General features: G+C 53.6%; 400 protein-coding genes, 7 tRNA genes, 1 other RNA gene and 1 riboswitch. Of the genes, 176 read left to right on the top strand and 232 right to left on the bottom strand.

Annotation, left to right across the window (positions count from 1 at the left end):
- From QMZ65_RS05490 to QMZ65_RS05470, 5 genes are all read left to right on the top strand, one after another.
- A tRNA-Asn gene (locus QMZ65_RS05490) sits at nt 1–76 on the top strand.
- A 510-nt stretch (nt 77–586) separates the two neighbouring features.
- Nucleotides 587–1,597: a Zn-dependent oxidoreductase gene (locus QMZ65_RS05485; protein ID WP_160868019.1), complete on the top strand. Its 1,011-nt coding sequence runs from the start codon at nt 587–589 to the stop codon at nt 1,595–1,597.
- Between the two features lie 173 nt (nt 1,598–1,770).
- Nucleotides 1,771–3,054, top strand: coding sequence for an MFS transporter (locus QMZ65_RS05480; protein ID WP_097116627.1), 1,284 nt, complete (start codon nt 1,771–1,773; stop codon nt 3,052–3,054).
- 52 nt (nt 3,055–3,106) lie between these two features.
- Nucleotides 3,107–4,567 carry a mannitol dehydrogenase family protein gene (locus QMZ65_RS05475; RefSeq protein ID WP_283215551.1) on the top strand — a complete coding sequence of 487 codons (1,461 nt, stop codon included), beginning with the start codon at nt 3,107–3,109 and terminating at the stop codon, nt 4,565–4,567.
- 98 nt (nt 4,568–4,665) lie between these two features.
- Nucleotides 4,666–5,352, top strand: a complete 687-nt coding sequence (locus QMZ65_RS05470; RefSeq protein WP_034824871.1) for a GntR family transcriptional regulator — start codon at nt 4,666–4,668, stop codon at nt 5,350–5,352.
- A gap of 213 nt (nt 5,353–5,565) precedes the next feature.
- Here the strand turns inward: QMZ65_RS05470 and fbaB are convergent, their stop codons facing one another.
- The 5 genes from fbaB to ahpC form a co-directional block, all read right to left on the bottom strand.
- The gene (gene fbaB / locus QMZ65_RS05465; RefSeq protein ID WP_045832840.1) at nt 5,566–6,618 is read right to left on the bottom strand and encodes a class I fructose-bisphosphate aldolase; all 1,053 of its coding nucleotides are present in this window, start codon (nt 6,616–6,618) and stop codon (nt 5,566–5,568) included.
- 207 nt (nt 6,619–6,825) lie between these two features.
- Nucleotides 6,826–7,626: a bifunctional hydroxymethylpyrimidine kinase/phosphomethylpyrimidine kinase gene (gene thiD, locus QMZ65_RS05460; protein WP_283003854.1), complete on the bottom strand. Its 801-nt coding sequence runs from the start codon at nt 7,624–7,626 to the stop codon at nt 6,826–6,828.
- A complete protein-coding gene (gene thiM, locus QMZ65_RS05455; RefSeq protein ID WP_283003853.1) occupies nt 7,623–8,408 on the bottom strand; it encodes a hydroxyethylthiazole kinase in 786 nt (261 codons plus the stop codon). Before thiM ends, thiD begins: the two co-directional genes overlap by 4 nt.
- 33 nt (nt 8,409–8,441) lie before the next feature.
- Nucleotides 8,442–8,537, bottom strand: a riboswitch (TPP riboswitch).
- 594 nt (nt 8,538–9,131) lie between these two features.
- Complete coding sequence (ahpF, locus tag QMZ65_RS05450) at nt 9,132–10,700, bottom strand: alkyl hydroperoxide reductase subunit F (RefSeq protein ID WP_097116623.1); 1,569 nt, start codon at nt 10,698–10,700, stop codon at nt 9,132–9,134.
- Nucleotides 10,701–10,770: 70 nt separating this feature from the next.
- The gene (ahpC, locus tag QMZ65_RS05445) at nt 10,771–11,334 is read right to left on the bottom strand and encodes an alkyl hydroperoxide reductase subunit C (protein WP_034824884.1); all 564 of its coding nucleotides are present in this window, start codon (nt 11,332–11,334) and stop codon (nt 10,771–10,773) included.
- Between the two features lie 255 nt (nt 11,335–11,589).
- Between ahpC and QMZ65_RS05440 the strand changes: the two genes are divergently transcribed.
- Nucleotides 11,590–12,042 (top strand): GNAT family N-acetyltransferase, encoded by a 453-nt coding sequence (locus tag QMZ65_RS05440; protein WP_097116622.1) that lies wholly within the window; start codon nt 11,590–11,592, stop codon nt 12,040–12,042.
- Here QMZ65_RS05440 and apbC read toward each other — a convergent pair.
- On the bottom strand, nt 12,039–13,151 hold the full coding sequence (gene apbC / locus QMZ65_RS05435) for an iron-sulfur cluster carrier protein ApbC (RefSeq protein ID WP_283215550.1): 1,113 nt from the start codon (nt 13,149–13,151) through the stop codon (nt 12,039–12,041). The genes QMZ65_RS05440 and apbC overlap by 4 nt on opposite strands.
- Before the next feature lie 88 nt (nt 13,152–13,239).
- Between apbC and metG the strand changes: the two genes are divergently transcribed.
- The 6 genes from metG (at nt 13,240) to sanA (ending at nt 20,179) form a co-directional block, all read left to right on the top strand.
- Nucleotides 13,240–15,327, top strand: coding sequence for a methionine--tRNA ligase (metG, locus tag QMZ65_RS05430; RefSeq protein WP_283215549.1), 2,088 nt, complete (start codon nt 13,240–13,242; stop codon nt 15,325–15,327).
- A 57-nt stretch (nt 15,328–15,384) separates the two neighbouring features.
- Nucleotides 15,385–15,759 (top strand): CidA/LrgA family protein, encoded by a 375-nt coding sequence (locus QMZ65_RS05425; RefSeq protein WP_097116619.1) that lies wholly within the window; start codon nt 15,385–15,387, stop codon nt 15,757–15,759.
- Complete coding sequence (locus QMZ65_RS05420) at nt 15,752–16,444, top strand: CidB/LrgB family autolysis modulator (RefSeq protein ID WP_097116618.1); 693 nt, start codon at nt 15,752–15,754, stop codon at nt 16,442–16,444. Before QMZ65_RS05425 ends, QMZ65_RS05420 begins: the two co-directional genes overlap by 8 nt.
- Nucleotides 16,445–16,568: 124 nt before the next feature.
- Complete coding sequence (cdd, locus tag QMZ65_RS05415) at nt 16,569–17,465, top strand: cytidine deaminase (RefSeq protein WP_283215548.1); 897 nt, start codon at nt 16,569–16,571, stop codon at nt 17,463–17,465.
- Between the two features lie 160 nt (nt 17,466–17,625).
- On the top strand, nt 17,626–19,323 hold the full coding sequence (locus QMZ65_RS05410) for an NAD-dependent malic enzyme (RefSeq protein WP_097116616.1): 1,698 nt from the start codon (nt 17,626–17,628) through the stop codon (nt 19,321–19,323).
- 136 nt (nt 19,324–19,459) lie between these two features.
- The gene (sanA, locus tag QMZ65_RS05405; protein WP_034824903.1) at nt 19,460–20,179 is read left to right on the top strand and encodes an outer membrane permeability protein SanA; all 720 of its coding nucleotides are present in this window, start codon (nt 19,460–19,462) and stop codon (nt 20,177–20,179) included.
- Nucleotides 20,180–21,115: 936 nt separating this feature from the next.
- Here the strand turns inward: sanA and mglC are convergent.
- The 7 genes from mglC to QMZ65_RS05370 form a co-directional block, all read right to left on the bottom strand.
- Entirely contained in the window at nt 21,116–22,126 is a 1,011-nt protein-coding gene (mglC, locus tag QMZ65_RS05400) for a galactose/methyl galactoside ABC transporter permease MglC (protein WP_034824905.1), read from the bottom strand.
- 18 nt (nt 22,127–22,144) lie between these two features.
- Nucleotides 22,145–23,665: a galactose/methyl galactoside ABC transporter ATP-binding protein MglA gene (mglA, locus tag QMZ65_RS05395; RefSeq protein WP_034824907.1), complete on the bottom strand. Its 1,521-nt coding sequence runs from the start codon at nt 23,663–23,665 to the stop codon at nt 22,145–22,147.
- Between the two features lie 70 nt (nt 23,666–23,735).
- The gene (gene mglB / locus QMZ65_RS05390) at nt 23,736–24,731 is read right to left on the bottom strand and encodes a galactose/glucose ABC transporter substrate-binding protein MglB (protein ID WP_034824919.1); all 996 of its coding nucleotides are present in this window, start codon (nt 24,729–24,731) and stop codon (nt 23,736–23,738) included.
- Nucleotides 24,732–25,035: 304 nt separating this feature from the next.
- Complete coding sequence (galS, locus tag QMZ65_RS05385) at nt 25,036–26,076, bottom strand: HTH-type transcriptional regulator GalS (protein WP_097116615.1); 1,041 nt, start codon at nt 26,074–26,076, stop codon at nt 25,036–25,038.
- 141 nt (nt 26,077–26,217) lie between these two features.
- The gene (gene yeiB, locus QMZ65_RS05380; RefSeq protein ID WP_097116614.1) at nt 26,218–27,378 is read right to left on the bottom strand and encodes a DUF418 domain-containing protein YeiB; all 1,161 of its coding nucleotides are present in this window, start codon (nt 27,376–27,378) and stop codon (nt 26,218–26,220) included.
- A 51-nt stretch (nt 27,379–27,429) separates the two neighbouring features.
- Entirely contained in the window at nt 27,430–28,095 is a 666-nt protein-coding gene (gene folE, locus QMZ65_RS05375) for a GTP cyclohydrolase I FolE (RefSeq protein WP_034824925.1), read from the bottom strand.
- A gap of 125 nt (nt 28,096–28,220) precedes the next feature.
- Nucleotides 28,221–29,351: a YbfB/YjiJ family MFS transporter gene (locus QMZ65_RS05370; protein ID WP_283003536.1), complete on the bottom strand. Its 1,131-nt coding sequence runs from the start codon at nt 29,349–29,351 to the stop codon at nt 28,221–28,223.
- A gap of 104 nt (nt 29,352–29,455) precedes the next feature.
- On the opposite strand from QMZ65_RS05370, the gene ptrR reads away from it, so the two are divergent.
- From ptrR to fghA, 3 genes are read left to right on the top strand one after another with little or no spacing between them, the layout of a single operon-like run.
- On the top strand, nt 29,456–30,367 hold the full coding sequence (gene ptrR / locus QMZ65_RS05365; RefSeq protein WP_038645851.1) for a putrescine utilization regulator PtrR: 912 nt from the start codon (nt 29,456–29,458) through the stop codon (nt 30,365–30,367).
- Nucleotides 30,368–30,413: 46 nt separating this feature from the next.
- Entirely contained in the window at nt 30,414–31,538 is a 1,125-nt protein-coding gene (locus QMZ65_RS05360; protein ID WP_097116612.1) for an S-(hydroxymethyl)glutathione dehydrogenase/class III alcohol dehydrogenase, read from the top strand.
- 12 nt (nt 31,539–31,550) lie between these two features.
- The gene (gene fghA / locus QMZ65_RS05355; RefSeq protein ID WP_058962266.1) at nt 31,551–32,393 is read left to right on the top strand and encodes an S-formylglutathione hydrolase; all 843 of its coding nucleotides are present in this window, start codon (nt 31,551–31,553) and stop codon (nt 32,391–32,393) included.
- A gap of 142 nt (nt 32,394–32,535) precedes the next feature.
- Here fghA and QMZ65_RS05350 read toward each other — a convergent pair whose 3' ends face one another.
- From QMZ65_RS05350 to QMZ65_RS05325, 6 genes are all read right to left on the bottom strand, one after another.
- Nucleotides 32,536–33,324, bottom strand: coding sequence for an ABC transporter ATP-binding protein (locus QMZ65_RS05350; protein WP_034824935.1), 789 nt, complete (start codon nt 33,322–33,324; stop codon nt 32,536–32,538).
- Nucleotides 33,324–34,403, bottom strand: a complete 1,080-nt coding sequence (locus QMZ65_RS05345; protein WP_034824944.1) for a FecCD family ABC transporter permease — start codon at nt 34,401–34,403, stop codon at nt 33,324–33,326. The genes QMZ65_RS05350 and QMZ65_RS05345 overlap by 1 nt, the downstream gene beginning before the upstream one ends.
- 173 nt (nt 34,404–34,576) lie before the next feature.
- Nucleotides 34,577–36,043: an amino acid permease gene (locus QMZ65_RS05340; RefSeq protein WP_034824946.1), complete on the bottom strand. Its 1,467-nt coding sequence runs from the start codon at nt 36,041–36,043 to the stop codon at nt 34,577–34,579.
- A gap of 137 nt (nt 36,044–36,180) precedes the next feature.
- On the bottom strand, nt 36,181–37,047 hold the full coding sequence (gene yieE / locus QMZ65_RS05335) for a DNA-binding transcriptional regulator YeiE (RefSeq protein WP_034824948.1): 867 nt from the start codon (nt 37,045–37,047) through the stop codon (nt 36,181–36,183).
- 9 nt (nt 37,048–37,056) lie between these two features.
- The gene (locus tag QMZ65_RS05330) at nt 37,057–37,434 is read right to left on the bottom strand and encodes a YkvA family protein (RefSeq protein ID WP_034824950.1); all 378 of its coding nucleotides are present in this window, start codon (nt 37,432–37,434) and stop codon (nt 37,057–37,059) included.
- Nucleotides 37,435–37,554: 120 nt separating this feature from the next.
- Nucleotides 37,555–37,872, bottom strand: a complete 318-nt coding sequence (locus tag QMZ65_RS05325) for a hypothetical protein (RefSeq protein ID WP_283215547.1) — start codon at nt 37,870–37,872, stop codon at nt 37,555–37,557.
- 229 nt (nt 37,873–38,101) lie between these two features.
- Here QMZ65_RS05325 and nfo point away from each other — a divergent pair, with 229 nt between their 5' ends.
- Nucleotides 38,102–38,947: a deoxyribonuclease IV gene (nfo, locus tag QMZ65_RS05320; protein ID WP_038649994.1), complete on the top strand. Its 846-nt coding sequence runs from the start codon at nt 38,102–38,104 to the stop codon at nt 38,945–38,947.
- Between the two features lie 51 nt (nt 38,948–38,998).
- Here nfo and fruA read toward each other — a convergent pair whose 3' ends face one another.
- The 4 genes from fruA to QMZ65_RS05300 all read right to left on the bottom strand — a co-directional run bounded on the left by fruA (nt 38,999) and on the right by QMZ65_RS05300 (nt 43,306).
- Entirely contained in the window at nt 38,999–40,693 is a 1,695-nt protein-coding gene (fruA, locus tag QMZ65_RS05315; protein ID WP_283215546.1) for a PTS fructose transporter subunit IIBC, read from the bottom strand.
- Between the two features lie 16 nt (nt 40,694–40,709).
- Nucleotides 40,710–41,648, bottom strand: coding sequence for a 1-phosphofructokinase (gene fruK, locus QMZ65_RS05310; RefSeq protein WP_038645831.1), 939 nt, complete (start codon nt 41,646–41,648; stop codon nt 40,710–40,712).
- Nucleotides 41,645–42,775, bottom strand: coding sequence for a fused PTS fructose transporter subunit IIA/HPr protein (fruB, locus tag QMZ65_RS05305; protein ID WP_283215545.1), 1,131 nt, complete (start codon nt 42,773–42,775; stop codon nt 41,645–41,647). Before fruB ends, fruK begins: the two co-directional genes overlap by 4 nt.
- Nucleotides 42,776–43,051: 276 nt before the next feature.
- Nucleotides 43,052–43,306 carry a YkgJ family cysteine cluster protein gene (locus QMZ65_RS05300; RefSeq protein WP_097116606.1) on the bottom strand — a complete coding sequence of 85 codons (255 nt, stop codon included), beginning with the start codon at nt 43,304–43,306 and terminating at the stop codon, nt 43,052–43,054.
- A 149-nt stretch (nt 43,307–43,455) separates the two neighbouring features.
- Here QMZ65_RS05300 and yeiP point away from each other — a divergent pair, with 149 nt between their 5' ends.
- From yeiP to yejF, 9 genes are all read left to right on the top strand, one after another.
- On the top strand, nt 43,456–44,028 hold the full coding sequence (gene yeiP / locus QMZ65_RS05295; protein WP_283215544.1) for an elongation factor P-like protein YeiP: 573 nt from the start codon (nt 43,456–43,458) through the stop codon (nt 44,026–44,028).
- Between the two features lie 95 nt (nt 44,029–44,123).
- Entirely contained in the window at nt 44,124–45,098 is a 975-nt protein-coding gene (locus tag QMZ65_RS05290; RefSeq protein ID WP_097116605.1) for a CobW family GTP-binding protein, read from the top strand.
- A 44-nt stretch (nt 45,099–45,142) separates the two neighbouring features.
- Nucleotides 45,143–45,850: a phosphatase PAP2 family protein gene (locus tag QMZ65_RS05285; RefSeq protein ID WP_097116604.1), complete on the top strand. Its 708-nt coding sequence runs from the start codon at nt 45,143–45,145 to the stop codon at nt 45,848–45,850.
- Nucleotides 45,851–46,366: 516 nt separating this feature from the next.
- Nucleotides 46,367–46,942 (top strand): bifunctional murein DD-endopeptidase/murein LD-carboxypeptidase, encoded by a 576-nt coding sequence (gene mepS / locus QMZ65_RS05280; protein WP_034824970.1) that lies wholly within the window; start codon nt 46,367–46,369, stop codon nt 46,940–46,942.
- A 298-nt stretch (nt 46,943–47,240) separates the two neighbouring features.
- A complete protein-coding gene (gene pdeN / locus QMZ65_RS05275; RefSeq protein WP_283215543.1) occupies nt 47,241–48,806 on the top strand; it encodes a cyclic di-3',5'-guanosine monophosphate phosphodiesterase PdeN in 1,566 nt (521 codons plus the stop codon).
- Nucleotides 48,807–48,871: 65 nt separating this feature from the next.
- Entirely contained in the window at nt 48,872–50,680 is a 1,809-nt protein-coding gene (locus QMZ65_RS05270) for an extracellular solute-binding protein (RefSeq protein WP_283215542.1), read from the top strand.
- A gap of 10 nt (nt 50,681–50,690) precedes the next feature.
- On the top strand, nt 50,691–51,782 hold the full coding sequence (locus tag QMZ65_RS05265; protein ID WP_034824974.1) for a microcin C ABC transporter permease YejB: 1,092 nt from the start codon (nt 50,691–50,693) through the stop codon (nt 51,780–51,782).
- Entirely contained in the window at nt 51,782–52,807 is a 1,026-nt protein-coding gene (locus QMZ65_RS05260) for an ABC transporter permease (protein WP_283215541.1), read from the top strand. The genes QMZ65_RS05265 and QMZ65_RS05260 overlap by 1 nt, the downstream gene beginning before the upstream one ends.
- Nucleotides 52,804–54,393, top strand: a complete 1,590-nt coding sequence (yejF, locus tag QMZ65_RS05255) for a microcin C ABC transporter ATP-binding protein YejF (RefSeq protein WP_160833472.1) — start codon at nt 52,804–52,806, stop codon at nt 54,391–54,393. The genes QMZ65_RS05260 and yejF overlap by 4 nt, the downstream gene beginning before the upstream one ends.
- Here yejF and QMZ65_RS05250 read toward each other — a convergent pair.
- The 3 genes from QMZ65_RS05250 to rsuA form a co-directional block, all read right to left on the bottom strand.
- Entirely contained in the window at nt 54,387–54,713 is a 327-nt protein-coding gene (locus QMZ65_RS05250) for a YejG family protein (RefSeq protein WP_160833471.1), read from the bottom strand. The genes yejF and QMZ65_RS05250 overlap by 7 nt on opposite strands.
- A gap of 416 nt (nt 54,714–55,129) precedes the next feature.
- Nucleotides 55,130–56,320, bottom strand: coding sequence for a Bcr/CflA family multidrug efflux MFS transporter (locus tag QMZ65_RS05245; protein ID WP_160833470.1), 1,191 nt, complete (start codon nt 56,318–56,320; stop codon nt 55,130–55,132).
- A 12-nt stretch (nt 56,321–56,332) separates the two neighbouring features.
- The gene (gene rsuA / locus QMZ65_RS05240) at nt 56,333–57,055 is read right to left on the bottom strand and encodes a 16S rRNA pseudouridine(516) synthase RsuA (protein WP_058961320.1); all 723 of its coding nucleotides are present in this window, start codon (nt 57,053–57,055) and stop codon (nt 56,333–56,335) included.
- 168 nt (nt 57,056–57,223) lie between these two features.
- Here rsuA and radD point away from each other — a divergent pair, with 168 nt between their 5' ends.
- Both radD and rplY read left to right on the top strand, forming a co-directional pair.
- On the top strand, nt 57,224–58,978 hold the full coding sequence (gene radD, locus QMZ65_RS05235) for a DNA repair helicase RadD (RefSeq protein ID WP_283215555.1): 1,755 nt from the start codon (nt 57,224–57,226) through the stop codon (nt 58,976–58,978).
- Nucleotides 58,979–59,106: 128 nt separating this feature from the next.
- Entirely contained in the window at nt 59,107–59,391 is a 285-nt protein-coding gene (gene rplY / locus QMZ65_RS05230; protein ID WP_034824983.1) for a 50S ribosomal protein L25, read from the top strand.
- A 56-nt stretch (nt 59,392–59,447) separates the two neighbouring features.
- Here the strand turns inward: rplY and yejK are convergent, their stop codons facing one another.
- The gene (gene yejK, locus QMZ65_RS05225) at nt 59,448–60,452 is read right to left on the bottom strand and encodes a nucleoid-associated protein YejK (protein ID WP_283215540.1); all 1,005 of its coding nucleotides are present in this window, start codon (nt 60,450–60,452) and stop codon (nt 59,448–59,450) included.
- Between the two features lie 158 nt (nt 60,453–60,610).
- On the opposite strand from yejK, the gene QMZ65_RS05220 reads away from it, so the two are divergent.
- From QMZ65_RS05220 to QMZ65_RS05210, 3 genes are all read left to right on the top strand, one after another.
- Nucleotides 60,611–60,838 carry a YejL family protein gene (locus QMZ65_RS05220; protein ID WP_034824987.1) on the top strand — a complete coding sequence of 76 codons (228 nt, stop codon included), beginning with the start codon at nt 60,611–60,613 and terminating at the stop codon, nt 60,836–60,838.
- 23 nt (nt 60,839–60,861) lie between these two features.
- Nucleotides 60,862–62,613 (top strand): LPS biosynthesis-modulating metalloenzyme YejM, encoded by a 1,752-nt coding sequence (gene yejM, locus QMZ65_RS05215; RefSeq protein WP_283215539.1) that lies wholly within the window; start codon nt 60,862–60,864, stop codon nt 62,611–62,613.
- 72 nt (nt 62,614–62,685) lie between these two features.
- Nucleotides 62,686–62,762: transfer RNA gene (locus tag QMZ65_RS05210), tRNA-Pro, on the top strand.
- 53 nt (nt 62,763–62,815) lie between these two features.
- Here the strand turns inward: QMZ65_RS05210 and QMZ65_RS05205 are convergent.
- On the bottom strand, nt 62,816–63,367 hold the full coding sequence (locus QMZ65_RS05205) for a GNAT family N-acetyltransferase (protein ID WP_097116596.1): 552 nt from the start codon (nt 63,365–63,367) through the stop codon (nt 62,816–62,818).
- Nucleotides 63,368–63,577: 210 nt separating this feature from the next.
- On the opposite strand from QMZ65_RS05205, the gene QMZ65_RS05200 reads away from it, so the two are divergent.
- Both QMZ65_RS05200 and QMZ65_RS05195 read left to right on the top strand, forming a co-directional pair.
- The gene (locus tag QMZ65_RS05200) at nt 63,578–63,781 is read left to right on the top strand and encodes a hypothetical protein (RefSeq protein ID WP_034824993.1); all 204 of its coding nucleotides are present in this window, start codon (nt 63,578–63,580) and stop codon (nt 63,779–63,781) included.
- Nucleotides 63,782–63,861: 80 nt separating this feature from the next.
- The gene (locus QMZ65_RS05195) at nt 63,862–64,587 is read left to right on the top strand and encodes a 4'-phosphopantetheinyl transferase family protein (protein WP_283215538.1); all 726 of its coding nucleotides are present in this window, start codon (nt 63,862–63,864) and stop codon (nt 64,585–64,587) included.
- A 155-nt stretch (nt 64,588–64,742) separates the two neighbouring features.
- Here QMZ65_RS05195 and QMZ65_RS05190 read toward each other — a convergent pair whose 3' ends face one another.
- The 3 genes from QMZ65_RS05190 to apbE form a co-directional block, all read right to left on the bottom strand.
- Nucleotides 64,743–66,395, bottom strand: a complete 1,653-nt coding sequence (locus QMZ65_RS05190) for a multidrug ABC transporter permease/ATP-binding protein (protein ID WP_283215537.1) — start codon at nt 66,393–66,395, stop codon at nt 64,743–64,745.
- An 85-nt stretch (nt 66,396–66,480) separates the two neighbouring features.
- Nucleotides 66,481–67,122, bottom strand: coding sequence for a DNA oxidative demethylase AlkB (alkB, locus tag QMZ65_RS05185; RefSeq protein WP_097116593.1), 642 nt, complete (start codon nt 67,120–67,122; stop codon nt 66,481–66,483).
- A gap of 15 nt (nt 67,123–67,137) precedes the next feature.
- Entirely contained in the window at nt 67,138–68,175 is a 1,038-nt protein-coding gene (gene apbE / locus QMZ65_RS05180) for an FAD:protein FMN transferase ApbE (RefSeq protein ID WP_283215536.1), read from the bottom strand.
- Nucleotides 68,176–68,575: 400 nt separating this feature from the next.
- Here apbE and QMZ65_RS05170 point away from each other — a divergent pair, with 400 nt between their 5' ends.
- Nucleotides 68,576–68,728, top strand: coding sequence for a hypothetical protein (locus tag QMZ65_RS05170; protein ID WP_283215535.1), 153 nt, complete (start codon nt 68,576–68,578; stop codon nt 68,726–68,728).
- Nucleotides 68,729–69,040: 312 nt separating this feature from the next.
- Here QMZ65_RS05170 and ompC read toward each other — a convergent pair whose 3' ends face one another.
- The gene (ompC, locus tag QMZ65_RS05165; RefSeq protein WP_160833466.1) at nt 69,041–70,141 is read right to left on the bottom strand and encodes a porin OmpC; all 1,101 of its coding nucleotides are present in this window, start codon (nt 70,139–70,141) and stop codon (nt 69,041–69,043) included.
- 910 nt (nt 70,142–71,051) lie between these two features.
- On the opposite strand from ompC, the gene QMZ65_RS05160 reads away from it, so the two are divergent.
- From QMZ65_RS05160 to rcsB, 3 genes are read left to right on the top strand one after another with little or no spacing between them, the layout of a single operon-like run.
- Nucleotides 71,052–72,206 carry an MFS transporter gene (locus QMZ65_RS05160; RefSeq protein ID WP_034825009.1) on the top strand — a complete coding sequence of 385 codons (1,155 nt, stop codon included), beginning with the start codon at nt 71,052–71,054 and terminating at the stop codon, nt 72,204–72,206.
- A gap of 23 nt (nt 72,207–72,229) precedes the next feature.
- Nucleotides 72,230–74,887: a phosphotransferase RcsD gene (rcsD, locus tag QMZ65_RS05155; protein WP_097117240.1), complete on the top strand. Its 2,658-nt coding sequence runs from the start codon at nt 72,230–72,232 to the stop codon at nt 74,885–74,887.
- 1 nt (nt 74,888) lies between these two features.
- Entirely contained in the window at nt 74,889–75,539 is a 651-nt protein-coding gene (gene rcsB, locus QMZ65_RS05150) for a response regulator transcription factor RcsB (RefSeq protein ID WP_034825012.1), read from the top strand.
- A gap of 41 nt (nt 75,540–75,580) precedes the next feature.
- Here the strand turns inward: rcsB and rcsC are convergent, their stop codons facing one another.
- Together rcsC and gyrA are read right to left on the bottom strand one after the other, a co-directional pair.
- Entirely contained in the window at nt 75,581–78,433 is a 2,853-nt protein-coding gene (gene rcsC / locus QMZ65_RS05145; protein WP_097116589.1) for a two-component system sensor histidine kinase RcsC, read from the bottom strand.
- Nucleotides 78,434–78,599: 166 nt separating this feature from the next.
- Complete coding sequence (gyrA, locus tag QMZ65_RS05140; protein WP_283215534.1) at nt 78,600–81,239, bottom strand: DNA topoisomerase (ATP-hydrolyzing) subunit A; 2,640 nt, start codon at nt 81,237–81,239, stop codon at nt 78,600–78,602.
- Nucleotides 81,240–81,416: 177 nt separating this feature from the next.
- Between gyrA and ubiG the strand changes: the two genes are divergently transcribed.
- A complete protein-coding gene (ubiG, locus tag QMZ65_RS05135) occupies nt 81,417–82,142 on the top strand; it encodes a bifunctional 2-polyprenyl-6-hydroxyphenol methylase/3-demethylubiquinol 3-O-methyltransferase UbiG (RefSeq protein ID WP_166934734.1) in 726 nt (241 codons plus the stop codon).
- A 334-nt stretch (nt 82,143–82,476) separates the two neighbouring features.
- Here ubiG and lsrG read toward each other — a convergent pair whose 3' ends face one another.
- A complete protein-coding gene (gene lsrG, locus QMZ65_RS05130; RefSeq protein ID WP_097116586.1) occupies nt 82,477–82,770 on the bottom strand; it encodes a (4S)-4-hydroxy-5-phosphonooxypentane-2,3-dione isomerase in 294 nt (97 codons plus the stop codon).
- Between the two features lie 208 nt (nt 82,771–82,978).
- Between lsrG and lsrK the strand changes: the two genes are divergently transcribed.
- From lsrK to yfaE, 4 genes are all read left to right on the top strand, one after another.
- Nucleotides 82,979–84,550: an autoinducer-2 kinase gene (gene lsrK / locus QMZ65_RS05125; protein WP_283215533.1), complete on the top strand. Its 1,572-nt coding sequence runs from the start codon at nt 82,979–82,981 to the stop codon at nt 84,548–84,550.
- Between the two features lie 465 nt (nt 84,551–85,015).
- Nucleotides 85,016–87,301, top strand: coding sequence for a class 1a ribonucleoside-diphosphate reductase subunit alpha (gene nrdA / locus QMZ65_RS05120; protein WP_097116584.1), 2,286 nt, complete (start codon nt 85,016–85,018; stop codon nt 87,299–87,301).
- Nucleotides 87,302–87,366: 65 nt separating this feature from the next.
- Nucleotides 87,367–88,497, top strand: coding sequence for a class Ia ribonucleoside-diphosphate reductase subunit beta (nrdB, locus tag QMZ65_RS05115; protein WP_034825039.1), 1,131 nt, complete (start codon nt 87,367–87,369; stop codon nt 88,495–88,497).
- Between the two features lie 2 nt (nt 88,498–88,499).
- Entirely contained in the window at nt 88,500–88,760 is a 261-nt protein-coding gene (gene yfaE, locus QMZ65_RS05110) for a class I ribonucleotide reductase maintenance protein YfaE (protein ID WP_058961303.1), read from the top strand.
- Nucleotides 88,761–88,819: 59 nt separating this feature from the next.
- Here the strand turns inward: yfaE and QMZ65_RS05105 are convergent, their stop codons facing one another.
- Together QMZ65_RS05105 and elaB are read right to left on the bottom strand one after the other, a co-directional pair.
- Entirely contained in the window at nt 88,820–90,016 is a 1,197-nt protein-coding gene (locus QMZ65_RS05105) for a nicotinamide mononucleotide deamidase-related protein YfaY (RefSeq protein WP_097116583.1), read from the bottom strand.
- Between the two features lie 152 nt (nt 90,017–90,168).
- Nucleotides 90,169–90,477 carry a stress response protein ElaB gene (gene elaB / locus QMZ65_RS05100; protein ID WP_034825045.1) on the bottom strand — a complete coding sequence of 103 codons (309 nt, stop codon included), beginning with the start codon at nt 90,475–90,477 and terminating at the stop codon, nt 90,169–90,171.
- 291 nt (nt 90,478–90,768) lie between these two features.
- Here elaB and QMZ65_RS05095 point away from each other — a divergent pair, with 291 nt between their 5' ends.
- A complete protein-coding gene (locus QMZ65_RS05095) occupies nt 90,769–92,427 on the top strand; it encodes a glucan biosynthesis protein D (protein WP_045813641.1) in 1,659 nt (552 codons plus the stop codon).
- Nucleotides 92,428–92,576: 149 nt separating this feature from the next.
- Here the strand turns inward: QMZ65_RS05095 and QMZ65_RS05090 are convergent, their stop codons facing one another.
- The 15 genes from QMZ65_RS05090 to lrhA all read right to left on the bottom strand — a co-directional run bounded on the left by QMZ65_RS05090 (nt 92,577) and on the right by lrhA (nt 109,955).
- Nucleotides 92,577–93,029, bottom strand: coding sequence for a GNAT family N-acetyltransferase (locus QMZ65_RS05090; protein WP_097116582.1), 453 nt, complete (start codon nt 93,027–93,029; stop codon nt 92,577–92,579).
- A 166-nt stretch (nt 93,030–93,195) separates the two neighbouring features.
- The gene (gene nuoN / locus QMZ65_RS05085) at nt 93,196–94,659 is read right to left on the bottom strand and encodes an NADH-quinone oxidoreductase subunit NuoN (RefSeq protein ID WP_160833461.1); all 1,464 of its coding nucleotides are present in this window, start codon (nt 94,657–94,659) and stop codon (nt 93,196–93,198) included.
- Between the two features lie 6 nt (nt 94,660–94,665).
- Nucleotides 94,666–96,186 (bottom strand): NADH-quinone oxidoreductase subunit M, encoded by a 1,521-nt coding sequence (nuoM, locus tag QMZ65_RS05080; protein WP_034825053.1) that lies wholly within the window; start codon nt 96,184–96,186, stop codon nt 94,666–94,668.
- A 220-nt stretch (nt 96,187–96,406) separates the two neighbouring features.
- Complete coding sequence (gene nuoL, locus QMZ65_RS05075; protein WP_283215532.1) at nt 96,407–98,242, bottom strand: NADH-quinone oxidoreductase subunit L; 1,836 nt, start codon at nt 98,240–98,242, stop codon at nt 96,407–96,409.
- Entirely contained in the window at nt 98,239–98,541 is a 303-nt protein-coding gene (gene nuoK / locus QMZ65_RS05070; RefSeq protein WP_034825057.1) for an NADH-quinone oxidoreductase subunit NuoK, read from the bottom strand. The genes nuoL and nuoK overlap by 4 nt, the downstream gene beginning before the upstream one ends.
- Entirely contained in the window at nt 98,538–99,089 is a 552-nt protein-coding gene (nuoJ, locus tag QMZ65_RS05065) for an NADH-quinone oxidoreductase subunit J (protein WP_034825059.1), read from the bottom strand. Before nuoJ ends, nuoK begins: the two co-directional genes overlap by 4 nt.
- A 10-nt stretch (nt 99,090–99,099) precedes the next feature.
- On the bottom strand, nt 99,100–99,642 hold the full coding sequence (nuoI, locus tag QMZ65_RS05060; protein WP_034825061.1) for an NADH-quinone oxidoreductase subunit NuoI: 543 nt from the start codon (nt 99,640–99,642) through the stop codon (nt 99,100–99,102).
- A gap of 11 nt (nt 99,643–99,653) precedes the next feature.
- Nucleotides 99,654–100,631, bottom strand: coding sequence for an NADH-quinone oxidoreductase subunit NuoH (gene nuoH / locus QMZ65_RS05055; RefSeq protein ID WP_045813644.1), 978 nt, complete (start codon nt 100,629–100,631; stop codon nt 99,654–99,656).
- Nucleotides 100,628–103,351 carry an NADH-quinone oxidoreductase subunit NuoG gene (gene nuoG, locus QMZ65_RS05050; RefSeq protein WP_097116581.1) on the bottom strand — a complete coding sequence of 908 codons (2,724 nt, stop codon included), beginning with the start codon at nt 103,349–103,351 and terminating at the stop codon, nt 100,628–100,630. The genes nuoH and nuoG overlap by 4 nt, the downstream gene beginning before the upstream one ends.
- A gap of 104 nt (nt 103,352–103,455) precedes the next feature.
- Nucleotides 103,456–104,796, bottom strand: a complete 1,341-nt coding sequence (gene nuoF, locus QMZ65_RS05045; protein ID WP_283215554.1) for an NADH-quinone oxidoreductase subunit NuoF — start codon at nt 104,794–104,796, stop codon at nt 103,456–103,458.
- Nucleotides 104,797–104,798: 2 nt separating this feature from the next.
- Nucleotides 104,799–105,314 (bottom strand): NADH-quinone oxidoreductase subunit NuoE, encoded by a 516-nt coding sequence (gene nuoE / locus QMZ65_RS05040; protein ID WP_058961298.1) that lies wholly within the window; start codon nt 105,312–105,314, stop codon nt 104,799–104,801.
- Nucleotides 105,315–105,316: 2 nt separating this feature from the next.
- Nucleotides 105,317–107,116: an NADH-quinone oxidoreductase subunit C/D gene (gene nuoC / locus QMZ65_RS05035; RefSeq protein ID WP_097116580.1), complete on the bottom strand. Its 1,800-nt coding sequence runs from the start codon at nt 107,114–107,116 to the stop codon at nt 105,317–105,319.
- Nucleotides 107,117–107,231: 115 nt separating this feature from the next.
- Entirely contained in the window at nt 107,232–107,912 is a 681-nt protein-coding gene (locus QMZ65_RS05030) for a NuoB/complex I 20 kDa subunit family protein (RefSeq protein WP_007889318.1), read from the bottom strand.
- Between the two features lie 15 nt (nt 107,913–107,927).
- Nucleotides 107,928–108,371 (bottom strand): NADH-quinone oxidoreductase subunit A, encoded by a 444-nt coding sequence (locus QMZ65_RS05025; RefSeq protein ID WP_034825074.1) that lies wholly within the window; start codon nt 108,369–108,371, stop codon nt 107,928–107,930.
- A gap of 660 nt (nt 108,372–109,031) precedes the next feature.
- Complete coding sequence (lrhA, locus tag QMZ65_RS05020) at nt 109,032–109,955, bottom strand: transcriptional regulator LrhA (protein ID WP_034825076.1); 924 nt, start codon at nt 109,953–109,955, stop codon at nt 109,032–109,034.
- 704 nt (nt 109,956–110,659) lie between these two features.
- Here lrhA and QMZ65_RS05015 point away from each other — a divergent pair.
- From QMZ65_RS05015 to yfbR, 3 genes are all read left to right on the top strand, one after another.
- Nucleotides 110,660–110,893, top strand: a complete 234-nt coding sequence (locus QMZ65_RS05015) for a hypothetical protein (RefSeq protein WP_283215531.1) — start codon at nt 110,660–110,662, stop codon at nt 110,891–110,893.
- A 27-nt stretch (nt 110,894–110,920) separates the two neighbouring features.
- Nucleotides 110,921–112,138, top strand: a complete 1,218-nt coding sequence (locus tag QMZ65_RS05010; RefSeq protein ID WP_034825078.1) for a pyridoxal phosphate-dependent aminotransferase — start codon at nt 110,921–110,923, stop codon at nt 112,136–112,138.
- 182 nt (nt 112,139–112,320) lie between these two features.
- Complete coding sequence (gene yfbR / locus QMZ65_RS05005) at nt 112,321–112,920, top strand: 5'-deoxynucleotidase (RefSeq protein ID WP_034825080.1); 600 nt, start codon at nt 112,321–112,323, stop codon at nt 112,918–112,920.
- 26 nt (nt 112,921–112,946) lie between these two features.
- Here the strand turns inward: yfbR and QMZ65_RS05000 are convergent, their stop codons facing one another.
- From QMZ65_RS05000 to yfbV, 3 genes are all read right to left on the bottom strand, one after another.
- Nucleotides 112,947–113,606, bottom strand: a complete 660-nt coding sequence (locus QMZ65_RS05000) for a sugar phosphatase (RefSeq protein ID WP_058961295.1) — start codon at nt 113,604–113,606, stop codon at nt 112,947–112,949.
- A gap of 14 nt (nt 113,607–113,620) precedes the next feature.
- Nucleotides 113,621–114,115, bottom strand: a complete 495-nt coding sequence (locus tag QMZ65_RS04995) for a YfbU family protein (protein ID WP_097116578.1) — start codon at nt 114,113–114,115, stop codon at nt 113,621–113,623.
- A 150-nt stretch (nt 114,116–114,265) separates the two neighbouring features.
- Entirely contained in the window at nt 114,266–114,718 is a 453-nt protein-coding gene (yfbV, locus tag QMZ65_RS04990; RefSeq protein ID WP_034825085.1) for a terminus macrodomain insulation protein YfbV, read from the bottom strand.
- A gap of 339 nt (nt 114,719–115,057) precedes the next feature.
- On the opposite strand from yfbV, the gene ackA reads away from it, so the two are divergent.
- The 3 genes from ackA (at nt 115,058) to QMZ65_RS04975 (ending at nt 120,248) form a co-directional block, all read left to right on the top strand.
- The gene (ackA, locus tag QMZ65_RS04985) at nt 115,058–116,260 is read left to right on the top strand and encodes an acetate kinase (protein WP_097116577.1); all 1,203 of its coding nucleotides are present in this window, start codon (nt 115,058–115,060) and stop codon (nt 116,258–116,260) included.
- 73 nt (nt 116,261–116,333) lie between these two features.
- Complete coding sequence (gene pta / locus QMZ65_RS04980) at nt 116,334–118,478, top strand: phosphate acetyltransferase (RefSeq protein ID WP_176505707.1); 2,145 nt, start codon at nt 116,334–116,336, stop codon at nt 118,476–118,478.
- Between the two features lie 510 nt (nt 118,479–118,988).
- Nucleotides 118,989–120,248: a 4-aminobutyrate--2-oxoglutarate transaminase gene (locus QMZ65_RS04975; protein WP_283215553.1), complete on the top strand. Its 1,260-nt coding sequence runs from the start codon at nt 118,989–118,991 to the stop codon at nt 120,246–120,248.
- Nucleotides 120,249–120,294: 46 nt separating this feature from the next.
- Here the strand turns inward: QMZ65_RS04975 and yfcD are convergent, their stop codons facing one another.
- The gene (gene yfcD, locus QMZ65_RS04970) at nt 120,295–120,840 is read right to left on the bottom strand and encodes an NUDIX hydrolase YfcD (RefSeq protein WP_034825091.1); all 546 of its coding nucleotides are present in this window, start codon (nt 120,838–120,840) and stop codon (nt 120,295–120,297) included.
- Between the two features lie 111 nt (nt 120,841–120,951).
- Complete coding sequence (gene yfcF / locus QMZ65_RS04965; RefSeq protein ID WP_038645717.1) at nt 120,952–121,593, bottom strand: glutathione transferase; 642 nt, start codon at nt 121,591–121,593, stop codon at nt 120,952–120,954.
- A 202-nt stretch (nt 121,594–121,795) separates the two neighbouring features.
- On the opposite strand from yfcF, the gene QMZ65_RS04960 reads away from it, so the two are divergent.
- Nucleotides 121,796–122,689: a TIGR01777 family oxidoreductase gene (locus QMZ65_RS04960; RefSeq protein ID WP_283215530.1), complete on the top strand. Its 894-nt coding sequence runs from the start codon at nt 121,796–121,798 to the stop codon at nt 122,687–122,689.
- Nucleotides 122,690–122,724: 35 nt separating this feature from the next.
- On the opposite strand, the gene QMZ65_RS04955 is transcribed toward QMZ65_RS04960, so the two are convergent.
- From QMZ65_RS04955 to dalD, 3 genes are read right to left on the bottom strand one after another with little or no spacing between them, the layout of a single operon-like run.
- Nucleotides 122,725–124,005, bottom strand: a complete 1,281-nt coding sequence (locus tag QMZ65_RS04955; RefSeq protein WP_038645712.1) for an MFS transporter — start codon at nt 124,003–124,005, stop codon at nt 122,725–122,727.
- A 27-nt stretch (nt 124,006–124,032) separates the two neighbouring features.
- Nucleotides 124,033–125,502 carry a xylulokinase gene (gene xylB, locus QMZ65_RS04950; RefSeq protein WP_283215529.1) on the bottom strand — a complete coding sequence of 490 codons (1,470 nt, stop codon included), beginning with the start codon at nt 125,500–125,502 and terminating at the stop codon, nt 124,033–124,035.
- Between the two features lie 2 nt (nt 125,503–125,504).
- A complete protein-coding gene (dalD, locus tag QMZ65_RS04945) occupies nt 125,505–126,893 on the bottom strand; it encodes a D-arabinitol 4-dehydrogenase (RefSeq protein ID WP_160833454.1) in 1,389 nt (462 codons plus the stop codon).
- A 194-nt stretch (nt 126,894–127,087) separates the two neighbouring features.
- Between dalD and QMZ65_RS04940 the strand changes: the two genes are divergently transcribed.
- On the top strand, nt 127,088–128,035 hold the full coding sequence (locus QMZ65_RS04940; RefSeq protein WP_160833453.1) for a sugar-binding transcriptional regulator: 948 nt from the start codon (nt 127,088–127,090) through the stop codon (nt 128,033–128,035).
- Nucleotides 128,036–128,176: 141 nt separating this feature from the next.
- Here QMZ65_RS04940 and hisP read toward each other — a convergent pair whose 3' ends face one another.
- From hisP to QMZ65_RS04865, 15 genes are all read right to left on the bottom strand, one after another.
- Nucleotides 128,177–128,950: a histidine ABC transporter ATP-binding protein HisP gene (hisP, locus tag QMZ65_RS04935; RefSeq protein ID WP_038645703.1), complete on the bottom strand. Its 774-nt coding sequence runs from the start codon at nt 128,948–128,950 to the stop codon at nt 128,177–128,179.
- A gap of 8 nt (nt 128,951–128,958) precedes the next feature.
- Entirely contained in the window at nt 128,959–129,675 is a 717-nt protein-coding gene (locus tag QMZ65_RS04930; protein ID WP_034825106.1) for an ABC transporter permease, read from the bottom strand.
- Nucleotides 129,672–130,358 (bottom strand): histidine ABC transporter permease HisQ, encoded by a 687-nt coding sequence (locus tag QMZ65_RS04925; protein WP_038645701.1) that lies wholly within the window; start codon nt 130,356–130,358, stop codon nt 129,672–129,674. Before QMZ65_RS04925 ends, QMZ65_RS04930 begins: the two co-directional genes overlap by 4 nt.
- 192 nt (nt 130,359–130,550) lie before the next feature.
- The gene (gene argT / locus QMZ65_RS04920; RefSeq protein WP_034825110.1) at nt 130,551–131,333 is read right to left on the bottom strand and encodes a lysine/arginine/ornithine ABC transporter substrate-binding protein ArgT; all 783 of its coding nucleotides are present in this window, start codon (nt 131,331–131,333) and stop codon (nt 130,551–130,553) included.
- A gap of 275 nt (nt 131,334–131,608) precedes the next feature.
- Nucleotides 131,609–132,178, bottom strand: a complete 570-nt coding sequence (locus tag QMZ65_RS04915; protein WP_038645698.1) for a UbiX family flavin prenyltransferase — start codon at nt 132,176–132,178, stop codon at nt 131,609–131,611.
- Nucleotides 132,179–132,293: 115 nt separating this feature from the next.
- Nucleotides 132,294–133,811 carry an amidophosphoribosyltransferase gene (purF, locus tag QMZ65_RS04910; RefSeq protein ID WP_034825114.1) on the bottom strand — a complete coding sequence of 506 codons (1,518 nt, stop codon included), beginning with the start codon at nt 133,809–133,811 and terminating at the stop codon, nt 132,294–132,296.
- A 36-nt stretch (nt 133,812–133,847) separates the two neighbouring features.
- Complete coding sequence (gene cvpA, locus QMZ65_RS04905) at nt 133,848–134,333, bottom strand: colicin V production protein (protein ID WP_034825265.1); 486 nt, start codon at nt 134,331–134,333, stop codon at nt 133,848–133,850.
- 250 nt (nt 134,334–134,583) lie between these two features.
- The gene (gene dedD / locus QMZ65_RS04900; RefSeq protein WP_283215528.1) at nt 134,584–135,339 is read right to left on the bottom strand and encodes a cell division protein DedD; all 756 of its coding nucleotides are present in this window, start codon (nt 135,337–135,339) and stop codon (nt 134,584–134,586) included.
- Nucleotides 135,329–136,597 (bottom strand): bifunctional tetrahydrofolate synthase/dihydrofolate synthase, encoded by a 1,269-nt coding sequence (gene folC / locus QMZ65_RS04895; protein WP_166934771.1) that lies wholly within the window; start codon nt 136,595–136,597, stop codon nt 135,329–135,331. The genes dedD and folC overlap by 11 nt, the downstream gene beginning before the upstream one ends.
- A 189-nt stretch (nt 136,598–136,786) precedes the next feature.
- Nucleotides 136,787–137,695: an acetyl-CoA carboxylase, carboxyltransferase subunit beta gene (gene accD / locus QMZ65_RS04890; RefSeq protein WP_034825118.1), complete on the bottom strand. Its 909-nt coding sequence runs from the start codon at nt 137,693–137,695 to the stop codon at nt 136,787–136,789.
- Between the two features lie 132 nt (nt 137,696–137,827).
- On the bottom strand, nt 137,828–138,490 hold the full coding sequence (locus QMZ65_RS04885; RefSeq protein WP_097116568.1) for a DedA family protein: 663 nt from the start codon (nt 138,488–138,490) through the stop codon (nt 137,828–137,830).
- Between the two features lie 36 nt (nt 138,491–138,526).
- Nucleotides 138,527–139,333, bottom strand: a complete 807-nt coding sequence (gene truA, locus QMZ65_RS04880; RefSeq protein WP_097116567.1) for a tRNA pseudouridine(38-40) synthase TruA — start codon at nt 139,331–139,333, stop codon at nt 138,527–138,529.
- Complete coding sequence (locus QMZ65_RS04875) at nt 139,333–140,343, bottom strand: aspartate-semialdehyde dehydrogenase (protein WP_283215527.1); 1,011 nt, start codon at nt 140,341–140,343, stop codon at nt 139,333–139,335. Before QMZ65_RS04875 ends, truA begins: the two co-directional genes overlap by 1 nt.
- A gap of 102 nt (nt 140,344–140,445) precedes the next feature.
- The gene (pdxB, locus tag QMZ65_RS04870) at nt 140,446–141,570 is read right to left on the bottom strand and encodes a 4-phosphoerythronate dehydrogenase PdxB (RefSeq protein ID WP_211728255.1); all 1,125 of its coding nucleotides are present in this window, start codon (nt 141,568–141,570) and stop codon (nt 140,446–140,448) included.
- Nucleotides 141,571–141,629: 59 nt separating this feature from the next.
- On the bottom strand, nt 141,630–142,409 hold the full coding sequence (locus tag QMZ65_RS04865) for an AraC family transcriptional regulator (protein WP_160869157.1): 780 nt from the start codon (nt 142,407–142,409) through the stop codon (nt 141,630–141,632).
- Nucleotides 142,410–142,504: 95 nt separating this feature from the next.
- Here QMZ65_RS04865 and QMZ65_RS04860 point away from each other — a divergent pair, with 95 nt between their 5' ends.
- Entirely contained in the window at nt 142,505–143,410 is a 906-nt protein-coding gene (locus QMZ65_RS04860; RefSeq protein WP_097116564.1) for a DMT family transporter, read from the top strand.
- Here the strand turns inward: QMZ65_RS04860 and QMZ65_RS04855 are convergent.
- Both QMZ65_RS04855 and tctD read right to left on the bottom strand, forming a co-directional pair.
- On the bottom strand, nt 143,397–144,773 hold the full coding sequence (locus tag QMZ65_RS04855; protein ID WP_160833448.1) for a sensor histidine kinase: 1,377 nt from the start codon (nt 144,771–144,773) through the stop codon (nt 143,397–143,399). The two genes, QMZ65_RS04860 and QMZ65_RS04855, sit on opposite strands and share 14 nt — an antisense overlap.
- Nucleotides 144,764–145,435 carry a transcriptional regulator TctD gene (gene tctD, locus QMZ65_RS04850; protein WP_283215526.1) on the bottom strand — a complete coding sequence of 224 codons (672 nt, stop codon included), beginning with the start codon at nt 145,433–145,435 and terminating at the stop codon, nt 144,764–144,766. The genes QMZ65_RS04855 and tctD overlap by 10 nt, the downstream gene beginning before the upstream one ends.
- Before the next feature lie 120 nt (nt 145,436–145,555).
- On the opposite strand from tctD, the gene QMZ65_RS04845 reads away from it, so the two are divergent.
- From QMZ65_RS04845 to flk, 4 genes are all read left to right on the top strand, one after another.
- Nucleotides 145,556–146,533, top strand: a complete 978-nt coding sequence (locus QMZ65_RS04845) for a Bug family tripartite tricarboxylate transporter substrate binding protein (RefSeq protein ID WP_283215525.1) — start codon at nt 145,556–145,558, stop codon at nt 146,531–146,533.
- An 11-nt stretch (nt 146,534–146,544) separates the two neighbouring features.
- Nucleotides 146,545–146,976 carry a tripartite tricarboxylate transporter TctB family protein gene (locus QMZ65_RS04840; protein WP_058962348.1) on the top strand — a complete coding sequence of 144 codons (432 nt, stop codon included), beginning with the start codon at nt 146,545–146,547 and terminating at the stop codon, nt 146,974–146,976.
- 12 nt (nt 146,977–146,988) lie between these two features.
- Nucleotides 146,989–148,497, top strand: coding sequence for a tripartite tricarboxylate transporter permease (locus QMZ65_RS04835; RefSeq protein WP_034825138.1), 1,509 nt, complete (start codon nt 146,989–146,991; stop codon nt 148,495–148,497).
- A 120-nt stretch (nt 148,498–148,617) separates the two neighbouring features.
- Nucleotides 148,618–149,649, top strand: a complete 1,032-nt coding sequence (flk, locus tag QMZ65_RS04830; RefSeq protein WP_283215524.1) for a flagella biosynthesis regulator Flk — start codon at nt 148,618–148,620, stop codon at nt 149,647–149,649.
- Nucleotide 149,650: 1 nt separating this feature from the next.
- Here flk and QMZ65_RS04825 read toward each other — a convergent pair whose 3' ends face one another.
- Nucleotides 149,651–150,094, bottom strand: a complete 444-nt coding sequence (locus QMZ65_RS04825) for a rhodanese-like domain-containing protein (RefSeq protein ID WP_097116558.1) — start codon at nt 150,092–150,094, stop codon at nt 149,651–149,653.
- An 86-nt stretch (nt 150,095–150,180) separates the two neighbouring features.
- Between QMZ65_RS04825 and pdxR the strand changes: the two genes are divergently transcribed.
- Nucleotides 150,181–151,617 (top strand): MocR-like pyridoxine biosynthesis transcription factor PdxR, encoded by a 1,437-nt coding sequence (pdxR, locus tag QMZ65_RS04820; protein ID WP_283215523.1) that lies wholly within the window; start codon nt 150,181–150,183, stop codon nt 151,615–151,617.
- On the opposite strand, the gene QMZ65_RS04815 is transcribed toward pdxR, so the two are convergent.
- Together QMZ65_RS04815 and fabB are read right to left on the bottom strand one after the other, a co-directional pair.
- Complete coding sequence (locus tag QMZ65_RS04815) at nt 151,580–152,761, bottom strand: MFS transporter (protein WP_283215522.1); 1,182 nt, start codon at nt 152,759–152,761, stop codon at nt 151,580–151,582. The genes pdxR and QMZ65_RS04815 overlap by 38 nt on opposite strands.
- A gap of 219 nt (nt 152,762–152,980) precedes the next feature.
- The gene (fabB, locus tag QMZ65_RS04810; RefSeq protein WP_034825147.1) at nt 152,981–154,201 is read right to left on the bottom strand and encodes a beta-ketoacyl-ACP synthase I; all 1,221 of its coding nucleotides are present in this window, start codon (nt 154,199–154,201) and stop codon (nt 152,981–152,983) included.
- A 155-nt stretch (nt 154,202–154,356) separates the two neighbouring features.
- On the opposite strand from fabB, the gene mnmC reads away from it, so the two are divergent.
- Nucleotides 154,357–156,369, top strand: a complete 2,013-nt coding sequence (gene mnmC, locus QMZ65_RS04805) for a bifunctional tRNA (5-methylaminomethyl-2-thiouridine)(34)-methyltransferase MnmC2/FAD-dependent 5-carboxymethylaminomethyl-2-thiouridine(34) oxidoreductase MnmC1 (RefSeq protein WP_283215521.1) — start codon at nt 154,357–154,359, stop codon at nt 156,367–156,369.
- A 30-nt stretch (nt 156,370–156,399) separates the two neighbouring features.
- On the opposite strand, the gene QMZ65_RS04800 is transcribed toward mnmC, so the two are convergent.
- The 6 genes from QMZ65_RS04800 to prmB all read right to left on the bottom strand — a co-directional run bounded on the left by QMZ65_RS04800 (nt 156,400) and on the right by prmB (nt 161,274).
- Nucleotides 156,400–156,681 carry a YfcL family protein gene (locus QMZ65_RS04800; protein WP_034825151.1) on the bottom strand — a complete coding sequence of 94 codons (282 nt, stop codon included), beginning with the start codon at nt 156,679–156,681 and terminating at the stop codon, nt 156,400–156,402.
- Nucleotides 156,682–156,837: 156 nt separating this feature from the next.
- A complete protein-coding gene (locus tag QMZ65_RS04795; RefSeq protein WP_034825153.1) occupies nt 156,838–157,383 on the bottom strand; it encodes an elongation factor P hydroxylase in 546 nt (181 codons plus the stop codon).
- 67 nt (nt 157,384–157,450) lie between these two features.
- The gene (locus QMZ65_RS04790; protein ID WP_034825156.1) at nt 157,451–158,248 is read right to left on the bottom strand and encodes a sulfite exporter TauE/SafE family protein; all 798 of its coding nucleotides are present in this window, start codon (nt 158,246–158,248) and stop codon (nt 157,451–157,453) included.
- A 130-nt stretch (nt 158,249–158,378) separates the two neighbouring features.
- Nucleotides 158,379–159,203: a penicillin-insensitive murein endopeptidase gene (mepA, locus tag QMZ65_RS04785; RefSeq protein ID WP_034825159.1), complete on the bottom strand. Its 825-nt coding sequence runs from the start codon at nt 159,201–159,203 to the stop codon at nt 158,379–158,381.
- Between the two features lie 7 nt (nt 159,204–159,210).
- Entirely contained in the window at nt 159,211–160,296 is a 1,086-nt protein-coding gene (gene aroC, locus QMZ65_RS04780) for a chorismate synthase (RefSeq protein ID WP_283215520.1), read from the bottom strand.
- A 45-nt stretch (nt 160,297–160,341) separates the two neighbouring features.
- On the bottom strand, nt 160,342–161,274 hold the full coding sequence (prmB, locus tag QMZ65_RS04775; RefSeq protein ID WP_034825163.1) for a 50S ribosomal protein L3 N(5)-glutamine methyltransferase: 933 nt from the start codon (nt 161,272–161,274) through the stop codon (nt 160,342–160,344).
- Nucleotides 161,275–161,430: 156 nt separating this feature from the next.
- Between prmB and smrB the strand changes: the two genes are divergently transcribed.
- Nucleotides 161,431–161,979: an endonuclease SmrB gene (gene smrB, locus QMZ65_RS04770; protein WP_283215519.1), complete on the top strand. Its 549-nt coding sequence runs from the start codon at nt 161,431–161,433 to the stop codon at nt 161,977–161,979.
- A 58-nt stretch (nt 161,980–162,037) separates the two neighbouring features.
- Here smrB and sixA read toward each other — a convergent pair whose 3' ends face one another.
- The 4 genes from sixA to QMZ65_RS04750 all read right to left on the bottom strand — a co-directional run bounded on the left by sixA (nt 162,038) and on the right by QMZ65_RS04750 (nt 166,619).
- Nucleotides 162,038–162,520: a phosphohistidine phosphatase SixA gene (gene sixA / locus QMZ65_RS04765; RefSeq protein ID WP_034825272.1), complete on the bottom strand. Its 483-nt coding sequence runs from the start codon at nt 162,518–162,520 to the stop codon at nt 162,038–162,040.
- Between the two features lie 195 nt (nt 162,521–162,715).
- Nucleotides 162,716–164,845 (bottom strand): fatty acid oxidation complex subunit alpha FadJ, encoded by a 2,130-nt coding sequence (gene fadJ, locus QMZ65_RS04760; RefSeq protein WP_283215518.1) that lies wholly within the window; start codon nt 164,843–164,845, stop codon nt 162,716–162,718.
- Nucleotides 164,845–166,155, bottom strand: a complete 1,311-nt coding sequence (gene fadI / locus QMZ65_RS04755) for an acetyl-CoA C-acyltransferase FadI (RefSeq protein WP_283215517.1) — start codon at nt 166,153–166,155, stop codon at nt 164,845–164,847. The genes fadJ and fadI overlap by 1 nt, the downstream gene beginning before the upstream one ends.
- A gap of 167 nt (nt 166,156–166,322) precedes the next feature.
- Complete coding sequence (locus QMZ65_RS04750) at nt 166,323–166,619, bottom strand: YfcZ/YiiS family protein (RefSeq protein ID WP_283215516.1); 297 nt, start codon at nt 166,617–166,619, stop codon at nt 166,323–166,325.
- Nucleotides 166,620–166,977: 358 nt separating this feature from the next.
- On the opposite strand from QMZ65_RS04750, the gene fadL reads away from it, so the two are divergent.
- The gene (gene fadL, locus QMZ65_RS04745; RefSeq protein WP_097116550.1) at nt 166,978–168,261 is read left to right on the top strand and encodes a long-chain fatty acid transporter FadL; all 1,284 of its coding nucleotides are present in this window, start codon (nt 166,978–166,980) and stop codon (nt 168,259–168,261) included.
- Nucleotides 168,262–168,306: 45 nt separating this feature from the next.
- Here fadL and QMZ65_RS04740 read toward each other — a convergent pair whose 3' ends face one another.
- On the bottom strand, nt 168,307–169,203 hold the full coding sequence (locus QMZ65_RS04740) for a LysR family transcriptional regulator (protein ID WP_211728267.1): 897 nt from the start codon (nt 169,201–169,203) through the stop codon (nt 168,307–168,309).
- 107 nt (nt 169,204–169,310) lie between these two features.
- On the opposite strand from QMZ65_RS04740, the gene QMZ65_RS04735 reads away from it, so the two are divergent.
- Complete coding sequence (locus tag QMZ65_RS04735) at nt 169,311–170,822, top strand: MFS transporter (protein ID WP_283215515.1); 1,512 nt, start codon at nt 169,311–169,313, stop codon at nt 170,820–170,822.
- Nucleotides 170,823–170,855: 33 nt separating this feature from the next.
- Here the strand turns inward: QMZ65_RS04735 and mlaA are convergent, their stop codons facing one another.
- From mlaA to ccmA, 10 genes are read right to left on the bottom strand one after another with little or no spacing between them, the layout of a single operon-like run.
- Nucleotides 170,856–171,623 (bottom strand): phospholipid-binding lipoprotein MlaA, encoded by a 768-nt coding sequence (mlaA, locus tag QMZ65_RS04730; RefSeq protein ID WP_045813678.1) that lies wholly within the window; start codon nt 171,621–171,623, stop codon nt 170,856–170,858.
- A 35-nt stretch (nt 171,624–171,658) separates the two neighbouring features.
- Nucleotides 171,659–172,870 carry a c-type cytochrome biogenesis protein CcmI gene (gene ccmI, locus QMZ65_RS04725; RefSeq protein WP_097116547.1) on the bottom strand — a complete coding sequence of 404 codons (1,212 nt, stop codon included), beginning with the start codon at nt 172,868–172,870 and terminating at the stop codon, nt 171,659–171,661.
- Nucleotides 172,870–173,325 (bottom strand): cytochrome c-type biogenesis protein, encoded by a 456-nt coding sequence (locus QMZ65_RS04720; RefSeq protein WP_034825179.1) that lies wholly within the window; start codon nt 173,323–173,325, stop codon nt 172,870–172,872. The genes ccmI and QMZ65_RS04720 overlap by 1 nt, the downstream gene beginning before the upstream one ends.
- On the bottom strand, nt 173,322–173,879 hold the full coding sequence (locus QMZ65_RS04715; RefSeq protein WP_038645648.1) for a DsbE family thiol:disulfide interchange protein: 558 nt from the start codon (nt 173,877–173,879) through the stop codon (nt 173,322–173,324). Before QMZ65_RS04715 ends, QMZ65_RS04720 begins: the two co-directional genes overlap by 4 nt.
- On the bottom strand, nt 173,876–175,834 hold the full coding sequence (locus tag QMZ65_RS04710) for a heme lyase CcmF/NrfE family subunit (protein ID WP_045831554.1): 1,959 nt from the start codon (nt 175,832–175,834) through the stop codon (nt 173,876–173,878). The genes QMZ65_RS04715 and QMZ65_RS04710 overlap by 4 nt, the downstream gene beginning before the upstream one ends.
- A complete protein-coding gene (gene ccmE, locus QMZ65_RS04705) occupies nt 175,831–176,316 on the bottom strand; it encodes a cytochrome c maturation protein CcmE (RefSeq protein ID WP_034825185.1) in 486 nt (161 codons plus the stop codon). The genes QMZ65_RS04710 and ccmE overlap by 4 nt, the downstream gene beginning before the upstream one ends.
- Nucleotides 176,313–176,546, bottom strand: a complete 234-nt coding sequence (gene ccmD, locus QMZ65_RS04700; RefSeq protein ID WP_034825187.1) for a heme exporter protein CcmD — start codon at nt 176,544–176,546, stop codon at nt 176,313–176,315. The genes ccmE and ccmD overlap by 4 nt, the downstream gene beginning before the upstream one ends.
- A complete protein-coding gene (locus tag QMZ65_RS04695; protein ID WP_034825278.1) occupies nt 176,543–177,283 on the bottom strand; it encodes a heme ABC transporter permease in 741 nt (246 codons plus the stop codon). Before QMZ65_RS04695 ends, ccmD begins: the two co-directional genes overlap by 4 nt.
- 57 nt (nt 177,284–177,340) lie before the next feature.
- The gene (gene ccmB / locus QMZ65_RS04690) at nt 177,341–178,000 is read right to left on the bottom strand and encodes a heme exporter protein CcmB (protein WP_038649973.1); all 660 of its coding nucleotides are present in this window, start codon (nt 177,998–178,000) and stop codon (nt 177,341–177,343) included.
- Nucleotides 178,000–178,614 (bottom strand): cytochrome c biogenesis heme-transporting ATPase CcmA, encoded by a 615-nt coding sequence (ccmA, locus tag QMZ65_RS04685; protein ID WP_097116545.1) that lies wholly within the window; start codon nt 178,612–178,614, stop codon nt 178,000–178,002. Before ccmA ends, ccmB begins: the two co-directional genes overlap by 1 nt.
- A gap of 244 nt (nt 178,615–178,858) precedes the next feature.
- Here ccmA and QMZ65_RS04680 point away from each other — a divergent pair, with 244 nt between their 5' ends.
- The gene (locus tag QMZ65_RS04680) at nt 178,859–179,779 is read left to right on the top strand and encodes a formate/nitrite transporter family protein (RefSeq protein WP_097116544.1); all 921 of its coding nucleotides are present in this window, start codon (nt 178,859–178,861) and stop codon (nt 179,777–179,779) included.
- 86 nt (nt 179,780–179,865) lie between these two features.
- Nucleotides 179,866–179,940, top strand: a tRNA-Arg gene (locus QMZ65_RS04675).
- A 119-nt stretch (nt 179,941–180,059) separates the two neighbouring features.
- On the opposite strand, the gene QMZ65_RS04670 is transcribed toward QMZ65_RS04675, so the two are convergent.
- The 3 genes from QMZ65_RS04670 to QMZ65_RS04660 form a co-directional block, all read right to left on the bottom strand.
- Entirely contained in the window at nt 180,060–180,338 is a 279-nt protein-coding gene (locus QMZ65_RS04670; protein ID WP_283215514.1) for a hypothetical protein, read from the bottom strand.
- Between the two features lie 161 nt (nt 180,339–180,499).
- On the bottom strand, nt 180,500–180,772 hold the full coding sequence (locus tag QMZ65_RS04665; RefSeq protein WP_097116542.1) for a hypothetical protein: 273 nt from the start codon (nt 180,770–180,772) through the stop codon (nt 180,500–180,502).
- Nucleotides 180,773–180,944: 172 nt separating this feature from the next.
- Complete coding sequence (locus QMZ65_RS04660; RefSeq protein ID WP_097116541.1) at nt 180,945–181,820, bottom strand: helix-turn-helix domain-containing protein; 876 nt, start codon at nt 181,818–181,820, stop codon at nt 180,945–180,947.
- A gap of 182 nt (nt 181,821–182,002) precedes the next feature.
- Here QMZ65_RS04660 and QMZ65_RS04655 point away from each other — a divergent pair, with 182 nt between their 5' ends.
- Nucleotides 182,003–182,902, top strand: a complete 900-nt coding sequence (locus QMZ65_RS04655) for a DMT family transporter (protein WP_283215513.1) — start codon at nt 182,003–182,005, stop codon at nt 182,900–182,902.
- Nucleotides 182,903–182,939: 37 nt separating this feature from the next.
- Here QMZ65_RS04655 and QMZ65_RS04650 read toward each other — a convergent pair whose 3' ends face one another.
- Nucleotides 182,940–183,179, bottom strand: a complete 240-nt coding sequence (locus tag QMZ65_RS04650) for a hypothetical protein (RefSeq protein WP_034825199.1) — start codon at nt 183,177–183,179, stop codon at nt 182,940–182,942.
- Nucleotides 183,180–183,445: 266 nt separating this feature from the next.
- Here QMZ65_RS04650 and QMZ65_RS04645 point away from each other — a divergent pair, with 266 nt between their 5' ends.
- Both QMZ65_RS04645 and QMZ65_RS04640 read left to right on the top strand, forming a co-directional pair.
- Nucleotides 183,446–184,663: an L-lactate MFS transporter gene (locus QMZ65_RS04645; protein WP_034825201.1), complete on the top strand. Its 1,218-nt coding sequence runs from the start codon at nt 183,446–183,448 to the stop codon at nt 184,661–184,663.
- A gap of 284 nt (nt 184,664–184,947) precedes the next feature.
- A complete protein-coding gene (locus QMZ65_RS04640) occupies nt 184,948–185,097 on the top strand; it encodes a hypothetical protein (RefSeq protein ID WP_166934934.1) in 150 nt (49 codons plus the stop codon).
- 68 nt (nt 185,098–185,165) lie between these two features.
- Here the strand turns inward: QMZ65_RS04640 and QMZ65_RS04635 are convergent, their stop codons facing one another.
- The 4 genes from QMZ65_RS04635 to QMZ65_RS04620 all read right to left on the bottom strand — a co-directional run bounded on the left by QMZ65_RS04635 (nt 185,166) and on the right by QMZ65_RS04620 (nt 187,761).
- Nucleotides 185,166–185,447 (bottom strand): putative periplasmic lipoprotein, encoded by a 282-nt coding sequence (locus tag QMZ65_RS04635; protein WP_283215512.1) that lies wholly within the window; start codon nt 185,445–185,447, stop codon nt 185,166–185,168.
- A gap of 255 nt (nt 185,448–185,702) precedes the next feature.
- Nucleotides 185,703–186,506, bottom strand: coding sequence for a hypothetical protein (locus QMZ65_RS04630; RefSeq protein WP_283215511.1), 804 nt, complete (start codon nt 186,504–186,506; stop codon nt 185,703–185,705).
- Nucleotides 186,507–186,515: 9 nt separating this feature from the next.
- A complete protein-coding gene (locus tag QMZ65_RS04625) occupies nt 186,516–186,968 on the bottom strand; it encodes a universal stress protein (RefSeq protein WP_283215510.1) in 453 nt (150 codons plus the stop codon).
- Between the two features lie 7 nt (nt 186,969–186,975).
- Nucleotides 186,976–187,761 carry an IclR family transcriptional regulator gene (locus tag QMZ65_RS04620; protein ID WP_034825209.1) on the bottom strand — a complete coding sequence of 262 codons (786 nt, stop codon included), beginning with the start codon at nt 187,759–187,761 and terminating at the stop codon, nt 186,976–186,978.
- A gap of 150 nt (nt 187,762–187,911) precedes the next feature.
- On the opposite strand from QMZ65_RS04620, the gene QMZ65_RS04615 reads away from it, so the two are divergent.
- The 3 genes from QMZ65_RS04615 to ypdK all read left to right on the top strand — a co-directional run bounded on the left by QMZ65_RS04615 (nt 187,912) and on the right by ypdK (nt 190,824).
- On the top strand, nt 187,912–189,513 hold the full coding sequence (locus QMZ65_RS04615) for an MFS transporter (RefSeq protein ID WP_097116540.1): 1,602 nt from the start codon (nt 187,912–187,914) through the stop codon (nt 189,511–189,513).
- A gap of 5 nt (nt 189,514–189,518) precedes the next feature.
- Nucleotides 189,519–190,547: an HlyD family secretion protein gene (locus QMZ65_RS04610; protein ID WP_283215509.1), complete on the top strand. Its 1,029-nt coding sequence runs from the start codon at nt 189,519–189,521 to the stop codon at nt 190,545–190,547.
- Nucleotides 190,548–190,749: 202 nt separating this feature from the next.
- Complete coding sequence (gene ypdK, locus QMZ65_RS04605) at nt 190,750–190,824, top strand: membrane protein YpdK (protein WP_100701370.1); 75 nt, start codon at nt 190,750–190,752, stop codon at nt 190,822–190,824.
- A gap of 40 nt (nt 190,825–190,864) precedes the next feature.
- Here ypdK and alaC read toward each other — a convergent pair whose 3' ends face one another.
- Together alaC and QMZ65_RS04595 are read right to left on the bottom strand one after the other, a co-directional pair.
- Nucleotides 190,865–192,100 (bottom strand): alanine transaminase, encoded by a 1,236-nt coding sequence (gene alaC, locus QMZ65_RS04600; RefSeq protein WP_038645618.1) that lies wholly within the window; start codon nt 192,098–192,100, stop codon nt 190,865–190,867.
- 118 nt (nt 192,101–192,218) lie between these two features.
- Entirely contained in the window at nt 192,219–192,743 is a 525-nt protein-coding gene (locus QMZ65_RS04595) for a GNAT family N-acetyltransferase (protein ID WP_283215508.1), read from the bottom strand.
- A 457-nt stretch (nt 192,744–193,200) separates the two neighbouring features.
- On the opposite strand from QMZ65_RS04595, the gene QMZ65_RS04590 reads away from it, so the two are divergent.
- Nucleotides 193,201–194,892, top strand: a complete 1,692-nt coding sequence (locus tag QMZ65_RS04590; protein WP_097116536.1) for a sensor histidine kinase — start codon at nt 193,201–193,203, stop codon at nt 194,890–194,892.
- On the top strand, nt 194,889–195,614 hold the full coding sequence (locus tag QMZ65_RS04585; protein ID WP_097116535.1) for a LytR/AlgR family response regulator transcription factor: 726 nt from the start codon (nt 194,889–194,891) through the stop codon (nt 195,612–195,614). Before QMZ65_RS04590 ends, QMZ65_RS04585 begins: the two co-directional genes overlap by 4 nt.
- A gap of 33 nt (nt 195,615–195,647) precedes the next feature.
- Here QMZ65_RS04585 and glk read toward each other — a convergent pair whose 3' ends face one another.
- Nucleotides 195,648–196,613 (bottom strand): glucokinase, encoded by a 966-nt coding sequence (glk, locus tag QMZ65_RS04580; RefSeq protein WP_283215507.1) that lies wholly within the window; start codon nt 196,611–196,613, stop codon nt 195,648–195,650.
- 301 nt (nt 196,614–196,914) lie between these two features.
- Nucleotides 196,915–198,570 carry an alpha-keto acid decarboxylase family protein gene (locus tag QMZ65_RS04575; RefSeq protein ID WP_283215506.1) on the bottom strand — a complete coding sequence of 552 codons (1,656 nt, stop codon included), beginning with the start codon at nt 198,568–198,570 and terminating at the stop codon, nt 196,915–196,917.
- 213 nt (nt 198,571–198,783) lie between these two features.
- On the opposite strand from QMZ65_RS04575, the gene mgrA reads away from it, so the two are divergent.
- Nucleotides 198,784–199,776 carry an L-glyceraldehyde 3-phosphate reductase gene (gene mgrA, locus QMZ65_RS04570; protein ID WP_182056557.1) on the top strand — a complete coding sequence of 331 codons (993 nt, stop codon included), beginning with the start codon at nt 198,784–198,786 and terminating at the stop codon, nt 199,774–199,776.
- A gap of 159 nt (nt 199,777–199,935) precedes the next feature.
- Nucleotides 199,936–200,283, top strand: a complete 348-nt coding sequence (locus QMZ65_RS04565) for a DUF2502 domain-containing protein (protein ID WP_058959054.1) — start codon at nt 199,936–199,938, stop codon at nt 200,281–200,283.
- A gap of 60 nt (nt 200,284–200,343) precedes the next feature.
- Here QMZ65_RS04565 and QMZ65_RS04560 read toward each other — a convergent pair whose 3' ends face one another.
- A complete protein-coding gene (locus tag QMZ65_RS04560) occupies nt 200,344–201,585 on the bottom strand; it encodes an Nramp family divalent metal transporter (RefSeq protein ID WP_034825925.1) in 1,242 nt (413 codons plus the stop codon).
- A gap of 369 nt (nt 201,586–201,954) precedes the next feature.
- Between QMZ65_RS04560 and QMZ65_RS04555 the strand changes: the two genes are divergently transcribed.
- The 5 genes from QMZ65_RS04555 (at nt 201,955) to QMZ65_RS04535 (ending at nt 206,828) form a co-directional block, all read left to right on the top strand.
- The gene (locus QMZ65_RS04555) at nt 201,955–203,145 is read left to right on the top strand and encodes a NupC/NupG family nucleoside CNT transporter (RefSeq protein ID WP_034825912.1); all 1,191 of its coding nucleotides are present in this window, start codon (nt 201,955–201,957) and stop codon (nt 203,143–203,145) included.
- A 192-nt stretch (nt 203,146–203,337) separates the two neighbouring features.
- On the top strand, nt 203,338–204,426 hold the full coding sequence (locus tag QMZ65_RS04550) for an LLM class flavin-dependent oxidoreductase (protein ID WP_283215505.1): 1,089 nt from the start codon (nt 203,338–203,340) through the stop codon (nt 204,424–204,426).
- A complete protein-coding gene (locus QMZ65_RS04545) occupies nt 204,426–204,632 on the top strand; it encodes a hypothetical protein (RefSeq protein ID WP_255253274.1) in 207 nt (68 codons plus the stop codon). The genes QMZ65_RS04550 and QMZ65_RS04545 overlap by 1 nt, the downstream gene beginning before the upstream one ends.
- Nucleotides 204,629–205,219, top strand: coding sequence for a cysteine dioxygenase family protein (locus QMZ65_RS04540; RefSeq protein ID WP_097118550.1), 591 nt, complete (start codon nt 204,629–204,631; stop codon nt 205,217–205,219). The genes QMZ65_RS04545 and QMZ65_RS04540 overlap by 4 nt, the downstream gene beginning before the upstream one ends.
- Nucleotides 205,212–206,828: a rhodanese homology domain-containing protein gene (locus QMZ65_RS04535; protein ID WP_283215504.1), complete on the top strand. Its 1,617-nt coding sequence runs from the start codon at nt 205,212–205,214 to the stop codon at nt 206,826–206,828. The genes QMZ65_RS04540 and QMZ65_RS04535 overlap by 8 nt, the downstream gene beginning before the upstream one ends.
- A gap of 401 nt (nt 206,829–207,229) precedes the next feature.
- On the opposite strand, the gene QMZ65_RS04530 is transcribed toward QMZ65_RS04535, so the two are convergent.
- Nucleotides 207,230–207,305, bottom strand: a tRNA-Ala gene (locus tag QMZ65_RS04530).
- A 344-nt stretch (nt 207,306–207,649) separates the two neighbouring features.
- Between QMZ65_RS04530 and QMZ65_RS04525 the strand changes: the two genes are divergently transcribed.
- Both QMZ65_RS04525 and QMZ65_RS04520 read left to right on the top strand, forming a co-directional pair.
- Nucleotides 207,650–208,435 carry a formate/nitrite transporter family protein gene (locus tag QMZ65_RS04525; RefSeq protein ID WP_034825900.1) on the top strand — a complete coding sequence of 262 codons (786 nt, stop codon included), beginning with the start codon at nt 207,650–207,652 and terminating at the stop codon, nt 208,433–208,435.
- A 114-nt stretch (nt 208,436–208,549) separates the two neighbouring features.
- Nucleotides 208,550–208,903 (top strand): YfeC-like transcriptional regulator, encoded by a 354-nt coding sequence (locus QMZ65_RS04520; protein ID WP_034825897.1) that lies wholly within the window; start codon nt 208,550–208,552, stop codon nt 208,901–208,903.
- A gap of 84 nt (nt 208,904–208,987) precedes the next feature.
- Here QMZ65_RS04520 and gltX read toward each other — a convergent pair whose 3' ends face one another.
- A complete protein-coding gene (gene gltX, locus QMZ65_RS04515; RefSeq protein ID WP_058959062.1) occupies nt 208,988–210,409 on the bottom strand; it encodes a glutamate--tRNA ligase in 1,422 nt (473 codons plus the stop codon).
- A gap of 273 nt (nt 210,410–210,682) precedes the next feature.
- On the opposite strand from gltX, the gene QMZ65_RS04510 reads away from it, so the two are divergent.
- From QMZ65_RS04510 to QMZ65_RS04495, 4 genes are all read left to right on the top strand, one after another.
- Nucleotides 210,683–210,758: transfer RNA gene (locus QMZ65_RS04510), tRNA-Val, on the top strand.
- A 41-nt stretch (nt 210,759–210,799) separates the two neighbouring features.
- Nucleotides 210,800–210,875: transfer RNA gene (locus tag QMZ65_RS04505), tRNA-Val, on the top strand.
- Between the two features lie 4 nt (nt 210,876–210,879).
- Nucleotides 210,880–210,955, top strand: a tRNA-Lys gene (locus QMZ65_RS04500).
- Nucleotides 210,956–211,102: 147 nt separating this feature from the next.
- On the top strand, nt 211,103–211,453 hold the full coding sequence (locus QMZ65_RS04495) for a FlxA-like family protein (protein ID WP_283215503.1): 351 nt from the start codon (nt 211,103–211,105) through the stop codon (nt 211,451–211,453).
- Here QMZ65_RS04495 and QMZ65_RS04490 read toward each other — a convergent pair.
- A complete protein-coding gene (locus QMZ65_RS04490) occupies nt 211,450–212,370 on the bottom strand; it encodes a LysR family transcriptional regulator (protein WP_058959064.1) in 921 nt (306 codons plus the stop codon). The genes QMZ65_RS04495 and QMZ65_RS04490 overlap by 4 nt on opposite strands.
- A 99-nt stretch (nt 212,371–212,469) precedes the next feature.
- Between QMZ65_RS04490 and QMZ65_RS04485 the strand changes: the two genes are divergently transcribed.
- Nucleotides 212,470–213,471: a bile acid:sodium symporter family protein gene (locus QMZ65_RS04485; protein WP_097118552.1), complete on the top strand. Its 1,002-nt coding sequence runs from the start codon at nt 212,470–212,472 to the stop codon at nt 213,469–213,471.
- A 30-nt stretch (nt 213,472–213,501) separates the two neighbouring features.
- On the opposite strand, the gene QMZ65_RS04480 is transcribed toward QMZ65_RS04485, so the two are convergent.
- The 3 genes from QMZ65_RS04480 to zipA form a co-directional block, all read right to left on the bottom strand.
- The gene (locus tag QMZ65_RS04480) at nt 213,502–213,720 is read right to left on the bottom strand and encodes a DUF3820 family protein (RefSeq protein WP_038645584.1); all 219 of its coding nucleotides are present in this window, start codon (nt 213,718–213,720) and stop codon (nt 213,502–213,504) included.
- Between the two features lies 1 nt (nt 213,721).
- Nucleotides 213,722–215,740 (bottom strand): NAD-dependent DNA ligase LigA, encoded by a 2,019-nt coding sequence (gene ligA / locus QMZ65_RS04475; protein ID WP_283215502.1) that lies wholly within the window; start codon nt 215,738–215,740, stop codon nt 213,722–213,724.
- Nucleotides 215,741–215,812: 72 nt separating this feature from the next.
- Complete coding sequence (zipA, locus tag QMZ65_RS04470) at nt 215,813–216,805, bottom strand: cell division protein ZipA (RefSeq protein ID WP_283215501.1); 993 nt, start codon at nt 216,803–216,805, stop codon at nt 215,813–215,815.
- Nucleotides 216,806–217,022: 217 nt separating this feature from the next.
- Between zipA and cysZ the strand changes: the two genes are divergently transcribed.
- The 5 genes from cysZ (at nt 217,023) to crr (ending at nt 221,970) form a co-directional block, all read left to right on the top strand.
- Nucleotides 217,023–217,781, top strand: a complete 759-nt coding sequence (gene cysZ / locus QMZ65_RS04465) for a sulfate transporter CysZ (RefSeq protein WP_058959067.1) — start codon at nt 217,023–217,025, stop codon at nt 217,779–217,781.
- A gap of 140 nt (nt 217,782–217,921) precedes the next feature.
- Complete coding sequence (gene cysK / locus QMZ65_RS04460; protein ID WP_034825880.1) at nt 217,922–218,893, top strand: cysteine synthase A; 972 nt, start codon at nt 217,922–217,924, stop codon at nt 218,891–218,893.
- A 386-nt stretch (nt 218,894–219,279) separates the two neighbouring features.
- Complete coding sequence (ptsH, locus tag QMZ65_RS04455) at nt 219,280–219,537, top strand: phosphocarrier protein Hpr (protein ID WP_034825876.1); 258 nt, start codon at nt 219,280–219,282, stop codon at nt 219,535–219,537.
- Nucleotides 219,538–219,696: 159 nt separating this feature from the next.
- The gene (gene ptsI / locus QMZ65_RS04450; RefSeq protein WP_283215500.1) at nt 219,697–221,424 is read left to right on the top strand and encodes a phosphoenolpyruvate-protein phosphotransferase PtsI; all 1,728 of its coding nucleotides are present in this window, start codon (nt 219,697–219,699) and stop codon (nt 221,422–221,424) included.
- A 42-nt stretch (nt 221,425–221,466) separates the two neighbouring features.
- On the top strand, nt 221,467–221,970 hold the full coding sequence (gene crr, locus QMZ65_RS04445; protein WP_034825872.1) for a PTS glucose transporter subunit IIA: 504 nt from the start codon (nt 221,467–221,469) through the stop codon (nt 221,968–221,970).
- Between the two features lie 379 nt (nt 221,971–222,349).
- Here crr and QMZ65_RS04440 read toward each other — a convergent pair whose 3' ends face one another.
- From QMZ65_RS04440 to QMZ65_RS04390, 11 genes are all read right to left on the bottom strand, one after another.
- On the bottom strand, nt 222,350–223,711 hold the full coding sequence (locus QMZ65_RS04440) for an ATP-binding protein (RefSeq protein WP_097118557.1): 1,362 nt from the start codon (nt 223,709–223,711) through the stop codon (nt 222,350–222,352).
- Nucleotides 223,708–224,388: a response regulator transcription factor gene (locus QMZ65_RS04435; RefSeq protein WP_034825869.1), complete on the bottom strand. Its 681-nt coding sequence runs from the start codon at nt 224,386–224,388 to the stop codon at nt 223,708–223,710. Before QMZ65_RS04435 ends, QMZ65_RS04440 begins: the two co-directional genes overlap by 4 nt.
- Nucleotides 224,389–224,566: 178 nt before the next feature.
- Nucleotides 224,567–225,448 carry a cysteine synthase CysM gene (gene cysM / locus QMZ65_RS04430; protein WP_283215499.1) on the bottom strand — a complete coding sequence of 294 codons (882 nt, stop codon included), beginning with the start codon at nt 225,446–225,448 and terminating at the stop codon, nt 224,567–224,569.
- A gap of 72 nt (nt 225,449–225,520) precedes the next feature.
- Nucleotides 225,521–226,609, bottom strand: coding sequence for a sulfate/thiosulfate ABC transporter ATP-binding protein CysA (gene cysA / locus QMZ65_RS04425; RefSeq protein WP_283215498.1), 1,089 nt, complete (start codon nt 226,607–226,609; stop codon nt 225,521–225,523).
- Nucleotides 226,599–227,471 carry a sulfate/thiosulfate ABC transporter permease CysW gene (gene cysW, locus QMZ65_RS04420; protein WP_283215497.1) on the bottom strand — a complete coding sequence of 291 codons (873 nt, stop codon included), beginning with the start codon at nt 227,469–227,471 and terminating at the stop codon, nt 226,599–226,601. The genes cysA and cysW overlap by 11 nt, the downstream gene beginning before the upstream one ends.
- The gene (gene cysT, locus QMZ65_RS04415) at nt 227,471–228,304 is read right to left on the bottom strand and encodes a sulfate/thiosulfate ABC transporter permease CysT (RefSeq protein ID WP_034825859.1); all 834 of its coding nucleotides are present in this window, start codon (nt 228,302–228,304) and stop codon (nt 227,471–227,473) included. Before cysT ends, cysW begins: the two co-directional genes overlap by 1 nt.
- Nucleotides 228,304–229,320, bottom strand: coding sequence for a sulfate ABC transporter substrate-binding protein (locus QMZ65_RS04410; RefSeq protein WP_283215496.1), 1,017 nt, complete (start codon nt 229,318–229,320; stop codon nt 228,304–228,306). The genes cysT and QMZ65_RS04410 overlap by 1 nt, the downstream gene beginning before the upstream one ends.
- Nucleotides 229,321–229,514: 194 nt before the next feature.
- A complete protein-coding gene (locus QMZ65_RS04405) occupies nt 229,515–230,411 on the bottom strand; it encodes a Dyp-type peroxidase (RefSeq protein WP_283215495.1) in 897 nt (298 codons plus the stop codon).
- Between the two features lie 96 nt (nt 230,412–230,507).
- Nucleotides 230,508–231,128 carry an RpoE-regulated lipoprotein gene (locus tag QMZ65_RS04400; RefSeq protein WP_097118563.1) on the bottom strand — a complete coding sequence of 207 codons (621 nt, stop codon included), beginning with the start codon at nt 231,126–231,128 and terminating at the stop codon, nt 230,508–230,510.
- 63 nt (nt 231,129–231,191) lie between these two features.
- Nucleotides 231,192–231,650, bottom strand: a complete 459-nt coding sequence (locus QMZ65_RS04395) for a DUF2919 domain-containing protein (protein ID WP_211728287.1) — start codon at nt 231,648–231,650, stop codon at nt 231,192–231,194.
- A gap of 7 nt (nt 231,651–231,657) precedes the next feature.
- Complete coding sequence (locus QMZ65_RS04390; protein ID WP_034825851.1) at nt 231,658–232,083, bottom strand: GNAT family acetyltransferase; 426 nt, start codon at nt 232,081–232,083, stop codon at nt 231,658–231,660.
- Between the two features lie 210 nt (nt 232,084–232,293).
- Here QMZ65_RS04390 and amiA point away from each other — a divergent pair, with 210 nt between their 5' ends.
- Together amiA and hemF are read left to right on the top strand one after the other, a co-directional pair.
- Nucleotides 232,294–233,151: an N-acetylmuramoyl-L-alanine amidase AmiA gene (gene amiA / locus QMZ65_RS04385; protein WP_211728289.1), complete on the top strand. Its 858-nt coding sequence runs from the start codon at nt 232,294–232,296 to the stop codon at nt 233,149–233,151.
- A gap of 47 nt (nt 233,152–233,198) precedes the next feature.
- Complete coding sequence (gene hemF / locus QMZ65_RS04380; RefSeq protein ID WP_097118566.1) at nt 233,199–234,119, top strand: oxygen-dependent coproporphyrinogen oxidase; 921 nt, start codon at nt 233,199–233,201, stop codon at nt 234,117–234,119.
- Between the two features lie 281 nt (nt 234,120–234,400).
- Here hemF and maeB read toward each other — a convergent pair whose 3' ends face one another.
- Nucleotides 234,401–236,680, bottom strand: coding sequence for an NADP-dependent oxaloacetate-decarboxylating malate dehydrogenase (gene maeB / locus QMZ65_RS04375; protein ID WP_160834322.1), 2,280 nt, complete (start codon nt 236,678–236,680; stop codon nt 234,401–234,403).
- A gap of 319 nt (nt 236,681–236,999) precedes the next feature.
- Here maeB and tal point away from each other — a divergent pair, with 319 nt between their 5' ends.
- The 3 genes from tal (at nt 237,000) to ampH (ending at nt 241,350) form a co-directional block, all read left to right on the top strand.
- Complete coding sequence (gene tal / locus QMZ65_RS04370; RefSeq protein ID WP_045814871.1) at nt 237,000–237,950, top strand: transaldolase; 951 nt, start codon at nt 237,000–237,002, stop codon at nt 237,948–237,950.
- A 69-nt stretch (nt 237,951–238,019) separates the two neighbouring features.
- Nucleotides 238,020–240,029, top strand: coding sequence for a transketolase (gene tkt, locus QMZ65_RS04365; RefSeq protein WP_283215494.1), 2,010 nt, complete (start codon nt 238,020–238,022; stop codon nt 240,027–240,029).
- A gap of 145 nt (nt 240,030–240,174) precedes the next feature.
- Nucleotides 240,175–241,350 (top strand): D-alanyl-D-alanine-carboxypeptidase/endopeptidase AmpH, encoded by a 1,176-nt coding sequence (gene ampH / locus QMZ65_RS04360; protein WP_034825840.1) that lies wholly within the window; start codon nt 240,175–240,177, stop codon nt 241,348–241,350.
- Nucleotides 241,351–241,453: 103 nt separating this feature from the next.
- Here the strand turns inward: ampH and QMZ65_RS04355 are convergent, their stop codons facing one another.
- The gene (locus QMZ65_RS04355; RefSeq protein ID WP_283215493.1) at nt 241,454–242,512 is read right to left on the bottom strand and encodes a DUF1176 domain-containing protein; all 1,059 of its coding nucleotides are present in this window, start codon (nt 242,510–242,512) and stop codon (nt 241,454–241,456) included.
- 581 nt (nt 242,513–243,093) lie between these two features.
- On the opposite strand from QMZ65_RS04355, the gene QMZ65_RS04350 reads away from it, so the two are divergent.
- From QMZ65_RS04350 to QMZ65_RS04315, 8 genes are read left to right on the top strand one after another with little or no spacing between them, the layout of a single operon-like run.
- Nucleotides 243,094–243,924 (top strand): DeoR/GlpR family DNA-binding transcription regulator, encoded by an 831-nt coding sequence (locus QMZ65_RS04350; RefSeq protein WP_034825836.1) that lies wholly within the window; start codon nt 243,094–243,096, stop codon nt 243,922–243,924.
- Nucleotides 243,925–243,936: 12 nt separating this feature from the next.
- A complete protein-coding gene (locus QMZ65_RS04345; protein WP_034825834.1) occupies nt 243,937–244,920 on the top strand; it encodes a substrate-binding domain-containing protein in 984 nt (327 codons plus the stop codon).
- 2 nt (nt 244,921–244,922) lie between these two features.
- On the top strand, nt 244,923–246,428 hold the full coding sequence (locus QMZ65_RS04340; RefSeq protein WP_283215552.1) for a sugar ABC transporter ATP-binding protein: 1,506 nt from the start codon (nt 244,923–244,925) through the stop codon (nt 246,426–246,428).
- Nucleotides 246,421–247,410: an ABC transporter permease gene (locus tag QMZ65_RS04335; protein ID WP_034825832.1), complete on the top strand. Its 990-nt coding sequence runs from the start codon at nt 246,421–246,423 to the stop codon at nt 247,408–247,410. The genes QMZ65_RS04340 and QMZ65_RS04335 overlap by 8 nt, the downstream gene beginning before the upstream one ends.
- A 13-nt stretch (nt 247,411–247,423) precedes the next feature.
- Nucleotides 247,424–248,473 (top strand): ABC transporter permease, encoded by a 1,050-nt coding sequence (locus QMZ65_RS04330; RefSeq protein ID WP_058959087.1) that lies wholly within the window; start codon nt 247,424–247,426, stop codon nt 248,471–248,473.
- Entirely contained in the window at nt 248,473–249,165 is a 693-nt protein-coding gene (alsE, locus tag QMZ65_RS04325) for a D-allulose 6-phosphate 3-epimerase (protein ID WP_038645526.1), read from the top strand. Before QMZ65_RS04330 ends, alsE begins: the two co-directional genes overlap by 1 nt.
- A complete protein-coding gene (gene alsK, locus QMZ65_RS04320) occupies nt 249,162–250,055 on the top strand; it encodes an allose kinase (protein WP_097118570.1) in 894 nt (297 codons plus the stop codon). The genes alsE and alsK overlap by 4 nt, the downstream gene beginning before the upstream one ends.
- A complete protein-coding gene (locus QMZ65_RS04315; RefSeq protein WP_097118571.1) occupies nt 250,055–251,017 on the top strand; it encodes a ribokinase in 963 nt (320 codons plus the stop codon). The genes alsK and QMZ65_RS04315 overlap by 1 nt, the downstream gene beginning before the upstream one ends.
- 44 nt (nt 251,018–251,061) lie before the next feature.
- On the opposite strand, the gene nudK is transcribed toward QMZ65_RS04315, so the two are convergent.
- The 7 genes from nudK to QMZ65_RS04280 form a co-directional block, all read right to left on the bottom strand.
- Nucleotides 251,062–251,640, bottom strand: coding sequence for a GDP-mannose pyrophosphatase NudK (gene nudK, locus QMZ65_RS04310; RefSeq protein ID WP_097118572.1), 579 nt, complete (start codon nt 251,638–251,640; stop codon nt 251,062–251,064).
- Nucleotides 251,641–251,828: 188 nt separating this feature from the next.
- Nucleotides 251,829–252,413: a cytochrome c-type protein NapC gene (gene napC, locus QMZ65_RS04305; RefSeq protein ID WP_097118573.1), complete on the bottom strand. Its 585-nt coding sequence runs from the start codon at nt 252,411–252,413 to the stop codon at nt 251,829–251,831.
- 8 nt (nt 252,414–252,421) lie between these two features.
- A complete protein-coding gene (gene napB, locus QMZ65_RS04300) occupies nt 252,422–252,853 on the bottom strand; it encodes a nitrate reductase cytochrome c-type subunit (protein WP_097118574.1) in 432 nt (143 codons plus the stop codon).
- Between the two features lie 11 nt (nt 252,854–252,864).
- A complete protein-coding gene (napA, locus tag QMZ65_RS04295; protein ID WP_283215492.1) occupies nt 252,865–255,351 on the bottom strand; it encodes a nitrate reductase catalytic subunit NapA in 2,487 nt (828 codons plus the stop codon).
- Nucleotides 255,348–255,638, bottom strand: coding sequence for a chaperone NapD (locus QMZ65_RS04290; RefSeq protein WP_045814879.1), 291 nt, complete (start codon nt 255,636–255,638; stop codon nt 255,348–255,350). The genes napA and QMZ65_RS04290 overlap by 4 nt, the downstream gene beginning before the upstream one ends.
- 162 nt (nt 255,639–255,800) lie before the next feature.
- On the bottom strand, nt 255,801–257,303 hold the full coding sequence (gene ansP / locus QMZ65_RS04285) for an L-asparagine permease (RefSeq protein ID WP_097118576.1): 1,503 nt from the start codon (nt 257,301–257,303) through the stop codon (nt 255,801–255,803).
- A gap of 278 nt (nt 257,304–257,581) precedes the next feature.
- Entirely contained in the window at nt 257,582–257,854 is a 273-nt protein-coding gene (locus QMZ65_RS04280) for a YdgH/BhsA/McbA-like domain containing protein (protein ID WP_058959094.1), read from the bottom strand.
- A gap of 241 nt (nt 257,855–258,095) precedes the next feature.
- Here QMZ65_RS04280 and narQ point away from each other — a divergent pair, with 241 nt between their 5' ends.
- The 3 genes from narQ to acrD all read left to right on the top strand — a co-directional run bounded on the left by narQ (nt 258,096) and on the right by acrD (nt 263,770).
- On the top strand, nt 258,096–259,784 hold the full coding sequence (narQ, locus tag QMZ65_RS04275; RefSeq protein ID WP_283215491.1) for a nitrate/nitrite two-component system sensor histidine kinase NarQ: 1,689 nt from the start codon (nt 258,096–258,098) through the stop codon (nt 259,782–259,784).
- Nucleotides 259,785–259,825: 41 nt separating this feature from the next.
- Nucleotides 259,826–260,458 (top strand): response regulator, encoded by a 633-nt coding sequence (locus QMZ65_RS04270; protein ID WP_058959096.1) that lies wholly within the window; start codon nt 259,826–259,828, stop codon nt 260,456–260,458.
- 195 nt (nt 260,459–260,653) lie between these two features.
- The gene (gene acrD, locus QMZ65_RS04265; protein ID WP_283215490.1) at nt 260,654–263,770 is read left to right on the top strand and encodes a multidrug efflux RND transporter permease AcrD; all 3,117 of its coding nucleotides are present in this window, start codon (nt 260,654–260,656) and stop codon (nt 263,768–263,770) included.
- Nucleotides 263,771–263,865: 95 nt separating this feature from the next.
- On the opposite strand, the gene ypfM is transcribed toward acrD, so the two are convergent.
- Nucleotides 263,866–263,928: a protein YpfM gene (gene ypfM, locus QMZ65_RS25330; protein ID WP_141399026.1), complete on the bottom strand. Its 63-nt coding sequence runs from the start codon at nt 263,926–263,928 to the stop codon at nt 263,866–263,868.
- Between the two features lie 404 nt (nt 263,929–264,332).
- Here ypfM and QMZ65_RS04260 point away from each other — a divergent pair, with 404 nt between their 5' ends.
- Genes QMZ65_RS04260 through QMZ65_RS04250 form a run of 3 tightly spaced genes read left to right on the top strand, consistent with a single transcriptional unit; the run spans nt 264,333 to nt 266,044 of the window.
- A complete protein-coding gene (locus tag QMZ65_RS04260; protein WP_034825783.1) occupies nt 264,333–264,701 on the top strand; it encodes an ArsC family reductase in 369 nt (122 codons plus the stop codon).
- 1 nt (nt 264,702) lies between these two features.
- Nucleotides 264,703–265,830, top strand: a complete 1,128-nt coding sequence (dapE, locus tag QMZ65_RS04255) for a succinyl-diaminopimelate desuccinylase (RefSeq protein ID WP_097118579.1) — start codon at nt 264,703–264,705, stop codon at nt 265,828–265,830.
- Nucleotides 265,831–265,855: 25 nt separating this feature from the next.
- A complete protein-coding gene (locus tag QMZ65_RS04250; RefSeq protein WP_034825779.1) occupies nt 265,856–266,044 on the top strand; it encodes a YpfN family protein in 189 nt (62 codons plus the stop codon).
- A 124-nt stretch (nt 266,045–266,168) separates the two neighbouring features.
- Here QMZ65_RS04250 and ypfH read toward each other — a convergent pair whose 3' ends face one another.
- From ypfH to dapA, 6 genes are all read right to left on the bottom strand, one after another.
- Nucleotides 266,169–266,864 carry an esterase gene (gene ypfH / locus QMZ65_RS04245; protein ID WP_166936363.1) on the bottom strand — a complete coding sequence of 232 codons (696 nt, stop codon included), beginning with the start codon at nt 266,862–266,864 and terminating at the stop codon, nt 266,169–266,171.
- A gap of 73 nt (nt 266,865–266,937) precedes the next feature.
- On the bottom strand, nt 266,938–269,073 hold the full coding sequence (locus QMZ65_RS04240) for a tRNA(Met) cytidine acetyltransferase TmcA (protein ID WP_283215488.1): 2,136 nt from the start codon (nt 269,071–269,073) through the stop codon (nt 266,938–266,940).
- Nucleotides 269,073–269,936: a KPN_02809 family neutral zinc metallopeptidase gene (ypfJ, locus tag QMZ65_RS04235; protein ID WP_058959102.1), complete on the bottom strand. Its 864-nt coding sequence runs from the start codon at nt 269,934–269,936 to the stop codon at nt 269,073–269,075. Before ypfJ ends, QMZ65_RS04240 begins: the two co-directional genes overlap by 1 nt.
- A 222-nt stretch (nt 269,937–270,158) precedes the next feature.
- Complete coding sequence (gene purC / locus QMZ65_RS04230; RefSeq protein ID WP_034825771.1) at nt 270,159–270,872, bottom strand: phosphoribosylaminoimidazolesuccinocarboxamide synthase; 714 nt, start codon at nt 270,870–270,872, stop codon at nt 270,159–270,161.
- A 144-nt stretch (nt 270,873–271,016) separates the two neighbouring features.
- On the bottom strand, nt 271,017–272,048 hold the full coding sequence (gene bamC / locus QMZ65_RS04225) for an outer membrane protein assembly factor BamC (RefSeq protein ID WP_034825767.1): 1,032 nt from the start codon (nt 272,046–272,048) through the stop codon (nt 271,017–271,019).
- Between the two features lie 14 nt (nt 272,049–272,062).
- Nucleotides 272,063–272,941, bottom strand: a complete 879-nt coding sequence (dapA, locus tag QMZ65_RS04220) for a 4-hydroxy-tetrahydrodipicolinate synthase (protein WP_097118582.1) — start codon at nt 272,939–272,941, stop codon at nt 272,063–272,065.
- A gap of 110 nt (nt 272,942–273,051) precedes the next feature.
- Here dapA and QMZ65_RS04215 point away from each other — a divergent pair, with 110 nt between their 5' ends.
- A complete protein-coding gene (locus QMZ65_RS04215) occupies nt 273,052–273,651 on the top strand; it encodes a glycine cleavage system transcriptional repressor (protein WP_370523124.1) in 600 nt (199 codons plus the stop codon).
- Between the two features lie 140 nt (nt 273,652–273,791).
- Entirely contained in the window at nt 273,792–274,259 is a 468-nt protein-coding gene (gene bcp / locus QMZ65_RS04210; protein WP_034825761.1) for a thioredoxin-dependent thiol peroxidase, read from the top strand.
- 34 nt (nt 274,260–274,293) lie between these two features.
- On the opposite strand, the gene QMZ65_RS04205 is transcribed toward bcp, so the two are convergent.
- The 10 genes from QMZ65_RS04205 to QMZ65_RS04160 form a co-directional block, all read right to left on the bottom strand.
- Nucleotides 274,294–275,361: an AI-2E family transporter gene (locus QMZ65_RS04205; RefSeq protein WP_283215487.1), complete on the bottom strand. Its 1,068-nt coding sequence runs from the start codon at nt 275,359–275,361 to the stop codon at nt 274,294–274,296.
- Between the two features lie 136 nt (nt 275,362–275,497).
- Complete coding sequence (locus QMZ65_RS04200; RefSeq protein WP_058959105.1) at nt 275,498–277,090, bottom strand: sensor domain-containing diguanylate cyclase; 1,593 nt, start codon at nt 277,088–277,090, stop codon at nt 275,498–275,500.
- A 165-nt stretch (nt 277,091–277,255) separates the two neighbouring features.
- A complete protein-coding gene (locus QMZ65_RS04195) occupies nt 277,256–278,086 on the bottom strand; it encodes a phosphodiesterase (RefSeq protein WP_097118583.1) in 831 nt (276 codons plus the stop codon).
- Between the two features lie 11 nt (nt 278,087–278,097).
- The gene (locus QMZ65_RS04190; protein ID WP_097118584.1) at nt 278,098–279,087 is read right to left on the bottom strand and encodes an ABC transporter ATP-binding protein; all 990 of its coding nucleotides are present in this window, start codon (nt 279,085–279,087) and stop codon (nt 278,098–278,100) included.
- Nucleotides 279,084–279,896, bottom strand: a complete 813-nt coding sequence (locus QMZ65_RS04185) for an ABC transporter permease (protein ID WP_097118585.1) — start codon at nt 279,894–279,896, stop codon at nt 279,084–279,086. Before QMZ65_RS04185 ends, QMZ65_RS04190 begins: the two co-directional genes overlap by 4 nt.
- Nucleotides 279,893–280,750, bottom strand: coding sequence for an ABC transporter permease (locus QMZ65_RS04180; protein ID WP_058959109.1), 858 nt, complete (start codon nt 280,748–280,750; stop codon nt 279,893–279,895). Before QMZ65_RS04180 ends, QMZ65_RS04185 begins: the two co-directional genes overlap by 4 nt.
- Nucleotides 280,751–280,752: 2 nt before the next feature.
- Complete coding sequence (locus QMZ65_RS04175) at nt 280,753–281,775, bottom strand: ABC transporter substrate-binding protein (RefSeq protein WP_211728300.1); 1,023 nt, start codon at nt 281,773–281,775, stop codon at nt 280,753–280,755.
- Nucleotides 281,776–281,780: 5 nt separating this feature from the next.
- On the bottom strand, nt 281,781–282,797 hold the full coding sequence (locus tag QMZ65_RS04170) for a substrate-binding domain-containing protein (RefSeq protein WP_283215486.1): 1,017 nt from the start codon (nt 282,795–282,797) through the stop codon (nt 281,781–281,783).
- A 126-nt stretch (nt 282,798–282,923) separates the two neighbouring features.
- On the bottom strand, nt 282,924–283,532 hold the full coding sequence (locus QMZ65_RS04165; RefSeq protein WP_058959112.1) for a DsrE family protein: 609 nt from the start codon (nt 283,530–283,532) through the stop codon (nt 282,924–282,926).
- Between the two features lie 34 nt (nt 283,533–283,566).
- Entirely contained in the window at nt 283,567–284,172 is a 606-nt protein-coding gene (locus QMZ65_RS04160; RefSeq protein ID WP_058959113.1) for a DsrE family protein, read from the bottom strand.
- Nucleotides 284,173–284,811: 639 nt separating this feature from the next.
- Between QMZ65_RS04160 and bepA the strand changes: the two genes are divergently transcribed.
- Together bepA and arsC are read left to right on the top strand one after the other, a co-directional pair.
- Nucleotides 284,812–286,275, top strand: a complete 1,464-nt coding sequence (gene bepA, locus QMZ65_RS04155; protein WP_283215485.1) for a beta-barrel assembly-enhancing protease — start codon at nt 284,812–284,814, stop codon at nt 286,273–286,275.
- A gap of 5 nt (nt 286,276–286,280) precedes the next feature.
- A complete protein-coding gene (gene arsC, locus QMZ65_RS04150; protein ID WP_058959115.1) occupies nt 286,281–286,628 on the top strand; it encodes an arsenate reductase (glutaredoxin) in 348 nt (115 codons plus the stop codon).
- On the opposite strand, the gene hda is transcribed toward arsC, so the two are convergent.
- From hda to upp, 3 genes are all read right to left on the bottom strand, one after another.
- Nucleotides 286,625–287,326: a DnaA inactivator Hda gene (gene hda, locus QMZ65_RS04145; protein WP_202403671.1), complete on the bottom strand. Its 702-nt coding sequence runs from the start codon at nt 287,324–287,326 to the stop codon at nt 286,625–286,627. The two genes, arsC and hda, sit on opposite strands and share 4 nt — an antisense overlap.
- Nucleotides 287,327–287,419: 93 nt before the next feature.
- Entirely contained in the window at nt 287,420–288,703 is a 1,284-nt protein-coding gene (gene uraA, locus QMZ65_RS04140) for a uracil permease (protein ID WP_283215484.1), read from the bottom strand.
- Between the two features lie 242 nt (nt 288,704–288,945).
- The gene (gene upp, locus QMZ65_RS04135) at nt 288,946–289,572 is read right to left on the bottom strand and encodes a uracil phosphoribosyltransferase (protein ID WP_034825735.1); all 627 of its coding nucleotides are present in this window, start codon (nt 289,570–289,572) and stop codon (nt 288,946–288,948) included.
- A 240-nt stretch (nt 289,573–289,812) separates the two neighbouring features.
- Between upp and purM the strand changes: the two genes are divergently transcribed.
- On the top strand, nt 289,813–290,853 hold the full coding sequence (purM, locus tag QMZ65_RS04130; protein WP_034825969.1) for a phosphoribosylformylglycinamidine cyclo-ligase: 1,041 nt from the start codon (nt 289,813–289,815) through the stop codon (nt 290,851–290,853).
- Nucleotides 290,850–291,488: a phosphoribosylglycinamide formyltransferase gene (gene purN / locus QMZ65_RS04125; protein WP_058959117.1), complete on the top strand. Its 639-nt coding sequence runs from the start codon at nt 290,850–290,852 to the stop codon at nt 291,486–291,488. The genes purM and purN overlap by 4 nt, the downstream gene beginning before the upstream one ends.
- A 137-nt stretch (nt 291,489–291,625) precedes the next feature.
- Here purN and pstB read toward each other — a convergent pair whose 3' ends face one another.
- From pstB to QMZ65_RS04110, 3 genes are read right to left on the bottom strand one after another with little or no spacing between them, the layout of a single operon-like run.
- Nucleotides 291,626–292,393 carry a phosphate ABC transporter ATP-binding protein PstB gene (gene pstB / locus QMZ65_RS04120; protein ID WP_038645455.1) on the bottom strand — a complete coding sequence of 256 codons (768 nt, stop codon included), beginning with the start codon at nt 292,391–292,393 and terminating at the stop codon, nt 291,626–291,628.
- Nucleotides 292,394–292,405: 12 nt separating this feature from the next.
- On the bottom strand, nt 292,406–294,004 hold the full coding sequence (gene pstA, locus QMZ65_RS04115) for a phosphate ABC transporter permease PstA (protein ID WP_283215483.1): 1,599 nt from the start codon (nt 294,002–294,004) through the stop codon (nt 292,406–292,408).
- Nucleotides 294,001–296,094: an ABC transporter permease subunit gene (locus tag QMZ65_RS04110; protein WP_283215482.1), complete on the bottom strand. Its 2,094-nt coding sequence runs from the start codon at nt 296,092–296,094 to the stop codon at nt 294,001–294,003. Before QMZ65_RS04110 ends, pstA begins: the two co-directional genes overlap by 4 nt.
- Before the next feature lie 182 nt (nt 296,095–296,276).
- Here QMZ65_RS04110 and ppk1 point away from each other — a divergent pair, with 182 nt between their 5' ends.
- The 5 genes from ppk1 (at nt 296,277) to mgtE (ending at nt 302,392) form a co-directional block, all read left to right on the top strand.
- Entirely contained in the window at nt 296,277–298,337 is a 2,061-nt protein-coding gene (gene ppk1, locus QMZ65_RS04105; RefSeq protein WP_097118592.1) for a polyphosphate kinase 1, read from the top strand.
- 5 nt (nt 298,338–298,342) lie between these two features.
- Entirely contained in the window at nt 298,343–299,866 is a 1,524-nt protein-coding gene (ppx, locus tag QMZ65_RS04100) for an exopolyphosphatase (RefSeq protein ID WP_058959121.1), read from the top strand.
- A gap of 27 nt (nt 299,867–299,893) precedes the next feature.
- Nucleotides 299,894–300,493, top strand: coding sequence for a tellurite resistance methyltransferase TehB (tehB, locus tag QMZ65_RS04095; RefSeq protein WP_058959122.1), 600 nt, complete (start codon nt 299,894–299,896; stop codon nt 300,491–300,493).
- Nucleotides 300,494–300,643: 150 nt separating this feature from the next.
- Nucleotides 300,644–300,832 (top strand): YfgG family protein, encoded by a 189-nt coding sequence (locus tag QMZ65_RS04090; RefSeq protein WP_034825717.1) that lies wholly within the window; start codon nt 300,644–300,646, stop codon nt 300,830–300,832.
- A 126-nt stretch (nt 300,833–300,958) separates the two neighbouring features.
- Complete coding sequence (gene mgtE / locus QMZ65_RS04085) at nt 300,959–302,392, top strand: magnesium transporter (RefSeq protein ID WP_160834296.1); 1,434 nt, start codon at nt 300,959–300,961, stop codon at nt 302,390–302,392.
- Between the two features lies 1 nt (nt 302,393).
- On the opposite strand, the gene QMZ65_RS04080 is transcribed toward mgtE, so the two are convergent.
- Complete coding sequence (locus QMZ65_RS04080) at nt 302,394–302,888, bottom strand: helix-turn-helix transcriptional regulator (protein WP_283215481.1); 495 nt, start codon at nt 302,886–302,888, stop codon at nt 302,394–302,396.
- A gap of 475 nt (nt 302,889–303,363) precedes the next feature.
- Between QMZ65_RS04080 and QMZ65_RS04070 the strand changes: the two genes are divergently transcribed.
- The gene (locus QMZ65_RS04070; protein WP_034825711.1) at nt 303,364–303,543 is read left to right on the top strand and encodes a GDFGVC terminal motif YodC-like protein; all 180 of its coding nucleotides are present in this window, start codon (nt 303,364–303,366) and stop codon (nt 303,541–303,543) included.
- A 253-nt stretch (nt 303,544–303,796) separates the two neighbouring features.
- Here the strand turns inward: QMZ65_RS04070 and QMZ65_RS04065 are convergent, their stop codons facing one another.
- The gene (locus QMZ65_RS04065) at nt 303,797–304,573 is read right to left on the bottom strand and encodes a DUF3750 domain-containing protein (protein ID WP_283215480.1); all 777 of its coding nucleotides are present in this window, start codon (nt 304,571–304,573) and stop codon (nt 303,797–303,799) included.
- Nucleotides 304,574–304,800: 227 nt separating this feature from the next.
- On the opposite strand from QMZ65_RS04065, the gene QMZ65_RS04060 reads away from it, so the two are divergent.
- Nucleotides 304,801–305,127, top strand: a complete 327-nt coding sequence (locus QMZ65_RS04060) for a type II toxin-antitoxin system RelE/ParE family toxin (protein ID WP_283215479.1) — start codon at nt 304,801–304,803, stop codon at nt 305,125–305,127.
- A gap of 4 nt (nt 305,128–305,131) precedes the next feature.
- A complete protein-coding gene (locus QMZ65_RS04055) occupies nt 305,132–305,461 on the top strand; it encodes an addiction module antidote protein (protein WP_283215478.1) in 330 nt (109 codons plus the stop codon).
- Nucleotides 305,462–305,512: 51 nt separating this feature from the next.
- Here the strand turns inward: QMZ65_RS04055 and guaA are convergent, their stop codons facing one another.
- Entirely contained in the window at nt 305,513–307,093 is a 1,581-nt protein-coding gene (gene guaA, locus QMZ65_RS04050; RefSeq protein ID WP_283215477.1) for a glutamine-hydrolyzing GMP synthase, read from the bottom strand.
- Between the two features lie 72 nt (nt 307,094–307,165).
- Nucleotides 307,166–308,632: an IMP dehydrogenase gene (gene guaB / locus QMZ65_RS04045; protein ID WP_283215476.1), complete on the bottom strand. Its 1,467-nt coding sequence runs from the start codon at nt 308,630–308,632 to the stop codon at nt 307,166–307,168.
- A 169-nt stretch (nt 308,633–308,801) separates the two neighbouring features.
- Between guaB and xseA the strand changes: the two genes are divergently transcribed.
- From xseA to QMZ65_RS04025, 4 genes are all read left to right on the top strand, one after another.
- Nucleotides 308,802–310,175: an exodeoxyribonuclease VII large subunit gene (xseA, locus tag QMZ65_RS04040; protein WP_283215475.1), complete on the top strand. Its 1,374-nt coding sequence runs from the start codon at nt 308,802–308,804 to the stop codon at nt 310,173–310,175.
- Between the two features lie 47 nt (nt 310,176–310,222).
- The gene (locus QMZ65_RS04035) at nt 310,223–311,236 is read left to right on the top strand and encodes a M4 family metallopeptidase (RefSeq protein ID WP_160834291.1); all 1,014 of its coding nucleotides are present in this window, start codon (nt 310,223–310,225) and stop codon (nt 311,234–311,236) included.
- Nucleotides 311,233–311,559 carry a protealysin inhibitor emfourin gene (locus tag QMZ65_RS04030; RefSeq protein ID WP_034825682.1) on the top strand — a complete coding sequence of 109 codons (327 nt, stop codon included), beginning with the start codon at nt 311,233–311,235 and terminating at the stop codon, nt 311,557–311,559. The genes QMZ65_RS04035 and QMZ65_RS04030 overlap by 4 nt, the downstream gene beginning before the upstream one ends.
- A gap of 105 nt (nt 311,560–311,664) precedes the next feature.
- Nucleotides 311,665–311,847, top strand: coding sequence for a con-10 family general stress protein (locus QMZ65_RS04025; RefSeq protein ID WP_045814915.1), 183 nt, complete (start codon nt 311,665–311,667; stop codon nt 311,845–311,847).
- Nucleotides 311,848–311,935: 88 nt separating this feature from the next.
- Here the strand turns inward: QMZ65_RS04025 and QMZ65_RS04020 are convergent, their stop codons facing one another.
- The 12 genes from QMZ65_RS04020 to QMZ65_RS03965 all read right to left on the bottom strand — a co-directional run bounded on the left by QMZ65_RS04020 (nt 311,936) and on the right by QMZ65_RS03965 (nt 331,849).
- The gene (locus tag QMZ65_RS04020; protein ID WP_097118604.1) at nt 311,936–314,374 is read right to left on the bottom strand and encodes a glucose/quinate/shikimate family membrane-bound PQQ-dependent dehydrogenase; all 2,439 of its coding nucleotides are present in this window, start codon (nt 314,372–314,374) and stop codon (nt 311,936–311,938) included.
- Nucleotides 314,375–314,792: 418 nt separating this feature from the next.
- Entirely contained in the window at nt 314,793–316,286 is a 1,494-nt protein-coding gene (gene der, locus QMZ65_RS04015; protein WP_034825679.1) for a ribosome biogenesis GTPase Der, read from the bottom strand.
- Nucleotides 316,287–316,463: 177 nt separating this feature from the next.
- Nucleotides 316,464–317,645 (bottom strand): outer membrane protein assembly factor BamB, encoded by a 1,182-nt coding sequence (gene bamB / locus QMZ65_RS04010; protein ID WP_097118605.1) that lies wholly within the window; start codon nt 317,643–317,645, stop codon nt 316,464–316,466.
- A gap of 19 nt (nt 317,646–317,664) precedes the next feature.
- Nucleotides 317,665–318,282 carry a YfgM family protein gene (locus QMZ65_RS04005; RefSeq protein ID WP_045814917.1) on the bottom strand — a complete coding sequence of 206 codons (618 nt, stop codon included), beginning with the start codon at nt 318,280–318,282 and terminating at the stop codon, nt 317,665–317,667.
- Between the two features lie 39 nt (nt 318,283–318,321).
- A complete protein-coding gene (gene hisS / locus QMZ65_RS04000; RefSeq protein WP_283215474.1) occupies nt 318,322–319,596 on the bottom strand; it encodes a histidine--tRNA ligase in 1,275 nt (424 codons plus the stop codon).
- A gap of 106 nt (nt 319,597–319,702) precedes the next feature.
- The gene (gene ispG / locus QMZ65_RS03995) at nt 319,703–320,824 is read right to left on the bottom strand and encodes a flavodoxin-dependent (E)-4-hydroxy-3-methylbut-2-enyl-diphosphate synthase (RefSeq protein ID WP_034825671.1); all 1,122 of its coding nucleotides are present in this window, start codon (nt 320,822–320,824) and stop codon (nt 319,703–319,705) included.
- Between the two features lie 38 nt (nt 320,825–320,862).
- Nucleotides 320,863–321,879: a cytoskeleton protein RodZ gene (gene rodZ, locus QMZ65_RS03990; protein WP_038645413.1), complete on the bottom strand. Its 1,017-nt coding sequence runs from the start codon at nt 321,877–321,879 to the stop codon at nt 320,863–320,865.
- Nucleotides 321,869–322,603, bottom strand: a complete 735-nt coding sequence (gene pilW, locus QMZ65_RS03985; protein ID WP_097118608.1) for a type IV pilus biogenesis/stability protein PilW — start codon at nt 322,601–322,603, stop codon at nt 321,869–321,871. The genes rodZ and pilW overlap by 11 nt, the downstream gene beginning before the upstream one ends.
- 76 nt (nt 322,604–322,679) lie before the next feature.
- Complete coding sequence (gene rlmN, locus QMZ65_RS03980; protein WP_034825665.1) at nt 322,680–323,849, bottom strand: dual-specificity RNA methyltransferase RlmN; 1,170 nt, start codon at nt 323,847–323,849, stop codon at nt 322,680–322,682.
- A gap of 187 nt (nt 323,850–324,036) precedes the next feature.
- Nucleotides 324,037–324,468 (bottom strand): nucleoside-diphosphate kinase, encoded by a 432-nt coding sequence (gene ndk, locus QMZ65_RS03975; RefSeq protein ID WP_007884899.1) that lies wholly within the window; start codon nt 324,466–324,468, stop codon nt 324,037–324,039.
- 169 nt (nt 324,469–324,637) lie between these two features.
- Complete coding sequence (gene pbpC / locus QMZ65_RS03970; protein WP_283215473.1) at nt 324,638–326,956, bottom strand: peptidoglycan glycosyltransferase PbpC; 2,319 nt, start codon at nt 326,954–326,956, stop codon at nt 324,638–324,640.
- A gap of 6 nt (nt 326,957–326,962) precedes the next feature.
- Nucleotides 326,963–331,849 (bottom strand): alpha-2-macroglobulin family protein, encoded by a 4,887-nt coding sequence (locus tag QMZ65_RS03965; protein WP_283215472.1) that lies wholly within the window; start codon nt 331,847–331,849, stop codon nt 326,963–326,965.
- Between the two features lie 153 nt (nt 331,850–332,002).
- Here QMZ65_RS03965 and sseA point away from each other — a divergent pair, with 153 nt between their 5' ends.
- Nucleotides 332,003–332,845, top strand: coding sequence for a 3-mercaptopyruvate sulfurtransferase (gene sseA / locus QMZ65_RS03960; RefSeq protein ID WP_283215471.1), 843 nt, complete (start codon nt 332,003–332,005; stop codon nt 332,843–332,845).
- A 239-nt stretch (nt 332,846–333,084) separates the two neighbouring features.
- On the opposite strand, the gene sseB is transcribed toward sseA, so the two are convergent.
- From sseB to trmJ, 5 genes are all read right to left on the bottom strand, one after another.
- Nucleotides 333,085–333,852 carry an enhanced serine sensitivity protein SseB gene (sseB, locus tag QMZ65_RS03955; protein WP_058959145.1) on the bottom strand — a complete coding sequence of 256 codons (768 nt, stop codon included), beginning with the start codon at nt 333,850–333,852 and terminating at the stop codon, nt 333,085–333,087.
- A 240-nt stretch (nt 333,853–334,092) separates the two neighbouring features.
- Nucleotides 334,093–335,379 carry an aminopeptidase PepB gene (gene pepB / locus QMZ65_RS03950; RefSeq protein WP_283215470.1) on the bottom strand — a complete coding sequence of 429 codons (1,287 nt, stop codon included), beginning with the start codon at nt 335,377–335,379 and terminating at the stop codon, nt 334,093–334,095.
- A 62-nt stretch (nt 335,380–335,441) separates the two neighbouring features.
- Entirely contained in the window at nt 335,442–336,611 is a 1,170-nt protein-coding gene (locus QMZ65_RS03945; protein WP_058959147.1) for an IscS subfamily cysteine desulfurase, read from the bottom strand.
- 89 nt (nt 336,612–336,700) lie between these two features.
- Nucleotides 336,701–337,198 carry a Fe-S cluster assembly transcriptional regulator IscR gene (gene iscR / locus QMZ65_RS03940; RefSeq protein WP_034825654.1) on the bottom strand — a complete coding sequence of 166 codons (498 nt, stop codon included), beginning with the start codon at nt 337,196–337,198 and terminating at the stop codon, nt 336,701–336,703.
- 135 nt (nt 337,199–337,333) lie between these two features.
- Nucleotides 337,334–338,077, bottom strand: a complete 744-nt coding sequence (gene trmJ / locus QMZ65_RS03935; RefSeq protein ID WP_058959199.1) for a tRNA (cytosine(32)/uridine(32)-2'-O)-methyltransferase TrmJ — start codon at nt 338,075–338,077, stop codon at nt 337,334–337,336.
- A 121-nt stretch (nt 338,078–338,198) separates the two neighbouring features.
- Between trmJ and suhB the strand changes: the two genes are divergently transcribed.
- Nucleotides 338,199–339,002, top strand: a complete 804-nt coding sequence (gene suhB / locus QMZ65_RS03930; protein WP_058959149.1) for an inositol-1-monophosphatase — start codon at nt 338,199–338,201, stop codon at nt 339,000–339,002.
- Nucleotides 339,003–339,044: 42 nt separating this feature from the next.
- Here suhB and QMZ65_RS03925 read toward each other — a convergent pair whose 3' ends face one another.
- Both QMZ65_RS03925 and QMZ65_RS03920 read right to left on the bottom strand, forming a co-directional pair.
- Nucleotides 339,045–340,028, bottom strand: a complete 984-nt coding sequence (locus QMZ65_RS03925; protein ID WP_058959150.1) for a nickel/cobalt transporter — start codon at nt 340,026–340,028, stop codon at nt 339,045–339,047.
- Entirely contained in the window at nt 340,019–340,645 is a 627-nt protein-coding gene (locus QMZ65_RS03920) for a DUF1007 family protein (protein WP_058959151.1), read from the bottom strand. Before QMZ65_RS03920 ends, QMZ65_RS03925 begins: the two co-directional genes overlap by 10 nt.
- A gap of 156 nt (nt 340,646–340,801) precedes the next feature.
- Here QMZ65_RS03920 and csiE point away from each other — a divergent pair, with 156 nt between their 5' ends.
- Entirely contained in the window at nt 340,802–342,070 is a 1,269-nt protein-coding gene (csiE, locus tag QMZ65_RS03915) for a stationary phase inducible protein CsiE (RefSeq protein WP_283215469.1), read from the top strand.
- Here csiE and QMZ65_RS03910 read toward each other — a convergent pair.
- Both QMZ65_RS03910 and glyA read right to left on the bottom strand, forming a co-directional pair.
- Entirely contained in the window at nt 342,067–343,203 is a 1,137-nt protein-coding gene (locus tag QMZ65_RS03910) for a 3-phenylpropionate MFS transporter (protein WP_283215468.1), read from the bottom strand. The genes csiE and QMZ65_RS03910 overlap by 4 nt on opposite strands.
- Before the next feature lie 295 nt (nt 343,204–343,498).
- The gene (glyA, locus tag QMZ65_RS03905; protein WP_045814929.1) at nt 343,499–344,752 is read right to left on the bottom strand and encodes a serine hydroxymethyltransferase; all 1,254 of its coding nucleotides are present in this window, start codon (nt 344,750–344,752) and stop codon (nt 343,499–343,501) included.
- Nucleotides 344,753–345,090: 338 nt separating this feature from the next.
- On the opposite strand from glyA, the gene hmpA reads away from it, so the two are divergent.
- Nucleotides 345,091–346,275 (top strand): NO-inducible flavohemoprotein, encoded by a 1,185-nt coding sequence (gene hmpA / locus QMZ65_RS03900; RefSeq protein WP_097118613.1) that lies wholly within the window; start codon nt 345,091–345,093, stop codon nt 346,273–346,275.
- 49 nt (nt 346,276–346,324) lie between these two features.
- On the opposite strand, the gene glnB is transcribed toward hmpA, so the two are convergent.
- The 5 genes from glnB to purL form a co-directional block, all read right to left on the bottom strand.
- Nucleotides 346,325–346,663 carry a nitrogen regulatory protein P-II gene (glnB, locus tag QMZ65_RS03895; RefSeq protein WP_034825643.1) on the bottom strand — a complete coding sequence of 113 codons (339 nt, stop codon included), beginning with the start codon at nt 346,661–346,663 and terminating at the stop codon, nt 346,325–346,327.
- A gap of 205 nt (nt 346,664–346,868) precedes the next feature.
- A complete protein-coding gene (gene glrR / locus QMZ65_RS03890) occupies nt 346,869–348,200 on the bottom strand; it encodes a two-component system response regulator GlrR (protein WP_058959153.1) in 1,332 nt (443 codons plus the stop codon).
- A gap of 2 nt (nt 348,201–348,202) precedes the next feature.
- Nucleotides 348,203–348,874, bottom strand: a complete 672-nt coding sequence (gene qseG / locus QMZ65_RS03885; protein WP_097118614.1) for a two-component system QseEF-associated lipoprotein QseG — start codon at nt 348,872–348,874, stop codon at nt 348,203–348,205.
- Nucleotides 348,875–348,877: 3 nt separating this feature from the next.
- Nucleotides 348,878–350,305 (bottom strand): sensor histidine kinase, encoded by a 1,428-nt coding sequence (locus tag QMZ65_RS03880; RefSeq protein WP_283215467.1) that lies wholly within the window; start codon nt 350,303–350,305, stop codon nt 348,878–348,880.
- A gap of 629 nt (nt 350,306–350,934) precedes the next feature.
- Nucleotides 350,935–354,825, bottom strand: a complete 3,891-nt coding sequence (gene purL / locus QMZ65_RS03875) for a phosphoribosylformylglycinamidine synthase (protein WP_283215466.1) — start codon at nt 354,823–354,825, stop codon at nt 350,935–350,937.
- Nucleotides 354,826–355,095: 270 nt separating this feature from the next.
- Between purL and mltF the strand changes: the two genes are divergently transcribed.
- Nucleotides 355,096–356,553, top strand: coding sequence for a membrane-bound lytic murein transglycosylase MltF (gene mltF, locus QMZ65_RS03870; protein ID WP_058959158.1), 1,458 nt, complete (start codon nt 355,096–355,098; stop codon nt 356,551–356,553).
- Here mltF and tadA read toward each other — a convergent pair.
- Nucleotides 356,550–357,044 (bottom strand): tRNA adenosine(34) deaminase TadA, encoded by a 495-nt coding sequence (tadA, locus tag QMZ65_RS03865; RefSeq protein ID WP_097118618.1) that lies wholly within the window; start codon nt 357,042–357,044, stop codon nt 356,550–356,552. The two genes, mltF and tadA, sit on opposite strands and share 4 nt — an antisense overlap.
- Nucleotides 357,045–357,100: 56 nt before the next feature.
- Entirely contained in the window at nt 357,101–357,739 is a 639-nt protein-coding gene (gene yfhb, locus QMZ65_RS03860) for a phosphatidylglycerophosphatase C (RefSeq protein ID WP_283003591.1), read from the bottom strand.
- 204 nt (nt 357,740–357,943) lie between these two features.
- Here yfhb and QMZ65_RS03855 point away from each other — a divergent pair, with 204 nt between their 5' ends.
- Together QMZ65_RS03855 and QMZ65_RS03850 are read left to right on the top strand one after the other, a co-directional pair.
- Nucleotides 357,944–358,783 (top strand): MurR/RpiR family transcriptional regulator, encoded by an 840-nt coding sequence (locus QMZ65_RS03855; RefSeq protein WP_034825629.1) that lies wholly within the window; start codon nt 357,944–357,946, stop codon nt 358,781–358,783.
- A 411-nt stretch (nt 358,784–359,194) separates the two neighbouring features.
- Nucleotides 359,195–359,443, top strand: coding sequence for a YfhL family 4Fe-4S dicluster ferredoxin (locus QMZ65_RS03850; RefSeq protein ID WP_058959160.1), 249 nt, complete (start codon nt 359,195–359,197; stop codon nt 359,441–359,443).
- Here the strand turns inward: QMZ65_RS03850 and acpS are convergent.
- From acpS to rpoE, 11 genes are all read right to left on the bottom strand, one after another.
- Entirely contained in the window at nt 359,440–359,820 is a 381-nt protein-coding gene (acpS, locus tag QMZ65_RS03845; RefSeq protein ID WP_034825626.1) for a holo-ACP synthase, read from the bottom strand. The genes QMZ65_RS03850 and acpS overlap by 4 nt on opposite strands.
- On the bottom strand, nt 359,820–360,551 hold the full coding sequence (gene pdxJ, locus QMZ65_RS03840) for a pyridoxine 5'-phosphate synthase (protein WP_034825624.1): 732 nt from the start codon (nt 360,549–360,551) through the stop codon (nt 359,820–359,822). The genes acpS and pdxJ overlap by 1 nt, the downstream gene beginning before the upstream one ends.
- A gap of 70 nt (nt 360,552–360,621) precedes the next feature.
- Nucleotides 360,622–361,350: a DNA repair protein RecO gene (gene recO / locus QMZ65_RS03835; RefSeq protein WP_034825622.1), complete on the bottom strand. Its 729-nt coding sequence runs from the start codon at nt 361,348–361,350 to the stop codon at nt 360,622–360,624.
- 3 nt (nt 361,351–361,353) lie between these two features.
- Nucleotides 361,354–362,256, bottom strand: a complete 903-nt coding sequence (era, locus tag QMZ65_RS03830; protein ID WP_034825620.1) for a GTPase Era — start codon at nt 362,254–362,256, stop codon at nt 361,354–361,356.
- Between the two features lie 54 nt (nt 362,257–362,310).
- The gene (gene rnc, locus QMZ65_RS03825; protein WP_034825618.1) at nt 362,311–362,991 is read right to left on the bottom strand and encodes a ribonuclease III; all 681 of its coding nucleotides are present in this window, start codon (nt 362,989–362,991) and stop codon (nt 362,311–362,313) included.
- Nucleotides 362,992–363,123: 132 nt separating this feature from the next.
- Nucleotides 363,124–364,095: a signal peptidase I gene (lepB, locus tag QMZ65_RS03820; protein WP_034825616.1), complete on the bottom strand. Its 972-nt coding sequence runs from the start codon at nt 364,093–364,095 to the stop codon at nt 363,124–363,126.
- A 9-nt stretch (nt 364,096–364,104) separates the two neighbouring features.
- Complete coding sequence (gene lepA / locus QMZ65_RS03815) at nt 364,105–365,904, bottom strand: translation elongation factor 4 (protein ID WP_034825613.1); 1,800 nt, start codon at nt 365,902–365,904, stop codon at nt 364,105–364,107.
- Nucleotides 365,905–366,122: 218 nt separating this feature from the next.
- Nucleotides 366,123–366,587, bottom strand: coding sequence for a SoxR-reducing system protein RseC (gene rseC, locus QMZ65_RS03810; protein WP_058959162.1), 465 nt, complete (start codon nt 366,585–366,587; stop codon nt 366,123–366,125).
- Nucleotides 366,584–367,540 (bottom strand): sigma-E factor regulatory protein RseB, encoded by a 957-nt coding sequence (gene rseB / locus QMZ65_RS03805; protein WP_283215465.1) that lies wholly within the window; start codon nt 367,538–367,540, stop codon nt 366,584–366,586. The genes rseC and rseB overlap by 4 nt, the downstream gene beginning before the upstream one ends.
- A complete protein-coding gene (gene rseA / locus QMZ65_RS03800) occupies nt 367,540–368,199 on the bottom strand; it encodes an anti-sigma-E factor RseA (protein ID WP_283215464.1) in 660 nt (219 codons plus the stop codon). Before rseA ends, rseB begins: the two co-directional genes overlap by 1 nt.
- Nucleotides 368,200–368,226: 27 nt before the next feature.
- On the bottom strand, nt 368,227–368,805 hold the full coding sequence (gene rpoE, locus QMZ65_RS03795) for an RNA polymerase sigma factor RpoE (RefSeq protein ID WP_038645348.1): 579 nt from the start codon (nt 368,803–368,805) through the stop codon (nt 368,227–368,229).
- Between the two features lie 442 nt (nt 368,806–369,247).
- Here rpoE and nadB point away from each other — a divergent pair, with 442 nt between their 5' ends.
- Nucleotides 369,248–370,867, top strand: a complete 1,620-nt coding sequence (nadB, locus tag QMZ65_RS03790; RefSeq protein ID WP_166936240.1) for an L-aspartate oxidase — start codon at nt 369,248–369,250, stop codon at nt 370,865–370,867.
- On the opposite strand, the gene trmN is transcribed toward nadB, so the two are convergent.
- Complete coding sequence (trmN, locus tag QMZ65_RS03785; protein ID WP_283215463.1) at nt 370,852–371,601, bottom strand: tRNA(1)(Val) (adenine(37)-N(6))-methyltransferase TrmN; 750 nt, start codon at nt 371,599–371,601, stop codon at nt 370,852–370,854. The genes nadB and trmN overlap by 16 nt on opposite strands.
- Nucleotides 371,602–371,738: 137 nt before the next feature.
- On the opposite strand from trmN, the gene srmB reads away from it, so the two are divergent.
- Complete coding sequence (gene srmB / locus QMZ65_RS03780; protein WP_034825597.1) at nt 371,739–373,067, top strand: ATP-dependent RNA helicase SrmB; 1,329 nt, start codon at nt 371,739–371,741, stop codon at nt 373,065–373,067.
- Between the two features lie 197 nt (nt 373,068–373,264).
- On the opposite strand, the gene grcA is transcribed toward srmB, so the two are convergent.
- Nucleotides 373,265–373,648 carry an autonomous glycyl radical cofactor GrcA gene (grcA, locus tag QMZ65_RS03775; protein WP_038645342.1) on the bottom strand — a complete coding sequence of 128 codons (384 nt, stop codon included), beginning with the start codon at nt 373,646–373,648 and terminating at the stop codon, nt 373,265–373,267.
- A 264-nt stretch (nt 373,649–373,912) separates the two neighbouring features.
- On the opposite strand from grcA, the gene ung reads away from it, so the two are divergent.
- A complete protein-coding gene (gene ung / locus QMZ65_RS03770; protein ID WP_283215462.1) occupies nt 373,913–374,590 on the top strand; it encodes a uracil-DNA glycosylase in 678 nt (225 codons plus the stop codon).
- Between the two features lie 49 nt (nt 374,591–374,639).
- Here the strand turns inward: ung and grpE are convergent, their stop codons facing one another.
- Nucleotides 374,640–375,218, bottom strand: coding sequence for a nucleotide exchange factor GrpE (grpE, locus tag QMZ65_RS03765; RefSeq protein ID WP_034825591.1), 579 nt, complete (start codon nt 375,216–375,218; stop codon nt 374,640–374,642).
- Nucleotides 375,219–375,340: 122 nt separating this feature from the next.
- Between grpE and nadK the strand changes: the two genes are divergently transcribed.
- From nadK to bamE, 3 genes are all read left to right on the top strand, one after another.
- On the top strand, nt 375,341–376,219 hold the full coding sequence (gene nadK / locus QMZ65_RS03760) for an NAD(+) kinase (RefSeq protein ID WP_283215461.1): 879 nt from the start codon (nt 375,341–375,343) through the stop codon (nt 376,217–376,219).
- Nucleotides 376,220–376,304: 85 nt separating this feature from the next.
- Nucleotides 376,305–377,966, top strand: coding sequence for a DNA repair protein RecN (gene recN / locus QMZ65_RS03755; protein WP_283215460.1), 1,662 nt, complete (start codon nt 376,305–376,307; stop codon nt 377,964–377,966).
- 184 nt (nt 377,967–378,150) lie between these two features.
- The gene (gene bamE / locus QMZ65_RS03750; protein WP_034825584.1) at nt 378,151–378,498 is read left to right on the top strand and encodes an outer membrane protein assembly factor BamE; all 348 of its coding nucleotides are present in this window, start codon (nt 378,151–378,153) and stop codon (nt 378,496–378,498) included.
- Between the two features lie 53 nt (nt 378,499–378,551).
- Here bamE and QMZ65_RS03745 read toward each other — a convergent pair whose 3' ends face one another.
- A complete protein-coding gene (locus QMZ65_RS03745; protein WP_160869439.1) occupies nt 378,552–378,842 on the bottom strand; it encodes an RnfH family protein in 291 nt (96 codons plus the stop codon).
- Nucleotides 378,835–379,269, bottom strand: a complete 435-nt coding sequence (locus tag QMZ65_RS03740) for a type II toxin-antitoxin system RatA family toxin (protein WP_034825580.1) — start codon at nt 379,267–379,269, stop codon at nt 378,835–378,837. Before QMZ65_RS03740 ends, QMZ65_RS03745 begins: the two co-directional genes overlap by 8 nt.
- Nucleotides 379,270–379,427: 158 nt before the next feature.
- On the opposite strand from QMZ65_RS03740, the gene smpB reads away from it, so the two are divergent.
- The 4 genes from smpB (at nt 379,428) to QMZ65_RS03720 (ending at nt 382,174) form a co-directional block, all read left to right on the top strand.
- Nucleotides 379,428–379,910 (top strand): SsrA-binding protein SmpB, encoded by a 483-nt coding sequence (smpB, locus tag QMZ65_RS03735; protein WP_034825578.1) that lies wholly within the window; start codon nt 379,428–379,430, stop codon nt 379,908–379,910.
- A 44-nt stretch (nt 379,911–379,954) separates the two neighbouring features.
- Nucleotides 379,955–380,316: a transfer-messenger RNA gene (gene ssrA, locus QMZ65_RS03730) on the top strand.
- A gap of 175 nt (nt 380,317–380,491) precedes the next feature.
- Nucleotides 380,492–381,721, top strand: a complete 1,230-nt coding sequence (locus QMZ65_RS03725) for a phage integrase central domain-containing protein (RefSeq protein WP_283215459.1) — start codon at nt 380,492–380,494, stop codon at nt 381,719–381,721.
- A 36-nt stretch (nt 381,722–381,757) separates the two neighbouring features.
- The gene (locus tag QMZ65_RS03720; RefSeq protein WP_283215458.1) at nt 381,758–382,174 is read left to right on the top strand and encodes a hypothetical protein; all 417 of its coding nucleotides are present in this window, start codon (nt 381,758–381,760) and stop codon (nt 382,172–382,174) included.
- A 272-nt stretch (nt 382,175–382,446) separates the two neighbouring features.
- Here the strand turns inward: QMZ65_RS03720 and QMZ65_RS03715 are convergent, their stop codons facing one another.
- The 4 genes from QMZ65_RS03715 to QMZ65_RS03700 all read right to left on the bottom strand — a co-directional run bounded on the left by QMZ65_RS03715 (nt 382,447) and on the right by QMZ65_RS03700 (nt 388,214).
- On the bottom strand, nt 382,447–383,529 hold the full coding sequence (locus QMZ65_RS03715; RefSeq protein WP_283215457.1) for a hypothetical protein: 1,083 nt from the start codon (nt 383,527–383,529) through the stop codon (nt 382,447–382,449).
- Nucleotides 383,529–385,124 carry a restriction system-associated AAA family ATPase gene (locus QMZ65_RS03710; RefSeq protein WP_283215456.1) on the bottom strand — a complete coding sequence of 532 codons (1,596 nt, stop codon included), beginning with the start codon at nt 385,122–385,124 and terminating at the stop codon, nt 383,529–383,531. The genes QMZ65_RS03715 and QMZ65_RS03710 overlap by 1 nt, the downstream gene beginning before the upstream one ends.
- Entirely contained in the window at nt 385,124–386,668 is a 1,545-nt protein-coding gene (locus QMZ65_RS03705) for a restriction endonuclease subunit S (RefSeq protein WP_283215455.1), read from the bottom strand. The genes QMZ65_RS03710 and QMZ65_RS03705 overlap by 1 nt, the downstream gene beginning before the upstream one ends.
- A 142-nt stretch (nt 386,669–386,810) precedes the next feature.
- The gene (locus QMZ65_RS03700; RefSeq protein WP_283215454.1) at nt 386,811–388,214 is read right to left on the bottom strand and encodes a class I SAM-dependent DNA methyltransferase; all 1,404 of its coding nucleotides are present in this window, start codon (nt 388,212–388,214) and stop codon (nt 386,811–386,813) included.
- 473 nt (nt 388,215–388,687) lie between these two features.
- On the opposite strand from QMZ65_RS03700, the gene QMZ65_RS03695 reads away from it, so the two are divergent.
- The 7 genes from QMZ65_RS03695 (at nt 388,688) to QMZ65_RS03665 (ending at nt 392,895) form a co-directional block, all read left to right on the top strand.
- Nucleotides 388,688–389,149 carry a hypothetical protein gene (locus QMZ65_RS03695; protein WP_283215453.1) on the top strand — a complete coding sequence of 154 codons (462 nt, stop codon included), beginning with the start codon at nt 388,688–388,690 and terminating at the stop codon, nt 389,147–389,149.
- Between the two features lie 64 nt (nt 389,150–389,213).
- A complete protein-coding gene (locus QMZ65_RS03690) occupies nt 389,214–389,510 on the top strand; it encodes a hypothetical protein (protein WP_283215452.1) in 297 nt (98 codons plus the stop codon).
- A 170-nt stretch (nt 389,511–389,680) separates the two neighbouring features.
- On the top strand, nt 389,681–390,067 hold the full coding sequence (locus QMZ65_RS03685) for a hypothetical protein (RefSeq protein WP_283215451.1): 387 nt from the start codon (nt 389,681–389,683) through the stop codon (nt 390,065–390,067).
- On the top strand, nt 390,045–391,277 hold the full coding sequence (locus tag QMZ65_RS03680) for a relaxase/mobilization nuclease domain-containing protein (RefSeq protein ID WP_283215450.1): 1,233 nt from the start codon (nt 390,045–390,047) through the stop codon (nt 391,275–391,277). Before QMZ65_RS03685 ends, QMZ65_RS03680 begins: the two co-directional genes overlap by 23 nt.
- A 243-nt stretch (nt 391,278–391,520) precedes the next feature.
- On the top strand, nt 391,521–392,105 hold the full coding sequence (locus QMZ65_RS03675; RefSeq protein WP_283215449.1) for a DUF4755 domain-containing protein: 585 nt from the start codon (nt 391,521–391,523) through the stop codon (nt 392,103–392,105).
- A gap of 3 nt (nt 392,106–392,108) precedes the next feature.
- Nucleotides 392,109–392,489: an SEN1984 family lipoprotein gene (locus QMZ65_RS03670; protein ID WP_283215448.1), complete on the top strand. Its 381-nt coding sequence runs from the start codon at nt 392,109–392,111 to the stop codon at nt 392,487–392,489.
- Nucleotides 392,490–392,604: 115 nt separating this feature from the next.
- A complete protein-coding gene (locus QMZ65_RS03665; RefSeq protein ID WP_283215447.1) occupies nt 392,605–392,895 on the top strand; it encodes a hypothetical protein in 291 nt (96 codons plus the stop codon).
- 122 nt (nt 392,896–393,017) lie between these two features.
- On the opposite strand, the gene QMZ65_RS03660 is transcribed toward QMZ65_RS03665, so the two are convergent.
- Nucleotides 393,018–393,848, bottom strand: a complete 831-nt coding sequence (locus QMZ65_RS03660; protein ID WP_283215446.1) for a serine protease — start codon at nt 393,846–393,848, stop codon at nt 393,018–393,020.
- A 93-nt stretch (nt 393,849–393,941) separates the two neighbouring features.
- Here QMZ65_RS03660 and QMZ65_RS03655 point away from each other — a divergent pair, with 93 nt between their 5' ends.
- On the top strand, nt 393,942–394,256 hold the full coding sequence (locus tag QMZ65_RS03655) for a hypothetical protein (RefSeq protein WP_283215445.1): 315 nt from the start codon (nt 393,942–393,944) through the stop codon (nt 394,254–394,256).
- Nucleotide 394,257: 1 nt separating this feature from the next.
- Here QMZ65_RS03655 and QMZ65_RS03650 read toward each other — a convergent pair whose 3' ends face one another.
- On the bottom strand, nt 394,258–395,046 hold the full coding sequence (locus tag QMZ65_RS03650) for a DUF4225 domain-containing protein (RefSeq protein WP_283215444.1): 789 nt from the start codon (nt 395,044–395,046) through the stop codon (nt 394,258–394,260).
- Nucleotides 395,047–395,128: 82 nt separating this feature from the next.
- Here QMZ65_RS03650 and QMZ65_RS03645 point away from each other — a divergent pair, with 82 nt between their 5' ends.
- From QMZ65_RS03645 to QMZ65_RS03635, 3 genes are all read left to right on the top strand, one after another.
- The gene (locus tag QMZ65_RS03645; RefSeq protein WP_283215443.1) at nt 395,129–395,611 is read left to right on the top strand and encodes an Hcp family type VI secretion system effector; all 483 of its coding nucleotides are present in this window, start codon (nt 395,129–395,131) and stop codon (nt 395,609–395,611) included.
- A gap of 124 nt (nt 395,612–395,735) precedes the next feature.
- The gene (locus QMZ65_RS03640) at nt 395,736–397,154 is read left to right on the top strand and encodes a hypothetical protein (protein ID WP_283215442.1); all 1,419 of its coding nucleotides are present in this window, start codon (nt 395,736–395,738) and stop codon (nt 397,152–397,154) included.
- An 83-nt stretch (nt 397,155–397,237) separates the two neighbouring features.
- Nucleotides 397,238–397,879 carry a HEPN domain-containing protein gene (locus QMZ65_RS03635; protein WP_283215441.1) on the top strand — a complete coding sequence of 214 codons (642 nt, stop codon included), beginning with the start codon at nt 397,238–397,240 and terminating at the stop codon, nt 397,877–397,879.
- Between the two features lie 281 nt (nt 397,880–398,160).
- Here the strand turns inward: QMZ65_RS03635 and QMZ65_RS03630 are convergent, their stop codons facing one another.
- The 5 genes from QMZ65_RS03630 to QMZ65_RS03610 form a co-directional block, all read right to left on the bottom strand.
- Nucleotides 398,161–398,580 carry a hypothetical protein gene (locus QMZ65_RS03630; RefSeq protein WP_283215440.1) on the bottom strand — a complete coding sequence of 140 codons (420 nt, stop codon included), beginning with the start codon at nt 398,578–398,580 and terminating at the stop codon, nt 398,161–398,163.
- Nucleotides 398,581–398,675: 95 nt separating this feature from the next.
- Nucleotides 398,676–399,095, bottom strand: a complete 420-nt coding sequence (locus QMZ65_RS03625) for a hypothetical protein (RefSeq protein WP_283215439.1) — start codon at nt 399,093–399,095, stop codon at nt 398,676–398,678.
- 13 nt (nt 399,096–399,108) lie between these two features.
- Nucleotides 399,109–400,941 carry a hypothetical protein gene (locus tag QMZ65_RS03620; protein WP_283215438.1) on the bottom strand — a complete coding sequence of 611 codons (1,833 nt, stop codon included), beginning with the start codon at nt 400,939–400,941 and terminating at the stop codon, nt 399,109–399,111.
- Nucleotides 400,934–402,454, bottom strand: coding sequence for a site-specific integrase (locus QMZ65_RS03615; RefSeq protein ID WP_283215437.1), 1,521 nt, complete (start codon nt 402,452–402,454; stop codon nt 400,934–400,936). The genes QMZ65_RS03620 and QMZ65_RS03615 overlap by 8 nt, the downstream gene beginning before the upstream one ends.
- Complete coding sequence (locus QMZ65_RS03610; RefSeq protein WP_283215436.1) at nt 402,447–403,664, bottom strand: tyrosine-type recombinase/integrase; 1,218 nt, start codon at nt 403,662–403,664, stop codon at nt 402,447–402,449. Before QMZ65_RS03610 ends, QMZ65_RS03615 begins: the two co-directional genes overlap by 8 nt.
- Nucleotides 403,665–405,076: 1,412 nt before the next feature.
- Between QMZ65_RS03610 and QMZ65_RS25325 the strand changes: the two genes are divergently transcribed.
- From QMZ65_RS25325 to QMZ65_RS03600, 3 genes are all read left to right on the top strand, one after another.
- Nucleotides 405,077–405,382 carry an RNase A-like domain-containing protein gene (locus QMZ65_RS25325; protein ID WP_502921517.1) on the top strand — a complete coding sequence of 102 codons (306 nt, stop codon included), beginning with the start codon at nt 405,077–405,079 and terminating at the stop codon, nt 405,380–405,382.
- A gap of 8 nt (nt 405,383–405,390) precedes the next feature.
- Nucleotides 405,391–405,687, top strand: a complete 297-nt coding sequence (locus QMZ65_RS03605; RefSeq protein WP_283215435.1) for a contact-dependent growth inhibition system immunity protein — start codon at nt 405,391–405,393, stop codon at nt 405,685–405,687.
- A gap of 115 nt (nt 405,688–405,802) precedes the next feature.
- Nucleotides 405,803–406,657 (top strand): PA4780 family RIO1-like protein kinase, encoded by an 855-nt coding sequence (locus QMZ65_RS03600; RefSeq protein WP_160834644.1) that lies wholly within the window; start codon nt 405,803–405,805, stop codon nt 406,655–406,657.
- Between the two features lie 90 nt (nt 406,658–406,747).
- Here the strand turns inward: QMZ65_RS03600 and QMZ65_RS03595 are convergent, their stop codons facing one another.
- Nucleotides 406,748–407,098, bottom strand: coding sequence for an NIPSNAP family protein (locus QMZ65_RS03595; protein WP_160834643.1), 351 nt, complete (start codon nt 407,096–407,098; stop codon nt 406,748–406,750).
- A 288-nt stretch (nt 407,099–407,386) separates the two neighbouring features.
- On the opposite strand from QMZ65_RS03595, the gene QMZ65_RS03590 reads away from it, so the two are divergent.
- Together QMZ65_RS03590 and QMZ65_RS03585 are read left to right on the top strand one after the other, a co-directional pair.
- A complete protein-coding gene (locus tag QMZ65_RS03590) occupies nt 407,387–407,743 on the top strand; it encodes a KPN_00521 family repetitive protein (protein WP_038645311.1) in 357 nt (118 codons plus the stop codon).
- 116 nt (nt 407,744–407,859) lie between these two features.
- Complete coding sequence (locus tag QMZ65_RS03585) at nt 407,860–408,516, top strand: epoxyqueuosine reductase QueH (protein WP_034825520.1); 657 nt, start codon at nt 407,860–407,862, stop codon at nt 408,514–408,516.
- A 39-nt stretch (nt 408,517–408,555) separates the two neighbouring features.
- Here the strand turns inward: QMZ65_RS03585 and QMZ65_RS03580 are convergent, their stop codons facing one another.
- Both QMZ65_RS03580 and mgtA read right to left on the bottom strand, forming a co-directional pair.
- Nucleotides 408,556–409,233 (bottom strand): SDR family oxidoreductase, encoded by a 678-nt coding sequence (locus QMZ65_RS03580; protein ID WP_283215434.1) that lies wholly within the window; start codon nt 409,231–409,233, stop codon nt 408,556–408,558.
- 159 nt (nt 409,234–409,392) lie between these two features.
- The gene (mgtA, locus tag QMZ65_RS03575) at nt 409,393–412,116 is read right to left on the bottom strand and encodes a magnesium-translocating P-type ATPase (protein WP_283215433.1); all 2,724 of its coding nucleotides are present in this window, start codon (nt 412,114–412,116) and stop codon (nt 409,393–409,395) included.
- A gap of 802 nt (nt 412,117–412,918) precedes the next feature.
- Between mgtA and QMZ65_RS03570 the strand changes: the two genes are divergently transcribed.
- The 5 genes from QMZ65_RS03570 to QMZ65_RS03550 are packed head-to-tail and all read left to right on the top strand — an operon-like array spanning nt 412,919 to nt 417,874.
- The gene (locus QMZ65_RS03570; protein WP_283215432.1) at nt 412,919–414,487 is read left to right on the top strand and encodes an ABC transporter substrate-binding protein; all 1,569 of its coding nucleotides are present in this window, start codon (nt 412,919–412,921) and stop codon (nt 414,485–414,487) included.
- Nucleotides 414,487–415,539 (top strand): ABC transporter permease, encoded by a 1,053-nt coding sequence (locus QMZ65_RS03565; RefSeq protein WP_097118688.1) that lies wholly within the window; start codon nt 414,487–414,489, stop codon nt 415,537–415,539. The genes QMZ65_RS03570 and QMZ65_RS03565 overlap by 1 nt, the downstream gene beginning before the upstream one ends.
- A complete protein-coding gene (locus QMZ65_RS03560; RefSeq protein ID WP_034825506.1) occupies nt 415,536–416,393 on the top strand; it encodes an ABC transporter permease in 858 nt (285 codons plus the stop codon). The genes QMZ65_RS03565 and QMZ65_RS03560 overlap by 4 nt, the downstream gene beginning before the upstream one ends.
- Nucleotides 416,383–417,216: an ABC transporter ATP-binding protein gene (locus tag QMZ65_RS03555; protein ID WP_283215431.1), complete on the top strand. Its 834-nt coding sequence runs from the start codon at nt 416,383–416,385 to the stop codon at nt 417,214–417,216. Before QMZ65_RS03560 ends, QMZ65_RS03555 begins: the two co-directional genes overlap by 11 nt.
- Nucleotides 417,209–417,874 (top strand): ABC transporter ATP-binding protein, encoded by a 666-nt coding sequence (locus tag QMZ65_RS03550; RefSeq protein ID WP_097118691.1) that lies wholly within the window; start codon nt 417,209–417,211, stop codon nt 417,872–417,874. The genes QMZ65_RS03555 and QMZ65_RS03550 overlap by 8 nt, the downstream gene beginning before the upstream one ends.
- Before the next feature lie 144 nt (nt 417,875–418,018).
- On the opposite strand, the gene QMZ65_RS03545 is transcribed toward QMZ65_RS03550, so the two are convergent.
- The 3 genes from QMZ65_RS03545 to QMZ65_RS03535 are packed head-to-tail and all read right to left on the bottom strand — an operon-like array spanning nt 418,019 to nt 420,629.
- A complete protein-coding gene (locus QMZ65_RS03545; RefSeq protein ID WP_058959180.1) occupies nt 418,019–418,804 on the bottom strand; it encodes an ABC transporter ATP-binding protein in 786 nt (261 codons plus the stop codon).
- On the bottom strand, nt 418,804–419,649 hold the full coding sequence (locus QMZ65_RS03540) for an ABC transporter permease (protein WP_160869411.1): 846 nt from the start codon (nt 419,647–419,649) through the stop codon (nt 418,804–418,806). The genes QMZ65_RS03545 and QMZ65_RS03540 overlap by 1 nt, the downstream gene beginning before the upstream one ends.
- Before the next feature lie 20 nt (nt 419,650–419,669).
- Nucleotides 419,670–420,629 carry an ABC transporter substrate-binding protein gene (locus tag QMZ65_RS03535; protein ID WP_160834636.1) on the bottom strand — a complete coding sequence of 320 codons (960 nt, stop codon included), beginning with the start codon at nt 420,627–420,629 and terminating at the stop codon, nt 419,670–419,672.
- Nucleotides 420,630–420,858: 229 nt separating this feature from the next.
- Here QMZ65_RS03535 and speG point away from each other — a divergent pair, with 229 nt between their 5' ends.
- A complete protein-coding gene (gene speG, locus QMZ65_RS03530) occupies nt 420,859–421,404 on the top strand; it encodes a spermidine N1-acetyltransferase (protein ID WP_034825496.1) in 546 nt (181 codons plus the stop codon).
- Between the two features lie 179 nt (nt 421,405–421,583).
- On the opposite strand, the gene QMZ65_RS03525 is transcribed toward speG, so the two are convergent.
- The 4 genes from QMZ65_RS03525 to QMZ65_RS03510 form a co-directional block, all read right to left on the bottom strand.
- The gene (locus QMZ65_RS03525; protein WP_283215430.1) at nt 421,584–422,006 is read right to left on the bottom strand and encodes a hypothetical protein; all 423 of its coding nucleotides are present in this window, start codon (nt 422,004–422,006) and stop codon (nt 421,584–421,586) included.
- 96 nt (nt 422,007–422,102) lie between these two features.
- Complete coding sequence (gene mmuM, locus QMZ65_RS03520) at nt 422,103–423,038, bottom strand: homocysteine S-methyltransferase (protein WP_211729809.1); 936 nt, start codon at nt 423,036–423,038, stop codon at nt 422,103–422,105.
- Entirely contained in the window at nt 423,028–424,437 is a 1,410-nt protein-coding gene (gene mmuP / locus QMZ65_RS03515; protein WP_034825488.1) for an S-methylmethionine permease, read from the bottom strand. Before mmuP ends, mmuM begins: the two co-directional genes overlap by 11 nt.
- Before the next feature lie 135 nt (nt 424,438–424,572).
- Nucleotides 424,573–424,911, bottom strand: coding sequence for a DUF2002 family protein (locus QMZ65_RS03510; protein ID WP_034825485.1), 339 nt, complete (start codon nt 424,909–424,911; stop codon nt 424,573–424,575).
- A 149-nt stretch (nt 424,912–425,060) separates the two neighbouring features.
- On the opposite strand from QMZ65_RS03510, the gene QMZ65_RS03505 reads away from it, so the two are divergent.
- The 11 genes from QMZ65_RS03505 (at nt 425,061) to emrB (ending at nt 437,432) form a co-directional block, all read left to right on the top strand.
- Nucleotides 425,061–425,378 carry a DUF883 family protein gene (locus QMZ65_RS03505; protein ID WP_058959185.1) on the top strand — a complete coding sequence of 106 codons (318 nt, stop codon included), beginning with the start codon at nt 425,061–425,063 and terminating at the stop codon, nt 425,376–425,378.
- Between the two features lie 332 nt (nt 425,379–425,710).
- On the top strand, nt 425,711–425,953 hold the full coding sequence (locus QMZ65_RS03500) for a redoxin NrdH (protein ID WP_038645282.1): 243 nt from the start codon (nt 425,711–425,713) through the stop codon (nt 425,951–425,953).
- A 3-nt stretch (nt 425,954–425,956) separates the two neighbouring features.
- Entirely contained in the window at nt 425,957–426,361 is a 405-nt protein-coding gene (nrdI, locus tag QMZ65_RS03495; protein WP_283215428.1) for a class Ib ribonucleoside-diphosphate reductase assembly flavoprotein NrdI, read from the top strand.
- On the top strand, nt 426,340–428,478 hold the full coding sequence (gene nrdE, locus QMZ65_RS03490) for a class 1b ribonucleoside-diphosphate reductase subunit alpha (protein WP_160869403.1): 2,139 nt from the start codon (nt 426,340–426,342) through the stop codon (nt 428,476–428,478). The genes nrdI and nrdE overlap by 22 nt, the downstream gene beginning before the upstream one ends.
- An 8-nt stretch (nt 428,479–428,486) precedes the next feature.
- Nucleotides 428,487–429,446, top strand: a complete 960-nt coding sequence (nrdF, locus tag QMZ65_RS03485; RefSeq protein ID WP_200577660.1) for a class 1b ribonucleoside-diphosphate reductase subunit beta — start codon at nt 428,487–428,489, stop codon at nt 429,444–429,446.
- Nucleotides 429,447–429,858: 412 nt separating this feature from the next.
- Nucleotides 429,859–431,055 carry a glycine betaine/L-proline ABC transporter ATP-binding protein ProV gene (gene proV, locus QMZ65_RS03480; protein WP_034825478.1) on the top strand — a complete coding sequence of 399 codons (1,197 nt, stop codon included), beginning with the start codon at nt 429,859–429,861 and terminating at the stop codon, nt 431,053–431,055.
- On the top strand, nt 431,052–432,314 hold the full coding sequence (proW, locus tag QMZ65_RS03475; protein ID WP_097118695.1) for a glycine betaine/L-proline ABC transporter permease ProW: 1,263 nt from the start codon (nt 431,052–431,054) through the stop codon (nt 432,312–432,314). The genes proV and proW overlap by 4 nt, the downstream gene beginning before the upstream one ends.
- Before the next feature lie 57 nt (nt 432,315–432,371).
- A complete protein-coding gene (gene proX / locus QMZ65_RS03470; protein WP_502921516.1) occupies nt 432,372–433,373 on the top strand; it encodes a glycine betaine/L-proline ABC transporter substrate-binding protein ProX in 1,002 nt (333 codons plus the stop codon).
- A 653-nt stretch (nt 433,374–434,026) separates the two neighbouring features.
- On the top strand, nt 434,027–434,557 hold the full coding sequence (gene mprA / locus QMZ65_RS03465; RefSeq protein WP_034825472.1) for a transcriptional repressor MprA: 531 nt from the start codon (nt 434,027–434,029) through the stop codon (nt 434,555–434,557).
- Between the two features lie 149 nt (nt 434,558–434,706).
- A complete protein-coding gene (gene emrA, locus QMZ65_RS03460) occupies nt 434,707–435,879 on the top strand; it encodes a multidrug efflux MFS transporter periplasmic adaptor subunit EmrA (RefSeq protein ID WP_160834630.1) in 1,173 nt (390 codons plus the stop codon).
- Nucleotides 435,880–435,893: 14 nt separating this feature from the next.
- Nucleotides 435,894–437,432, top strand: a complete 1,539-nt coding sequence (emrB, locus tag QMZ65_RS03455; protein WP_141399025.1) for a multidrug efflux MFS transporter permease subunit EmrB — start codon at nt 435,894–435,896, stop codon at nt 437,430–437,432.
- Nucleotides 437,433–437,548 lie beyond the last annotated feature (116 nt).

The raw sequence follows: 437,548 nt of genomic DNA, 5'->3' as shown, positions 1-437,548 counted from the left end.
TCCTCTGTAGTTCAGTCGGTAGAACGGCGGACTGTTAATCCGTATGTCACTGGTTCGAGTCCAGTCAGAGGAGCCAAATTCTTGAAAAGAGCAGCCTATCAGGCTGCTTTTTTTATGCCTGCAATTTGGGAGGCGATGAATGGAATAGTTGGGCGATGTCCTATCTAAAGTCATTGTCGGCTCAATCTGAAAATCTCAGCCAAACCTGCACATCTCATCACAGCCTGAACATCTCAAACCCAATTCAACTCCCCAACATAGCTTGAAGACCTCATATCAGTCTGAACATCGCAACCCACTCAATACCTCAACCCTGTTTGAATATCTTCGGCCTGCCTGGGAATCTCAACCCAAACTGAAAATCCTACATCTCAAATCTCTGCATATTTCAGCCCCACTCCAACTCCACTGCCCCATCTCCCAAACTGCCACAGTTCTTCGCTCCCTCTCCCTGCACTCTGTGACTCTCTTCACAACTCTTTAACGCCGACTTGTATGGTAGTATTAGCAAGCGTATTTTTCATTCATTGCATTCCCGTTGCTGCCAAATCCACCAATTAAGTGTGTATCTGGCAAGGAGTAGATGATGAAAAGTGTCGTAATTGAACAACCGGGTGAATTGGTAGTGGCAGAACGCGCATTGCCTGAACCAGCCGCAGGCGAAGTGCGCGTCAAAGTGCAGTTTGCCAGTATCTGCGGTTCAGATGTGCACATCTGGCACGGCCACAACCCATTCGCCAAATACCCGCGTGTGATTGGCCACGAATTCTTTGGCTTGATCGATGCGGTGGGTGAAGGCGTGGATGCCGCGCGTATCGGCGAGCGTGTGGCGGTGGATCCGGTCGTCAGCTGCGGACACTGCTATCCCTGCTCCATCGGTCGCCCAAATGTCTGCAAAGAACTGCAGGTGATCGGTGTGCACCGTGACGGTGGTTTCAGCGAATTTGCGGTGGCACCGGCGAAAAACGCTTTTACTCTGCCCGCTTCTATTCCGGACAAACTCGCCAGCCTGGTGGAACCGTTCACCATCGCGGCGAACATCACCGCCTTCCTCAAACCGCAGGCCAATGACGTGGCACTGATTTACGGCGCAGGCCCGATGGGCTTAACCGCCATACAGGTGCTGAAAGGCGTCTACGGCGTGGAAAAAGTGCTGGTGGTGGATCGTCTGCCGGAACGTCTGGCGCTGGCGCAGGAAAATGGCGCTGATCAGGTGTTCAACAACAGTGAGATTCCGCTGGCCGCACAGCTGGAAGGCGTGCAGCCAACATTGATCATCGATGCCGCCTGCCATCCGACCATTCTGGCAGAAGCCGCTGCCCTCGCCTCTCCAGCGGCGCGTATTGGCCTGCTCGGCTTCTCCGGTGAGCCTTGCAGCATCACGCAGCAGGCGTTAACCAGCAAAGAGTTATCACTGTTTACCTCGCGCCTGAACAGCAATCGCTTCCCGCAGGTGATTGAGTGGATGGAGAAAGGTCAGATTCAGCCAGAGAAATTAGTCACCCACTATTTCCCGCTGGCTGAGATTGAAAAAGCGATGACGCTGTTCGAAAAAGATCCGCGCACCTGCTGCAAAGTGATTCTGCACATGGGTTAAGTTAATCTTCACACCAGGTGTCCTTAATCCGGTGCGTACCCGCCGGCCAATATAATAATCCTCTCAATGCTTCAGGCTGTATCAAAGCGGCAAGTGATTCAATCCCCGAAGGGGATGAGATTAAGCAGGCCACACAGAAACAGATTGAAGCATGATGGGGAAACGGAGTTTCTATGTTAAAGAATCTACGCTGGACCCTCGTACTGCTGTTGTTCCTGGTTTATATGATCAACTACCTCGATCGTATTGCCCTTTCTCTGACTGTGCCGCTGGTAGAAAAAGACCTGATGATCAACGCCGAACAGTTCGGCATGATTTTCGGTAGCTTCTTCTTTGGCTACGCGCTGTTTAACTTTATCGGTGGCCTGGCGACTGATAAATTCGGCCCGACTATCGTGCTCGGCACCGCCGTCGGTATGTGGTCGCTGTTCTGTGGCATGACCGCACTGGCGACCGGGTTCTGGTCGATGATGATTCTGCGCGTGCTGTTTGGCATGGCGGAAGGCCCAATCTGCGCCTCGGCAAACAAGGCCATCAACGGCTGGTTCCCGAAAAAACAAGCCGCTACCGCAATGGGCTTGCTGAGTGCCGGTTCGCCGCTGGGTGGGGCCGTCGCTGGTCCGATTGTGGGCTATCTGGCGTTGTCATTTGGCTGGCGTCCAGCGTTCGTGGTGATCTGTGTGATTGGCCTGGTGTGGATGGGTTTGTGGTTCTTCTTCGCCGCTGATAACCCGGCGCGCAGCAAAAAAGTCTCTGCAGAAGAGCGCGCGCTGGTTGAGAAACTGAAAGCAGAAGAACCGGCTGATGTCATCGACCCGACCGGTAAAGCACACGGTATGGGTTACTACCTGCGTCAGCCGATTATTCTGGTCACCGCTTTTGCCTTCTTCTGCTACAACTATATTCTGTTCTTCTTCCTGAGCTGGTTCCCGGCTTATCTGGTGCAGGCGCACGGCCTGGATATTAAATCCATGAGTATCACCACCATGATCCCGTGGATTGTCGGCTTCGTCGGCCTGGCGTTGGGCGGTTGGATCTCGGATAAGATTTTCAACATCACCGGCAAGTTGCTGCTGTCGCGCAAAATTGTTCTGGTGGTCTCGCTGCTGGCTGCCGCCATCTGTGTAGCACTGGCGGGAACGATTAAAGAGGTGAATTCCGCGGTGATCATGATGTCGATCTCCATCTTCTTCCTCTACATCACCGGTGCGATTTACTGGGCGATTATTCAGGATGTGGTGCACAAAAGCCGTGTCGGCAGCATCAGTGGCTTTATCCATCTGATTGGTAGCCTGTCCGGGATTGTTGGGCCAATTGTCACAGGCTATATCGTGCAGCACACCGGTAAATTCGACAGCGCCTTTATTCTGGCGGGCTGTGTCGCCGGGATTGGTGCGATGCTGGTGCTGTTTGTGATTCGCAGCCCAAAGACCGTAGATAAACCGGTGTCCGCATAACAGATTGACCATAATGGGGCGCTCAGCGCCCCGTTTGCTAAAAGGAAAACGCATGTTAGAACTTGATCGCCTCCCCGCCGACGTCCAACGTCCCGCTTACGACCGCAGCCAGTTAAAAACCCGCATGGTACATATCGGCTTTGGTGCTTTTCACCGTGCCCATCAGGCGCTCGCGACCGATAAACTGGCAACGAAAGGCAGCGACTGGGGCTACTGCGAAGTGAATCTCAACAGCGGCGCACTGATCCAGGCGCTGCGCCAACAGGATTTGCTCTATACCCTCACCGAGATGGCCGATAGCAGCCTGCACACCCGCGTGATTGGCGTGGTGACGCAAGCGCTGCATGGCAAAGGCGACGGCATTGATGCGGTGATTGAGGCGATGAGCCAGCCGGATGTGACGATTGTCTCGATGACGGTGACCGAGAAAGGCTATTGCTACATGCCTTCCAGCGGCAAGCTCAATCCGGATCATCCTGATATTGTGCATGACCTGAAAAACCCCACGCAGCCGCGTTCGCTACCGGGCCTGATTCTGGCGGCGATTATCCGTCGCCGCGAACGTGGATTAACGCCATTCAGCGTGATGTCCTGCGACAACATGCCAGAGAACGGTCACGTCACGCGCAACGTCGTCACCCAGCTGGCAGAACGCCATAGCCACGAACTGGCAGAGTACATTCAAACGCACATCACCTTCCCCTCCACCATGGTGGATCGCATCGTTCCCGCCATGACCGATGCCGCATTTGATGCGCTGGAAGCGCGCTTAGGCAGCAGCGATCCGGTGGCGGTGGAAGCCGAGCCTTTCTTCCAGTGGGTGATTGAAGATAACTTCGTTAACGGCCGCCCGACGTGGGAAAATGCCGGTGCTGAGCTGGTCAGTGATGTATTACCGTTTGAAGAGATGAAGCTGCGCATGCTGAACGGCAGCCACTCGTTCCTCGCCTATCTCGGCTTCCTCGCCGGATACGAACACATCAGCGATTGCATGGCCGATAACCACTTCCGCACGGCGGCGCGCGCGCTGATGTTACAGGATCAGGCCCCGACGCTGCGTACTCAAGGCGTGGATCTCACCGCCTATGCCGACTCGCTGATCGCTCGCTACGAAAACCGCGCCATCAAGCATCGCACTTATCAAATTGCCACCGATGGCACGCAGAAGTTGCCGCAGCGTTTGCTGGACAGCGTGCGCTGGCATCTGCGTAACGGCACCTCGTGTGACTATCTGCTGCTGGGTGTGGCGGGCTGGATGCGTTACGTGAGCGGTGTCGATGAGCAAGGTCAGGCGATTGAGATTCGAGATCCAATGAAAGAACAATTGGCGAGCATCGTTGCGCACAGTGATGAGGGTGCACAGCGCGTCGAAGCCTTACTGCGGATACAAGCGGTATTTGGCGATGATTTACGTTATCAGACCGCCTTTGTCTCACGCGTCACCGAGTTGTATAACCAGCTTAATACCCAAGGTGCACGCGCCACGGTACAAGCCCTTGTGACACAGGCATAAGTGCCTTCACAAATGTGTAGCGCAGATGCAGCGTGCTGATTAGACTGAACCTTTCTCATCGGGCTGGCGTAGGCCAGCCGTAATACGGATATTGCTGCATGTCGATTGCCTATACCATTACCACCAGCGAACCCGTAAATCAGCAGATCTATCGTTATCTGCGCAAAGATATCGTGACCTGCGCCATTCATCCCGGCTCGTTGCTGTCGGAAAAAGAAGTGTCCGCGCGCTTCAATGTGTCGCGCCAGCCAGTCCGCGAAGCCTTTATCAAACTGGCGGAAGCGGGCCTGGTGCAGGTGCTGCCGCAGCGCGGCACTTTCGTGCGTAAAATTTCCGCCCAGCGTGTGGCCGACGGCCGTTTTATTCGTGAAGCGGTGGAGATCGCCGTGGTGCGACGTGCGGCACAGGAGATTACTCCCGAGGGCTTGATGGCGCTGGAGCACAATCTTCAGTTGCAGCGTCTGGCGGCTGAACGTCACGACAGCCAGGCATTCTTAGCGCTGGACGATGAGTTTCACCGCCTGATTGCCGAAGGGATTAACTGCCTGCTGGCATGGGAAACGGTGGAGAACATTAAAGCCACCATGGACCGCGTGCGCTTCCTGACCCTGAGTGAAGTGTCGCCACCGGAAAGCCTGATTCAGCAGCATGAAAACATCTACCAGGCGTTAAAAGCGCAAGATGTTGAAGCGGCAGAAGCGGCGATGCGACGTCATCTGCAGGAAATGATTTTGACCATTACGCCGATTGCTGAGCGTAATAGCGAATGGTTTGAAGCGCCTTAGATTGTCTGTGATTAGATGCCCTCAACCTGGTCCTCTCCCATATAAAGGGGAAGACCCAAGCAAAGTGCGATTGGCGAGCGAGTGAAGCGCGTGTTGCCGCTCAATAGAGAGCTTTGCAGATAAGATTTCGTCCCCATGCTCTCGATCAATCCCCAATCATTACTCCGCTGACCGATTCCCCTCCCGCTTGCGGGAAGGGATTTGGGCAATCAATTACGCAATTGTGACATCTTTCGCCAGATAAACATCCTGCACCGCATTAATCAGCTGTACGCCCTCTTTCAGCGACTTCTTAAACGCCTTACGGCCCAGTATCAGCCCCATACCGCCCGCGCGTTTGTTGATCACCGCAGTACGCACCGATTCGGCAATGTCAGTGTCTCCGGCTGATGCGCCACCGGAGTTGATCAATCCAGCACGGCCCATATAGCAGTTCGCCAGCTGGTAACGCACCAGATCGATCGGGTTCTCCGTGGTCAGCTTGCTGTAAACGCGCTCATCGGTATGGCCGAATTTCACCGCCTTGTAGCCGCCGTTGTTCTCGGCCATTTTCTGCTTCACGATGTCTGCGCCAATGGTGGCTGCCAGATGGTTGGCCTGGCCGGTCAAATCAGCGCTGGCATGGTAATCTACGCCGTCTTTCTTGAAGCCATCATTGCGCAGATAGGCCCACAGCACGGTCACCATGCCCAGTTCATGCGCACGCTCGAAAGCAGCCGAGATCTCTTCAATCTGACGACGTGACTGCTCAGAACCAAAATAGATGGTCGCGCCCACCGCAATCGCCCCCAGGTTGAATGCCTGCTCGACGCTGGCATACAGCGTTTGATCGTACTGGGTGGGATAGCTCAGGGTTTCGTTGTGGTTAAGTTTCACCATAAACGGAATGCGGTGTGCATAGCGGCGTGAAACTGAGGCCAGTACACCATAGGTAGAGGCGACACAGTTACAGCCGGCTTCAATCGCCAGCTCAACAATGTTCTTCGGATCGAAGTAAGCCGGGTTGGCGGCAAAAGAGGCACCCGCTGAGTGCTCAACGCCCTGATCGACCGGCAGAATCGACAGATAGCCGGTGCCCGCCAGGCGACCAGTGTTATACAGGGTTTGCATATTGCGTAATACGGCAGGAGAACGATTGTTGTCGATCATCACACGATCGACGAAATCCGCGCCCGGTAAATAAAGGCTGTCCGCTGGAATGGTCATGCAGCGATGTTGAAGAAGTGAATCCGCTTCCTTGCCCAATAACTGTACGATGTCCGTCATGTTGGCTCCTGAAATAAATGGCTGGAATGGAACCGGCAATGGCCGATTCGCCCCCAACAGCCTGGACCGAAAAGCGCCAGGCTGGCAAATTGCTGACTCCATTTTTCAGACGGATACGCAGTAAAAAAATTCTGCCACCTTGCGATGGGCGGCCTTCAGATTGAATCCTGCAACGCAGAGGCACGCCTTAATCGCCGTTCTGCTGCCTTACCACCACTGATGGAAATGGTGCACCGGCCCAATGCCCTTGCCGACTTCCAGCGAGTCGGCGTGCAGCAAGGCCTGCTGCAACCAGGCTTTGGCTTCGGTCACCGTATCCGCCCAGTTATCGTGACGTGGACGCAGTGCCGCTAAAGCGGCGGACAGCGAACAACCGGTGCCGTGGGTATGGCGCGTATTGACGCGTGGTGCGGTGAAGCGCTGACGTCCTGCGCGGGTGATCAGCCAATCCGGGCTTTCGGCATCACTGAGATGTCCGCCCTTCATTAATACCGCTTCACAACCGAGATCCAACAGCGCATCGCCCTGCATCAGCATGGTTTTCTCATCCTGCGCCATATCACGGCCCAGTAGCGCAGCGGCTTCGGGCAAATTGGGCGTGATCAACGACACCTGCGGCATCAGCAGTTCACGCACGCTGGCCACCGCATCGGGCGACAGCAGCGGATCGCCACTCTTAGCAATCATCACCGTATCCAGCACCACAAACGGCAGGCTGGCGCGTTTCAGCCGCTCGGCCACCACTTCAACAATCGCGGTTTCCGACAGCATGCCAATTTTGGCGGCATCAATACGCACATCGTCCAGCACCGAATCCAGTTGCGCGCCAACGAAATCGGGTTCAATGCGATACACCGACTGCACGCCGCAGGTGTTCTGCGCCACCAGCGCGGTGATCACACTGGTGCCATAGGCGCCCAATGCGGAGAAGGCTTTGAGATCGGCCTGAATGCCTGCGCCACCGCTCGGGTCAGTACCTGCAATGGTTAACGCGTTGATGCGCTTCATACGGCAACCTCCAGCGTCCAGAGGTTATCGAGGAAAGCCGCGACAAAGCTGCCTGGCCCCTGAACAGCACGCGCCGCCTGCTCGCCCGCCAGCGACATCACGCGACATGCCGCCGCCACATGCTGCAAGCGGTCGCCCGGTAAGCTGCTGAAGGCCGCGACCACGGCGGTAAGCGCGCAGCCGGTGCCGACCACGCGCGTCATCAGCGGGCTGCCGCCTGGAATCGCCAGCGTGCGTTTGCCATCAGTGACGTAATCGACTTCGCCTGTGACCGCCACCAGCGTGTGGTAATCCTGTGCCAACTGTTGCGCCGAGCTGAGTGCGGCATCGGCCTGATGCACGCTGTCCACGCCGCGCCCGCCCGCAGCCTGGTTAGCCAGCGCGAGGATTTCCGAGGCGTTGCCACGAATCGCGGCGGGATGCAGGCTCAGCAGCTGCTGGCAGAATTCGGTGCGGAATGAGAGTGCACCCACGGCCACCGGATCGAGCGTCCAGGGCGTACCGACTTTAGAGGCGGACTGCACCGCCGCCAGCATCGCATCGCGACGGTCGCGGGTTAAGGTGCCGACGTTGATCAGCAGCGCATCGGCAAAACTCACGAACTGCGCGGCTTCCTCGGCATCGATCACCATCGCGGGAGAGGCTTGCAAAGCCAGCAGCACATTGGCGGTAAAGGTTTGCACCACGTCATTGGTCATGCAGTGCACCAGCGGTGCCTGCTGACGCAGCAACTGCAGGGATTGCGCGAGTTGCGCGGAGGTAAGAAGGTCAGGCTGTGTCATAAAACTCCCAACCGGCGATCAAGAAGGCGAATGCGGTCAGGCATCTGACTTCCCTACGCTGGCATTATCCAGATCAGGTCAGCGGGTGTATCTCAGCCCTGTTTAACAGGGGCACCCCGAGTCATGGCATGGTGAACATGCCGCACACAGGATAAGGCGAGCGTGAAGGATTGTAAATCGTGGTCGTTTGAAGGATGCTGAAAACGGCACTCAGTCAAAATAGTTAAAATAATTCGACAGGCTAAATTTTAAAAAGAGCCGTTTCGATCAATTATCATCATTAATTAACTCTCTTCTGAATTTTCCAGATTTATTCTAATCACTGAAAAATCGACTAATCAACACGCGCCTCCATATTCATTGATGCACATCAACGCCCTGCCAGGCGTAGCAAGGCCTAATCCCCCTCCGGACTTGAACAGAGTCACTGCCTATCCAATTCCGGAATCGATAATGATCTCAAAATTATTCAGCTTTATTCCGCACGCCCATAAATGGCACGACATTCGTATTTCGCGCAAAGGCGCTATTTGCCCTTCCGGTCGCCACTATTTTTCCACCCATGTTGAAGCTCGATGTAAAAGTTGCGGCGAACGTTTGCATAAAGTTTATTACCGCGACGTGAGCGATGCGGAAGCACGGCGTTGGTTGGGATGAAAAACAGGCAAAAAAAAGCCCCGTAACATCCGTTACGGGGCTGCTGCGTGGCTATCGCAATAAAACTTATTCAGCCGGTTGGGTGCGGATCAGGTAATCGAACGCGCTGAGTGAGGCTTTCGCGCCTTCACCGCTGGCGATGATGATCTGCTTGTACGGCACCGTGGTGCAGTCACCCGCTGCGAACACGCCTTTCAGGCTGGTTTCGCATTTGGCATCGATAATGATTTCGCCCATCTTGTTACGTTCTACCGCGCCTTCCAGGAAGGTGGTGTTCGGCAACAGACCAATCTGCACGAAGATGCCGCTCAGCGCGATCTCGTGGCTGGTCTGGTTGTTACGGTCGATGTAGCTCAACCCGGTCACTTTGCTGCCGTCACCTTTCACTTCGGTGGTCTGCGCATTCAGAATCACATCGACGTTTTTCAGGCTGCGCAGTTTGTCCTGCAGCACTTTGTCGGCGCGCATTTCGCTGGCGAATTCCAGCAGCGTCACGTGCTCAACCAGACCCGCGAGGTCGATAGCCGCTTCAACGCCGGAGTTACCGCCGCCGATAACTGCCGTGCGCTTGCCTTTGAACAGCGGGCCATCGCAGTGTGGGCAGTAAGTCACGCCTTTGGTGCGATACTGCTCTTCGCCCGGCACGCCCATGTTGCGCCAGCGTGCGCCAGTGGCAATGATGATGCTGCGTGATTTCAGCACTGCGCCAGACGCGGTTTCAATCGCGTGCAGACCGCCCTCTTTCGCCGCAGGAATCAGCTTGATGGCGCTCTGGGTGTCGATGACGTCAACATCGTAATCATCGACGTGGGCACGCAGTGAACCGGCCAACTTCGCGCCTTCGGTTTTCTGTACGGAGATGTAGTTTTCGATGTCCACGGTGTCGAGCACCTGACCACCAAAACGCTCGCCCATCAGGCCAGTGCGGATACCTTTACGTGCCGAGTAAATCGCTGCCGCTGCGCCCGCTGGGCCGCTGCCGACGATCAGCACTTCATAGGCGTCACGCTTGTTCAGCTCTTCTGCTGCACGTTTCTCAGCGTTGGTGTCCACTTTGCCGACGATTTCCGCCAGGCTCAGACGGCCCTGACCGAACTCTTTGCCGTTCAGGAATACCGCAGGAACGCCCATCACGTTACGTTCGGTGATTTCGTTCTGGAACATGCCGCCGTCAATCGCGGTGTGGCTGATGCGTGGGTTCAGCACCGCCATCAGGTTCAGCGCCTGCACCACGTCAGGACAGTTATGGCACGACAGCGAGTAATAGGTTTCGAAATGCAGGTCGGTATCCAGAGCAACCACTTGCTCCAGCAGACTCTGCGACTCTTTCGAAGGGTGTCCACCGGTCTGCAGCAGGGCCAGCACCAGTGAAGTAAATTCGTGACCCATTGGCGAACCGGCAAAGCGTGGGCCGCTCTGGCTGCCTGGGTTAGTGATCAGGAAAGAGGGTTTACGAACCGGACGATCATTCTCTTCACGGAAGCTGACTTTTTCTGACAAGCTCGCGATATCGGCTAATAGAGAACGAATCTCCGCAGATTTAGCGCCATCATCCAGTGTGGCAATCAACTCAACCGGTTTCTTTAATTTCTCAAGGTAAGCCTTGAGCTGTGTTTTTAAATTGGTATCGAGCATAGTGAGTTCCTGTCAAGAAAATCGGGTGCCGTAGCACCCGATTGAGAAAGATCGAATGGCTGGGTGTGACTTAGATTTTGCCAACCAGGTCCAGAGATGGAGCCAGTGTTGCTTCGCCTTCTTTCCATTTAGCTGGGCAAACTTCACCTGGGTGAGAAGCCACATACTGAGCCGCTTTAATTTTGCGGATCAGGTCAGATGCGTCACGGCCAATGCCTTCAGCGGTGATTTCGATAGCCTGGATGATGCCCTGTGGGTCAACAATGAAGGTACCGCGATCCGCCAGACCTTCGTCTTCGCGCATGATTTCGAAGTTACGGGTCAGTGCGCCAGTTGGGTCGCCGATCATCGCGTATTTGATTTTTGCGATGGTTTCGGAAGAACCGTGCCAGGCTTTGTGGGTAAAGTGCGTGTCGGTAGAAACAGAGTAGATGTCTACGCCCAGTTTCTGCAGTTCTTCGTGATGGTCTGCCACGTCACCCAGCTCAGTTGGGCAAACGAAGGTGAAGTCAGCCGGGTAGAAGAAGAATACACTCCATTTACCTTCAACGTCTTTCTCGGTTACGTCGATGAATTCGCCGTTTTTGAACGCTGCGTTTTTGAATGGTTTGATTTTGGTATTAATGATGGACATGGTGACCTCCGTTAAAAGATGTGATGCAAGTTACAGTTTTTCCGGGCCAACTTCTAATATGCAGTCGTTATCAATCAGATAATCAAAAGCTATCAAAGTGCTGATGCCAGATTCCATGCGGCTTGCCGCGGCATTCTACACAGAAAGCCTGATGATTTGACAGGCTTTATCTTTTTTCGTCGGCTAGTGTTACCTGGGGTTGCCATTTAAAGCGACCGCCACGCTACCTAATCTTGTTTATGATGGAGCCCATGCTTGGACATTCGATTATTTGAGGAAGCCGACCGCCCTTTTCTGCGCACACTGTTTCTTGCAGCACGTCGTCACAACTGGACCTGGCTGGATGGCGATGATTGGGCACTGGAAGATCTGGATGGCGTGATTTTGGGGGAGACGGTGTTAGTCGCGTTGGTCGATGGGCATCGTGCCGGGTTCGCGGGCATCCTTCCTAATGACAACTTCCTGCACAGCCTGTATGTCGATCCCGACTTTCAGGGCCGTGGGGTTGGCAGCGCCTTGCTGGAGGCAGTGCAGAAGCGCTTTACCTCAACCGGCGTGCTGAAATGTCTGATGCTGAATGAGTTAGCGCAGGCGTTTTACCTAAAACATGGCTGGCAGCGTGAAGCCACCGGTGAGAGCGAGCAAGGAAAATATGTGCTGATGCATTTTCCGCTGACGGCGCGCGCCAGCGGAAAAGTGAAGCGTTAAACCGCGCGGAAGGCGATATCGGCCGGAATCACTTCGCCCTGCAAGTAAAGCTGTGCCGCCACGCGACCGGCTAACTGGCGATACAGTGCAGTGAATTCGCTGTCCGGACGGCGGATCACCGTTGGTTCACCGTCATCCAGATCCTCACGCAGATTGATATGCAGCGGCAGTTGCGCCAGCAGCTGCGTGTGGTAATCCGCCGCCAGTTTCTGCGCGCCGCCGGTGCCAAAAATCGGCTCATGATGGCCGCATTCGCTGCAAATATGAATGCTCATGTTCTCCACCACCCCCAACACCGGCACGCTGACCTTCTCAAACATCACAATGCCTTTACGCGCATCAATCAGGGCGATGTCCTGTGGCGTGGTGACCACCAGCGCGCCCGTCACCGGGACGTTTTGCGCCAGCGTCAACTGGATATCCCCGGTGCCCGGTGGCATATCGAGAATCAGGTAATCCAGATCCGGCCACATCGTCTCGTTGAGCAGCTGCATCAGCGCTTTGCTGGCCATCGGGCCGCGCCACACCATGGCATTTTCATCGGTGACCAGGTAGCCAATCGAGTTGGTCGCCAGTCCGTGCGCCATGATCGGCGCCATATGCGTGCCATCCGGCGAGGTCGGACGCTGGCTCTCGGTGCCGAGCATATTGGGAATCGACGGGCCGTAAATATCGGCATCGAGAATACCGACCTTCGCACCTTCGGCAATCAGCGCCAGCGCCATGTTTACCGCGGTGCTGGATTTGCCCACGCCGCCTTTACCGGAACTCACCGCAATGATGTTCTTCACACCTGTTGCGCCAGGATGATTTTTCACGCGCTTCAGCGTGGCAATGTCGTGGCGCAAACGCCAGTCGATGGCGCTAGCATGGGTGAGACGCAGCAGTTCGGCGCTGACTTGTGCCTTCAGCTCTTCGAAAGCCGAGGCCCAGGCAAACGGCATCACCAGTTCGATGTGCAGCTTGCCGTCCAGCAGTGCCACATGGCGCAGGGCTTTCAAGGTCGTCAGATTGTGATGCAGCGTCGGATGTTCAAAGTCACTCAGCACGCCGATAACTACCGCGCGCAATGCTTCGGGTGAATGATGTTCCCGGGATTGTGAAGTCATCCCAACTCCTTGTGTTTTCATCACGCCAGATATCGGCGATGTGCTTTCAATAATATCAGATGCCGTCCAGTTGTGTTTACGCCAGAGGGTGCTTCGGGTAACATCTAAGCCCGATTTTTATTCACGGAACGCTACGCAAACTATGACTCAAGTCGCTAAAAAAATTCTGGTAACGTGCGCACTGCCGTACGCAAACGGTTCAATCCATCTCGGTCACATGCTTGAGCACATTCAGGCTGACATTTGGGTCCGTTACCAGCGAATGCGTGGCAACCAGGTTTACTTCATCTGCGCAGACGATGCCCACGGCACGCCGATCATGCTGAAAGCCCAGCAACTCGGTATCCCACCTGAGCAGATGATCGCCGAGATGAAGCAGGAGCACGAAACTGACTTCGCTGGCTTCGACATCAGCTACGACAACTATCACTCCACGCACGGCGATGAAAACCGTGAGCTGTCAGAGTTGATCTACGGTCGTCTGAAAGAGAACGGTTTTATTAAGAACCGTACCATTTCACAGCTGTACGATCCGGAAAAAGGCATGTTCCTGCCGGACCGTTTTGTCAAAGGCACCTGCCCGAAATGTAAGTCACCGGATCAATACGGCGATAACTGCGAAGTGTGCAGCGCGACCTACAGCCCAACCGAACTGATCGATCCGAAATCCGTGGTCTCTGGCGCGACGCCGGTACTGCGTGATTCAGAGCACTTCTTCTTCGACCTGCCTTCATTCAGCGCGATGTTGCAGACCTGGACTCGTTCAGGTGCGTTGCAGGAGCAGGTGGCGAACAAAATGCAGGAATGGTTCGAATCAGGCTTGCAGCAGTGGGATATTTCCCGCGATGCGCCTTATTTCGGTTTCGAAATTCCAGGCGCGCCGGGCAAATACTTCTACGTGTGGCTGGATGCGCCAATCGGTTACATGGGTTCCTTCAAGAACCTGTGCGACAAGCGCGGTAACATCGATTTCGACGAGTTCTGGAAAAAAGATTCTTCTACCGAGCTGTATCACTTCATCGGTAAAGACATCGTTTACTTCCACAGCCTGTTCTGGCCTGCAATGCTGGAAGGCAGCAACTTCCGCAAGCCGACCAACCTGTTCGTGCACGGTTATGTGACGGTGAACGGCGCGAAGATGTCCAAATCACGCGGCACCTTCATTAAGGCCAGCACCTGGCTGCAGCATCTTGATGCGGACAGCCTGCGTTATTACTACGCAGCGAAACTCTCTTCACGCATCGACGACATCGACCTGAATCTGGAAGATTTCGTGCAGCGTGTGAATGCCGATATCGTCAACAAGGTGGTGAACCTCGCGTCCCGCAACGCAGGATTCATCACTAAGCGTTTTGGCGGCAAACTGGCGAGCGAACTGGCCGATCCGGCGCTGTATCAGACCTTTGTCGATGCCTCAGAGAAGATTGGCGAAGCCTGGGCGAGCCGCGAGTACAACCGCGCGATTCGTGAAATCATGGCGCTGGCGGATATCGCTAACCGCTATGTGGATGAGCAGGCACCGTGGGTGGTGGCGAAACAGGAAGGCCGAGATGCTGACCTGCAAGCGATCTGCTCAATGGGTATCAACCTGTTCCGCATTCTGATGACCTGGCTGAAGCCGGTGCTACCTTCACTGAGCGCGCGTACCGAAGCCTTCCTTAATACGGAACTGAGCTGGGATGCGATTGCACAGCCGCTGCTGGATCACGATGTGGCGCCTTTCAAAGCCTTGTATGGCCGTATCGAAATGGCCAAAGTTGAAGGCCTGATTGAAGCATCTAAAGAAGATGCAGCTGCGGCGAACAAGCCAGCAGTAACCGGCCCTCTGGCGGATGCGCCGATTGGCGAAGCCATCACTATCGACGATTTCGCTAAAGTTGATATGCGTGTAGCACTGATCGAGAAAGCCGAGCTGGTTGAAGGATCTGACAAGCTGCTGCGTCTGGAACTGGATCTTGGCGGCGAGAAGCGCCAGATCTTCTCGGGCATTCGCGCGGCCTATCCGGATCCGTCAGTGCTGGTCGGCAAGATGACCATCATTGTCGCTAACCTGGCACCGCGTAAGATGCGTTTCGGCATCTCAGAAGGCATGGTGCTGTCAGCCGGTTCCGGCGGTTCAGATCTGTTTGTGTTGTCCGTTGATAGCGGTGCACAGCCTGGAATGCAGGTGAAGTAATTGAACAAGCCGCCTTCAGGGCGGCTTTTTTATCGACCCTCTGTTGTGGAGCCTGTCGTGCTAACTGCTTGCTGGCACTATTTGCGTGCCTTTGTGATTATCTATGCCGCGCTCTATGCCGGAAACGGTATTGCAGCCCTGCTGCCGTTTACCATTCCGGGCAGCATTATCGGCATGCTGCTGCTGTTTACCTTGCTGGCGCTGCAAATCCTGCCGGTCGGTTGGGTGAAACCGGGCTGTCATTTGCTGATACGTTATATGGCGCTGCTGTTTGTCCCGATCAGTGTCGGCGTGATGGGTTATACCGATATCCTGAGCGCGCAGTTTGGACCGATTGTCGTCTCCTGCGTGGTAAGTACCTTTATGGTGCTGTTAATCGTTGGCCTGAGCGCCGAACGTTTGCAGCGCCCGAAGGAGCATCCTCATGACTGACGCCTGGTGGTCACTGCCGCTCACCGTGGTGGCGTATCTGCTGGCGCGTAAGCTGGCAGCCAAAATCAATATCTCGATCATCAATCCGCTGTTGGTGGCGATGGCGATTGTGATTCCGATCCTGCTGCTCACCCATATCCCTTATACCCGCTATTTTGCCGGCAGCACCTTCCTTAATCAGCTGCTGCAACCTGCGGTGGTCGCGCTCGCATTGCCGCTGTATGAGCAGATGCATCAGATTCGCGCGCGCTGGAAAACCATCATCAGCGTCTGTTTTATTGGCAGCATCACCGCGATGGTCTCCGGCACCGCTATTGCGCTATGGATGGGAGCTACGCCAGAAATTGCCGCGACGATTATGCCGAAATCCGTCACCACCCCGATTGCCATGGCAGTATCCGGTTCGCTGCACGGTATTCCCGCCATCAGCGCCATCTGTGTGTTGATTGCCGGCGTGCTCGGCGCAGTGTTCGGCCATATGCTGCTGAATCTGTTTAAGGTGCACAGCAAGTCTTCACGCGGCCTGGCGATTGGCAACGCATCGCATGCCTTAGGCACGGCGCGCGCGGCAGAGATCGATTATCAGGAAGGAGCATTTAGCTCTTTGGCATTAGTGATTTGCGGCATTATCACATCTCTGCTGGCCCCCTTCCTTTTCCCGCTGCTAATGCACTGGTTGGGCTAAAACTTGCGAGAGATCTCGCAAAGTTGAAACAACTCAATCAGCTTACATTGTCATAGCGACACAGATCACATATAACCCCATAGGCGGCGCATCGCCGCTAACGCGTTAATGAGGTCATCACATCATGCATCCACGATTTACTGCTGCTTTCTCCGCCCTGCCCGCTGACTTGCAAACTGCGATTTATCCCTTACTGGATGCAGCTGATTTTGACGGCGTACTGCGCCCGCAAGACGTGGCGCGCCTGAAGCTGGAAACGGGGCTGGATGATGATGCCCTGGCGCTGGCACTGCTGCCGATTGCCGCCTGCTGTGCGGTGGCACCGGTGTCTCACTTCAATGTGGGTGCGATTTCACGCGGAGTGAGTGGTCACTGGTATTTCGGTGCCAATATGGAATTCGAATATGCGCCGCTGCAGCAAACCGTGCATGCGGAGCAAAGCGCCATTACTCATGCCTGGCTGCACGGCGAAGAGAAACTGGATGCCATCACCGTCAATTACACGCCTTGCGGCCACTGCCGTCAGTTTATGAACGAGCTTAACAGCGGCACGGCTATCCGCATCAGTCTGCCAGGTCGTGCAGTGAGTACATTGGGCGATTATCTGCCGGATGCGTTTGGCCCCGCCGATCTGAATATCACGGAACGTCTGCTGACACCGATTCATCACGGCTTCGCTGCGCAAGGTGATGCCTTACAGCAAGCGGCGATTGAGGCGGCGAACAACAGTCATGCCCCCTACAGTCACAGCTACAGTGGTGTGGCCCTGCGCAGCCAGAGCGGTAACCTCTTCACCGGTCGCTATGCAGAAAACGCCGCTTTCAATCCAAGTTTGCCGCCATTGCAGGCAGCGCTGATTATGATGAACATGCGTAATGAAGCGCTGGATACGATTAAACAGGCAGTATTAGTCGAATGTGAAGGTAGTACGTTAAGCCAGCGCGATGCCACGCGCGCTACGCTGGCGGCACTGGGCTGTGAAGATTTCTCACTTACTTTAGTTTCGAAAACATCAGTTTAGTGATCCTTTCATCGCTTTTGTGACTTTCTATTAACAAAAGCTGTACATCCGCAAGAATCCTCATAGGATCGGGCGCCAGAACTACTTCACAAGAAACAGGTCTGGCGTTACCTTTTCCCGGTGACACGTCAGAAAACACTGCAACCGGAGCAAAGACTGCATGGAACTCGACTACGAAAGTAAACGTCCGCTGTATATTCCTTACGCGGGTCCGATTCTGCTGGAATTTCCGCTGCTGAATAAAGGCAGCGCCTTCACCCTGGAAGAACGCAACGAATTTAACCTCAATGGCCTGTTACCCGAAGCCGTTGAAACCATCGAAGAGCAGGCCGAGCGTGCCTGGCGTCAGTTCCTGGATTTCAAAAACAATAACGACAAGCACGTCTATCTGCGCAACATTCAGGACACCAACGAAACGCTGTTCTACCGCCTGCTGGATAATCATCTGGAAGAGATGATGCCGATTATTTATACCCCAACCGTCGGCGCGGCCTGTGAACACTTCTCTGAAATTTATCGTCGTGCGCGCGGTGTTTTCATCTCGTATAACAATCGCGATCGCATTGAAGACATGCTGCAAAACGCCACTAAGCAGAACGTGAAAGTGATCGTGGTGACCGATGGCGAGCGTATTCTGGGCCTCGGCGACCTCGGCATCGGCGGTATGGGTATCCCAATCGGTAAGCTGTCGCTGTACACCGCGTGTGGCGGGATCAGCCCGGCGTATACCCTGCCCGTGGTGCTGGATGTCGGTACCAACAATCAGCAGTTGCTGAATGACCCGCTGTATATGGGCTGGCGCCATCCGCGTATCACCGGCGAAGAGTACGAAGCCTTCGTTGATGAATTTATCCAGGCAGTGAAACGCCGCTGGCCAAATGTGCTGCTGCAGTTTGAAGACTTTGCACAAAAGAACGCTATGCCGCTGCTGGAGCGTTATCGCGATGAGGTGTGCTGCTTTAACGATGACATTCAGGGCACTGCCGCCGTTACCGTTGGCACCCTGATCGCCGCCAGCCGTGCCGCAGGCAGCCGTCTGTGCGAGCAGAAAGTGGTGTTCCTCGGCGCCGGTTCCGCCGGTTGTGGTATCGCTGAGCAGATCATCGCGCAGATGAAGTCCGAAGGCCTGAGCGACGACGAAGCACGTTCCCGCGTGATGATGGTCGATCGCTTTGGTCTGTTGACCGACAAACTGCCTAATTTGCTCGATTTCCAGGGCAAACTGGTGCAGAAGAGTGAAAACATGAAGGACTGGGATGTGACCAGCGATTCTATTTCACTGCTGGATGTGGTGCGCAACGCGAAGCCAGACATTCTGATTGGTGTGTCAGGTCAGCCGGGTCTGTTCACCGAAGAGATCATCCGCGAGATGCACAAGCACACTAAGCGTCCGATCGTGATGCCGCTGTCAAACCCAACCTCACGCGTTGAAGCCACCCCAGCGGATATCATCTCCTGGACCGACGGTGAAGCGCTGGTCGCGACTGGCAGCCCATTTGCACCGGTAACCTGGAAGGGTAAAACCTACCCGATTGCCCAGTGCAACAACTCCTATATCTTCCCAGGTATTGGTTTGGGTGTGATTGCCGCCGGAGCCACCCGCATCACCGATTCGATGCTGATGACCGCCAGCCGCGCCCTGGCTGACTGCTCACCGCTGGTGAACGATGGCGAAGGTCCAGTGCTGCCAGAATTGAAACACATTCAGGGCGTTTCGAAGCTGATCGCTATGGAAGTGGGTAAAGCAGCGCAGTTGGCTGGCGTGGCCGTGGTGACCTCAGAAGACGTGCTGTCAAAAGCCGTGAACAACAACTTCTGGCTGCCGCAGTATCGTCATTATCGCCGCACGTCTATCTAAGCAGACAGCGCAGCCGGTGAATTCAGTACCGGCTGCGCTTAAAATATCGCCAGCCAACCGGCGTAAACTTGCTTAGCGCCCCCACCTCAAGTAGCCTTTAGCCATCCTTTTTTTCGCCAACCGAGTGCTTACGCGCATGATTAAACGCGTTTTCTTTGGTCTGTTTTTCATCATCTTATTGATGGTGGCGACCGCGCTCGGCCTGGATCGCTGGATCAGCTGGAAAACTGCCCCGTTTATTTATGAAGATGTCACCTCGCTGCCGCATCGTCAGGTCGGGGTGGTCTTAGGCACCGCCAAGTATTACCGCACCGGCGTGATCAATCAGTATTACCTTTATCGCATTCAAGGTGCGCTTAACGCGTATAACAGCGGCAAGGTGAATTATCTGCTGTTGAGTGGTGACAACGCGCTGCAAAGTTATAACGAACCGATGACCATGCGCCGCGATTTGATCAAAGCCGGTGTCGATCCTGCCGATATCGTGCTCGACTATGCCGGATTCCGTACGCTGGACTCGATTGTACGCACCCGCAAAGTGTTCGACACCAATGATTTCATCATCATCACACAACGCTTCCACTGTGAGCGCGCGCTGTATATCGCCCAACATCTGGGAATTCAGGCGCAGTGTTATGCGGTTCCGTCCCCGAAAAATATGCTGTCGGTGCGTTTCCGCGAGGTTGGTGCTCGTTTAGGCGCATTAGCCGATTTGTATCTGATGAAACGTGAACCTCGTTTCCTCGGCCCGCTGGTGCCGATTCCGGCGGTGCATGAAGTGCCGGAAGATGCACAGAGTTATCCGGCGGTGACGCCAGAGCAGTTGCTGGATTTGGAAGAGAAGCTGCAGAAGTAACGCTACCTGAAAATATTGCGTTGATGCCATCTGGTGTCGCTTGGTTGTTGTGGTGACGCTATCTGGTGCTGCTTCAGTTTACTGTTATAACGCTGTCGGGTATCGCCTCAGGTTACTGTTATAACGCTGTCTGGTGTCGCTTTGGGGGCTGGCGGTCCTCGCGCCGCTGACGCGGTGCCTTCACGCCGTTCGTCTGCCTTACTGAACGGCGGGGATGGCACATCCATGTGCCGCCCCGCCTTCCGCCCGCATCCCTGCGGGCTATCCTGGCATCCTCACTCTGTTCAGCGCTGCGAAAAGCCTGCCCCCAAAGCGGCACCAGCCTGCTATTGAGCTTAATTGCGTGCTGTTAAAAAAAGAGCACACAGCGTCAGACCATAGCCGAATAGCTGTAAGGCTGTGCTCGGATGCCGTGCATTTGGTATCAAGACAGGCACAACGATGTTGCTTCCGCTCTTTTCCACCACAAAAGCCATCTGCAAAAAGTACAATATCCGTTCAGAAAACGGGCTCGATGTTTGAAGCCATGTCCCTTCACCGCTGAAAGAAGTATTCGCAGAAGCCGCATATTTTTGAAAAAACGGGCACAACGTTTGAGGCCAAAGCACCTCTGCTGATGCAAGGGCTATCCGCAGCGCTGAGGCTTTTACGTTGGGCCAGGAGATCCACGCAGGGATGCGTGGATCAGTTCGGGGCCGACCAGGGATGGTCGATCCCCGAACGGTCCGTCGGCACGACGTGGAAGCCGAGGGCACCGCGTCAGCGGCGCGAGGACTGCCCGGCAGCAGCAGAGGTGCTTTGAGCCCACACCGCACCCGCCCTTTGCCCTTCACCCTTCGCCCTTCACCCTTCGCCCTTCGCAGTTTGCACAAATAAAAAAGGCCACCATTTATAAAATGGCAGCCTTTTGCAGTGATGTGTTGCTGTGTGTCAGTCTTATTTTTTACGTGCGTACTTCAGTGAATCCAGGGCTACAGCGAAGATGATAATGCCGCCCTTGATAATGTACTGCCAGTAAGGGTTGACGCCGATGTAGGTCAAACCGTAGTTGATAACGGTGAAGATGATCACACCGGTCACCACGCCCGCAACTGTACCCACACCACCCGCAAATGACACGCCGCCGACCACACAGGCCGCAATCGCATCCAGCTCATACATAAAGCCGAGGTTGTTGGTGGCACTGCCGATGCGGCCCGCTTCCAGCATCCCGCCGAAGGCGTAGAACACACCTGACAGCGCATACACCAGAATCAGGTTCAGCGGCACGTTAACGCCTGAAACACGAGCGGCTTCCGGGTTACCGCCGATGGCAAAGATGTTCTTACCGAAGCGCGTTTTATTCCACAGAATCCACACGAAAATAATGGCAATGAACGCGTAGAAGGTAATGAACGACAGCTTGAAATCACCGAAACGGAAGAAGCCCTGAGCAAAGGTCGAGAAGCCCGCGTCAAAACCGGCCACCGGTGATGCGCCAACAAAGTCGTAATACAGCGAGTTAATGCCGTAAACGATAATCATGGTGCCCAACGTGGTGATAAATGGCGTCACTTTCAGATAAGCGATGATTACGCCGTTCACCAGGCCAATCACACCACCGATAATGCACACGGTCAGGATAACCAGTGGAATCGGTACGGTATCCAGGTGTGGGAACACCTTATTGGCGTTATCCATGGATTGCAGCAAGGTCGCCGCAACCACCGCGGCCAGACCAACCTGGCGCCCGGCTGACAGGTCAGTACCCTGCGTCACGATCAATCCGGCCACGCCCAGTGCAATAATAATACGCACTGAAGATTGGGTCAGAATGTTACTCAGGTTCATCAAACTTAAAAACGTCGGGTCCTGGAAAATAATAATTGCCAGCAGTACCAACAGGACAACGTAAATGCCGCCCTCTTTTAACCAGGTTAGCGCATTCTTTTTAGTAGTCGCTTTCATGTTAAAGCCCTTGCTTCATTAAAGGTGTAATGACGCTAAACGCAGGATTTCATTCTGCGAGGTCGTTTTGGTCTCGACAATGCCCGCTACCAGGCCATTACTCATCACTAAAATACGATCGGTAATTCCCAGCAATTCTGGCATTTCAGAAGAGATAATAATGATGCCCTTCTCTTTCTTCGCCAACTCAGAAATTAACTGATAAATTTCGAACTTAGCACCAACGTCAATACCGCGCGTCGGTTCATCCAGCATCAGAATTTCCGGCTGGGTTAATAACCAGCGACCAATAATAACCTTCTGCTGGTTACCACCGGAAAGCGAACCAATTTGCGTATGATGACCTGGCGTTTTCACGCGCATTGAATCAATCACCCACTGGGTATCACTCTTCATGCGCTTATTATCAAGCAAGCCCATGCTGGATTTGTATTTTTTAATATTGGAAATAAGCGAGTTAAAACCAATATCCAGATAAGCATAAATCCCGGTTGAACGACGCTCTTCCGTTACCAGCGCAAAGCCGTGGTTAATCGCTTCATTGGCACTGTGGTTATTAATCGCTTTACCGTGCAGCTTAATGGTACCGCCTGACTTCTCGCGAATACCAAATAAAGTCTCAACGATGTCAGTACGTTTAGCGCCCACCAATCCGGCGATGCCTAAAATCTCACCTTTGCGCAGGTCGAAGGAAATATCGCGAATCGACGGCTGACGCAGCGAGGTTAAATGACGCACCTCAAGAATAGTTTCGCCCGGCACGTTGGTCTTATCCGGGAAACGCTGGTTCAGTGAACGACCGACCATCATGGCGATGATCTTGTCCATATCCAGCCCTTCCAGCGGCTGGGTGGCAATCCACTGTCCATCACGCAAAATCGTAATCTCATCACACAGTTGGAAAATCTCTTCCATCTTGTGTGAGATATACACAATACCGCAGCCACGATCTTTCAGCTTACGGATAATCGTGAACAAGTGATTCACTTCTTTTTCGGTCAGCGACGATGTTGGCTCATCCATGATGACGATTTTCGCGTCATAGGAAAATGCCTTGGCAATTTCAATCATCTGCATTTGCGAAACAGACAGATTAGCCACTTTATCGCGTGGATCGATATCAATATCTAATTCGTCAAAGATCGCTTTGGTATCGCGATACATTTTATCCTGATCAACAAACACGCCTTTACGTGGATAGCGGCCAAGCCACATGTTATCCATCACGTTGCGTTGTAAAACCAGGTTTAATTCCTGATGCACCATTGAAACGCCATTCTCCAGCGCTTCTTTGGAACTTTTATAATCAATTTCTTCACCCTGAAACAGGATGCTCCCCGTATCCTTTTTATAAATACCAAACAGGCATTTTAATAATGTGGATTTTCCGGCGCCGTTTTCGCCCATTAAGGCATGGACGGAGTGCGGCCGCACTTTCAAATTCACATTATCTAAGGCTTTCACCCCTGGAAATGATTTCGAGACATTCGTCATCTCCAGCAGATATTCACGCTGTGCGGTCGGATTCTCACTGGCCATAATTTACCTGGCTAAATAAAACGTGGGTCAGATGCAATAAGGCGCGGCGTGCTGCCGCGCCCGGTACGTATTACTTCACAAACTGAGACAGGTTTTCTTTATCGACTGGTACGTAAGGAACACGTACGATTTTGTTTTCCATCTTGAAGTTAGTACCGGCGGTTGGCTCTTTGCCATCGGCCAGGTTCTTCGCGATATCAATGGTGGCTTTCGCCTGGTTTTCCGCATCGTTCAGCACGGTACCGGCCATCGCACCGGATTTCACCAGTGCCAGCGCTTCTGGCAGCGCATCCACACCAAACACAGGAATGCTGGTTTTGTTGTGCGCTTTCAGGGCTTCTACTGCGCCCATTGCCATCGCATCATTGTTCGCGATGATCACTTCAATTTTGTTGCCGTTCGGGCCAGACAGCCAGGCGTCAACTTTGTCTTTTGCCTGTGCGGTGTCCCACATCGCGGTATCCATCGCCAGCTGCTGAGTTTTGAAACCATCGGTGTTCAGGGTTTCGATCACGTATTTGGTACGTGCTTCAGCATCCGGGTGGCCCGGCTCACCTTTCAGCAGAGCAAACTGAATCTGACCATCTTTGTTCAGATCCCAGGCTGGGGTGGCTTTCCAGTGCTTCTCAATCAGTTTGGCCTGGATGATGCCTGACTCTTTAGAGTCGGTACCCACGTAGTAGGCTTTCGGGTAGCTGGCCAGCACTTTGGCATTCGGCTCTTTGTTGAAGAACACCACTGGCACATCATTCGCTTTCGCTTTGTCGATCACCACTGCCGCAGCAGCAGGGTCAACCAGGTTGATTGCCAGCGCTTTCACGCCTTTGGCCATCAGTACGTCAATCTGGTCGTTCTGGGTGGACTGGCTGTTCTGCGAGTCATTCATCAGCAGTTGGATGCCGCCCAGTTTTTTGGCTTCGCTGTCGATGTCCTTGCGAACCATAGACATAAAGTTGTCGTCGTATTTATAAATTGTCACGCCAATGCGGGTATCGGCGGCGTGCGCAGTTGCACCAAACATCATGCTGGCAACCAGTGCTGTGAGCGTGAAAACCTTCTTATTCATGGTATCTCCGGTTTTTTATGTAGGGCATATCATCGCGCTGTGCTGCCTGCGGGCAACCAGCGCAGTCGGTTCAAACTCATTTATGGGGCGGACGCGTAACGCAAAGCCGGGCCACCATCGCTATCCTGACTTCCCTGTACGTAAACGCTTCCTGAAGAGTGTTGTGAACTATTTCAATCGGCTACTGAAACCTGACCGGAGAAGGAGAACCCGGCGTTACATGATGTTTCAGTCCGGTAAGACGCTGCCATCATAGTGAGCGCCATGTTAATTAACTGTGAATGTAATCACAGATTGGAAACGGTTACACAGCGCTATCGCCCGAATTAGTGACCGACTCCACAATTTGCCGCTGAGCGACCGAATGGCGGCGTACCAGGGTCGGCATAAAGCAGTGTGTGGCGTCGGGATCGAGTTCGCCCGCTGCGCCTTTTAAGGCCAACTCCGTGGCCAATTTAGCCATAGAAACAATAGGATATCGCACAGTCGTGAGTTGCGGATCGGTGTAACGTGAGATGGGAATATCATCAAAGCCGATGACGGAGAAGTGCTGTGGCACCTGAATGCCATTATCTTTCAATGCGGTCAGCGCCCCAGCGGCCATACCGTCGCAGTAGGAGAAGATGCCGGTTAGATGCAGGTTACGGCCCAGTAACTCCACCATCGCCGCTTCCCCACCCTGCATGTCCGGTTCGCCATGGGCAATCCAGGACTCCTGGGGGCGAATCCCCTGCTCTGACAAGGCCTGCAGCCAGCCTTCACGCCGTTGCGTCACATCTTCAATCGGGTGGCTGGAGCTGAGATAACCAATGCGTTGATGTCCCTGTTGTAACAACATGCGCGTTGCCATCAGAGATCCCGTTACATTATCCAGGCAGACGCAACGATGTTCGTACCCGGGAATAGTCCGGTTAATCAGCACCATACCGGGAACCTGATCCATAAACTGAGTTAGTTCAGCGTCTGAAAGCGTTTTCGCGTGGACCACTAAAGCGTTACATCGTTGACGGATCAGCACTTCAATCGCATGACGTTCTTTCTCTTCCTGATGCCATGAATTGCTGATTAACACGTGTTTGTGCACGCGCTGCGCCACGGTATCTACCGCTTTTACTAACGCGCCAAAGAAGGGATCGGATACGTCCATCACCACCACGCCAATAGTGTCACTGACCTGGGTAGCCAGTGCCTGCGCGTTGGCGTTCGGGCGATAACCCAGTGATTCCGCCGCCTGGAGTACGGCTTCACGGGTATCAGGGGTGACTGCACTGCTGTTATTGAGCACACGCGACACGGTGGCTACTGATACACCGGCCTGACGGGCGACATCTCGAATCGTTATCATGCAGCTGTTCCACAGAGGAGAAAATGCGCGACAAGCGCGTAACGGCGCTATTTTGTCAGGGCATTTTATTCAGCTGCGTGAATCACGTCACACAGATGAAAACGGTTACATACAAATCTGCAACCTTTGTGATGAACATCATTATCTGATGCGGGAGGAAGGTTCCGTTTTGCCGGCGGCGAGACGTGTCAGTTTGCGCCAGATCCACTCCATTGGGCCCTGCGGGAAAAAGCGCAGCCAGAGTACAGAAAACAGGATGTTAACCAACCAGATAGCCGGGACCAGTGCCAGCAGATGCAGGCGATCAAACTTGAGGAACAGATTGAAGCGATAGAACAGCGTGGTGCAGATCAGCGTCTGTAACAGGTAGTTGCTGAGTGCCATGCGGCCAACGCATTGCAGCGCATAACTGAAACGTGTGGCACCGATTTGCGGCCAGAAGCCAAAACAGAGCGCCGCATAGCCGAGACTGATAAACGGGCTGGCGAGATCGCGCGGCACCTGCAGTAAGAAGCCGCTCCAGCGAAACTCCCAGTCCAGTAACCATTGCGCCACAATGCCGGGAATGGCTATCAGCCAGCCGATCGTCAGCAGCAGCGCGGCCGAGCGACGATAGTGCTGCACGCTGAACTCGCCTTTCAGCCAGCCGCTGCGCATCAACGCCGCGCCAATCAGCATCAATCCCGCCAGCTGCCAGCCGTACTGCGCGGCCAGCGCCATCAAGCCGGATGAAAGATGGTCGAGGCGGTTTTGAATCGCTTCCCAGCCGCCGACCAGTTTCCAGTAGCTTTCATACTCGATATCGGCAGCACCCGGCAGCCACGAACGGCCCGGTTCCGGGCTGGAAATGCCCCAAAATACCAGCAGTACGCCGCAACCGATCAGATAAAGCAACACGCCAGTTTGCAGCAGAGCTTTGTCCGAAGGCACTTCACGCAGCATCCGCCAAATAATCAGCCCGGTCAGACCGTAATCCAGCAGGATATCCCCTTCCCAGAAAAAGATGCTGTGAATAAAACCCAGCAGCACCAGCAACGTCAGGCGCGCCGACATCCAGCGACTGCCACGCGGGATCTGCAGACACAGGCCACCACCGAACAACAGCGCAAACAGCGTGAGGAATTTCAGTTGCGCCAGGCCATCCATGATCGCCCAGGTCCAGGCATCGGAAAGCGAGATAGTGCCCTGCCACGCCGGATTGAGATAGGCAGCCGATGGCAAGCCAAAACCCACGATATTGAGCAGCAGAATGCCGAGAATGGCGCAACCACGAATAAAATCCAGCGCAAGATAGCGTTGCATCGAGTGACCTGACGGAGAGAGAAAACGGGCGGCAATAAGCCGCCCAAAGGATTAGCTGTGACGCACCGCGCGTAAGAACTCCTGGCGCGTATTCTGGCTGGACTTGAACAGGCCACCCAGTGATGTGGTGGTGGTGGCGCTGGTGGCATCTTTCACGCCACGCGCTTTCACGCAGTAGTGCACCGCATCAATCGACACCGCCACGTTGTTGGTGCCAAGCAAAGTTTGCAGCGCCACCAGCACTTGCTGGGTTAAGCGCTCTTGCACCTGTGGACGCTGGGCAAAGAACTGCACGATGCGGTTGATCTTCGACAGACCAATCACCTTCTCTTTCGGGATATAAGCGACGGTGGCTTTACCGTCGATAATCACGAAGTGGTGCTCACAGGTGCTGGTCAGGGTGATATCACGCACGGTGACCATCTCATCCACCTTCATCTTGTTTTCGATGACGGTGATTTTCGGGAAGTTGGCGTAATCGAGGCCTGAGAAGATCTCGTCCACGTACATCTTGGCGATGCGATGTGGCGTCTCCATCAGGCTGTCATCTTCCAGATCCAGATTCAGCAGCTGCATGATTTGGGTCATATGACCGGCGATTTCACGCTTGCGGGTTTCGTCATCCATCTCGCGCACCGGGGCGCGTAACGGCGTTTCCAGGCCACGCGCCAGCAGCGCTTCGTGAACCAGGGCGGCTTCCTGACTTAAGGTGCTCATCGTACTCTTTCTCCGGCAGGTGATGCGCCCGCAGATCGTCGCCTGCGGGGGAAATTCTGAGCGCGTATTGTGAAACACAACGCGCGCGTAATCCAGCAATCAATCCAATCGGAGATGAAAGCTTTTCATGGTGCCGAACGGCGTAACACCAGTAAGCCCGCCAGAATCAGTGCACCACCCGCTACCCACAAGGCAGGATCGAGGCGGTGCCACAGCAAACTGGAGATCCATGACAGCAACGGCCCGCCCAACTGACCGACTGCGTAGCCGGTGGTCAGCAGACCGGCCAGATAGCGCGCGTGATGCGGCGCCAGCTCGCGACCGTATTGCAGTGTCAGCTGCACCACACATAAGAATCCGCCGCCAACTAACAGCGCGCTAATCAACAGCCCATCCAGCCCTGGCAGGACAATGGCGGAGATCACGCCCAAAGCCTGCGCCCAGAGCACCACTGCCAGCCGCAGATGGCTGCTGCCCCAGCGCCGCGTCAAAATGCCGAGCACAATGCCGATCACCGCCGCACCGCCAAACACCGGCCAGACAAACTGCGCCAGCGCACTGTCCGGGAAACGCGCGGCGGTCATCTGCGATAAGAAGGTTGCGGGCAGAATGTAACCAAAACCGGCGAGACTGTAGCTCAGTACCAGGCGTTTCAGGTTACCGTTGAGCACCAGCGGCGCAGGCGCCTGATCGGGACGATGTAACTGTCCCGTGCGCGGTAAAAAACGCGCAATGGCGGCGATGAACAGCAGCGCCAGCAAACCATAAGCCGCCCAGCCCAGTGCCGCGCTGGCCCCGCTGGCATGCAGCGCCACCGCCAGCATTCCGCTGATGAAAATCCCGGTGCCGGGTCCGGCAAACACCGCCGCCGACAAGCCTGGCCGTCCATGATGCAGCAGTTGCTCATTGCTCCACGCAGCGATCAGCACCATGGCCCAACCGCTGGCACCGCCAATCACAAAGCGGATCAAACCGTGCAGCCACGGCCCGCTGACGCAGGCAGACAGCAGCGTCAGAATCACCGCGCCCCACACGCCAGCCTGCAGCCGCCATTCGACACGCTTATGCGCGCGCATGGCGTCAAAGGAGCCACACAGATAACCAAGATAGTTGAGCGCCGCCACCAGACTGGCGCTGGTCAGGGTTAACTGATGGTCCTGAATCATCAATGGCACCTGCGGGGTGAAAGCAAATCGCCCAATCCCCATCGCAACCACTAAACTTAAAAACGCGCTCAGCGCGACACGAAACGCCATTCCCACTCCCGTTCAGATTCTTTTAGCACTTGTTATTAGCATGCATGACGATTACACTCACGAAAAGTGAATAATATTAACCAAGTTGTTTACGGAAAGAGAATATGGATTTAGTACAACTCCGCATGTTCTGTTCTGTGGCCGAAACCGGTTCGCTGGCGCGCGCCGCGGAGCTATTGCATCGCGTGCCCTCCAATCTCACCACTCGTCTGCGCCAGTTGGAAGAAGAGATTGGCGTGGATCTGTTTATCCGTGAGAAGCAGCGTATTCGATTGTCGCCGATGGGCCACAATTTCCTCAATTATGCGCAGCGCATCCTCAGCCTGAGCGATGAGGCGCTGAATATGGCCCGTGCCGGAGAACCGGGCGGGAACTTTGCCTTTGGTTCGATGGAGAGCACCGCCGCGACCCGTCTTCCTGGTCTGCTGGCGGCTTATCATCAACGATTTCCCAATGTGGCGCTATCGCTGGTGACGGGCACCTCGGGCGATATCATCGATAAAGTGCGCGCCGGTACGCTGGCGGCCGCGCTGGTGGATGGCCCAGCCACCCATGATGATCTCAACGGCTGCATCGCCTTTCGCGAGGAGATGGTGCTGATCACCAGTCTCGATCACGACCCGATTACCAGCGCCCGCGACACGCAGCATGACACGCTGTTTGCCTTTGGTAACAGCTGTTCGTATCGCACCAAACTGGAATCCTGGTATCGCGAAAGCCAGACCTCACCGAAAAGCGTGATGGAGATTCAGTCTTACCACGCGATGGTGGCGTGTGTGGCAGGCGGTGCGGGCGTGGCAATGATTCCGGCGTCGGTCCTGACGCAGATGCCCGGCCGCGCGCGCGTGCAGGAGCATGCATTGCCACCCGCTTATCGCGATACCGCCACCTGGCTGATGTGGCGCCGCGATGCCTTCACGCCCAACGTGGAAGCGCTGAAGTATTTGATTATTGAAATGTTTGACGACCGCCCACTTAACGATGAGTTGCTGCATCCGCTGCAAACCGCTGAGTGAGTTTTTAATTTTAAGTAAATCACGACATCTGAAGAAGAGGGATTGCATGAACATGATTAAAACCCGCGCTGCCGTTGCCTGGGCAGCGGGCGAACCGCTGAAAATTGAAGAAGTGGATCTAATGCCACCGCAGAAAGGTGAAGTGTTAGTGCGCATCGTCGCCACCGGGGTGTGCCACACCGATGCTTACACCCTGTCCGGTAAAGATCCGGAAGGCGTGTTCCCGGCGATCCTCGGTCACGAAGGCGGCGGCGTGGTGGAAGCGGTGGGCGAAGGCGTCACCAGCGTGGCGGTCGGCGACCACGTAATCCCGCTTTATACCCCAGAGTGCGGTAAATGTAAGTTCTGTCTGTCAGGCAAAACTAACCTGTGTCAGGCGATTCGCTCCACCCAGGGTAAAGGCCTGATGCCAGATGGCACCACCCGCTTCTTTAAAGACGGCAAGCCAATTTTCCACTACATGGGGACTTCAACGTTCTCTGAGTACACCGTGGTGCCGGAAATTTCACTGGCGGTGATCAGCAAAGAAGCGCCACTGGAAGAAGTGTGCCTGCTGGGCTGCGGCGTGACCACCGGCATGGGCGCCGTGATGAATACCGCCAAAGTCCAAGAAGGCGATACGGTGGCGATCTTCGGCCTCGGCGGCATTGGTTTGTCGGCGATCATCGGTGCGAAAATGGCGAAAGCCGGTCGCATCATCGGTATCGACCTCAACACCAGCAAATTCGATCTGGCGCGCAAACTGGGTGCCACCGATCTGATCAACCCGAAAGATTACGATAAGCCGATTCAGGATGTGATCGTTGAGCTGACCGACGGCGGCGTGGACTTCTCCTTTGAGTGCATCGGTAACGTGAACGTGATGCGTTCCGCGCTGGAGTGCTGCCACAAAGGCTGGGGCGAGTCAGTGATTATCGGCGTAGCCGGTGCCGGTGAAGAGATTTCCACGCGTCCGTTCCAGTTAGTGACCGGTCGCGTATGGCGCGGTTCGGCGTTTGGTGGCGTGAAAGGCCGTACCCAGCTGCCGGGCATCGTGCAGGATTATCTGGACGGTAAGTTCGCGCTGAACGATTTCATCACGCACACCATGCCGCTGGAAGAGATTAACGAAGCCTTTGATCTGATGCACGAAGGGAAATCCATTCGTTCGGTTGTGCATTTTAACAAGTAAAAAGGAGGCGTTATGGCATCCACTCTGGAACTGCTGGAAGAACATCGTATCTTCGGCGGCTGGCAGCAGCGCTGGCGTCATCAGTCGGCGGTGCTGAACTGCCCGATGACCTTCAGCATTTTCCTGCCGCCACCGCAGGATGACACGCCGCCGCCGGTGGTATGGTTTCTCGCCGGACTGACCTGTACGGACGAGAACTTCACCACCAAAGCCGGTGCGCAGCGTGTTGCCGCTGAGCTGGGCCTGGTGCTGATTATGCCGGACACCAGCCCGCGCGGTGACGAAGTGGCCAACGACAGCGGTTACGATCTCGGTCAGGGCGCAGGTTTTTACCTCAACGCCACGCAGCAGCCCTGGGCGGCGCACTATCGTATGTTCGATTATCTCAGCGAGGAGTTGCCGGCCCTGGTGGCGGACAACTTCAAAGTGAGCGATCGTCAGTCGGTAATGGGGCATTCAATGGGCGGCCATGGCGCGCTGGTATTGGCGTTGCGTCAGGGTGGACGTTTTGCTTCGGCATCCGCGTTCGCTCCAATCGTCAATCCAACCGAAGTGCCGTGGGGACAAAAAGCTTTCACCGCCTATCTGGGTGAAGATCGCCAGACCTGGCGCGAGTGGGACAGTTGCCTGCTGATGCGTGAAGTGGAACAGCGCTTACCGATTCTGATCGATCAGGGTGATAGCGATCAGTTCCTCGCCGATCAGCTGCGTCCGGATCGCCTCGAAGCGGTAGCGCGTGAGCAAGGTTTTCCGCTGGAGCTGCGCGTGCAGCCGGGCTATGACCACAGCTACTTCTTTATCGCCAGCTTTGTCGAGGACCATCTGCGGTTCCACGCGAAGCATCTGTTGGTGTAGTTCACGTCAGTTGATGTGGAGACAGTAAGGGCGCACCAGGTGCGCCCTTTTTTGGCTATGGCTGACTGTGATTGGCTAAAAGCCGCACCAACATTCATCCTCAGCTTCTCTTGATGTTGAGCTTAAGCGTCTTTTGCGAGGTTTAAGCCAGCGATTCCGCCACCAGCCCATCGATCATCACCTGCGGCATGCCCTGCGAGCAGTGTTCAATACGCCCGCGCACACCATACACCTGCGCCAATGTGTCCGGCGTGATCACCTGTGACGGCTCGCCGTCAGCCAGCAAGGTGCCCTCTTTCAGCATCAACGCATGATCGGCATGACGCAGTGCAATGTTGATATCATGCACCACCACTACCGTGACGATATTGCGCAGGCGGGTTTCGCGACGTACTAAATCCATTACGTGGAACTGGTAATTGAGATCGAGCGCACTCAGCGGTTCATCCAGCAGCAGCAGTTCCGGACGGCGAATCAGCGATTGCGCCAGACCCACCAGCTGTTTCTGCCCACCCGATAACTGGTCCAGATAACGCATCGCTAAGTGGGCAATGCCCAGCTGTTCCAGCAGATGCATAATCTCGGCTTCACTTGATGCGCTGTGTAAGCCACCGGACGCACGTTGCGCCACGATGATTGACTCCAGCACATGCAGATGCACGCCTGCCGGCAAACTTTGCGGCAGATACACCACGCGCTGGGCACGACGGGCAAACGGCTGTGACATCAGCTCTTCGCCATTCAACCACAGTTCGCCCTGCCCTTTGCTCAGGCCCGCCAGTGCGCGCAGCAAGGTAGACTTACCGCAGCCGTTAGGTCCAAGTAGTACGGTGATTTTGCCGCGTGGCAGCATCGGCACGTTGAGATCTTCAATGACTTTACGCTTCGGATAACCGGCGTAGAAATGGCTGAGACCTAATCCCTGTTCCATTACACCGTCCCCCGATGACGCAGAATAATACTCAGGAAGAATGGCACGCCAACCAGTGAAGTGACGATACCCACTGGAATGATCACGCCTGGAATCAGGTTCTTCGACGCTACCGAGGCCAGTGACAGCACCAGTGCACCGACCAACGCACTGGCCGGCAGATAGTAGCGGTGATCTTCACCAAACATCATGCGAGCGATGTGCGGTGCCACCAGACCAATAAAGCCAATCGGCCCGACAAAAGCCACCGCCAGCGCGGAGAGAATACTGATGCGCAGTAGCGTCGCCAGACGCAAACGGCGCACATCAATGCCGAAACTCACCGCACGATCTTCACCCAGGCGCAGCGCGGTCAGTTTCCAGCTGCTGAGCATCGAGAACGGGATCAGGATGGCGAAAGCCGCCGTGAGCACACCGAGTTTTTCCCACGAAGCACGCGCCAGGCTGCCCATGGTCCAGAACACCAGGCCCTGCAAGGTATCTTCACTGGCGATAAACTGCATCATCGAGACCAGCGCGTTGAAGGTGAACACCAGCGCGATGCCGAACAGCACCACGCCTGAAGTGGACACTTTGGTCCAGCGCGTCACGCCATCCAGCATCAGTGCGGCAAACAGCGCAAATACAAAGGCGTTCGCCGAGATAAACCACTGGTCTGGCACACCGGGAATACCGATGCCGAGAATAATTGCCAGCGCCGCGCCGAAAGCGGCCGCTGAAGAGACGCCGAGCGTAAACGGACTCGCCAACGGGTTATTGAGGATAGTTTGCATCTCAGCTCCCGCCAGACCCAGCGAAAAGCCGACGACGACAGCCATCAACGCATAAGGTAAGCGGATATCCCAGACGATCACGCGCGTGCCCGCATCCACCGCATCAGGATGGGTGAGCGTTTGCCACAGGGTGTCGAGGGAGAGCCCAGCCGGGCCAAGCGTGAAATCAAGAATCACTGACGCCAGTATTGCCAGCACCAGTACGCCAATCAGCATCAGGCGCTGACGTAACACCTGACGATAACGCGTCATGGTATCGGCTTCGCGGTTATTTTCCGCCAGCAGCGCGGAATCCGTGGTCTGCATTGTTCTACCTGTTTCTTATCGAAATCATAACGGCAGCCACAATAGTGCAGGTGATAATAATTATCAATTATATCTGTATGACAAAGCCCAAAACGTTGTAACACGGTTCATCTTTGCCAAAAAAAACGCCGCTAGTCAAAGGTAGCGGCGTTATGTCACCCACGTTTAACGCATTACTCTTTAAACGTCGGGAATTCCATTTCGCTGTACTTCACGAAGCGCGAGCCACGTGCCAGCTTGTAACCGAGCCAAATCAGCAGGAACAGCGGAATGCCGATGTAGGTCGCCGCCACGCCATACCAGTCAATACGATCCGCCAGAAACGCCTGGTAGTTCTGACCCAGTGTAATAATCAGGCACAGCACGAAGGCGAAAATCGGACCGAGCGGAAAGAAGCCGGAACGGTATGGCAGAGCCGCTAAATCATGCCCTTGCGCCACGTAGCCGCGACGGAAGCGATAGTGGCTAATCGCAATACCCAGCCAGGCGATAAAGCCGGTCATGCCTGAGGTATTCAGCAACCACAGATAGACTTCCTGGTTGCCGAACTTCGAGCTCAGGAAGCACAAACCCGCTACCACGGTGGTGGCAATCAGGGCATTACGCGGCACACCGCCTTTCGACAGTTTGGCAAAAATACGTGGGGCTTTGCCTTCCTGCGCCAGGTTGAACAGCATGCGCGTTGAAGCGTACATGCCTGAGTTACCCGCTGACAGCACCGCCGTCAGGATCACCGCGTTCATCACTGCCGCTGCCGACAGTAATCCGGCATTCTGGAACACCAGCGTGAACGGGCTGATGGCGATATCGGTGACATCGTTATGCAGCAGTTTCGGATCGGTGTACGGCAGAATCAGGCTGATGATCAGAATCGCAAAGATATAGAACAGCAGAATACGCCAGAACACCTGACGCACGGCGCGTGGAATATTTTTCGCGGGATCCTGTGATTCACCGGCTGCGATGCCGATCAACTCTGTACCCTGGAACGAGAAGCCGACAATCATTGCCACGCCAATCATCGCGGCAAAACCGCCGGCAAAAGGTGCGTCGCCCACGGTCCAGTTATGCCAGCCGGCGTTTTCTGCACCGCGCATAATGCCGACGATCATCAGCACACCCACCACGATAAAGATGATGACGGTGGCAACTTTGATCAGCGAGAACCAGTATTCCGCTTCGCCGAAGCCTTTGACGGAAATGTAGTTAAGCAGGAACATCAGCCCAAGGAACAGCGCGCTCCAGATCCAGCCCGGCGTATCCGGGAACCAGTAGTTCATCACCAGTTGCGAGGCGACGAGATCAACGGCGATGGTGACCGCCCAGTTGTACCAGTAGTTCCAGCCCAGCGCGAAGCCGAAGCCTTCTTCAACGTATTTAGAGCCGTAAGTGGCGAAGGAGCCAGAAACCGGCATAAACGCCGCCAGTTCGCCGAGGCTGGTCATCAGGAAGTAAACCATCAGGCCAATCAGCGCGTAAGAGAGTAATGCGCCACCGGGACCTGCCTGAGAAATGGTGGCACCCGAGGCGACAAACAGGCCGGTGCCAATGGAACCGCCGATGGCGATCATGGTGAGATGGCGCGCTTTTAATTCACGGCGCAGCCCAGGTTGTTGTGTTGTTTTTGAGTCATTATGCATGTGTAAACGCTATGCTGGATAAAAATAAGGCGCGATTGTAGCAGCTAACCCCAGGCTGTATAGCATTCACGTCGGGTTATTAGTTACCTTCATAATCGGCGCGAAATTATTAGCCGTTTACGTTATGACAGCCGCGATTACTCGCGGCAATAGGAGAGAAATCGGCTTAGCGCTTTCGACAAATGCTTCTGCCGATGATGAATGCGATACAGCGTGCGCGTCAGACGTGGTAACGGCACAGCCACTTCCACCAGCGTGCCCGCCTCCAGCAGATCGCTGATCACCCGGCGCGATAAACAGCTGATGCCCATGCCGTGACGCACCGCATGTTTGATTGCTTCAGAATTGCCCAGTTCCATGCCGAGTTGAAACTGCGGCAGGTGAGACAACAGCAGGTAATCAACAATTTCACGCGTGCCCGAACCGCGCTCACGCAGGATCCAGGGGGCGGCCGCCAGTGATGCCAGCGTGATCGGCTGTTGCAGGATCTCAGCATCAGGCGCGGCAAACACCACCAGTTCATCTTCCAGCCATGCTTCGCTAACGATATCCGGCTCGTGACACGGCCCTTCAATCAGGCCGATATCCACACGGAAATCCGCCACTGCGTTAATCGCATCCTGGCTGTTGCCGACGCTCAGTTCGAGCGGCAGCGTGGGGAAGTCACGACGATAGGCGGCGATCATCCCTGGCAGTAAGTAGTTGCCGATAGTGCTACTGGCAAACAGACGAATGGCGCCATTATCCTCTTTAAACAGCTGTTCGATCTCGCCGGCCTGTTCCAGCAATCCGACCGCGCGTGGATAGAGCAAACGACCATGCTCGTTCAGGGCCAGTCGTTTGCCGACGCGATCGAACAGTTGTACCCCGAGTTGGTTTTCCAGATCGGCCAGCGCCGCACTCACCGCTGATTGCGACAGGGCCAACACCTGCGAGGCCTGCGTGGTTGAACCGCTTTTCAACACTTCGGTAAAGACTTCAATCTGACGCAGCGTGATATGCATGCGCCCTCCTCACATTGCGTAACGCTTCACAAGATAAGCCACCACCGCTAACCAGACGATCACCGTCAGGAAGAATCCAGCCCAGCTGACAATCTTTTTGCCGCGTGCCCGCTGGACATCAGCCCGTTCTGCACTGCTGATGCGAATTTCACGCGGAAGCAAACGCAGCAGGATGATCACACCCAGCGGGACGATGATGGCGTCGTCGAGTAAGCCGATAATGGGAATGAAATCAGGAATGAGATCGATGGGGCTGAGTGCATAGGCGACAATGCCAAATGCCAGCAGCTTAAACCACCAGGGGGTACGCGGATCGCGGCAGGCAAACCACAGCGTGAGCACATCGCGTTTAATTAAGCGTGCCCAGCGGCGCAAGCGCTTCAACATCCCGACTCTTCCTTATTAGTTATACTGGTCAATGGACAATATATTACCAATTTAACTTTTAAACCAGTCAGGTATATGCGCAGGCAAGCAGCTGCCAGGAGATTGGCGGCGGAGTGTGTGTCAGGCTTTCATACCGATCAGTTCTTCCAGTTCTGTGTCACAGGCCGTGAACTCATCGGTAATGGTGCGAATCAACCAGTCCTGATAGCCAAAGTTTTCCCGGCGGGAATAGAGGCATTCAGAGCGGTACAACTTTTTCGGATCGCTGTTATTGACTCCATAACGATAAAAATGGACCAGCGAGTTGTCGCTATCGGGCACGGCGAGCGTGAAGCCGACAGCGCCATGACCATTATAAAAAAGGGTCACTGCATTGGTTTTACCTAAATTTAATTTATGGATTACGTTGAATTTTTCATGCTGTAAAGCGGTATGCAAAGTACTTCTATAAGCTGTTTTCATGATTATAGTTAAAAGTTTCTAATTTGTTAAACTATAGTTAACCAGAAAAAAAGCGCACCTGCTAACTTTGGTAGGTGTGTTGATAATTTGGATAAGTGTTTACCCGTGCCGTTTTTCTCCCCACGAGCGATGCAACATTTCATGGCGGTAGCGCATCCGCTATGATGTGCCCTTTGCAGCAGCAATCGCCAACCAGGAGAGCGGCATGAAATATATCGGCGCACACGTCAGTGCATCAGGCGGCGTAGACCAGGCAGTTATCCGTGCCCACGAACTCGAAGCCACAGCCTTTGCGCTGTTCACCAAAAATCAGCGCCAGTGGAAAGCCGCCCCGCTTTCAGGTGAAGTGATTGATGCCTTCAAAACCGCCTGTGAGAAATACAACTTCACTTCCGCGCAGATTTTGCCGCATGACAGCTACCTGATTAACCTTGGCCATCCGGTGATGGATGCGCTGGAGAAATCCCGAGAGGCGTTTCTGGATGAGATGCAGCGCGCCGAGCAGTTGGGGCTAACGTTGCTGAATTTCCACCCTGGCAGCCATTTGAAGCAGATTGAAGAAGAGGCGTGCCTGAAGCGCATCGCCGAATCGATCAATATCGCGCTGGATCAGACCCACAACGTGGTGGCAGTGATTGAGAATACCGCCGGTCAGGGCAGCAATCTTGGCTTCCGTTTTGAACACCTCGCCACCATTATTGAGCACGTCGAAGATAAATCTCGCGTTGGGGTGTGTATCGATACCTGCCATGCATTTGCCGGCGGCTACGATCTGCGGACAGAAGAAGCCTGCGTGGAGACCTTTGCAGAATTTGAACGCATCGTTGGTTTCCAGTTCCTGCGCGGCATGCACCTTAATGACGCCAAAAGCACGCTCGGCAGCCGTGTGGATCGCCACCACAGCTTAGGTGAAGGCAACATTGGCAAGACGGTGTTTAGCTGGCTGATGAAGGATAAGCGCTTTGATGGCATCCCGATGATTCTGGAAACCATCAATCCGGATATCTGGAAAGATGAGATTGCGTGGCTGAAGTCGGAACAACAGGCGTAAAACAGACAGCAAAAAGGGAGCCGCAGCTCCCTTTTTCTTATCCGGTGAAAATTACGCAGCTTTCGCCAGCTCTTCTTCCGGACGTTTCAGAATCGCGTAGCCGAGGCCAGCCACTGCGGTACCAATCACAATCGACATCAGGTAACCCAGCACCGGGGTGATTGCACCCGGGATCAGCAGTACAAACAGACCACCGTGAGGTGCCATCAGTTTCGCGCCAACCAACATGGATACCGCGCCAGTGATTGCACCGCCGACGATGCAGCAAGGCAGCACACGCATAGGGTCACGCGCCGCAAACGGAATTGCACCTTCAGAGATGAAGCACAAGCCGAGCACCAGTGCCGCTTTGCCCCCTTCCTGCTGACCTTTGTTGAACTTACGACGTGCAACAATTGTTGCCAGGCCCATCGCTAACGGTGGCACCATACCGGCGGCCATGATCGCGGCCATCGGCGCATAGGTTTGCGAACTCAGCAGGCCGACACCGAAGGCGTACGCCACTTTGTTCACCGGACCACCCATGTCGGTACACATCATGCCACCGAGGATCGCGCCCAGCAGTACCGCATTGGCGGTGCCCATGTTCGCCAGCCAGTGCGTCAGACCGCTCATGATGCCCGCAACAGGTTTACCCACCACGTAAATCATCAGCAGGCCGGTAATCAAACTCGCTACCAGCGGAATGATCAGGATCGGTTTTAACGCTTCCATACTTTGCGGCAGTTTAACTTTGCTGCTCAGCATCTTCGCGGCGTAACCGGCAATGAAGCCAGCGATGATACCGCCAAGAAAACCGGCGTTAATGCTGGTGGCGATCATACCGCCAATCAGACCCGGAGTCAGACCCGGACGGTCGGCAATCGAGAAAGCAATAAAGCCTGCAAGCACCGGCACCATCAGCGCGAAGGCACTGCCGCCACCAATCTGCATCAGCGCAGCCGCTAAGGTGCCCTGCTCTTTAAATGCGGTGATACCAAAGGCAAAGGAGAGCGCGATGCTCAAACCACCCGCTACCACCATCGGCAGCATGTAGGACACGCCGGTCAGCAGGTGACGATAAGCACCGGCTTTCTCTTTGCTGTCGCTTTGCGTGCTGGCTGACGCGTTGCCGCTCGGTTGATAGGTTTTGGCTTCAACCTGCGCTTTATCCAGTTCCTGCGCGGTTTTCTTCAGCGCCAGGCTGGTTGAGGTGCGATACATCGGCTTGCCAGCAAACTTCGCCAGGTCCACATCGATATCTGCTGCCACGATCACCAGATCGGCCGCCGCCACCTCTTCAGGGGTGATGGCATTGCCTGCACCCACGGAACCGCGGGTTTCCACTTTCACCCACCAGCCACGCTTGGTCGCTTCTGCCTGAATCGCCTCAGCCGCCATAAAGGTGTGCGCTACGCCGGTTGGGCAAGCGGTAACCGCGACAATGCGTTTCTGACCAGTGCTCTGAGCGGCAGCTGGAGCAGTAACCGCCGCGGCAGCCTGCCAGACTTTGGCACTGGCTTTAGCCTGATTAATGGCCGCCAGCGGATCGCGCAGCGCCTGCTGCACATCGACCAGCGCCACGGATTTGCCTGCCAGTTGTGCATCTTTCGGCACAGCATGGCCAGCAACCAATACCAGTTCAGCATCGGCCGCGTTGTCAGTCAGCGTCAGGCCAGCCTGTGCTGCGGTTGCGCGCAGACGTTCTAAAGCCAGATGTCCTGATGCCAGTCCCAGTGAAGAATCTTTTATCAGCAGCGTTTTCATTATCGCTCTCCTGCTGTTAGTTAACGGGTTGTAAGTCGACGCGCGCCATCATCGCGGCCAACTGGGTACGATCGGTCACACCAACGTTGCTCTGGCTCACCGCCATCGCAGCCACTGCGGTAGCCAGACGCAAGGTATGCTCGCTGGATTCACGCATCAGCAGCCCGTAAATCAGGCCGCCGACCATTGAATCTCCCGCGCCTACGGTGCTGACCACTTCACAGGCTGGTGGTTTGGCGATCCATTCGCCAGAGGCGTTGACCCACAGTGCGCCTTCCGCACCAAGGGAAATAACCACATGGGCAATGCCCTGCTCACGCAGTTCATGCGCGGCTTCGATCACATCCTGCAAGGTTGGCAGTTTGCGGTCGGCCCAGATTTCCAGTTCACGACGGTTCGGCTTCACCAGCCACGGCGCGGCTTTCAGCCCCGCCACCAGCGCTTCACGACTGCTGTCGAAAATAATGCACGGACACAGGGTGCGCAGATCGCTCATCCATTTGGTGAACGCTTCGGGCGCCACGCCCGCGGGCAAGCTGCCGCTGACGCATACCATGTCGAACTGTCCCAGCCAGGTCAGGGAATCGGCAGTGAAGCGATCCCAATCCTGCGCGGTGACATTAAAGCCGGAGAAATTCAGATCGGTGACTTCACCGTCTTTTTCCGTCAGCTTGACGTTGATGCGGGTACGGCCCTGCACCACCTGAAAACGGTTGGCGATACCCAGCTCGCTGAACAGCTGCTGGAAGCCATCCTGGTTCTCTTTGCCGAGGAATCCACCGACGGTGACGTCGATACCCAGGTCTTTCAGCACTTTGGCAACGTTGATGCCTTTACCCGCCGCGTGCAGACCGGTGGTTTTCACCAGGTTAACTTCGCCACGTTCGATTTCTGGCGTATAGCCCACCAGATCGTAAGCGGGATTCAATGTGATTGTGGCAACGCGGCGGCTCATGCGACCCCCTCGCCCAGTCCAGAATTGATGGCCTCTTCGATGGCATTCAGCGCCTGCTGTGCATCTTCACCGCTGGCGGTAAAGCGCAGGCGATGGCCTTTTTTCACGCCCAGCGCGACAACTTTCATCAGGCTGCGTCCGTTGGCCGGTTTGCCGCTGCCGTCAAGATTGGTGACGGTGATGTCACTGTTGAACTGTTTAATGACCGTAACCAGCGCAGTGCCCGGACGTGCGTGTAGTCCATGCTCGTTGCGGATAGTAAATTCAGCCACCAGTTGATCCGCGCTTTCGTCCACTTCACTGGTCAGCAGCGCCAGGATGCCTGCCGCGTCGGCTTTCATCAGACGTTCAGCTTTGTTGCTCAGCAGCAGATTGCTCAGATAACCCAGCACTTCCAGCGGACGATCGTCAGTGGCGGCCACGGTCAACAGCAGCGCCACATTTTCGCCCTGATGCACGAATGGCGTGGCGGTACGGCTGACTGCAATGGCGCTACCAAGGTTGCCATTGGCGCTGTCACTCAGCCAGATGCCCTGTCCGAGGCTCAGCGGCGTACGCGAAACCGCATCCGCCACAAACGCCGCTTCAACAGCTCCTGCTGCCTGTAAACGTCCAGCGTTCAGCGCCTGCAAGGTGATAAGATCGCTGGCTGCAACGTCAACCGCAATCAGCGAGGTATCGAATTTGAACTCAGCCGCCTGCTTTTCACCCATCAGGATGGCACGGAGATCTTCGGCTGAGGCGGTTTTCAACTGCTCTGCGATACTGTCATCGCTCAATACGTGAGTCAGCTGGCGCAGCAGCGCAAGATGTTCATCTGATTTTGCCGCGATACCGATGGCGACATAAGCCGTTTGCCCGTCACCCCACTCCACGCCCTGCGGGAACTGATAAACCTGTACGCCGGTCTTCAGCACCATATCGCGCGTATCGGTGGTGCCATGCGGAATGGCAATACCATTACCCAGGAAGGTGGTGGTCTGCTGTTCGCGCGCCAGCATACCGTTAACGTAGCCTTCCGACACATTACCGGCTGCGGTTAACGCAGCGGCAATCTGACGGATAGCCTCTTCTTTATTTTGTGCACTGGCACCGGTATGGATGGCCTGAACGTCGAGCTGGAACATATTTCTCCTCGCTTGCTGAAATTGAATCGTTTCAGCTTAATGGCGAAAAATTACGCTGTACTTCTCGGGGGTTACCGAGAGGACAACGCTGAAACGTTTCAGGGAATATGGTACAGCATGAGAAAGCAGGCAAGAAAATGCGCGATCGGCGTAGCAGATTTTTGATGTTCCGCACACTTCAGATCGGATTTAAGATTTTTCAGGCCTGTACGGCTGACGTCATTGCTGTAACGCATGGGTCACATAAGGCAAATTCTTCAGCACCGCGTCAGCAATTTAAGGCGCGGTATCTGCTTCGAGTTGTAACAGGAAGGTCATCGCGGCTTCGCGACTGCTACCGCACATCTCTGCGCTGGGCTGTAAACCCGCACAGACTGCGGGACGCAGCGGAGAACCAAAAATTTTGCAGCGCTGATTGTCATCCAGCTGAACGCAGCGGGTATTGGCCGGTTTGCCCTGGGGCATGCCGGGAATCGGGGAAGAGATTGAGGGGGCTGTGCAACAGGCACCGCACTGGTCACGACAATACATCATGCGCTCCTGAGGATTTCGTCGCGACAATAGCAGGCTGATGACGGGAATGCCATGCGCGGGCAACAATTTTACACTGCCTCCCTTGCCTGTTTTTCACGGCGCGAGTAACGTGGCGCGCATTAACCTTTTCACAGCGAGTTATCCCCATGCCAAAGGCAAATGAAATCAAAAAAGGAATGGCTGTTACCTGGAACGGCAAACTGTTGCTGGTAAAGGACATTGATGTCCAGAGCCCAAGCGCACGCGGTGCTGCCACCCTCTATAAGATGCGTTTTACCGACGTGCGCACTGGCCTGAAAGTGGAAGAGCGCTTCAAGGGTGACGATATTATCGATGCCATTCAGCTTAGCCGTCGCGCCGTGACCTTCTCTTATTTAGACGGTGACGAGTACGTGTTTATGGATGATGAAGATTACACGCCCTATAGCTTCAAGAAAGATCAGATTGAAGAAGAACTGCTGTTCATCCCTGAAGGCGGCATTCCTGGCATCCAGGTGTTAACGATGGAGGGTCAGGTGCTGGCGCTGGAACTGCCACAGACCGTGGACATGGAAATTGTCGATACTTCACCAGGCATTAAAGGCGCTTCCGCCAGCGCACGCACCAAACCCGCGGGCATGAGCACCGGCTTGTCGATCCAGGTACCGGAATACCTGAGCAATGGCGATCGCATCCGTATTCACGTGGCTGAACGCCGCTATATGAGTCGCGCGGACTAACCGCACGATTTTATCCGGCCGCTGAAGGTTGTTATAGTATAACAACGTCGTGCGCGCCGGGTATGTTGTCCGCGCGCCTGAAAATGGAGCCTGTAATGACGCGCGTTAATGTAATCACCGGATTTCTCGGCAGCGGCAAAACCACTACTCTGCTGCATCTGTTAGCCCATAAACCGGCCAATGAAAATTGGGCGATTCTGGTCAACGAGTTTGGCGAAGTAGGCATCGACGGCGCACTGCTCGCCGATCGCGGTGCCACGCTGAAGGAAATTCCTGGCGGTTGCATGTGTTGCGTGAACGGCCTGCCACTGCAGGTCGGACTCAATATGCTGTTAAAGCAAAATAAGCCCGATCGTCTGATTATCGAACCCACCGGCCTTGGCCACCCTAAACAACTGCTGGATATGCTGCGCGCCGCTGTGTATCAACCCTGGATTCAGGTTGATGCCACCATCACGCTGCTTGATGCGCGCCAGTTAGCCGACACGCGTGTCGTCGAGAATGAAAACTTCCGCGATCAACTGACCGCCGCCGATATTATCGTCGCCAATAAAAGCGATCGCTGGAGCGAGGAAGATCGTCAGCGCTTGCAGCAGTGGCAACAGGACAACCTGGGCGATCGCCAACTGGTCGAGTCGGCCTGGGGTAAAGTCGACCCCGCCCTGCTCAGCCAGCCCGCGTTGACGGATCGTGCGGTTCCTGAAGCGGCCCATCATCATCATACTTCACGTCCAAAAGGACTGGCAGCACTGAAACTTGAGGGTTCCGCACGTTGGCGCCGTGCATTAAATGAAGGCCAGGGCTATGCTTCCTGTGGCTGGATTTTTGATGGTGATACCGTGTTCGATACCATCCCGGCGCTAGAGTGGGCGCGGCTTGCACCGGTGGATCGCGTCAAAGGTGTACTGCGCACACCAGACGGTCTGGTGAACATTAATCGTCAGGGTGACGACTTCTTTATGGAAACGCGCCCCACCACACCGCCGGACAGCCGTATCGAGTTAATCCACCACCAATCTGTGGACTGGAACGTTTTGCAATCAACCTTGTTGAAGATTCGTTTAAATTAGCTGCGTTAGGTTGCCCCGTAATTTTCTTTTTGAGTCTATTTCTTATGCGCGCGTCTCGTTTAATCACCATCCTGCTGCTGAATGCATTGGGGATCATGCTGTTCTTCTCGTGGTATCTGCCGCCAGACCATGGTTTCTGGTTTGGTATTGATAAAGCCATCTTCTTTAGCTTTAACGATAAGATGGTGGATCACCACGGTTTCGCTTTGCTGGTGGCGATCACCAATTACCGTGGCTTTGATGCGGTATCGCTGCTGGCGATGGGTCTGCTGTATCTGTGGTTCTGGCGTCGTGAAACGCCACAGGGCCGCCGCCGCATGCTGGCCATTGGTATCACCATGCTGCTCACCGCCGTGGTGCTCAATCAATTGGGTCATTTGATCCCCGTGCAACACGCCAGCCCAACGCTGTTCTTTGACAACGTGCATCGCGTGAGTGAACTGACAGGGATTCCGGCGAAAGATGCCTCCAGTAATAGCTTCCCAGGCGATCACGGCATGATGCTGATTATTTTTGCCTGCTTTATGTGGCGTTATTTTGGCTTTCGCGCTTTCCTGGTGGGTTTAGTGATTGTGGTGGTATTTGCACTGCCGCGCGTGATGGCGGGTTCTCACTGGTTTACCGATATTGCGGTGGGATCGATGTCGGTGATTCTGGTGGGATTGAGCTGGTGTTTATTAACTCCGCTCAGTGACAAACTGGTGAATTGGCTCAATCGCGCCCTGCCAGGGAAATATAAGCCACGCACATAATTGTTAAGCGCGGATGACAATAAGTAGAAAAGTCGATCATCCGCGCTTATCGAATTCAGAAATACATTATTAGCAGGCTAACGTTTTTCTATTAAAAGAAAACATTATGATGCAAAACGCGTAACAATCGCCTTTTTCCTGGCTTGTCCAGCCAGAAGCCTCTCAAAATCAGCCCCAGCGCCGGAATTACCCCCTGAAAACCCGCCTTATTGGCTATTAAATCGCTACCAATCGTTGATAAAGTAACCATTGTGTTACGGATTGATTTCACATCAATAAAAGCTATAAAAATTTATATAAAAGCACTCGCCACGCGGTCTGTAATCGGTTAACCTCAAACGCGATTACTTAGAGTGCAGCATAAAATTCGGTGCCTTATGCAACAAAAATGTGTTCATTAACACATTTTAGTAATTAAGGAATTGTCTTAAGCCTTAGCTCTTATTAATCTCAAACCCGTTTTGTCATCTGGCTGGCGACATTGTGTCGTAAGGACTTCAAAGGAACACACGTATAATGGTCAAGTCTCAACCAATACTGAGATACCTCAGGCGGATCCTTCCCGCAGTAGCATTAGCAACACTCTTATCGGCATGTAGTAGTACGCATAACGGTCAGAACGCGAATAACGAGAATCATGAAGTTAACAACCAGAATGGTTTTTTACTTCAAGCGTCTCAGGACGAATTTGAACAAATGGTGCAGAATGTGGACGTTAAGTCCCGCATCATGGAACAGTACAGTGACTGGAAAGGTGTTCGTTATCGCTTAGGCGGCGACACCAAACGCGGCATTGATTGTTCTGCTTTTGTTCAGCGCACCTTTCGCGAGCAGTTCGGTTTAGATTTACCCCGTTCAACGTCAGAACAGCAGGATACGGGCAAAGAGATTTCTCGCGGCAAACTGCGCCCGGGTGATTTAGTGCTGTTCCGTGCCGGTTCTACCGGACGACACGTTGGCATCTATCTGGGTAACGATAACTTCGTTCACGCGTCCACCAGCAGTGGTGTGATGATCTCCAGTTTAAACGATAGTTACTGGAAAACGCGTTACCGTGAAGCCCGCAGGGTTTTAGCTAAAAACCCTAGCTAACGTATCCTTTTGAAGATCCTCTCAGCCAGAGAATCAGAAAACGCTGCCCAGGCAGCGTTTTTTTTCGCCTGCCGTTTCTTAACGCAAATCCGATAGATAAAAAGTAATTGAGAATCAGAAATATAACGAGACTTTTCGCGCTTCCTCGTTATATTCTCGTTTGCTTACTGGCAGCAAATTGTTGCGTCTTCGTCGGCTGAAAAAACCCGTCCTGATGCAATGTTTTACGCCAGACACCAGCGAGCAGTAGTGCACGATTTACATAATAATAATGGCGCCATAAAGGGGAATGCACTCCATGCCACTGTCGGGGACGTTAAAACGTCATGCAACCTATTCGCGCCGTATCGCCTGGAGTAGTGCGATCATCGGCGGTGTGTTCTTTCTGTTGTTTGTCATCGTACTGCTGACGCTCACCTGGCAAAAACGAGTACAACAACATGAACAGTTGCTGATCCATAGCCGCGACGATCTACAACAGGTGATGTCGACCCTGGTGGATACCCTTTATCCATTGCAACAATACACCCAGCTTGAATGCAGTAGCGTCAGCCGCGAACTCACTTCACGTGCCGCCTTTGCCGGCAATATCCGCGCGATTTTGCTGGTACGTAACAGTAATGCCTATTGTTCATCTGCTACCGGCGCCTTTCTGCTGCCTGCGAATGATATTTCGCCACAATCGGAACTGGAGCGCGATCGCGATTTACGCTTACTGGAAGGCACGCCCCTCTTGCCAACCAAACCGGCGCTGGCGTTGTGGATGAAGAATCCAGGCTCAGCTGAGACCGGCATTCTCGCCACCATGAATATCAGCCTGACGCCTTATCAGCTGCTGGCTTCTTATCATCCCGAAATCACCGGTATGGCGTTGGTGATTGGCGATAAAGCCCTGCTGAGTGGCAAGAATCAGGTGGTGAACATCCACGATTTACCACCAGCCTTGAAAGAAATGAGTTTTAAAGATAATGGCATGCGCTTCGTGCTGTACGGTACGACGCTGGCGCAACGCGATTATCATCTGATCCTGCTGACCGGCCTCCTCTCAGCCCTGTTTATGAGTGCGGGTAGCTGGCTGCTGCTGACACTGTATCAGCGTCCTGGCAAAGAGATTATGCAGGGCATTAAACGTGGTCAGTTTCATGTTGAATATCAGCCCCTGGTCACCGCCCACGATGGGCAACCGTATGGCGTTGAAGCACTACTGCGCTGGACACATCCCACCGAGGGAATGATTCCCCCCGATGCCTTTATTAGCAACGCCGAAGCGCAAAATCTGATTATTCCCCTGACTCAGCATTTGTTTAAGCTGGTGGCACGCGATGCGAAGTTCCTCTGCCAGCAACTGCCGCGCGGCACGCGATTGAGCCTGAACCTTTCCCCTCTGCATCTCGCATCAGAAAGTTTTCGTCAGCATGTGCAGGAGTGGATTGCCGACATGCCAAAAGACCACTTCAACTATGTTTTTGAAATCACCGAACGCACCATGGTGGGCGAAAGAAATGCTGGCGAGATTTTTGCCTGGCTGCATGAGCAGGATATTAAAATTGCCATTGATGACTTCGGCACTGGCCACAGCGCATTGATCTATCTTGAACGCTATCCGTTTGACTACCTCAAAATTGATCGCGGTTTTGTACAGAGTATTGGTACCGAAACGGTGACCTCACCGGTACTGGACGCGGTATTGCTGCTGGCGAAGAAGCTCAATCTCAAAACCGTGGCAGAAGGCGTTGAAACCGGCGATCAGGCAGCGTGGCTGGTGAACCGTGGGGTGACACATCTGCAGGGATATTTATTCAGCCGCCCGCTGCGTCCGGAAAACCTGATCAGTTATTACCAACGTCAGGCAGCACTCGGTTAACGTCACGCTATCGTCACGAAACTGCTACCATTCAGTGCGGATTATTTAAGGAGAGCGCCCCACTTATGCTGCTGCGTCTTGTCACCGCGTTGTTGGTTTGTAGCGCCATCGCGCCACTGCATGCGGAAACCATCAATGAGAGTTATGCCTTTGCCAAGCTGGGCGAACCGAAGTATGTGGTGAATTTCACCCATTATGATTACGCGAATCCCGCTGCGCCTAAAGGCGGCAAGATGACCATCGCGGTGGTGGGCACTTACGATAACTTCAATCGCTTTGCTTCACGCGGTAATCCTGGCGTCGGCACCGATACGCTGTATGACGGGCTGTTCACCACCTCCGATGATGAGCCTGGCAGCTACTATCCCTTGATTGCTGAATCCGCCCGCTATCCCAGCGATTATCACTGGATGGAAGTCTCCATCAATCCGCATGCGCGTTTTCAGGACGGCAGCCCGATCACCGCCAAAGATGTCGCTTTCACCTTCCAGAAATTTATGACCGAAGGTGTGCCGCAGTTCCGCGTGGCGTTCCGTGGAGTTGAAGTGAAAGCGCTCAACAATCTCACCGTGCGTATCGACATGCCGAAACCGGACAAGGATATGATCCTGAGCTGGTTAACGCTGCCGGTATTGCCGCAAGCCTTCTGGCAGAATAAAAAATTCAACGAGCCGATCGGCTATCCCCCGCTCTCCAGCGGCCCCTATCGCATCACGTCTTATAAGCCAGGTCAGTTCATTCAATACAGTCGGGTGAAAAACTACTGGGCGGCAAATCTGCCGGTCAATCGGGGACGTTTTAACTTTGATACGCTGCGCTACGATTACTATCTTGATGACAATGTCGCCTTTGAAGCCTTCAAAGCCGGCGCCTCCGATCTGCGCGAAGAGGGTTCGGCGAAGAAGTGGGCCACGCAATACCGCGGGCGTAACTTTGATAGCCACGCCATCGTGAAAGCCACCACGCCGAATACCGTCTCCACCGATACTCGCTGGCTGGCCTTTAACAATGAAAAACCGCTGTTTGCTGACCGTCGGGTGCGTGAGGCGCTGACGCTGGCGTTCGATTTCGAGTGGATGAACAAAGCGCTGTTTTACGGGGCGTACAAACGCACTGATAGCTATTTCCAGAACACCGCCTATGCGGCCAAAGATTACCCTAAAGCCGACCAGCTCATTCTGCTGGCACCGTACAAAGCGCAGCTGCCCGCTGAAGTGTTCAACAACGACTATGCACCGCCGCGTTCCGATGGCAGCGGCTTCGATCGCGGCAATCTGCTAAAAGCCATGAAGCTACTAAAAGAAGCGGGCTGGCAGATTAAGAATCAGCATCTGGTAAACGATAAGACCGGACAGCCCTTCCGCTTTGAACTGCTGATGCGCAGCGGCACGCAGAACGACTGGGCGCTGCCGTTCCAGCATAGCCTTCAGCGTTTGGGGATTCAGGTGGAGTTGCGGCAAATTGATAGCTCGCAGTATCTGCGCCGTTTACGCGAAGGCGATTACGATATGATCCCAACGCTGTATCAGGCCAATCCATGGCCTTCCACCAACTTACGTATCAGTTGGCAGTCGCAATACATTGCCTCCTCGTGGAACACGCCACGGGTGAAAGATCCCATCGTGGATCACTTTGTGCAGGAGATCGTCGAACATCAGGGCGATGAAAAAGCGCTATTGCCACTGGGCCAGGCACTGGATCGCATTCTGTTATGGAATGCCTATATGATCCCGATGTGGTACAACGCCGAACAGAGGCTGGCATACTGGGATAAATTTTCCCGCCCTGAAATCAAACCCGCGTATGCAACCGGGTTAGAGAACTGGTGGTATGACGTGAACAAAGCCGCACAATTGCCGGCCGACAGACGCTGAGGAGAGCGGTTTGGGTTCCTATTTCCTGCGCAGGTTGCTGCTGATTATTCCCACACTGTGGGCGATCATCACCCTGAACTTTTTTATCGTGCAGATTGCGCCCGGTGGACCGGTGGATCAGGCGCTGGCGAATGCGCAATTTGGTCATAGCTCCGGTTTTTCCTCGGGTAGTGCTGGAGATGTCGGCGGGCGCGGTGCGCTGGCGCATGATAATCCGGGCGACAGCCAATATCGCGGCGCGCGTGGCCTTGATCCTGAGGTGATCGCCGAGATCAAACACCGCTACGGTTTTGATAAACCGCTGCTGCAGCGCTATGGCGAAATGCTGTGGAACTATATTCGTTTTGATTTTGGCGACAGTTTGTTCCGTAGCGCCTCGGTGCTGCAGCTGATCAAAGAGAGCTTGCCGGTTTCCATCAGCCTGGGCTTGTGGAGTACGTTGATCATTTATCTGGTCTCGATTCCGTTGGGGATTAAAAAGGCAGTGCGCAACGGCAGCGCTTTCGATATCTGGAGCAGTACCTTTATCATCATTGGATACTCCATCCCGGCCTTTCTCTTCGGCATCATGCTGATTGTGCTGTTTGCCGGGGGCAGCTATTTCGACTGGTTCCCACTTCGCGGGCTGACCTCGCCGCAGTTTGATACGTTGCCGTGGTACAGCAAGATTGGCGACTATCTCTGGCACATCACGCTGCCGGTACTGGCCACGGTGATTGGCGGTTTTGCCACTCTAACCATGTTGACCAAAAACTCATTCCTCGATGAGATCCGCAAACAATATGTGGTCACCGCTCGCGCCAAAGGGCTGGATGAAAAACGTATTTTGTACGGCCACGTATTCCGCAACGCCATGCTGCTGGTGATCGCCGGTTTCCCTGCCACCTTTATCAGCATGTTCTTTACCAGCTCGGTATTGATTGAGGTGATGTTCTCTCTCAACGGACTCGGTTTGCTGGGATACGATGCCACCATTCAACGCGACTATCCGGTGATGTTTGGCACGCTGTATATCTTCACGCTGATCGGCTTGCTGATGAACATTCTCAGCGATCTGACCTATACGCTGGTCGATCCGCGCATCGATTTTGAGGGGCGCTAATGGGTTTATCGCTAATCAACCAGCAGCGCTGGCAACGCTTTCGCCATAACCGCCGTGGTTACTGGTCGCTGTGGATTTTTTTGCTCATTTTTGTGCTTTCACTCGGTGCGGAGTTACTGGCCAATGACAAGCCACTGTTGGTGCACTACCAGCAGCGCTGGTACATGCCGCTGCTGTTCAATTACAGCGAGAGTGATTTTGGCGGCGACTTTGCCACCCCGGCCGATTACCAGGACCCGTGGCTAAAACAGCGGATCGATCAGCAGGGATGGGCGCTGTGGGCACCAATTCGTTTCAGTGACAGCACCATTAATTTCGCCACCGATGTGCCCTTCCCTTCTCCGCCTTCGAAGCAGAACTGGCTCGGCACCGACGCCAATGGCGGTGATGTGCTGGCGCGTTTGCTATATGGCACGCGCGTCTCGCTGCTGTTCGGAATCTTGCTGACCCTGTTCTCCAGCGTGATCGGTATCGTAATCGGTGCGGTGCAGGGCTATTTTGGTGGTCGTGTCGATTTAGTTGGCCAGCGTCTGATTGAGGTGTGGTCTGGCATGCCATCGCTATTTTTACTGATTTTGCTTTCGAGCGTGATTCAACCCGGCTTCTGGTGGCTATTGCTGGTCACCGTGATATTTGGCTGGATGAGCCTGGTGAGCGTGGTGCGGGCCGAGTTTCTGCGCACGCGTAACTTTGATTATGTGCGTGCGGCGCGCGCGCTCGGCGTCAGCGATGGACGCATTATGCTGCGCCACATTTTGCCGAATGCGATGGTAGCAACACTCACTTTCCTGCCCTTTATTTTATGCGGTTCGATTACCACTCTGACCTCGCTGGATTTCCTTGGTTTCGGCCTGCCAGTGGGCTCCCCTTCGCTGGGCGAACTGCTTTTACAGGGCAAAAACAACTTACAGGCGCCGTGGCTGGGACTTTCCGGCTTCTTCGCCCTCGCGCTGCTCCTCTCGCTGCTGATTTTTATCGGTGAAGCGGTACGTGATGCTTTTGATCCCAGCCGGGGGGTGAAATGAGCCTGTTAAGCGTCAATCATCTCGCCGTGGCCTTCAATCAGCGCCGCGTGGTGGAAGATATCTCTCTGCAGATTGAGGCCGGTGAAACTCTGGCGCTGGTCGGTGAATCCGGTTCAGGCAAAAGTGTCACCGCGCTCTCGATTATGCGCCTGCTGCCGCAGCCGCCTGTGACCTATCCGCAAGGTGAGATCCTGTTCAATGGCCAAAATATCTTGCAGGCCAGCGAGCGCGAGATGCGCGGTCTGCGTGGCAATCAGATGGCGATGATTTTCCAGGAACCGATGGTGTCGCTCAACCCGCTGCACAACGTTGAGAAGCAGCTGTATGAGGTGCTGTCTTTGCATCGTGGGATGCGTAAAGAAGCGGCGCGCGGCGAAATTCTTAGCTGCCTCGATCGCGTCGGCATCCGCAATGCGGCATCACGCCTCGGCGATTTCCCGCATCAGCTGTCAGGTGGGGAACGCCAGCGCGTGATGATTGCCATGGCGTTACTGACGCAGCCCAAACTGCTGATTGCCGATGAGCCCACCACCGCGCTGGATGTCACGGTGCAGGCACAAATTCTGCGCTTGCTGCGTGAACTGCAGCGCGAACTGAATATGGGCATGCTGTTCATCACCCACAATCTCAATATCGTCCGCCAGCTGGCGCATCGTGTCACGGTGATGCGCGAGGGTCGGGAAGTGGAGCACAATCTATGCAAGCCGCTGTTCAGCCAGCCCGAGCATCCTTATACGCGTGAATTACTCGCCGCCGAACCGGATGGTCAGCCTGTGCCGCTTAACGATGCACAGCCGCTGCTGCAGGTCAAAAACCTGCACGTGGGCTTTCCGATTAAACGCGGATTGTTTCAGCGCGCCGTGGCGGAGAAAACCGTGCTCAGCGATCTCAACTTCACGCTGCGCCGGGGTGAAAGCCTCGGATTGGTCGGTGAATCCGGTTCAGGCAAAAGTACCACCGGTTTAGCGTTGCTGCGTTTGATCGCTGCGCGCGGTGAGATTTGGTTTGACGGCCAGCCGCTGCATAGCCTGTCGCGTAAGCAGCTTTTGCCGCTGCGCCCGCATATTCAGGTGGTATTTCAGGATCCTAACTCATCACTCAATCCGCGCATGACGGTGCAACAGGTGATTGCAGAAGGGCTGGCAGTACATCGCCCTGAATTAAGTGCCGCCGAGCAGGAAGCGAAAGTGATCGCCGTGATGCAGGAAGTGGGGCTGGATGCGGAAAGCCGTTCACGCTACCCCGCAGAGTTTTCCGGTGGTCAACGTCAGCGCATCGCTATTGCCAGAGCGCTGATTCTGGAGCCGCAATTAATCGTGCTGGATGAACCGACCTCTTCGCTGGATCGCTCAGTGCAGAAGCAAATTCTCACCCTGCTGCGCCGTTTACAGCAGCAGCACCAGTTAGCGTATCTGTTTATTAGCCATGATTTGCAGGTGGTGCGCGCACTCTGCCATCAGCTAATTGTGCTGCGCCAGGGTGAAGTGGTGGAACAGGGAGAATGCGAAGCGTTGTTTAACGCACCGGCCAGCGATTATACGCGTCAGCTTTTAGCCTCCGCGCAGGGCGAATCGTTAACTCACTGACCTTCAAAGGTTTCCGCGATGGCAACGCCCTGATTTTTCAGGCAGCAGTTGGTAGTGCTTTCATCGCCACGCTGAATCAGTAAACAGGGCTGCCCTTCACACAGGGCAATTTTGCAATCGACCTGAATCTGCGCCAACGTCTCTTGCAGCTGGTGCAGAATTTCCAGCGCCGGATGGCCATCGTGGCTTAACAGACGCAGTGCGACGAGATCTTCATCGTGCACACCGTTGACCGCTTCCTGACGTTCAATTTCACCGACATGGTCGGCTGACCAACGATAATGTTGCGGTAAGCGATGCATAACCGAAAGTTGCAGCATAATTACAGTCCCCAGAGACGTTAACGCTTATTCACGACGACGGCGATTACGCAGTGAATCCCTACCTGGTAAACTCAGAATACGGACGTCAAGGTTTGCCTTCTCGTTTTAAACACAAAGCATGTAGCAAAGTTATTATTTGCGAGCTTTCTCGCATTTATGCCTATGTGTACCTTGTTCGGCGGCAGTTAACAATCATTTTAGACGCAATATAGTTACTTTTTTACACCTAAATTTTCACATTATGGAAACATTAAGCATAACGAATATGTGGGGATTCGCGAGTGAACGTGAAGAATTGATCGCATACGGCAAGAGGGAATGTGATAACGGCGCGGTTTTTTATTCGCGAATTCAATGGCTCTAAAAACCAGTGAACTCCGCGATCAACCGCGCCGTGAGAGGAAAGTGCAGGTTTACGCGTGGCGTGGACGTGCGGCGTAGCTAAACAACACAATGGATACGGTTGCGCACAGGGCAATGGTCGCCACCATTGGCCAGGCGCTGTTAATACTCACCAGTGACAGCAATGCCCCCACCAGCGCACCCACGCCAAAGCGCAAAGTACCGGCCAGTGACGATGCGGTGCCCGCCATATGCGGAAACTCATCGAGAATCACCGCCATCGCGTTCGAAGAAACCGTCGAGACGCAGCCGATAAACATCGCCACGCCAAACACCAGCGACAGGAAACCTAAATCCAGCGCGCTAGCAATCAGCAGCCAGATGCCCATCGCAAACTGTATGATCAGTCCGATACGGAACATCGCCAAAGGCCCGAAGCGGCGTACCGCGCGGCTGTTGATCAGCGTCATGACAAACAGGAACACCACGTTAAGGCCAAAGTAGTAGCCAAAGTTTTGCGGTGAAACGTGATTCACTTCGATGTAAACAAAAGGCCCGGCGTTGAGGAAGGTAAACAATCCCGCAAAGGAGAAGCCGCTTGCCAGCATGTAGCTGAACGCACGTTTATGGCGCACCAGCGCGACGAAGTTACTCAGCGTGGTTCGCAAATGGAAGCGCTGCCGCAGTTCAGGCTTGAGCGTCTCGCGGATCTGCGTCACCACCAGTACGGTAGTGATCAATGCGGCCACAGCCAGCGTCCAGAAAATCGCGTGCCAGTTCCACAGCAGCAACAGCCAACCGCCGATAATCGGTGCCAGTAACGGTGCAATGGTGGTGACCAGCATGACAAACGACATCATGCGCGAGAAATCCTCTTTCGAGTAACTGTCTCGCATCAGCGCGTTAATCACCACGCTGGCCGCTGCCGCCGACAAGCCGTGCAGGAAGCGCATAAAGATCAGTTGATCAATGGACTGCGACAAGGCACATGCCGCCGCGGCGCAGGCAAAGATCAGCGTGCCCAGCACAATCACCGGTTTACGTCCGTAGCTGTCCGCCAGCGGGCCATACACCAACTGCCCGATAGCAAACCCCAGAATGTAAAGGTTCAGCGTCATCTGCACGCTGCCTGCCGAAACGGCAAATTCGCGTGCGATTTGCGGCATTGCCGGCAAATACATATCAATGGAGAGCGGCATCAGCATCGCCAGCAATCCCAGAATCACGACCAACCCTACCGGTGAATTCTTTTCCTTACGCACCGCTTTCTCCCGCTATTTGCGTTTTTTCAGCTCTTCTGGCAGGCCGATGCTGTCGACCTCTTCTTCCGTGAGTTCACGGTATTCACCTTCAGCCAGGTCGTCATCCAGCACAATCTCGCCAATGCTTTCGCGATGCAGCGCGGACACATGATTACCCATCGCGGCAAACATGCGTTTGACCTGATGATAGCGGCCTTCCGTGATAGTTAAACGAGCGGCTTTTTCATCGAGGATTTCCAGCACCGCCGGTTTGGTCAGTTCTTTCTCATTGTGCAGTTGAATCCCCGTCGCAAACTTCTCCACCAGCGCAGGGTCAATCGGCTCTTCTACCTCAACCAGATAGGTTTTTTCCAGGTGATGGCGCGGAGAGGTAATACGGTGTGACCACTGACCATCGTCCGTCAACAGCACCAGACCGGTGGTGTCGATATCCAGACGGCCCGCCGCATGCAGCTTAAAAGCAGCCGGTTCTTCCATGAAGAACAGCACGGTAGGATGATCGGGATCGTCAGTGGAGCAGACATAACCCTGCGGCTTATTCAGCATGAAGTAGCGTGGACCGGTTTGCACCACCAGTGGGTTGCCGTCGTATTCGATTTCGTCGTCTGGCAACACTTTGTAGCCCGCATCGCGAACCACTTCGCCATTAATGGTGACTTTCCTGGCGCGGATTTCGCGGCCAGCGATAGCACGGCTGACTTCCAGCTGCTGAGATATGAATTTTTCGAGTCGCATGAATTCGCTTTTGCCTGTTACTACGGAGGGAACTGAAACGGCGTTTTTAAACCGTTAAAAAAGTGTGGGCAGTATAGCTTGATCCTTCGCCTGCTAACAGTACCGCGCCTGCGTTTCAGCTGTTTTCATGGCATAATGCGTGCCCGTTTGAAAAAAAAGTTTGCCCTGATGTCCTTCACCCTGCGCCCGTACCAGCAAGAGGCGGTTGACGCCACACTCCAGCATTTTCGCCGCCACGATGCGCCCGCCGTGATTGTGCTGCCGACGGGTGCCGGTAAAAGTCTGGTGATTGCTGAACTGGCGCGCATTGCCCGAGGCCGCGTGCTGGTGCTGGCGCATGTGAAAGAGTTGGTCGAGCAGAACCACAGCAAATATCAGGCGTATGGTCTGGAAGCCGATATTTTTGCCGCCGGTTTACAGCGCAAACAGAGCGAAAGCAAAGTGGTATTTGGCAGCGTGCAATCCGTGGCGCGCAATCTGGATCGCTTCGACAGCGCCTTTTCTCTGGTGATCGTCGATGAGTGCCACCGCATCAGCGACAACGAAGAGAGTCAGTATCAGCAGCTGTTCGCCCATCTGCGGCAGCATAATCCTCAACTGCGCCTGCTGGGGCTCACCGCGACGCCCTTTCGCCTCGGTAAAGGCTGGATTTATCAGTTTCACTATCACGGCATGGTACGCGGCGATCAGCACGCGCTATTCCGCGACTGTATTTATGAATTGCCGCTGCGCTACATGATCAAGCACGGTTTCCTTGTGCCACCCGAACGGCTGGATATGCCGGTCGTACAGTACGATTTCAGCCGCCTGATCCCGCAAAATAACGGTTTATTCAGCGAAGCCGATCTCAATCGCGAATTAAAGCAGCAGAATCGCGTGACGCCGCACATCATCAGACAGATCGTGGAGTTCGCGGAGGATCGTCGTGGCGTGATGGTATTCGCCGCCACGGTAGAACATGCGCGTGAGATTTTATCTCTGTTGCCCGAGAACAGCGCGTTGGTGTCAGCGGAAACAGTGGTGAAAGAACGCGATCGTTTGATCAGCGAATTTAAAGCGCAACAGTTAAAGTTTTTAGTGAACGTCGCGGTGCTGACCACCGGCTTTGATGCGCCGCATGTGGATCTTATCGCCATATTGCGCCCCACTGAATCGGTCAGTTTGTATCAACAGATTGTCGGGCGCGGCCTGCGTTTGTCACCAGGCAAAACCGACTGCCTGATCCTCGATTATGCTGGCAATCCGCACGATCTCTTTACCCCTGAAGTCGGCACGCCAAAAGGCGCCAGTGACAATCAGCCGGTGCAAGTGTTCTGCCCAGCCTGTGGTTTCGCCAATACCTTCTGGGGAAAAACCACCGAAGATGGCCATATCATTGAACATTTTGGCCGTCGGTGTCAGGGCGTGATGGAGGATGATGAGGGCAATCGTGAACAGTGCGACTATCGCTTCCGCTTTAAAAGTTGTCCCGACTGCGGTGCAGAAAACGATATTGCGGCCCGCCGCTGTCATCAGTGCGATCGTATTATGGTCGACCCTGATGATATGTTGAAAGCCGCGCTAAAACTTAAAGATGCACGTGTGCTGCGCTGCGGCGGTATGACGCTGGAGCAAGGGCGCGACGAGAAAGGCGAATGGCTAAAAGCGACCTACTTTGATGAAGATGGCACCAGCGTCAGTGAACGTTTTCGTCTGCAAACGCCTGCTCAACGTAAAGCCTTCGAGCAGCTGTTTATGCGCCCACACCAGCGCGCACCCGGCGTGGAACTCGGTTGGCAAACGGCTGCGGATGTTATCGCTTTGCAGCCACTGCTGCGTCATCCCGATTTTGTGGTGGCACGCGCGAAAGGTCATTTCTGGCAAATTCGCGAGAAGATATTCGATTATCAAGGACGTTATCGACGCGCGAATGAGCTGCGTTAAGCGACGGAATCATTTGCCCGCGTCTTCTATTGCGGCTATAATGCCGCCCGCTTTTGCATCCGTAAAAGCATATGAATAACCGTCTGTTGCTGGGTCGCCTGTAGCAGAAATGATTGAAGAGAAATCAAATGACCACTTTCAACGCTGAAGTACGTAAAGAGCAGGGTAAGGGTGCGAGCCGCCGTCTGCGTGTAGCAAATAAATTCCCAGCCATCATCTATGGCGGAAACGAAGCGCCAGTTGCTATCGAACTGGACCACGACGTTGTAATGAACCTGCAGGCTAAGCCTGAGTTCTACACCGACGTGCTGACCATCGTTGTTGATGGTAAAGAAGTTAAAGTTAAAGCTCAGGCGGTACAGCGTCATCCGTTCAAGCCAAAACTGCACCACATCGACTTCGTTCGCGCTTAATCGCCAACGAGTTGAAAAGAGAACGCCGCTTACGCGGCGTTTTTTTTGCCTGAAAATCAGTTACCGCCGGTTCGGCGCTGTAACTGATCGCGCAGATTAGGCGGTGTGCCTTTGATGGTCAGGGTATCGGTCGCGGGATCCCAAAAAATGCGCTCGCCCAGTAGCATGGCATCAAAATTCAGCGTCAGGCCGCCACCGCTGCCAGCAAACTTGGTCAACTGGCGTAATGTGCTACGGTCAGCCGGGAAATGCTCTTCCAACTCATAACCCTGCTCCTGGGTAAAGGCCTGGAAGGTTTTCTCTCCCAGCGGCGGCAGTTCACTGGAAAGATCTTCCAGCGCAATCTCCTCACCCGCCTGCAGTTGGTCGTTGCAGTAGCTGTAAACCTGCTGACGATAGTTCTGGCGCTCGTTCTTATCGAGATTCGATTCCGCGCAGTAATCATCTATCGCCTGCAGCAACCCCCGGTTCTGTGCTTTGGTATCGAGTCCAACGCTGGCACCGAGGAAATCCATAAAGAAATCGGCCACTTTGCGCCCGACGCGTCCACGCAGGAAGGTCAGATAACGGGTGGATTCTGGGTTGGTTTCCCATTCAGTAAGATCGATACGCGCCACAATATCCGCATGATTAATATCGAGATAATGAGTGCTGCTAATATCCAGTTGTTCATTGACGCGCATGCTTGACTGGCTGCTCAGCATCGCCACCAGCAAATACTCCACCGCCAGATAGCGATAGTGCAGGAACAGCACCACGCCACTTTCCGCAAACGGATATTTGCCCAGCTCATCACGCAGACGCCCGGTCGCGGCACGGCTAAAGGCCAGAAAGTCATCTTCCCCTTTGCGGCAATTGCGCAGCGCATCGGCCAGTTCACTCTCTTCATTAAACAGGCCATAGGCTTTGCTTTTGGCGCTGTACACCCGATGCAGCTCTTCTGCCATCTCTTCTACCGCACGGGTCGCGGGCAGCAAAGTGTCGCGCAGGACCACCTCAAGCTGGTTTTCATCACGTTTGACTAACTGATGCAGGGCAATCTGGTCGATATCCAGACTCATGGTAGACTCTCCTTTGGGCTCAGGCGCGTATTCAAACACCGCCCGCCGCTGCTTTCAACTCCACGCACAAACTGATCGCTCTGCTTGCGATTTAATTGCGGAAAAAAGCGCGTTGTTACGGTAATATACCGCCTTTTCACACTTGATTAGTCGACGATATGCCACAATCATCCCGTTATAGCGACGAGCGCGTAGAGAAGCTTCTCGCGCAGATGGCGCAGATTCTTGAAAAAGACAAAGCGCCAACCGACCTTTCCCTGATGGTGTTAGGGAACATGGTAACCAATTTGATTAACACCAGTGTCTCGCCGGCCCAGCGCCGCAGCCTGGCGAAATCTTTCGCGGAAGCGTTGCAGTCTTCCGTTCGCGATGACAACGCTCACTAAATTGCAGATCTGACCTCATAAATATGGTAACCAACCGGCAGCGCTACCGCGAAAAAGTCTCCCAGATGATCAGCTGGGGGCACTGGTTTGCCCTGTTTAACATCATCTTCGCGCTGATTTTAGGCAGCCGCTACCTGTTGGTCGCCGACTGGCCCGCCTCGCTTGCGGGCCGTATTTATGCCTATACCAGCTGGATTGGCCACTTTAGCTTTATTGTGTTTGCCGGTTATCTGCTGATTATCTTCCCACTCACCTTTGTGGTGATGTCACAGCGATTGCTTAGGGTGCTGTCGGCGATTATCGCCACTGCCGGGCTGACGCTGATTATGGTCGATAGCGCGGTATTCAACCGCTTCCACCTCCATCTGAATCCGGTGGTGTGGGAGTTGGTCATCAACCCCGACCAAAGCGAGATGGCGCGTGACTGGCAGCTGATGTTTATTAGCGTACCGGTCATCTTCCTCGTGGAGATGTTGTTTGCCACCTGGAGCTGGCAGAAGCTGCGCAGCCTGAATCGACGCTCATTTGGTAAGCCGCTGGCCGCGCTGTTTATCTGTGCTTTCTTTGCCAGCCATCTGCTGTATATCTGGGCCGACGCCAATTTCTATCGCCCGATTACCATGCAGCGCGCCAATCTGCCGCTATCCTATCCGATGACCGCGCGACGCTTTCTTGAACGCCATGGCTTGCTGGATGCGCAGGAGTATCAGCGTCGTCTGGTGCAACAGGGTGATCCTGAGGCGCTGTCAGTGCAGTATCCGCTGAGTGATATCACCTTCCGCGATGGCGGCACACGCCACAACCTGCTGCTGCTAACCGTTGATGGTTTGAGTCATGACAATATGGATAAGGCACTGCCATCGCTGAATCAGTTTGCCAGTGACAACGTACGCTTTACCCAACACTACAGTGCCGGGATTGCGCCGGAGAAAGGCATGTTCGGGCTGTTTTACGGCATCTCCTCCAGCTATATGGACGGCGTACTTGCCGCGCGCATGCCTTCGGCGTTACTCGGTGCGCTAAATTCGCAGGGGTATCAGTTTGGTCTGTTCTCCTCCGATGGTTTCAGCCAACCCTTGTATCGCCAGGCGCTGTTAGCGGATTACAGCCTGCCAGAGGCGGATGCTCAGCCAAACAGCACGACGGTGAACCAATGGCAAAACTGGCTCAACGGCCAGAAAGCCGAGGGTGCGCCCTGGTTCTCCTGGATTTCACTTGATGGCGTCAACGTGACTGGCGAAAGCATTAAAGCGCGTCAGCGCAGCTATTTGCGCCAGGCTAACAGCGTTGATGAGCAAATTGCGGCCGTGCTACAGACGTTGCAGCAACGCGATTTGCTCAAAAATACCGTGGTGGTGATTACCGCCCAGCGTGCGGTTACGCCGGATAATGATGATAATCCGGGCAACCGTGCAACGTTACGGGTGCCTCTGGTGGTGCACTGGCCGAATACGCCGGCGCAGACCATCGATCGTCTGACCGATCAGCAGGATGTGATGACGACGTTGATGCAACGTCTGCTGCACGTGCGCACCAATCCGGCCAATTATTCACAGGGTGAAGATCTGTTTGCTGCTCAACGCAGTCACAACTGGGTCGCCAGTAGTGAAGAGGGCAAACTGGTGGTGACTACGCCAACCGTGACGCTGGTGCTGAATAACAACGGCAGTTATAGCGCCTACGATGCTCAGGGTAACAAACTGAAGGATCACAAACCGCAGCTGGCATTACTGCTACAGGTATTGACGGAAGAGAAGCGCTTTACCGCAAACTGATTAATTATGAGGCAGTTAAAACCTGCGCATATTGCAATCGTGAGCGGAACCAGTAGACTACTTCTCCACGTTCGGCACGTAGCGCAGCCTGGTAGCGCACGGTCATGGGGTGTCCGGGGTCGGAGGTTCAAATCCTCTCGTGCCGACCAAAATCCTATAAAAAAGCAGCCCTTAAGGTTGCTTTTTTGCTTTCTGAAGGCCGCTATCCTCTATCACGCTGCGCCAGCCATTCGTCACGCGTCAGTTCCCAGGTGCCCGCCGGTAACTCGCCCTCAACAAAAGTTTTGCGATAGGTATCCACTAACCGCATGCCAGTGCGTTCCGAGATGCGACGAGAAGCCAGATTATCCATCGCCTTGGGCACACGCAGACGCGTCTGATCGAGATGGATAAACCAGAATTCGGTGACTGCTGCGCAGGCTTCACTCATCAATCCCTGCTTCTGCCATTCGGGCACCAACCAGAATCCCCGGTTATCTTCCGGCCCCAGACGCAGTGAGATTAAACCAATCAGACTGTTGGGATCAGATCGATGGCGAAGGCTCCAGTGCCACGCCTGCCCTGCTTTCATTGCAGGCAGCGCCATACCCTCAATATATTGACGGGCGCCATCAGCGGGATAAGGCCAGGGCACAGAACCGATCAGATGCCGCACGATTTCCCAGCGCGGGAAAACCTGCTGTACCTGAATCGCATCTTCGCTTCGCAGCGGTTGCAGCAGTAAACGGGGCGTTTCCAGACGCGGTATTTCCATAACAACCTCCTTGGTTAACCCATTCAGTATTATCGTAAAACGGCCTGAGTGGGAAATCTTCTCGGAAATAATCAGTCAGTTACCGAAAGCAATCAAAGCGGAGCGGGATCACATTTTTCGTCAAATATGACAGCATTTCATCTGATTGAAACAAAACTGTCATACAGTTTAATTACTCTTATCCTTCCTGTTTTTCGATGGACACTTATTATGGTCATCAAAGCTAAAAACCTGCAGGACGCGGAAGAACTCCTGCATTCAGGTATCAGTAAAGTTGAACTGGCTTACGATATCGGCAGCGACGATTTTTTCCGCCTGGCTTCGCGGTGGTGTGACCGCGGTGCGCGTATAACCAAAGGCAACGAGCACTTTGTGGTACAGATCAAAGGCATGTCAATTCCGCCTAATCACTAAACGTGGGTGAGCCGTTTTGGCTTGCTCTTTTCACGGCTGACGGGTAAAAATAGCGTTTTAACCGTCAGCCGTGATGCTTAATGTTTGCTTCTGAAATTCCCCTGGCACTGACCCCCTCTCCGTTTATTACCGCTGCGGCTATGACAAGCTCTCCGCTCCCTATTGCGTGGTGTGAATTTAATCAGCAGGCATGGCACAGCGATCTGCATCAACACTGGCAGCTCCCGCTACCACTGGCGTTACACAATGCCGTCACCAAGCGTAAAGCTGAGCATTTAGCCAGTCGCTGGCTGGCGCAGCAGATGCTGGCGCGCTTCGCGATGCCTGACTTTATCCTGCGTAATGCGCCCGATCGCTCGCCTGTATGGCCGGTGGGGATTCAGGCCTCACTTTCGCATTCGCAGCAAATGGCCGTCATCGCGGCAACGCAGGCGCCCCTATGTATAGGCGTTGATGTCGAGCAATTGATGGCAGAACAGACCGCAGAGGAAACGGCGGAGATGCTGATGAGCCGTGCAGAGCGTCAACGGTTAACCGCCGCTGCACTGCCGTTTGCAGCGGCGGCTACTTTGCTGTTTTCACTGAAAGAGAGTGTCTATAAAGCGTTGTGGCCACAGTTGCATAAGCCGATGGATTTTCTGCACGCGGAGTTGCTGGAGTGGGATTTGACGCAAGGCCGCGCCACGCTCACGTTGACGCAGGACTTTTCACGCGAGTTTAACGCCGGTACTCGCCTGCAGGCGCACTTCTGGCGACGCGGCGACCGCGTTATCACGCTGATCGCTCATCCCCTGAATAACCCATAAAAAAACCGGCTCAGAATCAATCTAAGCCGGTGACAACACAAGACGATAGAAGTGTTCCAGGGAGACAGAGACGAGGAATCTCTGTTGAAACTCACCTTACTCGCCTGGCAACACCTTGCCCAATAAGGCTTTTTGCTAAGCTTTCCCGGCAGATGTTAATGGCCGGTGTCGGTGCGCTTCACCGCATCCAGCGTAGCCATCTCACGTTCGTTACCGGTGAGTTCACTCAGCTGGCCTTCGCGCATCTCCAGCAAGCGGTCGGCGTGAATGAAGTAGTGATCATCATGGCTAATAGCAAACACGGTTTTGCCCGACGCCTGCAGCCAGGGCAGCAGTTCGCGGTAGAAGATGCGGCGGAAATGCGGGTCCTGATCGGCAGCCCACTCATCCAGCAGCAAGATGTCGCGTTCCTCTGCCGCTGCCAGCAGCAACGCCAGTCGCTTGCTTTGCCCTTTAGAGAGCTGCAGATTCAGCACCTTATTGCCTTGCAGCTTCAGTTTATCCTGCATCTTCAGGCGTTCCAGCCACTGCTGCACCAGCCCAGGATTCGCTGGCTGACCGCCGTGACCGATCAGGAGATCAAACAAATGTACATCGGTAAACACCGCTGAGAAGTGTTTGCGGTAAGCATCGAGGTTATGCCAGTCAACCACTTTGCCATCCAGCAGCAAACTGCCCGATTGTGGCTGGTACAGGCCGGTCAGCAGCATCGCCAACGTGGACTTGCCACTGCCGTTGCCCCCAATCAGGAACACTAACTCACCGCGACGCAGCGTCAGATTAATCGGGCCAACCTGGAAACCGTGATCGCCATAATGGAAGCAGACATCGCGCAGTTCCAATGTTTGCCAGTTACTCACCTGTGGCAGCACTTTGAACTGTGCATCGTAAGGCGCGAGATCGAAGGTGTTGATTTTACGGAAGGCGACCTGCGCACTGAGCAAGGTCGGCAAGGCACCCACCGCCGCCAGTAACGGCGTGCGCAGGAACAGCAGCGTCAGTGAATAGGTGGCGGCCACCGCCGTGTTCGCCCAACCCAGACCGTTAGCCATAAAGAACACAATGCCAATCGCGCCCAGCATCATGATATTTGACCAGTTAACCGCGCTGAGATGGAAGGTATCGGCACGAACGATATGATGACGATAGCTTGTGGCGTTTTCCTGATAGACGTTGTCGTAAATCAGTTGAGCGCGCTCGCGGTTAAGCTGTAGCTCTTTGCGTCCTTCAATAATGGTCTGGAAATCACGATAGAGATCGTCTTCGATTTCACGCAGCTTCGCCATGTGTTGATAAACGCGTGACACCAGCAGCCAGCCGCCGACCAGCGTGATCACTAACCACAGCGAGGTGATCAGCAGCATTTTAGGTGACAGCCACGCCAGATAGAGCGCGGAACCCAGGGTAATAATGATGCCCTGAATCAGTTCCGGCAGGCGGACAAAGGCGATGGTGATGGCACGCACATCACTGGTGAGTCCCGCCAGCAGTTGCGCGTTTCCTATCTGCTCAATGCGTTCGACGCGAGTATCGAGGATACGTTTGATGAATTCGCCGCGCAGGCGCCAGACAAAGTGATGACCAAGCTGAGTCAACGCCAGTTGCGATCCCAGCGTCACGGCCATCAGCAGAAACAGCTGCCCCAGAAAACTCGGCAGCACAGAAATCGAGGTATTTACCGCGACGATCAGCTCGTTATTGATATAGGCGATTAAGCCGATGCCTAGCGCGGCGCTTAACAGCGTAAGCAGAATGACACCAATAAAAGGCCAGCGATACTGGCGATAAACCACATGCAGCAATGCCATTAACAGATTCCGGAGGTCAACCAAGCAGCCTGCAGTTTAATGGCGCTCCGGATGATAGCAAGATTAATTCTCATTCACCGCGCCGTTAGTGGGCGCGGCGGAAAGTGAGATTAAAGCGAAAGGCGCCCGCTGCCGGGTGAATACCGGGTTTGAGCGGCAGAATGCCGTGATAACGCAAGCGTGAGGGGCCGCCCCACACCACGATATCACCGTGCTCCAGCAGCACCCGCTGCGTGGCATCACCGCGCTCAAAACCACCAAACTGGAACACCGCTGGCAGGCCTAATGACACTGAAACTATCGGCTGACGCAAGTCCCTCTCGTCCTTGTCCTGGTGCAAGGTGAGTTTGGCACCGGGTTCATAGCGGTTGATTAAGCAGGCATCCGGGTTAAAGCCGGGGAATCCCGCTTCCTGCGCAGTTTGTTGCGCCAGCGTGCGAAACAGCGCAGGCATCGGCGGCCATTTGTGCCCACTGGCATTATCCTGCTCCGTGTATTGGTAGCCGCGCGAATCCGTTGACCAGCCTAAGTCGCCACAGTTGGTCATCGCCACCGACATGCGATGCCCGCCCGGCGTGATGCGGTGAGCAAAGGGATTTTGCCCGGCAATCTCCTGTATTGCCGCCAGCAATGCGTCCGCTTCATCGCGCGCGCGGCGGCGTAAAATCACCGCGCCTTCCGCTAACGGTTCCTGCCAGGGTGCTTCTTCACTAAACAGATCCAACATCTGCGCCACCTGCCGTTATTTGCTTTCCTGATCGATCAGGAAGGATTTGAACTGGGGTGACATCCAGTGCGTAAAGCCGTCACCCTGCTTGCTGATTAGATAAACCGCCAAATGTTCCTTGATTGCCAACGCTTGTGCCCGTTCGCTGCCCAGCACCATCAACCCGGTATCCCAGCCATCGGCTTCCAGCGCGGTAGTCGCAATCACGGTGGCCGACACCAGTTTATGTTCGATTGGGCGTCCGGTCGCGGGATCGATCACGTGCGAAATGCGTTTGCCGTCCAGTTCATAATAGTTGCGATAGCTGCCTGAGGTGCTGATACCGTGCCCCTGTAAGTCAACGCGCGCTTCGACGGCGTTTTCACGATCGGTGGGTTTCTGGATCGCCACACGCCAGGGTTGATTGCTGGCATTCTGCCCACGGGTTAGTACTGCGCCCCCCACCGACACCAGATAGTCGGTAATCCCCTGCTGCTCCATCAATCGTGCCAGATGATCGGTGGCATATCCCTCCCCCATGGTCGAAAGATCGACATCCAGCGCGGGCAGATCTTTCTTCAACCACTGCCCCTCCACGCTCTGGATCACATGCAAATGTTGTAAGCCGGTTTGCGCTTTCGCTGCGTCAATCTGCGCCTGGCTCGGGGTGTGCGCAGGCTGTTTCGTGGGCCCGAACCCCCACAAATTGACCAGCGGGCCGACGGTGATATCCATCGCACCCTCGGTTTTATGACCGATGCGCAGGGCTTCAACCACGATATCCGCCATATCCGCGCTCACCGGCTGCGGCTGATCACCCTGATACTGGTTGAAGCGCGACAAAACTGAATCCTGCTTCCAGGTGGAGAGTTCATGATCATCACGATCAAGCTGCTGCTGAATAGCCTGCTGCAAAGCGGCCTGCCGTTGGGGATCGACGCCCGCCAGGCTGACGCGCCACTGGGTGCCCATGGTTTTCCCTTCCAGCACCAGTGCGCTACGGGAGGCCTGCTGGTCGCAGCCGAACAACGCGCTGGTCATAACACCAATTAGCAGAATATTCTTAATACTCATCACTTCCTCATCTGTAACTCATTAATTCATCCTGTTTCAAAGCATAAACCGCTTGTAAAACAGGCTAAAGCTGCTTGATGTTCATACCTGACTTGCACAGGATTGAGCGTTCAAGCCCCCCAACCGCACAGGAGCGACAGATGATTTTTATGATTCTCGCTGTATCCGCCGTTCTGTTCATCTTCGGGACTTTCCGCTGCTGGCAACACTATCGCCATCGCCTGATTCAGCATTACCCCTCGCGCAAACGTTAAATTTTTGCACCATGGATTAATGATATGCACCGCTTCAGCGCTGCCGGAGTGTAGCAAATCAGATTGAGGCCGCGTGGCGCTGAGAGCGGTGACCTGGCATGAATTCTGCACCGTTGAGACTGAGTTGAACATCAGCGAGGTGCAAAATGGATAAGACAAAAACCCAACAAACCTGGCAACACTGGTTGCGCTTCTCCGCGTTTACGCTGGCAGGCGTCGCAATGGAAGGCAGCACACCCACGCCCCATACGTCGGTAGTGCCCGCGCCAAAAGCCAAAAAATGGCGCACTGTATCGTAATCTCATTACTCCGCTCGCCCAGGCCCGGATGGTCATCCGGGCGTCTTCCTGCCTTACAGTGAAACAAAGACTCTTCTGCCGCTATCGGTCAGCCGTTAAAAAAGAAAATCCCTGAGAAGTTGCCAGCATAAAGGCAGTTTAAGGCTGCACAGATGATGTTGCTGGTCGACGGTGCCATTGTGCGAATACAGAGGAGGAAACAGGCAAAGGAGATCGTGGAGGTATGACTAAGTGCGTTAATGCAACAGATGCAGTAGCGGCGACCCGAAGCCCGCCGAGGGCGCACCATGGCGCGCCCTACCAAGCTGCAACTTAGAACTGGTAAACCAGGCCCAGTGCCACAATGTCGTCGGTGTTGATACCGGCCGCATTGGTGAAGTTGTTGTCGTCCAGCATGTTGATCTGGTAATCAACATAGGTCGACATATTTTTGTTGAAGTAGTAAGTCGCACCCACATCAACATATTTTTTCAGGTTCTGATCGCCGTAGTTCTGCACGTTGCCGCGAGAAGAAACGAACGCAAGGGATGGGCGCAGACCGAAGTCGAACTGGTACTGTGCCACCAATTCCCAGTTATCCGCAGTATCCGCGTAACCGTAAGAAGTTGCGCTGCTGGAACCGAAACGCGTTGCGTTGTACGAACGGGTGTACATCGCGGCCAGATACACGTTGTTGGCGTCATATTTCAGGCCACCGGTGTAAGCAGAAGCTTTATCACCACGACCCAGGATAGCGCCGGTGTTCTGGTTATTAGTACGGTCAGACTGGAACATCGCTGCACCGATACCGAAACCGGATCCGATGTCATAAGTGGTGCTCAGGCCGTAACCATCACCGTTCTCACCCAGCACATCACGGCCGCTAGAGGATTCAGTTGGGTTGTCATTTTTGCCCTGATACTGGACTGCAAAGTTCCAGCCATCCACCAGGCCAAAGAAGTTGGTGTTGCGGTAGGTCGCCATGCCGTTACCGCGCTGGAACATGTAGTTGTCCGCGCCGTAGGTATCGCCACCGAACTCTGGCAATACGTCAGTCCAGCCCGAAACATCATAGATCACGCCATAGTTACGACCGTAGTCGAATGAACCGGCATCACCGAATTTCAGCCCCGCAAAACCGACACGCGTAAAGCTGTTGGCGGTGCCTTCGTTTTCAGAGGTGTTAAGGGCAGCCTGGTATTCCCACTGGCCGTAACCGGTCAGTTGGTCTGTGACCTGAGTTTCACCTTTGAAACCGAAACGCAGGTAAGACTGATCACCGTCTGAACCTGAGTTGTCGGAGAAATAGTGCAGACCATCGACTTTACCGTAGAGGTCTAATTTGTTGCCATCTTTGTTGTAAATTTCAGCTGCGCTTGCTGAACCTGCAACCAGCAATGCAGGGATCATCAGGGAGAGAACGCGACGTTTCATTTTATTACCCTCTTTAATGTGCCTTTATTTATGCCACTGCAAACTGAACGATTAAAAATTCAGCCGGCAAGCCATTGTTATTTTATACGGGGCAATAATCTATCACGAAAATGATACTAAATTTCCAAAAGTGTTTCATTGTATTTAATAGTTATTTCCAAATGTAAATATCGTGGAACTAATAATCAGCACGGATCAACAAAGAATACAGCACATATTGGTAATCGATTATTTATACATTTAATAACAACAACTTAAATTGACACGCCCTGCCGCACTGAATGATAAAACTAAAGTGACTTCAGCGCATACAATTACTCCCGCTATCATCATTTATTTCATTATTCCCTCCATTCACCCCGAATGAGTTGTTTCACCCTAATTCCCGCCGGACATGTTTGTCCGGCATTTTTTTTGCCAAAATCACTCATCCCCGCGTAATTTTAAGTAAAGTTAGTTGATTGAGTTAAATTAACACAATCTCTCGGGCGCATTATTAGCTATTTTTCGCACTTTTTGTTCAATCGATAGCCATCATTCTGCAATGTTAATTTCTGTGCGTAATGAAGAATACTGGAATATGCTCTGGCTCAGACTCTCTCCTATTAGCCTACATGAGTCTCCTCTTATTCAATTGGTTAAGGCAAAGTGCAGCGCTGATTTATTACCGATGATGATTTTATATTCGTCCTTTTCCATCATGAAATTTCAATTTGCGATCGATTGATCGCGGCAGGAAGGCCGTGAAAGTGCCAGGAAAGTTCTGGAAAAGCGTCACGCCACGCCAAAACTCGGTAATATGCCTGTTTCTGGCGCTCATCTTTTCTGAACTCATCGGTTCTGAACTGCGGTGAGACGTCAGCTTTAATGCTAAACTTCGTCGCTTTGACGGCTATTGAAAAAGACTTTTATGACAGCACTGGACGCCGCACAGCACAATCATTTGCATCAGCGTGTCAACATGGGTACACGCATCGTCTTTCTGATCGCCGGACTTTGCATGTCGGCATGGGCGCCACTGGTTCCCTTTGCCAGCCAGCGTCTGGCACTGAGCGGCGCATCGTTAGGTGGGCTGCTGCTGTGCCTCGGTGTGGGATCGCTCGCAGCGATGCCGATTACCGGTGCGCTGATTGCCCGCGTGGGCGGCCGTCGGGTGATGTTATGTTCCACGTTAGTGGTGCTGGCGATCCTGCCACTGCTCACTCTGCTAAATGTGATGTGGTTGATGGCTGCGGCACTGATGATCTTCGGTGCCGGGTTAGGCATGCTGGATGTCGCCATGAATGTGCAGGCCGTTGAAGTGGAGAAAGCAGCACGCAAGCCGATGATGTCGGGTTTCCATGGTTTCTTCAGCCTGGGCGGGATTATTGGTGCCGGTAGCGTCAGTTTATTGCTGGCCAGTGGTCTCTCGCCCCTGCATGCTGTCGCGGTGGTGATGGTGTTAATCGTGGTGCTGCTGGTGATCAGCCTGCCAACGTTAATGACTGAACGGTTGCATCAGCCCGATCAACCCTGGCTGGTGATCCCACGCGGTTGGGTCGCTTTCCTGGGGTTACTGTGCTTCATTTTGTTTTTGGCAGAAGGCGCGGTGCTTGACTGGAGCGCACTGCTGTTACTGCAAAACACAGAGATGGACGTAGCACATGCGGGATTGGGCTATGCCATCTTCTCCGTGGCGATGACAATTGGCCGTCTCACCGGTGATAAAGTCATTCAACGTTTTGGTCGCTATCCCGTCATGGTCACGGGTGCGTTAGCCGCTGCAGCGGGTATGACGCTGGCGGTGTTACTGCCGTGGCCACAGGTTGCACTGCTGGCTTTCCTGCTGGTGGGATTCGGCTTAGCCAACACCGTGCCAATGCTGTTTAATGCGGCCGGGAATCAACACGATATGCCGTCGAATCTGGCGATTTCTGCCATGACAACATTAGGCTATGCAGGTATTCTTTCAGGTCCGGCTCTAATCGGATTTATTTCCCAGTGGCTCAGTTTGAGTGGCGCATTTTTATTGATCGCCCTGCTGCTGCTGGCCGTTGCCGCCAGTGCTCGCCTGGTGGCGCGCTAATCGCAGGATCCTGAGACACTATGCTGCCTTATAAATTTCCGCTGACCTCGGGTAACGTCACCCGTTTCTTCGTGGTGTTCAACCTGGTGCTGTTTCTGGCCCTGGGAGCTATGGTGCACAACAGTGTTAACGCCTGGCTTACTGAGAAGCGTTACGCGATGACCGATTTAGCGCGTGCCGTACAAAAACGCATCGACGCTTCGCGTTTCGCGACCTGGCAGATTTATGAAAATCTCGCCACCAGTGCGGCCGGATCTGCACCCAACACCAATCTTCTGGAAACCCGCCTGCGCCCGGATGTTTACTACCTGGAAAAGACGCGCCGTAAAACGGAGGCGCTGATCTTTGGCTCCCACGACAGCAGCACGCTGGATATGACGATGCGCATGTCCAACTACCTCGATACGCTGTGGGGCGCAGAGAATCCCACCTGGTCGATGTATTTCCTCAATGGCCAGGACAACAGCCTGATCATGATCTCGACGCTGCCATTAAAAGATATGGCAACGCGTTATAAAGAGAGCGCCATCAATACGCTGGTCGACAGCCGCCGTGCCGAGATGCTGCAACAGGCCAATGCGCTGGACGAACGTGAAAGCTTCTCACCGCTGCGCCATTTCGCCTGGCAGAACGATCACTACTTTACCCTGCGCACCACCTTCAACCAGCCTGGTCACCTCGCCACGGTGGTCGCTTTTGATCTGCCGATCAACGATTTGATCCCGCACAGCATGCCGCTGGAAAATTTCCAGTTGATTCAGGATGCCACGCAATCTTCCAGCACCAGCAGCGACGATGCCACTAGCGAAACGACATCTGTTTCACTGGCGAATCCTAATCTCGTCATTGCGGCGTCACTGCCCAGCACTTCGTTACAGTTAGTATATCGCGTGCCGCTCACCAGCCTCGCTTTGGATACCCTGCATAATCTGATGTGGCCGCTGTTGATCAATCTGGTGCTGTTACTGCTCTCGATTGCCGGCATTACTTTATTGCGTCAGCAGTCATTGCGCCCGAACGAGAACCAAAGCGCCGAGTTAGATTCGCTGCGCATGCTGAATGAAGAGATTGTTGCGAGCCTGCCGGTGGGTTTGCTGGTGTATGACTTCGCTACCAATCGCACGCTGTTGAGCAACAAGATTGCTGAGCATCTGTTACCCCATCTGAACCTGCAGAAAATCATCAATATGTCCGATCAGCATCAGGGCGTGCTGCAGGCCACCATCAACAACGAGGTGTACGAGATCCGCCACGCCCGTAGCGTGCTGTCACCGCATACTCAGCTGTTTATGATGCGCGATCAGGACCGTGAATTGCTGGTGAATAAAAAACTGCAGAAGGCACAGCAGGTGTTGGATCGTAATCATCAGATGCGTCAGCAGCTGATGCAAAATCTCGGTCACGCCCTCAACCGTCCGCTGGAGAGTATGGTGGCGCAACTGGTGCAACTCAGCCAGCGTGATGAAGACGAAAGCGTGCTGGATTTGCTTGATGAAAGTCAGGGCCTGTCTCGTTTGGTCGATGACATTGTATTGCTGAACCGCCTGGAAGCACACGACTGGTCGCCGGATGCTAGCGTGTTCAATTTGCAGGAGTTGCTGGATGACATCGCGCTGGAGAGCCTACCGCTGATGCGCCGTAAAGGGTTGGCGCTGGTGGTCAACAACCATCTGGCCAACGACGAGATGCGCTTTGGCGATCGCCGTGCACTGCGCAAAGTCCTGACCACCCTGATGCACTATGCGCTCACCACCACGCAGTGGGGCAAAATTACGCTGGAGATTAAGGCCAGCGAGAACAAACCTAACTCAGTGCTGCTGCAACTGGTGGATACCGGCTCAGGCCTGAGTGTCGATGAGCTGGCCAATGTTGATTTCCCGTATCTGGGCGAAACCACCCAGGATCGTTACGGTCAGGCCTCTGGCATGGCATTTTTCCTCTGCAAGCAGCTGTGCAAGCAAATGGGTGGCCAGCTGGAGATCATCGCCAAACCCGATATCGGCACACGCTATAATATTCAACTGCCCCTCGCGCTGGAACTACAAGGCGAGCAGGAAGAGAAGCTGCTGGAAGGTGTAACCGCACTGGTCGATATCGCCGTCGAGGATGTGCACAAAATTGTTTGCCGCCAGTTAGAAAACTGGGGAGCGAATTGCCTGACCTCTGACGAACGTTTATCCGGTCAGGATCATGATGTGCTGATCACTGACGATCCCGCCCGCCTCAATGGCTGGGCTCTGCTATTAGCCGGTGACGAAATGGGTCACCACGCATTGAACGATCAGCAATACCGGGTCAATTTCAATCTCAGCAATGCGCTGCTTGACGCACTGCTGGCACTGATTGAAAAGCAAATGGCTCATGATTTGATGGAGGAAAGTAGTGAAGATGAGGCTGCCACGCCGCTGTTGAGCGGAGGCTATTTCCAGCTGTTTACCGAGACAGTACCGCCTGATGTGAAGAGACTGTATACTGAGGCAGCGGAGAAGGATTATCCCTCGCTTGCTCAGACTGCACATCGCCTGAAAGGCGTGTTCGCCATGCTAAATCTGGTTCCAGGTAAACAGCTTTGTGAAGAGTTAGAAAATCACATAAAACTATGTGAAGATTTAACCATTATAAATACCACCAGTGAAATTGACGCATACGTCAACCAACTGCTGCAGCAAGGTAACCCATAAGATGAATAACCTGAATGTAATTATTGCCGATGACCATCCGATTGTTCTGTTCGGTATCCGTAAGTCTCTGGAACAGATCGAATGGGTCAACGTTGTAGGTGAGTTTGAAGACTCAACAGCACTGATTAACAGCTTGTCCAAACTGGATGCTAACGTTCTGATTACCGATCTCTCTATGCCAGGCGAGAAATACGGTGATGGCATCACACTGATTAAGTACATCAAACGTCACTATCCGGATCTCTCAATTATCGTTTTGACAATGAACAATAACCCAGCGATCCTGAGCGCCGTATTGGATCTGGATATCGAAGGGATTGTACTGAAGCAAGGTGCACCGACCGATCTGCCAAAAGCGCTGGCAGCCCTGCAGAAAGGCAAAAAATATACGCCTGAAAGCGTGGCGAAACTGCTGGAGAAAATCAGTGCTGGCGGTTACGGAGACAAACGTCTGTCGCCGAAAGAGAGTGAAGTTCTGCGCCTGTTTGCCGAAGGTTTCCTGGTAACGGAAATCGCTAAAAAACTGAACCGCAGTATCAAAACCATCAGTAGCCAGAAGAAATCGGCGATGATGAAGCTCGGGGTGGAAAATGATATCGCCCTGCTGAATTACCTCTCTTCCGTGAGCGCGACTCAGGTTGAAAGAGATTAAGATGTAAAAAAGGCGCACTTCGGTGCGCCTGTTCTTCTGTACTACCCTTTCCTGCTTTTTCTTACCCGCTCGGCATAGATTGCCAACGTCGATTTCAACACATCAAGCGTAACAGGCTTGGATAGGCAATTATCCATCCCGGCATCCATACAGCGCTGCTTCTCTTCTGCCAACGCATTGGCCGTCACCCCAATCACCGGGAAGGCATGGCCCAACTGACGCAGGCGCTGCGTCAGGCGATAACCATCCATATTCGGCATATTGACGTCACTCAGCACAATATCAATGTGATTACGGCTTAGCACGTTCAGCGCATCGACCCCATCCTGTGCGGTTTTGGTTTGATAGCCCAGTGTGCCGAGTTGCTCGGAGAGCAACATACGGTTAATCGGGTGATCATCAACAATCAGTACCATAATGTCATCGTAACGGTTGGCCTCTTGCGGTGCGGCCAACTGCAACGGCGTGCTGGTTTCGCTATCAATATTGAGGCGATAGATGCGGCCAAGTAATGAAGGCAGATCGTGCAGCATCGCACTGCTCTGCACCCACTGACCCGGCGCGGTTTCCTGCGGCATGTCGATGTGCTGACCGCAAATGTGAATCTGCGCGCGCACGGCCTGTGACACCGTATCCTGATGGTCGCTAATAATCACATCGTCGCTACCGGCATTACCCTGATAATGCGCGATCGCAATACCCTGTTGCTGCAACAGACGCAGCAGGAAGACCGCGAGATAATCATTGCGCATATCCAGCCAGATGGCTTTTTCCTGCAAACCATCCAGCAGCGGCGGCGCAGGCTGTTGTCCAGCGTAAATGGGGATACGGATGATAAACTGGCTACCCATGCCCGGCTCAGAGTCGACCTCAATATCACCGTCCATCATGTTGATCAGCTTTTCACAGATTGCCAGACCCAGCCCGGTGCCCTGGAAGTTGCGCTGCACGCCAGAGCCCACCTGGAAGAAGGGATCGAACAGACGCGTCACTTCTTTCGCTGGAATACCGACGCCGGTATCGCGCACGCGGAAGGCTAAATACCCATCTTTGACATAAGCATGCAGAATAATACAGCCGGTATGGGTGAACTTGATCGCGTTATTCAGCAGGTTAGAAATGACCTGCTGCAGACGCATTGGATCGCCATCCATCGTCAGCGGCACATCATTTTCGATCATCACATATAACGTTAGACGTTTACGCACCACCAGCGACAGATAGTTGCTGGCGATGTGATTGACCACCTCACGCGGCGAGAACGGGCGCGGCTCAATCTTCAGCTGCTCCGACTCAATTTTCGAGAAGTCGAGAATATCACTGATGATTTTAAGCAGCAGGCTCGATGAGTTGTTCATCGCCGTCACCAGCGATTCCACACCTTTTGGCAACGACTTGGTTTGCAGCAGGTCGAGGTTACCGATGATGCCGTACAGCGGGGTGCGCAGTTCGTGACTTACGGTGGCAAGGAACATGGATTTGGACTGGCTGGCCTGCTCTGCCGCATGCGCCATCTCCTGCAACGACTGCTCCATGCGCACACGCGCTGAAACGTCCACCAGCACGCAAATTGCGACGTTTTCATTGCGATAGCGTGAATGCACAAAGCTGATTTGCAGGTTGGTATTGGTACCGGTGAGCACATCGACAAAGTTGACCTGCTGGCCCCCGATGATCTCATTGAGGCGCTGACGATCTTCCTGCGTCAGCAGCGTCAGATAGTTGTGAGCCAGTTCGTTACTCAGAATATTGGTGCCGTCGCTGGTGCGCAAAATACAGATACCGACCGGCGCCGAAGCGACAATTTTGCGGTTGAACTGCTCGTGCTCTTCCAGCCGATGTGCGTTATCTTCCGCTGGCAGGAACATACGGCGTTCGAATATCCATGCCAGCGTGAACAGGATCAATGCGCTGAAGATATTGAGCAACAGCGCGTTAATCAGCATCAGCTTGAGCTGATCCACCAGCACGTCAGTAGAGAGTGACCACACCACGTTAAGATTGGACGGCGGCAGCGGTTTCTTCAGGACTAACTGGCGATAGCTATCAAGATAACCAAACCAGGTGCTGTCATCCGGCAGATCGTCAAAAGAGTAGCCGGGGCCACCGCGACGCGAACTCAGCAACGGACGGTAGTTCTCATCAGTAATGGTGGCAACCAGCGGCAAGCCGCCCGGCTGAATAAACTCATCAAGACGGATATTTTGTTCCACGCCCAGCAACGCCTGTAGCTTGTTGGCCACATACACCGGCATCACCATGTAGAAATTACCGACACCAGGCTGGCTGCTCGGCGTAATCCAGTACATCGGATTACGCCGCTCTTCTTCATTGCCGCTGCGATAGTGCAGCACCCGCTCGCGCAGGGCTTTTAGGCTGCGTTCACGATCGACTGAATTGTTGTTACCAATGGCGAAATCGGCCAGACACTGATTTTCACCCCCAATAAAGAACACACGGTTGAGTTCGTAAGCGGAGGTGAAGTTACTTTTCCAGTAGTTGATGAAGTAACCCAGCGAATCGAGCGAGTTACGCCAGGTGTTACTCATTGAAGTGCAATCACCATCAGAAAACAGCGGCGTGAACTGTGGCAAGGTACTTTTACCAGCAGGCAGGCCATTCAGCACGTCCAAACCGTTGCTACTGTTACTTAAGCGGTTTTCGGTGATGTATTTCAGTTCACGCATGACGTCGGCCGAGTGGCGTACATACCATTCCGCCTGGCCATAATTGGTGTCAAATTCCTGGCGAACCGCGTTCTCTTTTTCGTGCAGTACGTTGATGATGAAGAAGGTGGTCAGCAACGCACCCAACGTCCAAAGCAGCAGCGCCAGCGCACGGAACAGATAGCGCGAGATGCGAAGCGTAGTGCGAAAGGAGACGAGATATTTCAAAAGAGACTCACTGGCGGTAAGGGGTTGTCAGGAAGTTGAAAAACCCTCATACACTAGCTTTATCGGCCCGAAAAAGCCAGTTGGTGCGCGACTTTGGGAGTAAAACTCAGATAAAAAAAAGGCAGGTCGGTTGCCCTGACCTGCCGCTATTCTTCACCGCTGCGGATTACTCTTCTTCATCCGCTTCAAGTGCGTCGTCGTCGTTGTCCACTTCCGGCGCGATATCGTCTTCGCCTTCCGCGACGCTGCCGTCGATGGCGTCGAGTTCTTCTTCTTCCACCGGCTCAGCGACACGTTGCAGACCCACCACGTTTTCGTCTTCCGCGGTACGAATCAGAATCACGCCCTGGGTGTTACGGCCGACCACACTGACTTCCGATACGCGTGTACGCACCAGCGTACCGGCATCGGTAATCATCATGATCTGATCGCCATCCACCACCTGCACCGCACCGATGACCGGTCCGTTACGTTCGGTGACTTTAATCGAGATGACACCCTGAGTTGCACGCGATTTGGTTGGGTATTCGCTATTCGCTGTACGTTTACCGTAACCGTTTTGCGTCACAGTGAGGATGGCACCCTCTTCACGTGGCACGATCAGTGAAACCACTTTATCGCTTTCAGCCAGCTTGATACCACGAACACCCGAGGCCGAACGGCCCATGGCGCGAACCGCAGTCTCAGAGAAGCGCACCACTTTACCCGCAGCAGAGAACAGCATGGCCTCATCGCTACCGTTGGTCAGTGCAACACCGATCAATTCATCATCTTCACGCAGGTTGATGGCGATAATACCGGCGCTACGTGGACGGCTGAATTCCTGCAGGGCAGTTTTCTTCACGGTACCGTCAGCGGTCGCCATAAAGATATTGAAGCCTTCGGTGTATTCACGCACCGGCAGAATGGCGGTGATACGTTCGTTGGCTTCCAGCGGCAGCAGGTTAACAATTGGGCGACCACGTGCGCCACGGCTCGCTTCTGGCAGCTGGTAAACTTTCATCCAGTAGAGACGGCCACGGCTGGAGAAGCACAGAATGGTATCATGGGTGTTGGCCACCAGCAGACGATCAATAAAGTCTTCTTCTTTAATACGTGCTGCGGATTTGCCTTTGCCACCACGACGCTGCGCTTCATAGTCAGTCAGCGGCTGATATTTGACATAACCCTGATGCGACAGCGTGACCACCACATCTTCCTGATTAATCAGATCTTCAATGTTGATGTCGGCGCTGTTGGCGGTAATTTCAGTACGACGTTCATCACCAAACTGGTCGCGCATTGCCACCAGCTCTTCGCGGATGACTTCCATCAAACGCTCAGCGCTCTGCAGGATGTGGATCAGTTCTGCGATCTGGTCCAGCAGCTCTTTGTATTCGTCGAGCAGCTTTTCGTGCTCAAGGCCGGTCAGTTTCTGCAGACGCAGATCCAGAATTGCCTGAGCTTGCTGTTCAGTCAGGTAGTACTGACCGTCACGAATACCGAACTGCGCTTCCAGCCATTCTGGACGTGCTGCGTCATCGCCCGCACGCTCCAGCATGGTGGCTACGTTGCCCAGATCCCATGGCTGTGCCAACAGGCCCGCTTTCGCTTCAGCTGGCGTTGGTGCGCGACGAATCAGTTCGATAATCGGATCGATGTTGGCCAGCGCAATGGCCAGACCTTCAAGGATGTGTGCACGGTCACGCGCTTTGCGCAGTTCGAAAATGGTACGGCGCGTCACCACTTCACGGCGGTGGCGCACGAAGGCTTCAATGATGCCTTTCAGCGTCATGATCTTCGGCTGGCCCTGATGGAGTGCCACCATGTTGATGCCGAAGGAGACTTGCAGTTGCGTCAGGGAATAGAGGTTGTTGAGCACCACTTCACCGACCGCATCGCGTTTGATCTCAATAACGATACGCATACCGTCTTTATCGGATTCATCACGCAGGCCGCTAATGCCTTCCACACGCTTCTCTTTCACCAGCTCGGCAATTTTCTCGATCAGGCGCGCTTTGTTTACCTGATACGGGATTTCATTGACGATGATGGTTTCGCGGCCGGTTTTTGCGTCGGTTTCAATCTCACCGCGTGCGCGGATATAAATCTTACCGCGACCGGTGCGATAGGCTTCTTCGATACCACGACGACCGTTGATGAACGCCGCAGTCGGGAAGTCAGGGCCGGTGATGTGTTCCATCAGGCCTTCAACAGTGATGTCTTCGTCTTCGATAAAGGCGAGGCAGCCGTTGATCACTTCCGTCAGGTTATGCGGTGGAATGTTGGTCGCCATACCTACGGCGATACCGGACGAGCCGTTCACCAGCAGGTTAGGAATTTTGGTCGGCAGCACTTCAGGAATCTGCTCGGTGCCATCATAGTTCGGCACAAAATCGACGGTCTCTTTTTCGAGGTCGGCCAGCAGTTCAGAAGAGATCTTCGCCATACGCACTTCGGTATAACGCATCGCTGCGGCGGAGTCGCCATCAACGGAACCGAAGTTACCCTGACCATCTACCAGCATGTAGCGCAGGGAGAACGGCTGGGCCATACGAACGATACTTTCGTATACCGCGGAATCACCGTGTGGGTGATATTTACCGATCACGTCACCGACCACACGGGCCGATTTCTTATAAGCTTTGTTCCAGTCGTTACCCAGTTCGCTCATGGCAAAAAGCACACGGCGGTGCACCGGCTTCAAGCCATCACGCACATCGGGTAAAGCTCGGCCAACGATGACCGACATGGCGTAATCGAGGTAGGAGTTTTTTAACTCTTCTTCGATATTGACCGGTGTAATTTCTCTCGCAAGGTCGCTCATGGAGCCGCTATCCCTCTACATAATGCCGGTTTTTAATGGTGCGAAAGTATATCACAGTGGTTGCCCTCGGTGAACGTAAAGCAGGGTTTAATGCCGCTTTTCCTTGCAGATGAGAGATGCGCTAGCAAGAGTTAAGCGTTTATACTGAGAGAATATTTTGTCAGGAGTCGTGATTCAATGAGTGAACAACCGCAGGAAAGCCGCCAAAACGTCGACCATGCTGAGATTGCCAAGTTTGAAGCGGTCGCATCGCGCTGGTGGGATTTAGAGGGTGAGTTTAAGCCGTTACACCGCATCAATCCCCTGCGTCTTGGCTGGATTGCCCAACACAGCAATGGTTTGTTTGGTAAGAAGGTGCTGGATGTCGGCTGCGGCGGCGGTATTTTAGCGGAGAGCATGGCGCGTGAAGGAGCCAACGTGACCGGGCTGGATATGGGTGCGGAGCCGCTGGAAGTAGCACGGTTGCATGCGCTGGAGAGCGGTGTGAGCGTGAACTATGTGCAGCAGACCGTGGAAGACCATGCGATTAGCCATGCGGGGGCCTATGACGTGGTGACTTGCATGGAGATGCTGGAGCACGTACCGGATCCGCGTTCTGTGGTGCTGGCATGTGCGCAGTTGGTAAAGCCGGGCGGCGAAGTGTTCTTCTCGACCATTAACCGTAATCCCAAGGCGTGGTTGCTGGCGGTGTTTGGTGCCGAATATGTGATGCGCATGGTGCCGCGCGGTACACATGACGTGAAGAAGTTTATCCGTCCGGCGGAGTTGCTGAATTGGGTTGATGAGACGCCATTGCGTGAGAGAGGCATGATTGGCCTGCACTACAATCCGCTGACCAATCAGTTCCGGTTGGGACGCGGCGTGGATGTGAATTATATGGTGCATACGCATCGTCAGGATTGAGTGTTTGCTGGTTGCTGGTTGCTGGTTGCTGGTTGCTGTGGGGACGGTGCGTCGGCCAGTAAAGCCCCGCCCGATCGCAAAGGAAACACGCATCCATGCAGATCGGCCGCCGCATCCCTGCGGCGGACGCTTTGCTCTTCGGGCGGGGCTTTACTGGCCCTGAACGTTGATCATGACTTTGAGTCGCGCTGCGTTGTGGATTGAGCTTCATTAAGTTGCCCTCGTAGCCGCTGTCATTAACATGATGCAGCAGCGCGTTTTTCTTCCTATCTACCCGCTTTAGGTACTTTCAATCATGCTGCTACCCGATTGTGCGGAGATGTCCATGCCGCCATCACTGCGGAAATATCCCCTTAAACGCGGTTTTCTTTCTTGGTTCGCTCATTAACGCTTCCAACGCCTCAACGCACGCCAGGTAGTGTGCCGTTTTCTTGTGCGCCAGCACGGCGGCCTCATCGGTGTAAGCTTCATAAATAAAGAAGCGCGTCGGCACATGGCTGTCCTGCAACACATCAAAACGCAGATTGCCGGGTTCCTCCAGCGCACCTAAATGATTGAGCTTAAATACCCGCAAAAACTCGTCGATACAGTCGGGTTTGACGTTGATCTCGACCAGCGTGACTTCCATCGGCTTGTCCTTTTTATCGCGATTGGCAAAGTGGCAATCCTGGTAAAGCTTGTTTAATAAAACTCTCGCAGCGATCACAGTTCAAACTTTCAGCGGTGGGCTAAGCCGTTCATCTGGAGGTGAAAACCCTCGCGCACAGCTATCTTTGCAGTAACACCCGTTGGGTCGTCGGCGTGGAGCACTTTTCCGTTTCAACAGGAGTTTTGCGATGTCACACGCCCCGCATTTGATGGCGCTCGACGCCGGCACCGGTAGTATTCGCGCCGTGATTTTCAATCTTCAGGGTGAGCAGGTCGCCGTGGCGCAAGCTGAATGGCGGCACCTCGCCCTGCCCGACGTGCCGGGATCGATGGAGTTTGATCTGAGCCACAACTGGCAACTTGCCTGTCAGTGTATTCAGCAGGTGCTGCAACAGTCGCAGTTGCCAGCCAGCGCGATTCGCAGCGTGGCCTGCTGCTCGATGCGCGAAGGGATCGTGCTCTATAACAAAGCTGGCGAAGCAATTTGGGCCTGTGCCAACGTGGATGCCCGCGCCAGCCGCGAAGTGAGTGAGCTGAAAGAGATTCATCACGGCGAGTTTGAGCGTGAAATCTATCAGTGCTCAGGGCAAACCCTGGCACTTGGGGCAATGCCACGCCTGTTATGGCTGGCGCATCATCGACCCGATATTTATCGTCAGGCGGCAACGCTGTCGATGATCAGCGACTGGCTGGCAAAATGCCTGAGTGGCGAACTGGCAGTGGATCCCTCCAACGCGGGCACCACCGGCCTGCTGGATTTACGCACCCGAAACTGGCGGCCTGATTTGCTGGAGATGGCGGGTTTGCGCGGCGATATATTGTCACCCGTGGCCGAAACCGGTACGCAACTGGGAACCGTGACAGCCGAAGCCGCTCATCAGTGTGGACTGGCGCAAGGCACAGTGGTTGGCATGGGCGGCGGTGATGTGCAGTTGGGGACGCTGGGGTTAGGCGTGGTGAATGCGGGGGAAACTGCTGTGCTCGGCGGCACTTTCTGGCAGCAGGTGGTGAATCTGCCGCAGCCCCAGATTGATCCTCAAATGAACATTCGCGTGAATCCGCATGTGATCCCCGGTATGGCGCAGGCGGAAGCGATCAGTTTCTTTACCGGCCTAACGATGCGCTGGTTCCGTGATGCCTTTTGCGGTGAAGAGAAACTGCTGGCGGAGCGGCTGGGTGTGGATTGCTACAGCCTGCTGGAAGAGATGGCGGCACGCGTCCCCGCCGGTTCGTGGGGCGTGATGCCGGTGTTCTCAGATGCAATGCACTTCAACAAGTGGTATCACGCTGCGCCCTCCTTTATTAATCTTTCCATCGACCCCGAACGCTGCAATAAACAGACGCTCTTCCGTGCGCTGGAAGAGAATGCCGCGATTGTTTCGGCCTGCAATCTGGATCTGGTGGCCGCCTTTTCCGGTGTCCAAACCTCACAGATAGTGTTTGCCGGAGGCGGTGCGAAGGGCAAATTGTGGAGCCAGATTTTGAGCGATGTCACGGGGCTGACGGTCAAAGTGCCGCAGGTGAAAGAAGCCACCGCCCTGGGCTGCGCGATTGCGGCTGGCGTCGCCGCTGGGGTTTATCGCAGTTTGCAGGAAACCGGGCAAGCATTAGTACGCTGGGAGCGCGAATTTCACCCCAACGCAGAACACCACCAACTCTATCAACAGCAAAAAGCCAACTGGCAGAAAGTCTATGCCGACCAACTCACCCTGGTGGACAGTGGGTTAACCACCTCGATGTGGAAAGCGCCAGGTTTGTAACTCACTGCTATCCAGATCAATTTCCTTTTAGACGCATGCCACGCATTTTTGTAGGCTGGATTGGTCACAAAAAATTCATAAGCAATTTTAGATAAGTTCGCTACTGGCGGCCTTGTCAGGGCTTTTTTGACTTCAGAAATTTCCGTGATGAGAACCTTTGAGCAATAAACACGCGCTCGATCAAAAAGTGAAAAAAAAGTCGCTGGCAGTTGACACCATTGGCAGGCCTTATGGAATGGGGATCCAGGAATTTCGCTACCCCCCTGGACGGATTTTTTCGCGAAAATCAACTCTTGTGATGATCAGAATGCTGACTAGAATACTCACCATATTGTTGTTCAAACTTCCCGCACCCCCTATATATAGTGTTTATCCACAGGCTTACTCACAACGAGCGGCTTGTGCATAGGCCTTGTGAATAGATGGGGGATAACTCACTCTTTCATGGACAGGTAAACACGCGACATGAACCAAAGTCTGCTCGTTACTAAACGCGATGGCCGCCAGGAGCGCATTGATCTCGATAAGATTCACCGGGTACTGGATTGGGCCGCTGAAGGGCTGAATAACGTCTCCGTGTCTCAGGTTGAGTTGCGCTCCCACATTCAGTTCTACGATGGAATTCGTACTTCTGATATCCATGAGACCATCATCAAGGCCGCTGCAGACCTGATCTCCCGTGATGCGCCGGATTACCAGTACCTGGCTGCTCGCCTCGCCATCTTCCACCTGCGTAAAAAAGCGTACGGCCAGTTTGAGCCGCCGAAGCTGTACGATCAGGTCGTGAAAATGGTTGAGATGGGCAAATACGACCGTCACCTGCTGGAAGATTACAGCGTAGAAGAGTTCGAGCAGATGGACGGCTTCATCGACCACTGGCGCGACATGAACTTCTCTTACGCTGCGGTGAAGCAGCTGGAAGGTAAATACCTGGCGCAGAACCGTGTGAGCGGTGAAATCTACGAGAGTGCCCAGTTCCTGTATATTCTGGTTGCTGCATGCCTGTTCTCCGGTTATCCGCGTGAGACGCGTATGGATTACGTGCGTCGCTTCTATGATGCCGTGTCCACCTTCAAGATCTCACTGCCGACGCCAATCATGTCTGGCGTGCGTACCCCAACGCGTCAGTTCAGCTCTTGCGTCTTGATCGAATGCGGTGACAGCCTTGATTCCATCAATGCCACCTCCAGCGCTATCGTAAAATACGTGTCGCAGCGTGCGGGTATCGGTATCAACGCTGGTCGCATTCGTGCGCTGGGTAGCCCAATCCGTGGCGGCGAAGCCTTCCATACCGGTTGCATCCCGTTCTATAAACATTTCCAGACGGCAGTGAAGTCGTGCTCACAAGGCGGCGTACGTGGCGGTGCAGCCACCCTGTTCTACCCAATGTGGCATCTGGAAGTGGAAAGCCTGCTGGTGCTGAAAAACAACCGTGGCGTTGAAGGCAACCGCGTACGTCACATGGACTACGGCGTACAGATCAACAAGCTGATGTATACCCGTCTGTTGAAAGGTGAAGAGATCACCCTGTTCAGCCCGTCTGACGTGCCAGGTCTGTACGATGCGTTCTTCGCCGATCAGGACGAGTTTGAGCGTCTGTACACCAAATACGAGAAAGACGACAGCATCCGCAAACAGCGCGTGAAAGCAGTTGAACTGTTCTCACTGATGATGCAGGAACGTGCTTCTACTGGCCGTATCTACATCCAGAACGTCGATCACTGCAACACCCACAGCCCGTTTGATCCGGCTATCGCGCCCGTCCGCCAGTCTAACCTGTGCCTGGAAATCGCGCTGCCGACCAAACCGCTGAACGATGTGAATGACGAAAGCGGTGAAATCGCGTTGTGTACGCTGTCTGCCTTTAACCTCGGTGCGATTGACAGCCTCGACGATCTGGAAGAGCTGGCGACCCTCGCGGTACGTGCACTGGATGCCCTGCTGGATTACCAGGATTACCCCATCCCAGCGGCAAAACGCGGCGCAATGGGTCGTCGTACTCTGGGTATTGGCGTGATCAACTACGCTTACTATCTGGCGAAAAACGGCGTGCGTTATTCTGATGGCAGCGCCAACAACCTGACGCATAAAACCTTTGAAGCGATCCAGTACTACCTGCTGAAAGCCTCGAACGAGCTGGCAAAAGAGCAAGGTGCCTGTACGTGGTTCAAAGAGACCACCTACTCACAGGGCATTCTGCCGATCGACACCTATAAAAAGGATCTCGACGCCGTTTGCAGCGAGCCGTTGCACCTGGATTGGGAAGGTCTGCGTGAGTCGATCGTTACGCACGGTCTGCGTAACTCCACGCTCTCTGCCCTGATGCCGTCTGAAACCTCTTCGCAGATTTCAAACGCCACCAACGGTATTGAGCCACCGCGCGGTCACATCAGCATCAAAGCATCTAAAGACGGTATTCTGCGTCAGGTGGTGCCAGAGTATGAGCGTCTGAAAGATCAGTACGAACTGCTGTGGGAAATGCCCTCTAACGACGGTTACTTACAGTTGGTTGGTGTGATGCAGAAATTTATCGATCAGGCGATTTCGTCGAACACCAACTATGATCCAAGCCGTTTTGCCAATGGCAAAGTGCCAATGAAACAGCTGCTGAAAGATCTGCTGACCGCGTATAAATTTGGCGTGAAAACCCTGTACTACCAAAACACCCGTGATGGTGCGGAAGATGCGCAGGACGACCTGGCTCCTTCCATTCAGGATGACGGCTGCGAAAGCGGCGCTTGTAAGATTTAATTAGTCAGACGCCCTATCTTGTCAGGGCCGGCAATGGTCGGCCCTCATCACTTTTGGACTTAGCCATGGCTTACACCACATTTTCGCAGAACAAAAACGACCAGCTGTTAGAACCGATGTTCTTCGGCCAGTCAGTGAACGTTGCCCGTTTCGACCAGCAGAAATATGACATCTTTGAAAAGCTGATCGAAAAACAGCTCTCCTTCTTCTGGCGTCCGGAAGAAGTGGATGTCTCACGCGATCGTATCGATTATCAGGCGCTGCCAGATCACGAAAAACACATCTTTATCAGCAACCTGAAATACCAGACGCTGCTGGATTCCATTCAGGGTCGCAGCCCTAACGTGGCACTGCTGCCGTTGATTTCGATTCCAGAACTCGAAACCTGGATCGAAACTTGGGCGTTCTCTGAGACCATCCACTCGCGCTCTTACACCCATATCATCCGTAACATCGTCAACGATCCTTCACTGGTGTTTGACGACATCGTCACTAACGAGCAGATTCTGGCGCGTGCACAGGACATCTCGAAGTATTACGACGATCTGATCGAGATGACCAGCTACTGGCATCTGCTGGGAGAAGGCACGCACGAAGTGGCGGGTAAAACCGTGACCGTGAATCTGCGTGCGCTGAAAAAGCAGCTGTATATCTGCCTGATGAGCGTTAACGCACTGGAAGCGATTCGCTTTTACGTCAGCTTCGCCTGTTCATTCGCCTTCGCCGAGCGCGAGCTGATGGAAGGTAACGCCAAAATCATCAAACTGATTGCGCGCGATGAAGCTCTGCACCTGACCGGCACTCAGCACATGCTGAACCTGCTGCGCACCGGTGAAGATGATCCTGAAATGAAAGAGATCGCCGCCGAGTGCCGTGATGAGTGTTTCGACCTGTTCAAGAAAGCCGCCGAGCAAGAGAAAGAGTGGGCAGATTATCTGTTCAGCGGTGGCTCGATGATCGGTCTGAATAAAGACATTCTGTGCCAGTACATTGAGTACATCACCAACATTCGCATGCAAGCGGTTGGCCTCGATCTGCCGTTCCAGACGCGTTCTAACCCGATTCCATGGATCAACTCCTGGTTGGTATCAGATAACGTGCAGGTGGCACCGCAGGAAGTGGAAGTCAGTTCTTACCTGGTGGGTCAGATTGATGCCGAAGTCGGCGAAGACGACTTCAACGACTTCCAGCTGTAAGCATGAGTCGTTCTGTTGTTATTCTGCGCAGTTCCGGCTCCCGGCTGGAGTGCGCAGAAGATCATCCCAATCTGTTGACGGCACTGGAAGCGCACAATGTTTGCGTAGAGTTTCAGTGCCGTGAAGGCTACTGCGGTTCATGCCGCATGCGCTTGCTAAAAGGCGAAGTGGCTTACGCGGAAACCCCATTGGCGTTTATTCAGAAGGGTGAGATTTTGCCCTGCTGCTGCCGCGCCAAAGGGGAGATTGAGATCGAGATTTAAACACCGGGTCGCCATCAATGGCGCCCCGGTGAAATTCATGGCAAAGCCTGCCCACATTCCTACTGTTTCACAGCTTCCAGCACATCAATCCAGCCATGCCCGTTACTGACTTCACTGCCGTGCAGCCAGCGACGCAGCATGTTCATCGCCATCATCGCCACGACTTTCTGCCGGGTTTCAACATTGTGACGCCCATGGGTGAACTTCACGCGCTGGCCCCAGCTGGCTTCCGGCGTATGCAGCGCAATCGCCACTTCGCCCTCTTCCAGATTGCCCACCGACAGCGCCAATACCGTGCCGTGATGTGCGGCCAGATCGCGCGTGCGCTCGACCTGGGATTCCAGCGGTTCATCATGAGGAGGCAGAATCTCTGCTGCGCTGAGCGGCACGTCTGCTGATGCCAGCTGCCAGTTGAGGAATCCCGCCGTATATTGCTCGCTTAGCGCCAGCCGGAAACCACGCTGTTGCAACTCACGCGCTAACAAAGCAGGCAAACCTTCAGTGCCTTCGAAGATAGTGCATTCCGCCAGCAGCAGCTTAACCTGCTGCCACGCCTGTTCCATCGCCACGCGCTGGCTGGCCGGTCCGGTGAGTTTGATTTCAATGATTGGCATTGATGAGCGATAGCCCATTACCACACCTTCCGGCAACGGTAACGGCTCCAGTTCGGCAGCAATGTCACTCTCGCCGCGACCAAAGGTAGTCAGACGCAAACACAGCGGCGGCTCAGGTAAATCAAAACGCGCTTTCAAACGCGGAATGATCTCTTGCTCGACCATCACTTTAAATTCGGACGGCACGCCCGGCGTGAAGAATATCCAGCAGCGATTGAGCTGAAGTGCAAAGCCACACGCGGTCCCCACCGGATTATCAATCAGCTCGGCATTCGCCGGAATTTCCGCCTGCTTGCGGTTGCTCGGCGCCATGATGCGTCCACGGCTGGCAAACCAGGCTTCCATTTTTTCCAGCCATTCTTGCTGGATCACTAATTCGGTACCACACGCGGTAGCTGCCGCCAGCGCGCTAAGATCGTCGCTGGTTGGCCCAAGGCCGCCGTTCACAATCAGCACATCGGCAATCTGGCTGCGACTCTGCAGCGCCTCCACCAGTGAGGACATCGCGTCACCCACGGTACTGCGGCTGGTCATCGGCAAACCGTGCTGGAACAGCACATCCGCGAGCCATGCGGCGTTGGTATCGACAATCTGGCCATGCAACACTTCATCGCCCGTAGAGAGCATTTCAACACGTATCACGTTACTTTCTCCTTATCCCTGTCGCTTTACTGTAGAAAGCGCGCACGCTAAACACAATCGCCGTTGATGCGAAACAAGGATTCGAGACAAATGAGAGGGATAACGCGGTAAAAAAGAGGAATCGGGCGTAACCGGCGTTACGCCCCGACAATTTAGCGGCGGGCCAACAGTAAACCGACAAACAGGCCAGCGGCGGCGCCAATGCCGATCCCCTGCCACGGTTTTTCATGCACATAATCGTCGGCACGGTAGGCCGCTTTTTTGGCACGGTAATAATAGCTGTCAGAAGCCTGGCTAACGCGATTCTTCACGTCTTCCAGCGCTTGTTCCGCTTTAAGTTTCAATTCGATGTACTTTTGATCGGCCGGATCACCCGACGATTTCAGTACTTCTTCCAAAGTTTCTGTCAGTAGCGCCAGGTCGTCATCAAGGCGAGTTTCAAATTGATCTGAAGATGACACGTTATACTTCCTCCATGCTCGTCACTTATCGTCGTTTAACTATAGTCATAAATTCGGTATTTGCTGCGCGCAAGGGATTCGGATTACGCTGGTTTTTGCTCGACTCAATGCAAAGTTGCGTAATCCGCGCTGTTGCAGCGTGAAATCTGCTTCGCTTATTTGATTAATCTGATAAATTTTTGTCAGACTGAATTTTTTAATTTCGCGACTGTCGTATCCCCTTGTAGCCAGACGCAATGCGTCTTACGACAGTCACAACACACCAGAGCAGCTAAGGATTAGATTTCCGGCATGAATCGTAGAAAATTTATGAAAGCGTCCATGGCCCTCTCTGCCGCAAGCGGCATGACCGGGCTCTCCTCGCTGTTTGCGCAGTCCGCCTGGGCCGATGATGGCATCGCCGACGGCACCGCAGTGCGCTTCGATTTCGACTCACTGAAAAAGAAAGCATCCGCGCTGGCGAAACAGCCCTGGGGCGGCGCACCCGGCCCGCTTCCTGACACCCTGGCCAATCTGACACCGCAGGCTTACAACGAAATTCAGTACGATGCCAACCATTCGCTGTGGAACAACATTCCCGATCGCGAGTTAGATGTGCAGTTCTTCCACGTGGGGATGGGCTTTAAACGTCGTATCCGCATGTTCTCCGTGGATGCCGATAGCCGTGAAGCGCGCGAAATCCACTTCCGCCCCGAACTGTTTAACTATCACAACGCTAATGTCGATACCCAGCAGCTGGTCGGCAAAACCGATTTGGGCTTCGCCGGTTTCCGCGCGTTTAAAAAACCAGAACTGGCGCGTCGCGATATCGTCTCGTTCCTCGGCGCGAGCTACTTCCGTGCGGTTGATGAAACTTTCCAGTACGGCTTGTCAGCGCGCGGTGTGGCAGTCAACACCTTTAGCAACGGCCACGAGGAGTTCCCGGACTTTACCGCCTTCTGGTTTGAAACACCGAAAGCCGACGATACCACCTTTGTGGTTTATGCGCTGCTGGACGGCGCCAGCGTCACCGGTGCGTACAAGTTCACTATCCACTGCGAAGAGAAACGCGTGGTGATGGAGGTGGAAAACCACCTGTTTGCTCGTAACGACATTCGTCAGCTCGGCATCTCGCCGATGACCAGTATGTTTAGCTGCGGCACCAACGAGCGTCGCATGTGCAATACCTATCATCCACAAATCCATGACTCCGATCGTCTGGCAATGTGGACCGGAAAAGGGGAATGGATTGCACGTCCGCTGAACAACCCGCAACGCTTACAGTTCAATGCTTATGAAGATGAAAACCCACGTGGTTTTGGTCTGTTGCAGCTCAATCACGACTTCAAAGATTATCAGGATGTCATTGGCTGGTATGACAAACGCCCAAGCCTGTGGGTTGAGCCAATTGGCAAGTGGGGCAAAGGCGCCATCAACCTGATGGAGATCCCGACGACCGGTGAAACCCTGGATAACGTAGTGTGCTTCTGGCAGCCAACGGAACCGGTTAAAGCGGGCAGCGAATTTAACTTCCAGTACAAACTCTACTGGAGCCAACTGCCACCTGTGCGCAGCGGGCTGGCGCGCGTGGATGCGACACGTACCGGTATTGGTGGCTTCCCGGAAGGTTGGGCGCCGGGCGAACACTTCCCCGATCAGTGGTGCCGTCGCTTTGCGATTGATTTCGTCGGTGGCGATCTGAAAGCCGCAGCGCCGAAAGGTATTGAGCCGGTGATCACCGTCAATGCCGGTACCATCAAGCAGGTTGAGATTCTGTATGTTGAACCCCTCAACGGCTACCGCATCTTGTTTGACTGGTATCCGAACAGCGACTCCACCAAGCCGGTGGATATGCGCCTGTTCCTGCGCACCAAAGATGAGACCTTAAGTGAAACCTGGCTGTATCAGTATTTCCCACCGCCGCCGGATCAGCGTAAATACACCGATGACCGACAGATGACGCCGGGCTGATATCCCCTAAAAAGTTCGAATTTCAGGAAGGCGGCAAACACGAGAGCCCGATGAGCTGACTCAAGTCAGTGATTCGGGTGAGCCAGGCAGCCAACTCACCGGAAATTTGAAGTATGACGGGTATAAATGGAGAGGAGTATTCCTCGCCATTACGCTTTCTGCATACCGATGTGTGGAATGTTATCTTCCATGTAAACGTCCCCCACCGCTTTGAAGCCAAGACGACCGTAAAACCCTTCCAGATGGGCCTGCGCCGATAAATAAATAGTGCGTTGCGGCCAATGGGTATCGCAGCTCTCCAGCGCTTTCTCCATCAGTCGATAGCCCAACTTCAGGCCACGCGCTTCTTCGGACACGATCACGCGACCAATCATCACCGGGGCGCTGTCCAGTGAGGGCGTAAGCACACGAGCGTAGGCCAATAATTTGCCGTCAAGGAAGCCCATGATGTGGCGATTCTCTGCTCGCAAATCCTGACCATCTACGTCTTGATAGGGGCAGTTCTGCTCCACAATGAATACGTGATTGCGCAGTGCCAGCACGGTATATAACTGCTGTGCACTCAGTTCACTGTGGTGGCAATCAAGCCATTGCATTTCCATGATGCTTCCTTGTCTGAGCGAAAAAAGTGATCTCCTGAGAGTATCACAGCGCGCGGGGATTGAGCAGCCATACAGGGTTGCCGCATTGCCTTGCCGTGATCGTATTCTCAGATTACAGGCAAAAAAAATCAGGCCCTGAGGCCTGATTCATGGGGTCAAAGCGCATTTACATCAGCGGCTGAGCCATCTGCACCAGCGAAATCAGTGGCTGAGGATAGACACCCAGCACCAGCACCAGAATCGCCGAGATCAGCACCACCACACCACCGGCGGTGAACGCCCAGTTGGCTGGCGTGTCACGATCGCGCGTGTGCATTTCTGGTGGGCTGAGGTACAGACTCACCGTCACACGCAGATAGTAGTAAAGACCGATCGCACTGCCGGCAACGACTGCCGCGGTTAACCACCACAGATGCGCGTTCACACCGGAAGCAATGACGTAGAACTTACCAATGAAGCCCAGCGTCATCGGGATACCGGCCAGAGACAGCATCATGACGGTCATGACCGCTGACAAAATTGGACGATGCCAGAACAGACCACGATAAGAGTAAAGCGTATCCGCATCCGGGCCACGGTACGGGCTGGACATCAGGCTGACCACACCGAACGCGCCGAGGCTGCTGAACAGGTAACCCGCCAGGTACACACCCGCCGTTTCCAGTGACAGCTGATGGGTTTTCACCGCAATCAGCGACACCAGCAAATAGCCAAGATGCGCGATCGATGAGTAACCGAGCAGACGTTTGATGTTGCTCTGCGAAATCGCCATCAGGTTACCGAACAGAATCGACACAAAGGCGATAACACCGAGCACGGTGCGCACGGCTTCGCTATCGGTCACTGGCGCGTACAGGAACAAGCGCATCACCACACCAAAGATGGCGATCTTGCTGGCGGTGGCCAGGAAGGTCGACACTGGCGCAGGCGCACCCTGATACACGTCTGGCGTCCACAAGTGGAACGGCACCAGCGACAACTTGAAGCCAAGGCCGATAATCATCATGCCCAGGCCCACCAGCAGCAGCGGCTGTTGGATCATGCTGTCATTCAGGCTTTTACCCAGCTGCACAAAGCTCAGGCTGCCAGAATCGGCATAAATTAGCGCGATACCAAAGATTAGGAACGAGGACGCCGCAGCGGACAGGATCATGTACTTCAGTGCCGCTTCCAGCGAACGTTTCTGGCGGAAGGCATAACCAATCAGGCCAAACAGCGGCAGTGACAGCAGTTCGATACCGATGAACAGCGCCGCCAGATGATTAGCACTGGCCAGCACGATCCCACCCAGTGCCGCAATCAGCACCAGCAGATAGAACTCATCTTTGTTGTCCGGGAAACCAGCCAGCCACGGATAAGCAAAGGTGCAGGTTGCTAGGCTGGCAAGCAGCACCAGCGCGGTGTAGAACATCGAGTAACCGTCAACGCGCAGCAGCGGCGTGACATCCATGGCACCGACATGACCGACAAACCACAGTGAAAACAGCGCCACGTTCAGGCCAATCACCGTCAGCGTGGCATTAACAAAGTGGTTGCGTCGCCACGCAATGGACAGCATCACCACCACCACCGTCAATCCGACGATCAACAGCGGCAGTAACGCAATCAGATGTTGAGGAGTTATTGTCATGGCGAATTACGGCCTTGTAGTTGAAATTGAAGCGGTAAACCACTGCTGAATATTGCTCATCGCAGCGTGAGAGGTATCAAGGATCGGCTGTGGATAAACACCCAGCAGAACCAGCAGCACCACCAGCACGCCGATCGTCATGAATTCACGCGGTGACATGCCCGGCAGCGGAGCTTTCGATTTCGCTTCGCCGTAGTAAGCGCGCTGCATCATCACCAGCGAATACACCGAGGCAAACACCAGACCAAAGGTGGCAATCACGATAATCACCGGCACCACCTGGAAACTGCCGGTCAGAATCATAAATTCGCCGACAAAGTTACCGGTGCCTGGCATACCGAGGTTGGCCACCGCGAAGAACAGCGACAGGCCTGGAATCCATTTGATACGTCCCCACAAACCGCCCATCTGGCGCAGGTCACGGGTATGCAGACGCTCATAAAGCTGCCCACACAAGATGAACAGTGCTGCGGCGGACAGGCCGTGAGCAATCATCTGAATCACCGCGCCCTGGAACGCCAGCTGGCTGCCAGTGTAGATAGCAATCAGCACGAAGCCCATGTGCGAAACGGAGGTGTAAGCAATCAGACGTTTGATATCCGTCTGCGAGAACGCCATCCAGGCACCGTAGAAGATACCCAGTACACCGAGCCACATAGCAATCGGCGCAAACTCTGCGGAAGCATTCGGGAACAGTGGCAGGCTGAAACGCAGCAGACCATACGCCGCCGTTTTCAGCAAGATTCCTGCGAGGTCAACCGAACCCGCAGTTGGCGCCTGACTGTGCGCATCCGGCAACCAGCCGTGCAGGGGCACCACTGGCATTTTCACTGCGAAGGCGATAAAGAAGCCGAGCATTAGCAGATATTCAACGGTGTGCGACATTGGCGTTTTCAGCAGTTCTTCGTAGCTGAAGGTCCAGACGCCCGTGGCGTTGTAGTGCACGAACACCAGCGCCAGAATCGCAATCAACATCACCAGACCCGAAGCCTGGGTATAGATGAAGAATTTGGTCGCTGCCGAGATACGGGTTTTACCGTCAGAGGCTTTGTGACCCCAGAGCGCGATGAGGAAGTACATCGGCACCAGCATCATTTCCCAGAAGAAGAAGAACAGGAACATGTCGATGGAGAGGAACACGCCAATCACACCACCGAGGATCCACATCAGGTTGAGGTGGAAAAAGCCCTGATACTTCTCGATTTCATTCCAGGAACAGAGCACCGCCATCAACCCGAGCAGACCGGTCAGCACCACCATCAGCAGTGACAAACCGTCGATAGCCAGATGGAAGTTAATGCCGAAGCGCGGAATCCATGGCACCGAGAAAGTCGACTGCCACTGCGGCATTCCTGCAGCCTGGGTGAGTGAATAGCCTCCCTGCAGCCACAACTGCAGACCGAGTGCCAGCGTCAGCCCCATGGTGATCATGGCGATCCAACGCGGCACTTTTGCGCCGAGGCGCTCTGCTAACCAGCAAAGCAGACCCCCAACAAAAGGTATGATTATTAGCCAAGGTAATAGCACGGCATACTTCCCTTTTTTCAACCTGATTTCGAGCTATCTTGCTTGCCACGTTCATCACCGTCAGCGCTCGCCACCCTCACGTACAAAATACGCTTGGGTTGCTGCACACTGACGGCAACGAAACGGGCTACATCAATAACGCTTCGTCATTCAGGCAATTTTTCACATTCGCTTCTGGGATGAGAGAATCCTTGATTCTCTCGCCCCCGCTCATCAATCTTTAAATCACCAGCATCAGCGCCAGTACCACCACGGCACCGACACTCATGGAAGCCACATACCAGCGCACGTAACCGTTCTCGCTCACCACCAGGCCTTTATTACCAATGCGCGACAACAGCGCAGGCAGGTTCATCAGTGAGTTCAGCGGATCGCGCTTCAGCAGCCAGGCAATGCCCAAATAAGGTTTTACAAACACCTTGTCATACAGCCAGTCGAAGCCCCATGCCGCGAACCACCAGGTGCCGAATAAACGGCCCGGCGCGCTGTTGGCAACACTGGTGACCAGCTGGCGTTTGCCAAGCCATAGGGCAGCAGCAATCAGGATGCCGACAATCGCGACCACGCCTGAGGTGATTTCCAGCGCCACTTTTCCGCCCTCACCGAATTCATTCTGCGGCAGCACGCCCGCCAGCGGTGGCGTGATCATGGCGCCAACGAAGGTGGAGAGCACTAACAGCACAATCAGTGGCAGATGGTGAGTGATGCCTTTGCCCGCGTGCGCATGAATTTTCTCTTCGCCGTGGAACACGATGAAGATCATGCGGAAGGTGTAGATCGAGGTCAGGAATGCACCGACCAGACCCGCCACCATCAGATTGATGTGACCATTCGCCAGCGCACCAAACAGGATTTCATCTTTACTGTAGAAACCTGCGGTAATCAGCGGCAGTGCCGCCAGCGCAGCGCCGCCGACCAGGAAGCAGGTGTACACCAGTGGGATGCTCTTACGCAGGCCGCCCATTTTGAAGATGTTCTGCTCGTGGTGGCAGGCCAGAATGACCGAACCAGAAGAAAGGAACAGCAGTGCTTTGAAGAAGGCGTGCGTCATCAGGTGGAAAATGGCCGCGTCCCATGCCTGCACGCCCAGCGCCAGGAACATGTAGCCGATTTGACTCATGGTAGAGTAAGCCAGCACGCGCTTGATGTCGGTTTGCACCAGCGCGGCAAAGCCTGCCAGCACCAACGTAATCGCACCCACAATACCCACCAGATGCAGCACTTCCGGCGTCAGCAGGAACAGGCCATGGGTACGCGCAATCAGGTAAACACCCGCGGTTACCATGGTGGCGGCGTGGATCAGAGCCGATACCGGCGTAGGACCCGCCATCGCATCAGCCAGCCACGTTTGCAGTGGCAACTGTGCAGATTTACCGACCGCACCGCCCAACAGCATCAGGGTTGCCCACTGCAGCATGTGGTTGTCAGCGGCGAAATGCGCCGGCGCCAGTTCCACCAGCTCGCGGAAGTTCAGCGTACCCAGTTCGTTGTAGAGAATGAACAGCGCGAATGCGAGGAACACGTCACCGACGCGGGTGATGATGAACGCTTTCATCGCCGCTTTGCCGTTTTCTGGGTTGCTGTAGTAGAAGCCAATCAGCAGATAAGAGCAAAGGCCCACGCCTTCCCAACCGAGATACATCAGCATCAGGTTGTCGGCCAGCACCAACACAACCATGCTCGCGATGAACAGGTTGGTGTAAGCGAAGAAGCGTGAATAGCCCTCTTCACCGCGCATGTACCAGGAAGCAAACATGTGGATGAAGAAGCCGACGCCGGTCACCACTGACAGCATGGTCAGTGACAAGCCGTCCAGTACCAGGTTCACTTTGATATCAAAGTGGCCGACCTGAATCCATGTCCACAACGCCTGAGTAAAAGGCTGTTGACCGTTACTGAAGAAATCCATACCAACGAAAACGGTGGTCAACGCCGCCAGACCGACCGATCCCATTCCCACCGCTGCCGACAGATTCTCCGACCAGCGACCACGGGAAAACGCCAATAGCAGGAAGCCAATCAGCGGAAATAATACGGTTAAATAGAGAAGATTCATCCGCGCATCTCGCTCACTGTGTCAATGTTCAGCGTCTGACGACGACGATAGAGCTGGAGCAGCAGGGCCAGGCCGATGCTGGCTTCCGCCGCCGCGAGGCTGATCGCCAGAATGTACATCACCTGGCCGTCAGCTTGTCCCCAGTAGCTCCCTGCTACCACCAACGCGAGCGCGGCGGCGTTGATCATGATCTCCAGACCAATCAGCATAAATAGCAAATTGCGGCGCAGTACCAGCGAGGTCAGGCCGAGAACAAACAGCACAGCAGCCAACATCAGGCCGTGTTGTAACGGGATCATGCGTGATCCTCCTTATTCGCATGTGCATCAGCATGGCGATTGCTCAGCACTTCGCCCTGACGCTCTTCACGTCCGATATGGAAGGCCACCACCAGACCGGCCAGCAGCAGCATTGACGCCAGCTCAACCGCCAGTACGTAAGGACCAAACAGACTGATACCCACCGCTTTGGCATCGATAACGGTGCCATCAATGCCCTGATCGTGCGCGGTGCTAATGGCGTAAATCATCACCACCAGCAGCAACAGGGAGACGATGCCAGGCCCAATCCACAGCGAAGGCTTCAGCCACTCGCGCTCCTGGTCCTGCTGGGTTTTGCCCAGGTTCAGCATCATCACCACGAACACGAAAAGCACCATAATGGCACCGGCGTAAACGATGATCTCCAGCGCACCGGCAAAGTAAGCGCCCATTGAGAAGAACACGCCCGCAATCGAAAGCAGCGAAACAATCAGGTACAGCAGCGCATGTACCGGATTGGTGTGAGTGATAACGCGCAATGTCGTTAGCACCGCCACCAGTCCGCAAAGATAAAACGCAAATTCCATACCTGGCTCCTTAAGGTAACAAGCTTTTGACGTCGATTGGCTTGGCTTCGTTTTCCGCTTCGCCCTTCTCTTTCCCGTCGATCGCCATACCCGCCATGCGATAGAAGTTGTACTCCGGATATTTACCCGGACCGGAAATCAGCAGGTCCTGCTTCTCGTACACCAGATCCTGACGCTTGAACTCACCCAACTCAAAATCGGGGGTCAGCTGAATCGCCGTGGTCGGGCAGGCTTCTTCGCACAGACCGCAGAAGATGCAGCGCGAGAAGTTGATGCGGAAGAACTCCGGATACCAGCGACCATCAACCGTTTCCGCTTTCTGCAGTGAGATACAACCCACTGGACAGGCTACCGCACACAGGTTACAGGCAACACAGCGCTCCTCGCCGTCCGGATCGCGCGTCAGCACGATACGGCCACGGTAGCGCGGCGGCAGGTAAACCGGTTCTTCTGGATACATCTGGGTTTCGCGCTTGGCGAAGGCATGCATGCCTATCATCCAGATACTGCGCACTGTCGTGCCGAAGCCAACGACAATATCTTTTAAAGTCATCTCAAAACCCCTTACTGCGCGCTGTACAGAATCACTGCGGCGGTCGCCAGCAGGTTCAATAACGTCAACGGCAGACACACTTTCCAGCCGAACGACAGCACCTGGTCATAACGTGGACGCGGCAGCGCAGCACGAATCAGGATAAACATCACCATAAAGAACGCCGTTTTCAGGGCGAACCAGATGAATGGCGGCAGGAATGGACCGTGCCAGCCACCGAAGAACAGCGTGACAATCAGCGCTGAAACGGTGGTGATGGCCACATATTCACCGACGAAGAACAGACCGAACTTCATACCGGCATATTCGATGTGGTAACCATCGGCCAGTTCCTGTTCCGCTTCTGGCTGGTCAAACGGATGGCGGTGACAAACCGCGACACCCGCGATACAGAAGGTCACGAAGCCGAAGAACTGCGGAATGATGTTCCACAAGTGCGTCTGGCTCTCGACGATGGCGTTCATGTTGAATGAACCGGCTTGCGCCACCACACCCATCAGCGACAGGCCCAGGAACACTTCGTAGCTCAGCGTCTGCGCGGAAGCACGCATTGCACCCAGCAGTGAGTATTTGTTATTACTCGACCAACCGGCGAACAGCACGGCGTAAACCGCCAGACCGGCCATCATCAGGAAGAACAGCAGACCGATATTCAGATCTGTCACCATCCAGGTCGGTGAAACCGGCACGATGGCAAACGCCAGCAGCAGCGATACAAAGGCAATAACCGGTGCCAGAGTAAAGATGAAGCGGTCGGTAAACGGCGGAACCCAGTCCTCTTTGAAGAACATTTTGATCATGTCAGCGGCGAGCTGCAGTGAGCCGCCCCAGCCAACACGGTTCGGTCCATAACGGTTCTGCCATAAGCCGAGCAGACGACGCTCGGCGAAACTCATAAAGGCACCACAACCCACCACCACCAGCAGAATCACAATGGTTTTCAGGATCTGGATGAGGATGTCGATAGCGTCCGGTGTCAGCCAGCTCATTGTGCAGCCTCCTGCAGTTTGTCAACTTGCGCACCTGAGAGGAACGGCGGCACACCTGGCATACCCAGCGGTAGACCCACCTGCCCTGCTTGCAGGGAAGTGGAGAAGCGTACTGGCAGACGCAGCGTTTCACCGGCACAAACCAGTTCAACCGCAGAGCCGTTATTGACGCCCAGTTTCTCCGCATCAGCCGGGTTAATCACCAGCGTAGCTGGCGACATACGCTTCTGGAAGGTCGGTGAACGCTGAGTCATCTCTTCACTACCAAACAGCTGATAGTAAGGTGCAACGCGATATTGGCTGCCTTCAACAAAGCTTTCTGGCACGGCGGTGAACCACGGCAGTGATCCTTCGCTCGCTTCAAACAGACGCACACCCGGATCGCCATGACGCAGTTTGCCACCGACTTCAGCCTGGAACTTGTTCCATGCTTGCGGGGAGTTCCAGCCTGGAGCCCAGGCGAATGGAATCTGCGAACGTGGTGCGCCTGGTTGGTTGTTACCTTCCATTGAGAAGGCAAACATGGTGTCTTTGTCTTGCGGCTGACGCGGTTCGTGCACGCTAATATTGGCACGCATCGCGGTACGGCCACTGTTACGGTGCGGTGAACGCGCCAGTTTCTGACCGCGAATACGGAAGCTTGCATCCGGCGCCGCGTCTTTAATACCTTTCAACTGTGGCAATGCTGCAACGGTGGCATCGATCACGTGATCAAGCAGCGTCCAGTCAATCTGACGGCTTTCAACAGTGCTGTGCAGCGAGTGCAGCCAGCGCCAGCTCTCCAGCATCACAATGCTGTTGTCGTAATAAGACGGATCGTAAACCTGGAAGAAACGCTGTGCGCGGCCTTCCTGGTTGATCGAGGTGCCATCACTTTCTGCGAAGCTCGCCGTCGAGAGCACCAGACCGGCTTTCTCCAGCGTCGCAGTGCGTTGATGATCAACCACAATCACGTGTGCGGTGTTGTGCAAAGCCGCATCCACGGTGGCTTTCGGTGCATGGCGGTAAAGATCGTTTTCCAACACCACCAGCGCTTCCGCTTCGCCTTTATCCAGCTGTTCCAGCGCGCTATCCAGCGATTGCCCCCCCATCAGGCCGAGACCAAAGCTGTTAGCTGCACCGGCAAGGAAAGTGATACCGACATCGGCACCGCGACCTTTCAGTGCTTTTGCCACGTTGGCGGCCGCTTCAATCATCGCGGTGCTGCCAGAGTGAGTACCAGAAATAATCAGTGGTTTTTTGGCACCGGCTAACGCCTGTACCACCACATCCAGCTTGCCATTCAGCTTGCTGTCAAAGCCACTGACGGCTGGAGCGGCTTCATCGAGCGCATTGGCAATAGCGAAGCCGAGACGAGCCTGATCTTCCACCGGTGCGCGATAGCTCCACGCGGCGATATCATCAAGACGGGTTTCATCAACGTTGGTGACAAATAGCGGATGTTTGGCGTGCTGACCAATGTTCAGGATCGCCGCGATCTGCCAGTCAGCCACTTTCTGGGCTGCTGCCATTTCACGTGCTTTACCTTTCACCGCCTGACGCACAGAAAGTGCGACACGCGCACCGACCTGAGTCAGGTCTTCACCCAGCACCAGCACCGCATCGTAGCTTTCGATTTCGCGCAGTGATGGCGTGTAAATACCGCCTTCCTGCAGTACTTTCAGCATCAACTCAACGCGTGCCTGCTCAGCGGCAGGCATACCGGTGGAGAAGTTTTCCGCACCGACAAGTTCACGCAGCGCAAAGTTGCTTTCAATGCTGGCACGCGGTGATCCAATCCCAATCACACGCTTCGCCTGACGCAGTACGTCAGCCGCGGCATTCACCGCTTGTGCGGCATTCAGACTGACCCAATCGTTGCCGCGCTTCTGTACTGGATGACGTGGACGATCTTTGCGGTTCACATAGCCATAACCGAAACGACCACGGTCACACAGGAAGTAGTGGTTTACGGTACCGTTGTAACGGTTTTCGATACGACGCAGTTCACCATAACGCTCGCCTGGGCTGGTGTTACAACCCACGCTGCACTGCTGGCAGATGCTCGGTGCGAACTGCATATCCCATTTACGGTTGTAGCGTTCGGAGTGCGTTTTATCGGTGAATACGCCGGTCGGGCAGATCTCGACCAGGTTACCGGAGAACTCGCTCTCCAGCGTGCCATCTTCCGGGCGACCGAAGTAAACGTTGTCGTGGGCACCGTAAACGCCGAGATCTTTGCCGTCTGCGTAATCTTTGTAGTAACGCACGCAGCGATAGCAGGCGATACAGCGGTTCATTTCATGGGAGATGAACGGGCCGAGATCCTGATTCTGGTGCGTACGTTTGGTGAAGCGGTAACGACGGAAGCTGTGGCCCGTCATGACCGTCATATCTTGCAGATGGCAGTTACCGCCCTCTTCGCACACTGGACAGTCGTGCGGATGGTTGGTCATCAGCCATTCCACCACGCTTTCACGAAACTCTTTCGCTTCGCCATCGTCGATGGAAATAAAGGTGCCGTCCGACGCCGGTGTCATGCATGACATAACAAGACGACCACGGGTATCTTCGGCATTCTGGAATTGCTTCACCGCACACTGGCGGCAGGCTCCCACGCTTCCCAGCGCCGGATGCCAGCAAAAATAAGGAATATCAAGGCCCAGAGAGAGACACGCCTGCAACAGGTTGTCCGCTCCGTTCACATCATATTCTTTACCGTCTACATGGATTGTAGCCATAGTGAACATGCTTCCGTAAGGCTCGCCCTAAGACGAGCGTTAAACATCTAATTCTGTCCCCCGCGCCGTGTCGGCGCAGGGTGAATTCCGTGTACGGCGGCTGATTACCAGCGCGCTTTCAGCAGGTTGGGCTGAATACCACCGATCGATCGGGTATTGCCAAACACCTGCGGCGCAATGCCGGCTTCAAACTCATCACGGAAATATTTAATCGCGCTCTGCAATGGCTCAACGGCACCCGGTGCGTGGGCACAGAAGGTTTTCCCTGGGCCGAGTTGGCGACAGAGTTGCAGCAGGGTTTCGATGTCACCCGGCTGGCCTTTTTTCTGCTCCAGCGCACGCAAGATCTTCACGCTCCATGGCAACCCATCACGGCATGGCGTACACCAGCCACAGGACTCGCGCGCAAAGAATTCTTCCAGATTACGCACCAGCGAAACCATGCCGATTTCATGATCGACCGCCATCGCCAATGCCGTGCCTAAACGGCTGCCGGCTTTACCGATGCTGGCAAATTCCATTGGCAGATCAAGGTGTTGATCGGTCAGGAAATCCGTACCCGCACCGCCTGGCTGCCAGGCTTTAAATTTCAGGCCATCGCGCATGCCACCGGCATAATCTTCCAGAATCTCACGCGCGGTCGTGCCAAACGGCAGTTCCCACACGCCTGGATTTTTCACGCGGCCTGAGAAGCCCATCATTTTGGTACCGGTGTCTTCGCTGGTAGAGATGTTCTTGTACCAGTCAACGCCGTTGAGGAAGATGGCTGGGACGTTGGACAAGGTTTCCACGTTGTTGACGCAGGTTGGCTTGCCCCACACGCCCGCACTCGCCGGGAACGGTGGCTTAGAACGCGGGTTCGCACGACGACCTTCCAGTGAGTTGATCAACGCGGTCTCTTCACCACAGATGTAACGTCCCGCGCCGGTGTGCACGATCAGTTCAAAATCGAAACCGGTACCGAGGATGTTTTTACCGAGGTATCCCGCTTCGGTGGCTTCGGCAATCGCACGGCGCAGATGCACGGCCGCTTCGATGTACTCGCCACGTAAGAAGATGTAGCCACGATAGGCTTTCAGGGCGAACGCACTGATCAGCATACCTTCCACCAACTGGTGCGGCATTTGCTCCATCAGCAGGCGGTCTTTATAGGTGCCCGGCTCCATTTCATCGGCGTTACACAGCAGGTAACGGATGTTCATGGATTCGTCTTTCGGCATCAGGCTCCACTTCAGGCCGGTATTAAAGCCTGCGCCACCGCGACCTTTTAGACCGGAGTCTTTCACTGCCGCAACGATTTCGTCCTGGCTCATGCCTTTCAGTGCTTTATCAGCGCCGACATAACCGTTTTTACTGCGATATTCATCAATCCACACCGGCTGCTTGTCGTCGCGCAGACGCCAGGTGAGTGGATGCGTTTCCGCAGTACGAATGATCTGTTTAATGGTCATTGATACTGCTCCAGCAGATTGGCGATACCTTCCGGGGTCAGATGAACATGGGTATCTTCATCCACCATCATGGTTGGGCCTTTGTCACAGTTGCCCAGGCAGCAGGTTGGCAGCAGGGTAAAGCGGCCATCGGCTGTGGTCTGGCCCGGCTTGATATTCAGATTCTGCTCAAGCGCAGCCTGAATGCCCTGGAAACCGGTGATGTGGCACACCACGCTGTCGCAATAACGAATGACGTGACGGCCAACCGGCGTGCGGTAGATCTGGCTGTAAAACGTCGCCACACCTTCTACGTCACTGGCTGGAATGCCCAACACTTCAGCAATGGCATTGATGGCGCCATCTGGCACCCATCCACGCTGCTTCTGCACGATCTTCAACGCTTCAATTGAGGCGGCGCGTGCATCCTCGTAATGGTGTTTTTCGTGCTCAATAGCGTGGTGCTCGGTCTCGCTCAGCACAAAGACCTCATCAGGGTCGATAGTGTGAATGGCAATTTTTTGATCGTGCATAATTAGCGGTCCACGTCTGACATAACAAAATCGATACTACCGAGGTATACGATCAAGTCGGATACCAGGCTGCCGCGGATCACCGATGGGATCTGCTGCAGGTGCGGGAAGCTTGGCGTACGCACACGGGTGCGGTAGCTCATGGTGCTGCCATCGCTGGTCAGGTAGTAGCTGTTGATCCCTTTAGTCGCTTCAATCATCTGGAAGGATTCGTTGGCCGGCATGACCGGGCCCCACGAAACTTGCAGGAAGTGCGTGATCAGGGTTTCGATGTGTTGCAGCGTGCGCTCTTTTGGTGGCGGCGTGGTCAGCGGGTGATCCGCTTTGAACGGGCCTTCCGGCATGTTTTTCAGGCACTGTTCCAGAATGCGCAGTGACTGCCACATCTCTTCCATTTTGAGCTGAACGCGGGTGTAAGCATCACTGATGCCAGCGCCAACCGGGATCTCAAAGTCGAAGTTTTCGTAGCCTGAATACGGACGCCATTTACGCACATCAAAGTCGAGGCCGGTGGCACGCAGGCCAGCACCGGTGGTACCCCACGCCAGCGCTTCATCCATGTTGTACGCCGCAACGCCTTGCGAACGGCCCATCAGCACGGTGTTACGCAGTGCGGCTTTGTCATACTCTTTCAGACGCTTCGGCATCCAGTCGAGGAACTCACGCAGCAGACGCTCCCACCCTTTCGGCAGATCGTGCGCCACGCCGCCGATGCGGAACCAGGCTGGGTGCATACGGAAACCGGTAATCGCTTCAACCACGTCATAAATTTTCTGACGGTCGGTGAAGGCGAAGAACACCGGCGTCATGGCGCCCACGTCCTGGATAAAGGTGGAGATGTACAGCAAGTGACTGTTGATACGGAACAGCTCTGACAGCATCACGCGGATCACGTTGACGCGATCCGGCACGGTGATGCCGGCTAATTTTTCCACCGCCAGCACGTAAGGCATCTCGTTCACGCAGCCGCCGAGATATTCGATACGGTCGGTGTACGGAATGTAGCTGTGCCAGGATTGGCGCTCGCCCATCTTCTCAGCACCACGATGGTGGTAGCCGACATCCGGCACGCAGTCGACGATCTCTTCGCCATCCAACTGCAGAATGATACGGAAGGCACCGTGCGCGGACGGGTGGTTAGGACCCAGGTTGAGGAACATGAAATCCTCATTGGTGGTGCTACGCTTCATGCCCCAGTCTTCAGGCTTGAAGGTCAGCGCCTCCATCTCCAGATCTTCTTTCTGTTTGGTCAGTTCGAACGGGTCGAACTCAGTGGCACGCGCCGGGTAATCTTTACGCAGCGGATGGCCTTCCCAGGTCTGAGGCATCATGATGCGCGTCAGGTGCGGGTGACCATTAAAGGTGATACCAAACATCTCCCAGGTCTCGCGCTCATACCAGTTGGCATTGGCGAAGATTTTGGTGATGGTCGGCACATTCAGATCGTTTTCAGACAGCGCCACCTTGAGCATGATGTCGCGGTTGCGTTCAATCGACAGCAGGTGATAGAAAACGGAAAAATCCGCGGCGGGTAGACCGGCGCGGTGGGTACGTAAACGCTCATCGAAACCGTGCAAGTCATACAGCATGACGTACGGCTTTGGCAGCTTACGCAGGAATTCGACAATTTCCAGTAACTGTTCACGTTTCACCCAGACGACCGGAATCCCGGTGCGGGTGGCCTGAACGGTAAAGGCATCCGGCCCAAAACGGTTACGCAGCTCGCCGACCACTGGATCATCCAGATGGTCGCGGGTTTGCCATGCAGGCTGAGCGAGATCTTGCGTGGTTAAATCTGTCATACGTTACTCACCATTCCGGCCTGTAATCAGGCGCTAAAAGAAGGCGTCAGGATGGCGGCGCGCATTAAATTGTGATGTTCTGCTGCGGCCGTTGTGCCATCCGTGTACGGGAAGCTTAGACTTCGTCTGGCGTTCTCAGGTTAGTGACGGCAATACGCTCGCCGCGTTTTCTCTCACGCTCTGGCTGCATATTGGCGCGATAAACGCCCTGATCACCCACCACCCACGACAGTGGACGGCGCTCTTTACCAATCGACTCACGCAGCAGCAGCAGCGCTTGCATGTAAGCTTCAGGACGCGGTGGGCAGCCCGGAATGTACACGTCAACCGGCAGGAATTTATCCACGCCTTGCACCACAGAATAGATGTCGTACATGCCGCCCGAGTTTGCACAAGCACCCATGGAGATCACCCATTTCGGTTCCAGCATCTGGTCATACAAACGCTGAATAACCGGCGCCATTTTGGTAAACGGCGTACCGGCGATCACCATAAAGTCAGCCTGACGTGGGGAGGCGCGCATGACTTCCGCACCAAAACGCGCCACGTCATGCACCGCAGTGAATGACGTGGTCATTTCCACGTAGCAACAGGAAAGACCGAAATTGTACGGCCAGAGAGAGTTTTTACGACCCCAGTTCACCATGTCATGCAGGGCATGCTCGAGCTTGCCCATATAGACGCTGCGATGAACGTGCTGCTCCAGAGGATCGGTAACAATCTCCTGTTTCTGCAGCGGATAGCGATCGTTATCACCGCCGCCGTTCGGGTCTACGCGTGTCAGCGTGTAGTCCATCTTATTGCCTCGCTTTTACTGCTTATGAGGGTTGGTGTGGTTGTGACTGACCGGAATTGATTTGACCACTACGCGACGACGCGCAGGAGCCCAATCCAGTGCACCGATGCGCACCAGATAAACCAGGCCTGCCAATAGCACCAAAATGAAAATTGCGGCTTCGACAAAGCCGACCCATCCGCTCTCACGGATTGAAGTCGACCAGGCGTATAAATAGAGGGCTTCGACGTCGAAAATAACGAAGAACATCGCAACCAGATAGAATTTAGCGGAGAGGCGAATATGGGTATCACCGACGGATTCGATACCCGATTCAAACGGGGTGTCTTTATGGCGTGCCCGCGCACGACCACCTAACAACCAACCGCCGGTCAACATGAAGGCACACAGGCCAAATGCAATAACAATAAAAACAATAAACGCCCAGTGATGAGCGATCACTTCTGTGGTTGTCGACATACTCTTTGCTTACTCATCAAAAGTGGCGCTGGCATCCTGCACTGTTGCAGCAAACACACCACATGAATTCAAGGGAAGGATAAAAAACCTTGTAAACTATGCTGTCATTATCAAATAAGCAGCAATTTTATGGGGTTTTTTACTCCTTTCTATAACCTTTTGTCAACTTTGACAAAAGCATCCAAATATTAATTAACACCAGTAGCATATTATTAACAAATGAACCCCATCATACCAGCTAAATCGCTTCAGTTTGTGAGGTTAATTTCAGTGTAGCGGGTATTCACATGCATGGATCGTGCATTTAACAATCATATTTTGACAGGTCTTACGGGGATTTCCCCCCCCTTATAGGGGGTATTTTTTTGATCCAGAACACATAATGGTGTTTTTTGCTGTAAAAATCGGCGATTGGTACAGGCAAATGCCCTGGGAAAGATGGCACGGAATGATAAAGAAGTTCCAATTTGAGCAAAAATGGAACAATTATCATTTTTCAGGAAGGTAGGAAAATTATTGATCGTGAATCGCGTCTGAAAGGGTGAGATAAAAGGCATAAAAAAAGCCTTAGCTGATGTTTATCAGTCTAAGGCTCATTTTAATAAGTTTTAACAATTAACCGGTATTCCAACGTGAAGGAATGACCCGCTATTGTTGACCTTACTCTTCGTCATCCAGCAGCAGGGTGCCATCTGGATTTGCCGTCAGATTGTAAGGATCGTTGGTGGACTGCATCGCGTTGAAGATCGCCAGCGCCAACTCGTTATCACTGTCTGGATTACGGCACAGCAGGTACTGAGTATCGGGCAATACCGGCAGCCCTTCAGCTGCACCCATCACACGCAGCTCTGGGCTCATCATCTCAACCGGGCGTGCTGTGACACCCAGACCCGCTTTCACTGCCGCACGCACTGCTGCCAGCGTTGATGCAACATAGGAAATGCGCCATGGGATGCCCGCTTCATTCAGGTGATCGATCGCCATGTCACGGTACGGACTTGGCTCATCCAGCAGCACCAGTGGAATGGCTTCGCCGCGCTGGAAGATGTAATCCGCAGCACAGTACCAAAGCGTCGGAGAAGTGCGCAGGACCTGATGGGTGAAATTACCAGGACTGGACGTGGTGACAACCAGATCAACCTCACCCTGATTCAGCATTTCCATCATGAACGGGTTGCGTTTGACGCGCACATCAATGGCCAGCTTCGGATAGACCGACGTTACGCGGTTAAGCAGGAACGGCAGAATGGTATCGGAAGTGTCATCGGAGGCGCCGATGGTCAGTACGCCCTGGATGTTGCTGTACATTAAAGAGGTGCACGCTTCGTCATTAAAACGAAGGATCTTTCTGGCGTAGCCTAGCAACTGGATGCCATGCTCCGTCAACAGTTTATTACGTCCATGTCTGGCAAACAGCTCTTTACCTACCAATTGTTCCAGACGTTGCATCTGCTGACTTACTGCGGATTGCGTTCTGCACACTGCTGCAGCCGCCGCCGCAAAAGTATTCAAGTCAGCAACAGCAACAAAAGTACGCAGCAGATCGAGGTCGAGATTCAGTATCGGACGATTTGCATTAGTCATGTTTTTTCTTCACTTATAAGATTTTTTAAAACTACTACCCTGGTGTATTACCCTACTTATCAAATAGATAAGAGGTAATGGTGCTTAATGACAGCCCTGTGTGGAGCTGTCATGGAAAAATCGTGTCAGGCGGATGCCGACGGATACGTCACTCTGTATTCATAGGAGTGCCGTCAAATAAGACAGAACAACTTCGGGTACGAAGACGTATGTCGCACAGATGCTGGAAGCTGCGTAGTTGTCTAGTTTCCCGCGAAAACGGCCTGCGGGTCAAAAAGAGATAACATCATGTTATGCTGATGCGAAGCGATAAAGTGCATCAAATAATAAATTATACTTAATCATTTTTACGCTTTAAAGGGAAATGTTTTCGATCAAATCATCGCATTTTTTGACCAAATCCCTTTTCCGCCACATCCTGCCACAACAGCGCTCATTTTTTAACCCCCCAGGTTCTTAAACTGCTGCAGCCGCGTTAAAGTTACAGTGTAAATGCTATTTAACCTGCTGCTGTTATCAGAATAGGTCACTTCGCAGCGCTTCATGCTGCCACCTTAAACTGATTAAGAATGCGTGACATTTAATGGCACCAGCGATGGCTGCAACGGCACTGTTTAGTTCTTCGACATCCAACAAGATTTCTTTAACTATTTCATCAGGTCGCTAATGATTTTTTTTGCAGGATGTAAATAAAAAATTTCTTAATGACCTCCAATACCCATGGATTAACGGCTTTACAGTGCCAGCACAAACCACCAGCATTTTATATTACAAAAAAATCAAACAATAGAGTTATTAACCAGATTAACCTTCGCAAACTGCGTTTTACGCCACCCAAGACAGGAATCATTGGCAAACGCGCCAAAACCTTAAGCCGCCCTTCTTTTGTGACAGTGAGAGGAGTAAATTGGGCAGGTTTGATTTTGGTGGCAGGTTAAAGGACTCTGCCCGTTAAGGCGGTAACGATGAATTTTCAAATTGATAAATCCGGCAAGCTGGAAAATGTCTGTTATGACATCCGTGGCCCGGTACTGAAAGAAGCTAAGCGTCTGGAAGAAGAAGGTAATAAAGTTCTCAAACTCAACATCGGCAACCCTGCCCCGTTTGGTTTTGAAGCCCCTGATGAAATTCTGGTTGATGTGATTCGCAACCTGCCGAGTTCGCAAGGCTATTGTGATTCAAAAGGGCTGTATTCGGCGCGTAAAGCGATTATGCAGCACTACCAGGCGCGTGATATGCGCGATGTTACCGTCGAAGATATCTACATTGGTAACGGCGTCTCTGAACTGATTGTGCAGGCGATGCAAGCATTGCTGAACAGTGGTGATGAGATGCTGGTACCTGCGCCAGATTATCCGTTATGGACGGCAGCCGTGTCGCTGTCGAGCGGTAAAGCTGTGCATTATCTGTGTGATGAGTCTGCGGGCTGGTTCCCGGATTTGGACGATATCCGCAGTAAGATCACCCCGCGCACGCGTGGCATCGTCATCATTAACCCGAACAACCCAACGGGTGCGGTGTACAGCAAAGAACTGCTGATGGAAGTGGTGGAGATTGCGCGTCAGCACAACCTGATCATTTTCGCTGACGAAATCTACGACAAGATTTTGTATGACGAGTCACAGCACCATTCGATTGCGGCACTGGCGCCAGATCTGCTGACCGTGACCTTTAATGGTCTGTCTAAAACCTACCGTGTTGCGGGATTCCGTCAGGGTTGGATGGTGTTAAACGGTCCGAAGAAACACGCTAAGGGCTATATCGAAGGGCTGGAGATGCTGGCGTCGATGCGTTTGTGCGCCAACGTGCCTGCTCAGCATGCGATTCAAACGGCGTTAGGTGGCTATCAAAGTATCAGTGAGTTTATTGCACCTGGTGGTCGTTTGTATGAACAGCGCCAACGTGCCTGGGAATTGATCAACGACATTCCGGGCGTCAGCTGCGTGAAACCGCAAGGCGCTTTGTACATGTTCCCGCGCATCGATCCCAAGAAATTCAACATCTTTGACGATCAAAAAATGGTGCTGGATTTCCTGTTACAAGAGAAAGTGCTACTGGTTCAGGGTACCGCCTTTAACTGGCCATGGCCGGATCACGTGCGCATCGTCACCTTGCCACGTGTTGATGATCTGGAAATGGCGATCAATAAATTTGGTCGTTTCCTGCAAGGCTATCGTCAGTAGTCTGACACACTGACCCGCAATGGATGCAGGCAGCAAGTGAATGAATCCAGGTTGCTTACCTGCGTGAGCGACTTGGGTAAGTGAACGCAGCTAACGCACATGCAAGCCGAAGTCCGAAGGGTATATACTGTTTTCATCTCGGGGAAGGCCCTCCTTCCCCGCCGTGAGAACAGGAACCGTTTATGACCCGTAGCCATTTTTTTGCCCACCTCTCCCGTCTTAAACTGATCAATCGCTGGCCATTGATGCGCAACGTTCGCACCGAAAATGTCTCTGAACACAGTCTTCAGGTGGCGATGGTGGCGCATGCGTTGGCCATTATCAAAAACAAAAAATTTAACGGTAATCTCAATGCAGAGCGTATTGCGATGCTGGCGCTGTATCACGATGCCAGTGAAGTGCTGACCGGTGATTTACCCACGCCGGTGAAGTATTACAACGCGCAAATTGCTCATGAGTACAAAAAGATCGAAAAGATCGCTCAGCAGAAGTTGATCGAGATGTTGCCGCCGGAATTGCAGGATGCCTACCGTCCGTTGATTGACGAGCATTTGCATAGCGAGAGTGAACAAGCGGTGGTGAAGCAGGCTGACGCGCTGTGCGCCTACGTGAAATGTCTGGAAGAGCTGTCAGCAGGAAATAACGAGTTTTTGCTGGCTAAGGCACGTCTGGAGAAAACATTGTCACAGCGTCGTTCCCCCGAAATGGATTACTTTGTAGAGATATTCATTCCAAGCTTTAGCCTGTCGCTGGATGAAATTTCTCAGGATACCCCATTATAAAAAACGGGCCGCTATGGCCCGTTCTGTCAGACGTTGGCAGAAAGCGTAAACATGCCGTTTTCTGTAGGTGAAACCACCAGCGGTTCCAGTGTTTTCACCTGCCAGGTCACTTCATTCAGGCGCGGGGCATCCGTGGGGGCATTAACAGCAACCACTGCACTGCGCGCCTCCAGCCCGGCAATAATGCCGGCGGGCGCATCTTCAACCACAACGCATTCCGCTGCAGGCAGTCCCAGGCGTTCAGCACCCAGCAGATACGGCTCCGGGTTCGGTTTACCCAATTTGATGTTTTCTGCGGTAATGAACACCTCCGGCATCGGTAAACCCGCCGCTTTGTGACGCGCGTGAGCCACCGGGATAGATCCTGAAGTCACTATCGCCCAGGGAATCTGCAGTTCGTTGAGTGTGGCGAGCAATGCCTTTGCCCCCGGAATCGCTTGCACGCCCTGCGTGTCTTCTGCTTCTAAACGCTCAAGCCACATAAACTCCGCCTGAATCGCCTCTTCAGACTGGCCTGCCATAAAATGGCGCAGTGAATTGATCGCTGGCTTACCGTGTATGAAGTTCAGGACTTCTTCCGCCGCAAGACCCTGGCGCTCGCCCCACAATGACCATGCGCGGATCACCGCAGGCAACGAATCCACCAATGTACCGTCCAAATCAAACAGAAAACCCCTGTACTCCACGCGTTGCTCCTTATTCAGGCATTAAGAATCTGCGCGATTTCGTTCGCGCTAAGATGATACTGACGCGGACAAGTGTGCCACACCGCCAGCATACGTTGGTATTTTTCCCACATCGGCGTCTGAGCATTGAAGCCGTGAGTTCCAGAATCAAAATGGGTGTAGCGTCCTTCGACGTTCACCATAAAGCGCACATAGCCGAGATAGCGCGCCTCGGTGGCCGCATCAAAGCCGAGAAACGCCAGACGGCGCTCTTCGATATTATTGGCTTCTTTCAGGTTCGACCAGGAGACATGCAGCGCATGGTGCATTTCCATAATATCGATGAGTTGGCGGCAGGTGGCTTCCGTTAGCTCGCCAAACTCTTTGTCGAGTTCGCGCAGTTGCAGGCCGTAGCCCCGTTCGATGATGGTCTGGTAGCGGCGATAGCGCTCCGCATTTTCCGGCTCAAGCATCGCCATCATTTTGTATTGATTGGAGAGGATCAGTCGTTGTGCATGGGTCATTTCCACGGTTCGCTCCCGGGCCATCACGGCCGCTTAAGATTTAACAATGGATAAATGATTACACAAGGAAAGCGATGCGTGTTTGCCCGCATCACTTTTCTTTGATTTAAACCCGGTTACTGCACACATTCTCTGGCAGTAAAAGGGGATGATCGATCAAAGATCGTCGAGGAAGGTACGGTCGAGTTGTTTGAAGGCGCGCTTCAGCACATCGGCCAGCGCCTGATAAGTCGGTTTACCATCAACAGGGGCAATCGCTTGTCCAGCTTCTTCCAGTTTTGCGCGCACTTCGTGGAACCAGTGCAGCAATGTCGGCGGCAATGGCGTGATGGAGCGCTTACCCAGCCACCACAATCCCTGCATCGGCAGACTGCAGGCAAACAGTGCGGTGGCAATCGCCGGTCCCAACTGTCCGCCCATGGCGATTTGCCACGTCAGGGTGAATATCGCCAGCGGGGGCATAAAGCGGATGGCAAAACGCGTTGCCGTCACCACGCGGTTTTCCGGGAACATGGGGGCCAGTCGCTTATCGGCTGGCCAGGTCTTCATGTAACGCTGACCGTTCTGGAATAAACCAAACCAGCCGGGATTGCTTGTGTCATTCGCCATGATAGACCTCAACTAATTCTGCAACGATTAAAATATAATGATAACTACACAACTTTACGTGACATCCTTCAAAAGATTTTGTCTTTGCGGGTGACAGTGGGTATTCTGACGCCGTTTTAGCAACATTACCGGAAGCTTCAGCTCAATAAAAGAGCGGTTCAGAGCCATGTTTCGCTAAGCAGATTTCAAAAATCTGCGTAAAATTACCGAAATTTTTTTGCATGTCGGTCTCTTTTTGACTACCGCATGATGTTAATCATTAATCTACCAGCATTCATGGGCTACGCTGTTAGTCTGATTGCGTTATTTTTAGCCACTCTTTAATCAATAGGTACTTCCATGTCAACGAAGTTAGTACTGGTTCTGAACTGCGGCAGCTCATCACTTAAGTTTGCCATCCTCAATCCAGCCACCGGTGACGAATATCTGTCAGGTCTGGCGGAGTGTTTCCATTTACCTGAAGCGCGTATCAAATGGAAACTGGAAGGCAGCAAACAAGAAGCGCCTCTCGGCGCAGGTGCAGCGCACAGTGAAGCGCTGAACTTTATTGTTAAAACTATTCTGGCACAAAAACCAGAGCTTTCGGCACAAATCGCTGCAATCGGCCATCGTATCGTTCACGGCGGCGAGCAGCTGACTCAATCGGTGATCATCGATGAATCGGTGATTCAGGGCATTAAAGATGCTTCCTCTTTTGCTCCGCTGCATAACCCGGCGCATCTGATCGGTATCGACGAAGCACTGAAGAACTTCCCTCATCTGTCAGATAAGAATGTGGCGGTTTTTGATACGGCATTCCATCAGACTATGCCGGAAGAGTCATATCTTTATGCTCTGCCGTACAAACTGTACAAAGAGCACGGCGTTCGTCGCTACGGCGCACACGGCACCAGCCACTACTATGTGACGCAGGAAGCCGCCAAAATGCTGAACAAGCCAGTCAATGAACTGAATATCATTACTTGCCACCTCGGCAACGGCGGTTCAGTCTCTGCTATCCGTAACGGCCAGTGCGTCGATACTTCTATGGGTCTGACACCGCTGGAAGGTTTGGTGATGGGCACCCGCAGTGGTGATATCGACCCGGCTATCGTGTTCTTCCTGCATGACACCCTCGGTATGAGCGTGGATGCGATCAATAAACTGCTGACCAAAGAGTCTGGTCTGCTGGGTCTGACCGAAGTCACCAGTGACTGCCGCTATGTTGAAGACAACTACGCGACCAAAGAAGATGCCAAGCGTGCGATGGACGTGTTCTGCCATCGTCTGGCGAAATACATCGGCAGCTACACCGCGCTGATGGAAGGTCGTCTGGATGCCGTGGTGTTCACCGGTGGTATCGGTGAGAACGCGGCGATGGTGCGTGAGCTGGCGCTGGCGAAACTGGGTCTTCTGGGCTTTGAAGTGGATCACGAGCGTAACCTCGCGGCCCGCTTCGGTAAGTCTGGCTTTATCAACAAAGAGGGCACCCGCCCGGCCGTGGTGATCCCAACCAACGAAGAGTTGGTTATCGCCCAGGACGCCGCGCGTCTGACCGCCTAAATACACTTCTCTCCGTCAGCTCAGGCTGACGGAGTTGTTTTGGCTAGTCTGCAACACCTGAGAGGTTTTTATAGTGTCACGTACAATCATGCTCATCCCTACCGGCACCAGCGTCGGCCTGACCAGCGTCAGCCTCGGCGTGATTCGTGCCATGGAGCGCAAAGGCGTTCGCCTGAGCGTGTTCAAGCCGATTGCCCAGCCACGTGCGGGCGGCGATGCGCCCGATCAGACCACCACCATCATTCGTAAGAACTCCGCAATCCCTGCCGCTGAACCGCTGCAGATGTCACGCGTTGAGTCACTGCTGGGTTCGAACCAGCAAGACGTTTTGATGGAAGAGATCATCGCTAACTACCACGCCAATGCGCAAGACGCGGAAGTGGTGTTGGTTGAAGGACTGGTGCCAACCCGTAAGCATCAGTTTGCCTCTTCGCTGAACTATGAAATCGCCAAGACCCTGAATGCGGAAATCGTGTTCGTGACGGCACTGGGCAATGATTCGCCTGCGCAGTTGAAAGAGCGCATTGAATTAACGCAAAGCAGCTTTGGCGGCAGTAAGAACAAAAACATCACCGGCGTGATCATTAATAAACTGAATGCGCCAGTGGATGAGCAGGGTCGTACGCGCCCTGACCTGTCTGAAATTTTCGATGATTCGACGAAAGCAAATATTGCCAATATCGATCCTAAGCAGCTGTTTGCTAACAGCCCATTGCCGATTCTGGGCTGTGTACCCTGGAGTTTCGATCTGATCGCGACGCGTGCCATCGATATGTGCCGCCATCTGAATGCAGAGATCATTAACGAAGGTGAGATCCAGACCCGCCGCGTGAAATCGGTGACGTTCTGCGCACGTAGCATTCCGCATATGCTGGAGCACTTCCGTCCGGGTTCACTGCTGGTGACATCGGCCGATCGTCCAGACGTGCTGGTTGCAGCTTGTCTCGCCGCCATGAACGGTATTGAGATCGGTGCCGTGTTGCTGACCGGTGGTTATCAGATTGAAGCACCGATTGCGCGTCTGTGTGAACGTGCCTTCCAGACGGGCCTGCCGGTGTTTATGGTGAAAACCAATACCTGGCAGACCTCACTGAGCCTGCAGAGCTTTAATCTGGAAGTGCCTGCAGATGATACCCAGCGCATTGAGAAGGTGCAGGAGTATGTGGCCAGCTTTATCGATGCCGATTGGGTGGAATCACTTACTGCGACTTCCGAACGTAGCCGTCGTCTGTCTCCACCAGCCTTCCGTTATCAACTGACCGAGCTGGCACGTAAAGCAGGCAAACGCATTGTGCTGCCAGAAGGCGACGAGCCACGTACCGTGAAAGCCGCTGCGATTTGTGCCGAGCGTGGCATTGCATCTTGTGTACTGTTGGGTAACCCGGATGAGATCCAGCGTGTCGCTGCCGCTCAGGGTGTGGTGCTGGGCCAGGGCATTGAGATTGTCGATCCAGAAGTGGTGCGCGAGAATTATGTGCCGCGTTTGGTTGAGTTGCGTAAGAGCAAAGGCATGACCGAAGTGGTCGCGCAGGAGCAGCTGGAAGATAACGTGATGCTCGGCACCATGATGCTGGAGCGCGGTGAAGTGGACGGTTTGGTGTCAGGTGCTGTTCATACCACCGCCAATACCATTCGTCCGCCGTTGCAGTTGATCAAGACCGCGCCAAACAGTTCACTGGTGTCTTCCGTGTTCTTTATGCTGCTGCCTGAGCAGGTGCTGGTGTACGGTGACTGCGCGATTAACCCGGATCCGAATCCAGAACAGCTGGCAGAGATCGCGATTCAGTCTGCGGATTCCGCCAAAGCCTTTGGTATCGATCCACGCGTGGCGATGATTTCTTACTCAACCGGTAACTCCGGTGCGGGTAGCGACGTTGAGAAGGTACGCGAAGCGACGCGTATCGCGCAGGAGAAACGTCCTGATCTGGTGATCGATGGTCCGTTGCAGTATGACGCTGCGATTATGGAAGATGTCGCGAAGTCGAAAGCACCAAACTCTGCCGTTGCAGGCCGTGCGACCGTGTTTATCTTCCCGGATCTGAACACCGGTAACACCACTTACAAAGCGGTTCAGCGTTCGGCCGACCTGATTTCCATCGGGCCGATGCTGCAGGGTATGCGCAAGCCAGTGAACGATCTGTCACGTGGCGCATTGGTGGATGACATTGTTTATACCATCGCACTGACCGCGATTCAGTCAAAGCAGGCGGAAGGTTAATTCCTTTTTCTTTCTGCTGAACGTAAGGAGCATGAGGGTTAAACCTTGTGCTCTTTTTTTTTGCTTTAAGATTGGTGGGTGGTGAAGGCTGGGTGTTGCTGTGGGCTGGGTGTTGCTGTGGGCTGGGTGCAGTTGTCGCTGAATGCTCGGTGCAAACGACAGGGAAGGCCAGTCCGATCGCGAAGGATTAACGCATCCCTGCAGATCGGCCGCGCCGTCCATGGCGCGGACGCTTCGCTCTTCGCACTGGCCTGCCCTGTCTTTCAAACTTGATCATCGCTTTTGAGGTGCACACCTCAGCATTCTGACTGTTTGTCATGAAAGGCTATGTCGTACGTTTCTGTTAATACTCTTCTTCACTGCCCTTCAAACTTCATCATCGCTTTTGTGGCGCACACCTTCGCATTCAGAGCGAATGTAACGTGGCGACTTTCACGCAGTGGTTCACTGGCAAAAAAACATCCTGACGATCACACTGATCTCAGGCTCCCGTGACTTGCGAGGTGAATGATGAGCAGCAGTGATGTGCACCGTCGTCGATTGAAGGCCACGCCGCGCGGTGTGGGTGTGATGTGTGATTTTTATGCGGTGAAGGCGAAAAATGCCACGGTGTGGGATCAGAATGGGCGCGAATACACTGACTTCGCGGCAGGCATTGCGGTGCTGAATACCGGGCATCGTCATCCGAAAGTGATGGCGGCCGTGCAGCAGCAGCTGGATAGCTTTACCCATACCGCGTTTCAGGTTATCCCTTACGAGAATTATATTCATCTCGCTGAGCGGCTTAACCAGCGCGTGCCCATTAGTGGCGAGGTGAAAACCACCTTCTTTTCCAGCGGTGCAGAAGCGGTAGAGAACGCGGTGAAGATTGCCCGCGCGGCGACCGGGCGTCCCGGCATTATTGCGTTCACAGGCGCATTCCACGGGCGCACCCATATGACGATGTCACTGACGGGCAAAGTCGTGCCTTACAAAACCGGCTTTGGGCCGTTTGCCGGTTCGGTATTTCACGCCCAGTATCCTAATGCGCTGCACAACGTGAGCGTGCATCAGGCATTAGAGAGTCTGGAAGCGATTTTCCGCAGTGATATCAGCCCACAGCAGGTGGCGGCGATCATTTTCGAACCCGTGCAGGGCGAAGGCGGTTTTTATATTGCGCCACCAGCGTTTGTATCTGCTTTACGTGCCTTATGCGATCGTCACGGCATTTTGTTAATCGCCGATGAGATTCAGAGCGGTTTTGCACGCACCGGCAAGCTGTTCGCCAGTGAGTATTACGATGTGCAGCCAGATTTGATCACCATGGCAAAAAGTCTGGCGGGCGGGTTTCCGTTATCGGCCGTATCCGGGCGTGCCGAAGTGATGGATGCCCCTGAGCCGGGTGGTTTAGGTGGCACTTATGCGGGCAGCCCGCCCGCGATAGCCGCCGCGCATGCCGTGCTGGATATTATTGATGAAGAACAGCTGTGCGCACGCGCTAATCAATTGGGCGAACAGCTCAGTGCCACTTTGCGGAGTGCAGGATGCGCATCCCTTGCTGAGGTGCGCGGTTACGGCTCAATGGTTGCGGCAGAGTTTCAGGATGACGCAGGCCGACCATCAGCAGAAATCACCAAAGCGATTCAGTTACAGGCGCTGGCACAAGGGCTGATTTTACTGACCTGTGGCGTACACAGTAATGTGATCCGTTTTCTTTATCCGCTGACGATTCCGCAGCCACAGTTTGATAAGGCCCTGCAACTGCTCAAAGACATTTTACGTGAGCATTAGAAACAACAAAGGCGCCGTTGGGCGCCTTGTTCGAACGTAGCGGGAATCAGGATTCGCTGCTCTGCTTGCGACGCGCGGCATCGCTGTTGCGGCTCAGCCACAGTGATACGGCTTTGAGCGAGTCGTCGGTGAATTCATCGCAGCGTGCAGTGATCTCTTCTGGCGTCATCCAGAACACTTCATCCACTTCTTCTTCCTGCATGGCGAATGGGCCATGTGACACACAGCTAAACAATCCACCCCAGACGCGGCAGTGCTCATCTTCGAAGTAGAATTTACCATGCTCGGCAAACGGCACTGCGGCGATCCCTAACTCTTCTTCCGCTTCACGGCGTGCAGATTCCAGCATGTCTTCACCACTCTGCACTACGCCACCGGCGGTCGCATCGAGCATACCCGGCATGAAGTCTTTGATTTCAGTACGACGCTGCACCAGAATTTTGCCCATACCATCATGCACCACGATGTAGGTCGCACGATGACGCAAATTCTGCGCACGCATCTGCGCACGGCTGGCCTGCGCAATGACTTCGTTCTCTTCACTAACGATATCAACCCACTCGATACCGCTATCTGCCGTTTGATCCACCATCCGTAACCCTTTTCTGTTTTCGGCGTGCCCAGCACGCGCCTGTTTGCGATGCCTTATTAGAATGAGCGGTAAGGTAAAGCGTTCTTTTCGCCTCCGCAAGGCTCTTCGTGCTTAGCGCGACTTACCCGATTCGGCCAGCCACAATTGCACTGACGCACGTTGCCACTGAAACTCGGCGTAATGCTGCAATTTCACCGGTAACGTGTCGCCATGCAGTGCCAGGCGGTTAATCATCACTGCCAAATCGGTGTCGGCAATCGACCATTCACCAAACAGGTTTTGTTGTCCATCCGGAAGCAGACGCTGAACCGCCGCGATCAATTTGCTTGCCGCCTGCTCGCCTGCCGGGGTTAATGGCGCAAAGCGCTCGCCGGCAAACAGCACTTCCGTCGGACGCTCAGCACGCAGCGCCATTAAATCACTGCGCAACCACGCCTGCACTTCACGCGCGTGCGCACGCTTTTCACGATCGCGTGGATAGAGACGCTCAAATTCAGGGGCCGGAAAACGCTCTTCGAGGTATTCAGCAATCGCTGAAGATTCATTGAGCACCAGATCATCAATCTGCAGCGTAGGTACGCGACACGTCAGCGACAGCGCGCGGTAGTCATCATCAAGCTGAGCGTTTTGCGCTAAGTCCACGCGCTTCAGGGTGAAAGGAATGCCTTTCTCGGTGAGTGCAACGTAGACAGACATGGCGTAAGGGCTGAAAAAGGATGCATCGGACCACAAGGTGATGGATGGATAGTTCATCGGCTGCCTCAATAAGCATCAGGTGTGCTTTCTATTTACCGATTTTTATTTGTTAAGGCAATGGTGTGCTGGTCGGATCTTTGACCTTAAGACCAACACAAACTTTCCCTTTTTCTTCATTAGCGTAAGCGCTGTCACGCTATCCGTGCGCTTCTCTTCTATGATCAGTCTGAGCAGAAAATAAATTACAAGGAGGCTCAGCATGCACCTGCTTATTACCGGTGGCACAGGTTTGATAGGCCGCCATCTGATACCGCGCCTGCTGTTGCTCGGGCATCAGGTGAACGTCGTCACCCGAGATGTCGCGGCGGCACGGGACAAACTGGATTCTCGCGTTTCGCTATGGTCCGGTATCAATCAGCAAAACGATCTCGACGGTATTGATGGCGTGATTAATCTGGCGGGCGAGCCGATCGCCGATAAACGCTGGACCGAACAACAGAAACAGCGGCTGTGTGAAAGTCGCTGGCAGATCACCGAGCAAATCGTTTCGCTGATCCACGCCAGCAGCAACCCACCGCATTTTTTAATTTCCGGATCCGCGACCGGTTTTTATGGTGATACTGGCGATCTGGTATTAACGGAAGACGATCCCGGTCACGATGAGTTCACTCATGCCCTGTGTGCACGTTGGGAACAGCTGGCACTTAATGCACAGAGCGATCGCACCCGGGTTTGTTTATTACGCACTGGCGTAGTGCTGGCAGAGGAAGGCGGCGCGCTGGCAAAAATGAAGCTACCGTTCAAACTTGGCGTCGGCGGTCCGATTGGCAGTGGGAAGCAGTATCTGCCGTGGATTCACATTGACGATCTGGTTAACGCGATCATCTGGCTGATCGACAATAACGACCTGAGCGGACCGTTCAATATGGTTGCGCCTTATGCGGTGCGCAATGAGCAGTTCGCCGCCACACTCGGCCACGTGATGCATCGACCGGCGTTTATGCGCACCCCAGCCAGCGCGATTAAGTTGATGATGGGAGAATCTGCCGTGCTGGTGCTGGGTGGGCAGCATGTTTTGCCGAAACGGCTGGAGGAGTCGGGTTTTGGCTTCCGCTGGTATGATTTGCAGGAAGCGCTGCAGGATGTGGTCTGATAAACAGACGGCGGCCCTGAGCCGCCGTTTTTCGCTTAGCTGCGTTGTTCCGCTACTCGCGATTTCACCGCCCTCTCTTCACGCGTATGTCCCGGCTGCGGCACGCGAATGATAAAGGTCAGCACCCCCGCAAACACATACAGCGCGGTATAAGCCCATACCACCCCGACGATATCAAAGAACGGCAGCATCACTGAGGCGATAGCCGGAGCCACGAAATTGCTCAGGCCCGCCGACAGGTTGTAGATCGAGACGGCGGCACCTTTATGATGCGGTTCCAGCGTTGGAAATACCGCCGTCATCGGTACAAATGCCGCCACAAAGATCCCCAGCATCACTGCCGGAATCAGCGCCACCCAGAAGTTGTGACCGGCATACAGCGGCAGGTAATAAAACATCAGACTGGAAATCGCCATTCCCAGGCAACCAAACCAGCGCACCTGACGGATCCAGCCTAGCTTCTCACCGGTGATGCCCCAGAAGATGTTGGTGAAAATGGTAACAAAGAAGAACACCGCCCAGATCTGCAGCCATTCAGAGATAGTGAAGCCGAGACGATCGACAAACAGCAGTGGCATGATGATGGCAAAACCAAACAGCGACAGCGTGTTGATGATGCGAATCAGGCAGGCATAAAACACGTGCTGATTCGTGAACAGGATGGTCACGGCCCGCGACATCTCGGTCATTTTGTCACGCATCGGCAAATTCACACGTGAGCGATCCACCGGCACGTTGCGCAGACTGAAGTACGCCAGAATTCCACCACAGGCCACCCAGATAATCGCCAGCCACAGCGTCCCGGTTTCCCCCAGCATCGGAATGGTCAGGCTTGGCAAATAGCTGCCGACCACGCCGATGCCGACGGAATACATTGCCCAGAACCAGCCGGTAGCTGCTGCCAGTTTCTCACGTGGCAAGACCTGCACCAGCATCATCATGAACGAGTAGATAAACAGCGGATAAGCCAGCCCGCGGATACCGTAGAACAGCACCATCAGCGGATAGTTACGCAGACCAAGCCCCAGCGACATAAACAGCGCATGCATCACGATCCACAGCACAAAGCCAATCATCATGGCGCGCTGCGGGGTGATCAGCTCAGCCACCACGCCCGACGCCCAGGCCGCCAGCGCCGCCGCTAAACCATAGAAAGTAAACACCACCGCAGATTGCGCAGGTGTAAAGCCCATGTCGGTGATATGGCGCGACAGAAACGCCATTTCAAAGCCATCACCCGCCATGAAAATCGCGATAGCGAGGAAGCCCCAAAACATCTTTTTCGGTAAGCCAAACCAGTATTCGTTCGATTGCATCACCATCACCTTCTGTTCGGTAAGCCGTTATGCAGGCAGCAAGCTGCGCACCTGTTGTTGTTGGATGTAGAGTTCGCGGAACAGACGCAGCCGCTTTTGCAGCACCGCACCGCGCGTGGCATCCGGTTGATATCGTGCCTGCACCAGTGGTTTCAGGCAGACCTCTTGCTCATTACCGCCATCGCCCAGCCATGCCAGTCGTGCGGCGCCCAGCGCACCGGATGCGCTGGCCGGATGGGTGACGATGGGCAGTTGCAACACGTCGGCAATCAGCTGTGCCCACAGCGTGCTGCGTGCTCCACCGCCGGTCAGGCTGCATTGCTGAATGTGGTGCTGGGCATCCCCGAGCACCGCCAGCCCATCCGCCAGCCCAAATGCCACACCTTCGATCACCGCATAGCCCAGCAAAGCACGCGGTGTTTCGTGGCGAAGATTGAAGAAAGAACCGGAGGCATCAGGATCGTTATGCGGCGTGCGCTCACCTGACAGGTAAGGCAGGAATATCGGGGCACTCCGCAGTTGTTCATCGCTGAGCTGTGCCATCTCCTGCATCAACTGGCTTTCGCTAACCGACAGCAGATTACACAACCAGCGCAGGCAACTGGCGGCACTCAGCATCACACTCATTTGATGCCAGCGACCCGGTAGCGCATGGCAGAAGGCATGCACGCCGGATTGAGGGTCGGCTTGCAGGCGATCGTTCACAACGAAAATCACACCGGAAGTGCCCAATGAGATAAAAGCATCCCCCGTATTCACTGCACCCACGCCGACCGCCGATGCGGCATTGTCACCGCCACCACCCGCCACCGTAACCGAGGTGGATAGACCCCACTCACTCGCCAGTGCCGATTGCACACGGCCACTCACCGCGCTGCCTTCCACCAGTTCAGGCATCTGCGCGCGCGTCAGTCCGGTGATGGCCAGCAGTTCTTCAGACCAGTCACGCTGTGCCACATCCAGCCATAGCGTACCGGCAGCATCCGAAGGCTCGCTGACAAAGTGCCCGGTAAGACGCCAGCGCAGATAATCTTTCGGCAGCAGGACCTTATCGATGCGGCTGAAGATCTCTGGCTCATGTTCCGCCACCCAGCGCAGTTTCGGCGCGGTGAAGCCGGGCATGATCATGTTGCCGCTGATCGCCATCATCTGCGGATAGCATTTACGCAGCACCTCACACTGTGGCGCACTGCGCGTGTCGTTCCACAAGATGCACGGACGCAAAACCTTGCCATCCGCATCCAGCAGCACGGCCCCGTGCATCTGGCCGGATAAGCCGATGGCACGGATAGCAGCCCACGCATCAGGAGATTGCTGACGCAATGCCGCCAGCACCTCAGTGCAGGCTTGCCACCAGCGTTCGGGATCCTGTTCTGCCCAGTGGGGATGTGGGCGCTGCACAGTGAGCGTGGCATGCTGTGACGCCACAATCTCACCATACGCGTTGATGATCAGCGCTTTAAGCTCTGACGTACCGATATCAATGCCGAGATACATGATTACACCGCCGCCAGTTCTGGCTGTTTCAGCCACTGTTGCAAACTTGCGACACGGTGCGTCACCAGCGCATGAAACGCCTTGTCGTTTGCCAATTCGGCAAACAGCGCGCTATCACTCAGGAAGGCCTTCAGCGGATCGGCACTGGCGAACTGGTTACGCAGCGCATCGGCCTGTAGCGCACCATCCTGATAGGAATACGGCAGATCGTCATTGGCCCAGCGCTGCATAAACAGGAAGAACAGTGCCGGAATCACCGCTGTTGCACTGGGTTGCGCACCGCGCTGGTAGCACTGTTGCAGGGTTGGCGTCACCATGCCGGGAATTTTGGACAGGCCATCAGCGCCCACGCGCTGGTTGGTGTCTTTGATGTATGGGTTGCTAAAGCGGGCCAGCACCACGTCGCGGTAATCGGCTAAATCAAGCGGGCTGGGCGACAGAGAGGGAATGACATCCTGAGTGACGTAGTCGTGCGCCAGTTGATAAATCGCCGGATGACGTGTGCTGTCATCGATATAGTTCAAGCCAATCAGCGTGCCCGCCCAGGCAATCGCGGCATGCGTCGCATTGAGGATGCGGATCTTCGCTTCTTCCCACGGCAGCACCGACTCCACCAGCTCAACGCCGACCTTTTCCAGCGCCGGACGCCCGGCAATAAAGTCATCTTCAATCACCCACTGAATAAAGGACTCTGCCATCACCGCTGCCCCATCCTGTTTGCCGGTTGCGGCTTGCACGCGCTCCGCCACATCCGGCGTTGGGCGTGGAGTAATGCGATCGACCATGGTATTCGGTGAAGTGGTCTGCGTGCGCACCCAATCTGCCAGCGCGGTATCGCCTTTGGCGGCAAGGAAGGCGAGGAATCCCTCACGGAAACGCTCACCGTTGTGGCGCAGGTTGTCACAGTTCAGCAGTGTGACCGGCGCGCCACCTTGTGCAACACGCGCTGTCAGGATGCGGCTGAGTGCGCCATAAATAGTGCGGATGTCGCCACCCAGATCGGCCTTCACGTCTGCCTGATTGAGATCCAATTTAAATTCAGGTGTCAGGTAGTAGCCCGCTTCAGTCACGGTAAAGCCAATTACACGGGTTTGCGGATTGGCCCCCTGCTCAACCAGCGCGCTAATTTCACTGTCCCACGGCAAGATTTTGCGCAGCGAGGTGATGGTTTCGTAATCGCGCTCACCTTCTGGCGTCACGGTTTCCAGCACATATTCGCCGTTCTGCGCCGCGAGCTGATTGAGCAACGGCACCGCGTCATTGCGGATATTGCCGAGCGCGATGCCCCAGCTTTCATCTCCCTGCTCGCGCAGTTTATGCAGATACCACGCCTGATGTGCCCGATGGAAAGATCCCGCGCCGATGTGTATCCACACTGATTGATTGGTCATAATCGCCTCAATTAAACATTTGCCACAAGACAGGGCATTTGCCCGATGACAGGTAGCATAGTGTGCGTGGCGAGGATCGTTCTGCGAGCCTTATCACAAATAATACATTTGCTCTTTTTTGGGGCTTTTGCTCAGTTAGTGCTTTTCGTAAAACACGCGCTAAGATGTCGCATCAGTTTTGACGGAACAGCGTGATGAGCAGAGAAGAGAAAAAGCAGGAGCTGGCCGCACGTGCCGCGTGGATGTACTACGTTGCAGGCGTCACGCAGCAAGAGATTGCGCAGGCATTGGGATTGTCACGTCAGGTTGCGCAGCGTCTGGTCTCCAGCGCACGCGAGATGGGCATGGTGAGCGTAAAAATCGATCATCCCGTCACCCACTGTTTGCAGCTGGCGCGCGAGGTGCAGGAGAAATTTGGTCTGGATCTGTGCCGCGTGGTGCCATCGGCCAATCTGAATGATGACGCCATTCAACAAATGCTGGCGGTGGAAGGCGCGGCGGTGATGTCACAGTTCATCAATGAGGAAACGCCGCAGGTGTTTGGCATTGGTTCGGGCAAGACTCTACGCTCAATGATCGATGCATTGCCTTGGGTGGATCGTCCGCAGCATCAGTGCGTTTCGATGATTGGGGCGATTGCACGCGATGATTCCGGTACACGATACGATGTGCCGTTGAAAATGGCCGAAAAGATGCAGGGCAAATATTTCTTCATTCCTGCGCCGCTGTACGCCGACACACCACAGGATAAAGCGATGTGGGTGCAGCATCAGGTGTATCAGCGCGTCACCGATCGCGCATTGCAGGCGGACGTGGCTTTTGTGGGGATTGGGGAAGTGATGCCGGGTTGTCCGTTAAATGCCGAAGGATTTATCACCGATGCACAGGTTGAGGCACTGAATGCACGCGGCGTGGTGGGCGAAATGCTCGGTCACTTTTTCAATCAGCAAGGTGAGCGCGTGTGGGGCGAAACCGATGAGCTACTGACCAGCGTATTGCTGGAGAGCCAGACACAGCGCAAGATTATTGGTTTTTCCGGCAGCGAGCGGAAGTATCCGGCGATTCGGGCTGCATTGCAGGGCGGCTGGGTATCGGGACTGGTAACCGATGAAGATACGGCGCTGAGGTTACTGCGAGAGTGAGTTTTCAGCGCCTGCTCAGGAAGCGGGGGCAGATCGTAAAGACGGCATAAACCATCCCTGGGCCTCAGCCCGCGCCATCCCTGGCGCGGGATGCTTTACTCCTCTGCCCCCGCTTCCATCGCCTTAACCATCGTGCAAAATTTACTTCAGCGATCCCGACAGGAACTGCTGCAAACGTGGGCTTTTCGGGTTGCCGAAAAGCTCATCTGGCGAGCCCTGCTCTTCAATCTTGCCCTGATGCAGGAAAATCACGTGATTGGAAACATGACGAGCAAACTCCATCTCATGCGTCACCACCACCATGGTTTTACCCTCTTCAGCCAGTTTCTGCATGATGCGCAGCACTTCGCCGACTAACTCGGGATCGAGCGCAGAAGTCGGTTCATCAAATAACAGCACTTCCGGCTCCATCGCCAGGGCGCGGGCAATGGACACACGCTGCTGCTGACCGCCCGAAAGATGCACCGGATATTTAGCACGCGCACGCTCATCAATGCCGACTTTATCCAGATATTTAATCGCACGCTCACGCGCTTCGGCTTTGCTCAGCCCCAGCACCTGGATTGGCGCTTCGGTGACGTTATCCAGCACCGTCATATGGCTCCACAAATTAAAGTGCTGGAACACCATGGTCAGACGAGTGCGCAGTGAACGCAGCTGCTCTTTGTTGGACACTTTCAGCTGTCCATCGGTATCGCGCACCAGATTGATTTGCTCGTTGTTAACCGAAATGGTGCCTTCGCTCGGCTTTTCGAGGAAGTTAATGCAGCGTAAGAAGGTACTTTTCCCGGAACCGGACGAGCCAATAATGCTGATCACATCGCCGGCGTTCGCCTGCAGTGATACGCCTTTCAAAACTTCATGTTCACCGTAACGCTTGTGCAGTTCGGTAACGCTTAATTTGTTGTCAGCCATAGTGATACTCAATGCGATGAAGAAGGTTTCACGTGCGCCAGGAAGCGGCGTTCCGCCTTGCGGAACAGGCTAATCAGCACGTAAGAGATAATCAGATACAGCACCGCAGCGATGCCAAACGCGGTAAACGGCTGGTAGGTCGCCGAGTTAATATCACGCGCGATTTTCAACAGATCTGGCACCGTGGCAGTAAATGCCAGCGCGGTGGAGTGCAGCATTAGGATCACTTCATTACTGTAGGCTGGCAGCGCGGTACGCAGCGCCGACGGTAGTATGATGCAGCGATACATTTTAAACGGGGAGAAACCGTAAGCGCGTGCCGCTTCAATTTCGCCATGGGGAACCGCGCGAATGGCCCCGGCAAAAATTTCGGTGGTGTAAGCGCAGGTGTTCAGCGTAAAGGCCAGCAGCGTACAGTTCAGGCCGCTGCGGAAGAAGGCATTCAGCAGCTCCGATCCTTTCACCACTTCCAGCGTATACATGCCGGAATAGAACACCAGCAGCTGGACATACAGCGGCGTACCACGGAAGACATAGGTGAACAGCCAGACGGGCGTTGAGATATAACGATTTGGCGATACACGCGCAATCGCCAGCAACACCGCCATACAACCACCGATCACCACGGAAAGAATCAACAACCACAACGTAATGGCGACGCCGGTAAAACGGTAACCATCTGTCCAGAGCAGCTGTTTCCAATACTCCTGAATAATATCGATCATAGCTCTGCCCTTTTCACACCCACCGTGTAGCGGCGTTCAAGCCACCACAGCACGCCGTTCGACAGCGTGGTAAACACCAGATAAATCACCCCCGCGACGATCGCGAAGTAGAACGGCTGCCAGGTACTTTTACCCGCCAGCTGCGTGGCTTTCACCACGTCTTCCAGCCCCAGCAGCGACACCAGCGCTGTGGCTTTGAGAATCACCTGCCAGTTATTGCCAATACCTGGTAACGCAAAACGCATCATCGCCGGGAACAAAATACGACGGAAAGTTTGCGAACCGGTGAAACCGAAAGCGGTAGCCGCTTCAATCTGCCCTTTTGGCACAGCGAGGAAAGCACCCCGGAAGGTTTCAGTGAAATAGGCACCATAGATGAAGCCAAGTGTGATGATACCGGCCACCATCGGATCGATATCAAACTGCGCCATGCCCAGCGCATCAGTGACCGTATTGAGAGCGATTTGCAGACCGTAGAAGATCAGCAACATCAAAACCAGATCAGGTACACCGCGGATTAAGGTGGTGTAGCCTTCAGCAATCATCACCAGCAGGCGACTGCGAGAGAGTTTGGCGCCAGCGCCCATTAAGCCAAGCACTAAGGCAAGCACCACGGAGCTGAGTGCCAGCTCAAGGGTCACCAGGGTGCCTTTTAGGATTACTTCAGAATAGCCATACAGCATGGGTTCGATCCTGTCGTGAGGGAAAATAACAAACGCTGCCCAACTAACGGACAGTCCTGACCAGGATTTGAATCACAGGGTAGATGGCGGCAAGCGTATGAACCCCGGGAGTTTACATAAGTAAGCGCCCGGAGTGAATAGTTATGACCAACCCTGCTGCAAATCAATCATCAAGGTCAGAAAACAGGACAATTAATCGCCGTACACGTTGAAATCAAAGTACTTCTTCGCAATCTTGTCGTAGGTGCCATCTTTACGCATGGCATCGAACGCTTTGTCGATGGCTGCTTTCAGATCGGCATCGTCTTTGCGCAAGCCCATACCAGTACCGACACCAAAGATTTTGTCATCTTTAACCGCTGGACCGGCAAACGCATAGTTTTTGCCCACTGGCTGTTTTAGGAAGCCCTCGCTCGCCTGCACTTCATCCTGGAAAGCCGCATCGATACGACCTGCATCCAGATCCTGATACACCAGATCCTGGTTGGCGTATGGCGTTACAGTGACACCCTTAGGACGCCAGTTTTCGTTGGCGTAGGTTTCCTGAGTGGTGCCCTGCAGCAAACCAATGTTTTTACCTTTCAGCGATTCGATGGTCGGTTGCAGGCTGGAACCTTTCTTCGCCACTAAACGCGCATTGGCGGCGTAAAGTTTTTCAGAGAAGGCGATCTCTTCCTGACGTTTCTCGGTGATGGAGAGAGAAGAGATGATAGCGTCGATCTTCTTCGCTTTCAGCGACGGGATCAGTGCATCAAAATCACTTTCCACATAAGTACATTTGGTCTCGATACGCTTACAGATTTCGTTCGCCAGATCGATGTCAAAGCCGACTAACTGGCCTTGTGCATTCTTGGATTCAAACGGCGGGTATGTCGGGTCAGTCCCGATGCGCAGCGTTTTTGGTACCGCAGCGAACACGCTCGCAGCGCTGGACATGGCCAGCATCAGGGAAAGAGCCAGAACTCGCTTTTTCATAGGTAACCCTCAAGTGAAGTGCTTATTGTTATATGGTCGTGATGTGTGTTTGCGCTGAATGATTTGCAGGTTTCATGCCAGTTATGCAAAACGGCGAAAGCGTGCTCAGGCGCACTAAATACCGCGCCCTTCAGGGGCGCAAGCACTTAGTTTGTGAGGGAAATATAACAGCGACGTGAGGAAGAAAAAGCGACATTGTTAACTTTTGGTGCACAAGATGCACGAAGAGTGATCGGGCACGCGAAATTGCACACAGTTAGTGCAAAATTGCACCATTATGCGCCATGCCAACGGGTAAACAGGTCTTGCGGCAGCTCAATATCGAATTGATCAATGACGCGATTGACAGTTTGATCGACCAGATCTTCAATTTTTTGTGGGCGGTGATAAAAAGCGGGCACCGGCGGCATGATCAGTGCGCCCAATTCCGCGGCCGTGGTCATCATGCGTAAATGCCCAAGATGCAGCGGCGTTTCGCGCACGCACAGGACCAGTTTACGCTGCTCCTTCAGCACCACATCGGCGGCGCGCGTCAGCAAACTATCACTGTAGCTGTGCACGATGCCGGAAAGGGTTTTCATTGAACAGGGTAAAATCACCATGCCAAGTGTCTTGAAGGAACCTGATGAGATGCTGGCAGCGATATCACGTACGTCATGCACCACATCAGCCAGTGCTTGCACATCACGCAGGCTGTAATCCGTTTCCAGCGATAACGTCTGACGCGCAGCCGGACTGATCACCAAATGGGTTTCCACATCGGCCAAAGGTTGCAGCACTTGCAACAATCGCACGCCGTATATCGCGCCACTGGCGCCGGAAATACCAATGATCAGTCGTTTCATTATTCAGCCCTGCCCGTTCAGATTGCGGCAATGATAGCCGCTCACTGAGCAAAAATACAAAAACAAACAGGGCGGAGTTTCCCCCGCCCTGTTAAAGATGAGCACCACGAGGCGGTTAGCCTTCGTTATGCAGCTCCAGACCTTCCACTTCGTTCTGACGCTGAATCGCTTTCGCATCGTCATTACGCAGTGACTGCAAATACTCGAGGTACTGCTGGTCGACATCTTTGGTGACGTAAACGCCGTTGAATACCGAGCACTCAAACTGTGCGATATCCGGGTTCTCTTCACGTACTGCTTCGATCAGATCATCGAGGTCCTGGAAGATCAGCGCATCGGCTTTGATCAGCTGACGAATTTCTTCCACTTCACGGCCATGCGCGATCAGTTCGGTAGCGCTCGGCATATCGATACCGTAGACGTTCGGGAAACGAATTTCCGGCGCGGCAGACGCCAGGTAAACACGTTTTGCACCGGCTTCGCGCGCCATTTCAATGATCTGCTCAGACGTGGTGCCACGCACGATGGAATCGTCAACCAGCAGCACGTTCTTATCACGGAACTCAGCACGGTTGGCGTTCAGTTTGCGGCGAATCGCGCTACGACGCATATGCTGGCCTGGCATGATAAAGGTGCGGCCCACATAGCGGTTTTTCACGAAGCCCTGACGATATGGCTTGTCGAGAATACGGGCGATTTCCAGCGCGGCATCAGTGGAGGTTTCCGGGATAGGAATCACCACATCGATATCCAGGTCTTCCCATTCGCGGGCAATTTTCTGACCGAGTTTGGTGCCCATACGCACACGTGCGCTGTAGACCGACACCTTATCAAGGAAGGAGTCTGGACGCGCAAAGTAGACGTATTCGAACAGGCAAGGGTTGGTTTTGGGATTCTCAGCACACTGGCGCGTGGAGAGTTGTCCCTGCTCGGTGATGTACACCGCTTCACCAGGCGCCACATCGCGGATGAACTCGAAGCCTAAAGTATCCAGTGCCACGCTTTCTGACGCCACCATATATTCGGTGCGACCATCAGCAATCACGCGTTTACCCAGCACTAATGGGCGAATCCCGTTTGGATCGCGGAACGCAACTAAGCCATGGCCAATAATCATCGAAACCACTGCGTAAGCGCCGCGCACCTGTTGGTGCACTGCCGCTACCGCAGCAAAAATGTTGTCAGCTTCCAGCGGGTCATGCTGGAAACGGTCGAGCTCCTGCGCAAAGATGTTCAGCAGGATTTCAGAATCAGAGGTGGTGTTAACGTGACGGCGACCCACTTCGAACAGATGCTTACGCAGTTCGTGCGCGTTGGTCAGGTTGCCGTTGTGCGCCAGCGTGATGCCATACGGGGAGTTTACGTAGAAAGGCTGCGCTTCAGAAGCGCTGGAACTGCCCGCGGTTGGATAGCGAACATGGCCAATCCCGATATTACCCTGCAAACGCTGCATGTGGCGTGCTTCGAAGACATCGCTCACCAGGCCATTCGCTTTACGCAGACGGAAGCAGTTAAGCGCATCGATGGTACAAATGCCGGCGGCATCTTGCCCGCGGTGCTGCAGCACCGTTAACGCGTCATAGATCGACTGGTTTACTGGCATAAAACCGGTGATACCAACAATACCGCACATGTTGTCATTTCCTCATTGGCCGCACTCCCGGTGGCGTTACCGGGGTATAAAACTGGACGTGCTTTTCAGGTAATCGAAAAACCACCTGATGATGTAACTGAACTGGGGAATGAGTTGCGACTGTTGCCAGTCCGGGCTTTTGGAAAAGCCGGTGAATGTATCGAGGAAGAAGAGCATAGCGGAAACAATCAGCACGCCACGCAACGCCCCGAAACAGACCCCCAACACCCTGTCGGTTCCCGACAAGCCGGTTTTTTCCACCAGCGAGCCGATCACATAGTTCACGATGGCACCCACAATCAGAGTGGCAACGAATAACACCGCTATCGCGATGCCGTTGCGAACCAGTTCGTCGTCAAAACCTGTAAACCAGACTGCAAGGTAGGTGTAGTAATGACTGGCGACAAAAAACGCGCATCCCCAGGTAACGAGAGATAAGGCTTCCCGGACAAACCCACGAATCAGGCTGACCAGAGCCGAAAAACCAACTACCGCAATAATGACGTAATCAATCCAGATCATGAACGCTTCCAACCCAGTGCTTATGCACCCCTGCATCCAGTTCGGGGCGCATTCTAACAGAAAAAGAAAACGTTTGCGTAGGGTTTTCCGGTTCTGTATCCATAAAAAGGGCGATGAAAAAAACTTTCCTCGCCCTGAGTAAAATCAGCAATTTAACCCACTGATATAAAACAGCTTTACGACAACATTTCGCTTAACCGCTTGTGCTATACCGCGCCTTTTACTGCTATCGGCGCGGCTTATCACAGCATTAACGCGTGCCGTACGGTTTCACCACGCCACCGAGCCCGGAGATGCTTTGTAGCTCACTCAGCGAACTCTGCAGCTTCGCTTTTGAGGCATCCGGCCCCACATAAATGCGCGTGATTTGTCCCTGCACCGGCGTGGATGGCACGGTAAAGGCACGATATCCTGACAGACGCAGTTGCGCCACAATCTCACTGACCTTGGCCGCATTCTTTAGCGCACCCAGCTGAACCACAAACGCCTGCCCCGCAGGAGCCGCTTCCGGTTCACTCTGTTTCGGTGTTTCGACCACTTTTGGCTGCTCAACCGGTTTCGGTTGTTCTACCACTTTGGGCTTCGGTTGTTCGACCGGTTTTGGCTTCGGCTGTTCAACCGGCTTAGGTTTGGGCTGCTCGACCACTTTTGGCTTCGGCTGCTCAACCGGCTTCGTCTGTTGATGCACCGGCGGCGGTGTCACCAGCGTAGGCTCGCTGTTCTGCACCGGTTGCGCATTGCCATTGCTGGCCGAGCTGCTGGCTTTACCGTTATCCGAGGTTTGCGCCGTGCTCGCCCCTTCCGGCGGCTGCGCCGGGAGCGGTTGCGTCACCGGCGGCACCATTTCGCTATCCTGCTGATCGTCCGGCTTTGGCACCAGCGGAATCGCTGCGAACTCTTCTTTGTAATGCTTTTTCTTGCCGTCGAGCACCCCCGGCAGCACGATGACGCCAATCGCCACCAAAATGACGGTACCGACTAAGCGATTTTGAAACTTACTTGCCACTGCCATTCTCCGCTGACATCGATTCCATAACCTGTGCAACGGTGTGGAAAGAACCACACACCAGAATCACATCCTCAGGCGCGGCTTGCTGACGCGCGGCCTGCCATGCTGCATCGACGTTATCATACGCATTGCCACCTTCAAGGTGGGCGATCAGCTCATCGGCGGTGGCGCCACGCGGACCGTCAAGCGGTGCACAGAACCAGCGATCCACCTGCGGTGCCAGCGCGGCCAGCGTCCCCGCGATGTCCTTGTCATGCAACATGCCGACCACTGCATGCACTTTACCGCTTTTCGGCAACTCCGCCAGACGTGAAGCCAGATAATGCGCCGCATGCGGATTATGCGCCACATCGAGAATCACGCGCGGGCTTTCACTCACCGTCTGGAAGCGCCCAGGCAGAATCGCTAAGGGCAAATGTTCGCGGATCACCGCTTCGCTGACATTGAGTCCTGATGCGCGCAGCGCGGTGATCGCGGTCGCCGCATTGGGCAACGGCACCTGCGGCAACGGCAGGTCGCGCAGTTCACCGTGTCTATCCTGCAACGTCCAGCTATTTTCCTGCTTCTGCCACTGCCAGTCACGGTTGATTTGCAGCAGCTGCGCGCCCTTCTCCGCCGCGACTTCGGCGATGGTGTGCGGCATATCGGCTTCACCGACGACTGCAGGTTTGCCACCACGGAACACGCCGGCTTTTTCGCGACCAATGCTTTCGCGATCCGGCCCCAGCCAATCGGTGTGATCGAGCGCGATGCTGGTGATCACCGCAACATCCGCATCGATGATATTGGTGGCATCAAGACGTCCGCCAAGACCCACTTCGAGGATCACCACATCAAGATTGGCCTCACGGAACAGATTCAGTGCAGAGAGGGTGCCGAATTCAAAGTAGGTGAGTGAAATGTCACCGCGTCCAGCTTCAATACTGGCGAAACTGGCGCTGTGCAGCGCTTCATCCAGCTCGGAGCCCTGCACGCGCACGCGTTCGGTGTAGCGCACCAGATGCGGCGAGCTATACACGCCCACGCGATAGCCTGCGGCCATCAAAAGCGTTTCCAGCGTGCGGCAGGTGGTGCCTTTGCCATTGGTACCGGCAACGGTGAAGATAAACGGAGCGGGTTTTAGCAGATCAAGGCGTGCGGCGACGCGTTGAATACGATCCAGGCCCAATTCGATGGCCTGTGAATGCAGGTGTTCAAGATAATGAAGCCACGTGGCCAAAGGCGACGTGGCTTGAGGAAGCTGCAGAGTGTCCATGTGTCCCGTTTACTCATCTTACACATCGTCATTCAAGCCGCAGCGGCGTGGGCTGCACTCAATCACCCCCGATCCCTTACTGGGTAAGCTGCCGGGGCTTCATTCGTTTGCCGCCTTGCTGCAACTCGAATGACTGGGTGTTTACGGTTCATTGGTGAAAAGCGTTTAACCACCGCTTTTCGTTGCCTGTCAGGCCTCGTTGCTCTCTGGCACAGCCGTAGAAGGCTGATCACCATCCTGCAGCGGCGCTGGCAGGTTCATCATTTTCGCCAGCAGGCTGGCCAGCTTAAAGCGCATTTCCGGACGACGGATGATCATGTCGATCGCGCCTTTTTCGATCAGGAACTCACTGCGCTGGAAGCCCGGTGGCAGTTTCTCACGCACGGTCTGTTCGATAACGCGTGGACCGGCAAAGCCAATCAGCGCTTTCGGTTCAGCAACGTTCAAATCGCCCAGCATCGCGAAGCTGGCAGACACACCGCCCATGGTTGGGTCGGTCAGCACGGAGATGTACGGCAAGCCGCGTTCCTGCATTTTCGCCAGCGCTGCGCTGGTTTTTGCCATCTGCATCAGCGACTGTAACGCTTCCTGCATACGGGCACCGCCACTGGCAGAGAAGCAGATCAGCGGGCAGTTATCTTCCAGTGCCTGCTCAACGCCACGCACAAAGCGCGCGCCAACCACAGAGCCCATTGAGCCGCCCATAAAGGAGAACTCAAAAGCCACCGCCACCACTGGCATACCGTGCAGGGTGCCTTTCATGGCGATCAGAGCATCTTTCTCACCGGTGTCTTTCTGCGCGGCAACCAGACGATCTTTGTACTTCTTAGAATCGCGGAACTTGAGCAGATCCTTCGGTTCCAGCTCGCTGCCTAATTCAACCAGAGAACCTTCATCCAGCATGGTGTGCAAACGCTCACGGGCGTGCATGCGCATGTGGTGGTCGCACTTCGGGCAGACCTCAAGGTTACGCTCCAGTTCGGCGCGGTACAGCACCTGACCACAGCTATCGCATTTGGTCCAGACCCCTTCAGGGATACTGGCTTTGCGTGTTGGCGTGGTGGTGCTTTTATTCAGTATGCGTTCAATCCAGCTCATTGATGACCTTTCTGTTTAATGCTGACCTGGTCCAGTCTTCTTGTGACTGCTGAAATCACCTTCAGCAGGCCGTAAATGTCGCTCATTAAACCACAACCCGTTCACGCTGTGGATAAAAATCTGGTGACAGCCTTACTGTGGCTTCTGCTGACGTGCCTGACGGCGATGGCGCCATACTTCAATCACGCCTGGCAAAATTGAGACCACAATGATGCCAACAATCAGCAGTTTTAGGTTCTCCTGTACCACCGGCAAATCACCAAACAGGTAACCGGCATAGGAGAACAACAGCACCCACAGCAGTGCGCCCGTCACGTTGAAGAGCGCAAAGTGGCGATAAGACATGTGTCCCATCCCCGCCACAAAGGGGGCAAAGGTTCGCACGATTGGTACAAAGCGCGCAAGTATAATGGTTTTGCCACCGTGGCGATCGTAGAAGGCGTGGGTCTTATCCAGATAGCTGCGACGGAAAATTTTCGAGTTCGGATTGCTAAACAGCTTCTCACCGAACAACCGACCAATAGTGTAGTTCACCGCATCGCCGAGGATGGCAGCAACCACCAGCAGCGTGACCATTAAATGCACGTTGAGATCGTTACCCGGCAGTGCCGCCAGCGCGCCAGCAACAAACAGTAACGAATCCCCTGGCAGGAAAGGTGTGACCACCAGGCCGGTTTCGCAGAACAGGATCAGGAACAGAATGGCGTAAATCCAGACGCCGTACTGCGCCACCAGTTCGGCTAAATGCACATCAATATGGAGAATAAAGTCGATCAAAAAGTGGATGAATTCCATAATGTTCCGGCTCCCAAACATCCTTACTCATTTAAATTAATCTGCGAGGAACAACGGTCCCAACGCAGGCTGAGGTAACGCAAAGTGAGATGGGTAATCCACCGCCACCAAATACAACCCCTCGGCTTTAGCGGTCGCTGCCGCCAGAGTACGATCTTTTGCCGCCAGCAACTCAGCCATCCAGCTTTCCGGCTGGTTGCCGCAGCCAATTTCCATTAGGCTGCCGACAATATTGCGCACCATGTGGTGCACGAACGCGTTGGCTTTGATATCGACAATCACATAAGGTCCGTAACGTGTGACGTTAAGGTGCATCACGTTGCGCCACGGCGTGCGCGACTGGCACTGCACCGCACGGAACGAGGTAAAGTCGTTCTCGCCAATTAAACACTGACCGGCACGCTGCATTTTCTCGACATCCAGCGGATGATAAAAATGGGTGATGCCGTTGCCAAGAATCGCCGGTCGCAGCCGCTGATTGAAAATCACATAGCGGTAACGACGCGCGGTGGCGCTAAAGCGGGCATGAAATTCCTCCGGCACCGCTTTCACCCAACGTACCGCGATGTCATCCGGCAGGTTGGCATTGACGCCCAGCGTCCAGGCGCTGTCGGCGCGCTGCGAGGTGGTTTCGAAATGCACCACTTGCCCGGTACCGTGCACACCGGCATCCGTGCGTCCGGCGCAGAACACCACCACCGGGTGATTCGCCACTTTCGACAGCGCTTTTTCCAGCTTTTCCTGCACGCTGCGCACTTCGTTCTGTCGCTGCCAGCCGTAGTAACGGCTGCCGTCGTACTCAATGCCTAACGCCAGCTTAAATGTCGTTTCTTCAGACAACATTAATAGAAGTACTCCTGCACCAATTTCTCAGCGGTTTTTACCGCCATCAGTGCGCCGCCGAAACGAACGTTGTCAGCCACGGACCAGAATTGCAGCAGCTCAGGGAGACCGTAATCATTACGCACATTGCCAATGCTCAGCGCATCATTGCCTGATGCATCGCTGACGGGCGTCGGATATTCACCGTCCTCACTGAGGTTGATGTCATCAGCACGCGCCAGTTCATCTCGCGCTTCTTCGGCTGACAGCGGACGTAAATTTTCGACATGCACAATCTGCGTGTTGCCGTAAAACACTGGCGCCTGCACGCTGCTGACGGCAATTGGCAAGCCTTCGTCCTGCAGCACTTTGCGCACCTGATCCACCAGACGACGTTCACTCTCCACGCTGCCATGGCTATCCGCTAACTGCGGCAACAGGTTGAACGCCAACTGACGACCAAAATAGTGCTCATCTGCCGGTACACCATTCAGCAAACGTGCGCTTTCGCCCGCCAGGCCATCCACTGCCGCTTTACCGTGGCTGGAAACCGACATCAGATTGGTCACCTGCAAACGGCTTAACCCCGCCGTATCCACCAGCGGTTTGATAGCGCTTAACAGCTGGCTTACCAGCGCATCGGCCACCGTCACGATATTGCGATTGCGATAATCGGCCAGCACCTGCGGGTTCACATCAGGCACCACCAGCGGGACATCCGGCTCCAGCGCGAACAGATCGCTGCTGTCGATCACCAGGCAACCCTGGCTTGCGGCTTCATCCGCGTAACGCGCGGAAGCTTCACGTCCGGCAGCGAAAAACGAAAGCTGCGCCTGCGTCCAGTCAAATTCAGCCGCATCCTGCACGCGCAGGGTGCGACCATCAAAACGCACACTTTCACCGGCGCTGTTTTCACTCGCCAGCAGATACAATTCACCAACCGGGAACTGGCGTTCTGCCAGCAATTCCAGTACAGCGTTCCCTACTGCGCCTGTTGCGCCCAATAGCGCAATATTCCAGCCGTCAGACATGTTGGTTTACTCCAGACAATGACATAAAAACAGAAGGCGGTGATGACACCGCCTGACATTTAAGACTTTTCCCGAGCGAAAACGCAGGGGATTGATTTAACTTTACAAACTGGCGCGGAAACCGAGCTTTTCCAGCATCGCGGCGCTATCAGCATCATCACATTTCACCTGCAGTGATGACCATTCACGACGCTCTTCATACTGCTTGCGCAGGCGATCAAATTCGCCCGGTTTGGCAGCCACTTTTCGCAGTGGCGCATCGTCGCGGCGCACATCATACACCAGGTGCACCAGTCGTTTCAGCGTTGGCTGATCGAGCTTGCCGTGCAGCGTAATGGTGCCAAATTCCGGTGCAGGCAGCAGACTCTCCAGCGCCACCTGTTGCGGCTGACCGATAAACGCGCACCAGGCTTCAAATACTTGTGTGGTGCCGCGCGCTTTGCCTTCCAGCGTATAGCCCGCGATATGTGCCGTGGCGATATCGACTTTGTCCAGCAGATCGAGGTTCAGATCCGGCTCCGGCTCCCACACATCCAGCACCACGCTGAGGTCGCTGCGCATTTTCATCACTTCAAGCAGCGCGGCGTTATCCACCACCGGGCCACGGCAGGCATTGATCAGAATGGTGTTGGGTTGGAGTGCCATCAGCAGTGCCATATCGGCCAGGTGCCAGCTTTTGTAGGGGCCGTCTTTAAATAGCGGCGTATGGAAGGTCAGAATATCGGCCTGCGCCACCAGCTCATCCAGCGTGTGGAACGTTTCCTGATCGCCACGATCCGCACGCGGCGGATCGCACAGCAGGGTTTTCACCCCCCAGGCTTCAAGACGTTTTTGCAAACGCCCCCCCACATTGCCCACACCGACAATACCTACGGTACGATCGCGCAGTTCAAAACCATCGCGTTCGGCCAGCAGCAGTAAGGAGGAGAACACATACTCCACCACCGCAATTGCGTTACAGCCGGGTGCCGCCGAGAAGGCGATTCCGGCGGCCGCCAAAGAAGCATCGTCCACATGATCAGTGCCAGCCGTGGCGGTGCCAACGAACTTCACCGGCGTACCGGCCAGCAGCGCCGCATTCACTTTAGTCACCGAGCGCACCATCAGTCCGCTGGCATCCTGTAACTCTGCTTCGGGTAACGGACGTCCCGGCACGGCCAATACTTCACCCGTTCGACTGAAGAGTTCACGAGCGTAAGGCATGTTTTCATCGACGAGAATTTTCACTGCGGCGGTCCTGTCTACTGAGGCGTTTTGAGGTGCGTATTCTTACATAAAGCCGGGGATTAACCTAACCGGCTGCGATAGCGGTCCGGTGTAGTGCCGGCCTGCTGCTGGAACATCACAATCAGCGCCGACGACGAGCTATAACCCAGTTCGTGTGCAATGCCTTGCACGCTGCACCCCTGCTCCAGCAGCGCAATGGCACGCAAAAACCGTAAACGCTGGCGCCATTCGCTGAAAGACATCTTCAACTGCTGCTGACAACGTCGCGCCAGCGTACGCTCGGTGGTGAACACCCGCTTCGCCCATTGTGCCAGCGTGGTGTTATCACCGGGATTTTCTTCCAGCGCGCGCAAAATAGGCGCGAGAAATTTGTCGTCCGACAACGGCAAATAGCTGGTGTGCACCGGTGCCTGACGCAGACGATCAATCAAGACTTCACACAGTCGCCAGTCCGCTTCGGTTTGAGGCTGCTCCAACTCACGCTGTGCAAAATCATTCATGATGGCGTGCACAATCGCATCAACGTGCAGTAAACAGGCATTGTCGGGCATCCCCGCACAGAGATCGGCGGCGAGATTGAAGGTGCGGAACTGGGCATGGCAATGGTTATAGCTGCTGTGGCGCTGTTCTGGCGGGATCCAGATCGGCATATCAGCGGGCGTTAATAACCGTTCCCCCTCCACTTCCATCTCCAGCACGTGGCTGGTGACAAAAATCACCTGACCCCAACTGTGCAGATGCGGGAGATATTCAGTTTTCGCATTAGCCTGCTCGTAGCGCATAAAATAGCGCAGTAGCGGCGCATCAATCGGCGGCTGATACTCGATCTGTAAATTCATTCTGTCCGGTCACTAACGAATATTGTCCGATTTTAACTATCTGAACAAAACCGGTCAAATGTAAACTATTCGCGATTAAACTCAGGAGTCGTACGATGAATTTACTGTTTCCGTTGATTGCGGTGATGATCTGGTCGATCAACACCATTGTCAGCAAACTCTCTGCCGGGAGCATCGATCCTGCCGCCATCTCCTTTTATCGCTGGCTGCTGGCGCTCATCGTGCTGGCCCCCTTCAGCCTGCCCGGCGTGTGGCGCCATCGCCATGCCGTGAAGGCCAATCTGTGGCGATTATTGATCCTCGGCCTGTTGGGCATGGTGCTTTATCAGAGTCTCGCCTACTATGCCGCCCACAGCGTGTCGGCGGTGATGATGGGTATATTGGGTGCCACGATTCCGCTACTGACCATTCTGCTCAGCCTGTTCGTTTTACGCCTTGCGCCGACGCGCGGCATTTTGATCGGCGGCCTGTTGTCCTTTGCCGGTTTAGTATGGTTGGTGAGTGAAGGGAATCCAGCTCAGTTGCTGAATCAGCGTCTGGGCAACGGCGAGTTGATGATGCTGGCGGCTTCCACCTCGTATGCGCTTTACGGTGTGCTGACCAAACGCTGGGCGATCCCTCTGCCGACCTGGCAGAGCCTGTACGTGCAGATTTTCTTTGGTGTGTTGCTGTTACTGCCTGGATTCTTGCGCGCACCGGACGTCACGCTGAACTTGCATAACATTCCGCTGGTGCTGTTTGCCGGGCTGTTCGCGTCCATTATCGCGCCGTTCTTGTGGATCCTTGGTGTGCAACGTCTAGGTGCCAGTACCACCACCATTTTTATGAATTTTGTGCCCGCGTTTACCGCCATCATTGCCGTGATGTTCCTGCATGAGCAACTGCATGCCTATCACTGGATTGGCGGTGGCATGACGTTAGTGGGTGTGATTCTGGCACAACGCCTGAAAACACCGCTGCGCAAGCCACGTGAACGTACCGTTCAGCTCAGCGAAAGCTGATGATGATGCGCAGCCCGCCCAGCTGCGGGCTGCGATCCAGCAGCAACTGCGCACCGTGCCAGGCACAGATATCTTTGACCAGCGCCAGCCCGATGCCCGCACCGGGCTGGCTGGCAGTATCCAGGCGACCAAACGGCTGCAATGCCTGATGCTGTTGTGCCGCGCTAATGCCCGGTCCGCTGTCCTCAATTTCCAGCTGCTTCTCCCGCAATCTCGCCGTGACGATCCCGCCTTCTGGCGTGTATTTAATCGCATTGTCCAGCAGGTTGGCACAGAGTTCGGCCAGTAATAAGCCATCGCCTTGCACCACACAGGGAATGTCGCCTTCAAATCCCAGATCGATGTGTTTGTGGCGCGCGCCGGCATAGCTGCTGAAACATGCCTGTTCCACAATTTCATTCAAACTGACCCGAGAAAAAGGCTTGTCCTCACCGTGCCGGGCTTTTATTTGCGCCAGCTGCAATAGCCGATCGGTAAGTTGCACCGTATCGTTGAGCGTATGGCGCATGCCAAGCAAACTTTCGCGCCACTGCGCAGGATCATCACTGTTGAGCGCAACGCCAACCTGGGTTTTTAAAATAGTGAGCGGTGTACGTAATTGGTGTGAAACGTCGGCACTAAAGCGTTCCTGTCGTGCCAGCAAGCCCCGCAGTCGTTCCAGATGCCGGTTAAAGGCAATAATTAACGGCTGCAATTCCGACCAGGGTAATAGCGACGGCAAAGGCGTCAACTCACCTGGCGCACGTCGTAGCATGATGCGCGATAATCGGCGCAGCGGCCGCAACACTTTGCGTAATAACAGGCTGGCTAACAGCAGAGTAATCAACACCAGAAAGCTTTGACTGATCAACGCGGTGCGCAATAATCCTTCCGCAAACCCATGACGAGAATTCAGGGTTTCGGCCACCAGAACCAGCGCCATCCCCTCTACGCCCTGCTCGTTTACCGGTTGCCATAACGCCGCAATCCGAATCGGCTGCTTACGATAGCTGCCGTCGTAAAAGTGCACTAATGCGGGATAGGCTTCAGAAAGCGGCGCATTGCGCGGTAAAGGGGGCAGATCGGGGTAACCTGAAAGGGTTTTGCCTTGCGGCGAGATCACCTGATAGAACAGCTGATCGTTCATGTTGCGCTCAAAACTGTCGAGCACCACCCAGGGCACATCCACCTCCAAATGGTTCTGTCGCACCACCAGCCTTTCCGCCACCGTGCGGGCCGAGGCGAGAAGTGAACGATCGTAGGCCTGATTCGCCGCCTGCAGCGCACTCTGGTAATGGGTATAAACCGACAACCCCCACAGCAACATCAACGGAGCGCCCAACCACAGTAGCAGTTCACCACGCAGTGAATGGCTCAGGCGCACGGCTGGCACTCCAGACTGTATCCCAGCCCACGTAGCGTCACGATGGCAACATCGCTGCCCTGCAGCTTTTTCCGCACCCGATGCACATACAGTTCAATGCTTTCCAGGCTGGCTTCATCGGTTAAGGTAAAGGTCTGTTCATAAAGATGCTGGCGTGACACCGGACGTCCAGGGCGTTGCATCAAAGTCGAGAGCACGCTGGCTTCACGCGGCGTGAGCATCAACGGTTTATGATTCAGCAGAAAATAGCCTTCGCCGTCACGTTCCAGTTGGCCCACGGTCTGCGATTGCATAGTCTGCCCCTGGCTGCGACGCAACAGCGCCCGCAGGCGCGCTTCCAGCTCATCCAGTTCAAAGGGTTTAGTGAGATAGTCGTCCGCGCCCGCATTGAGGCCCTGCACGCGCTGTTCCAGCGCACTTTTAGCCGTGAGCAACAATACCGGCGTGGTTTGCCCACGCTTACGCAAACGCGCCAGCACCGCCAGACCATCCAGCCGTGGCAGTGATACATCCAGCACCACCACCGCATAGTCTTCGCTCTGCAACACATGGTCTGCCGCCAGGCCATCCGCGACCCAATCCACGGCAAAACCTTTCTGTGTCAGCGCTTTTTGCAGCCAGCTGGCCAGGTCAACCGTATCTTCCACCAGTAAGAGACGCATATCACATCCTGATACTTTTCCCGAGCACTGAAAGGTAAATGAAAGGTTACACCATTAACAATTCAGCAACGCCGAATGTTCGGCAGTTGTCACACTCTGGAAGCATGAATGGAGCGAATAATGAAAAAAATCTTACCCATCGCCCTCGCCTCAACCCTCGTGGCTTTGTCGATCTCTTCTGCGCTGGCAGAAGCGCCAGACCGGACAGAATGTATCGCCCCCGCCAAACCCGGCGGTGGCTTTGATCTGACCTGTAAATTGATTCAGGTTTCCATGCAGGAAACCGGCGAAATCAGTAAACCGATGCGCGTGACCTATATGCCCGGCGGTGTGGGAGCGGTGGCTTACAACGCCATCATTGCTCAGCGCCCCGCCGAAGCAGGCACGCTGGTGGCCTTCTCCGGCGGTTCGTTGCTCAATCTCTCTCAGGGCAAGTTTGGCCGCTATTCAGAAAGTGACGTGAAGTGGCTGGCTGCCGTCGGCACCGATTATGGCATCGTCGCGGTACGCAATGACGCCCCATGGAAAAACCTCGGTGAACTGATGGAAGCCATGAAGAGCGATCCCACCAAAGTGGTGGTCGGCGCAGGTGCTTCGATCGGGAGTCAGGACTGGATGAAAACCGCCCTGCTGGCTCGCGAAGCGGGCATCGACCCACGCAAGATGCGCTATGTCGCGTTTGAGGGCGGTGGCGAGCCGGTAACGGCTCTGCTTGGCAACCATATTCAGGTGGTCTCCGGGGATATGAGCGAGATGGTGCCACATTTGCAAGCCGGCAAGTTGCGCGTGCTGGCAGTGATGTCTGATAAACGCTTACCGGGTGAACTGGCGAGTGTGCCAACTGCCAAAGAGCAAGGCTATAACGTCGAGTGGCCGATTATTCGCGGTTATTACCTTGGTCCAAAAGTGACTGACGCGGAATATCAGTGGTGGGAAGACGCGTTCAAAAAATTGGTGACTACCAAAGAGTTTCAGCAACAGCGAGATATGCGCGGACTGTTTGAGTTCAACATGTTCGGCAGCGAGCTGGATGCCTACGTGAAAAAACAGGTGGCTGATTATCGCGAAAAAGCCAAATCCTTTGGCCTGGCCAAATAACGGAGTCGATGATGAGCGATCGTATCTTCGCCGGTATCTGGCTGCTGCTGTGCATTGCCGGGCTGTTTATTGCCTGGCAAATCCAGAGTGAATACAGCTATGAACCGGTCGGCCCACGCCCTTTCCCGATGCTGCTGCTGGGATTAATGGCGATTTGCGCCGTGATGATGTTACTGCGCAAACCCGATCTGGTGCAGTGGCCTTCCGCCACCACACTGAAAAAGTTAGTGCTGATGTGCGTCATGCTGATGGTATATGGCTGGCTGTTTGAGCGTCTGGGTTTTGCTGCATGCACCACGCTGCTGACCTTTGGCATTGGGCTGTTGTTTGGCGCGCGCTGGTGGGCGGCTGCGGTGTCCGGTGTGGTGATGGGCATAGCACTGTTTTATGCCTTTGACCGCCTGCTCGATGTCACCTTGCCCGTCGGCAGCTGGTTCAATTAACGGGAGTCTCACATGGATACCTGGTCTTTTCTGATGCAAGGGTTTGCCGTCGCGATGACGCCGGAAAACCTGATGATCGCACTCATCGGCTGCTTTATTGGCACCATTGTTGGCCTACTGCCCGGACTCGGGCCGATTAACGGTGTCGCGATCCTGATGCCGCTGGCGTTTGCTCTGCACTTACCTGCCGAGTCCGCGCTGATCCTGCTTGCTACGGTCTACATCGGTTGCGAGTACGGTGGTCGTATCTCCTCTATTTTGCTTAACGTGCCAGGCGATGCCGGGGCGATCATGACCGCGCTGGATGGCTATCCGATGGCGCAACAGGGCAAAGCTGGCGTGGCCCTGTCGATCTCAGCAGTGAGTTCATTTATTGGATCCACTATCGCCATTCTCGGCATTATTCTCTTTGCCCCTATATTGGCCAACTGGTCACTGGCCTTTGGTCCGGCGGAGTATTTCGCGCTGATGGTGTTTGCGATTGCCTGCCTGGGCAGCATGATGAGCCACAATCCGTTGAAATCGTTTTTAGCCGCGCTGATCGGTTTGGGTATGGCCACCGTTGGCGTCGATGCCAATACCGGCGTCTATCGCTTCACCTTCGACAGCGTGCACCTCTCCGACGGTATCCAATTTGTGGTCGTGGTGATCGGGCTTTTTTCTGTCAGTGAAATACTGCTGATGCTGGAATCCACCAGTAGCGGGCAGAAAGTGGTTCGCGCCAGTGGCCGCATGATGTTCAACATGAAAGAAGCGGCGCAGGCAACCGGTGCCACCTTACGTTCCTCCTTTATCGGCTTCTTTGTTGGCGTACTGCCCGGCGCCGGTGCCACCATCGCCAGTGCCATCGCTTATATGAGCGAGAAAAAAATCAGCGGCAGCGACCAGTTTGGTAAAGGCGATATTCGCGGCGTGGCGGCACCTGAAGCGGCCAACAACGCCTCGGCTTGTGGCTCCTTTATTCCGATGCTGACGCTGGGTATTCCGGGCTCCGGCACCACGGCGGTGATGGTCGGTGCGCTGACGCTGTACAACATCACACCCGGCCCGGCGATGTTTACCGAACAGCCGGATATCGTCTGGGGTCTGATTGCAGCATTGCTGATTGGCAACGTCATGCTGCTGATCATGAACATCCCGATGATCAACATCTTCGCCCGCATGCTGACCATCCCGCTGTGGTTCCTGGTACCCGCCATCGCCGCGATCTCTGCAGTGGGCGTTTACGCCGTGCACAGTACCACTTTTGATCTGTTGCTAATGGTCGGACTGGGTATCTTTGGCTATATCTTGCGTAAAATGGATTTCCCGATGTCGCCGCTGATACTGGGCTTCGTGCTGGGAGAGATGCTGGAGCAAAACCTGCGCCGTGCGCTCTCCATCAGTAACGGCAACCTGCCGATTCTATGGGAAAGCCTGATCTGCAAAGTGTTGCTGGTGTTGGCGATCGCTGTCCTGATCGTGCCGCCACTGTGGAAACGCTGGCGTCGTAAGCGTCTCAAACTGGCTGAAGCTGAATAAATCCAGAACTGACGCGATTTCCCCTCACTGCCCCCGTGGATTTCCCGGGGGCTTTTGCTATCATATGGCCTCTTTTTTCCGGCGCACCCGGATCTGACCTCGTTTTTCAAGGATTCCGCCATGCAACCTCTCAGCGGTCCCGGTGTGCCCGCGGGCGATCGTACAACGCTCACTAATGCGACTGGCCCAACTCGTCCTGGCGGACCGGCGGGCGAACAGCCGCTCTCCCCTGCCCAGCGCACCACGCTGGAACGTCTGATTGTGCGCATCATGTCACTCAGTACCTTGAAAGCCCCGGAATTGTGGGCTGGCGTACGCCATGAAGTAGGCGTGAAGAATGATGCTGAGCTGCAATCGCGTCATTTTCCTGCTGCCGAACAGCATTTGAATGGGCGTCTGACCCAGGTACAGAACAGCCTTGCCACACGTCAGCTGTTGCAGCAGTTGCTGGAAAAGCTGCCGCAGGGCAATAATCGCCAGGCGGTGAGCGACTTTATCCGTCAGCAATTTAACCAAACGGTGCTGAGTGCGCTGTCGCAAGACCAGTTACATCAGGTGCTGACCATGCTGCAAAATGGGCAGATGGCGATCCCGCAGCCGCAGCAAACGCGCGCGTCCGACCGCACGCTGCTGCCAGCTGAACAGCAATCGCTGAATCAACAAGTTACGCGCCTTGCGGCCACGACCGGCGAATCACCGGTCAAGCTGCTGTCTGAAGCGCTGAAACTGGTCAATCTGAAGAGTGGCGATCCAATTCCCTCTCGCCACTTCCCGCTGCTGACACAATATTTGCAGGTACGTCAGACATTGGGTCAACACAGCGCACCGACCTTACAAATGCTGGAAACTTCGCTGAAGCAGCCGCTGACACATGACGAGCAACGGCTGCTGGAGGATTATAGCCAGCAGCGTTTCCAGGCCACGCCGCAGACGGTACTGACGCCCGCGCAAACGCAAGATCTTATCAACTTGCTGTTTAGCCGCCGCGTCGAGAAAACGCTGGAGCAGCCGCACGCCGCCAGTGATTTACGTCCGCAGCCGATCTGGTCGCCGTGGATTGAGATTTTGCCGCGTCCGCTGGCACAGCGCCCGGCACTGACATTGATTCTGGGCCTGGCACTATTCTTCTTTTTACTCTGGCTGTTCCTGTAATTTAGCAGCCACAGTGCGCGCCGGATGCGGCCTGTGGCCACTCGCCCGGAGACGTTCCCCACGTTAATGGATGCCCATCGCGCTTCCAGAAATCCAGTCCACCGATCAACTCTTTGACCTGAAAACCCAGCGAAGCCAGTTTCCATGCCGCTTTCGTTGAGCCGTTGCAGCCGATTCCATCGCAGTATGTGATATACACCTTACTGCGATCCAACTGTGCAGTGGAGTCGGCATTCATAGTGCGATGCGGAAACGAAATCGCCCCGGTGATGTGCCCCGCCAGATAGACATCAGTGGATCGCGCATCAACCACCACTATCGCATTGACGCCTTGCGCCAGATCCTCTGCCAAATCCCAGGCATCGGTGTAATAACTCAGTTTGTGCTGCAGATACGCCACGCTTTCCTGAGGATCCGCAGGAGGGAAGAGTAAGACTGATGACATCGCATTCTCCTTGTGTAATTTTCCCTGAGTTTACGGCAAAGTGGTCTGCAATCTGATACCAGTTTCGCCACAGTGATAAGACCACCATGCGCCACTCTTTTTTAGCCTTGTTTAATCACACGTCATCCGGCGGCTTACGTGAACGTTTATGCCATACGCTACGTGAGGCCATAACCCGCGGCCATTTGCACCATCAACAACGCTTACCCTCCAGCCGTCAGTTAGCCGAGGATTTATCATTGTCGCGAGTGACGGTGGAAGCCGCTTATGCGCAGCTGGAGAGTGAAGGCTATCTGGAGAGACGGGCGGGTCGGGGTACTTTTGTATCGATTGCAATGCCTGCACGGGCGGCGACCACACCCGCACAGGGTTCACCCCGATTTTCCCGACGCGGCGAGCAGATCCTGGCGACAGGTGGCTGCCAGGATCCGCCCTTCCCCCATGCGTTTGCCGCCGGTTCGCCTGAATTACGCGCTTTCCCGCATACCCAATGGCGCCGGATCAGTAACAGCGTGCAGCGCTCGCTGGGCAGCCAGGTGATGGGTTATGGCGATCCACTAGGCTTTATGCCGCTTCGTGAGGCGGTGGCGGATTATCTGGCGTTATCACGCGGGGTGCGCTGTGCTGCCGGGCAAGTCGTTATCCTAACCAGTTCACAGCAGGCCCTGCAGTTACTGGCACTGATGTTACTGGATGCCAATGATGAAGTGTGGCTTGAGGAGCCTGGCTATCCCGGCGCGCGTAACGCTTTCCTCGCTGCGGGTGCACACTGCCGCGCGATGACGTTGGATAGCGAAGGCGCGATGCCGCTTGAAGGAGACGCGAGGCTGGTTTATCTGACGCCGGGACATCACTATCCCACCGGTACCGCGATGAGCCTTGCCCGCCGCCTGCAGTGGCTCGACTGGGCGCACCAGCAGCAAAGCTGGTTAATTGAGGATGATTACGACAGTGAGTTTCACTATGACGATCGCCCGCTTCCCGCCTTACAGGGATTGGAGGATAACAGCCGGGTTATCTGCCTTGGCACTTTTTCCAAAACGCTCTTCCCTTCCCTGCGGCTGGCGTGGATGGTCGTGCCGCCAGCACTGGTAGATGCCATGGGTCGCGCGCGCAGCATTCTGGATGGTCACAGCGCGCTGTTGCCACAAGCGATTACCGCTGAGTTCCTCCAACAAGGCCATTTTGCCAGCCACCTGCGGCTGATGCGCCAGCTTTACCACAGCCGTCGCGATCGGTTACTTGAACAGATCAACACGCGCCTGCAGCCGTGGCTGAAGCCGCTGCAGTCGTCTGGCGGGCTGCAGCTGACGGTGGCATTGCATCAGGGTGAGGAAGCACAACTCACGCAGCAGGCGAGGGAAATCGGTCTGCTGTTGCCGCGCCTGTCACCGTTGTACGCCGACAGTCAGCCACAACCGGGCTGGCTGCTGGGCTTTGCTGCGCTGACGCCGGGTGAGATTGTCAGCGCCTGCGATAAGCTGGTTACGCTGCTTTCGCGCTACGCGCAAACGTCCAGGTGACGAGAATGCCCAAGGCTGCACAGCAGGCACCGGCAAGGTAGACCGATCCATAACCCAGGGCCGTGGCGAGCAAACCCGTCAGCGGGCCGCTGGCACCGTAAGCAATATCCTGAAAAGCGGAAAAACCGCCCAGCGCCGTGCCACGAATTTGCGGTGAGACGCGTTTGATCACCTCGACGCCAAGCGCCGGGAAAATCAGTGAACAGCCGCAACCGGTGAGCGCAGCACCAATCAGCGCCATCCAGCCAGAAGTTGCGCAGGCCAGCACCAGCAAACCGGCGGTTTCCACCAGCAGCGAAATCATCGCAACGCGCACACCACCGTGACGATCCGGCAAACCGCCAAAGAACACGCGCACCAATACAAAAGCACAGCCGAATGCGGTCAGGGCAAAACCGGCATTGCCCCAGTTTTCTGCGGCAAAATAGAGCGAGGTAAAAGTGCCGATCACGGCGAAGCCGGTGCCCTGTAACGCCAGCGCGATGCCGGGTTGAAAGATGGTTTTCACCACGCTGAACAGAGAAGGACGTTCGCCACCCACCACCGGCACTTTACTGACCCAGCTATTGATCGCCAGCGAGAGCAGTGGCAACAGCAGCGCGACAGCACCGAGTGCCGCGAATCCGCCATGTTGATTGATCAACAAACCCAGCGGCGCGCCCGCCGCCAGCGATCCATAAATCGCCATACCGTTCCACGACATCACCAGGCCGGATCGTTTGCTTCCCACCAGCCCCATGCCCCAGGTCAGATTGCCGGTGAGCAGCAAGCTTTCACCAAATCCGAGTAACAAACGCCCCACTGCCAGCAAACCAAATTTTGCCCACGGCGAAACCGGCAACAACGCCGCGGCCAGATACGCCACACCCACCAGCGCGATGGCGATCATACCGTGTTGGGTGGTGAGCTTCGCGCCGTGCTGATCGGCTCGGCGTCCGGCGAAGCTGCGCGTCAGCAACGTGGCGAAGAATTGAATGCCCACCGCGACGCCCACCATCAGGTTGCTCATGCCCAATTCCTGATGCACGTACAGCGGGATAACCGGGAGCGCCAGGCCTGCGGTTAAGTAAGTGAGAAACACCGCAAAGGATATGCAACCCAAAGGCAGCACAGATTGCGTCTGCGTATCAGCAGCCGTGGTCATGATGGTATGAACTCCTTGTTCAGAGCATGCGCGACAGGCGACAACCCAACACACGCTTACGTCCTGGGTCCGGACGAAAACGGGTTATTTGGTTCATAACGTGGGCAAACGATTATTTTATTTCAGGCAAGATGGGATGAGTGTAGGCAAGCAGCGGGGGAAATGTCAAAAACAACAGGGGCCGGATAGACCGGCCCCTGGAAAACGGTGATCACGCTATTAAGCTGGAAGCTTACGCATGGTTAAGGTGGCGTTGGTGCCGCCGAAACCGAAGCTGTTGGACATCACGGTGGTCAGCGCTTTTTCAGTCGGCTGCGTCACGATGTTCAGGCCTTTACCCGCTTCATCAATCTCTTCAATGTTGATGCTTGGTGCGATGAAGCTATGCTCCAGCATCAGCAAGGTGTAGATCGCTTCCTGCACGCCCGCTGCACCCAGTGAGTGACCGGTCATGGCTTTGGTAGCAGAAATGTACGGTGAGTTGTCACCAAACACTTCGCGAATCGCACCCAGCTCTTTCACATCACCGACAGGTGTAGAAGTACCGTGGGTGTTGAGGTAATCGATTGGGGTATCAACGCCCTGCATCGCCATCTTCATGCAACGCACTGCGCCTTCGCCTGATGGTGCCACCATATCAGCACCGTCAGAGGTCGCGCCGTAGCCAACGATTTCTGCGTAAATGTGTGCGCCACGTGCCAGAGCATGCTCCAGCTCTTCAACCACCACCATACCGCCGCCGCCTGCGATCACGAAACCATCACGGTTCGCATCATAGGTACGGGAAGCTTTTTCTGGCGTCTCGTTGTATTTGGTAGACAGTGCGCCCATCGCATCGAACTCACAGGCCATTTCCCAGCTCAGCTCCTCGCCGCCGCCAGCAAACACGATGTCCTGTTTGCCCAACTGAATCTGCTCGACCGCGTTACCGATGCAGTGTGCGGAAGTGGCACAAGCAGAGCTAATTGAGTAGTTCACACCGTGGATTTTGAATGGGGTAGCCAGACAAGCTGATACACCTGAACCCATGGCTTTGGTCACCACATAAGGGCCAACGGCTTTCAGACCACGCGGGCCACGCATCGCATCGGCACCGAAGACCTGGTAACGCGGAGAACCACCGCCTGAACCGGCAATCAGACCCACGCGTGGGTTGTTCTGATACTGCTCGTCAGTCAGGCCGGAATCCTGAATCGCTTCTGCCATAGACAGATAAGCGTAGATTGAAGCATCACTCATGAAACGCACGATTTTGCGATCGATGAGCCCGTTGGTATCCAGTTTGACGTTGCCCCATACGTGGCTGCGCATACCGATATCTCTCATCTCTTCAGAGAAGGTGATACCCGAACGGCCTTCACGCAGAGAAGCCAGCACTTCTTGCTGGTTATTACCAATGCTGGAAACGATACCCAGGCCAGTAATCACTGCACGTTTCATTCAATAGTCCTCATTCCACTTCTTTTGGATTGACGTGCACTCTAGCTTACAGTTGTAAGCCGAACAAGTCCGATCAGCCATTTCCTTTTGTAAATTTGCGTCATGTGACGGCAGTCGTTAAAATCGCGCCACTGCCTGAAAAACGAGCCTTTCCCGTGAAATTAGCCCCGGTTGAACACGCGCAATTAAACTGGAATGATCAGGGTACACCTGTTTCCCGAGCATTCGATGACGTCTATTTCTCCAACGACAACGGGTTGGAGGAGACGCGCTATGTTTTCCTCAACGGCAACCAAATTCCTGTCCGTTTCGCTCAACATTCACGCGATATTTTTATTGTCGCGGAAAGCGGTTTTGGGACGGGTCTGAACTTTCTTACCTTGTGGCAAGCGTTCGATCGCTTCTGTAGCGAACATCCCGACGCGACACTTAAGCGTCTGCACTTCATTAGCTGCGAAAAATTCCCACTGACGCAAACCGATCTGGTCGCAGCGCACGCACACTGGCCTGAGCTGGCGCACTGGTCAGAACAGTTACAGCAACAGTGGCCACAGGCGCTGCCGGGTTGCCAGCGTTTACTGTTCAACAACGGTAAAGTCACGCTCGATCTCTGGCTCGGTGATATTAACGCGCTAATTAATACCTTTGATGACAGTCTCAATGCTCAGGTGGATGCATGGTTTTTAGATGGTTTTGCGCCGTCTAAAAATCCGGAGATGTGGACGCCGGAACTGTTCGCCGCCATGGCCCGTCTGGCCCGGCCGGGTGGGACGCTGGCGACCTTCACCTCGGCAGGTTTTGTCCGTCGCGGATTACAGGAAGCAGGTTTTACCGTGGCTAAGCGCAAAGGCTTTGGTCACAAACGCGAAATGCTAACGGGCGTAATGGAGCAGGTTGCTGACCTGCCCCACAGCCAACCGTGGTATGCCCGCCCTGCGGCTCGCACTCAGGAAGTGGCGCTGGTTGGCGGTGGCGTGGCGAGTGCCGTACTGGCGCTGGCGCTGTTGCGCCGGGGCTGGAAGGTGACGCTTTATTGCGCGGATGCAGCACCTGCGCTCGGTGCTTCCGGCAACCGTCAGGGCGCACTATATCCGCTGCTCAATCAGCACGATCCCGCTCTCGCCACGTTCTTCCCTGCGGCGTTCACCTTTGCCCGCCGTTTGTATGACCAGCTACCGGTGATGTTCGAGCATGACTGGAGCGGTGTATTGCAACTCGGCTGGGACAGTAAAAGTGCCGATAAGATCGCCCAAATGCTGGAGATGGGATTGCCGCATGATGTGGCGTACGGCGTAAGTCAGGAGGACGCGCAGCAATTAGCGGGCGTCGAAACCGGTAGTGGTGGCATTTTCTATCCTCAGGGCGGCTGGCTCTCTCCGTCGCAACTGACCAGCAACCTATTGGAGCATGCGCAAACGCTGGGTTTACGCCTGCACTGGCTGCATCGCGTCACCACGCTGGAAACCACGACTGAGGGCTGGACCCTGAACTTCAGCGAGCAACCCTCGGTAAATCATCAGCAGGTGGTGCTCGCCAATGGCCATGCGCTGCTGGAAATTGAGCAAAGCAAAGACTTGCCCGTTTACGCGGTGGCGGGTCAGGTCAGTCATGTGCCGACCAATCCTAAGCTGGGCGCGTTAAATACCGTACTCTGCTATGACGGCTATCTCACGCCAGTCAGCCCGAATTTCAGCACCCACTGCATCGGGGCCAGCTACCATCGTGGCGATACCACAACCGATTTCCGTGCTGACGATCAGCAGGAAAACCGCCAGCGCCTGGTGAACTGTCTGCCGGATGCAGAGTGGCCACAGCAGGTGGATATCAGTGATAACGAGGCGCGTGTTGGCGTGCGCTGCGCAACGCGCGATCACTTACCGATGAGTGGCAGCGCGCCTGATTACGCCGCAACGCTGGTGCAATATGCTGATTTGCCGGGGCAACGAGCACGGGGTGAAACCCTTGCCGATGCACCGGTTCATGCCGGTTTATTTGTGCTGGGTGCGCTGGGTTCACGCGGCTTGTGCAGCGCGCCGCTGGCGGCGGAAGTACTGGCGGCACAGATGAGTGGTGAGCCGCAACCGCTGGATATCACCACGCTGGCGGCATTGAATCCGAATCGTTACTGGGTAAGAAAATTGCTGAAAGGTAAGAAAGCGGGACGCTAGGATGGCGGGGCGAGCGGCCGCCCCGACTTATCAGGCGGTCTGACGCGCCTGCTGGAACAAATTATCCCACATGCCAATCACCAGCGCCTGATCGCGTGGTGACAGTTCACCTGCGGCAATCGCATTTTGCAGGCTGTTGGTCACATGGATTTGCAGCGCTTCTGGCGTGTGCTCACCGCTGATTTCAATCTCAGCCACCGCCAGGGTCAGATGACCACGCAGATAGCCACCGGCAAACAGCTCGTCGTCACTGGCGTGATCAACCATATCGTCAATCAATGCCAGGATGCGGGATTCGAATTCTACGATCATCGTCTTGTTCCTTATTGCCCTTGATACGCCGCGCCGCTACTGCGCTGGCTTCACGCTCTTGCCCCGTTACACGCTGGTTCGCGTTCCCGGGGGTCGTTCATTCGCCGTTATGCTGCAACGCGGGTGACTTTGGGTCATTAATAATATGTTTGCGAATCACAGATCTTCCGGCCACGGGAAGTGTGCCGCCGTCAGCGCTGGCGTACCGTAATAGCTGGCTAACGCATCGATAAAACGTGCCGGACGTGCCGGGATACCCTGCTCAAAATAAGTCATCACCTGAGCATGGACCTTGCGCTGGAACGCGATGCGATCGGGTTCACAATCGCCTTCGAGGTTGTCACAGCTGACATTGAAGGGAAAGCCCGCCGCGACACAGAACAGCCACTCCAGCGCCTGTGGCTTGACTTCCACTGACTCGAACTGACTTTGCGTTTGCGCATCCCGCCCATCCGGGCAGTACCAATAACCAAAATCCACCAGCTTGCGGCGCGCTTCACCGGCAATACACCAGTGAGAAATTTCGTGCAGCGCGCTGGCGTAGAAACCGTGAGCAAACACCACGCGATTCCACGGCGATTCCTCATCCGCTGGAAGATAAATAGGTTCGTCATCGCCTTTAATTAGACGGGTCTGAAAGTCTTCAACAAAGCAGCCATCAAAAATATCCACCAGCTGCTGGTAATGATGTTCTGTACTCATAATATTTTAATCTTTAAAAAAATTAGCGCCATTGTCGCATTGGCAGCCGTTCTTGACGAGTACTGCTTTACAGCGTGGCTATCCACGCCAGCAACGCGCTGCCATGGCTATCCCACAATAATTTGGCGCTCATCACAGCGGATACAGTCACCACCATCGGGCGGATCAGCTTCTGACCCCGGCTCAGCACCAGTCTGGCGCCGATACGCGCGCCCACGAATGCGCCAATCAACATGATCACGCCCGTGCCCCACACTACCTTTCCGCCGAACATAAAGAACAGCAGACTGCCGAAATTGGAGGTGAAATTTAGGACTTTGGCGTGGGCGGTGGCTTTGGCAAGATTGAAGCCACACAGCGTCACAAACGCCAATGCATAGAATGAACCGGCACCCGGACCAAAAAAGCCGTCGTAAAAACCGACGCAACCACCGCCGACCAGCGCAAAAGCGATCCCCTGCAGGCGATGCTCACGGTCCGACTCACCCAGTCGCGGCATTAATAGGAACCATAAACCGATGCTGATCAGCAGGAGCGGCAAAATCTGTCGTAGTACATCCGCCTGGATATGCTGAATCAGCACCGTGCCACACACCGCACCGATAAAGGTCATGGCAATGTTCAGCCGCTGTTCGCGCAGATTCACCGCGCCACGACGCACAAAGTAGAGGCTGGCAGAGAAAGATCCGCCCACCGACTGTAACTTATTGGTGGCTAAAGCCTGAGCAGGAGAGAGTCCCGCAGCGAGTAATGAAGGAACGGTGAGTAAGCCACCGCCGCCGGCGATGGAGTCGATAAACGCTGCCAGCACCGCAACCAGAAACAACACGCCCAGCAATAGGGGGCTAACAACAAAGAGGTCCATTTTTTTCTCGTAAAGTTAACCCGACCATTCTTATTGCTGGCTGGGCATCCGTGCTCTCTCCTGGTCTCACACATATCTGTGTCTGGGAGAGAGAACGTTGCCAATACTGCTGCAACAGGAAGCGTCACGGCTAGAGTAAATGACGATCTAATAGTGCCTGACAGGATGGCGGCAACGGCGGCGGCGTTTTCTTCACAGGCGGCGTGCTACCCGGTTTTTTCGGCAGGAACCAACTGTCTAACTCTGCACCACAACCATCACCCGGCGGCGGTGCAGCCTGATCTTCACACTCCAGACTGCCTGCCGGACAGCGCAGACGCACGTGCATGTGGGCACGATGGGCAAACCACGGGCGCACTTTATTCAGCCATGCACGATCGCTTCCGGCATCCGCACAAAGCTGCTTTTTAATCGCCGGATTGACAAAGATACGTGTCACTTCATTATCTTTCGCCGCCAGCTTGATCAGGCTGTCGATCTGCGGCTGCCAATGACGCGCAATCACTTGCTTATCATCCGGTGCCACCAAATCCAGTGGCTGTGGCTTCAGCAGCTGCTGCGCCGTCCAGCGGTTTTGCGGCAGCTGCAACCAGATATCGACATCCAACCCGGTTTGATGGCTGGCATGCCCACTGCTGAAGCGCCCGCCGGCCGCCATGCCCATATCACCAATCAACACCTGCCCCAGCTGCAGTTGATGCACCTGGGTACTGAGACGCTGAATAAAGGCAATCAGATCGGGATGGCCGAAATAACGCCGCTGATCCTGACGCATGACCTGATAATTGGGTGAATTGAGTGGCAGTTGCTGTGCACCGACAATACAGCCGTTGGCGAACCCGCCAATCGACTGTGGGCTGCCAGCAATCGGCTGATGGATTTGCTGCCAGGGCGTGGCAGCAAACACGGCCGCACTGCACAACAGCGCGGCAACGGTGGTGAGCAGGCGGCGCATCCGTGGCTTACCAGCGCGGAACGCTGCTGTTGACCTCACCGTTCTGCGCACGCTGACGCAGCAGGTGATCCATCAACACAATCGCCATCATCGCTTCGGCAATCGGTACCGCGCGAATGCCCACGCAAGGATCGTGGCGACCTTTGGTGATCATCTCCACTTCTTCGCCTTCACGGGTGATGGTTTTACCCGGTACAGTGATGCTGGAAGTCGGTTTCATTGCCAGGTTCGCACTGATGGTCTGGCCGCTGCTGATGCCACCCAAAATGCCACCCGCGTGGTTGCTCTGGAAACCGTCGGCACGAATCTCATCGCGATGCTGGCTACCGCGCTGGTTAATCACTGCGAAACCGTCACCGATTTCCACGCCTTTTACCGCGTTGATGCTCATCAACGCATGAGCCAAATCGGCATCCAGACGATCAAATACCGGCTCGCCCAGTCCCGGTGGCACGTTCTCTGCCATCACCGTGACTTTAGCGCCGATCGAGTCGCCCTCTTTCTTCAGGCCGCGCATCAGTTCATCCAGCGCTTCCAGCTTCGAGGCATCCGGGCAAAAAAACGGGTTCTCTTCAACGATGCTCCAGTCTTTCAGCTCGCAGGTTACATCACCAATCTGTGCCAGATAACCACGTACCTGAATGCCGTGCTTCATTTGCAGATACTTTTTGGCAATCGCACCCGCCGCCACGCGCATCGCGGTTTCACGCGCAGAGGAACGGCCACCGCCGCGATAGTCGCGCAGGCCATATTTTTGCTCGTAGGTGTAATCCGCATGGCCGGGGCGGAACAGATCTTTGATTGCGCCGTAATCCTGTGAACGCTGATCAGTATTTTCAATTAGCAGGCCGATAGAGGTGCCGGTGGTGACGCCCTCAAACACGCCGGACAAAATTTTCACCTGATCCGGTTCGCGGCGCTGGGTGGTGTAGCGCGATGTGCCCGGACGGCGGCGATCGAGATCGTGCTGAATATCCGCTTCCGTAAGAGGAATGCCTGGCGGCACGCCATCAACGATGCAGCCCAGCGCAATACCATGCGACTCGCCAAAGGTGGTTACGCGAAAAACTTGTCCAATGCTGTTACCGGCCATTGTGGTTCCTTGTTGCGATGTTGCGGGCGATATCTCGCCCCATTTTTAGTCTTTGTAGAAGGAGAAGTGATGCTGTGCCGCGACGATCTGCTCGCGCGTCAGCATAAACACACCGTCACCGCCGTTATTGAACTCCAGCCAGGTAAACGGCACATCCGGGTACTGATCCATCATATGCACCATGCTGTTGCCCACTTCGCAAATCAGCACGCCCTGCTCACTCAGATAATCCGGGGCACAGGCAAGAATACGGCGCACCAGTTTCAGACCATCACTGCCTGCTGCCAGACCCAGTTCTGGTTCGTGGCGATATTCATTCGGCAGATCGTCCATATCTTCCGCATCCACGTACGGTGGATTGGTGACGATCAGATCATATTTGACCTGCGGCAGGCCACGGAACAGATCGGAGCGAATGGGCGTGACGTGGTGGATCAAACCGTGTTCTTCAATGTTTTGCTCGGCCACGGCCAGCGCATCCGTGGAGATATCCACCGCATCGACTTCCGCTTCCGGGAAGGCATAAGCACAGGCGATCGCGATGCAGCCACTGCCGGTACACATATCGAGAATGTGGTGCGGTTGTTCACCAACCAGACCGGCAAAACGGTTTTCAATCAGCTCGCCAATCGGTGAACGCGGCACTAACACACGCTCATCGACATAGAATTCATGGCCGCAGAACCAGGCTTTGTTGGTGAGATAAGCCACCGGAATGCGCTCGTTAACGCGGCGAATCACACGTTCAACAATGCGGTGACGCTCGCTGGCCGTCAGGCGCGCATTGCGCATATCTTCAGGGATATCCAGCGGCAGCCAGAGCGTGGGCAGAACCAGTTGGACTGCTTCGTCCCAGGGATTATCCGTGCCGTGGCCGTACCAAATGCCTGCCGCCGAAAAACGGCTGACAGCCCAGCGCAGCATATCCTGAATGGTGTGCAGTTCACTCACTGCCTCATCGACGAAAATCTTGTCCACGTAGCCCTCCGCAGGCCTTAAAATCAATCGGCCGATAGTGTGCCACGAAGCCGGGCAGAATTCAGCGCAGCGAGGCGAAAAAGCTGACATTTGTTAACGCTAAGCGTTAAGGTATGCCACCGGCTATTAACCAGCCTTTTAACCCTAATTTGAGCCATGAGTAAGAAGACGCCCCTAAACCAGAACGATCAGGCGCTGTTTCGTGAGTTAATGAGCGGAACGCGTAAGCTGAAACAAGACACTATCGTGCACAAACCGGTAGTGAAAACCCGCGAAGTCCCGCTGAAAAGACTGCTTTCCGAGCAAGCCGATAACAGTCACTACTTCTCAGATGAGTTTCAGCCTTTGCTCTCCAGCGAGGGGCCGATGCGTTATGTGCGCGCGGATGTTAGTCATTACGAGCTGAAGAAATTGCGACGCGGCGATTACACGCCGGAAATTTTTCTCGATCTTCATGGTTTAAGACAGCAGCAGGCCAAACAAGAGCTGGGGGCGCTCATTGCCGCCTGCCGCCGTGAACACCTGTTCTGTGCCAGCGTGATGACCGGGCACGGCAAGCATATCCTCAAGCAGCAAACACCGCTGTGGTTGGCGCAACATCCGCATGTGATGGCATTTCACCAGGCACCGAAGTTATTTGGCGGCGATGCCGCGCTGCTGGTGCTGATTGAAGTCGAAGAGTGGCAACCACCGGAGCTGCCTTAATCCTTAAAAAGGAAAGGGCCGCAGAAGGCGGCCCATAGAGATATGACTTTTGGCGACATTACATCGCTTTGGCCAGTTTTGACGGGCTGACCTGCCACTCCAGTTTGCCTTCACAGGCGTCTGCATCAAAGTTCACATAAGCAATTGCCGACGTAGCAAACATCGGTGGCGCTTCCTGCGGGCAAAGCTCTGAAACCAGATAGCCCACCAGCGGCAGATGCGAAATGACTAAGGCTGATTTCACACCCTGCTGCGCCAGCGCCTGCAGATAACAGGCCACCATGCCCGGATCGCCACCTGGCGTCAGTTCTGGTAGCACGTCCTGCCCTTCTGGCAGCTTCAGTGCCTCACGAACCGTGGCGAGCGTCTGCTCTGCACGGAGATAAGGGCTTACTAACACCCTTTCGATATCCAGCGCCTGGCCGTTTAGCCAGCTCGCCATCTGGCGCGATTCGTCACAGCCACAGATTGTGAGTGGGCGTACTGAATCACTCGCTGCTTCCAGAGCTGCATCGCCATGACGCATGATAAAAACTTGCATAAAGCACCGCTGTTGTTTGTAGATATCGTCGGGTACCACAGCACCAGACGCTTCATTCTGCGAATGAACGCTGTGTTTTACCCCAATGGCTTCAGTATAGTCAACCGGTTGTTTATTAAATAAGCACATCTCAGAATGGTGCCGCACCACCTTCTTCATGGCACCATAACTAACCCGCTGAATCTGTGCGCCTATTCATATTTGTGCAGAAGTGTAAAAATTCGTTTGCGCTTCTGACATTGCCATTAAAGCGTCACAGGGCGCGAAACGATCGCCATGTTGCTGCATTAATGCACGTAATGTATTGACGATTTGGCTGACGCCGCGTTGATCCATATAGCGGAACGGCCCGCCGAGAAAGGGCGGGAATCCGATGCCAAATACCGCCGCGATATCACCATCCCGAGCATTGCGCACCACGGACTCGTCCAGACAGCGTGCGGCCTCATTCAGCATCATCATCACGCAGCGTTGCGTAATCTGTTCTTCGTTCTGCTTTGCCTGCGGCCTGACGTTAATCAGGCCATAGATAGAGGCATCCACTTTGCGTTTTCCCGGCCAGCGAGCCGCGTTGTAAAGGTAAAATCCTTTCTGGTTTTTACGCCCTTTGCGGCCATCGGCCAGGATGGCATTGACCGCCTCGGGTGCGCTGAAACGCTCGCCATAAGCCTGCAGCAAAATCGGACTGATTTTGCTGCCGACATCAATGCCCACTTCATCCAGCAACTGTAACGGCCCGACAGGAAAACCGAACTTCACTAACGCGCGATCGATATGGTCCACCGGCTCCCCTTCCAGCAAGCAGCGCATGGCTTCATTTATATAGGGCGCGAGAATGCGGTTGACGTAAAAACCGGGTTTATCGGCCACCACCACCGCTGTTTTGCCTTGCTGACGCGCCAGCTGAACCGTGGTCGCCAGCGTTTCAGCCGAGGTGCCCGCATGCGGAATCACCTCCACCAGCGGCATTTTGTCCACCGGGCTGAAGTAATGCAGACCAATCACATTCTCGGGGCGCTGCGCGTTGGCGGCAATATCGCCAATCGGCAACGAAGAGGTGTTGGAAGCAAAGATAGTGTGCGGCTGACAATGACTTTCGATATCCGCTACCATCTGCTGCTTCAACGTCAAATCCTCAAATACCGCTTCAATCACCAGATCGCGCTGGCTGAACCCCTGATAATCGATACCGCCGCTGATGCGCGCCATCTGTTGTTGACGCTCAGCGGGTTTCAGCTGGCGCCGCTTCACTTTTTGACTCAGCAGGTCCCAGCTGTATTGCAATGCATGGTTCACACCATTGAGATTGACGTCTTTAATTCGCACCGGAAAACTGGCTTTCAGCGCCGTTACGCTGGCAATACCCCCGCCCATCAATCCGCCACCGAGCACGCCGATGTGTTTTAATGCGCGCGGTTCAGCCTCGGCCACCGCTTCTTTCTTGATCGCGGTCGAGGCAAAAAACAGACTGCGCAGTGCCGCAGATTCAGGGGTCATCGCCAGCTGGCCGAAGGCGCGCGCCTCCGCCGCGTGTCCGGCGTGGCTGCCCTGCTCCAACCCCGTGCGCACCACTTGCAGAATGCGATCCGCCGCCGGGTAATTCCCCTGCGTTTTGCGGTCGGTTTGACGTTTTGCCATCGCGAATAACAGCGAGCGCGCCAGTGGCGCCTGCATCAGACGATCGCGACGTGACAACTCACGGCGAACAACCTTTCCTTTATGCACACGCGCAATCGCCGTTTCCAGCAAGATGGATTGAGGCACTGCATCGTCAACGATACCCAGTTTCAGTGCCTGTTTAGCACGCAGCTGCTTACCACTCAGAATCAGCGGTAGCGCTTGCGGCACCCCAATCAGTTTTGGCAGGCGCTGCGTCCCGCCTGAGCCAGGTAACAGGCCCAGCTGCACTTCCGGCAGGCCCAGGCGGGTTTTATCATCCAGCGTGCAGATACGTGCGCTGCAGGCCAGCGCCAACTCCAGGCCGCCGCCGAGACAGGCACCGTGGATCGCCGCGACCACCGGGAAAGGCAGCGCCGCAATCTCCGCCATTACCTCTTGCCCCTGGCGGGCTAAAGCTTCCGCTTCTTCTGCCGTCTGGCAATCGGCGATCATGATGATGTCCGCACCGGCGACAAAGTTATCGCTTTTACCCGAAATCAGCACTAATCCCGCAAGCTTCGGATTGCTGCGCGCTTCAGCCAGCACCGCTTTTATTTGTGGGACAAACTCCGCTTTCAGCGTGTTCATCTTTTCGCCCGGCACGTCGATGGTAATGATGCCGACATGATCGAGGCGCATGTGTAAATGGAATGCAGATGCGCTCATTATTCGGCCTCCAGAACCATTGCGCTGCCTAATCCGCCCGCTGCACAGGCGGTCACCAGTCCTAATCCTCCGCCGCGCCGCCGCAGTTCATGCAACGTTTGGGTGATCATGCGCGCGCCAGTGGCAGCAAACGGATGGCCGTAAGCAATGGAGCCGCCCAACACATTGAAACGTTCTTCATTCACTTCACCCAAGGCATGCGGGCGATTCAGCACCTCTCGCGCAAAACGCTCATCACGGAACATTTTCAGATTGGCCAGCGTCTGTGCCGCAAAGGCTTCGTGCATATCGATCAACGTCAGGTCGTTGAGGGTAATGCCAGCGCGATCCAGCGCCAGCGGTGAGGCATAAGCGGGACCCAGCAACATATCCTGCCAGACATCAATCGCAGTAAACGCGTAGCTGCGCAGATAGCCAAGCGGCGCAATTCCCAGTTCTCGTGCACGGCCTTCACGCATCAAAATCACCGCGGCCGCGCCATCGGTCAGCGGTGTGCTGTTGGCTGCCGTGACGGAACCGTGGCGACGATCAAAGGCCGGTCGCAATTTTGCGTAGTCGCTAGCGCTGGCGTTAAAGCGAATGTTGTTGTCCTGCTCAATCGGTGCTTTCCACGGCGGCACAAAAGCCGCCATCACTTCCTGCGCCAGCACGCCTGACTGCCAGGCACGTGCTGCGTGCTGATGTGAGCGCAGCGCCAGAGCATCTTGTTGTTCACGTGTGATGCCGTGGGTTTTCGCCATTTGTTCGGCGGTATCACCCATGCGTAAGCCGGTGGAATACTCTGCAACCGCAGGCGGCACCGGCAACAGATCGCGTGGGCGCAGACGGCGTAAGATTTGCAACTTTTTGCTGAAGGTTCGTGCTTTGTTGAGATCGACCAGCGCGCGCGCCAGCGTCTTGCTGACGCCAATGGGCAGTACTGATGAGGAGTCTGCACCGCCAGCAATACCCGCATCAATGGTACCCGCCATCAAGCTTTCCGCCACATTCGCCACCGCCTGAAAACTGGTGGCACAGGCACGACTGACGCTGTATGCATCAGTGTGCACGCTCAATCCGCTGCTCAGCACGATTTCGCGCGCAATATTGGGCGCTTCCGGCATTTGCACCACCTGGCCAAATACCAGTTGATCGATAACGTCGACCGGCAATTCGCTGCGCGCCATCAACTCTGACACCACCATGCGCCCCAACTCCAGCGCGGGAATGCCATGAAAATCACTCGCCTGACGGGCGAAAGGCGTGCGTAATCCATGGGTTATGGCGATTCGTTCGCCCTGACGCGTCAGCAGCGGCTGCGCTTTGCTCATTGCACTCACCTGTAATTTACGACCGTAGCATCATTGCCAAACAGGTCTGACCTGATCATCAGTGTTAACCAGGTGTTGCTAAGTCGCCAATAACAGAAGAAAAAAAGTGCGAGGGAAGACACGAAAAAGAGAAAACGCTGCCGGAAGGGCTTCCGGCAGCGACAGGATTAGCGTAAGCCGAGTTGAAAAATCAAGGTTTCGGCCTGGCAGGCAAAAGTGAAATCAACATTCAGGCGTAGCCCTGGCGCTTCTTCAACGAATTTTGCGTGAATCTCGCAAGGCTCGGATTCAACCTGACGCGCCTTGTCCGTCAGGTGCTTCAGCATCGCTTCAGCCGCATGACGATCGGCAAAAGCGCCAGACCAGCTCGCCGTGCAATCGGTATTGTCCATTACGGTGCCTACATCTACGCAGCAGCACGCCGCCGTTTCCGTGGCACTGCATTTTTTAATGGCATCAGTCATTGTTTTCTCCTGACGATAAATCGACACAATCGGATCATTTTCTGACACAAAGTGTACGCCCCGCGCGGCCTGGCTTCTATCTCTCAGCGGCTAAGTGACGAATATCACACTAAAAATTGATCCAGAACAAATTTGACCGCTATGCTAGATGGGCATCGACAAGATTTTGTTAAGCAGATCTGATTTTATCGATCAAATCGGAAATATTTAAAAAACATTATTGCAACAAATACACAGGTCAGACCTATACTCGTCGCACTGGTCTGATATGTGCCTTTGTCATCAGTCCCTACAATCCGCCGTCCTTTGTTACGCGACGTAACAACGTTTAATAATAAATCTAGATGAGGTTGTGGTCATGAACCATAAGAACCTGTTTGCAAAGTCAGCTGTGGCAGCTGCATTGGCGCTTATCTCTTCCCAGGTTTACGCCGCAGGCTTTCAACTTAATGAATTCTCAGCAATTGGTTTAGGTCGTGCTTATTCTGGTGAAGGTGCGATGGGCGATACCGCCGCATCTGCCAGTCGTAACCCGGCGACCATGGCATTGATGGATCGCCCTTCTTTCTCCATCGGTACCGTTTATATTGATCCAGAAGTGGATATCAGCGGCCAGAGCCCAACCGGCAACAGCCTGAATGCGAAAAACATCGCACCGAATCAGTGGATCCCTAACCTCCATTACGTTCATCCGATTAACGATCAGTGGTGGGTAGGCGCATCCGTCACCTCTAACTATGGTCTGGCGACAGAGTTCAATGACGGTTACACCGCGGGCGGTTACGGTGGTAAAACCGACCTGATGACCGGTAACTTTAACCTTAGCACCGCTTATCGTTTGAATGAGCACTTCAGCTTTGGTGTTGGCTTTGATGCGGTTTACGCTAAAGCAAAAATCGAACGTTATGCGGGTGAAGCCGGCGCTCGCGTCGGCATGCCAGCGGATACTCAGGTTGCCCACCTGAAAGGTGATGAATGGGGTTACGGCTGGAACGCTGGCATCCTGTATGAAGTGGATAAGAACAACCGCTTCGGCTTCACCTATCGTTCAGAAGTCAAAATTGACTTTGACGGCGATTACAAGAGCAGCATTCCCACCGCTTACAACGGTACACCGCAGGCGATTGCTTTAGGTCTGCCTTACGGCACCAGCGGCCAGACCATTCCGGGTTCACTCACGCTGAACCTGCCAGAGATGTGGGAAGTGTCGGGCTGGCATAAAGTGGCACCACAGTGGGCCGTACACTATAGCCTGACCTACACCAGCTGGAGCCAGTTCCAGGAGCTGAAGGCCACGGGCAGCAACGGTCAGACGCTGTTCTATAAAGATGAAGGCTTCAAGGATGCGTATCGCATCGCGCTGGGTACCACTTACTTCTACGACGATAACTGGACGTTCCGTACTGGTATCGCGTTTGATGACAGCCCGGTTCCTGCCGATAAACGCTCAATCTCAATTCCGGATCAGGACCGTCTGTGGTTGAGTGCCGGTGCTTCTTACGCCTTCAACGAAAATGCGTCAGTCGACCTTGGTATCTCTTACATGCACGGCCAGAAAGTCACGGTGAAAGAAGGCCCTTACACCTTTAACTCCGAAGGTAAAGCCTGGCTGTACGGCGCGAACTTTAACTACAAGTTCTGATGCTGAAAACAGTGTGAAAAATGGCGACAGTGATGTCGCCGTTTTTTATTGCCGGCGCGACACCGGCCAGTGTTCTGCCAGAAAATCGATAAAACAACGTACGCGCGGTGATAAATAACGCCCTGGCCAAATGGCCGAAAAACCACTTTCGCGGATACAGCTTCCCGGCAGCACTTCAATCAACTCGCCCTGGTCCAGTAATTCCCGGACGACGAAATCCGGCACATAGCTGATCCCCATTCCGGCCAGCGTACTCTGCACCATGGCTTCAATGTTATTCACCGTCAGCTTTTTTACGGGTTGGAAATCCCCCGTCACCCGCAGATCGTCCAGCTCCCAATGTTGAATCAATCCCGTGGCGGGAAAGCGGAAAAGGATACAGTGGTGATCGATAAGATCTGCACTTAATGCTGGCCTGCCGTGCGCGGCAATATAGGCTGGGCTGGCGCACAGCACAAAACGAAAAGGCCCCAACGCTCTCGCCTGTAAACGTGAATCCTGCATCTCGCCGCTGCGAATCGCGACGTCAAAACCTTCATCGATGACATTGACCAGCCGATCACTAAAATCACAATCCAATTCAACATCAGGATAGAGCTGACTAAATTGAGGCAACAGTGGCGTGATGAGTCGATATCCCACCACTGGCAGCGACACATGCAGTTTACCGCTCGGATGCGCCACCGTTTGAGTCATCTCGGCCTCAACATCACGCAGCTGTTCCAAAATGGGACGCGTGCGTGCCAATAGCAACGCACCTTCAACCGTCAGGCTCACGCTGCGCGTACTGCGGTTGAACAACCGCACGCCCAACTGTTGCTCAAGCCGGGCAACATTTTTCCCCACTGCCGAAGCAGAAATTCCCAGTTGCTGCGCCGCCTGCACAAAACTGAGCGTTTCAGCCGTGCGCACAAAGGAGGTTAATGCCGAAATACTGTCCATGATAAGAAACCTTTTGTCCGCAAAGTCTGGAGCCAAACCCCATTTACCCCCTTTTATATCCTCAATAATATGCGGCGTCATCTATCCCAACATTTGCGAGATAAACGATGGCAGAAATCAGTTCTCCCTCTTTGACAGGCGTCAGGATTAGCGCAACCCTGGCTATTTTGCTGGCGGCACTGTTACTCCCATTAAGTTTTACTGGCGGCGTGGTCACCACTCCCGCCATCAGCCACGCCTTACACGGTGGGCCGCTATCGCTGGCATGGTTAACTAACGGTTTTATGTTGACCTTCGGCAGCGGCTTGCTGGCGGCGGGTGTGGCGGCAGACAAACTGCGTTACAAGCGGGTGTTCATCGCAGGGCTGGCTCTTTTCTCCCTCAGCTCATTGCTGATTGCCCTAACAGACAGCACCTTTACCCTCGGTATTTATCGTGCATTACAGGGCATCGCCGCAGCACTTACGTTGGCCGGCGGAGCAACGGCACTGGCCCATCTTTATAGTGGACCGGCTCGCACGCGGGCATTTAGTTTGCTCGGCACACTGTTTGGCGTCGGGCTGGCGTTTGGTCCACTGTTAATGGGCGTGATCACCGATGCATTCAGCTGGCGTTGGGTGTATGCGCTGCTGTCCACTCTGGCGGCCATCGTGGGTTTGGTGGGTCAGTTCAGTGTGGTGTCCGCGCCAGCAACACATTCCCCACCGGCAGATATTCGCGGCACGGCATTGTTTAGTCTCGCTCTCCTTGCGCTCACCACCACGCTGATCCTGTTACCCCAATATGGCGTATCGTCCTCAGCCGCGATCGTCGGCATTGTCGTGACGTTGCTGGCGGGTTGGCGCTTCATTCGCCATACGCAGCGTATCGCCCATCCCGTGTTTAGCCTGGCATTGCTACGTCAGCCGCACTTTGCTGGGGTGTTGCTGTTGCCTGTGGCCACCTGCTATTGCTATGTGGTTTTGCTGATCGTTATCCCACTTTTTTTAATGGGCGCACGTCATGTCAGCGAAACCCAAAGCGCAATTATTTTGCTGTCGCTGACGGCACCGATGCTGCTGTTCCCCAGCGTTGCGGCTGGATTAACGCGTTGGTTTGATGCGGGTAAAATTTCGGTAGCAGGCCTGTTGCTGGCCACGCTTGGATTGTTCGGCATGGGGTATGCCATCACCCTGAATGAGCTGACTCTACTTGCCTTTTCCATGGTCATCACTGGTGCGGGAGCCGCCTTGCCATGGGGATTAATGGATGGCCTCGCCGTCTCGGCGGTATCCATAGATCGCGCAGGCATGGCTGCGGGATTGTTTAATACCGTGCGCGTGGCTGGAGAAGGCATTGCTTTGGCGATCGTCATGGCGATGCTGGCACTGCTCAATCGCTTTGGTCTACAGCAGCGCTTACCAGACGTGGATGTCGTCACGCGTGACAACGCTGCCGTGTGGTTATCCGGAAGTCATATTCATCAAGCACAGGAATTACTGCCGCAGATTTCCGCATCACTGCTCAGACTCAACGTGCAGCATGCGTATCAGATACTGCTTTATGGCCTGGCAGCCATCACATTCGGATGCGCAAATGCGGTGGGGATTTTGCTAAAGCAACCCGTCAAACGGGAATAAAACAATGGCGGCTGAGAAAGCCGCCATTCAATTTTACTGCGAATCGATGTCCTTCAAATCATCCTGAATCGCACTGGCGTTCGGATTCTCTTCCGGTTTTAACTTCCCGCCGTTGGCGAGGAAATCATTACGCTGGAAGTAGGCGTTGCGGATAAACGCATAGGGATCCTGCTGCTGTTTCAGGATGGCGTCGGAATCCAACAGCTGTGCACGTGTTTCCACACCTTCCAGTGTCCATTTACCAATCGACATCGGCCAGGTCAGCCAACTCAGTACCGGATAAAGCGTATCGACATAGTCGCCGCCATCCTGACGCACCGTGAAGCTGCCATAACCCGGAAGAACCACATAAGGACCGTAGCCCACACCGTAACGACCCAGCGTGCTACCGAAGTGGTGCGGGACTTCTCGCGCCAATTCAGGATTCGCTTTGCCCGCCACATCGATAAATCCGCCCAAGCCCAATACGGTATTGAGGAAGAAACGCGTGAAGTGGATTCCTGCCTGGCGCGGTTCACCCACCAGAATCGAGTTCAGCATGCTGGCCGGTTCGTCCAGGTTGCCGAGGAAGTTGCTCATACCACTGCGCGCAGGCACCGGCACGTAATCGCGCCAGGCAACCGCAACCGGGCGTACCACATAAGGATCCAGCACGTTCATGTTGAAGTTAAACATGGTGCGGTTAAAGCCTTCGAGCGGATCGCTACGCTGGGCAGGCTGCGTTGGATCGGCCGGTTTGGAACTGGCACATCCCACCAGCAGCAAGCTGGCCAGCGCCAGACCGGTCAGGCGGTTATTCATTCTTATCTCCCTGTGCGGTTGAATAATGTATCGCTTCAGGGCTGCTGTTGATTAATCTCAACAGCCAGTTGCTGATGACCATCCCAGGGGGTGATCGCGCTTAAGCCAAACCAGTCTCCCGACTGAGGATTGGCGCTACCATCGCGCGATATACGCACCCTGACCTGCACCTGATGCTGCGCCGAAAGCAGGCGATCGGGCATCATGGCGTTGCTGTCATCCAGCGTGAGCGATAACGGGAAATGGCTCAGCGGTAAACGCTTCACAGCCACAGGCACCGGTGAAACACCGTCAGACACAGAAATATACAACACTCCGCCTTGCGGTAACATTTTTTCTGCCTGCGGAGTTAAACTCACCGTCAATGCCAGGTGACTATTTTGCTGTCCCGCATCAGTTTTCGCTTGTTCAATGCTGCGCTCTATCATGGTAATGCGCTTGTCACCCGCGGGCAGAAGCTTCAGCATCACCTGCCAGGCACCAATCGCTTGATCATATTGCTGCTGCTCAAAAGCATTAAATGCCAACAAGCTCAGGGTGCGCACATTGCTATGATCGCGTTTTAGCAGATCTTTCAGCATCACATTGGCCTGGCGGTTGTCCTGCGGATCGCTGGAGCGCGTCAGGACTTCGGCATAATCCTGCTGCAGTTCCAGATTATCAGGTGCCAGTTGCAATGCGCGCTGGAAGGCCTGGCTGGCATTCGTCGCGTTATTCAGCACCATGCCAAGGCGGCCCAGCATCGTCCAGTCATTGAGGTTTTGCGGATCGTCTTGCAGAGCGGTGCGCAACCCTAATTGTAGGCGAGCCAACTCTTCCATGGTTAAGGGCGCCGCTTTGGGATCCATCACACGGGCGCGCAACTGGGGGTATTCCTGCTGCACGCTAACCCAACCGGCCAGTTGCGCCAGTCCACCTGTCTTCAGGTAAAAGCCAACCGACACCAGCAACAATACAATCAGTCCCGGCAATAGCACCCAACGGCTACTGCTATGGATGCGCGCGGCGTGCTCGTTCGGCACATCGGTGAGCAGCGTTTGTTGCAGTTCACGCACCATCTCCGGGCGCTCGGCAACCACGCCTTCCTCTTCATCACGCGCTAATTCGCGCAGGCGCTGCTGGTAGAAATCGGTATTCAGACGATCGCGATCGCCGCTAGTGGCTTGACGTTGACGCCAGCCTGCACTGAGAAACAGCGCCGAGGCCGCCACCAGCAAAATAATCAGGGTAATCCAGAATCCAGTCATTACGGCTTCCCGTCACGCTTAAGAATCGCCGCAAGGCGCTGTTGTTCATCGTCGTCGAGATCGCTACGGGTTTTCCCCCGGCGATTGCGCAGAATAATAATCAAGCCGCCCAGCACCACAAACAGCGCCGGCCCCACCCACAAAATCAGCGTTGAAGGGGTAACCGGTGGTTCATAGGTGACGAAGTTGCCGTAGCGCGCCACCATGTAATCGATGATCTGCTGGCGACTTTGGCCCTGCTTCATCAGCTCATACACTTTCAGACGCATGTCCGCGGCAATCATCGCATTGGAGTCGGCAATGCTGTTGTTCTGACACTTAGGGCAACGCAGTGAACCGGTGAGATCGCGGTACTGCTCTTCCTGCTGTACCGAATCGAACTGGTAAGTATCAATGGCAGCCCACAGGCTGGTGCTGAGCAGAATGCCCGCGATTAACAAAAGAAGCCGTTTCACGCGCCCGCCCCTTTACTGTATTTGTCCCACAACGGTTTCACCTCTTCGTTCCACACGCGGTCATTCATATCGCCCGCGTGGCGATAACGAATAATGCCATGGCCGTCGATCAGGAAGGTTTCGGGTGCACCATAGACGCCGAGGTCCAGCCCTAACATGCCGTCACCGTCATACAGGCTGAGCGCGTAAGGGTTGCCCAACGTGTTCAACCAGGTGACCGCTTTGGTGCGATCATCTTTGTAGTTCAGCCCGACGACGCGAATGCCCTTCTCGGCCAGCGTGTTGAGATACTGATGCTCAGCACGGCATGTCGGGCACCAGGTGGCCCAGACATTGAGCAGGATCGGTTTGCCGTCGGTCAGAACTTGCTGATCGTAGATTTTGCCCGGCTTATCGAGCGCTTCCAGTTTGAAAACCGGTACCGGCTTACCAATCAGCGCCGATTCCAGACGCGTGGGATCATCCCCATTAGCGTTGCGAGACAACTGCCACAACAGCGCGGCCGCCAGCAGCAGAAACAGCACTAACGGGATGAACAGGATTTTCTTGCTCATGCCAGCTCCTCCTGTTGCGCTTTTTTGCGCGAACGATAACGTGGGTCCAGCAGGCACAATAGGCCGCCGACCGCCATAAACACGCCGCCGAACCAAATCCAGCGCACGAACGGTTTGTAATAGATGCGCACCGCCCAGGAACCGTCATCCAGCTCTTCGCCCAATGCCGCGTAGAGATCGCGAGTGAAACCACCGCTGATTGCCGCTTCGGTCATCATGGTACGGGCTGCGGTATAGAACCGTTTTTCAGCATGCAGTACCGCTTCAAATTTTCCGTCACGCGTCACATCGATAATGGCGACACCGCCGCTGTAGTTCGGTCCCTGCAAATTGTGTACGTCGCGGAAAATGAAGTGATAGTTGTGGATATCCACGGTATCGCCTGACTTCATGCGCACATCGCGCTCAACGCTGTACTGAGTGCTAAAAGCAATACCCACCACTGTTACGGCAACGCCTAAATGACCCAGCACCATGCCCCAATGGCTGCGGGTTAAATGACGCAGACCTTTGAAGAAGCTGTGGCGATGGGTAGCGCGCTCGTGCAGTTCCATCAGCGTCAGCAGAATCACCCAGATCGCCATCAGCAAGCCAATCACTGTCATCGCTTCAATGCGGTCCTGCAGCAGCCACGGCAGCGCGATCGACAAGATCAGTGTGACCAGCAAACCGACACCCAGGCGTTTCCACAACTTCTGCGGCTCATCGCGACGCCAGCGCACCAGCGGCCCAATGCCAAGCATCAGAGCGAATGGTGCCATCAACCAGGTAAACATGGTGTTGAAGAAGGGTTCGCCGACAGAAATACTGCCCAGTCCAAGCTGCTTATGGACTAACGGCAACAACGTGCCCAGCAGCACCACCAGCATGGCCGCAATTAACAGCACATTATTACCCAACAGGAAGGATTCGCGTGACCAGGCTTCGCTCTGCACGCGGCTGCGCACCTTGCCACCTTTGATGGCATAAAGTAGCAGCGAGCTACCAATCACGATCACCAGGAAGGCGAGAATGAACATGCCGCGCGCCGGATCGGAAGCAAATGAGTGCACTGACACCAGCACGCCTGAACGCACCAGGAAAGTGCCCAGCAGGCTTAATGAGAATGCCGTGATCGCCAGCAGCACCGTCCAGGATTTGAAGCTACCACGTTTTTCTGTCACCGCTAGCGAGTGCATCAACGCCGTACCGGCCAGCCATGGCATGAACGAAGCATTCTCGACCGGATCCCAGAACCACCAGCCGCCCCAGCCCAGTTCGTAATAGGCCCACGCAGAACCGAGCACGATACCAATGGTCAGGAAAACCCAGGCTGCGGTGGTCCACGGGCGTGACCAGCGCGCCCATGCGGTATCGAGGCGCCCTGCCATCAATGACGCAATTGCAAACGCAAATGCCACCGAGAAACCGACATACCCCATGTAAAGCAGAGGCGGATGGAAAATCAGCCCGATATCCTGCAGCATCGGATTGAGGTCGCTGCCATCAACCGGGAAGTTCGGCAGGGTTCGGGTAAACGGATTCGAGGTGAGCGTAATAAACAGCAGGAAGCCGAGATTGATCATCCCCATGACTGACAACACGCGCGCCAGTGCATCCTGCGGCATGCCGCGACTGAAAATCGCGACGGCTACCGTCCAGGTGCTGAGCAACAGCACCCACAGCAGCAGTGAACCTTCATGCGCGCCCCAGGTGGCCGCGATGCGGTAGTAAACCGGCAGTAGGGTGTTGGAGTTGGTGGCGACATAGGCCACGCTGAAATCGTTAACGATAAACGCATGTACCAGCACCACGAAGGCGGCAACGATACAGGCGAACATGCCCCACGCCAGCGGACGTGCCATCGCCATCAAACGTGCATCCTGACGGGTTGCGCCCCACAACGGATAAATACTTAATAGCAGCGCGAGTCCCAGCGCCAGGCAAAGTAGAAAGCTGCCAATTTCCGGCATCATGATTGAGCACCTGCCTGCTGATAAGTCGCTGCAGGTCCTGTGTGGTTTTTCTTCATCGCATCTTCAATTTCTGGCGGGGTGTATTTTTCGTCATGTTTTGCCAGCACTTCTTTGGCATTGACCAGGTTGCCGCTTTCCAGCACGCCCTGCGCCACCACGCCCTGCCCTTCACGGAACAGATCCGGCAAGATGCCTTCGTAACTTACGCTGATCACGCCGTTGGCGTCATACAGCTTGAAAGAGACAGCCAGCGTTTTCGGATCGCGCTTCACGCTGCCCGGCATCACCATGCCGCCGACGCGCAGACGTTGCCCGGTTTCCGGCATCTGATGCGCTTCACCTTTGCCGTACAGAATTTCACTCGGGGTGTAAAACAGGTCAATGTTGGAACGCAGCGCATACATCACCAGCGATGTGGCCAGGCCTAAGCCGACCAAAATCGCGACCACCACATACAGGCGGTTACGACGACGGATATTCACACGGTTTCTCCTGCTGCTTCACTGGCAGCTTTTTTCGACTTGGCCGCGCGAATGCGGCGCTCCCTGGATTGACGCTGGCGAATTTCTGCCAGCAAACGGCGGCGGAACAACAGGGTATGCAGCACCAGACCGAATAAAGGGATTAACGTGAGGATGACGGCGAGCCAGACATAGAAGGCATAGCCGCCCATGGCGAAGAAGTCGCTCCATGATGAGAAAGCCGGTGTCATGCTTTGCGCCCTCCCTGAGCCACATCGATCGCCCATGGACGATGGCGCTCGCTGAACAGGATCAGGTTACGCAGGCGCATTAGCGTCAGCGCGCCAAACACCAGCAGATAACCGAGAATGGCCCAACGCAGCGGCGTCCGCATACTCGGCGCAATTGCCTGCTGCAAAATGCCTGACGATCCCTGATGCAGGGTGTTCCACCACTGTACCGAGAAGTGGATGATGGGCAAGTTAACCACGCCCACCAGAATCAGAATGCCTGCGGCACGACCGGCGGTGCGACGATCCTCAAACGAGTGATAGAGCGCAATCACGCCCATATAGATGAACAGCAGCACCAGTTCCGAGGTTAGGCGCGCATCCCAAATCCACCAGGTGCCCCACATCGGTTTGCCCCAGGCGGAACCCGTCACTAACGCGATAAAAGTAAACACCGCACCAATAGGCGCCATCGCTGCCGAAACCAGATCCGCCATCTTCATCTGCCACACCAGGCCGATAAACGCGGCAATCGCCATGGATGCGTAAACGCCCATTGACCACATCGCGGCTGGCACGTGAATGTACATAATACGGAAGCTGTTGCCTTGCTGATAATCGGCCGGTGCAAAGCCGAAGCCCCACACCCAACCAAGCAGCAGCGTTGCCACGCCAAGCACGGCGAACCACGGAATTAAGCGACCGCATAGCTGGTAAAGCCGCTCAGGCTTTGCCCACTGGTGTAACCATTTCCACATTTGCATAGCTCACAATAAAAAAGAATTCGGATACCGGCGGCTCTGGGGCAGCACGGATTAATGCAGACTAATGCGCAAAGCCGCGGCAGTTGCGAACGGCGAAAGTGTTGCGCTCACTGCCAGCATCGCGCCAAGAATTGCCAGATAGCCTCCGATCGGCAATCCCTGACCGGCGGCATCGATGGCCGCGCTGGCAAAGATCAGAACAGGTATCGACAACGGCAATACCAGTAAACTCAGAAGTACGCCGCCACGCCGCAGCCCAACGGTCAGACCGGTGCCAATCGCACCAAGAAAACTCAAGGTTGGCGTGCCGAGTAAAAGCGTCAGCGCCATCGCGCGCCAGCCAGCAAAATCCAGTGACAGCAGGAGTGCCGCCAGAGGCGACAGTAAAATCAGTGGCAAGCCCGTAATCAGCCAGTGAGCAATCACTTTTCCCAGCACCGTGACGGGCAACGGTGTCGGTAGCAAAAGTAGTTGCTCCAGCGAACCATCCAGAAAATCATCACGGAACAGTCGTTCAAGCGCCAGCAGTGAGGCTAACAATGCCGCAACCCACGCCACGCCTGGCGCAATGCGCGCCAGTTGCTGAGGATCCGGCCCGATACCTAACGGAAACAGCGTGATAACAATCAGGAAAAACCACAGCGGGTTAATCACCTCGGCACCGCTGCGAAATGCAATTTTCAACTCACGCTGAATCACGCGACCTAACATCAAACCCACTCCGAGATGAGGCGGATTTTGCGCACGCGTTCACTCTCATCAGGCAAATCCTGATGGGTAGTCAAAATCACTGCGCCTCCGTTATCGGCATGTTCAGCGAAACGCGCCATTAATTTTTCCACGCCGCCTTTATCAATGGCCGTGAGCGGTTCATCCAGAATCCAGATTTTTGCCGGGCTGAGCCACAGGCGAGCCAGGGCTACACGCCGTTGCTGCCCTGCGGACAACTGCGCAACCGGCACCTCTTCATATCCCAGCAAGTTCACCTGCTCCAGCGCGTCGAAAATCACTTCTTCATCACGATCGCCGTGCCAGAAATGCAGGTTTTCCAGAGGTGAGAGTACCGACTTCACACCAGGATGATGGCCAAGATAGAGCAAGTTTTGATGCCATATTTCGCGCTGCTGACGAATCGGCTGCGATTGCCACATCACCTCGCCCTCTTCTGCCCGGCTTAATCCAGCCAGCAGACGCAGCAGTGAGGTTTTTCCTGCCCCGTTAGGGCCTTCAATTTGCACAATGTCACCCGGTTGCACCTGGAAGCTCAGACCATGAAACAGGGTTCGCTCATCACGAACGCATGAGAGATTAATGACTTCGAGCATGAAAGAGGGAATCGCAGCTGTGAAATAAGGCGGGGATAATACCACAATGAATCTGTGGGCCGAAGTCTGTGAGGTAGCTCTCACTTCCCCCAAAGGGGGTATTCGTGCGCATCAGATCAAGGAATTGCGCAAAAAATCGCCTCAGTTAAAATCTTGTTACTCTTAAATTGAATCTTCGTAACATTTCGCTCTTGATAAAACCGTCTACGCTTATTACGCGTTAGCATTATCACCAGGGGAAAACATGAAGCAATCACCATCCATTTCAGAACATGACAATGATGTCGAGAGCGACGAAAAGGACCAGGGGAAAGAGATAGAAGTGGATGAAGATGCCCTGCCCTCACGGGCTGCTGCCATTCATGAAGAGATCCGCCAGGATGGCGAGAAAGAGCTAGAGCGCGACGGCATGGCCTTATTATGGTCTGCCGTGGCTGCGGGGCTCTCCATGAGCGCTTCGCTGATGGCCAAAGGGATTTTCCATGTGCATTTGGCCGATGTGCCAGGCGGTTTCCTGCTGGAGAATCTGGGTTATACCTTCGGCTTTGTCATCGTCATTATGGCGCGCCAGCAACTGTTCACTGAGAACACGGTTACCGCCGTATTACCGGTGATGCACAAACCCACCGGCGGTAATTTTATGCTGTTATTTCGTCTGTGGGTCATAGTGCTGGCAGGAAATTTGATCGGTACGGCGCTCGGCGCATTGGCGTTTAATCATATGCCGATTTTTGACGAGGCAACTCGCCAGGCCTTCACCGTGATCAGCGAAAAGGTGATGGACAACTCCCCCAGCGAAATGTTTGCCAATGCCGTGATTTCAGGTTGGATTATCGCCACCATGGTCTGGATGTTCCCTTACGCGGGAGCAGCCAAAATCGTGGTGATCGTGATGATGACCTGGCTGGTGGCGCTTGGAGATTTGGCCCATATCGTGGTGGGTTCAGTAGAAGTGCTGTATCTGGTGTTTGCCGGCACACTGCCCTGGCAGGAGTTTCTCTGGCCGTTTGCGCTGCCTACCCTGCTGGGAAATATCACCGGCGGCACGTTGATTTTTGCACTGATAAGCCACGCACAAATTCGCAACGATATGAGCGAGGCGGCGAAGGCCAAAGCGAAGGCGGAACAGAAGCGCAAAGAGAAAGCGCAGAAGAAACAACAGTGATCTGTGGCACGACATTGTTGATAGATTGAGCAAACAGGATTTACACGGTTAAATTCTGCTGGTCGGTACGCTATACTGCGCGCCGCGTCTCCTTAGTTAAATGGATATAACGAGCCCCTCCTAAGGGCTAGTTGCAGGTTCGATTCCTGCAGGGGACACCATATAGCCGTTCGCTGCCCTCCTCATCCCCCTTTATATCAGGCAATCGCCGAATCATTGGCACGCAAAGATTTTCGATGAGTGGCGGTGGGTTTAACTAAACCAAGACGGCTACGGGTCTTCATGAGAAATAGAAATGCGCTATCAACTTGTAGGCCGAAGTGCCAATAGCGATTAAGGCTGGAACACCGAATAAAACAGCCAACTTCGCTTCAGAGATCTTTTTATCAACTGCATCTGTCAAAGGCTTTTTAGCGAGTGACTCTTTGAGACCTTCTAGTTTTTCAAGCACGGCAGCCATGTTTCTATCGATTGATTTTACATCGGCCTTTAGCTCTTCAACGTCACGTCTAATATGACTGACGTCAGATTCAAGTTTTACAACGCGCACTTCAAGCATGTTTCCTCCAGCCTGGTAACTATAATTCTGATCATAAGCAATGCCATCCCCAGGCAGAAATCTACTCCTGGTAAACATGCGAATCTGAATGGACGTTGGATGTGACGAAGTGCAGCTTGCAGTGTTCATCATTCCCTCATATTGGCTTTAGGTCTAATCCCTCAAAACAGCCAGCGCGCTATACCTAAGCTGAGTCCAGCTGCGCTCATTATTCCACCCAGGATCCATTTGGTTTGTTTGGTCATCTCTATGTGAATTTTGGCGATCTCTACATGAGTTTCAGCGATTTCCTGATGTAAATCGGCTTTCGTTACGTAGTCAGACTTGATCACCGCCAGGTCGGTTTTCACCGTTTCCATATCGGTTTTCAACGTTTTAATATCTGCCTTCATTTCAAATACATCGGCTTCAAGCTTTGAAACGCGCATTTCCATCGTTACCACTCCGCATAAGTTAAACATGTAATTATTACATCAAAAACAACATGTTAATGGATGGCATTGTATCTAAGGCTAAGAAAAGTTCATCACAATTAGCATGAGAGTGAATGAATCTGATACGTTTCTCGAAGGTAGAAACTGGCTGTTTCAGGTAATTACAGCGGAATCAAAGCTGGTGCGCGTTTTGGCGCCATGCGGAAGGGGTGACACCATGCAACTGGCGGAAACGGTTACTGAAGTGACTGGAAGAGTGGAAACCGCAACGCAGCGCGATCTCAGTTAACGGCAGAGCGCTGAACTTTAGCAGTTGCAGTGCGGTATCCATACGACGACGCATCACGAACTGATGTGGCGCTTCGCCCACGCTGCTGCGGAACATGCGAGCAAAGTGATACTCACTCAATGAAGCTTCCGCAGCTAATTGCGCCAGCGTCAACGGCTGATCCAACTGTGCATCAATAAAAGCCAACACGCGCCGCAATACCGCGGGGGCTAATCCGCCGCGCACCTGTGGCGCCTGCCACTGCACTTCACTGTAGCGCTGCAAAAGATGCGTCATTAACAACGTTGAGGCACTGCTCAGCATCAATTGATTGGCGGGTTGCTGCCAGTCAACGCTCAGCAGGAAATGGCGATAAAGTTGCGTGATGCGATCGTCGTCGGCAAAGATCTTTTCATGCAGGTTAAGTTGGGCGGGGCTGCGATCCCAAATTTGTTCGCCAAGATGACGCAAGTGCTCGTCAGTACAGTAGAGATGTACGAACGACAAATCGGCGCGTAAATCCCAGGTGGATTCAATACCAGAAGGCATCAGGCAGAAGCGATCCGGACCACCGCCGTTGCGCCAACCATGCTGAGTTTTATGCCAGGTGTCATAGCCATCAGCGGTATACAGGCTGAGCGTATGGTGATCGCTAAGATTAGTGACACGATCGCCACTATTAAACCAGGCCGCCAACTTGATGCCACCCGAAAGCTGCACGCTATCGCGCAATTGCGCTTTATGGCGCTGCAGCATGTCGAAGGTTTGATAATCGGGCATCAAAGGCATCCACTCACAAGTTAATAACGCACAGTTTACGGATCTCCACGGCCAGAAAACAGGCCAACGCGGGACATCCGTGTAAAAAGCGCAAGATTTTGCAATTCGCGCGCAACCGCGTGCAAGCAGATGGCCATCATGATCGTCACACTTCAGGCAATGATTTTGCTGGAGAGAATGCGATGAACATTATGTTGTACCTTGCGGTGGTGTTGATTTGGGGCACGACCTGGATTGCGATATTCCTGCAACAAGAAGCGGCTAACACGCCGGTTCTGGTAGCAGTATTCTGGCGCTTTTTGCTGGCCTCAATACTGATGCTGGTGATCCTGAAACTGATTAAACGTCTGCGCTCGCTGGATAAGCAGGATCACCTTTTCTGCTTAATGCAAGGCTGTTGCGTATTTGGCTTCAACTTCGTTTGTTTCTATCATGCGGCAGCGTGGATCAGCAGTGGCCTGGAATCGGTCATCTTCTCCATGGCCGTGCTGTATAACGCGCTCAACAGCTGGATCTTTTTCCGTCAGCGCCCACCGTTTCGCCTGTTGCCCGCGGCCGTGCTTGGTTTGGGGGGAATTGTTGCCTTGTTCTGGAATGACATTCAGGCAGCACACCCGGCTCCGCAACTGCTGTGGGGCGTTGGGCTGAGCGCGTTGGGCACGCTTGGATTCTCTTTGGGTAACATGATTTCGACTCGCCATCAGCGCCGTCAACGTGATGTGCTGACCACCAACAGCTATGCCATGTTATATGGTGCAATTGTTATGGCAATCATCGCACTATTGAATGGCGATTCATTAGCGCCTGCGCTGAATTTGCAGTGGCTTGGTTCGATGAGTTATCTGGCCATTTTTGGCTCTGTGCTGGGATTTGGCGCTTATTTCACGCTTGTCGGCCGTATCGGAGCCAGCCAGGCCGCCTACTGCACACTGCTTTTCCCATTGGTGGCACTGATGTTGTCGACCATTTATGAGGGATATCAGTGGCACAGCAATGCCATCGTGGGTCTGTCGATGATTCTGATGGGGAATATGGTGATGTTTGTGCGCTGGCCCACGGCACGCAAATTACGCCTGGCATGAATAGCGAGAGCGGGCATTGCGCCCGCTCTTTGGTCCTCTAGCGCCAGCCCTGAACGCCGATATTGAGCTGGTGAGGTTTATTGATGGCTTTTCTGGCAATCCAGTAAAGCAGAACGCGTTCATCATCTCTGTCGCGATCGGCCATAGCCAGTAATTTCAGCGACAGCGTGGATTTATTCACAGGCTGATGCTCATCGCTTAACTCGATCACCGCCTGACCGATGATGCAGCAAACTTCATCCTCGCTTGACGCGGATTCATATGCTCGGTCTGTCATATTTCCTCCTATTGAGTGAATCTTAAGCCTGGCAAAAAACTGTCATCTTGCAGCGAAATCGGTACGCTTATAACACCCGGTTACACATGCTTACCCATGGCAACCGCTACGCTTAAATTGACATCACTGTGACCCAATGCCATTCATACCCGTATTACTGCATTTCATTCCTTCATCCTGTCTCTTGATGCCCTGCTTCGCCCCACGCGCGCGTAAGCTGCCTATTATCGCTGCAGATTCCGCATTCCCTGAGGGGAGAGATAAAAATGAAAACAGAACTATCCGCGCAGTTGCAGCGCACCCGCATGCTTACCCTTATCGGCACCATCATCACTCAGTTTGCACTGGGTTCGGTTTACACCTGGAGCCTGTTTAACGGCCAGTTGGCGCATAAGCTTGATGCGCCAATCAGTCAGGTTGCCTTCTCGTTTGGTTTACTCAGCCTGGGCCTGGCGATTGCATCGTCACTGGCGGGAAAATTACAGGAGCGCTTTGGTGTGCGTAACGTCACCATCGGCGCCGGGATTTTAATGGCGATTGGCTTTTGGCTGACCGCTCATGCCGATAACCTGATGATGCTGTATCTCAGCGCCGGCATCCTGGTCGGTTTAGCGGATGGCGCAGGATACCTGATGACGCTGTCAAACTGCGTGAAGTGGTTCCCGGAGCGCAAAGGATTAATCTCCGCCTGCTCGATTGGTGCTTACGGTTTAGGTAGCCTCGGCTTCAAATTTATCTGTGGCGCGCTGCTCAGCACTTACGGTCTGGAGAACACCTTTATGATTTGGGGTGTGCTGGCGATGAGTATGATCATTGTGGGTGCGCTGATGATGCGTGATGCCCCTATCCAGCAAAGCAGCGGTAACGCGAAAGTGCTGGAAAAAGATTACACGCTGGCGCAATCCGTACGCTTGCCACAGTACTGGATGCTGGCACTGATGTTCCTCACTGCCTGCATGAGCGGACTGTATGTGATTGGCGTGGCGAAAGACATCGGCGAAGGGATGGTCCATTTGACCACGCAAACCGCTGCTAATGCCGTGACTGTCATCGCGATTGCTAACCTGAGTGGCCGTCTTATTCTCGGCGTACTCTCCGATAAAATGGCACGTATTCGCGTCATTTCACTGGCACAGATCGTTTCACTGGTGGGCATGAGCATTTTGTTGTTTACCCGGATGAATGAAACCACCTTCTTCCTGTCACTGGCCTGTGTTGCCTTTAGCTTTGGTGGCACCATCACCGTGTTCCCTTCCCTGGTCAGCGATTTCTTTGGTCTTAATAATCTGACGAAAAATTACGGGCTGATTTACCTGGGATTCGGTATCGGCAGCGTGATGGGTTCACTGGTGGCTTCCGTGTTTGGTGGTTTTACCGTGACCTTCAGCTTGATCATGACACTGCTGGTGATTTCACTGGTGTTGTCGCTCAGCATCCGTCTGCCAAATCGTCAAAACGTGACTGAACCTTTGCTGCATAATTAATCTCAACAGATGCCGCATCACTGTGCGGCATCTATTTTCTCCATCTTTTCTGCGTAATGTTTTAAGAGTTGAGAACGGCTGTTATTTAGGATTGCATTTCAGACTATTCGCGTTATTATCATCAGGCATTCGGTTTTATCTGATTGGTTTATTTCCCGCCTTGACGTTTTTAGCTTTAAATTGACATATCTGGTAATAGATCCAGAAATAACTCTACATTTACTGCATCTTCACTCCACTTTTCCCCGGTAATCTGGCTTCATTGGAAAAGAGGAGGACTCTCCATGAAAACACTTATTAAAGCGGCTTCGGTTGTTGCCATTATGACGATGTTGAGTGGTTGTATCGTTCATGACGGATATGGTCGCGGACCGGGCTGGGGCCACGGTGGCGGCTGGCATCATGACCATGGTTATCATGGTCGCCATTGGTAATTGGGCAAAGCACACACAGCACATAATAAAAAAAACAAAAAGGGCGGGAATTTATCCCGCCCTTTCTTTTAGCTTTTTACCGCGTAATTACATTGATACCAGGCTTTCTTTAATCCGGGCAGATGGCTGTCCTGTGCCGGCAGCGATTCCACTTTATCAAATCCACGCTGGTTACAATAATTCGCCAGATCGACTTCCATCGCATCTTTATTCAACGTTTGCGGGTCATAACGATATTGCACGGTATTTGAGCTTTTATCTTCATCGACACGTTCAAATCCACCGGGTTTGCTGACACTACAACCGGCCAGCATAAAAAGCACGAGTGCGCTAATAAGCATTTTTTTCATTAGGGTGTCCTCTTCCAGGCGAAGCAGTCTAAATGCCAATGCCGCACGCATCTATAGGAAACTGGCGCGAAATAGTCATTCTTAAAAAGTTTTTACCAATCAAATCAATAAAACCAAACGGTTTTTCATATCACTTAACCGATGCCATGATGCTTTCAGACAGCACGAAGTCTGCACCACACCAGGTGACACGAGAAAAAAAACGGAAAGTGACCTTTATGCCCGCGCTGAGCGGGCTTTTTTTTACGCGTAAACCTAACCGGTAAGGCTGACCATCTTACGCAAAAGGTTGGCGGACTGTTTGGCAGGCAATGCGAGAATGCCGCTGTAAAGATCAATCGACATGGCACACATGGCGCTGCGATCAACGGCAGTATCAGCAGGCATGTTGAGTTGCTGAAGTTTATCACCCCACTTGCCGTAAAGTTTCTCCACGACGCTCTGCAAATCACGTTGTGCGCCCTGCTGATCGATCGGTCGCTCTTCGCCTGTGCTGTTTTTCAAGAGCATATCTAAAGCCAGGGCATCACGTTGGTACAACTCCGGTGACAGCGCTTGTTGCAGATTGATGCCGCCATTCACCTGCGGGTACAGGAAGCGGAAGCAGCGTTGTGGCTCCGGCTGCTGCAGTGCCTGCATCTCCTGCACTGACACACGCAAATAATTGAGCAGCGTTTCGTCGTCTGCACGCGCCATACGCTGATTAACCAGATCCATCAGCCATCCACGTAACTCGCCCAGCGCCTGGTCAGCAGGCACGCCTTCCATACGCTTGTGCAGTAACTCGCGATTAAGCATTTGCCATAGCGCCGGCTCCTGTGTTTTGAGCTGACGATAGCCGGGTGCGAGGCTTAACTGATTTGCCACCTCGCTTTCCAGCGCCTGTCGCTCCTGACGTGGATGTAACCAGCTAAACCACAGCATGTTCGCCAGGATTAACGGCAGTAAAAACAGCACTAACCCCTGCCATAAGCGGAGTGCCGTGGTGCGGATCAGAACGATGATAATCACCGCCAGCAGCGCAAACGCCGCCAGCGTGATAGGTAAGAGGGAAAACATGGAGCGTGATTAATCCTTGCGAACGTCAATCAGAACCGGGCAGTTGGCGCGCTCAATCACAGCCGCACTCACCGAACCTTTAAGTAAGCGATTAAAAGGAGAAAGATGACGGCGACCGATGATGATCATGCTGGCCTTCAGTGCATTGGACTGCGCCACAATGGTTTCCGCGGCTTCACCGGCCAGAATCAAACCTTTGGCAGCCACACCGGCACGCAGTAGCGGGGCCAGCGCGTGACGCACCACCATTTCAGCGGTATTTTGTTCATCTTTTGCCGCGACGAAATCATCTGGATCTTCGCCCGCATCGATTTCGATCGGCTGATTGCAGGATGAATAAGCGGGATCAACACAGCACAACACCGTGACCTGAGCCTGTTGCGCCAGGGCTTGTTCAATGGTTATCGCGATGACTTTTTCTGCCACCGGTGAATTATCAATGGCCATCAGCAAGGTTTTCATCAGTTGGTTATCCTTCCACAGCGGTCATTTTGCCAATTTCGCGAATCAGCGCCTCTTTGCATTTCATGATTTCATCACGATAACGCGCTTCCTGTTTATGAAAACGCGCCGTCGGCACCAGCAGCGAAATGGAGAAGCGACCGAATAGCGTGTCAATCGCCACCGCCATGGTGGAAATTCCTTCAAGCGTTTCGCCACGATCAATGGCCAGACCGCTGTTACGCACCTCAGCAATCAGCTCCAGCAGTTGTGGCAAAGTTTTCACCGTCATTTCGGTCAACTCTTTATACGCTTCGCCGACCATCACGCGCACATCTTCATCACTTTCCAGTGCCAGCAGTGCACGACCGCCTGAAGTGCTGTAGAGCGGGAGATTCAAACCGATGCGTGGCACCACGCGCAATTCCCGGGATGCCACCACATAGTGAACAATCGCTAACTGCGTGCCACTGGCGCGTGCCAGCGAAACGGTTTCGTTGATGTCGGCTGAGAGTTGTTCCAGAAACGGACGGACGATTTCGACCACATCACTGTGCACGCTGGAGATCAGCTTGAGCAGTGCCGGTCCCAGACGAAGCCCGCCCGCCCCGCTGCTGCGCACCAGTTGCGCGCTATCCAGCGCGGCGATAATACGCTGTACCGTTGAACGTGGCAGATCAACCACCTGCGCAATTTCGCCCAGACTCATGCCGCCCGGATGTTCACCCAGCGCATTCAGAATTTTTGCCGCACGCGCGATGACCTGAATGCCACCCGCTTTTTCATCCTCACGGCTTGAGGGAAGTTCAACCATTGTGCGTTCCTTTTTGGCCTGCCCTACTTTAGCGCGAATGACCGCACTTTTACACCCTGTATCACATTGCAATACATCATACCGAGATGTAAGATGCGACATGTATCACATCGCAATACACTGCATCAATAATAAAACGAGACACCTGTTATGAACGCCCAGCCTGTTGCGGCTCCGGCTCCCCATCCGTTTACCCTGCGCCTGGCGCTGGGATTGGTTGGCGTGCTGATTGCTGCGCTCACCTCCGGATTAAATGACCGCGTGACGGATATTGCGTTGGCGGATATCCGTGCCGCCATCGGCATTAGCTACGATCAAGGCAGCTGGATCATTTCCGCTTATCAGGCGGCAGAAGTGGCCGCGATGATGATCGCGCCGTGGTTTGCCGTGACCTTTTCCCTGCGTCGTTTTGCTCTGACGGTTTCCGCTGGCTTTATGCTGTGCGGTTTGCTGCTGCCTTTAATGCCGAACGCCACGCTGTTTATTGCGCTGCGCCTGATTCAGGGTCTGTTTGGCGGTGCATTGCCACCGTTACTGATGACCGTGGCACTGCGTTTTCTGCCGCCGCCGATCAAACTTTATGGCCTTGGTGCCTACGCGCTAACCGCCACCTTTGGACCCAATCTCGCCGCCACGCTCGCCGCTTTCTGGACCGATGAAGTGAGCTGGATGTTCGTGTTTTGGCAAGTTATCCCGTCAATGCTGATCGCCATGCTGTTGATTGGCTGGGGCTTACCGCAAGACCCGCTGCGCTTCGAGCGTTTTAAGCAGATAGACCTGTTCGGCATGCTGACCGGTTGCTCAGGCATGGCGCTGCTGATTCTGGCGCTGACGCAAGGGGAACGCCTTGACTGGCTCAGTTCACCGCTGTTTGCGGCGCTATTATTGAGCGCGCTGGCATTGCTGACTGTGTTCTTTATTAATGAATGGTTTCACCCGTTGCCGCTGTTCAAATTGCAGATGCTGCGCCGTCACAATCTCGCACACGGTTTGCTGGCGCTGGCGGGCGTGTTGATTCTGTCGCTTTCCGGATCCGCGCTGCCCTCCGCCTATCTTGGCCAGGTAGAAGGTTTTCGCACACTGCAATTCGCGCCGCTGGCGTTAACCATCGGCTTGCCGCAATTACTGATCGCCCCACTGGTGGCAGCACTGCTCAATATCCGCTGGATTGATTGCCGCTGGATGCTAACTGCTGGCGTGACGCTGCTGGTGATCTCCTGCCTGATGGGCATGAACATTACCAGTGACTGGGCGCGACAGAATTTCTGGGTCATCCAAATTTTGCAGGCTTTCGGTCAACCGATGGTGATTCTGCCGGTGTTGATGAGCGCCACCAGCGTGGTTGCGCCACCGGAAGGCCCATTTGCCTCCGCGATGTTCAATACGGTGCGCGGTTTCTCCAGCATTGCCGCCAGCACCCTGGTGGAATGGTTTATCAGCCACCGGGAACAGTTTCACTCCAGCGTGCTGGTGGGCAATGCCGCCAGTCGCCCCTGGCTGATGACCGCGCCCAGCAGCGCCCAATCCAGCAGCAGCTTTCCTTTATTACCGGATGGCAGCGCCAGTAGCGCAGAGAACCTGAGCGGTTTCGCGACACTGCTGAAGCATCAGGCGATGGTGCTCAGCCTGAGTGACTGCTACCAAATGCTGATTGGTTTCGCCGCCCTGCTTTTACTACTGACTGCCTGGTTGCCAAAACGTGTCTGGCCGCCACAAACCCTGATTCAACCTGTTACGACGACGTCGAGATAACTGATATGCAAGCTTTTGCCTTGAAAAGAACGGTGCTGTTGAGTGCCCTATTAATCGTGTTGCTGGCCATGGCCTTTTTTGTCTGGTCATCAATGACCGGCAACGATCATCGCACTGATGATGCCTATGTAAATGCGGATTACACCCTGGTGGCGCCGAAGGTGTCCGGCTATATCGCCAGTGTGAATGTGCAGGATAACCAGCGAGTAAAAGCGGGCGAACTGCTAGCCACGCTTGACGATCGCGATTACCGCGTGGCGCTGGAAACGGCGCAGGCGAATTTGCAGGTCAGCGATGCCAAACGCCTGAGCAGCCAGGCTCAACTGGAGCAGCAGCAATCAACCATTGAGGAAGCCAAAGCGACCCTGGCGGCGAGCCAGGCGTCTGCGCAATACGCGGGACAGAGTGCGGCGCGTTATTACCAGCTGTATAAAAGCGGCACCATTGCCGCAGATGAGCAGCAGAAAGCCAGTTCAACCCAACGTTCAGCGTCTGCTGCTGTGCGCCAGAGTGAAGCTGCACTGGCTGCATCGATGAAACAGGTTGGTGTGTTACAAGCGGCCGTGCGTCAGGCAGAGGCCGATGTGACAGCAGCGCAGGCCAGCGTGGATCAGGCGAAGTTGAATCTCTCTTATACGCGGATTGTGGCACCGGTAGACGGTATGGTGGGTCAGCGTTCGGTGCGATTGGGCGCTTACGTTAGCGCCGGAACGCGTTTGCTGGCGGTGGTGCCCTTGCAGCAAACCTATATCACCGCCAACTATCTCGAAACTCAGCTGGCCGATGTGCAGCCGGGACAGAGAGCGGTGGTGAGAGTCGATGCGCTGCCTGGCAAGACCTTTACCGGTCATGTTGACAGCATTGCACCGGCGACGGGCGCGACCTTCTCCGCCATTTCACCGGACAATGCCACCGGTAATTACACCAAGGTGGTGCAGCGTTTACCGGTGAAAATTGTGCTGGATGCCAACCAACCCGATTTGGCGCAACTGCGTGTGGGCATGTCCGCGATACCGGAAATTGACGCCCGATGAAAATGTGAGCAATCTCTCAGAACTGGCCTATTTATTTTCGGATCGATTGCGCGTAAATTAGCGCTCGATCCTGTTCTGAGTTCGCTTGGAACCACCTGAGAAGAAAGCGTGCAGCGGTTATGAACTTCACCTTTCTCTTATTCTGTTCGGGTTACGCTGGATTGGGATCACCAGCATGGTAACCGCTCAGAGGAGTCGTTTTGTGAGATATGCTTTGATGGGAGTTTCTTTCTTCCTGTTAATCTGGGTAGGCACCTTCGTGCTGATGCTCAAATAAATCCTGCCAGGCGGGGCGACCAAAGTCGCCCTTCTTAGTTTTACTCTTCTTCTTCCAGCGCTTTTACCGTTCCCGGCAATATACCATCCGCACGGAACATCGCTTTAATGCCACGTACCGCCTGACGAATACGATCGCTGTTTTCAATCAGAGCAAATCGCACATGAGTGTCACCGTAGTCACCAAAGCCGATGCCCGGTGAGACGCACACTTTGGCTTCCTGCAGCAGCAGTTTGGCAAACTCCAGCGAACCGAGATGCGCGTAGTGATCGGGGATTTTCGCCCAGACGTACATTGAGGCTTTTGGCAGATCGACCATCCAGCCCGCTTCATGCAGCCCTTTCACCAGCACATCGCGACGGCGTTTATACTGCTCGGCGATATCACGCACGCATTGCTGATCGCCTTCGAGTGCGGCAATCGCCGCGACCTGCAGCGGGGTGAAGGTGCCGTAATCGTGGTAGCTTTTGATACGCGCCAGCGCGGATACCAATTCTTTGTTACCCACCATAAAGCCGATACGCCAGCCTGCCATATTGTAGCTTTTCGACAGGGTGAAGAATTCCACCGCTACGTCGCGCGCACCCGGCACCTGCATGATCGACGGCGCTTTCCAGCCATCATAGGTGATGTCGGCGTAGGCAAGGTCGTGGATGACCAGCACGTTGTACTGTTTCGCCAGCGCAATCACACGTTCGAAGAAGTCGAGTTCGACGCACTGTGAAGTGGGATTCGAAGGGAAGCCGAGGATCATCATCTTCGGTTTCGGATAACTTTCGCGGATAGCGCGTTCCAACTCGTTGAAGAAGTCAACGCCTGCCACCAAGGGTACGGAACGCACTTGCGCACCGGCGATCACCGCGCCGTAGATGTGAATCGGGTAGCTAGGATTGGGCACCAGGACGGTGTCGCCATGGTCGAGCGTCGCCAGCATCAGGTGCGCCAGCCCTTCTTTGGAACCGATGGTGACAATGGCTTCTGATTCGGGATCGATCTCCACCTGATAGCGATCTGCGTACCAGCGCGAGATGGCGCGACGCAGGCGAGGAATGCCTTTCGAGGTGGAGTAACCGTGCGTATCTTCGCGTTGCGCTACCTGACAGAGTTTTTCCACGATGTGTGGCGGCGTGGGTCCATCCGGATTCCCCATTGAGAAATCGATGATGTCTTCGCCGCGCCGACGCGCAGCCATCTTCAATTCAGCGGTGATGTTGAATACATACGGGGGAAGGCGTTCAATACGCGAGAAACGACGGGGTGTGCTGTTATCAGCCATGATGTCCTCTGGTTTACGTAGGCGCCCGGACCGTCCGAGCGACGCTGGTCACTGCGGTGACCGAGGTAAGAACATAACGCGCTGATAACAGAATTGTCGAGAGCAACAGAATATTTTTTTAATGTTGCGGATTCAGGCGACCCAGCACCCAATCGTTTACCCATTGGTCGTTTAGCAGATAATTATCCCGTAGAGTGCCCTCAAGTGTGAAACCATTCTTTTCCAGAATGCGTCGGGACGGCCAATTCCCCTCTATGACCAGCGCTTTGAGTTTATGAAATTCTGCCTGTAGCAAGAAGTCGCACAGTGCCTTGAGCGCTTCACTGCCATAGCCGTTTCCGGTGAAGCGATGGCAGAGCATGTAGCCGACCTCAGCTTGCCGATAAGGCTGCCATTCGGCACTGCATCCAAACAGGCCGATAGGTTCATTGGTTTCGCGCAGGCGTGCCACCAGGCACAGCATGTGGAAGCTGGTGACTTGCCAGGGCGCGAGGCGTTCGATGAAGCGCTGGCGTATGTCGTTTTCGTCAGGGATTTCACTGACCCAGGTCATGGTGCCGGGATCTTCGTGTACGGCTTTGAAGATTTGCCAGTCTTCGGGTTGTAAGCGTGTCAGGGACAAGCGAGGGGTAAGAAGTTGCATTGCTGCGCTCCGCGAAATAACTCATGGCAACATAGCAAACCGCGTGATTTACAACCAGCGTTCTGCGTAGGGATTACTAATCCTCTTTTTGTTACTCAAGTTTTCCTCTTTTTGGGGAGTGTTGGGGATTTTGGGAGTTGGGAGTTGAGTTGATAGTCGCTGTTGGTTGGGTACCAGGGCCAGAACGGGCCAGCCCTATCGCAAAGACAACACGCATCCCTGCAGATCGGCTGGGCCATCCGTGGCCCAGACGCTTTGCTCTTCGGGCTGGCCCGTTCTGGCCTTGAGCTGAATGCGTTGCTGTTTTAAAACACCAGTGAGAATTTGGCCGGAAAATTGATCTAAACCATGAGAAGCGTTTTGCGGGTGTCGCGGCGCTGGCAGATCTTGATCACATTTTTTATCATAACCTCACCCTGGTTCACTCCGAGAGATGCCCTTGCCTTCCCACTTCGACATGCTGCTGGCGGTATTTGACCGCGCTGCGCTGATGCTGATTTGTCTGTTCTTCCTTACCCGCACGCGGGTATTCCGTCAGCTGCTGCAAAAAGATGAGCATTCGATCAAAGAGAAAGTGGTGGTGACGGCGATATTCTCGCTGTTTGCGCTGTTCAGTACCTGGTCGGGCATTAACGTCGATGGTTCGCTGCTGAACGTGCGGGTGATTGCGGTGATGTCCGGCGGCATTCTGTTTGGCCCGTGGGTTGGTATCGCTACCGGGGTGATCGCGGGCATCCATCGTTATCTGATCGATATGGATGGCGTCACGGCTGTGCCTTGCCTGATTACCAGCATCGTTGCCGGTATCGCTTCTGGGTTTATCAATCGTCGCGTGAGCAAAGAGCAGCGCTGGCGCGCCGGTATTCTTGGCGGCATGCTGTGCGAAACCCTCACCATGTTGCTGATTGTGCTGTGGGCTCGACCGATGGCGCTGGGCTTTTCGATTGTTTCTGAGATCGCTTTACCGATGATTCTCGGCGCATCGAGCATTGGCTTGATTGTACTGTTAGTGCAGAGCGTGGAAGGAGAAAAAGAGGCGATCGCGGCGCGTCAGGCCAAGCTGGCACTGGAAATTGCCAATAAAACGTTGCCGCTGTTTCGTCAGGTGAATAGCCAGTCGTTGCGTCAGGTGTGCGATATCATTCGCAGCGATATTCATGCCGATGCCGTGGCCATCACCAATACTCAGCAGATTCTCGCTTATGTCGGCTACGGTGAGCATAACTATCACAACGGGGATGATGGCATCAGCCCTACCACGGCGCAGTCGATTGCGAGCGGCAAAATCATCATCAAGAATAATGATGAGGCGCATCGCACCAAAGATATTCACTCGATGCTGGTTATTCCCCTTTGGGAAAAAGGGGAAGTCACAGGCACGTTAAAAATCTATTATCGTCGAGCGCATCGCATTACCGGATCGCTAAAAGAGATGGCCATTGGTTTGTCGCAAATTATCTCCACCCAGCTGGAGGTATCGCGCGCGGAGCAGTTACGTGAGATGGCAAATAAAGCGGAACTGCGTGCGTTGCAGAGTAAAATTAACCCGCACTTCCTGTTTAATGCGCTGAATGCTATCTCCTCTTCCATTCGTCTCAATCCAGATACGGCACGTCAGCTGGTGATCAATCTTTCGCGCTATTTACGCTACAACCTTGAGCTGAACGATGACGAGCTGATCGATATTAAAAAAGAGCTGTGGCAGGTGAAGGATTACATCGCGATTGAACAGGCGCGCTTTGGCGATAAGCTGTCGATGATTTATGACATTGATGAAGATCTCCACTTCACGCTGCCCAGTTTGCTGATTCAGCCTCTGGTGGAAAATGCCATTGTGCACGGTATTCAGCCCTGCCGTGGCAAAGGGGTGGTGACCTTGAGTGTGAAAGACCTCGGTGATTATGTGCGCGTTGCGGTGCGCGATACGGGCGCGGGTATCAGTGAAGAGGTCATTGGCCGGGTGGCACGCGATGAGATGCCGGGTAACAAAATCGGGCTGCTTAATGTGCATCATCGGGTGAAACTGCTTTCCGGTCAGGGTCTGAGCATCACGCGTCATCATCCGGGAACGGAAATCGCCTTCACTCTGAGCAAAAACGGTCAGCGTCTGGCTGCACCGTTGAGCCATATCACGGAACCCAGCGCGTGAAAGCCATTATCGTCGAAGACGAGTTTCTTGCTCAGCAAGAGTTGAGCTGGATGATCCAGCAGCACAGTCAGATCACTATCGAAGCCTGTTTTGATGATGGGCTGGAAGTGCTGAAGTATCTGCAAAACCATCGCGTCGATGTCATTTTCCTCGACATCAACATTCCTTCACTGGATGGCATGCTGCTGGCCCAAAACATTAACCAATTTGCGCATAAGCCGTTGATAGTGTTTATCACCGCATGGAAAGAGCATGCGGTGGATGCGTTTGAACTGGATGCGTTTGACTACATCCTTAAGCCCTATCATGAGTCGCGTATTATCACCATGCTGAACAAGCTGGAGGCCAGTGCACAGCAGCACCTCGCACAGCCATCCACTCAGCAAAGCGCGCCGCAAACCGTTAATCTGGTGAAAGATGAGCGCATTATCGTGACAGATATCAACGATATCTATTATGTTGAAGCGCACGAAAAACTGACGTTTGTTTATACCCGCCGCGAAGCGTATGTGATGTCGATGGCGATCAGTGAATTTTGCAGTCGCCTGCCGGAACCGCTCTTTTTCCGCTGTCATCGATCGTACTGCGTCAATCTCAGTAAAATTCGTGAGATTGAGCCGTGGTTTAACAATACCTATCTGGTGAAGTTGCGTGATTTGGATGCGCAGGTGCCGGTGAGCCGTAGCAAGGTGAAGGCGTTTCGCCAGTTGATGAGGTTGTAAAGCGAGCAGCAGGACGCTGCTCGCCGGAACAGATTACAGCACGCGACCCAGCGTTTGGCGCAAATGTGCACCCGCGCCCAGCAGGCCTGGCTGATCGTGGGTGATCATATACACCGGGATATCGACCAGATAATCACGGAAGCGGCCTTTGTCTTCAAACGCGGCGCGGAAGCCGGAGGCTTTGAAGAAATCGAGGAAGCGCGGCACAATTCCCCCCGCAATGTACACGCCACCAAAGGTGCCGAGATTGAGTGCCAGGTTGCCACCGAAACGCCCCATGATCACGCAAAACAGCGACAGCGCGCGACGACAATCGATGCAGCTATCTTTTAATGCACGCTCGGTGACATCTTTCGGCTTGAGGTTTTCAGGCTCACGGCTGTCAGATTTGACGATGGCGCAATAGAGATTCACCAGACCGGATCCTGACAGCACGCGCTCCGCCGACACGTGACCCAGTTCCGCACGCAGCACTTCGAGAATTTCACCCTCTTCTTCGCTGTTCGGGGCGAAGTCAACGTGACCGCCCTCGCCCGGCAGGCTGATCCAGCGCTTATCCACGTGCACCAGATGGCTCACGCCTAATCCGGTGCCGGCACCGTAAATGGCAATCGGTTTGCCTTCTACCGGCGCTTTGCCACCAAACTGAATCACTTGATCTTCGGCCAGCATCGGGATAGCCATCGACACGGCAGTGAAATCATTGATGATTTCCAGGCTGTCGAATGCCAGGTGCTCTTTCATCTCACGAGTTGAGAATGCCCAATCGTGATTGGTCATCTCGACCCAATCCCCGGTGATTGGACAGGCAATTGCGATGCAGGCGTGTTTAATGTCCTGTTTTTGCTCATCGAGATAAGCACGAATCACCGCCTCGAGATTGTCGTAGTCTGATGTTGAGAATGTTTTGGCCTGGGAGATGGCGCCGGTCTCCACCTCACACAGGGCGAGACGGGCGTTGGTGCCGCCCACATCGCCGACCAGGGCGTATTTTGTCATTCTTCTGCTGCTCCGCTTGGGTCATAAACAATTGCAGGACACTATATAAGAGCCTGCCAATAAAACAATAACGCCCACCAGCACGATGGGCGTAAACATTTCTGGTGCGTGTCACAGCCTGACAATCAGCGGCTTCACTGTATAGAGGCAACTTTCCGAAACTGCGGGCTTATCACGTCAGGCGTTATCGACGCAGCCTCACAGGAAACGGACGATGCGGAGAAACCGAAGCGTAACGAGTGTACGTGAGGATTTCAGGCACCGCCTGGTCTAAAACGACAAAGCCTAAGCCGGATAGTGGCTAGCCGCCGTTACGCTGGTGCAGAGCTGCAGTGACTTTACGCAACAGCGGCGGCAGATCTTGTTTTTCCATCACCACTTCCACCAGCGTCAGGCGACGCTGACGCATTAATTGCTCCATTACCGCCGTTAACTGCACCGTTTCGTTCACTCGCCAGCTTTGTGCCGCACACTCTACGCTCATGGCATGTGGCAGCGCAGTCCAGTTCCATTGTGCGATGTCGTTGTAACGCTGTTCAGCGCCGTGAATCGCCCGCTCAACCGTGTAACCGTCGTTATTGATCAGGAAAATAATCGGCTGTTGCCCGTCACGCTGCATGGAACCCAGCTCCTGGATCGTCAGCTGCGCTGAACCGTCACCGATAATCAAAATGACGCGTCGGTCAGGTTGTGCCGTTTGTGCACCAAAGGTCGCCGGTAGAGTATAGCCAATCGAGCCCCATAGCGGTTGCACCAGCAATTCTGCGCCCGGTGGTAAACGCAGCGCGGCGGCACCAAAGGCGGCCGTGCCCTGATCGGCCAGGATGATATCACCCGGCAGCAGGAAGCGCTGCATCGCCTGCCAGAATGCGCGCTGACTGATTACCGCATCATCGTTTTGCTCAATTTCTTCGCAAGATGCAGTGTCGGCCAGTGCCCAATGTACGCAGTGGCGTTGATAAACGGGCAATAATGCGGCGAGGGCTTGCGCCATGCTAAGCGGCGCAAAGCATTCTCCGCCCACCGTGGCGTGAAACGGTTGCAGGTCGATAACGCGCTCTGCGGGTAACTGCTGGGTGAAACCGGCGGTCAGGGTATCGGTAAACCGCACGCCGACGCACAGCGTAACATCCGTCTCTTCAATGGCCCGGCGCACCGCATCGCTGCTGCCTTCGGCAGCGTAGGTACCCACATAGCCGGGCTGCTGTTCATCGAGCACGCCTTTGCCCATCAGTAATGTAGCGGCGGGAATGGCGCGTAGTTGGCGGAGTGCAAACAGCGGCGATTGCAATTGCCAACGCGAAGCGAGGAAATCGGCCAGTAACGCCACGCGCTGTGCAGGAGCCAGTAAGCGTTCAGCGGCGGCAGTAAAAGCTGTCGCAACGGCGGTCTCCTGATGGACAGGCGCAACGGGCTGAGCATCAGGCACCGTAATCTCCGTCGCCGCGACATCCACCGCCAGCAGCAGATAGCCGGGCCGGTGCTGGTTAAGCGCTTCCGATATCACACGGTCAATTTCTTCAACCGCATTATCCGCAGTCAGCACCGCGCTGGCGGTACTTACCTCTTGTGCCATGCGCAGGAAATGATGGAAGTCGCCGTCCCCCAGTGAATGATGTACACAGTCACCTTGCTGCTGCGCACGACTGGCTGGCGCGCCAACAATATGAATAACCGGGACATATTCGGCATAGCTGCCCGCAATCCCATTAATCGCACTCAGTTCACCCACGCCAAACGTGGTGAGCAGTGCAGCAGCACCGTTGCAACGACCGTAGCCATCCGCCGCGTAGGCGGCATTGAGTTCATTGGCGCAACCGACCCAGGCAATCTCAGGATGAGCGATAACGCTGTCGAGAAATTGCAGATTGTAATCACCCGGCACACCGAACAGATGACGGATGCCAGCTTGCTGTAAACGGTGCAGTAAATAGTCGCCAACGTTGAGGGTTTTCATCGACAGCTCCTTCTTAAGGGGATGATCGAAGTATCAGCGATGTGGCTGAATTGGCGAGATTTTCACCATCAGCGCATGGTGATTTGTGGCAAGCAATCGTTACGACGACAGAAAATTCTGTAAGTTGCGATCTTCGGCGCGTTTCGGCTTAGTGTAAACGCATACACTTCTATGCTGATGTCACTTTCTCCCTTTTTGAGACAGGAACGCTGCATGTCTGTATTTCCTCATCCCGACCGCTATCAACAGATGCAATATCGTCGCAGTGGCCGTACTGGCCTGAAATTACCGGCCATTTCGCTGGGTTTATGGCACAACTTTGGCGACAGCACGCGCGTCGATAATAGCCGTGAACTCCTGCGCCACGCCTTTGATCGCGGCATCACGCACTTCGACCTTGCCAACAACTACGGCCCCCCGCCGGGTTCTGCGGAGTCCAATTTTGGTCGCATTCTGCGCGAGGATTTTGCCGGGCTGCGCGATGAGCTGGTGATCTCCACCAAAGCCGGATACACCATGTGGGACGGCCCTTACGGCGACTGGGGTTCGCGCAAGTATCTGATTTCCAGTCTGGATCAGAGCCTGAAACGCATGGGGCTGGAGTATGTCGATATCTTTTATCATCACCGTCCCGATCCGGAAACGCCGCTGGAAGAGACCATGCGCGCGCTCGATCAGGTGGTGCGTCAGGGCAAAGCGCTGTATGCCGCCATTTCCAATTACCCGGCAGATAAAGCAGCCGAAGCGATTGCCATTCTGCGCGATCTGGGCACGCCTTGCCTGATTCATCAGCCGAAATACTCCATGTTCGAACGTGCACCGGAAGAGCAAGGTCTACTGGATGTGCTGGGTGATAATGGCGTCGGCTGCATCGCCTTCTCTCCGCTAGCGGGTGGTGTGCTCACCGATCGCTATCTGCAAGGCATCCCTGAGGATTCCCGTGCCGCCAGCGGCAGTAAATTCCTTAATGAGAGCCAGTTGACGCAAGAGAAGATGGAAAAAGTACGTAAGCTGCAGGCGATCGCCCAGCAGCGTGGGCAGAAGCTGGCGCAAATGGCGCTGAGCTGGGTGCTGCGTGATGCACGCGTGACTTCGGTGCTGATTGGTGCAAGTAAAACTGCGCAAATTGATGATGCCGTTGAGATGCTAAGCCAGCCCGAGCTGACAACTGAAGAGATCGAAGCGATTCATAACATATTAGTGTAAACGCTTACCTACCCGGCTCAGGCCGGGTATTTTCCGCAGCAGAAAATTCTCAATTCAGATTTCCCGCAACGTTTTCAGACTCACTCTCAAGGCAACACTGGACCGATGTGGCACACTAGCGCAACGGTGGCAGTGATAAGCCACTGAAAAGGAGAATTTATGAAACGTGCAATTTTGTTTGCCGCCTTGCTGGCAACACTTTCACCCCTGGCAATGCACACAGCAGAAGCCAACAGCGCCACCCTTACATTGGCTCCGGGTGTCACGCTGCATCTCGGCGATCGCGATCGTCGTGGTTACTATTGGGATGGCGGACGCTGGCGTGAGCCGCGCTGGTGGAATGACCGTTATCGTTATAACGATCATCGCTGGTGGCGTCATGAAGAGTGGCGTCGTCATCAGGCTTACGAACGTGAGCGTGAACGCCGCTGGCATGAACGGGAACGCCGTGAGCATTGGCGCCATGACCATCGTCATGATGACAGGCATGATCACCACCACCACTAATACAAAAATCCCGGCCTGATAGCCGGGATTTTCTTTTTTTCGTCTTGACCAGCCGAAGCGTTACCAGCCGAGCGCCTCACCGACCAACAGATAGAGATTCAATGCCACCACCAGCACCACTATCAGGCGTCCGGCGTTTTGCATCAGGCGCGAATTGACCATCTCATCGCCCATCAACTCGCGGTTGCCGGTAAAGGCCAACAGCGGGATCAATGCCAGTGCGATACCGAAACTCAACAGTACCTGGCTCATCACCAGAATGCGCGTTGGATCCCATCCGGCCCAGATCACGATAAAGGAAGGCAGCATGGTGATGGTGCGACGTAGCCACAGCGGAATATGGAAGCGAATGAAGCCCTGCATCACGACTTGTCCCGCCAGTGTTCCCACCACGGTAGAAGACAAGCCTGCCGCCACCAGACTTAATCCAAACACAATGGCTGCTGCGCGGCCCAACAAAGGTTGCAGCGTCAAATACGCCTGGTCGAGATCCACAATGCTGGTGTGCCCGCTGAAGTGGAAAGCTGCCGCCGCAGTCGCCATCATCGCCAGATTGACAAAGCCGGCAATGGTCATGGCAATCGCCACATCGAGTTTAGTGGACGAGTAGCGATCCGCTTTGCTGCCAATGTTACCGTGTTGCGTCAGTGCCGAGTGCAGGTAAATCACATGCGGCATGATGGTGGCACCCAGCACACCGGCAGCGAGGAACACGGCGTCAGAGGTGGGCAGCGAAGGCAACGCCATACCGGTGACCAATTCACTCACTTTCGGCTGCGAGAAAAACAGCTCAACAATATAGGCAGCGGCGACAAACAACAGCAGGCCGCCAATCACCAACTCCAGCGGCTTCTGCCCCCGGCTTTGCAGCATCAAAATCAGGTAGGTGGCGACGCCGGTGAGCACGGCGCCTTGCAGTAACGAAATCCCCAGCAATAATTTAAAGCCGAGTGCCGCACCAATAAATTCGGCGAGGTCAGTGGCCATGGCGATGATTTCCGCCTGCACCCAATAGAACCACACTGCCGGGCGTGGAAAGCGATCGCGGATATGCTCGGCAAGGTTTTTACCGGTGGCGATGCCAAGTTTGGCTGACATCAGCTGAATCAGCATCGCCATCACATTGGCCCAGACCACCACCCACAGCAGTTTGTAGCCGTAGGCCGCACCCGCCTGAATATTGGTGGCAAAGTTACCGGGATCGATATAACCAATTGCCGCGATGAAGGCAGGGCCAAGCAGCGCGAGCTTGATTTTTCTGGCTCCGCGAGCGGCGCGCTCAGCGGTGCGACTTTCTGACATAGTGTGGACCCTGTCCTAACGCTTGTTGACCCATGCAGCTTAACGGGCGCTCAAGGCAAGTGAAATTTGATTATAGTTATCGTAATAATAGATGGTGCTATGAAGTATAGCCATTGCTATACCCTGCGGTAAAGCCAGTTCTTGCCAAAATGTTTGCAACAGGAATCACTCTACTCCCGGGTTATTTTATAGACAATGTTTTTATGGATATTTCTTGTGAAGGCTTTGTGAAGAGGTTGTGAGCGGTGAGACTATTCTTAGAAATTTGTCGATACCGAATACTTATAATGTGGTTTTGATCTCGTTTTTAAGTAACGCGTTACATAGAATACGCAACAAAATACAACCCTCCTCAAATTTGGAGCCGACATGTCCCATATTTTGCACTTTCTTTTGGCATTAGTGGTGGTAGCCGTACTGGCCTTGCTGGTCAGTCACGATCGTAAAAGCATCCGTATTCGTTACATCGTACAGCTTCTGGTGATCGAAGTTTTGCTGGCGTGGTTCTTCCTCAACTCTGAAGCGGGCCTCGGCTTCGTCAAAGGGTTCGCGGGTCTGTTTGACCATCTACTAAAGTATGCTGCCGAAGGGACTAACTTCGTATTCGGCAACATGAACGACAAAGGCCTGGCGTTCTTCTTCCTGAATGTTCTGTGCCCGATCGTGTTTATCTCGGCGCTAATCGGTATTTTGCAGCATTTCCGTATCCTGCCTTGGGTGATCCGCGGCATCGGTACCGTGCTGTCAAAAGTCAACGGTATGGGCAAACTGGAATCCTTCAACGCCGTAAGCTCTCTGATTTTGGGACAGTCAGAAAACTTTATCGCGTATAAGGATATCCTTGGCAAAATGTCACAGCGTCGCATGTACACCATGGCTGCTACGGCAATGTCGACAGTTTCCATGTCCATCGTCGGCGCTTATATGACTATGCTGCAGCCGAAATATGTGGTGGCCGCGCTGGTATTGAACATGTTCAGCACCTTCATTGTGTTGTCACTGATCAACCCTTACCGCGTCGATAGCGAAGAAGATCTGCAGTTGCAGGATCTGCACAAAGGTCAGAGCTTCTTCGAAATGCTGGGCGAATATATCCTTGCCGGTTTCAAAGTGGCGATCATCGTTGCCGCCATGTTGATTGGTTTTATCGCCCTGATTTCAGGTCTGAACGCGCTGTTTGATCTAATCTTCGGCATCAGCTTCCAGGGTGTGCTGGGTTACGTGTTCTACCCGTTTGCGTGGGTGATGGGCGTGCCGTCCAGTGAAGCGCTGCAGGTTGGCAGTATCATGGCAACCAAACTGGTTTCTAACGAATTCGTGGCGATGATGGATCTTCAGAAGATTGCTGGTCAGCTGTCACCGCACGCAGAAGGAATCCTGTCTGTGTTCCTCGTATCCTTCGCTAACTTCTCCTCTATCGGGATTGTGGCGGGTGCGATTAAGGGCTTGAACGAAGAACAGGGTAACGTGGTTTCTCGCTTCGGCCTTAAACTGCTGTACGGCTCAACCCTGGTGAGCGTGCTTTCTGCCGCTATCGCCGGTCTGGTTCTGGCCTTCTGATGTTCAGGGCGAGCTGCGGCTCGCCCTTCTCTTCTTAATTATGCCTTTCTGTTCTATCTTGCATTTCACCCCTTTTATCCCCGTCATTCGCCGCTTCCCCGCCTGACGCAAAACCTTTTCACAATATTGAATTTCCGTCCCGGTTGCCTGCGCCCGTAGCTTTTCTCCATAACGTCACATCTGGAGAATCGTATGAGCATTCAATTTCTTGGCATGATTGGCCACCGCCTGGCTTCCGAAATCATTCCCGCCAGCGGTCCGCTGTTCGATAAAGATTACATCGCGCGTTTCGCCCGCGCCCATGAAGAAGCGGGATTTGATCGCATTCTGGTGGGCTATTGGTCCGATCAACCCGACGGCTTTCTGGTGACCGCACATGCTGCGGCACACACCTCAACACTAAAATTCCTGCTGGCACACCGTCCGGGCTTTGTCGCACCGACACTGGCCGCACGCAAGCTGGCAACGTTGGATCAACTGACCGATGGTCGGCTGGCCGTGCATATCATCAGCGGCGGTAGCGATGTCGAGCAGCGTCGTGATGGTGACTTCCTGAATAAAGCCGAACGCTATGCGCGCAGCGATGAGTTTCTTGCCGTGCTAAAACAGAGTCTGGAATCCAGCCAGCCTTATGATCATAAGGGACATTTTTACCAGGCTGAGCAGGCGTTTTCCGCCATCAAACCTGCGCAGAAAAAGCTGCCGATATACTTTGGTGGATCGTCTCAGGAAGCGATTGATGTCGCTGCGCGCCATGCCGATGTCTTTGCCCTGTGGGGCGAACCGCTGAAAGGTGCGGAAGAGACAGTGCGCAATGTGCGAGCCGCTGCGGCTCAGCACGGGCGTGAGATTGATTTCAATATCTCGTTCCGTCCGATTATCGGGAAAACTGAGAAAGAGGCCTGGGAACGTGCCGAGCATATCCGTGAACTGGCCGAGAAGCAGTTGCAAGAGACCGGCTTCGCCTTTGGTAAACCCAAGCCGCAAAGTGTTGGCGCTCAGCGCCTGTTAGCTGCCGCCAATGAAGGCGATCGCCTGGACAAAGTGTTATGGACCGGCGTGGCTAAACTGGTGCAAGGCGGCTACAACTCCACAGCGCTGGTTGGCACCGCCGATCAGGTTTCCGATGCGCTGCTGGATTACTATCGCCTGGGAGTTCACAGTGTGCTGATTCGCGGCTTCGATCCGCTGAATGATGCGGTGGAATATGGCGAGGAGCTGATTCCGCTGACGCGTGAGAAAGTCGCGGCGCTAAACGCCGCTAACAAAAGGAGCGCCTGATGCGGCTGGCAGCTCTCTTTACCGGTGTTGCGCTGGCGATCTCCACGCTCCATCCGCTGTTCGCTGCTGATAAAGTCACACTGCGTCTGGGCGATGTTAAGGGGGATCGTTTTGCCGCGTTAAAATGGTCAGGCGAACTCAACAACCTGTCTTACGGACTGGAACTTACGGCTTTTGATCCCGCTTTGCCGGGAGATAAATCATGAGTGCCTATCAGCATCATCGTTTACGCGACTTTGTCGGTAACCTTGCCATCTTGCTCGACCAGAATCCCGATGAAGCCACTGTTTTGCAACAGGGCAGCGCCTGGCTGGGCGAGCTGATCCAACATGACGACTGGCTGGACGAGGCTTACTCTCAGCCGCATCCCGAACACTATCAACAATATCTGCTGTACGCCGATGCCCGGCAGCGCTTTTCAGTAGTGAGCTTCGTCTGGGGGCCTGGCCAGCAAACCCCGATTCACGACCATCGCGTATGGGGATTAATTGGCATGCTGCGCGGTGCGGAGATATCGCAATCCTGGCAGCCCGGGCCGAACGGCCTGCAGCCAGAAGGTGCGCCGATACGGCTTGATCCCGGCAACGTCGAAGCCGTCTCTCCCACCGTGGGGGATATTCATCGCGTGAGCAATGCCTATGACGATCGCGTGTCAATCAGCATCCACGTCTATGGCGCCAACATTGGCGCGGTCAAACGCGCGGTATATCGCGAAGACGGCAGTGAAAAACAGTTTATCTCCGGTTACAGCAACCGTTACTTACCGAACATTTGGGATCTATCACATGAGTAAACCCGTATTCCCTTTCCGCCAGGCTGCGGACATTCTTGAGGCTCTGCGTCAGCAGCAGGAAGTGGCGATTGTTGATGTGCGCGACGAAGCGCTGTTTGCCACCGGCCATCCGCTGTTTGCGGTGAATATCCCGCTCTCCAAACTGGAGCTGGAGCTATTGGACCGCATTCCACAATCCACAACAGCCATCACTTTATATGATAACGGCGAGGGTCTGGCACAGGCAGCAGCAGAGCGTATTGCCGCGCTGGGCTACAGCAATGTGGCGCTGTTAAAAGAGGATTTAACGGGTTGGCAGGCAGCCGGCGGGGAGCTGTTTATTGATGTGAATTCACCGAGTAAGGCCTTTGGTGAACTGGTAGAACATCACAATCACACCCCTTCCCTGTCAGCTGATGAAGTACACAGCTTAATCAACAGCGACGCCAACGTGGTGGTGCTGGATGCGCGCCGCTTTGATGAATACCAGACCATGAGCATTCCAGGCGCCACCAGCGTGCCGGGCGGTGAGCTGGTATTGCGCGTGCGTGATCTCGCGCCATCACCGGAAACCACGGTGATCGTGAACTGTGCGGGCCGCACGCGCAGCATCATCGGCACCCAGTCGCTGGTGAATGCCGGTATCCCTAATCCGGTGTTTGCGCTGCGCAACGGCACGATTGGCTGGACGCTGGCAGGCCACGATCTGGATAAAGGTCAGTCGCGCCGCTACGGTGAAACCAGCGAAACGGCACAGCGACAGGCGGCGAGTCACGCACGAGGCATTGCCGATCGCGCTGGCGTAGAACGCATTCCACTGGCAACGCTCAAGCGCTGGCAGCAGGAACCGCGCACCACTTACCTGTTTGATGTGCGCGACGCTGACGAGTATGCGGCGGGTCATCTGCCCGGCAGTCGTCATGTACCAGGCGGACAGCTGGTGCAGGAAACCGATCATTACGCCAGCGTGCGCGGTGCACGTATTGTACTGATTGATGACGATGGTGTACGCGCCAATATGACCGCCTCCTGGCTGGCGCAGCTTGGCTGGCAGGTGTCAGTGCTGGAAGAGTTGCAGGCCAGTGATTTCACTGCCACCGGTGCCTGGAAAGCGCAGGTTCCTGCGGTTGCACAGCCCGAGTTTATTTCTCCGCAGCAACTGGCGGAGTGGCTGGAGGAAGGTCAGACCCAGGTACTGGACTTCACCACGCGCGCCAATCACCTCAACAGTCATATTCCGGGAGCGGGCTGGCTGCTGCGTTCAACGCTGCAAAAAGAGGGCAAAGCCGCACTACCAGCGGCACGACGTTATGTGCTGACCTGTGGCAGCAGCCTGCTGGCCGGATATGCGGTTGAACAGGTGGCAGAACTCACCGGCAAGCCGGTGTTTGTACTGGAGGGCGGCAATGCAGCCTGGCGCGCAGCGCAGTTGCCCACCGAGCAGGGCGACCAGCAGTTGCTGTCTCCGGCGATTGATCGCTATCGCCGTCCGTATGAAGGCACCGATATCGCACCTGCTGTGATGCAGGCGTATCTGGATTGGGAATACGGTCTGGTGGCGCAGTTGGATCGCGATGGCACACACGGCTTCCGCGTGTTGCCTGCTCAAGAACAAGCCGCAACCGCTTAATTCTTAGCGCCATGAATTGCGTCGCGACCAGATTGTGCATAATTTCAGTGCACACTTAGCTCTGGCGGCACGATTTATGGCGCACTCAGATGCAGTGCTGAACGCTGAACGCTGAACGGATAAAATCATCTCAGCGCGTGAGAAGCTGCTGCGGTGCGATTCATTGCGCCCCTAATTAGCAGCTGGTGCTGAATGGGTGAGATCATCTCAGCGCACAGGAAGAAGCACGCGCGATTTACGGCGCAATTCGTCGAGATACTTGATATCAAAAGATGGGCGCATTTCAGAACGCTGGGAGTTGTCGTCACACGAATAATGACGCCATTCTGCATACGAAATGAGCAATTATGAATTCAGTCAGTGTTAGATTGTGATGCTATTGTTCAGGACGAACAGAGATTTGGTGGAGATAAGCGGGATCGAACCGCTGACCTCTTGCATGCCATGCAAGCGCTCTCCCAGCTGAGCTATACCCCCAGCACCGAAAAACAGCCGATTTAACTCGACGGACGGCATCATATGAAACCGCTCCCTGAGTGTCAACGCCAAATTCTCGTTCTGTGTTCAATCGCTGAAAAAGGCGGCAACGCCCTACCGTAATGGCTTTTTTTTCAACGCAACTGTGCACTCCGTTAACGTATTTTCGCATTTAACACCCTGCAACCGAGGTTAAATCAGGGTTAAAGATGTTAGGAATAATCTTGTGTTCGTTACGGGTAAGTGTAAAACTTAGCGCGCTAATTAACCGGTCAACCTTCCAGGGTATATCACTCTTTGACCGGCCAGCATTTTCCCCTTGTTCAATAAAAGAAAAGTGAAATATGTCGCTGCATACACCGAAAGAGATCGCCCAACTGGCGATTCAAGCGGGCGTGGCTAAAAGCCGTTTGCCTGTTTCCACCTTATTGATCCTTGGTTTTATGGCCGGTGCCTTTATTGCCACTGGTTTTCTGTTGGATCTGCATGTTATCAACCAACTGCCTGCTGAATGGGGCTCTTTTGGCGGCTTCCTCGGCGCGGCGGTGTTCCCGGTTGGCCTGATTCTAACCGTTCTGGCCGGTGGTGAACTATTGACCGGCAACATGATGACCTTGCCGATCGCGTGGTTCGCCCGCCGCATTAGCGGTTTTAGCGTGCTGCGCAACTGGTTCTGGGTCACCATTGCCAACTTTATTGGCAGCATCGCGGTCGCCTGGTTCTTTGGCCACATGCTCGGCATGACCGAAGGCGATTATCTGAAAAAGACCGTGGCGATTGCACACGCGAAGGTGAATGCGGATTTCCTGCACGCCTTCATTTCCGGCATTGGTTGCAACTGGCTGGTGTGTCTGGCGGTGTGGTTAGCTTTCGCCAGTAAAGATATGGTCGGCAAAATCTTCGGCATGTGGTTCCCGGTGATGGCCTTCGTGGCGATTGGCTTCCAGCACGTGGTGGCGAACATGTTTATTGTGCCCGCCGCGATTTTTGCCGGACAAATGAGCTGGGCAGAATTTGCGCCAAACGTGATTGCCGTCTTCCTCGGCAACGGCGTGGGCGGTGCAATATTTGTTGGTCTCACCTATTTCCTTGCTTTCCGTCCTGCGCAAGCTGAAACCAGCGAAGCTTAATATCCGATTTATGCCTTTTGTCATGAGACAAGAGGCATTTTCCTGCCTGATTACTTTTCCCCGTTACGTTTTGTTGTAATATGTACAGCTAATGTATTTAACAGGGACAGCATCGTGAAAAAGGAATGGCTCACCCCCGAGGAGCTCGCGCTGGAAACGGGCTACAGTCGGCAAACGGTGAATAAATGGATCAAACGCGAAAACTGGACAACCACGCCCAAGCCAGGTGTACAGGGTGGTAAGGCGCGATTGATTCATATTGATGAGCGTGTAAAAAGCTTTGTTCAGTCCACCCGCCACGCGACCGAGCCGGCGGCCAATTACGGTGCTCAACAAAATACATTACCTGCGTTATTAATAAATTCTGTCCAGCAAATGACAACCGCTGAGCAAGATCAACTGGCTGCTTTGTTGCTGCGCGAAGGGATAAGTGGCGTGCTGGAACGGCTAGGAATTAAAGAAGATTAAAAAAAGCCGGGCGCATCATGCACCCGGCTTTTTTAATGCCCGCGATAAGTGAAGCGGCAACGTTACAGGCTGCCGCTAACTCAATTAAGCCTGGGCTTCACGCTCAGCAATGAAGGCCAGCGCTTTTTCGATACGGGCTACGCTGCGGCTGCGACCAATCGCTTCGACCGTCACATCCAGTGCCGGAGACTGACCTGCACCGGTCACCGCTACGCGCAGTGGCATGCCCACTTTGCCCATACCCAACTCGAGCGCATCGGCTGCACCCTGAATCGCGTTGTGCACATTCTCCGCATTCCACTCGCTGTCGCTCAGCGCAGCCAGTTTGTCACGCACCACTTCCAGCGGCTGACGCGCAACAGGACGCAGATGTTTCTTCGCCGCGTCAGCATCAAAGGCTTCAAACTCTTCATAGAAGTAACGACAAGAAGCCGCGATCTCTACCAGCGTTTTGCAACGCTCACCCAGCAGCGTCACCAGCTTCGCCAGTTCCGGACCGGTGCGGGTATCGATATTCTGTTGCTCGATGTGCCACTGCAGCTGCGTTGCCACGTACTCTGGCGGCAGCGTATTAATGTAGTGATGGTTCAGCCACTGCAGTTTTTCGGTGTTAAACGCACTGGCAGACTTGCTCACGGCATCCAGAGTAAACAGCTCGGCCATCTCTGCCACGCTAAAAATCTCCTGATCGCCATGTGACCAGCCCAGACGCACCAGATAGTTGAGCAGCGCTTCCGGCAGATAGCCGTCATCACGGTACTGCATCACACCGACTGCGCCATGACGTTTCGACAGCTTTTTACTGTCATCACCCAGGATCATGGAGACGTGCGCGTAAGTTGGCACTTCTGCACCAATCGCTTTAAGGATGTTGATCTGGCGTGGCGTGTTGTTGATGTGGTCTTCACCACGGATCACGTGAGTGATGCCCATATCCCAGTCATCCACCACCACACAGAAATTGTAGGTCGGTGAACCATCGGTACGACGGATGATCAGATCATCCAGCTCCTGGTTGCTGAATTCAATCGGGCCACGGATCTGGTCATCGAAAATCACCGAACCCTCTTGTGGGTTACGGAAACGCACCACGCAAGGCTCATCCGCCGCATGATGTTCATGGCTGTCACGGCAACGGCCGTCATAACGTGGCTTCTCGCCTTTCGCCATCTGCTCTTCACGCAGCGCTTCTAAACGCTCTTTAGAGCAATAGCATTTATAAGCGGTACCTGCTGCTACCATCTCATCGATGACCGCGTTGTAACGATCAAAGCGCTTCGTCTGATAGTACGGGCCTTCATCCCACTGCAGGTTGAGCCAGTTCATGCCATCCATGATGGCTTCAATGGCTTCCGGCGTTGAACGTTCCAGATCGGTATCTTCGATACGCAGAACGAATTCGCCCTTGTTATGGCGAGCATAAAGCCAGGAATAAAGAGCAGTACGGGCACCGCCCACATGCAGGTAGCCCGTTGGGCTGGGTGCGAAGCGAGTTTTGATTTTCATTCAGCATTGCCTTAGATGCGCAGGTTTCTTTGTCTGGATGACAAAAAAACGGGTTAACGCGAAAAAACAGTGCGCATATTCTAGCAGGTGGGACGCTTTCCTCAATGACTCTCGCGGCGGCATCACAGATTGAAGTGCGTTTTTCTGCTAATAAAACCAGCACATTGGCTAAAAGCGCGGCATGCTGCCTAAATTTAAAGCGAACGCACATTTATGTTTTAAAAAGCGTTGACTCACTTCGAAGGATCCCTATAATGCGACTCCACACAGCGGGGGTGATTAGCTCAGTTGGTAGAGCATCTCCTTTACACGGAGGGGGTCGGCGGTTCGAGCCCGTCATCACCCACCATATCTTAGTCAGATGACACTCTTGTTAAGCAGTTCCGAAGTGGGCGATTAGCTCAGTTGGTAGAGCATCTCCTTTACACGGAGGGGGTCGGCGGTTCGAGCCCGTCATCGCCCACCACTTCGGGTCGTTAGCTCAGTTGGTAGAGCAGTTGACTTTTAATCAATTGGTCGCAGGTTCGAATCCTGCACGACCCACCAATGTAGAAAGGCGCCCTAAAGGCGCCTTTTTGCTATCTGCTATTTGCCCACCCTCACAAAACCTTTGCAAACACTTAACGCTTTGTGTGCTCAAGCCGTTTTATCCCCTTGCCGATAACGATAATGGTCTATTGCAAGGAGAAAACCATGTCTACTATCTCAAGTGTTAGCAGTATCAGTACCGCAAGCAGCGGTAGCGGTTCAACGTCAGAAATTGCCAGCCTGAATAAACAGATTCAAAGCATCACCAAAGAAATTAAAGATTTATCCAGTGATGACTCCCTGACAGATGAGCAAAAATCTGAACAGGAACAGATGTTGCAATCGCAGATTCAGATGATTGAAGCGCAGATTGCACAAATCGAGCAGCAGGCAGCAGAAAAAGCACAACAGAAACAAGAAGCACAGCAGCCCACAACGGAAAGTGCCACCAGCGCCCAGAAAGCCGATGGCATTAACCGTCCGACCGAGACCAATCAGATCAACGTTTACGTCTAAAACGCCGGTTTGAGAGCACGTTGCTGCGCCAGCAGGCCTGCTTGTTGGCGCACTTCCTGCCAGATCGCTTCCGCAGCGGGTGTCAGAGAGCGATTTTTGCGTTTAATCAGCATCAGATTTCGATGGATTTCCGGATAGAGGCGTCGCACCGTCAGTTTCCGCCCCGCCGGCAGCGGTAACGCCAGCGCAGGCAAAATGCTGATGCCAATACCGGCTTCCACCATCGGAAACAGCGTGGCGGGATGGCCAATTTCCTGCACCACCTGCACCTGAATCGATAACTGCTGCAGCGCCGCATCCACCAGAAGACGACTTCCTGAAGCATAATCCTGCAAAACCAGGTTGCGCCCCGCCAGCATCGTCCATTCCGCTCGCTCGACCTGGGCCAAAACATCATCCGCATGGCACAACAATAAGAACGGCTCCTGCAAAATCGCTTCGTAATCCAGATCGGCATCCCCTAGCGGCCCGATGACAATGCCAAAATCCACCTCCGCATTGCGCACGCTTTGCAGCACTGACTGCTGAGCGCGATCGTGCAGGATGACGCGGATATCCGGATAACGTTGCTGGCTACTCGCCAGACACTGCGGCATTAGATTTGCCGAAGGTGTCTGGCTGGCGGCAACACGTACGGTGCCACTGCGCTGCTCGCCGTAACTGCGCACATCCAGCAGCGTCGTGTTTAACTCCTCCAGCAAACGTTCCAGCCGCGATGCCAGCTGGTGCCCCGCTTCCGTCAGCATCACTTCACGTGTGGTGCGGTCCAGCAAACGCACGCCCATTTCCGCTTCCAGCTCTTTGATACTGTGGCTGACCGCCGACTGGCTGAGCCCAATCGCCTGCCCTGCCTGGCTAAAACTGCCCTGCTGCGCTACTGCCACAAAGGTGCGTAACTGCCGTAAGGTGTAATTCATCGATATCGCTCATAGATTGATGCAATAAATCAATTTTATTTCTAAACCCAGCTGGCGCACAATCAGCACCATCTTTTTTATTTTAACCGGATTGTAACAATGGGCTTTTTACGACTCGACCCGATGATGGTCAAACTCATCATCACTGTGCTGTTGGCCAGCTTCATCCCGGCCAAAGGCGGGTTTGTCGATTTCTTTGAATACCTGACCACCGCCGCCATCGCCCTGCTGTTCTTTATGCACGGTGCCAAGCTGTCACGCGAGAAAATCATTGCCGGCAGCAGCCACTGGCGTTTGCATCTGTGGATCATGTGCAGCACTTTCGTGGTGTTCCCGATTCTTGGCTTGCTGCTGGTGTGGTGGCATCCGGTGAACGTCGGGCCAGAGATTTACACCGGCTTCATTTATCTGTGTATTCTGCCTGCCACCGTGCAGTCTGCGATTGCCTTCACCTCCATGGCGGGGGGGAACGTGGCGGCTGCGGTCTGTGCCGCTTCGGCATCCAGCCTGCTGGGCGTATTCATCTCGCCGCTGCTGGTGAATCTGGTGATGAACGTCCATAGCGATGCGCCGAGCAACGGTCTGGAGCAGATTGGCAAAATCATGCTGCAACTGCTGGTGCCGTTTGTGATTGGTCATATGTCTCGTCGCTGGATTGGCGGCTGGGTGGAGAAGCATCGTAGCCTGATTGGTAAAACTGACCAGACCTCGATTCTGTTAGTGGTTTACTCCGCGTTCAGCGAAGCAGTGGTCAACGGTATCTGGCATCGCGTCGGTGTGGATACGCTGCTGTGGATTCTGGCAGGCAGCGTGCTGATTCTGTTTGTCGCGCTGGCGATTAACCTGGGTGCCTCGCGTCTGTTTGGTTTCAGCCGCGCCGATGAAATCGTGGTGCTGTTCTGTGGTTCGAAAAAGAGTCTCGCTAATGGCGTGCCGATGGCCAATATCCTGTTCCCGGCCAGCTCAGTGGGGATTATCGTGCTGCCACTGATGATCTTCCATCAGGTGCAGTTGATGGTGTGCTCCTTCATCGCCCAGCGTTATAAGGCGGGCAATGAGAAGCGGCTGGCACAGCAGCAAGTCGAAGCACAAAAATCCTAAGCAAACGGCCCGCAATTGCGGGCCGTTTTGTTATTCACTGCGCTTCAGCGGTTTAACTAACCCCTGCAATCCTTCTATTTTGATCGCCAGGGTCAGCTGCATCAGCTCGCCCAGCTTCCCTGCCGGAAATTCGTTTTTACGCGCAAACCACAGCAGATACTCTTCTGGCACATCAATCAGCATGCGGCCTTTATACTTGCCGAACGGCATAGCGGTATTGGCGATTTCAACCAGCTGATGTTTGTCCACGTTAGGCTCCCAGCAGCCGAATCATTTCCGCTTCGTCGATCACGGGTATACCGAGCTCCTGCGCTTTCGCCAGTTTGGAACCCGCAGCTTCGCCAGCAATCAATAAGTCTGTTTTCTTCGACACGCTGCCGCTCACTTTCGCGCCCAGCGCCATCAGTCGCTCTTTGGCATCATCACGGTTCATCTGCGACAGCGAACCGGTCAGCACCACGGTCTTGCCAGCAAATGGACTGTCGATCTCTTCAACATTCACCACTTCCAGCTGCGGCCAATGCACGCCCACCTCTTGGGTGAGTTCGCGGATGACTTCGCGATTGCTCTCTTCTTCCATGAAATTACGCACGTGTGCCGCCACCACTTTACCCACGTCCTGCACCGCAATCAGCGCATCCAGATCGGCGTTCATCACCTTCTCAAGATCGCCAAAATGATTGGCCAGATTGGCCGCAGTGGCTTCACCGACTTCACGAATCCCCAGCGCATACAGGAAGCGAGGCAGCGTGGTGAGTTTGGCTTTTTCGAGCGCATCCACCACATTTTGTGCAGATTTCGGCCCCATGCGATCCAGTCCGGTCAGCTTGCCCGCCGTCAGACGGAACAAATCGGCAGGTGTTTGTACGTACTCTTTTTCGACCAGCTGATCGATAATTTTGTCGCCCATGCCGTCAACATCCATCGCACGACGAGAAACAAAATGCTTAAGCGCCTCTTTACGCTGAGCACCACAAATCAGCCCGCCGGTACAACGGGTAACGGCTTCGCCTTCCACGCGCTCGACATCCGAGCCACACACCGGGCAATGGCTTGGGAAGACGATTTCACGGGTATCATCCGGTCGTTCGGATTCCACCACGTTGACCACCTGCGGAATCACATCTCCGGCGCGGCGAATCACCACTTTGTCGCCAATGTGCAGGCCAAGACGCGCAATTTCATCCGCATTGTGCAAGGTGGCATTACTCACCACCACGCCAGCCACCTGCACCGGCTCCAGACGAGCGACTGGCGTAATCGCGCCAGTACGCCCCACCTGAAACTCAACATCGCGCACAAAGGTCATCTGTTCCTGCGCCGGGAATTTGAATGCTACGGCCCAGCGCGGGGCGCGAGCAACAAAGCCTAACTGTTCCTGCAGCGCCTGCGAATCGACCTTGATGACCACACCGTCAATATCGAATCCAAGTGTCGGGCGATCCTGCTCAACCTGACGATAAAACTCCAGCACCTCTTCCGCCGTATGCGCGAGGCGAATACGGTCACTGACCGGCAAACCCCAGGCTTTAAATTGCTGCAGACGCTGCCAGTGACTGGCGGGCATGTCACCGCCTTCCAGCAGGCCGAAACCGTAACAGAAGAAAGTCAGAGAACGTTTAGCGGTAATGCGCGGATCGAGCTGGCGTAGCGATCCCGCCGCAGCGTTGCGCGGGTTGGCAAACACTTTCGCGCCGGTGCGACGTGCATCCTCATTCAGCTTCTTGAAGCCCGCTTCGGTCATAAAGACTTCACCACGTACTTCGACGCGCGCAGGAATATTGTCGCCGTGCAGACGCAGCGGAATGGCATGGATAGTGCGCACGTTGGCGGTGATATTCTCACCCGTGGTGCCATCACCGCGTGTCGCCGCACGCACCAGCAGTCCATCTTCATACAACAGACTGACCGCCAGGCCATCCAGCTTAAGCTCGCAACAGTAGGTCAGATCGTCGCTGCTTTTCAGGCGATCCTGGACGCGCTTATTGAAGGCAAGGAAACCGGCTTCATCGAAGGTGTTGTCGAGTGACAGCATCGGCACTTCATGGCGCACCTGTTCGAAGGCGGCCAGCGGTGCTGCTCCCACGCGCTGAGTCGGCGAATCCGGGGTAATGAGATCGGGATGTGCCGCTTCCAGTTCACGCAATTGCTGCATCAGTCGGTCATATTCTGCATCCGGAATTTCCGGCGTATCCATCACGTGATAGAGGTACTCATGGTGACGTAACGAGGTGCGCAGCGCGGTGATCTGCTCCTGAACCGATTTCATAGTGTTTTATCCGATAAAAAACCCCCGACATGCGGGGGTTGTTTCGTTAATATTTGATTTTGCTCGCGGCTATCAGCCGATAACTTCGCGAATACGCGCTTTATAAGTTTCCAGCTTCTGTGGCGTCATCATGCGACGCTCATCATCCAGCACAACCCCGCCGACATCGTCCGCAATACGCTGGGCAGATTGCAGCATGAGCTTAAAGTTTTGGTTCGCATCGCCATACGACGGCACCATCATAAAGATGGAGATGCCCGGCGTGCTGAAATCGCCCATGGTATCCGGATTGAAGGAGCCCGGTTTCACCATATTTGCCAAGCTGAACAGCACAGGGCCACTGCCCGCTGGGCTCAGGTGACGATGGAAAATATTCATCTCACCAAACTGGAAGCCCGCTTGCAAAATACCTTGCAACAGAGCTTCACCGTTCAGTTCACCGCCGGCGTGGGCGGCAACATGCAGCACCAGTACCGCTTCATTTTTTCTCTGGGTAGAAGCAGCAGACTGTTTTGGTTCATCGTGTGCGACCGGCGCTTCTTCTTCGTATTCGGGCTCTTCAGCGGCCTGGAACTCAGGCGCAGGCTGCGTGGCAGAAAGTGGCTCGTTATCCAGTAAGGGATCGGCCTGAACGGAGTGAGGCTGCGGTTGTGGCTGCGGCGCAGGTTTAACCACCGGCGATTGTGGCGCAGGTGCAGGCTGGCGCACTTCCGGCTCATCATCCAGCAGCGGATCACCCATCAATGGGGTTTCATGACGCGGGAATGGCTGACGCGCAGGTTCAGGCGCACGTGGCGCGCTGACAGGCTTAGTCACAGGTGCGTCGAATTCGGGTTCGACATGCGCGTCACGATTGCGACGGACACGCACTTCGCCGACACCATCATCATCTTCTTCGCTCAGCAGATCTTCATCCGCTTCTTCGCGCTGTTTCAGACGTTTGTGCGGGCGATCGCGAAACACGGAAGAGCGCTCTTTACGGCTGGTCCACAGTCCGTGAAGTAGCAACGCTATTATGGCGATCGCGCCAACAACGATTAATATCAGACGCAAATCCTGCATCATTGTATTCTCTGTTGTTCCAATACCTTGCCACCACGGCAAACTTTATCCTCTAACTGTATTTGCCCAGCTAAACAAGTGCAAGTCTGTGCAGTATTTTCTGACAAATAAGATAGCTGCCCCACGCTTTTTTGCTGATTTTTCGCGCAAAGTGCGCCTGCCACCGACAAAAAGCCAGGTTATGATGTTCGCGCCGCCACATAAAGGAGAAAGGCTCGCTATGCCCGTTGAGAAATCGCCCTCATCATTAAATGGTATTCATTACTTTGCCGAAGGCTGGAGACTGGTACGTCTGCCTGGCATTCGTCGTTACGTCATTATTCCTCTGCTGGTGAACATTTTGCTGCTGGGAGGCGCCTTTATCTGGCTGTTTCAACGGCTCGGAGAGTGGATTCCGGCCTTGATGTCGCACATCCCTGATTGGCTACAGTGGCTCAGTTATTTGCTGTGGCCGCTTTCCGTCATATCGATTGTGCTGGTATTCAGTTACTTCTTCTCCACCATCGCGAACTGGATTGCCGCCCCTTTTTGTGGATTGCTGGCTGAGCAACTGGAAGGTCGCCTCACCGGTCACCCGCTGCCGGATAGCGGTTGGATGGCGATGGTTAAAGATATCCCGCGCATCATGAAGCGCGAATTACAGAAGCTTGGCTACTATTTACCGCGTGCACTGGGACTGCTGCTGCTTTACTTTATCCCCGGTTTTGGACAAACGGTGGCACCGGTATTATGGTTTCTGTTTAGCGCGTGGATGCTGTCGGTGCAGTACTGCGACTATCCGTTTGATAACCACAAAGTGAGTTTTCAGCAGATGCGTAGTGCGTTACGTCAGCATAAAACGGCGAACATGCAATTTGGTGCGCTGGTCAGTTTGTTCACCATGATTCCGATTCTGAACCTGGCCATCATGCCGGTGGCCGTATGTGGCGCGACTGCGATGTGGGTTGATCGCTACCGCCTACAGCATGCACGTCACTAAAGCTTCAAAAAGCCTTATGCATTTTTGCGTAAGGCTTATGGTTGTGGGCTATATAGATATGCGATTTCTTTCCTTCCGCACACCGGAAGAACAGGTATGCTCTGAGGGTTCCCAATATTTCATACAGTTAAGGACGAGCTATGAGTAAGATCTATGAAGACAACTCTCTGACAATTGGTCATACGCCGCTGGTTCGACTGAACCGCATCGGTAATGGACGCATCCTGGCGAAGGTCGAATCGCGTAACCCGAGCTTCAGCGTCAAATGCCGTATCGGTGCCAATATGATTTGGGACGCAGAAAAACGCGGAATCTTAAAGCCGGGCGTTGAACTGGTTGAGCCAACCAGTGGTAACACCGGTATTGCACTGGCTTACGTGGCTGCCGCTCGCGGTTACAAACTCACGCTGACCATGCCAGAGACCATGTCTGTTGAACGTCGCAAGCTGCTGAAAGCACTGGGCGCGAATCTGGTGCTGACCGAAGGCGCAAAAGGTATGAAAGGTGCCATTGCTAAAGCCGAGGAAATCGTTGCCAGCGATCCGGATAAATTTGTGCTGCTGCAGCAGTTCAGCAATCCGGCTAACCCGGAGATCCATGAGAAAACCACCGGCCCGGAAATCTGGGAAGACACCGACGGTGAAGTGGATGTGTTCATTGCGGGCGTGGGCACCGGCGGCACGCTGACAGGCGTGAGCCGTTACATCAAGAACACCAAAGGCAAAAAAGACTTAATCACCGTCGCGGTAGAGCCGACTGACTCTCCGGTCATCGCTCAGGCTATCGCGGGTGAAGAGATCAAGCCGGGTCCACACAAAATTCAGGGTATCGGCGCAGGTTTCATTCCTGGCAACCTTGACCTGAAACTGGTTGATCGGGTCGTTGCGATTACCAACGAAGAAGCCATCAGCACCGCACGTCAGCTGATGGAAGAAGAAGGCATTCTGGCCGGTATCTCTTCAGGTGCGGCAGTGGCTGCAGCACTGAAGCTGCAGGAAGACGAAGCATTCGCCAATAAGAATATCGTGGTGATCCTGCCCTCCTCTGGCGAGCGCTATTTAAGCACCGCCCTGTTTGCCGATCTGTTCACTGAAAAAGAGCTGCAGCAGTAACCGCCATAGTCTGAAAACGATGAAAAAAGCACCCGAATGGGTGCTTTTTTGCGGCGCAGATCTCACTTTTATCACCAGACAGATTGATTTCAATGACACGGCTCTGGTATTTAAGCTCCCAATTATTTCGGTGCCTGAAATTAATCTGGCTTTGAAGTGGATCAAGCTGAATGGAATTACTGATTTGGCGAAACGGCGAATCACGGCATACTTAGCAAGGTGACCTTTTCGCACAGTTTTTGATCTGCTGCTGAAAGACGCACATTACTAAGCGCATTTTTTGGTCAGCTTAATGCCACACCAGCGCACCTATACAGGCTAAAGTGACGGCTCCAGGCTAGACTTTAGATCCATAACACCAAACCTGATAAAGTTGGGGAAATAGAATGTTCCAGCAAGAAGTTACCATTACCGCACCTAACGGCCTTCATACCCGTCCTGCAGCTCAGTTCGTGAAAGAAGCTAAGGCTTTCCAGTCAGACATCACTGTGACCTCTAATGGCAAATCTGCCAGCGCGAAAAGCCTGTTCAAACTGCAGACTCTGGGTCTGACTCAGGGTACGGTTGTTACGCTGTCTGCTGAAGGTGAAGATGAGCAGCAAGCGGTTGAGCACCTGGTGAAACTGATGGCTGAGCTGGAGTAATTCCGCTCAGGCAAGCAACTAAACCGACTCCTTTGCCCCATTGAGTGCAAATATCTTGATCGCGGACAACCTGTCCGCGTTCTTGCTTCCTTAGAGTACTGTTCCGCGACAGTGGCAACGCATTGGGTCAATGAGCCATCGTGATTAAAAGGTAGGGTTATGATTTCAGGCATTTTAGCATCACCGGGTATCGCTTTCGGCAAAGCACTTCTGCTGAAGGAAGATGAGATCGTCATCAGCCGTAAAAAAATTACTGACGATCAGGTTGAGCAAGAAGTTCAACGCTTCCTTGATGGACGTGGCAAAGCGGCAGTACAGCTCGAAACCATCCGTGTTAAAGCCGGTGAAACCCTCGGTGAAGAGAAAGCGGCGATCTTTGAAGGTCACATCATGCTGCTCGAAGACGAAGAGCTTGAGCAGGAAATCATCGACCTGATTAAGAAAGATCACGCAACGGCTGACGCTGCGGCGTACTCTGTCATTGATGGCCAGGCCAAGGCGTTGGAAGAACTCGATGACGAATACCTGAAAGAGCGTGCGGCTGACGTGCGTGACATCGGTAAGCGTCTGCTGCAAAACATCCTCGGTCTGCATATTGTCGACCTGGGTGCTATCGCAGAAGAATCTATTCTGGTGGCGAAAGATTTAACGCCGTCAGAAACCGCACAGCTGAACCTGAAGAAGGTGCTGGGCTTTATCACCGATATCGGTGGCCGTACTTCGCATACGTCCATCATGGCGCGTTCTCTGGAGATCCCAGCGATTGTCGGTACCGGTAACGTCACCACGCAAATCAAAAACGGTGACTTCCTGATCCTCGATGGCGTGAATAACAAGATTTACGTTAATCCTACCGATGCAGAACAAGAAGAATTGAAAGCGATTCAGACGCAATACCTGTCTGAAAAGCACGAACTGGCGAAACTGAAAGATCTGCCCGCTATCACGCTGGACGGCCATCAAGTGGAAGTGTGCGCCAACATTGGTACCGTGCGCGATGTCGCCGGTGCAGAGCGCAACGGTGCGGAAGGCGTGGGCCTGTATCGTACCGAGTTCCTGTTTATGGACCGTGACTCGCTGCCAACCGAAGAAGAGCAATTCCAGGCGTATAAAGCGGTAGCGGAAGCCATGGGCTCTCAGGCCGTCATCGTGCGTACCATGGACATCGGCGGCGATAAAGATCTGCCGTACATGAACCTGCCAAAAGAGGACAACCCGTTCCTCGGCTGGCGTGCGATTCGTATCGCAATGGACCGCAAAGAGATTCTGCATGCTCAGCTGCGCGCTATCCTGCGTGCCTCATCCTTCGGCAAACTGCGCATTATGTTCCCGATGATCATTTCGGTGGAAGAAGTGCGTGCGCTGAAGGCCGAGCTGGAGCTGCTGAAAACCCAGTTGCGTGAAGAAGGCAAAGCCTTTGATGAGACCATTGAAGTGGGCATTATGGTGGAAACACCGGCTTCAGCGGTGATTGCGCGTCATCTGGCGAAAGAAGTCGACTTCTTTAGTATTGGGACAAATGACCTGACGCAGTATACTCTGGCGGTCGATCGTGGTAATGATTTGATTTCACACCTCTATAACCCAATGACGCCATCTGTTTTGGGCCTCATTAAGCAAGTGATCGACGCATCACATGCCGAAGGGAAATGGACCGGCATGTGTGGTGAGCTGGCTGGTGATGAACGTGCTACACTACTGTTACTGGGAATGGGGCTGGACGAATTCAGCATGAGTGCCATTTCAATCCCGAGCATCAAGAAGATTATTCGTAATACTAATTTCGAAGATGCGAAGGCATTGGCGGAGCAGGCTCTGGCTCAACCCACAGCGGAAGATTTAATGAACCTGGTGAACAAGTTCATTAAAGAAAAAACGCTCTGCTGATCCACGAGACGCTGGCCCCAAATTACTGCTTAGGAGAAGATCATGGGTTTGTTTTCTAAACTTTTTGGCGAAAAATCAGAGAGCGCGTCAGGGACTATTGATATCGTTGCGCCTCTGTCAGGCGAAATCGTGAATATCGAAGACGTACCTGATGTGGTATTTGCTGAGAAAATCGTGGGTGATGGTATCGCCATTAAACCGACTGGCAACAAGATGGTTGCACCGGTTGATGGTACCATTGGCAAGATTTTTGAGACCAACCACGCCTTTTCAATCGAGTCTGACAACGGCATCGAGCTGTTCGTCCACTTCGGTATCGATACGGTTGAACTGAAAGGTGAAGGCTTTAAGCGTATCGCCGAAGAAGGCCAGAAAGTGAAAAAAGGCGACGTGGTGATCGAGTTTGATCTGCCACTGCTGGAAGAGAAAGCAAAATCCACGCTGACGCCGGTTGTGATTTCGAACATGGACGAAATCAAAGATCTGATCAAACTCTCCGGTCAGGTAACTGTGGGTGAAACCCCGGTTATCCGCATCAAGAAGTAAGCAGCGTCTGGATAGTAAAAACGGCACCCAATGGGTGCCGTTTTTGTTTGTGTGGCTGGCTGGAACTGCAGGGTGCGGTGGCGTTAGGGATGGTGCGGTCGGTCAGGACGACCGGGCAGATCGCAAAGACGGCATAAACCATCCCTGGGCCTCGGCCCTCGCCATCCATGGCGAGGGACGCTTTGCTCCTCTGCCCGGTCGTCCTGCCCTACTCCACATAGTGCGTGCTGCTTTTTACTGCGTTAGATGCACGGCTTAGTGCGAATAGGTTCGTAGTATGAGTCGCAATGCATTGCGCGCTTGCCTGTGCTAACCGGACTGCATGGGCGGGCTACTATGGATTCACAAGAACGCGGTTAGATTGTGAGCGCTTAAACCTTCAGTCTTGCTTCCAGCGTGGCAATCGTAACGTTAGCTCTAAGCCACCTTCAGGGCGATTGACCGCCTGTACCTCACCGTGGTGCGCCAGAATCACCTTACGCACGATGGAGAGCCCTAAGCCGTATCCTTTGCCCATCAGTGGCGAATTAACGCGTACGAAGGGATCGAAGATGCTGGAAAGCTTTTCGTCGTCAACGCCCGGGCCCTGATCGCGCACGCGAATCGCCAGCCATTGATTCTCCGCCTGTAGCCTCACGCTGATATGCTGGCCTTTGTGCGAGAAGCGCAACGCATTACGCAGGACGTTCTCTACACCACGGCGAATCAACTCGGCATTGCCGTGCACGGTGTAGTCGGCGTTCTCATCGACCTGAAAGTCGACTTTTACGCCCGGAATCTGTGCCTCATAGCGCACGTCCGTGACCACCGCGTGCAGCAGGCCAGTGAGATCGAAATACTGCTCACCCGGCATACTTTCATGTTCCGCACGCGATAGCGTCAGCAATTCGCCAATCATCTTGTCGAGACGACGCGCTTCTTCATCGATGCGGTTCAGAGAGGATTCCACTGATTCCGGCGTTTGCCGCGCCAGACCGGTTGCCAGTTGCAGGCGCGCCAGCGGTGAACGCAGTTCGTGGGAGATGTCGTGCAGTAATTCCTCACGCGCCTTCACCAGCGTATCCAGGCGCTCCACCATGGCATCAAAGTCTTGCGCCACGCTGGAGAGTTCATCATGACGACGACGCATGACCGGATAGAGTCGCACCGACAAATCGCCGCTGGATACGCGGGCAAAGCCTTCACGCAGCTGGCGCATTGGGCGCGTCAGGTTCCAGGCCAGTAATAAGCTGAACAGTAATCCTAGCGCCCCGGCAAAGGTGAACATCGGCTCTGGGATGTTGAGGATACGTCGCGGGCCACCGCCACCCATCGAACTATCCTCGCGCAATCCTTTAACGTCGTAACGCAACTCGTACTCTTTGCCATCCTGCCCTTTCACCCAACGGACGATGATATCCGGGAACGGACCATGGAAGGGTTCACTGAAGGTTTCCGGCGGCGCATTGCCGGGCGTAGCGGCAGGTTTATCATGCTGGATGACTGAGAAGAACTGGCGGTCGTTGGGTTCCCAATCGGCCATCATGTCATCCAGTGAACTCGGTCCGCCGCGCTCCAAGACAGAAACTGCGGACGCCATCTGTAAATTCACAATACGACGGATAGCCACAATTTCGGGTGGTTCGTGACGATTACCGGAAAGCGTAAAACCAAGCCACAGCAGCTGGCTGATGATGACAAATACAATCCAGAAGCCCAGTAAGATCTTCCAGAACATGCGGCCGCGGTAGCTGTGTTTCATCGAATGCGATAACCAATACTGCGCACAGTTTCAATGTTGATGCTGTCGGCGGTGAGCGCGGCCAGCTTCTGGCGGATATTGCTGATGTGCACATCCACGCTGCGATCGTAAGCTTCACGCGGACGACCAAGCCCTTTCTCTGACAGTTCATCCTTCGACACCACGCGATCGGGCGCACGCAGCAGCAGATCCAGCAGGTTAAATTCCGAGGCGGTCAGGTCAAAGGCTTTGCCCTGCCATTCGGTGATGCGCGTGGCCGGATTCAGGCTCAGCTCACCCCAGCGCAGCAGTTCTTTTTTGTCCTGAACCGGTGCCTGATCTTCGAAACGACGCAGTACAGCACGCAGACGCGCCACCAGCTCACGCGGGTAGCATGGTTTTGGCACATAATCATCCGCACCCATTTCCAGGCCGATAACGCGATCGATGTTGTCGCCTTTGGCGGTTAACATAATCACCGGCAAACGGCTGTTCTGGCGCACCTGACGCAGCACATCAATACCGCTCATATCCGGCAGCATAATGTCGAGAATCATCGCGGTATAGTTGCCCGACAGCGCCCCTTCAATCCCGGCGGTTCCGGTTAAAACCAGTTGCGTTTCAAAGCCTTCCGCAATCAGGTACTGGCTCAGCATGGTGCCAAGTTCTACATCGTCATCAACAAGCAGAATTTTCATCTTTATCTCTCGTACAAAATTGCCGCTATTTTGGCCTGAGTTGGCAATGAGCGCAGCCGATTTTACTCGATCCTTACAGTGCCAACACCAGAGGATTATCAGGGAGACTATAGACAAAAATGGCCCGGTCGCACCACAACAGCACGCGCAGGCCAGATAAAATGCGGGGAAGAGAAGATCAGTGGAACACGCCGGTGGAGAGATAGCGGTCACCGCGATCGCAAACTATCGCCACCACGACACTGCCGGGATGGGCATTAGCGATGCGCAGCGCACCGGCCACCGCGCCACCGGAACTCACGCCGCAGAAAATCCCTTCACGTTGCGCTAACGCACGCATGGTTTCCTCGGCTTCCCGCTGTGCCATATCGATGACCTCATCCACTAATTCAGGACGGAAAATCCCCGGCAGATAAGCCTCGGGCCAGCGACGAATGCCCGGAATACTGCTGCCCTCCTGCGGCTGTAAACCAATGACTTTCACCGCTGGCGCAAACTCTTTCAGATAGCGACCGACGCCAGTGATAGTGCCCGTCGTGCCCATACTGGAGACAAAATGGCTCATGCGGCCCTGCGTCTGCTGCCAGATTTCCGGGCCGGTGGTGAGATAGTGGCCTAGGGGATTGTCGGGATTATTGAACTGATCCAACACCCTGCCCTCACCGCGATCGGCCATCTCTTGCGCTAAATCGCGTGCGCCTTCCATGCCCTGTTCGCGCGTCACCAGAATCAATTCCGCGCCGTAGGCACGCATCGCGTCCTGCCGCTCCTGGCTCATGTTATCCGGCATCAGCAGGCGCAATTTGTAGCCTTTCATCGCCGCGATCATCGCCAGAGCGATACCGGTATTCCCACTGGTGGCTTCAATCAGCGTATCGCCGGGTTGAATGTCACCGCGCTGTTCCGCCTGATGAATCATCGACCAGGCCGCACGATCTTTTACCGAACCGGCCGGATTATTGCCTTCCAGCTTTAACCAGATTTCACTGCCGTTATCGGGCGTCAGGCGTTGCAGCCTGATCAACGGCGTATTACCGATGGTATTTTCCAGTGTGGTCACGGTTTGATTCCAGACAGAAGAGAGGCAAATAAATCGGGCGGGAAAGTCCCGCCCGAAGGAGTGTCAAAAATATCAGGCGCTTTCGGCAAAGGCAACCGGACGCAGCGGCGTCGTGCCGTTGTACAGTCGTGCCTGCTGCAGGCCAACAAACAGGCGTTCGCCGCGAATCGGAGCGGTGTGATCGCCGTCATAGACCACGGAGAAGACCTCACCCTGCCAGCCGATCGGCTGCACCACTAATTGCCAGAAGTGGCCACGCGGACTGATCTCCAGCACTTGCACCGGCAACGGGGTTTCGAGGCTGCTCTGACGTGAGATATCGACTTCCCACGGACGCAGGAACAGCTCAACTTCGCCCTGATGCGCGGGCGTGTAGCCCAGCGGCCAGCGATGCGCCCCCACATGGAACTGTGAACCGTGTACCTCACCGTCGAAGCGATTCACTTCGCCGAGGAACTCCAGCACAAAGCGGGTGGCCGGTTCCTGCCACACTTCATCCGGCGTGCCGACCTGTTCGATATTGCCCTGACTCATCACCACCACGCTGTCTGCGACTTCCATCGCCTCTTCCTGGTCATGCGTCACAAACACGCTGGTGAATTTCAACTCTTCATGCAACTGACGCAGCCAGCGACGCAGCTCTTTACGCACCTGCGCATCCAGCGCGCCGAAAGGTTCATCCAGCAACAAGATCTGCGGTTCCACTGCCAGCGCACGCGCCAATGCCACGCGCTGCTTCTGTCCACCCGAAAGCTGAGCCGGGAAACGATTGGCGAGATGCGCCAACTGCACCATTTCCAGCAGGCGCGTCACTCGCTGTTTGATTTCAGCGGCGGATGGGCGCTCGCGGCGCGGCAACACGGTTAAACCAAAGGCGATGTTATCGAACACGGTCATATGGCGGAACAGCGCATAGTGCTGGAACACGAAGCCGACCTGACGATCGCGCGCGTGAATGCGGCTGACATCTTTACCGTGGAAATGAATCTGCCCGCTGTTCTGATGCTCCAGACCCGCGATGATGCGCAGCAGCGTGGTTTTGCCCGAGCCCGACGGCCCCAGCAGCGCCACCATTTTGCCGGTAGGAATATCCAGAGAGATATCGTTTAGCACCGGCGTACGGCCGAACGCTTTGTTAATGTGTTTAATCTCAATGCTCATGATTTTCCTCCTGTTGGCGCTTCTGCTGATGCTCTAATCGCCACTGCACCACGCTTTTCAGAAACAGCGTCAAAATGGCCATCAGGGTCAACAATGCAGCCGCGGTAAAGGCGCCAACCGTGTTGTAATCCTGATGCAGTAATTCAACCTGAAGCGGTAAGGTGTAGGTCTCACCGCGAATCGATCCCGAGACCACCGAGACCGCACCAAACTCACCAATGGCACGGGCGTTGGTGAGCACCACGCCGTACATCAGCGCCCAGCGAATGTTCGGCAGCGTCACGCGGCGGAACATCTGCCAGCCCGATGCCCCTAACAGCACCGCGGCTTCATCTTCATTGCTGCCCTGGCTCAACATCACCGGCACCAGCTCACGCACCACAAACGGACAGGTGACAAAAATGGTGGCCAGCACCATGCCCGGCCAGGCAAACATAATCTGGATGTTGTGCGCATCCAGCCAACCACCCGCCGGGCCGTTGATGCCCCAGAACAGCAGATACATCAGCCCCGCCACCACCGGTGACACGGCAAAAGGAATATCAAACAGCGTAAGCAGCAACTGGCGGCCGGGGAAGGTAAAGCGCGTCACCAGCCATGCCAGCAGCGTACCAAACACCAGGTTGACCGGCACCGTGACCAACGCCACCAGGATAGTCAGCCAGATGGCGTGCAGCATGTCGCCATCTTTTAATTTAGAGAGCGAGGCGACGATCCCCTGGCTCAGTGCCTCCCAGAAGATCGAGATCATCGGGACCACCAGCAGCAGGAAAGAGACCAGCGCGCCCACGCCAATCAGCAGCCATTTACCCCAGTTCACCGGCTGACGTTCAGCGTGATTAATCTGCGAAATCTCCGCCATTAGTGGCCTCCTAAGCGACGGCCAAAGCGGCTCTGCAAGGTGTTAATCGCGAACAGCAACAGCAGCGAAGCGGCCATGATGACCGAGGCGATAGCACTGGCCGCCGGATAATCAAACTCTTGCAGGCGAACAAAAATCATCAGCGAGGTGACTTCGGTTTTCCACGCGATGTTACCCGCAATAAAGATAACCGCACCAAACTCACCCAGGCTGCGCGTGAAGGATAACGCCGTGCCCGCTAACAGCGCGGGCGCCACCTCTGGCAGCACCACACGGCGGAAGCTCTGCCACGGTGTCGCACCCAGCGTTTCAGCCGCTTCTTCATATTCCGGGCCTAACTCTTCCAGCACTGGTTGCACGGTGCGCACCACAAACGGGATGCTGGTGAAGGCCATCGCCACCGCAATGCCTAGCCAGGTGTAAGAGACTTTAATATCGAAATGAGCCAGCCATTGACCATACCAACCACTCACCGAGAACAACCCCGCCAGCGTCAGACCGGCAACGGCGGTAGGCAATGCAAACGGCAGATCCATTAAGCCATCCAGCAACGCGCGGCCGGGGAAGCGGTAACGGGTCAGAATCCATGCCATTAACATGCCAAAGAACGCATTGAAGATGGACGCCACGCCCGCTGACAACAGCGTGACTTTATACGCCGCAATCAGCTGCGGATTGGTAACCACATCCCAATACTGTGCCAGTGTCATGTTGGACAGTTGCATCAGCAGTGCGCTGATCGGCAACAGCAGGATCAGGCAAGTAAACAGCAGGCTGGTGCCGAGGCTGAGACCGAACCCTGGCAGCACGCGCTTTTGCGCTAAAGCAAACATCAACCGCGCCCCGCTGCCAGTAATTTATCCAGCTCACCGCCGCTGGCAAAATGGGTTTTCATCACGTTATCCCAGCCACCAAAGGCATCCTGCACATTAAACAGCGCGGTCTGCGGGAAGCGGTCTTTCTGTTCCGCCATCATCTGTGGATTGTTCACGCGATAATAGAAACCGGTAATGATTTTCTGCGCCTCAGGGGAATAGAGGAAATTCAGATAGGCTTTGGCCGCGTCAGCGGTGCCGTTGTGCTCGACGTTTTTGTCGACCCACGCCACCGGAAACTCCGCCAGAATATTGGTCTTAGGCACGATGACTTCGTAGTCATCTTTGCTGTACTGATTGCGGATGTTGTTCACTTCCGATTCGAAGCTGATCAGCACATCCCCTAAACCGCGTTCGGCGAAGGTGGTCGTCGCGCCACGGCCGCCGGTATCAAACACCTCGACGTTTTTCAGGAATTTCGTCATAAAGGCTTCGGTTTTGGTTTTGTCTTTACCATCCGCCTGGTCGGCTGCGCCCCAGGCGGCCAGATAGGTATAACGGCCATTACCGGAGGTTTTTGGATTCGGGAATACCAGCTTCACCTTGTCTCGTGCCAGATCCGACCAATCATGGTTCTGCTTAGGGTTCCCTTTGCGTACCAGAAAAGCCATGGTGGAGTAAAACGGTGAGCTGTTGTTCGGCAGACGGGCTTGCCAGTCGGCTGGAATCAGGTTGCCTTTATCATGCAACACCTGCACATCCGTCACCTGGTTGTAAGTCACCACGTCCGCGCGCAGGCCCTGCAAGATAGCCAGTGCCTGTTTTGATGACCCGGCATGCGATTGTTTAATCGTCAGCTTGTCAGTGGGGTGCGCAGCATTCCACTGCTGCTCAAACGGCGCATTCAGGGCAACAAACAGCTCGCGCGAGACATCATAAGAGCTGTTCAACAACTCTGTTGCCTGCGCTGCACCGGCTAACGCCAGTGACAAGGCGATTCCGCTCATCCATTTTTTCGCAATCGGAAGTGTCATGCTGCACCCTGCTCGTCGGCGAAATCGCCAATGCCATTAGATGCTGTCAGTGTATTTATAACTCAGGGCAAACCAGTAACGGTTTTATATATCGTTTGGGGATTTCAAAGTCTAAAAAGGCATAAGACGGCGGGAGAGATTATGCAACAGACGGGATTGGTGGTGAGCGGCACGCAAGGCCGCTCACTGGCGTATTACAGCGCTTGCAGGGCATCCAGTGCAGGCGCAAAGAAGAAGCTGCCCGTTACCGGCTTAGTGAAGCGCAGCATCGCATCCATTTTGCCGTCACGCTCGCCGAACATGCTCAGCAGTTGCTGCTCAATGTTATACAAGCGGTTGCAGTACGAGATGAAATACAGGCCATTAGTGCCGCTGGCCGAACCATACGGCAGGCTCTGGCGCAGAATCTTCAGCCCTTTGCCCTCTTCTTTCAAATCAACGCGGCTGAGATGCGAGGTGGCGGGACGTTGATCGCCCGGCAACTCTTCATTATCCACTTTGGTGCGACCAATAATCGCTTCCTGCTTTTCCACTGCCATACGATTCCACAGTTTGAGATTGTGCTCCCAGCGCTGAGTGAAAACATAGCTGCCACCGGCATCCGGGCCTTCAGCAATAATTGCCACCTGCTGACGCGCCTCGCCTTGCGGGTTTTCCGTGCCATCAACAAAGCCGGAAAGATCGCGCTCTTCCACCCAGCGGAAGCCGTGGGTCTCTTCTTCAATATTCACGGCGTCAGCAAAGGCCGCTAATGCCGCCTGTGCCAGCGAGAAATTCACGTCATGACGCAGAGATTGGATATGGATAAGCAGATCGCGTTGCGTGGCGGGTGCAATGCCTTTGCCCAATGGGGAGAAGGCTTTCAATTCTGGCGCTGAATCCGCACCTTGCAGATCGCGCCACAGCGCATCGCCAAAGGCGATCACCGCGCCCAGTCCGGCATCGGCAAATTTCTGTTGCAGCGCATCGAGTTGTTGCAGGAAGGTTTTGCTCCCCTGGCGGACAGCATCGAGATCGCCCGAAATACGAGCTTCTAGCCAAATGGCGAAACGGCGGTGTTCCAACAGGATCCCGCTCTGGAATTGAGGCATTGCACTGCTCTCCGGCATGAAAGTTAGGACGATTTTTCGCCCATATCATACCGGAAAGCCACACAGTGATTGTGCGTTAACGCAATTATTTTTTGCTTAGCGCTGCCAGACGATTTTGCTGATTTTCCAGCTTTTCAAGGTGTCGTCAGCCGGCATCAATCCCTCTGGTCCATGCCCTTCGCCGCTGTAGACATAAGAGATGTGCTGACTGCCCGGAGCACGGCACTCAACATCGCGCGCATCTAATCCGGTAGTGAGTTTGCAGTTGTCGAAGGCTTTGCTGAATTTGGCGCTAAACAGATCGCCAATCTTGCTGCCGTCTGCACTCTTTGCATCGGCATCCATCACTTCAACGCGTTCAACGCTGCTCTGGCCGTTGATCACCAGTTTCACTTTGCCATCTTCCAGCGCCTGCCAGAAATCAACCACCTGGCCATTCTGCGTGCGCATGCCCTGACGCAGCTGATAATCATTGTTTAACGCTTTACCGATCGCCGCTTCTGACATCGGGGTGGTGCTGCTTAAGCCTGCCACACCTTGTTCGGTCACGGTTAACGAGCCGCCAAACCAGTTCATTGGATTGAGTGCCGACCAGTGATAACTCAGCGGATTATACCAATGGCTTTCGCTCGCGCTGGAGGCGGTAGAGGAACCTGAACTGGCGCAACCTGCCAGCATCATGGCGCTAACCAGCAGTGCGGGACGAACAACTTTCATGAATGCTCCTTGATCTCTTGTGCCGATTGGCGTGCCTGTTGGAGTCGCAAACCGGCAAAAAGTTTATTCGATGTGATGTTCCGGCAGAAAACAGTCGCGCAGGCGCTGATGGGTTTGCAGCCAAATCAACGCCAGCAGATCAAACAGCGTTAAAAGTAACGGCCACGGAGAGTCCGGAAAAGCGCCCTGTATCAGCCCGTAGCCTTGTGACAACAGACTGATCAATAACGACACACTCAGCACCTGCCGCCAACTCTGCCACAGTCGCGGCCAGCGTTGGCGATAGCCGGTCAGCAGCAAACCCGCTGCCGCCGGAATGCCCAGCGCCAATCCAATCCAAAAGCTCTGACGATCGGGATAGAACAGCGCCAGCAGATCATTACCCTGCTGACGGGACGCGCCCGCCATCACCAGTAACAGCCAGGTGCGCGCCTGCAATAACAGAATCGGCCAGAAAAGAAACGGCAGCCGTAGCTGCCCTTTTGCATCGTATTCGTCTGGCAAATATTTCAGCCCCATCATCGGCGGCTTAATATTCGCGGTCTTCGATTAAACGTTTACCCAGCAACACCGAATCCACAGGCTCGTAGTCGAGTTTCTCGTAGAAGGCGAGAACCTGATCGTTCTCTTCACGCACCATCAGATTGATCTTCGGACAGCCACGCGCAATTAACTTTTTCTCCAGACGATTCATCAGCGCATTAGCAAATCCGCGCCCCTGATAATCGGGATGCACCGCCAGATAGTAGACCGATCCGCGATGGCCATCGTAACCGCCCATCACCGTGCCGACCACTTCACCGCCGACTTCCGCCACCAGAAAAAGCTCCGGATCGTGGTTCATTTTACGTTCGATATCCAGTTCCGGATCGTTCCACGGACGTAACAGATCGCAACGCTCCCAGAGCGTGATCACTTCTTCAAAATCTTCCTGGCGGAATGAGCGGATTTCCATCGGCGTTACCCTGCTATTAAGCACAATTCGCTGATTATCACGCATTCTTTGCCAGGCGCAACCCTCCCGCCGCGCAACGGTGGAAAAAAACGGCTAAATTGCTGTTAGTAACGTGTAATACAAAGTAATGCGCTGAAATGGTTGTGAAGTCGCCGCAAGGCAGTTGTTACGATATAACACTGGGCAGGATTTTCTGTCAGGGACCCCATTATGAGTAAAATTTCACTGCTGAAGCGGCTGACCAATCGCCGCCAGTTGATTCTCTCTGGCCTGGCGCTGGCGGTGCTGTCACCGCGCGCGGTGATGGCGAAAGAAGAGAACGCCGATTTGCGCGTCAGCAAAGGTCACACGCCGCCGAAGCCGGCCACTAACGGCAAACGCATCGTGATGATCGATCCGGGCCACGGCGGCATTGATTCGGGCGCGGTGGGCGAAGAAGGCTCGGAAGAGAAGCACATCGTACTGGCAATCGCCAACACCGTGCGTACGCTGTTGCAAAATCACCCTAAAGTGGAAGTGCGACTGACGCGAGAAAGCGATCACTTTATCCCGCTGTATCAACGCGTGGAGATCGCGCATCAGCACGGCGCCAACCTGTTTATGTCGATTCATGCCGATGGTTACACCAGCCCGGATGCCAACGGCGCGTCGGTATTCGCCCTGTCGAATCGCGGCGCCAGTAGTGCCATGGCGCGCTATATGTCACAGCGTGAAAACGATGCCGATAAGGTCGGCGGCGCGGAAGTGCAGGAGAAAGATAACTACCTGAACCAGATTCTGTTCGATCTGGTGCAAACGGACACTATCCGCAATAGTCTGACGCTGGGCAAACACGTCCTGGATCAGATTCGCCCGGTGCATCATCTGCACAGCCAGCACACCGAGCAGGCAGCCTTTGCGGTGTTGAAATCGCCTTCAATCCCGTCGGTGCTGGTCGAAACCTCATTCATTACCAATCCGCGAGAAGAGCAGTTGTTGGGCACCACCGCCTTCCGCCAGAAGATCGCCAGCGCGATTGCCGATGGCATCGTCAATTACTTCAACGAGTACGATCGTCGCCAGGCGTAGCTTTTTCCTGTGGTAGAATCGCGGCAAATTTCCGGAACGAGTGACTCATGAGCAATCCCGATATTTCCCGCGTCAAAGCGTTTTTATTGACGCTACAGGATGAAATTTGCGCCCAGCTGGCCGCTGCCGATGGTACAGCGACCTTCGCCGAAGATGACTGGCAGCGCCCAGGCGGCGGCGGCGGACGCAGTCGCGTACTACGCAACGGCGCGGTGTTTGAGCAGGCAGGCGTGAATTTTTCCCACGTACACGGTGATCAGATGCCCGCCTCTGCCACCGCACATCGCCCTGAACTGGCCGGCCGCAGTTTTGAAGCCATGGGCGTGTCACTCGTCGTCCACCCGGAAAATCCGTACATCCCCACCAGTCACGCCAACGTGCGTTTCTTCATTGCTGAGAAGCCGGGTGCCGATCCAGTATGGTGGTTCGGCGGCGGTTTCGATCTCACGCCGTATTACGGTTTCGAAGAGGATGCGCTGCACTGGCATCAAACCGCGTTTGACCTGTGCCAGCCGTTTGGTGAAGACGTCTATCCGCGCTACAAAAAATGGTGTGACGACTATTTCCACCTCAAGCATCGTAATGAACAGCGCGGCATCGGCGGGCTGTTTTACGATGACCTGAATACGCCAGACTTTGATCACTGCTTCGATTTTATGCAGGCAGTGGGCAAGGGTTATCTGGATGCCTATTTACCGATTGTCGCGAAGCGCAAGGCGCTGCCATGGGGCGATCGCGAACGTCAGTTCCAGCTCTATCGTCGTGGACGCTATGTTGAATTCAACCTGGTGTGGGATCGCGGCACGCTGTTCGGCCTGCAAACCGGCGGCCGCACCGAATCGATTTTGATGTCGATGCCGCCACTGGTGCGCTGGGAATATGATTACCAAACCGAAGCCGGCACGCCGGAAGCTGCGCTCTACAGTGATTTCTTGCCGGTGAAGGATTGGCTGGGATTGGGTGAATAGTTCTTTTGCAGGAAAGCACAAATGTTGATGGCCTTAGCCCCTCTGCTGCTGCAAGGGCTATCCGCAGCGCTGAGGCTTTTACGTTGGGCCAGGAGATCCACGCAGGGATGCGTGGATCAGTTCGGGGCCGACCAGGGATGGTCGATCCCCGAACGGTCCGTCGGCACGACGTGGAAGCCGAGGGCACCGCGTTAGCGGCGCGAGGACTGCCCGGCAGCAGCAGAGGGGCTAAGGCCCACACCAACCCCCCCAGGCCCTTAGCCTTTAGCCACGTCATCCCATCACAACGGCTCGGTCTGCGCCTCCACTACCGCTAACGCCACCATATTCACAATGCGCCGAACCGATGCAATCCGCGTCAATACATGCACCGGCTTGCTGATCCCCATCAACACCGGCCCCACCGTCACGCCTTCCGAGCACGACACGCGCAACAGGTTATAACTAATACGCGCCGCTTCCACGTTCGGCATAATCAGCAAATTAGCCGTGCCTTTCAGCGGGCTGTCGGGCATCAGTTCACGTCGGATACTCTCCACCAACGCCGCATCACCGTGCATCTCACCATCAATCTCCAGTTCTGGCGCACGGCTCTGAATCAGCGCTAATGCATCGCGCATCTTGCGTGCGCCCGGCGCATTGGACGTGCCAAAGCTGGAGTGAGACAGCAACGCCACGCGTGGTTCGATACCAAAACGACGCACCGTTTCGGCCGCCAGCAATGTGATATCCGCCAGCTGTTCTGCGCTGGGATCTTCATTCACATAGGTATCTGCAATAAAAGTGTTACCGCTCGGCAGCAGCAGCGCGTTCATTGCCCCGGCGACTTTCACGTCATCGCGGAAACCAAACACCTTCTCCACCACATCGTAATGCTCGCGGTAATCGCCGATGGTGCCGCAAATTAACGCGTCAGCCTCGCCACGATGCACCATGATCGCGCCGATCAAGGTTGGATTACCGATCACCGCGCGCTGCGCGGTTTCAGGCGTCACACCGCGCCGTTTCATGATCTGGTAATACTCGTTCCAGTATTCTTTAAAACGCGGATCGGACTCGTTATTGACGATCTCAAAATCCTTGCCCGCTTCAATCTTCAATCCTTGCTTCTGGATACGCATCGCAATCACATTTGGGCGACCAATCAGAATCGGCTTCGCCAGCCCCAGCGACACCAGCTCTTGCGTCGCATGCAGCACCCGCACCTCCTCTCCTTCGGCCATCACCACGCGCTTCGGTTCTTTACGCGCCTGCGAGAAGATCGGCTTCATAAACAGATTGGTTTTGTACACAAACTCGGTGAGCTGCTCGCGATAGGCATCAAAGTCAGCGATGGGCCGCGTCGCCACGCCGGACTCCATCGCCGCTTTCGCCACAGCAGGCGCGATCTGCACAATCAAACGCGGATCGAACGGTTTCGGGATCAGATATTCCGGTCCAAAACTCAGATCCTGATCATCATAGGCGGAGGCCACCACATCGCTCTGCTCGGCCTGCGCTAAGGCCGCAATCGCATGCACCGCCGCCAGTTTCATCTCTTCGTTAATTGCCGTGGCACCCACATCCAGCGCCCCGCGGAAAATAAACGGGAAACACAGCACGTTGTTCACCTGATTAGGGAAATCCGAGCGTCCGGTGCAGATAATCGCATCCGGCCGAACCTCTTTGGCCAGCGGCGGCATGATCTCCGGTTCGGGATTGGCGAGCGCCAGAATGAGTGGATTGGGTGCCATTTTCTTCACCATCTCTGGCGTCATCGCTTTCGGACCCGAGCAGCCGAGGAAGATGTCCGCACCGGCAATCACCTCATCCAGCGTACGCGCGCCTTTATCTTCTATGGCGTACTCGGCTTTGGTCGGCGTCATATTGGGTTCACGATCGCGGTAAATCACCCCTTTAGAATCACACACCACAATGTTGTGCTTCTGCATGCCGAGCGCCACCAGCAAATTCAGGCAGGCAATGGCTGATGCGCCCGCCCCAGACACCACCAGCCGCACATCTGAGATGGCCTTTTTCACGATGGTCAAACCGTTTAGCACCGCCGCAGTACAGATAATCGCGGTCCCGTGCTGATCATCGTGAAACACCGGAATCTTCATGCGCTCACGCAATTTCTGCTCAATGTAAAAGCACTCAGGCGCTTTGATATCTTCAAGGTTGATGCCGCCAAAGGTCGGCTCCAGCGCGGCGATTACCTCAATCAACTTATCCGGGTCCAGCTCATCCACTTCGATATCGAACACATCAATGCCGGCGAATTTCTTGAACAATACTCCTTTGCCTTCCATCACCGGCTTACCGGCCAGCGCACCGATATTGCCGAGACCGAGCACTGCCGTGCCGTTCGAAATCACCGCCACCAGATTGCCGCGTGCGGTGTATTTGTGCGCCGCCAGCGGATCGGCAGCAATCTCCAGGCAAGGTGCCGCCACGCCCGGCGAATAGGCCAGTGCTAAATCACGCTGCGTCGCCAGCGGTTTGGTGGGGGAAACCTGAATTTTTCCGGGAGTGGGATATTGGTGGAAATCGAGCGCACTTTGCTTGAGTTGATCGTCCATTTGGCATCCTTTGGCACGGCTGAAAAAACACCAGTATAGGAATCTGCGGCACAAAAGAGGGTGAAGGCGCTCAAAGAACGAGGGCACAGATTGCCACGGCTTCGCCTGCGGCTTTGGCGCAGCCTGCTATTCTTAATGTTGGCAAAACACGTAGCTGAACCGATCAGGCACCCCCTTCCGTGACAGATGCCCTTCAGCGCCACAATCAGAGAAAACGCATTTTCTTCGTGCAACGTCTGTAGCACTGTGTTGAGCCACGACTCAACAGGAAAGGGCACGACTCGTTTGCCCACATTATTGCTAATCAAGGAGTTAAGCGATGAACCAGCTAGATGCATTGAAACAGTTCACCACCGTGGTGGCGGACAGCGGCGACATCGAATCCATTCGCCATTACCACCCGGAAGACGCGACCACCAACCCTTCGTTGATCCTGAAAGCTGCCGGTCTCGATGCTTATAAACATCTGATTGATGACGCTATCGACTATGCGAAAAAACAGGGCGGCAGCAAAGAGACACAAATCATCAACGCCAGTGACAAAGTGGCGATCAACCTCGGTATGGAAATTCTGAAAAGCGTACCGGGCCGTGTTTCGACCGAAGTGGATGCGCGCCTCTCCTTCGATCGTGGCATGTGTGTCACCAAAGCGGAGAAACTGGTTCGGATGTATGAAGAGAACGGTATTGATCGTTCGCGCATCCTGATCAAACTGGCCTCAACCTGGGAAGGGATCAAAGCCGCTGAAGAACTGGAGAAAAACGGTATCCAGTGTAACCTGACGCTGCTGTTCTCCTTTGCGCAGGCGCGTGCCTGTGCTGAAGCGGGCGTGTTCCTGATCTCCCCGTTTGTAGGCCGTATTTATGACTGGTACAACTCACGCAAACCGCTCGACCCGTATGTGGTGGATGAAGATCCTGGCGTGAAATCTGTGCGTCGTATCTACGATTATTACAAAAAGCATCGTTACAGCACCGTGATCATGGGAGCCAGCTTCCGTAAGGTTGAACAGATTCAGGCGCTGGCCGGCTGTGACCGTCTGACCATCTCCCCTAACCTGCTGGAAGAGCTGGCGAACAGCGATGCACCGCTGGAACGCAAGCTGGAGCCATCAACCGAAGGCTTCCACCAGCCTGCTCCGCTCTCTGAAGCGGAGTTCCGCTGGGAACATAACCAGGATCCGATGGCCGTGGAAAAACTGTCTGACGGCATCCGTCAATTCGCCATCGACCAGCAGAAGCTGGAAGATGTGCTGGCATCACGCCTGTAAATCACCACGCTTATCACGCCGGACGGGCGTCTGCCCGTCCGCTATTGCCCAATCACAAGGGAGTACCCTATGTCTTCACGCAGAGAGTTGGCTAACGCGCTTCGTGCTTTGAGTATGGATGCGGTACAGAAAGCAAATTCCGGTCACCCCGGTATGCCGATGGGAATGGCTGATATCGCCGAAGTGCTATGGCGCGACGTTCTCAAACACAATCCCAACAATCCGGCGTGGGCTGACCGCGACCGCTTTATCCTCTCCAACGGCCACGGTTCGATGCTGCAATACAGCCTGCTGCACCTCACCGGTTACGATCTGCCGATGGAAGAGCTGAAAAACTTCCGCCAGCTGCATTCCAAAACCCCTGGCCATCCGGAAATTGGCTATACGCCAGGCGTGGAAACTACCACCGGTCCGTTGGGACAGGGTTTGGCCAATGCGGTGGGCATGGCCATTGCCGAGCGCACCCTGGCGGCGCAGTTTAACCGTCCCGGCCACGACATCGTCGATCACTACACCTATGTGTTTATGGGCGATGGCTGTTTGATGGAAGGTATTTCACATGAAGTCAGCTCGCTGGCCGGCACCCTCGGCCTCGGCAAACTGATTGGTTTCTACGATCACAACGGTATCTCGATTGATGGTGAAACCGAAGGCTGGTTCACCGATGACACGCACAAACGCTTCGAAGCCTACAACTGGCATGTCGTCGGCAGTGCAGCAGGCATTGATGGGCACGATCCGGAAGCTATCGCAGCCGCCATCAAAGAAGCGCAGAGTGTCACCGATAAGCCTTCGCTGATTATCTGCCGCACGGTCATTGGTTTTGGGTCGCCGAATAAAGCCGGTAAAGAAGAGTCACACGGCTCGGCACTGGGCGAGCAGGAAGTGGCGTTGACCCGTCAAAAACTCGGCTGGCACCATCCAGCGTTTGAAATCCCGAAAGAGATTTATCAGCAGTGGGATGCCAAAGAAGCCGGCAGCCAGCGCGAGAAAGCCTGGGATGAGAAGTTCGCTGCCTATAAAGCGGCGCATCCAGATCTCGCCGCTGAGTTTAGCCGCCGTCTGGGCGGGGGAATGCCCGCGCAATGGAGTGAGGCGACTCAGGCATTTGTTGATGAGCTACAGGCCAATCCGCAAAAAATCGCCAGCCGTAAAGCGTCGCAAAACACACTGGAAGTGTACGGCAAGCTGCTGCCCGAATTGCTGGGCGGCTCTGCTGACCTCGCGCCGAGTAATCTCACCATCTGGTCGGGTTCGAAATCGATCAAAGAAGACATCGCCGGTAACTACATTCACTACGGCGTGCGCGAATTTGGTATGACGGCGATTGGCAACGGTATTGCCCAACACGGCGGCTTTATTCCTTACACTGCCACCTTCCTGATGTTTGTCGAATACGCGCGTAATGCGGTGCGTATGGCGGCGTTGATGAAGGCGCGCCAGGTGCTGGTGTATACCCATGACTCGATTGGTCTGGGCGAAGATGGCCCGACGCATCAGCCGGTGGAACAGCTCGCCAGCCTGCGCGTGACGCCAAATATGAGCGTCTGGCGTCCGTGCGATCAGGTGGAAACGGCCGTGGCGTGGAAAGCCGCTGTTGAGCGCCATCATGGCCCGACCGCGCTGATTCTGTCGCGTCAAAATCTGCTGCAGCCAGAGCGCAGCAAAGCACAGGTGGCCGATATCGCCAAAGGCGGCTATGTGTTGCAGGATTGCGCGGGCACACCAGAAGCGATCATCATCGCCACCGGATCTGAGATTGAAATCGCGCTGGGCGCGGCGGATAAACTCGGTGCCAGCGGCCACAAGGTGCGCGTGGTGTCTCTGCCCTGCACCGACGTATTCGACAAGCAGGATGCAGCCTACCGCGAATCGGTGCTGCCATCCGGCGTAAAAGCGCGCGTGGCGGTAGAAGCGGGTATCGCCGATTACTGGTTCAAGTATGTCGGCCTGGATGGCGCGATTGTCGGCATGACCACCTTCGGTGAGTCTGCGCCGGCAGGCAAGCTGTTCCCGGAATTTGGCTTTACGGTGGAAAATATCGTGAGCCATACCGAAGCATTACTCAAGCCGCACTAATCGATCCGGCCCTGCGTCTTTTGACGTAAGGGCCGTTTTTTGATCACAGCCTGATACAGAAAAAAATCCTCCCTTCCCTCTTCACGCCTCGCACAAACTGATTACTATAAGCTTTCCTCCGAATCCTGTTGCGGACGCTTTCCCGTTGAAAAAACGTACTCCTTTTTTACTGGCCTTAATGGTTTCAGTGCTTCCATTAAAAAGCATGGCGCAGACGGTAGCCGATCCGCTGCTGGCCTCGCAGATCGTTGATCGTTATGCCGAGCATATCTTCTATGGCAGTGGCGCAACCGGCATGGCGCTGGTGGCGATTGATGGCAATCAGCGCGTATTTGCCAGCTTTGGCGATACCAGCCCTGGCAATAACGTGCGCCCTCAGCTCGACTCCGTGATTCGCATCGCCTCGCTGAGCAAATTGATGACCAGCGAAGTGATGGTCAAAATGGCGGAACGCGGACAGATTCGCCTTGATGACCCGTTGAGCAAGTATGCTCCGGCTGGCGCACGCGTCCCGAATTACAACGGTCAGCCGATTCGCCTGATCAACCTCGCGACTCATACCGGCAGCCTGCCGCGTGAGCAGCCGGGCGGCAAACCGCATCGTCCCGTGTTTGTCTGGCCAACCAAAGCCGATCGCTGGCAGTGGCTGCAGGGTGCGCAATTGAAAGCCACGCCGGGAACACAAGCCTCCTATTCCAACCTCGGCTTTGACCTGCTGAGTGATGCGCTGTCGAAAGCGGCAGGCACGCCTTATCCCGCCCTGCTGCAACAGCTGGTGACGCGTCCGCTGGGAATGAAAGACACCACCTTTACGCCATCCCCCGATCAGTGCCAGCGCCTGATGATCCCTGAGAAAGGGGCCAGCCCGTGCAATAACACCCTGGCGGCAATTGGCAGCGGTGGCGTGTATTCAACGCCGGATGATATGGGCCGCTGGATGCAGCAATTCCTCAACTCGGCGGTTAATCACCGCACGCCGCAGGTTGATCGTCTGCAAACGCTGATCTATCGCCGTGACCAGTTGACCAAAGTGGAAGGTATGGATGTGCCTGGCCGTGCCGATGCCTTAGGCATGGGCTGGGTGTATATGGGGCCAAAAGAGGGACGTCCAGGGATTATCGAGAAAACCGGCGGCGGCGGCGGCTTTATTACTTACATGGCGATGGTGCCACAGAATAACGTCGGAGTATTTGTGGTGGTGACGCGTTCACCGCTGTCACGCTTCACACCGATGAGCGATGGCGTGAATAATCTGTTGGCGGAGTTGGTGGGCAATCAAAATGGCTCACCGATGATGATCAATGCCATACCTTCTCCCTAGATAGTTCGTGATGCAGAAAGGCGGCAATTGAATGAATCCCCAGGAGCTTACATCAGTAAGTGACTGGGGTGAATGAAAACAGCCAACGCATCTGCAGTGCGAATTATGACGGGGGCTGGCTGACCCACAGCGTGGGCCATTTATCACTGCTATGCCATGCGTCACAGGTTTTCTCTTCAGCATACTCTGCCAGCACAAAGTCATTTCCGTCGTACTGCCAACGCGTGGCGACACCACAATCTCCCAGACCGCGGCCTTTACTGAAGGTGTAAAGCAAACCGCTGCTGGCATCGAATTCAGCGTTCACCAACTCCATCTGATTGTCACTGCGTCCGGGTGGCGTGAATGGCAAGGTCAACGTCAGCCCGCGAGCAACGTAAGGCTGGCTACGCGTCACCTCAAAGGCCAAATCAATCACGTTATAGGCACCGGCTTCACAACTGATCAAAAGCAGCGCTTTAGTGTCGGTGAGCGGCGCTACACTCACTTCACGTCTCAGCGGATCGAGCGAACAGTTGTCGGTGTTAACCCGCCAGGTACCGTAATCAATTAACCCGCTGGTTTCTTCCTGAGTTAACGGCGCTGGCTGCGGTAAGCGAGCGGGCAGTTGCGGTACCTGCGGCACAGGGAGAACGTCCGATGGCGCGCGATCGCCCCGCTTCACCCAGGCGCTGGCGCCATTTACCCGCCCCTGAACGTCATCCATCAACAATAGCGCGGCTTTCATGCCGCTGAGTGGGATAGTGGCTTTAGCCTGATAGGTCAGCTGCAGAGTATGGGCATCCAGCGTTTGCGCCAGAAATTCGTCGATGGCGATGGCATTACTGGTGGCGAGATGGTGTGGCTCCACGCTCCAGTGTTTGAGGTCTGGCGTCAGGCGACGTTGATCCAGCAGCAAATTTTCCTTCAGCGGTCCGCCGGGCAGCTCTCCGCTGTACGCGCTGCCGTAATCAATACGCAGCAGCGGGCGATCGTTAACACCAGCGCCACGTGATAGGGTCATCACTAATCCGTTGTCCCCCGGAAAGCTGCGTGCCACGCAAAAAGCCGCGTTGTTACAGGTGAGCTGCCAGTCAGAAAATGACTTTTGCAATGGCTCAGCCTTAACGCACGCGACAAACACAAAGGGCAATAAAAGCAGCGACTTCATCCAATAAGACATCAAAAAAAAAGGTCCCCAAATTCCCTGAAAAGAAATCATAGCGTAACGACAACGTGGTCAGCAGGCCGAAACTGTGAGCTGGCCCTAAAAGCGGTACTAACTGCTGAAAAAGCCGTCGCCTGAGGGCGATCTGAGGCTGGAGAAGCAAGAATTCCATCATCCATTTCGACTGATTTCCGCTCAATCGGATTCGTCGGACTGTGGAGTCATGTTTGTCTGAAAGCGTGTATCTGGGTAACACCTCCGTCCGCTCGACGTCATGCCGTCAAAGACGGGTTTGGCTAAAAACAATTTTGCGCACATCACAAATCGGTCAAATACACATAAACGGTCATACTCGGTCATGATAAGGTGTTTTCATACGGTAATAATTGTTTGCTACCGATCCCGCGATTTAGCGCTAACACGCGTGTTTATGTGAATCAGATCTCTATTACATGAAAAAATAGATATCTCATTTACATAAAAATTTAACCCACATCACTCTAACGTCGCCGGGCATTTTGACCACTGCGGACTCGTGCGCAGTCCACATTTTCCCGCTGCGGTATCCAGTACTTTATAGCCATCGGAGGGAAGTCATGTTGCCGATTGAAAGACAGCAGCGAATTATTGACGAATTAAATTTAAATGGTCGGGTTATTGTCGCTGAATTAGTCACGTTGTGTCAGGTTTCGCAAGAAACTATTCGTCGTGATTTAACTCAGCTGGAGAAACGTGGGCTGTTGCAGCGTAGCCACGGCGGTGCAGTACCAGCAAAACGACAAGCCGCTAACATTCAGGGGAATACGAGGGGTGTTAACGAGTATGAATTATCTTTCCGCCAGCGCATGAATGAACATGTAGATGCAAAGATGGCAATAGCCAAACGTGCACTCGATTTCATCAGCCCCGGCGATTGTATATTACTCGACAGTAGCACCACTTGCTGGTATTTGGCGCGACAGCTACCGGATATTGAATTAACGGTATTAACCAACTCTATCAGAATTGTGCAAACCCTTGCGGCGCGCGGCAGTATCCGCACCATCTGTCTGGGGGGAGAATATTCTGACCGTTATGAAGATTTCCACGGTGTTGTCGCTGAACAGCCTTTACGGGAATTTCAGATCAATAAGATCTTTTTTTCCTGTAGCAGTTTAGGCAATGACGGTTATTTACGTGAAGGTAACGAAAACAACGCACATTTAAAACAACAGATGTTACTGGCAGCAGAAAGAAAACATCTGCTGCTGGATGCCAGTAAATTCCTGCGGCCCTCATTCGCGCGTATTTGTCATTATCGCGATGTGGACTTTCTCATCACTGACCAATTAAAAGACAAAGAGCTGGAACAAGAATTAGCCTGGAACGGCGTCAATATTATTGATTGCTCACAGCGCAACAATTCAATGCAGCTTATAAAAAATTAATCCGGAGTCTTTATGAAAAAACATCTTATCGCCTGTTCTCTGCTTGCTCTGTTTGCCGCTACCGGCGCGCACGCTGCTGACAAATTACGCATGGGCATCGTGGTGAAAATTGGCGGTATTCCATGGTTCAACGCCATGGAAGCGGGCATCAAGAGTGAAGCGGCGAAACGCGGCATTGATGCATGGATGGTAGGCCCAACCGCCGCCGACCCTGCCCTGCAGGTGCGTGCGATCGAAGATTTGATTGCGCAGAAAGTCGACATCATCGGCGTAGTGCCGAATGACCCGAAAGTGCTGGAACCGGTACTGAAACGTGCACGTGAAGCCGGCATTCAGGTGATCACCCACGAATCACCGGATCAGAAAGGCGCGAACTGGGACTTCGAACTGGTGGATGCCCCGACACACGGCATCAACCATATGAAAGCACTGGCGAAATGCATGCATGAAGAGGGCAAATACGCCATGTACGTCGGCAGCCTGACTGTGCCATTGCACCAACAGTGGACCGATGCCGCGCTGAACTACCAGAAAGAGCACTATCCAAAAATGCAGATGGTGACCGACAAGTTCGGCGTCGGCGAATCGCTGGATGACTCCATCCGTACCACTAACGAACTGATGTCCAAATACCCGGATCTGAAAGGCATTATGGCATTCGGCTCACAGGGCCCAATCGGTGCCGGTCGTGCAGTGATGAACCGCAACAAGATTGATCAGGTGTGCGTCATTGGCGCCTTCAGCCCAGGCCAGGGTGCTTCACTGGTGCAGCGTGGCGCGATCAAAGGCGGCTACATCTGGAACCCGCAAACCGCTGGCGAAGTGTTCGTGCGTATCGCCGACATGATGCAGAAGAAAGAGCCGATCACCGACGGTATGACCATCGACGGTCTGGGTAAAGTGAAAGTTGACGAGGCGACCCACACCATCCTCGGTAACAACACCGAAAGCCTGGATAAAGAAAACCTGCCAAAACTGGTGAAAATGGGGCTGTAATGATGAAAGAGGTGATCCCACAGACGTTAATTGCGCTCGACAACCTGTCGAAAACTTTTGGTGGCAACCGCGCACTGAGCGATATCTCGCTGAGCTTACTGGCGGGCGAAGTGCACTGCCTGGCTGGCACCAACGGCTGTGGCAAGAGCACCTTAATCAAAGTCATTTCCGGGGTACACGCCCCGGACAGTGGCAGCCGCATTACCCTGGGTGATGGCCCGACCTTCCCGCGTCTGACCACCCGTCAGGCGCGTGATTTCGGTATCCAGGTGATTTATCAGGATCTGTCGTTGTTCCCGAATTTGAGCGTGGCCGAGAACATCGCCTTTGAGCACAACCTTAATGGCCTGCTCGGCTGGCACCGCAAGGCGAAGCTGCGTGAAACGGCAACCCGTATTATTGAAGAACTGAAATTCGATCTCGATTTGGATGAGAAAGTCTCGGCGCTGTCGATTGCTGCACGTCAGCAGGTGGCGATTTGCCGTGCACTGGTCGCCGATGCGCGCCTGGTGATCATGGACGAACCGACGGCTTCTCTGACCCGCACCGAAGTAAACCAACTGCTGCGCACTGTGCGCTACCTGAAAGACAAAAACATCTGCGTGGTGTTCGTCAGCCACCGTCTGGATGAAGTATTAGAGATTTCGGATCGCGTGACCGTGATCCGTGACGGACGCAAGATGGGCTGCTGGCCCGCTAAAGTGATGACGCCACATCATCTGACTGAACTGATGACCGGGCTGAAACTCGATTACCAACTGAAAGCGCCAACGCGTAATGCCGACCGCGCCATTCTCGAAGTCGAGAACCTGACACGCGCCGGTCAATACCATGACGTCAATTTCAAGCTGTATCAGGGCGAAGTACTCGGCCTGTGCGGCCTGCTCGGCTCCGGTCGTACGGAACTGGCACTGTCGCTGTTTGGCATGACCAAACCCGATAGCGGCAAAATCTGGCTCGACAGCAAGCCCGTGCGTTTCCGCGGTCATGAAGATGCCATCAAAGCCGGTATCGGTTATGTCTCCGAAGACCGCTTAACCCTCGGTCTGGTGCAGCAGCAATCGGTGGCTGACAACATGGTGCTGCCGATCCTCGACAAACTGCAAAACCGTTTTCACATCATCGACGAATACCGCAAGAACAAGCTGATCCTGCAATGGATTCAACAGCTCGGTGTGCGCGTGGCCGATCCCAATCTGGCGATCTCTACCCTCTCCGGCGGCAACCAGCAAAAGATTGTGCTGGCGAAATGGGTGCTGACCCAGCCGCGCATTCTGATTCTGGACTCGCCGACCGTGGGCGTGGATGTCGGCGCTAAAGCCAGCATCTATCAGTTGATCCACGAGCTGGCGAAAGAGGGTCTGTCGATCATTCTGATTTCCGATGAAGTGCCAGAGGTTTGGTACAACTGCGACCGCATTCTGCACTTCCGTGATGGCACCGTTCATGCCGAATACCAACCCGATACCGTTGAGCAAGAACAGCTGGCGGAGGTGATCAATGCCTGATTTTTCTCGTTTACGCCCGCACTCCAGTCAAGGCTGGCTGGCGTGGGTGCTGCTGGCTTTCATCCTGTTTTTCTCGGTGGCCAGCGACCAGTTCCTCTCCGTGCAAAACCTGCTGGATCTGGCCGAAAGCTACGCGGTGACCGGTATCTTTGCCCTCGGCCTGTTTGTGGTGCTGGTGACCGGCGGGATCGATATCTCCTTCGCCGCCGTGGCGTCGGTGGTGCAATACCTGATTGCTTCGCTGTTTGTGCAGTTCCAGTTTGATAACGCGGCGCTGAGCATCCTGCTGGCGATTGTCTGCGGCACCACCTTTGGCGTGATTAACGCCCTGCTGATTACCTCGCTGCGCGTGGTGTCGATCATCATCACCATCAGTATGCAGTCGCTGCTGTTTGGTCTGCTGATGTGGGTGACCGGCGGTAAGAGCCTTTATTCCCTGCCGGACTGGTGGATCACGCTGCGCAGCGTGCTGCCCTTCACCTGGCAAGGCAACAGTTTCCAGATTGGCCTGCCGCTGATCACCATGCTGGTGATTGCCGGACTGACTGCGCTGCTGCTCAACAAAACCAACCTCGGCCGCCAGCTGTATGCGGTGGGCGGCGATGCGGAATCCGCACGTCGTATCGGGATTCGTGTCGGTCTGATTCACGTTTTCGCTTACGGCTGGCTCGGTGCGATGGCGGCGATTGGCGGCCTGGTGCAGGTGTATCGCATGGGTGAAGTGGTACCGAATGCGTTAGTCGGTGGCGAGCTGGATGTACTGGCGGCCACGGTACTGGGCGGTGCCAGCCTGATGGGCGGTAAAGGTACGGTGAGCGGCACACTGATGGGCGTGTTCCTGATCGCCATCCTGAAGAACGGCCTCAACCTGATTGGCGTCTCCAACTACTTCATGAACATCGTGGTAGGCGGCGTGATCATGGTGGCGATTGCCGTCACTCACTACAAAAAACGTAAAGAAACTGACGTCAGTTTCGTCTGACAGGAGCATTTACATGAAATCACTCTCTGCTCTGCGTCCGGACGGCACCAATATTGGCCTGATGCTGCTGATTGCGCTGGCGCTGGCAATCTTCACCTTCATGCTGCCGGGCCGCTTTATGACCGACTCGACCTTTATGAGTATGGCGTTCCAGCTGCCGGAACTGGGCTTGCTGACGCTGGCAATGTTTATCGCCATCCTCAGCGGTGGCCTGAACCTGGCGATTATCGCTACCGCTAACCTGACCGCACTGTTTATCGCCTGGACGCTGATGAGCGCCCTGCCCGCCGATGCCGGCACCGGTCAGCAACTGCTGTGGCTGTTTATCGCCATCGTCGGCGCAATGCTGATTGCTGCCTTTATCGGTGTCATCACCGGTGTGATGGTGACGCGAATTGGTGCTCACCCGATTCTGGTGACGCTGGCGACCATGATGACGCTGAACGGCATCGGCATCTGGCTGACCAAAGGTGCCGCTGTCAGCGGCATGCCATCGGTGGTGCAGGCACTCGGTTCCAACACGCTGTTGGGTATGCCATTGCCGTTATGGGTGTTCCTGATTGCCGCTGCGCTGCTGGCGCTGTTCCTGGGCAAAACCCGCGCCGGTAAATGCATCTACATGGGCGGCAGCAACATTAACGCCACCTGGTTCAGCGGCATCAACACGCATCGCATGGTGGTACTGGTGTACGTCATCTCCAGCCTGCTGTGCGTGTTAGCCGGATTGATCATGATGGCGCGATTTAACTCAGCGCGTATGGGTTACGGCGATGCGTATCTGCTGCTGACCGTGCTGGCGATTATTCTCGGCGGCACCGACCCGAACGGTGGCTTCGGCCGCGTCACGGGGGTGGTACTGGCGCTGATTGCCCTGCAAGTGCTCTCTACCGGTTTCAATCTGATGAACATCAGCCAGCACGTAAGCCTGGCGATGTGGGGCGCTGTGCTGATTGTGGTACTGGCCTTCAAACAATTCAAAGCCCGTTTTAATGAACATCGTGCCGTCAAGCTGAGCAAGCTCGCTGCAGCCCTTAATCCTCTGACCGAAAAAAAGGAAGTCTAATGCGTATTCAAGTCTCCCCGTCGTTGATGTGTATGAATCTGATGGAGATCAAGCACCAGCTGGAAGTGCTGGACTCCCGCGCAGACTTCCTCCATATCGATATCATGGACGGTCACTACGTTAAGAACATCACGCTGTCGCCGTTCTTTATTGAGCAGATTCGTCCACATACCAAAGTGGCGCTGGATGTGCATTTGATGGTGGAACACCCGACCGACTTCATTGAAGTGATTGCCAAAGCAGGTGCCGACTACATCTGCCCACATGCAGAAACCATCAACCGCGATGCGTTCCGCGTGATCAACCTGATTCGCAGCTTTGGCAAGAAAGTCGGCGTGGTGCTGAACCCGGCCACACCAGTATCGTTTATCCATCACTATATTCATCTGCTGGACAAAATCACCGTGATGACCGTGGATCCTGGCTATGCCGGACAGCCATTCATCCCGGAAATGGTCGCCAAAGTGCAGGAACTGAAAGCCCTGAAGCAGCAGCATGGCCACAAATATCTGATTGAGATCGATGGTTCCTGCAACACGCGCACTTACAACACGCTGGTTGGAGCAGGTGCAGAAGTACTGATCGTCGGTACCTCGGGCCTGTTTAACATCCATGACGATCTGGCAACGGCCTGGGACATGATGCGTGACAGCATTGATGAAGCTCAGGGCCTGGCGAAGGTATCCGCATGATTCCACGCTGGCTGGGCATCGACATTGGCGGCACCGGCACACGTCTGCAGCTGATGGAAGAGGGACGCATCTGGTCCAGCTTCCGCAAGGTGCCGACGGCCAGCTGGGCGCAGCAGCCCGACGCATTGACGGCACTCGGGCAGTTAATCAGTGAAACACTGGAGCAGCAACCGGTGAGCGGCGTGATGCTGGGATTGCCGGGCATTCTCAGCCGCGATCGTCAGCAGGTGATTTCGCTGCCGTTTATTCAGGCGCTGGATCATCAGCCTGTGGCGGCAATCCTCACCGAGCGTCTTGGCGTGCCAGTGGCGATGGATAAAGATGTTAACCATCTGATGATGTGGGATTTAATGCAGCTGGAGCAGTTGCCGGATATCGCGGTAGGTTTGTATCCCGGTACCGGTATGGGCAACAGCTTGTGGATCAATGGTCGCTTTTACCACGGCCAGCACGGCGGCGCGGGTGAATTGGGCCATGTGCCGATTGCCGGTAACGATCTACCCTGCCCGTGCGGCAACCGGGGTTGTGCGGAGACGGTGACTTCGGGCCATTGGTTGAGTCACTGGGCTAAGGCTCACGTGCCGAATACCGATATGTCGGCGCTGTTTACGCAACATGGCGACCATCCGGAGTTGCAGGCATTTGTTTATCGTTTGGCGCAGCTGATTGCCACCGAAATGAACATCCTCGATCCCGAATACCTGATTCTGGGTGGCGGAGTGCTGGCGATGGCGGACTTCCCGCTGGCGCAGTTACGCAGTCAGATTCAGCAGCATCTGCGTCCACCGGCCACGCGTGACAATTTGAAGATTGTGTTTAGTCAATCCACCGATCACACCGGCTGTCGCGGTGCCTGTTTAGCCGCCGAACGCCTGTTCAGGAGTGCATGATGAAAGGAAAAGTGTGTGTGTTTGGCTCGTTCAACCTCGACGTCGTCGCGGTGATGAACCGCTTCCCGATGCCGGGTGAATCACTGACTGCCCATAACAGCATGATGGGACCGGGCGGCAAAGGCGCAAACCAGGCCACGGCGGCGCTGCGTGCCGGGGCGCGCGTGCACTATATCGGCAAGGTCGGTAATGATGATTTTGGCACTTTCGCCCGTCGTCACCTCGAAAAAACCGGCTTTGATGCGATTACGCTGTTTACCTGTAAAGAGAAGCCTACCGGCAACGCACTGATTTATGTGGCCGGGGATGATGCTGAGAACATGATTTCGGTGTTCCCAGGCGCGAACACCACGGTGACGGCGGCGGAAGTGTCGCGCTGTCAGCCTACGGTAGCCGCAGCGGATATCTTGTTGGTGCAGCTAGAGAACAACCTGAATGCCATTCAGCGCATGATTGATAATGCGCGTGCGGGTGGCACCTTTGTGATTTTAAACCCGGCGCCGTGGCAAAAAGTGAGTGATGCACTGCTGGCGAAGGTGGATTTACTGACGCCCAATAGCACCGAAGCGATGCAGATTACCGGCGTAAAGGTGACGGATTTTGCCAGTGCGCAGAAAGCCGCAGAAGTGATGCACCGCAAAGGCGCGCGTCAGGTGATTATTACCCTGGGGATGGCGGGCGCCCTGTTGTCCAATGCGGAACAGCAGCCGCTGCGCATTCCGCTGTTCCCGGCACAACCGCTGGATACCACCGGCGCGGGCGATGCGTTTAACGGTGCGCTGGCAGCGCGTTTAGCGTCTGGCGATGAACTGCCACAGGCGGCTCTGTTCGCTTCGGCGTTTGCTTCGTTGTGTGTCGAGCGTTCTGGTGCGGCTAATTCAATGCCTTCGTACGCCGAAGCGCTGGCGCGTATGCAGGCACATCCGGGGTGCGTGCCCGAGCCGTTGGAAGTGATGGCTTGAATGACTGTGGGCGGCCATGAAAGTCGCCCTTAATGATGCACCGGTCAGGCTTTTAACCAACCTGCAATCTGCGCATATTGCAGCAGCATAATCGCTTTACCGTCGAGGATGCGGCCATCTTTCACCATCGCCAGCGCTTGCGGGAAAGGCAACTCCAGCACGGTAATCTCTTCATCTTCTACGCCACCACCGGCATTGGCGCGCATTGCATCGCTATACTCTGCCGCGAAGAAATGGACGATTTCTGTTACGCCACCCGGTGACATATAGGCTTCAAACAGCTTCTCGACCTTGCCGACCTCATAACCGGTCTCTTCGATGGCTTCTTTGCGGATGCAATCTTCCGGCGTGTCGTTATCCAGCAGCCCCGCGCAGGTCTCAATCAATTCACCGCTGGCATTACCGTTAACGTAAGTCGCAATGCGGAACTGACGAATCAGCAGCACGGTATTTTTATCGCGGTTATAAAGCAGGATGGTGGCGCCGTTGCCGCGATCATAGACTTCGCGTTTGTGGCGGATGACTTCGCCGTTGCTACGGGTCAGTTCGTAGGTGAAGTTACGCAGGATAAAGTAATTATCTGACAGTAACTTATCTTTAATGATGTTGATCTTTAACGACATGGCCGCTCCACCGCTTAATGAGGGAGCCTGAGATAATAGGCGTTAGCGGCGGGGAAAACTATCTGAATTCGTGCGGTCAATGCGCAATGAAGGGCGAGAACGGTCGCGCAATACGTTGCGCCGCTACGACAAGGTGCAGAGAGAAGTAGCGGCGCGATTTATCGCGCGAATTGATGACAATGCGAAAATCAAAAACCGTTCTTTTGCGCGCTCATATCCGGCAGGTGATGCGCAATCCCTTTGTGGCAATCAATACAGGTTTGCCCATCCTCAACCGCTTTGCTGTGCATCTTCGCCGCCACGGTCTTCTGCGCAGTGAAATCCATATACTCAAAGTTGTGGCAGTTTCGGCACTCCTGCGAGTTATTGTTTTTCATCCTGCGCCACTCATTCTGTGCCAGCTCGATACGCGTCTCTTCAAACTTCTGCGGTGTGTCGATCAGGCCGAAGATCTTGGCGTACACCTCTTTGCTGGCTTGCAATTTGCGCAGCATTTTCGGGCCCCATTCGTGCGGCACATGGCAATCCGGGCAAGTGGCACGCACGCCGCTGCGGTTGTTGTAGTGCACCGTCTGCATGTACTCCTGATACACATTGTTGCGCATCTCATGGCAGCCAATGCAGAACTGCTCGCGGTTGGTCATCTCCATTGCGGTATTAAAACCGCCCCAGAAAATAATCCCACCGGCAAAACCCAAAATCAGCAGCGTGCCGAGTGCTAAGCGGCTGGGGCGTCGCCACCAGCGCCAGATGCGTAATAATCTCTGTTTCATTGATAACCTCACTGCCCAAAGCCGTTAGCCGGTTTAAAGGTGTTCTCCACCACCGGTTTGGCATCGGTCTGCGGGACGTGGCACTGCAAACAGAAGTAGCGACGCGGCGATACCGTGCTGCTCACCAGACCATCGCGATCGGTGAAGTGTGTTGGACTCACGCGCGGTGCGCCGGTGGTCAGGTAACTTTGCGTGCCGTGGCACTGCAGGCAGCGGTTGACGTTTTTCGTCACCTGGTAGCCATCAACGCTGTGCGGGATCACCGGCGGCTGATTCACGTAGTTCAGCGGTTTGCGGCTCTGCTCTTTCGGCTGATGGATGGTGCCCTGCTGCGTGGCCGTGACTTCCGGGGATGATGTGAGATCCACGCCATGGCCCGCGTAAACCACGCCGCCCAGCATCAGGGCGGCAGCAGTGATAAGAGTGAATAACGGTTTCATTGCATCCTGCCTTAGATTTTGACCAGCTTAACGGCGCATTTTTTGTAATCGGTCTGCTTCGATAGCGGATCGGTGGCATCCAGCGTGACGTTGTTGGCCAGCACGCCAGCATCAAAGAACGGCATAAACACCAGCCCTTTTGGCGGTTGATTACGTCCGCGCGTTTCGACCGTGGCGACGGTTTCGCCACGGCGTGATACCACGCGGACCTTCTCACCACGGCGGAAACCGCGATCTTTGGCGTCCAGCGGATGGATATACAGCAGCGCCTGCGGCACGGCACGATGCAGCTCCGGCACACGACGCGTCATGGTGCCGGTGTGCCAGTGTTCCAGCACGCGGCCGGTACAGAACCACATATCGTACTCGGTGTCCGGTGCTTCAGCGGGCGGCTCATACGGCAGGGCAAAAATGGTGGCTTTGCCATCTGGTTTGCCATAGAAACGCACGCCCTCGCCCGCTTTGACGTAGCTGTCAAAGCCTTCGCGGTAGCGCCAGCGCGTCTCTTTGCCATTCACCACCGGCCAGCGCAATCCGCGCGCTTCATGATAGGCATCGAATGGCGCCAGATCGTGACCGTGTCCGCGACCAAAGCTGGCATACTCTTCAAACAGGCCTTTTTGGATGTAGAAGCCAAAATCGCGCGCCTCGTCGTTCAGTCGATCGTCGGCCACTTCGCTCAACGGGAATTGATTAACCTGGCCGTTGGCGTACAGCACGTCATACAAGGTTTTATCCCGCAGCTCTGGCTGTTGGGCAATCAACGCTTCCGGCCAGACCTCTGCCACGCGGAAACGCTTAGCGAAATTCACCATCTGCCACAGATCCGATTTGGCCTCACCCGGTGCTTTCACCTGTTGGTGCCAGAACTGAGTACGACGCTCGGCGTTGCCGTAAGCACCCTCTTTCTCCACCCACATCGCCGTCGGCAGGATCAAGTCCGCACACAAAGCACTGACGGTGGGATAAGGATCGGACACCACGATAAAGTTGCGTGCATCACGCCAGCCTGGCATGCGCTCCTGCGTCAGGTTTGGGCCCGCCTGCATGTTGTTGTTACACATCACCCAGTACGCATTCAGTTTGCCGTCTTTCAGCGCGCGATCCTGAGCGACCGCATGCAGGCCGATTTTGGCGGGAATGGTGCCCTGCGGCAGCTTCCACAGTTTCTCAGCCGTCGCACGGTGCTTATCGTTATTCACCACCATGTCTGCGGGCAGGCGATGCGAGAAGGTGCCGACTTCACGTGCGGTTCCGCACGCGGAGGGTTGCCCGGTGAGCGAGAAGGGACCGGTGCCGGGGCGCGAGATTTTTCCGGTCAGCAGATGGATGTTGTAGCACAGGTTATTGGCCCACACGCCGCGCGTATGTTGATTAAAGCCCATGGTCCAGTAGGAGACCACGTTGATGTTTGGGTCGGCATAGAGTTCGGCCAGCGCAATCAGCTGATCCTGCTCTACACCGCTCATCTCACTGGCTTTCTCTACCGTGTATTCGGCAACGAATTTGGCGTACTCGTCGAAGCTGATCGGCGTGGATTCGCCGCTATCCGGGTTTTTCGCTGAGGCCTGACGCGGATCGCTTGGGCGCAATCCATAACCAATATCCGTGACGCCTTTACGCAACGTGACGTGATTCTGCAGGAAGGCTTTATCGACTTTGTTGTTCTGAATGATGTAGTTGGCGATGAAGTTAAGAATCGCCAAATCGCTTTGCGGCGTAAACACCATGCCGTTATCAGCCAGTTCAAAACTGCGATGACGGTAGGTAGAGAGCACCGCGACTTTAACGTTGTCATCGCTCAGGCGACGGGCGGTCAGGCGTGACCAGAGAATCGGATGCATCTCGGCCATGTTCGAGCCCCACAGCACAAAGGCATCGGCCACTTCGATGTCATCGTAGCAGCCCATCGGTTCATCCATGCCGAAGGTACGCATAAAGCCCACCACCGCCGAGGCCATGCAGTGGCGCGCGTTAGGATCGAGATTATTGGTGCGGAAACCGGCTTTCATCAATTTAGAGGCGGCATACCCTTCCCATACCGTCCATTGACCGGAACCGAACATGCCGATGGATTCAGGCCCGTTGGCTTTTAGCGCCGCTTTGAACTTCTGTTCCATGATGTCGAAGGCCTGATCCCAACTCACCGGGGTAAACTCGCCTTCTTTGTCGTAGTGGCCATCGGTCATGCGCAGCAACGGCTGCGTCAGGCGGTCTTTTCCGTACATGATCTTGGGCAGGAAATAACCTTTGATGCAGTTCAACCCACGGTTTACTTCCGCCTGCGGATCGCCCTGTGAGGCCACCACGCGTCCCTCTTGCGTGCCCACCAGCACGCCACAACCGGTGCCACAAAAACGACACGGCGCCTTTTCCCAGCGGATCGGGGCGCCCAGTGCGGTCACGGCTTTGGTGACGCTGGGAATAGTGAGTCCGGCGGCCACTGCCGCCGCTGCGGCCGCATTGGCCTTCATAAATTCTCGACGACTGACTTTCATGATGCTTCCTTGTGACGATATTCCGTTTCGTCTTGCTGGTGATACACCAGAGAAACGGCCAATACATGCGGGATATTGCGGGTGGCTTCGATGTTATTCAGCAAGGCGCGACTATCAGCAGCACCCAGGGTCACGGCCAGCGTGCCGCGTGCGCTGTCTTCGGCGGCGATTTCGCAATCAGAAAGCAACAGCAATGCCTGCTTTACCGCCGGGATGGCGTGAGATCGCGCCTGGATGACCAGACCGCATACGTGCCAACTGCTTTCAGGGAGAATGGAGTGCGTCATGCGCTCACCTCGTTTAGCCAGCTTGAGATGAGGCGTAAAATACCCTGAGCTTTTGCAGGGCTATATCACCCGAAAGGTGTATATCCCGATGTGGGATCAAGGGAAGGACAATTGAAATGAAAACGGGGGCCAAAAGGCCCCCGTTGATGAGAATGGCTGCGATTAACGCGAGCTATCTTCCGCCAGCTTAGCTGCCCCATCATCCTGTTCGTCATGATGATGGTCGTGCTCTTTCATGGCTTCCGCATGCACGCGTTTGCGCACACCGAACCAGCCCAGCACCAGTACCACGGCAATCAGCGGGATGGATGCAATAGTGTAGGTACCGTTTGGATAATCAAACGCCATCAACACCAGCACGCTCACCAGGAACAGCAGCGTCAACCATGAAGTGAACGGTGCCCACGGCAGCTTGAAACTGACGTCTTCCGCTTTACCTTCTTTAATCGCTTTGCGCAGACGCATCTGGCACACCACGATAAAGCCCCAGGAAGAGATGATGCCCAGTGAAGCTACGTTCAGTACGATCTCAAACACCTGCGATGGCACATAGTAGTTGAGCACCACACCGACCACGTACACCGCGATGGTAACGAGGATACCGGCGAACGGCACCTGCTGTTTGCTCATCTTCGACATGAACTGAGGCGCAGAACCGCCCATCGACATGGAGCGTAGAATACGACCGGTGGAGTACAAGCCCGAGTTGAGGCTCGACAACGCTGCGCTCAGCACCACGATGTTCATCACGCTACCAATGTAAGGTACGCCCAGTTTGGAGAAGAAGGTCACAAACGGACTCTGCCCTGCCTGATAGGCGTTCCATGGCAGCAGCAGTACCAGCAGCACCACCGAACCGACGTAGAAGAGACCAATACGCCAGATCACGCTGTTGATGGCTTTAGGCAGCATGGTTTTCGGGTCTTTACACTCCCCGGCCGCGGTGCCCACCAACTCAATCGAGGCGAAGGCAAACACCACCCCTTGCACCAACACCAGCGCCGGCAGCAAGCCGTGCGGGAAGAAACCGCCGTTGTCCGTGATCAGATGGAAGCCGGTAGTATTGCCGTCCAGCGGTTTACCGCTGCCGAGGAACACCACACCGACGATCAGGAACACCACGATCGCCAGCACTTTCACCAATGCGAACCAGAACTCCATTTCGGCGAACCACTTCACGCCGATCATGTTCATGGTACCGACAATCGCCAGAGCGCCGAGAGCAAACACCCACTGCGGCACATCACCAAACGCGCCCCAGTAGTGCATATACAACGCAACTGCGGTGATATCCACGATACCGGTCATCGCCCAGTTAACGAAGTACATCCAGCCTGCCACGTATGACGCTTTTTCCCCGAGGAATTCGCGTGCATAAGAAACAAAGCTGCCGCTTGATGGGCGGTGTAATACCAGTTCGCCCAACGCACGAAGGATAAAGAAGGAGAAGATACCGCACACCAGATAAACCAGTGCCAGAGCAGGACCAGCCATCTGCAAGCGCGCGCCTGCACCAAGGAACAGGCCGGTACCGATGGCACCGCCAATGGCGATCATTTGTACCTGACGGTTACCCATTGCTTTGTGGTAACCGCTGTCGTGGGAATTGAGCCAGCGTCTTTTCGCAGCGCGTTGTTCGGCTGCGGTTTTTTTAGTTGAATTCATAGCTTTCCTGTTTGTCCTGACCATCAATCATCGCCTGACCAATCGTTTGCGTGCGGCGGTGCGAAATGGGGTAAAACCCGCTACCGATACGGCGGAACGATGTCGCGCGGTGAGCCGGGAATTTACGGCGATGAATCCTACCCGTTCTGCATGAACGAAGCAAAAAATACCGTTTGGTTGCACGAGTTGATTTGTAAGAATCGGTCGCGGTGCACAAAAAAACCGGCCAGTGAATGGCCGGTAAAGGGGTGGCTACAGGGAAAAACTACGGGAGGGGATTAACGGTAAATCTCTGCGGTGCCGCTCCACAGGCTGGAATCGCCTGGGTTTTGCACGCCAATTACGCGGTAATGGCTGGCGCCCATATCTTCCGCTTTCTGCGACAGCTGGCGGGTTGCATCATCGATGGAACCGCGAACGCCGCTGATGGAAACGGTACCGCTGCTTTGCAGGTTTTCCGCCTGCTCAGCACTTAAGGGTTGCGCGGCGAAGGCCGTGAAACTTGCGGTGGCAAGCAGTGCAGCAGTCAGAATGGCAATGGGTGTCTTCATCATTTGCTCCTGTTGTCGTCCGTTCATAAAAGTGATTACGCTACAAATTATCAGCGAAGTAATGAAAAGCAGGCACAGCTGGCCGTAAAGCCGTTCAATAATTCGCCAGCTAACGACATGCAATCCAGGGAAAGGTAAAGAGAAGTGGATTTCTCTGCTAAAAGTAACCTGATGTGACGATTCCGGCTCGCTGTCTGCCTGACGCTGCCTTATAATCCCACGCTCTTATAAGGGTTTTATTGTGATAGTGAAACGTCCTGTTACCCGCACCATGGCCCGTGCCCTGAGCGCGATTGTGTTGTTGTCGCTGCTCACCACCGGCCTGGCGCTGTTAACGCTCTCTAGCAGTTTACGTGATGCCGAAGCGGTGAATGTCGCCGGTTCGCTGCGCATGCAAATATACCGCCTCGCCTGGGATAGCACGCGCGATCCGCAGCAGCTGGCGCAGCACATCCAAATCTATCAGCAAACCCTCAGCTCACCGGCTCTGCAGCATCTGGAGCGCCCGTGGGTGCCGAAGGAAGTCGCCAGCCGCTATCGCTATCTGCGCGATAGCTGGCCGCAATTGCAACAAACGCTACAGCCCGAGCGCGCGCAGATCTATCAGCAACGCGTTGCCGGGTACGTCAGTGAAATCGACCGTTTTGTGCTGGCACTGCAACATTACGCCGAACTGAAAATGCATCTGGTGGCGGCCAGCAGCCTGTTCGGCTTTTTGGCGATTGTGGCACTGGCGCTTTGGACCATCCGCTTTATTCGTCGCAACGTGGTGCGACCGCTGGATTCACTGGTCACGGCCAGCCAATACGTTGAGCAGGCGAATTTCAGCTTTCCGCCGTTATCGATTTCCCAACCCACAGAACTCGGCGTGTTAGCTCAAGCCTTTACCACCATGGCCGAACGGCTGCACTCGCACTATCGCCTGCTTGAGCTGGCGGTACGCAATAAAACGGAAGATCTCACCCAAGCCAATCGCACGCTGAAATTACTCTATGAAAGCTCACAGATCCTCACCAGCAGCCCACTGAACCCAGAGTTGTTCCAGGGATTGCTGCGGCTGGTGCAACGTCGTGAAGCGTTGACCGTATTGAGCATCACCAGCGACGGCATTAATTTTCAGGCGGGCGTGGCGGAAGACGATCTCGAATGGCAAAGTTTGCCGTTGCAGCAAGAGGACCAACGACTCGGCGAACTGTGCTGGCAAACGCGGCGAGCGCCTCCTGCCGATGAACTGATGCAAAGCCTGGCCAACATGCTGGCGCGCTCGCTATGGATTTGGCAGACGCAAAAACAGTACCAGCAGATGCTATTAATTGAAGAGCGATCGACTATCGCGCGTGAGCTGCATGATTCGCTGGCGCAGTCGCTCTCTTTCCTGCGCATTCAGCTCACGCTGCTGCGCCGCAATGTCGATAATACCCAGCCTCAGGCGCAATCCATTATTGCCGAATTTGATCGCGCATTGGCCGAGGCCTATCAGCAGCTACGCGAATTGCTCACCACCTTCCGACTGACCATTGAACAGGCGGATTTAGTGCAGGCGATGCAGGCCATGATCGCCCCGCTGCAGGAACAATCGCAGGCCGCGATCACCTTCGATTATCAATCGGGCCTGCAAACGCTGGATGCGCAACAGCAGGTACATGTGCTGCAGATTGCACGTGAAGCCCTGCTGAACGCCATTCGTCACGCACAGGCGCAGCAAATCCATATTTTTTATCAGCGCGATGAAGACGCATTCCATTTGCTGACGATTGAAGATGACGGTTGCGGCATCCGTAGCCTGGAAGAACCTCCAGGCCATTACGGTCTGACGATAATGGCGGAGCGCGCTGCCCGGCTTTCTGGCAGCTTACTGATTACTCCGCAGACGCGTGGCACGCGCGTTACGCTGCGTTTCCCACCGCGACCGGCACACCGGCTGGCTTAACGCGATACACTTATGTTGAATGGACTTTGACTGGAGAATTTATGGCCCCCTCTTCCCTGACTATTATGATCGTTGACGATCATCCGCTGATGCGTCGTGGCATCCGCCAACTGCTGGCACTGGAACCACGTCTGGAAGTGGTGGCCGAAGCCAACAACGGTACAGAAGCGCTGGCTGAAGCACGTCGCCTCTCGCCCGATGTGATATTGCTCGATCTGAACATGAAAGGCATGTCGGGTTTAGATACCCTTAAAGCCCTGCGCCATGAAGGGATCGCTTCGCGCATTTTGGTGCTGACCGTTTCCGACGCACGCAATGATATTTACGCCATGGTCGATGCCGGCGCTGATGGCTATTTGCTGAAAGACAGTGAGCCGGAATTATTGCTGGCGCAGGTCATGCGCGGTGCAATGGGTGAGAATGTGTTTAGTGAAGTGGTGGCAGAATATCTGGCAACGCGCCAGCCGAGCGCCAATCCTTTCAAACAACTCACCGAGCGTGAACTGGATGTATTGCAGGAAGTGGCGCGCGGGTTATCTAATAAAGAGATTGCCGCCACCTTGCATATTTCCGAAGAAACGGTAAAAGTGCACATCCGCAATCTGCTGCGTAAACTGGACGTTCGTTCACGCGTCGCCGCCACAGTGCTCTGGCTCGAGAGCCGCAATGTGTAGCAGCGCACAGAAAACCAGCACGACATTTACACTTTCTCCATAATTTATCCACGATTCTCTAATTTGCGCCGCGTACAGTAGGCAGCAGCAGGAGTTTTCGGGATAGCACCTTGCACTCCGCCGACGTGAAGCCGACTGCGCTTCACGTTTAACATAATAAAAGTAAAAAATACGCAGCTGAGGAGTGTCGGTTCCATGTCGAATTTTTTTATCGACCGCCCCATTTTTGCCTGGGTTTTGGCTATTTTGCTTTGTCTGTGCGGCACACTAGCGATCATCTCCCTGCCCATTGAGCAGTATCCCGACCTCGCACCGCCTAACGTGCGTATTACTGCCAATTATCCCGGAGCCTCTGCGGAAACGCTGGAGAACACCGTTACCCAGGTTATCGAACAGAACATGACCGGTATCGATAACCTGATGTATATGTCCTCAAACAGCAGTAACACGGGGCAGGCGCAAATCACCCTCACCTTTACCGCTGGCGCCAATCCTGATGAAGCCCGCCAGCAGGTACAAAACCAGCTACAATCCGCACTGCGTAAATTACCCGCCGCCGTTCAATCTCAGGGCGTCACGGTGAATAAAACCGGTGACAGCAATATCCTGATGATTGCGTTTGTCTCTACCGACGGAAGTATGGACAAACAGGATATTTCAGATTATGTCGCCAGTAACATTCAGGATCCGCTGAGCCGCATCGATGGTGTGGGTCAGGTTGACGCCTATGGTTCGCAATACGCGATGCGTATCTGGCTCGATCCTAACAAGCTGATTGCCTATGCGCTGACCACCGATGACGTGGTGACGGCGATTGAATCGCAGAACACCCAAGTGGCGGTCGGCCAGGTTGGCGGCTTGCCATCGGTGGATAAACAAGCGCTCAATGCCACCGTCAATGCGCAGTCGATGTTGCAAACCCCAGAGCAGTTCAAAGCCATCACGCTGAAAACCAACAGTGACGGCTCGGTGGTGACGCTGGGCGATGTGGCTGACGTGGCGATGGGGGCGGAAAAATACGACTTCCTCAGCCGCTACAACGGTCAGGCGGCGTCCGGTCTCGGTATTAAGCTGGCGTCCGGCGCCAACGAAATGAACACCGATAAGCTGGTGCGCGCACGTGTGGAAGAGTTGTCACACTACTTCCCGCACGGGCTGGAAGCCAAAATCGCCTACGAAACTACGTCGTTTGTGAAAGCCTCGATCACCGACGTGGTGAAAACGCTGCTGGAAGCGATTTTGCTGGTGTTCCTGGTGATGTATCTGTTCCTGCAGAACTTCCGCGCCACGCTGATTCCGACCATTGCCGTACCGGTGGTGCTGCTCGGCACCTTCGCGGTGCTGTATGCCTGCGGATTCAGTATCAACACGCTTACCATGTTCGCCATGGTGCTCGCCATCGGCCTGCTGGTGGATGACGCCATCGTGGTGGTGGAGAACGTTGAACGCATCATGAGTGAGGAAGGACTTTCACCGCGCGCCGCCACGCGAAAATCGATGGGACAGATCCAGGGGGCGCTGGTGGGTATTGCGCTGGTGCTGTCGGCGGTATTCGTACCGATGGCCTTCTTCGGCGGCACCGTGGGCGCTATCTATCGCCAGTTCTCGATCACCATCGTGTCGGCGATGGTGTTGTCGGTGTTGGTGGCGATGATTTTGACGCCAGCCCTGTGCTCAACGCTGCTCAAACCTCTTGAACAAGGCCATCATCATGGACGTCGCGGCTTCTTTGGCTGGTTTAACCGCAACTTTAATGCCAGCGCGGAACGCTACGAACGCGGAGTCGCGCGTATCTTGATGAAGGGCGGGCGCTGGCTGGTGCTCTATCTCGGCATCATCGGCGTAATGGCGTTTCTGTTTATCAAGCTGCCGACCTCGTTCCTGCCGCTGGAAGACCGGGGCGTATTCCTGACGCAGGTGCAGCTGCCGCCGGGCGCGACCTTGCAGCAGACCTCCAACGTGGTGGCGAAAGTTGAAAACTATTACATGACCGCCGAGAAAGACAACGTGCTGTCGGTGTTCTCAACCATCGGTGCCGGTCCGGGTGGTAACGGCCAAAACGTGGCGCGCCTGTTTGTACGCCTGAAAAACTGGGAAGAGCGTCCAGGCAGCGATCGTACCTCATTCGCCATCATCGATCGCGCCACCAAAGCCTTCCATAAAATCAAAGAGGGCCGCGTGATCGCCAGCAGCCCACCGGCGATTACCGGCATGGGCAGCTCCTCCGGTTTTGATATGGAATTGCAGGATCACGGCGGCATTGGTCATACCCAGTTGATGGCAATGCGTGACAAGCTGCTGGAGTTGGCTGACAGCAATCCGGCCCTCTCTCGCGTGCGTCACAACGGTCTGGATGACAGCCCGCAGCTGCAAATTGATGTCGATCAGCGCAAAGCGCAGGCGCTGGGCGTTTCGCTCGACACCATCAATGACACGCTGACCACCGCATGGGGCTCAACCTATGTGAATGACTTCCTCGATCGCGGCCGCGTGAAGAAGGTGTATGTGCAGGCCGCAGCGGAATTCCGCATGCTGCCAGGCGATATCAACAAATGGTACGTTCGCAACAGTAGCGGCACTATGGTGCCCTTCTCCGCCTTCGCCACCAGCCGTTGGGAAACCGGTTCGCCGCGTCTGGAACGTTACAACGGCTACTCTTCACTGGAGATCGTCGGCGAGGCCGCCAATGGCGTCAGTAGCGGCACCGCGATGGATGTGATGGAGAAACTGGTGGGGCAACTGCCGTTAGGCGTTGGCTTCCAGTGGACCGGAGCCTCTTATCAGGAACGTCTCTCCGGTTCACAGGCACCTGCGCTGTATGCGATTTCGCTACTGGTGGTATTCCTGTGTCTGGCCGCGCTGTATGAGAGTTGGTCGATTCCGTTCTCCGTGATGCTGGTGGTGCCACTTGGCGTGGTGGGTGCGCTGGTGGCAACCTGGATGCGCGGACTCGAGAACGACGTGTACTTCCAGGTTGGCTTGCTCACCGTGATTGGCTTGTCGGCGAAGAACGCCATCCTGATCGTGGAATTCGCCAATGAGATCAACAGCAAAGGACGTGAGCTGATGGAAGCGACGCTGGAGGCTTCACGTCAGCGTCTGCGCCCGATTCTGATGACGTCGTTGGCCTTTATCTTCGGCGTGCTGCCGATGGCGATCAGCAGCGGGGCGGGTTCCGGCAGCCAGCATGCGGTCGGAACGGGCGTCATGGGCGGCATGATCTCAGCGACGATATTAGCGATTTTCTTCGTGCCGCTGTTCTTTGTGCTGGTGCGTCGTCGCTTCCCGTTAAAAGAGAAGTCACACGATTAAAGCCTAAAATAAAACGGGGCCGCGATATTCGCAGCCCCGTTGTTATTTGGATTGAATTACAGCAAGTTGGGAGTGCCCTGCTTTTCTCTTCGCGATTACTTACTACGTAACATCGCTTCAATAAATTCTTTCCAGTTCCCCAATTCGGTGTCGACCATCATACCCTCTCTTATTATAGTGGTGATTCTACGCCGATTTTTTCTACAGGTGAATACGTTTCCACCACTCAACACTATCGGCAAAAGCGCAAAAAACCTTCAATTTGTCGAAAATGCGTACTGACGCACATTTCAGCAAGCCGTTAACAACACAGGGAAAAATCACCTGCGTTATCGGGTAGCACATTTTTCCGATTAGGATAATTCTTAGGGGACTGATGATGCCACCAGGAACTATTCAGGACGTTAATGAATACGTTTACTGGACCTAATTAATAGAATTTATAACGCTGAAATTATCATTAAAAAACAAATAAAACGCAGCGCCTAACGCCGCAGAGGTCACAGCCAGCAGAGCGCTATGGTAAACTCGCGCTTTATTTTTCACAGGATGGGAACAGGCGATGACAGCGCAGTGGGTGATGTACGGAATTAAAAATTGCGACACCATAAAAAAAGCACGCAACTATTTAGCAGAATCCGGCACCGACTATCGTTTTCACGATTATCGCGTGGATGGCATCGATGACGCGCTACTGCAATCGTTTATCGATCAGCTTGGCTATGAAGTGCTGCTCAATACGCGCGGTACCACCTGGCGTAATCTGCCAGAAGCGGAGCGTGCAGCCGTCACCGATGCGGCCAGCGCGAAAGCCGTGATGCTCGCCCAGCCTGCCATTATCAAACGTCCGGTATTGTCTGCGCCAAATGGCGACTTGCTGGTCGGTTTTAAAGATTCCCTTTATCACGCGTTTATCCAGGAGAAGTCATAACATGTTCTGTCCGGTCATTGAGCTGGCTCAGCAGCTAATTCGTCGTCCGTCACTGAGTCCGGATGATGCCGGTTGTCAGGCGCTGTTAGTGGCGCGTCTGGAAGCGATTGGCTTTACGGTCGAACAGATGCACATCGGCGATACCCTGAACTTCTGGGCCACACGTGGTCAGGGCGAAACCCTGGCGTTTGCCGGTCACACCGATGTGGTGCCGCCGGGTGATGCCAATCGCTGGATCAGCCCGCCGTTTGAGCCTTCGATTCGTGATGGCATGCTGTTTGGTCGTGGTGCCGCGGACATGAAAGGATCGCTGGCGGCGATGGTGGTGGCTGCAGAACGTTTTGTCGCGGCTACTCCTCAGCACAAAGGGCGTCTGGCGTTTCTGATCACGTCCGATGAAGAAGCCAGCGCGGTTAACGGCACGGTGAAAGTGGTTGAGCGTTTGATGGCGCGCAACGAGCGCATGGATTACTGCCTGGTGGGCGAGCCTTCCAGTACCGAAATCGTTGGCGATGTGGTTAAAAACGGTCGTCGCGGTTCGATGACCGCCAATCTCACCCTCCACGGTGTGCAGGGCCACGTGGCCTATCCGCATCTGGCCGATAACCCGGTGCATCGCGCGATGCCAGCCCTGAATGAGCTGGTGGCCACCGAATGGGATCAGGGCAACGAATTCTTCCCGCCCACCAGCATGCAGATTGCCAACGTGCAGGCCGGCACCGGCAGTAATAACGTGATCCCCGGTGAATTTTTCGTGCAGTTCAACTTCCGCTTTAGCACCGAACTCACCGATCAGATGATCAAAGAGCGCGTGGCCGCCCTGCTGGATCGCCATCAGCTGCGTTACACGCTGGAGTGGAATGTTTCCGGCCAGCCGTTCCTGACCTCACGCGGCAAACTGGTTGATGCCGTGGTAAATGCTGTCGCGCACTATAATGAGATTAAGCCACAATTACTGACCACAGGCGGCACCTCTGACGGACGCTTTATCGCGCGGATGGGTGCGCAGGTTGTGGAACTGGGCCCGGTGAATGCCACCATTCATAAAATCAATGAGTGCGTGAAAGCGTCAGATTTGCAGATGCTGAGTCGTATGTACCAGCGCATCATGGAACAGCTGATCGCTTAAGTAAGCACGCTAAAGGAGCAATGGGATGGAATTCTTTAAAGAGTACTGGTGGATCTTAGTGATCCTGCTGATGGTTGGTATTTTAATGAACGTTTATAAAGACTTAAAACGTATCGATCATAAAAAGTTTATGGATAATAAACCGGATTTACCACCGCATCGCGACTTTAACGATAAATGGGATGATGACGACGACTGGCCGAAGAAAAAATAATTGCGGTTGATCTCCTCCCTGTAACGTAGCGGCGTGATGCGCCGCGCATCTGATAGCGAAGTCGCTATAGAATTGCGCGATTAATCTCGCCGTTACGTTAAGAGCAACCCTCGCTGTTCAACCATCACATCATCATGATGACATCATCATCGCCCGGTTTAGCCCCGCTGAGCGCCTCGTCGAAGTAGCGACGCGGAATGGTATAACGCAGATGATTCAACGCCAGTTGCATGCTGCGATCATCAATGGCATGCGGCAAATCGTCCACCACATCCAGCGTCACATCCCCACCCAGTGCGGTTAACCGTTGCATTGCGGCTTCGGCATGCTCCAGCGGGATCTGATCATCATAATCACCGTGGATCAGATGAATGGTATTACGAGAGCTGACGCGCTCCGGCAGCGTGCTGTAACGACCGCTAAACACAATCGCGCGTCCTGCCAGATCGGCATGGGCTTTGACGCCTTCCAGTACCATGGTGCCGCCCTGCGAAAAGCCGACCAGCGCGGTAGCTTCCGGCCGGACACCCGATGCCTGCTGCCAGTGACGCACCGATTCCACAAACATCGGCATCACGGCATTCACGCCCTGCTGTTCCGAGCGGTCATGCGCGGGAATATCCGCAAACCATTGGCGACCCTGCGGCTCACTAGCCGGATAGGGCGCACCCACTGAGACAACGAATGCCTCCGGAAACGCTTTGGCGAACCAGTTGCCAACTTGCGCCATCGAATCAGGATTGTCATTCACGCCGTGATACAGCAAAAACAGCTGCGCAGCGTGTGTCGGTTGCTGAACAATTACATATCGTAGTGCCATAAGATCCTCCTCAAATCACTATACGCCGCTGAGGCGGGAGTGATATTGGGAAAATTTGAACGAGATAATGGATTTATTGCAACGATGCCAACTGCTGCTGCCACTGTTCCGCCCGGCTGGCATCACACTGAATCAATGCTTCAGCCGTCTCCTGGCGTAAGCGTTGCACCAGGGCTTTACGACCATTGAGTCCCGCTTGCTGCGCTACAGCACTCAACGCTTGTTTTTGCACTAGGATGGCTTCGAGTATCGGTTGTGGTGATGCTCGCACCAGGCGCTGCAACGCGGCATAGCTCGCCTCATAAGGCCGTTGCGCCCAGGCAAATCCTGCCAGCAGCGGCCAGTCATCCTCGCTCAGTGTCTGAGAGTGATCGGTCGTCTTGAAGGGAACATCAATAATGTCACGCAACCACACCGCGTCACGCGCAAATCGCTGTGCCGCTTGCTGCTGCAGTTGTTCTCCGGCAGGCGTTAAGGGACGTATCGCCATCGCCGCATAGCAGCCACTGCTGGCTTCACGCTGTGAGCCGATGCGTACCAGAGTAAAGCCACAACGCTGCCAGAACTGCCAGAGCGATTCGGTATAGCCAAAACTCACCGAAAGGAAATCGCATCCATCCGCCTGCTGCTGTGCCATGGCCACCAACGCGCTGCCAATACCGCGCTGTCGTTGTGCGGCTAACACGGCAATGCGACTGATACGCTGCGAGCGCAAGGTGGCGGCTTCGGCAAATCCCGCATGGGCTGCCAGTGACTGTGCGACCAGATTGCCGCGCGGACGGCGCAACCCCGCCCAGACGGCATCAGCCAGCGGCTTGTCTAACCCCCCCTCTTCCACCAGCCACACTGCGCCGACAATGTTTTCTGGCGTGCCTGCCAGCCAGAAGCGCATGCCGGGGGCATCCAGCATGCGCCGCAGGTCAATGGGAGAAGTGCGATAGTGGGCGCTCGCCAGCAGACGGTAGCCCGCTTCCAGTGCTCCTTGCTCTGGCGTGGCGGGGAAAATCGTTAGCTCGCCGTTAGGTCCGCTTTCTATCGCATCCTCAAACAGCAGCGCCTGGCTTAGCCACTGCTCCAGCGGATCGTGCACTGACCAGCGCAAGGGTTCATCGAGCTGGAAATGTTGCACCTGTGGCAAGGTAGCGCAGAAACGCAGCATAAAACCGCGCCCGGTGCCCTCGTAACCCTGCACGGTGGTGATCATCAGCACGCGAGGGAAACGCTGCACAAACTGCTGCAACAACGGTGCTGGAATGGCGGCCGCTTCATCAACAATCAGCCACTGCACTGACGGCTCAGCATCCATCGCGAGAATGGCATCTGGCGCCATAAAATGAAAATGTTCACCGGCAAACGCTGCCAGCACCTCAGTGGAAACTTTGGCCGGTGCCGTCACCAGGCAGTGCTGATTATGCTTGGCCAGCATCCCGGCCAGCGCCGATTTGCCACGTCCACGTGCAGCCGTGATCACCGCCACGCCGGAGGGCATCTTAAGCAGCTGCTGCAGGATCCGCGCCTGCTGCTGTGGAGCCTGACAGTGCCAATCGGGTAAGTCCAGTAAGGCAGGTGTACGCGCAGGCTGGTGTGGGTGCTGTAATTCGGGTACGCGCTCACATTGATGCTGATGCAGTAATTCAGATGCGCGCTCAGGTTGATGCTGATGCAGTAATCCGGATTCGCGCGCAGGCTGGTGTTGCTGCAGCAATTCGGGTGCGAGCTCATGCTCATGCTGGTACTGATGCTGATGCTGATGCTGATGCTGATGCAGCAATATGACCTGCGGATCCTGTTCAATCAGCTGCTGCAGATGGTGAATAAAATAAGGCGTGGCGATCGGTTCGCCGACATCGGCCCAGCGCAGGCTGTCGCAGTCCGGTTGCGTGGCCCAGTCTTGCCACGGCGGCGTCAGTAACAACAACCAGCTTCCCGCACGCAACGTGCCCGCTAACGCCGCAAAGGCCTCCGCATGGAAACCGCTGCGCGCATCGAAAATCGCATGCTGGAATTCACGACCCAGCAGCGTGCGCAGAGCTGCAGGCGCCACGCGCTGGGGGAAATCATCGCTGTCGCTGAACGTGAGCCAGTCGCCGGTCAGCGCTGCACGCCACTCCATTGCCTGCTGCAACGCCCAGTCAGCTTCACCGGCGATCACACACAAGCGACGAATGCCCGCTCGCTGCATCGCGGCGGTGATATCAACTAACGACATCAGTTGGCGGCGAAGGTGTTGCAGTCGCCCGGGTTTCCGCTGTCAAAACCGCGTTTGAACCAGGTATAGCGCTGTTGTGAAGTGCCGTGTGTGAAGCTATCCGGCACCACGCGGCCCTGGCTTTTCTGCTGCAATCGGTCATCACCAATCGCTTCTGCGGTATCCAGCGCTTTCTTGAGGTCGCCCACTTCCAGCATATTTTGCTGCTGCACATAATGGCCCCACACGCCGGCAAAGCAGTCTGCCTGCAACTCCATTTTCACCGACAGCTGATTGGCCTGTGTCTGAGTGGCACCCTGCTGCATCTGACGTACTTTCGGCTCGATGCCCAGCAGTTTCTGGATGTGATGGCCGACTTCATGGGCAATCACATAGCCCTGCGCAAAGTCACCGCCTGCACCCAGCTTGGTTTTCATATCATCGTAAAACGACAGATCGATATAGACGGTTTGATCCGCCGGACAGTAAAACGGCCCCATCGCCGACTGGCCAGTGCCGCAGCTGGTTGAGGTGTAGTTGCGGTACATCACCAGCTTAGGTGGCACATACTGTTTGCCCATTTTCTGGAACAACGTGCCCCAGGTCTCTTCGGTGGTGGCGAGAATCACCTTAGTGAATTTGGCATCCTCATTATCCTGCGCAGAGTTCACCGGGCGCTGTTGCTGTTGTGTCACCGGCGTGCCGCCTTCCAGCAGCGCGGTGAGGTCGTAACCGTAATAACCCGCCACGGCCACCACAATCAGCAGAATGATGCCGCCCTTGCCGCGTGGAATGCGGATTTGCCGACCGCCGCCGCCCAATCCGGGTGAATCATTGCGACGATCTTCTACATTGTCGCTTTCACGACGACCTTGCCAGCGCATGGCTCGCTCCTGTTAAAAGGTTTTGCATGATTTTAGTTGGCGGCATCGCTAATCACCAGCGTTGCGGCGTTAGCGTCGCGAGATTGAGAGAAAGGAGGCGTATTAGATAACGTGCAGGAAGGTAGAAACAGAAAAGGCCGTCACCGATGACGACCTTTTATTTATGACGACACTCTGTTTACCGTGCGCTGGAATGCGCACTGAAAAGGCATCGCTGAAGACTTAATCCAGTTTCACACCCAGACGGTGCGCCACTTCTTCATAGGCTTCGATCAGACCGCCGAGGCTCTGACGGAAACGGTCTTTGTCCATTTTGTCCATGGTTTCTTTGTCCCACAGACGCGCGCCGTCTGGCGAAAATTCATCGCCCAACGTCACTTCACCATTGAATAGACCAAACTCCAGCTTGAAGTCGACCAGGATCAGACCGGCGTCATCAAACAGTTTGCTCAGTACGTCGTTGGCTTTGAAAGTCAGTTCCTGCATACGCGCCAGATTGGCCTTGCTGACCCAGCCAAAGGTCTCGCAGTAGGATTCGTTGACCATCGGGTCGTGTTTGGCGTCATCTTTCAGGAAGAGATCAAACAGCGGTGGATTGAGCAACATGCCCTCTTCCACGCCCAGACGTTTTACCAGCGATCCTGCCGCACGGTTGCGCACTACGCACTCCACCGGCACCATCTCCAGCTTTTTGACCAGCGCTTCGTTATCCGACAGCAGCGCTTCCATCTGGGTCGGAATGCCCGCTTCCTGCAATTTGGTCATAATGAAATGGTTGAACTTGTTGTTCACCATTCCTTTGCGATCAAATTGCTCGATTCGTGCACCGTCTCCTGCTGACGTATCGTTGCGGAATTCAAGTACCAGCAGATCCGGATTATCGGTGCTGTATACGGTTTTCGCTTTACCGCGATACAACTCAGCTCGCTTTTGCATCTCATTAACTCCAAACATGAAAGAACCCGTGTTCAGCGGTGTTTCACCGCGCGATGACTGCCTGACGCAATCGTTTACTTCGCCGGGCGCTATTATGCCAAATCCAAAACAAAAAGGCCGGAGAATCTCCGGCCCTTAGGCAATTTATTTGTTCAGTGCACCCTGGAACACCGCCACCAGCGCGTCATTCTGCGCCTGAGTGAGCACATGGCCCTTAGGATCAATGAACTGCAGACTGCTGCGGTTATCCAGATCGCCAACCTGCAATTTGTAATCGCCGTTTGGCAGCTCAGGATCTTTCGCACCAATCGCGTCAAACGCGCTGCTGCCCGGCTGCTTGTAGGTCACTTTCAGACTACCCTGCGAGCGGTTGTCATCAGTCACTTCCATGCCCACACGCTTCAGCGCCGCTGGCAGACGCTGCCAGGTGACGTTAAACGGTGAACGCAGCACCAGCAGTGGCAGACCGGTATCATCTGCGCCGCTCTGGACATCAATCTGTCCGGTCGCGCGGCCTGCAGCGGCATCGGCGCTGGCGGTATCAATCTTATCCAGACCGGTGCTGATGTCGTTCAGCATCTGGCCGGTGTAGCGTTGGATCTGTGCCGGAGCCGTCACCGTTTCACCTTTCTGCTGCAGTTCCAGCAGACGAACCGTCAGCACCTGCTGATAGCTCTGGTTCTGAACGCTGATCTGATAACGACCACGATACTGATTGTCTTCATCCGCACGGTTCCACTGCACCCAATCGGTGGTCAGCTGCTGCCCAGCATCATCACGCTGTGCAATCGGGAACTTGTAGGACTGGATCACATTCACCACCTGTGACCAGATCGAGCCACGGCTGCTCTCAACCGCCAGCACACCGGTATTACCAGTGAACTGTGCACGCGTGCCGTTCAGCAGCGCCAGAGGTTGAGCCGGAGGACGAATATCCAGTTCTTTACCTACTGCACCCTTCGCAACAGTGTGCGGCACATCGTAATCGCCATTCTGCAGAGGCAGAATCATCCCCGCCGGGGCTTTTAAATCATGCAGTTCAGGCGCCTGCAGGTAAGATTCATCACCGCTGACCTGGCGCTTATAACGCTGATCGCTGGAACAAGCTGTTAGCAGCATCAGGGTGGACAAGCCCACCACGGTTGCCAGCGTCGAGCGCTTAACTGAATAACTCATTGATTCTCCCTAATTTATCGCAGACCCGCTTTAATCAGCGCCTGAGCCGTTTTCGCCTGACCGGCTTCGGTCAGTGGCGTCATCGGCAAGCGCAGCGTGTCATCCGCGATTAATCCTAGCTGTTTCGCTGCCCATTTAACCGGGATTGGATTGGGTTCACAGAAAAGCGTCTGGTGCAGGTGCATCAGACGCTGATTCAGGCGACGCGCTTCGGCAAAATTACCCTGTTGCGCCAGCGCACAGAGTTCAACCATTTCACGCGCTGCAATATTGGCTGTAACCGAGATTACGCCTTTGCCGCCCAGTTGCATGGAGTCCAAAGCTGTCGCGTCATCGCCGCTGACAATAATGAACTCATCATTAACCAGCTCTTGGATCTGAGAAATACGCGATAAGTTCCCGGTGGCCTCTTTGATTCCGATAATATTTTTAATTCCGGCCAGGCGAGCCACGGTTTCTGGCAGCATGTCGCAGCCCGTACGTGATGGTACGTTATACAGCATCTGTGGCAGATCGGTGCTTTCGGCAATCGCTTTGAAGTGCTGGAACAGACCTTCCTGAGTTGGACGGTTGTAGTAAGGCGTCACGGTCAGACAACCCACCACACCGGTGCCGGTAAAGCGCTTCGTGAGAGAGATACCTTCAGCAGTGGCATTGGCGCCGGTACCGGCAATCACCGGGATACGGCCATCCGCCAGCTCCAGGGTCTGCATCACCACATCGCCATGTTCTTCATGGCTGAGGGTAGCGGATTCGCCGGTGGTGCCAACAGAAACAATCGCCGCGGTGCCGCTGGCAACATGATAATCAATCAGTTTTTTCAAACTCTCGCGGCAGACATTACCTTTTTCATTCATTGGCGTAATGAGCGCAACAATACTTCCGGTGAACATGGGCTATCCCCTCGACAAACAAGTGCCTCATGTTACGTTTTACCTCGAAAGAAAAGCAAGCGAGCCAAGCCATTCCTACCCTTGTCAGCAGTTTTTTTTATGTTTACCTTATGGTTATTAGCGAACGTACAGGAAATGCCATTTTGTCGCAGTCACAGCCTCACCATCTGGTGATCACCGCATTGGGCGTTGATCGTCCGGGTATCGTCAATACCATCACTCGCCACGTCAGTAGCTGCGGCTGTAATATTGAAGACAGTCGTCTGGCGATGCTGGGCGATGAGTTCACCTTCATCATGTTGCTTTCGGGGAGCTGGAACGCGATAACCCTGATTGAATCCACGCTGCCGATGAAAGGGGCTGAGCTGGAACTGTTGATTGTGATGAAGCGCACTAATGCGCGCGTCACCCCGCCGATGCCTGCCACGGTATGGGTGCAGGTGGAAGTGCCAGATTCTCCTCATCTCATTGAGCGCTTTACCGATCTGTTCGATAAACATCAGATGAACATTGCCGAATTGGTGTCGCGTATTACCCCGGCACAGGAAGGTGTCCCACCGACACTGTATATTCAGATGACGGCACACAGCCCGGATAATCAGGCCAGCGCACCGTTTGAACAGGCCTTCAACAATCTGTGTGAAGAACTGCATGCACAAGGCTCAATTCGTCTTTATAGTGTCACCGACGATGCCAACAACACCCTGTAAGCTAACGCCGGATTATTTCTCCACACACTCTGCCCTGCAGCATACCGTGTAGTGAAATAACCCAGAGGGTGGCACCCGCTGGTGCTTTTTGCCGCGAGGGTGTATTACCCACAGCATGAAGAAAAAAATGGAGAGTTGTGATGAATCCACTGAAAGCCGGTGATACCGCACCGAAATTTAGCTTGCCCGATCAGGACGGCGAACAAGTAAATTTGGCCGACTTCCAGGGACAGCGCGTTCTGGTCTATTTCTACCCGAAGGCCATGACGCCGGGTTGCACCGTTCAGGCCTGTGGTCTGCGCGACAACATGGATGCGTTGAAAACCGTGGGCGTGGAAGTGCTGGGCATCAGCACAGATAAGCCTGAAAAATTGTCACGCTTCGCCGAAAAAGAGGTGCTGAACTTCACCCTTTTATCTGATGAAGACCACCAGGTCTGCCAGGAATTCGGTGTCTGGGGTGAGAAAACCTTTATGGGTAAAACCTATGACGGTATCCACCGCATCAGTTTCCTGATCGACGGCAACGGCAAAGTTGAGAAAGTCTTCGACGACTTCAAAACGTCGAACCACCACGACATCGTGCTGGATTATCTGAAGTCGGCATAAAATAAAACGGGTGCACAATGTGCACCCGTTTTATTTACCCCTGCTGATGCTCCAGCGTGGTTTCCGGCCAGGCGCGCACCACAGCCTTGATTAACGTCGCCAGCGGAATGGCAAAGAACACGCCCCAAAAGCCCCACATACCACCAAAAATCACCACCGAAAGAATGATCACCAGCGGATGCAGGTTGACGGCCTCTGAAAACAAAATCGGCACCAGCACATTGCCATCCAGCGCCTGCACCACCAGATAAACGATAAACATCGTCCAGAAATCGGTGCCTAAGCCCCACTGGAACAGGCCGACGCCAATCACCGGAATGGTGACCACCATCGCGCCGATGTAGGGAATTAGCACGGAAATCCCGACCAGCACCGCCAGCAGCAACGCATAGTTGAGCCCTAAGACCAGGAAGGCAATCCAGGTGACAAACCCTACCGCGACCATCTCCAGCACTTTGCCACGAATGTAGTTGGTGATTTGCTGATTCATCTCCTGCCACACCACGCCCGCCAACCCGCGATTGCGCGGCAGCACGCGACGCACAGCATTGAGCATCTGTTCTTTATCTTTCAGCAGGAAGAACACCATCAGCGGCACCAGCACCAGATAGATCATCAGCGTCATCAGCCCGACTAGCGAGGCCAGCGAGTACTTCACCAATGACTCCCCCAACCCGGTCAGGCGGCTACGCAGATTCTCCACGATGATATCGATGATGCCCGCATCCACCAGCGCCGGAAAACGCTTCGGCAACCCGGCGGCATAGACATAGAGCTTGTTGAGCATATTCGGCAGGTCACGCAGCAAATTGATGCCCTGCTGCCAGGCCACTGGCGCAACAATCAGCACCATCACCAGCAAAATACCGGCAAAAACAATCAGCACCATGCTGGTGGCGCAGGTGCGGCTGCATCCCAGGCGCTGTAATCGAACGGTTGGCCACTCCAGCAGATAAGCCAGCACCAGCGCGACCAGCAACGGTGCTAATAATCCACTGAAGAAAAACAGGATACAGAACGCCATCAACAGGATTACCAGCAGGCCAATCGCCTGCGGATCGCTAAAGCGACATTTGTACCATTGGAAAAGCAGAGCCAGCATTTCACTTCCTTGACGCCAAAAACGGGATGACGATTGTACAGAAATTTGCAGTCGATGCCCGGTTCAGATGAACCTGTACCGGGCACCTGTTTGGTGCGGAATGAGAGAGCCGCCGTTAGCAGCGGCTATGTGAAGATTAGCGGGTAATGCTGCTCACCAGCGCATCCTGCCCGGCAATCATCACGCAGTTACGTCCGGCATTTTTCGCCTGATAGAGTGCGGCATCCGCCTGTTTCAAGCTCACATCTTGCGGCTGGTTATCGGCCTCCCAATGTGCGATGCCCACTGAAAGCGTGATATGCCCAACATGGTCAATCCAGCTCTCGGCGATGCTGGTACGCACGCGCTCGGCAATCACCCGCGCTTCTTCCGTCGAGGTGGCTGGCAACAGCATCAAAAATTCCTCGCCGCCATTACGGCACACCACGTCGGTCTGGCGCGCACTGTTACGCAGGGTACGCGCCACCTGTTTGATCACTTCGTCACCCACATCATGGCCGAAGTTGTCATTCACCCGCTTGAAATGGTCGATATCCAGCGCCAGCACCGCAAAAGGCTGACGCATGGTTTCGAAGTAATCCAGCACCGCACTCAGGCCACGGCGGTTAAGCAAACTGGTCATCGGATCGGTTTGTACTTCCGATTTCAGCCGACCGATTTTGTCCTGTACCAGTCCGATCCCGGTGAGCAAGGCGCGTTTCACCTGTGCGGCTTCGAAGTACCAGGCACGAATACCGCCAATTTCACCCGAGACGCCTTGGGTGTCCATCTGACTGGCTTTACGCGCCAGTTGCCACAGCGGCAAGGCAATCAGACGGGCGAAGATCACCGCCATCAGTAAGGTCAGCAACGCAAACGGCACCGAGTTTTTCAGCACTTTCAGCAGCAAACCCGAGAGCGGTTGCAGGGTGACGTCGGTTGGTTTGAGCGCCACCACCATCCAGCCGGTGGTCGGCACAATGGCGTAACCCGCCAGTTTCGGCGTGTCTTCTTCTTTGACCTGCACCTCGCCATTAGTGCTCTCATTGCGTTGACGCTCGCTGACGATCTCTGGCGCGGTTTTACCAATCAGCTGGCTATTCTGGTGATAAAGCACCTGATTGTTGCGATCCAATACATACACGCGCGTGCCATCCCGGTAGAACTGCTCACCGAGTAAGGCATTGAGGATACTTTTCTTCTTCAGATAAATAGTGCCGCCTACATAGCCGAGGTAGCGTCCTTCGTTGCTCCAGATCGGCCAGGAGACAAACACAATCAGATTGTTGGCAGCAGAGATGGTGGGTTTGCTCACCATCGGTTGGCGCTGTGCCAGCGCTTCCCGCGAAGCCTGGCTGGTGAGCTGCATGCCTTTGAGCATCAGTGACTCAGGCGAAATCGCTTTCACTATCCCATTGGTGTCGACCACCGCAACGGAGTTGAAGCTATTGGTTTGCTCACGCAGACGATTCACTTCCTGCTGCGCCAGTTCTGGATTATCAAAATCCTTGCCCAACTGCGTCGCGCTGTAGTGCAGCTGCGACTGTGCCAGCTGGAAAAAGACTTCCGTGGTAGCAGCCAGTTTGGTGGCATAAGCGCGATTGGCTTCGAGCGTGCTCTCGATCAGCACCATACGCTGCACACGCCAGGTGGCGTACAAGGTATTGGCGAGCGTAATGACGATACTGGTGATCGCCAGCAACGCGATCAGCGTACGCAGGTCAGTTTTTGGCCGGATGCGCATCAGCATGACGCAACCGCCCTGGTGTGAAAATTCATCATTCGCGTGCCTGACAATATAGTTATAGTTGGACTAGCTACCCCTGGTGAGGGAACCGCCAATTGTACACCTGCAAACCAGATTGAGCACGAACCATCCTGTCAGACACGCGTAATTATTCAGCAAACGTTGGCGCTAATCGATCAGACCATTCGCATCATAGAACGGCCACGGGCCCGGATAATCGCCGATAGCGCACTGGTGTGTTGTCATACCTTGCTGTGGGTGCCAGCGATGTAGCAGGAAACCCGGCGGCTCCAGCACGAAATTCGCCGGACCATTTTCAGACAAATCAAAGGCCACCTGATGCGACACGCCTGGCGCAACGCAGGCTAACGTACCGGCGAAGCGCGCCTGTACCGAACGATGCAAATGACCGCTCAACACGCGTTCCACCTGCGGATGTTGGCGGATAATCGCCGCCAGCGCGTCGGGATTACGCAGCGGTTGCTTATCCATATGGCCGATACCGGAAACCAACGGTGGATGGTGCAACATCACCAGCGTAGGCAATTGTGGCTCACGTGCCAGCTGTTCTTCCAGCCAGGCCAGCTGCGCTTGGTCCACGTAGCCCCACGGCTGCTGCGGCACGCTGGAATCCAGTGCCAGCAGCTGCACCCCTTTCACCCGTGCCTGCCAGTTGAGGGTTTCACCACGTTGCAGATAGTGGTGATCCGGAAACGCCGCGCGTAACTGCTGGCGATCGTCGTGATTGCCCGCCATCAGCATGTAAGGCAGTTGCAAACGTCGCAGCGCCGTTCGCAGCGTTTGATACTCTTCTGCGTTGCCGAAATCCACCAGATCGCCGGTGATCACCACCATATCCGGGCGCGGCGTCAAACGATTCAGGGTGTCGATGACCCGCAGCAGCGCCGCCTGGGTGTCCACTTTTTTATACGACAGGCGACCGTTCGCCTTGATATGTAAATCACTTATTTGCGCAATCAGCGTCAATGCTTCAGACACGAATTTCTTCCTCAGGATGCAGAAAATTGCAGGGCGGCGTCTTGCGCCAGCGTCCAGCTCACCGGTTGTCCGGCATGCCAGGCTTCACGCGCATGGCGGTCGACCTGAATCGGCATGGCCAGACCGATATCGATCATCAGCCGCTGCGATGCGCCTAAAAAGGTGCTGGCAAGGATAAAGCCCTGACGCGCATAGCGATTGTCGCTGGCGAGCAGTACATCTTCCGGGCGGCAGAAGCGCTGTGCATTGCCACGCGCATCGACATCCACGCAGTTAATCGCCCCGACAAAATCGGCGACAAACTTCGAAGCGGGATGCTGATAGATATTTTGTGGCGTATCGATCTGCACCAGACGCCCCTGCTCCATCACTGCAATGCGATCGCCGAGCGCCATCGCCTCTTGCTGATCGTGGGTGACGTACACGGCGGTGATCGCCAGCTTCTTCAGCAGCGTGCCGATTTCCAGGCGTAAGCGGTCACGCAAGCGCGCATCCAGCGCCGCCAGCGGCTCATCAAACAGCAGCACTTTGGGTCTGGCTGCCAGCGCACGCGCCAGTGCCACACGCTGTTTCTGTCCACCGGATAACTTATCAATGCTGCGCTGTGACAGCGCGCTGAGATCCACCAGTTCCAGCATCTCCTGCACGCGCGCTTCACGCTCGGCACGCGCCACGCCCTGCACTTTCAAGCCGTAAGCCACGTTCTCGGCGACGTTAAGATTGGGAAACAGCGCATAGTTCTGGAACACCATGCCAACGTTGCGTTTCTCAATCGGCAACGCGGTAACGTTACGATCGTCGAACCACACCTCGCCGCCCGCATCACAGCGCTCAAGCCCGCTGATGATGCGCAAGGTGGTGGTTTTTCCGCAGCCAGAAGGCCCGAGCAACACCAGGGTTTCCCCGGGATTCACGGTCAGATCGAGCGGATGCAATGCCAGTTGGTGATTGAAGTGACGTGAACAACCGCGCAGCGTCACGGTAACGGCCGCAGGATTCATGCCGCCTCCTTGTTTTGGCGCGATACCGCGCGGTTAAGCCAGTGATTCACCGCATTCAGCATCAGCAGTAGCGGCAAAATCATCAGAATGAAAATCAGCGTATAAGCGGAACCCACTTCCAGTCGCATTGAAGCGTAACTGTCCGCGAGGCCGACCGGCAGGGTTTTGGTCAGCGGCGTATGCAGCATCCAGGTGATGTTGAACTCCCCCACCGACAGGGTGATCACCATAAAGGCGCCCGCCAGAATGCCGTTGCGGCAGTTGGGTACCACCACGGTAAAGAAGCGCTGCCACAGGCTGGCACCGAGGCTGGCGGAAGCTTCTTCCAGACGCGGCATATCGATCGCCTGCATCACCGCCAGCACCGGTCGCATCATAAACGGCAGCGTGAACAGCACGTGACCAATCAGAATAAATACCCAGCTGTCACGCAGGCCGGAAAACTGGCCGTAAAGCAGAATGATGCCGAGCGCAGTAGCTAAGCCGGGCAGCGCCACGGGCAACATCAGGCACTCTTCAATACGTGCTGCCCAGCGGCCGGGCGCTTTCAACAAGCCCCACGCGGCGGGTACGCCAATCACCAGAGTGACCAACAAGCAGAACAGCGCTATCAGCAACGACAGCCAGAAGGTATCAGCGTACATCTCCCACACTTGCGCCACCCATTTCAGGGTCAACCCGCTGCGCAGGCCGATAAAGTAGTTATTGGTGACACCCGCCAGCATCGACAGCACCACCGGCACAATCATAAACAGCGCGGTGAGCGTGGTGACCAACAGCTGCAGGCTAAACAATCTGCGACGATTCATGCGGCCCCCTTGTGTGCCAGGCGGCGCGCTAACATCAGCGCCAGCCAGGCAACCGCGCCCATCACCACCGACAGCGCCGCCGCCGTAGCAAAGTTAGCGTAGTTAGTGAATTCGCCATAAATGGTCAGCGGTAACACCGCCAAATCGGTGCCGAGCGTAAAAGCAGTGCCAAACGCGCCCATGCTGGTGGCGAAACAGAGTGCGCCGGTAGAGAGCAATGCCGGCTGCAGGCCGGGCACGATCACGTCCCAGGTAATACGCCACTGACTGGCACCAAGTGATCGCGCTGCCTCTTCCAGCGAGCGATCAAGCTTTTCACTGGCCGCGACGAGCGTAACGATGGCGCGCGGCAGCGAGAAATAGAGATAGCCGATAAACAATCCGGTGAGTGAATAGGCCAGCGTCCAGCGCTCGTGCACCAGGCTCATGCTGATTTGCGCCAGCAAGCCCTGACGGCCCGCGAGCATCACCACCAGAAAACCCACTACCACGCCGGGAAAGGCCAGCGGGAAGGTCAATAAGGCTAATAACGTGCCACGCCCAGCAAAACGCTGACGCGCCAGAAAACAGCCTACGATGGCAGCAATCACCAGCGTAACCAATGTCACCGCCAGCGACAGTAATACGGTATTCAGCAAACTCAGCAGGTAATTCGGCTGAGTGATTACCGTCCAGTAGCCACTGTGCTGGGTGGTGCGATCGTTCTGCATACCGATTTGCAGCAGGCGCGCAAACGGCAGCAGCCAAAATGCACTGAAGAACAGCAGCGCGGGCAGCGTCAGCCATAACCATTTGCTGCCCGGCAAGCTGCGAGCCTGGCGGCGTGAAGCCGCCAGGGTGTCGGAGATCGACATGATTAGTGAATCTCGCTCAGGTACTTAGCAGAGAACGCTTTCTGCGCATCGGCCATCTGCTGATAGTCGACCGTTTGGGCGCGTGCATAATCGCTATCCGGCAGGAAGAATTTCTTCGCTTCGGGTGACATTGCAGAAGTACGCACCGGGCGCAGGAAGGCATTGGCCCAAATCGCCTGACCTTTGTCCGACAGCACATAGTCGATCACTTTCTTGCCATTAGCTTCGTGTGGCGCGTTCTTCACCAGACTGATGACGTAAGGAACCGTCACCGTGCCCTCTTTCGGGATCACAAACGCAACGTTGGCGTGATCTTTATATTTGGCGCGATAGGCGTTGAAGTCGTAGTCGAGCAGAATCGGGATTTCGCCGGAAATCAGACGCGCATAGGCCGTCTGCTTCGGTACGATTGGCTGGTTGGCCTGCAGTTTCCTGAACCAGTTCAGCGCTGGCGTGAAGTCCTGCATGTTGCCGCCTTTCGCCTGGTTAACGGCCACCGCCGCCACATAACCGACAAAGGCACTGGCCGGATCAAGGTAGCCCACCATCCCTTTGTACTCAGGTTTCAGCAGGTCATCCCAGGATTGCGGCACTGGCGCGCCACCGAGTGCATCCACGTTGACCATAAAGCCCATGGTGCCCGAGTGCAGCGCGACCCATTTGCCATTCGGATCTTTCATTCCGGCAGGGATGTCGTCCCAGTGCTGCGGTTTATAATCGGTGATGACGCCCGCGCTGTCGGCCTGGATGCCGAAACTGACGCCGTAATACACCACATCTGCCACCGGATTGCCCTTCTCCGCCACCATTTGCGCCAGCGCCTGGCCGGAGTTTTTGTTGTCTTGTGGCACGGTGATGCCGGTGTCTTTGGCAATGGCTTTGAGCTGTGTACCCCAGTCAGCCCATTCGGGCGGACAGTTGTAGCAGATCGCGGTTTCGGCGGCCTGCGTCATCATACTGAACAGCGAACCGGCGGTCAGCGCGATCGCTCCTGCAAGAATTTTCATTTTTTTATGGAATTTCATGGTGATTATGGTTCCCTGGTGGAGGCAGTCAAAACGGTGGCGGGTGCGGCGATGCTTTCACCGCTCCGCAACCGGTGGGCCAGTACGCGGGTGCCGCGGCTGGCTTGTTGTAACAACATATCGATGGCACAGGCTCCGAGCATGTCGGCTGGCTGAGAGACGCTCGCCAGTGACGGCGCAATCTGCTCGCCAATATCGATGCCGTCAAAACCCATCACCGAAAGTTGCTGCGGGATGCGTACACCGGCACGCGCCGCGGCACCAATCAGGCTGATGGCGAGCAAATCATTTGTACAAATCACCGCTGTCAGCGGTGCTGCGCCCTGCAACTGCGGTTGCAGCAGCGCGAAATCAGAATGGGTATGGCTGGTCATTTCAATCACCGGCAGCGCATTCAGCCCTGCGGCCTGCATCGCATCGCAGTAGCCCTGATAACGCAGGCGAGCGCGATCCGATTGCAGCATCGGCCCGGCGACCATGCCGATATGACGATGGCCCAGACTTAGCAAATGTTCGGTGGCTTCCCGCATCGCCTGCTGGTTATCCACGCAAATCGCTGGCCAGTGACTCTGCTGAGGCACGTTGTGCGCCAGGACAAACGGCATGCTGGCTTCATGCAGCGTGGTCAGAACCGCGCTGTTATCCGCATCGGCCACGGTCAGCACCAGGCCCGCCACGCGCTGGCGCAGCATGTGTTCGACGATCGCCGCTTCACGCTCTGGCTGATAATCACTGGTTGCCACCAGCAAACCGTATCCAGCCGCACGCGCCTGACGTTCCATCGCCTGTAACTGGCGTGAGAAGATCGGGTTGAGCAGTGAAGGCAACAGCACACCCAGCGTGGTAGAACTTTGCGTACGCAGCTGACGTGCAATGTGATTGGGGCGAAATCCGAGTTGCTCTGATGCCGCCAACACCTTTTCCAGCGTGTCAGGCCGCAACAGATGGGGATCAGAAAATGCGCGTGCGGCGGTAGCGCGAGAAACGCCAGCCAGCTTTGCCACACTGATTAAATCGGACATGTTCGCCTCGTGAATGAGCAATGAGATCGATCTCATTGGCGCTTAAAGTAGCGGCGAACTGTGACAGCAACATCGCGGGGAGATGACGAAAAAATGACAGCAGCGCGAACTGCTGTCAGGCAGGAATTACAACATCAGGAAGGCGTAACCTTCGTTTTGCAGCGAGGCAACTGTGGTGCCACTGGAGAGCGTATGAGTGACGCGCGTATCGATCCAGTCACGCTGTAGCTGATGGAACGCCACCGATTGATCGCAGATCGTGACCTTCACTCCCGCCTGCTTCAACTCATCGATCAATTTCAGGTTCGGGTTATCTGTGCCGTAAGCTTTGCGGAATTGTTCGTTATTCAGCGCGGCAGGCACGGCATCGCTGTTGATTGACACCACGAAATTCAGCTGATTTAGCGGCACTCCGGCAGCGTAATAAAGGTTGGTGACACGCGCCACGCGTTCCAGTCCGAGGTTAGGTTGACGGACATCCCCTTCCGTGCGGTTGATCTGAAAAACGACCTTATTGCTCAGGCCTGGCGTATTCGCGGGATTGTAATCCGGCGTATTCACAAAATGGATTTTGCCGTAGCCCGCGATGGCTGGCGTGCTCCAGAAGTCCGCTGGCTCGCTTTTGTTGTCAGCAAACTTGCTGCTGACCTTATCCACCAGCTCTGGAAGCTGTAACACATTACCGCCCACGAAACCCGCCAGTGCGGCGATAACAATATAGGACGCTGGACGCATTTCACTTCTCCTCGATAGAAGACCCTAAGCCCAATTACATTTGCAGGAAGGCATAACCCTGATTTTCCAGCGTCGACACCGTGGTCGGACTGGACAACGCATGAATAACCGATTGATCGATCCACTCTTTCGGGAAGTGATGGAACGCCACTGACTGATCGCACACCGACACTTTGACGCCTAATTTGTTGAGTTCGCCGATCAGCGCCAGATTGGGGTTGTCAGCTTTATAAAATTGCTGGAAATGCGCGTTATCGAGCATGGCAGGCGTGGCATCACCGGTCACAGAGACAACAAAGTGCAGCTGATCGGCAGGCACGCCTGATGCGATGTAGAGGTTAACTACGCGGGCGACGCGCTCCAGCCCAAGATTAGGCCGCTTCATGTCCCCTTCGCTTTTGGTGATTTGAAACACCACTTTGTTGCTCAGCCCGACTACCGGTTTAAAGGCGGCATCAGATTCGTAATGGATTTTGCCGTAACCATCGACAGCAGGCGTGCTCCAGAAACCTTCAGGATCGGTTGGCTCGGCAGAAAAATGGCTCACCACTCGCTGATAAATATCATCACTTTTGCTGACGGTGGCGCCAACAAACCCACCCACGATCGCAATCAGGGCGTAAGAGACAACAGAACGCATAATAACTCTCCGGCATGCACTGCGCTAATTCACAGTCCGTTTGAATAAAGTGCCTTATCTATATCACAGCGTGAGCAGGGCAAAAGTCCTGTAGTTTTGGCCTATCCGGGATTTTCATTGCGGAAATAATAATTAGTCAGGCTAATTGAATAATGCTTTCGATTGAGCTGAAGAGATGCCTAAAAAAATAACTGGCTTGAATCGACTGTCAGCTATTTAGTTTTTATCAAGCCAGGGGAGCTGAAAATATGACCATACTTAACTAAAATTTCGGCGACCCTATAAAAAATCACCATTAAAATCACTGATGGATAAAACAGGCCAGTTCACTGTTTTGACGTTTGTTTTTCAGAGTAAACCTGGAAAATTTCATGCCAGATTCAATTATTTTGAGCAACTTTACGTAACTTTAACTTCTGAACCTGTAAAAGCGCTAACCTGGTCGTGGCGGACTATTCAATTTTTTGCTGCAATCAGCGCCCGCTGTAGCCATTTTTTCATTTTAAGTCTGTGTCGCTTCTTCATTTGCTTGTTACCACGCGCTGGTTAAGATAGAAGCGCTGCGTCAAAGGAAAGTACGCGCAGAACATTTGAACGACTTACCTGTCCAATTGCAGGTGACTTTTACAGGATCAAGGCATGTTTAACCGGTTGAAAAAATCAGTGCTGGCGGCCCTTATTCCTACGCTGCTGCTGACGCCCGCACTCTCCGTGCACGCGGACGTGAGTGATAATCTGCCCGATATGGGAACCACAGCGGGTTCAACGCTATCCATTAATCAGGAATTACAAATTGGCGACTTCTACGTGCGCCAACTGCGCGCCAGTGCGCCGCTGATTAACGATCCGCTATTAAATCAATACATCAATGAGTTAGGGCAGCGCCTGGTGGCGCATGCCAATTCGGTGCGCACGCCGTTTCACTTCTTTCTCATTCAGAATGACGAACTGAACGCTTTCGCCTTTTTCGGCGGCAACGTAGTGCTGCATTCATCATTGTTCCGCTACACCGACAATGAAAGCCAACTGGCGTCGGTGATGGCGCACGAAATTTCTCACGTCACTCAACGCCATCTGGCACGTGCCATGGAAGAGCAGAAGCGTAATGCGCCACTCACCTGGGTGGGCGCGTTGGGGTCGATTCTGCTCGCCATTGCCAGCCCACAAGCCGGGATGGCGGCGTTAACCGGTACGTTGGCGGGTACGCAACAGGGTATGATCAGCTTCACTCAGGCCAATGAACAAGAGGCTGACCGCATCGGGATTCAGGTGCTGCAACGTGCAGGTTTCGATCCGCAGGCGATGCCAGCTTTCCTGCAGAAGCTCGCCGATCAAAGCCGCTTCTCTTCTAAACCCCCGGAAATTTTGCTCACTCACCCCTTACCGGATAGCCGTTTGGCCGATGCGCGTAACCGTGCCAACCAGATGCGCCCTGTGGTGGTGCAGTCATCGGAAGGCTTCTACATGGCGAAAGTGCGCTCGTTGGGTATGTACGCTACTGGCCGTAATCAGCTGACCGATGAGCTGTTAAATGAATACGCCAAAGGCAACTCACGTGAGCAAATGGCATCGCAATACGGTAAAGCGGTGCAGTTCCTGCAGGCGAGAAGCTTCGACAGTGCGAAAAAAATCATCACCCCGATGCTGGCGAAACAGCCGGATAACGTCTGGTTGCTGGATATCATGACGGATATCGACATCGGTCTGAACCAGCCGCAGCAGGCGATCAACATGCTAACCAGTGCCAAAGGAAGCAGCACCAATCCGGTGCTGCAGCTCAACCTCGCTAACGCTTATGTCGAGGCGAAACAGCCCGCTAACGCCACGCGCATCCTCAATCGTTATACCTTTGCCCATCCCGATGACGTCAATGCCTGGGATTTACTGGCACAAGCCTCGGCAGCACAAGGATTACGGGATGAGGAGTTGTCGGCACGAGCGGAAGGATTAGCACTCAATGGCCAGCTCGATCAGGCGATCACCACCCTGAGCAGTGCCAGCGCCTTGGTGCCGCTCGGCAGCCTGAAACAGGCACGTTACGATGCTCGCATCGATCAGTTCCGCGAACTGCAAAAGCGGTTCCGTCAGTATCAGAAAGGATAAAAATAATGGTGAGCATTTATCACAACCCGCGTTGCAGCAAGAGCCGCGAAACCCTGGCGCTGTTGCAGGATAAAGGCATTGAAACTGATGTGGTGCTGTATCTTGAAACACCGCCTGACGTGCAGGCGCTAAAAAAACTGCTGCAACAGTTAGGCATGAGTAGTGCGCGCGATCTGATGCGCCGCAAAGAAGATCTTTATAAAGAGTTAAATCTGGCAGACAGCCAGTTGAGTGAAGATCAACTGCTGCAGGCGATGGTTGAGCATCCGAAACTGATCGAACGCCCCATCGTGATCAACGGTGATCAGGCACGAATTGGCCGTCCACCGGAAGCGGTGCTGGAGATTGTTTAAAGCCCCAGCGCTTCTTTGACAAAAGGAATGGTGAGCTTGCGCTGTGCGCTAATAGAGGCGCGATCTAACCGATCAAGCGTATCAAACAGCGTGCGCATTTCGCGGTCGAGGCGTTTCAGCAGGAAGCGCCCGACATCTTCCGGTAACTCAAAACCACGCAGCCCTGCTCGCATTTGCATCGCCTGGAGTTTGTCTTCATCTGACAATGGCTGCAAACGATAGATTTGTCCCCAGTCGAGACGGGATGCTAAGTCCGGCAGGCCAAGATTGAGCTGACGCGGTGGACGATCGCCGGTGATCAGCAAACGCGTTTTGCCGATTTCCAGAATACGGTTATAGAGATCGAAGATCGCCATCTCCCACTCGGCATCACCGGCAATGCATTCGATATTATCAATGCAGACCAGTGCCAGGTTCTCCATGCCGTCCAACACTTCCGGCACAAACCAAGTGCGTTTATCCAGCGGAACATATCCCACCGCTTCACCACGGGCCGACATCTCAGCACAGGCTGCATGCAGTAAGTGACTACGGCCGCCGCCTTCACGTGACCAAAAATAGAGATAGCTGCCGTGTTGCTGAGAGAGTGCGCCTTGCAGCGCCGCCAACAGAGACGGATTTTCCCCCGGCCAGAAACTGGCAAAGGTTTCATCATCGGGTAAATAGAGTGGCAGTGAAAGCTGTGCCGGCGTGTTCAGAAGTACCTCAACGGATGAGCAGGCAGAAAACGGCGCAAGTTTATCACGATCCTTGCAAGAGATGAACCAGGCTTCCCTGCCCGGCAAAGCGCATTAACTTTCGCGCTTTTCTTCAGCATCCAGTACCACTTCCTCGGGCCGTAACAGATTGATTACGCGGAAAATCAGTGCCAACGCGACGCCAACGATGGTGGCCAGCGCCATGCCTTTCAGTTCTGCAGCGCCGATATGCACTTTCGCGCCGCTGACGCCGATGATCAGGATCACCGAGGTCAGGATCAGATTCTGCGCTTTGTTGTAATCCACTTTAGATTCAATCAATACGCGAATACCGGAAGCCCCGATCACTCCGTACAACAGCAGAGAAACGCCCCCCATGACCGGCACCGGGATCGCCTGAATTGCGGCCGCCAGTTTACCTACGCAAGAGAGCAGAATCGCGAAGATCGCCGCCCCGCCAATCACCCAGGTGCTGTATACGCGGGTAATCGCCATCACGCCGATGTTCTCACCGTAAGTGGTGTTTGGCGTGGAACCGAAGAAACCGGAGATCAAGGTGGACAAGCCGTTAGCAAACATCGAGCGATGCAGGCCGGGATCGCGAATCAGATCTTTTTTCACGATATTGGCGGTAACGACTAAGTGGCCAACGTGCTCAGCGATCACCACCAGCGCCGCAGGCAGGATGGTCAACATCGCGGCCCATTCGAAGCGCGGCGTGTAGAAGGTTGGCAGTGCAAACCACGGCGCATCAGCCACCGATTGCCAGTTTACGATGCCCATAAAGGAGGAGAGCGCGTAGCCAGCCAGTACGCCGATCAGAATCGGGATAATGGCGAGGAAACCGCGGAACAGCACCGAACCAAACACCGTGACCGCCAGTGTCACCATCGAAATGATGATGGTTTTGCTGTCTGGCGAGGTGCCATCGGCTGGCAACAGACCGGCCATATTGGCTGCCACGCCCGCCAGTTCCAGACCGATCACCGCAACGATTGCGCCCATCGCGGCCGGTGGGAACATCACATCCAGCCAGCCGGTACCGGCTTTTTTGACGATCAGCGCCACTACACAGAACAGGAAACCGCAAAGAATAAAGCCGCCCAGCGCCACTTCATAACCCAGCGGCAACAGCAGCAGCACCGGTGAAATAAAGGCAAAGCTCGAACCCAGATACGCCGGGATTTTTCCTTTACAGATAAACAGATACAGCAGCGTACCAACGCCGTTAAACAGCAATACGGTGGCCGGGTTGATGTGGAACAGAATCGGCACCAGCACCGTGGCGCCAAACATGGCGAACAGGTGTTGTAAGCTGAGTGGAATGGTTTGCAGCAGCGGTGGACGTTCGTCTACCCCGATCGCGCGTCTTGTCATTATCTCTCTATCCCCATTAGTCGTTATGAATGCTGTTTGTTCAGGCCGCGCCATCAGGGAGCCGCGCAATTCATTACGCAATATTCCAACACGCTAAGTGCCATGTCGGGAAAAAGAGCGCGATAAATCGCGCCGCTACCAAAGGTGCTGGTGTTTATGCGGCACTGAACTAAAGGGCATTACATGAGTTATTGTGTTTTTGCCAAAAAAAAGCCGACTCTCTGGCCGGCTGGATGCTTTATTTATTTCGTTCCGAAGATCTTATCGCCGGCATCGCCGAGACCTGGAATGATATAGCCCTTCTCGTTCAATCCCTGATCGATTGACGCGGTGTAGAGCTCAACGTCTGGATGCGCTTTCTCCAGCGCCGCAATCCCTTCTGGTGCCGCCACCAACACCAGCACTTTGATGCTGTTGCAGCCCGCTTTTTTCAGCAGGTCGATAGTGGCGATCATCGAACCACCGGTTGCCAGCATCGGGTCAACGACCAGTGCTAAACGCTCTTCGATATTGGACACCAGTTTCTGGAAGTACGGCACCGGCTCCAGCGTCTCTTCATCACGATAGACACCGACGACACTGATGCGCGCGCTTGGCACGTGCTCCAGCACACCTTCCATCATGCCGAGGCCCGCACGCAGAATCGGCACCACGGTGATTTTTTTGCCTTTGATTTGATCGACGTCGACCGGGCCGTTCCAGCCTTCGATGGTGACGCGCTCCGTGGCCAGATCGGCAGTGGCTTCATAAGTCAGCAGGCTGCCGACTTCTGAGGCCAGCTCGCGGAAGCGTTTGGTGCTGATATCATGCTCACGCATCAGGCCCAGTTTATGTTTGACCAGCGGGTGTTTGACTTCCACGATCTTCATGATTGTTCTCCCGGAATTGAGTTGAGCTAAAAAAAAATCGCCGGATTATACCGCCTTTTTGCCGCTGCGCCACTTGTCATTGGTCAATGGCTTAGCGCGATTCGCGTGATCTTAAGGATTGGCGAAAAATCAGCACTGTGCAAAGCGGCGTGAGATGGCACTCGCAAACGTTTGCCTGCGCTGATAGAATTAGCGCGCTTAATTTTTGCCACCAACCGCAATTCGCGTGGGGATTCCGCAGTGACCGACAAAACCTCTCTCAGCTACAAAGACGCCGGTGTTGATATCGATGCTGGTAACGATCTGGTTGACCGTATTAAAGGCGTAGTAAAGAAAACTCGCCGCCCGGAAGTGATGGGTGGGCTGGGTGGCTTTGGCGCGCTCTGTGCGCTGCCGCAGAAATACCGCGAGCCTGTGCTGGTCTCCGGAACCGATGGCGTCGGCACCAAGCTGCGTCTGGCGATGGATCTCAAACGTCATGACAGCATCGGCATCGATCTGGTTGCGATGTGTGTGAACGACCTGATTGTACAAGGCGCTGAGCCGCTGTTCTTCCTCGACTACTACGCAACCGGCAAACTGGACGTGGATACCGCTTCAGCGGTGATCACCGGTATCGCTGAAGGTTGCCTGCAGTCGGGTTGTGCGCTGGTCGGCGGTGAAACCGCTGAGATGCCAGGCATGTACCACGGTGAAGACTACGACGTGGCCGGTTTCTGCGTCGGCGTGGTGGAAAAATCAGAAATCATTGACGGTTCGAAAGTGCAGGACGGCGACGTGCTGATCGCACTGGGTTCAAGCGGCCCGCATTCGAACGGTTATTCGCTGGTGCGTAAGATTCTGGAAGTCAGCCAGACTGATCCAGAAACCAAACAGCTGGATGGCAAACCACTGGCCGATCACCTGCTGGCACCGACTCGTATCTACGTGAAAAACATCCTTAGCCTGATCGAGCAGGTGGATGTGCACGCGATTTCTCACCTGACCGGTGGCGGCTTCTGGGAGAACATCCCACGCGTGTTGCCAGACAATACTCAGGCGGTGATTGACGAGAAGAGCTGGCAGTGGCCGTCCGTGTTCAGCTGGTTACAGCAGGCCGGTAACGTCAGCCGTCATGAAATGTATCGTACCTTTAACTGCGGCGTGGGCATGATCATCGCGCTGAGCCCGGCCGATGCCGATAAAGCGGTACAGCTGATGACCGACGCTGGCGAACAGGCGTGGAAAATCGGTGTGATTAAAGCCTCTGACTCAGAAGAGCGAGTGGTTATTAATCCATGAAAAAACTGGTTGTACTGATCTCCGGTAACGGAAGCAATCTTCAGTCCATCCTCGACGCCTGCGCAAGCGGGCGTATTAACGGCAGCGTCGCTGCCGTTTTCAGTAATAAAGCCTCGGCATTTGGTTTGACGCGTGCGCAGGAAGCCAGCGTGCCGGGCCATAGCCTCGCCGCCAGTGACTTTGCCGACCGCGATGCGTTTGACCGCCAACTGATGCAGGAAATCGATGCCTATGCGCCGGATTTGGTGGTGCTGGCCGGTTACATGCGCATTCTCAGTCAGGCGTTTGTCGCGCATTATCACGACCGGTTGCTGAACATCCATCCGTCGCTACTGCCGAAATATCCCGGACTGCATACCCATCGTCAGGCGCTAGAGAATGGCGATGAGGAACACGGCACGTCGGTGCACTTTGTTACTGACGAACTGGATGGCGGACCGGTGATTTTGCAGGCGCGCGTTCCGGTATTTGCTGAAGATGATGAAGAAGAGATCACCTCACGTGTACAGCATCAGGAGCATGCGATTTATCCGCTGGTGATCGGCTGGTTTGTCGATGGTCGTTTGCAGATGCGCGATGGAAAAGCCTGGCTGGATGGGCAACCGTTGCCACCTCAGGGTTACGCACACGACTGATTTTCACCTTATTCAGCCGCTTGCAGACACGTTGCCCCGCTTAATTCACCCCAGTCACTGGCTGATGTCAGCGCCTGGGGCTGCTAAAACCTGTTGCCTTTCTGCGCCCTGAAAACGTAGCGCACGTTGCCTATCCCTTAACCAAATCTACCCGTAATGTAATCTTCGGTTTTGCGCGCTTTTGGCGAGGTGAAGATGCGGTCGGTTTCATCAAACTCCACCAGTTGTCCGTTATGCATAAACGCCGTGTAATCTGACACGCGCGCCGCCTGCTGCATGTTGTGCGTCACCAGCACCAGCGTGAAATGCTGCTTTAACGTGGTCATCAACTCTTCGATCACTAGCGTGGAAATCGGATCGAGCGCCGACGTCGGCTCATCCAGCAGCAATACTTCCGGCTCAATGGCAATGGCACGCGCAATCACCAGACGCTGCTGCTGACCGCTGGAGAGCGTCAACGCATTCTGTGCCAGCTGATCTTTCACTTCACTCCACAGTGCCGCTGCACGCAGTGCACGTTCACAAGCTTCGTTCAGAACGCGACGATCGCGTACCCCTTGCAGCCGCAAACCGTACACCACGTTCTCGTATATCGATTTCGGGAATGGATTCGGGCGCTGAAATACCATGCCAATCCGGCGACGCAACGCAGGCAGATCCTGATTCGCCTGCATCACCGCATGCTGATCGAGCAGGATTTCACCTTCTATGCGGCAGCGATCAATCACATCGTTCATACGATTAAAGCAGCGCAGCAGCGTTGACTTGCCACAACCGGACGGACCAATCAGCGCTGTGATGCGGTTTTTCGGGATGTGCAGATCGATATTGTTCAGCGCCTGGCGCTCACCGTACCACAGCGACAGTTGGTTAACGGTTAACGCGATGTCGTAATCGGGCGTCATCTAAAAACCTTTCTAGTGCGTCATGAGGCGGTAACGCTCGCGCAGCCGATGCCGCAGCGCCATCGCCAACAGATTGAGCGACAGGATGATCACCACCAGCAGCAAGGCGGTGGCGTAAACCAGCGGTCGGTCAGCGTCGATATTCGGACTCTGGAAGGCCAAATCGTAAATCTGAAAACCGAGGTGCATAAATTTGCGGTCGAGGTGCAAATAGGGGAAAACCGCATCCACCGGTAACTCCGGGGCCATTTTCACCACGCCCACCAGCATCAGCGGGGCGGTTTCCCCTGCTGCACGCGCTACAGCCAGAATCAGGCCGGTGAGCATCGCCGGGACCGCCAGCGGTAACACCACGCGCCACAGCGTTTCCGCCTGAGTGGCACCCAGCGCCAGCGAGCCCTGGCGCAGATTATCCGGGATGCGTGACAGCCCCTCTTCGGTGGCGACAATCACCACGGGCAATGTCAGCAGCGCCAGCGTCAACGCCGCCCATAGCAGGCCCGGCGTGCCATAGGTCGGATTCGGCAACGCGCGCGAGAAAAACAGCTGATCAATCGTGCCGCCGATCAACCAGACAAAGAAGCCCAGACCAAACACGCCATACACAATCGACGGCACACCGGCGAGATTCACCACCGCGATGCGCACCAGCCGCGTTAACGCATGACGTCCGGCATATTCGTGCAGCCACACCGCCGCCACCACCCCCAGCGGCATCACGATGATCGACATCAGCAACACCATCAGCACGGTGCCAAAAATCGCCGGGAACGCCCCGCTCTCGCCGCCGCCTGATGTCGGGGAATCGCTGACAAACTGCCAGATTTGACTGAAGAAGTGCTGTACTTTCTGCCTAAACGACATCGCATTCGGATACCAGGCATCCACCACCTGCGCCAGCGGAATGATATGATCCTGCCCCTGCACATCGCGCAGCACCAACGTGTCGCGTTCGCTCTCATGTTGCAGATGGGTCAGTTGTTGCGCTAGTGCGCTAAAGCGCCGTTGCAGCGCCACGCTGTTGGCATCGAATTCCGATTGATCCTGCAGGGTGAACGTGCCGCGCTGACGTTGCTCATCAACTTGCTGCTGCAGGCTTTCCAGCTGTGCATTGAGGCGCGCCATTTGCACACGACGAATGTGGCTGGCCTGACGTAGCTGCTCATGGACTTGCGCCAACCGCTGATGCAGCAGCGCATCACGATCGCGCGCGGTCAGCACTTCATTGTCTTCCCGCAGTTCAATCAGCCAACCGTAAGCGTTGCCGCCGCTGCGGCGCTGTAAAACCACCGCATCTGCCGGGCTACGCGTTTTCGCCGCGCCCTGGCTATACAGCACACGGAAATCCGGTGCGGCAAAATCGCGATTGCCCGTTTTCACCACATAGCGCCACTGCTCGCCCTGCGGCTGTTTGTGCAGCGTTTCGCCCAGCACCATCACCGCCGAGCCTTCCGGCGGCTGGAACAGATATTGATCCACTGGCTGCGGCCAGAAGGCGCGCATGCCCTGCCACCCCAGCAGGCCAATCAGCAAGGTAAACGCCAGTAAGCATACGGCCACCGCACCAGCAGTCAGCCAGCGCCAGCGATCGTTTTGACGCATCGCTTTCATCCCTGTCCCTCATGCTGGCTGTAGCGCTGGCGCAGACGCTGACGAATCAACTCCGCAACGGTGTTGATCACTAAAGTGAATATCAGTAACAACAGCGCACTCAGGAACAGAATTCGGTAATGCGCACTGCCCGCTGCCGCTTCCGGCATCTCAATGGCGATGTTAGCCGAAAGTGCACGTAATCCGGCAAACAAGCCGCCTTCACTGACCGGCGTGTTGCCGGTGGCCATCAGCACAATCATGGTTTCCCCTACTGCGCGGCCAAAGCCAATCATCAAAGCGGCAAATATCCCCGCCGAAGCGCCCGGCAATACCACGCGCGTCAAGGTTTGCCACGGCGTAGCGCCCAGCGCCAGTGAACCTTGCCCCAGCGCGCCGGGCACGCTGAATAAAGCATCTTCTGACAAGGTGAAAATCAACGGCACCAATGCAAAGCCCATCGCCAGCGCCGCGACCAATAAGTTGCGTTGTTCATAATGCGCCAACCGCTCGCCGATATCCGGCCACAACTGCGTGGGCAGCCAGAGCGTCAGGAGTGTGACGGCCAGCAATACCGGCAGCAGCAGAATCACCTCGAAACCTGGGCGTCGCCAACGCGCTGGCAAATGCGGACTGAGCACGCCGCACAGCAATAAAGTCACCGCCAGCACCAGCGGTAGCAGTAACACGCCGACCAGCGCGGTACTCACGTGCGGTGCCAGCCAGACGCCGGCAATCAAGCCAATCACCACGCTCGGCAACGCGCCCATCATTTCAATGCCCGGCTTCACCCAGCGGCGTAATCCTGGCGACATAAACCATGCGGTGTACATTGCCGCCGCCAGAGCCAGCGGCGTGGCAAACAGCAGCGCCAGCGAGGCCGCTTTTAGCGTGCCCAGCACCATCGGTATCAGGCTGAATTTGGCCTGATAGCTGTCGCCGGCGGCGGTGGATTGCCATACCCAATCGGGCTGCGGATAGTTTTCGTACCAGATTTTTTGCCACAGATTGCGCCAGGTGAAATCAGGCCATGGATTATCCAGCGCAAACTGTTGCCACTGCCCTTCCCGTTCAATAATCAGTGCATCGCCGCGGGGTGAAAATGCCAGCGCCTGAATACCCGGTGCCAACTGACGCGTCAAAATCGGCCCCTGCTGCTTGCTGGCGAACAGTTTGACCTCACCCGCTGCATTAAAGGTGGCAAACACACGGCGCTGCGCCTCTGGCACAACCTTCAACGCATCCTGGCTATGATCAAAGGTATGAATTTCCTGCAACCGCGGCCCTTTATCGCCTGCGATGGCAAACCATTGCTTGACCCCCTGGGTATCCTGAATCAGCAGCGTGCGCCCCCCGGTGAGGATATGCAGGCTTTGCGGACGCTGGTTAAGGGTCTGCGTTTCGCGCAGCTGAGCGCCTTCTGGCGTGATTTGCCATACACGCAGCAAACGCCCTTCGCTGGCGTACAGCAATGTGCCATCGGGGGATAACAGCAAATGCTCGGCTTGCTGCTGTGGCAGCAAAATTTGATTAACGGTTTGCTGGTTCTCCAGCGTCATTACGCTGATGCCTGCCGGCGTTTGGGCGGCAATCCGCCATTGGTGATCGCTTAGCGAGGTGAGCGCCATGGTGGTGACCGCGCCTTGCGCCAGATGCAGCGGACGATCGCCAAACGGGAAGAACCATTGACCGTGGTTTTCGTGGATCAGCGGTTGCATCAGCAGCAGTGCGCCCTGCATATTGAGCAATACGCTATTGCTATTGCTGCTGTTGACCGCCGCATCAGGATGCTGTTGCAGCGTCAGCACATCGGCAGCTGGCTGCCCATCGAGTGGAATAAAGCGCGCCTCGTTGCGGCTGATGCGCCAGCCGAGATGCCCATCGCTGCCCATCGCCAGCACCGGGGCTTGATCCCAAAGCTGCATATTGGTGATAGCTTGCATGCCCGGCGCGCTGAAAAGGGGCAACACCACCCAGATCAACCAGAAGAATAGCAGTAGCATCAGCAGCAAAATGCCCACGCCGCAGCCCGTCACTACGCGACGAACAAACTGATCGACGGCACGACGACGGCGGTCGCTGAAATGGACAGGGATACGATTTATGCTCATGCAGGCCAGGTTACAGGTGAAAACACGTCGCTATGTTGCCCGTAGCTGATTGATAAGACAACCTTTGGCGTTGGACAAGCTTGCCATACTCTCGCCATAATGGTGACGGACACTGAGCGGAGGCGCATTTTTGCGATTTTCCCGCCGGACAATCCGTCCAGCAACAGCCTCACGGAGTCAGAATGGGTCAGGAAAAGCTGTATATAGAAAAAGAAATAAGCTGGTTAAGCTTCAACGAACGTGTATTACAGGAAGCAGCGGACAAAACGAACCCGCTAATCGAGCGCATGCGCTTCCTGGGAATCTATTCCAACAATCTCGAAGAGTTTTACAAAGTGCGCTTCGCCGATCTGAAACGTCGCATTCTGATTGGTGAGGAACAGGGCACGCCGACGACCCTTCGTCATATCCTGAAAAAAATTCAGCTGCGGGTGCAGAAATCGGATCAGGAATTCGATGCGCTGTACAACGACCTGCTGCTGGAGATGGCACGTAATCAGATCTTCCTGATTAACGAACGCCAGCTGTCGCCGAATCAGCAAGAGTGGCTGCGCTATTACTTCAAACATCAATTACGCCAGCACGTCACGCCGATTCTGATTAACCACGACACCGATCTGATTGAGTTCCTCAAAGATGACTACACCTATCTGGCGGTTGAGATTATTCGCGGCGACGATATTCGTTACGCGCTGCTGGAAATCCCTTCTGACAAGGTCCCACGTTTCGTCAATTTACCCGCTGAATCACCGCGTCGTCGCAAGCCGATGATCCTGCTGGATAATATCCTGCGCTATTGCCTGGATGAGATTTTCAAAGGCTTCTTCGATTACGATGCGCTGAATGCTTATTCGATGAAGATGACGCGCGATGCCGAATATGACCTCGTTACCGAGATGGAATCAAGCCTGCTGGAACTGATGTCCTCCAGCCTGAAGCAGCGTCTTAACGCAGAACCGGTGCGCTTTGTGTATCAGCGTGATATGCCGGATGCGATGGTGGAAATGCTGCGCCATAAGCTGTCGATTTCGAACTACGATTCGATTGTGCCGGGCGGCCGTTACCACAACTTTAAAGACTTTATTGGCTTCCCGAACGTCGGCAAAGCCAATCTGGAAAACCGTCCGCTGCCGCAAATCCGTCACATCGGCTTTGATGGCTTCCGTAACGGTTTCGATGCCATCCGTAATCGCGATGTGCTGCTCTACTATCCGTATCACACCTTTGAGCACGTGCTGGAGCTGTTGCGTCAGGCATCGTTCGACCCAAGCGTGCTGGCGATTAAGATCAACATTTATCGTGTCGCTAAAAACTCACGCATCATGGATGCGATGATCCACGCGGCGTACAACGGTAAAAAAGTGACTGTGGTGGTGGAGCTGCAGGCGCGTTTTGATGAAGAAGCCAATATTCGTTGGGCAAAACGCCTGACCGAAGCGGGCGTGCACGTGATCTTCTCCGCGCCGGGTCTGAAAATTCACGCCAAACTGTTCCTGATTTCACGTCGTGAAGGCGATGAGATTGTGCGTTATGCGCATATCGGCACCGGTAACTTCAACGAAAAAACCGCACGCATTTATACTGACTATTCATTGCTGACCGCCGATGCGCGCATCACCAATGAAGTGCGCCGCGTGTTCAACTTTATTGAGAACCCGTATCGTCCGGTGACGTTCGAACACTTACTGGTGTCGCCGCAGAACTCGCGCGACATGCTGTATAAGTTGATCGATGCCGAGATCGCCAATGCCCAGCAGAAAAAACCGGCGGGCATTACGCTGAAAATCAACAACCTCGTCGATAACGGCCTGGTAGATCGCCTCTATGCCGCGTCATCTGCGGGCGTGAAGATCAATTTACTGGTGCGCGGCATGTGTTCTCTGATCCCTGATTTACCGGGCATCAGCGAAAATATTCGTATTACCAGCATCGTTGACCGTTATCTTGAGCATGACCGCGTCTATATTTTTGAGAGCGACGGCGAGAAAAAGGTTTATCTCTCTTCCGCAGACTGGATGACGCGTAATATCGATCACCGTATTGAGGTGGCCGTGGCGATCCTTGATCCCCGCGTGAAGCAGCGCATTCTGGATATCATTGCCATTCTGTTGAGTGATACCGTGAAAGCGCGCATCGTGGACAAAGAACTGAGTAACCGTTATGTTCCGCGCGGCAATCGCAAGAAGGTGCGCTCGCAGCTGGCGATTTACGATTACATCAAGAAACTGGAACAACCCGAATAACGCCTATGCCAATTTCCCATAAAAGTACGCCGAAACCGCAGGAATTTGCTGCCATCGATCTGGGCTCAAACAGTTTCCACATGGTCATTGCCCGTGTGGTCGATGGCGCCATGCAAGTGTTGGGGCGTTTGAAACAGCGCGTGCATCTGGCCGATGGGTTAGATGCGCAAAATCGCCTGAGCGATGAGGCGATGGAGCGTGGCCTGAGCTGCCTGGCGCTGTTTGCGGAGCGTTTACAGGGATTCAGCCCGGCAAACGTCACTATCGTCGGTACGCACACGCTGCGTATCGCCACCAATGCCGAAGAGTTCCTGCAGCGCGCCGCAGAGGTGATCCCCTATCCGATCGAGATCATCTCTGGCAACGAAGAAGCGCGTCTGATCTTCATGGGCGTGGAGCACACGCAGCCGGAAAAAGGCCGCAAGCTGGTGATCGATATCGGCGGCGGTTCAACCGAACTGGTGATCGGTGAGGATTTTGAACCGCAGCTGGTGGAAAGCCGCCGCATGGGTTGTGTCAGCTTTGCCAATCTCTATTTCCCGAAAGGGGAAATTTCGCCTGAACACTTCCGTCGCGCGCGTTTGTCCGCGGCGCAGAAGCTGGAAACCATGGCGTGGCAGTATCGTCTGCACGGCTGGCAGTATGCGCTGGGTGCTTCAGGCTCGATCAAAGCGGCCTGCGAAGTGCTGCTGGCAATGGGTGAGAAAGAGAAACTGATCACCCCGGAAACGCTGGAAATGCTGGTTGCTGAAGTATTGAAGCACAAGTCTTTCAATGCGTTGAGTCTGCCGGGCTTATCGGAAGAGCGTAAAGCGGTGTTTGTACCTGGCTTAGCGATTCTGTGTGGCGTGTTTGATGCGCTGGCGATTCGCGAACTGCGCCTGTCTGATGGCGCGCTGCGTGAAGGTGTGCTGTATGAGATGGAAGGTCGCTTCCGCCATCAGGATATCCGCAGCCGCACCGCGCAAAGTCTGGCTAACCACTACGCTATCGATAGCGATCAGGCACGCCGCGTGCTGGAAACCACCGAGCAGCTTTATCTGCAGTGGCTGGATCAAAATCCCAAGCTGGCGAATCCACAGCTCTCCGCGCTGCTGAAATGGGCTGCGCTGCTGCATGAAGTCGGATTGACCATCAATCACAGCGGCATGCAGCGCCATTCAGCTTACATCCTGCAGAACTCCAACATGCCTGGTTTTAATCAGGATCAACAGATGCTGTTGGCCATGCTGGTACGCTACCACCGTAAAGCGGTGAAGCAGGATGAGATGCCACGTTTCACCTTGTTCAAAAAGAAACAGTTCCTGCCGATGGTGTTCCTGTTACGTCTGGGTACGCTGCTGAATAATCAGCGCCAGGCCACCACCAAGCCGGACTCGCTCAAGCTCAAGGCGGATGACAGCAACTGGACGCTGACTTTCCCGCGTGGCTATCTGAGCCAGAATACGCTGGTACAGCTGGATCTGGAGCGTGAGCAAGCCTACTGGAATGATGTCACCGGCTGGAAACTGACGCTGGAAGAGGAGTAATGCGGGCTGCTGGCCCGCTGTATCACTATGACAACACGTCCCGATAACTATTTCGCGGAAAAATACGGTCTGACACCGACCCACTCCGAAGTGCTGGCTGCATTGCCAAAACTGGCAGTGGGCAAAGCGTTAGACCTCGGCTGCGGCCAGGGCCGTAATAGCCTGTTCCTGAATCAGCATGGTTTTGACGTGACGGCCTGGGACAGCAATCCCGCTAGCCTTGAGCGTCTGAATAGCATTATTCAGGAAGAGAATCTGGAGAACATTCGCACGGAACTGTGCGATCTCAACCAGGTGCGGTTCAACGGTGGCTATCAGTTCGTGCTATCAACAGTGGTGATGATGTTCCTGCAACCGGAATCCATCCCACAGCTGATTGCCGATATGCAGGCCAGTACGCTGAAATATGGCTATAACCTGATTGTGGCGGCGATGAGCACGGATGATTATCCCAACTCGCAGAACTTCCCGTTTACGTTCAAATCCGGCGAGCTGAGCCATTACTATCGCAACTGGCACATCGTGAAGTACAACGAGGAAATCGGTGAACTGCATCGTCGTGATGAAAACGGCGATCGCATCAAATACCGTTTCGCCACGCTACTGGCGCAAAAAGCCAGCTATTGATGACGAGGCCGCGAAATGCGGCCCCATCTGATTTTGATCAACGCACCCTTAACCATTACTGCTCATTTTTCACACAGCAATTGACCTGACAATCTAACTGTGACTAAATGTTGCCATCGCCCAGCCGGGCATTTACAGGAACCACCCCGCGTGAACAGCGCCATCCCAGCACGAAGACGTCCCAAAACCGGTACCATGACTCGCATTATTTTGCTGATCAGTTTCTTCATTTTGGTTGGCCGTCTGATTTTCATTATCCCCGGTGCGATTGAGCATCATCAGCAAAAAAAAGCCGCACCTGAGCCGGTCACCACACTGAGCACCAGCGATTCGCGCTAAGGAATTTGCGGGTCATCGTTGCTTGCCGCTTCACATTGCCCGATTGTGACAATGCTGCTTAATGCGCCCTGATTACCCGCAACGCGCTACACTTTGACCTGACTTTACAGACACAAAGGACGCGTTATGTCTGCTCCGTATGCACAACAATTAACTGAAATCCGTCAGCGCATCTTGCATCTGCTCCTCAGCGAGGACGATCTCGTTGATGTGCTGCTGGATAAATCTATCGATCTCAATGCCGCCGAGTTGCGGGAGATCACCGACTGGCGCCATCAGCTGGAAGAAGAGCTGCATCAACTGCACGCGGCTGACTTAGCGGATATCCTCGAAGCGCTACCTGAACAAGAGCGTCTGGCATTATGGCGCCTTGTGCCCTCCGAACAGCGCGGTCGCGTGCTGGTCGAAGCCTCTGAAACCGTCTGGGCCAGCCTGACGGAAGGTATGACTGATCGCGAGATTCTGCACGCTATTGAGCCGCTGGACATCGACGATCAGGTATATCTGGCTCGCTATCTGCCGCGTGATTTAACCGGACGTTTACTCACCACGCTGGAGCCAAACTTGCGTGCACGCCTGCTGGAAGTGATCGAGCTTGATCGCGACCGCGTGGGCCAGGTGATGGATTTCAATATTCTGACTGTCCGATCTGACGTGACCCTCGCCACCGTGCAGCGCTTTCTGCGCAAGCGCAAAAGCATGCCGGATGGTACCGATAAAATCTTTATTACTGACGAACAGAATCAGTTGCTGGGTGAGTTAACACTCACCGACATTTTACTCAACAAGCCAAAGACGCTGGTTTCTGACGTGATGAATGCGCGCCCGACCACCTTTCAGCTCGACGACAAAGCCGAAGATGCAGCCAGTGCCTTTGAGCGTTATAACCTGATCTCTGCCGCCGTTATTGATGCGAAAGGTAAGCTGATTGGCCGTATCACCGTGGAAGACGTGATCGATCTGGTTAACGAAGAGAACGAAAGTAACATTCGTAAGATGGGCGGTATCAGCCAGGGTGAGGACGTGTTCGCGCCGGTGCGCAAAGCGGTGGGTAAACGCTGGGCGTGGCTCGCCATCAATCTGTGTACCGCATTTATCGCTTCTCGCGTAATTGGCCTGTTTGAAGAGACCATTTCTCAACTGGTGGCGCTGGCGGCGCTGATGCCTATCGTCGCCGGGATTGGCGGTAACACCGGTAACCAAACCATCACCATGATTGTGCGTGCACTGGCGCTACATCAGGTGGAACCCGGTAACTTCTCCTTTCTGGTGGTACGTGAACTCGGCGTTGCCCTGATTAACGGGCTATTCTGGGGCGGAATCATGGGCAGCATCACCTGGTTGATGTACGACAATATGCAACTCGGTGGCGTAATGATGCTGGCGATGGTGCTTAATCTGCTGCTGGCGGCGCTCATGGGCGTACTGATTCCGTTGATCATGACCAAGATGAAACGCGACCCGGCAGTAGGTTCCAGCGTGCTGATCACCGCTATCACCGACACCGGCGGTTTCTTTATTTTCCTCGGTCTGGCAACGGTGTTTTTGCTGCACCATTAAATCAAAGACAGTGCGCGTAACGTTGCAGCGCTTGCTGCAAATTGAGTTGCAACGTTGCGTGCGCCAGTTCGCTGGTGCCCGGTGTTACGCGGGATGAACCGCGTTGATTTAACCACTCGACCACATCGATAAGGTGCCACAGCGCGGTTTTACCATCATGAATTGGACGTGGAAACTGCGGGCTGTGAGTGAGCATTAACTTCCGCATATTTTGGCGCGATACGCCGATCAACTCGGCGATATCCGTAAGGCCGACCAGATCGGGGGCCGCTTCAATCAGTTCGGCATCGGGTAAAGCCTGAATGACTTCGGCTAAGGCATCGCGAATCGCTTGCTGTGCACTCTCCGCTTCCCGGCAGTACATCAGACTCAATTTACCGGCTACGCCAGTGCCCACCAGCGCATCAGTGCAACCGGCAGCACCGAGTCGCTCCAGGGCTTCGTCATCAGAAACAGCGTCACTCAACTGAAAACGTAACGTGAATTCAAATTCCATTTTTACATCCTTATCGTTTCACTCTTGAGCAGTTATCCACCACTCGCTTTAACATCCTGGCATGATTTTCAGGGCTCTTAGGCGTGCTCCAGATGCAGGTAATACAGAAATCACCGCATCGACACTCTGCTGATTTCTCCGGGCAATACATTTTTCCCCACGCATGATGCCCACCCTGCACAATTTTCCATCCCTGAACTTCTGCATAACGTAAAACGCTTTCAATCTCTTTGTGCGGGTGTCGCTTCCTTTCTGACATTGCATGCCACCTTATACTTTGAACATTAGGTTGTCAACTGACAACCAACTTCAGTTTTCAGATGCTATGTCATCAGCATTTAAGGCATGAGAGAACAACAAGTGTCCTGTGATCCCGGATTTAATTTGAGGTTGGATACCAGCGCACAAAATCGAGCGCACCTGAGTTCAAGCGCATATACACTTAGCGCTATCACTGACCTGAGGGAGAAACAGCATGTTTAAAGTTGATGATTTTGTGCAGTCGAAGACCGGTGGCCCAAAGATGCAGGTCACACGGGTTGAAGGGGAGTTGCTATGGTGTGCACGTATTGACGATCCCATCAAACGTGAGATCGAAGTCAGAGCAGATAGCGTGAATTTGTATCACGAAGAAGGCGATTTCGGCGTGTGCTGATTCTTCCGTTACGCGATAAATAGCGCCGCTACTGGTCAGTGCGCCCTGCCATAGCGGCGTAATTTATTGTGTAATGCCTGGTTTTGCTCGCCATGAATGACGCGCTACGCTGCTCGGTGCGGTTAATGACGCCCTTACATTGTTTGGTGCGGTTTTCATAAAGTGCGCATTCATGCGTACCAGGTTAGAGACGCACTCGCTGGCTTAAGTGAATGGCATTACGCAATTTATTGCACGACGTGAACGCAGACAATCACGGATTGTCCTTTTGCAGATTATCTTGCCCAATACCGCCAATAAACGGCAAGCGCAGTTTTAATGGCGTGAAGTCCAGCCCCAGATTCAATCCCAACACATTCACTTCCAGCCCTTCTTCCGCACCCAAGGTAACGCCTAACACACCCAGCAAGGACACCTGTAATCCGCGCCCCGACGGTGGTAATCCAATGGGATGAAGCAGAGAGCGATAATCTTTGCCTAGTGCATTAGCAGGCAAATCCAGCTTCAACGCAGGCACTTCACGGCCAATGTGTGCCATAAAGGTGTTGCTGTTCGGTCCCGGCCACGCGTGATAGGTCGTTGGCCATGGGTAAGATTTTATCGCCGCTTCGATCTGCGGAATCATTGCTTCTGCTTCCTTGCCGCGATGCTCCACCAGTAAACGCGGTTTCGCGCCGTACCAGTATCCGTCCGGCAGGTTTGCGTTGCGACGCACCTTGTCGCCACTGCCCCAGCTGATCACTTCGTAACGGTTGTACTGCGTCTCTCCCGCGCGTTTGAAAATGATCCACGGATGCACCGCGACAGCGCCCTTCCAGCCATATGTGGGCGCGGCATAGACCTGCACGATGGCCAGATTGGCATATTGATGTGGGTCCGGCGCTAACCCGGCCGAATCCCGTCGCGCCGTCGCCCAGCCACCGCGCTCACTGGTTAACTCACCGGTGCGCGTGGCTTGCGCCAGACTCGCTGCCAGTGAGAGCAACACAATACAGAGGAAAGAGAGGAGAAAGGCTTTCAATGGCAGCATCGACGGCGTCCTGATGATTAACAATTCACCGGCCATCATGCATTGATAGAGGTGGGTTTGTATTCACTAACTATGCGATAGGGCAAATCGTTCTGAAAACCGATGTTAGTTGGCCACAAAAGAATGGAGTGTATCTCGCAGATGCACACTCTTCGCTGACCCTTGCGTTGCATCAATGTCGCTTATAAAAGACAATTTTTGCTGGATTGAATGCTTGCGAGGACGCTATGCTGTATACCACTAAACGTTATCAGGATGCTGATGGCAAAGTTCCCTATACCGAATGGATAATCAAATTAAGAAAGAAGGATCCTCGCGCCGCAGCAAAGATAGATACTCGAGTGGATCGCGCTGAAAGTGGAAACTTTGGCGACTACCGATTTGAAAGAGAGGGTGTTTGGGAATTAAAAATCGATTATGGCCCCGGTTACCGCGTCTACTACGCACTCGATGGAGATAGGATAATTTTGCTTCTTATTGGGGGAGATAAATCGTCCCAAAAACAAGACTTAGCAAAAGCAGTAAAATTTTGGCGTGAACATCAAACGAGGTAACAGCATGACTATCATCACTCAATCTGCACCAAAGAAAAAAGCAGTCAGTCACGACGATGCGATGGTAGCAGAGCTGCGAGAAAACCCGGATTACGCTGAAATCTACCTGCAAACGGCATTGGAAGATATCTACGAAGAAGGCGGGATAGCTGCCTTTCTGATCGCCCTTCGCCGGGTAGTTGAAGCCCGGGGTGGCATTAGCGAAATCTCTCGTAAATCGGGGTTGTCGCGCCAGCAGTTGTACAAGACACTCTCTGAAACAGGAAATCCAACGCTCACTACCCTTACAGAGATTACCCGTGCAGCTGGCGTTAGACTGATTCCTCACATCTAAATAAAAAGCCCGCATTTAAGCGGGCTTGATAGGCAATTCAGTTAACGAAAATCATTCCCACTCAATCGTGGCCGGTGGCTTACCTGAGATATCGTAAACCACGCGAGAAATGCCGTTCACTTCGTTGATGATGCGGTTGGAGACACGGCCGAGGAAATCGTACGGCAGGTGCGCCCAGTGCGCGGTCATGAAGTCGATGGTTTCTACTGCACGCAGTGACACAACCCAATCATATTTACGACCGTCGCCCATTACGCCGACAGAGCGCACTGGCAGGAACACGGTGAAGGCCTGGCTGACTTTGTTGTACAGGTCAGCTTTATGCAATTCTTCGATGAAGATTGCATCGGCACGACGCAGCAGGTCGCAATACTCTTTCTTCACTTCGCCCAGTACACGCACGCCCAAACCTGGACCCGGGAACGGATGGCGATACAGCATGGCGTATGGCAGGCCCAGTTCCAGGCCGATCTTACGCACTTCATCTTTGAACAGCTCTTTCAGCGGCTCAACCAGGCCCATCTTCATCTCTTTCGGCAGACCGCCCACGTTGTGGTGCGATTTGATCACGTGTGCCTTGCCGGTAGCAGAAGCAGCAGACTCGATCACGTCTGGATAGATGGTGCCCTGTGCCAGCCATTTCACGTCAGTCAACTTCAGCGCTTCTTCGTCGAACACTTCAACAAACACGCGGCCGATGATCTTACGTTTGGCTTCGGGATCGTTCTCGCCCGCCAGTGCATCGAGGAAACGGTTTTCAGCGGCAATGTGAACGATGTTCAGACCGAAGTGATCGCCAAACATGTCCATCACCTGCTCGGCTTCGTTCAGACGCAGCAGGCCGTTGTCCACGAACACACAGGTCAGACGTTCGCCGATAGCGCGGTGCAGCAGCATCGCGGTGACAGAGGAATCCACACCACCTGACAGGCCAAGGATTACTTTATCTTCGCCGACCTGCTCACGAATACGCTCTACCGCATCTTCGATGATCTTAGCTGGCGTCCACAGTGCTTCACAGCCGCAGATATCACGGATGAAACGCTCCAGCATGCGCAGGCCCTGACGGGTATGCGTCACTTCTGGGTGGAACTGCACGCCGTAGAATTTCTTCTCTTCGTTGGCCATGATGGCAAACGGACAGGTTTCGGTGCTGGCAACGGTTTCAAAGCCAGCCGGGATAGCGGTCACTTTGTCACCGTGGCTCATCCACACGTCCAGCAGCGGTTTGCCGGCTGCGCTGATGGCATCTTCGATGTCACGAACCAGCGCGCTCTGGGTCAGCACTTCAACCTGCGCATATCCAAACTCACGCTCGTTGGAGCCTTCAACCTTGCCGCCCAGCTGCATTGCCATGGTCTGCATGCCGTAGCACACGCCCAGCACCGGTACGCCAGCATTGAACACGTATTCTGGTGCACGTGGGCTGTTAAGCTCAGTGGTGCTTTCCGGGCCACCTGACAGGATGATGCCGTTTGGATTGAAGCTACGAATCTGCTCTTCGGTGACATCCCACGCCCAGAGTTCGCAGTAGACGCCCAGCTCACGCACGCGGCGCGCGACCAGCTGCGTATACTGAGAACCAAAATCGAGGATCAAAATGCGATGTTTATGAATATTTTCAGTCGTCATTGAGGCGTTTCCATTGGGATGGACTTAATAATAAAAGCGCCCGGCAGGTGCCGGGCGTTGAATCTTACGGGATTATGAACCCATGCGGTAGTTCGGTGACTCTTTGGTGATGGTCACATCATGCACGTGGCTTTCGTTGATACCTGCGCCACTGATGCGCACGAACTCGGCTTTAGTACGCAGATCGTTGATGGTTGGGCAACCGGTCAGGCCCATGCAAGAGCGCAGACCGCCCATTTGCTGGTGCACGATCTCTTTCAGACGGCCTTTATAAGCGACGCGGCCTTCGATACCTTCTGGCACCAGTTTGTCAGCCGCGTTATCGGTCTGGAAGTAACGGTCAGATGAGCCTTTAGACATCGCGCCCAGTGAACCCATACCACGGTAAGATTTGAACGAACGGCCCTGATACAGCTCGATTTCGCCTGGAGATTCTTCAGTACCCGCCAGCATAGAACCGACCATCACAGCGGCCGCGCCTGCGGCGATCGCTTTGGCGATGTCACCTGAGAAACGGATACCACCATCAGCCACAACCGGGATACCAGTGCCTTCCAGCGCAGCAACCGCATCAGAAACGGCGGTAATCTGTGGTACACCTACGCCAGTCACGATACGCGTGGTGCAGATTGAGCCTGGGCCGATACCCACTTTCACCGCGCTCACGCCCGCTTCTGCCAGTGCCAATGCACCTGCACCAGTCGCCACGTTGCCACCGATGATGTCCAGGTCTGGATACTTCGCACGGGTTTCACGGATACGTTGCAGAACGCCTTCAGAGTGACCGTGAGAAGAGTCGATCAGCAGAACGTCAACGCCCGCAGCAACCAGCGCGTCAACACGCTCTTCGTTACCTGCGCCCGCACCAACCGCAGCACCCACACGCAGACGGCCTTCCGCATCTTTACAGGCGTTAGGTTTACGCTCTGCTTTCTGGAAATCTTTAACGGTAATCATGCCCAGCAGATGGAAGCTATCATCCACAACCAGCGCTTTCTCAACACGTTTTTCGTGCATTTTCTGCAGTACGATGTCGCGCGCTTCACCCTCTTTAACGGTGACCAGACGCTCTTTCGGTGTCATCACTGCGGAAACTGGCAGGCTCAGGTCCGTCACAAAACGCACGTCACGACCGGTAATGATACCGACCAGTTCGTTGTCGGTGTTCACAACCGGATAACCCGCAAAGCCGTTGCGCTCGGTCAGCTCTTGCACTGCCGCCAGCGTGGTGGTTGGCAGAACAGTTTGCGGATCGGTCACTACGCCACTTTCGTATTTTTTCACTTTGCGAACTTCATCCGCCTGGCGCTCAATCGACATGTTTTTGTGGATAAAGCCCAGACCGCCTTCCTGCGCCAGTGCAATTGCCAGACCGGCTTCGGTCACCGTGTCCATAGCAGCAGACAGCATAGGGATGTTCAGACGGATGTTTTTCGTCAGTTGGGTGCTGAGATCAGCGGAGTTCGGTAAGACAGTGGAGTGAGCTGGAACGAGCAGAACGTCGTCAAAAGTGAGGGCTTCTTTAGTGATTCTTAGCATTGCAATATCTCCACCTGGGGGCGATTAAAACAGATAAAATATTGCCGCGGCATTATACAGGCCGAAATCGATTGCCTCCAGTGTTTTTTAGGAAAAAGTCTTGATCCTTCGGGTGAGCAATGTAGTATCGGTTGATTAACCCTCTGATTTAAAATTTGATCTACATCACATGTCGCTACCGCCAACCGCCAATATTTTTACTGTCAGCCGCCTGAATACCACGGTGCGCCAACTGCTGGAAAATGAGATGGGCCTGGTGTGGCTCAGCGCTGAGATCTCAAATTTTAGCCAGCCCTCTTCCGGTCACTGGTACTTCACCTTAAAGGATGATGGCGCACAAGTCCGCTGCGCGATGTTCCGTAATAGCAACCGCCGCGTCACCTTCCGTCCTCAGCATGGTCAGCAGGTTTTGGTGCGCGCCAGCATTACGCTGTATGAACCTCGTGGCGACTATCAGCTGATTATCGAAAGCATGCATCCAGCGGGTGAAGGTCTGCTGCAGCAGCAGTTTGAGCAATTGAAAGCGAGACTGGCGGCCGAAGGGCTGTTCGATCAGCAGTTCAAACAGCCGCTGCCCGATCCGGCGCGCCAGGTCGGTGTGATCACCTCTGCCACCGGTGCCGCGTTGCATGATGTGCTGCGCATACTGCATCGCCGCGATCCCTCATTGCCGGTAATTATCTATCCCACGCCGGTGCAAGGTGTGGATGCACCGGCTGCGATTGTGCGTGCCATTGAACTGGCGAACCAGCGTGATGAGTGTGACGTGCTGATTGTCGGCCGCGGCGGCGGCTCGCTGGAGGATTTGTGGAGCTTTAACGATGAGCGCGTGGCGCGTGCTATTTTTGCCAGTCGCCTGCCCATCGTCAGTGCCGTCGGCCACGAGACAGACGTCACCATCGCCGACTTTGTCGCCGATCTGCGCGCCCCTACCCCATCTGCGGCGGCAGAAATCGTGAGCCGCAATCAGATCGAACTGCTGCGCCGTTTGCAGTCACAGCAGCAGCGAATGGAAATGGCAATGGATTTCTACTTTGCAGAGCAGCAACGCCGTTTTACCCGCATACAACATCGTTTGCAGCAGCAACATCCACAGCTGCGTCTGGCACGTCAGCAAACCACACTGTTCCAGTTGCAACGTCGCCTCGGCGAGGCAATGGATCAACGTCTGCGCGTGGCTAATCGCCAGCAGGATCGCGTGTTACAGCGCCTCAATCAGCAGCAGCCTCAAGGGCGCATTCTGCGTGCGCAGCAGCAGATGCAGCAGTGGCAGTATCGCCTGCAACAGGGCATGGAGAAGCAGCTGAATCACAATCGTCAGCGATTTGGTAATCTGGCTGCACAACTGGAGGGCGTCAGTCCGCTTGCCACACTGGCGCGTGGTTTTAGTGTGACAACGGATACGCAAGGCCAGCTGGTGAAGAAAACCCAGCAATTGCATAAAGGCGATTTGCTGCGCACCCGTCTGGATGATGGCTGGGTGGAAAGCCAGGTGACCGCCCTTGAACCGCAGAAATCGCGTAGCCGTAAAGCACGCTCCTAGCTGAAAAACTATACTTCTGGCATGTTCACTCACGGCCAGGAGTTACTATGACCTACAGCGTTATTCCTCCGTATATTCTTCGCAACATCATTGACCATTGTTCGGGTGCGCCTCAGGAGTCTGCTCGCCGCACCCTCACCCATGTTCAGCAACTGATGACTGAACACAATCATAAATCGGCCAGCGCGGCCACCGCCCAGCCTGGCAGCGTGTTGCGTGCCATCTTTGATGCGAAGAACACACAGAATCTACCCGGCACCTTAATCCGCGATGAAGGTCAGCCAGGCAATGGTGATGTCGCTGCCGAGGAGGCCTGGAATTATCTCGGCATCACCTACGATTTCTACTGGCAAATCTTCAAGCGCAACTCACTGGATAACCAGGGCCTGAAGCTGGATGGCACCGTGCATTACGGCAAGGAGTATCAGAACGCCTTCTGGAACGGTCAGCAGATGGTGTTTGGTGACGGCGATGGCGAGATTTTTAACCGCTTTACCATTGCGCTTGATGTGGTCGCGCATGAACTCACCCACGGCGTGACCGAGAACGAGGCCGGGCTGGTTTATTTCCAGCAGTCTGGTGCATTGAATGAATCGATGTCTGATGTGTTCGGCTCGCTGGTGAAACAGTTCCACCTGCAGCAAACGGCCGATCAGGCTGACTGGTTGATTGGTGAGGGCTTGTTAGCATCCGGGATTAAAGGCCGTGGACTGCGATCCATGTCCGCACCTGGCACGGCCTACGACGATCCGAAACTCGGCAAAGACCCGCAACCGGCGGATATGGATCACTACATCGAAACGCGGGATGACAACGGCGGTGTTCACCTCAATTCTGGCATTCCTAACCGTGCGTTTTACCTCGCCGCTAAAGCACTAGGCGGCTTTGCCTGGGAGTTAGCGGGCCACGCCTGGTACGACACCCTCTGTGACAAAACACTGCCGCAGGATGCCGATTTCAGCACCTTCGCGCGTTTCACCGTCGAGCATGGCGGCAAGCGATTCAATCGCTCGGTGGCGGAAGCAATTCAATCCGCCTGGCAACAGGTAGGCGTAACGTGAATATTCAACTGACTGATGACGCCATTATCGAACTGGCGCGTGAAGGCGGCATTGCTTTTATCCCCAATCTGCGAGGCGAGCGCCGCTTTGCGCTGGCTCAACTTCCGGAGCCACAAAAACAGCGGGTGTGTAACGTGCTGGAGCAGGCATTACCGTTAGGGGAACCGGAAGATCAGGCGGCGAATCTTGGCAGCGGCGATCAGCGCTATTTTCGCATTCAAATCACCTATGCCACCCATCAAGAGGCGGGATCCATCGTGATTTTAATTCCAGAAACTGTGGCATCGCCAGAATTAGAGGCTCTCTGGCGCGACGGCCAGTGAAGAACTCGGAGATCTCCCAAGGCAACCTGTAACTTACTGACTATAATCATTAATGTGGCTAGCTAGTCCACATCGAAGAAAACACCCTTAGATGAGGTCTCTGCTATGACACAAAAAAAGCAACGAGGCGGTGCTGGGAACTTTGCAGAGGACCCAGAGCGTGCCAGGGAAGCCGGCAGTGCTGGCGGCAAAGTCAGTGGGGGCAATTTCAGAAACGATCCTGAAAGAGCCAGGGAAGCTGGAAGAAAAGGAGGTCAAAAAAGCCGTCGCCCCTCCAAGCAGCAGTGAATAAGGTACCTTAAGGAGTGAAGTGCGCCACGGATGGTTAATAAAAAAAGGCCGACATCATGATGTCGGCCTTTCTTCTTACTGAGGCTTACTTGCTGTCTGGCAACGCGTAAGCAATCACGTAATCACCACGGTCTGGTGACTGACGTGCACCACCTGCGGAGATCAGGATGTACTGTTTGCCATTTTTCGGCGAAACGTAGCTGATTGGGCCACCCTGGCTGCCGACTGGCAGACGAGCTTTCCATACTTCTTTACCGGTTGAGCTATCGAAGGCGCGCAGATAGTAATCCTGCGTACCGGCGATGAACACCAGGCCACCCTGAGTTGCCAAGGTGCCACCCAGCGTTGGCATACCGATTGGCATTTGTGCGCGCATCTTGATACCGAATGGACCGGTATCCTGCACGGTACCGACTGGCACCTGCCATACGATCTGACGGGTTTTCATGTCGATAGCTGACAGCGTACCAAAGGGTGGTGCCTGGCACGGAATACCCAGTGGAGACATGAAGCGGTTTTTGTTAACAGCGTAAGGGGTACCTTTCAGCGGAACTGCGCCCATACCGGTGTTGATCGCTTCACCGCCGTTGCTGGCAGCAGACTTAGTGGTGTCCTGAGGAATCATCTGTACCCACAGGCCCAGACGCATGTCGTTAACAAACATGTACTGGTTGTTCGGGTCAAACGAGATGCTGCCCCAGTTCATACCACCCAGTGAACCTGGGAAGCTGAGTGATTTGTCAGTGTCCGGAACAGTGAACAGTCCATCGTAACGCATGCCTTTAAAGGCAATACGGCACACCAATTGGTCGAACGGCGTCGCGCCCCACATGTCAGACTCGGTCAGCTTCTGGTTGCCGATGTTAGGCATTTCCACTGAGTGCGGCTGTGTTTTGGTGTACTGCTCGTTCGGGATATGGCCCTGCGGCATTGGCTGCTCTTCAACTTTCGTCAAAGGCTTGCCGGTCAGGCGATCCAACACCCAAATCATACCGGTTTTTGCACCGATAACGACGGCTGGCTTAGTGGTGCCATCCTTCATCGGGAAGTCAACCAGGCTCGGCTGCATTGGGAGGTCGAAGTCCCACAGATCGTTATGTACGGTCTGATAAACCCATTTTTGCTTGCCGGTAGTCGCATCCAGCGCCAGAATTGATGCGCCGTAGGTGTGATCCAGTTTGGTACGATTCGCACCCCACAGATCCACAGACGAGCTACCCATTGGCAGGAACACAGTGTTCATCGCCGGGTCGTATGACATCGGTGCCCATGAGTTCGGGGTACTACGGGTGTAGTCTTTGCCCGGCATCAGGATGGCATTCGGGTCATCGTTACCTGGGTCAAACGCCCAACGCATCTGACCGGTGATGACGTCAAAGCCGCGCAGTACGCCGCCAGGCATATCGGTCTGGACGTTATCCGCCACACGACCACCCACCACTACGGTGGTGCCGGCCAGCTGTGGTGCAGACGTCAGCTGATACTGTGGATCGGGCGCTTTACCCAGACCTTTTTTCAGGTCAACCACACCGTGGTCGCCGAAGTCTTCACAGAATTCACCGTTGTCAGCATTGATGGCAATCAGACGCGCATCAATGGTGTTCATTAGAATACGACGCTGACAGGTATCACCTGCCGCCAGAGCTGGCGCAGGAACCGGCGTTGAGCCAGGCTGTGTTGGCTGCTGTACGGGTTTGGTCGCATCGAAATACGCCAGACCACGGCAGCGGTTCCACACTTCTGCCTGTGCGTTGATTTCACGCTTCCAGATCTGCTTGCCAGTATCCGCTGCAACCGCAATCACGTTGTTGTGCGGGGTGCAAAGGTACAGGGTGTTGCCTACCTGCAGTGGCGTTTCCTGATCTTCCGCGCCGTTACCGGTTGGGCTGATCGGGGTATCGCCAGTGTGGAAGGTCCATGCAACCTGCAGGTCTTTTACGTTGTCACGGGTGATCTGGTCGATCGCCGCGAAACGGTCACCTTCAGGCGTGCGGCCGTAGCTGCTCCAGTCCTGCTGTGGTTTAGACTTGTCCACCGGAATCAGCGGCAGCTGTTTGCCTTCGAAAGCGACGGTTGGGTGCGGCTGGAACATCTGCACGAAAGTTGCCACCATGCCAACAGCGATAACTGCTGAAAGGACATAGGAAACTTTCGCCAGAGAGCTTTTGCCTTCACGCTTACGCAGCGCTGGCCAGGTCAGGAACGCCAGCAGCATCAGGCCTGCAGGCACCATCAGGCGTGAAACCAGCTGCCAGAAGTGGAAGCCCGCATCAAACAGCGCCCAAATCAGGGTGCCAACGAAGACCAGAATGAATAAGGTCACGGCGGATGATTTGCGACGGAAGAACTGAACCGCCGACAGCAACATCACAATACCGGAAATGAGGAAGTACCAGCTGCCGCCCAGAGCGACCAACTTGCCACCGCCGATCGCGAAGAACAGACCGACAGCCAGCAGGACCAGCCCGAACAATACAGACCAGATACTCAACCCTTTGCAGGGACGAGCGGAATTTTCTGCCATAACAAAAACTCTCCTGAAAAAATAACGCGCTGGTGCCGGCTAACAAGCTGTAGCCAGTAGCAATGCTCCTGCCAACGATGGGGGACAGGAACCAAACCGTTACGCTTTATTTTATATCTATTGGTACGGGTGCAATGCCCGTCATTCGGCGCTTGTGAGCAAGGACACATCGCAGGTGAGAGTGATTCTCGCTACAAGGCGGCAGGATTGTACCACCTGGTTCATTAGAAAGTGAACATCCATAACGAAGGAGTTACTGCGTAATAGCATTTTTGCTACAAAACCAGTCATAAGTTATTAATAAATATGAGGCTGAATCAAAGTGTAATTTTTGATGTTAAGGCGATATGTCAGGGATGATGAGCTTATCGTGCGGCATCAGGGCGAAAAAAAAGGGCCCGTTTGGGCCCTCTTCACTTTAACGCTTATTCTTTTTCAGATGCGACATCAGTCGCTGGCGTTTGCGCTGCTGCGTCGGTGTCAGCAGGTTACGTTTGCCCGCGTACGGGTTGTCGCCTTCTTTAAACTGAATGCGAATCGGTGTGCCCATCACGTTGAGTGAGCGACGGAAGTAGTTCATCAGGTAACGTTTGTAGGAATCTGGCAGATCCTTCACCTGATTACCGTGAATCACCACGATCGGCGGGTTATAACCACCAGCATGGGCATACTTCAACTTCACGCGGCGACCACGCACCAGCGGCGGCTGATGGTCGTCAGAAGCCATGGTCATGATGCGCGTCAGCATCGCGGTGCCGACACGTTTGGTTGAGCAGTCGTAAGCTTCGGTCACGGATTCGAACAGGTTACCTACGCCACTGCCGTGCAGCGCCGAGATAAAGTGAATGCGCGCGAAATCGATAAAGCCCAGACGGAAGTCCAGCATCTCTTTCACTTCGTCACGCGCTTCCTGGGTCATGCCATCCCACTTGTTGACCACGATCACCAATGAGCGACCGCTGTTCAGGATAAAGCCGAGCAGTGACAGATCCTGATCGGAAATGCCTTCACGTGCATCAATCACCAGCATCACCACGTTGGCATCTTCAATGGCCTGCAGCGTTTTGATGACAGAGAATTTTTCTACGGTTTCGGTGATTTTTCCGCGTTTACGCACACCGGCGGTATCAATCAACACATACTCGCGCTCATCACGTTCCATTGGAATGTAGATGCTGTCACGCGTGGTGCCCGGCATATCGAAGACCACAACGCGGTCTTCACCCAGGATGCGGTTAGTCAGCGTTGACTTGCCGACGTTAGGACGGCCAACGATAGCCAGCTTGATCGGCAAGGTGGTCGGGTCGAAGTTTTCTTCTTCCTCTTCCGCCAACGCCTTCTCGTCCTCTTCTTCTTCTAACGCGGCCCAGTAAGCGGCGTTTTCTTCTTCTTCCGTCAACTCCACTTCCGGAACGGCTTCTTCCATCCATGGCAGCAACGCAGCTTCAAGCAGGTTGTTCACACCGCGACCGTGCGAGGCCGCAATCGGATGAATGTCACCCAAGCCCAGCGCATAGAAATCCAGCACGGCAGCATCAGGATCGAGACCGTCAGTTTTGTTCGCGACCAGGAAGGTGGCTTTTTCGCGCGAACGTAGGTGATTGGCGATCTGTTGATCGGCCGGCATCACACCCGCACGCGCATCCACCAGGAACAGCACCACATCCGCTTCTTCAATCGCCAGCAGCGATTGTTCTGCCATGCGGTTTTCGACGCCTTCCTCGGTGCCATCAATACCGCCGGTATCAATAACAATGAATTCGCGCCCTTCCACTTCGGCGCGACCATATTTGCGATCGCGAGTCAGTCCAGGAAAATCCGCTACCAGCGCATCACGAGTGCGCGTTAAGCGGTTAAATAGCGTAGATTTTCCCACATTGGGACGCCCAACCAGCGCGACCACAGGTACCATAACACTTGCCTCAGTTTTAAAAATAAATCGCCCGAATGGCGTGATTATAACGACATTTGCCAGAAGGCGTCAGGCTGAAGGCGCTAAGAATACCATGCCTGACTAAAAACGAAACGGCCCCTGACGAATCAGGAGCCGTATTAGCGAGCAGGAAGCCGGTTCCTGCAAAGCCCAATCTTAACGAGTGATGGCGTAAACTTCGCCGCCCTTCGCCTGGATCAGCAGCTTGTCACCGGCAACCACCGGGTCAGTCTGGAAGCCATCGCTGTCCAGTTTCTGCTGCGCAACAAAGCGCCCGTCAAGGGTGTTAATCCAGTGCACATAACCTTCGCTATCGCCAACCACCAGATAACCGTTAAACAGCACTGGTGAAGTCAGGTTGCGATGCAGCAGATCGCTCTGGCGCCAGATGGCCACGCCACCGTCGGCATTGAGCGCAATCACGCGGTCATCCTGATCGACCAGGTAAATACGACCCGCATCAACCACCATGTCTTTCACGCCGCCGATTTCGCGTTTCCACAGAATCTGGCCTGAACGCAGTTCCAGCGCGGTCAGATTACCGTTGTAAGCCAGCGCATAGATCACACCGTTAACCACAACCGGCGTCGTATCCACATCGCTCAGACGATCAATCTCTGTGGCGCCACTTGGTTGCGAAATACGCTGCTGCCAAATCAACTGCCCCTGGTTCATGATTACTGCACTCACGCGGCCATTGTCACCACCGACAATCGCACCACCGAATGCCACAGTCGGTGCAGATTCACCGCGCAGTGACAGCGCAGGCATATCGAGGTTGACGCTCCATTTGATCGCGCCAGTACTCTGGTCCAGCCCCTGCAACATACCGTTGCTGGTGTGGATCAGTACCAGGCCATCACTCACAACTGGACGCGACATCGCTTCACCGGCGACTTTCGTCTGCCAGGCGATGCTGCCATCGTTATTGTTCAGTGCAAAGACCTGGCCGCGCTCGCTGCCGATATAAATGCGATCGCTGGTAGCGGTAATGCCGCCAGAGAGAAGAGCTGAGATGTTTTTCGAGAAGAAACCGGTTTTCTCAGAGAGATCGACTTTCCATTTCTCTTTACCGTTGCTGGCATCCAGGGCTTTCACTACGCCAAAGCGGTCGGCCGCATAGACGGTACCGTCCTGCCAGGCTGGATGCAGATTGGAATAGAAATCGCCAACGCCATCACCCACCGAGGTGCTCCAGGCCGTCTGTGGCGTAAACTGGTTTTCCACTTTCGGCAGCGGAGCCATTTTTACTACATCTTCTTCGCCGCTGAACAGCGAGCAACCGCTGAGCAGAGTGACTGAAATCAGCCCTGGCAGCAGGTATTTACGTAATTCCATGTGCGCTCTCTTGACTGGCTTAACTTAAGTTATTCATCTTCATCTGCAGCATTTGCTTCAACGCAGGAGAGGCCTGCGATTCAGCACCTTTGCTCCAGGCATCACGTGCGCCCTGCTTGTCGCCTTTGCTCAGCAGTGCTTCGCCACGAATGTCCGCAATAATGGCTGTCCAGCCATCACCCTTAACATTGTTAAGAGTTGAAAGTGCGGCATCGGCCTGATTTTGCTGCAGTTGAATGCGTGCCAGACGCAGGTTAATCACCGCCTGCAGGTTGGCATCTTTGGTATCTTTCAGCCCGCTCTGAAGCAGCGTAATGGCTTTATCTAACTGATTTGCTTCAACGTACTGTTTCGCTAAATCGAGCGAAGCCAGTGCGCCATAAGTGTTGTTATTTTCATTGGCAAAGGCGGCAACCGCTTCCAGCGTTTGCGGCTTATCCGCCTGCATCGCAGTGGTCAGTTGTTGATACTGTGCCGACGCAGCTTTATCCGCACCATCCTGATGACTGGTCCAGAAACGCCAGCCACCCAGTGCAGCAATGCCGATGATCACACCCACAGCCAGCGCTTTGCCGTTGTTCGCAAAGAACTGACGCAGTGCGTCAACCTGTTCGTTTTCGTTGCTGTAAACTTCCACGCAATCCCTCTCCTTTAAATGGCTGTTGCAGTGCTGCGTTTACTGCAGCAGCGTGCGCAATGTCGCAGCGGCTTCGCTTTGGGCAACGGTTTGCTGATCGCCTGTGCTCAGGTTTTTAATCACGACCTGGCCCGCTTTCACTTCGTCTTCACCCAGCACCAGCGCAATGCGTGCGCCCCACTTGTCTGCACGGCCAAACTGCTTCTTGAAGTTACCACCACCGAAGTTGGTCATCAGCTTCAGCGCCGGATCTGCATCACGCAGTTTTTCCGCCAATTGCATCGCAGCGGACTGAACGCCCTGCCCCGAAGCGATAACATAGACATCAACAATGCGCGTCGGTTCAAATTCTGGATTAACCGCCTGGACCAGCAATACCAAACGCTCAAGACCCATGGCAAAACCGACCGCTGGCGTAGCGCGACCACCCAGCTGTTCAACCAGACCATCGTAGCGTCCACCGGCACACACGGTGCCCTGTGAACCTAAGCTGTTGGTCACCCACTCAAACACGGTGCGGTTGTAGTAATCGAGGCCACGCACCAGACGCTGGTTCACGGTGTAAGCGATACCCGCGTCATCCAGCAGGCTGCACAGCCCGTCGAAGTGCGCGCGTGAGTCTTTATCGAGATATTCATTCAGCGTCGGCGCATCGTTGAGTAACAGTTGGATGTCAGGGTTTTTGCTGTCGAGTACGCGCAGCGGATTGCTGTACATACGACGTTTGCAATCTTCATCCAGTTTATCTTTGTGCTGCTCAAGGAAGGCCACCAGTGCGTCGCGGTAGTTCGCGCGCGCTTCCAGTGATCCAATAGAGTTGAGTTCGAGACTCACGTGTTCAGCGATACCTAACGCTTTCCACCAGCGTGCGGTCATCATAATCAGTTCAGCATCGATGTCCGGGCCTTGCAGACCAAACACTTCCGCACCAATCTGATGGAACTGGCGGTAACGACCTTTCTGCGGACGTTCGTAGCGGAACATCGGACCGATGTACCACAGACGCTGTTCCTGATTGTACAGCAGACCATGCTCAATACCGGCGCGCACGCAGCCCGCGGTGCCTTCCGGACGCAGGGTCAGGCTTTCACCGTTGCGGTCGTCAAAGGTATACATCTCCTTTTCAACCACATCGGTGACTTCACCGATAGCGCGTTTAAATAGCGGGGTCTGCTCTACAATCGGCAAACGGATTTCGCTAAAGCCATAACTGGCCAGCACCTGCTTCAGGGTGCCCTCAATACGCTGCCAAATCGCAGTATCCGCCGGCAGGTAGTCGTTCATCCCACGGATCGCTTGAATATTCTTCGCCACGTTAGAATCTCTTAATACAAAAAAACCTGTCCGGCATCATACCTTATGAGGATGAAACCGCACAGGTTCAATCACAAACCGGCACGCGGCGGGCGCGCACCGTCCCTTATTTTTCCAGCTGCTGCACGTTAATGCGGCGGCTTTCATCCAGCATGCTGGCCTTGGCACGAATACGTGCTTCCAGCTGGTCGATCATATTGTCGTTATCGAGGCGATCGCGCTGACGCACACCGTCCTCGTAGAAACCACTTTTACGGCTACCGCCCGTCACGCCCATGGTCGAAACAGTGGCTTCGCCAGGACCGTTCACCACACAACCGATAATCGAGATATCCATTGGCGTGATGATGTCTTCGAGACGTTCTTCCAACGCATTCACCGTCCCAATCACATCAAATTCCTGACGTGAACAGGTTGGGCAGGCAATAAAGTTGATACCGCGTGATCGAATGCGCAGCGATTTCAGAATGTCGTAACCGACCTTGACTTCTTCCACCGGATCCGCCGCCAGCGAGATGCGCAGCGTATCGCCGATCCCTTCTGCCAGCAGCAAGCCCAGGCCAATCGCTGATTTTACTGAACCGGCGCGCGCGCCACCCGCTTCGGTAATACCGAGATGCAGTGGCTGATCGATGGCTTTTGCCAGCAGGCGATAAGATTCAACGGCCAGGAACACGTCAGAAGCTTTTACGCTCACTTTGAACTGATCAAAGTTGAGGCGATCGAGGTGATCAACATGGCGCATCGCGGATTCGAGCAGCGCCTGTGGCGTTGGCTCACCGTATTTTTCCTGCAGATCTTTTTCCAGTGAACCGGCATTTACGCCGATACGGATAGGGATGTTGTAATGACGGGCACAATCCACGACCTGGCGGATACGCTCATTGTTGCCGATATTGCCGGGGTTGATGCGCAGGCAGTCGACGCCATATTCGGCGACTTTCAGTGCGATACGATAGTCAAAATGAATGTCCGCCACCAGCGGCACATTGACCTGTTGCTTAATCAGTTTGAACGCTTCCGCCGCATCCATGGTCGGAACAGAGACGCGCACGATATCGACACCGACACGCTCAAGCTGGCGAATCTGGTTAACCGTGGCGTCCACATCCGTGGTGCGGGTGTTGGTCATTGACTGAACGGCAATGGGCGCACCATCACCAACCGGCACCTTGCCGACGTAAATCCGTGTTGATTTGCGACGGATAATGGGTGCTTCGTTATGCATATTCTCTCTCCACAATTACCCGGAAAGCGCGCTGCGCGTTATTGCGCACCCAGCGTCAGACGGGCAACCTGGTTATTACGGATAAAACGACTTAAATCAACGGGCTGATTCTGATATTGCACATCAACCGCACTCGGAGCGCCAATTTTCAGACGATACGGAGCCGTTCCGGACAAGCTGAGCTTACCGCCGCTACGTTGCAATCCGCTGAACAGCTTCTTGCCAGTAGCGTCGGTGACCTCCAGCCAGCAGTCGGCTTTGAAATTCATCACCACCGCATTTGGGTCACCCGCTGGCTGGCTTACCGCCGCGTTGCTGGTCGGCATTTGACCTGCTGGTACACTGTTGGCAGGTGCCGGAGAGGTGGCTGCTGGCGGTGCGTTATCGATCGGTGCCTGGCTCGGTGAAACCACGGCGTTATCGCTGCTGGTCGCAGGCGCAGTGGTGTTGGCAGCCGAAGCCGCGTTGTTGCTGGTACTCGGTGTCGCAACCGCACCTGCACCGTTATCCACCGGCGTACCGGCGGCATTGGTATCACTGTCAGTCGCGCTGTCAGTGCTGTTTTCACCCAGCGGAATAGACTGACTGTTATCGCTGCTGCTGCCATTCTGGTCGGCCATTGAGACCAGATCGGCCTGCGAGGCTTTATGGTTTTGCCACCACCACGCGCCGGTCAGACCAATGACCACAAAAATCACCAGCCAGGTGAAAATCATCAGCCAGCCATCACGCTTTTTACGGCGCTTACCTAACGAGAAGCTCTGCATTGGCTCAATTTTGGCCGCGCGCACGGGAGCCTGCTTCGCCATCATCGGCAACAGGTCATCTTCCGGCACATGCACCAGACGAGCATAAGAACGAATGTAACCGCGCAAGAACGTCGAAGCTAAATCAGCTGGCGACTTATCCTCTTCAATGTCTCGTACGGTAGAAAGTTTCAGGCACAGGCGTTCAGCGACATTTTGCTGAGTCAGCCCCATCTGCTCACGGGCCAGACGCAGGCGTTCACCTGTGGAATGTACTGCAGAATTCTCTTGAGTGGCTTCAGTATTCATTAGCTAAATAACGCTGGTACTGTATCGATTGTGGAAAACTTCGCGCCAACCGGTCGCCATAACGTGTAACGTCAGCAGCGTTTCCCTGTTGCGCGGCGAAACGTATTTGTAACCACTGGCTCTCTGCCGTTGCGGGCAAACGCTGGTGGTACACTTCTAATAGCAGCGGAACCGCCATGCGATCCTGCTGTTCAAGCCGCCTTTCCACTTCCAGAAGCAGTTGACTGCCCTGCTCCGGTGCGGCAATCAGCGCGTTGCTCAAAGACTCGCGCGCTGAGGCACTCTCTCCAGCCTGCAGGTAACAATAGCCCGAAAACAGAAATGCATCCTGACGAGCTTCGATTTCCTGTGCAGCCATCGCCAGCTTAAACTGTTGATGCGCTTCGCCATACTGCCTTAAACCGCAAAGAAACGCACCGTAATTGTTAGCGATGTAGCCATTCGCTGGCGCTAACTGCTGGGCGCGTTGGTAGTGCCAATGGGTCTGCGCGCTATTCTGCTGCGCCTGTGCCAGCCGCGCAAGCGCCAACGGCACACGATAATCTTGCGGTGCGGCCCGCTCAGCGCGTAATAAATTACGCTGTGCTGCAGCAAAATCTTTCACCGCCAGGTAGTGCAACCCTAGCTGTAGCCTGATATCCGCAGCGCCTTGCTGGACCGGTGGATTGACACAACCGGTTACAACAAAGCCCGCCAACAACACTGCCGATAATCCTTTGTGCATTTCAGTCTCTCCCTCTGACATTGAGAGGAGAGACTGGCACGGCTTACGCCCGGTGGGTATCACCAGGCGCCGTGTTTCAGAGCGCCTTCACAGAGATGGTTTCACCGGCCATTTTCTTACGCAAGGTGCGCTTGGTACGGTCGATAACGTCACCCGCTAACTGACCACAAGCCGCATCAATATCGTCGCCACGCGTTTTACGCACGATAGTGGTAAACCCATAATCCATCAGCACTTTGGAGAAACGATCGATACGGCTGTTGGAGCTACGGCCATATGGCGCGCCCGGGAACGGGTTCCATGGGATCAGGTTAATCTTGCACGGCGTCTCTTTCAGCAGTGCAGCCAGCTCATGCGCGTTGTCGGTGCTGTCATTGATGTGATCCAGCATCACGTACTCGATGGTCACGCGGCCCTGATTGGCGTTCGATTTCCCAATGTAGCGTTTAACCGCCGCGAGGAAGGTTTCGATGTTGTACTTTTTGTTGATCGGCACAATTTCGTCACGAATCGCATCGTTCGGTGCGTGCAGCGAAATCGCCAGTGCCACGTCGATCATATCGCCCAGCTTATCCAGTGCCGGCACGACACCCGAGGTAGACAGCGTCACGCGACGTTTTGACAGACCAAAACCGAAATCATCCAGCATGATGTCCATTGCTGGCACCACGTTGTTCAGGTTGAGCAACGGCTCGCCCATGCCCATCATCACCACGTTGGTGATCGGACGCTGGCCGGTAATTTTCGCCGCGCCGATAATTTTCGCCGCGCGCCATACCTGACCAATGATTTCGGAAACACGCAGGTTACGGTTGAAGCCCTGCTGCGCAGTCGAACAGAATTTGCACTCCAGCGCACAGCCTACCTGTGAAGAGACACACAGCGTTGCACGGTCAGCTTCCGGGATATACACGGTTTCGACCAGCTGATCGCCCACGCGAATCGCCCACTTGATAGTGCCATCGCTGGAACGCATCTCTTCCGCTACTTCCGGCGCACGGATTTCAGCGCGCTGCATCAATTTGCCACGCAGCACTTTGTTGATGTCAGTCATCTGCTCGAAATCATCGCAGCAGTAGTGGTACATCCACTTCATGACCTGATCGGCGCGGAACGGCTTTTCACCCATCTCTAAAAAGAATTCGCGCATCTGCTGACGGTTAAGATCCAGCAGGTTAATTTTTTCGTTTTTTGGGGAAACAACCACGGGGGAAGCGGACGACGGCGTCACAATCTGTTCGGACATAATGTTCTCTGGCCTCGTTGTTACACGTTACGGCTCTGGTTAAGAATAGGAAAAAAATAACGCCCTCGCTGAGCCAGGCTCAACAAGGGCGCATTATTGTACTACATCTGCTGCATGATGCCAGGGGAACGACTTTACCGATGATGAAAAGGTGTAAAGTCGTTTATCCGCATTGGCAGCAACGCACTTAGCGAGTGCGTGGGCAGACTTCGTTCTCTGCGAAGAAGTATGCGATTTCGCGTGCAGCAGATTCAGCTGAGTCAGAACCGTGGGTTGCGTTCTCAGTGAAGCTGTCAGCGTAGTCAGCACGCAGAGTACCGGCCAGTGCGTTGTCTGGGTTGGTTGCACCCATCAGATCACGGTGACGCTGAACGGCATTTTCGCCTTCCAGAACAGAAACAACTACTGGACCAGAAGTCATGAACTCAACCAGACCATCGAAGAATGGACGGCCTTTGTGCTCAGCGTAGAAGCCTTCAGCCTGCTCTTTGGTCAGGTGCAGCATTTTTGCGCCAACGATTTTGAAGCCTGCGCTTTCGAAACGGTTGTAGATAGCACCAATCACGTTCTTAGCGACGGCGTTTGGTTTAACGATAGAGAAAGTACGTTCGATTGCCATGATGACCTCTAGTTAGCATCCTGAAGAAACCGGGAATTCGCTCCCGGTAAGAAAACGCGCCGATTATAGGGACATCATCGGGCGTTGCCTATTGCCGATTGGTGGAATTATCGAAAATAATTGATTTTTGTCGGGGCGAACACGCGCAAAATCTGGCTTGCGCGGATATCTAACCCCGAATAAATGAGACGGATGCCAGTTGGCCCGCCTCATCCATCACCACCAGTTGATACTGGCCCGGTTCGCTGAGCACCAGCGCCGCACTGTTTTGTTCTGCCTTCTGTTCCACCGGTTGCCCGTTCAAAAACCACCAGCGCTGCGCCCCCTTTCCGCCCTGAACGGCCACCGGCAGCACCAATACCACTTTGCCTGGCAGCGGCTGCACACGCTGCCCCTCAATCACGCCGGTGATCAAGAGCGGTGGCGCGCTGCCCTGATTTAAGGGTGGGCAGCGAGGATCAACAGGCGGCAGGCGCTGCTGGCGGCGTTCCGCCATCGGCAACCAGGGTTCCAGCGGCAGTGGCCACATCAAACGTTCGTGACTCTGCGCCTCAGGGCAATCTGCCGCCACGCGTAAGCCCTGCGGGTTGATCCAATAACGCTGACGTAAACCATTCACCCCTTCCTGACCGGGTGCCAACAGTGTCGGCGGCACGGTTTGATTCAGTATCCAGCTTTGACGGCGCTGGCGGCAATTTTCGTCGCCCTGCGGCAAAGGTTGTCCTACGGGCCAGCAAATGCTCATGGCGCTGACGCTTTTCGGCCGTGGGTCGCGCGGTACGCCGTGCAGCGGCATATGCCCCGCCAGCAGGTTGTTAACCTGATTCATCACCGGTACCGCAGAGGCAAAGCCAAACTGCCCGGCAACCGGCGTGGCATCGGGCCTGCCAACCCATACGCCGATTAAATAGCGCGGCGTGATGCCAATCGTCCAGGCATCGCGATAGCCGTAACTGGTGCCGGTTTTCCAGGCCAGTGGTGCAATATCAGGAATGGCCGCGGATGGCAGCGCTTCGCCGGCCAGAATACGTCGCACAATCCAGGCAGCGCCCGGCGAAAGCAATGACCGCTCTTGTAATCGCTGATTGGGCAACCAGCGCAGCTGGGCGGCATTCCCCTGACGGGCAAAAGCGCTATAAGCCGCCACGATGTCATCGAGCCGCGCGCCCGTGCCGCCGAGCACCAGCGACAGATTCGGTTCAGATCCTGCCGGAAAGCGCAGGTTCAGGCCGACATTGCGCAGACGCGCCGCCACCGTTTTCGGGCCAAGCGCGTCCAGCAGTTGCACCGCTGGCAGGTTCAGTGAACGCTCCAGCGCCTCGCTGGCACTTACCGGACCGTGAAAACCGGAGTCAAAGTTTCCGGGGCGATAATCACCGAAACGGCGCGGCACATCCTGCAGCAGTGATTCACCGTGGATCAGGCCATCATCCAGCGCCATGCCATAAACAAAAGGTTTCAGCACCGATCCGGGCGATCGCACGCTGGAGATCATATCGACATGGCCAAAGCGACTGTCGTCATTGAATGACACCGAGCCAATATAGCCACGCACTTTCATATCCTGATGATCCACTACCAGCAGCGCCAGCGAGGTGCGTGGCGGCAACTGGGTTTTCATCGCTGACGCCAGACTCTCCAGTTCGCGCTGCAGCGACACATCGATGGTCGAGGTAATTTTGTTGTCGGGAGAGAGCGACAGCAGGCGGCGTGCCAGCAACGGTGCCATTTGCGGCGTTTGTCGCGGCGGCAACCAGATCGCTTCCTGTTTAATATCCGCCACATCCTGCGCCGACCACACCTGATATTCTGCCAGTCGATCCAGCACTTTATTGCGCGCCGCTTCCGCACGTTGCGGCCAGCGGTCCGGGCGCAGACGGCTCGGGGCCTGTGGCAGCACGGCGAGCAACGCTGCTTCACCTTTGGTGAGCTGAGATGGCGGCTTACCCAGCCACATCCAACTTGCTGCGCCAATGCCTTCCACCGTGCCGCCAAACGGCGCACGATTAAGATAGAGTGTGAGAATGTCACGCTTGGATAAATGCCACTCCAGCTGTAGCGCTCGCCAGGCCTGAACCAACTTACCACGCAGCGTACGCGGTTGTGGGTCGATCAATCGCGCTACCTGCATCGTTAGCGTGCTGCCGCCTGACACAATGCCGTGATGCAGCAGGTTTTGCCCGATGGCACGCACAATCGCCATCGGATTGATGCCGGGATGGTGCCAGAACCAGCGATCTTCGTAAGTGAGCAGCGCCTGAATATATTCGGGCGAGACCTCCTCCAGCGTCACCGGATAGCGCCAGACGCCTTGCTTGTCGGCAAAGCGCCACAGCGGCGTGCCATCCTCCGCGACCACCACGCGTGCAGGTTGCACTTCCTGCAGCGGCAGGGGATCGAGTCGATCCAGTAGCCATATACCGACGAGCATCAGCAGTAAAAAAAGCGGCAGCCAGCGCCACCGCTTCAGTGCATGACCTTTTTTCATTACCGCTTAGCGCACATTCAGTTTTTCCGGCGTGATGCCAATCGCGCGCCACTCCGGCACATACATTGATTCGACCTGCGGAGGCGGCAGACGATAGCTACCCGGCGTCACCGCGCGTGCCAGATACAGCAGCGTGACTGGTGTGTAGCCATCCAGCGCCAGTGCCGCAACGAAGCGGTCATCACGGAACTCAATGTGTTTGATGTTGGCTTGCTGCATATCCATCATGCTCTCTTTCAGCGCATCGGCACTGTCGCCCAGACTGGCGCTGCTATCGCTCAGGTTCTGGTTTTCCAGTTCCAGTCCTGCAGGCAGTAAATCCACCACCAGCGCATCGCTCACCCGCTCGCTGGCCGTCACTTTCAACCGCACCACCAGCAATTCACCACTTTTCAGGTTGGTGAGGTCAGCTGGCTTACCGTCGAGGGTGAAATACTCGCGGGTGATCTTCAGCACGTTGCTGATTGGCGACGGTGCTGTTTGCGGATAACCCACCACATTGAGCGTGCCGTAAAGCGGCGAATTATTGTCGCTTTTCACCGACAAGCCCTGGCGTAGCTGATCTTCGCTGATGCCCATATTGAGCGTCTGATTGCTGCTCAGCGGCTCACTTCTGCCCTGCAATGTGGCTTGCCACTGTTCACCTTTGTGCTGCTGCAAGGTGCGAGCGGCGAGGAACAGCGCATTGTTTTCCTGGGTGGAGAACCAGCGCTGACCATGTACCGCTTTCGCCAGATCAATCAGTAATGGTCCCTGCATATCGGGCAGCAGTTGGTTTTCAGTGATGAGCGCAACAATCAGCGCGCGGTCACGCACCGGGCTGCCGTAATCACCCAACCAGCTGTTGGGTTTGCGCTCCAGCCCTATGCCCTGTGCCAGCGCCAACTGCGCACGCTGTTGATCACCCATCAGTTTCAGCGCCACACCCAGTTGCACCAGCGCCAGACCTGATTTTGCCTGCTCACGCTTGTCGTACAGTGCACGCAATGCACCGAGCGGCGCCTGTTGCTGTCTTGCTAATACCAGCCCGGCGTAAGCTTGCACACTGAAACGCAATCCATCGGCATCGCTGCTCCAGCTGGTTTCTATTTGTGCCGGGTCCTGCAGATAGCGCAGCAAGCGTTCATCGGCGCGGCTGATCACCCCTTCCGGCACGCTGTAGCCCGCTTCACTGGCACGCAGCAGGAAATCGGTGACGTAAGCCGTCAACCAGAACTCCTCCTGACTCTCTTTGCTCCACAAGCCAAAGCTGCCATTACCACGCTGCATACCTGCCAGGCGCGCAATACCGGTTGCGATCGACGCCCGGCGCACCTCGTCGGTGCTGGTTTTGATACCCAGCGCATCCAGCTGTGCTTTGTTGGTGAACACCGATGGCCAGATGCCGCTGGCGGTCTGCTCAAGGCAGCCGTAAGGATAGGCATACAGCTGGCTAATAAAGCTGGCAATATTCAGCGGCGGTCGATTGCTGAGCGACAGCTGCCCGGTCAGCGTATCCTTTTGCAGGCCGCTAAAGGCACTCGCCACCACCTGCCAGCTTTGGCCAGTTTGCATCACATTGTCGAAACTCAGGGTTTGGGCTGGATAAGCCGGGCGTACGCCGATGGTCCATTTACGCTCGCTGGGCGCCAGGTTTTCACCGGGCAGAGTCATGCCAGAGACCTTGACCTGCACCGCCCCCTCACCGAAAGCGCCCTGCGCTTTAACCGGGATTTGCAAGGTCGTGCGCGCACCTTTCGCCAGTTGCACGCTGGAAGTGACAGTGCCGTTCAGGGCGATCAGACCCTGCGTTGTTACGTCGACTTTTAGCGTCTGCGGCTGATCGGTCAGGTTGGTGAGATCGAGCGCCAGCGTTGACTGGTCACCGCTGGCCATAAAGCGCGGCGTTGCCAGTTCACTGATGAGCGGCGCGGCCACCACCATTTTACGCTCCGCTGAGCCGAAGCTGTCTGCGCTCCATACCTGCGTCATCAAGCGTAACTCGCCATTAAAGGCCGGAATCGGGAGATCGATGGTGCCTTCGCCGTTGGCATCCAGCGTGACTGGCTGCAACTGTTGTGCGACGATCTGCACATCGGTGACCGGCTTTTTACCGCCTCGCGACAGCGCATCGGCATCATCGCCGTCACCACCAAAGCGCAGTGCCGCCAGCTTGCCACCGCCTTCGATGAGCTGACCATAGACATCATATTGATCGGCGTTGTAACGCTTACGGCCAAAGAACGCGTCCCATGGATTTGGCGTTTTGTAATCAGTGATGCTCAACACGCCGCTGTCCACCGCTGACAGCAAGACCTGAACCTGCTTAGGTAACTCGCCGCCTTCACGGCTGGCTTTCACCTTCACTTTGACTGTCTGCTCAGGGCGGATTTTTTCAGGCGCATCCATCGCCAGATTGAGACGTCGCGCTTCGGTCGCCATCGGCAAATGCAGCAGCCCCACTGCCCTTTTCGGCGTGGAGCCGTTGGCTTTATCGCCGTCACGCACCACGATGGCGCTGAGATAGAGATCGTGACGCTTCCAGCTCTCATTAATCGGTACATCAATGGTCGTGCCACCGGCAGGAACGTCGAGCGGCTGCCACCACAGCGTTCCGCTGCTGGATTCCACCATCAGATACCCTTTACCGGCAGCCGGTGATTCCACCTGTACTTTAGCGGTATCACCCGGTTGGTAGGCGCTTTTATCAATTTTCAGTTTGACCTGATCGGGACGTAACGCACCGGTGCCATCAGTGTTGTCCTGCCACCAGTAGCCCGCATTAAAGCGCACGCTACTGACAATGTTCTCTCCCGCATGCACCTCCAGACGATAGGTGCCCCACTCCACCGGGAAGCTGATTTTCTGGCTGCCGCCCGCGGCAATAGTGATGCGCTGCTCGTCTTCCTGCAGATCTTTTTGGTCATAACGCGACTGCCAACCTTCGCTGTCTGAGAAGCTCCAGAAGTAGTCACGGCGTTCGTGGATCAGGCGCACATCCAGATCCTGCGCCGCCAGTTTTTCGCCTTGCGGGTTGGCATACACCACATCAAATTCCGCCAGGCCGTTTTCAGGTACAGTCGGCTCATCGCGGTAACGATCGGTGCGATAGTCATAAACTGACTCACTGTTAAACAGTGGACGGATACCCGGCAGTGCAGGCGCGGGCCAGATCGATTGAGTCGCGCGACGTGTCACCGGACGCCCACCGGTTTCCAGCAGGCTGGCTTGCAGTATCAGGTTGAGCGGCGAATGACTTTCTGCCCAGCTGCTTTCCACGTTGAGCTGCAGTTTGCCGCTCTCATCCAGCTTTTCATCAACGTCATCGAGACTGCGTTTCAGATCTTCAGTGATATCGCCAAATTGATAGCCTGGCAGCGCTACCACAGCTTCACGCGCCGGGCGCAGGAACAGTTGCCCCTGCAACTCATTACCCGCCGCTGGAGCGCCATACAGATAACGGCCTTCAACATCAAAGGTCACTGAGGCGTCCGGTGCCAGCGGCTGTTCGCTGTTGCTCAATGCCAGCGCCATACGTTCTGGCAGGAAATCTTCGACATGGAACGACCAGTTGCGCGGCTGGTTATCACCGCTGTTGATGCGCAGCGTCCATTCACCGGTCATGGCTGAAGCTGGAAGAGCAAAGCGCTGCTGGTACACACCGTTCTCCGGCTGCCAGACAAAGGTCTGGGTGACTTCACCATTAGGCTGCACCACTTCGGCTTTGACCGGTTGTGGCGGCAACGGCTTGCCATCGGCATCACGCAGCAGCGCATTAACGATCACCGTTTCACCGGGGCGATAGAGATCGCGCGGGCCGAACAGGAAGAACTGCTTGTCATAACCCTGCGGACCATCAATCGGGAATTCGGCGAGATCCAACGCCGGACGATTGAGATCGATCAGAGAGGTTTGCCCTTTCTGCGTTGCCAGCAGCAACTTGCCTTTGGCGTTGGCGGGCAGGCGCAGATGGCCATTGCTGTCACTGGTGCCACTCGCCAGCTGTTGGCCTTTCTCGTCCAGCAGTTGCACATTGACGTCATCTAGCGGTGCGCCATTGGCGAGGCTTTGCGTAAAGAGTTCCAGTTGATCCGGGAAGCTATGCAGCGATAAACCAATGTCACTGAGCGTAAACAGGGTTGCTGGCTGTGTGTAATTGTAGGTTCCGGCCTGTTTCATCACCGCCAGATAAACACCGGGCTGCTTGAGCGCATCCACATCGCTGAGCGGCAGCTGCATCTTCTCACGCGTGTTGCGGGCCGGATTGAGATCAAAACGTCCACTGTAGACCAGATCGGCATTTTTCAGTAAATCGCGTGATTCCCAGTACGACAGGTTATTACCGTAATTCCACAGGGCGAGAAAATCGGCCAGTACGGCGCTTTTCACCCGGAAGAAATCGACATCAATGTTGTTCACATTGAGTGCCAGCACCGGTAATCCCTGCGTCAGGCGCAGCGGCAGCAGTGATCCCCGGCTGGCGAAACCCACCATCGGCTGGATATCGCGGGTAGTCAGCGTCTGGCTGAAAGGGCTGGATAAGGTACTGCCATCGGCGGCCTTGAGGCCGGCATCGACGGTCACTGTTAATTTGCGCGACGGTTCAGGATGGCGGAAGCGTAGCGCCTTGCCATTTTGCGCCAGTTCCCAGCCGCCATCGACCTTACCGCTTTTCTCATCGCTGATATGGACCCGCGCGTTCAAGTCCTGTTTGCTATCGATGGCAGTATTGAAACTCAGCACCAGTGCTGATGCGCCATCCAGTTGCAGCTCGGAAAGGTCGATCACCGAGATCGTTTTCGCCGCATTTTGCACCACAGGCGTATCCTCAGCCTGCGCAGGCAGCAAAGCGCCGCCCAATAGTGTTCCGCCGATCAGCACGCTGAGCAGCAGTCGATTAACGCGTTTTGCCATGGTAAGTCCCTCACCAGCCCCAAAGGTTAAAATAGTGTGCTGCGCAATTTCACATCAACCTACTCACTTTAGCAACGATACCCTTGAGATAGCGTTCACATTCCCGGACACTGGTCCTTTCCGTTTTCTGATGATTGAGAAGAGGTTGTTGCGATGACAGCTCCCCTGTTTGTCTCTGCCGATTGGTTAAAAGAGCATTACACCGATGAAACGTTGCAGGTATTAGATGCGCGCATGTTGCCGCCAGGTCAGGAAGCGGTGCGTGATATCCAGGCGGAATATCTGGCAGGGCATTTGCCCGATGCGCCTTATTTCAATATCGAAGCTTTGTCCGATCACACCAGCGCTTACCCGCATATGATGCCGCGCCCGGAAGCTTTTGCCGTGGCGATGCGCGAACTGGGTGTTAATCAGGATAAACACCTGGTGGTGTATGACGAGGGCAACCTGTTCTCTGCACCCCGCGCATGGTGGATGTTGCGCGCCTTTGGCTGCGTCAATGTGTCGATTCTGGCGGGCGGTTTGCAGGGCTGGAAAGCGGCAGGCTTTGATGTCGCTTCAGGCCCAGTCAACCTGCAGGAAGGCGAGTTCGAAGCTCATTACGATCAGGGGCTGGTGAAACGCCTGACCGATGTGTTGTTGATCAGCCATGAAGGCGGCGCGCAGATCGTTGATGCCCGAGCGGCTAACCGCTTTAACGCAGAAGTGGATGAACCGCGTCCGGGCCTGCTGCGCGGGCACATCCCGAATAGCTTGAATATGCCGTGGAACAATCTTGTGGCGAACGGCGAGCTGAAACCGGCGGCTGAACTGCGCGATTTGTTTGAAAAAGCCGGCATTAAATTGGATCAGCCCATTATCGCCAGCTGCGGTTCGGGTGTAACGGCGGTGGTGGTGATTCTGGCACTAACCTCGCTGGGCGTGCGTGACGTCACCCTGTATGACGGATCCTGGGGCGAATGGGGTAGCCGCGACGATTTACCGATTGAGAAATAAAGTTTAGCTAGCCGATTAAACTGCTGAGCATGGCAATGAAGGGGGTTGCAGAACAAACTTCTGAGCCTGCTAATGATGATTTGACTACCGCGCAATAAATTGCGCCGCTACCCGATAAGTGCGATCTGTAGCGGCGCGATCAGATAAGTGCGATCCGTAGCGGCGCGATTTATCGCGCGTATCTTAAGCCGGACAATGGCTGTCAGATGCGCAATAAATTGCACCGCAGCTAGCGATGTTTAGATAATCCGCTGACTGCCTTTGAAGTCGCGCAGGAAACTCCCCCAGCGACGTTCATAAAATGGCGTGATGTGCGCGGTAAAGAAGTGGCTGACGCCTTTCTCGTCGACCACCACTTCGCAGATATCAATCGGTGCGTCATCCGCCAGCGTATCGGTTGCCACGCTGCCTGCCGCCTGAATAATCTCATCGATATTGCTATCGGCTTCGATACCGATCAGTAGATTCGGCTCTTCCATAGCATTCTCACGAATGCTGGCGATGTAAGCACGACGCACCTGTTTATATTTAGCAAATAGCTGCGTCAGAGAATCAATCATCTGCGCGGGCGGTTCAGCCACTTCCGACAGAAGCAGGGCATGGCCGCCTTCCAACACCGTTTGCTGACTCAGCGCACTGCCCTCTTCACCGATCAGATGGGCGATTTCACCTGGCGAAAACTCTTTACCCGCCGGTAATTTGGGATTGAGGAACAAGCTCTCACCCAGGGTCATTTCAAACAGCGTGCGCGCGGGCAGGCGCAGATAAGGCTGCTCTTCTTTAATTGCTTCGCCCATCGCCTCTTCTGAGGTGAAGAACGGGATAACGCTGCCGCCACCCTCTTTTTCCCAATGCAGCAATTCCACGGGCGAAGTGGCATCAAACTGCTCTGCAGGACTTTCACCTGGCACCCAAATGTCAGATTCCAGCAGCAGTTGAAAGAATTCCGGACGGTGCGCAGGCTCAGTGGCGGCCAGCTTTAGCACCTCTTCAAGACGATTGCTCATTTATCAAGTTCCAAAAAAACGGCAAGCTCATGCATGAGGTTTGCCGCTTAAGCGCTGTTCGGTCGCCATCAATGACGACCCTACACAATACTGATGAAGGATGCACATCAACGACGACCTGACGTAGGTTGCACATCAATGGCGACCAGACGAAAGGTGCATGCACATCAATGGCGGCCTGACGTGGGTTACACATCTCTCTGCGACCTGACTTAGGGTTCGCATTGATGCGCGCCGGTTTTACTTCAGCAGCAGATTGGCTATAGTGCGCACACCCAGACCGGTGGCACCCGCTGACCACTGATCCACCGCGCTTTTACGGTAAGTGGCAGAACAGTCAATGTGCAGCCAACCCTGCTGATACTTGCTAACGAAGTAAGAGAGGAACGCCGCCGCGCTGCTGGCGCCTGCTGCATGCGCAGGGCTGGCAATGTTGTTCAAATCGGCAAAGTTTGACGGCAGATGGCTGCGATGGAACTCCGCCAGCGGCAGACGCCAGAAGGCTTCGTTTTCACCAGTTGAACTGCCCAGCAGAGATTCCGCCAGTACATCGTCAAAGGTAAACAGGGCGTGATAATCGTTGCCCAGCGCCGTTTTCGCGGCACCGGTCAGGGTCGCGGCATCGATCAGCAGTTCAGGATTTTGCTCGCTGGCATCAATCAGGCCATCAGCCAGCACCAGGCGCCCTTCCGCATCGGTGTTCATCACTTCCACGGTTTTACCGTTACGATAGCGGATGATGTCGCCGAGACGGAACGCGTTACCGCTCACCATGTTGTCAGCACAGCACAGGAACAGCTTCACACGTTTGGTCAGGCCACGCGCAATCGCCAGCGCCAGCGCGCCAGTTACCGTTGCCGCACCGCCCATATCGGATTTCATCGAATCCATAAACGCGCTCTGCTTCAGGCTGTAACCACCGGTATCAAAGGTGATGCCTTTTCCGACCAGACAAGCGTATACCGGCGCATTTTCATCGCCGGTGGGGTTGAAGTCGAGCGCCAGCAGCACAGGTGCGCGGGTTGAACCACGGCCCACGGTGTGAATACCGGCATAACCCTGCTCACGCAGATCTTCGCCTTTAGTGATGCGATAACTCACTGCGTCACCGCCCACTTCGCTGATCAGATCGATCGCGCTGTGCGCCAGTTGTTCCGGACTCAGATCTTCCGCTGGAAGGTTAATGGTGTCGCGCACCCAGTCAACGATCTTCAGACGACGATCAAATTCAGTTTGATCGTTTTCGCTTAATGCTGGCCACTCTACCTGGCGCTTGCCTTTCGGGCTGCGATAGCCTTGCCAGAATGCCCAGCACTTCTCTAAATCCCACTCTTCGCCGCTCAGGGCAACGTGGCGAATCCCCTGACCGTCCAGCTTACGCCCCGCGCGCTGGATGCTCATCAGCGCATCGGCGCCAGTCAGGTGAAGGGTCATGCCACTTTCAGTGCTGCTCAGCAGTGCTTTTTCACCCCAGCGCGCATCGGCGGCCTGGGAGCTGAGCGTAATTGTCATCGGTTGTGTTGTCATCGCGTGGCTCCGTTTGCGTTAGGTGTCACCTTACGCCAGAACCGACGCAAGGGGTGCATGAATTAGCGGGACGTGGCGGGCGTTAATGCCCGTAAACGGCTTACCGCTTTATTGACCAGCTCAATGGCATAGTCAATTTCCTCTTCGGTAGTGAAGCGTCCCAGCGAGAAGCGCAGCGAGCTGTGTGCCAGCTCCTGCTCAACCCCCATGGCGCGCAGTACATAAGAGGGTTCGAGACTGGCCGAGGTACAGGCAGAACCGGACGACAGCGCCAGATCTTTCAGCGCCATAATCAGTGATTCGCCATCGACCTGAGCAAAACTGAGGTTGAGGATATTCGGTGCACCCTGCTCAAGCGAACCGTTAATATTCACATTCTCTAACTGGCTGATGCCGTGCCACAGTCGCTGGCGCATGGCTGCGAGACGCGCCATTTCACTGCTCATCTCTTCACGTGCAACGCGATACGCTTCGCCCATGCCCACGATTTGATGCACCGGCAAGGTTCCGGATCGCATACCGCGTTCATGACCGCCGCCGTGCATCTGCGCATCGATCTGTAATTTAGGTTTACGACGCACCCACAGCGCACCAATGCCTTTCGGACCGTAGATTTTATGCGCTGAAAACGACATCAGATCCACCGGCAGTGCCGCAACATCAATCGGCAATTTGCCGACGCTTTGGGTGGCATCAACATGAAACAGGATGTCACGCGCGCGGCACAAGGCTCCGAGCGCGGCGATATCCTGAATCACGCCGGTTTCGTTGTTCACATGCATCAGGGAAACCAGCACCGTGTCATCGCGCAGTGCGGCTTCCAGCATCGCAGGCGTGACAATGCCATCGCTGCCGGGTTGCAGATAGGTGACGTCGAAGCCTTCACGCTCCAGTTGCTGGCAGCTATCGAGCACTGCTTTGTGCTCAGTTTGACTGGTAATAATGTGTTTGCCGCGCGCCTGATGGAATTGAGCCGCGCCTTTAATGGCGAGGTTATCAGCTTCGGTGGCACCGGAAGTAAAAACGATTTCACGCGGATCGGCATTGACCAGCTCTGCAATCTGATTGCGCGCCACATCAACGGCTTCTTCTGCCTGCCAGCCAAAACGGTGAGAACGGGAAGCGGGGTTACCGAAGGTGCCATCCAAAGTAAGAAACTGCATCATTTTGGTGGCGACACGCGGATCGGCAGGCGTTGTCGCTGCGTAATCCAGGTAGATCGGTAATTTCATTGCGCTAAAACTCCGTATAAAAAATCATACGTCTTTATAGCACGATTCAGCCCCGGCTGTGTGAACAGCAAGGGCTGAAGGGGAGCGGATTAAGCACGCAGATTAACGTTGATGGTTTCCTGCATACGATGCTGCTGGAAGCGGCGAGTGTCGTTCATGTTCTGACGATCTGCCACATCCAGGATTTCCTGGTTGTTTACCAGTTCAGCCAGCGTGATGTTGTTGAGGAATTCGCTGATACGTTCGCTCAGGTCACGCCACAGGACGTGAGTCAGGCAGCGCTCGCCACCCTGGCAGCCTTCTTTGCCCTGGCACTTGGTGGCATCAACAGATTCGTCAACCGCCGTGATCACCGCGCCAACGGCAATCGCGCCAGCATCTTTACCTAACAGATAACCGCCACCTGGACCACGAACGCTGGCCACTAAACCGTGCTTACGCAGACGTGAGAATAACTGCTCCAGATAGGAGAGCGAAATGCCCTGACGCTCAGAAATGTCAGCCAGCGGCACCGGGCCCTCGTTTGAGTGCAGTGCAACGTCCAGCATAGCGGTTACGGCATAACGTCCTTTGGATGTCAGTCTCATAGCATACAACCTCGTAAGCGTCCGTCCGGGTATCGGCGGGCTATCTGATGAATTGACGCCAGTCTGCCATTCCTGAGTAAAACGGTCAACTATTTAACCAAGTAATTTACTCAACTATTTAACCAACTGTTTTACTCAACTATTACCCTTATTACCTTTAGGCTTTTGGAACGAAGCCAGCATACCCCGCAGGATATTGAGTTCATCACGTTCCGGACGCGCGCGGGTGTAGAGACGGCGCAGTTTGCTCATCACCTGACTCGGGGTGCCTTCGCGGATAAAGCCGCTCTCCAGCATCATCTTCTCAATGTGTTGATAGAAGCGCTCCAGATCGTCCACCAAAGGATAAGGGGATTCTTCTTCTTGCGGTTGTGGGCTGGCTTTCTCCTGCGCATCCAGCCATGCCATACGCACTTCGTAAGCAATGATCTGCACTGCCATCGCCAGGTTTAGCGAGCTGTATTCCGGATTTGCCTGAATGGCGACGTGATAGTGGCACTTCTGCAACTCTTCGTTGGTCAGGCCCACACGTTCACGACCAAACACCAGTGCAACCGGTGCCTGCTGGCCCTCTTCCACGCTTTTGATACCGCATTCACGCGAATCCAGCATCGGCCAGGGCAGCGATCGGGAACGCGCGCTGGTGCCGACAACCAGGCTACAGCCCGCAATCGCTTCGTCCAGCGTATCCACGATTTTTGCATCGCCAATTACATCGCTGGCGCCGGCGGCAAGAGAGATGGCCTGCGAGTCAGGTTTGACCAGCGGGTTGACCAGATAAAGATTGGTTAAGCCCATGGTTTTCATGGCGCGAGCAACAGAGCCCATGTTGCCAGTGTGCGAGGTTTCAACCAGTACGATTCGGATATTTTGCAGCATAATAGTGAGCGGTGAGAAAATGATGGCGCGTAGCCTAGCATAAAAGCAGGACATTTGCTGAACACCCTGATATACTCCGCGCCGTTTTCACCCGTTCTTTAACATCCAGCGAGAGATACCGATGCATCCGATGCTCAACATCGCCGTGCGCGCAGCGCGCAAGGCCGGAAATTTAATTGCCAAGAATTATGAAACCCCGGACGCTGTCGAAGCCAGCCAGAAAGGCAGCAACGACTTCGTTACCAATGTTGACCGTGACGCAGAACGTCTGATTATCGAAGTGATTCGTAAATCCTACCCGCAACACTCCATCATCACCGAAGAAAGCGGTGAACTGGCGGGCGATGATCAGGACATTCAATGGGTAATCGATCCGCTGGATGGCACCACCAACTTCATCAAACGTTTACCACATTTCTCTGTATCTATCGCTGTGCGCATCAAAGGCCGCACCGAAGTGGCTGTGGTCTACGATCCAATGCGCAACGAACTGTTCACCGCTGTACGCGGTCAGGGCGCACAGCTCAATGGTTATCGTCTGCGTGGCAGCACCGCGCGTGACCTGGATGGCACCATCCTGGCAACCGGCTTCCCGTTCAAGCTGAAACAGCACGCAACCCCTTACATCAACATCGTGGGCAAACTGTTCACTCAATGTGCTGACTTCCGTCGCACCGGTTCTGCTGCGCTGGATCTGGCTTACGTGGCCGCTGGCCGCGTGGACGGTTTCTTTGAGATCGGTCTGAAGCCATGGGATTTCGCTGCGGGTGAACTGCTGGTACGTGAAGCGGGCGGCCTGGTGACAGACTTCACCGGCAACCATGGCTACATGATGTCAGGTAACATCGTTGCAGGTAACCCACGCGTTGTGAAAGCCATGCTGGCGACCATGCGTGAAGAACTGAGCGAAGCGCTGAAGCGCTAAGCACCAAAAAGGCGGATATCATATCCGCCTTTTTTTACGCCGTTAAAACGGTCGTAACCCGCTACTCATCATCGGCTGTGCGCTTTGCCACAGTAACCACCCTGCCAGTACCAGCAGAATCCCACCTGCTAATCCTAATGCCGGCATAATGATTTTCGCCCCGTGCGACATTGCACTGTTTGCCCCTAGCTTTTCAGCTAATCGCCGCGATCGTTGAACTAATAAGCCCATTGCGGAGACCGTGACCGCCGTACCGATGGCCATGGCCACCGCCGAGGCCACACCCCACGCATAAACACCAATCACCTTAGAAAACAGCAGCATCATGATGGCGCCAGAACAGGGACGCATGCCCATGGAGAACACTACCAGCGCCTGGGTTTTCCCGCTCACCGCGCGATCCATCTGTTCAGCACTCGGCAGATGCGCATGACCGCATCCGCAGTGTTCATCATGCTGGTGATGTGGGCGAATGGCGTGAATCTGAATCTTCGCCGACGCGGGACGTAATAGCGGAAGTAATGTACGCAGCGCACGCCAGCCGACCCACACGCCCAACGCCATCACCAGCAGATAACTGCCCTTCTCCAGCCAGTAACTGCCGAGATGCATTTGCCGCGATGAGGTTTGCAATACCACCAGCATCACTGTGACCAAACCAATCGCCACACCGCCTTGTAACAGTGCGGCCAGTAGCGTCAGTTTCATGCTGGTTTTCAGCTTCGCGGGATGCGTCGCCAGGAAGGTGCTGATCACCACTTTGCCGTGCCCTGGGCCCAGCGCGTGCAGCACACCATAAGCCAGGCTAAAAAGCATTAAAGTCACGCCCGCCTGCTGAGGCTGGTCAGCGACTTGTTGCAGGAGTTGGGTCATTTCGCGATTGAGGACTTTCTGCCACAACACGCTTTGCAGCAAAATTTGCGACCAGTGCTGCCACAGGGTATATCCGGCAGCAAGCATCACTATGGCCAGCAACCAAAGCGGCCACAGTCTGCGTGAACGAGAAGGCAGAGAAATCAATGACATGTCAGGGTTACCGTTTGCGCGAATTGCTGACCAAGATCCATGTCTTCCGGCGGCGCATCGGCTTTATCCAGCGACAGCGCATATTGCTTGAGCGAGTCATCCGGTTTGGGGGTGTGTAAGTCTATCTGGCAGTGTGCTTTTACGCCGTCGTCCATGGTTAATGCCTGTGGGTTATCGTAATACATATCAACAAAGTAGCTCGGATCGAAGGTCTGAATACGATACTGTTTCGCACTCAGCGACTGGGGTTCGCCAAACGGCACAATAAACTCCAGCACTGCTTTGTTGCCGTTGCGCGACAAATTGTACTCTTTGGGCAAATTCAGGAACTTCACCCGCGTTTTGTCCTGCCATACCTCTGAGAAGTAATGTTGCCCCAACACGTTCGCCATCACCTGCGCCGCCAGCTTTTTCCATACCACGTCACCGGGTTTCGCTTTGCCGGCATCGTAAAGCAGATCGGCTGAAGTAATTTCATCCATGGTCCACACCATTTTCATGCCTGTCAGGTGATCGTTTTCGCTGACAAACTCGTTTTTCATATCGATAAAGCTGTGCGGATGAGACCAGGCTGCAGCGCTGAACAACAGCGTAAAAGGAATGAGTGCAATTTTCATGTGTTATAAAGTAACAATTCTCAAGTGAAGATTATACTGGTCCAGAAAAACTGTGACCCGCCTAAAAGCTCTGAGCAAAAGTCACGACAAAGTGCAGGGTTACCGCGTGGAGTTAGCTATTCTTAACTCAAAAATGACCCGCGGATAATACTATTGATGAGTTCTGCACCTTCATCTGCACCACTCTTCAGCCGTGCCCAGCGTCGTTGTCATCTGCTATTGCTACTGTTTCTGCCTGCTCCCGCGCTAACGCTTGAAAAGCTCTGCCAGTTAAATGGTGTTGATCCTGCCGTTGCCCGACAGGATATCGCGGATGTCGGTGATGAGATACAGCGCTTCCATCAACTGGAGTTACACCAGATGGTGGATGGCAGCTTCCGCATACATGGGACGGAACTGGACAGGCGGCTCTGCCTGCTCCATTGGCTGCGACGCTCGCTGCGTCTGTCGCAGGATTTCGTCTGCGAACATTTTGCTCCCGTGCTGCGTCAGCGCCTGAAAGTCCTCAATATCGAAAAGGCGCTGTGGGATGAAACCAATCTGCAGGCGTTAATTCAACATTGCAGTCTGCGACTAAGCCGCGATTTCACGCCGCGCGATCGCCTGTTCCTGCAAATCTTTATGAAGTACGCGCTTTGCCAACGGCAAAATGCACTGTTTAATGAAAAACAGCGGGCATGGCTGGCAGCAAAAACCGAGCGTGCTGCCGCAGATGATGTGATTCACCACTGGCAGAAACGCTGCCATTTAGCGCCGGACGTTAGCGAAACCGACTTCTGGACGCTGCTGTTCAGTTTGATTCATGCGCCGGATGGGAATCAGCTTGAAGACCACCAGGCACAGCAGCTCATGCTGGCCGTAGAAGCGTTAATCGCCCGTTTTGAACAGTTGGCACAGACACGCGTCAAAAATCAGCACGAGCTGAAATTGCAATTATTCACGCATCTGGCGCAAGCGCTGGATCGCAGTCACTTTGCCATTGGGATTGATAACAGTGTGGCATTGGACGTGGCACGTCTTTATCCACGTTTACTGCGCACCACCGAACGCGCGCTGTATCACTTTAGCAGTGATTTCGGCACGGAATTTAGCGCGGAGGAAGTGAGTCTGGTGGCAGTGTTGTTCGGTGCCTGGCTGATGCAGGATAGCGCACTGCAGGAGAAGCAGGTACTCCTGTTGACCGGCGCGGATGCGGCAATGGAACAATTACTGGAGCAGCAAATCCGCGAGATAACGCTGCTGCCAATCAACATCACTTATCAGGATATGCTGCACTTTCAACGAGAAGGTGCACCGCGTGACGTGGCGCTGGTGATCACACCCTACGCCACATCGTTACCGTTGTTTTCACCGCCGCTGATCCACGCCGAGCTGCCGCTGAGCTACCATCAGCAGCAGCGCATTCGTCAACTGCTGGAAGCTTAAGCGGCGCGCGGACGAAGGAACAATGCAGGAAGCGCCACCAGTGCCATCACCCAGAACAGATGTCCCTGTAAATGGGTAAACAGCTCACCGCTGATCATCGTCATCACGGCAATCCCGCCGCCCATCGCCAGTGCAGAGTAAAGCGACTGCAATCGAATCACCTCGGCCCCTTTGCGCGCGGCAATAAAGCGCATCGCTGCCAGATGGCATACGGTGAAGCTGCCACAATGCAAAATCTGAGCAGCAATGAGCAGCGGCAGCGCGGTGCTGGATCCCAGCATCACCCAGCGCACTAACGCACAGCAGCAAGAAAGCAGCAGCAAGTCGCGGGCACTCCAGCGACGGAACAGACGATTGCTCAGCGCGAAGATGACGATTTCCGCCATTACGCCCAACGACCATAGATAGCCAATCACCGATGCGGAATAGCCTGCTTCCTGCCACCAGATAGCACTGAAGCTGTAATAAGCTGCATGTGCCCCCTGCATTAGCGTCACGCATAACATAAAGCGCCAGACCGCGTTCTCCCGTAGCATATCGCGCCACGCCGTCCAACCGCCGCTTGCCCCCTGCCGCACATCACCTTGTGGCCGGGTTTTGGGTACTAACATCATGCCGCTAAGCATGGCCAGCAAGCCCACACTCAGCAGTGCCAGAATCGCCTGTGATGACCAGGCACTCACCAGCATCCCCGTCAGCGCAGAGCTAATCACAAACGCCAGCGAACCCCATAGCCGCACCGGGCCATAAGCCAGACCAATTTGCTGCGTCCAGGTCGCTGCCAGCGCATCGCTGAGCGGCACCAACGGCGAGAAAAACAGGTTGAAGCCCACCATGACCAGTAACAGCCATAACCATTGGCCGCCAAACCAGAAACCTAACGCAAAAAGGCACGTCATCAATGCCAGCAGCCGCAACGCCAGAATCAGCTGAGAAGGGTTTTTAACCTGCGAGGCGATCAGCAGGCTACCGACAAATCGCGCCACCATGCCGCAACCGAGCAGTAAGCCGATTTTTTCAGCGTCCAGGCCTATGCCTTTGAGCCAGACGCTCCAGAAAGGTAAGTAGATGCCGTAACAGAAGAAGTAGGTGAAGTAGCTGAGTCCCAGCCATCTGGCCGATCCGATGGTCATTTTGCCTCCCACAGGCATGTCAGCTGCGCCCGCAGCCCATTGGGCCGCTACTTTGTCAGAGGCTTGAACAAAAGTGAAATGAAAGGTCGGGGAATCGCTTTTTCTGCGACAGGCTTCGTATCGGAAATCGTACCTCAGACGCCGTAATAACAAGGTCTGCGTGAACGCTTCATGTGCGGTGTGTGCGGTGTGTGCGGTGTGTGCGGTGTGTGTTGACTCTATACAGCATGGGTCGCGTGCATAAAAAAAGGATGGCAAGCGCCATCCTCTTTAATCACATCAGCATGGTGCCAAATCAGGCATACACAGGCAGACGCGCACAGATATCGAGTACCTTCTGCTTGGTGCGCTCGATGGTCGCTTCGTCGTTGATGTTGTCCAGCACGTCAGCGATCCAGCCAGCCAGCTCACGCACGTCTGCTTCTTTGAAGCCACGGCGTGTCACTGCAGGCGTACCGATACGCACACCGGAGGTCACGAATGGGCTCTTCGGATCGTTAGGTACACTGTTTTTGTTCACAGTGATGTTAGCACGGCCCAGCGCGGCATCCGCTTCTTTACCGGTCAGGTTTTTGCTCACCAGATCGATCAGGAACAGGTGGTTATAAGTACCGCCTGAAACGATGTTGTAGCCACGCTCCAAAAGAACTTCAACCATTGCTTTGGCGTTTTTAGCCACTTGCTGCTGGTAAGATTTGAACTCTGGCTCCATTGCTTCTTTGAACGCCACCGCTTTACCCGCGATCACGTGCATCAATGGACCACCCTGACCACCCGGAAACACCGCAGAGTTCAGTTTTTTGTACAGATCTTCGTCGCCGTTTTTCGCCAGAATCAGGCCACCACGTGGACCCGCGAGGGTTTTGTGGGTGGTTGAAGTCACGATGTGTGCATGCGGAACCGGGTTCGGGTAGACATCAGCGGCGATCAGACCGGCAACGTGCGCCATGTCAACGAACAGGTAAGCGCCCACGCTATCAGCGATTTCGCGCATTTTTGCCCAGTCGCACACGCCAGAGTATGCAGAGAAGCCACCGACGATCATTTTTGGCTTATGCGTTTTAGCCAGTTCAGCCAGTTCGTCGTAGTTGATTTTGCCGGTTTCGTCGATGCCGTAAGGGATGACGTTATACAGCTTGCCTGACAGGTTCACTGGTGAACCGTGCGTCAGGTGACCACCGTGCGCCAGGTTCATACCGAGGATAGTGTCGCCCGGCTGCAACAGCGCAGTGTAAACCGCGAAGTTAGCCTGTGAGCCAGAGTGCGGCTGTACGTTGGCAAAGTCTGCGCCAAACAGCGCTTTCGCGCGATCGATTGCCAGCTGCTCAACGATATCAACGTATTCACATCCGCCGTAGTAGCGTTTGCCCGGATATCCTTCGGCATATTTGTTGGTGAGCTGTGAACCTTGCGCCTGCATAACGCGTGGGCTGGTGTAGTTTTCAGAAGCAATCAGTTCGATGTGCTCTTCCTGACGCACCTTCTCTTGCTCCATAGCCTGCCACAACTCGGCATCATAATCGGCAATGTTCATATCACGCTTTAACATCCGGCATCTCCTGACTAGCTAACTTTTTTAACGGCAGTTTAGGCCCCGGCAAGGGGCGAAGGCCAACAGTGTAAACGGTTTTGACAGGTGACGGTAGCGCCAATCCCCTCTTTTTACGCAAACGATTGGCACGGCGCTGGAACGGGTTTTTTACGCCTTTTTGCAAGCCTGTAAATCACGATATTTGCTCACGCTGGAGAGGAATATTTTTCAGGTTTGTGGGCCAGCTTGCAGCTTCAGCACCTAACCCGCAATCAAAACAGGGGATTTACAGGCTAGATGAACGATCATAAGATGCATTTAAAATACATGTTTAAATTCACTGTGAGGCATTCACCATGCTTGATGCGCAAACTATCGCTACCGTAAAGTCTTCCCTGCCCGCTATTGCTCAGCTTGGCCCGCAACTCACTGGCCACTTCTACCAACGTTTGTTAACGGCACATCCGGAACTGAAAAACGTCTTCAACATGAATAATCAGCGCAGTGGCAATCAGCGTGAGGCGCTGTTTAATGCCATTGTCGCGTACGGCAGCAACCTGGAGAACCTGGCGGTGCTGCTGCCGGCGGTAGAGAAAATTGCACAGAAGCACACCAGCCTGAATATTCAGCCCGCACAATATGCGGTAGTCGGTGAAACGTTGCTGGCCACCATCGAAGAGTTACTCAATCCCGGCGATGACGTCTTACAGGCGTGGGGCAAAGCTTACGGGGTGCTGGCGGATGTGTTTATCCAGCGTGAAGAGGCGATTTATTGCGCCTCAGAAGAGAAAGTCGGCGGCTGGCGTGGCGCGCGTGACTTCCGTATTCGCACCATCAACACTGAAAGCTCAGTAATTAAAAGTTTTGAGCTGGTACCTAACGATGGTCAGCCCGTCGCCGATTTCCTGCCCGGACAATATCTGGCTGTTAGTCTGCGACCTGAAGGAAGCGAAAATATCCAGCATCGCCAGTATTCACTCACCCATCTACCTAACGGTAAATCCTATCGTATCGCAGTGAAGCGCGAGGAACACGGCAGCGTTTCCGGTTGGCTGCACACCCATGCGAAGGTCGGTGATATTGTGCAATGTGCTGCACCGGCGGGTGATTTCTATTTGCAAACAAAGGGAACCGCGCCGATCACGCTGATTTCTGCCGGTGTGGGTCAAACTCCGATGCTGGCAATGTTAGCCAGCCTGGCTGAGCAGCAGTATGCGGGCGCGGTTAACTGGCTACATGCGGCCGAATGTGGTGCACAGCATGCTTTCGCGGATGAAGTGCAAGCCACAGGTGCTCGCCTGCCACATTTCACCAGCCATATCTGGTATCGCGAGCCGGAAAGCGTGGACAGTGGCCGTTTTGATGCGCAGGGATTCATGGACCTCGCAGGCATCTCCAGCCAATTGAATCAGGCCGACCGCCAGTTCTGGCTTTGCGGCCCTCTGCCATTTATGCAGTTTGTCGCGCGGCAGCTGGTCGATGCCGGTATCAGTGCCGATCGTATCCATTATGAAGTTTTTGGCCCGCACAAAGTGCTGTAAACAAAAAAGCCTGCATCATGCAGGCTTTTCAACAGGCTAACGAAGGGGCTTAGATCGCCTCTTCGTCCTCTTCACCGGTACGGATTCGCACCACGCGCGCCACGTCGAACACAAAGATTTTGCCGTCGCCGATTTTGCCGGTCTGCGCGGTATTCATAATGGCTTCAACGCAGGTGTCGACGATGTCATCACCGACCACCATTTCGATTTTCACTTTTGGCAGAAAATCGACCATGTACTCCGCGCCACGATACAGCTCAGTGTGGCCTTTCTGGCGACCAAAGCCCTTCACTTCACTGACCGTCATCCCGGTGATGCCCACTTCAGCCAACGCTTCGCGCACATCATCGAGTTTGAATGGTTTAATAATTGCATCGATCTTTTTCATGACAGATCCTTTTTTCACTCCCTCCATGATGGACGGATAACAAGTAGTATATACCCGTCCTGCTTCAAGTTGCAGAGGGGTTGGCGGCTCTCTTTTCCCCAAATCGCTTGAAGAAGTAAGCTCATCGGGATGCTTTCGTTTGCCGTCTGACTGCAACTCAAATTATTTGGGGTAGTCAATGGATGAATCAATATGCCGCAGCAAGCTACTCTTTAAATTCACTGGCGTCCAGCTCATGGCGTGACAGCAGCTTATAGAATTCTGTACGGTTACGTCCAGCCAGACGCGCAGCGTTAGTGACATTTCCTTTGGTCATTTGCAGCAATTTGCGCAGATAGTTGAGCTCAAATTGATTACGTGCCTCAACAAAAGTCGGCAGCGCCGTATTTTCACCCGCTAACGCCTGCTCAACCAGCGCATCCCCGATCACGGGTGACGTGCTCAGCGCGACACACTGCTCAATCACGTTGACCAGCTGCCGCACGTTGCCAGGCCAACTAGCCCCCACTAAACGTTTCATCGCATCCACAGAGAAGCTGCGCACGAAGGGTTTATGGCGTTCGGCCGATTGGCGCAAGAGATGGTTCGCCAACAGCGGAATATCCTCTGCACGTTCATGTAGTGCGGGAATCTTCAGATTCACCACATTGAGGCGATAGTAGAGATCCTCGCGGAAACTCTTTTTCTCCATCGCTTTGGGCAGATCGCGATGGGTGGCCGAGATGATGCGCACGTTGATATCGACATCCCGATTACTGCCCAGCGGACGCACTTTTCGCTCCTGCAAGACGCGCAGTAGTTTGACCTGCAACGCCTGTGGCATATCACCAATTTCATCAAGAAACAGCGTGCCACCCTCCGCCGCCTGAAACAGCCCTTCACGCGCACTCACGGCACCGGTGAAAGCCCCTTTGGCGTGACCAAACAGCTCAGACTCCAGCAGTTGCTCCGGTAGCGCACCACAGTTAATGGCAATAAACGGCTTGTTTGCACGCGGGCTGGCGGCGTGAATCGCCTGAGCCAGCACTTCTTTTCCGGTACCGCTCTGGCCATTGATTAACACGCTGACGTCGGATTGCGCCACCATGTGCGCTTGATCCAGCAAACGCAGCATCAGTGGATTGCGCGTCACTACCGCTTCACGCCAGGTATCATCACTGACGGGCGCGCGCTGTGCTAACGCTTCATCAATGGCTTTATACAGCGCGTCACGATCCACCGGTTTCGTCAGGAAACTGAATACGCCCTGCTGCGTGGCAGAAACCGCTTCGGGGATCGAGCCGTGCGCCGTAAGAATGATCACCGGCAAACCCGCATGGCGTTTCTGGATTTCGCCAAATAACGCCAGTCCGTCCATTTCATCCATACGCAGATCGCTGATCACCAGATCAACTTTCTCTTTCTGCAACTGGCGCAGCGCATCCGGACCACTTGCGGCGGTGGTCACCTGATAGCCTTCACTGCTTAAGCGCATGCCAAGCAGTTTAAGCAGGCCGGGATCGTCATCCACCAGCAGTAAACGTGCAGACTGTTTCATGGTCACTGATCCTCACTTTGTGCATCACTGGCACCGTGCGATGTATCGCTGCTGTCCGCCGGTTTACGGGACGACAGCTGGCGTTCGATGTCAGTTAAGCGCTCAAGCTTACGCTGAGTCTCCTCCAGTGATTGACGCAGTTTGGTTTGCTGCTGGCGCAGGCTATCCAGCTCAGTATCGTGGCTTTGCTGGAGTGCAGCATAGCGGCTGCGTTCACCGCTTAACGCCAGCTGCGCCGCCTGATTACTACGCCACAACATTAATAACGGACGCACGGAGGCTGGATAGGAAGCGCTGTAGCCGTCTAGCGTATCGACGAACTGACGGCGCTCAAAGGGCGTCACATTGCCATTTGCCAGCAGAATGCCTTGTTTAAAAGCACGCGACCAGCCTTGTACTGGCCAGCGCCGTGCCTCAGCACGCGCTTCCGCTGGGGATAAACGCTCACCACAGTCGATAGCACGCTGCCAGTAGAGGGGGTTGCTCATGGCTGTTGGCGTTTCAATCTTCCACACGTTTTGACAATCGGTCGCCAGATAATCAGGCAGCCGCACTTCTGGCTCAGGAAGATTGGTGCCATCGTGTAACGCGCTGCCCGTGGACGGTGTCTGGCAGGCACTCAAGCCAAATGCCACCAACGCGCAGCTAAAAAGTTTAATCAGGGTGTGTTTCATTAATCAGGCATTCCCGGCGCTGGTCGTCAAAATGATTCGAAAACAGACATCCGCATCCTTGCGCGTTACCAATTGCAAATCGCCCTGCATCCTGCGCAGGCAATCTTTCGCGATGCTTAACCCCAGCCCGCTGCCTTTAACTGGCCCTTTGCGCTGCTGGCTGCCCTGAAAAAAGGGCTCAAAAATCATCGCCTGCTCTTCAGCCGGAATCGGTGTGCCGGTGTTCGCCACCTCAATCCACACCTGGTTGCCTTTCTGTTGGCTCTGCAGCCAGATGTTACCGGATTCGCTGCCGTAGTTCACGGCGTTCGAATAGAGGTTATCGATGACCCTTTGCAGCAATGATGCCTCTGCCAGACAGTGCACCACCTGAAGATCAACATGGGTGGTGATCTGACGTGCACCGGCGGGCAATGAATGGATTTTAACGACCGCATCAACGATGTCATTGATTGCTACCGGCTCCAGCGCCATGGGGCCATCCGCCAGTTTGCGGTTGTAATCCAAAAGTTGTTCGATGAGACGCTGCAAATGGCGGCTGCTGGTATCAAGAATCGCGACCACTTCTTGCTGTTCCGCATTGAGCGGCCCGGCCACCTGATCGGCCAATAATTCCGTGCCTTCACGCAAGCTGGCAAGCGGGGTTTTCAGTTCGTGCGAGAGATGACGCAGAAACTCATGTCGCTGCTCTTCCAGCCAACTTAGGCGCTCGCTCAGCCACACGATGCGCTGACCGAGTGAGCGGATTTCACGCGGACCGCGAAAACTCACGCTGTCACCCAGCGCTTTGCCTTGCCCCAGTCGGTTAATCATCCGTTCAACGCGTTTAACCGGGCCGATGATCATGCCGGTAAACAGCAGCACCAGTGCCAGACTGATCAGAAACAGAATCAGCGCCTGCCAGCCGAAAAACTGGCCGCGATCGGCGATTTCGCGCTGAAGCTGCAAGCCACGCGAAAATACCACTTCACGCGTCGCCTGCACCATTTGCGCATTGGCATCAGAAAAATGTTCGAGGGCCGTTGCGGCTTTTGCCACTGGGTTACCGTTGTCGCACTGCACGCTGGCGAGCTGCGGCAAGGTTTCCTGCAACGCTTTGAAGGAAGGAAGATCCGGCAGGCTATCCGCATGGCTGGTGAGCATCTGACCGTACCGCGTCCACTGCGTCTGATAAAGCTTTTGCAAGGTGGCATCCCCTAACACGCAATATTGACGATAACTGCGCTCCAGCTCGAGCGCCGTGCGCGCCATCGCTTCGCTGCGGCGTACGTCGGTGAAGGTATTGCGATTGGTATCTGCGGCCTGATTACTGAGCGCAGACAAACTTTCCCAGGCTTGCCACGCCAGCACCAGCAATGGCAACAGGACCAGTAAAAAAGCCATCAAGACTAACTGCCGCAGGGATCGGGGAAACAGACGCCATCTCTTCACTACCGCGCATCCTTTAATGTGAGCTGCTGGCATGCTAACGAAGTATCAATAGGGAAGAAAGTACCGAAAGGAAAACGGCAGCCCTTTTGGGCTGCCGTGAGAGCGACGCCGCAGCATCGCTTGCAAAATAGGTGGAGCCTAACTCAACGTTGCGTCCGATGCTTGATAACGTTGCAAAGCAAGCGATTATCGGTTGGGTGGACGGCAGGCTCCGTTTGGTGCGTCATTCGAATTTTATGAGCTCAACCGCAGTGCGGGGCAATCATAGACAGGAGAATGAGCAACGCAGTGAGTATAGCAACTATCGTGCCAGAAATGAAATAGCATTGATTATCAGAGTAATGCGAGGTGTGACGCAGTTTTTTTATGAAAAAGCGGACCGGCTGGTCTGGCGAAAGTGTCGCTGATCAGCAACGAGTTAGAGGATGAAAAATTGATCCAATATAAATCAATAATTTAAATGTCACCATTTAGCGACACATCAATATCGTGTTTGTCGCTAATTTCCGACAATTTTGCGAGCCAGCCAAAGTAGGTCATGGCGTAATGGATTGAGTGAGTGAGTGAGTCTGGACCAGCTGGCTAAAAGAAAGGCCGCCTTGCGGCGGCCTCTGATGCAGTCGGCTAAATTAGCCCAGCTGCTTGCGTGCGTTGCGGAAGATACGCATCCACGGGCTGTCTTCGCCCCACTCTGCTGGGTGCCAGGAGTTGCTCACGGTGCGGAACACACGCTCTGGGTGCGGCATCATAATGGTGACACGACCGCTTTCGTTGGTGACTGCAGTGATACCGTTCGGCGAGCCGTTCGGGTTGGCAGGGTAATTTTCGGTCACTTTACCGAAGTTGTCCACGAAGCGCAGCGCCACCAGACCTTTGCTTTCCAGCTGAGCCAGATGCGCACCGTCACGCACTTCCACGAAGCCTTCACCGTGCGACACGGCGATTGGCATATGAGAACCGGCCATGCCGTCCAGCAGCAACGATGGGCTCGCAGCCACTTCAACCAAGCTGAAACGGGCTTCAAACCGCTCTGACTGGTTACGTACAAAGCGTGGCCACAGTTCGCTGCCCGGAATCAGCTCACGCAGATTCGACATCATCTGGCAGCCGTTACATACGCCCAGCGCCAGCGTCTGTGGACGGTGGAAGAAGTTTTCGAACTCATCACGCACACGGCCGTTGAACAGAATCGACTTCGCCCAACCTTCACCGGCACCCAATACGTCACCGTAAGAGAAGCCACCGCACGCGACCAGCGCCTGGAACTCTTCCAGACCATGGCGGCCCGCCAGCAGGTCACTCATGTGCACATCGACAGCGGTGAAGCCAGCACGGTGGAAGGCAGCGGCCATCTCAACGTGGGAGTTCACGCCCTGCTCACGCAGAACGGCAACACGAGGACGCGCGCCTGTGGCGATCATCGGCGCAGCAACATCTTCCTCTGGCTTGAAGGTCAGATGAACGTTCAGGCCAGGATCGTTGTCGTCTTTCTTCGCTTCGTGCTCCTGATCGGCACAGGCAGGGTTGTCACGCAGACGCTGCATCTGCCAGGTGGTCTCTGCCCACCAGGTACGCAGCGTGGTACGGCTTTCGCTGTACACCGCGCTCTCACCAGAGCGGATGACAAAGCGATCGCCCGGCAGCGCCTGACCAATCACATGCACATTGCTGCTCAGACCATGGTCGGCAAACACTTTCTCAACGGCTGCACGATCAGCGGCATTAATCTGGATCACTGCACCCAACTCTTCGGTGAACAGTGCTGCCAGCGCATCGTTACCCAGCGCGGCGATATCGGCTTCGATACCGCAGTGACCGGTGAAAGCCATTTCTGCCAGTGTTACCAGCAGGCCGCCATCAGAACGGTCATGGTAAGCCAGCAGCTTCTGCTCGGCCACCAGTGCCTGAATGGCGTTGAAGAAGCCCGCCAGTTGCGATGCATCACGTACGTCGGCTGGTTTGTCGCCTAACTGACGATAAACCTGTGACAGCGCGGTAGCACCCAGGGTGTTTGCGCCGTTGCCCAAATCAATCAGCAACAGCAGGTTATCCTGGTCAGCTTGCAGTTGAGGCGTTACGGTGCGACGCACATCTTCTACACGCGCAAAGGCGGTGATCACCAGCGACAGCGGCGAGGTCATCTCACGCTCTTCGGTGCCCTGCTGCCAGCGGGTTTTCATCGACATCGAGTCTTTGCCCACTGGAATCGTGATGCCCAGCGCCGGACAGAGTTCTTCACCAACCGCTTTCACTGCGGCATACAAACCGGCATCTTCGCCTGGGTGACCTGCTGCGGCCATCCAGTTTGCAGAGAGCTTCACGCGCTGCAGGGAACCAATCGAGGTGGCTGCCAGGTTGGTCAGCGCTTCACCGACCGCTAAACGGCCTGAGGCAGCGAAGTCCAGCAAGGCGACTGGAGCACGTTCGCCCAGTGAGAAGGCTTCGCCGTGATAGCTATCCAGGCTGGCGGTGGTCACTGCACAGTTCGCTACCGGGATCTGCCATGGGCCGACCATCTGGTCACGCGCCACCATACCGGTTACCGAACGGTCACCGATGGTAATCAGGAAGGTTTTCTCTGCCACAGTTGGCAGATGCAGTACGCGATTAACGGCATCTGCCACGGTAATGCCGTCACGCACCAGCGCATCGCCTTTGGCCTGCTGAGTGGCAACATCACGCGTCATCTTCGGCGTTTTGCCCAACAGCACGTCCAGCGGCATGTCGATAGGGTTGTTATCGAAGTGGCTATCCGCCAGGTTCAGGTGCAGCTCTTCGGTGGCTTCACCGATCACCGCATAAGGTGCACGCTCACGCTTACACAGCTCGTCAAACAGCGCCAGTTGAGCCGGTGCCACCGCCAGTACATAACGTTCCTGGGATTCGTTACACCACACTTCCAGCGGGCTCATGCCTGGCTCATCGTTGAGGATGTCACGCAGGTTGAAGTTGCCGCCACGGCCACCATCACTCACCAGCTCTGGCATCGCGTTAGACAGACCGCCAGCACCGACGTCGTGGATGAACAGAATCGGGTTGGCTTCGCCCAGCTGCCAGCAACGGTCGATCACTTCCTGGCAGCGACGCTCCATTTCCGGGTTGTCACGCTGGACAGATGCAAAATCCAGATCCGCATCAGACTGACCAGAGGCCATTGAAGAGGCTGCTCCGCCGCCGAGGCCAATGTTCATCGCGGGCCCGCCGAGCACGATCAGTTTCGCGCCGACGACGATCTCACCCTTCTGCACGTGGTCAGCACGGATGTTACCAATACCGCCCGCCAGCATGATCGGCTTATGGTAGCCACGCAGTTCTGAGCCATTATGGCTGTTCACGCGCTCTTCATAAGTACGGAAGTATCCGTTCAGTGCAGGACGGCCAAATTCGTTGTTGAACGCTGCGCCGCCCAGTGGGCCTTCAGTCATGATATCCAGCGCGGTAACAATACGCTCCGGCTTACCAAAATCTTCTTCCCACGGCTGTTCAAAACCCGGAATACGCAGGTTGGAAACGGAGAAACCGACCAGGCCTGCTTTCGGCTTCGCGCCACGTCCCGTTGCGCCTTCATCACGGATTTCACCACCGGAACCGGTCGCAGCACCTGGCCACGGGGAAATCGCGGTCGGGTGGTTATGGGTTTCCACCTTCATCAGGATATGCGCCTCTTCCTGATGGAAGGTGTATTCGCCCTTCTGCGCATCGGCGTAGAAGCGGCCCACTTTTGAACCTTCCATCACCGCGGCGTTGTCTTTATAAGCAGACAGAACGTGCTCAGGATTGTGTTCAAAGGTGTTTTTGATCATTTTAAACAGCGACTTCGGCTGTTTTTCACCGTCGATAATCCAGTCGGCGTTGAAGATTTTATGACGGCAGTGCTCTGAGTTTGCCTGAGCAAACATATAGAGCTCGATGTCGTTCGGATTGCGGCCCAGTTTGGTGAAGGCATTCAGCAAATAGTCGATTTCGTCATCGGCCAGTGCCAGGCCAAGCGTGGTGTTGGCCTGTTCCAGTGCAATGCGACCGGCACCCAGCACATCAACGCTTTTCAGCGGCTGTGGTTCATGGTGTGCGAACAACTGCTGCGCATCATTCAGGTCACCGAACACGGTCTCCATCATGCGGTCATGCAGCAGGCTAGCCAGCTGTTGCCATTGCGCTTCCGTCAGCTGCGGCGCCTGCACATAGAAAGCCATACCGCGTTCGAGGCGGATAACCTGGGGCAGATCGCAGTTGTGCGCGATATCGGTGGCTTTTGATGACCACGGAGAAATGGTGCCGGGACGCGGCGTCACCAGTAACAAACGCCCTTGTGGCGCGTGCTCGGCGAGAGAAGGACCGTATTTCAGCAGACGTTGCAGGCGGGCATGTTCATCCGCACTGAGCGGTGCACTGACATCGGCAAAATGGACGTACTCGGCGTAAATATCACTCACTGGCAGGTGAGCGTCCTGAAAGCGGGTCAGCAGTTTGTTTACACGAAATGCCGACAGAGCGGGCGAACCACGCAGAATTTCCATCATCAAAGATCTCTCGTCTTCGAAGCGCCGGGCGACGCTTCATTGGGCGCAACAGGGGAAAACGGGCGGTATTATAGAGAAACAGCACGGGTTACGAAACCGTTTGCGCATAAAATCTGGCACTCAGCATTTGGCTGAATTTTGCACAATTCTTGCTATATAAGTTGCCCTGCTGCACTTTGTTGCGCAAAATGCCCCTCGCTCTGGGAGTAAAAACAACACAAATACTGCCTTTAAAAGACAGAGGCCTGTGAGCCATTACGAGACAACTATTTGAAACGCCTGAAAATAAACTATCTGTTTATCGGTCTGATCACCGTGCTGCTTGCGCTGGCACTGTGGCCTTCCATCCCCTGGTACGGGGGCGGAAAAGACGCGTTATCACAGATTAAATCACGAGGAGTGCTGCGCATCAGTACCGTCAACTCCCCGCTGACTTACTACACCATCAATAATGCACCAGCCGGTATGGATTACGAGCTGGCGAAACGCTTCGCCGATTATCTTGGCGTCAAACTTGAGGTTACGGTGCGTCCGAACCTCGGCGATCTGTTTGACGATCTGGATGATGGTAAGGCGGATTTGCTGGCCGCCGGGTTGATCTACAACGGTGAACGCCTTGCCCACTATCAAAGTGGACCGAGCTACTACTCTGTTTCGCAGCAGTTGGTGTACCGCATTGATAAGCCACGGCCGAAGAATCTCGGCGATTTGAAAGGCCGCCTGATTGTGCAGTCCGGTTCGGCATATCTGTCAACTTTACGTTCCGCAAAAGCTGACAGCTATCCCGATCTCGATTGGGCGATTTCTACCGATCAGGGACAGAAAGCGCTACTGGAAGCCGTCGCCGACGGCAAGCTGGATTACACCGTGGGCGATTCGGTCACCATCGGCTTATTGCAGCGCATCCATCCGCAGCTGGCCGTAGCATTCGACATCACCGATGAAGAACCGGTCACCTGGTATCTGCCACGCAGTGATGATGACAGTCTGAATGCGGCAATGCTCGACTTCTACAGCCAGATGGGCGAAGAAGGCACAATGGCGCGCCTCGAAGAGAAGTATCTCGGTCACGTTGGCACTTTTGATTACGTGGATACCCGCACCTTCCTGCGCGCGATTGATAACACGTTGCCGGATATCAAACCGCTGTTTGAGAAATACGCGGCGAGCATGGACTGGCGTCTGCTGGCAGCCATCTCTTATCAGGAGTCGCACTGGAATCCGCAGGCGACCTCACCGACCGGCGTGCGCGGCATGATGATGTTGACGCGTAACACCGCTGACAGCCTCGACGTCAACGATCGCCTTGATCCTGAGCAGAGCATCCGTGGCGGCAGCGAATACCTGCAACGTATGATGGAGAAGGTGCCGGACACCATCCCTGATGATGAGCGCATCTGGTTTGCATTGGCGGCGTACAACATGGGCTATGCGCACATGCTGGATGCCCGCAAGCTGACGGCCAAACAAGGCGGTAATCCTGATAGCTGGGCCGATGTCAAACAGCGTCTGCCGATGCTAAGCCAGAAGCGTTATTACGCGCAAACCTCCTACGGTTACGCGCGCGGCCATGAAGCTTACAACTATGTCGAGAACATCCGTAAGTATCAGATCAGTCTGGTGGGATATCTGCAGGAGCAGGAGAAGCGCATCGCTCAGCAGTCGGCGCTGGAAGCGGAATTGGGCGCCGGTTACCCGGCGGTCGAACCTAAGATTGCGATGAACTAACCTTCGCGCTGCGCCTGGCGCAGCGCTTTCTTTTGCTCACGGCGCATGCGGAAGAAGTCACTCAACATTCCGGCACACTCTTCTGCCAGCACACCGCAATCAATCTGAATCTGATGATTCATACCTGGATGACCAATCACGTCCATGAGCGAGCCCGCTGCGCCCGTTTTCTCATCCTTTGCGCCATAGACAAGCCGCGTAATGCGACTGTGCACCATCGCACCGGCGCACATCACGCAGGGTTCCAGCGTCACATACAACGTGGTATCAAGCAGGCGATAGTTTTCGAGGATTTTGCCGCCCTGCCGCAGCGCCATGATTTCGGCATGCGCGGTCGGGTCGCACTGACCAATCGGTCGATTCCAGCCTTCGCCAATCACTTTATCACCCTGCACTAATACCGCGCCGACCGGCACTTCGCCCTGTTCCCACGCGCGACGCGCCAGCTCCAGCGCATGGCGCATCCAATATTCATCAGTTTGTGGGTTCACCGGGCAGCTCCTGCGGATTTAAAGGCGGCGCATTATAGACGGAATCGCCGCATGATTCACTCCAGCTGTTGCAGCTCACCGCGAGGTGTCACCCGCCAGCGATGCTGGCAGAAGAACAGCAGCGGGTTATCCTGTTTACTGTCGCTGTAACCGCTGTAGAGTTGCAATGGTGTACCAATCTTCTCTTCGAGTTGAGCGACCTTCTCATGCCCGAGGCAACGCATGGCCAGCACGCGTCCCCCTAAACCGGGTTGCATCTGACTGGCAATCAGCTGTACGCGCGGCAAGAAGGCTGAATCAAAATAAACCTGCTCCACCAGCGATTGCGGCGAACCGGTGATCAACCACACATCCGCATCATCGCTGCTGAGATAATCGGTCAGACGTTGTTGCACCACCGGAAAAGCGGTAACACGCTGACGGAACCAAGTCGCGAACTCCGCTTCACGCTGGCGCAGGTGTTGCTCACTGTGGCCGAAGGTAATGGCCCACAGCAGCAAGCTCATCGGCCAGCGTGCGGCGCGTCCTTTAAACAGCATTCCCAGGCCAATCACCGGCAACAGCGGCACCACCAGCAACAGGTTGATCGGCTGGCGTCGCAGCAGATAACGCATAAAGGTGCCAAACATGTCCTGCTGATGCAGCGTGCCATCCAGATCGAAAAACACCACGCGGCGTTGCGTACCCTTTGTCAAACTCCTCTCCTTATCTTTCCTTTCTACGGCTTGCCCTACAGTGTAGCCAGCTTCAACGGCAGGGGCGAAAGCAGTCATTTTTAATTCCAATGGCCACAATGCCAGCTGAATAGTTTATTCTTTGTGTCGGCGTGCTGTCATTAAAACCTGATGGTGCGAAAAGAGACTAAGCTCAAGCGGGATTAGATGGATTAAGGATCGAACATGAGTTCATTGCTGCGAATTCGCCAGCTCTACCCTCGACTGGCGCTAAATGAGCGTCGGCTGGCGGATTTTTTGCTGTCGCAGCCGGATCGGGCACGGCATCTGAGTTCACAAAAACTGGCTGAGGAATCGGGCGTCAGCCAGTCGAGCGTGGTGAAGTTTGCCCAAAAATTGGGCTATAAGGGATTCCCTGCGCTGAAACTGGCACTGAGTGAGTCGCTGGCGGATCGCGACGCCATCACCGTGCACAATCATATTCTTAGCGACGATCCCCTCAAAGTGGTCGGCGAAAAATTACTGACTGAGAAGATTTCCGCTATCCGCGCCACGCTGGATATCAACAGCGAAGAGAAATTGCTGCAAACCCTGCAATTGCTGAAAAACGCCAACCGCATTCTGCTTGTGGGCATCGGCGCTTCAGGGTTGGTGGCGAAAGATTTCTCATGGAAGCTGATGAAGATTGGCATCAACGCGGTAGCCGAGCAGGATATGCATGCTTTACTGGCGAGCGTGCAGGCGATGGCACCGGGGGATGTGCTGCTGGCGATTTCCTATACCGGCGAGCGGCGTGAGATTAACCTTGCGGCACAGGAAGCCGCGCAGCTGGGGGTCGACGTGCTGGCGTTTACCGGCTTTACCCCCAACTCGCTGCAACAGTGCGCTTCCATATGCTTGTACACCGTTGCCGAGGAGCAAAGCACGCGCAGTGCCGCAATCTCATCCACCAGTGCACAATTAGCGTTGACTGACCTGCTGTTTATGGCGTTGGTACAAAACGATCCAGAACGCGCTTCAAGCCACATAAGGCACAGTGAAGAACTGGTCAAAAAACTGGTGTGATACAAAAAAAGCCGTCATTCGGCCTTTTTACTTTGCGAAGCAGAATCGTGACGACAGGCCTGGCGGCTCGCATGCTGCAAGTTATGCAGGCACTCATCGCATAAAGCGGCATCATCAGACATCCAGCGAGCCAGCCACCCTCGCGCAACTCCACACTGAATGCATTGCTGCTTTAAAAACATTTCTTTCAACGAGTTAATTTTTATCATGGTGCTTACGACAAACATTTATGCGGATAATTACCGCACAAAATGATAACTCGGAGTATTCCTAATTCCTATCTAACCTTTGATGAATTTTGCTTGAGTGACGCAATCCTCGCTTTGTTTGATCCCGCGCAATAAACCATGCGACCTTATAAGCCGGTTTTATGATAAGGTGCGCGCCTTCTTTCTCAGGCTAACGGCGATCATGGCTTTACTCATTACGGCGAAATGCATCAATTGCGATATGTGCGAACCTGAATGCCCGAACCAGGCCATCAGTTTAGGTGAGGCGATCTATGAGATTGATGTCGACCGCTGCACCGAATGCGTGGGCCATTATGATGTGCCGACCTGCCAAAGCGTCTGCCCGATTGATAACACCATCATTTCTGACCCACAGCACCCGGAAACCCGTGAGGCGCTGTGGGAGAAATTTGTCGTGTTGCACCCTTAGTCTTCGATGATCACCGTTGCGCAGGCGTAGTGGCGCTCATCGGCCAGCGTGACATGCACATGTTTCACGCCCAACTGGCTGGCAATCACTTTTGCCTGTTCGAAAAAGCGTAAGCCCGGTTTGCCAAGCGCGTCGTTGTACACTTCGAATTGATTAAAGGCCAGACCACCGCGAATGCCTGTACCAAAGGCTTTGGCCGCCGCTTCTTTCACCGCAAAACGTTTGGCAAGAAAGCGCACCGGTTGCTGGTGCGCCTGATATTGCTGCCACTCGGCTTCGCTCAAGACGCGACGCGCCAGACGATCGCCGGATCGCTCAATCACACCGGCAATACGTTCGATTTCAACGATGTCGCTGCCGAGTCCGAGAATCGCCATTAACGACGCGCTTCCCGCATCAGCTGCTTCATCTCTGACACCGCATCCGCCAGGCCACTGAACAGCGCACGGCCAATGATGGCGTGACCAATGTTTAGCTCATGCATCTCCGGCAGTTCCGCGATGGGTTGCACGTTGTGATACGTCAGACCGTGACCGGCGTTAACCTTCAAACCGAGGCTGGCTGCAAACGTGGCCGCTTTGCGAATACGAGACAGCTCGGCTTCACGCTCCAGCCCTTCCGGTGCTTCCGCGTAGGCGCCGGTGTGGATCTCAATGTAGGGTGCGCCGCTGGCAACGGCCGCTTCAATCTGGCGATGATCGGCATCGATAAACAGCGACACCAGAATACCCGCTTCGCTCAGCAGGCGAACTGCAGCATTGATTTTGTCCTGCTGACCCGCCACATCTAATCCGCCTTCGGTGGTCACTTCCTGGCGCTTTTCTGGCACCAAACACACGAAGTGCGGCTTGATATCACAGGCAATGTCGATCATCTCATCGGTCACCGCCATCTCCAGATTCATGCGCGTCTGGATGGTATCGCGCAGAATTCGCACATCACGATCGGTGATATGACGACGATCTTCACGCAGGTGCACAGTGATGCCATCTGCGCCCGCCTGTTCAGAAACAAACGCCGCCTGGACTGGATCGGGATAATTCGTGCCACGTGCGTTACGTACGGTGGCGATGTGGTCAATGTTGACCCCTAACAGCAACTCAGCCATGACAATCCTTAAATAGGTTCAGTGTGTTTGCAGTGTACCGTGCTGAGCATATCAGGCGGTACGACCAGCGCTAGTCGTTTGCCACATCGGGCTTCTTTTTGGGCACAAACTGGCGAAACAGTTCCTGGCTCTTCAGCGGTTTACCGCCCAGATAAGGCTTGAGCGCCATACGCGTGAAGCGCTTGGCAGCACGCAGGCTGTCAGCATCGGGAAACTCGCGTTCCCACAGCGCACGCAACTGGCGACCGGTAAAACTGCGTTGGTTCACCACCAAGCTGGCGATAAACCCCTTCTCTTCACGATAACTGTACGTCATGCCGTCATCGATCTCTTCACCACTGCCCGCACAGTGCAGGAAATCCACGCCGTAACCCAGGTGGCCCAGCAGCGCCAGTTCAAAGCGACGCAGCGCCGGTTCAGGCGTGCCACTGCCTGCGGCCAGCATCTGGATGCAATGGAGATAGTCAAAGAAGAGGTCGGAGAAAGGAATTTCCTGCTCAAGCACGCGAGACAGCAGTTCGTTAACGTACAACCCGCAGTAGAGCGTGATGCCACTGAGCGGTAAGGCCAGCGACACCGCTTCGGCGCTGCGCAGCGTTTTAACTTCGCCACGTCCACCCCAGCGCACCAGCAGCGGCGTGAAGGGTTGGAGTGCACCTTTGAGTTGGGAACGGCGCGAGCGTGCGCCTTTGGCCAGGACGCGGACGCGCCCTTCGCTTTCGCTGAACAGATCGAGCAGGAGGCTGGTTTCGCTGTAAGGGCGACTATGCAGCACAAAGGCGCGTTGCCAGCCTTCCATCAATTATTCGTCTGTATAGCCCAGGCTGCGCAGTGCACGTTCGTCATCCGCCCAACCCGATTTCACTTTAACCCACAGTTCGAGATGCACTTTTGCCTCAAACATCTCTTCCATGTCTTTACGCGCTTCAATACCGATGGTTTTAATCTTGGCGCCTTTGTTGCCAATCACCATCTTCTTCTGCCCTTCGCGCTCGACGAGGATCAGACCGTTGATGTCATAGCCACCACGATCGTTAGAGACGAATTGTTCGATTTCCACGGTCACTGAGTAAGGCAGTTCCGCACCGAGGAAGCGCATCAGTTTTTCACGGATGATCTCAGACGCCATAAAGCGCTGTGAACGATCGGTGATGTAATCTTCCGGGAAGTGATGGTCAGATTTCGGCAGGCATTTACGCGCGATAGCGGCAATGGCATCAACGTTCTTACCGCTTTCCGCCGAGATCGGTACAATCTCAAGGAAGTTCATCTGCTGGCTCAGGAACTGCAGGTGTGGCAGCAGAATGGTTTTATCCTGAATGTTATCGACCTTGTTAACCGCCAGCACCACCGGTACTTTGCCGTCGCGCAGCTTGTTCAAGACCATTTCGTCGTCCGGCGTCCAGCGGGTGCCCTCAACAACAAAAATCACCAGCTCCACATCACCAATTGAGCTGCTGGCAGCACGGTTCATCAGGCGGTTAATCGCCCGCTTCTCTTCCATGTGCAGCCCGGGAGTATCCACGTAAATCGCCTGATAAGCGCCTTCAGTGTGAATACCCATGATGCGGTGACGCGTGGTTTGCGGTTTACGCGAGGTGATCGACACTTTCTGCCCCAGTAATTGGTTCAGTAAGGTGGATTTGCCAACGTTAGGTCGGCCAACAATCGCGATAAAGCCGCTGTGTGTTTCGATTTCGCTCATTCGAGTCCTGACTTGAGCAGCGTCGCTGTCGACGCTGCGATATGACTATGTATTTTATTCGAGACCAAGCTTAATTAATGCCTGTTCAGCGGCAGCTTGCTCTGCTTTACGGCGGCTGGAACCTACACCCACCACCGGTTCTGCCATGCCACTCACCTGACAGTGAATGGTGAATTCCTGATCGTGGGCTTCGCCACGCACCTGCACCACCAGATAAGAAGGCAGCGGCAGGTGACGCCCTTGCAGAAACTCCTGCAGACGCGTTTTTGGATCTTTTTGCTTATCACCCGGGCTGATTTCATCAAGGCGATTTTGGTACCAATCGAGAATCAGTTTCTCAACGGTTTGAATGTTGCTGTCGAGGAAGATACCGCCAATCAGCGCTTCAACCGTATCAGCAAGAATCGATTCGCGACGGAAACCGCCACTCTTCAACTCGCCCGGTCCAAGACGTAAACATTCGCCAAGTTCAAACTCACGCGCCATCTCTGCCAGGGTATTGCCCCGCACCAGCGTAGCGCGCATGCGGCTCATGTCACCTTCATCCACACGTGGGAAGCGGTGATAAAGCGCATTGGCAATCACATAGCTGAGAATGGAATCGCCAAGAAACTCAAGACGTTCATTGTGCTTACTGCTGGCACTGCGGTGAGTCAATGCTTGCTGCAGTAGTTCCGGATGAGTAAAAGTGTAGCCCAGTTTGCGCTGCAGCTTGTTAATAAGGATGGGGTTCATGCGATTCCAGTTATTCTGTGCGTCTGTAACTCTGCATACGAAACAGGGCTGAGGTTCCAACACGTTCTGTTTCGTTTGCAGTGGCCCCCCGAAAGAGGCCAACCGTGTTGCCCACCGCAGTGGGCATAATGCTTAGTGGATTCCGCCGATGCGACTTAAGCGCACGCCCGTTGGCCACTGTCCTTCTTGTTTCTCAAAGCTCATCCAGATAGCCACCGCTTTACCGACCAGATTCTTCTCAGGCACAAAGCCCCAGTAACGGCTGTCGGCGCTGTTATCGCGGTTATCACCCATCATGAAATATTGCCCTTCCGGCACGATCCACGTGGATTGCGGCTGACCCGGCTGCTGATAATACATGCTTGCCTGGCTCTGCGCTTCGTTTACTAACAGGATATCGTGTGTCACCGTGCCCAACGTCTCTTTACGTGTTCCCAGACGCAGGCCGCCCTTCATGGTTTCGCCCTGTGGTGCTTCAAAGAAGCCGTTGCCGGTTTCATTGCCATCAAAGCCGCTGAAGGTTTGAATGAAGCGGCTTGGCTCCACGTTGGTATAGGTGATCGGCAACGCGGTATCGCATTTGCCCGTGCCACAACCCGGGTTAACCGTCAGCGTTTTACTGTAAGGATCAAACACCACTTTGTCGCCCGGCAGACCGATCACACGTTTAATGTAATCGACGCTCGGATCTTTCGGGTATTTAAACACCGCCACATCACCACGCTGCGGATGACCCGTTGGGATCAGCGTGGTTTGAGTAATCGGATCTTTGATTCCGTAAGCAAACTTCTCCACCAGAATAAAATCACCAATCAGCAACGTCGGCATCATGGAACCTGATGGGATCTGGAACGGCTCAAAAATAAATGAGCGAACGATCAGTACCACTGCCAGCACCGGGAACACCGATGCCGCCGTTTCTACCCAGCCTGGCTGAGCCGCCACTTTGGCCAGCGTTTTGCCGTCCAATGTGTTGCCCGCCTGCGCTTGTGCAGCTGCCTGCTTAGCACGACGCGCCGGAGCCCACTTAAAGCGATCGATACACCAGATAACACCCGTTATAAGCGTGGCGATCACCAGAATCAGGGCGAACATATTAGCCATTAAAGTTCCTTATTTGCTGTCTTTACCGACATGCAGAATGGCAAGGAATGCTTCCTGCGGCAGCTCAACGTTGCCGACCTGCTTCATTCGCTTCTTACCGTCTTTCTGCTTCTGCAACAGTTTCTTCTTACGGCTCACGTCACCGCCATAGCATTTCGCCAGGACGTTTTTACGCAGCTGCTTGACCGTTGAGCGAGCGATAATGTGGTTGCCGATTGCCGCCTGAATCGCAATATCGAACTGCTGACGTGGGATCAGATCTTTCATCTTCTCCACAAGGTCGCGGCCACGATACTGAGAGTTATCACGGTGGGTAATCAGCGCCAGCGCATCAACACGTTCTGAGTTAATCATCACGTCGACACGCACCATGTCAGAGGCCTGGAAACGTTTAAAGTTATAGTCCAGCGATGCGTAGCCGCGAGACGTTGATTTCAGACGGTCGAAGAAGTCGAGTACCACTTCTGCCATCGGGATTTCATAGGTCAGCGCAACCTGTTTACCGTGGTAAACCATGTTGGTCTGCACACCGCGTTTCTCAATACACAGGGTGATGACGTTGCCGAGGAATTCCTGCGGCAGCAGCATATGACACTCGGCGATCGGTTCGCGCAGTTCTTCAATATTGTTCAGCGGTGGCAGCTTCGAAGGGCTGTCAACATAGACTGTCTGGCCGTCAGTGGTGATGACTTCATAAACTACCGTTGGCGCTGTAGTAATCAGGTCGAGATCGTATTCACGCTCCAGACGTTCCTGAATGATCTCCATGTGCAGCAGACCGAGAAAGCCGATGCGGAAGCCGAAGCCCAGCGCCGTTGAGCTTTCTGGCTCATAGAACAGTGAGGCATCGTTGAGGCTCAGTTTGCCCAGCGCATCACGGAACGCTTCATAGTCATCAGAGCTGATCGGGAACAGGCCAGCATATACCTGTGGCTTCACTTTCTTAAAGCCTGGCAGGACATGTTCAGCAGGATTGCGTTGCAGCGTAAGGGTGTCACCGACTGGCGCGCCCATGATGTCTTTGATAGCGCAAACCAACCAGCCCACTTCACCGCAGTTCAGTTCATTACGGTCAACCTGTTTCGGTGTAAAGATACCTAAGCGATCAGCGTTATAGGTCTGACCGGTGCTCATCACCTTCACTTTGTCGCCTTTACGCAGCGTACCGTTCTTGATACGAATCAGTGACACAACGCCCAGGTAGTTATCGAACCATGAGTCGATGATCAGCGCCTGCAGTGGGCCTTCCGGATCACCTTCCGGTGGTGGGATATCACGCACCAGACGCTCAAGCACATCCGGAACGCCAACGCCGGTTTTCGCCGAACAGCGCACGGCATCAGCCGCATCAATACCAACGATATCTTCAATCTCTTCCGCCACGCGCTCAGGATCGGCCGCAGGCAAGTCGATTTTGTTCAGAACCGGTACCACTTCCAGATCCATTTCCATTGCGGTGTAGCAGTTCGCCAGCGTCTGTGCTTCAACGCCCTGACCTGCATCGACCACCAGCAAAGCCCCTTCACAAGCCGCTAAAGAGCGGGAAACTTCATAGGAGAAGTCAACGTGGCCGGGAGTATCGATAAAATTGAGCTGGTAAGTTTCACCGTTCAGCGCTTTGTAATCGAGCGTGACGCTTTGCGCTTTGATGGTAATGCCGCGCTCGCGCTCCAGATCCATAGAATCCAGAACCTGCGCCGCCATCTCACGATCGCTGAGGCCACCACAAATCTGAATCAAGCGGTCAGAGAGCGTTGATTTGCCGTGGTCGATGTGTGCGATGATGGAGAAATTTCGTATGTGCTTCATTTATATGAATATCTTCACGTAAAAAATCAGTGGAAAACTTGAGCACAGACACATTCAGGAAAGTGAGCTTTACCCGGAATCCTGTCAGCCTCATTAATGACGACGCATATTACACTGTTAACGCCGCGCGTTAAAGAATGGAACTGTGGGGAATCGCAACAGATTTCAGCGGGTAAGCCTAAATGAAAAAGCCGCGCATTGCGCGGCCCTGGCAGGGATCAACCTTCATTTTCTACGCGCATGGCATCGGGCGGTAACGCAACGCTGAGGATGATCGGCTGAAAGGCTTCCCGATGACCGAACACGCTGGAAACCCCTTTAGCCACAATAAAGCCACCGATGCCGCCTAACAGTGCACCGCAGGCCGCCGCCAGATCGCTGTGGAACAGCATCTGAAACAGACCTGCCACTAAAAACAGGCCAAACAGCGGCGTCATGTAAACCAGCAGCGCTGAACCCAGCAGACTGCTTTCACGGATACCCAATTCAATGCGCTGTCCGGGCTGTAAAGGCTCCGGGCTGGCAATGGTCATGACATGAGCATTTTTCGGCCCAAGTTGATTGAGCGCGTGGCTGCCGCAGCCTTTGCGGGCTGAACAGCTGTTACAGGAGGTTTTCGCTTCCGAGTGCAGCGTGGCAATGCCTTTTTCCCACGCCACCACGGTGGCCCATTCTCTCATCATTTTTGTGCACCTGAATCTATGCTGTCCGCGATACGTTTGGCCGTTGCAGGCGGTAATTCGCCCACCACGGTGATTTCACGATTATCGCGCACTTCTGTCTGCACCGTACGACGCCCAGTGCGCAATGACTGCGGCACACTGCTTTTATCGGCAGGCGTAATGTTGATAGCAAAGCTAAATAAGCCATCGCTGTACAGACGAGATTCTACGGTTTTATTCATGGCTGGCATATTGCGGCGACTCTGCGAAATCAGTGTCATACCCGCTGGCAACCAGCCTGGCTGCCAGCTGAGCTGCACTTTATCGCCCGCCGGTAATGACAGCGTTGGCGGCAGATTGGCTTTTTCCAGCCCCTGCATCAGATTACGCACGCCTTCATCCACCGCAAAGCTGATGACACGGAACTGCTCCAGCGTTTCACCATCACGATCCAGCAAATCAATGCGTAGCGGCAATTTAGTATCAACATCCAGCCACACGACATAGCTGTAGCGCGTGCCATCACGCGACACGATGCGCACCACTTCGCACATTTGATCGGCCATACGTGAACGTCCTACCGGAATAAAATCGTAGGCATCACCAAGGCGGGAGAAATCAGCAAACATCAATGCAGGCAGCGCATCAATAATGTGATTGCCCGGTAGTGAGAAAGGATCAAGTCCAGGCTCGAAGTAGCTGATGTCATTGCCACGTTGAATCACTTCACGACGCGGCCCATCCATCTGCAACAGTTGGGCAAAGATACGATTATCGATAACTGCATGACGATAGCGCAGAGATTCAATGCCAAGACGAGAGACATTGATGTAGGCGAATTCGTAGTTGAGGTTCTGGCTTGCCTGCTCCATCTGCTGTAACAACGCCCCGGAAGCAGATGTCTGCGCCGGGGCGGTGGAGGACCAAAGCAGGCTGCCTGCCAGCAGGCTAACGGCACACCAAAGTTGCTTCATTACTGCTGTTGAGTTCCTAACGACTGATTTCCGGGAACATTAGCTTGCGCCTGCTGTGGATCATTCTTTTCATCGAACTGGACCTGATCAGCATGCAGACGGCGTTGCAGTTCATAGTCCTGCAGCATGGCATTCACACGACGACGCTGTTCCTGTACCTGCTGGTTAGAGCTATTGGTGTCAAACGCGTCAGAAGGGACGCCAAGACTGACAGGAGAAGCTTTACCCATCATCGGCAGCGTATTAAACGCTGGAGAATCTGAGGTTTCCGTTGCACTGCTGCCAGGCTGAGTATTGTAGTGCTGAACACCCACAATCACGGCCAGCGAGACACAGGCAGCCACACCAATCTGCGCCAGTTGTGCAGTCCAGGTGCCGCCAAGACGCCAGAACGGCATTTTCTCCCAGCGTGATGGCTCAGGCTGCGCTTCAGGAATCAGCGGAGTCACTTTGCGCAATGGCTCATTTTCAATGGCCGCTGCAACACGCGCGGAGATATCAAAATGCAGCACTTCACCGACATCACCTCGTAAGGTGTCGCGGATTAGATGGTAGCTCTCCCAGCTTTTTTGAAGATCTGCATCCTTCGACAACGACGCCAGCAGCTCGTTATCGAGAGTTTCACCATCCATTAAAGCGGAAAGTTTTTCTTTCTGCATGCTTTGGTACCCTTCCAGTAGCCGTTATCACTGACGTTGGATAAGCGGTTGAACTTTATTATCAATGGCCTCTCGGGCACGGAAGATACGCGAACGAACCGTACCCACCGGGCAATCCATGATGGCGGCAATCTCTTCGTAACTTAAACCATCCAACTCCCTGAGGGTGATGGCCATACGCAGATCTTCGGGAAGCGCCTCAATGGTCCGAAAAACAATTTGTTTCAGTTCCTCTGACAACATTAAGTTCTCAGGGTTCGAAATTTCTTTTAATGCTCCCGCACTTTCGAAATTTTCTGCATCGATAGCATCCACATCGCTGGATGGCGGACGACGCCCCTGAGCCACTAAATAGTTTTTTGCTGTATTCACCGCAATGCGGTACAGCCATGTATAAAAGGCGCTATCGCCACGGAAAGATTCCAGTGCGCGATACGCTTTAATAAAGGATTCCTGAACCACATCAGGCACATCGCCTGAAGGGACATAACGTGAAACCAGGCTCGCCACTTTATGCTGGTATCGAATCACCAGTAAATTAAATGACTTTTGATCTCCCTTCTGAACCCGCTCAACGAGAACCTGATCCGTTAACTGCTCGCTCATCCGAGGTAATGTCTCCCCAAATCTCTTTTTATGCGTAAGTGAACTGCCAGCACATCTCATTGTTCTGAGCAAGCATGCGCTTAGAGTCATATGTTGGCCTGAAGTTCACCACGACCAGATATTTTCCGTATCGGAACCACGACATCATTGTTGTTGATTGTCTTTCAGTGTAGCGACTGGCTACGCCGTTGGCGTCATTTGCGGCACCGATAATCGCTGGGAGAGTACCCTATGACGCCCTAATTTTCACCTTTATTACCTGAATTTTCAGAGTGTTTGGTATAAAAAACACGATGTGCTTATTTGCGGACATAACTTACTGAAATCGCGTGATTATGTCGCCGCCCTGGATAATTTTACCGCGTAATTTGTTCAAAATACTTCACAGGACCGGCTTCCAGGCTTATGCTCGGGAAACCTTTTGTTTAGTAAATTAAACACCATGACATCGAATCCTGATTACCAATGTGATGTGTTAATTGTGGGTAGCGGTGCTGCAGGCCTCTCTCTGGCGCTGCGACTGGCACCCTATTACCAGGTGACCGTGTTAAGCAAAGCACAGGTGAACGAAGGTTCGACGCTGTATGCCCAGGGCGGTATCGCCGCGGTGTTTGATGAAACAGACAGCATTGAATCTCACGTCGAAGACACATTAATTGCCGGTGCAGGCTTATGTGAGCGCGAAACCGTTAGCTTTATCGCCAGCAATGCGCGCCATTGCGTACAGTGGTTGATTGATAACGGCGTGGCCTTCGACAAGGAACCACAAGGTGACGGCGAAGCGCGTTACCATCTGACGCGCGAAGGTGGTCACAGCCATCGTCGAATCCTGCACAGCGCCGATGCCACTGGCCGCGCGGTAGAAACCACGCTGGTGAGCCAGGCGCTGAGCCATCCCAACATCCGTATTATTGAACGCACTAACGCCGTTGATTTAATTCTTTCCGACAAACTGGGGCTGCCGGGCAAGCGTCGGGTGGTGGGCGCGTGGATCTGGAACCGCAATCGCGAACAGGTGGAAACCTGTCGTGCTCGTGCGGTGGTACTGGCCACTGGCGGTGCAGCAAAAGTGTATCAGTACACCACCAACCCGGATGTGGCCTCTGGCGATGGTATTGCGATGGCATGGCGTGCTGGCTGCCGTGTCGCCAATCTGGAATTCAATCAGTTCCACCCCACCTGTTTGTTCCATCCTCAGGCACAGAACTTTTTGCTCACGGAAGCACTGCGCGGCGAAGGCGCATGGCTGTTGCGCCCGGATGGTACCCGTTTTATGCCTGATTTTGACGAGCGCGCTGAACTGGCCCCGCGCGATATCGTGGCGCGCGCTATCGATCATGAAATGAAGCGTTTGGGTGTCGATTGCATGTATCTGGATATCAGTCATCAGCCAGAGAGTTTTGTCCGCGCGCACTTCCCGATGATCTACGAGAAATTGCTGACCTTCGGACTGGACCTGACCAAACAGCCAATTCCCATCGTTCCTGCCGCCCACTACACCTGCGGCGGCGTGATGGTGGATCAGCAGGGCCGCACCGATGTTGATGGGCTATATGCCATTGGCGAGGTGAGCTATACCGGCCTGCACGGTGCCAATCGTATGGCATCAAATTCTTTGCTGGAGTGTCTGGTGTATGGCTGGTCTGCGGCAGAAGACATGATTCGCCGCTTGCCGGATGTTGCCGCCGTCGAGCAACTGCCGGCCTGGGATGAAAGCCGGGTCGATGACGCGGACGAACGCGTAGTGATTCAGCACAACTGGCATGAACTGCGCCTGTTCATGTGGGATTACATGGGAATTGTGCGCACCACCAAAAGGCTTGAGCGCGCACTGCGCAGAATTAATTTACTACAGCAGGAGATCGATGAGTATTACGCGCATTTCCGCCTCTCCAATAACCTGCTGGAGTTACGCAATCTGGTGCAGGTGGCGGAGTTGATGGTGCGCTGTGCGCTGGAACGCAAAGAGAGTCGCGGCCTGCACTATACGCCTGATTATCCCGATCAACTCCCGGAAGCTTTACCGACTCAACTCCAGCCAGAGCATTATCGGAACAGATAGAAATCACTGACCAGACTCAGCCAGTCAGCCGAGTAGCTCTTATCTTCATCACGAATGGCGAGACGTTCCAGCAACGTTTCACCTGCCGTGGGCGAGAAACCTAACACCAGACGATTCGGCGGACGATGTGCGTAAGCCGCCACGTCGTAGCGATATCGCAGATGCCAGCCATCAGCCAGCGCCAGCGGGATGAGATTTTCTCCCGCATCCTCAGGCAGCACCACGCAAAAAATCCCCTCTTCTTCGATTAGCCGAGCGGCACAGCGCAATAGCGTGGGATGATCCAGGGTGGTGGTACTGCGCGCGCTATCACGCTCTGCGCTGGCTGACGCCGTTCCCGGCGCAAAAAAAGGTGGGTTGCTGACGATCAGGGAGTAGCGCTTTTCCGATTGCTCGCTCCAGCTGACGATATCCTGTTGATGCACAGTGATACGATCGGCCCACGGAGAAGCCTGAACGTTTTCCTCAGCCTGGCTAGCCGCACTGGCTTCCAGCTCGACGGCATCCAGCATCACCTGTTGTGGCGTACGCTGTGCCAGCATCAGCGCAATCAATCCGCTGCCGCAGCCAATGTCCAGAATTCGTCGCGCGCCTGCCACCGGCGCCCAGGCACCCAGTAACACGCCATCGGTGCCGACTTTCATCGCACAGCGATCATGCGCCACGAAAAATTGCTTAAAGGTAAAACCATCTTTTCTTAACATTGCCCGCGTCTGCGGCTGGTCCTGAGACATACTTCACTACCGTTGAATTATCTACTGCGGGGAGTGTAACGTGGTCGTGAGGGGAATTCACCTTCACCTGCTGCACACAAACAGATGAAGATTATGTCTGTTCTGTCTATAATCAGCGCCCCAAACTGAGGTAGACCATGACCGTAACCACATTCTCCGAACTCGAACTCGACGAAAGCCTGCTGCAAGCGCTGCAGGAAAAAGGCTTCACGCGCCCCACTGCCATTCAGGCTGAGACCATTCCTGCCGCGCTGGAAGGCCGTGACGTTCTGGGTTCGGCGCCAACCGGAACGGGGAAAACCGCTGCTTTTCTGCTGCCCGCTTTACAGCATCTGCTCGACTTCCCACGCAAAAAATCGGGCCCGCCACGTATTTTGATCCTCACGCCAACCCGCGAACTGGCGATGCAGGTTGCCGATCACGCACGTGAGTTGGCTAAACACACGCACCTGGATATCGCTACCATCACCGGTGGTGTGGCTTATATGAACCACGCCGAAGTGTTCAGCGAAAACCAGGACATCGTGGTGGCCACCACCGGTCGCCTGCTGCAGTACATCAAAGAAGAAAACTTTGACTGCCGCGCAGTAGAAACGCTGATTCTGGATGAAGCCGACCGCATGGTCGACATGGGCTTCGCGCAGGATATTGAAACCATCGCTGCGGAAACCCGCTGGCGCAAACAGACGCTGCTGTTCTCCGCCACGCTGGAAGGCGAGAACATCAAAGATTTTGCCGAGCGTCTGCTGAACGATCCGGTATCAATTGAAGCGGATCCCAGCAAAAGCGAACGCAAGAAAATTCAACAGTGGTTTTATCGTGCTGACAACCTTGAGCACAAAACCAAGCTGCTGGTGCACCTGTTAAAACAGCCTGAAGCCAAGCGCGTGGTGGTGTTTGTGCGTAAGCGTGAGCGCCTGCATGAACTGGTGACCTGGCTGCACGAAGCCGGCATTCGTACCAGCTATCTTGAAGGTGAGATGGTGCAGGTAAACCGCAATGAAGCGATTAAGCGTATCAACGAAAATCGCGTCAATGTGATGATTGCGACAGATGTTGCGGCACGCGGTATCGACATTGATGACGTCACTCACGTCATCAACTATGACCTGCCTCTTACTGCCGATATCTACTTACACCGTATTGGTCGTACTGCACGTGCTGGCCGTAAAGGCACGGCGATTTCGTTGGTTGAGGCACATGATCATGTGCTGCTGGGTAAAATTACCCGCTATATCAACGAGCCGATCAAAGCGCGCATCATTGAAGAACTGCGCCCGGAATCACGTGCACCGAGTGCTAAAGTCACGGGTAAACCATCGAAAAAAGCCCTTGCGAAGCGCAAAGAGCGTAAAGAGAAAGAAGCTGAAAAACCGCGTGTTAAACAACGTCATCGCGACACTAAAAATGTCGGTAAACGTCGTAAGGCCAGCGGCAGCAGCACACCAGAGAGCGGTGCAGAATAAATCAGCACGCACTCAATAAAGCGCCTCTGATGAGGCGTTTTTTTTATCTTTAGCCTGCCAAAATAGCGCTTCGGTTATATTTTTGCTGTGAATCCCCTTTCCGGCATTCCCTTTCAGGATCGATAAAGACAAAAAAGCCGCACCGAAGAGTATCGGCGCGGCCTGTATTGCTGTGTGACTTTTCGTCAGCCGATCAATTACAGACTTTCAGTGAAAGTACGGGTAATCACATCGCGCTGCTGTTCAGGGGTAAGCGCATTAAAGCGCACCGCATAACCAGACACACGAATGGTCAGTTGCGGATATTTTTCCGGATGCTTAACCGCATCTTCTAAGGTTTCGCGACGCAGCACGTTGACGTTCAGGTGCTGGCCCCCTTCAATACGCACCTCGGGTTTCTGCTCCAGCGGGATTTCACGGTAAGCAATGTCGCCCAGATCGCTAATAGCAACGATCTGATCTTCCGTGAAATCGCCTTTTGCGCACAGGCAACGGGCTTCCGCTTTCTCGTCATCCAGCAACCAGAATGAGTTCAGCAGTTGTGGGTTATTGGCCTGAGTAATTTGAATACCGGTAATCATAGTGACCTCCAGGGCTTTAATGCGCGATGTTTCCTATCACGCGGTGTATCCATTGATCTGACACATTGATATACCACCGAGGATTTGCCGCCGTTTTGACCTTTATCAATTATGCTGGCAAGCGAAATGCGCTTCATCGCTAACAAATTGATTTACAACCATTACGCATAAAAACTTTTTCTGTATTTTTTCAAATTATTTTTGTCCTTCTGCTGCCGTGTCCGACACGTTAAGCTAGGCGCAAAATTTTGCAGGGAGTTAACGATGGCTGAGAAGCTGACCTGGCACGACGTGCTGGCTGAAGAGAAAGAAAAACCTTACTTCGTCGAAACCTTAAAAGCGGTCGCCAGCGAACGTGCCGCAGGTGTGACCGTGTATCCGCCGCAAAAAGACGTATTCAATGCCTTCCGTCTGACTGAACTGGGTGACATCAAGGTGGTGATTCTGGGCCAGGATCCCTATCACGGCCCGAATCAGGCGCACGGTCTGGCGTTCTCCGTGCTTCCCGGCGTGCCCACGCCTCCTTCACTGCTGAATATGTACAAAGAATTGGAGCAGGATATTGCGGGCTTTACGCGCCCACAGCACGGCTTCCTCGAAAGCTGGGCCACACAAGGTGTGATGCTGCTGAACACGGTGCTCACGGTAGAAGCCAGTAAAGCGCATTCCCACGCGCGATTCGGCTGGGAAACCTTTACGGACAATGTGATAAGCGCGATCAATCAACATCGTGAAGGCGTGATTTTCCTGCTGTGGGGTTCGCATGCGCAGAAGAAAGGCAGCATTATCGATACGCAACGCCACCATGTTTTGAAAGCGCCGCATCCCTCACCGCTTTCCGCTCATCGCGGCTTTTTTGGCAGTAAGCACTTCTCGCAGGCGAACGCGCTGTTAATCCAGTCGGGCCAGACGCCCATCGACTGGATGCCTGTCCTGCCTTAGAAATAAAGACGGCCGCAATCAGCGGCCGTTTTTGTATTCAGCAGGGTAATCAGCCCTTGGCTTTGGTTACTGCCACCATCGCTGGGCGCAACAGGCGACCATTGAGGGTATAACCACGCTGCATCACCATCAGTACATGGTTCGGTGCCATGTCTTCTGATTCAATCATCGACATCGCCTGATGCACATCCGGGTTGAATGGCACGTTGGTTTCCCCGACCACTTCAACACCATACTTACGCACGGCACCCAGCAGGGATTTCAGCGTCAGTTCGATGCCTTCAATCATCGAAGCCAGTTCGGTGTTCTCTTTATCAGCCACTTCCAGCGCGCGCTCGAGGCTATCAATCACTGGCAGCAGTTCGTTGGCAAATTTTTCCAGCGCAAACTTGTGCGCTTTTTCCACATCCATTTCGGCACGGCGACGGATGTTCTCAATCTCCGCCTGAGCGCGCAGCTGTGCTTCACGCACGCCACCTTGCGACTGGGCTAATTCCGCTTCCAGTTGCGCGATACGCTCATCACGCGGATCCACCTCAGTTGCCGTCTCTGCGTCCACGTGCTGCTGATCCTGTTGAATTTCGTCTGAGACTTGCTCGTTAGGGGTGTTCTGTTCTTTACTACTCATGAATTTCTCCGCGTTTTGCACATTCATCTCGCTGGTTGGCTTATTATGGGGATCAGTTTGACGGTTTCAAGTGAACCCATCACATTGCCTGGCCGTTTTGGCTTATGAGGAACACGCGCTAAATGAACAAACACTTTAACTGCATTGGGATTGTCGGCCATCCGCGCCATCCTACTGCGTTAACCACCCATGAAATGCTCTGGCGCTGGCTGACAGCAAAAGGCTATGAGGTGATCGTCGAGCAGCAGATTGCGCGCGAACTGAACCTGAAAGATGTGGAAACCGGCAGCCTGGCGGAAATCGGCCAACGTGCAGATTTAGCCGTGGTAGTGGGCGGTGATGGCAATATGCTGGGCGCCGCACGCGTGCTGGCACGTTATGACATCAAAGTGATTGGGATTAACCGCGGTAATCTCGGTTTTCTCACCGACCTCGATCCCGATAACGCACAGCAACAGCTGGATGATGTGCTGCAAGGTGAATACTTTGTTGAAAGCCGTTTCCTGCTGGAGGCGCAGGTGTGCAAAGAAGCGTGCTCGCCGCGGATCGGAAGTGCCATCAATGAAGTGGTGCTGCATCCGGGAAAAGTGGCACACATGATTGAATTCGAGGTGTATATCGATGAAGTTTTTGCCTTTTCTCAGCGTTCGGATGGCTTAATCATCTCGACGCCCACCGGTTCTACCGCCTATTCCCTCTCAGCGGGCGGCCCGATTCTGACGCCATCACTGGATGCCATCGCCATTGTGCCCATGTTCCCGCACACACTTTCTGCGCGCCCGCTGGTGATCAACAGCAGCAGCACCATTCGACTGCGTTTCTCATCTCTGCGTAGCGACCTGGAGATCAGCTGCGATAGCCAGATTGCACTGCCTATTCAGGAGGGAGAAGATGTGTTGATTCGCCGTAGCGTGCATCATCTCAACCTGATCCATCCTAAAAATTACAATTATTTTAATACGTTAAGCTCAAAACTGGGCTGGTCAAAAAAATTGTTCTGAAAATCACCGCCAGCCACTTTACTGTATAAAAAACCAGTTTATACTGTATGAAAAACCATATCTGTTTTTACATACAGGTGATTTCATGCTGGCACAACTGACCATCAGTAACTTTGCTATCGTTCGTGAACTGGAGATCGACTTTCATCGTGGGATGACAGCGATCACGGGGGAAACCGGCGCAGGTAAATCCATCGCAATCGATGCGCTGGGCCTGTGCCTGGGCGGCCGCTCTGAAGCAGATATGGTGCGTCAGGGTGCCAGTCGTGCCGATATCTGCGCGCGTTTCCAGCTCAAAGCCTCACCTTCTGCACAGCGCTGGCTGGTGGAGAATCAGCTCGATGAAGGTAACGAATGCCTGTTGCGCCGCGTGATCAGTGCCGATGGCCGCTCTCGTGGCTTCATCAATGGCACTTCGGTGCCGCTGTCACAACTGCGTGAACTCGGGCAGTTGCTGATTCAAATTCACGGCCAGCATGCGCACCAGCTGCTGCTCAAGCCAGACCACCAAAAACATCTGCTGGATGCTTATGCGGCTCATGATGACCTGCTTGATGAGATGCGTCAGCACTACCAGCGCTGGCATCAAAGCTGTCGTGCGCTGGCTCAGCATCAGCAGCTGTCACAGGAGCGTGAAGCACGCCGTGAACTGCTGCAATATCAGCTGAAAGAACTGAATGAGTTTGCCCCGCAGCCGGGCGAATTTGAGCAGATTGATGAAGAGTACAAACGCCTCGCCAACAGCGGCCAACTGCTCTCTACGAGTCAGCAGGCACTGCAAATTCTCGCCGATAGCGATGACACCAACCTGCAAAGCTTGCTGTATAGCGCGCGCAATATGCTCGGCGAATTAGTCTCGCTGGATGACAAAGTGAGCGGCGTGTTCAATTTGCTGGAAGAGGCAGCGATTCAACTGAGCGAAGCCAGCGACGAGCTGCGCCACTATTGTGAACGTCTGGATCTCGATCCCAATCGTCTGCATGAACTGGAACAACGTCTGTCACGCCAGATTGCGCTGTCTCGTAAACATCACGTGTCACCTGAAACCTTGCCGGTGCTGTATCAGCAATTACTCGACGAAGCAGAGCAACTGTCGCAGCAAGAGAGCGATCAGGAAACGCTGCAAAATGAAGTGGGTTCACACCATCTGGCGGCGGTGGCCTGCGCGGAAAAAATGCATCAGCTGCGTGAGCAGGCGGCACATGAACTCAGCCAGTTGATCACCCAGAGCATGCGTACTCTGTCGATGCCGCACGGTCAGTTTGCTATTGAGCTGGAGTTCAAAGCCGATCAACTTACGGCAGATGGCGCTACACGCATTGATTTCCGCGTGACCACCAACCCTGGCCAGCCGTTGCAACCACTCGGCAAAGTGGCATCAGGGGGTGAGCTGTCGCGTATTGCGCTGGCGATTCAGGTGATCACCGCACAGAAAATGGAAACGCCGGCCATGATCTTCGATGAAGTGGATGTCGGTATCAGCGGCCCAACGGCAGCGGTGGTCGGTCAGATGCTGCGTCAACTGGGTGAGTCTACCCAGGTGATGTGTGTGACGCACTTGCCGCAGGTTGCCGGTTGTGGACATCAGCACTTCTACGTCAGCAAAGAGACCGATGGCGAGATGACCGAAACCCATATGCAGCCGCTGGATAAACGAGCCCGCCTGCAGGAACTGGCACGTTTGTTAGGCGGTAGCGAAGTCACGCGCAACACGCTGGCCAACGCAAAAGAACTTTTAGCAGCCTGATTCCGCACTTTTTTCTGGCCTGGTGGTCATATGCTTGCTCTGTAGAGGTTTCCAATAGGACAAAGGTTTATTATCATCGGCAGTTATATCGCCATAATAAAGCCTGCCGTAAGCAGAGTTCAGAATTTGATGGCAACAAAACAGCCTGACAAAAGGCGTTTGGCCCCAGAAAAGGAATGTATAGATGCGCTGTAAAACGCTGACTGCCGCGGCAGTGGTAATGTTGATGATGACCGCCGGATGTTCCACCCTTGAGCGCGTTGTATATCGTCCGGATATCAATCAGGGGAATTACCTGGTCGCCAACGATGTTTCGAAGATTCACACCGGCATGACGCAGCAGCAGGTTGCCTACACTCTCGGCACACCGATGATGCACGATCCGTTTGGCAGCAATGTCTGGTATTACGTGTTCCGTCAGGAACCAGGCCATGAAGGCGTGAAGCAGCAAACCCTGACGCTGACCTTTGACAGCAACGGTACGCTGACCAATATCGATAACAAACCGAAACTCACTGGCAAAGAAGGCTAAGTGATCGGCAACAAAAAAGGCGCTTAAGCGCCTTTTTTGTATCTGCGATTCCGCTATTTGTTGCTCGCCGAGCGTTCTGCTCGCTGGCGACGCATCTCTTTAGGATCCGCAATCAGTGGGCGGTAAATCTCCACGCGATCGCCATCCTGAACCGCATCACCCAACTTTACTGGCCGGCTGAAAATACCCACCTTGTTATTTGCCAGGTCGATGTCTTTGCGCAGTGATAACAAGCCCGAGGCTTTAATCGCCTGCTCTACGGTCGCACCCTCTTCCAGGGTTACCGAACGCAAATACTGCTTTTCAGGCAGCGCATAAACGATCTCAACGGTGATATCAGGCACGATAAACCTCTTTCGCGCGCTGACTGAACGCTTGCACCATGCTGTTGGCCAATTCTTTGAAGATACGCCCAAAGGCCATTTCAACCAGCATGTTGGTGAATTCGAAGTCGAGGCTCAGCTCCACTTTGCAGGCATCATCACCCAGAGACGTGAAGTGCCATCCACCGGTCAGCTTGCGGAACGGACCATCAACCAACTGCATTAAAATGCTCTGATTGCTGATCAACGTGTTGCGGGTGGTAAAGGTTTTACTGATGCCCGCTTTCGAGACATCTACCGCTGCCGTCATCTGATTTCCGCTGTTATCCAGCACGCGGCTGCCGGTGCAGCCCGGAAGAAACTGAGGATAAGCGTCCACATCATTCACGAGCTGATACATCTGCTCAGCGCTATAGGGGACCAACGCCGAACGGCTAATCTGGGCCATAATGGTTCCTGTTCATCACAAAACCGTTGAATAATACCATTTTCGGACACCAAACAAAATTCACGGGTTTGCCAGCTGTGCTAAAATAGTGTGTTTTTTACCGCCCCCAGGACAGGGGGATGCGCCCACAGACTGAGTGATGTAGACTACGCCGCACTATGACAAAGAAAAAAGCTCACAAACCCGGTTCAGCCACTATTGCCCTCAACAAACGCGCTCGCCACGAATACTTCATTGAAGAAGAGTTCGAAGCGGGGATGTCGCTACAGGGATGGGAAGTTAAATCACTCCGCGCCGGTAAAGCCAATATCAGCGACAGCTACATTTTGCTGCGCGATGGCGAAGCCTATCTGTTCGGTTCCACTTTCCAGCCGCTGGCGGTTGCCTCTACGCACGTGGTGTGTGACCCCACGCGTAGCCGCAAGCTGTTGCTGAAGCAGCGCGAACTCGATTCGCTTTACGGCCGAGTCAACCGCGAAGGTTTCACAGTGGTTGCACTGTCGATGTACTGGAAAAATGCCTGGGCCAAGCTGAAGATCGGCGTGGCGCGCGGTAAGAAAGAACACGACAAGCGTAACGATGTGAAAGATCGCGAATGGCAGATGGATAAAGCACGTATTATGAAGAATTCAAAGCGTTAAGCACTGGATTCATCCGTCACTATTCTGTAGTATAAGAAGTTCTTGGGGCTGATTCTGGACTCGACGGGATTGTGAAGCCTTAGGTGCATGTCGAGGGGCGGTTTGCCTCGTTAAAAGCCGCAAAAAAATAGTCGCAAACGACGAAAACTACGCTTTAGCAGCTTAATAACCTGCCAAGAGCCCTCTCTCCCTAGCTTCCGCTCTTAAGACGGGGATCAAGAGAGGTCAAACCCAAAAGAGATCGTGTGGATGCCTTGCCTGGGGTTGAAGCACTAAATCTAATCAGGCTAGTTTGTCAGTGGCGTGTCTGTCCGCAGCTGGCCGGCGAATGTAAAGACTGACTAAGCATGTAGTACCGACGGTGTAGTAATTTCGGACGCGGGTTCAACTCCCGCCAGCTCCACCAAAATTCTTTCGCGGCGATACCAGAATCGTCTGCTGAAGTCCTGAAAGCCCGCACGGCACAAGCCCTGCGGGCTTTTTTGTGTCCTACGCGATTTCTTAAGAGTTGCTAGAGTCTACGCCTTATGACACCCTCCTTTAGGCCCACCAGTGTGGGTCCAAAATCAGAGGGTCCCAAAATGCCTAAGGTCGTCACGAAGCTGAATGATACCCAAATCAGGAACACCAAGCCCGGCGAGAAGGAAGTGAGTCTCTTCGACGGCGAAGGCTTGTTTGTGCGAATCTCACCATCAGCAAAAGGTGGTAAGAAAAACTGGTATTTTAGATACACAGTTCCGACGACCCGAAAACGTACAAAAATGAGCCTGGGTACTTACCCTCATCTCACCCTAGCTCAGGCCCGCTCTCTAAGAGACCAGTACCTCGCCCTTCTCGCCCAGCAGGTTGACCCACAGCAGCATAATGCTGAGAAAGCGAATGCCTTAAAAGCGGCTACTGAACACACATTGCAGGTGGTTGCAAAAAAATGGTTGGAAGAGAAGAAAAGAACTTCAGGGATCACGCAAGATCATGCAGAGGATATCTGGCGAAGCCTTGAACGAAACGTCTTTCCTGGACTAGGTAATGTTCCGATCAAAGAAATTCGTCCTAAACTTTTAAAGCAGCACTTAGACCCAATTGAGCAGCGTGGAATTCTTGAAACGTTAAGGCGCGTGATTTCCCGACTGAATGAAATTTTTCGCTGGGCGGCTACTGAGGAACTGATTGAGTTTAATCCTGCTGATAACCTCGCACAGCGTTTCACTAAGCCTAAAAAGCAGAATATGCCTGCATTACCCCCGTCTGAATTACCTCGTTTCCTGGCAACGCTGAACAATGCTTCAGTACGTATGGAGACAAGGCTGCTGATTGAGTGGCAATTGTTAACATGGGTTCGTCCGGGCGAAGCCGTTCGAGCAAGGTGGGCAGACATCGATACAGACAACAGGCTATGGACCATTCCTGCCGACTTTATGAAAATGAAAAAAACTCATAAGGTTCCTTTAAGCAAAGAGGCTTTGCGCATTCTTGATACACTGAGGCCGCTCAGTGGACATAGGGAGTGGATTTTCCCCAGCATTAAGGCACCACTTCAACATATGCATGAACAGACAGGTAATGCCGCTATCATTCGAATGGGATTCGGAGGTGAGCTGGTAGCCCACGGTATGCGCTCAATTGCGAGGACAGCAGCTGAGGAATCCGGCAAGTTCAGAAGTGAAGTTCTTGAAGCAGCACTTGCTCACTCAAAGAAGGATGAGATCGTAGCAGCATACAACCGAGCTGAGTACCTTGCCGAAAGAGTGGCACTAATGCAGTGGTGGGGTGATTATGTACATACTCAAAAGTATAAAGAGGTTGCTGCATAATATTTTCCAAAACATCATAATATACAATAGGTAAATATGGATACTATTATTAAAATATTTGAAAAATTCAGCTCAAGGCCACTTTATTTTATTTTTAGTGGGTTATCTTTATGCGAAATATTCCAAACTGAAACAGCCTTAAAAAACCCAACACCATTAAACATTGCATATTTATGGTCGGCTATGATGATGGCAACATTTTTAACCTGGGGATTTGATTGGCTTATTTTTAGATTTAACGCCACGCTGCAACCTCATGATCAAGGTGATATAGGACCTGCAATTGGGACGGCTGCCTTATCTGTTTATTTAGTATATGCTTTTCATTTTTTAAGTGAGAAACCAGACGCTTTGAATTTCAAGCTCTTAACTAGCCCAGGATTTATTTATAGCACAACCTTGTTGCTGTTTTCACTTGAGGCAATGAAACTTAGAAGATTAAAACCGCGATAAAAAAGGATTTAGATCTTTAATTTACAGGGTTTTATATGCATTCCTCATGAATCGTTTCATATGTTCTCAATTAAAGAAAACCTATGATAAATTTTAAGATAACTGAGTTAAGTAAGCCTGCATTAATAAAATGAAGTAATTAGAAGGGTAGAATCTTATGTTGCAGTGCTGGCAGACTATATGTAAGCCTTAAAGTTTAAAACGCTGACACCTTATACCTTCTCTAAAAAGCTTTCAAATATCTTTAACAGTTATTTTGGATAGCATTATGACTATACGGTTTCGATTAGAAGATTCAGGAAGGCTTTCATGTCCTCCCCTCTTTCAGGATGATTACACTCATTTTTAATTAAATTAAAAACCTCTACTTTTAAAAAAGCTCTATCAGAAAACCCATCCTGTATTACTATCTCGATATACTCTGAGAGTGAATCAGTTATTTCATTATAAGCATTTCTAATGCGAGGATTAGAATACCAAACTGCGAAATGCTCCAACCAAAATCTAAAGTTTTCATTTAAAACATCTCTCTCATACCGTTCTCTAATTTTAAATATTCTATCCCAATTTTCTGCGTAATCTTGAAATTCGCCATCGAAACTTATTATCCAAAGAGGTAATTTGATACCCTTTACAGCCTTTCCGCGAAAAGGTATGCTTTCGGCCAACTTTATTTTAAATGTAGGACCATAATAAGGGTCACTACAATGCACCCGTAATTGATTATCATCTATTAGAATATCAGTAACCTTTTTGAAATCTGAATTGCACTCAGTACACATTGGGGTGAGATTACGTAAATCCGCACCAGCAAAAGGATACTTTGAAATAGGAAGGTAATGATCGAGAGCATGTCTTGGAGCATCTGGAGCTCTTAAATACCCTAGTCCACAAAAAGGACATATTTTGCTAGGTATATTTTCATATATAGTTTTATAATGCAAATCTCGTAAACTTTTTTGACCCACAATAATACTTGTCAGTTGTTTTTCAAAAAGGAACCGAAATAGGTCATCAATAACTATTCTTATATTTTTAGGAAATTCGTCTATCTTAGAGCATATAATATCATTACTAAATATATCAGGTAACGAAGTTTGCTCACACATAGCAACTAAAAGAGAATCTTGATAATGTCGTTCAAGCTTTGTATATTCAGCCCAAAATGCATTAAGTCTATCTCTAATGCCCCACCTGCTCTTTAAAGCCTCTCTATGCCTCTCAGGTAAAATTTCAGGCCAAGCTGTGATTGCCTGTCCGTCAATAATACTATTCATCCCATTATTTAAAATAGTAATTATGGCAGAGTTGAGCCAGTTTTGAGCAAGTGCGTTAGGGTGATAAGTAAATAACATTAGATGTTCTTTTTTAAGATTCTTAAATGATTTGCTAAAAAGGCTTTTTCAACAGATTGACCAAGTTCATTTAAATTATCTTCAATTTCAATAATATTATCCGACTCGAGCAATTCATTTATTTTTTCTTCGGCAATCTTAGAAATTGGCGGATTAATTTTAAAACAACTCTCTAATATGCGGTCAAAGGTTGCTCCAAATGTTTCGACTTTAGAGTTTTCAGCTTCTATTTTACCATTTTCACGGGAAAAAATTAAAACCTGATCTTTGGGCATATCAGATGGAACAAAGGGAGCATGAGATGTCAAAAGCATTTCTTGATTTGCTCTTTCCCCATTTAGGTTCATAAGACGTGTTACGAACTTTACTCTCCATTGGGGGTTAAAATGAGACTCTGGCTCATCAAGTAGAAAAAGTGCATTCTCTTCAGAGATCATTGCATAAGTTCCTAAAATTAAAGCCTGTTGATGCTCTCCATCGGATAAGGAAACATAATCAACAGCATCTCTACTATCATCTAAAGGCCAAAATCTAACTTCCTCGAAACCAAATACCATATCTTCTTGCTGCGGCACCGGTAATCTCGAAGCAAATCTTCTCTCTTTTACTGCTTGTTCTAATCTTTTGCGAGCTGGTCTAGGAATAGCCAAATCATTCAATAACGCAAGTTTGTGCAAATCTCGGTAAAGAGAGAATGCATCATTCCAAAAATGCGAAAAAGCATCTCGGGTAGCTTGTGTAATAAAAAAATCAAAAGTGTAAGTTTCAGTTTTTTTATCCTCACTCCAACATGTCGCAGTGTTCATCAAAGATTGAATAATATTTTCAAGCTCAGGAGTAAGTTGGACTCCTTTTCTTCCAGTAATTGAAAATTGCGATTTTGGGACTTTATTTATTGCAGAATGAGCAAGACGAACGACGCATCTACAAGAAGCTAGGTCTGATATATTTGCATGAGACAAAATCTCTTTGCGTGACTTTTCATCGCCAAGCATAAGATTTGAAAACAATACTTCTAAATTGGTACTATAATCAATGAGCACTAATCTATTATCAGAAACATTATCACTCATTGAATCGCTTAAAGCGGCGCGAGCTACATCATCTGCATAGCCGCTTCTACTGACAAGAAATGGTAGACTTAGCGTCTCATTATCGCCTGAGGTATAGCCAATAATAAGTGATGGCAAAAATTTTTCAAATTTTTCAGTACCTGCTTTAATGCTAATATTACTATCTTTCAAAAACAATTCAATTGGATTTACACCTCGCACTTTTTTGGTTCTAGAAAGTGTAACTTCGACAGGTTCACTATTAATATCTGGTCGAATTAAATAAGTTAACTCAAATATAACATCATCATTAGAACTCTTACGTTCTTGTGTAGGAGCATGTTCATACCATGCCGCCTGAAATATTTCAGCTAATAGCTGAAGAAATTGAGACTTACCTGATCCGTTAGGCCCAATAAGGCAAATAGGAGCAAAGGACTCGTCCATTTTCCCTTTATCACCACGACCGAACCAAACATCTAATCCGTCAAATAAACCTGCATTTGCAGAAGATCTCTCTATTTTTAGACGCCGAAGTCTCATTATTTTTTCCTTTTCAAATACATACAATTTTTCTCAACATTGAAAAATTGTTGTAGAATAGGTTCTTCCTCGGATAGTAAAGAAAAAATTATATCACGCATAGTATCATGAGGAATTGTAATTCTTTGGGCTATATCAACAAATGGAAGACCATTCTCAGGCCAACTTTCGCTGTCTTCTAAAAAACGAGCTTTGGGGTTACTAGTCATAGAGTTTTTTTTTATGTTTTTTGGATTAATGTTCTTTGTAGATGAAATTTTCTCTGAATCCATTTTGGAAAGAAGTGAGTTGGCATTTTCATCATTTTCATCTTGTTTTACCAACTTTCCATTAAAGGCTTCCGAAAAAATCATAGTTTCTAGTACTGATAGCTTAGCATTGGATCGAGTACAATCAAGTTTTACTTGTTCTAACCACAAGAAGGCGCTTTTAATATGGTTTACAATTTCGGTTTGAATTTTTTTAGTCGGAAGAGGTACTTTTATATTACCGATCATTGTTTGGTTTACAGTTTTTTGTCCGGCACTTGAGACAAAAGAAGTCTCGATAATATTTCTAACGCTCTCTGTAGAAAAGAAATATTCGATATATTCTGGAACAACTTTCTCTAGGTCCAAAGAAAATCTGATAAAATGATCACAAAACGCCCATTTTTGTTCTTCATTCCATGTTAGCATTCGACCAACTAGACTTTCGCTGCCATTCACTCTTATACAAAGTAAATCTCCCTTGCGTAATATAAATTTTTCCTCTTCTGTGTCAGTCAAAACTATGGTTCTGGGAGATTCGCCTTTAAATTTTGCATCTGAGAGATCGGATAATCTAAGTACATTTATAGGTCTTCCATTATCACCATGTCTCTTACTGAGACCATTTTGAGTAGAAATTGTCAAATCTCTCATAAAGGCTTCATCAAAACCTTCAATAGTTTTTTTCTGGAAAAGATTCTTAAGTAATGTCTTTTTAAAATTATCAATCAGCGCAGGAACTTTATTTAACTTAGATTTAGCAATGAATGTATGAGACATCAAACTTTCAATTTTATCGACAATACGTTTTTGCTCATTAAAAGGAGCTAAAGGGATAGCTATTTCACCAACACGTTGTCCAGATAATTCAAGAAAAGTTGTGCCACTGGCTAAGCTTTCAGCATAGTTTTTTGAACTTAATAAATAGTAACGCACATATTCTGGGAGAATACCTTTTTTAAGTATAATATTTTTAAAACCTTGGCTCGTTGATAATTCTTTTGCAGCGATAACACAATACCCGATTGGCGCACGGGAGGAGTATAGCACCGTTCCAATAGGTAAAAGTGTTGCACCACAAGATGCATAGCCGATATCTGATAAATCTCGACGCCCACGACTTATGTAACTATTAGTATATCCACTTAAATCAGCTGGGGTAACCCATGGAATGCCATTGCTGGAGAAGTTTTCAACCACCTTACTTGACGGGGTTCCTCCTCCTACAACCTTTCCAATCCGTGATATGGTTGTCCATTCCCAACTTTTAGGAATAATCCAACGGACTTCACTCATCTTATACGCCTTTTAATCTAAAGTTATTATGTGAATTTCCCGTAAGACTCTTCTGTGATTTAAGCATTATGTAACCTATCTTACTAAGCATAAATTCATGAAAATGAGTTTACTAAATAAACATTTAAAATATTAAAACTCACTAATCATTTTTAATCCCAACAAATTCATCGGCAACTGCTTCCATTTCGAGTAAAGCAGAATTTAGATGCTCAATAATTGATGCTGCAATACTATCGAGATCTGTAGCCTCGTCCTCATATTCATCATCAAGAAGCCATGTGATATTTAAATTACCCCCTCGCTTTACAATATCTTCTTTTGTAAAACACCTAAATCGACCTTTTTCTCCCAGATCTTCTCGTTGAGATAAGCCATAGGGATCTTTGCCGAAACAACTAATGAAATCATTAAAATCATTCACCCTTAATGGTGACATTTTTCCGTATTTAGGCATATTTGAACGCATATCATAAACCCATACATTTTCAGTTCCTTTTGATTTAATGCCATTTTTGGAAAAGAAAAGTACATTTGTTTTAACACCTGCAGCGTAAAAGATACCAGTAGGAAGGCGTAGAATTGTATGGAGATTGCATTTTTCCATTAATTCATTTCTGACAACACTACCAACACCTTCTTCAAAAAGAATATTATCGGGTAGTATGACTGCAGCTCTTCCATCACTTTTCAACCCCAAATATATATGCTGCAAAAAAGCAAATTGCTTGTTAGTGTTTGGGAAAGGAATATCTTCCCTAACAGCGCGTTTACTCCCTGCTTTATTGCCGAAGGGTGGATTTGCTAAGATTACATCAGCAGCTTCTAGTTCCTTTGCATCTTCTGTTAGTGCATCTCCATAGATAATATTAGCATCTAATTCGTGTAGGAAAGTGTTCATCAAACAAATACGGCGAGTATTCTTCTCTATTTCTACGCCAAAATATTTTGGCGGATTAAATTTATACTCTCTATCCGTACAGTTTTTACGAATATACTCATCAGCAGATACTAAAAACCCTCCGCTTCCAGTTGCTGGATCTTGAATTAATTCTCCTAATTTCGGTTGAACTAATTTAACTATAGTTTCAACTAAAGGCCGAGGAGTGAAGTATTGTCCTGCCCCTGAACGGGTGTCCTGAGCACTTTTGTCAATTAATCCACTATAAAGATCACCAAAGCCATCTTTTCCGACCTGGTGCCATTCAATTTCTGAAATGCCATTGATTACAGCTTTAAGATTTTCCGAATGTGAAAATACTGTAGTGGGGAATGAATAAATCGCTTTTACAACTTCATTTTCTACATTTGCGCCCAAATGGGTTAGCATTTCTTGATAGAACCCCAGCAATCCAACTTCTGCATGAGATTCAAGATCCACCCATCTATAACCTTCGGGTATCAATTTTTCAGAACCATTTTCTTGTGCAATTTTGAGGAATAGTAAATAACTGAGTTCAGACACATACTGATAATAGGTGATCCCATCTCCTCTTAGTATGTTACATAAACTCCAAATTTTTTGAACGATCTTTTCTTGTTTCATATTATCAATTAGCTCAGGATGCAACTATAGTCATTTTATACATATATACACTATATCTTCATGAAAAGAAAGAGGTAATTTTTCATAACTACATTCTTTCTTGATAAACATTAAATGATGCTTGTGCTCCCTCGATCACTTGCAGCATAGTTGTAACATTCTGTCTTTCACGGATCTGTTAAAAACACACTGCTATTTTAAGAATATAATATTTTACTTTTGAGATTTAATAAGCCTTTACCATCGTACATATTCTTGAAATTAATAATTTCAACATCCGTAATGGCAATATGATTTTATTAATCAAATGATAAAACATCTATTAAACCGTAAATTTTATGTGACAACATGTTATCTTTAGATGCAAACTTAAATTACATATCCTTAAACAATAAAAAAATAACAACCATCCCCAGTTGACTTTCGCCAAGACTAAAGTTATTGATTTATAATTATAAAAAAAGGATGAAAAAATGAATAAAAAAATATTAATATTCGCTGCAGTTCTTACACTTTCTTTTAATGCACATTCACAAAAAGAGACAAAAGAGTCAACAGACAATGAGATCAACATTAGCTCTCGTAACCTTCAGAACATTTACGCTGAAATTTATAAGCTACACCCCGAGCAAAAGGAATACTATTATGAATTAAGGGAAAAATCTATTTTAGAGAACTTTAATTATTTAAATAGTTTAAAAACAAAAGATAAACGCGAATATAACCAGCTTATTAGTGACAGAAAAAATAAACTTTTTGACTGCTCAGGAATTATGGACAAAAACTTTTGTTTATATAAATTAAAATTAAAAAAACAACTTAATGTTATCAGTGGTGTTGTTGAGAGAGATGGTAGTGTGACTGAAGCTATTGAGATATTAAGACCCTCTAAAGAAAGCGACTACAACTCCCTTATGAAATATAAGAAATATTAATTGATATCTTGTGCATTTAGTAATAGCTTATAATCTCACTTTTTCAATAATGGGAATCAGCTAAATGTACAAAAAACAAGCAATTGTTTTTATTTTTTCTTTACTGTCAATGAGTTACTCTTTTGCGAAAGAAACATTGGTTGTTAAAGACGTAGATAAAGCCCCTCTACTTTTAGCTTGTAATGAAAAAAAATCATCACCAAAAATTAATGATAATGATTTAGTTTCTGTGTTGAAAAGAGAGTACTCTGTTAGTGAGTCACAAGCAAAGCGTGTTGTAGAAATGCTTAACACTATCCCTGACTTGCCTAAAATTGATTGTAATAATGTTGATACCGAGTACAACGCAGCGCATAGATAGAAATGTAAAGTTTTTAAGCAAGGGCTAACTCAGCGAAGCTGAGTTGCCTTGCTTTTTCTGCCCTTCGGTTGAAAAAGGGAAGTCAAAACCCACATCGTTGACATAATTTATCTTTCGGTTATAAATAGAGCAGGCATAAGGAATATGCTTATTTTAGAAATGGAGATTCTATGAGAGATATATACCGCCCTCCCCTTGCAGAAAATCTACGTATTCATTGCGTCAGCGTCAGACTCAATAACTCAGAGCTAAATATTTTGGATCAAGAGCGTAAGCAACACGCTAAGGGCGAATGGCTTCGCATGTGCTTTATGAAAAACCAACCGATTGTTGTCCCTGAAATCAACCGAAGCGCATGGAAAACGTTTGCTGACATAAACCACAGGCTAAACGAGATTGTTAATCACCTCAACGTGAAGCAATCATGTAGCCCTTTGACCAAGACAGAAATCTTTGCCGTGAAGCGTCAAATTGGTGATCTTCGCTCACAACTTCTCACAGCTGATCTATGGAGTATCCCCTCTAATGAAGGGCATGCAGAAGATCAAACGCGGTAAGAGCTTCGCCGGAGTTGTTCTATATGCATTAAAGCCAGGAACGCACCATAAAACTGCCCCGGCGATCATAGGGGGTAACATGCTGGGAGACTTAGCGGCTGAGTTGATAGCAGAGTTCAGCGCTTCTGCTTCACTTCGCCCTGACGTTGTCAAACCGGTATGGCACAACTCGCTTCGCCTCCCACAGGGTGAATCCCTCACAGGGAAGCAGTGGGTCATGTTTGCCGACGACTACATGAATCACATGGGATTTAGCGATACACACCTGCGCTGCTATGTCATACATGACGATGAGGCAGGTCAGCACATTCATATCATTGCCAGTAGAATCGACTTGGTAGGAGGGAAGCTCTACCTGGGCAGGAACGAAAACCTGATTAGTACACGAGTAATCCAGGAACTTGAGCTAGCGCATGACCTGACCAGAACCAAGGGTCCTTCCCCTTTACAAGACCCTTCCCTCTTTAGTAGGCGTAAGAGGCTATCACGTGGTGAGGAACAGAAAGAGAAGCGCGAGCAGGTTCCGGCTCAGAAGACGTTCCTGCAGGACACAATTGATACACTCCTCCGTACTCACAATGACATTCCGAGCTTCGTTGAGGCACTTTGCGAGCACGGTATAACACCCGTTCCCAATATTGCCAGTTCTGGCCGAATGAATGGTTTCTCCTTCGAATACTCAGGTATAGCTTTCAAAGCTTCGCAACTCGGAAAGGCGTATTCGTGGGCAACACTGCAAGAGAAGCTTCGCTACGAACCTGAACGTGACAATCCCTTACTCTTTGCTTTGAAAGCTTCGGCAATGGGAGGTAACGAGAGGACTGATTTAGTAACAGAAGCTACGAAGGAGGATTTTACGCTGTCCCTACCGGCTTCGTTAGATTCAGAAGCTATTGCACCTACTCTTCTACAAGAACATAGAATAGCAATAGCGAAAACTTGCGAAGCATATGCGCCTGCCAGCACTGTGCTCACAGCACCGGGACAATCCAGCGACAAAGACTATCTCATGACAGCAGTCATAAAATGGCTATTGAGCATTCCCTACTTCACAGCATTCGCAAAGTTGCTTAAAAAGGCCGATAAAACGTTTCTCCACAGAAAATCCTCATTTTCCGTTATTAATGCGGTCAGATCAGCCGAACCTGACGTCAAAACTTCAAACGAAACACCTGAAGACTTTTCAAAAAGCTTATACACGCCTCACTAACCAACCCTCTGAAGAACATCATCTTTCATGTCTAAGCGCTTCAAAACACAAAATAATTGATCGTTTTTACAGATCAATTAATAGTTATATGATAGTTTATGCCTATCAAATGAAATCTATCGATCGGTACAAGTGATTTGCTTAAGTTTTGAGCTTGCTCAAAAATGCCCAATAAAAGCAGTGACCAATCAGCTAGTTACAGACATGACTATCTTCCACTATTGGTTTTAAAAGGAATTCAATATGAGCAGCATGAGTATGAGAAAACCCTCTTACTTCCGTTCAATCAGAGTCTGGTTCACAATTGGCGTGGCCGTTTTAATCGTCCTCAAGGCAAAACCCACTGACGCCATGGGAATGCTTATTCTCTGGTGTATACCCGCTTTTTTCTTACTCATGACAGCGGGTGTTAGCTATAAGCATAAGAAAGATAACGTCTCAACTTTCGATAACTTCAACGAAGGCAATGACGGATTCTGGAGCCATGAATTCAACGACTCGAAGCTACTGCTTAATGAAAAACAGCAAACTATCACTATCAAGAATGGTGCTAACGAAAAAACGTATCCGTTTAGCTCAGTGATCAGTTGGCATTTCAATCTTGACTCAGGCGGATATGACGGCGGCTTTGGCACCGGCGCTATCAGACAGCAGAACCTGAATAACTCAGGCCTTTTTATTGAAGTAAAAGATGTCATGTTTCCCGTGTGGCAGGTAAAGTTTTACCCGCAGAAAGGCAAGTTTCACCAGGATACAGGGTTTAACGATGTCAAAATGCAGATTACACGGTGGTTAAGAGTTTTATCTCAAACTATTAATAAGGAATAAATAATGAAAGCTAAGGTTGCAGGGGCTTTATTAACTCTTATCCTTTTGTCAGGTTGTGCGTCAACAGCAGGGAATCAATCAATTAAAAATGAGACGCAGCAAAGTATTGCGTCAAAGATCTTCAAAGGCCGAACCACGAAGCAAGATATTCAAAAGCAGTTCGGTGAACCTACTCGTAAGACCGCCGTTGATACTAATGAGGACATGTGGTTTTACTCAATCATGAACTCCAATATGTCAGCAATGTCTTATATTCCAATTGTAGGGCTATTCTCGAACGGAACTGATATGAAAAGTAAAAATCTGACTATCACATTTACAGGTGACAAAGTCGAAAACTGGTCTTTCAGTGAGAGTAGTGATTCGGTTCATAATGGATTGTAAAAGAGTCATCTAATTACTAAGACCTCGGGTTAAAACCTGTGGTCTTTTAGTTTGTGTTAAGCACAGCTTATCGGTTACAATCCTGAAATGTTCTCATGTTTCACGGATAATGGATATGAATAAACTGCAAATCGAACAACTTCTACGACAGGAAGGGTTCACACCTAAAGAAATTTCCGTGATTCGTCAACATGCTGAGAAAGAAGCCTACCCCTACCCTTGGTTGTTATCTCAACTTTCAAAAAGATTTGTTGTTTCTATTATCCTGCTGCTCATACTTTTCGCAGGCTTTATCTTAACATTAAGCCATGGTACTCATGAAAGCCTTTTCTCTTACTCAATTACGTTTTCAATAGGTTTTGGAATCTTGTATGTTTTCGTTCCATTGAAACCTTCATATAAATAAAGCATTCCTATTTACGAGAAAACATTCTCAATTGTTTAATAAAGGTTAAACACCCACCACATGTTGAACAGCATGCATTTCTTAACATTAGATTGAACTTATCCACTTTATCAAAAACCTGTTCAATAAAAACTAGTTTTAGTCTTTGAATTACCTAACAACGAATTAATCTCATCCGCGAAATCGATAAACGTCGAACCAACCAAAAAGTTACCTCTCTTAGGCCGGTGCTCTTTAAATATGCCAACAGCTCTTAAATATACTCCCCCGCTTTCCTTATTTACTATCAATTGTGCAATTACACTTCCACTCATTCCAGCAAGAGAAGAAATTGTGTTAATAGCGCTAGCCGATTCAAAGCAGATTTTACTTTCTTTATCTTCAGTAATATAATGGAAGTAAATATCTTCGGTTTCTTTTTCATACAAGAAATTATGGAAATTTATATTCAATGGAGTCAAACCTTTTTCAGCTCTTTTTTTATGTAAACTATTACCTTTGGATGTATAGCCCATAATCAGAAAGGACGAGGTTTTCTCGTACTTCGTATTATTACTCTCATTTCTGAAGAAAATGCTACTTTGTATCTCATTAATAATTTTTTCAGGGATAGGAATAATAGCGTAATCTTGCTCATCGTTGAAAAAGACTTCTAAACCTTCAAATTTAAATTTCTTTCCATCAATTGATATGAATGAAAAGTCACTGCCTTGCATTTCCTTGATAACGTGAGAGGCAGTCACAATACAAAGCATTTGACCACCTAACAGGCATAGGAAGCCACTGCCTATCAAAAACGCCTCCTGCTTATGATGGGGTCGAGTTATGAAAAAAGATACTAAGGAACTTATCCACTTTAAAGCTAATTCTGTAGATTTGCTTTCCTCGATCCACGTTGGGGAATAGTGAATAATTGAAGGGTATGGATAAATCAATTTTAAATCTTCTAACATTTTATTTCCTTTATGAAAAGCTATATGATTTCTCTGGTAACTACTTAGCTATATGAGTTATGATCTGTCTAAATTCACAATTTTGGTGACGATATGAACATCTTTGAAATTGAACAGAGACTTGCTGAGAATGGTTTCAGAGCCGAAGATATTGCAGCTTTGAGAATGCAAGCTGAAAAAAGTGGGTCAACGTATCCAGCTTTGCTTAAAGAGCTTAGTATCCGGTTTGTTGCTGCCTTAATACTTGTAATCATCCTCTCTATCGTATGGGTTTACACATTCATATATAAAGATAACATCGCAATCGCCTCTTACTCGATAACAATGCTGATTATAGCACCAATATTTTACATTTTTACCCCAATGAAGTTAGGCTATAAAGCATTTCGATACTCGAGAAAAAAATAATTTATTTTTTATTATCGTATATTGATTTCAGAGCCGAATAGTCATTATATATTTCTACTCCTAATTCAAAGCGGCTCATATCTTTGATACCTCTAACGAAGTCGGAGTTTACGTAGTAGAAAAGTCGAAATGTTTCAGGTTTTCTTATCAGCCTGAACATGCCATAGGCTGAGAGAGCAAGATCCATACTGCTATAGGCAATTTCTCCTGTTTTTTGATCAAAGCCTAAGAACTTGGCTGCTCCGATGTAACCATCTTTCAAGAATCCCTGGGCGTCGTTTTTTCCTGTAATAACGTTCATTACGCCCTCCTGTACGCCATTCACTCCATGAAGTGTGAGCATCGCACCAAATCCAACCCCAATTATATTCCCGGTTGCAGCTGAAGCGGCCATGACTCCAAACCCAGCCACTACCTGTAACCCACTAAGTACTACCCCAACACCATTGATAACATATCCCCAGATATCACCTTGCTGAACAAACTGTACTGAAGCATGCAATGCCGCCTGACCTGTTCGAAGAAGCTGATCTTGTCTCATAAGATTACTGTGTTCTTCTTTCAAATTTTGAATACATTGCTGGCATTGATCATCTGTGGCACCTGAACGGATAGTATCTATCTGAGCATTAACAAATATCTTAACTTCGTCCTGAAACTGAATCCTGTTGTAACCATCAAGCAAGTGAATCAAAGAAAAATGATTTGACGCTCTAAGCAACTGATTAGCCTCAGCATTAGCCATTGTTAAAAAGTAATCTTTGAATCGGTCCGCTTTCCAGTAGTCCATGGCTGTACCTTTATGTCATTATACGTATCATTAAGTTTATTTAATCAGATTCCCTTTTTCAGGGAAAGCAAAAGGACCAGCTATGAGTACAGATCTCTTCTTAAAAATCGACGGCATTACGGGTGAATCACAGGACAGTAATCATAAAGGCTGGATTGCCGTAGAATCTTTCACATGGGGTGCGAACCAGCCGGGAAACATGGCGCTTGGTGGAGGTGGTGGTGCAGGTAAAGTTCAGTACCGCGATCTTTCAGTTCAGGCACTCATAGACAAAGCTACCCCTGCAATCATGCGGTATGTCTCCAACGGCAAGCATGTCAGCAAGGTTGAGCTTTCAGTCTGTAAGGCTGGTGGCAGCCAAATCGAGTACTGTCGTATCACTCTGGAAGACGTATTAATCACAAATGTAACATTCCACGGTACGACAAATCGCGACCTTATAGGATTGTCCTACCAGTTTCAGGCTTCAAAAGTTAAAACGCAGTATTGGGAGCAATCTTCTACTGGCGGAAAAGGCGCAGAGAGCCAATCTGGGTGGGACATTAAATCAAATAAAGAAATTTAGCCTCCCGCAAACCAAATGACTAACCTGAAAATAGCAATTTAAAATATCGATTCACTATATGATTATCTAATACTAAAAGCTTTAAGGATTTATCTTTTGCTTACAAATATGAAAGGAATATTCAATGGCGCATGAAATTATAGTTACATCTCAGAATGTTATAAGTAACGGAGTAGATCAATTCACAAATGGCCTTACCACCTATCTTGGAGAGCTGGGATTACCAACTCAACAAGTGTTGGTTGAAGTCAGTGAAAGAACTAAAGTGATTCAAAACTTACCCGCTGTAATTACACTAGTGGATCCAGAACAAAGAACGACATCAATATATCTTTCGAAATTTATAGCAGCTTGTGGAGCAGGGCTTTTTGACGCAGCTTTGAACTTTATTTGGGATGAGACTGTATTAAACCTCAGAAAGAAGGTGATACGATTTGATATGGAATACTTTTACGATAGTGTTATCACTGATGAAAATAGACGCAAGAAAATAAAGGATGAAGATGATTTGGTTAAACTGGATGAATGGGAACTAGTAAGGGGGTGTCATCTAACAGGTATACTTTCAGATATTGGATATAAGCATCTTGATTATATCCGTGATATGAGAAACTGGGCCAGTGCGGCTCACCCAAATCAAAACGATCTTACTGGATTTCAATTAATCGCTTGGTTAGAAACATGCATTAAAGAAGTTATAGCTAAAGAACCAGAAGGGTCAGCTATAGAAGTCAAAAGATTCTTAAACAATATACGCAATAACACATTGACAGCTCAAGACGCACAGCATATAAATGCCGGTTTAGAACATTTACCTTCTGATATTGCTAAATCTTTGCTAAGAACCTTATTCGGTATGTATACAACTCAAGGAGCAGCTGCTCAAGTTAAAGCTAATATCCGTATGGTTTGTGCCAAAGCGTGGATTATGGCACCTGAAGACTCCAAGTATGAATGTGGTTTGAAATATTCTATTTATGCTGCTAATGGAGAGATTGATAGGAAAGCCGCAGCAAACGAGTTTTTGGCTACTGTTAACGGTTTACCATATTTGCCTCATGATACATTAGCGCTTGAAATTTCAGAAAAAGTTAACAATCTCTATAGTGCTCATATCGGATTTAATAATTTCCATAATGAACCTTCTCATGCAAAGATGTTAGATTCATATATTTCTCAAGCTGGAGTAATTCCTGAGCCGATAAGAAAGCAATATGTAAAAACAATTGTCATGGCTAGAATAGGAAATGGTCATGGCATATCCGAAATGGCTTTGCCATTTTATGATCACATGCTTAATAAATTTGGCGAGCCGGAAATCAAAGAGTTTGTTTCTTTACTTAATGACCGAGAATTTTCTTCCAGAATTAGCTTATCATCTTGCCAAAGGGGCTATCGAACATTGTCATCTTATTTCCAAAAGCGAACAACTAATCAAATTACTCTTCAGGCACTTGAAGCAATAAGTGCAGTGAACGAACAGCAACTCCCTAATCTTGGAAAAGAAACAAGATATATTCAACTTATTTCAAACTATAGCTAAAAAATTAAAATGAATTTTTTTATTGTCTAGACTTTTTTAATGATATTTGAATTCTCAGAATTAACATGAGGGTACTTTGCATTATGAGTATTGAAAAATACATCAAACCTAATTTAATAACTTTTAGTGAAGATCCATTTAGTTATAGTGCCTTGGGAAGAATACGATGGGGAATCATCGCATCTCAAGCAGGGTTTGACCATTTAGAGTTAGATAAACCCGCAACTACTGAAGAACTAAAAAATCCAGTTTTATGGATGACGCAAGCAGAGGCATTATCGCAAGCAGCAGTTTTGGTGTTAAAAAGTGAACCAAGTTTTTCTAAAATGCCTGATAATTTGAAGGGTATTTGTGACGGCCAGTTTAGATCTACCGGATTAATGCTTGTCGGTTACAGTCTCGAAATTTGCTTAAAGGCTATGATGATTATTGAAAAGGGGGTTGACGCTTATGTTAAAGAAGAAAAAAATCATCGTCATCACCGATTACACAAACTGGCAACCTTTGTTCCAGACCTAACTAAGAAAGAGACCGTAATATTAGAACTTTTGACCCATTATATATATTGGGCTGGACGTTATCCGGATCCCGGATATGGCTCTGAATCAAAAGCAGAAGAAATATTTATTTTATCTGAAAAATACAGTGTAACATTACATGATTTACTATGTTTAGCTGTAAAAATTATGGAATATACAAAAGTTGTTACCAAGAAAACAAATTAATTATTGGACCCTCTATGATATTAGAGGGTATTTGTTCGATCTTGATTTTTTCCCCTAGCCTCCTATCAATTGCCTAAAAAGAATGGCTCTATCATACCTAGCTCGCCCCTCGAAATCTTAGTTAATTTAAAATGAGTTATAATCTCATTGCTAATGAGTTAAAAACCCGACCTCCCTTAAAAAAATCTCATGCCTTATCTAACGCTGTGAAATATATTAACCCCGTATTTCGCAGTAGGTATTTAATTTAAACTATTATAATAAGATATGTTCTTTAATTTTCAAATCCTCCTTTTCTTTCTCTTTCTTCTGACAGCAACAACCTGATTCAGGAGTACAGCTTTCTCATACTTAACCCTTTCCTCACGATAAATATTTTCTGCCTCTTCTTCATTATCAATAACATAGTGGATTAAAGCGCGAAAGAAAAAAGTAATCTCATGCTCATAACCCAGCTTTACGATAACTCGGGGAGTGCTCAATTTTAAAGCATTCGAGAGCATTGATATGATCGTGAAGCGATCTATCAACTCTGTTTTAGATTGAGGAAGATAATACTTTAGGTAGTAACCAACACAGAATAACCAGATGTATCGAACTATCTTGCTATGTGGGAAACCCGATTTTTTTAATCTTTCAATGAACATCTGCAAAAGCAGAAGTAGCTTTTCTTCCTTTGAAAGAACGTCCTTTATTTTCATAGATTGCATCCTTGCAAAATCGAACAACCATTCCTTGGTTGTATATACAATATAACATATAAAATAAATTGTGCAACATCTGCGCAATTAAATAATTACTCAGCATTTGTTTCCCTGTCTATTTCTGGCAATTCAGCATTAAGTTGCTCAAAACTAATTCCATAGTTCATAGCATTGAATTGCCATACAACAAACATCTCTTCTAAGTTTCTGAGCTCTTCGCTTAAAAGCTTATTTCTAGATTCAAGATTACTGATACGCTGCGAGGCAATCTTCAAATTAGCAGGTCGTTTAACCTCATCAACCCCTGACTTGATTTTTTTCTTCTTGAGATTGAACGCCATGACGATATCTTTGTGAAGCCCCAGTGATTGACGGGTCGGTCGCTTTCCAATCAGTGGTTCAAGCTTATCACAAAGATATTCCCATGAAAGCTTTCCTGACTTCTCACAATCCCAGCCTGCTATAAGGTTCTTAATTGTATTGATATCCTTACTGTCTAAATGTTTAGCCATTTGGTTCTCCTTATTAATTTTGTTTTTCCCTTTTGTTTTCGATTTCTTCAGTACTGCTTACTGAGGTAAGATTTTTCATATGCGTAAAATCGTCGCCATTCATTCTTACCAATGCCCCGTCCTCAAGATTTTTGCTTGTGAGCAATGCAATCAAATCCTGAAGTCTTGTTTGTATTTTTTCATGAAAGACAAACCATTTTTCAGCACCGTATTCTTCTGCCTCCATATCGATTTTTGCCTTCTCCAGAAGCTGCTCCGTGTCTGCCGCCTTGGCCTCTAACCTGCCCAGCGAGGCTTTGTCCCCTTTGACACATATATGATCGCTGCAATTGATACAGTCCCTGAACTTCGTACACGGAGAGATTACGTAGTCATGAGTGCAGTAGCCGAACTCTGTCACGTGAATGGCTGCGTGGCCTATATCTTTAACATCAATACGCCATTCAGGGTTTGCTATTGCTCGAGGGATAGTTTTTTCTGGTTTAATGCCAATATTTTGCACACCATGCTTTATTGCCTCCTGGATCTTCTTTTCCTGGCTGACGTGGTTATAGGTTCTGTTCTGTGTTTCCCTCACTCGTCCTGACCACTTAGCCAGTTCAAAATCTCCTAGCCCACCGCCTTGTGCAATCGTATTGAGTAAGTGTCTTGCCTGATGACTTCTGAGTGAAAGGTTGTTCCCCTTTGACCCTCTGTAGCCGTGCCTGTCAAAAATCGTAGAAATGGAGTGCGCTCTGCGATACTCAGTGCTTCCCAGATTGACGCTGACAAGTGTGGCAGTTGGTCTGAAAAGACTTCTTTGTGTTTTAATACTACTGCTGAGTTGATACCGGAACAGCAGGCATAGTGCATTGCTGTAACGTATGTTCTTTTCTTTATCGTACCAGGGGAAGTCTGGATAATTTTCGATATCCTCACCAGTAAGTTCAATCTCTCTGGCATAGGCTCGGGATCCTTCTGAAAGCCCAATCAGATTTTTTATCGCCAATTCAGCAACCGGAACCATGACTTCTGGGATCCATTTCACATTTCCACCAAAGCCTTTTTCGGAATAAAATCTTAACCCATACCTCAGCTTCCCTTCTCTGTCCGCCTCACGGATTTCACAATCTGCAGGAAGCGTCAGAATTTCGGTTACTCTGGAAGGTGCACACATAAGTAACGCAAAAACGGAGCTTATGAACAAATCCACTTCTGAAAGCTGGTCCTTTGGAAGTGCGAAAATTTCTGCTATGGCATTTAATGACTCTTCGTCAGGTAACTTTGCCTCACGGGCCTCTTCTGCAGTTTTAGTAAGCCTGTTACTTGCTTCCTGCGCTTTAAGTGGACTCTTCCAGAGCAGAGACTGCGTGACCAGGAATTCTTTTTCTCTGAGAAATGAAACCAGTCCTTCAAGGACTTTGCCGCAAGCGTGTGCTACTGCTTTGGTGTATGTGCTTTTTAAGGTGATAACGCACTGGTTCATAACAGTAAAATTAACGTACTGAACATGACTTCGCCCATTGACCTGCAGAAGGGCTGCCTCAAGTGTTCTGAAGACGATATTAAGACGCTGATTAATTTTCTTGCCCCCATTCATATAGTGGTAAAGGACATAGCTTTTAGCGAACTCAATAAAATTCGTGTCTAATGGCTCATTTACAATAACAGAGCTTTTTTTAACGCCTTTGGCAGGCGTTTTAGTAAAAAGGAAAACATTTGGCCAATTGACTTCCTCCCAGTTCACTAGGTCGTTTTTATTGAGAGTAAATCGACAGTAGCTCTCAAAATCATTAATATTTTTTGCGCAATATTTTTCCCTGCGTGTTTCAAGCACGCTCACCTTTTCATTTTCGATATTATCCATTTAACACCTCCGGGTTTGATTTAAATTCTTTGCACTTTTTTATTACCTCTGATACAGCAATAATTGTTCTGTCCAGTATTTGCGTAGTCGCAGGATCATCCACTATGCACTGAATCCTGCGACGCTCATCAAGTAAGTATTCGAGTAGTTTCTCATGCGGCCCTTCAACAAAAGGTCTGAAATGCATGCAGGTATAACAGGGTATGGGAACACACGCTGTGCAGGATTTGCAACTGGCGCATTGCCCTGACTTTTCACCTGTATTAATTCTGATGTTGCCACCGGGATATTTATCCTCACTTTTATTAATCAGCTCCCCCTGGAACATTTTCGCGTAATATCCGAGCTCAACAGAAACGGCTTCTTCGATTTTAATTAAACTTTCTGGACCTGACTGCACATAAACACCTGTATACATTAAGGTAGAGTGATCAAGTAATTCTCCTATTACCACCTCTCCGTAACCTTCTCTTGCAAGCCGTGTACCTAACGTGTAGCGAAACCGCCTGGCATTCATGTTTATTACTTTACCCGTCCTTTCCGAAACCACGTTCTCTGTTATGGCGATTCTTTTGAGCGTTTGGGTACACTTTACCGCATAAGCATGTAGCCTGTCTGAAGACAGAATCGCATGTAAATTCTCACAATCAACAACCCCTTCAAGTCTTTCTTGACAGAAAAACAATGGTAATTCTAATATCTCTTTATCTGAGAGTTTTCTGCCAAGCTGCTTGCTAAAATTCTCAGAGACAAGACGCGACTGCTCTTTAAAAATATTAAATAATTCCCCTGTAATTCTAAATCGCCTGAATGAGGCTCTGTACTTTTCGCCCTGTTTTATTCTGGGGATATCAATATAACATTCATTTATGGTTCTTTCTTTTATGATATCTTTCGTTTTTATCTGTGTGATCTGTAAACTTCTTCTGCCTGTGTGAATAATGATTAAAGCCATTGCCAGATCAGAATAGGATATCGTACCCTTATGGTATGCACGTGAGACAGCATCATAAAAGTTATCAAACTCCATATCTGTCAGAGGTCCCTGATGTGGGTCTCGTCTTTTAACAACCTCCCCTTTTTTATTATCTTTAATCGTCCAGTTATCAACAAGGTCAACACAGCTTTTGGTAACCCCCTTAAAACCTAACTCATACCATTTTTTAATTAGAATCCTTAGACAACTGAGATCCTGGTTTGAGAACTTATCATTTGATTTTGTTGTTAACATTACGGCTTCGTCAAATGAATCAAAACTCATAACTGAAATTAGTTTAAAAAAAACTCTGTTAATTTCCTTTACAGAACCGGGGCTGATTTCTTCTGCGAAATATTTCAGTGTATTCACGTAACCGTACCTGAGGTTATCTGACAACTTTTCAGTGACCTCACCCACATTCAACTTTATATTTCTACTCAACTCCCAGAATTCATCATCCAATCCGAATGTGTAACCATCGTTTTTTGCATGAAAAATATCTTGATGCGCGTTCATAAACTTTAATTTATTCATAAGACACCCCGCTGCGCTTTTGGAAAATACCTTTCTGAATTGCAAGGGCTGCTTCCACTGATTTTGAAACGACAAATCGTCTGTTATAAGTTTGTGCTGTTCCAGAACCCGGCTCCCAACCCATATGATTGGAACGCATTTTCTCTTGCATCTCTTCACTCACATGCTCGGTGCTTTCATCCATTAGTTTTGAAAACAGATAGTTCCAGGTGTGCCTGAACTTATGTCCAGTCAACTTGCTTAAACCTGAGTCAATGCCTCTCAGTCTATAAATGATCTTATGGTATGCAGGAACGGACAGAGGATCGCCACGTGTCTCTCCTTCTTTGTGAGTAATGAAAAGATATCCATGCTTTTTCTTTCTGATGTTGGCTTTTCTTTCTCCCGTAATATATGAATGGAGAAGTCTGGTAAGTTCGTCAGACATGGGTAAATCTCTTTCAAGCGTTTTTACGAGGGGCTGATTGACTCTTATGTCCTCAATACTGTCAGCCCTCCTTCTTATGAAAAGCATTTGCGCTGAAAAATCAATATCTTCTACTCTCAGGTTCAATAACTCGCCACACCTTATCCCTAATGAATGTAATATCATGACTATAAGCTGATTTCTCTGACGAACTTTTTTGTTGAATGGATTGAATTCACATTGAGGTTCAATAAATGAAAGAAGTATATCCATGTCTTCTTCTTCGATTGTTTTATAGATATTCCCTTCTGAATTCCTGTATTTTATCTTCGGCCTTCTGGCTTTTATTTTTCCCACGAAATAGGTAATTTTCCTGTAGCCATCATCAATATTTTTAATAGTTAGCAGACACAACCATTCAAGATATTTTGCTATTGTCGTAAGCCGTATGTACTTTGTCGCACTGCATACTCCAGGTTGATGTTCTTTAATATTAATTACTTTCGCAGTTCTCATTCTTTTCCCGACAAAATCCCTCAGAAGGTCGATTTCATTGTTATCCAGGAATCTGGCCGTTTGAATTCTCTCTTCAATGTCTATATTACGTATAAAAAGAAACCGATAAAAAAGTGCGATACACCCTGCCTGAGTCTCAATTGTTTTTATTGAATTATCACTGTTTCTCAGTTGTGTTGTAATAAATAAACACGGATAAAATACCGGGATGCCTATTTTCTTGTTTTTTATTATGCAATAACGTTCCCCACCCTTCATTTTAAATGTTTTGATACCATATCTTTCCATAATTCCTCCTTATTTATGTTTAATATTTTGCAAACCACGTATAGGTTAAATATTCAAAAACAATAGCCTATGCATATTTTGCAGAATTATTTTATTAATATATCGCTTAATAGTTGTCAATAAAGGATGGATCTAAATTTTTCTTTGCAAATATGCATTAGGTATATAATAGGACTTTTCTATTTACCTGATACCTTAAAAACCCTCTGCATAGCTTGGTATAACTGACTTTGCATTATATACGTAAAGTATTTTGCAAAATTAACACCTGTTATAATCAAAATCCTTTCCAACTTCATTATCGCTTATCAAGCGGCATGTATTTTAAATATCATAATATTTAACCTTGTCAATAGTTGACTTTATTTTAAAATAAGCTACTTATTGGTTATTTAAGAAGGGCAACCAATGATCGATATAAAAAACAACATAGATAATATGTGGGTTTACTTTCCTGAGCATGAAAATGATATTTTAAATGAAGTTAGTACACTTACTTCCTTTCAGTTTTATGACCGTTATCTTTTGAAGTTATCTGCAAGGGAGTTCTTGGATTTTTCCAATATCTTTGCGATTATAAAATCAATAACGAATTTGACGAATCGCATTCAATTTCTCAACTCATTAATTATGGTTTTGGCTACAACTCAGATAAAAGTCATGACAATCAGCCAAATGACTTTAGCTTTTTTCGTGATCGTGTAGAAAATCTTAGAAGTGAACACTTTGCTGAAAGAATCAACAGTGAAAAAAACAAACTAGGATTAAATATTAACTGCATTAGAGGAGGGAGCGGCCTGCAAGAGCGTCTATAACTTACACATTTAGGGACATTAATAGCCTTTAAATCATGAAAGGATTTCAATTATGCAACTTCAAAGAATCATAATTTGATAAATTTAGTCAAAAAACTACTGTTATGAACCCCTGATTTCTTCACTTTGGGCCCGGCTTTGGCCCAGCTACAAATTGTAGTTATGAAGAAAACTAGCAAGATCAGAAAAGTATATTTGTATCTACAGAGACGCCAGCACCAAAATCCTTTCGCGGCGGTTCCAGAGCCGTCCGCTGAAGTCCTGAAAGCCCGCACGGCGCAAGCCTTGCGGGCTTTTTTGTGCCCAGTATTCATGCTGCTGCTAATCAGATTATTGTGGGCAGAAATACCCGAACGGCAACGTACAAAGCAGCTGAGGCAATGGCAAAATCCTTTGGCGCGGATGACGAAACTGCGATAAAAATCGGCCTGACTGTCGACATCGCTGTTCCACCAGGATTTGCATTTAGTATTAGTGCAACCCGGTTAGCATCGGTGAGAGCGGGTCGCATCAAACTGATTGAGCATGAATCGATGACGGGGCTTAAAACCCGGAGGGCATACGCTTTCCACACACGTTGGCAAAAGCGATGCAGAGTTGTTATCCCGTTTTGAAACCAATAAGCGTTTAACGTTCTCTACCACCTTTACTAATCTGCAGATTGCTGAGGAAGCAATATCGAGAGCGCTTTTTGCTAATATAGCCGTCATAAAGTCTGTTCTCTCAGGTGGCAAGAAAGGTGTCAGACTAACTATTCGTAATGCAGCAGGGAAAACTATTGGCTACGGCTTCAAACGAGGAGACAGCCAGCGGATAGCCATGACAAATGTGAGAGTGGTCATTGAATTTCAACAATTTAATGGAAAACCCTACTACATTCTTACCGCGTTCCCGTCTCTTTAAGGTGCAAAATGCAAAATTTCCATTTTCTTGATCAACTGATTTTTGGTTATTTCAACCAGGACGCCGACATCATTAATGATGGTGAAAACACAGTTGAAGGCATAGTCAGGCTCTTCAAAAAAACAGCCCCAGATTGGATGCTCAAAGATCTCGTCGAAGAAGTCGATGATTTTATCTCCGCCTATGATGATGGCGTAGAGGAGGAGTTCAAGCGACGCTATGAGTTTGATTTCTCACCTGAGCTTTGGGATACCACCGCACGCGAATTCCTAAAAACAGTACGTCAAATCTCGCTAGAGAAATGAGAGGTAGGGTGATACTGAACCCATCCCCTACTCATAATGCCATGCGTCTGGCTTTTCTTCTGTTATGCCCCATGTTCTTAATGCGTGAGTCCCCTGAAATGCGGTATAAAGCCGCATGAAAATTCCAAACCGAATCCAACCGCTGGTCGATGACGGCCTGATTGATAACGTGCTTCAGCGCTTGAAAAGCGGCAAAGAAGCTGACGTTTACACTGTCATGTGCGGCGGCAAAGTCCAGTGCGCTAAAGTCTACAAAGAAGCTTCTCAGCGTAGCTTTAAGCAGGCCGTGCAATATCAGGAGGGGCGCAAAGTTCGCAACTCCCGCAGTGCGCGTGCAATGCAAAAAGGCTCCAAATTCGGACGCAAGCAGCAAGAGGAAGTCTGGCATACTGCAGAAGTCGATGCGCTGTTCCGCCTGGCCAAAGCCGGCGTTCGCGTGCCTGAACCCTATATGTGCCTCGACGGTGTACTGTTGATGGAGCTGGTCACTGATGCAGATGGCGCAGTAGCACCACGTCTGAGCGATGTGATTTTGTCGCAAGAGGAAGCTCTGACTGATTTCGCCACCATGATTCGCAATATCGTACGCATGTTGTGTGCCGGCATTGTGCATGGCGATCTGTCAGAGTTTAACGTTTTGCAAGATGAGCATGGCCCAGTGATCATCGACCTGCCTCAAGCGGTGGATGCTTCAGCAAACAACCACGCCGAATCAATGTTTGAGCGCGATGTGAATAACATCACCGAATATTACGGTCAGTTTGCCCCGCAGATTTTAGAAACGCGTTATGCGAAGGAAATCTGGCAGCTGTTTGAAGATGGCAAGTTAACGCCTGAAACTGCTTTAACCGGCCTCTTTGTAGAAGAAGTTCATGATGTGGATATGGACTCCCTGCTGGATGAAATCATTTCTGCGGAAGATGAGTATTACGATCGCCAGCGAGCGGCTAAAGAGCGGGATGAAGAATAGTCAGCCAGCCTGATTCGCTGGCTTCAAGTTATAGTAAAACCACTCTTCAAATTTCATCTGCTAAACAGATACATGTGCAGCCCGTCACTCTCATTGCCAGGCTAAAAAGCTGTTTCTCATCTCATCAATGGCGCTGGGTGAAAGCAGCAGCACAGATTTAAGACTCACCTCAATACGTTCAATGATGGCTTCTCTCGGCCCTGAACGCCACGCCTCGCTGGCATAAAATGCTTCCAGAACATCGTGCATTTCCTCTTCATTTTCAAATGCTCGAAGAAGAAAATAGCTATCAGCATCATGGAGAGAACAACCGTAAGCGACGACATCAATTCCCTGCTCGACGTGCAGAGGAACACTGATATCTCGCATGATTCGATGGAAGGTTCTGCCTGTATCTGTTTTCAACCGATATTGCAGGATTTCAACAACTCTACTTTTCATCTCTCATCCTTAAGACATTTTTTTTGTGGTTATGGCGGCACTAAAATTACCCTTTACCAGAAAAAGATACAGTGTCAGATCCACTAAAGCTGAGGCGACTCACAACTTTCATCGGCTTGCCTGAAGTGCCTTCAGGCTGAGCACATAGCAGCATGGCTTAAAATGCTCATTTCTCGCACCATCCAAACTCGATGATTCAATTAAGGTTATTCCTGGAGCCAATTCTGGCTGAGCGTGCCATTGTTAACTACGCTCATAACTCATAGAGCGATTGATGAGGGAATATTCATGAAAAAGACAATTATTGCTGTATCTGCCCTGCTGCTGGCTTCTTCGGCTTTTGCCGCTACCACACATGCAACTGACGACACCGTCGCGAACGCACAAGCGGGCGCAAACACCGCCAAAGAGAAGCTGCATCAGGCGCAGCATCAGGGCGAAGAGCAGAAGCTGAAAGCCAAGCATGCTGTTGAAGGTAAGAGCGACAGCACCAGCAGCAAAGTGAGCGAAGGCGCACAGAAAGGCTGGAACAAAACCAAAGAAGGCACTGAAAAAGGGTGGGATGCTACCAAAGAAGGTGCGACTAAAGGCTGGAACAAAACCAAAGAAGGTGCCAGCGATCTGAAGAAGAAAGTGACTGAATAAGTTCTTCTGACAGAATCCCGAAAGGCCGCGATTGCGGCCTTTTTTCGTTTTTGCCGCTTTGCGTCCGGCTCGATATCGACTTACACTTCGCTCAACACTCATTAACCTTTTTTCTTATGTCTGACACCTTCAAACGCCAGCCCTTGCCTTTACCCAACGGTCACAACAAAGTGCTGTTGCACTCCTGCTGCGCACCCTGCTCGGGTGAGGTGATGGAAGCGATGCTGGCTTCCGGAATCGATTACACCATCTTCTTTTACAACCCAAACATTCATCCGCTGAAAGAGTACGAGCTGCGCAAAGAAGAAAATATCCGCTTTGCTGAGCAGTTCGGTGTGCCTTTCGTGGATGCCGATTACGATAAAGATAACTGGTTTGATCGGGCGCGCGGCATGGAGTGGGAACCGGAGCGTGGCGTACGCTGCACCATGTGTTTCGACATGCGCTTTGAACGTACTGCGCTGTATGCACATGAAAATGGCTTCCCGGTGATCACCAGTTCGCTGGGTATTTCGCGCTGGAAGGACATGAAGCAGATTAATGACTGCGGTGTGCGTGCAGCAGCGCACTATCCTGACATGCTGTATTGGGAGTTTAACTGGCGTAAAGGCGGTGGATCATCACGCATGATCGAGATCAGCAAGCGCGAGCGTTTCTATCAGCAGGAGTACTGCGGCTGCATCTACTCGCTACGCGACAGCAATCGCCATCGCGTGGCCAGCGGGCGCGAACGCATTGAAATTGGTGTGCAGTACTACCAGCCCGACGAATAAACAATTAGCCTGCTGGCATCGGTTAGCAGGCGCTTACTCTCACCAGGCTAATTGCCTGCCGCTGTAATCGACGTAATGATGTCCGCCCTGCCCGGCAAAACGGTTCAGTTGCGCCACTAATCCCTGAGCACTTTCCACCGCAGTAATATCCGCATCATCACCGCCCATATCGGTTTTCACCCAGCCCGGATGCAGTGACAGCAAGGTTGTTCCACGCTGCTCCATCTGCTGAAGCAGCGTACGGCTCAGCATATTCAGCGCCACCTTACTGGCAGAGTAATACGGACGAATCGCCTCGGCATTCTCCGTCAGGCTGCCCAGACGAGATGTGGTAATACCAAGCACACCCTGCTTTTCCGTCAGCAGCGGTAACAGACCTTCCGCCATGCGCACGGGCGCAATGCTATTGGTCATAAACAGCTGCATCAATTCATCATCGGAAGTGGCGATCAGCTCCATTGAATCCGGGCCGAGAATCCCGGCATTGATCAGCGCGCGGTCAAATTGCTCACCTTTGAGCTGCTGAAGTAATTGCTCACGCTGTGTGGCAACGGTGATATCCAGTGGCAGCCAGCGCAGTTTTTCATGCTGATAGGAAACGGCAGTGCTGCGATAAGTGGCCGTGACGTCCCAGCCATCGGCCAGCAGTTGCTGCACCACCGCCAGTCCAATCCCCTTTGAAGCACCGATAATTAACGCGCGTTTTGTTTGGCTCATTTGTCCCTTCCCGCAGTTAAAAGGCAAAAAGGGCAGGATAACCTGCCCTTGTTTTGACTAACGAAACACCAACGTTAGCACAACAATCACCACCATCATTATCAGCAGATGGCACACCACCTTATTAAGATTCCGATTCTGCATAGCGCCTCCATGGGGTTAGAACCACTGGCCGAAGCGTTTGATGTAGAGCATTTTCATGCCCTGTGCGACCACGCAGTAACCTAACAAGGTCGCGACCAGCCATGGGAAGTAAGCCCAGGGCAACGGGGTCAATCCCACCATGTGTCCCAACGGGGAGAATGGCAGCAGAATGCCTGCAATCATCACACACGCCGTAGTCAGCAGCACCGGCAGTGCAGCACGGCTCTGGATGAACGGAATTTTCTGGGTGCGCAGCATATGCACCACCAGCGTCTGCGACAGCAATCCTTCTACAAACCAACCGGACTGGAACAGTGACTGCATTTCCGGCGTGTTGGCGGCAAACACGTACCACATCACAGCAAAAGTCGTGATATCAAAGATTGATGATGTAGGCCCAATCCAGAGCATAAAGCGTTTGATATTGCGCGCGTCCCACTTACGCGGTTTGCGCAGGAACTCACGGTCCATTTTGTCCCATGGCAGCGCCAGTTGAGACAGGTCATACATCAGGTTCTGAATCAGCAGATGAATCGCCAGCATTGGCAGGAACGGAATAAAGGCGCTCGCCACCAGCACAGAGAACACGTTGCCAAAGTTGGAACTGGCAGTCATGTTCAGATACTTGATGATGTTGCCAAAAGTCTCGCGTCCTTTCATCACCCCCTCTTCCAGCACCATCAGATCTTTTTCCAGCAGGATGATGTCAGAAGACTCTTTGGCGATGTCTGCTGCACTATCCACTGAAATCCCGACATCGGCATCACGCAGGGCTGGCGCATCATTAATCCCATCGCCGAGGAAACCGACGGTGTGTCCTTGCTGCTGCAATGCACGCAAGATGCGAGATTTCTGCAGCGGCGTCAGTTTGGCGAACACTGCGCTATGCGCTGCCGCCTCCGCCAGTTGCTCGTCGCTCATCATCGCAATCTGATCGCCAGTCACGATATCGCCACTGTCGATACCGACTTGCTGGCAAATACGTGCGGTAACCACCGGATTGTCGCCGGTCAGCACTTTGACGCTGACGCCGTTATCACGCAGCGCGGTAATGGCTTTGGCGGCACTCTCCTTAGGCGGATCGAGGAAAGTGAGCAACCCTTCCACGGTTAACCCTTGTTCATCCGCCACACTCAATGCCTGCTGCAAGCCCGGCTCTTCCAGTACACGACTCGCCACCAGCAATACACGGAAACCTTGCTCGTTGTACTGGTGTGCCAGAGCTAACAATTCTGCACGGCGTTTTTCATCCAGCGGCTGAACCAGTTTTCCTTCACGCTCAGCCGTAGCGATGCTCAGCATCTCTTCTACCGCGCCTTTACAGATCAGCATCTGTTGATTCAGACGACGATCGCGCACCACAACAGAAACGCGGCGACGCACAAAATCAAACGGTAACTCATCCACTTTGGCGTAATAGTCGCCCATGTCCGCCGTTACGCGATCCTTGCCGTAGCGCAGAATCGCACGATCCATCAGATTCGGCGTGCTGCTCTGATAGTGGCTGTTGAGCCAGCTCAGCATCAGTACGCGAGAGTTTTCCACTCCGGCGCAATCCAGATGATGCTCAAGAATGATGTTGTCCTGGGTCAGCGTGCCGGTTTTATCTGTACACAGGATGTCCATCGCACCGAGGTTTTGAATCGCGTTCAGCCGTTTCACAATCACTTTACGGCGTGACATGGCAATCGCGCCTTTCGCCAGATTCGAGCTGACAATCATCGGCAGCATTTCCGGCGTCAGACCCACCGCCACGGCCAGCGCAAAAAACGAGGCATCCAGCCAGTCGCCTTTGGTTAGCCCGTTAATCAGCAGCACCACCGGCACCATCACCAGCATGAAGCGGATCAGCAGCCAGCTGACGCTGTTCACACCGCGATCAAAAGCAGTTTGCGAGCGATTACCGACAATCGATTTCGCCAGGCTGCCAAAGTAGGTTTCGCCGCCGGTTGCCACTACCACCGCTTTGGCGCTGCCGCTGGAGACGTTGGTGCCCATCAGACACACGCTACCAAGTTCCAGCAGTGAAGCCCCGTGATCGCTCGCTCCCGCGCCTTTGCTGGTGACGTGGCCCGTGACGTCATATTTCTCCACCGGCAGTGATTCACCGGTCAGGATCGCCTGGCTGATAAACAGGTCACGCGAATCCAGCAAACGTACGTCGGCAGGCACCAGATCGCCAGCCGATAGATAGATAATGTCGCCGGGGACTAAAGTGGCAATATCCACTTCCTGTCTAGCCGGGGGCTGTTGGGCAGATTCCCGACGCAGTACGGTAGCGGTAGTGCGCACCATGGATTTCAACGCCTGCGCGGCTTTATTGGTGCGGAACTCCTGCCAGAAGCGCAGCAAACCGCTGAGCGTTACCATCGTCACAATGATGATGACACCGGTCAGGTCGGTCTCCTCGCCTTTACGTAATGGCAGCAGGTAGTCAGTGAAAAAACTCACCGCTGCCAGCGCCATTAATACGTAGATGAAGGGGTTATTGAATGCCTGGATCAGCTGAATCAGCGCGTGCGGCGCTTTATCATGCGCCACCTGATTGCGGCCATAGACTTCCAGACGCGCTTCGGCTTCGCGTTCGCTCAGGCCCAGCGCATCACTGCGCAGGCGAACGAGGGTTTCATCGGCGGTGAAACCGGCTTCATCTTCAATCAGATAGCGCGGCGTTTTCTGACGCTGCGGGCGGGCGTTGCTCCAGGATTTTTTTTCCTGGTTGAGTTTCATGTCAGTCATGATGACATTCCTCTATTTTTTACGGCAATAACAGTCCCTGTGCGGGGAGCACATTAACGGGGATAAATTAAATTAACGACGATGCGTTAGATGATTAAAAATAACCTATCGGGAATTTCCATATGACCTCCCGTAAATAAAAGACGAAGAAGTTCGCTCGTTAAAATAACGAGAAATAGCGATGACGATGTTAATGATGCCGCTGAGAGCGATCTTCAGTCAGTCCAGATTTGCCAGGTAGCCTGAGCACGGACGTGCCAAAACGCGCTAAAACAGCGGTTAATTATGCACGCTGAAAATCAGCGCGCGCATCGAGGTGGAGGGAAAAGTGCGTTTAAAATCATGTGCATAATGAAATCCCCACGGGCATCAACCCGCTACTGTCGTTTAAAGGGGAACAATCATCAGAGAGAAGAGAGGATTGCTGCCCGCCGTGTTGGCAAGCAGCGACAAAAGAATTCGCGCGTCAGCTTGCCTTGTGTTGCCATCTAAAAGGGTGACTGTCCAACTGAATTCTCCTGTTTGAAGTTGGCGCCATTATATTCCTGAAGACTTCGAAGTAAAGTTAATTATTTCCGTTCAGCAACGAGTTTAAATTCCGTTGTAATTTGGTTGATGAAAGGACAAAAATTAGCGAGTCTGTAGCACTGCGCGGCGCGATAACAATAACAGCATATTTAACAGGCTTATAACCAATCCGCCGCGCTTAGAACCGTAAGGCATATGTATAGCCATAAATTGACTATTCTTCATTACTGCGCTCTCGTAAACTCGCGTTACTTTTTTAAGGCAAGGAAACAACATGAAAAAAATCATTCCCTCACTGCTGGCTTTATCGCTGGTAGCCGCCTTCTCCTCTCAGGCCGCAACACCAAAAGATACGCTGGTGATTGCGCAGTCGACTGATGATGCAGATAGCTTTGATCCGGCACAGGGCTTTGAACTCACCACAGTGCAAGCATTCACTAACATCTATCAACGTCTGGTTCAGTCGGATCCGACCAATCCCACCGATCTGAAGCCAACGCTGGCCACCTCCTGGACGCCAGGCAGTGACAACCGCAGCCTGACTTTTGAACTGCGCAAAGGCGCGCAATTCGCCAGTGGTAACCCGCTTCGTCCGGAAGATGTGATCTTCTCGCTGGGTCGCGTGGTGAAACTTAACCTCGACCCTTCCTTTATTCTGACGCAGCTCGGCTGGAATAAAGACAATGTTGATACCTTCCTGAAGAAAGTCGATGACAATCACGTACAGATCAGCTGGAGCGCCAACGTCAGCCCGGCCTATGTGCTGAGCCTGCTGTCTGCACCGGTCTCTTCGATTGTGGATGAGAAAACTGCACAGGCGAATGCCAAAAACGGTGACTTCGGTCATGCCTGGTTAGGCACCAATTCAGCGGGTAGCGGCCCGTATCAGATTCGTAAAGTGGTGCTGCATGAAGTGGTACTGCTGACCGCCAACCCGACCTCACCGGCGGGCGCTCCGAAGCTGAAAAACATTCTGATCAAGAACGTGCCGGAACCTGCTGCGCGTCGTCTACTGCTGGAACAGGGCGATGTGGATATTGCTCGTAACCTCGGCGCAGACCAAATTGCGGCGCTGAAAGGCAAAACGGGCGTGAAGACCGAAGCGATTCCGATGGCCTCGCTCTACTATATTCAGTTCAACGTCGGTGAGAATCCAGTGTTGAAGAACCCGGCACTGTGGGAAGCGGCGCGTTACCTGTTCGACTACAAAGGTATTGCTAACGACCTGCTGAAAGGCCAGTTCGAAGTACATCAAACCTTCCTGCCTAAAGGTTTCCTCGGTGCGTTGAATGACACGCCGTACACCTACGATCCGGAGAAAGCCAAAGCGATTCTCAAGAAAGCAGGTTTAACCAATGTCAGCTTTAAGCTCTCGACCAGCAATCAACCGCCATATCTGGATATTGCGCAGGCATTACAGGGCAGCTTTGCCAAAGGTGGCGTGAAAGTCGAAGTGCAGCCGGGCCTGAGTTCTGAAGTCTCTACTCGCGTGAAAGCGCATCAGTACGAAGCGACACTGAACGCATGGGGTGCGGATTACTTCGATCCGAATACCAATGCCGCCTCCTTTGCTTACAACCCTGAAGATGGCAGCAAAACCATTGCTTACCGTTCAGACTGGCATATTCCAGAGCTGAGTAAACAGACGCTGGCCGCCACCGCTGAAGCGGACAGCAACAAGCGTGTTGAACTGTACCAGGCGATGCAGCGCGAAGTGCTGAAGAACTCGCCATACGTGATCGGCTTGCAGGCGCGCAACCTGATTGCGCTGCGCGATAACCTGAAAGGCTATGTGCAGGGGATTAACCCAGACATGGTGTATTACTCGCAGGTTTCTAAGTAATGGCAGTGTCTGCTTCACAGGCCGGGTTCGCCCGGCCACTCTGGCAACGTTTTAGCCGTCTGGTCACCAGCCTGTTATCGCTGCTGGTGACGTTGATTGGTTTGTTAGCGTTCACTTTCATGCTGTCGCACCTGTCGCCGGTTGATCCGGTGCAGCAAATCGCCGGCGATCACGCCAGCGAAGCCACCTATGCACAGGTGCGCCACGATCTCGGCCTCGACCAGCCGGTGCTGGTACAGTTCTGGCGCTATATCAGCCATCTGGCGCAGGGCAATTTAGGGCTTTCACATCTGACCAATCAGCCTGTCAGCACGGATCTGATGCGCACCTTCCCCGCCACCATTGAACTCGCCACCTGTGCGATGATCTTTGCCGCCGTGTTTGGCATCACTTTAGCCTTGCTGGCCGCGTGGAAGCCGGGCAGCGTGATCGATAACGTAGCGCGCTTTATCTCGCTGCTCGGCTATTCCGTTCCGGTATTCTGGCTTGGTCTGCTGGGTCTGCTGCTGTTTTACGCGGTGTTGCATTGGTCTGCCGGGCCGGGACAGTTGGATGATATCTGGATCTACACGCTGGAGCCGAAAACCGGCTTTGTGCTGATTGATAGCTGGCTATCTGGCGATCCAGAGATGTTCCGCAATGCGATTGCCCATCTGTGGCTGCCGGTGATGATTCTTGGCTTACTGGCGATGGCCGGTATTACACGCTTATTGCGTGCCGCGCTGTTAGAAGAGAGCAGCAAAGAGTATGTGATTCTGGCGCGCGCCAAAGGCGCAGGGCGGACTCGCATCCTGCTGCGTCACATCTTCCCCAACGTGCTGGGGACGCTGATCACGGTCATCGCCCTCTCCTACGCCACCCTGCTGGAAGGTTCGGTGTTAACCGAAACGGTCTTCGCCTGGCCCGGTGTCGGACGCTACATGACCAACGCGCTGTTTTCCTCTGATACACCAGCGATTCTCGGCTCGACCCTGCTGATTGGCAGTTGCTTTATTCTGCTTAATGCCGTGGCCGATGCCCTCACCTGGTTAACCGATCCGAGAACACGATGACTCAACAACTCTCTGAACTGGAGACAGTTCGTCCGCGCCGCCGCCGTGCGCGCGTGACTTCACTGACCATCGGTCTGACGCTGGTGGTGATCGTGGTGGCAATGGCACTGTTCGCCCCACTGCTGGCACCGTTCGATCCCAACGCCCAGGTGATCGCCCAGCGTTTGCAGGCCCCTTCCGCGCTGCACTGGTTTGGCACCGATGGCTTTGGCCGTGATTTGCTGTCACGCGTGATTTATGGTGCACGTCCTACGTTGTTGCTGGTGTCACTGATTCTGGTACTGACCATTCCGGTGGGCCTGCTGGTCGGGATTACTGCCGGCTATGTGGGCGGCTGGACCGAACGCGTGTTGATGCGCATCACGGATATCTTCCTGTCGCTGCCGAATCTGGTGATCGCGCTGGCGCTGGTGGCCATGCTCGGTCCGGGATTGATGAACGGCGCACTGGCGCTGGCACTCACTAGTTGGCCACCGTTTGCCCGTCAGGCGCGTGCGGAAACCCTGGCACTGCGCCGCAGTGATTATCTGGCGGCTGCGCGCATGCAGGGTATTACCGGTTTGCGCTTAATGTTCGGCCATATTTTACCGCTGTGTTTGCCAACCGCCGTGGTGCGCGCGGCGCTGAGCCTCGGCGGCATCATTCTCTCCGCTGCGGGCTTGGGCTTCCTGGGCATGGGCGTGCAACCGCCAACCGCCGAATGGGGTTCGATGGTGGCGGAAGGCAGTAAAGTGATTTTCGACCAATGGTGGGTGGCTGCCGCCCCCGGCGGTGCGATTCTGTTCGCCAGTCTGGCGTTTAATCTGACAGGCGATGGCCTGCGCGACCGACTGGATACCCGTCATGCCAAATGATCTGTTAATTGATGTGCAGGGGCTGACCATCCGCAGCGAAGATACGCTGTTAGTGGATAATATCGCCTTTCAAATTGGCCGTGAGCGCGTGGCGCTGGTGGGTGAATCCGGTTCGGGCAAATCACTGACGGCCCGCTCGCTGATGGGGCTGCTCTCTCCTTCATTGCACCTGCAGGCCGATCGCTTACAGGTGGTGGGTGCCGATGCGCTCAACCTGCGCGAACGCGACTGGATCGCCCTGCGCGGCGGCAAAGTCGCGATGGTGATGCAGGATCCGAAATACGCCCTCAACCCGACTCGCACTATTGGCTGGCAGGTCGAAGAACCGCTGGTACTACACCGCAAACTGAGCCGTGCCGAACGTAAAGAGAAAGTGTGCGAGATGCTGGATGCGGTCGGTCTGCCGGATCCCCGTCAGTTGATGAAGCGTTATCCACATCAGCTTTCCGGCGGCATGGGGCAGCGTGTGATGCTGGCGATCGCTTTGATCACCGATCCCGATCTGCTGATTGCCGATGAACCGACCTCGGCGCTTGATCATGCGATGCGCGATCAGGTGCTGGCACTGATTCGTCGTTTGGTGGAGCAGCGCAATATGGGCTTACTGCTGATCAGCCACGATCTGCAGCAGGTCTCTGAGCACTGCGATCGCGTGATGGTGATGTACAAAGGCAAATTGCTGGATACGTTGCCTGCGGCAGAGCTATCTAATGCGACTCATCCTTACACACGCACGCTATGGTCCTGTCGTCCGAGCAAAGCCACGCACGGTGAACGCTTGCCGGTGCTGGATCGTGCTGCGCTGGAGGCCAGCAATGATTGAGTTAAACAATCTGAGCGTGTCGCATAAGCAGGGTTATGAACTGCGCACCGTGGTGCATGACGTATCCTTGCAGGTGGCCGCGGGCGAGTGTTTTGGCCTGGTCGGGCCATCGGGCTGCGGCAAGTCATCGCTGCTGTGGGTGATGGCCGGACTGAATCCCTTCTGGAGCGGCAGCATGCAACTGGCGGGCACCGACGTGCAACCGGGTAAAGCCTTTACCGGCCCGCTGCGTCGTGATGTGCAGATGGTGTTTCAGGATCCGTATGCCTCGCTGCATCCACGCCATCGTCTGCGCCGCACCCTGGCCGAACCGTTGAAGATGCTGAAGCGCGATAATATCAACGACCGCATCAATCAGGGTTTTCGCCATGTCGGGCTGGATCCAGCGCTGGCGGATCGTTATCCGCATCAGCTGTCCGGCGGCCAGCGTCAGCGCGTGGCGATTGTGCGCGCCCTGCTACTGGAGCCGAAAATCCTGTTGCTGGATGAGCCAACCTCGGCGCTGGATATGTCGGTGCAGGCGGAGATCCTCAATCTACTCAACGATTTGAAGCAAAATGACGGATTGACCATGGTGCTGGTGAGCCACGATCCCGATGTAATCGATCATATGTGCGACCGCGCGGCGCATATGGCATTGGGTCGGATTGTCGGTTAACGCATTTTCACTCAACCGTTGCGGCGCGATTTTTTCATCCGCATCTAAAGCGATCATATCGCAAACAGATGCATGCTCCATCGTGCCGCCACGGACAGGCGTAAATTGATGCACCATTCAATTTACGCCAAATATGATCTCTGCTTAATGCGCCATCGCCTGCAGCGTCTCGCTGCGAATCGACTCGGTCACTTCGGCCTTTAACGCCATAAATTCGGGTGAGGTTTTGATGGTGTAATCACGGCCATTATTGAAATTCACTGCCACCTCCTGCTTGATGCGGCCCGGGCGGGCGCTGAAAATCGCTACCTTGTTAGCCATGAAAATCGCTTCGTCGATATCGTGGGTGACGAACAACACGGTCTTGCGCGACTGCTCCCACACCGACAACAGCAACTCCTGCATCATCACGCGCGTCTGATTATCCAGTGCGCCAAACGGCTCATCCATTAGCAGCACCTTGGGATCGTTGGCCAGCGCGCGCGCAATCGCGGTGCGTTGCTGCATGCCGCCCGAGAGCTGGCGCGGATAGTGCTGGGCAAAACCGCGTAATCCCACCTGCTGGATGTAGTAGTCGCTGCGCTCTTTCTGCTGTGCCGCGCTGATGCCGCGCTCCTGCAAGCCGAAACGGATGTTCTCCTCTACCGTCAGCCATGGGAACAGCGTGTAGCTCTGGAACACCATGCCGCGATCGGCACCCGGCCCTTCCACGCTTTTACCGTCCAGCCAAATTTCCCCGCGTGTGGGCGTATCCAGTCCGGCGATGATGCGCAGCAGCGTGGATTTACCGCAGCCTGAGGGACCGAGGATAGTGATGAAATCATTCTCCTCCACCTGATAGTGGATCGGCTGCAGCGCCTGGGTCTGTTCCCCTTTCGGTCCGGTAAAAATGCGTTCCACGCCGCGCACGTTGAGTTTGCTGTGTTTCATTACAGGGTGCTCCATGCAAACAAGCGCCGATTGAGCACTTTGAACAGGTAGTCAGAGATCAAGCCAATGCAGCCGATCACAATAATGCCGAAAATGATCTGCCCGGTATTCAGCAATGCCTGACTGTCGACGATCATATGGCCGATGCCACTTTCCGATCCGATCAATTCGGCGACGATGACGTAAGTCCACGCCCAGCCGAGCACCAGGCGCAGCAGTTCGGCAATGCCCGGTGCCGCGCCGGGTATCAACACGCGACGCACTATCGAACGGTTGCTGCACCCTAGCGTGTAGGCCGCCTCCACCAGATCGCGACGTGCGCCGCTCACCGTGACCGCCACCATCAAGACGATTTGGAAGAAGGAGCCAATAAAGATCACCAGGATTTTCTGGGTTTCACCGATACCGGCCCACAGAATCAGCAACGGCACAAACGCCGAGGCCGGTAAATAACGGCAAAAGGAGACGAAGGGTTCGAGAAAGGCTTCCCAGGTTTTATAGGCACCCATCATGATGCCCAGCGGCACACCTATCACGGCCGCCAGCAGGAAGCCCGACAGAACGCGCATCACCGTCATGCCGATATCCAGCGAGAAGTTGTACTCGGTGAACAGCACCACACCTTGCTGCAGCATGGTGAGAGGATCGGCGAGGAAAGTAGGCGACACCATGCCGCCCAGCGTTACCAGCGTCCATACCGCGATAAACAGCACAAAGAACGCCACGCCGAGCGCGACACGTAAGCGCAGCGAAATCGCTTTCAGCGGCACCATCAACGGATTGTGCCAGCGCTGCGGCGCCTCCGGCAGCGCTGCTGGCGGAGTCACGGGTTGGCTTTTACTCATCTCCATCTCCTTTCTCCTGCTTACTGCACGAAGCTGGCGTCGTACAAGCTCTTCACATCTGGCATTTTCTTGATCACGCCTGCACGCAGCAACAGTTTGCCTGCTTCATCACTGAAGGTTTCAATTTCACCATTGAAGAATTTCTTGTTCTCTTCCGGCCCCTGCCAGCGCAAATAACTGGCTGACTCCGCAAACTCTTTGCCCGTGGATTTTACTGCTGCACCCATAATCTCGTTGGATTTATCCGGCTGCTGTTTGATCATCTCCAGCGCATCGTAATAGCTGGCCACCAGCGCTTTCGCGGCCTGAGGATGTTCTTTCAGGAACGTTGGCGTACAGCCGAGCGTGTCCATGACCATCGGATAATCCAGCGTGGTGGCGAGGATCTTGCCTGCCTTAGGCTGGTTGCGGATCACCGAGAGATAAGGTTCATAGGTCACTGCCGCATCGTTTTGACCCGCAGCAAAAGATTGTGCCGCCGCCTGCGGTGCCATGGTCGCGAGACGTACGTCTTTCATCGTCATGCCGTTTTTGTCCAGCATCCACGCCAGCAGGAAATACGGTGAGGTGCCGGGCGCATCCACCGCGATGGTTTTGCCTTTCAAATCTTTGATGCTGGTGATGTCACTGCGGGCGGCGAGGCCATCGGCACCGTAAGATTTGTCCAGCTGAACGATCTGCTTAATCGGCACGCCTGCGGCGTTCCAGGAGATGTAGGTTTCAACCGTGGTCGCCGCGCACTGGATGGTGCCGGAAGCCACCGCCAGATGTCGGCTGCTCTGCGGGATCATCTTCACATCGACATCAAGGCCGTGCTTTTTGAAAATCCCAGCTTTATCGGCCAGCGTCAGTGGGGCAAATCCGGTCCAGCCGGAAATACCGATGGCGACTTTGGTGTCGGCCGCCTGTGCTCCTAAAGCACTGGCGCACAGGACTGCGGCGGTTAATGCATGAACAACGAGTTTCACTGGCTTGCCCATCTTCCACTCCTGATAAAGGTGATGAAAAACAACAGTTGTATAGTCTTATCTATACAAGCCAAGCAATGGCTGTGCCAGATTGTGAAAGCCCATTGTGATGGGGAGAGGGGGTTGAGATCGCGCACTGAAACGGTGCATAAACCCTATGCCGATGATCACACTGGTGCGAAAGCAACCTTCGGCGGATGGCGCTATAATCACGCCAATTTTTCAACAGAAGGAACACCGTATGACGGTGAAATTGCGTCCGCTTGAGCGAGAAGATCTGCACTTTGTGCACCAGTTAGACAACAACGCCAGCGTGATGCGTTATTGGTTTGAGGAGCCGTACGAAGCTTTTGTCGAGCTCTCGGATCTCTACGACAAGCATATCCACGATCAAACAGAGCGTCGTTTTGTCGTTGAACACGATGGGCAAAAAGCGGGATTGGTGGAACTGGTCGAGATCAATCACGTACATCGTCGCGCTGAGTTTCAGATCATCATTGATCCGGGGCATCAGGGCAAAGGCTTAGCCAGTCAGGCGGCTAAACTGGCGATGGATTATGGCTTTTCGGTGCTCAATCTCTACAAACTCTACCTGATTGTTGATCAGGAGAATGAGAAAGCGATTCACATCTACACCAAACTGGGATTTGAAGTGGAAGGCGTGCTGAAGCACGAATTTTTCATCAATGGTGAATACCGCAATACCATTCGCATGTGCATTTTCCAGCAGCAGTATCTGGCGCAGCATAAATCCGGTCATGCCATGGTGAAGCCGACAGCACAATAGCTTGAAATCGGCTCTCATTGTCGCTGCCGTCTTGAATATCAAACGGCAGCTAAGTGATTTATCGCTTTTAACCAAAAAGATGATGCTGAACCTTAGCAGCGCGGTTTATCGCGCATCTCTCAGCGACATACCTGCTTCGGAGATGCACAAAAAATTGCGCCGCGACCGCGCCATGCGGTTTAACCGCCGCGCGCACCCACCACGTTGAGACGTGGCTGAGGATGTTCAGGTTTCAGGTCGTACATGCCGCCATAGAACGGATCCACCAGCAGCCAGCCGGGGAAGCCCAGTAACGGGATATTACCCAGCAGATACCACAGGTTGGCACTGGCCTCGATCGGCAGCGTCACCGGCACGTAGCCCGGACTCTCCAGCATCACCTGATAGTGTTTTTTACCAAAATAATTACCCGTGGATTTTGCCAGCTCGACGGTTTGTGGCGTGTAGCCCTGCGCCACTGCGCGGCCGGTTTCATCCTGCACGGTGAAACGCGCGCCTTGCGGGACAGAGTCGATTTTTACCGGCTGCGTTTCCGTGCCGACAATGGAGGCACAGCCGCTCAGCAGCAATGCAGTGGCAGGAAGAAGGTGTCGCAGGTTCATGGCAGGTCCGCTATAGAATCAGATAGGACAGTCTAAACTGCCCTATCCTGCTTTTCACTCGCCTCAATCGCCCTATCAGTCCTGCTTTTCTGGCCTTTATTGCGGTTGACAACAGGCGGCAATCGCCGCGATATCTTGCGGTGTGGTGCGGCAACAGCCGCCAATCAGCCGCGCGCCCGCTTGTTGCCACTCAGGGAATTTATCCTGCAGCGTGCAGCCCGATGGCGCCGAGTGCCAGGTTTTGCTGCTCGCATCGTACTGTTCACCGGAATTGGGGTAAACCAGCAGCGGTTTAGCACACAGCGCCTGCAAGGTTTGCAGCGCCGGTGTCACGCTCTCCAGCGCTACGCAGTTGATGCCCATCGCCACTACCTGTGGTGCCGCATTGACCAGCTCAGCGACCTGACTCAGCGGCGTGCCATCGCTGATGTGTTGCGCATCACGCAGGGTGAAGGAGAACCAGGCGCTGCTGTTTGGGTACACTGCCAGCAAACTCACCAGCGCCTGCGCTTCGGCAAACGACGGCAGGGTTTCACACGCCAGCAAATCCACGCCTGCGTCCAACAGCGCCTTGACGCGCGGGCGATGGAAATCTTTCATCTCCGCTTCTGGCAGGGCGTAATCACCGCGATACTCAGCACCATTAGCAAGGTAAGCGCCATAAGGCCCAACGGAACCGGCCACCAGCAAAGCGGCTTCACTGCCAGATGCCGCACGATAATCATCACGCGCACGTTGTGCCAGTTTCACACTTTGCTCGATCAATGTGAGCGCTTGCGCCTCATCCAGCCCACGCGCCGCAAAGCCCTGCGGCGTGGCCTGATAGCTGGCGGTGATCGCCACATTGGCGCCGGCCGCAAAATAGTCGTAATGCACCTGATAAATCAGCTCAGGGTTTTCCATCAGCACTTTGGCAGACCAGAGCGCATCGGCGAGATTGCAACCGCGCGCCTCCAGTTCGGTGGCCAGCGCGCCATCCAGAATCAGTGTGTCATGTTGTGTTAAGGCTTCTGCGACAGGATTACGCGACATCATTGGCCTCCCCGGCCTTCAGGTTACGTCGATGCGTGACATGGTATGCGGCATAGCAGAACAGCACAAATGGAATGCCACACCACAGCGCAATACGCTGCGACGGATCGAAGGCCAGCCCTACACATGCCAGCAGGCACAGCAGGAAACCGAGAATCGGCGTTAGAGGATAGAGTGGCGCGCGATAGGCGAGTTGTTGCAGCGAACCGCCTGCGGCCAAGTGGCGACGACGGAACACATAGTGCGAGGCACAGATACTCAGCCACACCGCCACCACCGCAAAACCTGAAATGGCTGACAGCGCCACAAATACGGTATCCGGCGCGATCACGCTGGAGAACAGCGCCAGCAGGCCGCCCAGCATACTGACGGTGATCGCCAACACCGGAATCCCACGGCGGTTCACCTGGGCGAAACAGCGCGGCAAGGTGTTCTCATTCGCCAGTGACCACAGCATCCTGCCCGATGCATACAGACCCGAGTTGGCGGCGGACAGGATCGCCGTCAGGATCACGAAATTGAAGATATCGGCCGCATAGGGAATACCGATCTTCTCGAACACCAGCACAAACGGGCTTTTGACGATGCCCGCCTGATCCATCGGGATCAACGCCGCCAGCACAAATACTGTACCAATAAAGAAGATAATCAATCGTGCTACGGTCGTGCGAATCGCCAGCGGCAAGGCTTTCTGCGGCTGCTCGGTTTCTCCAGCGGCAATACCAATCAGCTCAGTGCCGGAGAAGGCGAAATTCACCGCCACCATGGTCATCAGAATCGGCAAGGTGCCGTGCGGTAACCAGCCTGAAGCCGTCAGGTTACTCAATCCCGGCGCGGCACTGCCATCCTTCATCGGAATAAAACCAAACATCGCGCCTGCACCGAGGATGATAAAGGCAATGATGGTGACCACTTTGATGATGGAGAACCAGAACTCCCCTTCCGCGAAGAAACGCGTGGAGACGATATTCAGCAGATAGATGGCGATGCAGAACACCAAACACCACAGCCACACCGGCGTGGTGGGGAACCAATACTGCATACAGAATCCGGCGGCGGTCAGGCTGGAGCCGAGCGCCACCGTCCACGTCAGCCAGTAGAGCCAGGCCACAGTATAGCCAGTTGCCGGGCTGAGATAGCGCGCCGCATAGACATGGAAAGCGCCGGTTTCCGGCATCGCTACGGCCAGTTCGCCGAGACATACCATCACCAGCCACACCACCAGCGCGCCGATCAGATATGCCAGTAGCGTGCCCGCCGCACCGGTGGTTGAGATGATATAGCCGGTATTGAAGAACAGTCCGGTGCCAATCACGCCGCCGAGCGACAGCATCACCAGATGCCGCACTTTCATGGTGCGCTTAAAGTTTTCCTGCGAAGGGGTTTCCTGCTGTTGCATGGTTTTTATCCGTATGGACGTCTGAACATCTATATGGACACAGGGTTATACGCGCCAGCGTGTCAATTTGCAACGTGGCAAAGGGTGAGGGTTTTAAAAAGTCGGGGGGTGGCCCCGCGTCAACGGGGCACCACATCAGGCGCCAAATACGCCTTGCAGATAGCGCTCAAGCGCGATACGCGAGCTAAAACCGTGCGGAATACCGTAATGTTCCTGGGATTCACCCATCAGATAAAGCGGGAACTGGGTGTAATGATCGCAGGTTTTCATTTCTGAGGCGGGCTCGGCAAAGTGCTGACTTTTCTCTTTCAGCGTGGGGTGAATGATCAATGCGGTGCGGCCCATGCGCGCTTCGCGATTGACGTAGACATAATTTTCACCACGACGATAACCGTAAATTTTTGGCGTCAGGGTGTCCATTTCGAACCCTGCTTTTTCCAGTACGCGCGCTACCTCATCCGGACGTAAATACATGCTTGCTCCTCTCTTCTCACAGCCCCGCAACCTTACAACAGCCCGACATACAGGACATTCGGAATTTCCCTAAAGCCTGGCATATGCCTGCGTTTAGTCACGTTTCGTCTACACTCAGTATTACTTGTTAAATCAAAGGGAGCGAAAAAATGTTTAATCGCGTAAGCAAAAACGATGACATTGATATTAATCAGGATGTGAATGAGCTGGCAGATTCGCTTGAAGCATTACTTAAATCTTACGGCAGCGAAGCCAAAGATGAAGTGGATAGCGCACGCAGCAAAGCACAGTCGCTGCTGAAGCAGACCCGCGCAAAACTGAACGGCGGCAACAGCCGCGTTTCTCAGGCAGCGCGTGACGCCAGTTATCAGGTTGATGCCTACGTGCATGACAAACCCTGGCATGGCGTGGGTGTCGGTGCAGCCGTGGGTCTGGTGTTAGGTGCGCTGTTGATGTCACGCCGTTAACCGTCATTAGCGTTTAAAGAGAGCCTCGCGATTGCGGGGCTTTTTTGTGCCTGCCGCAAATGAAAGCGCACAAAATTTGACCTAAACTTTGCCACCCTCGCCTTTACAAAAAAATTTTCGGGCCTGGAAGGTGCATGATCTCTGGTGTTAGCGTTTATCCGAAGATAAAAATACAAAATCCCTATATCTGGTGGGCTTGACCACTACGAGCACTACATCTAGTATTCAACCCATCAACTCGCTACCAGATGTCGTCAAGGACGAAGTTCGCTGCAAATAGGATTTTGCTTCGTATCTCGCATCCAGACCGCAATCAAAGGGAAATACGAATCATGCGCATTATTATTTACACTAAAAACAATTGTGTCCAGTGCAACGCGACTAAAAATGCCATGGACCGCAAAGGTATCGACTATCAGCTGATCAATCTCGATACCCAACCGGAAGCCATTGATAACCTCAAATCCCTTGGCTATCGCCAGGTGCCCGTCGTCATGACCCATGATGACCACTGGAGCGGCTTCCGCCCTGACAAAATCGCCAGCCTGCGCCAGCTCGCTGCTGTCGGGGGATAAGCGATGTTCCCACTGGTGTACTTCTCCAGCCAGTCGGAAAACACGCACCGATTTATCACTCGTCTGGGACTGCCTGCTTGCCGCATACCGCTTGATGGCAAGCAGCGCCTGCATATCGACCAACCCTTTATTTTAGTGGTGCCGAGCTACGGCGGCGGCAGTGCGCGGGGTGCGGTGCCCAGACAAGTGATTCAATTCCTCAATGATGACGCCAACCGACGCGGTATCCGCGGGGTGATTGCTGCCGGTAACCGCAACTTCGGTAAAGGCTATTGCCTGGCAGGCGACATTATTGCGCAGAAATGTCAGGTTCCTTATCTCTACCGCTTTGAGCTGATGGGAACCCCCGACGATATCGCTAATGTAAAAGCGGGAGTAACCCAATTTTGGCAACGACAGACACCCTGAACAGCACGCAGCTGGATTATCACGCGCTCAACGCGATGCTGAACCTGTATGACGCCGATGGCCGCATTCAGTTTGAGAAAGATCACGAGGCTACGCGCCAGTTCTTCCTGCAGCATGTAGAGCCGAATACCGTACAGTTCGCTTCGGCGGCCGATCGCCTGCGCTATCTGGTTGAGGAAGGCTACTATGAAGCCACGGTACTGAATCAGTACGACTTCAGTTTCCTGTGCCAGCTGCACGATGAAGCCGATGCCTGGGGTTTCCGTTTCCACACTTTCCTCGGTGCGTGGAAGTTTTACACCAGCTACACGCTGAAAACCTTCGACGGTAAACGCTATCTCGAAACTTTCGAGCAGCGCGCCTGCATGGTGGCGCTGACGCTGGCACGCGGCAACGAATCGCTGTCACGCGAATTGCTGGCAGAAATGCTCAGCGGCCGCTTCCAGCCAGCCACCCCAACCTTCCTCAACTGCGGTAAACAGCAGCGCGGCGAGTTAGTCTCGTGCTTCCTGCTGCGCATCGAAGACAATATGGAATCGATTGGGCGTGCGGTGAACTCGGCGCTGCAATTGTCCAAACGTGGCGGCGGCGTGGCCTTCCTGCTCTCTAACCTGCGTGAATCCGGTGCGCCGATTAAGCGCATCGAAAACCAGTCGTCTGGCGTGATTCCGGTAATGAAGATGCTGGAAGATGCGTTCTCTTACGCCAATCAGCTTGGTGCACGCCAGGGCGCGGGCGCGGTGTGGCTGAACGCGCATCACCCCGATATCTTCCGCTTCCTTGATACCAAACGCGAAAATGCCGACGAGAAGATCCGTATCAAAACGCTGTCGCTCGGCGTAGTGATCCCGGATATCACCTTCCAGCTGGCGAAAGAGAATCGCGATATGGCGCTGTTCTCGCCGTATGACGTTGAGCGCATTTACGGCAAAGCGTTCGGTGATATCAGCATCAGCGAGTTGTATGAAGAGATGCTGGCCGACGATCGTATCCGTAAGACTTACATCAAGCCGCGTGATTTCTTCCAGACGCTGGCAGAAATTCAGTTTGAGTCAGGCTATCCGTACATCATGTACGAAGACAGCGTGAACCGTCACAACCCGATTGCTGGTCGCATCAATATGAGCAACCTGTGCTCAGAGATTTTGCAGGTTAACAGCGCCAGCGAATTCTATGACGATCTTAACTACCGCCGCGTGGGCAAGGATATCTCCTGTAACCTCGGCTCGCTGAACATCGCGCATGCTATGGATTCCCGCAATCTGGCACAGACCGTTGAAACCGCCGTGCGCGCGTTAACAGCGGTTTCTGAGATGAGTGAAATCAATTCGGTGCCGTCGGTGGCGGAAGGCAATCGTCGTTCACATGCGGTGGGCCTGGGTCAGATGAACCTGCACGGCTATCTGGCGCGTGAAGGCATGGCTTATGGCTCGGAAGAGGCACTGGATTTCACCAATCTCTACTTCTACTGCGTCACCTATCACGCGGTGCGCACGTCGAACCTGCTGGCACAAGAGCGCAATCAGAGTTTTGATGGCTTTGAACAATCGCAGTACGCCAACGGTCACTACTTCGATAAGTATGTGGATCGCGCCTGGCTGCCGCGCACCGCGCGTGTGGCACAGATTTTTGCCGATGCAGGCATTGCGCTGCCAAGCCAGGCCGACTGGCAGGCATTGCGCGAATCAGTGATGCAACACGGCTTGTTTAACCAGAACTTACAGGCGGTGCCGCCAACCGGTTCGATCTCGTACATTAATCACGCGACATCGAGTATTCACCCGATCGTGTCGCGCATTGAGATCCGTAAAGAGGGTAAAACCGGCCGCGTTTATTATCCGGCGCCGTTTATGACCAACGAGAATCTGGATCTCTATCAGGATGCGTATCAGATTGGTCCGGAAGCGATTATTGATACCTACGCCGAAGCCACGCAGCACGTCGATCAAGGCTTGTCTTTGACGCTGTTCTTCCGCGATGACGTCACCACGCGTGACATCAACAAAGCGCAAATTTATGCGTGGAAGAAAGGTATCAAAACGCTCTATTACATTCGTCTGCGCCAGATGGCGCTGCAAGGCACCGAAGTCCAGGGCTGCGTCTCCTGCTCATTGTGATGAAAACTATGCAACTTAAACAAATTCAAGCGATTAACTGGAACCGAATCCAGGACGAAAAAGACCTCGAAGTGTGGAACCGTCTGACCAGCAACTTCTGGCTGCCGGAAAAAGTGCCATTGTCCAACGACCTGCCAGCCTGGCAGTCGCTGGACCACCAGCAACAGCAGTTGACCATCCGCGTGTTTACCGGTTTGACGCTGCTCGACACTATCCAGAACGTGATCGGCGCGCCGGGCCTGATGGAAGACGCCATCACGCCGCATGAAGAAGCGGTGCTGTCGAATATCAGCTTTATGGAAGCGGTGCATGCGCGTTCATACAGCTCGATTTTCTCCACCCTGTGCAACACCGCCGATGTCGATGCGGCGTATCGCTGGAGTGAGGAGAACGAAGCGTTGCAGAACAAGGCGAAGATTGTGCTGGAGCACTATCGGGCCGAGGACCCGCTGAAGAAGAAAATCGCCAGCGTGTTCCTGGAATCGTTCCTGTTCTACTCCGGTTTCTGGCTGCCGATGTACTGGTCAAGCCGTGGCAAATTGACCAACACCGCTGACCTGATTCGTTTGATTATTCGCGATGAAGCGGTGCACGGATATTACATCGGCTATAAGTACCAGAAGGCACTGGAAAAAGTTGACGATGCACGCCGCGAAGAGCTGCAGCAATTTGCCATCGATTTGCTGCTGGCGCTGTATGAAAACGAAGTGGTATACACCGAAGCGCTGTATGCGGATGTCGGTTGGGCAGAGGAGGTGAAAACCTTCCTGCACTACAACGCTAACAAGGCGTTGATGAATCTGGGATATGAGGCGTTGTTCCCGTCAGAGCTGACGACGGTGAATCCGGCCATTCTCTCGGCTTTGTCACCGAATGCCGATGAAAACCACGATTTCTTCTCCGGTTCAGGTTCTTCCTACGTGATGGGAAAAGCCGTGGAAACCGAAGACGAGGACTGGAATTTCTAGCCTCTGGCATGTAGCACAGGGCGCGCCACAGCGCGCCCTTTCAGCGCCTTGATATTTCCCGTTCAGATTACCAAATATTCTCTCGTTATTTCCGTTTCTCACCTTCATTATTTTGTCATTCTAGCGCCATTAATTCGTCCATTATATCGCCTACATAAGCGCAATTTATTCGTGTTTCACTGAGCATTTGCCGTGAAAGCGGGTTAATTTCATAAAAAATTCAGAAAAAAATGATTCGCTCTCATCCCTTGTGAGCACTGGAATTATCGCCAATCTGCACGCGCTCGCTCAGCCAAATATCCGAACCAAGGGTTGTCAGATATTCTCACTATGCTAGGTTATAGGGCGCTTAAATTTAATCGAGATCACTACAAGAAATAGCTAAACATTTAACCGGGAAATTAATTACTGCATGGCAATTAAACTCGAAGTAAAGAATTTATATAAGGTATTTGGGGATCACCCCGAAAAGGCATTTAAGCTGATTGAGAAAGGCGAAAGCAAAGAGAGTATTCTGGCGAAAACCGGTCTCTCCGTCGGCGTAAAAGATGCCAGTCTGGCCATTGAAGAAGGCGAGATCTTCGTCATCATGGGGCTCTCCGGTTCAGGGAAATCCACCATGGTTCGCCTTCTCAATCGTCTGATCGAGCCCACTCGCGGCCAGGTGATCATTGACGGTGTCGATATTGCGAAAATATCGGATGCTGAACTGCGTGAAGTGCGCAGAAATAAGATCAGCATGGTATTCCAATCCTTCGCATTAATGCCCCATATGACGGTGCTGAATAATACCGCCTTCGGCATGGAATTAGCGGGCGTGCCGTTACAGGAACGTCAGGAAAAAGCGCTGGAAGCATTGCGTCAGGTGGGACTGGATAATTATGCTCACTCCTATCCAGATGAACTCTCCGGCGGTATGCGTCAACGTGTCGGATTAGCGCGCGCGCTGGCGATCAATCCCGATATTTTACTGATGGATGAAGCCTTCTCCGCCCTCGATCCGCTTATTCGTACCGAAATGCAGGATGAGCTGGTCAAACTGCAGGCGAAACACCAGCGTACCATCGTATTTATTTCCCATGACCTCGACGAAGCCATGCGTATTGGCGATCGCATCGCCATCATGCAGGGTGGCGAAGTGGTGCAGGTCGGTACGCCGGATGAAATCCTGAATAATCCCGCTAACGATTATGTGCGCACCTTCTTCCGGGGGGTCGATATTAGCCATGTGTTTAGCGCCAGGGATATTGCTCGTCGCAGCGCCGGTGCACTGATTCGTAAAGCGGCCGGTTTTGGCCCACGTTCCGCCATTAAACTGCTTCAGGATGAAGACCGCGAATATGGCTATGTGCTGGAGAAACAGAAATTTGTCGGCGTAGTTTCAACCGATTCACTTAAAGCGGCACTGGCTGCGGGTGAAGGTCTGGATAGCGCCCTGCTTGAGACGCCGTTAGCGGTTCCTGCGGATACCTCACTGAACGATTTGCTCTCCCACGTTGCACAAGCGCCCTGCGCGGTGCCGGTGGTCGGCGAAGAGAATCAGTACGTCGGTATTATTTCCAAAAGCATGCTATTGCGCGCTTTAGATCGTGAAGGAGCCCAGTCATGAGTGAACAAACCAGCAATCCGTGGGATAGCGCCAGCCAGACCACGCAGCAACCCGCGACGACAGATTCGAGCGCGGCAGCCAGCAGTAGCGATCCCTGGGGCGGCAGTAGCAGCAGCGCACCCGCCGACAGCACGTCCAGCAGCGGTTCCGCCGATGCATGGGGCGATCCTTCAGCGGCGAGCGGTGGACATGATGCCGCCAGCAGCGCAGCCAGTAGCAGTGGTTCAGCCGATGCATGGGGTGATCCATCAACGGCGAGCGGCGGACATGATGCTGCCAGCAGTGCCGCCAGCAGCAGTGACTGGCTCAACAGCGCGCCTGCTCCGGCTCCCGAGCATTTCAATATCATGGATCCGTTCCACAAGACCTGGATCCCACTCGACAGCTGGGTGACCGAAGGCATCGACTGGGTCGTCAGCCATTTCCGCCCGGTGTTCCAGGGCATTCGCGTGCCGGTCGACTATATCCTCAGCGCATTTCAGCAGTTGCTGCTGGGCATGCCCGCGCCCGTGGCGATAGTGGTATTTGCGTTAATTGCCTGGCAAATTGCCAGCCCGGCCATGGGAATCGCTACTCTCATTTCATTGATTGCGATTGGTGCTATTGGCGCTTGGTCGCAAGCGATGGTGACACTGGCGCTGGTACTGACCGCCCTGCTGTTCTGCATCATCATCGGCCTCCCGCTGGGGATTTGGCTGGCACGCAGTGAACGTGCGGCACGCATTATCCGACCGTTGCTGGATGCGATGCAGACCACACCGGCCTTCGTGTATTTAGTGCCGATCGTGATGCTGTTCGGTATCGGTAACGTGCCGGGCGTGGTGGTGACCATCATCTTTGCGCTACCGCCGATGGTGCGTCTGACCATTCTTGGCATTAAGCAGGTACCTGCCGATTTGATCGAAGCGAGCGAATCCTTTGGTGCCAGCCCACGTCAGATGCTATTTAAAGTGCAGCTGCCGCTGGCGATGCCGACCATTATGGCCGGTGTGAACCAGACGCTGATGCTGGCGCTGTCGATGGTGGTTATCGCTTCAATGATCGCTGTGGGTGGTTTAGGCCAGATGGTGCTGCGCGGTATCGGTCGTTTAGATATGGGTCTGGCAACTGTCGGCGGCGTGGGTATCGTGATTCTGGCGATTATCCTTGATCGCCTGACTCAGTCGTTCGCCCGTGATAGCCGCAGCCGTGGCAACCGTCACTGGTACAGCACCGGTCCAATTGGCCTGCTGCTGCGCCCCTTCAGTAAAAAAGCCTGATTTCTATGGACGGCCCAGCGTGGCCGTCCGTCTCCGACGCAACACGTAAAATAAGGAATGACTATGCGCAAGACAGCTCTGTTCGCTGCCGTCCTGACGACGTTCGCCGCGACGCACGTGTCCGCCGCCGACCTGCCGGGTAAAGGCATCACCGTTAAACCGCTGCAAAGCACCATCGCAGAAGAAACTTTCCAGACGCTGATTGTCAGCCGCGCGCTGGAAAAACTGGGCTACACCGTTGAGAAGCCGGGCGAAGTCGATTACAACGTGGCCTACACCACCATCGCGGCAGGTGATGCCACCTTTATAGCCACTAACTGGAAACCGCTGCATGACGACATGTATAAAGCGGCAGGCGGTGATAACAAGTTTTACCGTGAAGGCACTTACGTTGGCGGCGCTGCTCAGGGTTATCTGATCGATAAGAAAACCGCCGAGCAGTATCACATCACCAACATCGAACAGCTTAAAGATCCGAAAATCGCCAAACTGTTCGACAGCAACGGTGACGGCAAAGCCGACATGACGGGCTGTACGCCGGGCTGGGGCTGTGAAGCGGTGATTAACCACCAGAATAAAGCCTATGGCCTGGCGGATACGGTTACGGCCAACATGGGTAACTATTCAGCAATGGTGGCTGACACCCTGGCACGCTACAAGCAAGGCAAACCTATCCTTTATTACACCTGGACACCTTACTGGCTGAGCGACGTGCTCAAACCGGGTAAAGATGTGGTTTGGCTGCAGGTGCCATTCTCTTCCCTGCCAGGCGAGCAGAGCAAAGTGGACACCAAACTGCCTAATGGTAAAAATTACGGTTTCCCGGTCAACACTATGCACATTGTGGCCAACAAAGCCTGGGCTGAGAAGAACCCGGCGGCGGCAAAACTGTTTGCTGAAATGAAATTGCCGATTGGTGATATCAACGCCGAAAACGCGGCGATGCATGCGGGTCAGGCTTCTGAAGCTGACATCAATCGCCACGTAGATGGCTGGATCAAAGGCCATCAGGCCGAGTTTGATAAGTGGATTTCTGACGCACAAGCGGCGGCAAATTAATCCTCTTCCCTTAAAAGCGGCCTTTTGGCCGCTTTTGTTCTCAATCCCCGCAAAGTTCGTGCGTTATAGCGCACTGGTACGTCCTGTCAATTAACACACCATTGAAATAATTTTTTGGGTTACTATTAACCACAAATGATTATCTACGCCTTTCTTCCGCCATGAATGCTGCTAAGCCGAGACTTACCTCTGCAATGCCTGAGGTTAAATTCTCTCAACGAATGCAATTCATCATTTTAGCTGGTACGGTATTGGTACCGGAATTGTTACGATTAAGTTAATTAACCCATTGATTTCTTTATGTAATGCGTTCAGCTAAAGTGTTTAGAAAGCGTAAAGACCAACCCAATCACGTGAGTAAGACTATTCATTGATGATTGAGTTTGTTATGGTTAGCAGCACAGTTATTCACCAGAGTTATTTTTTCTCGCGAAATTATTTTTTCTTAAAAATATTTCACGATGTGAATTGATGACAATGTAACCATTCTGCGTGGCACATTGTCAGGGCGAAGTGCCCAGGGTTATGGAACGACCTGGAATGCCAGATGTTGACAATGTGATCGTGCGAACAATCACTGGCGGAAAATATGACTACGCTTAATCTGTCACCATCCTTACTATACCAGTTGCAACTAAGAGGTTTTTTTTAAAATGGAAAGTTCGTTTACTCCCATTGAACAGATGCTGAACATCCGTGCTAACCGCCATAAAGATTTTCCGTTGCAGGAAATCATCCTGACTCGTCTGTGCATGCATATGCAGGGAAAACTGCTGGATAACCGCAACAAGATGTTGAAGGCGCAGGGAATTAACGAGACCTTATTCATGGCGCTGATTACACTTGATGCGCAAGAAAACCAGAGCATCCAGCCTTCAGAACTGAGTTCTGCGCTGGGTTCCTCACGCACTAATGCAACACGTATTGCCGATGAGCTGGAAAAACGCGGCTGGATCGAGCGCCGCGAGAGCGATAATGACCGTCGCTGCCTGCATCTGCACCTGACAGAGAAAGGTAACGAATTCTTACGTCAGCTGCTGCCGCCTCAGCATCAGAGTCTGCAGTATCTGTGGTCTTCGCTCTCTACATCCGAGCAGGATCAGCTGGAAGCGATTACGCGCAAGTTGCTTAACCGTCTTGATAAAATGGATGAAGATCAGGTTATCGCTTCCCTGTCGCGCTAATAGCAAGAAGTGCGACACAATCACCTTCCGAAATCGCTATTTTAATCCCCTTTTATCCGGCCAGCGTCTTATACGCTGGCTTTTTCGACTCGGGAAACCGTGTTGATGGATCAACACAGCCCGGCTAAATGGAAAACGTGGAGAACAACATGAGTGCGACCGCGGAAGCGCAAAGCCCGCAACAGCCAGCGAATAAAAAGAAGAAGCGCAAAGGTGTGCTGATCCTGCTGGCTATCGTGTTTGTATTGATTGGGGTGGCGTATCTGGCCTACTGGTATTTGGTGCTGCGCCATTTCCAGGAAACCGATGACGCCTATGTGTCAGGTAATCAGGTGCAGGTGATGGCACAGGTTTCCGGCAGCGTGAATAAAGTCTGGTTTGATGACACTGACTTCGTGAAAAAAGGCGATATTTTGGTGTCGCTGGATAAAACCGATGCGGAGCAGGCGTTTGAAAAAGCGCAGACTGCACTGGCCACCAGCGTCCGCCAGACGCATCAATTGATGATCAACGGCAAGCAGTATCAGGCCACCATCAAGCTGCAACAGACCGCGCTGGATCAGGCTGAAGCCGATCTGAAACGTCGTGAGCCGCTGGGTGCATCAAACCTGATTGGTCGTGAAGAGCTGCAGCACTCACGTGATGCCGTGGCCACGGCGAAAGCGCAACTTGATGTCGCCGTGCAGCAGTACAACGCGAACCAGGCGATGATCCTGAACACCGATCTGGAACAGCAACCCGCCGTCAAACAAAGCGCGGCTGAACTGCGTGATGCCTGGCTGGCGCTGCAGCGCACCGATATCCGTAGTCCAATGGATGGCTATATTTCGCGTCGTAGTGTTCAGGTCGGTTCGCAGATCTCCACCAGCACGCCGCTGCTGGCGGTAGTGCCTGCCACGAATTTGTGGATTGATGCCAACTTCAAAGAAACGCAGCTTTCCGGTGTGCGCATCGGTCAGCCCGCTACCGTGATCAGCGATATTTACGGTGATGACGTAGAGTATCACGGCAAAGTTGTCGGTCTGGATATGGGCACCGGCAGCGCCTTCTCTCTGCTGCCGGCGCAGAATGCGACAGGTAACTGGATCAAAGTGGTTCAGCGTTTACCGGTGCGTATTGAGCTGGACCCGCAACAGGTGGCCGAACACCCGCTGCGTATTGGTCTCTCCACCTTAGTCAAAGTGGATACCCAGAACAAAGACGGGGCCACACTGGCCAGTAGCGTGCGTCCACAAGCGGCGTATGAAAGTAACGCATTGGCAATCGACCTCGCGCCGGTTAACAAGCTGATTACTGAAATCGTTCGTGCCAACGCCGATTAATTCCGCGGGAGGCTGTGATGGCACAAAAACCGCTTGAAGGTGCGCCGTTAGTCCTGATGACCATCGCCTTATCATTGGCGACGTTTATGCAGGTTCTCGACTCCACCATTGCTAACGTAGCGATCCCAACGATCGCCGGTAACCTTGGTGCCTCGAACTCACAGGGCACCTGGGTGATTACCTCATTCGGGGTGGCAAACGCCATCTCGATACCGATTACCGGTTGGCTAGCCAAACGTATTGGTGAAGTGAAGCTGTTTACCTGGTCGACCATTCTGTTTGTACTGGCCTCATGGGCCTGCGGCATGTCAGAAAGTCTGGAGATGCTGATCTTCTTCCGTATCATTCAGGGTGTGGTTGCCGGTCCATTGATTCCGCTGTCGCAAAGTTTGCTACTGAACAACTACCCGCCGGCCAAGCGCAGCGTGGCGCTCTCGCTGTGGGCAATGACGGTGATCGTAGCTCCGATCTGCGGCCCGATTCTCGGCGGCTGGATCAGTGATAACTACCACTGGGGTTGGATCTTCTTTATCAACGTCCCGATTGGTGTGGTCGTCGTCGCGCTGACTCTGCAAACCCTGCGAGGACGCGAAACCAAAACCGAGATCCGCCCGATTGATATCGTCGGTCTGGTTCTGTTGGTCGTGGGGATTGGTTCGCTGCAGGTGATGCTCGACCGGGGTAAAGAACTCGACTGGTTTGGCTCCACGGAAATCATCGTACTCACGGTAGTCGCCGTGGTGGCGCTGGCAGTGCTGTTGGTGTGGGAGCTAACGGACGACCATCCGATTGTCGATTTGTCGCTGTTTAAAAAGCGCAACTTCACCATCGGCTGTTTGTCGATCAGCCTGGCTTACATGCTTTACTTCGGCTCGATCGTGTTGCTGCCCCAGTTGCTGCAGGAGGTATACGGCTACACCGCCACCTGGGCAGGTTTGGCGTCAGCGCCGGTCGGCATCATTCCGGTAATCCTGTCGCCCATCATTGGTCGCTTTGCCCACAAGCTGGATATGCGGCGATTGGTGACCTTCAGCTTTATCATGTACGCGGTGTGCTTCTACTGGCGTGCGTATACGTTTGAGCCGGGGATGGATTTTGGTGCGTCGGCATGGCCGCAGTTTATTCAGGGCTTTGCCGTGGCGTGCTTCTTTATGCCACTGACCACCATTACGCTGTCAGGGTTGCCGCCAGAGCGTATGGCAGCAGCATCGAGCCTGTCGAACTTTGTGCGTACGCTGGCCGGTTCAATCGGTACGTCGATCACCACCACTATGTGGACGGATCGCGAATCGATGCACCACAGCTATCTGTCTGAATCGGTGAATCCATTCAACCCGAATTCGCAGCAGATGTATGACCAACTGCAAAGCATGGGCATGACGCAGCAGCAAGCTTCAGCCTACATTGCACAGCAAATTACCAATCAGGGCCTGATCATCTCAGCGAATGAGATCTTCTGGGCATCAGCGGGAGTATTTTTGATCTTGCTGGTTCTGGTGTGGTTTGCACGTCCGCCATTTGGCGCGGGCGGCGGTGGTGGTGGCGCGCACTAAACAGTAGAAACAAAAACGGGCCTTTCGGCCTAATGCCAGTCAGTTAAGGATCAGTTGAACGATCCAGTGGCTGTGTAAGAATCCGGAAACGCTTCGTTTCCGGATTTTTTTATGCA

It is taken from the genome of Pantoea sp. EABMAA-21 (genome assembly GCF_030053335.1).
Lineage (GTDB): Bacteria > Pseudomonadota > Gammaproteobacteria > Enterobacterales > Enterobacteriaceae > Pantoea > Pantoea communis.
This window is presented reverse-complemented; position numbering and strand designations above follow the sequence as displayed.

Excerpts from the sequence above, each read along its gene's own strand:
- QMZ65_RS04740 (WP_211728267.1), bottom strand. The coding sequence starts at position 169,203 with ATGGACAGTATTTCGGCATTAACCTCCTTTGTGCGCACGGCTGAAACG.
- era (WP_034825620.1), bottom strand. The coding sequence starts at position 362,256 with ATGAGCGAAATCGAAACACACAGCGGCTTTATCGCGATTGTTGGCCGA.
- arsC (WP_058959115.1), top strand. The coding sequence starts at position 286,281 with ATGGTGAGCATTTATCACAACCCGCGTTGCAGCAAGAGCCGCGAAACC.
- QMZ65_RS04670 (WP_283215514.1), bottom strand. The coding sequence starts at position 180,338 with ATGCTTGAAGTGCGCGTTGTAAAACTTGAATCTGACGTCAGTCATATT.
- QMZ65_RS05270 (WP_283215542.1), top strand. The coding sequence starts at position 48,872 with ATGCTGCTGCGTCTTGTCACCGCGTTGTTGGTTTGTAGCGCCATCGCG.
- QMZ65_RS05220 (WP_034824987.1), top strand. The coding sequence starts at position 60,611 with ATGCCACAATCATCCCGTTATAGCGACGAGCGCGTAGAGAAGCTTCTC.
- purL (WP_283215466.1), bottom strand. The coding sequence starts at position 354,825 with ATGATGGAAATTCTGCGTGGTTCGCCCGCTCTGTCGGCATTTCGTGTA.
- lrhA (WP_034825076.1), bottom strand. The coding sequence starts at position 109,955 with ATGACTAATGCAAATCGTCCGATACTGAATCTCGACCTCGATCTGCTG.
- ccmI (WP_097116547.1), bottom strand. The coding sequence starts at position 172,870 with ATGACTGGATTCTGGATTACCCTGATTATTTTGCTGGTGGCGGCCTCG.
- QMZ65_RS04955 (WP_038645712.1), bottom strand. The coding sequence starts at position 124,005 with ATGCAATCGAACGAATACTGGTTTGGCTTACCGAAAAAGATGTTTTGG.
- QMZ65_RS03945 (WP_058959147.1), bottom strand. The coding sequence starts at position 336,611 with ATGAAATTACCGATCTACCTGGATTACGCAGCGACAACGCCTGCCGAT.
- QMZ65_RS03555 (WP_283215431.1), top strand. The coding sequence starts at position 416,383 with ATGCCAAATGATCTGTTAATTGATGTGCAGGGGCTGACCATCCGCAGC.
- QMZ65_RS04885 (WP_097116568.1), bottom strand. The coding sequence starts at position 138,490 with ATGGAATTCATCCACTTTTTGATCGACTTTATTCTCCATATTGATGTG.
- amiA (WP_211728289.1), top strand. The coding sequence starts at position 232,294 with ATGAGTAAAATTTCACTGCTGAAGCGGCTGACCAATCGCCGCCAGTTG.
- ndk (WP_007884899.1), bottom strand. The coding sequence starts at position 324,468 with ATGGCAATCGAACGTACTTTCTCTATCGTTAAACCAAACGCCGTCGCT.
- nuoK (WP_034825057.1), bottom strand. The coding sequence starts at position 98,541 with ATGATCCCGTTACAACACGGCCTGATGTTGGCTGCTGTGCTGTTTGTT.
- QMZ65_RS03540 (WP_160869411.1), bottom strand. The coding sequence starts at position 419,649 with ATGAGTAAAAGCCAACCCGTGACTCCGCCAGCAGCGCTGCCGGAGGCG.
- QMZ65_RS05095 (WP_045813641.1), top strand. The coding sequence starts at position 90,769 with ATGAATCGTAGAAAATTTATGAAAGCGTCCATGGCCCTCTCTGCCGCA.
- lepB (WP_034825616.1), bottom strand. The coding sequence starts at position 364,095 with ATGGCTAATATGTTCGCCCTGATTCTGGTGATCGCCACGCTTATAACG.
- rnc (WP_034825618.1), bottom strand. The coding sequence starts at position 362,991 with ATGAACCCCATCCTTATTAACAAGCTGCAGCGCAAACTGGGCTACACT.
- cysT (WP_034825859.1), bottom strand. The coding sequence starts at position 228,304 with ATGTTTGCTTTAGCGCAAAAGCGCGTGCTGCCAGGGTTCGGTCTCAGC.
- hemF (WP_097118566.1), top strand. The coding sequence starts at position 233,199 with ATGAGCAATCCCGATATTTCCCGCGTCAAAGCGTTTTTATTGACGCTA.
- QMZ65_RS04065 (WP_283215480.1), bottom strand. The coding sequence starts at position 304,573 with ATGCTGCCATTGAAAGCCTTTCTCCTCTCTTTCCTCTGTATTGTGTTG.
- nuoI (WP_034825061.1), bottom strand. The coding sequence starts at position 99,642 with ATGACTTTAAAAGATATTGTCGTTGGCTTCGGCACGACAGTGCGCAGT.
- QMZ65_RS05205 (WP_097116596.1), bottom strand. The coding sequence starts at position 63,367 with ATGGAAATACCGCGTCTGGAAACGCCCCGTTTACTGCTGCAACCGCTG.
- ptsH (WP_034825876.1), top strand. The coding sequence starts at position 219,280 with ATGTTCCAGCAAGAAGTTACCATTACCGCACCTAACGGCCTTCATACC.
- QMZ65_RS03655 (WP_283215445.1), top strand. The coding sequence starts at position 393,942 with ATGAACATCTTTGAAATTGAACAGAGACTTGCTGAGAATGGTTTCAGA.
- tehB (WP_058959122.1), top strand. The coding sequence starts at position 299,894 with ATGACAACACGTCCCGATAACTATTTCGCGGAAAAATACGGTCTGACA.
- trmJ (WP_058959199.1), bottom strand. The coding sequence starts at position 338,077 with ATGCTGCAAAATATCCGAATCGTACTGGTTGAAACCTCGCACACTGGC.
- napC (WP_097118573.1), bottom strand. The coding sequence starts at position 252,413 with ATGAAACAGAGATTATTACGCATCTGGCGCTGGTGGCGACGCCCCAGC.
- QMZ65_RS03560 (WP_034825506.1), top strand. The coding sequence starts at position 415,536 with ATGACTCAACAACTCTCTGAACTGGAGACAGTTCGTCCGCGCCGCCGC.
- mgtE (WP_160834296.1), top strand. The coding sequence starts at position 300,959 with ATGTCTGCTCCGTATGCACAACAATTAACTGAAATCCGTCAGCGCATC.
- truA (WP_097116567.1), bottom strand. The coding sequence starts at position 139,333 with ATGTTGTCTGAAGAAACGACATTTAAGCTGGCGTTAGGCATTGAGTAC.
- QMZ65_RS04750 (WP_283215516.1), bottom strand. The coding sequence starts at position 166,619 with ATGACTGATGCCATTAAAAAATGCAGTGCCACGGAAACGGCGGCGTGC.
- QMZ65_RS03695 (WP_283215453.1), top strand. The coding sequence starts at position 388,688 with ATGAATAAAAAAATATTAATATTCGCTGCAGTTCTTACACTTTCTTTT.
- nuoE (WP_058961298.1), bottom strand. The coding sequence starts at position 105,314 with ATGCACGATCAAAAAATTGCCATTCACACTATCGACCCTGATGAGGTC.
- lepA (WP_034825613.1), bottom strand. The coding sequence starts at position 365,904 with ATGAAGCACATACGAAATTTCTCCATCATCGCACACATCGACCACGGC.
- QMZ65_RS04595 (WP_283215508.1), bottom strand. The coding sequence starts at position 192,743 with ATGCAACTTCTTACCCCTCGCTTGTCCCTGACACGCTTACAACCCGAA.
- nrdI (WP_283215428.1), top strand. The coding sequence starts at position 425,957 with ATGTTCCCACTGGTGTACTTCTCCAGCCAGTCGGAAAACACGCACCGA.
- ppx (WP_058959121.1), top strand. The coding sequence starts at position 298,343 with ATGCCAATTTCCCATAAAAGTACGCCGAAACCGCAGGAATTTGCTGCC.
- QMZ65_RS04080 (WP_283215481.1), bottom strand. The coding sequence starts at position 302,888 with ATGGAATTTGAATTCACGTTACGTTTTCAGTTGAGTGACGCTGTTTCT.
- pstB (WP_038645455.1), bottom strand. The coding sequence starts at position 292,393 with ATGACGCCCGATTACGACATCGCGTTAACCGTTAACCAACTGTCGCTG.
- folE (WP_034824925.1), bottom strand. The coding sequence starts at position 28,095 with ATGAGCACCTTAAGTCAGGAAGCCGCCCTGGTTCACGAAGCGCTGCTG.
- pdeN (WP_283215543.1), top strand. The coding sequence starts at position 47,241 with ATGCCACTGTCGGGGACGTTAAAACGTCATGCAACCTATTCGCGCCGT.
- QMZ65_RS05290 (WP_097116605.1), top strand. The coding sequence starts at position 44,124 with ATGACGCGCGTTAATGTAATCACCGGATTTCTCGGCAGCGGCAAAACC.
- QMZ65_RS03565 (WP_097118688.1), top strand. The coding sequence starts at position 414,487 with ATGGCAGTGTCTGCTTCACAGGCCGGGTTCGCCCGGCCACTCTGGCAA.
- QMZ65_RS04110 (WP_283215482.1), bottom strand. The coding sequence starts at position 296,094 with ATGAGCATAAATCGTATCCCTGTCCATTTCAGCGACCGCCGTCGTCGT.
- QMZ65_RS03580 (WP_283215434.1), bottom strand. The coding sequence starts at position 409,233 with ATGAGCCAAACAAAACGCGCGTTAATTATCGGTGCTTCAAAGGGGATT.
- ptrR (WP_038645851.1), top strand. The coding sequence starts at position 29,456 with ATGGATTTAGTACAACTCCGCATGTTCTGTTCTGTGGCCGAAACCGGT.
- QMZ65_RS04355 (WP_283215493.1), bottom strand. The coding sequence starts at position 242,512 with ATGTCTTATTGGATGAAGTCGCTGCTTTTATTGCCCTTTGTGTTTGTC.
- sixA (WP_034825272.1), bottom strand. The coding sequence starts at position 162,520 with ATGCAAGTTTTTATCATGCGTCATGGCGATGCAGCTCTGGAAGCAGCG.
- QMZ65_RS04485 (WP_097118552.1), top strand. The coding sequence starts at position 212,470 with ATGGGCTTTTTACGACTCGACCCGATGATGGTCAAACTCATCATCACT.
- purC (WP_034825771.1), bottom strand. The coding sequence starts at position 270,872 with ATGCAAAAGCGAGCTGAGTTGTATCGCGGTAAAGCGAAAACCGTATAC.
- smpB (WP_034825578.1), top strand. The coding sequence starts at position 379,428 with ATGACAAAGAAAAAAGCTCACAAACCCGGTTCAGCCACTATTGCCCTC.
- QMZ65_RS03850 (WP_058959160.1), top strand. The coding sequence starts at position 359,195 with ATGGCTTTACTCATTACGGCGAAATGCATCAATTGCGATATGTGCGAA.
- nuoL (WP_283215532.1), bottom strand. The coding sequence starts at position 98,242 with ATGAATCTTCTCTATTTAACCGTATTATTTCCGCTGATTGGCTTCCTG.
- QMZ65_RS03630 (WP_283215440.1), bottom strand. The coding sequence starts at position 398,580 with ATGAAAATAAAGGACGTTCTTTCAAAGGAAGAAAAGCTACTTCTGCTT.
- QMZ65_RS03740 (WP_034825580.1), bottom strand. The coding sequence starts at position 379,269 with ATGGCCCAGATTAGCCGTTCGGCGTTGGTCCCCTATAGCGCTGAGCAG.
- QMZ65_RS03500 (WP_038645282.1), top strand. The coding sequence starts at position 425,711 with ATGCGCATTATTATTTACACTAAAAACAATTGTGTCCAGTGCAACGCG.
- QMZ65_RS04180 (WP_058959109.1), bottom strand. The coding sequence starts at position 280,750 with ATGTCGATCTCCGACACCCTGGCGGCTTCACGCCGCCAGGCTCGCAGC.
- fadI (WP_283215517.1), bottom strand. The coding sequence starts at position 166,155 with ATGAGCAAAGCGCAGCCGCTGCTGACGCGTCAGGGCGAACGAATCGCC.
- fbaB (WP_045832840.1), bottom strand. The coding sequence starts at position 6,618 with ATGACGGACATCGTACAGTTATTGGGCAAGGAAGCGGATTCACTTCTT.
- yfaE (WP_058961303.1), top strand. The coding sequence starts at position 88,500 with ATGAGTCGTTCTGTTGTTATTCTGCGCAGTTCCGGCTCCCGGCTGGAG.
- QMZ65_RS04400 (WP_097118563.1), bottom strand. The coding sequence starts at position 231,128 with ATGAAAGTTGTTCGTCCCGCACTGCTGGTTAGCGCCATGATGCTGGCA.
- QMZ65_RS04925 (WP_038645701.1), bottom strand. The coding sequence starts at position 130,358 with ATGCTGTATGGCTATTCTGAAGTAATCCTAAAAGGCACCCTGGTGACC.
- dalD (WP_160833454.1), bottom strand. The coding sequence starts at position 126,893 with ATGACCAATCAATCAGTGTGGATACACATCGGCGCGGGATCTTTCCAT.
- cysA (WP_283215498.1), bottom strand. The coding sequence starts at position 226,609 with ATGAGCATTGAGATTAAACACATTAACAAAGCGTTCGGCCGTACGCCG.
- trmN (WP_283215463.1), bottom strand. The coding sequence starts at position 371,601 with ATGTCTCAGGACCAGCCGCAGACGCGGGCAATGTTAAGAAAAGATGGT.
- alaC (WP_038645618.1), bottom strand. The coding sequence starts at position 192,100 with ATGGCTGATAACAGCACACCCCGTCGTTTCTCGCGTATTGAACGCCTT.
- der (WP_034825679.1), bottom strand. The coding sequence starts at position 316,286 with ATGGTACCTGTGGTCGCGCTGGTTGGGCGTCCCAATGTGGGAAAATCT.
- glk (WP_283215507.1), bottom strand. The coding sequence starts at position 196,613 with ATGACAAAATACGCCCTGGTCGGCGATGTGGGCGGCACCAACGCCCGT.
- ptsI (WP_283215500.1), top strand. The coding sequence starts at position 219,697 with ATGATTTCAGGCATTTTAGCATCACCGGGTATCGCTTTCGGCAAAGCA.
- mglB (WP_034824919.1), bottom strand. The coding sequence starts at position 24,731 with ATGAATAAGAAGGTTTTCACGCTCACAGCACTGGTTGCCAGCATGATG.
- QMZ65_RS04440 (WP_097118557.1), bottom strand. The coding sequence starts at position 223,711 with ATGAAACACAGCTACCGCGGCCGCATGTTCTGGAAGATCTTACTGGGC.
- QMZ65_RS04410 (WP_283215496.1), bottom strand. The coding sequence starts at position 229,320 with ATGACACTTCCGATTGCGAAAAAATGGATGAGCGGAATCGCCTTGTCA.
- QMZ65_RS03590 (WP_038645311.1), top strand. The coding sequence starts at position 407,387 with ATGAAAAAGACAATTATTGCTGTATCTGCCCTGCTGCTGGCTTCTTCG.
- srmB (WP_034825597.1), top strand. The coding sequence starts at position 371,739 with ATGACCGTAACCACATTCTCCGAACTCGAACTCGACGAAAGCCTGCTG.
- mmuM (WP_211729809.1), bottom strand. The coding sequence starts at position 423,038 with ATGTCGCGTAATCCTGTCGCAGAAGCCTTAACACAACATGACACACTG.
- recO (WP_034825622.1), bottom strand. The coding sequence starts at position 361,350 with ATGGAAGGCTGGCAACGCGCCTTTGTGCTGCATAGTCGCCCTTACAGC.
- ccmB (WP_038649973.1), bottom strand. The coding sequence starts at position 178,000 with ATGTTAGGTCGCGTGATTCAGCGTGAGTTGAAAATTGCATTTCGCAGC.
- QMZ65_RS04190 (WP_097118584.1), bottom strand. The coding sequence starts at position 279,087 with ATGAATCCTGCGGCCGTTACCGTGACGCTGCGCGGTTGTTCACGTCAC.
- QMZ65_RS03615 (WP_283215437.1), bottom strand. The coding sequence starts at position 402,454 with ATGAATAAATTAAAGTTTATGAACGCGCATCAAGATATTTTTCATGCA.
- QMZ65_RS03705 (WP_283215455.1), bottom strand. The coding sequence starts at position 386,668 with ATGAGTGAAGTCCGTTGGATTATTCCTAAAAGTTGGGAATGGACAACC.
- rplY (WP_034824983.1), top strand. The coding sequence starts at position 59,107 with ATGACCACTTTCAACGCTGAAGTACGTAAAGAGCAGGGTAAGGGTGCG.
- alsE (WP_038645526.1), top strand. The coding sequence starts at position 248,473 with ATGCGTATTCAAGTCTCCCCGTCGTTGATGTGTATGAATCTGATGGAG.
- nfo (WP_038649994.1), top strand. The coding sequence starts at position 38,102 with ATGAAATATATCGGCGCACACGTCAGTGCATCAGGCGGCGTAGACCAG.
- QMZ65_RS04070 (WP_034825711.1), top strand. The coding sequence starts at position 303,364 with ATGTTTAAAGTTGATGATTTTGTGCAGTCGAAGACCGGTGGCCCAAAG.
- rlmN (WP_034825665.1), bottom strand. The coding sequence starts at position 323,849 with ATGTCCGAACAGATTGTGACGCCGTCGTCCGCTTCCCCCGTGGTTGTT.
- QMZ65_RS04035 (WP_160834291.1), top strand. The coding sequence starts at position 310,223 with ATGACCTACAGCGTTATTCCTCCGTATATTCTTCGCAACATCATTGAC.
- QMZ65_RS04645 (WP_034825201.1), top strand. The coding sequence starts at position 183,446 with ATGAAAACAGAACTATCCGCGCAGTTGCAGCGCACCCGCATGCTTACC.
- QMZ65_RS04390 (WP_034825851.1), bottom strand. The coding sequence starts at position 232,083 with ATGGAAATCCGCTCATTCCGCCAGGAAGATTTTGAAGAAGTGATCACG.
- QMZ65_RS03620 (WP_283215438.1), bottom strand. The coding sequence starts at position 400,941 with ATGGATAATATCGAAAATGAAAAGGTGAGCGTGCTTGAAACACGCAGG.
- fadL (WP_097116550.1), top strand. The coding sequence starts at position 166,978 with ATGAACCATAAGAACCTGTTTGCAAAGTCAGCTGTGGCAGCTGCATTG.
- mlaA (WP_045813678.1), bottom strand. The coding sequence starts at position 171,623 with ATGAATAACCGCCTGACCGGTCTGGCGCTGGCCAGCTTGCTGCTGGTG.
- QMZ65_RS05345 (WP_034824944.1), bottom strand. The coding sequence starts at position 34,403 with ATGCAGACCACGGATTCCGCGCTGCTGGCGGAAAATAACCGCGAAGCC.
- pstA (WP_283215483.1), bottom strand. The coding sequence starts at position 294,004 with ATGAAAGCGATGCGTCAAAACGATCGCTGGCGCTGGCTGACTGCTGGT.
- acrD (WP_283215490.1), top strand. The coding sequence starts at position 260,654 with ATGTCGAATTTTTTTATCGACCGCCCCATTTTTGCCTGGGTTTTGGCT.
- ansP (WP_097118576.1), bottom strand. The coding sequence starts at position 257,303 with ATGAATTCAACTAAAAAAACCGCAGCCGAACAACGCGCTGCGAAAAGA.
- alsK (WP_097118570.1), top strand. The coding sequence starts at position 249,162 with ATGATTCCACGCTGGCTGGGCATCGACATTGGCGGCACCGGCACACGT.
- rsuA (WP_058961320.1), bottom strand. The coding sequence starts at position 57,055 with ATGCGACTCGAAAAATTCATATCTCAGCAGCTGGAAGTCAGCCGTGCT.
- guaA (WP_283215477.1), bottom strand. The coding sequence starts at position 307,093 with ATGACGACTGAAAATATTCATAAACATCGCATTTTGATCCTCGATTTT.
- QMZ65_RS04060 (WP_283215479.1), top strand. The coding sequence starts at position 304,801 with ATGCTGTATACCACTAAACGTTATCAGGATGCTGATGGCAAAGTTCCC.
- QMZ65_RS04565 (WP_058959054.1), top strand. The coding sequence starts at position 199,936 with ATGAAACGTGCAATTTTGTTTGCCGCCTTGCTGGCAACACTTTCACCC.
- fabB (WP_034825147.1), bottom strand. The coding sequence starts at position 154,201 with ATGAAACGTGCAGTGATTACTGGCCTGGGTATCGTTTCCAGCATTGGT.
- uraA (WP_283215484.1), bottom strand. The coding sequence starts at position 288,703 with ATGACAAGACGCGCGATCGGGGTAGACGAACGTCCACCGCTGCTGCAA.
- yfbR (WP_034825080.1), top strand. The coding sequence starts at position 112,321 with ATGACCCGTAGCCATTTTTTTGCCCACCTCTCCCGTCTTAAACTGATC.
- QMZ65_RS04655 (WP_283215513.1), top strand. The coding sequence starts at position 182,003 with ATGAACATTATGTTGTACCTTGCGGTGGTGTTGATTTGGGGCACGACC.
- dapA (WP_097118582.1), bottom strand. The coding sequence starts at position 272,941 with ATGTTCACCGGAAGTATTGTTGCGCTCATTACGCCAATGAATGAAAAA.
- tctD (WP_283215526.1), bottom strand. The coding sequence starts at position 145,435 with ATGCGTCTCTTACTGGTGGAAGATACGGTTGACCTGGCCAGCTGGCTG.
- QMZ65_RS03635 (WP_283215441.1), top strand. The coding sequence starts at position 397,238 with ATGAGTATTGAAAAATACATCAAACCTAATTTAATAACTTTTAGTGAA.
- ubiG (WP_166934734.1), top strand. The coding sequence starts at position 81,417 with ATGAGTGAACAACCGCAGGAAAGCCGCCAAAACGTCGACCATGCTGAG.
- galS (WP_097116615.1), bottom strand. The coding sequence starts at position 26,076 with ATGATAACGATTCGAGATGTCGCCCGTCAGGCCGGTGTATCAGTAGCC.
- fruA (WP_283215546.1), bottom strand. The coding sequence starts at position 40,693 with ATGAAAACGCTGCTGATAAAAGATTCTTCACTGGGACTGGCATCAGGA.
- ypfH (WP_166936363.1), bottom strand. The coding sequence starts at position 266,864 with ATGGCACTACGATATGTAATTGTTCAGCAACCGACACACGCTGCGCAG.
- QMZ65_RS04615 (WP_097116540.1), top strand. The coding sequence starts at position 187,912 with ATGAACGCCCAGCCTGTTGCGGCTCCGGCTCCCCATCCGTTTACCCTG.
- QMZ65_RS04405 (WP_283215495.1), bottom strand. The coding sequence starts at position 230,411 with ATGCCTCAATTCCAGAGCGGGATCCTGTTGGAACACCGCCGTTTCGCC.
- gltX (WP_058959062.1), bottom strand. The coding sequence starts at position 210,409 with ATGAAAATCAAAACTCGCTTCGCACCCAGCCCAACGGGCTACCTGCAT.
- QMZ65_RS05170 (WP_283215535.1), top strand. The coding sequence starts at position 68,576 with ATGGATAAGACAAAAACCCAACAAACCTGGCAACACTGGTTGCGCTTC.
- iscR (WP_034825654.1), bottom strand. The coding sequence starts at position 337,198 with ATGAGACTGACATCCAAAGGACGTTATGCCGTAACCGCTATGCTGGAC.
- QMZ65_RS03605 (WP_283215435.1), top strand. The coding sequence starts at position 405,391 with ATGCAAAATTTCCATTTTCTTGATCAACTGATTTTTGGTTATTTCAAC.
- QMZ65_RS05480 (WP_097116627.1), top strand. The coding sequence starts at position 1,771 with ATGTTAAAGAATCTACGCTGGACCCTCGTACTGCTGTTGTTCCTGGTT.
- QMZ65_RS05485 (WP_160868019.1), top strand. The coding sequence starts at position 587 with ATGAAAAGTGTCGTAATTGAACAACCGGGTGAATTGGTAGTGGCAGAA.
- ackA (WP_097116577.1), top strand. The coding sequence starts at position 115,058 with ATGTCAACGAAGTTAGTACTGGTTCTGAACTGCGGCAGCTCATCACTT.
- csiE (WP_283215469.1), top strand. The coding sequence starts at position 340,802 with ATGAGTTCTGCACCTTCATCTGCACCACTCTTCAGCCGTGCCCAGCGT.
- pbpC (WP_283215473.1), bottom strand. The coding sequence starts at position 326,956 with ATGAAAAAAGGTCATGCACTGAAGCGGTGGCGCTGGCTGCCGCTTTTT.
- nrdF (WP_200577660.1), top strand. The coding sequence starts at position 428,487 with ATGCAACTTAAACAAATTCAAGCGATTAACTGGAACCGAATCCAGGAC.
- QMZ65_RS04845 (WP_283215525.1), top strand. The coding sequence starts at position 145,556 with ATGAAAAAAATCTTACCCATCGCCCTCGCCTCAACCCTCGTGGCTTTG.
- cysZ (WP_058959067.1), top strand. The coding sequence starts at position 217,023 with ATGCCCGTTGAGAAATCGCCCTCATCATTAAATGGTATTCATTACTTT.
- sseB (WP_058959145.1), bottom strand. The coding sequence starts at position 333,852 with ATGAGCAATCGTCTTGAAGAGGTGCTAAAGCTGGCCGCCACTGAGCCT.
- glrR (WP_058959153.1), bottom strand. The coding sequence starts at position 348,200 with ATGAAACAGTCTGCACGTTTACTGCTGGTGGATGACGATCCCGGCCTG.
- purF (WP_034825114.1), bottom strand. The coding sequence starts at position 133,811 with ATGTGCGGTATTGTTGGTATCACCGGTTTTATGCCAGTAAACCAGTCG.
- QMZ65_RS05340 (WP_034824946.1), bottom strand. The coding sequence starts at position 36,043 with ATGCATAATGACTCAAAAACAACACAACAACCTGGGCTGCGCCGTGAA.
- proX (WP_502921516.1), top strand. The coding sequence starts at position 432,372 with ATGACTATGCGCAAGACAGCTCTGTTCGCTGCCGTCCTGACGACGTTC.
- QMZ65_RS03640 (WP_283215442.1), top strand. The coding sequence starts at position 395,736 with ATGGCGCATGAAATTATAGTTACATCTCAGAATGTTATAAGTAACGGA.
- gyrA (WP_283215534.1), bottom strand. The coding sequence starts at position 81,239 with ATGAGCGACCTTGCGAGAGAAATTACACCGGTCAATATCGAAGAAGAG.
- QMZ65_RS04435 (WP_034825869.1), bottom strand. The coding sequence starts at position 224,388 with ATGAAAATTCTGCTTGTTGATGACGATGTAGAACTTGGCACCATGCTG.
- hmpA (WP_097118613.1), top strand. The coding sequence starts at position 345,091 with ATGCTTGATGCGCAAACTATCGCTACCGTAAAGTCTTCCCTGCCCGCT.
- QMZ65_RS05200 (WP_034824993.1), top strand. The coding sequence starts at position 63,578 with ATGGTCATCAAAGCTAAAAACCTGCAGGACGCGGAAGAACTCCTGCAT.
- QMZ65_RS05190 (WP_283215537.1), bottom strand. The coding sequence starts at position 66,395 with ATGGCATTGCTGCATGTGGTTTATCGCCAGTATCGCTGGCCTTTTATT.
- rseC (WP_058959162.1), bottom strand. The coding sequence starts at position 366,587 with ATGATGAGAGAATGGGCCACCGTGGTGGCGTGGGAAAAAGGCATTGCC.
- QMZ65_RS04165 (WP_058959112.1), bottom strand. The coding sequence starts at position 283,532 with ATGCGTCCAGCGTCCTATATTGTTATCGCCGCACTGGCGGGTTTCGTG.
- bcp (WP_034825761.1), top strand. The coding sequence starts at position 273,792 with ATGAATCCACTGAAAGCCGGTGATACCGCACCGAAATTTAGCTTGCCC.
- QMZ65_RS04620 (WP_034825209.1), bottom strand. The coding sequence starts at position 187,761 with ATGGTTGAACTTCCCTCAAGCCGTGAGGATGAAAAAGCGGGTGGCATT.
- QMZ65_RS05300 (WP_097116606.1), bottom strand. The coding sequence starts at position 43,306 with ATGTATTGTCGTGACCAGTGCGGTGCCTGTTGCACAGCCCCCTCAATC.
- qseG (WP_097118614.1), bottom strand. The coding sequence starts at position 348,874 with ATGAAACACACCCTGATTAAACTTTTTAGCTGCGCGTTGGTGGCATTT.
- QMZ65_RS04790 (WP_034825156.1), bottom strand. The coding sequence starts at position 158,248 with ATGGACCTCTTTGTTGTTAGCCCCCTATTGCTGGGCGTGTTGTTTCTG.
- QMZ65_RS04625 (WP_283215510.1), bottom strand. The coding sequence starts at position 186,968 with ATGAAAACCTTGCTGATGGCCATTGATAATTCACCGGTGGCAGAAAAA.
- nadB (WP_166936240.1), top strand. The coding sequence starts at position 369,248 with ATGACATCGAATCCTGATTACCAATGTGATGTGTTAATTGTGGGTAGC.
- QMZ65_RS04665 (WP_097116542.1), bottom strand. The coding sequence starts at position 180,772 with ATGGAAATGCGCGTTTCAAAGCTTGAAGCCGATGTATTTGAAATGAAG.
- QMZ65_RS03925 (WP_058959150.1), bottom strand. The coding sequence starts at position 340,028 with ATGTCATTGATTTCTCTGCCTTCTCGTTCACGCAGACTGTGGCCGCTT.
- pdxJ (WP_034825624.1), bottom strand. The coding sequence starts at position 360,551 with ATGGCTGAGTTGCTGTTAGGGGTCAACATTGACCACATCGCCACCGTA.
- thiM (WP_283003853.1), bottom strand. The coding sequence starts at position 8,408 with ATGACACAGCCTGACCTTCTTACCTCCGCGCAACTCGCGCAATCCCTG.
- acpS (WP_034825626.1), bottom strand. The coding sequence starts at position 359,820 with ATGGCGATTCTCGGACTCGGCAGCGACATCGTTGAAATCGAACGTATT.
- QMZ65_RS03855 (WP_034825629.1), top strand. The coding sequence starts at position 357,944 with ATGAGTTCATTGCTGCGAATTCGCCAGCTCTACCCTCGACTGGCGCTA.
- QMZ65_RS04635 (WP_283215512.1), bottom strand. The coding sequence starts at position 185,447 with ATGAAAAAAATGCTTATTAGCGCACTCGTGCTTTTTATGCTGGCCGGT.
- napA (WP_283215492.1), bottom strand. The coding sequence starts at position 255,351 with ATGAAAGTCAGTCGTCGAGAATTTATGAAGGCCAATGCGGCCGCAGCG.
- QMZ65_RS03700 (WP_283215454.1), bottom strand. The coding sequence starts at position 388,214 with ATGAAACAAGAAAAGATCGTTCAAAAAATTTGGAGTTTATGTAACATA.
- QMZ65_RS05360 (WP_097116612.1), top strand. The coding sequence starts at position 30,414 with ATGAACATGATTAAAACCCGCGCTGCCGTTGCCTGGGCAGCGGGCGAA.
- proV (WP_034825478.1), top strand. The coding sequence starts at position 429,859 with ATGGCAATTAAACTCGAAGTAAAGAATTTATATAAGGTATTTGGGGAT.
- QMZ65_RS03550 (WP_097118691.1), top strand. The coding sequence starts at position 417,209 with ATGATTGAGTTAAACAATCTGAGCGTGTCGCATAAGCAGGGTTATGAA.
- fghA (WP_058962266.1), top strand. The coding sequence starts at position 31,551 with ATGGCATCCACTCTGGAACTGCTGGAAGAACATCGTATCTTCGGCGGC.
- QMZ65_RS04260 (WP_034825783.1), top strand. The coding sequence starts at position 264,333 with ATGACAGCGCAGTGGGTGATGTACGGAATTAAAAATTGCGACACCATA.
- nudK (WP_097118572.1), bottom strand. The coding sequence starts at position 251,640 with ATGTCGTTAAAGATCAACATCATTAAAGATAAGTTACTGTCAGATAAT.
- QMZ65_RS04540 (WP_097118550.1), top strand. The coding sequence starts at position 204,629 with ATGAGTGCCTATCAGCATCATCGTTTACGCGACTTTGTCGGTAACCTT.
- mgrA (WP_182056557.1), top strand. The coding sequence starts at position 198,784 with ATGTCTGTATTTCCTCATCCCGACCGCTATCAACAGATGCAATATCGT.
- QMZ65_RS04160 (WP_058959113.1), bottom strand. The coding sequence starts at position 284,172 with ATGCGTTCTGTTGTCTCTTACGCCCTGATTGCGATCGTGGGTGGGTTT.
- zipA (WP_283215501.1), bottom strand. The coding sequence starts at position 216,805 with ATGATGCAGGATTTGCGTCTGATATTAATCGTTGTTGGCGCGATCGCC.
- tal (WP_045814871.1), top strand. The coding sequence starts at position 237,000 with ATGAACCAGCTAGATGCATTGAAACAGTTCACCACCGTGGTGGCGGAC.
- yfcD (WP_034825091.1), bottom strand. The coding sequence starts at position 120,840 with ATGGTGGATCAAACGGCAGATAGCGGTATCGAGTGGGTTGATATCGTT.
- QMZ65_RS04240 (WP_283215488.1), bottom strand. The coding sequence starts at position 269,073 with ATGTCGTTAGTTGATATCACCGCCGCGATGCAGCGAGCGGGCATTCGT.
- QMZ65_RS05250 (WP_160833471.1), bottom strand. The coding sequence starts at position 54,713 with ATGCTGCAACTTTCGGTTATGCATCGCTTACCGCAACATTATCGTTGG.
- QMZ65_RS04535 (WP_283215504.1), top strand. The coding sequence starts at position 205,212 with ATGAGTAAACCCGTATTCCCTTTCCGCCAGGCTGCGGACATTCTTGAG.
- mmuP (WP_034825488.1), bottom strand. The coding sequence starts at position 424,437 with ATGCAACAGCAGGAAACCCCTTCGCAGGAAAACTTTAAGCGCACCATG.
- QMZ65_RS04555 (WP_034825912.1), top strand. The coding sequence starts at position 201,955 with ATGTCCCATATTTTGCACTTTCTTTTGGCATTAGTGGTGGTAGCCGTA.
- nrdB (WP_034825039.1), top strand. The coding sequence starts at position 87,367 with ATGGCTTACACCACATTTTCGCAGAACAAAAACGACCAGCTGTTAGAA.
- rcsB (WP_034825012.1), top strand. The coding sequence starts at position 74,889 with ATGAATAACCTGAATGTAATTATTGCCGATGACCATCCGATTGTTCTG.
- sanA (WP_034824903.1), top strand. The coding sequence starts at position 19,460 with ATGATTAAACGCGTTTTCTTTGGTCTGTTTTTCATCATCTTATTGATG.
- QMZ65_RS04345 (WP_034825834.1), top strand. The coding sequence starts at position 243,937 with ATGAAAAAACATCTTATCGCCTGTTCTCTGCTTGCTCTGTTTGCCGCT.
- QMZ65_RS03675 (WP_283215449.1), top strand. The coding sequence starts at position 391,521 with ATGAGCAGCATGAGTATGAGAAAACCCTCTTACTTCCGTTCAATCAGA.
- QMZ65_RS04825 (WP_097116558.1), bottom strand. The coding sequence starts at position 150,094 with ATGTCATCAGTCTTACTCTTCCCTCCTGCGGATCCTCAGGAAAGCGTG.
- QMZ65_RS03510 (WP_034825485.1), bottom strand. The coding sequence starts at position 424,911 with ATGTATTTACGTCCGGATGAGGTAGCGCGCGTACTGGAAAAAGCAGGG.
- QMZ65_RS04650 (WP_034825199.1), bottom strand. The coding sequence starts at position 183,179 with ATGACAGACCGAGCATATGAATCCGCGTCAAGCGAGGATGAAGTTTGC.
- QMZ65_RS03910 (WP_283215468.1), bottom strand. The coding sequence starts at position 343,203 with ATGACCATCGGATCGGCCAGATGGCTGGGACTCAGCTACTTCACCTAC.
- QMZ65_RS04695 (WP_034825278.1), bottom strand. The coding sequence starts at position 177,283 with ATGTGGAAATGGTTACACCAGTGGGCAAAGCCTGAGCGGCTTTACCAG.
- QMZ65_RS04975 (WP_283215553.1), top strand. The coding sequence starts at position 118,989 with ATGAGCAGCAGTGATGTGCACCGTCGTCGATTGAAGGCCACGCCGCGC.
- QMZ65_RS03920 (WP_058959151.1), bottom strand. The coding sequence starts at position 340,645 with ATGAAAATTGCACTCATTCCTTTTACGCTGTTGTTCAGCGCTGCAGCC.
- QMZ65_RS04835 (WP_034825138.1), top strand. The coding sequence starts at position 146,989 with ATGGATACCTGGTCTTTTCTGATGCAAGGGTTTGCCGTCGCGATGACG.
- yejM (WP_283215539.1), top strand. The coding sequence starts at position 60,862 with ATGGTAACCAACCGGCAGCGCTACCGCGAAAAAGTCTCCCAGATGATC.
- QMZ65_RS04710 (WP_045831554.1), bottom strand. The coding sequence starts at position 175,834 with ATGATGCCGGAAATTGGCAGCTTTCTACTTTGCCTGGCGCTGGGACTC.
- yeiB (WP_097116614.1), bottom strand. The coding sequence starts at position 27,378 with ATGCAACGCTATCTTGCGCTGGATTTTATTCGTGGTTGCGCCATTCTC.
- ahpC (WP_034824884.1), bottom strand. The coding sequence starts at position 11,334 with ATGTCCATCATTAATACCAAAATCAAACCATTCAAAAACGCAGCGTTC.
- ligA (WP_283215502.1), bottom strand. The coding sequence starts at position 215,740 with ATGAAATCGGTTCAGGAGCAGATCACCGCGCTGCGCACCTCGTTACGT.
- mepS (WP_034824970.1), top strand. The coding sequence starts at position 46,367 with ATGGTCAAGTCTCAACCAATACTGAGATACCTCAGGCGGATCCTTCCC.
- QMZ65_RS05010 (WP_034825078.1), top strand. The coding sequence starts at position 110,921 with ATGAATTTTCAAATTGATAAATCCGGCAAGCTGGAAAATGTCTGTTAT.
- hisP (WP_038645703.1), bottom strand. The coding sequence starts at position 128,950 with ATGGCTGACAACAAATTAAGCGTTACCGAACTGCACAAGCGTTACGGT.
- guaB (WP_283215476.1), bottom strand. The coding sequence starts at position 308,632 with ATGCTAAGAATCACTAAAGAAGCCCTCACTTTTGACGACGTTCTGCTC.
- yfcF (WP_038645717.1), bottom strand. The coding sequence starts at position 121,593 with ATGAACTATCCATCCATCACCTTGTGGTCCGATGCATCCTTTTTCAGC.
- QMZ65_RS03665 (WP_283215447.1), top strand. The coding sequence starts at position 392,605 with ATGAATAAACTGCAAATCGAACAACTTCTACGACAGGAAGGGTTCACA.
- nrdA (WP_097116584.1), top strand. The coding sequence starts at position 85,016 with ATGAACCAAAGTCTGCTCGTTACTAAACGCGATGGCCGCCAGGAGCGC.
- QMZ65_RS05260 (WP_283215541.1), top strand. The coding sequence starts at position 51,782 with ATGGGTTTATCGCTAATCAACCAGCAGCGCTGGCAACGCTTTCGCCAT.
- cysK (WP_034825880.1), top strand. The coding sequence starts at position 217,922 with ATGAGTAAGATCTATGAAGACAACTCTCTGACAATTGGTCATACGCCG.
- QMZ65_RS03710 (WP_283215456.1), bottom strand. The coding sequence starts at position 385,124 with ATGAGACTTCGGCGTCTAAAAATAGAGAGATCTTCTGCAAATGCAGGT.
- apbE (WP_283215536.1), bottom strand. The coding sequence starts at position 68,175 with ATGAGTATTAAGAATATTCTGCTAATTGGTGTTATGACCAGCGCGTTG.
- mgtA (WP_283215433.1), bottom strand. The coding sequence starts at position 412,116 with ATGACTGACATGAAACTCAACCAGGAAAAAAAATCCTGGAGCAACGCC.
- QMZ65_RS05025 (WP_034825074.1), bottom strand. The coding sequence starts at position 108,371 with ATGTCGACAACCACAGAAGTGATCGCTCATCACTGGGCGTTTATTGTT.
- apbC (WP_283215550.1), bottom strand. The coding sequence starts at position 13,151 with ATGACTTCACAATCCCGGGAACATCATTCACCCGAAGCATTGCGCGCG.
- napB (WP_097118574.1), bottom strand. The coding sequence starts at position 252,853 with ATGAAACCGTTATTCACTCTTATCACTGCTGCCGCCCTGATGCTGGGC.
- ccmD (WP_034825187.1), bottom strand. The coding sequence starts at position 176,546 with ATGACACCGGCTTTCTCATCATGGAGCGACTTCTTCGCCATGGGCGGC.
- QMZ65_RS05015 (WP_283215531.1), top strand. The coding sequence starts at position 110,660 with ATGACCTCCAATACCCATGGATTAACGGCTTTACAGTGCCAGCACAAA.
- nuoJ (WP_034825059.1), bottom strand. The coding sequence starts at position 99,089 with ATGGAATTTGCGTTTTATCTTTGCGGACTGGTGGCGGTGCTAACGACA.
- QMZ65_RS05410 (WP_097116616.1), top strand. The coding sequence starts at position 17,626 with ATGGAACTCGACTACGAAAGTAAACGTCCGCTGTATATTCCTTACGCG.
- QMZ65_RS03685 (WP_283215451.1), top strand. The coding sequence starts at position 389,681 with ATGAGAGATATATACCGCCCTCCCCTTGCAGAAAATCTACGTATTCAT.
- QMZ65_RS04680 (WP_097116544.1), top strand. The coding sequence starts at position 178,859 with ATGAAGCAATCACCATCCATTTCAGAACATGACAATGATGTCGAGAGC.
- QMZ65_RS05195 (WP_283215538.1), top strand. The coding sequence starts at position 63,862 with ATGTTTGCTTCTGAAATTCCCCTGGCACTGACCCCCTCTCCGTTTATT.
- QMZ65_RS03570 (WP_283215432.1), top strand. The coding sequence starts at position 412,919 with ATGAAAAAAATCATTCCCTCACTGCTGGCTTTATCGCTGGTAGCCGCC.
- QMZ65_RS04185 (WP_097118585.1), bottom strand. The coding sequence starts at position 279,896 with ATGAATCGTCGCAGATTGTTTAGCCTGCAGCTGTTGGTCACCACGCTC.
- QMZ65_RS04660 (WP_097116541.1), bottom strand. The coding sequence starts at position 181,820 with ATGCCCGATTATCAAACCTTCGACATGCTGCAGCGCCATAAAGCGCAA.
- QMZ65_RS04020 (WP_097118604.1), bottom strand. The coding sequence starts at position 314,374 with ATGGCAGAAAATTCCGCTCGTCCCTGCAAAGGGTTGAGTATCTGGTCT.
- xylB (WP_283215529.1), bottom strand. The coding sequence starts at position 125,502 with ATGTATCTCGGCATTGATATCGGTACGTCAGAGCTTAAAGCGCTGATC.
- nuoC (WP_097116580.1), bottom strand. The coding sequence starts at position 107,116 with ATGACAGATTTAACCACGCAAGATCTCGCTCAGCCTGCATGGCAAACC.
- QMZ65_RS04250 (WP_034825779.1), top strand. The coding sequence starts at position 265,856 with ATGGAATTCTTTAAAGAGTACTGGTGGATCTTAGTGATCCTGCTGATG.
- QMZ65_RS03660 (WP_283215446.1), bottom strand. The coding sequence starts at position 393,848 with ATGTTAGAAGATTTAAAATTGATTTATCCATACCCTTCAATTATTCAC.
- QMZ65_RS04545 (WP_255253274.1), top strand. The coding sequence starts at position 204,426 with ATGCGGCTGGCAGCTCTCTTTACCGGTGTTGCGCTGGCGATCTCCACG.
- QMZ65_RS04175 (WP_211728300.1), bottom strand. The coding sequence starts at position 281,775 with ATGAAATTCCATAAAAAAATGAAAATTCTTGCAGGAGCGATCGCGCTG.
- aroC (WP_283215520.1), bottom strand. The coding sequence starts at position 160,296 with ATGGCCGGTAACAGCATTGGACAAGTTTTTCGCGTAACCACCTTTGGC.
- QMZ65_RS04170 (WP_283215486.1), bottom strand. The coding sequence starts at position 282,797 with ATGTCCGATTTAATCAGTGTGGCAAAGCTGGCTGGCGTTTCTCGCGCT.
- QMZ65_RS04270 (WP_058959096.1), top strand. The coding sequence starts at position 259,826 with ATGGCCCCCTCTTCCCTGACTATTATGATCGTTGACGATCATCCGCTG.
- pilW (WP_097118608.1), bottom strand. The coding sequence starts at position 322,603 with ATGCACAAAGGATTATCGGCAGTGTTGTTGGCGGGCTTTGTTGTAACC.
- QMZ65_RS04215 (WP_370523124.1), top strand. The coding sequence starts at position 273,052 with ATGGTTATTAGCGAACGTACAGGAAATGCCATTTTGTCGCAGTCACAG.
- lsrG (WP_097116586.1), bottom strand. The coding sequence starts at position 82,770 with ATGGAAGTCACGCTGGTCGAGATCAACGTCAAACCCGACTGTATCGAC.
- ompC (WP_160833466.1), bottom strand. The coding sequence starts at position 70,141 with ATGAAACGTCGCGTTCTCTCCCTGATGATCCCTGCATTGCTGGTTGCA.
- QMZ65_RS04735 (WP_283215515.1), top strand. The coding sequence starts at position 169,311 with ATGGCAGAAATCAGTTCTCCCTCTTTGACAGGCGTCAGGATTAGCGCA.
- QMZ65_RS03535 (WP_160834636.1), bottom strand. The coding sequence starts at position 420,629 with ATGGGCAAGCCAGTGAAACTCGTTGTTCATGCATTAACCGCCGCAGTC.
- QMZ65_RS04205 (WP_283215487.1), bottom strand. The coding sequence starts at position 275,361 with ATGCTGGCTCTGCTTTTCCAATGGTACAAATGTCGCTTTAGCGATCCG.
- QMZ65_RS04630 (WP_283215511.1), bottom strand. The coding sequence starts at position 186,506 with ATGTTTTCCCTCTTACCTATCACGCTGGCGGCGTTTGCGCTGCTGGCG.
- maeB (WP_160834322.1), bottom strand. The coding sequence starts at position 236,680 with ATGGACGATCAACTCAAGCAAAGTGCGCTCGATTTCCACCAATATCCC.
- QMZ65_RS03680 (WP_283215450.1), top strand. The coding sequence starts at position 390,045 with ATGCAGAAGATCAAACGCGGTAAGAGCTTCGCCGGAGTTGTTCTATAT.
- radD (WP_283215555.1), top strand. The coding sequence starts at position 57,224 with ATGTCCTTCACCCTGCGCCCGTACCAGCAAGAGGCGGTTGACGCCACA.
- purN (WP_058959117.1), top strand. The coding sequence starts at position 290,850 with ATGAAAAAACTGGTTGTACTGATCTCCGGTAACGGAAGCAATCTTCAG.
- QMZ65_RS04200 (WP_058959105.1), bottom strand. The coding sequence starts at position 277,090 with ATGCTGATGCGCATCCGGCCAAAAACTGACCTGCGTACGCTGATCGCG.
- QMZ65_RS04960 (WP_283215530.1), top strand. The coding sequence starts at position 121,796 with ATGCACCTGCTTATTACCGGTGGCACAGGTTTGATAGGCCGCCATCTG.
- cysW (WP_283215497.1), bottom strand. The coding sequence starts at position 227,471 with ATGGCGGAGATTTCGCAGATTAATCACGCTGAACGTCAGCCGGTGAAC.
- QMZ65_RS04560 (WP_034825925.1), bottom strand. The coding sequence starts at position 201,585 with ATGTCAGAAAGTCGCACCGCTGAGCGCGCCGCTCGCGGAGCCAGAAAA.
- QMZ65_RS04875 (WP_283215527.1), bottom strand. The coding sequence starts at position 140,343 with ATGTCTGACGGCTGGAATATTGCGCTATTGGGCGCAACAGGCGCAGTA.
- QMZ65_RS03690 (WP_283215452.1), top strand. The coding sequence starts at position 389,214 with ATGTACAAAAAACAAGCAATTGTTTTTATTTTTTCTTTACTGTCAATG.
- QMZ65_RS04795 (WP_034825153.1), bottom strand. The coding sequence starts at position 157,383 with ATGAGTACAGAACATCATTACCAGCAGCTGGTGGATATTTTTGATGGC.
- flk (WP_283215524.1), top strand. The coding sequence starts at position 148,618 with ATGCAACCTCTCAGCGGTCCCGGTGTGCCCGCGGGCGATCGTACAACG.
- QMZ65_RS03525 (WP_283215430.1), bottom strand. The coding sequence starts at position 422,006 with ATGAACCTGCGACACCTTCTTCCTGCCACTGCATTGCTGCTGAGCGGC.
- ahpF (WP_097116623.1), bottom strand. The coding sequence starts at position 10,700 with ATGCTCGATACCAATTTAAAAACACAGCTCAAGGCTTACCTTGAGAAA.
- argT (WP_034825110.1), bottom strand. The coding sequence starts at position 131,333 with ATGAAAAAGCGAGTTCTGGCTCTTTCCCTGATGCTGGCCATGTCCAGC.
- mprA (WP_034825472.1), top strand. The coding sequence starts at position 434,027 with ATGGAAAGTTCGTTTACTCCCATTGAACAGATGCTGAACATCCGTGCT.
- QMZ65_RS03965 (WP_283215472.1), bottom strand. The coding sequence starts at position 331,849 with ATGGCAAAACGCGTTAATCGACTGCTGCTCAGCGTGCTGATCGGCGGA.
- alkB (WP_097116593.1), bottom strand. The coding sequence starts at position 67,122 with ATGTTGGATCTGTTTAGTGAAGAAGCACCCTGGCAGGAACCGTTAGCG.
- bamC (WP_034825767.1), bottom strand. The coding sequence starts at position 272,048 with ATGAGTTATTCAGTTAAGCGCTCGACGCTGGCAACCGTGGTGGGCTTG.
- ppk1 (WP_097118592.1), top strand. The coding sequence starts at position 296,277 with ATGGGTCAGGAAAAGCTGTATATAGAAAAAGAAATAAGCTGGTTAAGC.
- QMZ65_RS04640 (WP_166934934.1), top strand. The coding sequence starts at position 184,948 with ATGAAAACACTTATTAAAGCGGCTTCGGTTGTTGCCATTATGACGATG.
- QMZ65_RS03505 (WP_058959185.1), top strand. The coding sequence starts at position 425,061 with ATGTTTAATCGCGTAAGCAAAAACGATGACATTGATATTAATCAGGAT.
- yejF (WP_160833472.1), top strand. The coding sequence starts at position 52,804 with ATGAGCCTGTTAAGCGTCAATCATCTCGCCGTGGCCTTCAATCAGCGC.
- rodZ (WP_038645413.1), bottom strand. The coding sequence starts at position 321,879 with ATGAATACTGAAGCCACTCAAGAGAATTCTGCAGTACATTCCACAGGT.
- grcA (WP_038645342.1), bottom strand. The coding sequence starts at position 373,648 with ATGATTACCGGTATTCAAATTACTCAGGCCAATAACCCACAACTGCTG.
- glyA (WP_045814929.1), bottom strand. The coding sequence starts at position 344,752 with ATGTTAAAGCGTGATATGAACATTGCCGATTATGATGCCGAGTTGTGG.
- speG (WP_034825496.1), top strand. The coding sequence starts at position 420,859 with ATGACGGTGAAATTGCGTCCGCTTGAGCGAGAAGATCTGCACTTTGTG.
- tkt (WP_283215494.1), top strand. The coding sequence starts at position 238,020 with ATGTCTTCACGCAGAGAGTTGGCTAACGCGCTTCGTGCTTTGAGTATG.
- QMZ65_RS04930 (WP_034825106.1), bottom strand. The coding sequence starts at position 129,675 with ATGATCGATATTATTCAGGAGTATTGGAAACAGCTGCTCTGGACAGAT.
- yeiP (WP_283215544.1), top strand. The coding sequence starts at position 43,456 with ATGCCAAAGGCAAATGAAATCAAAAAAGGAATGGCTGTTACCTGGAAC.
- bamB (WP_097118605.1), bottom strand. The coding sequence starts at position 317,645 with ATGGAATTACGTAAATACCTGCTGCCAGGGCTGATTTCAGTCACTCTG.
- emrA (WP_160834630.1), top strand. The coding sequence starts at position 434,707 with ATGAGTGCGACCGCGGAAGCGCAAAGCCCGCAACAGCCAGCGAATAAA.
- QMZ65_RS05160 (WP_034825009.1), top strand. The coding sequence starts at position 71,052 with ATGACAGCACTGGACGCCGCACAGCACAATCATTTGCATCAGCGTGTC.
- rpoE (WP_038645348.1), bottom strand. The coding sequence starts at position 368,805 with ATGAGCGAGCAGTTAACGGATCAGGTTCTCGTTGAGCGGGTTCAGAAG.
- QMZ65_RS04350 (WP_034825836.1), top strand. The coding sequence starts at position 243,094 with ATGTTGCCGATTGAAAGACAGCAGCGAATTATTGACGAATTAAATTTA.
- xseA (WP_283215475.1), top strand. The coding sequence starts at position 308,802 with ATGTCGCTACCGCCAACCGCCAATATTTTTACTGTCAGCCGCCTGAAT.
- QMZ65_RS04495 (WP_283215503.1), top strand. The coding sequence starts at position 211,103 with ATGTCTACTATCTCAAGTGTTAGCAGTATCAGTACCGCAAGCAGCGGT.
- QMZ65_RS05475 (WP_283215551.1), top strand. The coding sequence starts at position 3,107 with ATGTTAGAACTTGATCGCCTCCCCGCCGACGTCCAACGTCCCGCTTAC.
- folC (WP_166934771.1), bottom strand. The coding sequence starts at position 136,597 with ATGGACACTCTGCAGCTTCCTCAAGCCACGTCGCCTTTGGCCACGTGG.
- nuoG (WP_097116581.1), bottom strand. The coding sequence starts at position 103,351 with ATGGCTACAATCCATGTAGACGGTAAAGAATATGATGTGAACGGAGCG.
- fruK (WP_038645831.1), bottom strand. The coding sequence starts at position 41,648 with ATGAGCCGCCGCGTTGCCACAATCACATTGAATCCCGCTTACGATCTG.
- QMZ65_RS04840 (WP_058962348.1), top strand. The coding sequence starts at position 146,545 with ATGAGCGATCGTATCTTCGCCGGTATCTGGCTGCTGCTGTGCATTGCC.
- nuoN (WP_160833461.1), bottom strand. The coding sequence starts at position 94,659 with ATGACAATAACTCCTCAACATCTGATTGCGTTACTGCCGCTGTTGATC.
- pdxR (WP_283215523.1), top strand. The coding sequence starts at position 150,181 with ATGCGCCACTCTTTTTTAGCCTTGTTTAATCACACGTCATCCGGCGGC.
- QMZ65_RS04590 (WP_097116536.1), top strand. The coding sequence starts at position 193,201 with ATGCTGCTGGCGGTATTTGACCGCGCTGCGCTGATGCTGATTTGTCTG.
- QMZ65_RS05285 (WP_097116604.1), top strand. The coding sequence starts at position 45,143 with ATGCGCGCGTCTCGTTTAATCACCATCCTGCTGCTGAATGCATTGGGG.
- glnB (WP_034825643.1), bottom strand. The coding sequence starts at position 346,663 with ATGAAAAAGATCGATGCAATTATTAAACCATTCAAACTCGATGATGTG.
- QMZ65_RS04340 (WP_283215552.1), top strand. The coding sequence starts at position 244,923 with ATGAAAGAGGTGATCCCACAGACGTTAATTGCGCTCGACAACCTGTCG.
- mglA (WP_034824907.1), bottom strand. The coding sequence starts at position 23,665 with ATGGCCAGTGAGAATCCGACCGCACAGCGTGAATATCTGCTGGAGATG.
- QMZ65_RS03595 (WP_160834643.1), bottom strand. The coding sequence starts at position 407,098 with ATGAAAAGTAGAGTTGTTGAAATCCTGCAATATCGGTTGAAAACAGAT.
- QMZ65_RS04940 (WP_160833453.1), top strand. The coding sequence starts at position 127,088 with ATGAGCAGAGAAGAGAAAAAGCAGGAGCTGGCCGCACGTGCCGCGTGG.
- QMZ65_RS04335 (WP_034825832.1), top strand. The coding sequence starts at position 246,421 with ATGCCTGATTTTTCTCGTTTACGCCCGCACTCCAGTCAAGGCTGGCTG.
- lsrK (WP_283215533.1), top strand. The coding sequence starts at position 82,979 with ATGTCACACGCCCCGCATTTGATGGCGCTCGACGCCGGCACCGGTAGT.
- rseB (WP_283215465.1), bottom strand. The coding sequence starts at position 367,540 with ATGAAGCAACTTTGGTGTGCCGTTAGCCTGCTGGCAGGCAGCCTGCTT.
- yejK (WP_283215540.1), bottom strand. The coding sequence starts at position 60,452 with ATGAGTCTGGATATCGACCAGATTGCCCTGCATCAGTTAGTCAAACGT.
- QMZ65_RS04330 (WP_058959087.1), top strand. The coding sequence starts at position 247,424 with ATGAAATCACTCTCTGCTCTGCGTCCGGACGGCACCAATATTGGCCTG.
- QMZ65_RS04055 (WP_283215478.1), top strand. The coding sequence starts at position 305,132 with ATGACTATCATCACTCAATCTGCACCAAAGAAAAAAGCAGTCAGTCAC.
- QMZ65_RS04865 (WP_160869157.1), bottom strand. The coding sequence starts at position 142,409 with ATGAATTTACAGATCGAGTATCAGCCGCCGATTGATGCGCCGCTACTG.
- QMZ65_RS05330 (WP_034824950.1), bottom strand. The coding sequence starts at position 37,434 with ATGTTGAAGCGCTTGCGCCGCTGGGCACGCTTAATTAAACGCGATGTG.
- QMZ65_RS03720 (WP_283215458.1), top strand. The coding sequence starts at position 381,758 with ATGGATACTATTATTAAAATATTTGAAAAATTCAGCTCAAGGCCACTT.
- QMZ65_RS05470 (WP_034824871.1), top strand. The coding sequence starts at position 4,666 with ATGTCGATTGCCTATACCATTACCACCAGCGAACCCGTAAATCAGCAG.
- QMZ65_RS04610 (WP_283215509.1), top strand. The coding sequence starts at position 189,519 with ATGCAAGCTTTTGCCTTGAAAAGAACGGTGCTGTTGAGTGCCCTATTA.
- ispG (WP_034825671.1), bottom strand. The coding sequence starts at position 320,824 with ATGCATAACGAAGCACCCATTATCCGTCGCAAATCAACACGGATTTAC.
- QMZ65_RS04915 (WP_038645698.1), bottom strand. The coding sequence starts at position 132,178 with ATGAAACGACTGATCATTGGTATTTCCGGCGCCAGTGGCGCGATATAC.
- QMZ65_RS04550 (WP_283215505.1), top strand. The coding sequence starts at position 203,338 with ATGAGCATTCAATTTCTTGGCATGATTGGCCACCGCCTGGCTTCCGAA.
- QMZ65_RS04575 (WP_283215506.1), bottom strand. The coding sequence starts at position 198,570 with ATGAAAACCCTCAACGTTGGCGACTATTTACTGCACCGTTTACAGCAA.
- QMZ65_RS03725 (WP_283215459.1), top strand. The coding sequence starts at position 380,492 with ATGCCTAAGGTCGTCACGAAGCTGAATGATACCCAAATCAGGAACACC.
- QMZ65_RS05030 (WP_007889318.1), bottom strand. The coding sequence starts at position 107,912 with ATGGACTACACGCTGACACGCGTAGACCCGAACGGCGGCGGTGATAAC.
- QMZ65_RS04490 (WP_058959064.1), bottom strand. The coding sequence starts at position 212,370 with ATGAATTACACCTTACGGCAGTTACGCACCTTTGTGGCAGTAGCGCAG.
- bepA (WP_283215485.1), top strand. The coding sequence starts at position 284,812 with ATGTTTAACCGGTTGAAAAAATCAGTGCTGGCGGCCCTTATTCCTACG.
- QMZ65_RS04025 (WP_045814915.1), top strand. The coding sequence starts at position 311,665 with ATGACACAAAAAAAGCAACGAGGCGGTGCTGGGAACTTTGCAGAGGAC.
- QMZ65_RS03625 (WP_283215439.1), bottom strand. The coding sequence starts at position 399,095 with ATGGCTAAACATTTAGACAGTAAGGATATCAATACAATTAAGAACCTT.
- QMZ65_RS03585 (WP_034825520.1), top strand. The coding sequence starts at position 407,860 with ATGTCTGACACCTTCAAACGCCAGCCCTTGCCTTTACCCAACGGTCAC.
- QMZ65_RS03650 (WP_283215444.1), bottom strand. The coding sequence starts at position 395,046 with ATGGACTACTGGAAAGCGGACCGATTCAAAGATTACTTTTTAACAATG.
- QMZ65_RS03670 (WP_283215448.1), top strand. The coding sequence starts at position 392,109 with ATGAAAGCTAAGGTTGCAGGGGCTTTATTAACTCTTATCCTTTTGTCA.
- ung (WP_283215462.1), top strand. The coding sequence starts at position 373,913 with ATGGCTGAGAAGCTGACCTGGCACGACGTGCTGGCTGAAGAGAAAGAA.
- ypfJ (WP_058959102.1), bottom strand. The coding sequence starts at position 269,936 with ATGCGCTGGCAAGGTCGTCGTGAAAGCGACAATGTAGAAGATCGTCGC.
- QMZ65_RS04860 (WP_097116564.1), top strand. The coding sequence starts at position 142,505 with ATGAATTTACTGTTTCCGTTGATTGCGGTGATGATCTGGTCGATCAAC.
- thiD (WP_283003854.1), bottom strand. The coding sequence starts at position 7,626 with ATGAAGCGCATCAACGCGTTAACCATTGCAGGTACTGACCCGAGCGGT.
- QMZ65_RS04315 (WP_097118571.1), top strand. The coding sequence starts at position 250,055 with ATGAAAGGAAAAGTGTGTGTGTTTGGCTCGTTCAACCTCGACGTCGTC.
- yfbV (WP_034825085.1), bottom strand. The coding sequence starts at position 114,718 with ATGGCGAATGACACAAGCAATCCCGGCTGGTTTGGTTTATTCCAGAAC.
- fruB (WP_283215545.1), bottom strand. The coding sequence starts at position 42,775 with ATGTTCCAGCTCGACGTTCAGGCCATCCATACCGGTGCCAGTGCACAA.
- bamE (WP_034825584.1), top strand. The coding sequence starts at position 378,151 with ATGCGCTGTAAAACGCTGACTGCCGCGGCAGTGGTAATGTTGATGATG.
- QMZ65_RS05420 (WP_097116618.1), top strand. The coding sequence starts at position 15,752 with ATGACTGACGCCTGGTGGTCACTGCCGCTCACCGTGGTGGCGTATCTG.
- recN (WP_283215460.1), top strand. The coding sequence starts at position 376,305 with ATGCTGGCACAACTGACCATCAGTAACTTTGCTATCGTTCGTGAACTG.
- QMZ65_RS03610 (WP_283215436.1), bottom strand. The coding sequence starts at position 403,664 with ATGGAAAGATATGGTATCAAAACATTTAAAATGAAGGGTGGGGAACGT.
- QMZ65_RS05370 (WP_283003536.1), bottom strand. The coding sequence starts at position 29,351 with ATGGCGTTTCGTGTCGCGCTGAGCGCGTTTTTAAGTTTAGTGGTTGCG.
- sseA (WP_283215471.1), top strand. The coding sequence starts at position 332,003 with ATGACAGCTCCCCTGTTTGTCTCTGCCGATTGGTTAAAAGAGCATTAC.
- cvpA (WP_034825265.1), bottom strand. The coding sequence starts at position 134,333 with ATGATCTGGATTGATTACGTCATTATTGCGGTAGTTGGTTTTTCGGCT.
- pepB (WP_283215470.1), bottom strand. The coding sequence starts at position 335,379 with ATGACAACACAACCGATGACAATTACGCTCAGCTCCCAGGCCGCCGAT.
- yieE (WP_034824948.1), bottom strand. The coding sequence starts at position 37,047 with ATGCATATCACGCTGCGTCAGATTGAAGTCTTTACCGAAGTGTTGAAA.
- grpE (WP_034825591.1), bottom strand. The coding sequence starts at position 375,218 with ATGAGTAGTAAAGAACAGAACACCCCTAACGAGCAAGTCTCAGACGAA.
- QMZ65_RS04525 (WP_034825900.1), top strand. The coding sequence starts at position 207,650 with ATGTCGCTGCATACACCGAAAGAGATCGCCCAACTGGCGATTCAAGCG.
- QMZ65_RS04800 (WP_034825151.1), bottom strand. The coding sequence starts at position 156,681 with ATGATCGTAGAATTCGAATCCCGCATCCTGGCATTGATTGACGATATG.
- QMZ65_RS04815 (WP_283215522.1), bottom strand. The coding sequence starts at position 152,761 with ATGACCACGGCTGCTGATACGCAGACGCAATCTGTGCTGCCTTTGGGT.
- QMZ65_RS04395 (WP_211728287.1), bottom strand. The coding sequence starts at position 231,650 with ATGATGGGGCTGAAATATTTGCCAGACGAATACGATGCAAAAGGGCAG.
- accD (WP_034825118.1), bottom strand. The coding sequence starts at position 137,695 with ATGAGCTGGATTGAACGCATACTGAATAAAAGCACCACCACGCCAACA.
- dapE (WP_097118579.1), top strand. The coding sequence starts at position 264,703 with ATGTTCTGTCCGGTCATTGAGCTGGCTCAGCAGCTAATTCGTCGTCCG.
- upp (WP_034825735.1), bottom strand. The coding sequence starts at position 289,572 with ATGAAGATCGTGGAAGTCAAACACCCGCTGGTCAAACATAAACTGGGC.
- nadK (WP_283215461.1), top strand. The coding sequence starts at position 375,341 with ATGAACAAACACTTTAACTGCATTGGGATTGTCGGCCATCCGCGCCAT.
- proW (WP_097118695.1), top strand. The coding sequence starts at position 431,052 with ATGAGTGAACAAACCAGCAATCCGTGGGATAGCGCCAGCCAGACCACG.
- nuoH (WP_045813644.1), bottom strand. The coding sequence starts at position 100,631 with ATGAGCTGGCTGACACCGGACGCTATCGACATCCTCATCCAGATCCTG.
- fadJ (WP_283215518.1), bottom strand. The coding sequence starts at position 164,845 with ATGAGCGCATCTGCATTCCATTTACACATGCGCCTCGATCATGTCGGC.
- QMZ65_RS03600 (WP_160834644.1), top strand. The coding sequence starts at position 405,803 with ATGAAAATTCCAAACCGAATCCAACCGCTGGTCGATGACGGCCTGATT.
- QMZ65_RS03545 (WP_058959180.1), bottom strand. The coding sequence starts at position 418,804 with ATGAAACACAGCAAACTCAACGTGCGCGGCGTGGAACGCATTTTTACC.
- QMZ65_RS03715 (WP_283215457.1), bottom strand. The coding sequence starts at position 383,529 with ATGTTATTTACTTATCACCCTAACGCACTTGCTCAAAACTGGCTCAAC.
- QMZ65_RS04280 (WP_058959094.1), bottom strand. The coding sequence starts at position 257,854 with ATGAAGACACCCATTGCCATTCTGACTGCTGCACTGCTTGCCACCGCA.
- mepA (WP_034825159.1), bottom strand. The coding sequence starts at position 159,203 with ATGCGCCGCCTGCTCACCACCGTTGCCGCGCTGTTGTGCAGTGCGGCC.
- QMZ65_RS05090 (WP_097116582.1), bottom strand. The coding sequence starts at position 93,029 with ATGGAAATGCAATGGCTTGATTGCCACCACAGTGAACTGAGTGCACAG.
- QMZ65_RS04290 (WP_045814879.1), bottom strand. The coding sequence starts at position 255,638 with ATGACGCACTCCATTCTCCCTGAAAGCAGTTGGCACGTATGCGGTCTG.
- suhB (WP_058959149.1), top strand. The coding sequence starts at position 338,199 with ATGCATCCGATGCTCAACATCGCCGTGCGCGCAGCGCGCAAGGCCGGA.
- cdd (WP_283215548.1), top strand. The coding sequence starts at position 16,569 with ATGCATCCACGATTTACTGCTGCTTTCTCCGCCCTGCCCGCTGACTTG.
- smrB (WP_283215519.1), top strand. The coding sequence starts at position 161,431 with ATGAGTAAGAAGACGCCCCTAAACCAGAACGATCAGGCGCTGTTTCGT.
- QMZ65_RS05350 (WP_034824935.1), bottom strand. The coding sequence starts at position 33,324 with ATGGAACAGGGATTAGGTCTCAGCCATTTCTACGCCGGTTATCCGAAG.
- QMZ65_RS03645 (WP_283215443.1), top strand. The coding sequence starts at position 395,129 with ATGAGTACAGATCTCTTCTTAAAAATCGACGGCATTACGGGTGAATCA.
- QMZ65_RS04715 (WP_038645648.1), bottom strand. The coding sequence starts at position 173,879 with ATGAGCAAGAAAATCCTGTTCATCCCGTTAGTGCTGTTTCTGCTGCTG.
- rseA (WP_283215464.1), bottom strand. The coding sequence starts at position 368,199 with ATGCAGAAAGAAAAACTTTCCGCTTTAATGGATGGTGAAACTCTCGAT.
- ccmA (WP_097116545.1), bottom strand. The coding sequence starts at position 178,614 with ATGCTCGAAGTCATTAATCTCTCATGCGTTCGTGATGAGCGAACCCTG.
- crr (WP_034825872.1), top strand. The coding sequence starts at position 221,467 with ATGGGTTTGTTTTCTAAACTTTTTGGCGAAAAATCAGAGAGCGCGTCA.
- mglC (WP_034824905.1), bottom strand. The coding sequence starts at position 22,126 with ATGAAAGCGACTACTAAAAAGAATGCGCTAACCTGGTTAAAAGAGGGC.